Source organism: Shewanella sp. MTB7, assembly GCF_027571385.1.
Classification (GTDB): domain Bacteria; phylum Pseudomonadota; class Gammaproteobacteria; order Enterobacterales; family Shewanellaceae; genus Shewanella.
Map to the genome: position 1 here is coordinate 1,441,361 of NZ_CP085636.1, position 461,373 is coordinate 1,902,733.

The window sequence follows — 461,373 nt, forward strand, 5'->3', positions numbered from 1 at the left end:
TTAGCCTGTGACATAATCAACTCCTTTAGGTTCTTCTCTGATTGAACGGATTGCTCTGATATATAAGGACACTAACACATTAACATTAAACGTAAGCACCGAACTGGGCAGTCAGTTCGGTGTTGATTGTGGTGGTTATAAATAAAGAGTTCTTATCATGTTAGAAACTATAACCAACAGTTAATGAGACAGTTTGCGGATCGCCATAATAGCCAATTAGGGTATTATCACCGCCGAGTCCAGGTAGATAGCCGCCGTCATCGGTTGGGGTCACAAAGGCGTAAGTTCCGACCAGATACTCTTCATCGGTGACATTCTTCCAATGTAGACCAGCAGTCCAGCTGCCTTCATCGCTATACCAGTTCAGGCCGAAGTTAAGTAGGCCATAACCATCCTGAGTGAGCAGATTGTCGGTCACGGTCAGATCATAGTCGCCGCGGTAGTAGTAGTTACCGTTGAAGACAAAATCACCGATGCTGGTGGCAAAGTCATAATTAAAGCCGACATTGGCAGTGGTGTCTGGTGTGTTGGCTATGGTGTAGATGTCGCTGAGATCGATCTGGTTACCATCTTCATCATAGGATATGACTTCATCGAATGAGGAGTCGATGAGCCCTAAGGTGCCGAACAGATTGAGAGATTCGGTAGCGGCATATTGGATCTCAAGCTCGAGACCCGTGGCGGTTGAGGTGCCGATATTGCCCAGACGTTGATTTAGGTCGGCGGCATCTTCTCCTGGTAGTACTGTGACGAACTGCCTGTCTTGATGATCCAGATAAAATGCGGTGGCGTTGAGGCGAAGATTACCGTTCCACTCACTCTTAAAGCCTATCTCGTAGGAGTTTACCACTTCAGGGTCTACCGCAGGCTCTGCCCCTGTGGCTCTTGGATTAAAGGTACCGGATTTAAAGCCCTGAGAGTAGCTGGCGAACATCATCATGGTATCGCTGTGTTGATACTCGATGCCGATTCTAGGGGTAAAGCGTGACCAAGTTTCACTGTCATCGAGTACCAAAGGGATCTTTTCTTCGATAAGCGCTTCATCACGTTCGAAACCTGGGTACCAGCCACTTTCCGGGTAGATACTGTCGAAGATCACGCCGTTATAGACGGTGGCATCTTTGGTCTCTCGGGTATAACGGGCACCTAATGTAAGTGACCACTGTTCACTTAAACTGTATGACCCTTGGGCATAGGCGGCGTAGCTTTCGCTGTTATTACAGCCGCGCACTTCTCGAGTGAGACCACCGTAATCTTTGAAGGCTTCCTCAAGAATGGCATCGAAGTGACCACAGGAGTCGCCCTTGAAGTAATAGAGGCCCGAGACAATATTGAGATCTTCGGTGTCGTAGTTAACCTGAAACTCTTGGGAAAACTGCTCATCATCATAGATGGCGGGCACATCGAAAATGCGCAGTGAAGTATTATCGAAATCAATATTAGTGGGTGAGTAACTCTCACGTGATGCTGTCACTGACTTGAAGGTCCACTCCTCATTGATAAAGTACTCAAGGGTAAAGCTTAGGCCTTCGGTTTCCACCTTGTTCCAAGTTGGCATGCTGGTGTAGGAGTCATAGACACTGTCGGGAACGGGAGCTTCGGTCAACTTGCTTGGAAGTAAACGGTAGCCGCCCTTGGCGTTTGACTCATCTTCAGTTCTGTCATAGTTAAGTCGCATAAACAGATCGTCGGTTGGGGTGTATTCTAAGGTCAGACGACCAGCCATCACATCCTTGTTGTAGTTTTCTGAATCTTGGCCCGACAAGGCTGAGGTGACAAAGTCGCCATAACCGTCACGGTTAAGGCTCGCAAGGGCAAAGCCAAAGTAGAGCTTGTCTTCGACTAGGGGATATTGACCAGCAATCTTATAGTCTTGCTGTTTGTAGCTGCCTAAGGTGGCATTGAGATCTAGTTGAGCGTCGCCTGACATCTTCTTGGTCACATACTTAATGGCGCCACCAATGGTGTTTTTACCATATAGGGTACCTTGTGGGCCGCGCAGTACTTCGACGCGCTCAACATCGAGAATATCCAGTACAGCCCCTTGTGGGCGAGCCACATAGACATCATCGATATAGATACCAACGCCTGGCTCATAGCCCCATAAGGGATCCTCCTGACCCACGCCACGGATAAAAGCCGTAAGGGTTGAGTTAGTGCCTCGGCTACGTTGCAGGGTCGTATTGGGTGAGAACTGCTGCACTTCAGTGACGACGCTGATGCCATTTTCAGCCAGTTGCTCGGCATTGATAGAGGTGACAGCAATCGGCACATTTTGTAGACTTTCAACGGTCTTACGCGCGGTAACTTCGATGCGCTCTAGGATAGGTTCCTGTTCAACACTGGCCTCAGCATCGGCAGCGAGTACAACTTGGCTTGTTAGTGCTGTTGAGATGGCTAATGCGAGGCAGCTTAGCTTGATAGTATTCTGTTCCATAGAGGTTCCCTGTTTTGTACTTAAGTTTGTTAGGTACTTGTTATTGTTTTTCTTGGTATTGACTCTATAGCAATGATTCAATAATTTAATCGGTACTATAGTAGTATACGTTTGTTAATAGTTTGTTTTAACTGGCAATTGGTCTTTGCCTCGGTATTGCTTTAGTCGATGATATGCTTATGTAACAGTGTTTATTCGGTCGTTATCACTGTGTGTTCGGATTAAATATTCCAAAATTTAACAATCTCAACAGCGCTACTAACGGGGGCTGATAGAATAAAAGGCGCGGCTTCTCCACCATTTTCAATATTTGGGTTGACCACCATGCCATGGGCTAAACCTGATACTTGCACCAACTCCACTGCGATATTATCTAAGCTATCTAGCCACTGGGTTTTCTGGATCCCATTGTGCTGGGAGACACTCGGTTGTGCCTGTATCTGCTTGAGGCCTGCCCATTGATGGGCCAGCTTCTTAGCGTTGGCCGGATTTACTACGCTGTCGTCGTTTCCAGCCCAGACACTTAATCTTGGCCACTGCTTTTGATTAGGTTGTTTTTTTCTTACCAGTGATATCAATTCAGAGACTGGTTGCGGTGGGCCTTTACGCATGCAAGAGATGGCTTTCGTTAGACTGTCGGCACAGGGGAAGGGCAGACCCGCGATCACTGCGCCAGCCGTAAACAGATCGGGGTAGTTAACCAACATGGCGCTGGTCATGGCGCCGCCAGCAGATAGGCCTAAGATATAAACCTGTTCAGCATGGAGTTGTTTTTTGGTCGCCAAAATCATGTTCTTGATGGAGAGCATCTCGCCGGAGTTTAGGTTGGTGTCTTGGGTTGAAAACCAGTTAAAGCACTTTTTGATGTTGTTGCTGTAGCTTTGCTGGGGAGCAAGCAGTGAAAACTGATGGGCTTTGGCTAATGCAATAAGTCCGCTCTGTTTGGCTAAGGTTTGTCCATTTTGCTCGCAGCCGTGGAGTAGTACAACGAGATTATTGCTGGGATCTTGTGGAGAAAAATAGCTGCCACTGAGTTCACCAGGATTTTTTCCAAAGTCAGACAAGGGTGTAAAAGAGGCTGATGCAAAGGGGGGGACGAGTACCAAAAGACAGCTGAGGCTTTTGATTAACATGTTCTTGTTAATTCCTGCTAATGAACCTTTTTGTGGGAGTAGTCTGGTCTTAGCGATAAAGTCAGATATTGAGAGCATTGTAAAACCTTTGTTAAATTCCTATGGGTTAAACTTGCTGAATTTTCTGCTGCACGACAATGGCACTTTAGATCTATAGTCGGGGAAAACTTATGTAGATTGGTATTAGTGATGGAATATATTTTAGTTTTGGATAGTATGAAAACTGAACGTTTATTCGTTTGCCGATTTATACTGTTAGATGTTTGTTGATAATCGAGCTTACGTAACCCGAATACGAATGGAATAGCTAGTCATCATTAGGAGTGCACTATGAGTCATACTTATAAAATTATCGAGTTAGTCGGTTCATCACCTATTAGTTCAGATGATGCGATCAAGGCTGCTATCAATACGGCAGGACAAACATTGATGCATTTACGTTGGTTTGAGGTGGTGGAAACCCGAGGTCACATAGAGGCCGGTGTCGTAGCGCACTGGCAAGTGACCATTAAAGTCGGATTTACATTAGAAGAGAATTAGCATTTAATTCCTAGGTTCTATGACCTAGGAATTCGCTCCTTGAAACAGTGTTTACGCATCCCTTGGTAGGCCTTTTTCGATACTGCGGATCACTCTTTGAGTTTTGCGGTTAGAAGCAAGAGTTTCCTGAATCAGCCGTTCTTTTTGCTGAAGCAACGCCCAATCAATATGCTCGTTTACCAGTTCATCAACCTCGTCAGAACACTTTCTTAGTTCAAGTGCAGCTATGATGGTTTGTGAAGCTGGTGCATTGCCTAATGCGACAGCAATATTTCTCAACCACCGCCTGTGGCCTATACGACGTATTGGGCTACCTTCGGTGATCTTCAGAAATTCAGTCTCATTCCAGTTAAATAAGATCAGCAACTCAGGCTGTTTTAGTGGGTCTCGAGTATGGAAGTCAGTTTCTACCGTGAGCGGTGCTTTACTGTTAATGGGACATACTAACTGACAATCATCACAACCATAAATACGGTTACCAATAAGAGGACGAAACTCCTCTGGGATCGGGCCTTGTAGCTCTATGGTGAGATAAGATATACAGCGTCTGCCGTCGACAATATAGGGGGCTATAATGGCATTAGTTGGGCAAGATTTAATGCAAGCGACGCAGGTGTTGCAGCCTTCTTTCACCGGAATGTCAACTGGCAGTGGCAGGTCGATTAATAATTCACCAAGAAAGAACCAACTACCCACCTCTTCGTTGAGTAACAGGCTATGTTTGCCTGTCCAGCCTAGACCCGCTTTATGGGCAAGGGGTCGTTCAAGGATAGGGGCTGAGTCGACAAAGGGCCGAAAATTTGTCTTGCCTCCATCTAAGGTGTCAAGCTCGGTTTGGATTCTTTGTCCCAGCTGTTTGAGACGGTTGCGGATAAGTTTATGATAATCACGGCCTCCTGCGTAGCGGGAGATATAGGCTAGGTTTGGATCTTTTAAGTTCGTCGCAAAGCCAGCTTCTGGTGGCAAATAGTTCATTCGTGCCGAGATGACTCGGACAGTCCCAGGATGAAGTTCATTAGGACGTGCGCGCATCATGCCATGGGTTTCCATATACCCCATGTCACCGTGATACCCCTTGTCTAACCATTGTTGTAGCTTTGGCTCTTCCTTGGCTAAATCAGTGTCACAGATGCCGATTTGAGCGAAGCCAAATTCCTTTCCCCACCGCTTAATCTTGAAGGCCAGTTGAGATAGCTCGCTAGATGTGAGGGGATTTAAATGTGATATGGTTGATGCAGTTTCAGACATAGAGAAGCTAAGGGTTAAGGAATTCCTGAATATGATAGCAGGTATTAGATTAGGCTGTTATCCCACTCAATTGAGTATGGCTGTTCGCGCGGTTTTTACCCGCAATTTTAGCTTCATAGAGAGCGATATCGGCTCGTTGCAGTAGTTCAGAAAATGTCTTGTCTTGTTCTTTTGCTGCAACACCAGCGCTGATCGATATCGTTAATTCTTCTGAATAGCTGGAAAGATCTGTCTTTGAGATTGATTCAACGAATCTATTAGCGATTTTCATCGCTTGATCCAATGTGGTGTTTGGCAGGAGAATAAGAAACTCTTCTCCACCAACGCGCCCGACTAAATCACTCCTTCTCATCATTAGATTACTGGCATTGGCGAGTTCGACCAATACCTTGTCTCCGATATCATGACCAAATTTATCATTAATATTTTTAAAGTCATCTGCATCAAATAGAATGAGTGCTAAGTTCATACTCTTATCAGAAAAAATCCTCTCTGCTTCAGCATATGTCCGTCGGCGATTAGCTAGTTTGGTCAGATGGTCGGTTAGAGCCAAAATGGTCAATAGCTTAGATTTCTCTGCTTGTTTGATGGCTAAAAAAGAGATGAAAAGTAACATGATGACAACTAAAATAAGTACAGCATATTGAAGGTGTTTATTTTGTTTAAGGATCTGGACTTCATGATCTTTCGCCCTTTGTAATTCAATGAGTTGTTTGTTTTCGATCTCAATTTGTTCGGTATTAAAACGTGCGCGCATCTCAGCAGTGCGAGTCGATTGCATTTTTGCATCAAGCTCATTATGCAACTGCAGATACCGTTCTAAAGATTGAAATGCCTTAGGCCAGTCATTCAGTGTTGTGTATACTTGGCTTTCAAGCAGTGATAGTTCTGCCAATCCTCGCTTATTTTGTACTCGTTTGAAAGCCTCACTGGCTTCTGACAGATCAACCAGAGCTTCATTGGCTTCATTGTTGGTTAAGTGAATTTTAGCTTCAAATAGCTTCATAAAACTGTAGAAAATTTCATCGCTTGGGGTAATTGAAGCTTTGGCAAGAGCCAAATAAGCGTTAGCCTCTGAGATCCTATCAAGTTTAAGTAAACTTCCAGATATGTTGACCGCTATTGTGGCTGCGCCGAAACTATCCCCCTGGTTAATCCAATACTCATATGCTTGATTGTAATACTCTATAGCCTGCTCATATTCACCTAATTCTTCATAGGCGATGGCCATTTCAGTGGCCATGCCAATAGCTGAGTCATGATCATTGAGTTTAAGGTATTCCATTTCGAGTTGTTTGTAGTATTTTATGGCTGTTTGAGGATCCCCGAATCGACGATAGCTGGTAGCTAAGTCGGATAGGTTTACCTGACTCCAATGATTAAGGCCAAGATTGTCATATAGGTGCTGGGCGGTAATCAAGTCCTCTAGTGCCATCGAGAAGTTGCCCTGAAATGAGTGCATGGCACCGCGAATACTGCGCGCGTCAGCGATGAGCTTAAATGATTCTATTTGATAGGCTTGTTGTATGACTTCATTGTATTCATCGAGTGCCAGTGGGGCTTGCCCGTTTAATTCATTAAACCAGGCTCTACAGAGTTTAATGTCGAGTAAAGACTCTTGGGATTGTTGCGTATAAGGTTTATCAATTTGTTCATTAGCAAATGCAATCGCTAGAGATCTTTGTTTTTCATCACCGGCATCATAGTTCCAACAAAGTAAAGCCTGTAATCTAAGGTAGTTGGTAATATTTTGTTTAGGTATTCTGGTTTTAAGGTAGATTAGTTTTTGCATAACTTTTTCTTCGGAGAGGGTTGCTCCACTCTCTAGTTCAGTTAACATTTGCTCAATGGACTGAGGTTCATCAGCTTTGGCGCTCGACAAGCCTGCTAAACAGCTTAAAAAGTAAAAATTTAATATTAAGAGGTTTGTCTTGTTAAGCACTATTGTTCCACTCTTCTCTATCATTTATTATTTTTGTTCGCTATTTAACCATATTTATAAGGTTTAATCACTATTAAGCTCATGCTTAATTACCTATATGACAGGATGATTAAGTCACGTTGCAGATAGATTCAAGGGGAGCTATAGGTATCGTATCTGCTCTCTATTTTACAGACTCTTATAAAGGCATTACCATTACACCAATAACGGGCAATGGTAACTATGGCCTGTATATTTATGACACTTTTTCGTTGTCAATTTTAATTAATCTTTAGAGCAAAATCATGATCGATATTACCCCTGAGTACAAAGCTCGAGTTGAGCAAGTTTCGCTAAATGTGTCTAACGTGGTTATTCCAATGGATAAGCTGCCAGATAATCTATTGGAAGCTTATGCAAATCTATGTAATGAACTGGTTGAAGACAGTGATGAGAAATTTGCTAAAGGATGGGAAGCTTTACCCAAGAGTGCAAAAGCTCTGCTACCTCAAGCGGATTTTCATGGTTTCTATATTGCTAATGCTTGGTTGCAATTGAGCCGAGTGGCTCAGAATATTTCTGAGATGGCTGACAGTGATGATGCAATAGCAGAAGATGAATATAGCAATATTTTTACCAAAATCTCAGATGAGTCATTTAAGGATAGTGCTAAGAAACTAAAAAAATCTCGAACAAATAGAGCGCTGCTTAACAGTCTTCGCGCTGTTATCGATGGTAAGTAGTCTTTAAAATGAGTGACTGTCATCATGAATCTGAATTGCAGTCACTCTAACTTTCCAGTTACTCGTTATCACTAGTCTAGCTTTATGAAAGACTTTGTTAAGGGGATTAGAGACAGATAACGGAACGTCTGCATCAAGTGCAAAGACTGCAATAAGCAGTTTAGGGCAAATTTGCGTTACCAAGGTGAAGAAATGAGGGGCGACGGCTCCCTGCTAATCGTTTGTGGATTTCCTAATGACGTAAATCCAATAGCAATTATTCAATCCATATCCTACATTTAGTGAGTAAAGATAAAACCTCCCATCACTCTGAGCAATTAGAGGAACACATAGATGCGAAACATCATTCACTTCTTAGGTATAAGCAGTTTTATGTCTCGGGGATCTCGTCCCTTGAGTCTGGTTACTTACTTCACTTTTTTACGTTTTTTAGCGCTATTGTTGGTGGTGTTTATACACACAAGCACCAATGCCAGAGCGTTAGAGCCAGTGAAAAAAGAAACCTTGCAATTTGGTATGTCAACAGCATTGAGCGGACCTGCTGAGCAGCTAGGTGAGAATATGCTGTTAGGCATCAATATGCGGTTTGAGCAAGAAAATAGCTTGGGCGGCATTAATGGGCGGTTGCTGCATTTGATTGCACTGGATGATGGTTATGAGCCCATTAGGACTGCACCTAATATGCGTACCTTGATTGAGCAGAAGCAGGTGCTCGCTGTGATTGGTAATGTAGGCACTCCCACTGCTATTTCTGCCATTCCGATAGCCAATGAGAAACAGACCTTACTCTTTGCACCTTTTACAGGGGCCGGAGTGCTACGTAAGACACCGCCTGATCGATATATTATCAATTATCGAGCGAGCTATGCGGAAGAAACATCGACTATGGTGGAAGCTTTAATTCAGCATGCTGGTTTGAAACCTGAAGAGATAGCGTTTTTTACACAAAGAGATGGGTATGGTGATGCCGGATACATAGGGGGGATTACGGCTCTATTAAAAAATGGGTTGAAGTCTAAGTCTCTGGTTGTTCATGGTCGATATGAGCGTAATACACTGTCAGTCGACAATGCCCTTGCCGATATTTTATTGGCAGAAACACCGCCGAAAGCCATTATCATGGTCGGGGCATACGCCCCCTGCGCTCGATTTATCAAGCTAGCGAAAGAATCAGGAGTTAATGCACTGTTTTTAAACGTGTCATTTGTTGGGAGTGCGCCTCTTGCGCGTCAACTAGGGGATGATGTTAGTGGTGTTATTGTGACTCAAGTAGTACCTCACCCCGGTAATTATTCAATACCAATAGTTAAGCAATACCGAAATGCGTTAAAGAGCTTTGCGTCGGATATCGAACCTTCTTTTGGCAGTTTAGAAGGATATATTGCTGCAACCATTATGATTAAGGCTTTGAAGACGATAAAAGATAGACCAACGAGAGAGTCACTTATCAATGCCTTAGAGGGGTTAGATCAATTTGATATAGGGATCGGTAACACGCTCTTTTATGATTCCAAAAATCATCAAGCAAGCCATATTGTTTGGCCAACTAGATTGCAAAAGGGCGAGTTTGTCTCCTTTGAGTGGACTGAAATAGCCTCTTTTCTAGATTAATGATGGTTATATTATGATAAAGCCACCGACAGAAGCAAAGCGTGTAGTCAAAATGCTCTGGGCCATAATTGGTCTGACAATTGTCACCTCCATTTGCGTCAATCTGTCCATGGGATGGGGGATCAAAAATCAACGTGATCAGTTAACTCAGTTGTCGGGGGAGACGATTAGGTTTGCTGAACATGAATCAATGGTTCGTTTTGAACTTGGTAAGGGAAGGTTGGCGTTGGTTAAGCTGCTCAATATCGATGAACCGGTAGATGAAGAGGGCGGCACCTTGTCGATCATAAATCTTGAGCGCAGTATTGAGTTCCTTATTAATGCTGATGTATCTCTCACTGACACAGAAAATCAACTTCTTCTAGCCCGTTGGCAATCACTAAAAAATCGGGGACAGGAGTTCAGTCGTTTACTGATTAAAATGCAATTGTGGCGTGGTCGACATGAAGTTTTAAATTTGGATATTAGAGAAAAAATATCACTAAATATGGTCCGCGATCGTTTACTGGAACTTTATGCCTTAATTAATGACTCTGCTGGTCGCGAACGTATTCGCGCTTCTCTTCAAATTAGACAGTATCAAAAGGCGAAAGGCGAAACCGTCAATTTACTTGCTAAAGAGATTGTCGATATTTACCTGAAAAAGCTTAGAGGGGGGCGGGATAACCTTCAAGTTGAGATCGCGGGTATCCAGCAGTTAGTCGAAGTCCTTGATGGGGTAAATCAATATGATCAGCTAACGGATATTAAAGACAACAAATTAAAACCCGGATTAGAGCGTTTACAACAAGATATTGAAAAGGCCTTTACTACCAGTGATATTAACGGCGTTGCTGAACTTGAAGCACTCAGGGTTTCTCTATTTGGTCAAGACTATGTGATAGATGAAAAACACCAAACTATTAATGTTAGCCAAGGTGGTTTTTATACTCTTCGGCAAGATTTTTTGTCGATGCAATTGGAAAAACAAGAGTTTAAAGAGGAATTAGAAGCTTTAGTACTGGATATCGAGCAGGAGTTAGCCAGCTTTGTCTTACTGGAACAAACTCGGCAAAAGTTGATGGATCAACGTTCGGGAGATGAGCTAACTGCGACATGGACCTGGGTGTTGGCATTGAGCTTGATTGGCACATTTATTTTTCTCATCTTAATCCGTAGAGTATTTACGGCAATTGAAAAACAGGTTGCAGCACTTGCTATTTTGAGGCAAAAAGCAGAAAAATCAAAGCGAACAGCTGAAGCCGCATTGAACAAATTGGATCTTGCTCAAGAGACCTTAATTCAGTCTGAACAAATGGCGGCATTAGGCACCTTAGTTGCGGGTGTAGCTCATGAAGTGAATACTCCAATAGGGGTCTGTGTTACTGCTATCTCTACTATGAAGGAGGAGATGGCAAAGCTTGAGAATGACTATAATAATGAGTGCCTTGAACATGAAGGAATAGAAAATTATTTTGAAGTCAGTAAAGTCGCTGAATCATTAATCACTAACAACTTAACAAGAGCAAGCGATCTTATTCGAAGCTTTAAACAAGTGGCTGTCGGTCAGCATGTCGATGATAGAGTCACCTTTGAATTGACCTCATTTATTGAGGAATCCATGATTAGCCTTAAACATGAATTGAAGATGGGTAAGCATCAATTGAAGGTTAAAGGTACAGGCTCAATTTATGTTCACGTTACGCCAAATAACATATGGCAGATAGTCAGTAACCTGGTTCTCAATGCCGTTCGCCATGCTTTTAGTCAGCGAACTGCTGGTACCATTAATATAGAGGTTGGAGAGATCTCCAATAATGTTTTTTTCTCCGTTGAGGACGACGGGCATGGTATGAATGAGGAGACAATGAAGAAATGTTTTGATCCTTTTTATACTACGGCCAAAATGACAGGAGGCAGTGGACTGGGACTCTCTATCGTGCATAACTTGATAACAGAGGGGCTAGGTGGGAACATTGATGTTGAGTATAAAAATAGAGAGAAAGGGGTGAAATTTATCATTGTTTTCCCCAGCGGGATCAGTGACGATCAATCCGAATCGATAGAAGAAAGTGAAGAGCTTCATTCAATAAACACTCTTCCTATCGAACCTATAAAAGAGTAAATATACCAATAAATTCAATGCTAAATATCCTATTTCCCATTGCTCACTTTCAGAGATGTTGCAGACGTTTTAATCTGAATAAGATGTTTGAGCTTTCCCCAAACAGTGAGGAAAGAAATGTTAATGATTAATTTTGTTAACGATAAACGACAAAGAAGATATGACCTTCAATAGCACAGTTTAATTTTATGAGATTAAAGCCACCTTATAAGTAAGAGTGGCTTTATGATTTCAAGCTAGATAGCAAAGTTATTAAATTGACTGATATTAGATAACGGTTTATTTAACCGTTTTAACTCCATCAGGTGTCCCGATTAATAAGACGTCTGCTCCGCGATTAGCGAATAAACCATTTGTCACCACGCCCACAATTTTGTTGATCTGATCTTCAAGTTCTTTTGGTTTCATTATTTTCATGTTGTACACATCAATAATAATGTTGCCGTTATCGGTAATCACGCCTTCGCGGTACACAGGGTCCCCCCCGAGTTTTACTAGTTGGCGAGCGACATATGAGCGTGCCATAGGGATAACTTCAACAGGAAGTGGGAATTCACCCAAAATATCAACTTGTTTGGTGTTATCGACGATGCAGATAAATTTTCCTGCAACGGCTGCGACAATTTTTTCACGAGTTAATGCAGCACCGCCACCTTTGATCATGTCCATATGCTCATTGATCTCATCGGCGCCATCGACATACACTGAAAGTTCGTCGACAGAATTAAGATCATATACCGGGATCCCAAGGGCTTTCATTTTCTGTGTTGATGCTTCTGAGCTGGATACAGCTCCCTCTATATCAGCTTTGATTGTTGCTAAGGCATCAATAAAGTGATTGACAGTAGAACCTGTGCCAACACCTACGATACTGTCTCTTTCTACATATTCTAGTGCAGCCCAACCGGCGGCTTTTTTCATCTCATCTTGTGTCATACTGGCATCCTGTAAGGAGTATTTTATGAAATTCTGTTTCTATTATACGCTTACACTAGGATAGCTGTCAGCTTTGGGCTGCCATTTTTACCTATGAGTACTATCAGCTACGTTACGACATTTTATCCTATGAGTTTGTTTTACCTTTTGAGAAAAACCTAAGTGGATTAATTTGATGCTCAGGAGTAACTTGTTGCTATCTGTATTTATCTTCTCTTTCTCATTTAGTGTTTGAAAGAGTCAATAGACCTAAGGGAGTTATTATGGCAGGAGCGAGCTTACTGACCTTGTTAGATGATATCGCAGCAATCTTAGATGATGTGGCTTTAATGAGTAAAGTGGCTGCGAAGAAGACGGCAGGCGTATTAGGTGATGATTTAGCGCTAAATGCACAACAGGTCTCTGGCGTTAGTGCTGATAGAGAGTTGCCTGTGGTCTGGGCGGTTGCCTTAGGGTCGTTGAAGAATAAATGTATTTTAGTTCCTGCGGCATTGCTCATTAGTGCTTTTATTCCACAAGCTATAACACCGCTTTTGATGTTTGGTGGCCTGTTTCTTTGCTATGAGGGATTTGAGAAGCTCCATCACACCTATAGCCATAAACGGGCTCAGCAGGGAAAGCAAGAGGATGAAGCCATTCCTGTTGTTGATGATTTAGTTGCTTATGAAAAGGTGAAAATAAAGGGAGCAATTCGTACCGATTTTGTTTTATCAGCTGAGATTATTGCTATTAGTTTAGGTGTGGTGGTCGAGGCGAGTTTTTTAACTCAAGTACTGACTTTGTCGGCGATTGCATTGTTGATGACCATAGGTGTTTATGGCTTAGTTGCAGGGATTGTGAAGCTGGACGATTTGGGTCTTTATCTGAATAGGAAAGAGGGGAAAGGTGTCTTTACGCGATTTGGCCGTTGGTTTGGTGGTGGGTTAGTCAATGCTGCCCCATATCTGATGAAAGGACTGACAGTGGTGGGAACCATTGCGATGTTTATGGTCGGTGGGGGTATCTTAACCCATGGGCTGCATGTGGTGAGTGAGTTGTTTGCACATATTGCTATTTTGGTTGGTGAATTGGCTGTTGTTGGGCCTACATTTGCTTATATCACACCAAGCTTGCTTAACACTTTATTTGGGGTTATTGCTGGTGCCCTTGCGTTGGCTTTTATTTCTGGGATTCAGAAAGTACGAGGCAAGTAAGCGAGTGCTCATTGGCAAGCTAAACAGCTGTTATTCATTTCTAATTCCCAACTCTCGGCGCAATAATCTCACTAGGTGAGTATTGGTCGTGTGGTTGGGAATTTGCTAATCTAAGTTCATATCCACGTTAACTTCTTCAGTAACACTTTGTATCTAGCATTGTGTATGCGCGCACTTAAATATAACATCCTATCAACCTTTGACTGTCATAGTGTCAACGCTTCCCCAAGGATTTGGAAGCAGATGCTCAATAGGAAATAAAATAACAATGAAGAAGTTACTATTAAGTTTAGTCATGGGCTCTACCTTAGTTGCCTGTGGTGGTGGCAGCGATTCTGCGGATACAAGTCCTCCAACCCCCACTCCAGTTCCTGATCTTGCTGCCGATGTTTGTTACCTGATGGACACTAGCATGGGAACGGTTAAACTGGCTGTCGATCTGACTAACACGCCGATAACTGGTCAAAACTTTAAGCAATATGTAGATGAGGGTTTCTACGATGGTATGATATTCCATCGCGTGATTTCTCAGTTTATGGCGCAAACAGGTGGGTTTACTCCGGGTTTAGTTTATAAAACAGGTCGTGATCCTATCGTCAATGAATCGAATGTGGGCATTAGTAATACCCGGGGTACTCTAGCGATGGCTCGTACGAGTGCAGCCAATTCAGCGACCTCACAGTTTTTTATCAACTCAGTGGATAATGACTTCTTAGATAAAGAGCACGCATCAGATGGTGTTGGTTATGCGGTCTTTGGTAAGGTGATTGAGGGCTTGGAAGATGTGATCGATCAGATTGACATTGTAGATACAGATGATACTAAAGATCCCAACGGTAACAATTTCAGCGATGTTCCTGTCGAAGATATTGTGATAAATAGTATTGCTGAAACGATTTGTCCAAGCGTGTAGAGTGACGAGGTAATATTTGAATGAATGTAAGCTAGGGGCGGTAGCTCCTAGCTTTTTTTATTTCAAAGATTCATATTCAAGTCACTTGAAAGTGAGGACTTAGTGGGGATTCATTGGCTTTTAAGTAGCTCAGCGCACAGCTTTACAAAGTCTGATGAAGTCACGATGCCCTCTATCTTACCTTTAGCATCGACAACGGGCAGACAACCAAGTTTGTTGTCGATGAAGTATTCAGCGACGATGGTAAGAGGCTCATCTTTATTCAGTCGTTGGAAGTCTGATTCCATTAATGTTTGGATCCCTTGATGACGCTCTTTTTTCTCTAGCGCATCAGCCCCATATTTATAGATTATCGACATGACAGTGCTGATCATTTTCTTATGGGTCAATATTCCCACTAAGGTCCCGTTAGATTCTGAAATCACTGGCAGATGGCGTACGCCACGGTTCTTCATTAGGTCGTGAGCATCTTTTAAGCTGGCTTCATGACTAATACATACGAGCTGAGTACTCATTATATTACTGACTTTCATCGAACAACTCCTTTTAATGCATTGACTTACCAATTCTATTATACCAACTAAAAGGCTTCCATTACTGTAAATAGATCAAACCTGTGGATTTTTGTCGCACGAATGTCATAGTGGTGTTACTAAATAAATACTCGTTAGACCTCTTACCACTATGAGATGACAAATATAAAGGGATAATAATAATGAATCGGTCTTTTACACGTCGTGATTTTTTAGCCATATCGGCTAAAGGTGTAGGTGCAGCAGTTGTTTCTTATGGCTTGATGGGCTGTAGTAGCAGTGATGATGAAGATAATAATGCAAATCAAGCTAGCTTTATTCATGGTATTGCCAGTGGCGACCCTAGTCATAGTGCCGTGATTTTATGGACGCGAGCCACGCCAAGCAGCGAAGGTGAGGTTAAGGTTAGTTGGGAAGTTGCGACAGATTCAGGTTTTACTGATCTGGTGACCAATGGTGAAATGATCACCACAGCAGATCGTGATTATACCGTAAAGGTTGATGCCATAGGGCTAACTTCAGGTACGGTTTATTATTATCGCTTTACATCGGGGGAAAATATCTCAGAAGTTGGGGTGACGCGTACTCTACCTGAGGGTGTTGTGGATTCAGTAAAGCTAGCTGTGATGTCATGCGCAAATTTCCCTGCGGGCTATTTTAATGTCTATGAGCTTGCGGCTCAGCAGGAGGAGCTCGATGCTGTGGTACACCTCGGGGATTATATCTATGAGTATGCGCGTGGAGAGTACGCTAGTGAAAATGCCGCTGAGTTTGACCGTGAAGTATTGCCAGTAGGCGAGCTGTTCACATTAGGTGATTACCGTACCCGATATGGACAGTATCGCGGTGATGCCAGTTTACAAAAGCTGCATGCTAAAGTGCCATTCATTACCGTATGGGATGACCACGAAGTCGCGAATGATACCTGGTCTGAGGGAGCTGAAAACCATAACGAAGGTGAAGGGGATTTTGACACCAGAAAGGCTGGTGCCCTACAAGCCTATTTCGAGTGGTTGCCTATCCGTCCGTGGCGCGAAGGAAACCATGAGGAGATCTACCGCTCTTTTAGTTTCGGTGACCTTGTCGATCTGCATATGATGGATACACGAGTATTGGCCCGTGATAAGCCTCTGGATTATGTTGATTATATCGACCCAGCAACTCAAGCTATCGACAGTGCAAAGTTTATGGCCGACGTTACCAGCAGTGATCGCACTATGCTAGGCCAAGATCAGCTACAGTGGTTGCAGCAGACTCTGCTAACCGCGACTGGCAAATGGCAAGTGCTAGGTCAGCAAGTATTAATGGGAAGAATGCTATTGCCGGCAGCAATTGCGACGCAACAGTTGAGTATTGCCCAGTTTGCTGAGTTAGGTGCAATCGCTCAGCTTGCAGCTCGTGCTCAAGCAAATGATCCGACTTTGACCGCGAGCGAATACAGTTTTCTTATCGGTAACCAGCATAAGTTAACACCAGAGGTGATGGCCCTATTGCAGATGCCTAGTATCCCTTACAACTTGGATGCTTGGGATGGATATGCCTATGAGAGAGAAGTTATCTTAGGGACTGCAAAATCAAAGGGCTGTAACTTGGTTGTCATTGCTGGTGACACTCATAATGCGTGGGCAAATGAGCTTAGCGATGCGGCGGGGGATGCTGTCGGTGTCGAGTTTGCTACTAGTTCAGTATCTTCTCCTGGTCTCGAATTTTACTTAGGGATCCCGGAAGATCAGCAAACGGCCACTGAGGCTGGGGTGGCTCAAATGGTAGCGGGTCTTAAATATACCAATTTGCGTGATCGCGGTTTTATGGTGCTGACATTTACTGCTGAGCAAGTACGCAGTGATTGGCATTTTGTCGATACCATTTCATCGACAGAGTTTAGTGAGAATATGGATAAGCGTTACAGTGCGGTTACTCAGCTTGGCTCGACAACAATACTCCCAGCAGGTTAACGTCCTACTTTAGATGATAAAGCCACCTTAGCTGATAGCTAAGGTGGCTTTTTAATATTCTGATAAAATAAAATATGCGCAAAGTTTCAAGATTCAACTTTAAATAGAGCATAAAATTGTTTTTTAGTTTAAAATTTTGCTCCAAAATCTGGTAGGTACTAATTATCCGTACTCTATTAAAGAGAGGAGCGTCTATTTCCATCTTTTGGATAGCGGCCCCTACTATATATACCAATAACAAGATGGGATGGTCAGATGTCAGATAAACAATTTATCACTGCTCAGGGGTTACTTGAAGATTCATTTCGCTTGGCAGCGCAAGTATATGAGAGCGGTTTTCGTCCTCAATTTATCGTCGGCATTTGGCGCGGTGGTGCACCTATAGGTATCGCAGTTCAGGAATATTTCGATTTTAAGAAAGTAGAAACTGATCATATCGCAGTTCGTACTTCCTCCTACTACGGTATAGGCACAGACAAACAGAGTAAGCAAATCAAAGTCCACGGTCTGCACTATATTGTTGAAAATGCCAACGCTAGTGATGGTCTTCTAATTGTCGATGATGTGTTCGATTCGGGCCGCAGTATCCATGCCCTTATGGAAAACTTAAGTGAATTAATGCGTTTGAACATGCCTAAAGATGTTCGTATCGCTTGTCCTTACTACAAGCCAAAAAATACTGCAGTGCCGTTAAAGCCTGACTATTTTGTTCATGAGTCGGAAGAGTGGTTGGTTTTCCCCCATGAAGTCTCTGGTTTGACACCTGAGGAGATTGCCGAAGGTAAAGGCGATCTTAAAAATATCAAAGAGCTTTTTGTTTAACATCATTTTGGTATATTGAGTTTGCTAGATGAGATAGCGGTGATAAATGAGCCAGCTTTGATGCTGGCTTTTTTACGTTTGTAATTGAAGAGACTAGAGCGAATTTATTTGCTGGTTAAGTTGATATGATTTATCTGTCACTATGGTTTCCAGCGTGGCCACTCTGTCCTGAAGCTTTACAAGTTCAGCTTTTAATTCATCCATGTCGCTGGAATCCACACTTCCTTTGCGTTTGTTATATTCTTTATAAGCGCTTACTGAAAAAGCGCCAATGATAGCGATTGCTGCAATTTCGAAAGGTCCCATAAGCTAAACTCCTGTTTACTATTTTGCTGAATGGTATCAGCTCTGTATTAAAATGTATCAAGCTGAGCATGTTAATACAAACACCATGCCAAAAATAAAAGTCCCCACTTATCATGATATTAAATATTCATTCTTGTTGGAATCAAGTCACAACTGTATTTTAGTGGTCAGTATGACTAAGTTTTAGTTAAGTTACTGAAGTAACCGATCCTTGATTCTTATGCAACGAAGCTCCTCTTGGTGGGCTTTGCGAAGAGCATTATAGGTGACTTTTGATAATGTGGGTTTATCTGACTCTTGAGAGAGCTGAGCTGAATATTTAATCAAAGCCTTGTCAAGAGTAACAATGCCTCTGCGATCGCATTGAGTGGGGATCAAGTAACTTACATAGCGTTGCATAAATGCAGCATGCTTTCGGTTATCCAGTTCGCCTAAGTTATCGATTCTAAGTGTAGAGGTTATCGCACTCTGTTGCTTTTGTTCACTTGGATAGAGGTAAGGAATGACGGTATCTAGTGTTAAATCGTCGAAGCGTTCATTACTATGAATCCGAGTTAACCAGTGTTCTTTTAGATTGGTTTCAGGTCGAGAAATTGAGGCTGAGATGGAGGCGTTTACACCCGTTTGTGAACTGTCTTTTTTCTTTTCGGCCAACAGTAAATCTTTACTCTTGATATGATCATAACGGTTAATTTGATGGATAATTTTCCAGCGAGTCTCTTGGTTTAGTGTTAGTCCGTTAATTTTAGTCGAGCCTTCAATTAACTGGATTAAATGTTCGAGTGCTTGGTGACTGCTGGAAAACTGAATATAAGCATTAAACCAGATCTGTTGAAGCGCTGGTTTATCTTGGTAGAACATAGACTTTCTCAGGCTCATCTGTTCTAGCCCTTTAAGTGCTCTGCGAGTGTAACTTAGGTGTATGGGATACATCAGGTTCAGATAAACTTTGCTTTGAATAAGGGTTTGTAACACCTGAACTAACACACTGCTGTCTTGTTCTTGGGGCAAGTTAATGAATACGGCACCTAAATATTGATCCAGTGGAAGTTCTCCATTTAAGACACTCTCCCATAGGCTTTGCCATAACATGGACTTAAGCAATGGATCCTGCACTTTATTGAGCTCAAGCATTGCAGTCTTGGCCGATGTTTCATCGAGTACGGCTTTTACATAACCCCAATCATGCTCGTTGGGATAAACAAGATCTGGACATCTAACCCCGATAAGCCGCTTGATATCTGTTTTAGCCCCCCAATAGGTGACAACAACATCTAGGTTGCGATGTAGCTGAGATCGGCCCTTAGTGTATAAACCTAATGTCACTTTCTGTTCTGGTAGTTTTTGTAGTTCTGTATGTTTATTGTTAGTCGGTGATTGTAGTAGGCTAAAAGCCGTTATGCGGTTGTTACTGCACCTAAAGTCAACCTTAATACTGTTTACACCTACTTGTTGTAACTGGCTCACTTCCCAGTGACTAAGATCCCGTTTAGTGCTTATCTCAAGCTCAGTTATAAAGGCTGCTAGCGTGACTGGATTGCGCGCATGTGATTGCAGTAGCGTTGTCAGTGCCAGTTTGAATTTTTCAGTGCCAAATTGATACTCCAACTGCTTGAGAATCGCGACGCCCTTGTATGAGTTTGTTAAGGTGTGTTTGTCTGTATCTTGATATGTAGTAAGTAAACTATCTTGCGCGTAAGCGTAGCGTTTGTTGTTCAGATAGAATTGGTGCCAAATCTGTGGGAATTCACCGGTAGCGGCCAAAGATTGTGTCGTCATGTAGAGCACTAAACTATCGAGCATAGTGTCTTTGGTTAACACTCCATTTTGAGACCAATAATAGTCTGTGAGACTATTTACCCATTGTGAGGCCACGCCATAGCTGATGCCTGAAATTAAGCTTTGTCTTATTGTCTCAGTTACTTGTTCGCCCGCTGGAATGGTTTTTTCATAAAAGCTGCTCATTCCAGCGCTGGCGATGACCTTGTGGGGCGTGGAGCTATTATAAGGGCTAATAATCTGATCGTACTTCTGATAAGGGTAGGGAGTCCCAAAACGTTCGGTAAAATCAATCAGCTGATCCTTGATTATAGAAAACCACAGAGAAGCATCAATAGTTTCTTTGTTGGATTGTCGAGTCATGAGCCTTAGATTGAAGGTCTGTATCTTGTCTTGCCAAACTTTAAAGGGCCCTGCATAGAGAGGAAGTTGTTCGGCGCTTAGTTTTGGGCTTGCTGGAAATTGCCAGAGATTAAATTCACCTTTCTCTGTGATCTCTGTTTCTTTCATGGTGGTAATTAAGGTCCAGCTTTTGGGTGCACTAATACTCAGCTGGTAACTGGCTTTCAGGGAGGCTTGCTTGAACTGTGGGAGCAGTAGACTCGTATTGTCTTCATTAAAATCTGAGTATAAGTAGACTCGATTGTCACTCGGGTCTACCACGCGGTTCAATCCGCTATTTTGGGCAGCCAAGGTGCCAGAGTAATTTATTTCAATACTATTGCTGCCATTATTCAATAAGCGTTGGTTTAGTTGGAAGTGTTTACCATCATAATTGGGGTAGATCTTATGGCCATTGATATTGAAAGAGTGAACCTGTGCCTGCTTAAGCGCTAAGCTGAGTGGACGTTGGCTATCTACAAGATTGAACTTTATCTTGCTGATTGCGCTAAATTCCGGCTTCTCACTAATGGACAGCATTAGTTGGTAGCTGAGTTCAGAGATTTGCTGTCGGTGCTTTGTTTTATTTCTTTCCACATTGCTCTGTGCTTGTGCGAAAGCTGTTGTACAGAAAAAGATGGTCAGAGAGAGAAAAGAGGTAAGGCTGACACGCAACAGATCCAAAGCTAACTTCCTATATTATCGTTATTTGGGCTAAGGTTACCCGATTTAACATAGTTTGTTGACAATTTCTACTCGGTTATTGCTTGTTTAACGATAAATGGCCTGCCACTGGTAGTAAAAATGTTGATGCAAGGTCAACCTAAGAGTGAACAGACTCTATGGCTATTCATCTTTCTAGCATGGACAAAGTTAACAGTAATTATGGCAAAATAAGCGTATTATACCGCTCCAATTCTTACCACAGATCTGCCCTATGAAACTATTTTTCGCCTCAGATATTCACGGTTGTTTCGAGAGTGCACAGAGGATGATGGCTGCCTTCGAACAGAGCGGTGCTCAGCACTTATTGCTATTAGGCGATATTCTCAACCATGGTCCGAGAAATGCTATCCCTCAAGGCTATGCGCCGTTGAAAGTGGTTGAGCTACTTAATGCATATGGGGATAAGATCGTTGCAGTGCGGGGCAATTGCGACAGTGAAGTGGATCAGATGCTGCTTAATTTTCCAATGATGGCGGATTACAACTGGGTATTGCTCCCTGATGGTCGGCGACTCTTTCTTACTCATGGACATCTTTATCGCGACGATAATTCGGCGTACCTTAACGCTGGAGACATCATAGCCTCGGGACACACACATCTAGCGGTTGCCGAAAAGCTGGGCGAGATAATCCTCTTTAATCCAGGTTCAGTGACGATTCCTAGAGGTGAGGATAAGGCAAGTTATGGCCTGCTTGAAGATAATAGATTGAGTGTGATGACGTTCGATGGGGATGAGATAAGCAGTTGTATGCTAGATTAAAGTGATAAATGCCAATCGGAAAATCGATTGGCATTTTGCTAAGGCATTGTGTACGTTTTAGCCGTTAAGGGCGTATTATAAACCTAGAAACGACTTAGATTTTACTTTACGGATCTCTTTCTCATCAGACCATTCTATTAAGCCTGTTTCCAGATCCATCAAACGCATGGTCATCTTGTAGTAAACATCTTTAGTGCTACCGTCCTGCTTCACGATGCTGGAAAGATTGCCATAAAGCATATACTGAGCGCCAATTTGACGACCAAAACTGATGGCCGTTGATGGGTCAACCATGCCTGCATTGTTCTGATAATCCAACTGCTTGCGAACCGAATCAACCTTAGTCATATCGATAAAGCGAAATTTGCCGGATCTTAGTAGCTTATTGCTGATTGAATCGGTAACAGATTCTGTATCGATATGTTCAGAGGTTTTGTTTTTGATCTTGTCGACAAAAATAATGGGACGATCGTTAGCCGTTAATACCATCACAGGAGGGAAAGTCAGCATACTATCAACCATCTTAGCCGTGATAGCTTGTAGATCGGTAGAACCAAAGTTTTCATTAACGGTTTCCACTTCAGTGGCATCCCCGTATTGCACTTTAGATTGGCAACCTGCGAGTCCGATAGCGGCTGCTAGTAGAAAAATAAGTTTGAAATGTTTCATAATAAATTCCATTAGACGTTGATTATATGATTATTGAATAAAAACGGGTGTAATTACCAGTGTCGATCACCCAAACCAATGTAGTTCTTCCACTTTTTACCTCTATTTCTGCGGTAGAAGATCCGTCGAGCTGGATTGAATACTCTCCTTGATTAAGGTAAGTACGTACTATTTGAGCTTGCTTGGGTAAAGTTAACCAACTGCGGCGATCTGCCTGCTCTGTGACGACATTGAATATCTGCATGGCGATTGAGCCAAAATCGGTTTCATTGTTGCGGGATTTTGATTCGCTACGAACTCTCCTTGCCATCTCAGCTTTAGCATAAGCTCTGGCAGCTTGACGAACTAAGGCGGCAGGCAGTTCTTCTTTTAATGCCGTAATGGCCAGAGCGTCGATATTGGCTATCGGTGAGGCCGTTAATGTTTTACCTAGTCCTTTTATTTTCCCGTTGGGAATTGGGCGAGAGTTTAAAGGATAAGTCGCCAGTGAGGCCGTTTGCCAGCTGCCGTTTACACGAAAAGGAACGGTAAGACTTTGCTTTTCATCTACGAAGCCGCGCTCGATTAGCATGATCACTTCTCCTTGACCTTTTTTCGCTAAGTTAGCCTTACCCCAACGCTTTTCAAATTCATCAGCCTGAGGCATAGCAAGTTGCTTCGCTAACCTGACGAGATCCTTTTGTAGATAAGGATTATTAGGAGATATTTGTGCTGCTTTACGATAATCGATAAAGGCATCATTTGGCTCGCCTAATACCTCGTGGAGCACTCCGGTGATGTAATAACTATAGGCGTTTAAAAATGAACTGGTTACCGTTCCTGCAGCTTGGCCTAACTTATTTACCTCTGCATCTATGGTACCGTTGGCAATGGCCTGTACCGACGCGTTAGATTTCTGATATTTGGCTTGTTCAGAGCTTTGTAAGTTGTTGCTACGCCGGACTTCTACCAAGGCACCTTCTTTATCACCACTGAAGAGGTAATTGAGCGCTTGATACTGATGCAACATGATGCGTTCGTAGCCTGGGCCACGATAGGGGATCACATTATCATTGATAAATAAACTGCTAGCGGTGGCGCCGAGCTCGGAGGCACTGAGGGTCGCTTGATCGTCAAAGGCTAAATAGTCAGATACCGCAGCTTGGTAAAATAACTTGCTGGCTTCAAAATCCCCGGCTATTTGGGCGACTCTACCCGCTTCCTGAGCATAAAGTAGGCCATCGGCTCCTGAAATCTTATCGGTAAGATCGTCAATATCTTTGGTTGGCTCATTAGTATTGATCTGAGCTTTAACTGGGGATATTTGAGAGGGATAATTAATGAAAATACTGTTAAATGCGCAGCCGGAAAGCAGTAAGCTGAACAGTGGGATGAGTAGCCACTTCTTCATTGTACAGTCTCGATTGGACTTACTTGCTGCATACTCTTCCCTATGTTTTGGATTGTATCGAACATCATACCCTTAAACATTCATATTATACACGCAAGCTAAACATCAGATTTAAACACAATAAAGCTGAATAAACACTGACTCATTACCTTGCTAGGTTGGCTAAATTGAGTCAGTGAGTTGAATTAATAATGAGGTGGTGGTGCCTCTTCTGACTGAGATGCCATATTGCTCGGCTCTACACTCTGAAGCTTACTGATAAGTAAACGCAGTTGTTGCTGTTGAAATGCAAGTAGATCGTTTAATTTGATCATTTGCTGGTCGAGTTCTTCGATGGTGCTTTCTTGGAAGGCTAGTTTCATCTCAAGATCTTCGACTCTTTGGGCTAATTGTTCCATTTTTTCCTCTAATGGACAGATACTGGCTAAATTTTGATTTGGCCGTTTATGATCTTATTAAGATCCTTGTTTGCGACAGAGTATACAACGGCTGCTTTAATTTGAGCAATATGGGGACTGACTTACGGGTAAAGCAAACGGTAAAAAGTAACCGAAAGCTATTTTTGATGAACTTGATCCCAAAGTTGTTGTCTGTAGCCTAGTTGAGGTACATTTGATGCCGAAAATGAAACTTCAGTAATGTAATTGGAATATCATATTTAACTAGTATAAAGTGGTTCGCCTAAATAGAGTTAGGTTATTGCCACGACAAAAAGATGCTGAGGAAGCTTTAATGAAATCAATTTACAAAATATCACTGGTTGCGTTGGCCGTAATGGGCCTGTCAGCTTGTAATCAAGATCAAAAAACAACTGAAACTGTTGCTAATGTTGAATTGACAACAGAGGCACAGCAACAAGCATACAGCGTTGGGGCATCAATTGGTAAGTATATGTCTGGTCATATCAAAGAGCAGGAAGAGCTTGGCATGCCTGTCGATCGTAGCCTTATCATCACAGGATTCAGTAATGGCTTAAACGATGAGTTAAAGCTGACTGAAGAGGAGATGCAGACGGTACTACAGAGTCTTGATGAGAAACTAAATGAGAAACGTCAGACACAAGCAACAGCTTTAGCTGAGAAAGCGTTAGCAGATAGCGCTGCTTTCCTTGAAGCTAATAAGGTTAAAGAAGGCGTCGTGACAACAGAATCTGGTCTTCAGTATGAAGTCTTAACTCCTGGAACTGGCGAGATGCCTGTGGCAGAAGATACGGTTGAAGTTCATTACGTAGGTACTCTAACTGACGGTACAGAGTTTGATAGCTCAGTTGCTCGTGGTGAGCCAGCTAAGTTCCCGCTCAATCGTGTTATTCCTGGTTGGACTGAAGGTGTACAGTTAATGCCTGTTGGTGCCAAGTACAAGTTCGTGATCCCAGCTGAACTTGCTTACGGTGAGAATGATACTGGTACTATTCCTGCAAATTCAACCTTAGTATTTGAAGTTGAACTTCTCTCTATCGAGAAAGCTGCAGCTCCTACTGCTGAAGCAGCAACAGAAGTACAAGCTCAATAATTTGAATATGTTTTTGTAGCAATTAAGGACGCTTATTTAAGCGTCCTTTTTTATGTCTGGAACATTTATGCCGATTTTCCATGGATGGATTAAAATCGGTTTTATGTATACCAATTAATGTTCCTGACATTAATTGGTATTTCCTTCACTGACCCATAGGGACATGGGAAATGTCTTTGAAGTGTATGGAACGCTTAAGACCTTGGAGGTCAGAACATTTATACCAATCTCCCATGGGCCCATGATGTTCTATTCATCATTTTGGTATTTTCTATCCATGTAACTTATGGGATAAAAACACTTTGTCTAATATTATTAAAGTTTTATCCTTATTATCCCTACATGCGAGCACCAGAGCACATTTTTAGTTACCCCTCTTACTTCCCGTTGAGTTAAAATTAATGTAGATATGTTTTAGGGTTAAAATTTATGGAATATGAATTTCGACGTAATACCTTAACGGGCACGGTTATGGCCAGCTTTAGCATGGACCATGAGGCATTAGGTTTTTGGTTGGTTGAAGAGCTAGGGGAATGTACCGATAAGTATGCCGAGATATGTCAGGTAGTGGCTCAACTGCAGTCAAATCAGTTGCTGCATTGGCGTATGGTGGGTAAGGCTCTGTCTCTAGAGTTGGATTCCGAGCAGGCTAGAATTTTTGCCAATGAACTGGAAAATGGCGAAGAGTTTGAACTTGAATATGCCATGTCTCTTTATGACGGCGAATCAGAAGCTTATTGTGGTTTAGAGGATTTTCAGTCTGCGCTTGATAGTTGGCATACCTTCTTAAATGAAACCCACTAGAGTAGCCTTAAGCCAATCTAAGTAAGAAAGCAGAGAGTGACTGCTTTCTTACTTATTTTTAGAATCAAGGCTATTGATTCAAATAACGTACAGCCATTTCGGTTCTCGATTTGGCACGACCCTTTCTAAGTAGATTCTTTACATGAACCTTTACCGTTCCTTCGCTGATGTGTAACAGCTCGGAGATCATGCGGTTACTCTTGCCTTCAGCAACCAGCTCTAATATTTGTAACTCTCTTGGGGTTAAATTGCTGAGCCAGTCTTCTTCATCGACTGCATCTTTGAGCTCATAGAGGTAATCTTCGACAGCGTCGCTGATGACTCTGTGACCGAGCATGGCACTTTTTAACTTTTCCAGTAGCAGGTCTGGTTCAGTATCTTTTAATAGATAACCGTCAGCGCCTGCACGGATGATACGAATAACGTCTTGCTTAGCATCGGACACGGTTAATATGACGATACGAGAAGTGACTCCTTCTTGTCGAAGTGCATTGAGAGTGTCTAAGCCCGTCATGCCCTTCATATTGAGGTCTAATAAGATGATATCTGGTTCACTTTCTTCTATGGCTGATAATGCATCTAATCCACTACCCGCTTCTCCAAAAAGGGTAAAGTCAGAGTCTGAAGTAATTAATTGGCAGATCCCACGACGTAGCAGTGGATGATCATCGACAACGAGAACTGAATATGGTTTACCCATGTTATGTACCGACTCCTTGAGGTGTAAGCGTCTTAAACTTGATTCTTTTATACTGTTAAGCAGGTTTTTGTTGAGGAGGAAAAGTCAGTGTCACGGAAGTTCCCCCTCTAGCATTGCTGCTAAACTCCACTATACCCGATAAGCGGCTCGCACGCTCATGCATAATACCTATTCCAAAGTGTTGATCTCGTTCCCTGATCTTCTCTATTCCGATACCATCATCACTGATACTGATTGTTACATGGGTATCTGAGCTTTTATAACAGACAATTTTTATGTGTTTAGCTTGTGCATGCTTGATAGCATTAAGTGTCGCCTCTCGGGTCAGTTGTAACACGTGTATGTGCTGATGTGCCCCCAGAAGTTGTAATGGTAACTTATAATCCATTGAGATTGAGATTTTAGATTGGCTCCTAAGTTGCTCTAGCATGACTTCGAGTGCATGGCACAGATTCGGATCACTCATTGTGAGCCTGAACGTTGACAATAGTTCTCTTAATTGCACATAGGCGGTGTTAACTCCTTCATTTATCTCTGCTATTTGTCCTTCAACTTGGGGGCTTCTACAAGCACTGTCCAATCCTTTAGAAAGCAAATTTACCTGAATTTTTAAAAAAGATAGGATCTGACCTAACGAGTCATGTAACTCTCTGGCTATCACGCCTCGCTCTTCCATTAAAGCAAGTTGTTGCTTCTGTTCTCCAGCATTGAATATGACGATAGAGCGAGCAATCATGATAGCGAAATTGCCAAAAAGTGGGTGATTTGGCGCATCAGAAATAACTTCTAGATAACCCAGTTTGTAATTTTCAAATATTAATGGGTAATGTATCTGATTTGTGGGTACCTGAGGCCAACCGCGATCAGTTTCAATGACTTGTTTATCTTCTTGGTCTTGAGCGATGACGAGACGCAAAAAAGTATGTGGTTCATGCTGACTCAGTTGATTTAAGACTTTTTTGAGTGTAGTAATTTCTAGAATACCTGAGTGCAGTATGACCAGATTGTTATAGAGTAAGGTGAGTTCATTGTTAGACCGAGTTAAGGCAAGGGTTTTTTCTTCAACCTGGGCTTCAAGATCACTGTAGAGTGCGGAAAGTTCTTTAGCCGTACTCTCTAAGGCGTGACTTAATGAGGTCAGTTCAACATACTCAGTTTTAGGCATTTGAATATTGAAGTTCCCTTTTGAGATGGTATTGGCTGAGTCCATCATTTTCTTCAATGGTATTACGACTTTCTTCTTAGTAAAACGAACTGCGAGAAATGCAATAAAAAGCATTAAACCTAAGCCAAAAATTTGGCTTGCAGCTAACAACTTTAATTTAAAAGCTGCATGTTGCTCCATTTCTAGTACCAGTAGATCTATGGTGGCGACAAAGTCTTTTAATGAGGCTGCATAGCGTCGAGAGTTTTCCTCCAGAATATAGAGTTTCATTACCTGCCACTTTTCGATAACAAGTCGATATTGGTCTGCTAATGCATTGGGGCTATACCAGACAATGGATCGCTTTAATGCTCCGGAATATAAGGTGTTTTCAAATTCTTCTATTTTCTTCTCAGCTTCATTGCTGCCGGAATTAGCATAAAACATCAACCGATAACTTTGCATTCGCAGAGACCCTGATGCATTGATGGTTCGAGCATCCCCTAAGCTGTAGGACAGGTTGATGATGGCAAAGGTTGCTAAGCCACTTGAAAGTAAAATTAGCGTTAACATTAACCCTAAAATGGTGGATGTTAGACTACCGTTTTTCATTATATAAAAACTCACTAAATTAGAATTATTAAGCTGAAAATTGAAACGGCTTAATGGGTTGATTCTTTATCTGGTTAACAAAATGGCAAAAGTGTGACACATAACACCTTCACACATTGATCTACCGCAAACTTTGCCTTAGATACCTCATAGGTGGTATATGCATTATTAAGTTAAAGGGATAACTTTGCCCTTGGAGATATTGCGGTTATTAAGATTACTATAAAGTAACACGGAGATGAGATGGTGAGAATATTATCTAGAAAATCCTTTGCACTAAGTGCATTGGTCGCAGCAAGCATGATGGCTTCAAGCGTAATGGCGAGCGATGAAACTGAGCCGCGTAATGAGCAATATAAAGAAAAATTTTCTAAGCAATACAACAGCTGGCATGATACTTCTAAAAGTGTTGAGATTATCGATGCGCTTGAGCAAGATCCTAACCTCGTTGTTTTGTGGGCAGGTTATGGGTTTGCTAAAGATTATAACAAGGCACGTGGCCATATGTATGCGGTTACTGATCTGCGTAATACATTGCGTAGCGGTGCTCCAAAGCAAGACTCTGACGGACCTATGCCGATGGCATGTTGGTCTTGTAAGAGCCCAGACGTACCTCGTATGATCGAAGAGCAAGGTGAAGACGGTTATTTTTCTGGTAAGTGGTACAAAGGTGGTGCTGAAATAGTCAACACTATCGGTTGTAGCGATTGTCACGAGAAGGGTAAATCTAAGCTACGTATCTCTCGACCATTCGCAGAGCGTGGTATGGAAGCAATTGGTACCCCATTTGATAAAGCATCACGTAAAGACAAACAATCTATGGTGTGTGGTCAGTGTCATGTCGAGTACTACTTCGAGAAGGCAGGCGATAAGAAAGGTTTTGTGAAGTTCCCATGGGATAAAGGCACTACAGTTGAAGATATGGAAGCATATTACGACGGCATTGAATTCTCAGATTGGACTCACAAACTGTCTAAGACACCTATGTTGAAAGCGCAGCACCCAGGTTATGAAACTTGGCAGTTAGGTATGCACGGTAAGAACAACGTAAGTTGTACAGACTGTCATATGCCTAAGGTGAAGAATGCAGAAGGTCGTAAGTTTACCGATCATAAAGTAGGTAACCCCTTCGATCGTTTCGAAGAGACCTGTGGTTCTTGTCATGAGCAGAGCAAAGAGTTCATGGTTAACCTTGATAATGAGCGCAAAGCTAAGGTTAAAGAGATTCAGCTTAGAGCTGAAGTTCAGCTAGTTAAAGCTCACTTCGAAGCTGCTGCAGCGTGGGAAGCGGGTGCTACTGAAGCTGAAATGAAGCCGATCCTTACCGATATCCGTCACGGCCAATGGCGTTGGGATTATGCCATCGCCTCTCATGGTGTTGCATCACACGCGCCAGATGAAGCGCTACGTGTTCTAGCTACTGCGGTAGATAAAGCAGCGGATGCTCGTGTTAAGTTAGCTCAACTTCTTGCTAAGAAAGGCGTTAAGCAACCGATTTCTTACCCTGATATCTCTACTAAAGCTAAAGCACAAGCCGCTATGGGTATGGATATGAAGAAGATGAATGCTGACAAGGCTGAGTTCAAGAAAACTGAACTACCTAAGTGGGATGCTGAAGCTAAAAAGCGTGAAGCAACTTACTAAGCCGATAAGCTTGATATAGTGTAAGTTAGTTATACTTGCATAGAAGAAGCCCTCCACACGGAGGGCTTTTTTATAGCCTTAGAATGAAGGTTGATTACATTTATTGGATGACATAATTATGGTTGATGCCGTTAAATATCTTCATTTGTGTTTGGTAGCTTTTAGAGTTGAAGACAAAAAATTCCTCACCACGGCGAATATGGCGAAGTCATAAGCTTATGAACGAGATACAGGGATTGTAGAGCTGGCTGTTAAACAGGGACGTTATTGTGCTGCGCTTCACGGAGAGCACGGAGAAGAGCTGGAGTTTTTTGTTGTAGGTTTTCTCCGTGGTCTCTGTGTCCTCCGTGGTGAATCGTTTTTATTTGGATTGTTTAGCTAAAAGACAAAAGCTTGTTCTCACCACGGAGCGCTTCGCTTCACGGAGTACACGGAGGTAAAGATGGAGGTAAATCTACGTTGAGCAGGGTTACATTTTTTGATTTAACTTTTGGCTGAGCCGGTATTGGGTAGTGTGTTTATAATTTTCTGCTTAATTGTTATCTATCGCCTAGCCGGCGAGGCATGTGCAGATACTTCTGTGACACGCTGTGAATACTTCCATGTAAGCTCGACGACAGCGTCCTTGCTGTCAACGGCCACAGCAGTACCTACACCCGTTCATCTATCTCTTCGATTTGGCTTTACTTGGTAGAGTTTCGTAACTCATTTCTGCCCCAAACCTTGTTGGCGGTAGAGATTTAGCTATCTTATGTTACGCAGATATTGCCTTATATTATCTCATCTATTACGCTCTAAATGTTAATTAGCTACGACCCCTTTGTTTCAAAGCTAAACTCGCACCCATGCGAACTTCACGCAATTTGAAACTCTATACTTCGGCCACTTCCAACGGGGGAGTCTTGTAACCTGCAGCGGCATTTGGCTTATCGTCATTTTAGGGTGATGGATGAATTGCTTGGCTAGATGCTTTGCCTTTGCACCATTTCCCACTTTGATGCTTCTTCTTAAATTCACACATTGCATCCCAACGACCACTAATCCCACTGTATTGACGGCGGAACTCTTGGGTTGAGGTTAACCAAGCATCAGATGAAATACCAAGCTCACAAAGTAGTTTCGGACGTATTGAATCAATAAAGCCTTTCTTATCATGCCTAATTGCTCTGCCTGTCCAGTCAATCAGTTGTAGGTAATCAGAAAAGTGAAATGGAATACCTAATTGGGTTGTTTGGTGAATTGAACCATCAAATTCAGCAAGGGGTTTTAATGGCATTACAGTGATGGATTCTGCTTTATCATCTGCTTTTCTTAACACTTTTTCTTGGGTATTCCCTGTTGTATTTAACTCGGTAATACGCTCTTGAATCGAAGTGAAATCAGAAGTTTGTAGCGAGTCGGCAATGCCCGCTCTGATAGGGTTTAAATCCACGTACATCATACATGCAAGGACAGCTTGTTCATCGAGCAGAGCTTGTGACTTGAAACGTTCCTCCCAGAAAGCACCTTTACACTCATCTTCACGATTAGCTTTTCGTGCAACCTCCTCATTGAGACAGCGCATAAACCAACTAATACTAGATAAACGCTCCTGCCATTCGGCAATAAGTCCATCCAGCAGTATCTGCTCCCCTTCAATAAGTCCCTCACCTTTCATGTATTTAGTGGCGACTTCATTACCGTGAAACAACTGCTGCCAGCGACTAATCACGTCTCGATGACTTAAGACATTAGCTTCATTCAAGTCAATCTTGAGCACTAAATGATAGTGATTGCTCCCTCTCTGTCACCAAGAGTGCATAAGCACATATATCAATACAAAATATGGTAGAAAGCGCTTTGATTTTATCGACAATCCAACCACGTCTATGCTCGAAACTCTTTCCCGTCAGTTTATCTTCACCGCAGAGATAAGCCCTTCTCACACAACGATTAATTACATGATAAAACGGAGTTGTTTCTGCATCAATTAAGATCCGGCGAGCTGAAGTCATAGAAGCTACCTCATATAAAGCTAAGTCAAGATAACTTAAAGCCTAGTAAGAGATAGCTCAAAAGACAAAAGGTATGGCTGTCCTGTCTTTAGCGGTGGGGATTCGTCAGGCTACGACCCCTTTGTTCTTCTTTTATTCTTAATCAACTAAATGTTCTAGCGCATGAGTATTTATTTCTGACATGAAGAACCCAAAGAAATTTCAAACCATAATAAGGCCACGTGATTATTAACAAAATATTGGTAATGAACTTAGGCAATCTACTCGCTAACCGCAACCTTAGTACATGCATACTAGATAATGTATGTCCTTGTCTCTTTGAAAGCATATAACATTTTAAAGATTCATTATCATGCTCTATAAATTGACCACTTTCATACATATAACCCAACAAAAAGCTTGCGGCAGGATAATCTCGCTCCACTAATTCAACAAGTAGGTAATATACTAAATCAAACTTATTTTTCTCTCGGCAATATAAAGCAAAGCTGTATAATTCATCATGATTTTCAGTGTTATCAAACAAATAAGATTCTATACAGTTATTATCCTCATATTGCTCCATTATTTTTTTATAATCTAAATGCATTGTTGTCCAGTCCCTGCAGTATCATACCCTAATTCATTAACAATCATACATGCACCGACATCACCAGATAAGCAATTTTGATACATCACTGAAATAAAAACCAACGAAAGTGGTGAATTTTTAAATGCTTTACCAAATATTTTCTGCAACTTTTTATAATGAGCAGAGTTTTTGGGATCATATGGCTGTGTATTTTTGGTAGAATTATGTTTATTGTCAGGACTATTTGGTCCATTAGCATCTGAAGAGTCTATATTATGACCAATATCACCATTTAGCATACCAACAGCACCTAAGAACGCATCTAACCAAGCTTTTTTCTTAGCCAACCCTAACTGGTCAACATAACTCAAAGGATTCCCACCCACATACGCATAGGTATTCAACCCACCCGCTAAACCAATCGGATCAGATTGCAAGTAGCGACCAGTTGCCGCATCGTAATCTCTAAACATATTGTAGTAAGAGCCTTTTTCTTCGTCCCAATATTGTCCCGGGAATCCGAGATTATAACCGCCTATTGAATTAGTCATCACCTCACGGTCAAAGGCAAAGTTACGTGCTTGCCACACGGTACTGCGACTCTGATTAGTAATACGCTCAGCACGGCCTAAATGGTCATTATGTACATAATAACGTTGTCCAGCCTTAATGATGGCAACTGGCTGACCATGAAGATAGACATACTCTTTAATCAGGCTACCACTGCTGGTGTATTCTGCCAATAGCTGTCCGGATTCGTTATAGAGGTAGTGAACGTTGCCACCGCTACCTGATTTTTTCGCCCGCTCTCCTAAGCTGTTATATCGGTAATGGGTAACACTACTGCCTTTTGTGAACTTAGTTAATCTATTGCCACTGTTGTAGCTATAACTAGCTCCCGCTTTGGTGCCAGTATTACCATTGGTGGTATAGCCAATTGCACCGATACCATTAGTAATTGATGTTAACTGGTTACTTAAGCTTGAGTAGTTATAGGTTTGTGTTGCTTGAGGATATAAACGATAGCTTTTACGATTACCGACTTTATCATAAGTAAAATATTTACTGCCGCCGGTGGATGAGCGCTCTGAGGTTAAACGACTCGCGGGATCGTACGCTAACGTTTGGGTTAACCCTGATACTCGATTATTGGTCAGCTTGCTGATATTGTCTCGGCTATCGTATGCATAGCGTAAATCTTGGATCCCAGAGGTAAAGATTTGGGTTGGCTTAAACTTACCGTCATAAGCTATACTTCGCACTGCATTGTTGCCAAAAGTGAAACTTTTATTTGGACCAAAGGGAATATATTGAGCATTAGATATCACGTTAGCGTAACTGCTTGAACCCGAAGAGTATGCCACGCCAGCCACTCTGCCTAACGCATCATAGCTATACTTAATCTTGTGTCCAGATGGATAGGTTATCACACTGACTTGATTCATATTATTATATGAGTAACGAGTATGATATGTTCTTGAGTCAAGCTGAGTTGATTTTAATGTGACATTACCTATTTTGTCATAAGCGTAAGTTGTTTGGCCTGTAATATCACTGACATAATGTAATCTTCCTTTGCCGTATGTACCTGTGTCATAGGTATAGATAGTTTGATCACTGCCAATCGAACTCGATTTTAAACGGCCTAAAGCATCATAAGTAAAAGTGCTAACCGTACCATCATTACTTTTTGACCATATTGGCTGTCCCAGTTGATTATAACTAAGCTCTGTTGTTCCAGTATCAGGGCTAACAATACTGATAACATCACCAAAGCCATTGTACCTATACCGAGTCACTAAACCCCGTGCATCAGTAATACTAGTAACGCGGCTTTTATGATCGTAAGTATAATGAGTGTAACCACCATCTTGATGTTTAACTTTAGTCAGCTGATCAAGCGCATTAAAGGTACTGTTAACAGAATAACCCATAGGATCGGAGACTGAAGTGACATTACTATTATTGTCATAGCCAAAGGTATACTTTTTCGAAAAAGAACCTTGAGTTTTCATCCTTCCTAGTTTGTCGTATGTGTAGCCTTGATCGAAATATATGTCCTGCACTAACTCGACATCGGGCTCACAATCATCGTCGCTATCCTCTTCATCTGGGTCACAATCGTCATCATACTCGTAAACTTCTACTGGCTCACTTCCAATATCCCGCCAAGTGATATCACTGTTTTTGTTGTAGCCGTAGCCTTGCTGATTATTATTCTTATCTCTAACGGTTACCAATCGATGTGCATCATCGTAATCATAGCGATAATAGTTACCGTTAGGATAGGTAACCTGTCTTAGTTTGCCAATCGAATTATAGGAAGTTTTGTGTAGCTGTTGCCCTGTAGAGTTATACCGTTTTGTCGTTAATAACTGCCCCGTTGGACTATAGCTATAGTCCGTTTGTAAGCCATTGCTATCGAGCATTCGACGAGCATTACCCAGAGCATCATAATTCGAGTAGGTTACTCTATGGCCTATAGGATTCGTCATTTTAGTCAGATTACCAGCGCTATCGTATTCTAGTGTGATGATATCCGAGATATCAGTGCGAGGACCGTCAATGGTCATCTTCTTTAAAATAGCGTTCGAATGATTTATGTAACTATATGTGGTTTTTCTCTGCTCACCGTAATTACCATGGCTACTTAAGTCCGTTTTAATAACCGATTTTAAACGCCCATTGGAGAGGTAATCATAATCAACTCTTAAATCTCTACTTGTCAGACGAGCGATTTTATTTTGACCTGCCAACCAGATATATTCTTGAGTAAACGCTAACGCTGTTCCTTTAGCAGTGATTTTGGACTTAAGCTGACCATTTTCAGCAAAGTCATACTCTGTTAAATTACCATTCCAATCGGTACTGGTCTTTTTTAAACCTGTTGCAGTATAGGTAATATTTTTAACTGCGTCGGGACAATCAATAGAGGCAACTCTATCTACAGAAGCTAACCTCTTGAGAAAAACAGGCTCCTCTGGGGTACCGACTTTAATTTTAGTGTAATTATATTTAGTCTTTTGCCCTAATGGATTTGTCACTGTAGTTGAATTCGTTGAATAACTAAAAGTACTCTTCTCGACACCACCGGTATGTTCAGATGATATTGCATCCCCACTGCTATCATAAACAAAAGAAGCATAATTTCTATAATTAATATTGATGCGTGATAACTTGCCGCCAGTGTAATAATAGTCGGTAACGTGGCGAAGTGAACCTGGTTTAACGACCTTTGCTATTCGATTATTTACATATGTATATAAATATTGATTGCCAGCATTATCTTCGACCTTAGTGACATCACCATAGTACATTGTATAGTGCAACCAGCGACCCGATGAATGAGTCACTCTAATGCCATTTGAGTAGCTATAGGTATGCGCAATCCCTGTTGGGTGGGTTCTTTTCAGTATTTTACCGCTAGTATCATATTCTTCGGTAATGCCGCCTTCGGTCTTTAAAATCCACTTGTTACCTGATTGAGCCAAGGTTTGAATCGAATCCTCTTTATAATCCGACCATGTCCCTTGTGCATCTTTAACAAACTTAATCTGTTTCCCATTTGGTCTATGGTTGAGAATATAGCCTTTAAAATCAAGCTTAAAGCGAAGGTTACTTGACCATTTAAACCCAAACCATGAGTTACCTCTACCCTTTGAGTTATATGTTCGCTCAATTTTAAGCGGGAATTCCCCCTTACCTTGAAAATCAACAACCTTCTCAATCTTTGCCCCTGTACGCACCATAATTGGATTAGCGCAAGTTAACCCTTCAGATAAACCAGTATCGAATCCTTCGATCTCATCTTCTGCTAGTAATTCCTCAAATGCTTCATCCATCAAATCTTCTAAATCAAGGTATTTAATATCGCTAGGAGGAGGACGCTGACCAACAGTTCCAATACACTCCATAACTTCACAGTCATCATCAGTATCCCAAATATCAGCTTTTACAGAGTGGCTTTGGCTTAATCCACCTAGCGCTAAAAATATTAAGAAGAGAAATGATTTATACTCAAGTAATTTGTCCATAACTTCATCCTTGTAGTTCATTGCGTAAATAGTTTACAAACATTCGAGTTAAATGCAACCAGACTAACTAGCAAAAGCCTCTTTACAGTGTTCAATACTTGGCAGCGCCTATAAATAGATAAACAAACGATGTAATATTGATATTAAAAAGATAGAACAATAACTTCTGATTAAGCGGAAAGGGGTTTTGATTAATAAAATGTAAGGCTGTTAATGGCTATATTAGTCTTAGAGTTGTATTAACAATTTGGATTTTTAATTTATATAACGAAATAATTCGGGTAGATGATGTAAGAATCGTAACAAATACTCTTAATGTAAATCGAAGAGATATTTATATAGGAGATAGGGCAAAGCAGAATGTCTGACCCAAGGACGATTCATCTAGAATGCCTAACCGAGACTCTGGTTAGCTTCTTTATTTCGTAAGTAAACTGAGAGTATATATCTTAGTGAATATAGTCCAAAACGAAGCGGTCGTAGCCAATGGCCCAAAAATCGAAGAGGTAAACAACCAAGTGTGAATGCGGCTATGACCTTCGACAGCAAGGACGCTGTCGTAGAGGCTATAGGGATATACTTGCGCCGAGTCATAGAAGTATTCACACATAAGGCATGCTGCAAGCAATAAACACTAATTCAGCTATGGTATTCAACAAATAAACTAAATACCAAACCAGCCCAATGAACCGAACCCAAAAGATACTTCAAACTTGCTATCAGGCAAGTCAGCAAACTTTTGTTCAAAAATGAGTTCGCTACTCGAAGAACCTAAATCGAAGAGATAAACAATCAGGTGTGAATGCGGCTGAGGGCGTTGGTGGCAGGGCCGTTCTATGACATCCATGTCACCACGGCATTTCCTATATCCATATAGGTCAGATGCCACCGTCGAGCGTATAGGGACATATTTATAGCGTCCCGCAGAAGTATTTACACATCGGCCTGCTGCAAGCAATAGACTGCAATGAAGCGATGGTTATCAAGTAATAACCAAACACCAACTCAGCCAAATGAACACATCAAAAAGAAATTTGAAGCATTGTTATCCGACAATGCGACTGAATCTGTTGTAAGCAATAAACAACCTTGCAGTTATGGTATCCAGCAAACCAACCAAACACTAAGCCAGCCCAATGAACCAATCCAAAAAGATATTTGAAACTTGCTATCAGGCAAGTCAGTAAACTTGTTATCCAACAAGTATCAAGTCACTTAATGAGTTTAAGTAACTGCTTAAATCTTTCACCTACGGCCTCATGTTGAAGTTCAAACAGCAGTGATTCCATATTGGTGATCTGTGCGCCTTTAGCCTGCATCATTTCTATGCCTAGCTGTTTGTTTGCAGCTGTGCGGGATGAGATAGCATCGACAACCAGATGGACATCAAAGTAGTTATCCAGTAGGTCATGACAGGTTTGGTAAACGCATACATGGGCTTCTATACCAACTAAAAGTATCTGTTTACGGTTTAATCCAATCAGCTGCTCTTTAAACTTCTCAGCTTGCCAGCCGCTAAAATGTTGTTTAGCTATGGGGTGACAAGATTTTATTAGCTCTTCATGGACAGCTGGAGTGGTTGGTCCTAGTTTGTCAGGAAGCTGCTCTAACCATAGGGTGGGTATATCAAATAGGGCAGTGCCTTTAATTAGGTTCACTAAGGTTTGGTGTAGCTCATCACTACGATCCATTATTTGGGCTAATTTGCCCTGAACATCCACGACGACTAATACACACTCTTGTGGTTTCAACATCTATGTCACTCAACTCTGCTGGATAATCATTTTATTCTACTGTTAAAAATACCCTTTCCAAATAGGTATTTGGTCTAAGAAATAAGGCGCGCTATTTTTGTGCGATGAGCTTAGAACTGCACTTACTTGGTGCGGGTGATGGTCGCAATATTGGTAATTAATATCTTAACTCATTAAAAGTTAACAGTTTGTTAAGTTGGCCTAATGATTGAATTAATAAATGAAAGAGAAGAATAATTATTAATTTGGAGGTCTGGATGAAATTAGTCAGCGCGATTATTAAGCCGTTTAAATTAGACGATGTTCGTGAAGCCATCGCTGGGGTGGGAATTGAGGGGATGACAGTGACTGAAGTTAAAGGCTTCGGGCGTCAAAAAGGACATACAGAACTCTATCGTGGTGCTGAGTATCAAGTGGATTTCTTACCCAAGGTTAAACTGGAAATTGCGACTAAGGATGAAAATCTCGAACTGCTTATCGAGTCAATTGTCAGTGCTGCGCGTACTGGAAAAATTGGAGATGGAAAAATATTTGTGACTGAACTCGAACAGGCCATCCGTATTCGTACGGGCGAGTCAGATAATGAAGCACTTTAAGGGGGAGATGTTATGGAAGATTTAGTGAAGTTAGGTGTAACGGTATCAGAGTTAAGATTTGCGCTGGATACATTCTATTTTTTGATTTCTGGTGCCTTGGTGATGTGGATGGCAGCAGGGTTTGCCATGTTGGAAGCTGGACTTGTTAGATCAAAAAATACTACCGAGATCTTAACCAAGAACGTTTGCCTATACTCTATTGCATGTGTGATGTATCTGATTGTTGGCTATAACATTATGTATGTTGATAACAGTGAAGGTGGTTGGTTACCTTCGCTTGGCACGCTGATCGGCAACCAGGCTGCAGATGCCGATCATGCCCTTGAATCTGATTTCTTCTTCCAAGTGGTATTTGTTGCGACGGCTATGTCTATTGTTTCCGGTGCCGTTGCCGAACGCATGAAGTTGTGGGCATTCTTGGCCTTTTCCGTGGTAATGACAGCATTTATCTACCCGGTTGAAGGGTATTGGACTTGGGGTGGTGGTTTCCTTTCGGAAGCGGGATTTGTAGATTTTGCCGGTAGTGGTATCGTGCATATGGCTGGCGCAGCTGCAGCGATTTCAGGGGTATTATTACTCGGTGCTCGACAAGGTAAATATGGCCCCAATGGGCAGGTTAATCCTATACCAGGTTCAAACTTACCTATGGCTACATTGGGTATGTTTATTTTATGGATGGGTTGGTTTGGGTTTAACGGCGGCTCTCAGTTATTGGTTTCTGATACTGAAAATGCGACGGCTGTTGCTAAGATTTTCCTCAATACAAATTCAGCTGCGGCATTTGGTGCCGTGTCATCATTAATTGTTTGTAAGATGGTGTGGGGTAAAGCGGATTTGACGATGATCTTAAACGGTGCGCTAGCCGGGCTTGTTGCGATCACCGCCGATCCGCTTTCACCCTCTCTGGCTATGGCTGGTGTGATAGGTTTAGTGGCTGGTGGTTTGGTTATTTTCTCTATTGTGGCGCTAGATCGCATTAAAATCGATGACCCTGTCGGCGCTATTTCGGTTCACGGTGTTGCTGGTTTTTTTGGTTTGATGTTAGTGCCTCTTTCTAATGCTGATGCAACGATTTTGGGTCAACTCTATGGTGCTGGTGTTATTTTTGCTTGGGTGTTTGGTGCTTCTTTCGTTGTTTGGTATGTGTTGAAGCTTACTATGGGGATCCGTGTTACTGAAGAAGATGAGTATAAAGGCATGGATGCATCGGACTGTGGTATTGATGCTTATCCTGAGTTCGTATCGATTAAAGGTACACGTTAAACTTGATTAGTTAAGGGCCAATTATCTAGATATTGGATTAAATGCCAGCCTCTATTGGGCTGGCATTTTTGTCTCTAGGATAGGCAAGGGAAAACTTGAGCTGTGTCTGTTTGGTGTGTAATAATTGAACTATGAAACGTGTTATTTGACGGAGAGGAATTATGGCTATCTGCTGGCGTAAGTTTGCATCGAATCTAGTGTTCGTTTTGTTTATAACTCTCTTTGCTTATAACGTTTTTGCGGGGCAGGTGGTGGTGCGTAAATCCAGTGAACCTTTCGATGCTTTTGCTGTGCGTGATCAAGTATTACTTGATCATGAGTGGAAGCAAGCGTTAAGAATGCAGCAGCAGATCCAGATATTGCAGGTACTGCCAGCGGCTTGTATCCCTTTTTCTCGCCCCTATATCTATTACCTATGCAATGGTCTTTCTTATCGACCTTATCACTATAAAAACAAAGAGTTGTACATTAAAGTCGACGAGGTAAATCAACCTCCTATGCTCAGGGGAAAGGTAGAATAACCTTGGGCATATAGTCATCAACTCATTTGCTAATCTTTTGTAACGCATTTGCTGTGCATGTTTTTTGTTCGTTAATGTAAACTGATCATAACCTCTTGCTCGATTAAAGTTGGTGATCATGAAATCTATTCTCTCGAAATCTAGTCTCCTAATCATGTGTCTGTTTAGTCTGTTTCTGCAAGCATGTACTTCGACTTCAGAAGTCACTGGTGTTAGCCATGTTGAACAATATTTTTATGATGAACACTTTGTAAGCGTGGAACGACTTCCTGCACCAGAGGATCTTTTTTCTCTGCCTGATGAGGCAATAAAAGAGCTTAAAATGGAGCTGCAACGTTCTAAATTGAATCGGTCGAACCGTTTGTTGGCACATGAATGGTTGGCTAAATATATCAATGCTGAAGAGGGGGCATTTCAATACCGTGACAATATGACGCGAGTCGCCAGTGAAACCTTTGGAGAGCGAGCGGGAAACTGCTTATCCTTGGTATTATTAACCGCAGCTTTAGCTAAAGAACTTAATGTTATTGTTGAATTTCAGGAGATTGATGTTCCACCAGTATGGGACAAGCAGGGAGGTTTTTATCTGGTAAATGGCCACATAAATCTTAGGTTACTGGCTCCGAATGAAAGCAATAGTATACAGATGTTGAAAAGCGCGATTCAAGTTGATTTTTTGCCTGAGCGAGCAGTGCGTGGCTATGGTAAGAAAAAAATCAATAAGCAGACAGTTATCGCTATGTTTTACAACAATGTGGCAGCAGAGTCTTTGGTGATGGGGGACTATGACAAAGCCTATGGCTTTTTAAAATTGGGTCTGCTGCAGATGCCCAATTATGCCCCTGCATTAAATACGTTAGCAGTCTTGTATCGTTATAAAGGGTTGAACAATGAGGCTGAAGTCCTTTATAAGCTTGCACTTGACCTCGATAATAAAGATATGAATGCCCTCTACAATTATGCAGTGATGTTGGGATCACAAGACCGACTTGATGAGTGGGCTGCTGTTCATAAGATACTAGAGCTAGAACGAATAGATAATCCCTATTACTACTATGATATCGCTCAACAAGCCTATTTTGATAAGGAGTATCGAGATGCTTTGCTTTGGTATAAACGTGCGGTTGCAAAGGCGGATTATCGTCATGAGTTCTATTTTGGTTTATCCAGAGCGTATTGGAAGACCGGTGATGAACGTAGAGCTCAGACGAATATGAAGAAGGCATTAGCACTTACCCAGGATGAGAATAATAAATTAAGGTATCAGTCAAAGCTTCATGCAATGAAAAGTCATTAACTATTGGCTAAAACGGAAATGCTCCTTAAAATAAGGAGCATTTCCGTTAATGGATAAGTGTATGTTAATTAAGCGTCAGGCCGTGGGCTTGGTAACTTAGCCTTGCCATCTGTCCCTGATCTTTAAGGGTTAAGCCTTGAAGTTTATATGGTGGGTTTAGACCTGATTTAACGATTAATTCAGCATCTAGTTTCAAGGTGATTTCAGTTGAATTCGGCGTTAACCAACTTGCGGACTCGGTTTTAAGGATTGGTCTGTCGATGCCTAGCTGATCAACACCGGTCAAGTAACCTGCAACAGAGAAACGTCCAGCTTGGCTCATATCGAGGGCTACAGTGAGTGACTCTGGAAGCCCATTCAGCCATTGACTTGTGATCTGAGGTTGAATCTTAGCCGAGGGCACAAACTGCTTAAAGGCCTTTTTAACGGTTCTTACCACTGCTTTTCCTGCAACTTGAGTGCTCACTTGGAGTTGAATTTCACTTAGCCCCAAGTTGTTGCTAGGCATTGCGTTTACCACAGGCAATTTGGCTTGCCATTGACCGTTTATTTGTTCAACTTTGAGAGCCTGAAAGCTACCGTCAGCGTGCTTTAGACTCGCACTCGGCTTTAGAACCGTCTTGCTATTGGTTAACTCAAGTTCAAATGGAATGGACGTTTGAGTTGATGAAACAGCATTCTTACTGGTTAACTTCAATTGATAGGGCGAGTTTTTCTCTTTAACGTTGATCATGTAGCTGGCATTGGGCTGAAGTTTTTCATTTACTCGCAAACGATACTTTCCCGCCTTAGCGTCGGCTGAAAGAAGCAGGGCACTCGAGTCATCCGTCAGCCCTGCAGTGGCTAAAGCCTGAGGATCTGCCAGTGATTTGATGTATGACTTAGCCTTAGTGTTACTGGTCTTATCATTTTGCTTTAACAGTTGAATATTTTCAGGAGAGATGGCTTTGCTGTGGATTAAAGCACCTGAACTTGTGTCGGCTCTAGGAGAGATACGAATGACACTTGAGGCTTGGCTTATGGTTAACGCTACACCGCTATTTAGCTCGGCTCCTGATACCTTAGTCCAATATTCGTCACTGTGTATCGAGTGTGAAGTACTGGGTGAGGCAATCTTAAATTCAGCGGAGATTTTAGTGATAAAGCTAACCGTATCACGGCTAGTGTTTATGGGGGGTGATGTGGGGGCATCAATATCAGCGACGCTGAAGTCATTCAGTTGAGGTGCAGCAAGGGTGAAGGTTTTTGTCAGACTTTTAGCTGCTTCCGGTTCTTTAGTCTCGGTTTTTGAATCATCCTGACAGGCGACCAGCATACTTGCCATGGTTAGAATCGTGGCTAAATGAGTTAATTTGTTCATTTGTGGTCTCCTATATATGATCGCGAATGATGGTGTGAAGATTAAAGCAGTCACGTCGACTCTGCTGGTGGCTTAGAGGTTCACTGCCTCGAGTACGTTGTTTATCGGTAAACCACACTGTGCCGGCAGCGCTTTGGGAACGACACTCTAAAAAGCCATCAGAACAATCATCAAGCCAGTTCTGAGTGGTTTCTAATGCTACTTGGTATTGATAACCTGCACAGTAACTATCTCCATCCCATATAGCCGAATCGACATCAGAGCCGACTACAGCTTCAAAAGTGGTGTTGAGTGAAGGGCGGCCTTGAGTACCGTTAAGCCAAGTGCTGTTGTAATAGCTCATCCAGCTTACCTGTTGTTGCTTTACGGCATCACTGCCATAACCCAACAGCCAACCTAAGGTCGTTTCGAACACTGAACCTTGGTTCACTGCATCGGCTAAGGGGGTTCCGCCACTAGAAGGAGCGATAGCAACGACTCGATCGACGACATTGATAATAGTGGGGTATCGACTATCCCAGGTTGGATTTGACAGTATCCATCTAACGACGTTGCCGCCATTGGAGTGAGTGATGAGGGTGAGTGAATCGATATTGTTACTGTCGATAAATTGAGTGAGTTGACCAGCAAGGCAACCAGAGGCTGCATTGTCCCACATGTATTGATCGAAATCGCAATTAACCACCAGATAGTTGTTGGGGTTGGAAATACCTTGCCTAATTGTGTTTACAAAGTTTTGATTCCAATAATCATTTAAAGCATCACTTTGATCACCTGTTCCATGTATGAAGGCGACTCCGGTAGCGCTTTGGGCGAATGGGCTGACAGTAAACAGACCCAAGAGTAGTAACTTGTAGTAATGTTTCATTGGCTATTCTCTTTATTATCTTGTTAGTTAGGGTAAGAGGTCGGACGTCAGACCTCCATGTTCAACTTAGCGATAAGATTTTGCGCTATCAAGCAAAATTGACAGTACGTCAGTACCAGTTAAGTCGCAGATTCCGTTGTTTTGTTTTAAATATTTTTCAAGCCTTGATACAGCTATAGCTGTAGAGATAAATAGATATGAAGGCTGTTTAAACATTTTTACTGTCAATAGGCTAAAAATCAGTCTTTTTGATGTTATTGTCTGATAGTCGTTGCGGTTTTGGTCTGGCTAGATGTTTTGGTTAGCTTGTGGTGTATTGATCCATTCTTTCTTAAGGTCGCTGAGAAGAAAAGTTAATATTAAGTTCACTTGTTAACAGGCTTCATCATGGCTTGTTTTATAAAATCTAATATATGTATGTTTAAGCTGTGATGGTTATCAAAAGCCACGATTTCATAAATGTTAGTAGGATATACTTCCAGCTTTACCCAGTGAATAAGATGTAATATTTATTTTAGCATTACTCATGGTTATGATTTTTATGGAATAAATCTGTTTGTTTGTTTATTTATTATATCTTGATTGCATTGTCGATAAATACTGGATAAATTGAAGTTAGTAGTGCTGTTGAGAGAGCTGTATTTATAGGTTAGCCGGAGTAGTTGATTACCATGTATTATAAAAATGATGATGTACGAATTAATAAGATTAAAGAACTATTGCCTCCAATTGCGATTTTGGAGCGATTTCCGGCGACAGAGAATGCATCGACATCCGTATTTAATGCGCGTGAAAGTATACATCAAATTCTTAGAAAAAAAGATGATCGTCTATTAGTGGTCGTTGGTCCCTGTTCTATCCATGATCCTGTGGCTGCGCTAGAGTACGGTAAGCAGTTAGTTAAATTGAGAGAACAGTATAAAGATCAGCTCGAAATTGTTATGCGAGTGTATTTTGAAAAACCGCGTACTACTGTTGGATGGAAAGGGTTAATTAATGATCCGGATATGGACAACAGTTTCAAACTCAATGATGGACTCCGAACTGCACGTAAACTGCTATTGGATCTGAATGATCTTGGTATGCCTACAGCGGGTGAGTTTCTCGATATGATCACGCCACAGTATGTTGCTGATCTTATGTGTTGGGGAGCGATAGGCGCGAGAACGACTGAGTCACAGGTTCACCGTGAGTTAGCGTCAGGCTTATCTTCTCCAGTTGGGTTTAAAAATGGTACAGATGGTACGATTAAAGTTGCAATCGATGCGATTGGAGCAGCAAGTGCACCACATCATTTCCTCTCTGTTACCAAGTTCGGTCACTCTGCTATTGTTGAAACGAAAGGAAATGAAGATTGTCATATTATTCTTCGTGGTGGCAAAGAACCTAACTATAGCGCTGAACATGTCAGCGAAGTAAAACAACAACTCGATAAGGCCAGTTTACCGCTTAATATCATGATTGATTTTAGTCATGCTAATAGTGCTAAGCAGTTTAAGCGTCAGATGTTGGTCGGCGAAGATATTGCTGCGCAATTAAGTCAAGGCGACCGGGCCATTTTTGGTGTCATGATTGAGAGTAATCTCGTTGAGGGGCGACAAGATTATATTCAAGGTGAACCCCTTTGTTATGGGCAAAGTATTACCGACGCTTGTATCGGTTGGGATGATACGGAGTCGTTACTTGAAACGCTTAATCAGAGTGTAAAGACTCGCCGTGGTTAGAGGAGCTAAAGTCACTAGCTAGAGTTTAGATAATAAAAAAGGAGGCAATAGCCTCCTTTTTTTCTCCTGTAAGCTCTTGATTTACAACTGAAACACGGTGGAAGTTGCCACATGTTGACCACATCTATTTCAATCACATACAAAATCTATAGAAAAAACCAATAAAAATATCTGTCAATTATTCCCATTAAAAAAACCTACGAGGGATTTCATATCACCCTGAAAGCCTTGCACAGCAAGGAACTGGCAATTCGCTGACCACGCATTGACCACACCTAACCGTTAGGAATGAAAAAACGTAAGCGTGTGGTGAAGTACATCTACAGATAATAAGTCAGATTGACTATGTTAACACCTCATATATTAATGGGAGTCAACATGACAATACGAACTGAAGAAGAATGGCAACAACTGTTAGCATCGCAGCCTTCTTGCGGTTTATCAGTGAAAGATTTCTGTCGAAAACATCAAATTAGTACCAGTACTTTCTATAAGAGAGGCGCTAGGCCAGAGTTGCTCCAAGCTGTTAATGATTTTGTGAAAATTACATCCATTGTCGAAACACCAGCAATGCCAGAAGCCACCGTAGTTATCTCAGTGGTCACTCAATCAGAAACGATAAGTTTACAAACGTCTGTAGGGATATTTAGCTTCCCATGCTCATTACCAGCAAGCTATATGGCAACACTTATCCGGGAACTGCTACCATGTTAATGTTTCAGCAGCTCCCAGATGTTTACTTGCACCGTGATGCGGTTGATTTTCGCAAATCAATTAACGGGTTGACTGTTATCGTTGAGCAACATATGGCACTTTCCCCCATTGATGGTAGCCTCTTTGTGTTCTGTAACAAGTCTCATGACAAACTAAAAATACTTTATTGGGATACCACAGGCTTTGCTCTTTGGTATAAGCGGTTAGAGCAAGCTAAGTTCAAATGGCCAACCAAAATTAAGAATAACAATATGTCATTATCAGAACAGGAGCTGCATTGGCTGTTATCTGGTTATGATGTATTAGGTCATCAACCTGTCCAGGTGCTCAATTACAGTTAGATTTAATTTCTCATGTTTTATATATTTATCGTCTTATTTATCATTGACTTGGTATAATGTCCTTATGAATATGACGTTAAACTCCTTGCCTGACAACCTTGATATGTTGAAGCAAATGCTGCTTCAATAACTTCAGCTTGTCTCAGAACAAGGTGAAGTAATTACTGCTCAGCAAATGACTATTATTGAGTTACAACAAACGATTCAATATCAACTTGAATAATTTCGCTTGGCTAAGCAAAAGCGTTTTGGTACCAGCAGTGAAAAGCGTGACTATCAAGGAGAAGTGTTTAATGAAGCCGAAACCATCATTGCTGAAGAAGATACAGAAGCTGAAACTGATAGTCATCAGCGTCTAGAGCCTAATAAGCAACCAAAGCGTACGCTTTTATCCCAAGCTTTGCCTCGGGACGTTATTATTCATGATATCAGTGATGAAGAAAAACAATGGCACTGTGGCCATAAATTAACGTTAATGGGGCAAGATAGCAGTGAAAAGCTTGAGTTTGTACCTGCTCACATCAAAGTCTAATGTCACTAATAAAGCTATTCCAAGCTTGTGTCCATTGCTCGACAATATCTTCATAATTGGCAAAACACCTATTGGCTAAATGATGCTGTCTCATCCATCCCCAAACTTGTTCGATAGGATTAAGCTCTGGTGAATAGGGAGGTAGTTTAATCATGGTTAGATTATCGAATTCATTATCTAGATCTTTTGTATGTCAACCGGCACCATCCATGAGCACGACAGCATGACGATCTGGAAGAGTTGCTTCAGAGATCAACTTTAGGTGTTGCCGCATGAACCTTTTATCTACCCACGGAGTGATCAGCGCTTCGGTATTTCCATTCGACGGACATACAGCCCCAAAAACATAAGCGTACTCAAATTGTTGTTGCCGAACGACTCTTGGACGACTTCCTTTTTTGGCCCATAAGCGTGTCGTCGTGTTTTGTTGTCCTATACGAGCTTCATCTTGAAACCAAACATCAACTTGAACTAGGGCAATATGACCGGGGATGTTAAGGATCGTTTCCAAGCGGAAGTTTTTTAAAAGCTTCTTGTGCTTTTTGGGATTGTTTAGGATGTTTTGACCTACTCGTTATCCAAGAAAAACCTAGCCGCTTTAATACTCTATAGACACTTGATGGTTCATAATTGATACCAAAGTGCTGAAAAATATATTCATTAATATCAGCACTCGATAGTCTTCCACCTTCTTCAGATAAACTTTGCTGCTCAATGAATGTTGCGAGTTGTTTAGATTGACTCTTGTTTAAAGATGGAGGTCGGCCAGGTGATGTTCTGTGCTCAAAGCCCGCTAAACCGTCGGTTAAGAAATCACTTACCCATTTGTTTACACTGGTACGACTCACCTTAAGAATACTCGTGATCTCAATGCGGTTATGCCCTTCACTGAAATGTGCTAATGCCAAAAGACGGATCCGCTTTTGTGCATTTTTCTCTCGTCGTGCCAGAGAGCGAAAGTCAGTGGTATTAAGCTTTTCCATATGTAACCAAATCGTTAAAATTAACTCGCCATATTAGATCACATTTTTATACCGATCGGTATAAATTCGAAAAAGTTAAATTAAGATGTTATAAATTCAATTTTTTCGAGTTAACATTTTAATGATTAAAGTGCTGAGAATAGGAAATAATTGTTCATTTTCTGGGGGCTATTGTAAATTCACCTGCACATACGTGACCCTCGTCACCGTTATCGACAACCTTCATGGAAACAATTGTCATTTGCATCTACCTTGTGGTTAAAAATCATTCTTAATCGAGACGTGAAATTTACACTCTCTAAATTAAAGGTTTTAGCCAATTAGCAAAATGGAGTCGACATGCATACCTTTCGTTCTTTTTCATGGTTTTTCGTTTTATGTTCACTATTGCTTAGTGCATCTGCTTCGGCATCTCCCACAACAGAAAAAGTCGTTTCTGACAATGCAGTGGCAATCGAAACGGAAGAGGCTAATTCCGTAGAAGTAGAAGCGGCTGAAAGTGTTGCTCGTGGTTTATCGAGTCGAAACTCTGGATTTGAGACGTTAATAAGTGCTGCTAATGCAAGCCAATCAATTTTAAAATCACCAATTGAAAGCATAAATGATTTTGGTGATCATTATGATGTTTCATCAGGTTCGGTAACGTTTAAACGAACCGATATATCCATTCCAGGCAATTCAAAACTCAGTGTTAGTTATTCCATCTCTCATCCCACCAGTTTTTCATCCATTACAACATGGATAGAAGACATCCCTAAAATTGAAATGACTTATGGTAATGGTGATTCCGACGGAAATAACATGCCAATATCTTGGCGTGATGGACTGTATTGTAGCGGTTCGCAGAAATACAACAGAAAGGGCACTAAAGAGGATTGGAATTCATTAGATATAGATAGAGAATTATTTTTTTCTCGTGCAAGGTTGATTGTGCCTGAACATGAGATTAATGAAAAATTACTCAACAATACGGGCATACTTTCGTCTAATATCAGCATTGAAAAATACCCTTACACAACCCGCTCAAATTGGCGACTAGCTTGTTATACCTCAGCGACTACTGGTAAAGAAGGCTTTAAAGCGACCTCTCCCTCAGGTGATACATATTATTTTGATATTCCAGCGAGACGCCAACGAAACATTGTTGGCGGCTCTTTAGGTACAGCGGCATTAGATTCAACACCACCTGATATTATGGCTCATATAATAAAAGATTATAGAACTCTTTTTGTCAGTAAAATTGAAGATAAACACGGTAATTGGGTTAATTATGAATATGAGGTGAGTGACCGATATTGGCCTGAACATATTGATATGTGGCCAGAGCAACATGATATAGCTGTTCGCCTTAAAAGTATTTCTAGTAATGATAATCGGCGTATTACAGTTTCTCGCACTGATAACACCGTTGCAGTTAGCTCTACAGGGGAAACGTGGCGCTACACGTTAGATATAGATAAAAAGGACCGAATACGTGGAGTACGTAATCACTTACTCATCGAACAACCGAATGGCTTAACGTGGGATTATAAATTGACTAGTCCAACACTTTACGGTGCTGATTCTAACAATCAATGGAAGTGTCTATGGGATTACTATCCTGCTTGGCATGTAAACTCCCCTATGACTGTCATCAATTCTCAAGGTGCTATTGCGACATTCGATTTTGACTTTGTTAGTAGCCACTTCTCTAATGCAGGACCCAACACAGGACCTTGCAGTTATACCTATGCGTTGATGAACAAAACTATTAATGGCAATCAATTACCTATAACAGAAAGTTATACTTACTCTGAAACACTTGGAACTCTATACTTTCAGGATAACAATCCCCCCAAAGAAAGCCTTCTGTCAGCCCCCGTTCCTACAACGGTTGACCGATTAAACTATAAATTAGTGACAAAAGTAGCATCTAATGGTAGTACAACCAAGTTCTATGTTAACCGTAGAGCTCGGTCAGGATTACTCGGCACGATAGGGGCCATTGAATATTCAAACACGCATACATCACCATTAGCATTGACAGAGTTGCGTTCATATCACTTATCTGATGCTAAAGGGCTTAGCGGTACAAGTTATTGGGATGAAGGGGAAAGTGACGAAACAACCCCCAGACTAACCAGCATAGAATATCAATACGACGGTGCGACTGGAGTGACGACCTATTACTCAGACTATAATCGTTTTGATGCTCCTGAAACAACTTCCATCAGTGATTCTAGTATGGGGTTGTATCGCTCTTATAAGACAACATATGAGCATGACTATGATGCTTGGGTGTTGAATCTACCTAAATATGAATTTACAGCTGTAGAGGGAAGTATTTATAAGCAAACTAAAGCATCCAAATATTCAGTGACATCGCCATTTATGCTTAAAAAAGCTACTGGAATGCTGTCAAACCACATCTCTAACATAGATTATCATTCAGATGGAAACGTTAAAAAAATAACCTATCTTTTATCCAACCGATATATTCAATATGATAATTATTACCGAGGCAAACCCCGTAAGGTGACGTTACCTTGTTCAATAACCAATGGTTGTGATACCACAAATGGCAGTAGCGCCAATACGATAGTTGCTTTATACGAGTTTAATAGTGATGGCACCACGAAAAATGTAACTGATTTTAATGGCCGGAAAACTAACTACAGTTACAACAATATGGGCTGGTTAACTAAGATTGACCATGTTGACCCCAAATGGACTGACACACTCATTGATTATCATGTTGTTACAACCGCAAACGATGGTATTGCCGGTAGTCACATTGCTGTCGGTCAGTTAAGGCAAACGGTTACTCAAGGTAATTATGAAAACACAATTTATCATGATGGTTTATTAAGGCCAACCTTCACGCGAACGCGTGATAAAACCAATCCTGCAACGGTGAGTTATCAGCGCACGCAATATGACCATGAAAGTAGGCCAACATTGCAATCGTTCCCAAGCAATAACGCAAGTAATACGGTTGGAATGCTCACGAAGTACGATGCATTAGGTCGTACAACGTCAATTACGCGTCAAAGTGATAATGCAACCAGTAATATTGAGTATTTAAGTGGTTATCGTCAACAAGTAACCGATGCAAAGAATAACGTAACGACCACCACATACCTTCCTTATCGAGATTTGAGTAACTCATTACCCGTAACGGTTGAAACACCAGATAGTGATGATATTCATATCGAATATAATGAATTTGACCAGGTAACGTCTATAACACAAGGGGAGGTTACGGAAACACGGCTTTATGATAATGAACAACACCTTTGTAAAACTTATCGTCCTGAAACTGGCGCAACCGTTCATGGTTACAATGCCATGCGTCAACCCATTTGGCGTGCTGAAGGTCTAGGGGGGGGCAATAATAGTTGCACCGCTTCTTCGGTGTCAGCTTCTGACAAAGTGTTGTTGGATTATGACCATTTAGGTCGATTAAATTCAGAAAATTATCCTGACTCTACACCAGATAAAACCTATCGTTACGATGCTAACGGCAATCTCACATATCTTATTGCTGGTAGTGGAAATAATGCCATTAGTTGGAGTTATCTGTATAACTCGCTCAACTTAGTAGAGAAGGAAACCTTGGCACTTGATGGGAAGAACTACGTGTTGGATTGGGAATACAATAATCTTGGTGCAGTATCATCACTTCGTTATCCCTCAGGTCGCACGATTAGTTATGCGCCAAATGCACTAGGTCAAGCGACACAAGCTGCAGAAGGGAGTCACCAATATGCAAGTCATGTCACTTATCATCCTAATGGACAGCTAAAGCAATTAACGTACGGTAATGGCATTGTGCGCAATGTGGCATTAGACACCACTGGCCGTATTGATGCTATCTCTGACAGTAAAGGTGCAAGTTACTTATTACGCTTAGACCCAAGTTATGACCAAAATGATAATTTAATAGGGTTGATTGATTGGGTTGACCGTAATAACGACATCGATAATATGAGTTTCGACGGGGTGAATCGTCTGTTAACTGCTGATGGTAAATGGGGGCGTGGAAGTTATAGTTATGATGGTTTAGGTAACATATTAAGCCGCAGTATCAGTGGTTCAACTATTCACTATAATTATAACAACTTGAACCGATTGAACAATATCCGTGGCGCCTATGGTTACACTTACGGTTACGATACACGGGGTAATGTGATTCATAATGGCCGTTATGGATTGTCATTTAACCGTGCCAATCAAGTCTCCACGGCGAAAGGCATACCTTATCGTTATGATGGTCATAACCGCAGAGTGAAAAAGAATAATAATTACAGTGTTTATAGCCAAGCTGGGCAATTGCTGTATCGACAGAAGGCAAATAACGACAAAATAGACAGTGTCTATCTTGGAAAACAATTAATTGCTGATATTGAAAGTCGATAAAGGAGAGGCAGGTATGAAAACACAAAATTCAACATTATTGATATTCTATTTTATGGCTCTCTTCCTTATTGGAAGTATGGTCAGTCAATCTGCACAGGCTGAGCAAGGTCGTACTGTGTTTATTCCCATCGCGGTAGGGGATATAACTACGTTTATTCCTATTATGCCCTCAAGTCATTTAGGGCAGGTTGCGACAACGAGCACGGATGGCCGTTATGATTTGAGTTGGTCAGCGGTTGACAATGCGAGTTATTATCAAATCATCATTACTGATGAAAACAATGAAAAACAAATCATTAGGGTCACAGGTACTTATTATTCATTGGCAGGATTAGCACTTGGCAATAATAAAGTAGAGGTACAAGCTTGTAATGCTCATAATCAATGTGGTGTGGGTTACGTTGCGGGCACAGTTTCACGTAACAGCAAAGTCACTTACCAGCATACTGATATGTTGGGTACACCAGTGCTGGAAACGAACGAATCAGGACAAGTGGTCAGTCGTAGTGTATATGAACCATTTGGTAAACGTCTTGGGGGTGAAAAAGCGGGAATAGGATATACGGGTCATTTACAAGATGAAGACCTCGGCCTAACCTATATGCAGGCACGATACTATGATCCACTTATCGGGCGTTTTTATTCGAATGATCCGTTAGCATTCAGAGATGTACATAGCTTTAATCGTTACGCTTATGCTGCGAACAACCCTTATAAATATACAGACCCAGATGGTAAAGACTTTAAAGCTACATACATTTCTTTAAAAATGCCTTTTTACGGCTCTGTTGATGTTGGGATAGTAACATTTACACCAAATTCTGCTGGTGATGGTTCGACGACGAGTGGTGCTTTTGCTCGAATCAATAGAAGTGCTTCTGAAGTTGATAGTGATTCATCCAAAGGCCTTTTAAAACAAACAGGAATTAAAGTTGGAGCAATTGGAGGTGCTACCTTTGGCAAAGAGGAAGGTAGTCATACTTCCGAAACTTTTCAAGGAACTGATGCGTCAATTGATGCAGGACTTGGTCCTGTAGCAGTTTCATTAGGGGGGCTAGCATCAGGTGAGACTTCTGTGGCTACTGAAATTGGGGCGGCCATAGGTCTTGATGCTAGTGTTAGCCAGACTGTTACAATAACGAATGAAGATATTGGACAAGCGGTAACTAAAGCCTATGAAGCTATTAAAGAAACCTTCTAAGAGAATATTTGTAGGGGCAAAAAAATGAAAAGATCCATAAAATTTAAGTTGGCGTTGTTAATTCAAGTGTTACTCACTATGGTTTACAAGCTTATTGTTGTAAAAGGAAGCGCTCTGCATGAAATACTATTTTGGGTTGGGATGACACTAGGTATCTACATATTTTATATGGTGTTTGGATATTTTTGCCATCATTGTAATAAGAATCAGATCATGAAAGGTTATTTTTCATATAGGCTTCCTAGCGATACTTGCTGGCATTGTGGTAAAAAGTTAAAGGGGTAAGACGCCTATTGGTATTAAAGCCCCGCTAGGGGCTTATATATCGACCTGAAAGCCTTGCACAGCAAGGAACTGGCAATTCGCTGACCACGCATTGACCACACCTAACCGTTAGGAATGAAAAAACCGCCTTAATTGGCGGTTTTTTATTACTTAGATATGTAAATATAGAATACTTTAATACCAATCGGTATAATCATCTGGTCAGATTTATCCATGAACGATTGCATAGATTCTTTACAGTATCAATGTCACTAATAAAGCTATTCCAAGCTTGCGTGCATTGCTCGACAATGTCCTCATAATTGGCAAAACACCTATTGGCTAAATGGCGCTGTCTCATCCATCCCCAAACTTGTTCGATAGGATTAAGCTCTGGTGAATAGGGAGGTAGTTTAATCATGGTTAGATTATCGAATTCATTATCTAGATCTTTTGTATGCCAACCGGCACCATCCATGATCACGACAGCGTGGCGATCTGGAAGAGTTGCTTCAGAAATTAACTTTAGGTGTTGCCGCATGAACCTTTTATCTACCCATGGAGTGATCAACGCTTCGGTATTTCCATTCGACGGACATACCGCCCCAAAAACATAAGCGTACTCAAACTGTTGTTGTCGAACGACTCTTGGACGACTTCCTTTTTTTGCCCATAAGCGTGTCGTCGTGTTTTGTTGCCCTATACGAGCTTCATCTTGAAACCAAACATCAACTTGAGTCAGGGCAATATGACCGGGGATGTTAAGGATCGTTTCCAAGCGGAAGTTTTTTAAAAGCTTCTTGTGCTTTTTGGGATTGTTTAGGATGTTTTGACCTACTCGTTATCCAAGAAAAACCTAGCCGCTTTAATACTCTATAGACACTTGATGGTTCATAATTGATACCAAAGTGCTGAAAAATATATTCATTAATATCAGCACCCGATAGTCTGCCACCTTCTTCAGATAAACTTTGCTGCTCAATGAATGTTGCGAGTTGTTTAGATTGAGTCTTGTTTAAAGATGGAGGTCGGCCAGGTGATGTTTTGTGCTCAAGGCCCGCTAAACCGTCGGTTAAGAAATCACTTACCCATTTGTTTACACTGGTACGACTCACCTTAAGAATACTCGTGATCTCAATGCGGTTATGCCCTTCACTGAAATGTGCTAATGCCAAAAGACGGATCCGCTTTTGTGCATTTTTCTCTCGTCGTGCCAGAGAGCGAAAGTCAGTGGTATTAAGCTTTTCCATATGTAACCGGCTCTTCTCCGCTTAGGTGAGCTTGATATTTGGATAAAAGGTTGAATGGGTATCAGGGACTGATGTTTGTCTGATCTTGAGTTTGAAGTATTCAATGTCTCGTATCCCTCTAGCTCTTCGCCTGAGTAAGCCAATAGAGACATTCCCCGCTTCAACTCGAGCGTTGGTTAATCTATATTTTGCGTAATTGCATACACCAATTTTTTTATCCAATAGTGCGTCTGCATAATTATACAAGGACAATATCCTCGTTGACCTAGTAAGACCGCACCAAGCTTCAAGTGCCTTAACCATCGACGTGTAACACGGTTCATCCCATATCGCTTGTAACTGCTCTTTCAGCATATACAATGCAGAGAGTCTTGTTACTCTCGAGTAAATCACCAAGCCTATCTGACTGCCTTTCATCCAACTTATGGGCGTTTTTTAGCAAGAGAAACAACGTTCCTTTGAGCATCTTTTTATCTTCATGAGAACCATTTCGAAAGGCTTTGGCGCGTTCTTTTTTGATGAGTAAGCAGTAGTTTTGCATCACATGAAATCGGTCGAAAACGATATCTGCGTTAGGGAGCATTTTCCTTACTGCCGATTGATAAGGCTGACCCATATCCATTGAAACCGCTTTAATACCGTCTCTTGTAGTTGTTGAGAATTGCTCGAAGAACGAAATAAGGATTGCTGCTTTTCTACCGTGTTCGACCCAAATTAAATGACCAGAAACCAAATCGTATACAACGGTCATGTAGTCATGCCTTTTGGCTCTGGCTACTTCATCAACGCCAATATGGATTAAGTTGTTAAGCTTCGCTGGCTCCAAGCCTGGCAGAATTGAATGTAGATATTCCTTATCAATGTTTTTTACCGTTTCCCAACGAATTCCTAGATGTTGAGACACTGCGTGAATACTCATGTACCGGCATAATCCACTGATGAACTTACAGAAGCGAGTTGTATATCTCGCTCCTTTGGCAACGAATTCAGTCGCTTCAATTAACCTTATGCCGTCTTTATTTCTGGTCTGAGCGAGTTCAACTTCGATGCGACAAGGACGTCCACTAACAGGTAAGTCATGTACCCGTCTTCTTACGTAGTGATCGACGGTACATTGGCTTTCAGTTCTTGGCTCTTCAACCTTAAACCGCCTATCTCGGCGGCATTGTACAAGAACCGCCTGAGAATCTTTTTCGATAGAAAAGGACTGTACACATTGGCCTTTAAAGCCAAATAGGGTGGATGATAATGATGGCAAGGTATATTCGCTTATTCACAAATAAGAAAGTGTTGTAAATAATAATGTTATTTATGATCTTTGATATGAATAGACTCACCTAAGCGGAGAAGAGCCCATTTTGTATTTCTTAAATATTTGTAATCGCTGAACTACTGTAGTCAATAAGCATGATTGAATTCATTTTCCTAAATGTAGATCTCAGAAACTACTACCGCTAGGGCAAACAACATCAAAAAACAATTTTGAGGCTTTTTTAAGGTTATAACTTCATTTTGTAAATCTGGAAATTTAAAGTAACGCTTTCTTTTTCATGTCAAACTCATCTTGAGTTAGGATTCCTTTCTCTTTCAATTTGTGAAGCTTTTCGATTTGAGAGGCCACATCAATTGTTGATGTTTTACTCGGCTCAATGAAACACCAAATTAGTGCAATAAGCCAGCCGCTCCCCGCCACTAAGCCACCAAATACATTAACTAAAATAATCGGTATCCTGTGTGGATGTTTTTTCTTGATGGCGATAATAGTTGGTAAAAATACCAATGGTAATAAAACCAAAATTATCAGTAATTGAAAAATACCTATACTTCCCAAATTGTTCTCCTTTCTTATAAGAGTTAAATACTCTGCTGAGAGTCACTTCTTATGTTGATAAATCAACATATTTCTAATTATTTTAGCAAGTTATTAGTATCACATCAGTGAAGTAATATCCATTTTGGCATTTGGTAAGACTCAGCTTATAACTGTCATATATGCAGTTTGGGGAGCTGCTATCCATAGAGATAAATGTAAAGCCATATTAACTTGATTGAGCTGGCTAGACTGTTCTAATTAAAATGTTTTGGGGCAGAAACATGCCAGAAGCATTCCGCTAGCACGTTACACGTGCCTGTTTAGAATCGGCCAGTTATCAGCATAAAACGTGCCAATATTATTCCACTGACACATATTGAGACAGAAATAAGTCATCGAACTTTCTATTTTACCATTCAATAGATAATAGCCCTCAAATTCCATACAACACTGTCCTGCATTAATAATGCAGGATTATATAGCTACCAGTATTACTTATGAGATCTGAGGGGTTGAACTAATGTTAAGACAATGGAAACTTTTTTTTGTTTTTTATCGCCACCTAGACTATCTGTAGTTTGAGTTTTAGCGTAGTTAATGGGTTCCTTGTTAGAACTGCGCTTACTCAAGATGCAGAGCTATTGCTATATGAATTTCACGACTCACTCCTCAACGCACACAAGATTCTTGAGAAGCAAGTTGCACCAAATAAATTCGATTGCTCTCTGGAGTCAATAGCGAAACTCTCTCACGAGGTATATTCACACCCCAGTATTCGAATGCTTGGGTTGGCAGACAAAGATAATCCTGTATGCAACACTGAAGGTCCTACCTTGAGGTTAGATAATTACTCCATTCATCGATTTTCAGAGGAATACTATTTAGTCTCGGATCTTGATAACAACAATGCTCATAGCGAATTGCTTTTAGTTTGAGAGATGAAGGGCTGGCAACTATATGCGAGCCTTACACCATTTTTGATTAGTCATTTGGAAGAAGATAAATGTATAAAATGCCTTTCTTATGAAGTGATTATAGAAGGAGAACCAATACTAAAATTTGAGGGTGTGCCAATAGATACTCCTTATGTAGAGTCTCAGGTAACACGGAAAGAGGGTTTATTGGATGTGAGTTTAAAACTGGTTCCCAATAAGGAGTTCTACGATTCCTATACACAACTTAGTCTATTGGGTTCTCTCATAATCTCTTTCACCATAGCATCTATATTCACGGCACTGTTGTACAAATTAATTACCATCCGGCAATCATTTCATCATGTGCTCAATGAGGCTATCAATAAAGCTGAATTTGTCCCTTACTATCAACCAATAGTTGATAGTCGAACTTCTGAAGTTATTGGTGCTGAAGTGCTTGTACGATGGATAAAGCCTGATGGAAAGATCATTCCACCCTATCAGTTTATTCCATATGCCGAAGACTCTGGTTTGATCGTTCCAATTACTGATCAGCTAATTGAAAAGGTTATTCAAGACATAGTGAAACTCGGTTGGAGCGGTGGTACTCAATTCATGAGTATCAATATAGTGCCTGTTCATCTAACCAATGACGAACTGTTTAATTTGGTAAAAGCCCTGTGTGAAAAACACCATATAGTCCCTTCAACGTTAAGCTTAGAGATCACAGAACGACAAAAGATCCCTGATCTATCTTTGGCAAAAGCGACACTAAATCGTTTTTATGAATACGGTATTAATCTGAAGTTAGATGATGCTGGTACGGGTTACGGTGGATTTTCTTACGTTCAAGAACTTGGTATTTTAACACTAAAAATAGATAAAATGTTCATTGATACGATTGAGACCGATGATGTTAAGAATAGTGTCCTAGATGCCATTATCTCATTTATAGAAACTTCTAATCTAGATGCGATAGCCGAAGGCGTTGAGAACCAAAAACAAGTGGAGTATTTGAAACAGCGTGGAATATATAAGATTCAAGGATATGTTTACGGTAAGCCGATGCCAATTGAAGACTTAGAGGTATATCCTAAGTAAATCAACCCTATTACCTGTTTACGCACGAATCCTTACGCTAGGCCAACCTTGAACAAAACTAGTAACTTAACTTGACATCTAGTTAGTAATGATTATTATTTGCAATTAGATTTTATCCTTAAAGGTGTAGGAGGTTGTTGTTAATAAAAAGTGTATTTTTATGGGTTATATTGACTTAAATTAACATGGTGGTTCAATTAATAATATTTTTTATTAATACCATTTCTATTATCATGGAGTAGATAATGAGACTTATCTTAATTTGTATCGTTTTATTTTCTTGTTCAGTATTTTCAGAAGAAAATAATTGGTTAGATGATTTGTCGAGGCAAGCTAATTCATTCGAGCCACCGATTATCAGCATTGATAGTTCACCTAAATATTTTCAAGAAAAATTCAATCCTTTTAATGGTGCTTATTTAATAGATGTTTTTTCGATAGATACGCCAGGAAACTTCCCGTTGTTTTCAAAATTAACCTTAACCCATAATCCTATCTATAGATATTACGATTCAGATCCTGATATGAGGGTTATAAGTGAACTTTCAATTCCAAGAATACATGGAAGGGTTACCTTTCATGGTAATCAACCGTGGAGTGAGAAGTCAAAAAGGCTATGTACATATGAAGTGCCTGAAGTCGATCTACCTCATAGGGAAAGATATGGTCCATTTGTTATCTTAGATGATGGAGTAGAGGATGTTTTAATTAAAAAAGATTTAAATAACAATAAATATCCAGAGGCGGTGTTTTATACAAAAAACAATAGCAAGGTATTTTGCAAGTCAAATAATCAAGGTGTTGAATATTTTGTTGTTAATGACTCCTTAGGTAATGAATATACTTTTGACAGATTGCATTATAAGAAAGACAGTAGTGGCTCTAGGAAATATTTAAATTATACTTTTTTGCCTTCTAAGATAGAAGATAAATTTGGAAATAAAGTTGAACTTTATTATGATATTGAACCCGTAACTGAGAAGTATAGTAATATAAAAGGGACTATTAATAGAATATCCTGGAGTGATGGCAGAGAATTACTTATTGAGGGGACAGGTAGGCAGCCTATTAGTACATATAACATTCATTATGGTGGCAAAACATGGAGCGTTGGAGCCTTTGGAGGTAAAGACTTTCGTGACTTCACTTTGCCAAACAATGAACAGTTAAGAATTGAATATGAAGATGTATATTTTTTTACAGGGTGGGATTACGAATATAAGTATATCCTTCCTGATAACTCATATATCAAATATGAGACAGCATACATGGTAGGGTGCGGGCCATATATATCGTCAGAAGATAACGAAGAAGTCCTATCATTTGATGATGACGAGGCACAAATTCATTATTGTAAAGTGCCTTATTCAGAGACCTCTCCATTTTACAGTGCTAATAAAACACACACATGGATAGATAAACGACATTTCCCAACATTGAAACGAAAAACAGTATCCGCAAAAGGACGTGAAGATGCTGTTTTTACTTATAACTTTACTAATGGGTTACTTGATTTAAGAGCAAGTAACACATTGGTGTCTAAAAATCATGAACGTCGTACTTTGGAAGTGATAGGGCCTGATAACATAAAAGTCTATGTTCATAACCCCTCTTTTAATCATAAAGAGGGAGAGCTTATTGAATATTCAGTATTAGATATAAATAATAGAAGAGTTTTACAGCAACAATTATATAATTATGAATATTATGTTATGGATGGTTATGCTTGTGGAAGGCGAGGTTGTATTGAAAGTAAATATGTTGATGGTAAGAAAAATTGGGATAAATATCATTTTAAAAGACTACGTAGCAGTGAAAGGATCGTAAGTGAGAATACGAATTATAATTTCGAGGTTATTTTAAGGGATACGTTTGATAATGAAACCGTGGTGAAAGAATTCATAAGTGATGGGGGAGTTAAGTATTCAAAATTTGAATATGCAAACTTTACAAATTTATGGTCATTATCTAATGTTAAATCGATAGCGGTGTCTTATGATGGTTTATCTTGGAAGAACATTAAGAGTTTTGAATACTTCCCTGAAAATAGTGTCTATAAATCATCATTAAAAAATGAACATGTATACGGAAAACTGTATAAGAATTATGTGTCATATCACAGTGACGGAAACTTAAAAAAGACAACTCATAATGGAAGTAATAATTACAAGCAATTTGATGATTACTATCGAGGTAAGGCTCGTAAAATTACCGTTCCTTGTGCAACAACAAATGGTTGTAACACTGTAAATAATAGTACAACCAATACAGCAATTGCTAAGTTTGAAGTAAATAATGACGGTGCAATTAAAAGTGTTACGGACTTTAATGGTAATAAAGTTAGTTATAGTTACAATCATATTGGTTGGTTAACTAATATTGATTATGCCGATAATAGGTGGATTGATAAGAATATAAGCTATAATTATGTAACTAGTGCTAATGACGGTATTCCCGATAGTGATATTATAGTTGGTCAGGTTAAACAAACAATAACGCAAGGAAATCTTGAGCAAGTAATTTATTATGATGGTTTGATGCAACCAACTTTTACTCGTGCCCGAGATAAAACGAATAATGACACTATTCGCTATCTACGTACAAGATACGACTCCGATAATCGTCCAATACTGCAATCCTTTCCTAGTAATAATGCCAGCAGTAATATGGGTATATTTACTGAGTATGATGCTGTTGGACGTGTGATATCCATCACTCGTCAAAGTGATGGTGCCACGTCAACGATTGAATATCTTAATGATAATAAACTACAATTCACCGATGCAAATGGTAATGCGACGAAGACAAGCTATCTTGCTTATAGTAGCCCGAGTTACGATAAGCCTACATTAATAGAAGCACCAAATACTGATGATACAGTCATTGATTATAACCAATTTGGTCAAATAACGTCTATTTCACAAGGTAATGTAACAGAGAAACGTTTGTACGATAGTTATCAACAACTCTGTAAAATGAGTCGACCTGAAGCGGGTGTAACTGCATATGATTATAATGTTCAGCGTAAACCAATTTGGTATGCCGAGGGGACTAATGGTGGTATGAATAATTGTACGACTTCATCTGTACCAGCAACACATAAAGTACTCTTGAATTATGACAATTTAGATCAACTTAGAACAGAAAACTTCCCCGACATGACACCCGATAATGTTTATCATTATGATACTAATGGTAATTTATTAAGTTTAGTGTCAGGCAGTGGCAGCAATACCATCAGTTGGCGTTACCTATATAACTCGCTTAATTTAATAGAAAAAGAAACGCTGTCACTGGATGGGAAGAGTTTTGTATTAGATTGGAACTATAACAATTTAGGTGCAGTGAATTCTCTCAAGTACCCCTCAGGAAAAATAATTAACTACGCGCCAAATGCTTTAGGTCAGCCAACTAAAGCAAGTGAAGGTAACATCAACTATGCAAACAATGTGAAATATCATCCCAATGGTCAAGTTAAAAGTTTTTCTTATGGAAATGGGATCACTCGAAATGTGACTTTAGATACAACAGGGCGTATTGATTTAATTAATGATGTGAAAGCATCATTAATTAAAATGAAACTTGATCCTCGCTATGATGTTAATGATAACTTAACTGGGGTCGTTGATTGGCTCGACCCCAGTAATGACATTGATAACATAAGTTATGATGGCGTAAATCGCTTGAGATCTGCTGATGGAAAATGGGGTCGTGGGAGTTATAGCTATGATGGATTAGGTAATATTGAAACTCGCAGTATTAGTGGTTCATCTATCACTTATCACTATAACAACTTTAATCGCCTTAATAACCTTAGTGGTGCCTATGGCTACACTTATGGTCACGATACTCGAGGCAATGTAATTAACAATGGTCGCTATGGATTGGCATTTAACCGTGCAAACCAAGTTACCACGGCGAAAGGTATACCTTATCGTTATGACGGACATAATCGGAGAGTGAAAAAGAATAATGATCATAGTGTTTATAGTCAAAGTGGACAACTTTTAGCTCGTTTAACCCCAAGTAGTGGATTGACGGAATCGATATATTTAGATAATAAGCTCATTGCTGAAACGACACCTACATCTGTGCGTTATCAACATACGGATATGCTTGGTACGCCAGTACTTGAGACTGACCGTTCAGGAAATACATTAACGAAAAGTGTTTATGAGCCTTTTGGTAAACGTCTTGGTGGTGAAAAAGCGGGGATAGGGTATACGGGTCATTTACAAGATGAAGACCTCGGCCTGACCTATATGCAGGCACGATACTATGATCCGTTGATTGGACGTTTTTATTCGAATGACCCTATTGGGTTTAGGGATGTGCATAGTTTTAATCGTTATGCTTATGGTAATAATAACCCGTATAAATATACAGACCCAGATGGTAAGGCTGCTGAAAGCTGGTTAAATAGGCCTGGCGGCGTGAGCATCCAGCAACATCAAGATGCTTATACTGGAGCTGCTGCGATTGGTGTTGCGGTTTGGACTGCCGGAGCTGCATCTGTATCAGTGACTACTTCTGCATCCATTATTGCCTTGGAAGTTACAGCTGTGGCGACTGGAGATATGCCTTTATCTCCATTTTCTCGAGTAAATGCTGTTAAATTGGAAAAGCAATTGGCTTCACAGTCACAATTAACAGAGCTTGCAGCAGGTGCTGGGACTGTTATCAGCCAACCAGCTAAGCAAGCTAATAGAATTGCATCTCAAACAGGTTTCGAAGCAAAGAACATCCAAAAAGTAAGCTCTGAGGCGCATGTTGCAAAAGATGGTTCACAAGTTCAGACTCATACATTTAGAGATGCAGAATCTAATACACTGATTGAACCAAAAACAATAATAAATGAAACTAACTAATATTTTTGGCGGGGGCTTATGGCTAGACTAAAACGAATATATTCAATAAGTGAAAAATGCTTTATTGATGTTGTAAAATCTGAAAGTGGGTATTTTGAGCTAGAACAATTTGCTAGAAAATATGATTGTGAAGAAGAGGTTTTCTATGAGATTAGAGAGTATCCAGGGCCAGTAGGGAAATTTGGTGAATTTGATTCAGCAATAGAAGAAGCTGAGAGGCTGATGAAGCTATGTCATGACTAAAATATAAAGCCAATTGTTTCCTATGTTGTCCAAAGCCCCGCAAGGGGCTTATATATCGACCTGAAAGCCTTGCACAGCAAGGAACTGGCAATTCGCTGACCACGCATTGACCACACTTAACCGTTAGGAATGAAAAAACCGCCTTAATTAGTGGTTTTTTTATTGCTTAGATATGTAAATATAGAATGCTTTGAGTATCGTTCTAAATCACTTCTGGACAAAAGTGAGTTACAAAGCTTACCCTTGATTAGCTAGTTCGAATAAGGAAAAGGGCTCTTCTCCGCTTAACATGAGCTTGATATTTGGATAAAAGGTTGAATGGGTATCAGGGACTGATGTTTGTCTGATCTTGAGTTTGAAATAGTCAATGTCTCGTATCCCTCTAGCCCTTCGCCTGAGTAAACCAATAGAGACATTCCCAGCTTCAACCCGAGCATTAGTTAATCTATATTTTGCATAATTGCATAATTGCATAATTACATAATTACATAAGGACAATATCCTCGTTGCTCTAGCAAGACTGCACCAACCTTCAAGTGCCTTAACCATCGACTCGTAACAGGGTTCATCCCAGATCGCTTGTAACTGCTCTTTCAGCATATAAACAATGCAGAGAGTCTTGTTACTCTCGAGCAAGTCATCAAGCCTATCAGACTGGCTGTCATCCAGTTTGTGAGCGTTTTTCAGCAAGAGAAATAACGTTCCCTTGAGCATTCTTTTCTCTTCATTAGAACCATTTCGAAAGGCTTTTGATCGTTCTTTCTTGATTAACAGGCAGTAGTTTTGCATCACATGAAATCGGTCGAAAACGATATCGGCATTAGGCAGCATTTTCCTTACTGCGGATTGATAAGGTTGACCCATATCCATTGAAACCGCTTTAATACCGTCTCTCGTAGATGTGGATAGTTGCTCGAAGAACGAAATAAGGATCGCTGCTTTTCTACCGTGTTCGACCCAAATTAAATGACCAGAAACCAAATCGTATACAACGGTCATGTAGTCATGTCTTTTAGCTCTGGCGACCTCATCAACGCCAATATGGATTAAGTTGGTAAGCTCCTCTGGCTTTAGGCCTGGCAGGGTTGAATGGAGATATTCTTTATCAATGTTCTTTACCGTCTCTCAACGAATACCTAGATGTTGAGAGACTGCGTGAATGCTCATGTGCCGGCACAACCCGCTGATGAACTGACAGAAGCGAACTGTATATCGCGCTCCTTTTGCAACGTATTCTGTAGTCTCAATTAACCTTCTGCCGTTTTTGTCTTTGGTCTGAGCGAGTTCAACTTCGATACTACAGGGACGCCCACTAACAGGTAGATCGTGTACCTGTCTTCTTACATAGTGATCGACTGTACAAAGCCTTTCAGTTCTTGGCTCTTTAACCTTAAACCGCCTATCTCGGCGGCATTGTACAAGAACCGCCTGAGAACCTTTTTCGATAGAAAAGGACTGTACACATTGGCCTTTAAAGCCAAATAGGGTGGATGATAATGATGGCAAGGTATATTCGCTTATTCACAAATAAGAAAGTGTTGTAAATAATAATGTTATTTATGATCTTTGATATGAATAGACTCACCTAAGCGGAGAAGAGCCTCATTAGTAATGATTACCTTAAGAAAGCGGGATTATATTCACTAAGAGATGGATCGCAGTTCACTCTCGAAACCAGAAGCTAACCAGAAAGTTAAGTTAGGCGTTCTAAATGAACTGCTCTGTGCAGGTGGTGTGGAGGCTAGATACCTTCGACTACCCAATTATGCTCTACGTCAATCTTCATAAGGCCTTGCATGTACATAGTTCTTTTCAAAACCAATAATTCCACCAGTATACTGAGATAATTTACATTTAACCAAGTACCTGATTGCCAATTGATAAGGTAGGCCATAATTTACAAAATAGGTTCTTCCACAAACCAGTTGAACAACAAGACCAAATTTGTTTGTATCGAATTCTTTTACATAAGAATCCGCTATGGAAGCTTCGAAAGAAGCCCTTGCGTTTACAGCTACTGGGAGTGACGCTTTTTTACCATTGCGAGCACACCCAAATCCCTCAAGCCAATAGAACTCTTCATTTTCATTCACGTAGCCAAACGCCGAAATATCTATTGGAAATTTGCTGTTATTAACTACCGATAGATATGACTTAAATGAGCTATTAACTCGTCTATGTTCCAGACGTACAAGATAAGCTTCTTTGATGGCAGCAAAGTACAACGCTACTAATGAAACAACTAGAGATATTACTGAAACTGATTCTGCAATTGTCATTCTAGACTCCATAAGAACATAACTGCTTATTATCCAGCGTCTCGGATAAATATCAGTCTATAAAAAATCTTCAATAAAAATAGCAATGTAACCTATTAATGTAAATCAACTAATCTCTCATTTCCCTTTGGTTTTCTGGTTGGTCACTCAGCAAAGTGAACAAGAACGTTTATCGAGTCCATTGTAAGTCCACACTTAAAAATTAAGCATTTGAAAGATAAGTACTTATATTTCACCCTCTAATTTATCGAAGCGTTTTGAGCTGATTTTAACTGCGATAAAAGTAAAGAACGGTGTAGGCAAAAAAAATCTATTCAGTAAACCCCTTTCACATTCGCTTTTATAAAGATAAAGTTTCATTTGGCTTGCTTACTTCTTGAGCGGTGAAACTTATAAAGGGGCAAAACTAAGCCAGAGTACATGACCTAACTTGGTTTATTACAATAAGAAAAGTATCTTAAAACCTCAAACTCTTGTTAGGGAGTGATACTAATTTCAAACACATGCCTTCCAGAATAAGGTTTCAGCTTAGTGCCTAGTTGTCCCATAAGCCCTTCAAGCTCAACTTCTGTCATTATTGCATCGAATCCTTTAGCTACAAGCCAATCCTTAACTACTTTGACATTCAATATGTCAGTGTTTACGAACTCTTTATTGAAATCAGGCTTGAAGTAGTTGATTAAAGTTGCTTCGCATATACTAGTAATTACTCCGTTCGGTAGCTTGGACCAAGTCCTTAACACTAAATGGTTTTTATTTGCATTCAACTTGTAGATAGTTGCTTCATCGATAACGAAAAAGTAAGCGAAGTAGTCAAAATGCTCATTGTGCTTTGATGATAAAATCGGCCCCCATTTCTCATGATTTTTTAATCGCTTGAATGTGCTTCTATTAGATTTACCTATATAGCAAATTTCTAATTTAGATAATAGATCCATGTCATAGTGATTTATGAGTTGGTAAACAAATAGATTCGCATCTACAGGCTCACCATTATTCATACCACTTGCTATTGGGCATCTAACATTAAGTTGTTCTTCGGTGGAATCTGGTTTTACTTGAGCTAGGCGGCGATACTTTTCACTATTAGAAACGTTTGAACCATCAATGGCTATAAAATCTGACAATGCATAATCAACAAATTCATTTATCGTTTTGAACCTAGATTTTAAGCCCTTCGATAAGTCACTCTCACCATCAAACCAATATTTTGCCATGTTAAAAATGACATTGTATTGCTTTCCATCTACAAGTAATTTCCCTTCCACACAGTAGTTTGTAGTCATTTCAAATGAAGATGGTATAAATTTAACTTTTGAAGTTTTAACAATTGCATATATTGTCGATTTACTTATGATTTCTAATTCTTCAAGTATTTTTATATTTTTCTCTTCAAAAATTCTGTAATGAGGTTGATACATATATTGACTGACATATGTATTGAAATATTTTGCACTCATAAACGATACCTTTTTAGCTCTATAACGCTACTTATACGGCAATTTAGCTATGATTGTATCAAAGCATAATCAGTGACTTGGTGAAAGATATCAAATATTAGATTGATCAATGAATCATTGTTTTACCGTTGCGTTAATCGTACATCTATTCGGATAAGTTTTGATAGGGTAAACTCACATTAATAACATATGAGTGAGTTTTTACTCTAGCGAATAAAGGGGCAAAAATCAGTTTCAAATCCCAACAAGTAAAGCCAAATCGAAGAGGCTTATGAACAGGTGCAAGTTTGCACGAGGACTTCGATTTCAGGGATGAAATAGCAGAGCGCCCAGGGATGGGTTTACAGCGTACCGAGAGATTACTTGCACGTAAGCACGCTGCAAGCGATAGATTACAATGAAGGCAGACCTTCAAAAACTCACCCAATACCAAAAATTCAAATGAATCAAACCAGAAAATGTAATCAGACTTCATTCGAAGGCTAGCAAGTTTTGGGGCAAAAATTGTTTAAAGCGGTAATTCTAAATCTGTGATCACCAAGGAACAACCAACTTGCAAACACACGTAGCTATTATTACAAAATGCTTAGCATGACGAAGGATCACAACCCCACAAAAGCGTGACGACTTACAAGCTGTCACGCTTCGCTTCATCAAACCTACGCTTTAATAATCCCCTGTTCATGTTGTTTCTGGTACTGAGGTGATGCCAAACACTGATCACTGATAGGTTTCGGCCAGTGTATCGCGGTTGTTCTCAGGCCTTGAGCATGCGGGGTGTGTTCTGGTGGTGAGTGCGCAGTTCTGGTGCAGAGGTGATGCCAAGCACTGATCACTGATAGGTTTTGGGCTGTGTATCGAGGTTGTTCTCTGGTCTTGAGCGTGCGGGGTGTGTTCTGGTGGTGAGGTGATGCCAAACACTGATCACTGTTAGGTTTCGGGCTGTGTATCGTGATGGTTCTCAGGCCTTGAGTGTGCGGGGTGTGTTCTGGTGGTGAGGTGATGCCAAGCATTGATCAGTGGTAGGTTTCGGCCAGTGTATCGCGGTTGTTCTCAGGCTTTGAGTGCGCGGGTTGTGTTCTGGTGTTGAGGTGATGCCAAGCATTGATCTCTGGTAGGTTTCGGCCAGTGCATCGCGGTTGTTCTTATGTACTGAGTGTGCGGGTTGCGTTCTGGTGCTGAGGTGATGCCAAACACTGTTCACTGGTAGGTTTCGGGCTGTGTATCGCCCATGAGTAAGTGGAAAGCTATTCTTTCTCGCTATCGCTTGATCGCTGCTTAGTCTCATGTCGTAGCAAGCGACTCAATCGCAAACCAACACAATTAAATTGTGATTATGTCTAGTGGCGTTACGGCACCACTGATAGAGGATGACACCGCTTAATGTTTGAGGGCTATCAGTTAATCGCGCATTAAATCACCCGATATAAGCATGAATGTGCAGAGTTACGCATGAGGTACGCGCGCAGGCCTTGCGTCGGCACTCCCACCCCTCCGCACCGAAATTCAGCACGTTAAAAAAACGAAAAATAGAGGTTGTAAAAACCTATTGAACATTTAAATGTAAGGATTTGATTATAAATAAAAATAAGTCTAATGATTTCGCGATCTCTGCGATCCTTTCAGATCGCAATCGTTCGTTTTTAGGGTATTTAATTTGACTTTATTTTACCAACTATTCAGCGTTTCGTTAGCGGGATAAAATTCATCGCTGGAGTTGGTGCTTTGTGCTTGATGATTGGTGCTTGCACCTCGATTTTACATAACTCGGGTTGTAATTCGGGATCGGGTTTGCTGCCTACTCGTTTGGCGTAATGTGAGAATGTAAGGTGAAGAATAAAAACTTCTGAGCAGTTTAAATTTAGACACTGGCAATACATCTCACGCATCCCAACAGCTAATTTTTTTGAAGTCGCAATTCGCCCACCTGATAAACACTTTGGACATTCAATCATTGATTTTCGCGCCATTGAATCACCTCTTAATGTGTATGTGTAAATAAGCGCTCAAACATATGATTTAGTTTGAGCAGAAAAATACTGCTTGGTGTTTTTTAAGTACTGCCCATGAGGACATTAAATTATTGATGTTTGCAAAGTTCGTATCATCAAAACAGTTAATCGCATATGCATTACCGCAATACCCACCCGTGACTTGGCTATTGGTGAGTACAAAGCTCAATTCAGCCCCATTTTTCAATACAATAGGGTTCCCCATGACTTTCATGTCCAGCGGTTTTTCAAATGAATCACGTGCTTTCGAATAAGTTCGTTTTCGTGAAATGATGCAGATAAAAAGAGTTGGTTTTCACCTGTTAACATGGCGTCATTCAGTGCAATTTCTGCAAAGTACAACACCATCAAATGCTTACTCATCTAACCTATTTTCTATTGGGTTATTTTAACAAAACCCACTGTCTATTAGTTAGTAAAGCTGTTGATTTAAAAGAAAAACCAACACCATTTAAGCGGTGTTTATTGTAGGTTTAAGCTTAAACAGTGTGTCAGTGACCATTGCCGCTTCATTTATCCTTTTTATTCCCTTGTGCCAACTTTGTTGAGACAGTCCATGTCTCGTTCTTGCAATTGTAGATGTGACACCTTCAACAAAATAATCGTTGAGTGCTGAAATTTTATTGGGGCTCGTTATCCGTGTAAGGCGCAATAATAGGTCTATACGCTGTTCACACTCACCACCCCGTATAAGGCAACTCATAACAAACTCCTAGAAGACGTTAACTCTGATATTTTTGCATTGATTTTAGCCATAATGACAACACTCTCCTTGAATTCGTCTGGTGCACTCTTCAATCCAAGTGCAGTCAGATAACCCCCTTCACACTTATTGGCTACCACTAAATTATCTAGCCGAGGGTTTAGCCTATTACCGTCTTTGTAATAAATACTCATTCCTTCTGGAATATCTCCGTGATGGGCTTCCCATACTAATGTAGATTCATTTACCCAAATATTAGGGTCGGCGATTTTGTATTGTGGAAACCCTGTGTTCGTCACTCGAAAACGACCAATGGGTAAATGGTTATGTGGAAACCGATCCTTTTTAAAAGTACTCGAACTTGCCTTTAGCACGACCCCCGGCTTGGAATGCCACAAACGGCCCGACCGAATGCCATTCCTATTAATTAAGGATTTAATTTGCTGGTAGGTTTTGTGAATACCAAACTGTTGATAAAACAGTTTGGGTATGTCTACCGCTCGGTATACCAAGTATGTTTCAGCAATAAACGCAAGCTGTTCTATCCTGACGCTACTCGCAAGCTGTTCTATCCTGACGCTACTCGCAAGCTGTTCTATCCTGACGCTACTCGCAAGTTGTTCTATTGTGACGCTACTCGGAACACTTTTTTTGGACTTAGGCGCTCTCCAATTTAGGTCATTAATAAATTTGTTATTGGCAATGACCCTTCTTATTTGATAAGGGGTTTTATCAAGATTAAATCTCTGGTTAAAAACAATGGTTAAATGGTTAATTTCCATTGTCTTATAATTCAACTTGATAAAATCAAGCATTTCAACCGAGTACCTTAACCCCTTTGACATACTATAATTCTCCGTCTTTCAGCATTGCAGGTACGTTAGCCTGTCCACCAATAAGATCATCGTATACGGCTACTTTTACATCTAGAGCTAATCTTCCGTTGTTAACAACTTCACGAGCTAGGCCAGCCATAGCCTTAGAACGTATAACTTCCATCCTAACTTGTTCATTGCTTAAGTCTTCACAGCCTAAACGTTCAAGCTGTGCGAATAGATGATTATTTAAGTCAATTTGTTTGTTTTTCATGCTGCATATTCCTAATTTAAGTTAATGTTATTTATTGCATTTCTTTAGTGTCTTAGTGAGTGCGCTTATCACTCCCAAGCCCAAAAGTATTAAAACTGATGATGATCTTCACCCAACTTGTTAAGCCGCAAGATTAATCTGCTCAGGCAAGTTGGCCATGACTAAGGCCTGTGCTACAGGTGGACAAACAGCGTTGCCACATCTTGCGACTTGGCTTGCTTTTGATAGCTTTTTCCCCTTACTGTCATGGGTGATAGAGTAATCATAGGGAAACCCTTGAGCTGCAAAGAGTTCATGGGGTTCCAGCATCCTCATCCCTATATCTATTATTTGAAAATCTTCCCCTTTTATGGTGATTAAGCCGAATCTATCCTTTGTAGTGACCGTGTGCAGGGGCTTATCACATCGATGAGCGTTACCAGTGCCATAGTATTCAACTAAAAACGCCCGGACTTCACCAATATGAAAGCCACCGGCTGAAATGGTGTGTACGGGTTCATTTGTGCTATGGCCAATATTATCCCCGCGCATTTTTATCATATGGCTGGTCACGAGCTGTGACTTGCCACCACCACTTGCTGTGATGGTGCCCAGTGGTGCATCAATGGAATGACCGACACTGTTACCAAATTGACGGCAGATAATGGGAGCCACTAACGCAAAATGCCCCCCTTTCACCTGCGCACAAATAGTCCTTAAAGGTTCATTAATGGGCATGTTTCGCTGATTACTGGCATTAGCATGCTCAGTAATAAATGGCGTGGTACATTCACCAGGTACAATGAATGGCTCATTCGCATTAATCACAAACTTCTCTAAGCCCTTCGCTATCCGTTTCATGGTATTTTCAGCCAATGGTCGCTTGCGGTTGAAAATTGATTTAACGGGAATATTCCAGTCGATAATATCGGCGGCAGTACGATAGGGAAGCAACCCATTCCCATGGGTTGGTTGAGGCCATTCAATGGGCTGCCCGTCATGACGAGCAATGAGAAATAGACGTTTCCTGATAGTTGGGGCGCCATAATCACACGCTTTAATTATTTTCCACTCAACTGCGTACCCTAAGCCCTTTTCGATTTTAGACAGATTAAAATCATCTCCAAGAGCATGTTTAATATCTGCAATTGCTGGATGGTTTAGCGATAATCCCGTAGTAAGCGCTAATATGAACGCCTGAAAGGTTTCGCCTCTACGTTCTTTGCAAGCCTTACCATTTACAACTGGGCCCCAGGTTAAGAACTCCTCAACATTCTCAAGCATGATCATTCTGACAGGCACTAAAGCAGCCCAGCGAACAGCAACCCAAGCTAAGCCACGAATATTTTTATTGACGGGTGTGGCGCCTTTTGCTCGAGAGAAATGCTTACAGTCAGGACTAAACCAAGCAAGCCCCACTGGCCGACCTTGGCATGCCTCAACGGGGTCAACATCCCATATTGATTCACAGTAATGTTTAGTTTCTGGATGATTCATTCTATGCATATCAATGGCAGCGGGGTCATGATTGATAGCAATATCAACATGACGGCCTAAGCCTAATTCCATCCCAGTACTGGCACCGCCACCACCTGCAAAGTTATCAACCACTATTTCATCGGGTAAAAGCATTTTCTGTCCTCATTTAAAAAAAATTAAACTCATGGTCATCTTCATCTAGCGGGTGCTCAGACCACAGTTGGCCATGAGTAAGCCACCAGACTTCGCCTCTGTCGGTCAATATTCCTGAGCCGTTTGCGATGCGGTCTAATGTGTGGGGATCTGTTATTCCGTTAGAGGCTAATTCTCTAAAGTTATCCTCTGAAATTTGATGTCTCGGACGGCTTGAAATGGCGCCTGTACAGTTATTCCTACAAGTCCTAGTTTCACCGCTGCCGCGGCTCTTAGAGCTAGAGCATTGGCTCATCTTCCATTTAGGCAGTGCCTTTAGTGTCGGCTTCATGAGGGCGGTGTCAGTGGCTTTAAGGCTCTCTATTTGTGCTTGGAACAATTCCTTTTCTTTTCCTTTTGCAGCCTCTTTCTTTTTAGCTAGCCCAATCAATTTATTTTTACATTGCTCTCTAGTGTCGTCGTAAGCTTCTTTAAGTTGTGCGTTTTCTTTGAAGACCTTTAAGCGCTCTTGTTTTAGCTTCTTGTAATTAATTTTTTCATCACTATCCATGGCGCGAATAGTCCATTTATCACCACGGGTGATCAATGAACGTATGTCTTGTTTGCCGTCATGCTTTTTGTTGGGATACCACAGGCCAATGACTCGCTTGGTTTCTTCACCGTATTCATTACCGCACTCTGTTTTTTCGTAATCTAGCTTGATTGGGTTAACGGCTAGCGCGGCCTCAAACTCTTTCCAGTTGGAATTGACAGCAGCTGCTCTCGCTAGCTCTATCTCAACAGGTTGAGGGCATTCCTTTATCCGCCTAAACTCTCGCCAGGCGGAGACAGACTTCATGCCAAAAAACTGAAATTGACGTAATTTGTGCCGACTCGCCCAAGATGCGATATTTCTAGCGGCTTCCTCAATAGGTAGTCCAGACTCAAGATCTAGCTCTCCCTGCATATGTTCGCCCCTGATACCTTTGGTTATGTATTTGATGAGATAACCCGTAGCTGAGCCTTTGATTTTGTCTATAGGCTCAAAGACTAATCTATGCTCTTTTGCACCGTCCTCGTCGCCATCCACTTCAAACGCGTACTTGGTTATAATTTCTTGTGTTGTTTCAGCGGTATCTGAATGCACAAAGATCATCATGTGCCAGTGAGGAGTGCCGTCTTTATGAGGCTCCACAATACGAAACCCTTTGAATTTTATTTTGAGGTTAGTAAGGGCGGTACGGACCTTCGCCCATTGCTTCACTAAAAACTGTTGAGCATAGCGGGGATCTTCTGCATTCCATTTCTTCGAGTTGCGGTGATATTTACTTGGCGCGGTAATGTTAGCCATAAACCCTATGTAGCCTAAGTCTTCCGCGACTTCCTCCAGACCTCGCGCCCTAACCACCATTTCAACAAAGCGGTTTTTTGGATTGGCAGTACCTGACATTGCGGCATCAATCAGAGGGATGATCACACCTGATTCAGATTCAATCATCGTACTTTCTAACCATTCAAGGCCGCTTTTTTGCTGCTCACACCATTCATTGAAACTGTCGCGGCTTATGTATGGGCTGCCTTCATTGACGAGTCCTGCGGCTATGTTCATGTGTTCAGTGCATCTGTCGCGCAAGTTTGATAGTTTCTTTAACCACCACTTAGGGCACGTCATGCGCAATATGGCACACTCGGCCGCTGGAATAATGAAGTCGATCTTTACCGCGGCATAATAGGGCGGGGGAATATCCCATTGCTGACAAATCGCGGCCGCTGCATCGTAGGCTTTCAGAAACGCCATATCACCATTGTTGTGAGTGGCCGCGTCTTTTACTTCATCAAGCGCGATTAAAGCGAGACGATTTGCAACCTGTTTCATTTGCTTGCTTTTGCGATACCGAATTAACTCAAAGCCGCCTAAGTGAGTCGTTCGTATAAAATCGTCTTTATCCAAGTCAACATTTTTAGGTACATCTTCACGAAGCTCTGATGTGATTTTTTTAAAGAAGCTACCTGCATTGTGAAACGGGTATTTAAGCCACACCTTGTTAATAAACTCGGTCGTGGTTCTAAGGTAAATATTGGCGCCGCGTATGTTTGCAATGCCGTCTTTATTGGTTAGCCGGCGCTGATATTCTTCTGAAATGCTGATGCGAATTTTATTGGGTAGGTGCCTTAATCGCGCAAGCGCAAAATCACGATTGCGATTGAATACCGCATGGTTTGAAGCGTGCTCATCTAGCGAGCCAATAACAGCCGCTTGTGCTTGGTATACATTGGTATTAGCTGAAATGTCTGCGGTGCCAAAACCATAGACATATTGTCCTTCTTGATACTGGTTATCTGACAGCACGCTGACGGGGTGAGCGGGTGTGCTGTTTGGTTTAAACAGACACACCTTACCCTCAAGTGGGTATTGCTCAGTGTTTGAAAACAACGGGGGGTATTTAGGTCCCGATATAGTAGGCGATAGCGCTAATCTTGCTTGCATTACAACTCGTGCTCAACATAGCGCGTGGCGGCTTTAATGGTTCTTTGAATGCCTTTGGCGAGGTTTAATAGCCCTTTACCAAGCGCTTGAGAATAAAGACACTCAAGGGCGCCGCGTGCCACTGCCATGTCGAGTGCAGAGTCAACAGCACGTTCACCTCGATAAATGCTTATTGCGTAGCGCAATTGAATTTTATAGTGACGGTAGTGTTTAATAAGGTGTCTAAATTCAGGATTGTTTATCACACGCTATCTCCCATGTAACCGTTACAACCTGTGCATTTATGATGATTCACACAGTGAATAACCAAACTGCTATGTTGCCTTGCACAACCAAAATCCTCTAGGTCGACCGCGACAGCTTCAGTTAAGCCTCGCTTGCTTAGGCTTAACTTTAGGAATGTATGGCTAAACCCTATGGCGTCATTCAGTGCCAACCATTGACGCATTTGCAGTTGCGTCATGTTGCCGAGTCTTATCTTTGACTTATTCATGAGGCTGACTTCCCAAATATGGCTAAAGCCCACAACTGTGATGCTGGTAACTTTCTATCTGATATTGAGATTACTTTTACCGTTCGACGGGGTAGAGACGATTGCTTTGTTGTATATTTTCGACTTTCTCTAATGTTATATAGTTTCGCAGATGCTTGACGTGTTGATATACCTAGCTCCATAGCAAGTGTTGCGGCAGTGTATTTTTTGCCTGTTGTTAACATATGCTCAGCAGTATCTTGAGTTAAGTTACTCATCAGAATGGGCTCCTACCGTTATTGACCGCGGCCATTTTGAGAATCACTTCACGTGCCAATTGACAATCTTCAAGCGCACGATGACGTGTAGATGGGAGTTCAATCCCCATTTGCTTAGCTGCATTGTCGAGTGAATGCCATTTGTATTCACCATAGGCGTTGTTCCAATCTCCCCCGAATTGGGCATAATTCAACATGGCGCAGTGCCAACGATTCGTGTTATCTGAATGCTGCCGTATGCATGGGACTAATTGACATTCAACGGTGAATGGCATGGTGATATGCAGTGTTGATAGCAATAGCTTTAAATCGAATGAAGCATTCCAAGCAACAATTTCACGCCCGAGAGTGGCCTCTAAAAGATCTATTAATACAAGATTAAATTCAGGTGCGTTTTCAACCATGTCATTAGTGATGCCATGAATAGCGATAATGTCATCAGGAATTTGTTGAGTAGGTCTAACCAACGTGTTCATGAGGATATTGCCAGTGGCTAACTCAATAGCGGCAACCTCGACAACCTCACAGCCCCAATCAAGACCTGTCGTTTCGGTATCAAGAATGATGGCGTTTTTAGCTATCCATTTTTTAGCTATTTCAGCGGCATAGATGCTTTCGACATTACTTTCACAGGTAGTCATGATGGCTCTCCAACTCGTGGGCTGTTAATGACATAAGGGGCCTGAACTGCCTCTCTCAATTCCTTTATTAAGGCGTGCTCTTTTTCTGTCTCCTTCAAATTCTTAGCGCTTACGCATGACGGGCAGGCAGTTGAACAAGTTTCATTTGACGATTCAAACCCATACCAACCCTCCGCAGTGGCTTTATTGATAACTTGATCAACATTTCCAACCTCTAATACATAAGATTCATCTCCACAAATTAAGCATGTGATGATGAAAGCAGGGGCCGCTTTAATTTCTGTTGCTTTGATGGGGACGAGTTTCATGATTGCTGCTCCTTGCGGCCAGCCAGTAATTTATTCGCTTTATTGATAATGGTTTGCAGTACCTTCTTGCGAGAAGGTTGGCCGTTTTTGCCTGCGCGGTTTTTATCTCTTCGTTTTAGTTCTTCGAGTGTGCTTGTTGCGGCGAGCAACGCTCCTTGTGGGTCAATCCTTAATTCACACTCAAGCATGCCTTTGCAATCGTTAACTGGGCCGTTAACAAGATGGGAAATAAAATAGGAAATCCTTTTATTGTTCATGATTGCTCTCTAGAGGTATTTATTTCACCAATTTCAACGATTGAAAATTCCACGCCTTTTTCTTTAAACTCTACTAAGACGTTATTAAATAGAATGGAGTCTTTTACATATAAGCTTGCGCCAACCAATGTGTGTGCGAATCCCCAACCATGCGCCGTCCATTTAATGAAATATTTACTGCGCTTCGTCTTAAACTTGATGGCAACAATTGTTTTTTCTGTCATGACTTTTCTCCGATTAGTTCTGAAACGCTGATACCAAGGCTTTTAGCTTCTTTGATGAGTGCGATTCTTCGGCGGCATGCCAATTGATGACGGCTAGCATCCGTTGGCTTATCTCTATACTCGGCTTTTGGCCGTGGGGGATAATTGCTAACGGTATTCAGAGGCTTCATACAAATCCCCCTTGTGGGATACGCAGCTTAGATTCAGCGATTAATGCAAAGGCGTTCGCGCGTTCCTGATTGAACTCACCAATTTCATTCGAATCAATATATTGAGTGATGCCCCAACCGTCATGATTGTCAGGCGTGTACTCAACACAAACTTGTTGAACTGGATAGTGAACAGACCAATGAGGATCAGATACGGTTACCTTTCCATTGGTGACTAAAAAAAATGTAGCCATGCCTTAATTCCTCAGTTCTAAGTGCAAAAGTTCTTGCAGGGCGACAGCTTCAAAAAGGTCAAGACATAAGACATGCAACGTTGAGTCTCTAAGCACTTGTAGGGATACGCGGGATAGTCCGTACGCCATACCACTGTAATAATCGGAGCGGTTATTACATTTGTTTAACGATGCAGTGTTACGTTGATAGATATCAGCCATTAACCGACGCATATCGAGATGCTGCTGATTGGTTAAATCGAATTCCCACTTGATTGTAGGAATGAATGCAGAGTTGCAAGCAGGTTGTTCAACTGCTAAGATCTCGTTTGTCATATTTATAGTTCCAAAAGTTATGAATTGATGCGCCATTTCAGCTCTAACTGAAGTGGCTTTTTTACGCCTGTGTTTTAGTGTTTCTCTTGGGTTTGTGGCTGAACTGTTCACGACTCAACATACCCCCGCCAAAAACTTGATTAATTTCGCCTAACGCGATGATCGACAGTCTTATTTCTTCGCGTTCGTCATAGCTCATCTCGTCAATTGACTTCGAGATATACAAACTGGGTTTGAGCTTTGCGCCAAACAAGATCATGGCTTTTTGTTGTTCGGTAAGTCGGTCATATAAACTGGCTACATGACTACGACCTATCATTTCCCTAGCTGTATCAAACGGGCTTGGCACTGTTGGTTTATCGTTTTGATTGCCATCTATTTTGCTCATCTATCTAATTCCTGTATTTACAGCCCAAGGCGCTGTCTTTTTTTGGTGTTCATAAAGCTCATCTGCCATTTTTGCTAGTCCTATCATGTTGATGTAATGCTTTCCGCCAGCTACGGGTTGATAAGTTGGCAAATACCCCTTATCAATATCGCCTTGCACGCTAGCTTCAGATTTATCAACTTTTTCGGCATATTGCTTTTTAGTTAAAAACGGCATGTCAATCACGAATGTGATCATAATGAAACCTCAACTTGCGGATAACGACTTGGCCAAATAACTTCTGGTGGCACACCTACATGCTTCGCGATAATTTTCTCACCACGGCGGTAGCGCCTTACAAGAGTTGTTCTTAGACCCGTAGGGGAAATCTTGTACATGCGAGCTAAGCCAGCGAGACTTAACCCTTTCTTTTCTAAAGCGGCTTTAATATCAGCGTTGTGCCAGTCCATGTAATTCTACACATGATGATTCAGTTGCTAGACAATACGATCAACTAATGAATAACTCAAGCTTAAATTATCCAAAAGATAATAACTTTATCTATGTTGTTGAAATGAAAGAGTTAAAAACAACTTGTTGACTGGTACAATTGAGTTGTTATTCTAATTTGCGTATAGTTGAACAACTACATAATCAGACGGATTGATTGGAATGTTAAAAGAAGATGTTATTTGCAGAATAGAAGAGCTTGTTGCTGGTCGTTCGTTACGAAAAGTGAGTTTAGAGTGGGGCATTCCTCAACCAACACTTCATAACATGCTTAAGAACAGAACTGATCCTAAATTTGATACTCTTGATAAAATTATGAAGGCTGAAAATGTAAACGTTGAATGGCTGCTAACAGGATCCGAAACGGAAAATGATTTCATATCCATCCCAAGAATAGATATTGAGGTATCCGCTGGATGTGGTTCATATATTGTCTCTGAGCTTGAAAACGAAGGAATGAAAGTTACCCAGAAATGGATAATTAATGAGGGTTTTCTACAAGCCGATCTTGTCATGATGACAGCAAAGGGTGACAGCATGGAACCATCAATTCCAAGTGGGGCCTCATTGATTATAGATAAGTCACAAACGTCTATTAAGGAAGATGGAGTATATGTTCTGAGAGTTGAAGATGCATTATTTGTTAAACGACTCAGATATGATCATTTAAATTATGAATTAAATATTATTAGTGACAATCCTATTTATCCACTTTCTCAAGTAAAAAAAGCAATGCTTAATGACATATGCGTAATAGGCAAGGTCGTAAAACTAGTGGTCAATTTTTAGTGACTATAAAAAAATCTGACGGTCTATTCAAAGTTGACGTTCGACCGTCTGGTAAAAACGGTAAGCGCTATCGCAAATCGTTCACTACCAGAGCCGAGGCGATTAAATATGAAAAATACATTTCAGCTCAACACCACAACAAATCTTGGTTAGATGCGCCTGTCGATAAACGAAATCTATCTGAGCTGATCAATAAATGGTTTTTTTACCATGGCCAGAATTTAAAAGAAGGGGAACATACACAGAAAAAATTACTCAAAATGTGCAAAGACATGGGAGATCCTCAAGCCTTTCAAATCACAAAAAAGTTTTATTTAGATTATCGACAAGTGCGCTTACTCAAAATAAAACCTAAAACCGCAAATCTAGACTACGAACGATTGCGTAATGTATTCAGCGTTCTAATCGATGCTGGAGACTATGCAGGTGAAAACCCCATATCTGCACTATCGAAAGTAAAGGAGCCAGCCAGAGAACTATCATTTTTGACAACAGAGCAAATCAACGCGCTATTGGCTGAACTTTGTGGGGATATGTCCATTATTGTCAAAATTTGTCTATCTACTGGGGCGAGGTGGGGCGAGGCTCAAAAACTAACTAGATCTCAGGTTTTGAAGGACCGACTAACGTTTGTTGATACAAAAAACGGTAAAAATAGAACTATTCCAATAGGTTTAGATTTAAGAACCGAAATTTTGAATGTACAAAGTGATGATGGTCCCAGACTATTCAGTGATTGCTATGTCGAGTTCAGGGAGATCATGAAACGAATGAATTTTGGATTACCCAAAGGACAGTCTTCACATGTATTGCGCCACAGCTTTGCTAGTCATTTTGTGATGAATGGCGGCAACATACTAACTCTTCAAAAAATATTAGGCCATAGCACAATTTTAATGACAATGAAGTATGCACATTTAGCTCCTGATCATTTATTCGAAGCCACAAAGTTCAACCCTCTAGCCTGTAAGTTGTGGTCCACTTTTTGACCACAAAGAACTGATTAAAAGCATATTAAAAACACCTAAACGACTTAGTGCTCGTCTTTTAAAACTCACTAACTATATGATAGTTATTTATATACAATGAAAACAATAACTTAACCAAACCTCAAATAGTACGTCTCAAGGAGGCAATAGCCTCCTTTTTTATTGAGAGATATGTAAGTTAAGCTTGATTTAGCTGAACTAAATATTCGTTAGCTTTGGCGAGACTACCAAAAGAAGAAATAAGGTTGTTTTGGCCTTTTCTTTGAATATCGGCATCACCCGATTGGGTCATCATCCATACCCAAGTTTGTATTAATGGCAAGGGAGGGTATTGATTTTTAGATGAGTCCAGCATGTATGTTTCCTTTAAATAACTTAGTATGCTTGTTGCTGTTTCATATTTTGAACGGCCGTAGGCTTGCGGATAAAAGAGTATCAAATTCTTTTCATTTGTATAACAGGAATTGCTCTCATTAAGCCTATATTACAAAATAAATGTCGCCTGACAAGACTTAAGTATAATCATTTATAATTATTGTCAGTCAAAAGTGCTTCACGCTGATGAGATAAAAACAAGACTAGCGGAAGTGAAATTGAATATACTCTTATCAAATAGTCTAGTTTTTCCTCTGTTTGATAAATAATAAATGGAACTTAAATGCGCCCCTCTCTCTATTTTGATGGTCCCGTGGATAAATTAAATTGGCAAGTTCTTAAGTTACTATGGCCCTATCTTTTAGAATATAAAAAGCGGGTAGCCTTAGCGTTAATTAGTCTTATTATTGCTAAGGTCGCCAGCGTCTCTCTGCCTTTTGTGCTTAAATCTTTGGTCGATACATTAACTCAAGCATCACCTGAGCAGTTGATCTCTGTCCCCATATCTCTGGTTGTAGCTTACGGAGCTTTGCGTTTGCTAAATACACTTATCTCTGAGGTTCGAGATACCCTATTTGGACGGGTTACCGAACGGGCTATTCGACGTTTGGGATTATCTGTTTTTCAACATCTGCATCGATTAGATCTTGAGTTCCATTTGGAACGAAGAACTGGTGGTTTGTCTCGAGATATTGAAAGAGGGACCAGTGGTGTCAATTTCCTGATGAGATTTATGGTGTTTAATATTGTGCCGACAATATTAGAGATCGCGTTGGTGATAGGTATTTTGTTTTACAACTACGGGGTGGCTTTTGCTGCGATTACATTTGGGGCTGTTGTGAGCTATGTTGCATTTTCTGTCTTCGCAACAGAGTGGCGAACAGGCTTTGTGCGGGAGGCAGCCAAAGCAGACTCAGATTCAAGTTCACGGGCAATTGATAGCTTGCTTAATTATGAAACGGTTAAATATTTCAACAATGAAGCCTACGAAGCAGAGCGTTACGACATGGCACTTGAAGAATGGGAGCATGCGAAGCGTAAAAACCGCTTATCCCTCTTTGCACTTAATGCGGGTCAGGCTGTCATTATCTCGACAGCGATGACCTTGATGTTAGCCTTAGCCAGTTCCCATGTGGTGTCGGGGTCTATGACAATTGGTGATTTTGTACTCATTAATGCTTTTATGATGCAGTTATTTATCCCTCTGAATTTTTTAGGTTTTGTCTATAGAGAAATACGTGGAGCCTTAGCTAATATCGAGAGAATGTTTAGCTTGTTAGACAGGCAACCGCTCATTGAAGATAAACCTGATGCAAAGGAGTTAGCTTTAGTTTCTGGGGCATTAACTTTTGAAAATGTTAGTTTTAGCTACGATTCACGTCAAATTTTAAAAAACATCAGTTTTTCCATTTTACCCGGTCAGAAAGTGGCGATAGTGGGTGATAGTGGTGCGGGCAAATCAACCATCGTTAAATTGTTGTTTCGCTTTTATGACGTCGATAGTGGATGTATTAGTTTAGATGGAGTGGACATTGGATCATTAACACAAAATGCCCTTAGGCAATCCATCGCTATAGTGCCCCAAGATACAGTGCTGTTTAATGATTCTTTACTAGAGAATATTCGCTATGGCAGACCGGAAGCAAGTGATGACGAAATTGCCGAAGTGATTAAGATGGCGCACCTTTCCCACTTTGTCGCATCGCTGTCCGAGGGGTGGCATACTAAGGTTGGAGAACGTGGGTTAAAACTGTCCGGCGGAGAGAAGCAAAGGGTCGCAATTGCCAGAGCTATTTTAAAAGGATCTGCATTACTGGTTTTTGACGAAGCAACTTCATCACTTGATAGCCATTCAGAACAGGCCATTCTTACAGCCCTTAAAGAGGTCGCCAAAGGACATACCAGTCTTGTTATCGCTCATCGATTATCAACGGTGGTGGATGCGGATCAAATCATAGTCTTGAGTCAGGGAGAAATTGTTGAAACGGGTAAGCATTCTGATCTGATAAAAGAAAGAGGCTTGTACTCCAAATTGTGGAATATTCAAAATCAAAAGTGAGAGTTCAGCATGGGTTCAGCTTAAATGCGGTATAATTATAGGCAATAACAGATAATAACGTTGACGAGAGATGACAATGAAGAATATTCCTTTGCAAGTCAATTTAGAAGGCCAAGATAGCAGGGTCGATACTGATTGGCTAGCTATCATGGCAATCTTAAAGAAACGAGGTCTTGATCAAAGTGAATTAGCCAATATTTATTTGGATATATCGGCGGGTATGAGGGTTACCACTCGAGGTTTGAGCTTAGCCCAACTAAAACCGAATGTTTCTCTAAACGGCATCATTCGTGAAACAAGGTGTTCGGAATATGAATATGCAGGCATGACACAAGCCTAAAATGTGATCCTGAATTGATTATTTACATTCTGTGTAGGACGGGGTGTTGTTATCTGGTTTTCCAGCCATGACATAACAAACTTATATTTTTAAGCTCTGTCGGCATGGGTTGTAAGCTGATGATCTCGCCTTGACGAAAACAGATCGCCTCTCCCTCAATAATGGTAAAGCGCCCACAACTTTGGCAGCTCAATGACGGTTTTTTACTCGATGGCTTTTGGTTGACATATTCTGAACTCAATTTGAACTCCTTTTAACTATGTTTGGGCTTTTAGTTTGGGTGGTGGATTTTGCAGCAAATGGTTAAAAAACACCAGCATCAATTATTGGCAAATTATCACTATTAAATATTATACCCAATTAGTAATAGATATGCTCATTATCGATGACTGAACCATCAATAATTCCCACTTTTCACTTACCATACTTTGTCTGTACTAAGCCTACGTTTCCTACTGTAGGCAGTGATAGAAGGTAGATGTTCTCATAGTCGGTTTCGGCTATGCCGTCTATCTCTGGGCCTCCAAGTGCCTTGATCAATAAAGGGATCGTATTGGAGTGGCCAACGACGAGTACATTTCCCTTTTCAGATCTAATGTTCTCTACTCCCCTGCTAACATGTTTTGAAATACCGTCTTTTACATCGATCACTTGGATTGTCATCTCTCTGCTTTCACTGGTAGGCTTTAGGGTTTCTTTGGTGCGTTTAAAGGGTGTTGCATATAATGCCGTTAAAGGAATATTTCTAAGAGTTTCATTTAGTTGAATTGCTCGAAGTCGTCCCGTAGGTGTTAATGAAGGATCTTTCTCCTGATCTGCTTGTTTTTCTGCATGCCTGACTAAGATAACGATTTGAGTATTTGGATCAGCACTTTGTACTTCCAGCTTAGATGCTTGAAGTGTGGCCGTAAAAGATAGGTTTAATATAAGGAGAAACAACATTTTTTTAATCATATTGGTTACCCACTCTCTGCAGATATAACAAGATAGCGAATTACTGATAAATTAAACAGTACTATCGATTAAAGGGCATGATAAATTAATAAAAACTAAAGTTGTATAAAAAGTGGTCGATAATGGTTGTGTATAGGTATTAATTGAGAGGCAGTTATGGAAATTAAGAACCATGGTGCAGAAGTATCCCAAGTTGCGAAAAGTAAGACTCAGACAATTGAAAATCATGGCAAATCGGTATCTGAAGCGGCAAGTCATAAAACGGCTTACGCCAGTAGTAAACAGTTGATGAACTCTGCCATTATTTCTGCACAGCAGGAGGTTAGTTTAAGCTCAAGTAATGAGCCTCTTATCTTACTTTACCGTGCTGCTATCGAAGCCATTAATGAAGAGCTTGCCCCCACGATGGGTGACAATGCGCTTCAGACGGCTTATGACAATGGGGTTGATACTTCTCCTAATGCTACTGCTGATAGAATAGTGAGCTTTGCAACAAACTTTTTCAGTTTATACCAAGATCAAAATTCAAACATGGATTTTGATGAACAGCTGGCTTCATTTATGGAGATTATTGGTGGGGCAATTGATCAAGGATTTGATGAAGCCAAAGACATTTTAACCGGCTTACAGGTTTTAGAAGGAGATATTGCCAGTGGTGTTGAGCAAACCTATTCACTCGTTCAAGAGGGACTATTAACGTTTAAAGACAGTTTTAGTTCCGATAAAAGCGACGCTTCTGAACTTTAATAATGATAAAGGTTTAGCTTGAAGCTAATTGGTATTACCCCATTATTTATGCTAAATATCAGTTAGGATAAATAGCGAACGGAGTGATGGATGTGGGTTGAAGGCGAAGTTATTGAACGAACCGATTGGTGCGACAATCTATTCTCTTTAAAAATAAAAGTTGATATCGAACCTTATATAGCTGGTCAGTTTATAAAGTTAAGCCAAGTGATTAACGATAAGCGGATTGGTAGAGCTTACTCTATCGTAAATGCGCCAAATTCAGATTATGTTGAGGTTCTAGCCATTTCGGTTCTTGATGGTCTACTCTCGCCTAATCTGCAGCAACTTAAGATCGGTGATCATATACAGGTGTCGAGTAAAGCTGCTGGTTTTATGACATTGGAAGAAGTGCCGCCTCAAGGTAAAGATCTTTGGTTGCTTGCAACTGGAACTGCAGTGGGTCCATTTATCTCCATACTCGATACATCAGAGCCTTGGGAAAGGTTTGAAAATGTAGTGTTAGTGTACGGTGTCAGAGAAGCTAAAGATCTCGCTTACAAAGATAAGCTGCAACAACTTGAAAAACAGTATCCTAATCAATTTAAGTTACTCTTTTCTGTCACTCGAGAGTCATATCCCCATGCATTGGAAAGCAGAATTTCTACAGCTTTAGCGTCTGGTGAAATAGAGCAACGTCTGGGTTTAAAGATTTCGGCCGAAAATGCGCAGGTACTGCTTTGTGGCAATCCCGAAATGATCAAAGATGCGAATAATATCTTGTTGGAAAAGGGGTTAAGTAAGAATCTTCGTCGAGCACCAGGTCAGATCACAATAGAGAAATACTGGTAGATGAGTACTAAAACAAACATGAAGGTATTGGTTTAATGAAGTTATTGTATTCAGATGCATCCCCTTATTCTCGTTGTGTGCGGGTATTAATTCGTCATCTTGAACTTGATGGTATTGAAGAGTGTATTGTTAATCCTATGGATAATAGCGAAACACTGCTTGAAATTAATCCGTTAGGTAAAATCCCCTGCTTGCAGCTTAATGATGGTTCGCCGCTTTATGATAGTGAAGTGATTTTACGTTATTTAGATCATGAATTTGGGGCTAGTCGGTTATTCGGTGAAAATGGATATAATTGGAAAAACGAATGTCAACTATCTCTTATAAATGGCTTGCTAGATTCGGCTGTTGCCTTAAGGCAGGAGCAGATGAGAGAGTTAGAGGGAAAGCGCTCTCTTTTTTGGACGGCACGGTTTGAGCAAGCTCTGCTCAGAGGGCTAAAAGAGGTAGAACAGTCTGGGGTGATGGTCAGTCCTCAGTTGACGATTCAACAAATAGGATTAGCTTGTTTGCTCGAGTATCTAGATTTTAGGCATTCTGATCTGCAATGGAGGAAGGTTGTACCGGCTATAGGAGCTTGGTTATCCGGTTTTGAACATCTTTCGATGATGACAAGCACAAGGCCAATTTAAACTACTTTATATCTGAAATTCATTATTCCCCGCGGTCTTCCTTACGGCGACCTCGCTTTTTTTACGTCGATTTTTTTCACCAAAAGCACCATATAGATCTTTGGTCACTCCGAAATGTAGGCGTCTGTTTTCTTGAGTTCCTCGCCTGTCTTCCTGGTGTTGATAGTGGCAGTTACATTGTGCTATATCACACTCTTTAAGTGGGATTTGTGGTGCTTCATTGGAGAGGTAATAGATGTTTTTAATATCAAGGACTGCTTGGCAACTCGGTTCTCCATGAATAATGATTACGCAATGATAGGGGTGTTCAGTGGAAAAGTATTGTTTCTTGTCTACTTCAGGTGTCGATTCTGAAATATGGGAGGCATCAGCTTTCGAGTGTCGTTTTCGTTTACTATGTGGTCGATGCTGATATAGATAAAATCCGACGGCTAATACGACGATAATAACCCAAAGCATAAAGTGATTTTTCCTTGTATATTCAAACAATAATTTTAGTTTAGTCGGCTAATGTTTATTTCGTTTGAATAATCCACTTAAAGTAACATTTTTGAATACAACACTTGCTCATTGCTTATAGATTTATTACTCTAACTGCAATTGATAATTATTATCATTGTCGTTTTGACTTTAGTGTGCTCTATAGGGTAATTAAATGAAAATAATAGCGAATTTGTTAATGTTGGGTTTAATGTGTCTTTCATCAGTCGCTAATGCTGCTGACAAATTAACAGTATATTCCTATCGACAGGCTTTTCTTATAGATCCTATTTTAAGGGATTTTACTAAAGAAACAGGCATAGACGTTGATGTGGTTTTTTCAAAAAAGGGGATTGCTGAGAGGATGATGCGAGAGGGCAGGCTTTCTCCAGCAGATATCGTGCTCACTTCAGATTTTTACCGATTAATGGAGTTGGTTGATAAAAAACTCGTTGTTCCCGCATCCAGTGCTCTACTCAAGACAAATATCCCAGTTCAATATCGCTCTCCTGATGATAATTGGTACGCGCTTACAATGCGGGTACGTACTATCTACTCTTCAAAAGATCGACTCGGTAAATTAAATATTAACTATGAAGATTTGGCCGATCCTAAGTACAAAGGAAAAATTTGTACTCGCAGTGGTAAACACCCTTATAACATCTCCTTGATCGCTTCGATGATTGCTCACCATGGTGAAGTTGAAACTAAGGCCTGGTTAATAGGTTTAAAAGCAAATTTAGCACGCAAGCCTCAAGGGAACGATCGTGGCCAGGTGAAAGCGGTTAAAGAGGGATTGTGTGATATAGCCATCGGCAATAGTTATTATTTAGGCAAAATGTTACAAGATCCTAAACAAGTACCTTGGGCTGAAGCGGTCGAGATTAACTTCCCAAATCAAGATAACTTAGGTTCGCATATCAATGTCTCAGGTATGGCTATGGCTAAATATTCTCGCAATAAAGAGAATGCACTTAAATTGATGGAGTATCTCTCTGGCAATAAAGCACAACAAGTCTATGCTGAGGTGAATATGGAATATCCAGTCAATGAAGATGTAAAACCATCGGCATTAGTTGCTTCATGGGGAGAGTTTAAAGCTGATAATTTGCCAATTTATAAGCTTGCTGAATTTCATCATGCAGCCGTTAGAATGCTAGATGAAGTGAAGTTCGACCTATAGTTTTCCGCCTGGTAAGTTTTAGATTACAGTAGTGGGCCTTACTATCTGGGCCTGCTTTTTACAATTAATAATCGTTCCCATTTAAGTTTGAATTTAGGTTTGTAGTGGATAATATCTATCTCACCAACTGAGTGATCAGTTCAGGGTCATTCAGGTTTTTCAATTCAAGGCGTATTGATGATTTTAGGTTTATCCAGATGGTGGTCATTGATTGGCTACCTTATCGCCTCTGTGATCACGCTTCCACTTGTCGCTATTCTTATTCAAGCCGCTCTTCCTGCAGAGTCTGTTTTCGGGCATCTTCTTAATACAGTACTGCCTACCTATATCAGCAATACCTTACTGTTGATGTTTTGGGTTTGTCTGGGGGCTATACTCATTGCAACACCTGCTGCATGGTTAGTGGCTAAATGTCACTTTCCGGGACGTGGTATTTTTCAATGGGCACTGCTGTTACCACTGGCTATGCCTGCTTATGTTGTGGCTTACGTCTATACGGATCTACTCGACTATGCAGGTCCAATTCAGAAGTCTTTACGTAGTTTCTTTGGTTGGCTAACCCCTCAAGATTACTATTTCCCCGAGGTTCGCAGCCTAGGTGGGGCTGCTATGATGTTGGCGCTAGTCCTATTTCCCTATATCTATTTGTTAGCACGAACTGCATTTATGGAGCAGTCTTCGAGCTTGCAGCATGCTTCGAGAATCATGGGTTGTGGACCTTGGCTGAGTTTCTGGCGTCTGAGTCTACCGATGGCAAGGCCTGCATTAGCCGTTGGAGTGTCTTTAGTTGCAATGGAAACAGCGGCTGATTTTGCTACAGTAAGCTACTTTGCAGTGCCGACATTAACCACCGCTGTTTACGATACTTGGCTGGGCTACGGCAGCTTGTCTGCGGCGGCTAAACTCTCTGCAATTATGTTACTTGTTGTATTCTCCATGATAGGTTTTGAGCGATTTGCTCGAAGAAAACAACAACTATTTCAAAAACAAACCGGAGAAATCAAGAGTGTCTTGTATTCTCTTAAAGGAGTAAAAGCTTTTTTGGCAACGAGCTATTGCACATTTTTACTTGTTACAGCCTTTTTACTGCCCTTTATTATTTTACTTAACTATGCATGGCATTACTTTGATGAAAGCTGGCATGCAGAGTTTTGGGAGTTTAGTTTTAACAGCCTCTACATTTCGGTTATCGTCAGTATTATCGCTGCGTTAATCGGTATTGTACTGATGTTTATTTGCCGTGTTAGCCCCAGAAAAGCAGATCTTTTGCCCTCACGCCTATCCGCCACTGGTTATGCTCTGCCTGGAACAGTGCTAGCTATCGGTATTTTAGTTCCTCTAACGTACCTCGATTTTGCCGTTAATGATCTTTATGAATATATGGGGCAGTTAGGCCCAGGGCTTATTTTTACAGGCAGTGTGTTCGTGCTTATTTTTGCCTTTACGATCCGTTTTTCTGCAATTGCTATTGGCAGTGTGGAGAACAGCTATAAACGTATCTCACCTTCGTTGGATATGGTAACAATTACTATGGGGCTGAGTCCCGCGGCTCTACTTTGGCGAGTACACTTACCTCTGTTACGGAAGGGTATATTTGCGGGTATGTTGCTTGTTTTTATCGAGTGTATGAAGGAACTTCCAGCAGCGTTACTCTTACGTCCTGTAGGATTTGAAAATTTGGCTACGTATGTATTTCAGTTCGTTTCCGATGAACAGTTAGAACATGGAGCTTTGGCAGCGATAGTGATTGTTTTGGTCGGTTTAGTTCCTCTTATATTCCTTAATCGCTCGCTGGAGCAGCATGGATAGACTGGAGTTGAGCTCGATGGTTTATTTTTTTCGGAGCTGGTTTGCATGTCGACATTAAGTATCAAAGGTGTTCATAGTGATTATCATGGACAACAAGTTCTGAAAGGGCTAGACCTCACGCTTAAGAAAGGTGAGATTACCGCCTTACTGGGCCCTAGTGGCTGTGGGAAAACGACTCTTCTACGTGCTATAGCTGGATTACAACTACTCAGCAAGGGTGAGATAAGTATCAATAAGAGAGTGCTTTCCGGGCCTGATGTATTTGTGCCCAGTGAGCAACGTGGTGTAGGCATGATATTTCAAGATTATGCCTTATTTCCTCATTTGAATGTGGCCGACAATATACTCTTCGGAGTTAAGAGCACATCAAAGGGTAAACGTAAACAACGTCTTAATGAGATGCTTTCTTTAGTAAAACTTGATGGCTTAGATAAACGTTTCCCCCATGAGCTTTCTGGGGGGCAGCAGCAGCGTGTTTCTATTGCACGTGCACTAGCATATGAGCCTGAACTTTTGTTACTTGATGAACCTTTTTCAAATATCGATGCTAAGGTACGTGGTGAGATGATGTTGGAGATCCGCACTATCTTAAAAGAGAGTAATGTTAGCGCTGTCTTTGTTACTCACAGTAAAGATGAAGCCTTTGTTTTTGCCGATAAGCTTGCCCTGTTTAAAGAGGGCCAAATAGTACAATACGGTACGGCAGAGGAGTTATACCGCTCACCTAATGACAGGTATGTTGCTGATTTTTTAGGACTGAGTAACTACCTACCCGCTGTTGTTAGTAGCGCTTCTAGTATTGAGACCCCATTGGGAAGCTTCACTAGTACTTCAAGGTTACCTTACCCTGTTAGTTACCAAGGAGAAGTGATGCTAAGGCCCCAACAGTTTGAGATGATAGCGAATGAAACTGGGGACGGGGTTATCATTGAACGACGTTTCTTAGGGAGTAGTTGTCATTATCAGGTCAAGGTTGCTGGATCATGTTACCAAGTTACTAGCCTGTATGAGCAATTTGTACCCGGCCAACGAGTTTCACTTATAATATCGGTGCATTCTTTCGTTATTTTTTGATAGTTCAATCCTTTCAGGAATGGCATGCTAATTTAAGTCGATAATAAATGTATGAATTTTAATGACATTAATTGTGCGTTAGTTAATATCATTAAAATCTAAAATTATTGATAATACTGCCGATAATGAATTAATGTTAAGAAGGCGGTTAGGATATGGGTGATCAGTTTATGCCTCGTGAACAGTTAGGCGTGTGTGCTGAAGGTAATTTACACAGTGTGTATTTAATGTTTAATGCTAATGATGGTGTTGAATCACAATTACGACCTTGTTTGGCGAATGTGGCTCAGTATATTCATGAGCTTAGCGATCAATATGCAGATAGTGCTTTTAATGGGTTCATTGCTATCGGGGCTAACTATTGGGATAACCTATATTCAGCTGCTCGTCCTGCACAGTTAAGACCATTTCCGGCGAAACGTGCTGGTAATCGTGATATGCCAGCTTTAGAGTATGATCTTTTTGTGCATATTCGTTGTGACCGTTTAGATACATTGCATCTAGTTGCTAACGAAGTATGTCAAATGTTTGAGGGATTAGTTGAATTAGTCGATGAGGAGCGAGGTTTTCGCTTTATGGATAATCGAGATTTAACTGGTTTTGTTGATGGCACAGAGAACCCTAGAGGACGAAACCGGCAAGAGGTGGCGTTAGTGGGTGACGAAGATATAGGATTTAAGTCTGGTAGTTATGTTCATGTGCAAAAATTTGCTCACAATCTGAGTAAATGGCATAAGCTGCCACAGAAGAAGCAAGAAGATATCATCGGTCGAACTAAGCACGATAATATTGAGTACGCATCTGCTGACAAACCCTTAACCAGTCATATTAAGCGTGTAAATCTTAAAGATGCTCAAGGTAACTCGATGGAGATTTTGAGACAGAGTATGCCTTATGGCTCAGTAAAAGAGCAGGGGCTTATGTTTATTTCGAATTGTCGTAATTCAGAACACTTTGAACAGATGCTTCATAGTATGGTGCATGGTGATGAAGAAGGGAATCATGACCACCTGCTTCATTTTACTCAAGCATTAACAGGCTCATCTTTCTTCGCGCCTTCGTTAGATTTTATGGAAAAAGCCGCAAATTAATCGAATGTTTTTGTTTCTTTCCATACAAAAACGCACCTTTAAAGGTGCGTTTTTTGTTTTATAGCTATTGCTTCAATGAAGGGTAAGATAGTTTATGAGGTCTACCAACTTTGTTTAAGCGCCTAGATTATACCAATGAGTATTAGACTTAGCTGGAAAAGTTAAATAGAGATTTAACTGTTGCTAAGGTTTTACCAATCTCTTGGATATTAGATGGGGTGATGAAAATAGTATCATCACCTGCAATAGTACCGAGGATACCTTCAGGTTTACCTATTGAGTCAAGTAGACGTGCGATCAGCTGAGCAGCTCCAGGGCTAGTTCTTACCACGATCATAGTTTGGTTATGATCAACATCTAATACCAGATTTTTGAGTGGACTACCTGCCGTAGGTACACCGAGCTCTGCAGGAAGGCAGTAAACCATCTCTTGCTTTGCATTTCGGGTGCGAACAGCCCCAAACTTGCTGAGCATTCTAGATACTTTAGATTGGTTAATATTGCTATAGCCTTCAGCTTGAAGCGCGAGAACAATTTCACTCTGAGAACCGAATCGCTCCTCTTTCAAAATTGATTTAAATGTTTTTACGAGTTCGTCTTGAGATCTATTTGCTTGCATAATTTATTATTCTATATTCAAAAAACTTAATCATTTTGAATATTGTAGCTGTTTTTGTCAACAACTACTCGACTTATGTGAATAAGAATGCATTATCAACTTAAAAAGACTGTTGTGGTGAAGGTATGTGATGCTGGATATATAGCTAAACTATTTGAGAATCCCCACTGAATCCTGCATTACCAAGTAGCTCGATATAGATGATTCAAGGGGGAAATGTTAATTTCAAGCTTGAAATGCTGAGCTTTTAGACTATTTATTAAGCATGAAGACAATAATAACCTAACCAAGACTAAGGGATAATTGAACTTTCTCTGTGATTACAGTAATGTTGCTGCATCTGTAAAATGGATTTATGTCACAAAACACCTAAGAAATGACGGAGATAACTATGAAAGTTGCTGTACTTGGTGCCGCTGGTGGTATTGGTCAAGCTCTTGCCTTACTACTAAAAACGCAATTGCCTGCTGACTCAAAACTATCACTATATGATATCGCTCCTGTAACACCTGGTGTTGCCGTTGACCTTAGTCATATTCCGACAGCTGTAGAAGTTAAAGGTTTTGCTGGTCAAGATCCTTCATCAGCACTTGAAGGTGCGGATGTTGTTTTGATCTCGGCTGGTGTAGCTCGAAAGCCAGGAATGGATCGTTCAGATTTATTCAATATTAATGCCGGAATCGTTAGAAACTTAGTTGAAAAGTGTGCCGCGACTTGTCCAAATGCCTTAATTGGAATTATTACTAATCCAGTTAACACGACAGTGGCAATTGCAGCTGAAGTGCTGAAAGCTGCGGGTGTGTACGATAAGAATCGTTTGTTCGGAATTACAACACTTGATGTTATTCGTTCTGAGACTTTTGTTGCTGAAGCTAAAGGTCTGAATGTCGCAGATGTCACTGTTAATGTTATCGGTGGACACAGTGGGGTGACTATTCTTCCACTTCTTTCTCAAATAGAAGGAGTGAGTTTCACTGATGAAGAAGTGGCGACGTTGACGACACGTATTCAAAATGCAGGTACTGAAGTTGTTGAAGCTAAAGCCGGTGGCGGTAGTGCAACACTTTCTATGGGTCAGGCTGCTTGTCGCTTTGGTCTAGCGCTTGTACGTGGTCTTCAAGGTGAAGAAAATGTGATTGAGTGTGCCTATGTTGATGGTGGTAGTGAGCATGCTGAATTTTTCGCACAGCCAATCTTACTGGGTAAGAAAGGCGTAGAAAAAGTACTAGCTTATGGTGACGTGAGTGAGTTCGAAGCAAATGCTCGTGATGCGATGCTAGATACGCTTAAAGCTGACATTAAGCTTGGTGTCGAGTTTGTTAAGTAATTATTGTCTGATTCAAATCTGACAAATAAAAAGGAGCCTGTCGGCTCCTTTTTTGTACATGGATGTACTTATCCCCGATCGCATGGATAGCGATTGAGGGGATTTGTACATGGCAGGAGGTGTTCCTTCATCTCTGTGCATTCCTATCATTCCTGATAGTCAGAGTACTTGTCCCCGATCGCATGACACCTGAAATGTTCCCTACATTTCTTGGCATTCCCTACATCCTGTACGTCAAAGCGATTGAGGGGATTTGTGTTTGATAACCGATGTAAAATTAATGGTTGCGAGCTACAGCTATTTTAGCGAGAGAAATTAGCGCTTGCTTGTAATCACTCTCCGGCAGTATAGAAAGCGCCTCTATGGCTTTATCTGACTCTTCTTGAGCACGTTTAAAAGTGTATTCAAGTGCGCCACAATCTTCGAGGGCTGCTAATATAGGTTCAATACTGTCTGTACCATCACCTTTTTCGATAGCGGTACGTATAAGAAGCTTTTGAGCATCCGAACCGTGAGAAATTGCATAGATAAGGGGGAGGGTCGGTTTACCTTCTGCGAGATCGTCACCTATGTTCTTACCTAGTTCTTCAGTGTCAGCGGTATAATCAAGCAGATCATCGGTCAGTTGAAAAGCTGTTCCTAAATACTTTCCATAAGCGGCTAAAGCAGCTTGAATCTCGTTAGAGCTATTGGCGAGGACTCCGGCTAAACGGGTTGCTGCTTCAAAAAGCTTGGCCGTTTTACAGTAGATCACTCTCATATAGCTTTCTTCAGTTGTATTTGGGTCATTACAGTTCATTAACTGTAAAACTTCACCTTCTGCTAATACATTAGTCGCATCGGCAAGTACTTCAAGGATCTCCATGCTACCTAGCTCGGTCATCATCTGAAATGAGCGGGTGTAAAGAAAATCACCGACTAAAACACTTGCACTGTTTCCGAAAAGGGCATTCGCCGTTTCTCTGCCACGGCGTAAAAGGGATTCATCGACAACATCATCATGAAGTAAGGAGGCGGTGTGGATAAACTCAATAATAGCTGCAAGTTTAAGGTGAGCTTCACCTTCATAATTAACAGCTCGTGCAGCTAAAATTGATAGAAGGGGGCGCATACGCTTGCCGCCGCCATTAATAATGTAGAAGCCCAATTGATTAATCAGGGCTACATCAGATTCTAGTTGTTTGTATATTAGCTTATTAACATTGTTCATGTCGTTGTCGGCTAACTGACGAATGGCGTTCAAATCCATAGAAAGGCTCTGGTTAATGGGGGAGTCATATAATCGGCGCCCCGCTTATGGTTTAAATGTTATAATGTTGAGATTCTACCTAAAAATAAGCGTTAAGGCATCACTAGAAGCTGATACTGGGAGTAATTCCGTTCTTTTTTTATTCTTATTGAATTAGGGCTTGTCAGCTTAGAGTTCTTAGCGTAAACTCCGCGACCATTGTCATTAAAGCTTTTATACACCCCTGCCTCATCAAATGAGCCGGGTGATAGAAAAAATCGGAGTGAAATAGCTATGTACGCTGTTTTTCAAAGTGGTGGAAAGCAACATCGTGTTGCTGAAGGCCATACTGTTCGTCTAGAGAAATTAGAAGTCGCTACAGGCGAAACTGTTGAGTTTGACCAAGTTCTTTTGGTTGCTGACGGTGAGACTGTTCATGTTGGTGCACCTTTAGTTGAAGGTGGCAAGGTTGTTGCTACAGTAGTTAGCCACGGCCGTGCTGATAAAGTGACTATTGTTAAGTTTCGTCGTCGTAAGCACCACGATAAAAAAATGGGCCACCGTCAGTGGTTTACCGAAGTTAAAATTACAGCTATCAACGCTTAATTAGGAGTTATAACTCATGGCACATAAAAAAGCTGGCGGTTCGACTCGTAACGGCCGCGATTCAGAAAGTAAACGTCTTGGTGTAAAGCGCTTCGGTGGTGAATCAGTTCTTGCTGGTAACATTATCGTTCGTCAACGTGGTACTAAATTCCACGCTGGTGTAAACGTAGGTATTGGTCGTGACCATACTCTATTTGCTTTGACTGACGGTAAAGTTAAGTTCGAAGTTAAAGGTCCTAATAACCGTAAGTTTATTAGCATCGAAGGCTAATCATTAGCTCACGCTAAGATTGCTTGTTAAAGCCCCGCCTTTGGTGGGGCTTTATTGTTTATGGTAAAAATTTTGGCTACATGAATCACAAAGAAGTATAATTCTTTCATTCTGTGGTGCCCGGAGTAGGTATGAAGTTTGTCGATGAAGCTGTGATCAGAGTTGAAGCTGGTGATGGTGGTAGTGGTTGCGTTAGTTTTAGACGCGAGAAATATGTACCCGATGGCGGCCCAGATGGCGGCGACGGTGGTGATGGTGGCAGTGTTTATCTGCAAGCTGATGAAAGTTATAACACGCTAATTGATTTTCAATTCGAGCGTTTTCATTTTGCTGAACGTGGAAAAAATGGTCGCGGTCGTGACTGTACCGGACATGGTGGTGAAGATTTAGTTCTATCGGTTCCTGTTGGTACTCGTGCTATTGACGAAGAGACACAAGAGTCTCTTGGTGATTTAACTCACCATGGTCAAAGGATGTTAGTCGCAAAAGGTGGCTTCCACGGGCTAGGTAACACTCGTTTTAAGAGTAGTACTAACCGTGCACCAAGGCAGAAAACATTAGGGACTCCTGGTGAGGTGCGTAGCTTAAAACTTGAGCTTATGTTGCTTGCTGATGTGGGCCTTTTAGGTATGCCTAATGCGGGTAAGTCTACCTTTATTCGTGCCGTGTCACGCGCTAGACCAAAAGTTGCTGACTATCCGTTTACGACGTTAGTGCCCAACCTTGGTGTGGTTAACCCAAGACATGGTCAGAGCTTTGTGATTGCTGATATTCCAGGTCTTATTGAAGGTGCAGCAGATGGTGCCGGTCTAGGTGTTCAGTTCCTGAAACATCTTGAGCGTTGTCGTGTTCTATTGCACATCCTAGATATCGATCCTATTGATGGTTCTGATCCGGTTGATTCAGCACGAGCGATTGTTGCTGAACTAGAAAAGCATTCTCCTAAACTTGCTATTAAGCCGCGTTGGTTAGTGATAAACAAGACCGATCTTATGCTTGAAGATGAGCTTAAAGAGCGCGTTGCTCGCGTAGTTAAAGAGCTTGAATGGGAAGGTGACGTTTACACCATTTCAGCCTATAACCGTGAAGGTACCGAGGCATTAAGTCTTAAATTAATCGACTTTATTGATGCGCTTCCACCAGAGGAAGAAATTGATAAAGAAGCTGAAGTTGAATTCAAATGGGATAACTACCATGAGAAGGCTAACGAATCATTGAACGAAAATTACGTTGCAGATGATGATGACGATGATGACTTCGACGATGATGATTATGATGTAAAGGTTATCTACCAAAGATAGTTTTGACTATCTTATCTATAGTTAATGAGATATTTTTTTTGAGACTAGAGTGTACGCAGATACTCAAAATGATATAACTCGGCAAGTTGTCCGAGTGGCTCAACTATTGTTGGCCTATGGCGCTGAATCTGAGCTTGTCGAAGAGATAAGCCAGCGCCTTGGCTATGCTTTAGGATTAGCCAGCGTAGAAATTTCCATCTCCTCAAATTCTCTTGTGTTAACCAGTTTAGTTCATGGACGCTGTATTACTACCACACGTAGAATTCGTGAACATGGTATTAATATGGCGATTATTTGTGAATTGCAGCGGATCTGTTTACTCACAGAGAAAGGCCTATATGGTATCAATGAGGTGAGAAAGCGAGTTTCACGTATCGAGCCTAGAACTTACCCAAAACGTTATTTAGTGCCTATGATTGGTCTATCCTGTGCCAGTTTCTGCCATCTGTTTGGTGGTGATATTACGGCTTGTATTATTACTTTCATTGCCTCTTCCGTCGGCATGTTTGTCAGAGTTTCTATCGCTAAATACCATTTTAACCTATTGCTTAATTTTGCCATCACGGCTTTCGTGATCACGTTAATTGCCCAACTGGGTTATCATTTTGATTTAACGGATACGCCTAAATTACCGATGGCCGCGAGTGTGTTGATGTTAGTGCCCGGGTTTCCTATGATAAATGCCATTTCAGATATGGTGAAAGGGCATTTGAATGTTGGGATTTCCCGTTGGGGCCATGCGACTTTACTCACCATATCTTCAGTGATAGGTATCACCATTTCAATGCAGTTAGGTGGGCTTCTTCTATGATTGAACTCATTATTAAATTGCTTCATGATGCATTTTTTTCAGCCATACCGGCAGTTGGTTTTGCCATGGTGTTTAATGTACCCAAGCGTTTTTTGCCCTATTGTGCAATAGCGGGTGCTTTGGGACATAGCAGTAGAACTTTGCTGTTACATTTTAGCTTACCAATCGAGTGGGCAACATTTATCGCAGCTGCGCTGGTTGGTTTGGTGACTATCGGTTTTGCAAAGCGCCATCTGGCCCCACCATTGATGTATGCTGTAGCGGCAATAATCCCAATGATTCCTGGCACCTATGCTTTTAATACTGTAATAGCTCTGGTACAGCTAACTGCTCAGTCAGAGGTCACTCCTGAACTTACCTCTGCCGTGATCAGTAATGGTTTAAAGACCGTATTTTTATTAGGGGCGTTATCGGTAGGACTTGCAATGCCGAGTCTGCTCTACTTTAGAACACGGCCTGTGATATAGCTAAATTAGCACTGAACGTTTAGGGCTCTATTGGCAACCGTTTGGACATAGATAAACCTATAATAAATTCTCGGAGATAGAATGAAAATAGCCTTAATAGCTGCGATGGCAAATAATCGTGTCATCGGTAAAGATAATCAAATGCCATGGCATCTTCCCGAGGATCTTCGTCATTTTAAAGTGATGACATTAGGTAAGCCTATCGTGATGGGACGGAAGACCTTCGACTCTATCGGTAGACCACTTCCTGGGCGGCATAATATTGTGATTAGTCGCCAAGAGGAGTTGGCTATTGAAGGGACGACTTGCGTTACCTCTTTTGAAGCTGCAATGGAAGCCGCAGGTGATATTGAAGAATTAGTGGTCATCGGTGGAGGACAACTCTATAGGACTACACTAGCGCTGGCTGATAAGCTGTACTTGACTGAGATTAACCTTAATGTCGATGGTGACACATATTTTCCAGAGTGGGATGACGGAACATGGTTAAAAGTTGGATCAAAAAGTGCTATAAGTGATAAAGGTTTGGGGTATCGCTTTATAGAGTTGGTAAAAAAATGTTAAGTTATAGTGCTTGCTACATTATTGAGTAGTAAGTGCGGCTTAAACCTTACTGGTACTCCGCAAATAAACATAAAAAAATTATTAAATTTTAAAGGAGTATCCTATGCGCCTGTTGCCTATAACGATAGCTGCAGTTATTGCACTTTCTAGCTATACGCTTCCCGCCCATGCCGAGTATCCATTAGCGTCCTCTATCTGTCAGTATGTTCAAACTAATGATAAGAATAGATTACGAAAAAAACTTAAAGAGACCCGTATAAAGATACGAAATATATATGCTGATATTTCTTGTAACGGTTATAGTTTACTGCGTTTTGCATTTAAAAGTGGCTCAGATGAGATTGGAACCTATATTGCTAAGCGTTTACCGGTTTCTAAGTTGAATGCTGCTGAAGCCGATGGCAATGACATTAGCGCTTGGGTTGAAGCGAACGGACATAGTGACAGCGCAATTAATGTCGCAATTCAAGCGCGTATATCTGGTGGTTAGCTGTTATTTGACTAAAAATAAAAATACCGGACATATGTATATGTCCGGTATTTTTTTATCTTCTGAACAGTAAGTAAACCGCAGATTATACCTTAAACTCGCCTACAGAGGCCTGAAGTTCCTCCGCAAGCTGGGCAACTTGATGACTCGATTGGGCTGTTTGATCTGCGCCTGATGCGGTTTCTTCTGAAATAGCTGCAATATGTTCCAACATTTCAGAGACTTGTTGGCTAACTAAGTTTTGCTCCTGAGCAGCATGAGCTATATGGGTACCAGAATCGTGAGCTTGATGCACCGCTTCGCTGATACTTTCCAGTGCCACGTTTGCTTGCTCTGTTTTTTCGACACATATGCTGGCTTGATTACGGCTCTGCTCCATCACAGATACAGCTTCTTGAGTACCCTGTTGTAAGACTTGGATCATCTGCTGGATCTCTTGAGTTGAGTCTTGTGTTCTTGAGGCTAAACTACGCACCTCGTCTGCAACAACCGCAAAGCCACGTCCTTGCTCACCAGCTCGTGCTGCTTCAATAGCCGCGTTTAATGCGAGTAGGTTAGTCTGCTCTGCAATACCACGAATAGTGTCCAGAATTGAACCAATAGAGGCGCTATCTGTATGTACCTTATTGATCACTAGGCCAGCTTTGGCAACTTCATCGGCTAATGCCAGAATAGTTTGTTTATTTTCGTCAGCAATAGCACGCATATGCTGTGCTTCTTCATCAGCTTGTTTGATCTGTTTCAATGCATCATCGGCACTGCTTGTTACTTGTTGTGCGCTGGAGTTCAATTGGGTCGTCGCAGTGGCCACCTGATCGACCTGACTTTTCTGCTCCTGAATGCTGACCGTGGTTTGTGTGGTGATAGCCGACGTTTCCTCTGCCGCAGCAGCAAGTTGATTTGAGCGGTCTAAAATTCCTTGTATCAGATTTCTTAAGCTATCAACCAAGCGGTTGCAGTTACGAGATAATTCTGCAAATTCATCATGACCTGAATCGTCTAACTTATGTGTTAGGTTACCCGATGCCAAAATATTGAGCGCCGTATTGACCTTATTCAGTGACCGCTTGAGTGGCGTAATAACCGCGTAGCTCACACCAAAGGCGACAAAAATGACAATAATCATCAGGATGATGGTATTAAAACTGGCTCTGTCAATATCTTCGATAGCTTTGTGACTAATTTGGGTGGAGACAGATTCAACTTTTTCAATCAATTCACTCATGATGACATTAACGCCATCCACATCTTGGTTGACCTTTTTCAGCATCTGTTCGGCGGAAGCGTCAAAATTTAGTTGACGTTCTTTCATCGCCAGCAGAGAATTATTACCTTGAAGTAGGGTAAATACCTTAGCGGCTTCGGTGTTAATATCACTCATCAAAGTCGCATCGACAACTCCATCCCAGTGACGAGTGACATATTCGAGTTTACTTTGAGCATCATTTATCAGGTAATTTAGCTCTTGGGATATGGTTTCAAATTTAGGCTGAGACTTGCTGTTAATTAGGTCGAAATTCGTACTGGCAATACTGCTGAGACTATTATCTATATTGCTCGCCGTTGCAGCTATCTCTTGATCGGTTAGGTCTTCACTGGTTTCAAGATCAATGAGATCCAGAAGAAGAGAGGCCGTATCGTCAGCCGTTTCCTCTAACTCCGCCAGTTTGACCACTAACTTTTCTTGGGTAATAAGGGCATTTTCATGAGTAATGATTAACTTGTTACTACTGGCTACAAAGTCTTGATAACGGCTTCTCAGTGTCGAAGTCATACTGGCAAAGCCAGCCTGTTGTTGGGAACTTAGCAGTCTGGACAGTGTATTTAGTTCAGTGTTGAAAGACTGGCTATGTTCGGTAAATTTGCTTTTTAGTGCCGAAATTTTATCTGGTTGAGTGCTGTGATAAGCGATTAAAATTTGTTTCTCTTGCAGCGATAGATTTTGAATTAGACGACTACTGGATTCTAAAGCTGGTAGGCTTAATTCTTGTAGTATTTGAGTACTACTTTTAAGATCGCTGTTAGTGAGCAAGGAAGCGCCACCCAATGCAATTAAGAGTAAGGTGACAATACTAAACCCGCCGATAACTCTAGTGGCGACATTCAATTTCATAGGGTGCTCCGTTTTGGTATTATTATTATGTCCCTAGCACTTAATTATGGTTAATTGAGTGCTTGAATATTCATGAACAACGATTAGTTATCGGCAAAAAGTTGTTTTAGTTTAACTCTTTTTTAACTTGTTTTGGGTAATTATTTCATCAGTTTCTAGATGCCATAGGCTTAAATACTCTCCCCAGCAACAGCCTGTGTCCAGCGCTTTAATGGTAGGAGAGTCAACTTCGCCCATCACTGCAGCCCAATGACCAAATACCAGCGTATGGGTTTTGTTAATTTTACCTTCTTGTATAAACCAGGGGGTTAGATCAGGATCCTTACATTCTGCCGGGGATAGTTTGCATTCAAAATCGAGTCTGCCATCGCTGTGTAAAAAACGCATTCTCGTGAGTGCATTTATGCAATAGATCTTTCTCTCTAAATCATCCATTCCAAGGTGCCATAGGTTTGAGCCCGAGGTGTACATTTTCTGGATCAGGCTCTTCTCATAATTTGTTGACAGTAAAGCTTGGGTGACCAGTTGGCTTTCGGCTCTTAGTGTGGACAGATCCCATTGAGGTGGAACACCAGCATGGCTCATTATAATCTTGTGTTCAGGTAATTCTTGATGAAGCGGTTGATGGCGTAGCCAGCCTATTAACGAGGTAATGTCTGGTGCAGCAAGCAAAGCCTCTAGTTTATCTTTCGGGTTAACTCTTTTGATTTTGGCGTGTACGGCCATTAAATGCAGATCATGATTGCCCAAAGAAACATTAGCTGATCCATCAAGCTGTTTAAAATACCTCAGTGTAGGCAACGAGCCCGCTCCTCTAGCGACTAAGTCACCTACAGCCCAAAGTTGATCTCGTGAAGGATTGAAATCAACTTTAGATAAAAGTTGAATTAACTCATCGAAACAACCCTGAATATCACCCACAAAATAATTTGCCATCTCTTATTTTAATCCTTTTAAATCAATATATAACTGTAATGGGCGCTGAAAGGAAAAGAAATATGTTTATACCTGAGAAATGTGACCTCGATTTAGATAGCAGAAAAAGACAATCGCTATTTCTAGTGCAGTAATCCAGGAACAGAGAGTCGAAAGGGGAGAATGGTTGCGTTAAATACTTCACCACTTTCTGTGAGCATACCATAGCTGCCTTGCATTACACCTAAGGGAGTTTCGAGTACAGTGCCACTTGTGTATTGGTAAGCAGTGTCAGGGGCTATTGTTGGTGTTTCACCCACTACGCCCGCGCCTTGTACTACGCTGAAGTGTTGATTTGAATCAGTGATAGACCAGTGACGAGTTTTTAGCGTCACGGGTTCTTTACCTAAGTTGATAATGGTGATTGTGTATCTAAACAGATATCTCTCATCATTTGGTGAAGACTGCTCTTCGATATATTCTGTTTTGACTTCAATCTTTATCGAGGCTTCAAGTTCAGTCATGGATGTCCTTTTAACAAAAAGGAGGGCAAGCCCTCCTACATTTTGTAAGTCATTTTAGAATTTAACATAGAGTCTAAATGAAGTAAGCGTTTTTATTGCTTATCAATGACCAGATTTGTCATAGCAACATATTGCTGAACAGTGATCTGCTCTGGTCTAAGAGTCGCATCGATACCTAACTCTGCAAACTCTTCATCAGAGATAATATGTTTAAGGTTATTGCGTAAGGTTTTACGGCGCATATTAAATGCTGTGGTCGTTAGATGTCTTAACTGATCGACATCTTTACATGGCCAAGGTTTCACCTTAAATGGTACGAGACGCACAACAGCCGAGTCGACTTTAGGCGCTGGAGTGAAACTTTCCGGTGGTACTTCAAGCACTGGCATAACCTGGCAATGGTACTGTGCCATAACCGTCAAACGGCCATAAGCTTTTGTTCCAGGGCTAGCAGAAAGTCTGAGTACGACCTCTTTTTGCAACATGAAGTGCATGTTTTCAATTTGCTCAGCAAATTCAAACAAGTGGAACATCAGTGGCGTCGAGATGTTGTAAGGCAGATTGCCGAACACTTTCATCTGGCGGCCTTCTTCCACAAGTTGACTGAAGTCAAATTTAAGCGCATCACCTTGGTGAATATCCAACTTATCTTTTAGTGTCGGGTGTTCACGTAGACGTGCGACCAGATCTTTATCCAGTTCAACTACTGTCAGTTTATCAATACCACTCGCTACCGGCTCGGTTAAGGCGGCAAGGCCCGGACCAATCTCTACCATTACATGATCGTTATCTGGGGAGATAGCACCAACAATTCGATTGATAATATTATGATCGGTCAAAAAGTTTTGTCCGAAACGTTTCCTGGCCGTGTGGCCTAAATGTACTTTATTACTCATTGCTTATTTTCAACTACTCAGCTTTTGCTGCCAAATCTATGGCTTTATTTAGTGCACAGACAAAGCTTCCTATGTCTGCTTGGCCAGTACCAGCGAGTTCAAGCGCAGTACCGTGATCCACCGAAGTGCGTATATATGGAAGTCCGAGCGTGATATTCACAGAGCTACCAAAACCTTGGGATTTAAGTACCGGTAAACCTTGGTCATGATACATGGCAAGGATCACATCGGCGTCTTTTAAATATTTACTTTGGAAAATGGTGTCCGCGGGCAACGGACCAACCAGGCTGATACCTTCGGCTCGTAACTCCTCTAAGGCTGGAATGATAGTGTCTATCTCTTCTCTGCCTAAATGACCATCTTCACCTGCATGGGGGTTAAGTCCGCACACATATATCTTTGGTTGCTTAATGGCAAATTTATTAACTAAATCTGTATGCAAGATTTTGATAATCTGATGCAGTCTATCACGGGTTATTGCTTTAGACACATAGGCCAAAGGAATATGAGTTGTGACTAAAGCGACATGTAAATTTGGCGCTGACAACATCATCACAACGTCTTGACAGTTCGCTTGATGTGCAAAAAACTCGGTATGACCACTAAAGGAAATACCAGCTTGATTGATAATACCTTTATGAACTGGACCGGTAACCACCGCATCAAATTCACCGTTCATGTTCTTTTCACCAGCATAGGTCAGAGTCTGAATCACATAAGCACTATTTTGCTCATCGAGTTGACCACAAGTAGCCTCTGCATTAAGTGAAAATGGTGCTAAAGTCAAGGTCCCAGCTTCTTGTGCTTTTGGCGCCAAACTAGGTTGGTAAGGCTTAAGCTTTAGCGGAAGCCCGAGCATTTTGGCTCGTGAATATAAAAGTTCTGGATCCGCACAAACAACTAGCTCAGCAGGCCAAGCCTGCTGAGCTAGTTGGATAACTAAATCTGGACCAATCCCGGCTGGTTCACCCGGGGTAATGGCTATTCGTTTAGTCGTCAATATATTTAGCCTCGATTAAATAGGTTCTGGTATCAAGTTAACTCTTGTGGATAATAATAACAGATTTAGCCATAATTATTCGCCTCGATTGTTGTCAGGTTCGAAGACTTCGATATACGCTTCAGCTCTCATCTCGTCGAGCCAGTTTTGTAACTCTTCATTAAACTTACGGCGGAAGATGAGTTGATGTGCTTTGTTAGTATTAAATTTGTCGGTAGCATCTGTCTTACGACGCTCTTCAAGCTGCACTATATGCCAACCATGACTTGAACGGAAGGGCTCACTGATTTCATTTAACTCAAGGGCATTTAATGTCTGAGAAAATGCCGGTACATAGACACTTGGATCAGCCCAACCTAGCTCACCACCTTTTGCCCCTGAACCAGGATCTTCAGAATACTGACGGGCCAGTGCTGCGAAATCGGCATCACCAGAACGGATCTGAGTGACAAACTTATCAAGCATCGCTTTAGCACGCTCTTCAGATAAGATTGGAGAAGGTTTGACTAGGATGTGTCTTGAGCGAACTTCATCGACCTCTTTGGTCTGTAGACCCCGAGCACCCATTACTTTAATGATGTGGAAACCCGCCCCACTTCTGATTGGACCGATCACATCACCGGGTTTAGCATTTGCTAACACTTCGGCAAATAACGTCGGCATTTCATTGACGTTCATATAATCCCAGATACCACCTTCTAGGGCCTTAGGGCCAGAAGATGCTGCGATTGCAGTACGGCGGAAATCATCGCCACTTTTTACGCGTTTAAGCACTGTTTCGGCGCGTTTACTGGCTGTTGCAAGCTGTTCGCTGTTAGGACTGTTTGGAACTTCAATCAGGATATGTCCAATCTGAAACTCAACCTCTTGTAGACCTTTCTCCTCAATCATCTTAACTAAGCTACTGATTTCTTGAGGAGAGACTTGAATGCGGCGCTGAACCTGAATACGTTGTATCTCACCTAAGGTGATCTCTTCACGTAACTGTTCACGGTATTGATTCCAGCTCATTCCCTCTTGAGCTATTTTAACTTGCATCTGCTCAACGGTTAAGTTTTGTTCTTTAGCTATATTGCCAATGGTTTGGTCGAGTTGTAGATCACCAATATGCAGGCCGATTCTATCAGCCATCTGCATCTGTAATCGAGTCATGATTAGACGCTCAATAACCTGTGTTCTAAGTGCATTGTCAGAAGGTAGGTCTTGGCCTGCTGCAGTAGCATTTGCTTTCACTGTTTTAACCATGCCAGAGATCTCACTCTCTAGCAGGATACCTTCGTTAATCTGTACCGACACACTATCGAGAGGGGTATTTAGGGCTTGTGCTGTATGGCTCACGGCCAGAGCAAGAAAAGCTAAAATTAAATGTTTACTCGGTTTCATCCACAAAAATCCTTGGCATATTAATGTCAGGTGCAGTATCAAATGATGCTGACTTGATTCTATTATCATGATTGGACTCTAAGACCCGCTCATGGTTCATCTAAAATAAACTTATTTGATCCCATAGGGAATCTAGTTGTAATTATCAGTTTTTAAGATATAAGGGTTTGCGATAGTTAAATAAACCATCGTCAAGCATATCCGACACACCTAATGGACCAGAACCGCCGAGTCCTTTTATCACGAAGTTAAGGTAAAACCCCGTTTCAAAGAGCTCACGATTATCCAGAACTGGACTAAAGTCATCATCATAATTGGTTTTAATTCGATAATGATAACTTAACCTAACGGCCCAGCAACATGATTCATACTGAAAACCAGTGTAAGTTTCTACACTGCGGCTTTCGTTAAGATCATAATACCAGTTACCGACTAAATACCAACTGTCATTAATTGGCCAAGCTGCTCGCATACCTGCTTGAGATATATTGACCGACTCATTGGTATTTGAGTTCAACAGATCTGGTACATAGCGGTAACTGAACTGGAGTAACTTATTAGCACCAGGTCTAAAGTCGAGTGTTACCTCACTCTTTTTATTCTCGCTTTGCTTAGTGTCATACTGAATAGAGCCACTTATAAACCAGTCTTTATATAATTTACTGTTTAATTCGGCGGCAAGCACAGAGTTAGAGGTATTTTCTTGGATTAACCTATCATTAGGAATCGAGGGATCACTAATGCCTACTTTACTGTCTTCAAAGTAGTAAATCTGTCCCACACTAAACTTAAATGTTTCAACATTATGTTCATCAAACAAGCGAGTTGTTAGGCCTAGTGTTAATTGATTCGCATCAGCAATTCTATCGATGCCTGAAAAACGCCTGTCCCGGAAAAGACCAAAGTAATCATCTTGTATTATCGCGGTATCATAAATGCCAATGTCGTCTTGGTTTTCATAACCGACATACAAGTATTGGAATTGAGGTTCTAATGTTTGGCGATAGTTTTCATTGAAGTAGCTGGTAAAACGTTCAAAATTTACCTGGCCGTGTACGCGTACCAGTGGCAAGGTTCGATTGACAAAACTGGCGATTTCATCATCAGCAGCGAACTCATTAACATCCTGCCAATAGTAGGTTTGTAGCAATTTGACTTCACTGGTCAATGAGCCTGCTGGACCATGAATAGGGTAAGAGATACTGGGTTCAAAATTCAGACGTGTTGCGGTTGTGAATCTGCTGTCTTCATGTTGAAAATTACTCGCTTCACTGGTAAGTCCGAAATCTAAGCCGTTCCAAAAATCTGGTGCGCGATAGTTAAGGCCTATCTGTGGCATAACCTGATAAGGTTTTTCGTCGCCACCCAATACTTTGATATTTTGTACTCGGGCAGTGACATCCCAGTTTTGTTCGAAGTAGCTAATCTCACCGATGCGAGATATTTGGTTATCGGTCGCTCGTTGCACATCGGAATTGAGATCGTTGAAATAGTTGTTATCTGATACATTGGTAAAGTTAGCCATCACTCGCCAATTTTCATTGATAGCGCCCCTATGTTCCCAATGATAAAGGTAACGATCAGGTGAGTCGGCTAGCATGTTGTCGCTGCCTATGTACTCTAAATTTAGTTGACCTTGTTGTGACTCTCCCGCCAGATAGCGGAAATCACTCTTTAAGAATAAACCTCGTGATGACATATAATGAGGAGTAAAAGTGAGATCATACTCTGGAGATATATTCCAATAATAAGGCGTCGCAATTTCGACACCATTAGTGGTGCTGGTGCTTAGTTCTGGAAATAGAAAGCCAGATTTACGTTTTTCAGATACCGGTATCGTCATATAGGGAATATAGAATACAGGGACGCCACCAATTTTTAACTTGGCATCCCAGAGTTCGCCCCACTCTTCAGAACTGTCAATCTTGATTGTTTCAGCTTCCAGTAACCAAGAGGTGTCACCTGGAGGACAGGTGGTAAAGTTGGTCTTAGTCAGGTGTAAGTTGTTATCTGAAGTTATTTCTAGTTTTTCGGCATCACCATGAATTTGTTGACCGTGCATCCAATACTGTGCACCCCAAAGGGATGCACTGTTACTGCGCATCTCAGCGGTGAGGGAGTCGGCTGTAATGGTTATCATCTGATCTTGAAACACTAGGTTGCCATTGGCATCCAAGCGTTCATTTTGCTGGTCTAGTATTGCTTCATCGGCAGCAATATGCCGATCACCTTGACTGAATAAAACATTGCCATTAAATTTAGCTTGTTTGCCCATTTCTGCTTCAGAGCGATTCGATATGATTCGGATCTCTTGTTGCGCTAGCACCGTTTGGTCACCGCTTGTTGGCGATAGACGAGGGACGGGAGGCTCGACGATACACTGTAAACCAGCATCGAGAATTTGGGGAATGTCTTCAGCCAAGACTAATTGGGGAAGTAGGCTTAATGCCAATAAATAACGGATCTGCATCTTAAGTCGTTTAATATAATTTCTTAGTCTGGACAATAATTGGGGATAAATGTTGTCGATTTTCAGACAACTCAGCTAAATATCGAGATTGAGCTTATTCGCTGATTCCATTTTGCTTTATAATAAAGCAATTTTTACATAAGAGCCATGAGGTGCCCTTGTCAGATCTTAGATTTCTTGCGTTAAATGCATGGCTACAACAACTTTTCGATACTCAGGTTAGACCTATACTTATCTCTGGCGATGCCAGCTTTAGACGATATTTTCGTGTTCAGCACAATGATAAGAGCTTTATTGTTATGGACTCCCCCCCTGAGTTAATAAACGTGCTTCCTTTTATTAAGTTGGCAAGTAGATATTCTGAAGAAGGAGTAAATGTTCCTCAAGTTATTGAAAGTAATATTGAAGAAGGTTTTTTATTGTTAAGTGACTTAGGGGATGTACAGTTGCTGTCGGTATTAAATGAGGACAATGTCGTAGGCTACTATGGCGAAGCATTATTACTTTTAAAAAAAATGAGTCTAGTGACTGACAATGGCGAAATGCCCTTGCCTTTATACGATGAAGCATTTGTGAAATTGGAATTAGATATTTTTTCTGATTGGCTGATAAAGCGCCATCTTGATATCGAACTTGATGATTCTACCCAGGATATGTTGAAAATAACCTTTTCTCATCTGATTCAAAATGCTGAAGTGCAACCTAAAGTCGGTATGCATCGAGATTATCATAGCCGAAACTTGATGCTGCAAGATGAACAACTGAGAGTGATCGACTTTCAAGATGCTGTACTTGGACCTGTTACTTATGATGCGGTGTCTCTGTTGAGAGATTGCTATATTCGTTGGCCTGATAAAGTGGTTAGTCAGTTAATGTTGCAGCATTTTGAGCAAATTAAAGCCTCCGGCCAACTCGATAACTGTGTGTCGATAGCGACCTATACTCGTTGGTTTGATTTAATGGGGTTGCAGCGCCATATAAAAGCAGCGGGGATTTTTGCGCGCCTTAAATACCGTGATGATAAGCCTGCATATATGGCTAATATTCCATTAACCCTTGAATATATTCGTGATATTTCTGATAATTACCTTGAGCTTAAGCCTTTTAGTGATTGGGTTAGTAATGTAGTTATTCCAGCGGTTGAGGCCTCTTCATGAAGGCGATGATTTTGGCTGCGGGCAGAGGAGAGCGATTACGTCCTTTAACTAATTTTTTGCCTAAACCTTTGATTTGTGTTGCCAATAAGCCGTTGATTGTTTACCACATTGAAGGGTTAGCGAAACAGGGAATCACCGAGATTGTGATCAATCATGCTTGGCTTGGGCATAAACTAACAGAAGCCTTAGGTGACGGCAGCCGTTGGGGAGTGAATATTCAGTACAGCCATGAGCTTTGTGCACTAGAGACGGGTGGAGGCATTAAACAGGCTTTGCCATTACTGGGTAATGACCCATTTTTAGTGATTAATGGCGATGTATTTCTTGATGCATTACCTGATTTTACCTCTCTCGATTCATGCGACTTTCTTAAGGGAAAGTTGGCGCACCTTTGGTTAGTGGATAATCCCAGTCAGCACCCTAATGGGGATTTCCCATTAATAGAGGGGTTGGTACAAAACAGGCTTTTTGATGATGAAGATGCATTGACGTTTTCAGGGATGGGGATTTATCACCCCTCTCTTTTTGAAAACACGTCAGGTACTGGTTTTCCTCTTGCTCCTCTTTTGAGGGATAAGATGACTTCAGGACTTATTTCTGGAGAACATTTTTCTGGTTTCTGGTGTGATGTTGGTACCCTAGAACGCTTGGAAAGTTTAGAGCAGCGTCAACGAGATTTAGCGTGATTTTGGCTGGTGCCACTCAGTATCCTGAGTCGTGTATCTGGTTTTAATATTTTTTATAGGTTATTAAGGTTTTTTAATGCGTATTTGGGGTAAGTTTTTTGGCTTTGCCATAGGTTTTATGTTTGGTCGTATTATTGGTGGTGTCATTGGTCTTTGGTTGGGTCATCTCTATGATAAAAAAAGTGCTCAACTTAGTGGGATTATAGGTAAGGGCGCTAATCGACAGACATTATTTTTTAAGACTACCTTTGCCGTTATGGGACATGTGGCTAAAGCGTCAGGACATGTAACAGAAAACGATATCCGTATCGCGACGATGTTAATGGATCAGATGCAACTAAAAGGGGAGGCTAGAGCTGATGCGCAAGCTGCTTTTAAAGAGGGAAAAGAGAGCGACTTTGATGTTAAGACTTGCCTGAAAACCTTTCGTCTTATCTCTATGGGGCGTAAAGAGTTGCTACAGATGTTTCTTGAGATCCAGATCCAAACAGCGCTTTCTGATGCCAAATTAGAACCCAAAGAGCATGAAGTATTACTGACGATAGCTCAAGAGTTAGGTTTCAGCCGCATACAACTTGATGAGTTACTTAAGCGTTGGCAAGCGGAGTTTAATTTCCATCAAGGTGGAAATAATAACCAAACCAGTATTGAAGATGCATACTCATTGCTTGGTTTAACCGAAACGTCATCGGATCAAGAGGTTAAGCGCAGTTATCGTAAACTGATGAATGAGCATCATCCTGATAAGCTAGTTGCTAAAGGCTTACCTCCTGAGATGATGGAGCTTGCTAACACCAAAGCTCAAGATATTCAAGCGGCCTACGACAGGGTCAAAACAGATCGCGGTATGCGCTAAATCAGTATGCCAATATTCAGCTATCTTGCTATTTTTATTGAATAAATATTGGTAAAATGTATATTGTATTAAGTATCAATATACATTTTATTATCTTGTATCAAGGTTCAATAATGCCTAAATCCTGATAACTCATGTTTGATTATTTATGAAAGAGACCGATATGAAGAGAGCAGGTTATATTTCCGCATTAGCATTGATTGTCGCTTCCATTTTCGTTTCAAGCTCAGCCCTAGCTGAGGTGTTTATTGCCCCATTTGGGGGTTACAGTTTTGGCGCCAGTGAGTTCAACATCAAAAGCTCAGGCATTGGTAACTTCGTCCAAGGTGAAGAGGGGGAGTTGAAGGTCTCTGAGTCGGAGCATTACGGATTCATGCTGGGTTTTACCACCAAAGACCCTGGTGATATCTATGTGCTTTACAGTCATCAGACCACCGATTTACGTACTGGTAGCAATTCCAGTCCAACTGCCATTACTGATCTCGATCTGGATTACTTACATTTAGGAGGTTCGCTCTACTTTCCAAATGGCAATTTGAAGCCCTATGTCACGGCAAGTCTAGGTTTAACGAATATGCGACCCGGTGGTGAGTACTCTAATGAAACTCGGTTTTCTATGGGCTTTGGTGCAGGGGTAGAGTATCAACTGATCGAATCCTTTTCGATGTTTGCTGATGCCAGAGGTTATGCCACTTTTATCAGTAGCGACAGCACCTTGTTTTGTGATGGTGGAGAGTGTCTTTGGTCAATCTCCTCAGATATTATGTGGCAAGGACAAGTGAACTTAGGCGTAAGGCTAAGGTTTTAGAGGGAAGAGTCATAACATGAAAATAGTGGTGCTCGACGGTTATACACTTAACCCTGGGGATTTAAGCTGGGATGGATTAAGTCACTTTGCTAGTGCAGGAGAGTTTACTTGCTTTGAGAGAACCACTGAAAATGAGTTGTTTAGTCGAGCAAAAGAGGCAGAAATACTCTTTACCAATAAGACTCATATCTCAGCGGACATACTCTCTAAACTTCCCAAACTTAGTTATATAGGTGTACTTGCGACTGGTACCAATGTGGTGGATCTGCTCGCGGCAAAGCATCATGGTGTCGTGGTGACCAATGTGCCCGGTTATGGTCCGGATGCTGTGGCTCAGATGGTGTTTGCTCATATTCTTCACCATACTCAGCAGGTCGCTGCTCATGACCGTGCCGTTGTCGCAGGGGCATGGACAGAGTGTGAGGATTTTTGTTTTACGCTTAATCCTTTGCAATCTCTAAAGGGGAAAACACTCGGGTTAATGGGGTATGGTGCTATAGGCCAGCAGGTGGCTAATATTGCATTGGCGTTTGGAATGAAAGTATTAGTCAATACGCGTACGCCGCGGTTCGATCTACCCATTGGTGTGAAATGGAGCAGGCTCGATGAGATGATACCTCTGGTGGATATTCTTTCACTGCACTGTCCACTAACTGATACAACCGATAAGATAATTAATAACGCGTTGCTGCAATCAATGCGTTCAACAGCCATTTTGATTAATACGGCCCGCGGTGGACTGATTGATGAGGCGGCGTTGAGTCAGGCGTTACTTGATGGTGAAATTGCAGCTGCTGGAGTGGATGTACTTTCAACTGAACCACCACAAAAAGATAATCCATTACTGACCGCTGTCAATATCAGTATCAGTCCACATAACTCTTGGGCAACACGTGAGTCTAGGCAGAATCTACTGAATATTGCTATTGAAAATGTGGCCGCTTTCTTGAGCGGTAAAGCTAGAAACAGGGTTAATTAGCCAATACTTTTATCGTTACGTGCAGGAGATGGTGTTAAGAGATGTGGTATAAGGGCTTTACTGGAGAGATAAAGCCCTGTCAGCTATTACAAAATCACCTTAATTACGCTAGCCGAATGCAAGGCTTTTTCTATTGCATTATCAATCGAGCTACCACGTGCAAGTGCGACACCTAAACGTCGATGGCCGTTTATTTCAGGTTTACCAAACAAACGAAGCTGGGTATCCGTTTGTTCAAGTGCTTTGCAGATACCTTCAAAACGAATATTGTCAGATTGACCTGATCCTAATATGACTGCCGATGCACTAGGGCCATGCTGCGTTATGTTGGCAATTGGCAAGCCTAGAATAGCCCTAGCGTGCAGCGCAAACTCTGATAGATCTTGACTGATGAGGGTCACCATACCTGTGTCATGGGGACGGGGCGAAACTTCGGAAAAATAAACCTCATCGCCCTTGATAAACAGCTCAACGCCAAATAAACCATAACCCCCTAATGCCTCAACAACCTTACGTCCGATCTCCTGTGATCTCTTTAGGACTGAAGCGGGCATAGCTTGTGGCTGCCATGATTCGCGGTAGTCACCATCTTCCTGCCTATGACCTATAGGATCGCAAAAGTGTATGCCGTTGATTGAACTTATCGTTAGCAAGGTTATCTCATAATCGAAAGGCACAAACCCTTCGACAATTACACGTCCTCCGCCAGCTCGTCCTCCCTCTTGTGCATATTGCCAAGCGGTCAATATTTGGTTTGCTTCGCGAATAACGCTTTGTCCTTTACCGGATGAGCTCATGACAGGTTTAACCATACAAGGTATGCCTATCTTTTCTATGGCCAGTTCGAATTCGGTCTGAGTATCACAGAAAACGTAAGGTGAAGTGGGTAGGTTTAAGGTTTCAGCGGCAAAACGTCTTATACCTTCTCTGTCCATGGTGAGCTGAGTTGCTTTGGCGGTAGGGATGATATTAACGCCCTCAGCTTCCATCTCTATCAGTATTTGAGTCGCAATTGCTTCAATTTCTGGGATAACCAGATGTGGCTGCTCTTGTTTGATAATTGCTTTGAGAGCGTTACCATCGAGCATATCGATCACATGAAAGCGGTGGGCGACTTGCATGGCTGGCGCATTGGGGTAGCGGTCTACACCAATCACTTCAACGCCCATACGCTGAAGTTCGATCGCAACCTCTTTTCCTAGTTCACCGCAACCGAGCAACATAGCGCGCAGTGCACCATTGGAGTGTGGAGTGCCTATCATTCTGTGGGTACCTTTTATTTTTGTAGATAATAGTGATTCACACTATTTGGCTATTGAGCTTACTGATGCTCTTTTTAGCGATTATACCCAAACTACGTGAAGATGCAGTATTGGGTATGTCTAGAAGTGATTGAGTTCAAAGTCATTAATAATTGCTCAGTTCTATCATCCTACTTCTAATTTCCATATCGTCGTGGATGAACGGAATTCACTCTTTTCTGGTATTAATAGTGTTTTGTTGCGAGAGTGTTTCTTTGTTGCGATTAAGTGTTAATTGATAGAGGCAAGGACGGGTGATAGTTTTGATCGAGATAGAGCATCATGAGATACGAGAGCATTTTCCAGTAGGAGTTTCTGGACAAGTTGCTATTTATACTTATCACTTTTCCCAAGCGGCGGTTATGCGTAAAGTGCTACTGATAATGCAGGTTGGCTTAATTACCTTTTTAATTAGGCATTTATGCTGGGTAGTTTGCCATTTTTATAAGGATTATCGATGCAAGACATTAGAGATTTAACATCAGTTTTAAGATCAAACACCCCAATTGTCATCATCGAAACCTACGAGGAACCCCGTGTTATCGAACTCCTTAAGAGGGTATCGAGTGTGCTTTATCAACCTCTGTTCAGCTGGAGTATCACACAAGGGCTAACTCGTGTTGATAAGGTCATGGGCACGCAGGCATTCAACAGTGAGCCTGCTGATATTCTAGGACAGATAAAGTCCACTGAACAGCAGGGTATCTACATCTTGTGCGATTTCCACCCTTTTGTGGCTGATGCACCTAAGAACGTACGTCTCTTAAAAGAGATAGCTCTTGAGTATGAGTCACTTAAACACACTATTGTTTTAGTCAGCCATGCCTTTGAGATCCCAGCTGAAATTAAGCGTTATTGCGCACACTTCAGGTTATCTCTGCCCAATACTGCGCAGTTACAAAACGTGATCTATGAGCAAGTCGATAAAGTAAGGAATGAAGGATTGATGTTAGATATAGATGATTCGGCAGTCATCAAATTGGCAGAAAACCTGAGAGGTTTGACCTTTGATGATGCTCGCCGATTAGCGAATAAGGCGATTGTTGATGATGGAGCGATTACGCATTCTGATGTCGATATGGTTAACAAGGGTAAGTTTGAACTGCTGGACATGAAAGGTGTGCTGCAGTTTGAATATGACACCAGTGACTTCTCTCAGGTGGCGGGTTTACATAATTTAAAGCAATGGCTAAAACATAGAGCTCCTTCAGGTCGTACTAAGAACCTTAAAGATCAACCTAAAGGTATCTTGCTCTTAGGAGTACAGGGCAGCGGTAAGAGCTTAGCGGCTAAAGCGGTTGCAGGTATGTGGCAAAGACCCTTATTAAGGTTGGATATGGCAGCGCTGTATAACAAATATATAGGTGAGACCGAGAAAAACTTACGCCATGCCTTAGAGCTAGCAGATCTGATGTCTCCCTGTGTGCTCTGGGTTGATGAAATTGAGAAAGGCTTAAGTGGTGGCAGTAGTGATGATGGTGTATCAACACGTATTTTGGGTACGATTCTAACTTGGATGGCGGAGAGAAAATCCGATGTGTTTATGGTAGCCACTGCAAATGATATCTCAGTACTGCCACCGGAGTTGATGCGTAGAGGTAGAATGGATGAGATTTTCTTTATCGATCTGCCTGATGATGAGATCCGTAGGGCTATATTTCTGATCCATGCTAAGCGGCGTGAACTTGATCTTGGCTTGTTCAATTTAGCTGAACTTTCAAGCGCGAGCCAAGGTTTCTCCGGTGCAGAGATAGAGCAAGCGATCATCTCTGCTATCTATACTGCTAGAGCATCAGAACAAGTGTTAAATCAAGCGCTGTTAATCGAAGAGTTAATGAAAACCAGACCCTTGTCTGTGGTTATGCGAGAGAAACTTACCGCGTTACGTGAATGGGCATCAGATCGTACTGTAAACGCGCACAAATAACAGGTTGTAGAAACACTAACAGCATTTACCGTTAGTGTTTCTGTGTAGCTTTTATACGGATTAGTGTTAAATATCCATGCAGTTTGCGTAGTAAGTGACCGTTGCTGGCCAATCAGAAAAAACCCCTTTAACACCTATATCTTTGGCTAACACATCTAACAATTCGAGGGCATCACCTTCATTGTCAATGACATCCGTAATGCTTTGATAATACCAGCCGCCTCCGTTAATCAGTAACCCAGAGCGTTCCAATGTCCAAGCGATAATGTTCAACTGTGCACTCTTCGCTGCCTTGGCATATTCAGAGGCAATCAACTTATTATCAGCATCTAAAGTTACTAATACCCAAAGTGGTGGTGCGATATATTCTATCCCTTGGCTTTTAAGTTCTTCCATGCTTGGCGACCAAGTATCGGCATGTTGTGGATCAAAGCCTGCATCATCGTATCTGTCATCGAGAAATACAGCCTGATTAGCGAATTCGGGTGCATTTGCTATCCAGTATTTGATGTCTTCAAGCTCAAAAGACTGCGGGTAAACATCTGCTGCTGGCACATCAGCAGCTTGGTATTCGCTTATCATTTTTTGAGCATAATCTTGCTGGCTAAAGCCATCAAATGGCATCTGCACTTCAGCTGATTTAAGCTCTGGCGTCATCTTTATTCCCGCTTTCTTAAACATCTCAATGCTCTCTGCGTGAGTCATTAAAGTGCCATTGCCAGAATAGAGATCAGTCCGCCAATTAGCCGTTCCTGCCATATACTCTTCAACGGTGGTGGCATTAGAATTAGCACCGTCCATCTTGCCTTTTAGGGTGTTAAATTGAGCAAGAGTAATGTCGCTTGTGCAGCATTTAGCATTGGCTTTCACGCCGTTTATAGGATCTGCAGGGCTAAAAGGAACGGAGCATTGTGCTGCAAGTTCTGGGATGGATAAAATATTGGTGGTCGTGGCCAAATCACATTGAGAATGACGACAAACTAAGGCTTTGTCAGAAGTGAAAGTGACATCACATTCGATTATCCCAGCACCTGAGTCAATAGCCGCTTGATAAGATTCTTTGGTATGTTCGGGAAACTGCATAGCAGCACCACGGTGACCAATAGAGAAATCGGTGCGGTAGGAAGGGTTATCTCTGCATTGTTCTAGTGTCGCTTTAAGCTCACTTTCCTGCATCTGGTTGATTAAAAATAGTGGACGAGGACCGACCTTCGCTGCCACCTTAGTTTCACTATTACTGTTTTCATTACTATCGTTACACCCTGTGAGCAAAACAGCGGTGATCAGCGTGGCGAGATGGAGATAATATGTTATGTGCTTAGTGTGCATGTGCAAATTTTCCGTTTAGGTATTATACCAATCAGTATAAAGATTTGATCGCTCAGCGAGAATTTAGCGGTCCTGAGGCAAGACAACGAGTGAAGAGCATAGTTATTCTACGGTTAAGCTCGTTAACACAGCATCAGAACCGCTAAAACTCGCCTGTTAAGGAGTGTTTTTGGCTGCCTACTTCTGTGTTGAATGAACTTACAAGGGAATAACCATTCCATCATCCATTCGCCTTGAATTAGTTTGCCAAAAACACTCTGAGTAGATCAACTTCTTATACTGATTGGTATTACAGTAAGTTGGCCAATTTGAGACCAGATTAAGCTGGCTAATCTAACAGAAAATGATGCTTGTTTGACTACGGATTTGTGACGATATTATGACTGAAATATATCATTGATGTGAAAGAGGAGGTTTGCTCCTCTTTTGTTATGAGTTATTAATATGTGGATACTTATTCTGAGTTATTTCTGTGGTGGGAACAGTGCCAGAATTTTGTTTACTGTAGCTAAGGTATCGATAACTTTCTGCTCCCCTCCAGCATCATAGTCAAAACCGTCTGTTCCACGCCATATCAGGCGGTTTGTTACAGGGTCAAGAATATCTATCTGTATGGTTTGTATCTTCGCGGTATTACTGCCGATGGGAACGCCGACGCTTGTGCCAACGCTGACACCACCACTACTGCCCCAAGTTCCAGTACCTAATCCAATCGATAGCCCTGAATCTTTTGGTTTATCGTCAACTCTGTAGCCAAAAGTGACCAGAAAGTCTGCTTTGCTCTCAACTCGAGTAAACCCTTTTTCTTCGAGAGTGTTGGCTAAAGCAGTTTGAATCCTTGACGTAGTCAGTGGATCATCGGATTGGGGTGGAGCGAGTTCTTGGAAAGTACTGAGCTTAGTAAAATCGTAATCCACATCATAATCGCTCTTTGGCGTGCTGGTGCAGGCACTCAGGAGTACACATGAAAGAAGTAGACTTGATAAGTTAAATAATTTCATTTTCGTTTCCTGACCTAGGGAGTTGAAGACCAATTTGGTCTGTTCTGCATACAGATGCAAGGGATTTCTTATTATGACAAAAGAATATTTTTAGCCAGAAGAAGGCAAATCAGTTATGTTTAAAGTAACAAATACTGAGTATGGGGGCGATTTATGGAGCAATTAGAGTTTTTTGAAATTCAAAGCCCCTGTATCGGAGTGTGTCAGACTGACGCGCGAGGTTATTGTAAAGGTTGTCTACGTAATAGAGACGAGAGATTTAATTGGTTAGCGTTTTCTGATGCAAGAAAATATGATGTTATTCGACTCTGTAAACAGAGAAAGCGTCGCCGTCAGTTGGCAATAATGAAAGCGAAAAAAGCTCAGTTGCTCCAGGAGCGAGCAGAGCTAAATCCCTCATTCGATTTCAAGTCTCCCGATCCTGAAGAACCTAATTTATCTTTAGATGATTTCACTCTCGAGTAACCTTATTCAGGTTTAGGCCACGTTAGAATAAAACGGGTGCTTCCATTATGGCTCTCTAGTTTGACAGTTCCATTATGTCTTTCCATGATCCGCTTGATAATGGCGAGACCTAAACCATGCCCTTTATTGCCATTTTGGACTGATTTGCTGCGGTAGAAAGGTTCAAATATCTTACCTTGATCTTCCGGCGGGATATCGGGCCCATCGTTGGTGACACTTAGGCTAATAAACTGTTTACTCTGCTTTATCTCTATATCTATGGCATGTTGAGCAAATCTCTGTGCGTTGGTGACGAGGTTTTGTATCGCTCTTTCAATCAAGGAGGGATCGCCTAAGAGATAGGTGGTAAGTGTGTTTTCGTTATATCGGATAGGCGGCGTATTCTGTGAAGATAAACGCTTGATTGTTTGCCGAGTGAGCGCTGTTAGATCGCAATGCTCTAAATGAATGTCTTTGCGCTGAGACTCTAGACTGGCATAAGTCAACAGTTCCTGTAGCAGCTTGTCTATCTCCTTAACATCAAGCAGCATCTCTTCAATAAATTCGGATCTGCGATGCTTATCGGAATCGGGTTTACAGTACTGAGGCATTAACGCTAAAGCAAACTTTAACCTAGCAAGAGGGGTGCGGATCTCATGGGAAACGGCATTCGATAAATGTTTCTGGTTTTCAATTAGTGTACTAATCTGCCTAGCCATCTCATTAAATGTATTTCCTAAAGGAATCACTTGAGAGCGAGGCGAAAGTTTAATTTGCGTGTCCCATTTGGCTTGACCAAACTCTTGGGTCGCGTTACGGAGAACTTTTAGATCCCGTGATAATGGCCATACCCAGATAAGTGCAATTAAGCCCAGAGATAGATAGAAAAACAGGGTGAAAAGCTTACGTAATCGAGCTCTTGGATCTATTTCAATAGGACCTGCAACCAAGATTTGATTGTCAACTTTGATAAAGTGGAGTTCAAAATGGTCACTCAATGTGGTGATAAGCACGGCCTTATCTGTTAAGTCGCTTTTATCTGATAAGGCGATCTGACTTGAATCCATTAGTTCAATGGGATAGTTAGGGGCGTGATCAATTTGGGCTAAATACCCGATACGATCTTGCTCTGGCAGTTTCGCAAGAAGTTGTGCCAACATGATAAGTGGTGCATCAGCTGCACCACTGTCGTCGACATTATTCTGCCAAATATTATCGAGTGTCCAACCTATCCCTAAGATACTTAAACTGATGAGTAGGTATAAGCTGATAAAAAGTCGCTTCAATGTTATTTCCGTAAATACGTATTTAATTCAAATTGACTTTATCGGGTTCAGGCTTAGTTAGTCCAAGCTTCAGGCGCAAATAAGTATCCCTGTCCCCAGACCGTTTTAATTCTGAACGGTGTATCAATATTATCGCCTAATTTCTTTCTTAATCTCGAGATCCGGACATCAATTTTTCTATCTTTACCGTCAAAATCGATATTGAGCAAGTATTGATAGATATATTGACGACTTAATACCTGACCAGCTTGAGATGCGAGTAACCAAAGCAGCTCAAATTCATGGCTGGTTAAGTCAACTTCGAGATCGCCAAGTCTAATCGCTTGGGTGTGTGGATCTATGCTTAACTTTCCGAATGATAAGCAATGTGACTCTACCTTTGGTGGTTTAGCGTTACGGCGTAGTAAGTTATTAATTCTGGCAATAAGTAACGCTGGGTCCACAGGTTTTACCACATAATCATCGGCACCTAATTCTAACCCTTTGATCTGATCTTCATTGGAACCTAATGCGCTCATCAGTAAGATAGGACCAGCAAAATAGTCTGGTAACTTTTCACATAGGGTTAACCCATCCATGCCTGGTAACATAATGTCTAGCAGTATGATGTCGGGTTTATAATTTATCAAGCGGGTCAGTACAGTGTCACCGCGACGCTCAACTTCAACATGCATTCCATGGGACTTTAAATAATCCACAATCAAGTTGGCAAGACGAATATCGTCCTCTACCAATAATACTCTATGGGTCGATTGAGTGGCTGTCATTAGAATAAACTCCAAGGGTTACGGTAGCGTCTTCTCACTTTGGGTCCTGCAGTCGGTGTGACTTTTAGTTTTACCCCAGCGAGCGTTTCATGAGTTACTTTATCTATCATTACAAATTGAACATCTTTCGTTGTGCTTATATCTAAGCTAAACGAACTAACCTCAGCTTCCTCTGTGCACCATCTGGCCATGTTGTCATAGTCAGATAAAATACAGATAGACTTAGGTATCTGGTTGTTCCACTCGAGCTTAACAGTGACTTCACAGGTCAGCTGTTCATTCGAGGTTATACAAAATTCGGGAGACACGGAGAGCTTAGCGGTAAACTCTGCTGTTTCTTCAGCCATGACTTGATCACTGCTTGTTATCGTGAAGCAGAACAGAAACAAGATAGCTGTTATTTGAGATATTTGCACCCGTGTTAAAACCTATAACTTGAACCGATATAAAAGGTACTCGTATATTCTTCGTTTAGTAGTGGGCTGTCTGCGATGGCATCAGCAATATGTGTATACCGAGCTAAGAACAACAGATCCCAGTGCTGAGTTATAACGTAACTACTGGTCAATTCAATTCCTGTATTTAATGCCGAACGGGCCTTAAATTCTTGATTCCAATAAGGGCTCTCACTTTCTCTAACCCCGTAATAGTAATCTACGATCTCTTCACTTTTCCAGTCTAATTTGAGTGCAAACTCGAAATTCCAATCCTGGATGGGAAGATTATAAATCCATTTTAACTGTGCTTCGGTGCCCTGGTGCACATTTAACATATCGTGGGCCAATGAAAAGTTAATGATACCCGCTCGGGTGTAAATAAAAGCTTCAAGGCCAGCTAAGTAGGTAAATCTGCGAGTTTCTAAAGGACCTATGACAGGTTCTTGCTCCTCAGTGGTGAATAGACTGCCACCAGCACTAGCTACTGAACCAGTTTTAAACGTATTGCCACCCGCAAGAAAAATATTAGAGGGATCCCAGCGGTGAAAGTAAGCACTGTCGGTACTGAAGCTGGTTGCTACGTTAATGGTGTACAGCTCTTTTTCGGTTAAGGTATAACCGAAATTACCATTGTCGAAGAACCCATATTCTCCATAGTAAGCGAAGGTTGGAACCATATAAATTGGAATGTCATCATAATCTTTAAGCGGATTACTGCGTTTGCCATAACCCAAGGCGACGCCTAAATCCCATTGACCAGCTTCAATGCATTCAAGATTATTTTCACAGGGTGGAACTGTGTCAGCCCAAGAGAAAAAGGAAAGAAGAAAACAGCTGAGGACTATCAGTTTTAGCCTGTTCATGACACCGCTTATATACTCATTACAGAATTAACAAATCGAATAATAGAGTAACACCATAGACGAGAGTTAGTCAGATGTTTTGTAGCATTTGATGCAAACTGATACACCAACGAGCGTCATGTTTGCAATATGTTTTACCTTGGTTGCATTAATGTGCTTGCATGGGGCTTGAGTGTGTTTTTATTGCCTTAATATGTAGTCTGAATTTCTGGGTTATTAAATTCAATAAAACCTGCATATAGGAAAAACCTATATGAGATAAAGAAAAAGACTATTTTTCCTAAAGATAAATTATGCTTATTGTAACTAACAAATATATTTCTAAACTAACTTTAGTGATCCATTTTCCTAATTAAGGACAACACCATGGCGCGAGTGCATTTTGACTGGACAGATCCACTACAGCTAAACGCTTTACTCTCTGATGAAGAGAGAATGATACGTGACAGCGTATATGACTATGCTCAGGATAAGTTGATGAGCCGGGTGTTGATGGCTAACCGGAACGAGCATTTTGATCGAGAGATCATGAATGAGCTCGGAGAGATGGGGCTGCTGGGTGCTACATTGCCTGAAAAATATGGCTGTTCAAATGTCAATTATGTTAGCTACGGCCTCGTCGCTCGTGAGATTGAACGTGTCGATAGCGGTTACCGTTCAGCCATGAGTGTGCAATCGTCTTTAGTCATGCACCCGATACATGCCTATGGCACGGAAGAGCAGCGACTTAAGTATCTGCCTAAATTAGCCACTGGCGAGTGGATAGGTTGTTTTGGATTAACTGAGCCTGATGTAGGTTCAGATCCTGGAGGGATGAAAACCCGAGCTGAACGCATTGATGGTGGTTTTAAGCTTAATGGTGCCAAGATGTGGATCACCAACTCTCCCATTGCCGACGTATTTGTGGTGTGGGCAAAGCTTGAAGGAAAGATCCGTGGTTTCATTCTTGAAAAAGGAATGAAAGGGTTAAGTGCGCCTAAGATTGAAGGGAAATTCTCACTACGAGCGTCGGTTACCGGTGAGATCGTGATGGATAATGTTGAGGTACCTGAGACTGCGTTAATGCCTAATGCGGAGGGGTTACAGGGTCCATTCGGTTGTCTGAATAAGGCGCGTTATGGCATAGCTTGGGGCGCTTTAGGCGCTGCTGAGTTTTGTTGGCATGGCGCCCGTCAGTACACGCTCGATAGGATCCAGTTTAACCGCCCATTGGCCGCAAACCAATTGATCCAAAAGAAATTGGCCGATATGCAGACTGAGATATCCCTAGGTCTATTTGCCTGTTTGCAAGCCGGTCGATTAATGGATCAGGATGCACTTCCTGTCGAAGCTATCTCTTTAATTAAACGTAACTCTTGTGGTAAAGCGTTAGATATTGCTCGCATGTCTCGTGATATGCATGGTGGTAACGGTATCTCAGATGAGTTTCATATTATTCGCCATGTGATGAACTTAGAAGCGGTGAACACCTACGAAGGAACCCATGATATTCATGCCCTTATCTTAGGTCGTGCTCAGACAGGGATTCAGGCTTTTTGTTAAGCAACAATGTTAAGGAGCTTTAGGCTCCTTTTTTGTGTCTGGAACACTGATTTTGTTGTTTTAAGCCTCTTCAATTAGCTAAATGGGTGAGCAAGTATTATGGAAGATAGGGCGGTAGCGTTAGATAAGAGCTTTATTGAGCGAGTCAATAAGCACGCATTTAGTGATATAGGGCAGGGTTGGGATCATCGTCAATTAGGTTTATCAGACAGTGACTTTATTGGCATGTTTGAATCTCAACTTAAGAGTCGACTATTGGATCTTGAGTCGCGAAAGATGCGGGCAAGAAATGAGGGCTTCTATACCATCGGCAGCTCAGGTCACGAGGGAAATGCTGCTTATGGTTTAGCCTTTAAGCCAACGGACATGGCATTCCTGCATTATCGTAGCGGTGCTTTTATGATCGAGCGAAGCCGCCAACTTCCTGGAGAGACCATTCTCTACGATATGCTGTTATCTTTTGCCGCATCCAGTGATGATCCCACCTCAGGTGGTCGACATAAAGTGCTGGGTAGCAAGCGATTGAGCATTCCTCCGCAAACATCGACCATAGCCTCGCACTTACCTAAAGCAGTAGGTGCTGCATTTAGTATCCCTTTAGCTCAACGATTATCTCTTGATTCTCCCATGCCGTCAGACAGTGTCGTGCTGTGTAATTTCGGGGATGCTTCTGCAAATCATGCCAGTGCGCAAAGCGCGATAAATTCAGCTTGTTGGGCTGCATATCAGCAAGTGCCACTGCCTATCGTGTTTATTTGTGAAGACAACGGTATCGGGATCTCGACACGAACTCCCAAGGGATGGATCGCAGCAAACTTTAGCCTGCGGGCCTCGCTTAAGTATTTTTATTGTGATGGCAGGGACATTCTCGACTGTTACAAAGTGAGCAAGGCTGCGGCAGAATATGCCAGAGTTCATCGCAAGCCAGTATTTTTACACGTGAGAACGGTACGCTTAATGGGGCATGCGGGCAGCGATGCAGAAATCGCGTATATGAGCAAAGAGCAGATTTTTGACAATGAAGCTCAAGATCCCCTTGTTGTCACTGCACAGCAGTTGATCGACGCTGGTTTGATGAACTCGAAACAGATCTCCGAACTTTATCAATCTATGAAGGCTCGCATAGAGGCTATTGCCCAAATGGCAGTGACTCGACCTAAGTTGCAGACAGTTGAGCAAGCCATGGCTTCTATTGTGCCACCGAAACAGATAGTGAAACGGAGCCTATATTTAAATGCAGAACGTAGATCTGAGTTATTCAAAGCCGACAAGCTGGCATTAAATAAACCACTGCATATGGGGAAATTGCTCAACTTAACCCTGACAGAGTTGATGGCGCGCTTGGAAAATATTGTGGTCTGTGGCGAAGATGTCGGTAAGAAAGGTGGGGTCTACCATGTTACCTCTCGATTGGTAGAGCGTTTCGGACCCAATCGAGTGATCAATACCTTGTTGGATGAAACTTCTATTCTGGGGTTAGGAATAGGCATGGCTCATAACGGCATCTTACCCATTCCCGAGATCCAGTTTCTAGCTTATGTACATAACGCTGAAGATCAAATAAGGGGCGAGGCGGCGACCTTACCATTCTTCTCTGACGGACAGTTTACCAATCCTATGGTGATCCGCATTGCGGGGCTCGGCTATCAAAAGGGTTTTGGTGGGCATTTTCATAATGACAACTCGTTTGCTGTGTTTCGGGATATTCCGGGATTGATTATCGCTTGCCCTTCCAATGGTGCCGATGCCGTAGAGATGCTCAGAGAGAGTGTCAGGCTGGCCCATGAGGAGCAAAGAGTTGTTATTTTCCTTGAGCCGATTGCACTATATATGACTAAAGATCTTCATGATGCTGGTGATGGTCTATGGTCGAGTCATTATATTCCCGAGCAGGAGTCCAAACTGATTGCGGTGGGAGAAATAACCCAAGATGGACAAGGGGATGAGCTCTGTATTATCAGCTACGCCAACGGTTATTATTTGAGTCGTCAGGCGCAAAAGATACTGATGGAAACGGGATTAAAAGTCAGAGTTATCGATATTCGTTGGCTTGCACCCTTAAATATGACAGCAATTATTGATAAGGCTAAAGAGTGTAAACATATTTTGATTGTCGACGAGTGTCGTAAAACCGGCTCGATAAGTGAGGCTATTATGACAGGTTTTACTGAGGTGTTAGGTAATGCATGTCCGCCTATTGCTAGACTGACCGCAGATGATTGTTTCATTCCTCTTGCCGATGCTGCAACACTGCCGTTACCAACCAAAGAGAAGATTGTCGCAGCTGTGATGGCCTTGATTGGCAAGGAGCTTAATCAAGCTTTGTTAAAGGAGGCATTGTAGAATAATGACAAGTCCTGATAAGAAAACGAAACAGAGAGTCCTTGTCGTTGCCCCTGGAAGAGGTTGCTATAACAAGGAGGAGTTAGGGTATCTGCAAACACATCATAGCGGTAAAGCAAGATTTATCGATGATATCGACGCTTATAGAGCAGTGTTGGGGCAAGCGAGTATTAAACAGCTCGATAGCGCTGATAAGTACTCTTTTAAACTGCACACTGCAGGGGAAAATGCATCGGCATTAATCTATGCCTGTGCCATGGCGGACTTTATGGATATTGATACCGATAAATATGAAGTGGTTGCTGTAACGGGAAATTCCATGGGTTGGTATATCGCGTTAGCGTGTGCTGGTGCCTTAGACTCTGATGCTGCCATTGATGTGATCAATAGCATGGGCTCTATGATGCAAACAGGGTTAATAGGTGGTCAGTTACTTTATCCTGAAATGGACAAAGAGTGGCGACTGGATAAAGCGAAAACAGCGTTAATAGACATTGCTATCGAGCAGATAAATGCAGAAGAGGGCTGTGAGGTTTATACCTCAATATGGCTCGGTGGTTACCGGGTATTCGCTGGCAACGAAGCGGGCCTCAAACGACTAGAAACGATGTTACCAAGCATTGATGAACGTTACCCGATGCGACTCTATAACCATGGGGCATTTCATTCTCCAATGCTTAATGATGTGTCGAAACGTGGCTTAGAAACGATTGCTGCTTCTCTGTTTAGCTTGCCTCAAGTGCCACTAATCGATGGTGAAGGACGGATCTGGACACCACAAAGCACTGACACAGATAAACTTAAGCGTTACACCTTAGGTGCTCAGGTGACTCAACCTTATGATTTCACCAAGGCGATTCAGGTGGCTGTAAAAGAGTTTGCGCCTGATAAGTTAATTGTGCTTGGGCCGGGAAACACGCTGGGTGGACCAATAGCTCAGGCATTAATTGATATCGGTTGGTTTGATTGGCAAGGTAAAAATCATTTTACACAGGCTCAAGATGAGTCACCCAAGCTGCTAGCTATGGGAAATGAACTGCAACGTCGACAGGTGACTTAGCCTTAATTTGATAACAGTTGTTCCTTAACAGTCTGGTTGATTTGCCGGAAAGCGAGTTGATAACTCTTGGATAAGAAAAAGTTAGTTGATGACTCTATGAACAGCTTCGAGAATTTCTCGTTTAGTTGAAGGCTTGAGAATATAGCCTTTGAGTCCTTGGTCTGCCCAAGTTTTAATTAGCTCCTTATTTTTGTTGCCAGTTAGCGCAATGATAGGGAGATTTTTCCCTTTTGTGGCAGATTTAATCTGAATGGTCGTGTTGATTCCATCTAAATTCGGCATAAATAAGTCCATTAAAACAAGTGAATAATTGTTCTGTTTTATTTTTTTCAGCGCATGCAGGCCATCATCGGCAGCATCAACAGTAAACTTATCTTGTTTTAATATGTTAACGAGCATATTCCTGTATAGTTGATTGTCTTCAACCACTAATATTCTTTTAATCTCAGCTTGTTCAATACCATCGCTATGAGAGGGGACTGGTACAGTGCTTGTTGCTAAAGCCTCCATTACTTTCGTTGGATCTGGTGCTTGAACTTTGTTTTTCATTGACGTTTGTTTTTTTTGTTCTGTTATCCCATCTTGCTTTGTGATTAATTGATTTATCATGTTGTCTAGCGTGTTTTTGATATTACACTCTAGCTCAGCAAGTAGAGGTTCAATGTGTTGTTTATTTATTTTATCTAATAATTGTTTTGAGTTTTGTTTTGTTTCTATTTCATTTTCTTTTATGGCTTCATTAGACTGGTTTAGATTCCTCTTACATCTATCAATTGAGTCCAATAAGGAGCGCTTGCACTCTCCACCATTATCTATAAGTTGAGCGAGATCGTCTTCAATGTTATCCAGTTGTTCCTCTTGAAGCCCTATATATTGCTCCGTCGTTTGGCTGATAAGTAAGCCATTATGGACCATCATTTTCAAACGAAATTTTTCATATAAAGGTTGGTATACGAAATAATTGTCGAAGAGCCCTTTTATGCAACAACGAAAGGCCACACCAGATTCACGATTCTTACATAACAGAATACTTTGGTGAGGGTAATTCAAGCTCTTATTGGTAATGATTTCGGTATATAACTCGATACTTTTTTGTACTGTACTGAGGGCTAGTAATATGACAGAAGGCTTAAACTCTCTTATTTTAATGTCTATATCTGTGTTGACAGGAAGGGTTCGATAATCCTCCACTTGTTCGGCAATAATGCTTGCAGCTCCTAAAATATCGTCTTCATTCTCGAAAATCATAATGACTTTTGGATGACGGCAGGCCAAGCTAGGTTTTGATGGCATTGACAATTACTCCCTGTAGTTGCTGTGTGCGAGTTAGTTACACAAATAAACTTCATTATGATTTCTTTTACATTTTTTATTTAACATCAACTTACCTTGTACCATTTGTCTATCACTTTTTTTAAATCTTTTAATATAATAGGTTTGCTGACAAAATCATTCATCCCCATAGAATAGCAGTGTTCTTCATCACCGTTCATTGCGGCACCTGTTATGGCAATAATTGGAACGGGTTTTTTCTTATTTACTTTCTCTAACATCCTGATTTTATTGGTCATACTGTAGCCGTCTAGGTTTGGCATATGGCAATCGGTTAAAATTAATTTGTAGTCCATGCTTTGCCAATACTTTATTCCTTCAAGTCCATCGTCTGCAAGATCACATTGAAAACCTAATTTATTCAATTGTTTTACTATTAGCTTTTGATTTAAAAGATTGTCTTCGACAACAAGGATATCTGCAGGTTGAGAGAGAGCTTGATGGCAAATGTCCAAGTTATTGTCTAAGTCGTTTAATGATATTAAATCTGAATCTAAATCGAGATCTAATGGTTCTTCAACGATACTTTTCACGGAATCGATCAGTTGAAGCTTAGTCATTGGTTTTATCGGGAGTATGTGTCCATGGGGTATAAGTCTTCGTGCCTGAGACAACTCAGATCTTGGAATTGTGATTAAGAAATTATTTGCTTGCTTGTATCTCTGGTATAGACGTTGAAGTGAGTCTTGAGAGTTAGAAAGTGATCCTGAAAGCAGCATCACGATGTCATAGTTAATAAGGGCTATATCGAGATCCTCGATATTAATGAAGTCAACATGAGCTCCCTCGACTTTTAGTGGTTCAATGATGAAGTTATAGGCATCTATATTCTGCTTTGGCTTGATGACTGCTATGTTATAACTGTTTAGTTTTGGTTGAGGTTGATGTTTATCCTCTACTCGTAAAAAAGGGAGTTCAATTGTAAATGTCGAGCCTACATCAGGCTGGCTCTTCAGGCTTATCTCTCCTCCCATTAGATGAGTTAAATTTCTGCAGATAGCTAGTCCTAATCCTGTACCACCGTACTTCCTCGTGATTGAGTTTTGAGCTTGAGTGAATGGAGCGAATAATTTACTTTGATCTGTCTTATTGATTCCGATGCCATTATCCTCAACAATGAGTTTTATGCATATCTCCTCTTTGGTTATTTTAGTTATATCAGAGGTTAGACAAATCTTACCAGTTTCAAATTCTGAACGGGTAAACTTGATGGCGTTGCTCATTAGGTTATATAAAATTTGTCTTACCTTAACGGTGTCTCCTCTGACTAAGTTAGGTATTTGTGGATTTTCTATGATTTGTATATCTATTCGATTTTTCTGGGCATTAGGAAGAAAAATTTGAACTAAGTTGTCGATCATCTCTGTGATCGAGAAATCACTATATTCAACCTGCATTTTTCCGGCTTCAATTTTATTTATATCCAGAATATCATTGAGAATACAGATGAGGTTAGTTGCTGAAGTTGATGCGGTTTCAATTAGTTCCTTAGATTCATATGATTGCTCTGTGAGGTTAAGTAGATCGAGTGAACCTATGACGGCATTCATCGGGGTACGTAGTTCGTGACTCATCATTGAGAGAAATTCGCTCTTGGTCTGGTTAGCTTTTTCGGCTCTTTCCTTTGCCTGTTGAAATTCAATAGTTCGTTGAACGACTCTCATTTCAAGTTCGTTATTCGCTACTTTTAGTTTTTTCTGGGCTTTGTAAATAGGGGATTGGTCTATACAGATCCCATCAATTCGACAAATTTGATGGTTGTCATCTCGCCCAACTTTTCCTTTTCCTAATATATATTTAATTTCACCGTTTGGTAAAATTGTACGATATTCTTGATCGAAAAAATCCCCAGTATTGATAGAATGTTTGATAGCATCATGTACTTGGGGCATATCATCGGGGTGTAACCTTTTGAGCCAAGAACCCAAATTACCAACATCATGGGCCTCCAATGCAAACATTTTGTTAGCCCGCTCATCCCAGTCCCATATCCACTCCTTTTTTGCACTGTATACACCTCGCCAATTGCCAATTTCACCAGCATCTAGTGCGATATTTCTACTTTCAGTGGCTTCATGTAAAGCAAATAATGTTTCTTTTTCCTGAGTGCAATCTATCAGAGACCCCGTGATTAATTGTTGATTATTCTTGAGTAGTACGACCTCACCTCTGAGTTCAAACCATCTGACATTTTTCTTTATCAGGAGCCTGCAATCAAAACAAAATTGTTCACCCGTTTTTAGTTTATTCTCTTGAAATACAGAAAATTTATTCTGATCATTGGGGCTTACCATATTGGTAAATTCGTCCCAACTCATTTCAGAAGCTAGATCTATATCAATAAGTGCCTTAAAGCTTGTAGATAAAAAACTGTGCTGTCTAATAGGATCAAACTCCCAGATCCCGATGTTTGCTACATTGATGGCATGTTCTAGCCGTTCCAGTTTATTGCTTGTTTTATATTTTTTAGCCGTGCATCTGCTACATTCATTAACGATAAGCCAGTAATCTCCTGCATTTAGTGGACTTTTGTTTATGGCAACGTTGACACAGATATTTCGATCATTAACTGTTAAGAAAGAGAAGAAACTCGTTTGAATTTCTAAATGTTGTAGAAATTCATCCTGACTGCTATTTGCTTTATCTTGAAATATTTGAAAACAGCTGCTAGCCAGCTTTCCTGTAAGACTTGAATTGGATATATCAAATTCATTTTGAAAGTGTGAGTTTATATGAATTATGCATCCTGCTTTATTACAGACCATGATAGGAAAAGGGGTAAGATCTATCGATGAGTTCGCGTACATAGTCCTTGTACTCCATAGGGGTAATCCTTTCATTAATCATAGCAGCAGTTGTTTTTTTAGGATGTCGATTACAGTGATAGGCTTTAACGGTATGCAATCAGTTTGCTAAGTGATAATAAAATATGTTGAAGTATTCGGCTAATTAAGTACTTTGTTTACGGCTTCTAGGATCTCTCTTTTTGTTGATGGTTTAAGGATATAGCCTTTCAAACCTTGCTCAGCCCAAGTTTTGATCAGGTCTTTGTTCTTATTTCCAGTGAGCGCGATGATGGGGAGTTTCTTACACCCTGTTACAGTTTTTATCTGTTTAGTGGTATTAATACCATCAAGATTTGGCATAAATAGATCCATTAAGACTAAGTCGTAATGGGTGTTTTTTATTTTTTTTAAGGCATTTAAACCATCACTAGCCTCATCTGTATCGTATTTTTCTTTAACTAGAATGTTGACCAACATGTCCCTATAGAGTTTATTATCTTCCACGACTAGAATCTTAACTGCTCCTTTAGGAGGATTAGTTAATGAACTCGCTGTATTAGATAAAGCCTCTAGGATGCTTTGTTGATCTGGCACCGATATTTTGTTCATCTCTTCGACCCGAGCCTCAAGCTCCTTGATCCCAACTTGTTTAACGAGTAGTTGGTTAATCATTTTATCTAAGCCTGCTTTAATATTACCTTCTAATTCGACGAGTAAAGGTTCGATATGAGTTTTATTAATTTTTTGAATAAGCTGTTCTGAGGCCGAAGGGGTCTGGGTTACTTCATTTGCATTTTTAAGATTATTTTTACAGGCTGCAATAGAGTTGAGTAGGTCGTGTTTACATGTACCGGCCTCATCAATAAGTAGCGCGAGGTCCTCTCCGATACTTTCCAGTTGATTATCTTGAAATCCTATATATTGGCTGGTGGATTGGCTTATCTGTAAACCATTGTGAACGATCATTTTTAGGCGGAATTTTTCATAAAGTGGTTGGTAAACAAAATAATTATCAAATAGCCCTTTGATGCAGCATCGAAATGCAGCTCCTGACTCGCGGTTTTTACACAGTAAAATACTATGATGGGGGTAGTTCAAACTGTGGTCTGTGATTAGTTGGGTGTAGAACTTAATACTTTTTTGAACACAACTTAAGGCTAATAATATGACTGAAGGCCGATACTTTTTAATTTTATTGCCTATCTCCTTGTCGACCAATAACGTTCGATAATCTTCTACTTGTTCTGCAATAATGCTTGCAGCACCAAGAATGTCATCTTCGTTGTCATAGAGCATTATCACCTTGGGATGACGACATGCTGGAGTTGGGTGTGCTGTCATCAGTAATTACTCCGTGAACTTGTTTTAATGACACTTTCAATTTGAGAATTAAATTCTTGCATTGTAATTTATCTTCCGCATTACCAGAATTTTCCAGTGCTTTTAGTAGGTGTGATGTTTGTTCTGCACCTACCGCTGCAGCTGAGGTTTTTAAAAAGTGAGCTTCCTCTTTAACCCCGATTAACGATCCTTGGTTGTACATGTGAATGATTTTTAGTAGTGACTCTTTTGCCTGCTTTAAGAAATCAATTTCAAACTGTCTTATCATAACGGGATCATCACCGATTAGATCTAACATGATATTCTTGTTTAATACCTTTAAATTTGATTCAGTCATTCAGATACCACTTCTCAATTACTTGTTTTAAATCCTTCAGTAAAATGGGCTTACTAACAAAGTCGTTCATCCCTGTTGATAAGCAGTGCTCTGCATCTCCAGTCATCGCGGCTCCAGTAACGGCCACTATAGGCGTCGTTCTCTTGTTATATTGTTTTTCTAGCTGACGAATTTTAGTTGTCATGTCATAGCCGTCAAGATTTGGCATATGGCAGTCGGTTAAAATAATTTTATAGTCAGTCCTCTCCCAATGTTTTATGCCATCTAAACCATCTTTCGCGATATCGCATTGATATCCTAAGGCGGATAGTTGTTTTACTATCAACTTTTGATTTAGAGGATTATCTTCGACCACTAACACATCAATTGTGGTAGATAGTTCCTCTATAGGGTTGGATTCACTGTTGAGGTTATCAACATCGAGATCGTTTAAGTTTAATTCGTCCAAACTTAAATCATCTAAATCTAAGCATAGTTCATTGTCGATTGATTTCTTAACTGAGGCGATAAGTTGTGACCGAGTCATAGGATGCGTGGGTAATATAGTGCTTTGTGGTAGCTGTTTTCTCAATAAGTGAGCTCGGTTACGTGGTATGCCTATTAATATTGAGTGTGCATTACCACATTGTCGATAGAGCTTTTCAATTATAGGGAAATCGGTACTCGTATCAGTGAGTAATATGATGAGGTCATAGGATGTGATATCTGTTCCCATGGATTGTACGTCGAGTATCAGGGACTGAGCACCTTCACTGATAAGATGTTGGGTGATGCTCTCTTGGTTCTCTCTATTATCCGTTAAATTGATTAAGGCTATGTGTGTTTTATAAAGCACTCCTTGAGGAAATTCCGACTTGTTTTTTGAGCGCCAAAATGGCAGTTCCACGGTGAAGTTAGCCCCCTCATTTGGTGTACTGGTTAATGATATTGCCCCTCCCATCAGTTGAGCTAAGTTACCACAGATGGCTAGACCTAATCCTGTACCACCGTACTCTCTTGTAGTGGAACGTTGGGCCTGAATAAAAGGGGTAAATAGCTTCTGCTGAGTTCCCTTATCTATGCCTATTCCATTATCGGTAATAGATATCGCAAGTTTATAGATAATACTATTGTGCTCAACAATATGAACGTCTAAGTGAACTTCTCCCTGTTTTTCCTTTGTTGTTGAGGTAAATTTCAATGCATTGCCTAGTAAATTAAAAATAATTTGACGTAGTTTAGTCGCGTCACCTTCTATGGTATTTGGAATATTGGGATCTTCGTTAACATGCAGGTTAATCTGTTTACTCCCGGCGATGGGACTGTACACTTGAACGACGTTACCTATGATATCTGTGATAGAGAGATCTCTTTGTTCAAGCAGCATCTTTCCGGCTTCAATCTTATTAATATCTAAAATATCATTTAAAATAGAGATTAAGTTATTGGCTGACGTCGTGGCGGTTTCGATGAGATCTTGAGATTCAGGTGTTTGCTTAGATAAAGAGAGTAGATCTAGTGAACCCAATACTGCATTCATTGGTGTTCTGAGTTCATGACTCATCATTGAGAGAAATGCACTCTTGGTTTGATTTGCCTCTTCGGCTCTTTCCTTGGCTTGTTGCAACTCCTGAGTACGTTCGATAATTCTGGCTTCAGCTTGAGTGTTGGCTTCTTGTAGTTCTGCTTGAATGTTGAAAAAAAGCGTTTGGTTGATACAGACTCCATCGATACGGCGGATCTTATTGTGACTATCTCGGCCTATTTTTGCTTTGGCATGCACGTAAATCAACTCTCCATTGGGAAGTACGGCGCGATACTGCTCATCGTAGAGGTCACCCGTTGTTAACGTGTGACCTAATGCGTTAATTGCCGCTTCTTTATCATCGGGATGAAGTCTTGCTACCCAGGTATCGAGTACACCGATCTTTTCTGGTTGCAGTGCAAACATAGCGTTAGCTTGAGTATCCCAACTCCATTCCCATTTGTTTTCTTCATTCAGTTCGGCGTGCCAATTTCCGATATTTCCAGCATCCAATGCATTGTTTTTGGCTACTATGGCAAATTTAAGTGCAGAGACGGCCTCTCTTGTTTGAGTACAATCGGTTAGGGAACCGGTGATCGTGCATTGCTGTTGGTCATTAATGAAAACTTCACTTCTTAATTCAAACCAGAGGTCGGTGTTGTTTACTGTTATTTTAATATCGAAGTTGTGTTGAGAGCCGACTTCAAGAGGAGTAGAGCTGAAAACATTAAATTGATCTTGGTGATCTGGATGTGCTCTTTTTATCAAATCGTCAAAAGTAAGAGGGTAATCAATTGATAGACCAATTAATTCTTTTAGTTTTGGTGAGAAGTAACAAGCTTGGGTTTGAGGTGTATATTCCCAGATGCCAATATTAGCCCCGCTAATAGCATAAGATAAACGGAGTAATTTACTCTTTGTTAAGGTCGTTTTAGACGGTTCGTTCTTGTATCGATTAATCACTACTCAGGCTCGGATGAAAAGCAGCGGAAGTGCATGATTCGAATACTATGTTGCAGTAGGTTTGATACTTTTCTCTTAAGTGCATAGATAAACACAGGGTTTGTTTATCGTAAACAGTGATGTGAGATAAAGTCAAGATGAATGCTGACATCGTATACATAACTTAATCACGCCTTATTATAATGAACTAGTCATATTTCTAAGAATAGCAGTTACCCCCTGCTTAGCCTTAGTTTGTGTAAGAAGATTATTTGTCTTCCGGTTCTATGTCGCTTGTTAGTTCTAGATGAAAATATGAACACAAAAATGATATGAGTTGAGATTAAATCTGAGAGGGATTAATGGCTAAAATATTACAATGGACTAGAACGACTATCTGCTCACTTGCGCCGACTAAGACCATATTAGCGTCATATTGATCAGTGATAGTCGGAATCATATGAATATTGAGGGCCAGTAGCAGCCCTCATTGACAATATTTATCTCAGTTTATTATTGATAAAATCGGTTGAATTAGCGTCTAACGTTCGTTTCGAGAGGTAGTTGGTTCCTGTAATATGTTTAATTAGATAGCCCCTGTCACTGCAACTATGTTCAGTTATATCTTTCCAGGGGATGTGACTATTTACATATTCTGACTGACTATGTATCCCTTGTTCATCGATGACAAGCTGAACTTCATTACCAGCCGCTTTACTCATCATCTGTCGCCACAGCCACCACGTCTTCTTAAATCTTACGCTTAACCCTTCCACGGCACCTAGACCGACAATAAACAATGATGCATAAGCGTTAACCCCTGTGAGAAGTAGGGAAGTACCGATCAGAAAAAAGCCGATAGATTTGTAGTAGGCTCGAATACTTTTATTATCAGTGACAGACTCTTCGAAGCACTCCGTAAAGTACTCTTTGTCTAACACGTAGGATTTTGTATAGCTAAATGGGCTGCTCATCGGGGCTAGTGTTGTCGGATTATGGGGCTAGTTTAACCTTTGAAGTATCCAAAGCAAATATTGTATTTGTAAGATGTCCCCATCTACACTGAAATAATGTCCAGTAATTCAGTTAGGCTGTGTTATGTCGTTTATTCCAAAAGGTTATGCTAATTACGAGTCAACGGATATTTTTACCAAAGAGAGTGTCCCCAAAGTGCTGTTGGCACCCCACTATACAAAAAGTGGAGTGTATGAACAGATCCATGTTCTGAGTGGCGCGCTTAAATACTTAGGTTATGAACCCCTCTCCCTTGTTGCCGACAAAGAGGTACTCGTAAAGGCTAATGAGACTGCAATGGCTCACCCTTATTATCTTCATCGATTAGAGCCTGTCAGCGATGATCTAAGATTTGAGATCCGTTTCTTTTCCCGAGTAAAGCCAGAGGCAAACTCAAAAATTTTCCCCAATGATTCGGAAAATATCAAACAAAAATAAGTTTTGGATGGTTTGCTGAAAATGGTTAATAGTATCTGATATTATGTGTGCAACGCTTGCTAAGCCTTTGGTTAACAAAATTTAACACGACATTTACACTGAAAGTGCCTAGAGTAACCTTTGTGATCTTCATTATAATTATCGTTTATGTTTTTAACACGATGGGTGTGAAGTAAGTAACAAAGGGGGACCAGTTTAATTCATTAGAGCTAGACCTATAAATAGTAGTGGTGCCTAGGCAAATAAACGGGGAGACGATATGTTAATTAGTAGCATAGCAGAGCTTTTTTTCTGGTTTTTTTGGGAGTTTTTACTCTCCTTTATCCTATATACGACGGGCGCCTTGGTGCTTAGACTTATCACATTTGGCAGAGTACGAAAGCCACTCTTTTCCCCCTCTATCTTTAGCAATGAGAAGCAACTTGCAAAGAATGACTTTTTTTCAGTGTACATAACAGGCTTCTTTTTCTATCTCATCTTACTGACTCTACTTATTTGGTTAGGATAAAATGAGTGTGGACATTGAACATTTGTTATTGCATGTGGCACATGTAAGGAAATTGAGTTGATCAGGTTCAATTCTTTCATCGTTGTTTAGTTAATCATATCTATTTCTCTGCCAAGGGGTATCACTTAAGTATTGGACAAACTCTATCTCATAACCGTCAGGATCTATATAATAGACATTCTGTCTGAATTCATCGACAGCACCCTCTTTATCGACGACAAAACCGGCTTCAGCCAAACGTGCTATGACACCATCAAGATCTGAGGTGACAAAAGCAAAGTGTGCCAGACCTAGTTGATGCCCTGTTAAATCCCTATTGACGCCTACACCGTCATCATTGAAAGTGAGGTACTGATAATCATCGCCAAAATGAACCCAGTTTCGATCTTTCCCATGCCAATTTGACTCCCCACCTCCTCGGACATTCCAGTGTGGAAAGGCTGCTTGGTAAAACGTTAGTGTGGTTGGGATGTCTGTAACGACTAAGTTAAGATGTTCTAGATGTATCATAGCTAACTCCTTTTTTGCTCTTATACTGACAGAGCATTATTGAACTTTTCATGGTGGGTTGAGTTGGTTTTCACCCGCCCAATATAGTTTGATTTTGTTACATACCGTAGATATATTCTTGTTGTTTTGGGTAAGGTTGAAATTGGTGTTTCTCGCGAATAGTACTTAAGGCTGCAGCATATTGATAAAGCATATGCAAACAGTATTGAATGCGCTCTTTAAGATCCGTATCTCTTGAATTCATGCTCGAATCGCTAATGATATTGTCGTCGGGTTGCTCATTTAGAACTTCTGCTACATGACGAATAATCAGGTGGTCAGGAAGAGCGACTAGTTTGTTGTTTTTAAGAGAATTCATCCTTAATTCAGCTATTGGGTAAGCGCCACTTATTCCGCTGACAACAGAGATCAACAAGGCTGGTTTATGCGCCGTCTCTTGGTTGTCACACATAAGCAGAAAATTCTTGAGTATGGGCGACGCCATTCCTCCCCATTCTGGTGTGATTAATATCATAGCATCGGCGCGTTTCACTTTCTGACTGATCAAGGGCCATGGATTGCCTTTAGCGAACTTACTCTCCGGCTTTCCGTCCCAGAAAGGCAGTTCATGGCGACAGAGCTCAATATGACTAACCTCTGTGAAATCGGTTGCAACCTTACTCAAATAGTTGGCAATTTTGGCACTTTGAGATTGAGTTCTTTGGCTGCCGCTGACAATAAGCAAATTCATTTTGTAAACCTTTTTGTTTATTTAATATAAAGTAATGTAATTACTTTATATAATAAAGTAAAGGTGAGATTTTAAATAAAGTAAATAAAAAAGTTTACTTAATATATGGATCAGTAATAATAGAGGAAGTAGAGTCATTTTCATCATGAATTTCAGCTGCTGGAAATCATGCTTGCTATGGCAAGTAAAGCTAGATGTAAGAGGTGTCATGAAAACCAGCGAGAAAATTGTTCAACTGCTTAAAGCCCTAGGCCCACAAACAGCTAAAGTGCTCGCTACTGAGTTGTCATTGACAACTATGGGGGTACGACAACATATGCAAGCTCTTGAGGATGAAGGGGACGTTCGCTTTGAAGATATTAAGGCGAGCCGAGGACGTCCCACTCGTGTCTGGTCTTTGACATCGAAGAGTAATAGTCACTTTGGTGATCGTCATGAAGAGCTTTCTGTGCAATTGATTGATTCAGTGATAGCCATATTTGGTGATTCAGGGCTAGACAAGTTGATCACTCATAGAGAGGAAGCTTCATTGGCTCTGTATCAACATAGACTCGTGAGGGAGACGACACTTCTAGCTAAATTGACAGCCTTAGCTGAGTTGAGAGAGGCTGAAGGGTATATGGCGAGCGTTATCCAAGAAGATGGTTTTTATTGGTTATTAGAGAATCACTGTCCAATTTGCGCCGCGGCAAGTCAATGTTTGAGCTTTTGTCGCTCAGAGCTGAACTTATTTCAGACCTTGCTTGATGGTGTTGCTACCGTTAACCGTGTAGAGCATATTATTGAAGGTGCTCGTCGCTGTGCTTATAAAGTTATTCCCATTAATCAGTTGATAAAATAGATGGAATCTAAACGTGGCCGTTTAGACCGGTTTATCAGTCAGCAACTTCAAATTAATCGCAAAAATGTCCGTTTAATGTTGGCCAAAGGTCAGGTTAGAGTAGACGGTGAGTTGGCTCGCGATATTGACTTGATTGTGGATGAATTTTCTCATATCTGCGTAGATGACAAGGTGCTACAAGCTAATCAAACTAGCTATGTGATGCTGCATAAACCTGTAGGTGTAGTTAGTGCGACTGTTGATGATAAACATAAGACAGTGATCGATCTTCTTGAATGGGATAACAAGGAGAGCCTGCATATTGTTGGTCGATTGGATCTTAATACATCAGGACTTCTGCTGCTAACCAATGATGGTCGTTGGTCTAAACGCTTGATGGATCCAGAACATAAGGTAGGAAAGCTGTATCGTGTTCATCTACACAATACGCTAACTTCAGAGTATATATCTGCGTTCGCACAAGGTATGTATTTTGAGTTTGAAGATATTACCACTTTGCCAGCTGAGCTTGAAATTGTTGATAGTCATACAGCTCTAGTGACACTTTATGAGGGACGTTATCATCAGATTAAACGTATGTTTGGTCGTTTTAGAAACCCTGTTATTGGTCTACACCGGATCTCTGTGGGATCAATACTGCTGGATAAAGGACTTGCCGTTGGGGAGAGTCGTGCTTTAACGGAGGATGAAGTTAAGGAATAACTAGCATAATGCGTTTTTTGCGGACAAGTTCACGCTGCTGCTAATTTTGTGATCGTTGACTCGTTAGTTCATTATTTCTACCTTTTGTGGTCCATGAAATTCAGCTGATAATTTCAATATGTGTGATGATGATCGCTATTATTAAGTAATTGTGATTTTGATGTGATTAGCGTTTTTTGCTTATTTTATATAGCAACAGACAGAATGTGTAACCAATTGAAAGTATAATGTATTGTGTGTTATTGTTGGAAATAAGACGCTAGAGAACTGTTATTTAAAAATGTTTATAACTTGTTGATAGTGCTTGTTATTCTGCATGTGGTCTTGCTGGTTTGTTTCATCTTACACCTCAAGTTTTACCTCGATTTTCTAATGCATAAGCTAGATTTTCTCATTTGCTCTGTGGGATCCCTTCAACTAGAATGCGCCGCGCACGATTTATACTTTAAGCACTCCTCGATGAAGCATATATAGAATCAGGACGTGGTTTGGCTATATTTCAAATAAATTTAATCTTGCTTGAAATTCCTGTAGGGAAAATAGATGTCAACTAAGCTAGCTAATCCAGCGCCTCTTGGGCTTATGGGTTTTGGTATGACCACCATACTGTTAAACATTCACAATGCGGGTTTCTTCCCTATCGATTCTATGATTTTATCTATGGGGTTATTCTATGGTGGCATTGGCCAAGTAATCGTCGGCATTATGTGCTTTAAACGTGGCGATACATTCGGCACCACAGCTTTCACTTCTTACGGCCTATTTTGGTTAACCTTGGTTGGCTTACTCGTTATGCCTAAAATGGGACTAAGCGAAGCGAGCCCTGCAGGTTTTATGGGTTGGTATTTAACTTTATGGGGGATCTTCACCGCATTTATGTTTGTAGGTTCATTACGTTACCCTCGTGCTAAGCAGGTCGTTTTTGGTTCGCTTACAATACTATTCTTCCTATTAGCAGCAAGAGATTTCACTGGTAGTGCATTAATTGGCACTATTGCTGGTTTCGAAGGTATTTTCTGTGGTGCAAGTGCTATCTATTTTGCAATGGCCCAAGTGCTAAATGCTGAATATGGCCGTACAATTTTACCTGTTGGTGAGCTTGTAGTGAAAGATAGTAAGCTATCTCCAGCTGATGAAATTGTCACTCAGTTAAACGCTGCGTAATCATTTCGATTTTAATCGAAAAAAGGCTGACATTTGATGTCAGCCTTTTTTATTTGGGCTAAATATCGAGATTAAGCTTGCTGTAATTTCAACAACCATTTGCCATACAGATAGATACCTACTGCTGATATTGTTCCTATTGCAGCAATAATATACCAAGCCATGCCGACATCATGGGTATTGTATAACAAGGTCGTGAGCATTTGTGCTGATTCACCTGTGTAAGCGACTAAAGTCGTGAACGCTTCTCCTTGGGGGATCGCATTTATCTCTTGGGCACTCATGCCACGTTGTGATAGTAACTCAAGTGAGAAAATCTCTTTTGATGCATAAATCTCATACAGTCTAGGACCAAAATATCCCTCTAGGGTCCAACCTATTCCTTGCGGCAGCATCACGAAGCCAAGGTACATGGCTTTTTTGCCTTCAGGGGCAATATTACCCATAAATTCGTTCTTCTTTGGGCTGATCATCATCTCACCAAATGAGAACATGACAATGGCGAGAACAACCATCCAAGCTGCATTGGTAGCACCAATCAATACGAAAGCGAAAATACTCAGTAGACATCCAGCTAACATGGCTGTAGTAATGCGGTATTTTGCTGTGAGTGCAGCCACCAAGAAGCAGGTGGTCATGATCATGCCGGCATTGAGATTCAGCATGCCTTCAGGCATCACCCTAGTGCCAGTATTATCTAAGCCTAACCAGAATTGAAAGAAACCGTTCGAAGTACCTTCAGGTCCAAATAGCGAAGTCACGATAACGCTGGTATCAACCCATTCAGCAATATAAATAGGCAAGACATCAAATAATGAGTTGAACAAGAACCAAAATCCTGCAAACACCAGCATGTAGTAGATCACTACAGGTTTTTTAAGTTCATGGAGCGCATCTTTCCAGAGTGCTTGTTGCTGGATCTCACCGGATTGTATCTTACGCTTACGCTCTAAACGCTCCTCCTTACCAGGTTCTTTATAGGCGAGTAAAAATAGGAAGTTAAGTGAAATGATAGCGGCACAGGCGTAGAAGACATTGTCCCAAGATAGCTGGCGCATGTGCACAGCGACCAGTGGCCCTAAGAAACCACCAATATTGACCACTTGATAGAAAATGCCCCAGGCCATAGAGGTGTTTTGCCTGCCGGTTGAGAGTACCAAGGTACCTTGAATACCCGGTTTGAATATCCCTGTTCCTCCAGCGAGTAATATGGCACCGAACAAAAAGCCATAGAAACTTGGGAAGAAGGCCATGACTAAATAGCCGCAAATTTTTATGATGGTGGATGCGAAGATGGTCTCTTTGTATCCGACTCTATCGGATATACCACCGGTAAATACTGGGATAAAGGTCTGCATCATGGCCCAAACAGCAAGAATGACACCGTAGTCGCTCAGGCTTATTCCTAAGCCTCCCTCTGACACTGGTGCTTTAGCATAAAGGCCAGCACTGGCCTTTACACCATAATAGGCAATACGCTCAACGAGCTCCATTCCGCCTACAATCCAAAAAATATAACTTAGGCTGGCAATAGAAGCCCACATACCTAACTGTTTCACTTCCCGCAGATCGTTATCCGCGTAAGCATCTTTGGAGTCGCTCATACTTTTCCTTTAATTATTATAATTATTTATTGTTATCTGTGTTATTTGTTCTGATTGCTTGTGTTTAAACGGGGCAACTGAGTATTTCAATGTGTGCCATAGAACTACTCACTTGTAACGTACTCGACACTTTACCTAATTCGACTGAGAAACACCAAGCGATTAGCTGAAAATGAAACCTGCTTAGCAAAAGCGTTTAAATTCAATAATTGATATCTAAAAATGAAGGTGAGACTGTTAATCGATATCGGTATACAAAGAAGAGGTAATGGGTGACAAAATATGACTAAGCAGAATTAGGTAAGGTAGGTAAGTAAAAAATGGATTGTTTATTTATTATCAATATAGCTTCAACCCGTCTGAGTTTTCTCATTGGGCAGTGAGTTTAGCTCATTGGTAAAAGCAAAGTTATTCTTTCCCCTATGCTTGGCGAGATACATGGCTTTGTCAGCCTTATTGATAAGCTTTGCCCCATCAACACCATCATCGGGAGCAACCGCAATGCCTAGGCTAACGCCTACTTTACATACTGTGTCTTGAATCACGAAGTCGGTTGTCAGTGAGTCGATCATTGTGCGAGCAATATGTTCGACAATACTGAGATCGCTAACATGGGGAAGAATAACCAAAAACTCATCTCCGCCCACCCTGGCGAGGATATCTTCATCTCTAATTGCGTCAGATAATCTTACCGTTACCTCTTTTAAGAGCTGATCTCCTGCCTGATGACCTAAAGTGTCATTGATGTTTTTAAAATTATCTAAGTCGGCAAATATCACCACAAGCTTGTTACCTTTTGTCTGTAAGGTCTTGAGATAATCTTGCATCTGTTTACCTGCATATTCACGAGTTGGCAGGCCGGTTAATGTGTCATGGTGGGCCATGTGTTTAAGCTTTTTTTGCAGTTGATCCCGCTCGATAGCATTATGTTTAAATATCTTCATGGCTTTGGCCATGTTACCCACTTCATCTTTACGCTCTGATCCTGAGATGTCGATATTCAGATCATTACGTGAGAGTTGGGTCATCATATGAGTCATGGCGACGAGAGGCAGGGAAATATCAGCAGCTAATAAGTAACCGAGAAAGAAGATAACAATGGCAATAATGGCACCACTTAACATGAGAAAACGGTTCATAGAATAGACAGGGCTTAATATCTCATTTGTGTCTATCTCGGCGATAATCGCCCATCGGGTGCCGAGAAAATTGACTGGCGCAAAAGCTGAAAAAACGGAAACACCTCGGTAGTCCTCTATTCTGGCATTACCGGCTTCTCCGACAAGGGCGCGATGAACCGAAACCGTGTCGACCTGGGTTTTGAGTATGCTTTGGCCCAAAAAGAAGCGTGAGTCGCTACGCATTAACAGGTCTGGCCCCACCAAATAGGTTTCACCGCTCTTCCCCATACCTGCGGTGACATGCATTACTCGATTAAGGGGGGCTATTGGCATCTGGAAGGCGATAATCCCGATATATTGGCGGTTACTGTCGAACACCGGTGATGCAATAAAGCTGGCGGGAGCATTGTTACTTGGCTCATAGGGTGAGAAGTCGGCAAAAAGATGTTTATTTATGTGTGGTTGATTATTAATTTGTTGTATTAATTCACTTAGATGTGTCTTATTCCAGCGCCCTGTGATCAGGTTAGTTGCAAAATCCTCCTCCTTCTTAACCGTATAGATAAGCTCCCCTTGAGTGTTAAACAGGAACAGATCATGAAACTCCCGAGTTGAGACTAAGTTGGTGAATGCGGGGTGATAGTCACCATGATATTGATCGTAAATGGATGCGTTGAGTGCACTTTTTTGTTCATTTGAGAAGGGGCTCATGGGGATGTAGGAGTTTTGTAGTTTCTGGGTCTGATCTTTATCCAGTGCGATCCAAGCTTGGGAAAAATGTTCGACGGCTGAGATCACTAGCGGACTTTGGGCGTGAAAAATCAGATCTTTTTCGATAACTGAAAAGTAAGTATTTAGTGCTGTACTCCTAGACTCTAGCAATGACGAGAGCTTATCCTCGGCAGAGTGTGTCATCTCATTTTTTGCGATGGTGAAAGCGATAAATGCAGTAATTAAAGCGGAAAGCAGTGCGAAGCAGATCATAACCACAGGAAACTTATGGGTGATCTTTAAATCTGTGAACATACTTTCTCTTCCAATAAACACAGTGAACCATAATTATAGTCGACAATTTATAAGCGGGCAGAAGCCGTTTGTGATTGGAATCAGTTTGGCTCTGTTCTGTTCAAAATAAGCTAAGAGAAGAACCATAACCGCTGTACTTTTACGATGGGAAATGGAGATAAGCAGCAGGTAATAAAAAGGGCTGTCTCAATGACAGCCCTTAGGGTTGGGTAAGCGCTAAAGTCCTAGGTACAATTACCTTGGCGTTATCACTTAGAAACAATCCATTAAGAACAATCCATTAGGAATTAGATCCTTCTTTTAACCCTCAAGCTTAGCAAGCTCAGCTTTTTGCTCAGTTAGCTTGTCCATATCACGTTGATATTCAGCTTGCTTAGCCCGCTCTTTCTCAATCACGGCAGCAGGGGCTTTAGCCACGAAGCCTTGATTAGAAAGCTTACCTTCGATACGGGCAAACTCATTAGCGGCTTTCTCAAGTAACTTGTCGATACGAGCCACTTCTTTAGCCACATCGATAAGACCAGCCATTGGGATCAACAGCTCCATATCACCAATCAACTGAGTGGTCGACATCGGCGCGACATCGTCTTCAGACATGATGGTGATCGACTCTAGTTTTGCCAGTGTAGTGAAGAATACCTGATTTGCTTCAAGACGAACTCTGTCTTTGTAGCTCACACCACGTAACAGGGCATTAAGTGGCTTAGATGGCGCAATGTTCAGCTCTGCACGGATGTTACGTACCGCAGTGATCACTTGCTTAACCCACTCAAGATCTTCCATCGCCTCTACATCAACTTTATCAGCTTGATATTCAGGGAAGGCGGCTAACATTAATGTGTCACCTTCAACGCCTGCAAGTGGCTGAACACGCTTCCAGATGGTCTCTGTTAGGTAAGGCATCATAGGATGCATCAGACGCTGCATCTTTTCTAGTACTGTCACTAGAGTATGACGTGTACCACGAAGTTGCGCTTCACTGCCACTTTGCATAACAGGTTTAGTCAGCTCTAAGTACCAGTCACAGAACTGGTTCCAAGTGAACTCATAGATGGTGTTGGCCGCTAAATCGAAACGGTAGTTTTCCATGTGCTCGTCATAGGTTTTAACGGTTTCATTGAACAGACCGATAATCCAGCGATCCGCAATCGATAGCTCCATTTCTCCCGGTTTGCCGTCAACTAAGATCTGACCGCAATCTAATGCTTCGCCTACTGCATCATCTGCAGCGTCATCAGCTTGCACTTCAGTGTTCATCAAAACATAACGTGAAGCGTTCCAGATCTTGTTACAGAAACTGCGGTAACCGTCCAGACGCTTCATATCCCAATTGATATCACGGCCAGTCGATGCCATAGAGGCCAAGGTAAAGCGCAGCGCATCGGTACCGTGTGGCTCAATGCCATCGGCAAACTCTTTACGGGTACTCTTTTCAATTTTTGCAGCAAGCTTTGGCTGCATCATGTTGCCAGTACGCTTAGCGACTAATGATTCAAGGTCGATACCGTCAATCATATCTAATGGGTCAAGTACGTTGCCCTTAGACTTAGACATCTTGTTACCGACTTCGTCACGGATTAGACCTGTCACGTAAACAGTTTTGAATGGCACCTGTGGCTTGCCGTTTTCATCTTTGATGAAATGCATGGTCATCATGATCATGCGGGCAACCCAGAAGAAGATGATATCAAAGCCAGTGACTAATACATCGGTTGGGTGGAAAGCTTTAAGCTCAGCAGTATCTTTTGGCCAGCCTAGTGTAGAGAAGGTCCACAACGCAGAGCTGAACCAGGTGTCGAGCACGTCGTTGTCTTGGCGTAGCACAACTGAGTCATCCAAGCTGTGCTTAGCACGCACTTCGGTTTCATCACGGCCCACATACACTTTTCCGGTCTCGTCGTACCAAGCTGGGATACGATGTCCCCACCATAGCTGACGTGAGATACACCAGTCGTTAATGTCACGCATCCACGAGTTGTACATATTCTCATACTGCTGAGGGACAAACTTGATGTCGCCGTTCTCAACTGCTTCCATGGCAGTCTTAGCCATAGGAGCAACAGAGACATACCATTGGTCGGTCAATAGTGGCTCAATGACCACGCCAGAACGGTCACCATAAGGCACTTTCAATCTGTGTGGATCGATTTTGCCAAGCAGGCCTAATGTTTCGAACTCTGCAACAATAGCAGTACGAGCTTTGAAACGATCAAGACCTGCATAACGCGCTGGTAAGCTGTTATCTAAATCTGTATTGCTGGTGCCATCGCTATTGACCACTTCAGCCGATGAGCGGATCGCCGCATCGAAGGTCAAAATGTTGTACATTGGCAACGCATGACGCTTACCGACTTCATAATCGTTAAAGTCATGTGCTGGAGTGATTTTCACACAGCCGGTACCGAATTCAATATCAACATAATCATCGGCAACGATTGGAATAAGACGGTTGACGATTGGCAGAATAATAAACTTGCCGATCAATGATGCATAACGCTCATCATCTGGATGAACCGCTACAGCACTGTCACCTAGCATGGTTTCAGGACGGGTGGTTGCGACTTCTAGGTAATCTTTACCGTCAGCGGTTAACGCGCCGTTAGCAAGTGGGTAGCGGAAGTGCCACATGCTGCCTTGCTTCTCTTTGTTCTCAACTTCGAGATCTGAGATAGCTGTGTGCAGGGCTGGATCCCAGTTAACCAAACGCTTACCGCGGTAGATTAGGTCATCTTCATAAAGACGGACAAAGACTTCTTGTACCGCTTCAGACATACCGTCATCCATGGTGAAACGTTCGCGATCCCAATCCACAGATGCGCCAAGACGACGTAGCTGTTTAGTGATGGTGCCGCCGGACTCTTTTTTCCAGTCCCAAATACGGTCGATAAACTTTTCACGACCAAGATCATGCCGTGTCTTGCCCTCTTCAGCAGCCAACTTACGCTCAACTAACATTTGAGTCGCGATACCTGCGTGATCGGTGCCGACCTGCCAAAGGGTGTTTTTCCCCTTCATACGTTGGTAGCGAGTCAAGGTATCCATAATGGTATCTTGGAAAGCATGACCCATGTGCAGGCTACCCGTCACATTTGGTGGCGGGATCATGATGCAATAGTTGCCCTTAGACTCGTCGCCGTGTGGCTTAAAGTAACCTTTCTCTTCCCAGCTTTTATAGAGGGACTGTTCAATAGACTGCGGGTTGTATGTTTTTTCCATGGAGGACGCTTCTCAAACTAAATTAGTGGTTGTTTTGCTTCTATCTTGGGTCTGTAATACCACACCCAAGCTTTGATATTGACGATAGCGTTCGCGGGCGATCGCTTTAAGTCCAGTATCATTGGCAACGAAATCGATAATTTGACCAAAGTTTACCGCAAATGAGGGTACTTGGTCTGCAAGATTAATCAGAAGATGGCGATTTTTATTGGGTCCTAACGTATCAAAGCCAATTTCGACGGGAGCACCTGTTGTTGGCCCTTCACCTTTAAGGTTATGGGGCACAAAAGCGGTCGGCTCAAATTGCCATAAAAGTTCGTCAACGTCATAGGCTTGTTCTCTATCCTGAGTATGGATATAAACCAGCTGCTGATTAACAAAAGCCTCTTGTGCCAGTTCACAGGCTAATCTGTGTACTTGCTCACTTGCCTCTGTGGGGCTGTTGGCCTCTGGTGGCATCACATAAAATAGGGCATTTGGCATGATTTAGCTCTATATAGACCGAGTTGGGTTTTATTACTGACGAAGGAGGATATTTTACACTAGATGTTGCTAGTGTTCAGCCATTTTTTCAGTGCTCTTATTTTCATTTACATCATAAGCCTAAATGTTTGATGCAGTGCAAAGATGCACTATGCGGTGGTGACACGGCGGTTCGCAGGGCTGCCGTGTCAAGGAGCGTTACAGTCGTATTCATACTTCGAGAAGATTGTCTTTTTGATTTGACCGTGTTTCAGACTCTATTCGGAGGAGGTTGGCTCGAGGTTAGTTAAAAGGGATTTATTTTGACAGCTCTTGTGGTTTTTCACCTGTTGCTGGCATCACTATATAGAGATCTTTCAGTTTATACTCATCACCTCTCAATAACGCCTCTCGCACGGCAGGCACCGAGGTTATAGGTAAGCCTTTGGTAATGAGGAGGAGTAAAGCTTGGGAAAAGTGATATTTATCTGATTCGAGGGTTTTTTGGTTATATATTTCTACTTGCATAACGTCCAGATGCTAATCGAGTAATTACTCTGTTTACATTAACACTTAGTTAAACTTAACGATAATGAAAATTGTCATAGTATTGCTTTAACTCGTAATGATGTCTTATTGAGAAGCTATGTGGTGAAGGGAGATAATCAAAACTCAAGTATAAAATACCTTTCCTATTTCTGAGTGGATAGATATTAGCGTATTTCATGCTTGGACAATTGTTAAACACTTAGGTAGGTTACCTGCTTGGTTGTTTATGTTTTAAAAGGGTTATTTTGCCGGCTAATCTACTGCTCTTATTTGCGGCCGCTATTTGGGGATTTGGTTTTGTAGCCCAAAGTTTAGGAATGGAGCATCTGTCTCCCTTTATGTTCAATGGTTTACGATTTCTTATCGGCGCTGTCAGCTTATTGCCTTTGATTGTATTTTTCTATCGTAGGGGAAAGATTCAGGTTGGGGATAGAAGCTCTTTACTTGTGGGATCGGCTGTGCTCGGAATTCTTTTGTTTATAGCTGCCTCGTTTCAACAAGTAGGCTTGCAGTATACAACAGCTGCCAATGCGGGATTTATTACTGGCTTATACATTGTTTTAGTGCCGATTTTAGGGTTAGCATTAAAGCACAAAACTGGGATGAACACTTGGCTTGGATGTGCTGTTGCAGTGTTTGGCTTGTACTTTCTCAGCATTACAGATGATTTTAGTATGGGCTATGGTGATGCACTGCAGCTTTTTGGAGCGTTATTCTGGGCTATGCATATCTTAGCGGTAGGCCATTTTGCCCGAAAAAACTCTGCTATATTGCTAGCCGGTTTACAATTTATCATCTGTGGTTTGCTTAGTTTACTCGTTTCCAGCGGATTAGAGTTCACGCAAGTTGAACATATTGCTGCAGCATGGGGCTCATTAGCCTTTGCGGGTATCGTCTCCGTTGGCATCGCTTACACCCTACAGGTTGTGGCACAAAAACGGACCCATCCGGCTCATGCGGCGATAATTTTAAGTTTGGAAACCGTATTCGCTGCAATTGGTGGCATCTTATTTCTGGGTGAAAACATGGATTCACGTGCCTTATTTGGCTGTGGTTTGATGTTAGTTGGTATGTTAATTTCTCAAGTTCCACTTAAGTATTTGGTTAAAACAAAGACGCAAAAGTTAGAGCTTGAAAGTTAAGCCGATATCACCCAAGTGACCTTACTTATGACTCTTGTTTGCCTGATCGGCCCCATCTCTTGGGTTGATATACTGTTACCGTTCTCTCCTTTAAACCAAAGGTTGCCAGCACTGTCGATAGTAGACAGGGTTTTAATTAACTGGCCAAACCTCGGGTGTTCAAATAGGTAGATGGCACCGGGTGTTAATTTTGTGCGTAGAGCCCCCATGCAGAGGACAAAACTTCCCGCAGGGATACGAGGTTGCATACTGACTCCTGATACACGGTAAACGTTTATTCCAAACATAGGGACTCCTAACATCGTTGGACAGCTCACTGACGACTAAACCGTTTAAGCCAGTTTGGGGTAGATCAAGGTTTCTGATGGTGGATAAGGACAGCTTGCCAGATAGGTTGTTAGCCCTTTGGTTCGCCAGAATATATCGGCAAATTGATTTACTTTTTCCAATAAGCTTACACAGACATCACGACTGATATGTTGTTTTGCTTGTGAGGCATTGAGCATGATGCTGTGGACCAGCTCATGGAGCTCCGGAAACTTATCCAGCTGGGGCTGTTTAATATAATCTCCCCATATCACATTGATCTCTTCTTTCACTTTACGACCATGAGTTTCTTTCTCTGCAACAAGACGTGAAAATTGAGCATGATCACTTGGGCTTGGATCTGACTTTGCTGCGAGTTGTTCGAGTAGGTCAACCATGCGGATCATGGTCAGAACGGCAAGTTGGGCCGTGATGGGATCATAGATCTTGCAAGGAATATCACAATGAGCTGATACACGTGAAAATTGTTGCTTTCTATCCCTAATATTTAACAGTGAATAAAGCATGATCGCTCCTTAGTGTTCAGACTGTGTCGTGGGTTTACGACGGTACAAGTGTATGGCAATCCCAATGGCAATCATTGCGGGTAGGATCCAAAGCAGGTGTATTATGGAAGATGACCAGTGTTGATGGTCATGACCTGAGTGGGCATAGACTAATGGTGAGATAAGAGCCGTAACGAGTAACATGAATCTGGTCGTAATGAGTCTATTTTTCATAAAGCGATGACCTTAAAATAGTGCTTGCTATGTATTGAAGTGAGTGTGAAATATTGATCTGTTTTGATCGATATAGGTCAGTGAAGTGTCTGGTATTGGTATTTAACGTTGACGCCTCCAGAGCGTTCAAGTTGTTGCTTTTGATATAAATAGAGCTCCTTACAGCTCAGACTTATACCGTGGAGGATTGCAGCATAAATAGGTTCATGATCTGCTTGTGTCATCAACCTATTTTTCAGTTGATGGTAGGGATGCATGATGTGAGAGAGCTGTGCATCGACGTTTCCTAGTCTGCCGTAAAGCTCCGATAGATTATGGTAACTGGCTAACCATGCCATCAATATCTGCTCATTATCCGCATAGTCTTTATAGAGATGAGCGACCCTCTCCATTGCGGTTAAATAGTGGTTTTCGGCATTCTGCCAATCACCGATTTTAAATGATTGGTTTGCTGTGCAAATCAGTTGGCGCCAAGTTTCCATAATCACTATCCTTACGTTAACTCAAATGTTAAATGAGAATTAATATCATTTGCGATTTTAAGTCGTTTGTAAAGTAAATGGGGTCATTTTTAGGCAGGATTTACATTTGTTAACAAGTGCTGGAGAGCTTTGAATCTAATGGGGACTAGTGATTCAATCATCATAGAGGTTTATTTTATTGGAAAACACACTTCACGCTTTCTTCACGGCCTATTCGCTATAATATTTAGATTACAAATTAACACCAAGATTAACTCATACTATTGGATTGATTACTAACGATGCCATAAAGCGTATAGTCATTGGTGATGGTAGTGAGTTTAAAAACAATGTTTGAAGCAGTATTGCAGGTGTAGATATTGATTAATAAAGGAAATAACTAAATGAAGAAAATAATATTAGCAAGCGCATTAGTATTAGCATCAACCAGTGTATTCGCAGCTCAAAGTACTGAACAAAAAGGTGGCTTCACTGGCCCCAGTGCGGTAACTGTCAACACAGTCCAAGTCGCTTTAGATTCAAAAGATGATACGCCAGTGACATTAACGGGTTATATCCTTTCTGCATTGGGTGATGAAGAGTACAAATTTAGTGACGATACCGGTGAGATAATTATTGAAATTGATAATCGTGATTGGAATGGCATTGAGGCAACGCCTGAAACACAAATCGTTATTCAAGGTGAAGTAGACAGCAATTGGTCATATACCACGATTGATGTTAATTCTGTTCAATTAGCAAAGTAATACTTTCATATGATGTAACTTAAACCTAAAGGCTAGGGGTTATTCTCTAACCTTTTTTTATTGAGCGGTGGCAGTCACATTCAAGTTACTCTCATCTTTATTCTGACTTCGAACATGTTATCGAACTGCATGATTAGTTCTATTAGGTAAGAATTTACTTAATTCTGCATTTCCGAGTGGCTTGAGTTATTGCTTGTTCTTTTAAAGGCTAAAATGTTTTAGATAGAGCCAATATATTACCCATCTGATAGCTTGTAATTATAAAACCCATTCAAATTTGCGATATAGCTCACACATGAATAAATATTAATTACCAATTCATCTTTGTTTGATGAAATCTACCACTTCAGTGATTTTCGATATACAGATGCCTTAACTTAGGCTGATGTCGAAGACACCATTCGATACATTTGTATTAAACAAGGTATCGAATGACTTAGTGCGACTCGCACACACCTTGGATAAACGTAAAACAATGGAATTTCTGCTTGAACCCCAATTATGGGTTGGTTTAATTACGCTGATTATTATCGAGATTGTACTGGGTATCGACAACCTAGTTTTTATCGCCATTCTTGTGAAAAAATTACCGCCAGAGCAAAGAGATAGAGCCAGAACTATAGGCTTGTCTTTAGCGCTAATCATGCGCCTAGGTCTGCTCAGTGTGGTCTCCTGGTTGGTGACGTTAACTAAGCCTATTTTCAGTGTATTTGAGTTCACGTTCTCAGCGCGAGATCTGATCCTTATTGTTGGTGGACTCTTTTTGCTTTATAAGGCAACTCATGAACTTCATGAGCGAATGGAAGGTGATTTAAGTCAACAACAAAATACCAATGTATATGCTTCATTCGGGGTTATTATTGCCCAGATTTTGGCTTTGGACGCGGTATTCTCACTCGATTCAATCATTACTGCGGTGGGCATGGTAGATAGTTTATCTGTCATGATGGTGGCCGTGATTATATCTATGATAGTCATGCTAGTGGCGTCTAAATCGATAACGAATTTTGTCAATGCACATCCGACTGTCATCGTATTATGTTTAAGCTTCCTATTGATGATCGGCTTTATTCTGGTTGCCGAAGGTTTTGGTTTCCATATTCCTAAAGGTTATCTCTATGCAGCGATTGGTTTCTCTATCTTGATTGAATTTTTGAATCAATTGATTCAATCAAATAAGGCTAAAAAAGCGGAAAGACAGCCACTGCGTCAACGTACCACCGAAGCCATTTTTAGATTAATGGGTAATAAGCATTATAACCAACAACACGAAGAAGATGAGGGCCAAGAACCTGCTCCCGTCAGTTTTGATGCCGCCGAGCGAGACATGGTCACTGGAGTACTTTCACTGGCAGAGCGTAATGTCCGCACAGTAATGACGCCAAAAAATGAAGTTCAATGGCTAAACATTGCCGATGATATCTCAAATATAAAAGAGACGATTAAGAACAGCTGCCATCAGCAATTTCCTGTATGTGACAACTCTCTCAATAAATTAATTGGTATCGTACGCAGTAAAGATCTGTTGTTGGGGATTGAAGCGGGAGAAGATATTGCCCAAATTGCAGCGCGACACACAGCTTATATTGTTCCAGACTCCATTAATGTTATTCGCCTATTAGATGGTTTTAGGGAATCTCGTGCTGGCATGGCGATTCTTGCCGATGAATTTGGTGATATTCAAGGTATTGTCACGCTACATGATCTACTCGAATCAATAGTGGGGGATTTCCCTGATATCGGAGAAACACCTGAAATCAGTCTGCTCGAGGGTGCCTGGTTAGTAAAGGGCTCGACCACACTGCATGATCTGGAGTGCCGTTTAGAAGTACAAGGCTTGAATGATAAGAGTCAAGACTACATCACCCTTGCAGGCCTCTTATTAACTTTGAGTTCAAGCATTCCAAAAGTCGGTGACGTGATTGAATATGCTAAGTTGAAATGTGAAATTGTTGAGGCCGATGACTTTAAGATATCACTGGTGAAAGTCAGTCATATTTAAGTCTTTACGGGTTAGTGTTTCACTTTTCTAACCTAAGGTAGATATTGATTAATCCGTCGAAAATATGGATGTTTTCGACGGATTAATCTAGCCAACTCTGTTCAGCCCCTATATTTTATTCCTACCTTTGAACCATAGTGAACAGATGTACTACTAACAGTCTTATGGCTTAATGTTCATCGTGTTATCAATAGCAAATAAATTATGGATATTGTTCAATGTTATGTTCCAGCTCGTTTAGATAAAAAATAATTTGCATCTTGAAGCTCCTCTAAAGGAGTGATTAAGTGGGGTCAAGAGATAAGACCTGATTTAGCTAGTAGTTGACAAAATTGACGTTTAATAAGCGTTTCACTGATATAAATAATCGTAACAGTGTCGTCCTCATAAATATAAGCAACTCTACACGTCAGTTGTTTATCTGCCACAATCTTGTACTCATGAATTCTAAAGCCATTAAATCGAAGTGGATTTGCAAATTTAATTTTAGGGCTATTTTGGGTAATGAGGCGAGGCAAACGTTCAGCGATATCTTTGCGAATAGCAGCTTCAGATTGACTGTGTTGATTTAAAAAGCTGCGTAAATGGCGGTTATTATCATAGGTGATAAGCATAAGTAAACTCTTCAAAAATGAAATGCCATTAACTATAACGCTAATCATCTTAAGCATCACGGTGTTTATCAGTATAAGTATTTAACTGATGTAATCAATTGGTTTTAATTGAGAAATAAATAGATTTCGTGAATAACACCGTAGGCTTAAAGTGAAAAGTTAGCTATTCCTCTTTACGCAGCGCACTGGGAGTAAATCCATAGTGACGTTTGAAAGCTGTTCGTAACGTTCTGGCATCGGTGTAACCAATGCTCTCTGCAATGTAGTCTAAGCTATGGCTGGAGTTTTTAATTAGTTGATAAGCCTTAGCAATTCGCCAACGACTGAGGTAGGCCATGGGGGAGAGGTTTAGCTCGGCATTAAATTTGCGTTGCAGACTCGCTCGTGACATGCCCACTTCATGACACAGAGTGGCTAAGGTCCAAGGTTTTTGAGGGTGTGTATGTAGTAGTTGGAGCACTTTAGCCAGTCTTGGGTTACGAAGGGCGGCTAAGAATCCGTGTAGGTGCTGATTCTCATTGATATATCTATGTAGTAGCTGGAAAAACAACACTTCCGTTAGGCGATCGATAATGACACTTTTTCGGCTGTTTGTACGTTGAATTTCACCATCAATCAGCTGTACAGTTACCCAAATATTGTTATTGGATTCGATATCAGTGAAATGAAATATAGAAGGTAGGGCGTCTAAAATTGGATGGGATATCGCTTCATCATATTCAACCATGCCGCACATGATACGGTTGGTGATCACCCCTTCTTGAAACAGTGGCCTACCTAGCTCACAGGCATCGCCTGCTAGCTGACAAGGTACTAAGTTGCTGCTCGTTTGATCAGCGATCCAGTGCATATCCCCCTTAGGCAATATCACTATATCCATAGGCATGATATCGAGCTGAGTTTCACCCGTGCCGATAAAAAAACTGCCATCTAATGCAATATGAAATCTAGGTGTAGGCTGCTGAGGAAGAGAGATCCCCCAGGGAGCAGCAAGACTGGAGTGGAAAAAAATACTGCCACGAAACCTTAAAGTTTCGATGACATCATCGAGGACGTCAAATGTCGAATTCTGATTTTTGAGCTGTTCAGAGCCTTCTTTGAGCATATTAGATACCTGAGTTTTTGGTTACTAGTCTATCATCTTGTTTGTAACTTATTCATAACAAGATTGGAGTAAAAATGAAAACATTTAAAACGTTACTGGTATTACTGATGACTTGTTTTCCTCTATTTTTTACAAGTTTAGTGCAGGCCGGACAAGCTTATGAGTTTAAAGATGGTGAACTTAAAAGACCTACGGGTTACCGAGAATGGATCTACGTGGGGACGCCAGTCACGCCAAATGAAATGAACAATGGTAAGGCGGCTTTTCCCGAACATCATAATGTGTACATCGATCCTAAGAGTTGGGAGCATTGGAAAAAGACCGGTACCTTCAGAGACGGAACCATATTAGTTAAGGAGCTTGTGAGTGTTGGTTCTAAGGCGGCGGTGAGCGGACAAGGTTATTTTCAAGGTGAGTACATTGGTTTAGAAGCCACGATTAAGAGTAAAGCTGATTTTCCCAATGAACCTGGTAATTGGGCCTATTTTAGCTTCTCGGGTAAGAAACATAAGACATTATCCAAAACAGCAAAAGCTTTCCCTGCAGCTTCATGTAATGGCTGTCATTTAGTGTCAGCTGCCGATGACTTTGTCTTCACACAATTCTATCCTGTATTAAGTGCGGGCAAAGGTACTGGAGAACAGGCTACCGGTGGCCACTTAACAAATTTAGAGAATAGCTATGTAGAGCCTAAGGGAGCGAAATAATGAAGAAGAAGGCTCTTATGTTTGGTGCTGTAGGGCTCTTGATGATGGGGTTATCCTCAATGTCTATTGCCCAGGGCACATTAGCTCCTAATGTGGATGAAAAAGGTAATATCAGCTTTCCGGCTGATTACCATAGCACTATGTTGCATTTAGGCTCATGGTTTGTCCCAACAGGTGGAGCGAGTGGTTTTCATCATGTTTATACCCAAAAAGAGAGCGTTGAGTATTTTCAACAGCATGGAGTCTTTCCTGATGGTGCCGTATTGGTAAAAGAGTTGCTTGTCTCCAAAGGAGGCGATTACACCACTGGTAATGGGGTACATTCGGCAACTGGAGAGTATAAGCAGTGGTTTGTGATGGTTAAAGATAGCCAAAACCGTTTTGTTGATAATCCTTTATGGGGGGAAGGCTGGGGCTGGGCGTTGTTTAAACCAAATGAGCAAGATAAAAATTTGGCTACAGACTATAAGACGGATTGCTTATCGTGCCACGTTCCTGCCAAAGACACAGATTGGATCTATACCCAGGCTTACCCCGCCTTAACTCAATGAACAGGCTTGTGTCTTGGTTGAAAATCCCGCTTTGAATCGTTTATGAAGTTGTCTCATAAGTGTAAATAGAGACTTAAAGGAGAGTTAATGAAGCCGAATTAATGAATATTTAACAGGGTATTCTATATGGGTTATTTATGGCTGCGGGTTGTTTATGCTATTATGCGTCCCTGATCCGACCTATTCCGCTGGGTTTGCTGCGAGTTTTGTGTGGTTTTCGCTAATGCAGGTAGGGCGCTTCCTAAGAAAATACACCTAGTACCAGTAGTAAGCCGAGCTTTAGCATGGACTTTTGGCAAACTTGCTTACGTGCAATAAACTCGACATTCATATTGGAATATTTTATTTAGGTGTCTCATTATTGAAAACAATTACTTAAGGAAAGCTGATATGAATTCGATATCTGATACCAAAAAACGTGTGTCACGTTGGAGCATGGGTTATGGAATTTTAGTTGTAATATTAGGCATGATAGCAATAGCCGCTCCTTATTTTGCCGGATTAAGCGTTAATGCTTTGATTTCGTTTTTGTTAATTTTTGCAGGAATAACTAAAACGGCGTTTGCATTTAAAGCCGACTCGTTTGGAAGTGGAACGTTACAGTTTTTATTTGGCGGTTTGACCATCATTTGTGGTGTTGGCTTAATTTTATTTCCAATGTTCGGACTCGCATCGATAACACTATTACTGATAAGTTATTTTTTTGTTGATGGATTTTTCACCGTTACCGCTTCTTGGGCAATGAAACCAATGAGTGGCTGGGGCTGGATGCTTATTAACGGATTAATAACGATATTTCTAGGTATCATAATTGCGAGCGATTGGCCGATATCTGGTGCATGGGCAATTGGTCTGTTATTGGGAGTGCGGCTTATGATGTCAGGATTTGCCATGCTGATGTTGGGACGAGTAAGCGTAGATTAATAACTCATATCACCACTGACAGTAGTTGGAATTTAAGGTGGCCATTCAGGCCACCTTTTTTGTGTATACAAGCCGATTAAATCTGTAGTAGGTTTGAATCTAGGTTGGCTAATTCGGTTCAATCCACTATAGCTAAAACCTCAATATCGGATTCATTACCATCAAGGTCGCAGGCTGGCTTTTCCCGTTAAAATCACGGGAGACTCATCAGTTTATTATACTGATTGGCATAAATGATCCAGCTTGTTTATTTATTTTGTGGTGAGTTAAATAATAAGCAGATATACTCCGCATCTCAGAATTACCCGTCAAATAATGATTAACTATAAGTCTTTGTAAATAAAGTTGTTTGTTTAAAGCGTTGGCTTCGTAAGTCAACGGGGAACTTCTCCCAGATAAGTCTATTTCTATAGGTGCTAAATGAGCTTCTTTGATAACGCTATGATTATCTTGTTCTTAATCGGGACAAGTTGTTTCTTCTCTATGTCGGAAATTGCCTTGGCGGCATCGCGTAAAATTCGCCTTAGACAGATGGTCTGTGATGGCGACAGTCGAGCCGAAAAAGTACTGCACCTGCAGGCTAACCCCGGTAATTTCTTCACCGTCGTCCAGATTGGTTTAAATGCTGTCGCCATTATGGGCGGTATTGTTGGTGAATCTGCTTTTACCCCCTATATTCATACATTTCTCACGCCATGGGTGAGTGAACCTTGGTTAGGAAAGTTGAGTTTCTTTCTATCTTTCGCGTTAGTGACCAGTTTATTTATCTTGCTGGCAGATCTTATGCCTAAACGCGTGGCGATGGCGGTTCCAGAAAAGGTTGCATTAGTCTTAGTTGGCCCCTTGATGATCAGCATTACTGTTTTCAAACCGCTAGTTTGGTTTTTTAATAGTTTAGCGAACCAGTTATTTCGCTTATTGCAAATTCAAACCTTACGTAATGATGCGGTAACCTCAGATGATATCTATGCAGTGATGGACGCAGGGGCTGAAGCCGGCGTCTTAGATAAAGATGAGCAGTTGATGATGGAGAAAGTGTTTGAGATGCAAACCATTCCTGTTACTGCCGCGATGACGGCTCGGGAAAGTTTGTCCTATTTTCTGTTACAAGACAGTGAGGAGGAGATTAAACGTAAAATTACAGAGGATCCTCATTCGAATTTTTTAGTCTGTGATGGACAACTCGATACAGTCAAAGGCATTGTAAATGCTAAGAAACTGCTTATATGTGTGTTAAACGGTCAGAGTATTAGTCTGAGAAACAATGAGCTGGTCGAGAGCTGCTTTATTATTCCTGATACCTTGAGTTTGTCTGAGTCGATGGAGTATTTTAAAAATAGTCGTGCCGATTTTGCTGCAGTGATAAATGAGTACTCCTTGGTTGTGGGGATTGTAACAGCGAAAGATCTTCAAGATGCGGTGATGGGCGCTTGGTCACTGCCGGAATGTGAGGAGCAGATCATCGCTCGTGATAATAACTCTTGGCTAATGGATGGTGTTACGCCGATAACCGATGTGATGCGTGCGCTAGACATTGATGAGTTCCCTCAGAATCATAACTATGAAACCATTGCTGGTTTCATGATGTTTAAACTGAGAAAAATCCCAAAGTGTACCGACTCAGTCAATTTTGCAGGCTTTAAATTTGAAGTCGTTGACGTGGATGCCTACAAGGTTGATCAGCTGTTGGTAACCCGGCTCGATAATATCAATACGGATGTGGTTGAAGTGAAGTTGGTTCCTGAGCCTCAAATTAATTGAGATAAATAAAAAAGGTGAAGCATCTGCTTCACTTTTTTGTGTCAGGAACACTTATGTAAATTTACCATGGATGGATATAAATTTACTTTGTATCTGGCTATAAACGTTCTCTACATTTAAAGGCGTTTCCTTCGCCCTTGGAGGTCAGAACATTTATGTCACAGTTTTACTTATGCTTAATCGCCTTGAACTACGCCAGCTCGGTTGATTAAGAACTGCGTAAGCAAAGGTACTGGGCGACCAGTAGAGCCTTTATTTGCACCACTGTTCCAAGCCGTACCTGCCACATCTAAGTGGGCCCAATTGTACTTCTTGGTAAAGCGAGAAAGGAAACACGCTGCTGTAATAGAGCCTGCAGCACGACCACCTAAGTTAGTCATATCGGCAAATGGGCTCTCTAAATGCTCCTGGTATTCATCCCATAATGGCATACGCCATGCACGGTCACCACTTTGCTCACCGGCATTTAATAGCTCGTGTGCCAGTGGGTTATGACCAGAGAATAGACCTGATGCGTGTTTACCCAGTGCAACGACGCAGGCGCCAGTTAGCGTGGCTGTATCGATAACTAATTCAGGGTCGTAGCGCTCAACGTAGGTTAATACATCACACAATACCAAGCGACCTTCTGCATCTGTGTTTAACACTTCAACAGTTTGGCCTGACATAGTCGTGAGAATATCACCTGGGCGATAAGCGTTACTTGATGGCATGTTTTCACAGCCAGCAAGTATACCAATCACATTGATAGACAGCTTCATTTGACACAATGCCTTCATTGCACCAATCACACCGGCAGCTCCACCCATGTCGTATTTCATCTCATCCATGGCTTCGCCAGGCTTAAGTGAAATACCACCAGAGTCAAACGTTAGGCCCTTACCGACGAGTACAATTGGTTTCTCAGTGTTGTCGACTGCGCCCTTGTACTCCATGATGGTCATGATGGATTCGTTATCGCTACCACGACCTACGGCTAAGTATGCATTCATGCCCAATTTAGCCATCTGTTCTTCACCAAGGGTCGTGACCGTTAGTTCTTCACATACTTCGCCAATTTGACGTGCTTGTGAGGCAAGATAGGCAGGGTTACAGATATTAGGGGGCATGTTAGCCACGTCGCGGCACAACTTCATACCAGAAGAGACGGCCATACCATGCTCAATTGCGCGATCACCAACGGTTAATTCACGACGAGTTGGTACATTGAAAACCATTTTACGCAGGGGACGACGAGTCTCGTCTTTACTGGTTTTCAGTGCATCGAAACTATAAAGGCTGTTCTGTGTAGTCTCAACTGCTTCACGTACTTTCCAATAAGTATCGCGGCCTTTGACATGTAATTCTGTTAGAAAGCAAACCGCTTCCATAGAGCCTGTTTCATTAAGCGTCTTAATTGTTTTAGTGATGATCTGCTTGTATTGGCGTTCGTCTAACTCACGCTCTTTACCACAACCGACCAGTAATACACGCTCACTGAGCACGTTAGGCACATGATGCAAGAGAAGCATCTGACCTGGCTTTCCTTCTAAATCACCACGACGAAGTAAGTTACTGATGTAGCCTTCACTTATTTTATCAAGCTGTTCAGCAATACCTGATAGACGCCTTGGTTCATAGACGCCAACTACTATACAAGCCGAGCGTTGCTTCTCTGGACTGCCGCTCTTAACGCTAAACTCCATGAGCTCTCCTAGATTCTTAAAGACAAATATTATTATTTATTAGATAATGTCTGCTTGTGCCCAAAAGCGGGCCTGAAATTGGTACACCAATAGTTTGTTTTTTAGGTGTTTCCCTGCCATTTTTAGTTCATGGCTGGTCACAAAACTACCAAAAGTAGACAGTCTACATGAAAGTGTGACTGACACCAGCATAATTATAAGTTTAGAGACTGGATCCTGCCTGTGATTGTATTTAGATACCTGATTCGTGAAGTTTTTAAGGCACAAATTGCAGTACTTTTCGTGTTATTAGCTATTTTTATTAGCCAACATTTTGTTCGTGTACTTGCTAATGCATCGGACGGCGATTTTCCAGCTTCATTAGTGCTAACGCTGTTAGGACTCAACTTACCCTACCTCGCTGTTTTAGTGCTTCCTTTAAGCCTCTTTCTTGGTATTTTAATGGCTCATGGCCGTATGTATGCCGAAAGCGAGATGGTGGTTTTACACAGTGTAGGGGTCAGTGAGTGGTACATTACCCGCGTTACATTATTGTTAGCTGTGCTCAATATGCTGATCACGGGTATCCTATCCGTTTACGTTACCCCTTGGGCTGAAGAGAGGCAAAATCAGGTATTGGAACATGCCCAATCTGAAGCGGGTTTAGCTGCCATCACCCAAGGCCGTTTTCAGACCAGCCCCAATGGCAGAGCCGTTCTTTTTGTCGAGCGGATTGGTAGAGATAATCAACTCGATAAAGTCTTTGTTGCCCAGTTACCCGATCCTGATGCTGAATTTGGACAGAGTAATATCGTGCTCGCTCAGGGAGGTAAGGTCATCGAAGATGCTACGGGCGGTCAACGTTTGCAACTCCATGATGGAGTGCAGTATCAAGTGACACCTAAGCAAGTCGATTTTCAGGTGATCGAGTTTGGGGGTTATCAAATGCAGATCAAAGAGCAGGAGGTGAATGAGCGTCGTCGCAAGCTCTCTGCACTTCCAATTAAAGAGTTAATGGCGCTAGACAGCCCTGAGAGTAATGCGGAATTTCATTGGCGTCTGGCTATCCCTATTTCTATCCTCATGTTGACCTTAATTGCAGTGCCTATGTCTCGAGTTAACGTTCGACAAGGCAAGTTTGCCAAGATGTTCCCGGCTATTTTACTCTACCTTGGTTATTTTGGCCTGATGATCGCGGGAAGAAAAGCCTTAGAAGATGGAGTGATACCAGGTTATCTGGGCATGTGGTGGATCCACCTTTCAGTCTTGTTCCTCGGGGTTCTACTACTTGGTAAAGAACGGCCGTCGGGCATTAAGTTAACTGGCTTGTTTAAGCGTAAGAAGGTGGCAGCATGAGAATTTTAGATCTCTATATTGCCCGCACTCTGGTGAGTACCTCTGCGCTGTGTTTACTTATTCTTACTGGTTTATCTGGCATTATTAAATGGGTGGATCAGTTACGTCTTGTGGGCCGCGGTTCTTATAGCATGATAGATGCTGGCATCTATGTATTGTTTTTGATCCCACGGGATATTGAGATGTTTTTCCCTATGGCTGTGCTATTGGGCGCCTTGATCGGCATGGGAATGTTGGCATCGAACTCTGAGCTAGTCGTGATGCAGAGCGCTGGGTTATCACGATTTCAAATCACGCTTTCAGCGATGAAGACCGCGGTTCCCTTGATGCTGATTATTATGGCGCTAGGTGAGTGGGGAGCCCCCGTTGCTGAACAGAGGGCTAATGAACTACAAGCAACCAAAATATCAGGCGGTAGTCTGATCAAGTCCAGTCGTGGGATCTGGGCCAAAGATGGTGATCTGTTCGTTAATATTGGTGAAGTTGAGGATATAAATAATCTTCGTAATATCACCTTGTATGAGTTTAATTCAGATCTCGCTTTGACCCGTACCATTCATGCCGAGCGGGGCATATTCTCTAATGACCATTGGCGTTTACTCGATGTCAGACAAACGGATCTGACTGAAGATAAGGTGACCTTAACAGACTTGACCCTGTATCGCTGGGATTCGACTTTAACGCCGGATAAGCTGAGCGTGGTATCGGTTAAACCTGAATCCTTGTCTATACAAGGTTTGATGGGCTATTTAGATTACCTAAAGCTGAATAATCAGGACTCGGCCCGTTATGAATTGGCGTTATGGCGCAAATTTATGCAACCGGTTACTGTTGCTGTGATGATGCTGGTGGCACTGTCATTTGTTTTTGGTCCCCTCAGAACCGTCACAATGGGTGCCCGTGTGCTGTTAGGTGTGATTGCTGGTTTTAGTTTCTATATAAGTAGTGAGATATTTGGTCCATTGACCTTAGTTTATGGATTACCCGCGTACGTGGGAGCCATGATGCCAGCACTGATATTTGGTATCGGTGCTATCTATTTTATTCGAAAATAGGATTAAGTTCCTAGGTTCTAGTATCTAGGAGTTTGCTTTATCTGATAAAGGGATCACTGAATTTCTCATCATTTAAAAACTCTTCATCGGTTAAAGTACTCAGAAAGGCAATTAAGTCTGTCTGTTCTTGTGGCGTAAAGTTATAACGCACAGGTGCACCATTTTGATCTTTCAATAGTTGTTGCAAAGTTGGGTGAGGCTTTATACCGCTGCTGTAGTGTTCAATAGTTTCCTCTAAACTGGCAAAGCGACCATCGTGCATATAGGGTGGACGCACGGCAATGTTCCTCAAGGAGGGCACTTTAAATTTCCCTGTGTGACCATTTATACCCGTCGACTCAAATACTCCTAAATCATCATCAGAGCTCTCATCTAAACCATTATTACTCGCAATGGTGGTTGCATTAGAATCCGGTGCGATAAGCGGGCCGACAAAGGCTTCTGAGCTGTGACAACTTGAACAGGGCGGGATGCCATTTCTGAAGGTCATAAACAGACGTTTTCCATCATTCTCTTCAGGGGTAAAGTTGGGAAATGCCTGTAATGGATCATTGACTGCAGCGCGGCCCTGATCATATTTGGCATCTATGTTAACCATGGCTCTGACAAATTGGGCTAACGCCATTGCTATACGTTCACTGTTAATCAGGGCATCACCAAATGCATCGCTAAAGAGCTGTGGATAGTAGGGTTGGGCTGATACATTGGCGACCAGCTCCGCTAAGCTCAATCCCATCTCTACTTCATCTTGAATAGGGGTTAATACTTGAACTTCCAGCGAGCTTGCTCTCTCATCCCAAAAGAACTTGCCACTCTGATAAAAACGAGCATTGGCCAACCCCATGGAATGCCGACGCGTTTCGCCACCATCAAAGCCAATACTTAATGCTCTTGAGTCAGAGAACCCTAACTCTTGAACATGGCAAGAAGCACAAGAAACAGTGTCATTGGCACTTAGTTTAGTATCATAAAAAAGGGCTCTACCAAGCGTGGCGCCAGCATTAGTCATTAAGTTATTTGCAGGTGTGTTATCACTTTCAATTGCTGCACTCTGAAACTGAAAATTCACAGGAAACGCATTTTGAAGATAATGTTGTGGAAGGGGGATATCGGCATAGTTAAAAGGAACTTCCGGCAGTAGCAATGAAACTGTGGTAAGCGCAGGTATCAGGGTGACGTTTATATCTTGTGAGACAATCTCGATCCCGTCACTGAGTGACACAGTGATGGACTCTAGTTGTTCTACTTGGATATTGGTCGCGGTTAACGTGAGTTCATTATTGCCGTAATTGCTACTAATAAGTGTGCTTGTTGAAATACTGATAGTGAGGTTGTCATCATCAGGATCACTGGCTGAAACCACAATAATAACCGAGCTGTTGGCTTCTAGCGAAACGACTCGGGTCGATAAGGTAAGCGTTGGAGGAGTATTTGTTGAAGGTGTATCCGGCGTTTCAGGAGTGTTGCTCACGGGAACTTCATTATCTGAGCCACAAGCAGAAATCAATAGTGCGCCAATTAAGAGCAATATGCTGTTTCTCTGGTTCCCCAATGCTGGAAATGAAGTCTCACCCATTAGTTTTCTCCTCAACAAAATAGTAACTGTTCAACTATAGGTCAGGGAAAGGTAAACGTATCTCAGGCTAGTGTAAACAAGTGCAAAATAATGAGGTGTTAAATTAAAAAGTTACGAGTCACGGGCTGTTTCTCGTTCGATTCTCGCAACTTTCTTTGCTCTGTCTTTAACTTGCGACTCGAAGCTTTGAATTTACACTCCGTGCCAGTTGCGCATCTGATTCGCTTCTTTAGAGAGGACAACGATCTCAGAGCTAGTCATCATATCTTGCAGTGCTAACTTATCACCGTTGATCAAGATCCACAGATTGCCTATGCCAAGCAGTGACCAGATTAATCTTGCTGATGCAGTGATAAAACTCAGGTTTTGACCGTTAGGGTGTTGCACTTTGAGTCGCCATGCTCTCATGCCTAAGGTTTGCCCACCATAGCTCCAAAAAGCAACATAAAACAGACCCACACAGAGGGCGATCCAAAACTGGTATATCCCTTTGTATAGTGGTGTTTGATTGAGTAGATCTGACACTAGCTCAGTGCTACCCATGTTGATAACCCCAGAAGAAATTAGCGCTGTAAAAACAGCAAATCCGATAGCCCCTGCAATCATATAAACTGCTACTGCTAGCAAGAGATCATAGATGATGGCACCGCAGCGGCGAAAGAAACCGGCACGAGGAAAATTAGCATGCTCACTATTGGGCATTGAACTCTCTTTCATTGTTACTCTCTTTAGTCTGAGGACTTGGTAGGGCTAGAACCTGATCAACTAACCCTGATTTTATGACTTTGCTTTAGGTTCGTCTTTAATGTAATAAATGTCGCTAAACCCCATTTTAGCAAACTCTTTATCTCTGAAATCACGAGCCGCAGATGTACCTTTTGATGAAGTCACAACCTGCTGCTCCATCATATGATAGCGGGTGAGGTCTATCCCTTCGGCTGCAGCAACAGCTTCATGAATATTGTTAAATTTGTCATAGGCAAAGTTTATTTCTCTTGCCTGTTTTTTGTATTTATAGGTAATTCTACGAGCCATAATTTTCTCTAACTAATTGATTGTTAATATATCTAAATGTTCAATACCATATAACAGGCATCAGGGGGATAGCTCTCAAGACTCTTATCTATTTCTTGAGTGATAAAACCTTGTTTACGCCAATAACCATCAGCGCCTTGTACCGCGACCAGTGAAACAGTAGTCAGTGAGGCATCTGTAGCACTCTGCACTAACTTGTCGAAGGCCAACTTACCCGCTCCTTTTCCCTGAACTTTGGCCGACAGGGCTATGTCATGCAGATATAAGGTGTCTGGGTGAGCCAGTGCGTCAACCGCTTGTTCTAGTGTGGGCGGAGTGCCTAGTTGCCAAGGGTGAGCTAGGCAGTAACCAACGGGCTGATTATCATGTTCAATCACAAAACATGTTTGAGGTGACAGTTGCCATTTACTTTGCAATACACCGAGAGACTCGGGGACGATTTGGGGATAACACTCCTGTTGGATATCAAGAATGGCTTCCCAGTCGTCAGGTGTTATACCTCGTAGTTGCATGAAATTCCTCAGACCTTGCAAACAAATGCTATATAGTACTTTATTTAAGGTACCTTTGCTCTAGGTGATGTTTGAAATATTGTGGATTTAAGGTTTCACCAGTGGCTTGCTTGACGAGATCATCGGTAGATAACAAGCAACCTTTTGACCAGATATTATGCTCAAGCCAATCAAACACCGCTTGTATATTGCCTTGTGCCACTATAGTGTCGATTGAGCCTAAGCTTTTCTCGATAGCGTAACGAAATTGTGCTGCGTACATGGCACCTAAAGTATAACTAGGGAAGTACCCTAGTTCACCGACAGCCCAGTGAATATCCTGCATACAGCCATTTTGGTAATTATCGGTGGTATCGACGCCGAGAAGACTCTTCATGTTTTCAGCCCAAAAGTTGGGCAGGTCGGCAACCTGTAAACTGCCATCTACTAATGCTTTTTCTGCTTCAAATCGCAATAAGATATGACAAGGATACGTCACCTCATCGGCGTCGACTCGGATAAAGCCGGGTTTGACACGAGTGTAGATATTGGTCAGTGCGTTTGCATCTAGGGCTGAACCTAGGTGTCGAGTAATAAGGGGCTGGATCTGGGTTAGGAACCCTTTGCCGCGACCGAGTTGCATTTCACAGAATAAGCTTTGGCTCTCATGGATTGCCATGGATCTGTGACTACCAACAGGCTGACCACGCCACTGTTTAGGTAATCCCTGCTCATATCTAGCATGACCAGTTTCATGGACGATGCCCATTAAACCTTGGGTAAAATCAGCTTCATCATAACGAGTGGTTAAGCGAATATCACCGGGGACGCCACCACAGAAAGGGTGACTACTGATATCCAGACGACCTTGGTTAAAGTCAAAACCCAGAAATCCCATGACATCTCGGCCTAATGCTTCTTGCTTAGTGGTCGAAAAGCAGGGAATAGGGAAAAGTGTCTCACTGACTTGCTCGGCTTGCACTTGGGTTATCAGCTCTGGTAGCCAGCTTTTTAAACTGCCAAATATCTCCTCTAAACGCGCGGTGGTCATTCCTGGTTCGAACTTGTTTAATAGCGAATCATAGGGGCTGAGGCCTTGAGCTTGGGCGCGGATCTGTGCCTCCTCTTTGACGAGTATGATTAACGCCTCTAGATTAGGCTTAAATCCTTGCCAGTCATTATTTTTACGTTGCACACGCCATGCATGTTCACATTGGTAGGCCAATTGAGTCTTAGACTGGACCAGTGATACGGGCACTATGTTGGCTTGCAAATACTGATATTGCATTTCTCTTAGATTGGCCACTTGTTCAGTATTTAGTTGCTCGTCAGCAGCAAGCCCTAGCATCTCCTCTAGAAAATCAGCGGTTTTAAGTTCATGTATATGGCCAGCAAGTTCTGCCATGGCGGCCCCTCTGGCTTCACTGCCACCACTGGGCATCATGGTGGCTTGGTCCCAGTCTCCTAGAGCGCTTAAGTGCTCAAAATGAGAGATTTTTTGAAAGTGTTGAGTGAGCTTTTGGTAATGAATACTTGCGTTGGAATGGGTCATATAAACTCAAAATCAGATCATCTGTTCATCTATGGTACTGACTTTTAATGCAATATAAAAATATAAAAATACAAAAAATAAGCATGATCTACATCGATAAATTAAGTTTTCAATTTGTTTTTCATTTGTTATAGTTTTGGGGGTTTGTCAAAGGTGAAAGTTTATTTTTTATCTTTGTTTTCAATAAAATGGATTGTTGTACTGTACATGGAGGCTACGATGGTTGAATTTTTATTCACCCAAGCAAATTTACCATTTTCTATCTCACTCTCATTTGTTCTCCTGTTGGGGATATTCGAAGCATTCTCCTTAGTTGTTGGCTATAGCTTAGTTGGTGCTCTGGATGAGTGGGCGCCTATTGATGTGGATTCCGATATTTCAACTAGCGGGTTTACCAGTGTGTCAGGTTGGTTGTGTCTCAATCGATTGCCTCTGCTTATCTGGTTTGTACTTGTATTAGTGAGTTTTTCATTAGCAGGGTATACAAGTAATTTTCTCTCTCTATTGCTGGTAAAGCAAACACTTCCTCAAATCGTCAGTCTGCCTATTGCGCTGATATTTACGGCTATATCCTGTCGATACTTGGGGGTATCACTTGCTAGAATCTTACCGAAGAATGAGAGCAGTGCCGTGTCTATCGATACTCTACAGGGCTGTATTGCTACTGTGACTTTAGGTTGTGCGATTAAAGGAAACCCAAGTGAGGCCCTAGTGAGAGATAAATATCAGCAGCGACATTATGTACTGGTTGAACCTGAGATTACTGGTGTCGAGTTTCGTACCGGTACTCAAGTCGTGCTACTTAAGCGTGATGGTACCGTTTGGTCTGCTGCTAAATTCAATTCTTAATTCAAAAAATAGTTAAATTTTAAGGGATAAAAATGGATCAAATTCAAGATATAGGCTCAACCTTGGGCGCTAGCTTTGTGTTTATTGTGGCTGGCTCAACGTTATTGGGCTTATTCGTGATCGGGCTTATCTTTGCCAAGTTATATCAACGAGCGTCGAAAGAAACGGCATTTGTTAGAACAGGTTTTGGTGGAGAGAAGATCGTTAAAGATGGTGGTGCGATTGTGTTGCCAGTATTGCATGAAACGATTGCTGTAAACATGAATACTCTGCGTATTGAAGTGGAGAAGATGCAAAAAGATGCGCTGATCACTAAAGACAGAATGCGTGTGGATGTGAGAGCTGATTTCTATCTTAGAGTGGCACCGAGCGCCGACGGGATCTCGATGGCTGCACAGACTTTGGGGTCGCGTACCACTCGCGTTGAAGAAGTTAAGAAACTGATGGAATCAAAGTTTGTCGACGTACTACGCGCCGTTGCAGCAGAGATGACCATGACAGAGATGCATGAGCAAAGGTCTGATTTTGTACAGCGGGTACAAAATAATGTGGCTAATGATCTCGAGAAAAACGGTTTGGAGTTGGAGTCGGTATCACTGACAGGCTTTGATCAAACCGATCTTCAATATTTTAATGAAAACAATGCGTTTGATGCCGAAGGTCGTGCTCGTCTGGCTAAAATTATCGAAGAGAAACGTAAGGAAACCAATGATATTCAACAGGAAAACCGCATAAAAATTGAGATGCGAAATCTTGAGGCTGAAAAAGAGTCGCTTGATATAGAGCAAGCCGAGCAGGAAGCCAAGCTTATTCAACAGCAGGCGCTAGAGTTTAAACGTGCTGAGCAAAAAGCTGAGATTTTAAAGCAGCAGGAGCAGAAAACACGAGAAGAGCGTGAAGCTGAAATTACCAAAGAGCGTGCAATCGAAATAGCGGAAATTGAGAAAACCAAAGATATTGAAACCCGTGAAATTGAGAAGCGCAAAGCCATTGAGCAGTCTCGCATTCAACAACAAAGAGATATCGAAGTTGCTGAGCAGGATAAGCAGATCGCAGTAGCACAGAAATCAGAAGAGGAGTCAGCTGCACGAGCCAAGGCTGCAGAAGCTGAAAAGTTAAAAGTAGAGAAAGAGGAAGCGGTTATTACCACGCGTCAAGTTGCTGTGGCAAATCGTAGTAAAGAGATTGAAGTGATTGATGCCCGCAAAGAAGCGGAACGTGAAGCCGTAGGTATCACGGTTCAGGCAGAAGCAGAGAAACGCGCCGCAGAAGATAGATCTAGCGCGATACTTATCGAAGCTAAAGCGGCGGCAGATGCGAAGATGTTGCAAGCCGCAGCAGATGAAAAAGTCTTTGCTGTTGATGCTGCAGGTAAGCAAGCCCTGTATGAAGCTGAAAACGTGCTGAGTAGTGAGCAGATTGAATTACGCCGTGCATTGGCCACGATAGCCGCGCTACCTGAAGTGATTAAGCAATCGGTTAAGCCCCTTGAGAACATTGAAGGGATTAAGATATTGCAAGGTTATGGTGCTGCTGGTAATGGGACGTCTCAGGGCGGCGATCAAGCTCAATCAGGCCAAGGTGGAATCGCTGAGCAGGTTACCACTGCTGCACTTAACTATCGTGCTAACGCCCCAGTGGTCGATGCCATGTTGCGTGAATTAGGCTTAGTGGATGCACAGAAGGGCGGCTTAAATGATCTGTTAACGGGCAATAACTCATTTGCTACTGATGCGACATCCTTGTTAGACCCAGACAAACTCAAGCTTAATGGTCATGGACCTTTACTTGGTGATGTAGAAGGGCTTGAGAAGAAAGTGAGTCCAAATTTGAATTAAAGAATTTGGATTGAGTTTTAGTGAATTTGAAAAGCGCCTAAGGGCGCTTTTCTTGTGTCCAAAATGCAGTGGTTCTAGACTGCTGAGTCATAATTGCTAAGGATATTTAAAAATCAGCGGCTTAAGTTTAGGTTTTCATCGCTCTTTAAGTGGATGTAATGGTGTGTAATACCTCTCCCTATAAGCTTGGAATATAGTCGTAAATACAGGATTGAGATAATAATTAAAGGAACTAATGATGAGAGTTACAGCAATCGCTGCGTTAGTATCAGTTGTGTTTTGTGCTTCATGTTCGAATGAATCTTCAGATAGTCATGAATATGTGCCTTTTCCACCTGGGTTTGGCTATATGGAGAGATTAGGTGAGTTACAAAAAGCGACCGATGAGGGCGATGATACTGTCATTCGTGATCACGCATGGAAAATGTGGGTGGGTATCATGCAACCAGATAGCATTACTGGCTGGCCATTATGGTATAGTTGGGGAAATACTACCGAAGTCTTTTCTGCATCCTCTACAGATCCAAGCGTCAAACCAGCTAAACCTCTTGTCACTAAATCACTTCGGGATCATAACCTTAGTAACACCCCTAGCGTGAGCACGCAAGCCCCCATCTATTGTCTTCATGATGAAGTTAAGCTCATGTATCCAAACACAATATCATTGGGGTTATATGATCAACCAACTATTGGCGATGGTAAAAACTTTCAAAATAATGGCGATATTATGATTGCCACAGAATCACTCAGTAAAGAAGCCTATGCCAGTATCCGTGATCAAAAACTGTATTTACAATCCACATTGGATGAAAAGTACAAAGATAAACAAGACGTTGATATTGCTCAACGCTCGATTGTTACTAAACACATGTATTGGCCAGTGAAAGCAAAAGGATTAACGGCGTTACCCGTTTGGAAAAACCAAATTAAGCCCAGCAATCCAAACTACGCTGGCTATGAAATCTGGGATAGTCTCGTCGCCATAGATCCATCAGGGGAAAAAGTGGGCCAAACAGCGGATGTGGAGTTCTTGTATGGCGTAAGGAAGTATCAAAAAGATTGGTATTGCTCATCAGGGAGTAGCACTACAAAAGAGCAGCCCACCATGATGCCAACGGTGAGTAAGAGTGCCACGGTTTATAGTCTTAACGACTTCTATTTTCATCAAGTTACCGAAGCCGACTGGGCCAGCTTTAATGATAAAGACAAAGCCATTATTACCGCTTCAAGCTATTGGGCGAATAACCAGCCATTTAATGTGGGCGACTATTTAGTCACGGTCGCCATGCATGTAAATACCAAAGAACTCCCAAGCTGGACGTTGCAAAGTGTGTGGTGGGCTGATGATGAAGAGATTAGTCGGCCCAATAATCCCTATGGTAAAAACCGTCCGGTACTGCCTCATGCACAAGGACCTTGGCAGCATTATTTGATGACGGATTCTTATGCGGTACCGCCAAACGATGAAGGGAAGATGGATATTGCGGTTAACCCTTACATCGAAGGGGTAAGTCATCCAGTTGCGACCAGTTGCCGAAATTGTCACATTCGAGCGGGTTGGCCTACGGCTGCGGATAATAGCGCGGGAACCGCCAGCTACCAAAATCCAGATTGTCCGAAGTTATTAGGCTATCTCACACCAGAAACGGCGTGCCTTAAACCGTTAAGTCGTTCAGATTATCTGTGGATTTTACCTGACCGTGCAATCGATCATTAAATTGTTAGTCAATCTCATATTGGACAAGAGTTAATTTGGTAAAACTAGCAGGGATGGCTTATCAGTCCCTGCTATCGGTTATCATAGCTGAGGATTAGTATTATCGATGTGAGTCAAATCGTTGCTACCACTAGCTTTATTCAGAAGAAAACTCAGAAAATTGAACAAGATTTACGCCTATCATGTTTGATAAATACTGCTCTAAAAAAACCTTATGGGTTGAACCTACAACAATCACTATTCTTTCGCCAGTATGCTTGGCTACAACTCTCATGATGTTCGAGACCATATTAAGGTTTCTAATTTCCCATAACGCGATTCTCGCTAAGCCAGCTTTTGGAGCTAAATCTTTATCAACAAATTGAACCCAATCTAGATGAATGACATCTGCATTATATTCTTCACTATTTAGCCATAGAAAAACGGGTAACCAATCACCCGTTTGTAGTGCTTGGTCTCTCAATGTATTTGGTTTAGTTATATATTCGCTGTTAAGCAGTTCTTTTGCATATTGAGATTTCTCATATGACGGCATCAATTTTTCAACCATACCTTGATAGATATCCTTATCTAAGTGATCGTCAATAGGGTAAATGCGGTTGAGATTTACAAAGCTGTCGCTATTGTGACTCTCTCATTATTACTCGACATACGCTGGTTGAGGTGCTCTTGTAACTCGGATGACAAAGCACTTGTTGATGAATTTTTTCTAGTCACCTTCATCCCGACAGAGTATATCAATGGTTGATTTAAAGTCTGATAAGCGATGATATTATCTGTTTAAAAGAGAATAGTATCATAGTGTCGCTGTGACCTTTTTTAGAAATAAAAAATGCCAACAAGCTTAAGCTTACTGGCATTTATGTAGTGCAGACTTTTATTCATGAACGCTACTCTTGTCTACGGACACCCTGCAGACTATTTATAATGAGTCCCATAGCAACAACTAAAAACGGAACACCGGCGATACTCATCAGCACTGAAATAAGGGCTGGCACATTCTTTACAAACTCCATGGGGAAACCTTGTTCATTAGATAGCTCATTAGGTACCAAGAGAATAAGATTGCATGCCGATCAGTTTTAGAGTTTGATTTTTATCACAAAAATAACTGCTTAAAATAAAATTAATCTTAGCGAGGTAGAAAGTTAATCTAAGCCTCCAAAATACCAGTTACCCAACACGGCTCAATTGTGAGTGACAATTAAGAACTCCATCTCTTTTCCGTGGACGCAGCACAATAACGTCCCTGTATCTCGCTCATAAGTTTATGGCTTCGCCATGTTCATCGTGGTGAGATATATTTCGGATCTTTAAATATGCAATCAAATTAAGGCTATTCACCACGGAGAACACCGAGAATCACGGAGAAAAGCAGAGAAACAATAAAATACAGCACCAATCGAAGAAAGGAGGAATAAGCACGCTGCAAGCGATAGATTAAAGCGAAGGTTCGACTTTCAAGCACTTCACGCAATCTCAACTCAGCCAGAAGCTCAAATTCAAACGAAGAAAATGTCATCAGCCTTCATTTGAAGGCCAAAAACTTTAGGAAGGGAGTATCTGTTAATCCAGTAACAACGCCAAAGCGGGTTGTCTATTGCCTGGAAAGACTTGATACGCGATATGGTGCTTAATCATACTGGACTTCTTATTGCCCTGGCTCACTAATAAGCCATGTTTTGCAGCGGCTTGTGCCAATAATTGCTCGCCAGCACGAACATACAATGTGATTGGTCTAATTATTTTGTGATCTTTAATTCTTGATTGATACTGGTCTACCGAGATGATCAGGCTGTTGCGACCATCACTGGCTAATTTAAGTTTAGTGTCTACTTCGGCATCGAGGATCACTAGCCAATCATTTTGTTCTAGGTCGGCCAACATCCCTTGTAAAGCATCCCCTAAGTGTTTCGAGCTCAGAACCGCGCTGTATTGAGTATCAATTCGCTTAAACAGTGATGGCAGCTGAGCGCCTGCGCCCATGCTTCTTGCAATACTGATCCAGTGAGTAAGATCATCGGCGACGAGTTTTGCAAAGCGACGCTCTTTTAATGCTTGAACCATCCAACTGCATAGAAAGTGGCTTTCAGTTGTGGTTGTATTAATCGCATTGGTATTCGCCGATCTCTGTTCGAGCGCAGCAAGCCCTGCTTGTACGAGTTCCAAAAGGGCTTGATTATAAGTTTGCTCTGTCATTGAATTTCTAAGTCAGTTCTATAAAGCGGGGATTATACCCGATAATAGTTACGCTACATAGGGACTAAACTCGCTGCTGTTTCTATTAATTCTGCGGCGGGTCGCACTCTAAAGTTAGGGTTCACATATTGGAAGTGAATAAGCCCTTTAGCATCACTGATATAGATAGCGGGAACGGGTAAAACCAAGCGTTTATCACCTTCTGGCGTAATGTTGAGCAAATTATCGAGCTTTAGCTTAGCTAAGTAACGCTTGGTGGTTTTTTCACTGGTGTAGTAAGCGAGACCAAAGGCTTGCATGGCATTAAGCTTGGTATCTGATAATAGTGTGTAGGCGAGGTCTTGATCTATCATCGAGGCTTTTAGTTTTTCAGGGCTGTCAGGGGAGATCCCAATAAGCTGAAATCCCATCTCGACTAATTTAGGTTCTATCTCTTTTAACTGACCCATTTGTGAATTACAAAATGGACACCAACCGCCACGGTAAAAGAAAATAATACTTGGTTTTCCTTGGGTTAAGGTTAATAGGTCGACAGTTTCACCAGCGAGGTTATTCACTTGAACCGAGGGTAAGGTTTGGCCATTCATTAGTGGCATGACATTGAGTTCATCACTGGCAATCGGTTTAGCTAAACTGGAAAAACTTAGGCTGCTCAAACAGAGCAATATGGTTAGTGTTTTGGTCAACATCTTGGTTTACTTCCTATTGAAATTGGTATGCTGAACAGACCGAGGAAGCTAAGATTTTGTTGCAGGTATTTACTTTGTAATTAACAGTCCCATACAAAAATGCCGCTCATTTGGGAGCGGCATTTTTGTTGCAGAAGGGCTGAGTTAGCTCATTGGCTTACTTAGACTTCTTAATCTTGGCGTTAGATGAATTTTTCACTTTTACGCGGCGACCTTGCATGTTGCGCTCAGCGATCACTTGCTCTGATACGTTATCTTGACGATTCTGTTTCTTGGCAAAACTACGGCGAGTCTGTAGATGTTTAATCAAGAGTTCACGACTGCCCACTTCATAGCCTGGGATGGTGATACGAGGTAATTTCTTACCGATAAGTTTCTCGATATCAGCTAAGGTACGTTCCTCTTCTCGGCTGACCAAAGAGATAGCGACACCTGACTTACCAGCACGGCCAGTACGGCCGATACGGTGAACATAATCTTCAGCTAGGAAAGGCAGATCATAGTTAACGACATATTCTAAATCTTGAATATCCAGACCACGAGCCGCCACTTCAGTTGCGACTAATACGCGTACTTTACCTTCTTTAAACTCACGCAGTGCACGACGACGGTTACCTTGGGCTTTTTCGCCATGAACCACAGATGAAGTTATTCCATCTAAGTTCAGCTCTTTAACCAGTTTGTCTGCTGCGTCACGAGTTGCAGTGAAAACCAGTACTTGCTGCCAGTTTTTCTTACCGATCAACTCAGAAACTAACTCACGCTTACGACGCTGCTCTACCGGATAAATCACTTGGCTGACCGTATCCGCGGTGGTGTTTTGTTTGTCGACGCAGATGAGCTTAGGTTTAACTAATAGGTCATTGGCTAACTTTTTAACCGATGCAGAGAAGGTGGCCGAGAACAACATCTTCTGGCTGCGCTTATTGACCGATTGCAGTATTTTTTGTATATCGGCAATAAAGCCCATATCTAACATACGGTCGGCTTCATCTAATACTAAAAAGTCGACGTTTGACAGGTTGAGGTTACATGCTTGGATATGCTCGAGTAAACGACCTGGCGTCGCGACGATAATATCGGCGCCACGTTTGATTTTTTGTGCTTGAGTCTCTAATTTTACCCCACCATAAATGGTTAAAACAGAAAGCTCCATGTACTTGCTGTAATCATTGATATTGTCGGCAATCTGGCTGGCTAGCTCACGTGTCGGAGTCAATATCAGCGCGCGAGTGCTAGAACGTTGGGTCTCACTTGGCTTGTCTATCATACTTTGTAAAATAGGTAAGGCAAATGCGGCGGTTTTACCCGTACCGGTTTGGGCACTTGCCAATACATCTTGGCCACGACGAATTGTCGGGATCGCTTCTTGCTGAACTGGCGTCATTTTCTGATAACCACATTCAGAGATAGCGCGCAAAATCTCGGGAGCAAAACTAAAAGATTCAAATCTCATCTTGGGTTTCCTGTAATAAACCAATTCATACGCCAGTGAACTTTGTCTGGAGTTACTGAAAATGCCATCAAAATGGCGGTGGCGGAGTATAGCAAGTTTATGAAGCGTTTAACAGCAATGCCTAAATAGCGTTATTCCGTAGATTTGTGGGCTTAGCGACCTTGATAAGGTCGCTTTTTATCTTGTTACTTTAGATAGCCTTAGTGGCGTTTTTTAACCAAGCCAATTCATCCCCTTGCATTAATGGTGACAGCTTGTTCAACACGAGTTGGTGATAATCGTTAAACCAGCTTATCTCTGCATCGGTTAGCAGGCTCTTTTCGATAAGGCGAGAATCCATGGGGATCATAGTAAGGGCGTCAAATTCAAATATCTCACGCTCAATGCCGGCGAGTGCTTCACAAGGGCGGACATACACCAGATTCTCCAGACGAATACCGAACTCATTGGCGCGGTAATAACCGGGTTCATTAGAGAGCACCATGCCTGGGAGTAGGGCGACATCATTGCTGTTTTTGGCGATACGTTGTGGACCTTCATGCACACTTAAAAAGTGGCCAACGCCGTGTCCGGTGCCATGGTCGTAATCGAAACCATGTTGCCACAGGAATTGGCGAGCAAAGCCGTCCAATTGCTGACCCGTTGTACCGCGAGGAAAACGTGCTTGATCCAATGCAATATGGCCTTTTAAGACTAAGGTCACCATCTTCTTCTGTTCATCACTGACCTGTCCGATGGCGATGGTGCGAGTGACATCAGTGGTACCATCAAGATATTGAGCCCCTGAGTCCACCAGATAGAGGCTGTTATTAGTCATTAACGCAGGAATGCCATTATTGTGGTTGTAATGACACATGGCGGCATTACCGCCTACCGCTGAGATCGTATCGAAACTGGGCTCACGGTATTGTGGATCGCTTAAACGGAATGTCTCCAGTTTATCGGCCAGCTGGCCTTCGTCATAAAAGTTACCTGCAGCTACTTCACCGTCAAGCCATGCAAGAAAACGAGAAACCGCCACGCCATCGCGGATATGACAGGCTTTGATGCCAGCGAGTTCACTGGGGTTTTTCTGTGCCTTGGTTAACGATACCGGATCGAAGCCAGCAACTAAGATAGCACCCGCTTGCTCGGCGGTAAGCTGAGACCAAGCGTTGGCAGAGTTTGGATCGGCCAGCAGTCTAACGCCGGAAAGCTCACTCAACGCCGACTGTAACTCCGCTTCGGCTCTGAAGCTAACTCCCTCTCCCACATGGGCTGCAATGCTTGCTGGCAGTTTATCCAGCTGAGTGAATAACACCATATCCCCGTTTGCATGAAGCAGGGCAGAGCCTAAAATAACAGGCAGGCGAGGTACATCATTGCCACGAATATTCAATAACCAGCAGAAGGAATCAAGGGAGGCGATAAGGGCCATATCTGCGCCAGATTTCGCCACTATCTTGCCTATCTCAAGGCGTTTCTGTTGGCTGGTTTTTCCTGCTCTTTTATCGTCAAATAATACAGCGGGTGCATTTGATATAGCAGGTCTGTGATGCCAATGCAGGTCGATAGGGTTATCGTTAACAGCGATAAGCTGCATCGATGCTTTAGTCAATGTTGAGAGCGCTTTTTTCTGCCAACTAAGAGGATGTAAACGCGGGTCATAACCAATACGAGCGCCGGCGGTTAAAGTGTCGGCTAACCATTGGATTTGCGGAGTCTCAGTCAGGCTTAAATATTGAAACAGCTCGCCATCGACCTGCAGCTTAACTTGTACCGTGTAGCGACCATCGGTAAAAATGACGGCACTGTCTTTTAGCACTATAACCATACCTGCAGAGCCCGTGAACTTGCTTATCCACTCTAGGCGCTCATTGCGCTGCGGTACGTATTCACCTAAATATTCGTCGGCGCGGGGGATGATAAAAGCGTCGAGTTTATCTTTTGCCATTTCATTGCGTACAGCATCGAGGCGTGAGGCTAATGTTTGTGTCATGGAAGCTCCGGTTAGCGTCGATAAAGCGAAAGTTGCAATGCTTATCGATTTTTTTGTTATAGGGTTCTTTGGGGTAATTATCGCAGCTCAAATCAGACGTGGGAAGTTGCAGCCCGATGATTTTTAGGCATTGATTGTGACTATGTGTAAATTTTGAAACATTTTACTTGTTACATTTTAGTGTGGATCAATTAGATTAGAGCATCCCTGCTCATGGTGATGTGGGGTTTACAGGAGTTTTAAATGCCATTTAATGTGTGGGTTTTGACCTTAGCTCAAGCTTTTGCAATGAGCGCAGCCCCCATGATGATGCTGCTCGGGGGCATTATTGGTATTGAACTGGCTCCAGAACCGGGTCTGGCAACACTGCCTATTACCGCAATGGTGATTGGGGTGGCGGTATCGGTATTGCCAGTGACGCAATTGATGCGGCGATTCGGTCGTAAGCCTATCTTCATCTCAGGTTCAATTCTGGCGGCAATAGCGGGAATTGTTGCCGCCTATGCCACTTATAACGGTAACTTCGTACTCTTTTGCATCAGTGGTGTCTTGCTTGGTACGGGCGGAGCTGTGGTGCAACAGTATCGTTTTGCGGCCATGGAGGCAGTGGAGCCCGCATTAGGCGCTAAGGCGACATCACGGGTCTTGCTCGGTGGCTTGGTTGCCGCATTTCTGGGGCCTGAATTGGCAGTTTTTGGCAGTGAGTTAGTTGATATTCCCTATGTGGGCGCTTTTATGTTTCTCACTTTTATCTGCATCTTAGCGGCTATCACCCTCTGTTTTTATCGGGAGCCCGTCAAGTTGAACCGGGTTCAAGAGGGGATGCTCAACAATGATGTTCGAACGTTTGGGGTTATCTTGAGCCAGCCTAAAATTTGGGTTGCCATTGCTGGTGGCATAATTGGCTTTGCTATGATGAGCTTTATCATGACGGCCACCCCTTTGCATATGCACCATAATGAGCACTACTCGTTAGCTGATACTAAGTGGGTCATTCAGAGTCATATTATTGCTATGTACCTTCCTTCTCTGTTTACCGGCTATTTTGTGGCTAAATGGGGAGTTAACAAAATGATGCTCGTCGGTCTGACAGCTTATCTGGTGACCATAGTCATTGCGCTGCTGGGCAGTGAACTGCTTAACTATTGGGCTGCTTTAGTATTGCTTGGTTTAGGCTGGAACTTACTGTTTGTGGGAGGTACAGTACTGCTACCTCAATGCTATCGCGAAGGAGAGGGATTTAAGGTACAGGCGTTAAATGACAGCTTAGTATTTGGCTCTCAGGCATTAGCATCATTAAGTGCAGGCTGGGTTATTCACCAATTAGGTTGGCAGTTACTGCTTAATATTTGTGTGCCTTTTATTGCACTGCAACTGCTACTAATGGCGTGGTGGCGTTTTAGTCAAAGTAGCCGAGTTAATGGGAAAGTGAGCGAGTAAGTTTATCGCCGCTATTTAACCTCTGTTCATTATAATTAAGGCAGCGTTTCAATTTCTGCTGACACTTTGTATATTTTATGCTAGAAAGAAGATCTGATTTTATGACTGGACTGAGAAGCTGTATCTAGTCATGGATAAATAGCGACAAAGTCAGGGACTACGTAGGGTTTCCTGATATAAAAATATAAAGGGTAAGCAGATGACCTTAGGTGTAGGCGGTTCAACCGTAGAGCAAGAGCTAGCAAAATTAACCGATATGACTCAAGGCACTGCGCCTATTAGTCATGAAGAATTTACCGGGCGTATTGAAAAAGCCCAGGCACTAATGACAGCCCAGGGAATTGAAGCGATCTATATCAATGCCGGCACCAATTTATATTATTACACTGGCACGCGTTGGTATGCCAGTGAACGTATGGTGGGTGCTATTATCCCTGCCAAAGGTGAGCTTGAATATATCGCGCCAGCATTTGAAGTGGATACCTTGCTAGGCTTTATGGTCATCGAAGGCAAGGTCAACACTTGGCAGGAAGATGAGAGTCCTTATGCCTTATTCGGTGAAGTATTAGCACAGATGAGCATTGATAGTGGCAAAGTGGGCATCGATGAATCTGCTGCCTTTTTTATCTTTGATGGTGTGCGTCAAGCCCACAGCCAGTTTGATTATGTGAATGCAAAATCGGTCACTGCAGCTTGTCGTATGATTAAATCTGATGTTGAGCTGAGCCTGCTGCAACGCGCGAAAGACATGACCTTAGAAGTACATAAAGCCGTTGCTCGTATTTTGTGTGAAGGGATCACCGTTGGTGAAGTAGAGGCCTTTATTCATGAAGCCCACAAGCGTGTAGGTGCCCCCGCTGGCTCCTATTTTTGTATCGTACTTTTTGGTGAAGACAGTGCCTACCCCCATGGCGTTAAATCACCTAAAGCGTTGGAGTTAAACGATACTGTACTGATTGATACTGGTTGTCAGTTGCAAGGATATAACTCTGATATTACCCGTACATTTGTGTTTGGTACCCCAAGCCCACGTCAACGTGAATTGTGGAAATATGAGCAAGATGCGCAGATTGCCGCATTTGACGCCGCTAAAATTGGCGCCACTTGTGCCAGTGTAGATAGAGCTGCTCGTGACGTACTTGAAGCGGCAGGTTTTGGTCCAGATTATAACGTACCAGGCTTACCTCATCGCACTGGTCATGGTATAGGTTTAGATATCCATGAATGGCCCTATTTAGTGCTTAATGATCAAACCCCATTGGCCTCAGGCATGTGTTTCAGTAACGAACCTATGCTGTGTGTTCCCGGTGAATTTGGTGTGCGTCATGAAGATCATTTCTATATGACCAATGAGGGCCCCGTTTGGTTTACTAAGCCAGCTCACTCAATCGATGACCCATTCGGCTACGAAGCGTAATACTTGATGAGCTAGGTAAAAGTAACGAAGCATCAATGGCTATGTGTTTCCGGTGAATTTGGTGTGCGTCATGAAGATCATTTCTATATGACCAATGAGGGCCCCGTTTGGTTTACTAAGCCAGCTCACTCAATCGATGACCCATTCGGCTACGAAGCGTAAGAAAGCCAATAGTTTTCCATCGTTAAAGGCATCCAAATTAAATGGATGCCTTTTCTATTTCTCATATTGATTAAATTTGCTCCTTTTCTTCATCAAAACTCACTTCTAGTAAGAAACGTTAAAATAATTATATTTTAACTTATATTAATCAGCAGTTTAAAACTAGTTAAAATATTGTGTTGCATATTTAGCTAAATTAAGTTTATTCTAAATAACAGATGACAGCGTTGTCATCTGGCGCAGTAACTTGCATATGTAAAAAGGCAAACCAACTGAAAGGTTGGGACGCAAAGCTTCCGGTCTAAGGGGATAGTTTTGAGAAGGTCGCATTCTCAAAATAGTATTATTCCTATGATAGCGGGGATGTTACAGGAAGTTTCTTCATGGGGTGCTTGACGACACTAAGAATCGAAAAGGTCACGTCTCAGCTTCTCATGGTATTAAGAATGGGTTTTACTCCTGTTCATGCTTTGTTTGCCTTATTGATAATTTATAAAAATAAAAGCAATAAGGACACCCTATGATTAACACTAAACTCTCTTTGGCTGCGCTTGTCGTCGCCAGTACTCTTTCCACATCAGCTTATGCTACAACGCCAGGGAAGCCGACTATCGGCTGGGGCGAAACTAAATTTTCCATCATAGAAGTAAATCAAGCTGCCACGGCTTATAACCAACTTGTGACAATTAAAGACGCCGCAGAAGTGTCTGTGAATTGGAACTTATGGAGTGGTGAGTTAGGTGATACGGCAAAGGTACTATTTGACGGCGTTGAGGTCTGGTCGGGCACTTCAACGGCGTCAGGTTCTGCCACATTTAATATTAGCCAAGGCGGTCGTTACCAGATGCAAGTGGCGTTATGTAATGCCGATGCTTGTACGTTAAGTGATGGCAAAGAGATCCTTGTAGCTGATACTGATGGCAGTCACTTATTACCGCTAGATACTCAATTTGGTGAGAACAATAGGCCTTACGTTAATAAGTCTGGCAAGGTGGTGGGGAGTTATTTTGTTGAGTGGGGCGTTTATGGTCGTAAGTTCTCCGTGGATAAGATGCCAACTAAAAACTTGACTCATATCCTCTATGGTTTCACGCCAATTTGTGGTGGTGATGGCATCAATGACAGTTTAAAAGAGATTGAGGGTAGCTTCCAGGCATTGCAACGAGCTTGTAGTGGACGGGAAGATTTTAAGGTGGCGATCCATGACCCTTGGGCCGCAGTGCAGATGCCTCAAAGTGGCGTGAGTGAGTATTCAGATCCCTACAAGGGTAACTTTGGCCAGTTGATGGCGCTTAAGCAAGCGCAACCAGATTTAAAGATTTTACCCTCTGTTGGTGGCTGGACTCTTTCAGATCCTTTCTATTTTCTCGACGATGATGTGAAGCGTGCTCGTTTCGTTGCTTCTGTCAAAGAGTTCCTGCAGACGTGGAAGTTCTTTGATGGTGTCGATATTGATTGGGAATTCCCTGGTGGTAACGGCGCGAATCCTAACTTAGGTAATCCTGAGACTGACGGTGAAACCTATGTGCTCTTGATGAAAGATCTTCGTGCCATGCTTGATGCGCTGAGTGTTGAGACAGGTAAAACCTATGAGCTCACATCAGCCATTAGTGCCGGTGCAGATAAGATAGCCATGGTAGATTATCAAGCAGCGCAGCAGTACATGGATAACATCTTTTTGATGAGTTATGACTTCTACGGTGCATGGTCAAACACTGACTTGAACCACCAGACTGCGCTTTACGCTGCTAGTTGGAAGCCTGATACTAAAAATACCACTCAAATTGGTGTTAATGCTCTGCTTGCACAAGGTGTGACGCCTGAGAAAATTGTTATTGGTGCCGCCATGTACGGTCGTGGCTGGACCGGAGTTAACGGTTACCAAGGTGGAAATCCGTTTACCGGCACAGCAACGGGAAAAGTGAAAGGAACCTGGGAAGATGGTGTGGTTGATTATCGTCAGATAGCGAATGAGTACATGTCAGGTGAATGGGAGTATGAGTATGATGAAGTCGCTGAGGCACCTTACGTATTTAAGGCTTCAACTGGGGATCTAATCACCTTTGATAATGCTCGCTCTGTCACTGCTAAAGGTCAATATGTTACGGTTAATCAACTTGGTGGATTGTTTGCTTGGGAGATAGACGCTGATAATGGTGACATCCTCAATGCCATGCATGAAGGTTTAGGGCATGGAGAGGGGACAACACCGCCGGTGAATAAGGCGCCGATTGCCAATGCGGGCAGTGCTCAGAATGTTACGGGTCCAAGTGACGTCGTGCTCGATGGCGGTTTATCTCGTGATCCTGAAGGACAGTCACTCACTTATGTCTGGGGGCAAACATCTGGCCCAGTCGTGACACTTGTGAATGCCGATATGGCTCAAGCTAGCATCAGTCTAAACGCAACCGATATCGATGTTGCTTATGGTTTCTCGCTAACGGTGACAGACCCTGAGGGATTATCCGCAACGGCTAGCACATCGGTCACCAATATGATGCCTCAAGCTAACCGAGCACCAGAAGTCTCACTCGACTCTATAATCACCGTTGATTCAGCTCAACAATTCAGCATTATAGCTACTGCCAGCGATGCCGATGGCGATAGTTTAACCTATAGCTGGACAGTACCAGCAGGGTTAGTCGCAACGGGTCAATCTAGTGACTCCCTTGTTGTGACCGCTCCTGCAGTGACTGAAGATACTAGCTTTAGCTTAAGTGTATTGGTGTCTGATGGTGCCCTTGATGCGTCGGCTCAAACAGTGTTGACCGTTAAAGCCCCCACAAGTGATGGTTGTGAGACAAGCGACCCTGGTGCGGGTAACCATCCAACTTGGGATAGCTCGGTCATCTACAGTGGTGGTGAGACTGTGAGTCATACCTGTTTAGTCTGGAAAGCTAAATATTGGACTCAAGGTAATGAGCCTACAGTGACGGCAGAACAGTGGGCATTGCAAAGTAATGTTGAGATGGGATGGAATGCAGGTATTGCTTATAACGGCGGTGAGCAAACAACTCATAATGGACATACTTGGCAGGCTAAGTGGTGGACAAAAGGTGAAGAGCCTGGTGTTGCCTCTGTATGGAATGATCTCGGTGTGACAAGCAATTAATCACCAATATTCATAATAATAAAAGGGGGAGTTATCCCCCCTTACTTTTCTATTAAGTTAGTCACAATGAAACATTACTTGTTAATCGATACTAATTAGCTCGACATCAAAAATCAGCACTGAGCCACCTACTATTTTCCCCGTACTGCGATTACCGTAAGCTAATGTGCTTGGAATATAGAAGCGGACTTTATCACCAACAGTCATTAACTGAACACCTTCGGTCCAGCCTTTGATGACGCGGTTTAGCGGGAAGGCAATTGGCTCACCGCGCTCAACTGAACTGTCAAAAACCGTACCATCGATAAGCGTGCCGTGATAATGCACGGTTACAGTATCGCTGGCTGTAGGATGTACAGTGCCATCGCCTTTGGTTAATACCTTATATTGCAGCCCTGATAGAGTTTCAATGACTCCTTCATTATCTACGTTTTCAGCTAAAAACTTTGCGCCGACTTCAATGTTTTCTTGGGAGGCTTTCTGGTTGTTCATACTGGTAAAAAAGTAAAAAATTACCCCTGCGATAACCACTACGGCCAAAATTATTTTCATTTTTGATGTTCATCTTAGTTGAGAGTGAGCCTTATCATAGCGAATCAGCACGAGAGGGTAAATATTGTCTATAGGTAAACGATTAAGGCATCATATTTTGTAATGAATGAATTTTGTAATAGAAGTGGGAGTTCCGTATGAAATAGTATAGATTTGGCTGACTTATATCCCTTATAAGTAGAGCAAATTTATTTAAAAAGATGAAGTTGATATGATTTAGTATTCATTTGATCACATTTTTTAATATTCAATTACGTTATACAATGTTTGCTCATCTTATTTAATCTTTATGACGTATTATCCAGGAAGGAACTATGCAGAAAATCGGCGTTATTTTCACCTTAACATTATTGACGATCACTCTATCAGTTAGCTCCATGCTAGTGAGTGCTACGGAAATAGTAGACGAGCAGTTTCATTTTCAGGAAGTTGTGACCCCCTTTTTTTATTTGGGAGCCAAGGCAGGCTGGATGCATTATCAAAATGCCTGCGAAGAGTGGAATATTAGTTGCGATGGTGATGATAAGGCTTATGGCCTATTTGGCGGTTATCAATTCTCTGAACATTTTGCTTTCGAAACCGCTTATCTGGATTTAGGCGAAGCTGTAGCTGTGTACTCTGAAAGCGGCCTGAATAATTCTTATGTGGGCAGTATGAAAGGGATCGAGTTATCGATGTTAGCTCGATTACCAATGAGTGATGACGTAGACTTTTTTGCCAAGGTAGGAGCATTTCGTTGGGACGGCGATAACCAAGGTCCTGTGGATCACACTAGCGACTCTGACTGGGCGCCTATAGCCGGCGTTGGTTTAGAGTATGCTTTTTCCCGCTCTTGGACGGCGCGTCTCGAATATCAATATATAGATAAGTTGGGCAGTGAGCTTATTGGAGGAAGTAATGGTCATCTGACCACCCTTGGGTTGAGTTATCGTTTCGGTCAAAGTGAAACGAGTGTGAAGCCTAAACAACAACCTGTCACCCTGCCTGTTGTGATAGAGGCTGAGGTTGTGGTGCTAGCGCCTGTGGTATTACCTGCTATTTCAATCACCACCTTATTTGATTTTGACAGCAGCCAACTCAATAATCCACAGGCTTTACTTCCCGTTATTGAACGTCTTCAATCTGCACCCAATGCTATCGCACAGATAAAAGGTTATACCGATTCAAAAGGGGCTGCTGCTTATAATCAGGCATTGTCAGAGCGAAGAGTGCAAAGTGTGCTCGATTATCTGTTAGCCAATGGGGTCGTTGCCGAACAACTTGAGTTGCAGGCTTATGGTGAACACTTTCCTGAGATGGACAACAAGACTGAGTCTCACCGACATGCTAACCGTAGAGTCAGCATTGTTATCTCCCCGTCGACGACTGATGCAGAATAAGGATATCAACTGATGAGCCTGATTAAATCGATGTGCAGTTCTGCTTTTTTGTTCTTGATGTTTCTTTTATCTGGATGTGGTGGCGATAACAATGGCTTCCCCACAGGTGAGTGTGGTGGACCGGATAACCCTTGTCCGGCTTATGCTGTCTCATTGCAAGTCTTGCCTCAAGTTCAAACCTTGGCCGTTTCAACCCATGAGCCATACAGGGCGATTGCCATATACAGTGATGGTGCTAAAAAAGAGGTGACCTCAGAGGTTATCTGGTCCAGTAGTGTTTCTGCGGTTGCAAGCATAGGCGAGCAGGGTGATGCTGAAGCTTTAGCTGCTGGCACCACAGAGATAAGCGCCTCTCTTCCTCAGAGTCAAGCAGGTCCCGCCGTTAGTGATACTGCCATGCTTAGGGTCACCGATGCCGAGCTGCTTGCCTTAAATATTGAACCCGGACAAGGTGAAACGTTAGTTGGCTTGAACTTAAGTTTTAAGGCGATTGCCCTATTTGCTGACTCTCATCAGCAAGATGTGACCCGAGAAGTGAGCTGGAACACCAGTGATGTCTCTGTTGCCAGTATCAGCAATCAAGCACAAACCCAAGGCGTCGCAACCGGGATCAAGGCCGGCAGTACCTTAGTGAATACCCAATTCATGGGGATGGATGCACAAGCGGTTTTGATTGTGTTGAACTCTCAAGTCGAGAGATTGGTTATTAGTCCAGTCGATAGCGATTTTCCTGTGGGCACTAGTCAGCAATATCGCGCCGATCTTATCTTTGAAAATGGACTCAGCATGGAGGTGAGTGAACAATCTCAGTGGAGCTCAAGTCAAACTCATGTTGCCACTTTTACAGATGTTGGGATCTTAACTGGGGAGCAGACAGGAACGACTCAGGTGTCGGCCAGCTTACATTTTGCCGATATTGCGTTATCAGACTCGACTAGCGCCATAATTACTCAGGCCGAAGTGACCCAACTAGTGGTGAGTCCAGCTCAAGTGTCATACCCGGTAGGAACTCAGGGTGATTATACCGCGGTAGCGTATTATAGCGACGGGGCTACCGTTGATGTGACACGTGACGCTATTTGGTCTGTCGATGATGAGTCCGTTGTTATTATTGATGGATCTGGCGAGCAGGGAGGACACGCTACTGCACTTGCTCCCGGAAGCGTAACTGTGACCGCCCTTTTTCAGGGAGTATCAGGCGCTGCAAACGCTGACGTGACCAATGCTGTTATTGAGAGCATTGAGATAACTCCATTGAATATCATGACTCCAGCTGGCACTGATGTGACCTATACGGCGCGTGCGAGATTCTCTGATCTGAGTGTGCATGATATTAGTTTGTTGGGGTACTGGCAGAGCAGTAATGCTCAGATTGCGACAATCGAAATTACAGGTGCTCTGGCGGGAAAAGCCCATGGATTAACTGCTGGTGAGACCGACATCTCCATAGATTATATGGGCATGACACAATCGACCTTGTTGACGGTGACTGATGCCAGTCTCTCCTCTTTGCAAGTGACCCCAAAAAATCTGAGTGAGCCCTTAGGCACTCATGGGCAATATCGAGCAACGGCTTATTACACCGATGGTCACAGCCAAGATGTGACTCGAGAAGCGACCTGGAGCTCCCAGCATTCCGAGATTGTCAGCATAATACCAAGCGGTGATGAAGCGGGCATCGCTAAAGCGAATACCGTAGGTGTGACAAGGATAAGTGCAATCTATGGTGGGTTTGTCTCAACATCGGGGGATAGAAACAGTTTAAATATCAATTCACAAGGGCTGCAAACACAAAGTGTCAATGATAGCACCCAGGCCACAGTGACTGATGCTCAACTAGTACAGTTGAACCTCTCTCCATTAACGGCAAGTATTTCGGCTGGTAACTCGCAAGCCTATACACTGAGTGGTATCTTCTCAGATGGAAGCAGTAAAGAGTTAACCGAGTTTGCTAAGTGGCAAGTGGTTGATTCAAGTGTCGCTTCAATCGATGCTGCCGGTACGGCCCATGGCAAGCGTTCCGGTACAACTAAGGTTTTAGCCACCTACTTGGGATCACAGCTCGAAGCCGAGTTAATTGTTACCGATGCGGTTATTGAAACTTTACAGGTTTCACCAGGGCAGAATCAATTACCTGTGGGCCAAAGTCAATCTCTGACAGCAACTGCGTTTTACTCAGATGGTCACAAGAGTGATGTGACTCACTTAGCGAGCTGGTCCTCAAACTCTCTAAGTATCATAGAAGTGGTCTCCTCTGGCTCTGAGGCCGGTTTTGCACAGGCGATCAGTGAAGGGGATGCTAAGGTCACGGCCAGTTTCAACGGCATGCAGGCAGTGTCAGATTTTGTTGTGACAAATGCCATCTTGGAGTCAGTATCCCTCTCTCCGATAACAGCATCTATCGCTGCGGGTAATACACTGCAATATCAATTTACTGGTTTTTTCTCAGACGGCAGTCATCAAGATTTGACCCATGTATCAAGTTGGCAGTCCAGCCAAGGCTCAGTGGCAAGTATTGATCGCCATGGACTTGCCCAATCTTATATCAAGGGCCCAACCCTGATCACAGCAAGTTATATCGGCTTTAATGGAACCGCAGTATTGGATGTAACCGATGCAAGTTTAATCGGATTGCAGGTGACGCCGGCTAACAGTTTTGTGCCACTGGGGACTTCGGGACAATATATCGCCACCGCTTTCTATTCAGATGGTCATAGTAGTGATGTTACTCAGTTCGCCACTTGGACTGCAGTAGATAACACCATAGTTAATATTGTTGCTACAGGTACAACAGGAGGCTTAGCTCAAGCTATTGGTGTTGGTTCGACCCAAGTGCAGGCTAATTTTGGAACTGCAGCCGATGCAGTTGATATTATGGTGACGGATGCTAGCTTAGTTGAGCTGATAGTGAGTCCAGCTAATGCCTCCATTGCCGTTGGAGTGGAGCAGGAGTATACCGCTACAGGTATTTTTTCAGATGGAAACAGTAAAGATCTAACCCGTGCTTCATTCTGGACTAGTTCAGATGTGGGTATTGCATCGATTAATCACACTGGAATAGCCACAAGTTACCTTCCTAGTGAGGTTCATGTGACAGCCAGATATATCGGTTTTACAGCCACTGCAGAGTTAACGGTAACGCCTGCTGAGCTGAGTTATATTCAAGTGACGCCAGTTGATATCAAAGTTCCTAAGGGAACAGAGGGACAATTTGAAGCTAGGGCCTACTATACCGATAACCGCTCTGAAGATATTACCCTGCTCGCCAGTTGGACGAGTGTCAATGAAGAGATTGTTCATGTAGGAACGGGCAGTGTGTATGGTGGTTTTGCCAGCGCACTTAATCTTGGTAGCACTCAGGTTGATGCGCAATTTAACGGTATGAGTTCAACGGCGAATGTCGAAGTGACCGCTGCTGAACTCCTTGAGTTAACAGTGACACCTGTTGATGCTTCTGTAGCTGCGGGACTGACTCAATCATATCAAGCTTTCGCTCGCTTCTCTGATGGAACCAGCAAAGAGGTGACGTTATCGTCAAGCTGGCAAAGCAGTGATACAGATATAGCGACAATCGATGCTAAAGGTATTGCTTATACGCTTTATTCCGGTAGCACGGTAATACAGGCCAGTTATAAGACGCTGACGGCAAAGGCTAGATTGGCTGTTGATGAGGCTGTCTTAGTTGAGTTACAACTCACGCCTGTGACATCTAAGATTAATATCAATGAGATGCAACAATATATAGCCACTGCTTTTTACAGTGATGGATATGCTGTTGATGTATCAAAGGTTACTACCTGGACTGTAGTTGATGCCAATATTGCCCATGTTATTACATCAGGTATTACCGCTGGTAGAGTAACGGGGATTGCAGAGGGAAGTAGTCAGGTCAATGCCCATTATTATGGTCTAGATGCTCAGGCTGAAGTTATAGTGACAGAGCTTGAGTATCTGGGGATCAATGTTGAACCAGCCGACAGTCATGTGATTGTCAATGAAACCACTCAGATGCAGGCATTAGCAGTTTACCGGGATAGTGGTGGGATGATTATCCAAAAAGATGTTACAGATCAGAGTTTTTGGTCAGTAGAGATGCGAGATAAAATATCGATTAACGCTACAGGGCTTGTTACTGGACTTAAAGAGGGAGAGTCTGCTGTATATGCTCTTTTTCAAGGGTTCGAGGGTGAGGGAAGGCTAAATGTCCTCGACAGTGAAGTGCTGAGTATCAAGGTTACTCCGAACAATTTGGAGGTTCCTGTAGGGACCAAAGGGCGCTATAAGGCAACCGCGACTATGTATAATTATGCAGAAGTCGATGTGACCTATAAAGCCACTTGGTCTTCGAGTGATCCAGATGTGATCCATATCGTCACTACGGGTATTTTTGGCGGTACAGGAACGGCGAATGCGCTAGGCGTAAGCCAAATTACTGCAGAGTACCAAAAGTCGAGCAGTACAGTGACAACAAGGGTGACAGATCCGATCCTCGAAAGTATTACCATTACGCCTAATGATGATGTGATCTACACCCAATCCATCTTTCAATTTACTGCGATGGCGAATTACTCAGATAATACCAGTGTCGATGTGACCTTAGATGCAAGTTGGAAAAGTGATAATCCTGGTAATATACAAGTGCAAACGGGGAGTTCACGCGCCGGTGAAGTCATCAGTTATGATGTTGGTGTGTCGGCGACGATAAGTGTTTCCTATCAAGGTAAAGAGGATGCCAGGCTAGTTACTGTTCAAGAAAACGGTGTGGCTAAAATAGAGGTTAAGCCAACTGACATCATGTTAGCTGTTGGGGCATTTCAGGTTGTAGAAGTATGGGTGACCTTTAATGATGGCACTTCTTTTGATTATGCCGATTATGTTGAGTGGAGTAGTAGCGACGCCAATGTGGCCACGGGGATAAAGGATATTATTAATGGGCATAAAATTGGAAGTGCAGTATTAACCGCCACATTTGATGGTCACAGTGGCAGTGCTTCTGTTGAGATTATTCCTGCCAACTGATCTTCATCTACTTAGTGATTTAATTAGGTAAAAAGGCGCATTAAGCGCCTTTTTATCCCATGAACTTTGATACTCGTGCTTGTCCTGAGGCAGAAATAAGCCAGATTAAGACCATGCTGTTTAGCGCAATCGTGCACCAGAGTGCGATTCTAAAGCTGACTTTTTGTGATTTATGTCGTAACCAGCCTTGAGCAATGAGTGCTCCAGGCCAGCCTCCCATCAGCGACAGAATATGTAAGCTACTCTCTTTAGTGCGCCACTTACCTTGTCGCGCCGCAGATTTATCCATGGCGTAGGCGATAACAGTGATGCCGCTCATCAGTAAATATACCAGAGGAAGGACTTTGGGTAATAACTGCTGATATACAACCCCAGATAAAATGACTACTAAACAGAGAATCAAAAATCCCCTCAGTTTGCCACTGTTTGCTCTTTTCGAATTTCCTTTTGGGGCCTTGTCACCGAATATACTGACTTGGTTGGCAGATTCACGTCCCTGTTTATCTTTTGTCAGTGTAAAGGTGAGGGTCTGATTAATTTGCGGACGTCTTTGCTGATTGGTGAAAGATTTTATATGGACAAAGACCTGAGTCTGTTGACCGATAGGTCTGATAAACCCAAAGCCTTTTGTGTCATTCCACTGGACCAGTTTCCCTTTAAATGTCATCGCCAATTTAATTTTATGTGCTGGATTTTATTTAGTTTATCAGATGTTTTAAATTTCGAATAACGGCTTTTTGTACTCATTCACTGACATTAAATAGTAGAGGATCTTTTGTTTGCCGTTAAGCGTCGACCCGCCATTGCATTTTTGGTTAACAGATAGAGGTTTGTCGCACCAGTAATCAACTCAACGGCTTGCAGAAGATAAAATGAAAGGTCAAATTGGCCCGCTTGTGCCCAATGGTTTAATACCAGTGCAGCGGGAAGTAGTATTAGAATACCGTTAGCCGCCACTATTTTAATTCTAAGCTGTTTCTGTTTAATTACTTTCCCCTTGTTGCCTTTAGCTAACAGGTTGCCAGTGATCCCTGTGATAGCCATTGCTGGGATCAATATAAAGAGCCCTGGAAATACGATGCTGCTCTTTATTTGACTGATAAAAGCATGAGAGCCAAATATCTCACCCAATAGACTGAAACTAAAGAAGCTAGCGATACAAAGGATGGCAGTGATCGCAGCCAGTAGATGTAGTTTAGTTTTCATATCTTTCCCGTTTACTTAGTGGTTGAATAATAATGACAGCATGTTGTCAATGATGTTCATTATATATAACGACAACACGCTGTCAAGTTTGACAGCGTGTTGTCGTTTAGCTAATATTAGTTATCTTCTTATAGATTTGGATAGTGGATGACAGAACATGAGGGATTTACCCAGTTGGTATTGAGTGTGTTCAGGCTTAATGGGCAGTTGATCACACAAGGAGATCACTTGAGTCAGCCTGTAGGGCTAACAAGTGCTAGGTGGAAAGTATTAGGGGCTATTGAAAAAGCGCCACAAACCGTGTCACAAATTGCCAGAACTATGGGGCAAACAAGGCAAAGCGTGCAGCGTATAGCCAATGAACTGGAAAAGTTAGCCATTGTCTCGTTTCAAGATAATCCGGAACATAAAACGGCCAAGCTGATAGCTAGAACACCAAAAGGGACAGAGTTGTCTGAAACATTATCAGTTCTGTTAATCCCTTGGAGTCATAATGCCATTGAGGGGATCTCTGAAGAGGAGTTGCGCATTACTCTGAAAGTGATCACTAAACTAACTGGGCACTTTGAAGCCCGTTAGTTACTGTACAACTAGTGCCGGAGTGTTTGTTTTGGTGATTGACTAATTTTTAGCTAGTTTTTCTGAGATCCACAGTTTTATCTCTCCCTTTACTACCACTACCCCATTTGAGTCATAGGCGGTAACGGGCACCATGAGGTCTCCCGGCACCCATTGCTCAGGCTTTACCTGTGCCACACAGCGAATATCACTGCCTGCTTTAGCGGTATAATCTAAACTCATCCCTTTAGGTATCCAGCGTAGATGATGAGGAATGGAGGCTTCAGCCATCACTCCCATCGCCATCTCTAGCCCATTACAGATGGCGATAACATGTACGGTTTTAATGTGGTTATGTACTGCGTGACGTTTCTTAATTAAACACTCACAGCGGTGGGGCCTAAGTTCAGTGATCAGAGGCTTGATGGTACCAAAATAGGGCGCCATTCGTGACACCATGACTGAGAAGATCTTATTGCCAAAAGGAAAGCGGGTGACCCTGTTATACAAAGCCATCACCTTGGTTGGTTTTTGTGCTGTCATCGCGATATAGCCTGATTGTTGTTATTCTGGTCGGATGAGTTAGGTTATCTGAATAACAAGGAATTAACAATGCCTGTTTATATCGCTCTTATTTAGGTTCTGAATTCCAAGTGGCTTAGGGATATATTGCGTTTTTTGAAGTGTTGAGTTAATTATTTTTGAAAATGAAATAAACTTCATTTTCACTTGTTACTCTTTGAACCGTATAATCCCTTTTTAGCTATTGCTCATATTTAAGGATATAAATTGAATTACCTGATTACCTATTTGAAAGGGATGGCGATGGGCGCTGCCGATGTTGTCCCCGGCGTCTCCGGTGGAACCATAGCGTTTATAACAGGTATTTTGGATACTCTATTGGAGAGTATTCGAAGGATTAATCCTAAATTGTTCTCTGTGGTGAGAGAGCTGGGCGTTAAGAAGGCATTTGAGTATATCAATGGCCCCTTTCTTGTTTGTTTGTTTGGTGGGATATTAACCAGTATCTTCACCTTTTCAAAGCTAATCACCTATCTATTAGTTACGCATCCTATTCCGGTTTGGTCCTTCTTTTTTGGGCTTATCCTTATCTCCGTGGTTCATATGTTAAAGCAAGTGAAAAGCTTTTCGTTTGTTCGACTTGTTCTGTTTGCTTTAGGTGTCGGGTTTGCTTGGGGGATCACCATGTTAAGTCCCATTACACTTGAGATGACTCATCTGAACATCTTCATTGGTGGTAGTATTGCGATTTGCGCCATGCTTTTACCTGGAATATCAGGCAGCTTTATTCTCTTACTGCTCGGGCTTTATCCTCCGGTTTTGGCTGCAGCTAAAAACTTCGATATCACCATACTTACGATATTTGCATCGGGCTGTATTTTTGGTTTATTGACCTTCAGTCATCTACTATCTGCTCTGCTTCGTAAGTTTCACGATGCTACTTTGATCTTTTTAACCGGTTTAATGCTAGGCACATTAGGTAAAATGTGGCCATGGAAAGAGGTCGTCACTTGGCGTGTCAATTCTGCCGGTGAGCAAGTTCCTCACCTTGAACAGAATCTATCACCGATGCAATTTGAGCAAGTCACTAGCCAGCCAGCACATCTTGCTTGGGCCGTGGCGGCATTAATTTTTGGCATACTGTTAGTGTGGGGATTGGAGAAGTTTGCGGCACGCAGTGGCAAGGCGGATGAAAAGTCACTTAAAGATGAAAAGAGTAAAGGTTAACTTTATTAAAGGTGGCTTAGGCCACCTTTAATCTTTATCTGCTTCAACCCGCTTGACGACTATTATCCACTTGCTTCTTATCATAATATTCGAAAGGAAATACGTTGCGAATTCTCTGGGTTACCCCGTCGCTGACATTAGCCGAAACATGTAATCGAACCGAGCCTGATTTCTCACATTTTACCGAACAAGTTAGCTTTTCTGCTTTAGCAATGGCGCGGCATTCTTTTTGAAATACCTCTGGGATCTTGCCTTTGTGGGAGTCTAAGCGGCCGTTTTTGAAATGCATCTCAAAAATAGTCAGTCCCTTTTTTCCGCTAAATATAAGTTTATAAACGAGAAATAATCCAATTAGAACAAAAATTACTTTTAGTACATCTGAATTCATACAGCTGTCCTTTAAATAGGCTATGAAGTAAAGATACTCTTAGCACTGGCACTTTCATAGTAGATTCGATCACGTTTATACTAATCACCCTAGGTGATAACCAATAGACTAATTAAATAAAAAACCGCCTAATGGCGGTTTTATTGGCACTTCATTGCTGTGCAATAGACTTAAAAAGCGTAGCTTACAGTAGCAAGTACGGTTCCATCACTTTGCCATGGGCCATCTTTAATGATGTTATCATTGCTTAGATTGGTATCGAGCCAAGCGATTGATAGTCCTATGCCGCTGAATTCCGTTGACACTCCAATGGAGTAATCGAGATAGTCTTCCCCCCAGTCGCCTAACTCTGCATCATTTACACCTTCGCCATAGCTGTAACCTACATGGGCATCTATGTTCCAGTTTTCGACGATCTCGTATGAATAGTTAAGCTCAGTGTAATGAAGAGTGAGATCGTTGTTGCCATAATTATTGGTATACCATTGAGCTAAGTGAAAGTCGGCAAAGTATAAGCCGGCTGTTGCCTCTAAATATTTTGTGCTCTCATCTTGTCCCGGATAGGTGTAGTAGGTCAGTGTTACATCGTATTCAAACTCTTCATCTTCACCAAATGCGCCCCAGTAACCAGCATAAATATCAATTTCTACATTGGCGTCATAGCTGTCATCGTCAACGTTACTTCCCCAAGCGCCGAAGAAGAAGCCGCTTTCGGTGCTGTAATCTACCCCAGCCTGAACGGCTAAGTCACCGGCTGTTTGAGATATACCGCGGAAGCGATAGTCATTGGTAACGCTTACTTCGCCGGATACTTCGGCTGAGACGATAGGTGAGATTAGCGCTGTAGCTAGAACTAGGCCGGTAACTTGGGCAATCCGTTTTTTATTGAATTTTTTATACACGGTCATTTCTCCATTTACGTTATTGATATGAACCCCCAGTAACAGGGCTTCAATGTTTACCAAACAACAGCGTCAATGCTGCGACCTCATGGTGTGTCATCCTAAATTAAACCGTTCAATCACGAACAATAGCGACACTCTCATCTCGCGCTGAACAGCCCAATCTTGGATTATGAAACTTAAGTTTCAATTCGTTACTTCATCGTTGGCATCACAAATTCAGCTTTCGCGTCATTGGATTTAGGCCAGCGTGCGGTGATAGCCTTACGCTTAGTGTAAAAGCGAACTCCATCGGGTCCGTGCATATGCAGCGGGCCAAAGAGCGAGCGTTTCCAGCCACCAAAGCTATGAAATGCCATTGGAACTGGAATAGGTACATTAACCCCGACCATGCCGACCTGCACGTGGTGACAGAAATGTCTCGCAGCCTCACCACTTTGAGTAAAGATTGCCGTGCCGTTACCGAACTCATGTTCATTAATTAAGGCTAATGCTTCGGCATAATCCTTTACTCGAACGATGGCGAGCACAGGGCCGAAGATCTCCTCTTTATAGATGGTCATCTCTGGCGTTACATTATCGAAAAGGCAACCGCCGAGGAAGTAACCCTGCTCGTGAACTGTCACACTAAGCTGGCGACCATCGGCCAATAAACTGGCGCCTTCGGCGACACCCGTGTCGATATAACTTGTTACTTTGGCAAGATGTTGAGCCGAGATAAGCGGGCCCATATCCATCTCTGGTGTGACGCCGTTGCCGATGCGAAGTGCTTTAATTTGAGGCAGTAGTTTCTCGACGAGGGCATCGCCTGAATCGCCAACCGCCAGTACCACAGAGATGGCCATACAACGCTCCCCTGCAGAACCAAACGCCGCGCCCATCAGAGCACCAACGGCTTGATCTATATCGGCATCAGGCATCAGCAACATGTGATTTTTAGCACCGCCTAAGGCCTGGACACGCTTGCCATGTTTAGACGCTGTCTCATAGATATATTCAGCAATCGGTGTCGAACCAACAAAGCTCACTGCTTGAATATCTTTATGGCTTAGCAGGGTGTCGACGGCTTCTTTATCACCGTTGATCACATTAAAGACGCCATCGGGTAGCCCTGCTTCAGTGAGCAGTTCAGCCATGCGCATCACAGAGCTCGGATCTTTCTCTGAGGGCTTCATGATAAAGGTGTTACCGGCCGCGATAGCGATCGGGAACATCCACATAGGTACCATTACTGGAAAGTTAAATGGGGCAATACCTGCGACGACGCCAAGAGATTGATTGACACACCAAGCATCGACGCCGCCGCCTACCTGCTCTGTGTGTTCGCCTTTTAGCAGATGGGGAATACCGCAGGCAAACTCAACCACTTCTAATCCACGAATGATCTCACCCTTAGCATCATCGAGCACTTTACCGTGCTCTCGGGTAATGAGTTCGGCAAGCTCATCCATGTTCTGTTCGACTAAGGCTTTAAACTTAAACAATACACGTGAACGGTTAAGTGGAGAAACCTGTGACCAACTGCTGTGTGCTTTTTTTGCAAGCTCAATAGCAGCGGCGACTTCCGCAGCGCTGGCTAAAGATACACTGGCTCTTTGTTCACCGGTCGCAGGCTCGAAAACTTGGCCTAAACGCTTGCTGATATCGCTATGAGTGCCGTTAATGTAGTGGTTGATCTGTTGCATAATCTAAATCCTATAATCATAATTATCTCACCCCCAGCAAGGCGGGGGTGAGCTTGGAACACTGGGTTTATAGATCGTTAATCGACGGCTCTAATGGCATCGCTTAAGGTGTTTATGATTTGATCTATCTCTTGTTTATTGACAATAAGTGGCGGAGAGATAGCGATAATATCTGCGGTGGCCCGCACTAAAGTTCCTTTATCGAAACAGGTTTCAAAAATATCAAATCCCCGTTTGCCGATACCTTTCTCGCTGGGTGAAAACTGGATACCGCCGACTAAGCCAATATTGCGTATGTCGATAACATTGGGCAGGCCTTTAAGGCTGTGAATTGCATCTTCAAAGTAGCTTTCGAGCTCTTTAGTTCGCTCAAATAGCTTCTCATTTTCATAGATGTTTAACGTTGCGATGGCTGCTGCGGCAGCAACGGGATGACCCGAATAGGTATAACCGTGAAACAGTTCTATGCCTTCAGGTCCCTGCATGCAGGCATCATAAATAGCATCATCAATAAGTACAGCACCCATAGGAATAGCACCGTTGTTTAATGCTTTTGCGGTGGTGATCATATCGGGAGTCACTCCCCAGCGTTGACTGGCAAAGGCATCGCCAACACGGCCAAATCCGGTGATCACTTCATCAAAAATGAGTAAAATGCCATGTTTTTTGGTTATCTCGCGTAAACGTTGTAGGTAACCCTTTGGTGGTAAAATAACCCCAGCCGAACCTGACATAGGCTCAACAATCACTGCGGCAATATTTTCGGCACCATGAAGGGCCACATGCTGCTCAAGCACATCGGCTTTTTCTGCGCCAGTGTTAGGCATACCGCGAGTAAAGGCATTATTTTGCATATCTAAGGTGTGGGGGAGGTGATCGACACCGGGCAAGAGTTGCTGGCTGAAGGTTTTACGATTGCCGCCTATACCGCCGACAGAGATCCCGCCAAAACCGACACCATGATAACCAAGCTCACGTCCGATAAAGCGAGTACGCGTCGCCTCGCCATTTGCCCTATGGTAATTAATGGCGATCTTTAGCGCGCTGTCGACAGACTCTGAACCTGAGTTAGTAAAGAAGACCTTGTTTAACCCTTGTGGGCTAATGTTGGCTAAGCGTTCAGCAAGTTCGAAAGCGAGTGGGTGGCCCATTTGAAATGAGGGAGCATAATCCATCTGGTTTATTTGACGGCTAACAGCTTCGGAGATCTCTTTACGCCCATGTCCCGCATTACAGCACCAAAGCCCAGCAGTTCCGTCGAGGATGGCACGACCTGATGTGTCTTTGTAATACATACCTTTAGCTTCTGCGAGCATTCTTGGTTTCGCTTTGAACTGCCTATTGGCAGTAAAAGGCATCCAATAGTTTTCAAGAGTCTGAGTGTCGTTATGCTTATATGTTGGAATGTCTGTCATATCATCTACCCTGATCCAGTTTATTCGTTGTTATAATGAGCGATTGATATTTGCTACTCTATGTTAGATATAATGAACATGAAAGCTTTTTGTAGAAAAAAACGTACTAAATTGAACGATTTTGTAAAATATATTGAAACTTGTATTGAAAACGAGCCTGTATACAGCGTAATCTTGAAGCTTATTTACTCGCGCCTATCGCATTTACCATGAGTTCAATGCCCTAGGCTGAGATCCAGTTAATCACCCGTTTAAGAGGTCATCATGAGTACACCGACAAATCGCGAACAATGGCAAAGCTTAGCCGACACGTTAATTACCCAAGGTGAGATAAAGGCTGATGCATTTATTGAAGGGGAGTATCAAGCTTCTTTATCAGGTGAGAGATTTGATTGTGTAAGCCCAATTGATGGTCGCGTACTTTGCCAAGTGGCTAGCTGCGATCTTGAAGATGCGAACATTGCTGTAAAGAGTGCGCGCACAGCATTCGATTCAGGTGTTTGGTCTGAATTGGCTCCCGTTAAGCGCAAACGGATAATGATACGCTTTGCTGAATTACTTGAAGCTAATCGGGATGAGCTTGCACTGCTTGAAACCTTAGATATGGGTAAGCCTATACGATATTCAGGCGCAGTTGATGTGATGGGAGCGGCTCGTGCTATTCGTTGGTCAGGTGAAGCAATCGATAAGATTTACGATGAAATTGCGCCAACAGCACATAATGAAATTGGCATGATCACTCGTGAACCCGTCGGAGTCGTCGCTGCGATTGTGCCTTGGAACTTTCCAATTTTGATGGCTTGCTGGAAATTGGGTCCCGCCTTGGCGACGGGGAATAGTGTCATCTTAAAGCCTTCAGAAAAGTCTCCGTTAACGGCTATCCGTATGGCACAAATTGCCATCGAAGCTGGCATTCCAAAAGGCGTCTTGAATGTATTACCCGGTTTTGGTCACACTGTGGGTAAAGCGCTGGCACTGCATATGGATGTCGATACCTTGGTGTTTACTGGCTCGACTAAGATAGCTAAGCAGTTAATGATCTATGCTGGTGAATCGAACATGAAGCGTGTGTGGTTAGAAGCGGGTGGTAAGAGCCCTAACATCGTCTTTAATGATGCGCCGGATCTTCAAAAAGCGGCTGAAGCTGCTGCTGCTGCTATCGCTTTCAACCAAGGTGAGGTCTGCACTGCAGGTTCTCGTCTGTTAGTTGAGGCCGGTGTGAAGGATGAACTGCTTGGACTTATCGCCAAAGAGATGCAAGCCTGGAAGCCCGGTCACCCGCTCGATCCTGCCACAACATGTGGCGCAGTGGTTGATAAGCAGCAGTTGGACAATGTGCTTAAATATATCCGAGTTGGGCTCGCTGAAGGTGCTGAGCTGGTGCACGGTGGTAATCAAGTACTGGCAGAAAGTGGCGGCGTGTATGTCGAGCCGACGATTTTTTCAAATGTTGAGAATAAGATGACTATCGCCAAAGAGGAGATCTTTGGTCCTGTGCTCTCGGTGATCACGTTCGATGGTATGGATGAAGCGATCAGCATTGGTAACGACAGCATCTATGGTTTGGCGGCAGGTGTATGGACCTCAAATATCAGCAAAGCTCACAAGACTGCGAAAGCGTTGCGGAGCGGGATGGTATGGATTAATCATTATGATGGCGGCGATATGACAGCGCCTTTCGGTGGTTATAAGCAATCGGGCAACGGCCGTGATAAATCACTGCATGCGTTCGATAAGTACACAGAAATTAAAGCAACTTGGATAGCATTGGATTAGAGGTAAAGTTTCTAAGGACCTAGGATCTACTGTAATTTCAGCTATTAGGTGTACCCATATGTAAAAAAGCCCCGTCGCATTAGCGTTGGGGCTTTTTGATATCAGGTGTCTTGTCTATTACTTATGTTCTGGATTGAACTTGTCCATTACCACGGCACAAACAGCATCGCCTGTAATGTTCAATGACGTTCTGATCATATCGAAAATTCTGTCTAGCGCGAATAACAGTGGTAAGCCATCGATAGGAATGCCTGCAGCAAGTAACACGGCAATCACTAAGAAAGAGGGGCCTGGGACACCAGCTTGGCCGATGGCACCTAAAGTGGAAGTGAAGATGATGGCGACATAAGCGGTCATCGTTAGGTCTACTTGGAACATTTGGGCGAAAAACATGGCCACTAGACCGTAGTATATTGCATTACCTGTCATGTTAATGGTTGCGCCAAGTGGCAGTACAAAGGCTGACGTCGCTTTTGAAACATTCAACTCCTGCTCACAGGTTTCCATGGTGATAGGCAGTGTAGCCATCGATGAAGCTGTAGACATGGCCATGGCCTGAGGTTTTTTCATGGCTGAGATAAATTTGAGCACAGGCACGTTCGATAAAAACTTCACTACGAGTGGAAAGAAGATAAAGGCATAGATAAGAATCGATGCAACAAATACGATGAACAGTTTGATAACGACTTCAAGCGCCTGAAAACCAAATGTACCAACAGATTCAGCCATCAGACCAAACACACCAATAGGAGCAATGATCATCACCTTGTTTATCATCCAGATGAAAGCTTCTACAATCGCGTTTAGCGCTTGAATAATGGGCTTGGCACCGTCACCTTTGACCTTAGTCAGTGCGTTACCTAGGAAGATACAGAAGACTAAAATCTGCAGAATATTACCAGAGGTCAATGACTCGAACACATTGGTCGGAATCATGCCAATGAAGGTATCCATAGCACTAGGTAGTGCGCCTTGTTCTGCCGTGACTTGAGGAAGCGCTGCGCTATGACTACTAAAATCAACGCCTGCACCTGGTTTGAAAATATTGCCCATAATCAGGGCTAACGTGACAGCTAAAGCTGAGGTGGCGATAAAGAAACCAAACGTCCCGATGCCAATTTTTCCTGCTGATGGGCTGTTGCCTAAGCTTGCAGCACCAGCAATTATTGATACGGCAACTAAGGGGATCACTAACATCTTAATCAGATGGATAAATAGGGTACCTAAGGGAGCAAATATGGCAGCACCTTCTCCCATTATTAGCCCGACTAGGCCGCCAATGATCATGGCTATAATCACTTGTATGCCGATATTGCCCATTAACTTTTTGACTTGTATTCCCACGCTTACCTCGATACTGCAGTGCTAGCAATTTGATATTAACGGTAAATTAGCATAACTCACCTCTTCGCTCTGTGAAACAGCACAAACTTAATGATTAAATCGATGTTTATCTATTAAAATTACGGTTATGTTGTGAAATGTTTTGATAATGACATCTAAACTGATAAATCATTAATTAAATGACCTGTATACTAACGGAGATCCACTTATCGTTAATTGTGTTGAATAATTAAACAGTAGTGTTTGTCTATATTTGGCTGAAATCGCTTTTTCTTAGACCAAAGGCCGAATTATCAACCTGTGGTCTATTACTTTTGTGCTGCAGGAAAGTGGATTATTGATATGAGATCAAAGTGTCGAGTACCCGTCAGCTTATTTTTATTTAGTGGGAATAGCTTTCAAGGCATTCGACCAAGAGATCAATAAATCTCTCTCTATCGATATCAAAAAGTACACTGGCGTTGGTTTGATTACCTGTGAGTCCATAACGGTCAACGACGGTCATGCCTTGAGTGTGTTCACCTTTGGTCTCTATGCCAACCCAGCATTCATGGGCAGTGAATAGTTCAGGCTTGAGTAACCAAGCGATGGTACAAGGGTCATGCAGTGGTGCCCCTGTGAATCCCCACTTAGGATCCCTGTGATAGATAATGAAGAAATCGAGAAGATCGGCGACACATTGGGCTATCGGATTATCTATGGTTCGGATCCGAGCAATATCTTCATCCATAACCTGCGCCTGATGAGTCACATCCAGACCGCACATGGTGATAGGGATACCTGCTTTAAACACGATATCGGCAGCTTCAGGGTCAACGAAAATATTAAACTCAGCTACTGGTGTCCAGTTGCCTATGCCTGCTGCGCCGCCCATTAACACGATACGTTCAATCTTGCGGTGTAGCTCTGGATGGCTAGCCAGTAGTAACGCTATATTTGTCAGAGGGCCAGTAGGCACAAGCGTCACTGGTGTGTCACTCTCTCTAAGCTTTAACACCATTAACTCAACGGCTGTCATATTAAGCGGCGCAAATCCAGGGTCGGGCAGTACCGGACCATCCAGGCCCGTTTCGCCATGGACATTGTCGGCAATAATGAGCTCTCTGGCTAAGGGTGTTAGTGCTCCGCCTGCAACAGGAATATCACTGCGGCCTAAAAGTGTGAGTATTCTTAGGGCGTTATTGAGCGTCTTATCTGGGGTTTGATTTCCGGCGCTGGTGGTTACGGCAAGTGGTGTAAATGCGTCACCGCTAAGGGCTAGAATAAGGGCAATCGCGTCATCATGGCCAGGGTCACAATCAAGAATAATCGGGCGTGTCATTTTCAGGTTCCATCAATGGGTAGAGGTGCAGACTAGCATTAAAATTTATAGGACCTAGCATGGCTTTTAACGTTAATGTGAATCAACGCAGTAAGTTACTAACTTGTATATGGATTGCAGAAAGCGGGGTGAAATGTTAGTCTTTGCTAATAACTAAGCAGCGCTATTGAGATGCAGTTTTTAGGATTTTAAACTCGCCATTTTTAACTTGCTTAGGTTTCAAACTTAGCTTCGTATAATCCCAATGATATGGTTTGGGAGTTTCTACCAAGAGCCTTAAATTCTTGATTATGAAGTCTGTACTTTACATACCCTTGAATATGATTAGCTCTTTATGGTCTTTTCATATCGGTACTATCCAATAAAGGTAGAGACTCATGAATTATCAAGCCTTACCCAAGATCGATCTGCATTGCCACTTAGATGGCAGTGTTCGCCCACAAACAATAATCGAACTTGCGAACCAGCAAAATATTACTCTCCCAAGTCAGGATATTAATGAGATAAACGCATTAATGATTGCCCCTGAAACCTGTCAAAATCTTGAAGAGTACTTGATGCGCTTCGATCTGCCACTGAGTGTGATGCAAACTGAAGCGGGCATTGAGCGTATCTCTTTTGAGCTGTTTGAAGATGCAGCCAAGGAGAATGTGAAATACTTTGAGGTACGTTTTGGTCCTCAACTTCACCAACTGCAAGGCTTAAGCTTCGATCAGATCATTGGCAGCGCAGTGAAAGGGATGCAGCGTGCAGAAGCCATGTACGATATTAGGGGCAACTACATCCTCTCTATTCTTAGAACCATGGATAAAGGCAATATCAATCAGGTTATTGATGCTGGTGCGGCTTATCTGAACAATGGTGTTGTGGCATTTGACTTAGCGGGCGCAGAGCTTCCAGGTTTCTGCCATGAATTTATCCCTTATGCGAAATACGCTATCGAAAAAGGCTATCGCATTACCATTCATGCGGGTGAGCAAGGCGTCGGTCAAAACGTATTTGATGCAGTGTCTTTACTCGGCGCCGAGCGTATTGGTCATGGTATTCACATTAAGGGACATCAAGAAGCCTATAATTTAGTCAAAGAGAGAGCAGTAGCACTTGAAACCTGTCCAAGCAGTAACATTCAGACTAAAGCTGTTGATACCTTAAGTCACCATCCGATTAAAGACTTCTATAAAGATGGCGTGTTTATCACCATCAATACTGATAATCGCACAGTTTCTAATACGACGATGACAGAGGAAGTCCGTAAAGTGATGGAGGAGTTTAACTTGACTCGTGAAGACTACTTTGCCATTTACAAGGTGAGTGTTGAACAGTCATTTGCTTCAGACGCAGTTAAACAAGACTTGCTTAAGTTTGTAGAGTAAAGCTTAAGATTCTTTTTACTACACGATAACACGCAACTATATCCGCATAAGTCACATCGAAATCTTGGTGTGACTGCTTCACCTCTATACTGAGCTTATCAACGAATATTAAAATTTCATTCTTCTTTATAGCAATTGGTATTGTCACTTTACATTAATGAGTCAGCGAAAAAGTGATAATATTTTTCTTAATGATGAATGCAACAAAAAGCAAACAAACACATTTTGGATAGATTGAAGATTAAGCAGATCTAGCAATTAATGTTCACTATTAGGTGAATATAGGTGTTTAAATTTAAAACTCCATATCAACGTTAATTCCGTTACTTAAGTTGTTGGTAATATTACATATTGTAATGCTACTTCATGTAACGATACTTTTTGTAATACGAAATAGGGTAATATTAGATTTTATATTATTTGTATCAAGGTGTATCTTCTATTTCATTGTATTTACAGTTAATTAACCTTGGCTGGGTAGCGGTGTTTCTAACTTAGTGATATTAAGTCATTAAGTAGATTTTGCCAGTTATATTTAATTTCGATTTTAACTTAATTCAAAGTCTGCCTGTTAACAAGTTGGTCACATTGGAAAAGTCATGTTTTCTGTTAATTGTATAGTCATTGGATATGTGTTAATTAATTAACGGTAACGTACCTTATGTATTATTCTTGTTGGAAAAAAAGCCTCTCACAATGGTTATTGTAAATTGTTTTTATGCTCCCATATCGATACTCGTTTCATATGGGAATAAGAGACTTCAACTGATTGAAAATAGTATTAATTAAACGGAGTTGGTTATTATGACGAATGAAAAAAAAATAAATAATGGGAGAATTGGTGTATTCGCGTTAGCAATGTTAAATGTCGTTGCTGTTGTTAGTTTACGTGGTCTCCCCGCGGAAGCTGAATATGGGTTAAGTTCGGTATTTTATTATGTATTTGCAGCCGTCGTATTTCTGGTTCCAGTTTCTCTGGTTGCTGCCGAGTTGGCAACTGGCTGGTCAGAAAAAGGCGGTATATTTCGTTGGGTAGGTGAAGCATTTGGTCCTCGGCTTGCCCTTGTCGCTGTATTTATGTTGTGGATTGAAGTCACGGTTTGGTTCCCAACTGCATTAACGTTTGGTTCGGTATCACTGGCATTTATTGGTCCTGATACGACTTGGGATCAAGCACTTTCAGAAAACAAATTCTTCATATTGTCGATTGTGTTAGGTATTTATTGGTTTGCAACTTTTGTCGCTCTTCGGGGGACATCTGCTTTTGCTAAACTGGCTAAGTGGGGTGGCCTAGTGGGCACTATCATACCTGGCATTGTGTTAATCGTGCTTGGTTTTTCTTATTTGTTTTTCTCTGGTAAGCCACCTCAAATAGAATTGACTTGGGGCAACCTTATTCCCGACTTTTCTAATTTTAATAATGTGGTACTCGCAGCCAGTATTTTCCTGTTCTATGCCGGTATGGAGATGAACGCCATTCATGTTTCAGAAGTCGATAATGCCGCGCGTAATTACCCTATTGCAATCGCCATTGCAGCAATTGGTACAGTGTCAGTGTTTGTTTTAGGTACCTTGGCGATTGCCTTTATCATTCCTCAACAAGACATCAGTTTAACCCAAAGCCTCTTGATAGCTTATGATAAGTTGTTTGCTTGGGCTGGTATTGGTTGGGCTTCACCGGTTGTCGCAGCGTGTCTAGCTCTTGGTGTCCTTGCGGGGGTTGTTGGTTGGGTCGCGGGCCCCTCTTCTGCACTGCTAGTTGTCGCTAAAGGGGGATATTTACCACGATTCTGGCAATACACCAATAAATATGGCATGGCAACGCACATTATGTTGGTTCAAGCCATATTAGTGACCTTAATCTCCACCATATTTGTGGTGTTGCCATCGGTACAAGCTGCCTATCAGATCTTAAGTCAATTAACGGTCGTTCTGTATTTGATTATGTATTTATTAATGTTTGCTGCAGCCATCCACCTTAGATACAGTCAACCCAATCGACCACGTCCCTATAAAATACCTGGGGGCGATATGGGCATGTGGATCATTGGTGGTTTAGGCTTTATTGGTTCATTAATAGCATTCCTATTTTCATATATCCCGCCGAATCAAATCTCAGTGGGTAGCCCTGAAGAGTTTGTTGGTTTTCTTGTGTTATTGACGCTATTCTTCGTCGCTGTTCCGCTTATTATTTACCAAATTCGTAAGCCACACTGGAAAGACCCATCAGTGACTGACTTTGCGCCATTCACGTGGGAAATAGAAGATATACATCCCGGAATTATAAATACTTCCGACAAAATCACTCATGAATTAAACAAGTAACTTAAGGAAAATATCATGTCTTCTTTAAATTCGAATATTGCTGAGTTAATGAAGCAAGCTGTTGAAAAGTGTAAAGATAATAAAGGTGGTGAGAATGCGTCATATATTCCATTTTTGGCATCAGTTCCATCAGAGTTAATTGGACTAGCATTTGTCTCTGTTACTGGTGAAGTGATTAAACTCCAAGATGCTGAATATAAATTTGCGCTTGAGTCCATTTCTAAAGTCTTAACCTTGGCCTTGGCATTAGAGCAGTCAGGTGCTGACGCGATTCACACCAAAGTAGGCGCGGATCCAACAGGTTTACCTTTTAACTCTGTGATGGCGTTAGAGCTGCATCAAGGCATGCCTTTAACACCGCTAGTCAATGCCGGTGCGATGGCAACGGTGAGTTTGTTAAAAGCGACAGATAAAGAGCAGAGGTGGGACGAAATTCTGAATTTCCAGTCTCTTCTTACCAATAGCAAGATTGAGCTATCTGATGAGGTCAATCAATCGGAACAAACCACTAATGAGCATAATCGGGCGATTGCCTATTTGCTTAAATCATCAGATAGAATGTACTCAGATCCGATGGATGCATGTGAGGTTTACACTCGTCAGTGTTCGACCTTGATCAATAGCGTTGAACTCGCAACAGTAGGCGCAACCTTGGCCAATGGCGGGGTTAATCCACTGTCTGGGAAGCAACTCATTAAGACCGAAAACATTCCACATATTTTAGCTGAAATGGTGATGGAAGGGCTTTATGACACTTCCGGTGACTGGGCTTATGATGTTGGTTTACCCAGTAAGAGTGGTGTCGGTGGCGGCATACTTTCAGTCATTCCTAATGTTGGGGCGCTGGCCGCTTTTTCACCGCGTCTTGATCCTATTGGCAATAGTGTGCGTGGGCAGCAAATGATTAAATATGTTGCACAAGAAATGGGCTGGAATCTATTTACGAGTCAGAAGCACTAGCTAGAGCTAGAGAGGAGGGCTAAGCGTTTAAAGACGGTTAAACGCTTAACTTAAACTTTGTAGAAGTTAGATGAAAGGAAATAGACAAATGAATAAGTCATTTATTGCTACAGCTATTGCAGTTCTCATTGTATCACCCTCGATATCTGCTACTGAACTGTATAAAGATGCTAAAAATCAGCTGACATTGGGCGGGTATGGTGATTTTAGTGTTTTGAATACCAATGATACAACAGAGGTTGTTAACAACGCATCACGTATCAACTTTCAGTTTAGTCATAAGCTCAGTAATGGCCTGAAAGCGTTCAGCACCATGGAATGGGGGATCAACCCATTTGATTCTACGTTAGTTTACAACCGTGAGAGTCTGTTCTCTTCACAAAATGGTGATTTGTTAAACAGCCGCTTAGCCTTTATCGGTTTATCCTATAACCAATACGGTAGTCTTTCATTTGGTAAACAATGGAGTGCTTGGTATGACGTCGTCGGCGGCACTGATAACGCCTTTATTTGGGGGGGCGCTGCAGCTGGCGAATATAGCTTGGACGGCTCCGGTGGAATTGATGGTGTCGGTCGAGCTGACAAAGCTATTCAATATAGGAACACCATAGGGAATTTTAGTTTTACCTTGCAAACTCAGTTACAGGATAACACGATTGATCTCACTGGATTTGATCAAGTCGATCCAGATGGAACAAGCACCCTGACCTATGGTAATACCTATGGTGCTTCTGCCACATATGATTTTAGCGATAAACTCAGTGTTTCAGTGGGGGGCAACCGTGGTGAGTTTAAAGGTTTTAATAGTACGACCAATGACAGTATTGATACCGAAGATGAGATCTATGGTGCCAGTGTCTCTTGGGGCACACTGTCAGGCGATGGTCTGTACGTTTCAGCGAACTACAACAAGAATAAATACCATGAAACCGATAATAGTGGACGATTAATTCCTGATGCTGATGGAGTAGAAGCAATGGTGTCCTATTATTCTGATAATGTTCGTTCTTATCTTATCTATAATACCTTGTCTGCTGATAACTATTCCTTCATGGGCAATGATGGGATATTGCAAAATGTCACTGAGTACAATGAGCAGTCTTTGGTGCCAGGGATTGCGTATATATGGGATTCAACACTGGTCACCTATATCGAGGGTAAGATTGATATGAGCGATTTTGTGACCAACGGAGTCAAATCAGAAGGCGACAGTGCTGTCGCTGTGGGGATCCGCTACTACTTGTGATATGTTGCCATATTCAGTCATAGTAAGATGTATATTCATCTTACTATGACTTCATCTCTTTTATGGTAGCGCATTAATGTCCATCGCCGAGTTGTAGATTTCAATAGGAGTGCCGAAAATGTGGTAAATTTCCATATTTAAAGTTTCTATAATATTTTCGTCACCATTGTCCGGTGCTTGTAAACCCAAATGCCACATGCGAGCAAATACCGTTAAGAATTTCCCTCTATTAGTATACCCAGCTTCATAATATGCATTGATACGCCTATCTTCATTAAAAACTGACGTCCCAGTTTTTCTATCTACACCTATAACAGCATTTTTATTTATCGCACTATTAAAAGGAATAACTAGTCCAATCGCGTTAACATCATTGACTAGCCCAGTCTTTGATAAAATAACAACGCTTGCATCGGCGCTGTTTGCTAAATTGTCCCAACTTACTTTCGCACTTCCCAACGCCGCAGTGTTTAATGCATCATTTTTAGAACCGAAAATGTTCAATCTAACTTTTGAATGACGTGTACTTTCACATTTTTCGTTTCCAGAACAAGGATTAATAGTACAAATTTCAGGATCAATTACATCCATTTTATTTGCATCAAGTTTATTCCATGCTCCATTTTCTTTCCACATTACATATCGATACCCTTCAGATGGTTTTAATCGATAACTATAAGTATTGAGTAAATAGGATAGGTCTTCATCAGTGGCTGTTTGGTTACCATTATGATAGGTAGGGGAAAGGTCAAGTACTCTTTTTGTGTTATCAATACCGTTCGATTCACGATTAAACTGAAGTATATTAGCGGCTGAGCGAGTATAGCTCCATTCCGCCTTATGCCTTAATACTGATTTATTTGTATTAACCAAACTTGAGGAGTCTTCCCAATGTCCACTAAAGTCCATCTCGCTTCGCAGTTCATGTAGCATATCTAAGTTTGACTCATCGATACCATCGATGTCTGAATTCCCGTTATCACATACTCTGGAGTCAGAAAACACTTCACCATTAGTGCTCGTATGAGGTTCATTTTTAATCCAGTCATAGGTTTTTGAATCTAATACAAATAAAGGTGTAGCAAGTGGTGTTATTTCAATTTTAAGTCCGTTTTTAGAAAGCGTAGTTTCTGTACCTTCGCTAGATGAGGCCCCTCCTTGAGTTGGATTATATGCCCCATGGTGTATTTACTGCGTAGTGCACTAACCCAACCGGCACCATAACCAGTGACTATAAGGTTATCTCCAGTTGAAGATAACCTTAGTTGTGAGCCATAGCCGCCACCCATTTTACTTACCCCAAAAATTTCGCCATTGGTGAAGTTAATAAATTCATGCGCATCTTCATTGTTAGAGTTATCTAAAAGGGGCACTCTGTTTTCAAGATACATATGATAAATGTTAGAGTTAGCACCAGTACCTGAGGTAAAAAGGCGAATTGTAGAAGGTTTTTTATTGATTGGAAGATTCCATTTATGTAGGCTATTTTTAGTATTTCCAACTGTATGCCCAAATAACTCCGCGACGCCATTAATGACTTGAAGCTCAAACTCTGCTCTTTCATTGACGACTAAATAACGAGATAATCTAACGGGACTTCCGGATTGGTCTGTCAATACTATATGACTCTTCCTTAACGTGATAATAGCGCGATAACTGCCATCATATATTCGAAATGAAATAGGTGTTTTCGATCCGTATTTATTTACTTCGACACCAAAACGCAAGCTGTACTGCTTTGGAATATTAAGATTATTCGTTTCCCAGTAACTTAACGACGTACCGTTTGCAATATTTAAGAAGGGTTCATTAACACTGTTTAAAGAGGTTGAGAAATCATAATTTCCATTGTTTTGGAGGATCCAATTAGATGAATTATCCCACTATTCTTGAAAAATAATAGGATCAGGAATTACGGCAAGGTGATCTATCTTTGCATGAACGTTATTGTCTGAATTTAAAGCGTTCGCGCTTAATTGTATCATTGGTGGTTGGTCTGAAAACTTGAGACTATTGATTGGAATAGAGTTGCCGCCGTCGATAGACAATTCTGCGTGACTATAATTTACTTTAATATCATAATCATGCCACTGACCAACCGAAGGAGAACTGGCAAGTATTTGCTTTTCCCCAAATTGATCAATGATACTCACTCCTCTATAATCCACTATCAGAATTAGATTTACTGCCCCTGACTTTACCAGTACTCTCAAGGGCCATCCTGCAGTACCATAAGACGCTATAAGTGCTCTGAATTTAACTCGATATGAACTTTTTATATCAATGGGTCTATCATAGGTTAGGGTGCTTATTATGCCACTTGACTCTAAGTTTAAGAATTTCCGCCCTCCAGATGCACTTTCAATGTAAGGTGAAATAGTGGAGTTAGTCGAATTTATAGACCAGCGAGATATGTTGTCAAATGAAAATTCGTATGTGCTGGGATATTCGGGTTGTCCAGAGTATGCACAATGTACTATTAGAAAACCTCCAACTAACAACATATTAAAAAAATATTTCATAATATTCTCTCTATTTGTATTATATAATTATAAAGTCATCCTTAAATTTTTATTATTTCCTTAAAATAATATGCGCAGGTTAAATATGAGCAAGGGAGTTAATTTCCACTTAATAATAAGTTGAAACCTCACATCACCTCCTCTCTTCATATATAACAACCTATGTACTAAACATATAGAACAAATATTGCCATTTCAACCTAAATGTGAACAATAGTATATAAAAATACAGTTGGTGGGTGCGATATATCATATCTCATTGTAATTATAAGTATTTTTTTCAGCTATAGATTTTATAAGATCTAGCGTGATGTGTTGATTTAAGTGAGGTGATGTAGCGATAAAGTTTAATTAATTTGTTCTTATTGCTATAAGTGGTTGTTTTTTTTGAGAGGAATATTTGCTGTATGTGTATGCTCTAATTGTTAATTATCCTTATCTAACACAGGGTGTTATTGGTTAAATAGGGAAGGATTTCCTGAGCGGAAATGGGTTTGGACAAATAATAACCTTGAATAAAATCACAATCTAATTTTATTAATTGATGCAGTTGCTCTTGTGTTTCAACGCCTTCAGCAACCACTGTTTTTCCCAGAGCTTTCGCCATTGATATGATAGTTGACACTAAGATGTGTGCATCTTGGCTCACAGTCATATCTTTTATAAAAGAACGGTCAATTTTTATAATATCAATTGGAAAACGGCGAAGGTAACTGAGTGATGAATATCCAGTACCAAAATCATCGAGTGCGATAGTGCAACCTGCATCTTGTAGGTGTTTAAGCAGTCTTTCGTTATTACTTCTCTCAGAAGCTAGGGCACTTTCCGTTAGTTCAAAACAGATATCAGAAGGCGCTAATTGGTGTTGATTAATTGTAGATAACCATTGATCGTTATCTCTTTCATTGAAGGGGATTTCATAAACAGAGCGATTAACATTGAATCCTATTTCAGTGAAGCCTTTTGATTTTAATCGTTTTAATTGTGCACAAGATTCCTGTAATACGAACTCCCCAATATCTTTGATCAACATAAATTCTTCTGCAAGTGGGATAAATATTTCAGGAGAGATTAAAATGCCGTTATGCTCCCAACGAACTAACACTTCAAACTTTTCTATTACAAGGCTTTTTGTTGAGAAAATCGGTTGGTATACAAGGTGTAGTTGTTTATTACATATCGCATTTTGTAGGTCGTTTTTTAGCTCAATTCGTTGCAATACCTCATCTTGCATATTACTTGTAAAGTAGCGGTATGAATCTCTACCGTTATTTTTTACATAATACATGGCATGTTCCGCTTCTTTCATTACCGAACTTGCATCTTTGTTCTTTTCCGATAGATGGGTAATACCTATGCTAAGTCTGCAGTCGATAGACGTTTCTTGAATATAAAAAGGTTCACGAAATGCTTGAGTTATCTTGTCTGCAAGGCTTAGCATATCTGCTTTATTAGCTATGTGGTTCACCATTAATGCAAACCCGTCTCCGCTAATTCGAGCTGCAATATCACTGCTTTTTATTAATGATTGTAAGCGCTCTGCAGCTTTAATGAGTAATTGATCACCGAACTGTTCACCAAATAGATCATTAATCTCTTTAAAAAGATCTAGATCCATCATATAAACAGTAGGTTGAGATTTATTGTTTTTAAGGTATTTAATTTTTTTGGTTAATGTTTCCATAAAGAAAAAACGATTAGCCAAACCAGTAAGAAGATCGAAACTAGCCTGTTGCTGAATCTTTTTCTTGGCTTTCACACTCTCAGAAATATCGAAGAAGGAACCAACATAATGGGATATTTCGCCAGCAGCATCATGAATAACACTAATTGTTAATAACTCTGGAAATACTTCATTATTTTTTCTTTTATTCCATATCTCACCAGACCAGCCCCCTTTATGTTTTATATCAGACCACATCTGTTCATAAAACTGTTGCGAGTGGTCTCCAGAATTGAACATTTTTGGATTTTTACCATAAACTTCATCAAGGCTATAACCTGTCGTTTTAGTAAATGCTTCGTTAATTCGTACTATTTGATTTCTATTATTACTAATGAATATGGCTTCCTTACTTTCATCAATAATATGATCACTTAGATTTAAACGCTTAATATAGTCCTGTGTTTCAATATCTTTTTCTATAAGACCACTAAAAAGGAGGAACAATGATTCAATTGAACTGCTGTTTGTTATTGGCTGATGGAACAATGCGACCAGAATAGCGGTGGTGTCATTATTACTATCTTGTAAGGAGATGCCAACATAGCCTGAAATATCCATCTGAGCCAATAGCTTATCGTCAGGGTATAAGTGCTGTGCATTTTTAGCCAGTGAACAGATACCCCCCTTAATGACCTCTGTACAAGGGGTGGACCTTAATGGGTAACTGAAGTTATCTAAAATGTTGTCGTTATTGGCAAGAGCAATCGTTGTTGCCACTGTTTTATCTGAGTTGAGACTGGCGATAAAAACAAAGTCAGCTTCAATGGCTTTGGTTAACCCGATACAGATATTATTGGCGAAGTTAGCATATTTTAAATCGGATAATTGATGAATTATCGCTCTTATTTTATCTTCATTCATCATGCATGTCTTCGAAGGTTAAATTTTGATTTAATCACCTATTAGTTTGTAATGCAACGAAATATTTTGAGTTGCACTTTTGTTGCATTAAATGTTGTGCGTGGGTGTCTTGCTTGGCTCTATTCCTGCATTAAAAGGTTTTTAGACCCATAACAACATGAATACAAAGGTCAGCAGCAAGGCATTTAGAAGATGGGCTATATATTTTAATCTACTGATAAGTAATATTTTTATAGTGAATTTTTGCAAGATGAAGTACTTGTTATAAATACTTAGAACGTTTTACTCATAAATGAAAATTCACTGTTCTGTGCATAAACTTGATTGCATATTCCTATTAATGATAACGTTACATTTTGTCGTATTTGTAATACAAATATGTGAATGTGATCATTAAATTGGTGGAGGGATATACCTGCTGTTGAACAAGGGAGCCAGATAAGAATAAATAGAGGATATCTATGAAAGCAAAACGATTATTTACTGTCTTTGGATGTACATTACTAGCGGGATCATTTTTAAGCGTTCCAGTCGTGTCTGCTGTGGATGATGGTGTTTCGGTGAAAACACCTCCCACAGGGACTATCATGCGAGGCAAGGGACCTTCGGGAACTAGTTACTGTGATCTCGCCAGAGGAACAAATGTGGATGGTGGATATTGCCAGATATTATGGAAAGATCTGCAAACTGGTCGATTTAGTCTTAAACAGTACAATGGAAAAACGACTGCGGAACTGAAAAAAGATTATCTTGAAAGTAAGTTTGACTTTACCCTTATTGAGGAGGCGATTGCTAGTGCGCAGACTTTTAATTCCAGCAGGCTGGTAAGGCTAAAGAAGAAGCAGGATGAAGATTTTCCTGATCTGGCTGATGAAGATAAACTGACTGAATTGGCTGATGAGGATAAATTTAAGGTACTGTTGAGGATCCGTGCCGGTGTTGATTCTCCTCAGTGGGTTAAAGACAAGACTAAGACAGTTGACTGGTATTTTAAAAATTTTTCTGATACCCAAAAATATGATTTACCAGCATTTTGGACCAAAGCATATCAGGATTCCTATCTGTCACTCATGAGAGGATTGGCTGTTAAGTATGACGATAATGAATTATTAGGCACGGTCGCGGCATCCATGTGTATGACGACACACGCTGAGATCATGTGGAATCGCACTGGACGCAAGAAAGATGCTGATGGTAACGAGGTCAATAATGCCAGTGGGAAGAACCCTCGTCAGGTGAATATTGCCGCGATGACGGATTCGTCGGTGTTAGGTACTGATGTCTACACGAATGCAAAGGATTATGCGTGTTTGAAAAAGCAGGTGAGCATTCATGATAGTACCTGGAAACGAACACCTAGCATTTTTGGAAGTCATCTTTACCAAAAATATTATCTAACTGAGAAAGAGGCTAATAAAGCTGCCGTTGCTCAGGGGAAGAAGCGCAGTAAAATTGATGCTGGCGATGCCACCACTGTACTCAGTAAAACCCGAAATATCTTCAACCATTGTCGCGATACACTAGGAGATCGCTGTGTACTTGGCAACAATAGCTTGCGGGACGATGAAGAGGCCACCAACGATAATATTTATGATGTGTTGCTCGAGATGGGCCCACCGCTTTATTTCCAGACCAATGTCTTTGGCTCAGTGGATGACGGTAAAGATCCTAAAGATGCCTTTAGCTATGAAGATATGCTAGCTGCCATGACCTTGGCTGGTAATTGGGGCGCCTTTATGGTGGAGATGGCCATGGGTTGGGATTGTGAGAATGAGTATGACAAAACCACTTGTGATAAAGCTAATGAGTACTCTGAAGCTGATAGTTTTACCACTCCTCGTAGTGTGTTGAAGCAAAACAGCACGACCGAGTAATACTTGGTTTAGTAGATTAATGACATAATCGGCGGCTATTTAAGCCGTCTTTTTATTTATACTGATTGGCATTATGTGTTGAGTTTATCTTTCTTCGATTTGAAAACTATAGGTAGGCTTGCGCTTATCAGGAGTTAAGCTTGGTAAGTTAAACCTTCGACGTTTATTGTTAACCCTTTACGATACGTCTAATCAAAGCCATCTATTCCATTCGTTGACAACCCCCTCTAAAATTTCGTTACTTCACCAATCTGTACCAGTAAATGTTTAAAATCAATAACAATAACAATAACAATAACAATGGGTAAGTCTCAGTCTGGACAATTGAACATCTGTAGAGTGCTTATCGGAATTAGCGTTATTACACGCTAACTTCACTTTTTGCGCTAATCAGTCGTCTTACTACGTGGGGGACTGCTTATTTGCAGAGATTTGAGTTTAATAAAATCAATAATTAAAATGCTGCTATCAGCTAAGGTTATCGTTAATGAAAAAGCTTCTGCTTTGTGCTCTGTGTACTATTTCTCCTTTTGCCAACTCATCCAATGAGGTGGTGTATCTGCATTATGATGAGGTTTTGGATGGTGAAACGGACTACCAAAAACAGATTAAACTGAATATTGACCTATCTGGGAATACAGTGATTGGAAAAACGGAAGCTGGGGCGCTTATCTCAGGCAGAGTTGAGAACATGAATAGTCAGTATATCGGCTCGGGTGATAAACCGAGATTCCAGTTTGAAATCCATCAAGGCGAAACTCGAAATTGGTATTTTGGCCAGGTTAACGGTAAGTATTGGGAAGGTGTATGGTTTGGGGCCAACGGGGAAAAAGGTGATTTTTCTTTGTATACAGATTTGCTGACAAAAGAGGTGCCTCAGTTTGAAAACATTGTTGCCTACTACGCTGATGAGGTGTTTCAGGTTGGTGGTAATAATACTCACAACAGCTTGAATTCGAGCTTTTTGGTGGACTCAGACCATCTGGAGGCACACTTCACCAATGAAAATTATTTCGATACCAGTAAAGGGGTGTTTCTACAAGCGGATGTGCACTATGGCAATCTGCCGATGTCATTCTACATCGATTTTGAAAAGCCCATGGGGATGAAAACTTTTCGCTTGGGTTCTTACAACAATGGTGAAGGCACCCGGTTACGTACATTCAGCTTCGATATTTGGAAAAACGGTGATTGGGAAACCGTAGGCAACTTCGAGTTTGCGCCAATTTACGCCCCATCATATCAAAGGCAGGAGTTTAACCTGCCAAATATGGTATATGCCGAGCGTATACGTATTTCAGCCACGGCTACTGACGACTATACCTATGGCAGCAAGCTGCTGATGTGGGGTCTCTCTTTTAAACGCTAGTTTTATAGCGGGATAATGAGTAGAGATCTTGCTAGTTAAAGTTATTTGGTCTCATGGACATATCAAGTTGTTGTTTAATATCTTGATATGTTTTCAATTGGTGTGTTGTTGGTTGCTTAATTTTTAACAACTGTTCTTCGACAAAGAATTTAGGGTTTGTTTTCAATATTTTAGCGTTTTCATTGAATACGCCAAGTAGCAGGCTATTGTTTACGTCAATCGTGAATTTATCATCAAATTTCTGGATATCTGTTTGTGGAATGCCTGCATTGGCAATGGCAGAAAATAGTTCTTCATTATTCTTATATTGACTGAAATCAGCATTTCTCAGGAAGAGATCAATTCTGCGTTCTTGAATTCCGCTGCCACCGTTAATTGTGGTTGCTATTAATGCATACTTTCCATCAGGTTTACAGTAACTGTTCGCTACTCTTTCAAAGCGATTACAGATCATATTATTTCTGGTATATCCTAAAGTTGCTGTTGAACTGGATTGGTATATTTTTTTAAGGTTATTAATTCTGAATTTTAAAGACTTAACTTGATAGTGTGGTACGTCAGGCCAATCATTGCTGTTTAAGTTAGTCAGTATTCGCAATGATTTTGTAGTAAGAGCAGAAAGGTATAACCCGTGAATATCTAAACCTCCCTCGACCAAGTCAATGACAAGTGTTATTCGTTCAATTAACACGCGATCAGCACTACCATTTTTATTCTCTATGTTTGTGATTAGGTCATCGAGTGAGCCAAGTTTAGAATGTAGCTTTAGTTCACTGATTGGATACGGTTCATTTGCCGATAAAACGCTGAGTGAAAATATGTTAAGGAGGATGAAAAATATAAGTTTATTCATTTTTAACCTATGGCTACGGCTTTGGAAGATCATAAGGGTTATTGTCTTTATTGTTTCTGCTCATAGTGCTAATTTGAGGGGCTTGCTCCAGTATCTCTATCTTGCCCGGCTCCAGTTTAAACTCTCTAGTGGCAGCAATTGAAATTAGTATTGCTGCAAATAAAAAACAGGCTAATCCTGGTGCTGTTGCGGACATAACTACTTTAGCCTCTCCATGTGTAGCGTTTAACTTAAAAGCACCATCTGCACCGATCAAAAAAAGTGCAAACCCAATAGCGATAAAAGAGAACGCTGCACCTATGCAGACTATAATGATCGATTGTTTGTTGATAATTCCTTTCATTATCAATGTAATGTTGATGGCATGAATTCTCAGCTTTTGATTATTTGACTGTATAGTGGAATGCAGTGGTCCATCACTCACACTTTTTATGACATTAATATCTGCTGGTGAAATGGGCAGTTGATTAAGAGCCTTATCGGTTTCGTACCAAACTAAAGCTAAGTTAGCTACAACAATAAAAGCAGCACCTAATAATATCCATGCTCTAGCTTTATTAGACAGTCCCTCATATACAGGCATGTAAACTCCATTTTATTGATTAATATCTACTTTCATATTCTCTATCAAACTTAAGTTGTAAGGGAGATAGTGATACGGTATCTCGTTAGCAGTTTGTTGTCTTTTAGTTTAATTATCTAAGGTAACCCATTAATGGGTCACAATGGAAATGAGTATAATGAAGTCTTTATTCATTACCTCGATCTTGACCCTTAGTAGGACGAATTGGTATAAGAAAATGAACTGTTCAACGTTGTTTTAGGCAAGTAATTCAAGGCGAATAAATGATGTAACGGATCCCTTTAAGTCGCAATAATCACGATGTAGAGCTTGCTGGTATTTCTTAGGCCCACCTTCGCTAGTAAATGGCTTTGTGAAAATATAAAGCCCCTGTGTTAACGGGGCTATAGTATCTGTATTTAACCTACCAAACGGGATCGTTTTTAAAGAAGTAAGCGCCAGCTATCGGTGCTGAGTTAAACAGAGTTTGTCTGTTTGTGCGTATTGGCAATCTTCCTGATGTATCAAATTCAATAGCACTGCCATAGCCTGTATTAATAAAGTAGAACAGTGAATGGAATATAAAACGAGTTCCGGTCCAATTGGCACTTTGTGGACCAATGGTAGATAAGTATGCCTTGTTACCTCGGCCCCTAAAGCTGATATGCACTGCAGATTCAGCAACGTCGACTTCACCGACAATGGTATCACTGTTCATATCGATGACCGAAATCGATGCTAGCGGTCGATAGGTACCCGTGTTAACCACATATAAATCAGAAGTGCCTGGTTTGACTGTTGCAGAAATAGGAAAATGACCAAATCCCAATTTAATCACCTTTGTGACCGACCAAGAGTTCACATCAATCACTGAAACGTCATCTGATAAGGTATTGATGGTGTAGATTTTGGTCCCCTGGGGATTACTTGTCGCCCAGCCAGCGACTAAGCCCTGAATTGATATGCTTGGTTTAATCACTTGACCAGTCGCTGTACTGTATGCTTCTACCGTGTTATTCACATAGAAAACATAGAGTTCAGTGTCATTTTGGTTCAATAATATACTTGAAGGCGTCCCGTTTATATTCCAAGTGGCAACGATCTCATCAATGCGTGTATCGACAACCTGAACGACATTATTTGTGGTAGGAATATAGAAATATCGACCATCAGAAGACATCTCCATCGCCGCCCAAGGAGTCCCGCTGGTTTTAATTTTTTTGATAACACTGTCAGTGGCTGTATCAATAACGGTAAAGTCATTACTAAAAGGGCCGAAGTTATCAACATAGACTTTTGAGCGATCGGGCAAGGCTTTAATAACAATCGGTCGTGTACCAACATTGTTAATGGTCTTTAACACTGTGTGAGTCTTAAAATCATAAACTTGAACCTGATTTGTTTTAGGAATAGGCATATAAGCTATTCCATTTCGAGTTAGTGCTCTGGCAGTTTGAATACTTGCTAGCAAGAGAAACAAAAGCGTTGTTAACACTATTATATTTGGAATTAAATAGTATTTATTCTCTAGGTTAAATATATACACATTATTCTTTTTCACATTAACTCTCTTTATTAATAATTAAAATAAATGACCTTTGTTCAATTGGATGATTTGCAAAGATGGTATTTGGAATAACATCACGTACCGCTATTTCACCGTGATGTTTATCTGATAAAACTTATATATTAGTACGGGGTGGAATATTACTTGGCTTAAGATAGTTGTATGGCAGGCTTCTAAATTGGTTTCTTCTATCGATCTCTATTTCAACCTCCTGTAACTTTTGCTGAAAGCGCTTTAAGGGGCCAGAGTCTTGTAGGATAGTTTGGTCAATAAACTCAGAGCTACCACTGCCATCTGGGCTGATATATTGACCTAGTTTTCCATGATATATCCCACCCAGAAGGTTAAGAATGAATATTCTTGTTAGCCCACTTAACAATGGCGGCAACATACTCTCCCAGCTGTCTTTATTTGCAGTATATAAGTGATGACTCTCAGGTGCAGGTGCTTTGAGTAAGCTCGTACGGGCGGGTGCATAAGTGGCTAAGTCGGCTTGGGGGAAGTTAACTGCAGCGTGTTGTGCTGATGCGGTAAAAATAATCATGGTTAGTACATCAACTAACTGCTCCCTCGATGTAATGGATCTAAAACCAGTGACTTTGCCCTCAAGTCTAATATCTCTTGTCCACGCCTGAAGTTCATAGTCACGGCTAATATCTCGATTTGAACTGTAATAGGTATGCACATATTACAGACACCATTGGTGAATAGCATCCCATATCAAGATCCCGTCATCTCGGTAAGGATAGTGAGGTAAATCTTGGCTGGATGAGACACCTCTATTGCTTAAATCTGTCGGTAGCATTTTTTCATAGAAGTCATATTGCTCAGTGCGAGCTGTAATCATCCCCTCGACAATATCTGGGATGTGAGGTTGGTATAGTAGGTCAATAAACAATCCCTCCTCTAGCAAGTTATTGAATGCTAGGTGGTTGATAAACATCGTTCCCTGTAGGTGAGGTTTCAATAGATGATAAAGCGGATGGGACGGTGCAAGTTGTCTATGAGTGCTTATGGTAATCGCTTCAACAATAAGGTGGGTGTGACCCAAATGAGCGAAGAATTCATGGTGTAGATCATCTGCTGAGGACACAACTGTTTTTGCCATCCGCCAAGCCCAGTACTCAGGTGTGTCAGCTTGATATGATGGGGTGAAAATGGGATTTTCTGTAGGGTCTTGATCACACTGAATCGCTACCGGAGTTAGGGTTCCTTCACCTGATAGTGGCAGTGCGAATAAAGCGATGGGCGCATAAGCATAACCCGTTCCAGTGGCTGGCTTGCTATTGGAATTGTTTGGTATCATGCTAACGAGTTCTTGGTAATCAAGTAAATACAAACGTTTTTCCGCTGCGGCTAGCATCAAACTGTCATTCGCTCCCATTACACTTGAATAGCGCTCCTCCGTTAGCGGAAACTTATTCGGTATTACTGATATTTGTTTTATCAGTAATGGATTCACGCCTTCTACTCTTAATCTAGCAAAGGTTGCATCACTCTCAAAATCATCGGCGAATGAAGGCAAAGAAACAGAGGAAAACAAGCGGTTAAACTCCTGTTCTAAACCGTGATCATAGCCCGCAAGTTCAGCTCCCAATCGCGACATGAATTTTAAAAACTCAGTTGCCGCTGCTATAACCAAATTCATTATTGCAACGAGAAAGCTTTGCGCATAGATAATGCGATTGTGCCGATTGGGAATAAGATTTAATGCTTGTGTTAATAACTCGACTTGATTGCGAACATCATCACCGTATCTTTGCTCAAATCGGTTTGAAAAAAGGGTAGGGATGCCAGAGATAAAGTTAGATGCTTGGGTTAGTGTCACGTCAAGAAATTTACCTATCCAAACAATATCTGGCAGTTGATTCGCAGGGAAATGCTGAACCGTCGGCACTCCTTGTGCATTACTTGGGTTATAGTTCCAAGCATAGCTACTACCTTCTATGATGACTCTAAACCGCCTGAACATCGCGGAAAAGAAGTCTTCCTGCTGTGGTAACTTTGGAAAATCGGGCCAAGGATTTGGCGCTGCTTCAACAGCGCCAACCATACCTACAGTGCTCGCAATTACTGAGCTACCTGCAACGACGCCTGTAGATTTGATAAACTTTCTTCTGTCCACAATCGGCCACCTTTGATCTATTAGTTATGATTGCTCAACCAGATATCGAGACCGTTTGCTTCTTCTTTCTATAATGTATTACTTTTTATTCTTCTAATTATGATTGCTCAACCAGATATCGAGACCGTTTGCTTCTTCTTTCTATAATGTATTACTTTTATTCTTCTAATTATGATTGCTCAACCAGATGCCAATACTGGGTGCTTCTTCTGTTGGTATTGTGCGTATCACTGTATTGGTGACGGGATCAAACTCAATCACATGACCTTTGTCTAAAATACCCAGAGTAATAATGTTGAAGAAGAGCAGTATCTCTCCTAATAAGCCGGTGTATCCCGCAGAACTAGGGCCTAAATCACTGATATATCCTCGCGTCCCATCTTCACTAAACACCAAACCAATTTGAGAACCGTCGGTATCAATATGGTCAACGATCTCTTCACTGACAACATCAATAATAAGCACCCGATTTTCACCAAACAAAGATACATACACAGACTTGCCATCGGGTGATAATTCAGAGGTGAACGCACCAGGGTTACCGAGTCGATATACTCCATCGTGACTGGTTTGAATATTCTTCTTTAATGTCCAAGAATCGATATCGACAACTCCGATAGTATTGACTGAGTCGGTAAACATGGTTTTACCGTCGGCGGTGAAGGTAAACCAAAAAGTGGCAATACCACCGACAGCGAGTGGTGGGCGGATTTCCTCTCCTGTTAATGGATCATAAACGCCAACTTTGCCAGACATAAAACCGACCCAAAGTTTGTCATCAGGTCCATTGATTGACGCGACCGGAATTTCAGGTAAAAAGTTAAATGCCCTAACGACCTTTTCAGTCTCAACATCCATGACTTCTATCAAGCCACCAATCTCGGGTAAGTAGACCTCAGTGTCATCTTTCGATGGAAATATCCCCATTGGCACACTGGCAACTGACTCGGTTCTTACCTCTCCGGTGGTCCTATCAATAATGGAGACCGAGGGGTAAGGAAATGGACCAAAGTTATCTACAAACACCTTGTCACCATTGCCGCTAGCAGCCAATACAGCAGGTCTTGCACCTGGGTGAAGGTGATAGCGTGCGGTTACCAGTGAGGTTTTGGTGTCGATAACCACCACTGAATCATTATCAATTTCAGGGACCCACAATTCACCTTCAGGGCCGTCATTGGTGACTAACTCCACTGGAGGTGGGCATAAGCTTGGCACTATCACACACCACCAATTAGCTGCAGCGGGCGTGCTTATCCATAGTGTTGATATTGCCAATAAAAAGAACTTGAAGTGTTTCATTTGTATATATTTCCTCAAACATAATTATGTTTCAGCCTAAAAAAATTAATAGTGCTTGTGTCAAACAACCTAATTTATTCAAGTTTATTAATAAGTTGCTTTATAGTGGTAGTTTTAAACTGATTTAAAGTTGTCATTGGTATCCTTGCTAGAGTAAGGAATGTCATTTAGGATGTTATCAATTAAATCTGTCATTCTCTTATCAAAATATGCCAACTGATTATCTTATTAATATAATCAGGATATATTCTCTATGGCTTGCTATATATTTTCTATATCTTTACTTTCTTGGTTTCACAAGGTAGGCAATGAATCATATTTTTCTAATACTTGCTCTTGTCATGGTGTGCGCGACACAGATCGCAGGATGTGATGACTTTGACAAAGACAGTGACAAAAGAAGCACCAATGGAAGAGAAGCTGAACTTGAAACTACTGGGCAAGCCAAAGTGGCTTCCAGCCCTGATATCATTATTGGTATAGCTGATTTCTACGCTAAAGGCTGCTCTATCATTCAAGTGAGTCATGATGACGCAGCTCGCACTGAAACTGTGATATTCAAAGCTCCAACTCAACTGTTTGCCTCTTGTTCTCAAAGGGGAGCAAACCCTCTTCAATACGATGGCGAATATATTATTTTCAGTATCTGCAATATGACCATTGGTGCTGGAGGCTGCGGAGGTGCTCGCTATCGAAGTGCAGATTTTGAACTCTGGCAAGAGTACATCGGAGTGACTTGGCTAAATAGCGAAGAGTATGAAGCCTGGAGGACATTGGGATCTAACTCTTCAAAAGCTGACTCAATCAAGAAGGTTGTGAAGGACTAACCGATATTGTGAGAGGTCTAATTTAGTCAGCACATGTATAGAGGAGTTAGGCTGGAATACAAGATTTGTACACGTTAGTTTTTCTAATCGTGTTTTGACCGCGATAGTTTTTGGTATCGCATTAGTTTCTTTAATTGTTGTTCATTCAATTTGCTTACTTTCAAGCACAACACAGCAATAGAGGTCTTTAAACCACTTTTATGCTAACGCTTGTCATATTTATTTGGAATATCTAAACGATTATATTTATGTTGTGTAATGTTTTGGAGGGTTCATGTGAAGCTCTAATTGAGTGAATAAACTATATAAATGTGCAGAATAACTATTGAACTATTTCGAAGATAATTTAATTTGTCAAAATGAAAAGCAATCCAATTTACAACATGTATTAATAAAAGTGCTTTATGGGTATGAATAAATCGATAGTAATAGTCAAACTATTATGCTGGTTTTATACGTGGCAAGTTAACTTATATCGCATAATGGTTTCTTTAGGTAGAATAAAAAGCTAGCTGACGTTGTTTCGTTTTATTGCACAATTCTAACCAATAATTTAGTTAACTTGATAAATAAGGAAATTAAGACTCGTAGAATTGTCACTGGCAACTCTCTTAATTAGGCTTATATAAGTGTTGTTGAGGAGGAACTCTTGTGTCTACACCAAGAAAGTATTCGTGATCCTAGATTTATTAATGTAATAGATAATTTACTATATTACAGGGCGTCTCATTGAGTTAGAAAGGATCATCACTGGGACAACCCTATGGTTTAATAGATCATGCTAGCAGCACTAATTACGATGGAGTTGTCATTAAACTGACGACTGTTTGATTTTTCATGCTGAGAAAGTACTTGAAAATCAATTATCTGCATGTGTTTTGGTTGTTTTTTGATCGGTACTTCTTCATTCAGAATAGATGCCAAAAAATCCAAGCTAGTTATCTAATGATGAGATGGATATCTTAGTTATTACCTAGAGCCATAGCTAGGTTATATTATGTATTCCTTTATTATAAAATCTTATCGTGAATAGAAATTTTAATAATGAGTAGAACCATTAGCTGCATTAAAAAGGATGAACAATCAAGTTTAAGTGTAATGGTTTATTTGTTTTAAATTGGTTTTGTATATTTGTACTTGTGTTGAGTCAAGGTTGGGTAATATTCTATGATGTAGGCTGTTGAACAGGATGTGTTGAAAGTCATCGGGACTAAAGTAACACCTGTAAATAGTTGTAATGTGAGGGTTACTATTTTTCACTTAGACTAAATAATCTGCAAAAAATAGTGATAAAGAAAGTTTTTAAAGGAAAATAAAATAGTTATTTAATTCACGAACATTCATTGATTAATTTTAGTGCATCAATTAGTCTGCACTAGACAGAGCGTCCTAATATTTTATCTAAATGAATATTAACAATGTAAATAAGGACATTTCAAGGTTAGTAAGCACTAATACTAGGCTTACCCTTTAAAATCATCTTATTGGTTATAAGATGCAAATGGAGTTGATATGGACAATGAATATGATCTCATCATCATTGGTGGGGGCCCTATGGGGCTGGCCACTGCATGGCAAGCAAGTCATTCAGCACAGAAAATTCTAGTTATTGACGATAAACGATATGGTCATAGCTTGAGCAGTTCAGTCGGAGCGACCCGTCAATTTCGGTTACAATACGAAGAAGAATATATGGCTGAATTAGTTAAAGAGTCTCAGCCATATTGGCGCGCTTTATCTGATGCTGTTGGCAGTGAACTGATTTCTGATTCAGGTAGCTTATGGTTTGGTAATGCTGACAGTTCCTCTTCAGAAGGGCAAATTAATGCAGCAATGAAAACGATGGACAATTTGGGGATCCCCTATACAGAACTGACTAAGGAGCAAATTGAACAGGACTATCATTTTACTAATTTAGGTGAAAATCATATTGGTTTTTTTCAGGCTGATGGAGGTTCAATAAATATCCCAGAAACTTTATTTAGCTTAAAAACACTTAATGATGCTTCAGGTAAGGTGACTTATTTGAATGATTCACCGGTACTGAGTATTACACCTGGTAATACTGTGACTGTTACTACGGCCTATGCCAGCTTCCAAGCCAGTAAAATAGTTATAACTGCTGGTGCAAAAACAAATGACTTAATTCGTTCTCTTGATACTTGTCTAGATTTAGAGATCTGGCATATGGCCTCATGTTATTTTAAGAAGAAAACGCCAGAGATTAATTACCCAACCTGGTATTCATTTGAAGATCAAGCTGACGCGCCAGAGTATGATCCAGGAGTATATTATGGCTTTGAAGAGGTAAGCTGGAATAACCAAGGTTATGTCCGTGTTGCTCCTGCATTTGCTAAGTTGATCACTTACTCTATGGATACCCAAAACCCCGCGCCTGCGCCATCAGCGGAAGATATTATTGTAACAGAACAGTTTGTTACCAAACATATGTTGGATTTAAACCCTGTCGCGGAGTTTCAAACGACTGGGATCATAGCATTGCCAGCAGAACCAACAAAAAAGATGTTCTTAGATACCATACCTGGCCACGATAACATCGTCGTTTATTGCGCCGGATGGGGGGCAAAACTCATCCCACTTATTGGAAAAATATGTGCAGATCTTGCACTTACAGGATCGACAGAATATGACATATCTCAGTTTACTATCGACCATATGCCTAAGCCGTACAAAAAATCTTTGAGAACTACACGACGTTTACCATTTTAATTACAAGGAAAGTGATTATGACAAGAAAATATCCTCAACAACTTGATGTTGCAATTATTGGTGCTGGAGTATCTGGTTTATATAGTGGTTGGAGGCTCAAAGAAGATAGTAATACCAAATTCATGAATAGCGCAATATTCGATATGAGTGACCGTGTAGGCGGCCGCTTACATACTATTAAAATGCATGGTGTAGACACTATTCCCGTAGAGCTCGGTGGTATGCGTTTTATGGAGCATCAAGAACTGATCAAAGAGGTAATTAGTCAGTTTGATATAAAAGTAACTGAGTTCCCTATGGGTAGATCTAAAACGAACATAAAATATCTACGTCGACAGCGATTTACTGATAATGATTGGGCAAAAGCGACTTTTGAACATCGTTATTTTATTGATGGGCAGCACAAACAAAAAAGTCCAGACGATTTATTTCAAGAGTTAGTGGATACCATTTTATCAATGGATGCCAACCAAATTGTTCTAGCGGTGGAAGGGCTAGAATATCAACCTCATTCAATGGCTTTTTTCGATAGAAGTGATTGGGATAAAATCAAAAGCAAGTTAATTGACGATGATCCAAACAGCCCTGATTATGGTGAGAAATTAGAAAACATAGGTTTTTGGAATTTGATCCGTACTAAACTAAGTTCAGAAGGTTTTGAATTGTTAGCCGATGGTGGTGGCTATTACTCCAATACTTTAAACTGGAATTCAGCGGAAGCACTCCCCTATGTTGTTGGTGATTTTACCGGGGATGTCACCTACCAGACACTGGCAGAAGGTTTTGATCAAATAGGTCGACAGCTCTATAACCATTACCATGATGTTAATAGTTTAGATGGCAGCGGTCAGGTATTCACTCGAACTCAATTGACAAAAATTGAAAAAACGACTGATGCAACTTACCGTTATAAACTGACATTTACCGATCTCGTAAATAATACAAGTGTAATAACGAAAGCGAGAAAAGTCATTTTAGCTATGCCGCGTCGCTCACTCGAATTGATCGTAGATAACATCGAACTTGGTGCGGATACTGAAGCGGCGCTTGCGGGCTTTAAAAGCAATATTAATTGCGTTATTGGCGAACCATCTTTTAAACTGTTAATGGCCTTCGATACCCCTTGGTGGCAATCCGTTGAGGTACCTGGGACCGATGATAAGATAGAACATGGTCATGCGACAACAGATATGGCGATGCGTCAGTGCTACTATTTTGGCACTCAACAAGAAGCTGAAAAGACCAATGGTGTTATGTTAGCTTCGTACAATGATATGCGTACAGTCAGTTTCTGGAAGCCTCTGGAAAAGGACGGCAATGACCACTCACTACTCCCTACCCTTAGTTTATTTAAACCTAAATGGTGTGATCGAACAGAACAGTTAACAGCTAGACTTGGTGGGCCTTTAGGGGAGTATGATAATTATTCACAAGCACCTGAACGTATGGTTAAACATGCATTAAATCAACTGTCAGAGCTGCATAATTATGAGGTGCCAGAGCCTATTGATACAGCTTACTTTAACTGGAACGATGATCCTTTTGGTGGCGGTTATCATGCCTGGAAAGCTAACTATAAAGTGGGCGAGATGATGGCTAAAATGCGCAATGAGCCAATCACAAATGAAGCTATTCATGTTTGTGGTGAAGCTTATTCAGATCAGCAAGGTTGGGTTGAAGGGGCTTTTTGTATCGCAGAGCAAATGCTCAACGATAATTTTGACGTAACGACATTAATAGAGGGTTATTATTTAGGTCGTTAATCATAGTTAACTCGGTGTCGTCTATGATACTTGACGATATCAAACCAAAAAAACTCAGATCTTAATCGGTCTGAGTTTTTTGAATTTAGGTATATTATTTAATGCGCGGCTCCACCACCCGTACGTTGAAAATGAGTTACGACAAGAGATCCAAAATCGAAGAGATATTTATGTAGGAGCAGAGTCAAGAGTGACACATCGGGTCGTTCCTAGATACTTAACCTATAGGAATATGTCTTGTGTATGCCTGAATATGCTAGATCTGGTACGGCTGCTGGAAGTCATAAACATCAAACCAGTCCAATGTACCCAACCCAAAATAGGCTTCAAACTTGTTGTCTGACACGTAATGCTTTAAAAGCTGTTCACCACGGAGGTCACGAAGACCACGGAGAAAAGCAGCAGCGAGAACGACTTTACAAAATATACAAAGCGTCAGTTGTTTAGAAATAGTGTTAGTGGCTATAAATAAACTTAAATCGAAGAGATAAACACTCAGGTGTGAACGCTGCTGTGACCTTCCAAAACAGGGTGAGGTATCGTGAAGTGATACTCTTCGAGCGAGAGGCTGGGATGCCGAACTGGCCGTTTAACAGGGAAGTTATTGGTTTTGGTAGAGCCCACAGGGACTGTGCTTGCGGCGTGTCACAGAGGTGATTACACGTTCACGAGCCGCAGGTTATAGATTAAAGTGAAAATTTGGTACTCAGTAAAACAACCAAGTACCAATAATCAACTTACAAAAGGTTTTGAAGTAAGTCTGAACTCAGTAGGTTTTAGACTAATCAATCAGCCACAAACCAGTTATCAAAGTTAACTGCGAACAAGTAGCGGCTGATAATAATCGAGTTTCTCGACAACCTCTTTAGAGACTAAAAAAGATCCTTCATTCGATGGTACAACATCCCTGCTGCCAACATGGGTGATCGAAATACGGGTCCACCCGGGAAGGTCATGTGTTGCACCCTATCGAAGATATCGAAACGTTCAGCCTGGGCGGTGAGGGCTTCGGCGATTAACCTTGCAGCCATGTGGGTGGCGTTAACCCCGTGACCTGCATAGGCTTGGGCGTAGAGGATATTGGGGCAATCGGGCAGTCGGCCTATTTGGGGTAGGCGGTTAGCGCCTATGCCTATCATGCCGCCCCATTCGAAATCGATTTTCACGCTCTTCAACTGAGGAAATACCTTTTCTAGGTTAGGGCGCAGTGCGGCTTCGATATCTTTAGGATCTTTACCTGAGTAAGTGCAGAGCCCGCCGAAGAGCAGGCGGTTATCTTCAGACAAGTGGAAGTAATCGAGATCGATACGTAAGTCGGCGAAGGCCATGTTCTGTGGGATGATCTCTTTGCACTGCTCATCGGTGAGTGGCTCAGTGGCGAGCAGGTAACTGCCAGCAGGTAGTACCTTGCCGCCAACATAACTGTTGAGTTTATGGCCAATATAGGCGTTGCCTGCAAGGATCACATAATGACAATTGACTCGGCCTTTGGCAGTAATGACCTGAGGTTTATCGCCCTTGATGATCTTCTCAGCTGCGCTATATTCAAACATCTTAACCCCAAGTGCTTTGGCAACTTTTGCTTCACCTAAGGCGAGGTTGAGGGGATGAAGGTGACCACTGTTCATGTCGACCAGTGCGCCTTGATAACAGTCTGAGCCGATGACCTGTTGCATATCCTGTTTCTGTAGCAAGGTGAAACCTTCGCCTCTGCCCTGAGACTGTAGATCGTCATAGTCTTCTTGTAGCTCTATCATGTGGCGAGATTTAATGGCTAAGTCGCAATAGCCCATCTGCAGGTTACAGTCGATATTATGTTCGGCTACTCGCTGTCTGACAATATTAACCGCTTCATAACCCATCTGATTAATGGCTTCAACACCCTCTGTGCCGATGATATTTTTGAATTGAGCGACGTTGTGGCCAATGCCTCGAATAAGTTCGCCGCCATTTCTACCTGATGCGCCCCAGCCAATGCGTTTCGCTTCTAGCAGTACCACTGAAAACCCTTTTTGTGCCAGCTCTATGGCGGTATTAATGCCGCTGAAGCCGCCGCCAACAATACACACATCGGCACTAATTTGCTCTTGTAGTTGAGGGTGTTCGTGTAACTCTTTGGCGGTACTGAAATAGTAGGATGAGGGGTATTGTTCGCTGTGGACTGGGCTGCTGACGGGCATCATCTCTCCAAACGTTTTATTGTTATTAGTTTTCTATGATTAGTTTTAGTTATACATATCTGCTTACTGATAACTTTCGGGACTTAGCAGAGTATACTTTTGCTATCAGTCGTATATAATTCACAGGTGTTGATTATATTTAACATGCTTTTTTGTTAGATACAAATTAGTATGAAGAATAAATTGCGTGTTTTTGATACAGACGTTGATAAATTTTACCTTGGTAAGGTGTTTTGATAGGGAGAGATACATTTGGATATTGGAGCTAGTCTCAAGACTATCCGCAAAATGAAGGGGTTATCACAGCGTGAGCTTGCTAAAAGAGCTGGCGTCACTAATAGCACTATTTCTATGATTGAGAAAAATAGTGTGAGTCCGTCGGTCAGTTCGTTAAAGAAAGTATTATCCGGATTGCCTTTGTCTTTAGTCGACTTCTTCTCTATGGAAGATACTACGGCGAGTGAGCCAAAAATTGTCTATCGCAGTGATGAACTGCTTGATATCGGTGATGGCAATTTAGATTATAAGCTGGTGGGTAAAGACTATCCCAACAGAGCCATGTCAGTGATGAGTGAAGTTTACCCGCCAGGCTCCGATACCGGAGAAGAGATGTTAAAGCATGAAGGTGAGGAGGCTGCCATGGTGATTGATGGTAAGTTAGAGCTCACTGTTGGCGAAGAGGTATTTATTCTTGAGGCCGGAGATAGTTACTATTTTAATAGTGAAAGCCCCCACAGATTCAGAAATCCCTTCAATGAGGATTGCCGGATCGTGAGTGCGACTACGCCAGCCAATTTCTAATCCTGTCACTATTATGAAGCTAAATATGAAGAGAATTTGAAGATAGGGACAACAGATTTTGTCCCTATTCCTACTCGTTTAATCACTTTACCCTGTTGTCATTCCAGTGTTCATTTTAATTGTCTGTGAACTCCCATTTCCCAGGCTATTTAATTTTTATCGCAAAATTTACCCAAGAAGTTTGTCCATCCACGAGGGTATTGTTACCGCTAATGCCTTTTAAAACTCCTCAGTTATTAAACTCGTTGGTTATTTATGCTGATCGTGATGAATAACCTAGTGCTAACAGCCGTTTATATCCATACAGTTGCACATTTTACATATTTTCATGTAAATAATATTGGTCATAAATGGTATGTTCTTGTGCTTTAAGTCAAGTTGGAATGAGTTCGATTTGCGGCTTTAATCGCCCATAAAATTATCTGTCATTTACCTATTCTAACGAAGTGTTATCTATTAAGTTTTTGTTATTGTTGTCTTTTATATGTATTTGAAATGGATTTTAGATTGTATTCATTTCTGCGCTTGCCTGTATGCTTCTTTCAGTGTAGTGTTTGATAAAGTGAACAAGTTGTTAAGGTGTGTTCGAATAAATTAACTCTTGCAAACATTATAAAAACTAAAATATAACGATAAAAGGTGATTTATGTCGGATGAAAGGCTTGCTGTCATTGGGGTGACGGCGTGCAATCTAGAATTAGGCTTACATCCTTTTAATATTGTGGGTGAGAAATATTTGTTAGCCATTGTCGATGCGACTAAAGCTTGGCCATTGGTGATACCTGCACTGGGACACTGTCCAGCTGAGTCGATTCTACCTAGACTCGACGGTATTTTATTTACTGGTTCACCCTCAAATATCGAACCCCATCATTTTCAGGGGCAACCCAGTGAAGCGGGTACACACCATGATCCTAAGCGAGATTCGACCACACTTCCTTTGCTAAAAGCTGCCGTTGATGCCGGTGTTCCTGTGTTGGCTATCTGCCGTGGCTTTCAGGAGATGAATGTCATTTATGGTGGCACGCTTCACCAGAAATTACATCAATTGGGTGGTTATATTGAACATAGAGAAGATAAAACTAAGCCGGTAGGTGTGCAATATGGGATCTCCCATGAGGTACAGATAGAACCTGGAGGTTTACTCCACGAGGCGTGGGGTCGTAGCTCTGCAGAGGTGAACTCTGTGCATACTCAAGGCGTAGATCGTCTGGGTGTAGGGTTACGGCCAGAAGCTTTCGCGTCAGATGGATTAGTAGAGGCTTTCTCTATTAACAATGCTAAAAATTTCGCATTAGGCGTGCAGTGGCATCCAGAATGGAAGGTACTTGATAATCCTTTTTATACTTCCATTTTCAAGTTATTCAGTGATGCCTGTGAACGTCGTGCAATGAACCGAGTGAGATAAAATGAAGAAGTTAACCGCTTATTTAAAAGAACATAAGATTACTGAAGTTGAGTGCGTGATCTGTGATATGACCGGTATTGCCCGTGGCAAGATTGCACCGGTTGGTAAGTTTATCGATGAAAAAGGCATGAGAATGCCCGAGAGTGTGCTGCTGCAAACGGTCACTGGTGATTATGTTGAAGATGAGCCCTACGATGCACTATTGGATAAAGCGGATATTGATTTTATTTGTGTCCCCGATGAAGATGCGGTGTTTAAGCTGCCATGGACAATTGAAGCAACTGCGCAGGTTATTCATGACACGTTTGACAAGATGGGTAATCCCATTGAACTTTCACCACGTAATGTGTTGAAAAAAGTGCTTAAGCTTTATGAAGATAAAGGCTGGAAACCTGTCGTTGCCCCTGAGATGGAATTTTATCTGACCCGCAGAAATGCAGATCCAGATCAGGCGTTGATTCCACCAGTTGGTCGTAGCGGACGCCAAGAGTCGGGCCGTCAATCTTTCTCTATTGATGCCGCCAATGAATATGATCCGCTTTTTGAAGATATGTACGATTGGTGTGAAATTCAGGGGCTCGACATCGATACCTTGATCCATGAAGAGGGCACGGCTCAGATGGAGATCAACTTCAGCCATGGCGATGCGTTATCACTGGCTGATCAGGTATTTGTATTTAAACGTACCCTACGTGAAGCGGCGCTTAAGCATGATATATGTGCTACCTTTATGGCTAAGCCTGTCGCCGATGAGCCGGGCAGTGCCATGCATCTGCATCAGAGCATTGTTAATACTAAAACAGGTAAGAGTATCTTTTCTCTGGAAGATGGCACAAAGAGTCCATTGTTTTTTAGTTTTATCGGTGGCTTGCAAAAATACATCCCTGAATTCCTTCCTCTATTAGCCCCAAATGTAAATTCATTCAGACGTTTTCTTCCCGGTACATCAGCGCCGATTAACCTCGAATGGGGCGAAGAGAACCGCACTTGCGGGCTTAGAATTCCTGAGTCTTCGCCACAAAATCTCCGCATTGAAAACCGTATCGCCGGTGCTGACTCAAACAGCTATTTAGCCATTGCTGCAAGTTTGTTGGCGGGTTATATCGGCATGGTCGATGATGTGAAGCCATCGACCGAAGTCAAAGGCAGAGCGAACGAGACTCGTCAAAGCATTAGTTTACCGCTGACACTTGAGGAAGCGTTAGCTGTGATGTCTGAGAGTGCGGCGTGTCTTGAATATTTAGGTGAAGCATTCACAACCGGTTACATCGCGGTAAAACAAGCTGATTTGGCCAGTTATAAGCGGGTGATAAGCTCATGGGAACGTGAGTATTTGCTGCTGACAGTATAACGAGTAAACGTATTTTCGGGTCATTGGGATGACCCGAAAATGTACATATAAAAAGTAAGAGAACATCGTAAAAAGTCTTTGGGTTGGATAACAATTTAAGGGTTGGCTGTGCAAACTGCCGATGCGGTTTCAAAGGTGTAGCATTGGTTAAAATAACCGGCTTGGCCGGAAAACAATGACAGATAACAGTCTCAGACTGTTACTACACTAAATCAAGGAGATAGCATGAATATTTTTAAGAAGATAACCACGTTAGCTTTAATAGCTGCCGGCGTGCTAGTAAGCACTAATGTCATGGCTGAAGAGGTGGTTAGAGTTTATAATTGGTCTGATTATATTGCCGAAGATACCTTGGCAAACTTTGAAAAAGAGACCGGTATTCGTGTTGTCTATGACGTATTTGATAGCAATGAAGTGGTGGAAGCTAAGTTGCTTTCGGGCCGTTCAGGTTATGATTTAGTCGTACCGTCAAACAATTTTCTGGCTAAGCAAATCAAAGCAGGTGCTTTTCAAAAGTTGGATGTGAGCCAACTCACTAATCATAAAAATCTCAAAGCGGATCTGATGAAACAGTTAGAAGCTGCTGATCCTGGCAATGAATATTCAGTGCCATATTTATGGGGCACCACGGGCATTGGTTATAACGAAGGTAAGGTAAAAGAGATATTAGGTGCAGATGCACCTACGGACTCTCTTGAGTTATTGTTTAACCCTAAATACGCTGAAAAGCTCTCTAAGTGTGGCTTATCTATGCTCGACTCTGCCGATGAGATGTTGCCTATGGCGTTGGTTTATCTCGGCCTCGATCCAAACAGTAATAAGAAAGAGGATTACAAAAAAGCCGGTGAAGTACTGGATAAAGTGCGTCCATTTGTCACCTACTTCCATTCATCGCGTTATATTACAGACTTAGCTAATGGCGATATCTGTGTCGCATTTGGGTACTCAGGTGATGTGTTCCAGGCGGCGGCGCGCGCAGAAGAGGCCAATAATGGCCAGGTGATTGCTTACTCCATTCCTAAAGAGGGCGCTAATCTTTGGTTCGATATGTTGGCGATTCCTGCCGATGCCTCGAACGTTGAAAATGCCCACACCTTCATTAACTACATACTGCGCCCTGAGGTGATTGCTCCGATCACTGATTACGTTGCTTACGCTAACCCCAATACGGCGGCAGAACCTTTAGTCGATAAAGAGATCCTCAACGATCCTGCTATCTACCCAACAGCAGAAGTACTCGAGCGTCTTTATGTCGCAGAAGTGCGTCCGATGAAGGCTCAGCGTGCGATGACACGTGTTTGGACCAAGGTTAAGTCAGGTTATTAATATCGCTTAAGTGGGGCAAGGACTCTTGCCCCTGAACCACCTTCAACCTCTATAAATTGCTGAAGCTGCCTTAAGTTTAGACGGCTTTAGTGGAGAAGTATTATGGTTAGCACCTCAAGCGTCATGAATAAACCTATAACAAAGACGCCAAAAAAAGTCCTGCTTAAGATTGAGCGGGTCAGTAAATTATTTGATGAAGTTCGTGCAGTAGATGATGTGTCTTTGAACATATATCAAGGGGAAATTTTTGCCCTGTTAGGAGGCTCTGGTTCTGGTAAGTCCACCTTGCTGCGTATGCTGGCAGGTTTTGACAAGCCCTCAGAAGGCCGCATCTATCTCGATGGGGTCGATATTACTGACATGCCGCCACACGAACGACCGATCAATATGATGTTTCAATCCTATGCGCTGTTCCCCCATATGTCGGTAGAGCAGAATATCGCCTTTGGATTGAAGCAAGACAAGTTACCTAAAGATGAAATTACCTCCCGTGTTAAAGAAATGCTGAAATTGGTGCACATGGAAGAGTATGCCAAACGTAAACCTGCTCAGCTATCTGGTGGCCAGCGTCAACGGGTGGCATTGGCGCGATCTTTAGCTAAACGTCCCAAGCTGTTGTTGCTCGATGAGCCGATGGGTGCATTAGATAAAAAGCTAAGAACTCAAATGCAGCTGGAGGTAGTGGATATACTCGAAGCCGTTGGTGTGACTTGTGTCATGGTGACCCATGATCAAGAGGAAGCCATGACCATGGCCGAACGTATTTCGATCATGAATGACGGGTGGATAGCACAAACTGGCTCCCCTATGGATATCTATGAGAGCCCTTCATCGCGGATGGTGGCGGAGTTTATTGGTTCGGTAAACCTGTTTGAGGGCGAGATAGTGGTTGATAAAGCTGACCACGCGATTATCCAAGCGCCGAATCTGGAGCAGCAATTCTATATCGGACATGGCGTGTCAACCAATGTAGAAGATAAAACCGTTTGGTTAGCGGTGAGACCTGAAAAAGCTCGTATTACTCGTGAACAGCCAGAAGGTGAGTACAATTGGTGCCAAGGTGTGGTCGTTGATATCGCTTATTTAGGTGGTATTTCGGTTTATTACATCCGCCTAATGAATGATCAGGTGATCCAATCTGTGATGACCAACAGTGATAGACGTTCAGATCCTCCCACGTGGGAAGACAAGGTCTTCATCAGCTGGGAGGCCACCAGTGGAGTGGTCCTCAGATCATAGGAGGCCATGTGATGAAAAAGTCATTAACGTTTAAACTGCCTAAAGGCCAATGCTGGACCATAGGCGTCCCCTATTTCTGGCTACTGTTATTCTTCGTATTACCCTTTGTTATAGTGCTTAAGATCAGCTTATCGACAGCAGCCATCTCGATCCCTCCCTATGATTCCTTAGTCAGCTACGCCGATGAATCGCTTAATATTCTGTTGAACTTAGGTAATTTCCTGCTTATTTTCGATGACTCTCTGTACCTATATGCTTACCTTGGCTCATTAAAGATGGCCTGTATTACCACCCTAGGTTGTCTCTTAATTGGATACCCAATGGCCTATGCCATTGCTAGAGCACCAAAAGAGAAGCAAGTCTTATTGATTCTGTTGGTGATGTTGCCCTCTTGGACTTCGTTTCTTATTCGTGTGTACGCCTGGATGGGGATCTTGAGCAACAATGGAGTGGTCAACAATGTCTTAATGTGGCTTGGAGTGATATCTGAGCCAATTCAAATGCTTAATACTAACTTTGCTGTATATATTGGCATTATTTATACCTACCTCCCTTTTATGATCTTGCCTCTGTATGCGACGCTGTCTCAGCTTGATGTTAGTTTGCTTGAGGCGGCGTCAGATCTAGGATCTCGTTCGCTCAATACCTTCTGGAGGATCACTTTGCCTCTGTCTAAAGGTGGGGTTATTGCGGGCTCCATGCTGGTGTTTATTCCTGTGGTGGGTGAGTTTGTGATTCCGGAGCTACTTGGTGGTCCGGACTCTTTGATGATAGGTAAGGTACTGTGGCAGGAGTTCTTCAATAATCGCGATTGGCCGGTGGCATCCGCGCTCGCTATTGTGATGTTAGGTTTGTTGATCATTCCTATTACCCTGTTTCATCGTTACCAATCTAGAAGTATGGAGAAAGAGGCATGAGTAACAGATTAAAGAAGATGAGCTTTTCTACCATCATGCTCTGGGCGGGGATGTTTTTCCTTTATGCTCCCATGTTTATCTTAGTGTTCTACTCATTTAACGAGTCGAAACTGGTGACTGTTTGGGGCGGCTTTTCACCTAAATGGTACGGTGAGTTATTCCGTGATCAGCAGATATTAGATGCGGTGTGGACCAGTTTGCGAGTCGCTTTTTTTGCATCGACGATGGCGGTGATATTGGGCACGATGGCGGCGTTCGTAATGACGCGATTTAAGCGGTCATGGGGCAAGGCGACGCTCTCGAATATGATCACCGCGCCATTGGTTATGCCGGAAGTGATCACGGGTCTTTCGTTGCTGTTACTGTTTGTTCATATGGCAGATCTGTTTGGCTGGCCTGCAGAGCGTGGCATGTTGACGGTGTGGATAGCCCATTCGACCTTCTGCGCGGCTTATGTCGCCGTGGTAGTGTCAGCAAGGCTACGTGAATTAGATCGTTCTATTGAGGAAGCGGCTCAAGATTTAGGCGCAACGCCTCTTAAGACCTTTTTCTATATCACGGTGCCGATGATAACCCCTTCACTAATGGCAGGCTGGTTACTCTCATTCAGTTTGTCGCTGGATGATCTGGTTATTGCAAGCTTTGCGTCAGGCCCTGGGGCGACGACCTTACCTATGGTGGTGTTTTCCTCTGTACGCATGGGCGTCTCTCCTAAGATAAATGCCTTGGCTACATTGATCATTCTGACAGTTTCCTTGATTGCCTTTATTTCATGGTATTTTGCAAGACGCAGTGATAAAAAGAGCTTAGTGCCAGCTATGTAGCATTTTGATAATTAAATAAAATAATGCATTAAGCTATGGTGGCTTAATGCCTTTTCAATCTCCCATGCAGGCAATGTGTTCTTGGTGTGGGATTAAATAAATATGAAAGTAGGTGAAGGTTATGACAAGCATACCTCATGCAGATTCCTATTATGCGGCATCGGCTAATGACAAAGTAGAACGGGCACAACTCGCCGACAATATCGAATCCGATGTGTGTATTATCGGTGCCGGTTACACAGGTCTATCTACAGCACTGCATCTGTTAGAGTTGGGCTTTAGTGTGACCATACTCGAAGCGGCACGTATTGGTTGGGGGGCTTCAGGTCGCAACGGCGGGCAGATCGTCAACAGTTTTAGTCGTGATATTGACTCTATTGAGAAGACCGTCGGCAAAGAGAAGGGGAAATTGTTTGGTGAGATGGCGTTCGAAGGCTCTCGAATCATTAAAGAGTTAATTAATAAGCACAATATTCAATGTGATTTAAAAGATGGTGGTGTGTTTGCTGCCCTTAATCCTAAGCAGATGGGACATCTTGAAGCGCAAAAAGTTCTGTGGGAGAAGCATGGACATAGGGGGCATCTTGAGCTGCTCGATGGCAAAGGTATCCGCTCCGTTGTAGGTTCGGAGCAGTACATTGGCGGTTTATTAGATAAGAGTGGCGGCCATATCCACCCTCTGAATCTGGCATTAGGGGAAGCCGCTGCGGTCGAGTCCTTAGGCGGGGTGATCTATGAGGACTCGGCGGTTATTCGCGTCGATCAAGGGGATAACCCGGTTGTCCATACGGCAAAGGGGTCGGTTAAGGCTAAGTTTGTAGTGGTGGCGGGCAATGCTTATCTCAATGGCTTGATGCCAGAGCTGCAAGCTAAATCAATGCCTTGTGGTACTCAGGTACTCACAACAGAGCCATTGAGTGACGAGTTGGCCAACAGCTTATTACCTCAGGACTACTGCGTTGAGGATTGTAACTACTTGCTGGACTACTTTAGATTATCCGGTGACAAGCGGCTTATCTATGGTGGCGGAGTGGTGTATGGTGCTCGCGATCCTGCGGACATTGAAGCGATTATTCGTCCAAAGATGTTAGCCACCTTTCCTCAGCTTAAAGATGTGAAGATCGACTTTACTTGGACGGGTAACTTTTTGCTGACGCTGTCGCGTTTGCCGCAAGTGGGCCGTATCGGTGACAACATCTATTACTCTCAAGGCTGTAGTGGTCATGGTGTGACCTATACACATCTGGCTGGCAAGATATTAGCTGAAGCAATCCATGGTCAAGCGAGCCGATTCGATGTGTTTGCCAGTTTGCCACACTATCCTTTCCCCGGTGGGCATATGTTCAAGATACCTTTCAGTGCTATCGGCGCTTGGTATTACACCATGCGAGATAAGCTGGGGATCTAAAGGAACTCCATAAGCCAAAGGGCAATGATCTTAGTCAGATTATTGCCCTTTTATATTTATCATTGCTCAATGACATTTTCCCAATAGGAATACGCTTTCTAAATTCAGTAACAGCATAAAAAAACAGCCCTTCTTTGAAAATTAATGTACATTAAATAGACAAGGATAAATTATACCAATCGGTATTTAAGGTTGTTATGTTGAAAAAAACAGATACCTCTAATTTTCGATACTTTCTCAATGTGGTTGATTGTCAGCAAGCTTGCCCAGCTCACACCCCTATCCCTGAATATATTCGCTTGATCTCCGATAGAAAATACACTGAATCTTATATGCTCAATTGGGAATCAAATGTTTTTCCTGGCATTTTAGGTCGAGTCTGTGATCGCCCCTGTGAACCAGCATGTCGCAGAGGACGAGTGGAGGAGGAGCCGGTGGCAATTTGCCGACTCAAACGAGTTGCAGCAGATCATAAAGGCGATATCCTGGCATTAATGCCCGCCATACCTGAAGAGAAAAACGGTAAACATATAGCGCTGATAGGAGCCGGCCCAGCTTCCTTGACCGTTGCAAGAGACTTACTGCCTCTGGGATATAAGATCACCCTGTTTGATAAAGAGCATAAAGCGGGAGGTATGATGCGCAGCCAGATCCCCGCCTTCAGATTGCCAGAAACGGTACTTGATGAAGAGTTGGCATTGATACTGAATATGGGACTCAAGACGAGGTTTGGTAAGACCATTGAGAGCATGAAGGCGTTGCTTGATGAGAAGTTTGATGCGATTTTTGTTGGCACTGGGGCTCCTCTGGGTAGAGATTTAAACATTCCTGGACGTAAAAAGGCCAGTGAGCATCTGGCCATCGGGATAGATTGGCTCTCGAGTGTTGCTTTTGATCATACCAATACAATTGAAAAACGGGTCATCGTCCTTGGTGGAGGAAACACCGCCATGGATTGCTGTCGTACAGCACGGCGCTTAGGCGGCAAGCAGGTAAAGGTAGTGGTTCGCTCGAGTCTGGAAGCGATGAAGGCTTCACCCTGGGAAAAAACCGATGCCATGGCCGAAGATGTTGAGCTTATCGGTAATCATAAACCGCTTGAGTTTGTGATGCGGGAGGGCAAGTTTGTCGGTGTCTTGTTTGAAGAGGTTCACTCTGTGTTTGATGAAACGGGCAAGCGAAGTCTCATCGATACAGGTAATACCGTTTTGATGGAGTGTGACAAGGTCTTAATAGCAATAGGGCAAGATACGGCATTTCCTTGGATTGAACGAGATATCGGTATCACCTTCAATCAATGGGATCAGCCCGTGGTAGCCGATGTTTCACTGCAAGCGAGTTTATCCAATCTCTTTTTTGGTGGTGATGCAGCGTTTGGTCCTAAAAACATTATTACCGCCGTGGCCCACGGTCATAAAGCGGCTATCTCTATCGATCTTTTCTGTCAGGGAAAAGATCCCATTATTGAGCGGCCTGTTAGTGGGTTTAATTTAGTTAGCCAGAAAATGGGGATCCATGAGTGGAGTTACCATAACAAGATAAAAGTTGATACGCGGTATACAGTGCCTCATATGGACCGAAAGCAAGCAGTCAAGCAGTTAGCCAGTGAAGTGGAGCTGGGGTATGACGAGCAGATGGCATTGGCCGAAGCCAGTCGTTGTCTCAATTGCGATATTCATACGGTATTTAGTGAAGCTATCTGTATTGAGTGCTCTGCCTGTGAAGATATCTGTCCGGTGGATTGTATTAATTTTATCACGGTCGCTGTTGACGTAGAGGAGGTCGGTGACGTTAGAGTGTTGGGTCAGCTTAAAGTTAGCGACATCAATCCACAACAAGAGATACTTATCTCAGCCCCACTAAAGACAGGTCAGCTGATGATTAAAGATGAGGATATGTGTCTTCATTGTGGTCTGTGTGCCGAGCGCTGCCCAACTGGGGCGTGGGACATGAAAAAATTCACCTTAAAAGACCTAAAGGCTGCAATCCTATGACCCTGTTTCAATCAATTAATGAATTTGTGGTTCGCTTTGCTAATACCAATGGTACCGGCTCGGCAAGTGCTAATAATATGTTTGCTAAGGCCATAATGCGCATGGGATTACCTGTCAGTGCCAAGAATATTTTCCCCTCAAATATTCAAGGTATGCCGACGTGGTTTGAGGTGAGGATCAGCGAGAAAGACTTTCTGGGTCGCCGTGATGGTGCGCCGGAAGTGGTGGTTGCGATGAATGCACAGACCATTGCCGATGATATTGAATCAGTGCAGCCTGGCGGCTTTCTACTTTATGACTCCAGCCGAATTTTACCCCAGAGGTTGATGCGAAAAGAGGTCAACTTTTTGGGCATGCCTATCTCAGATATCTGCCGTGCGGAATATAGTGATCCTCGTCAGCGCCAGTTGTTCAAAAATGTTATCTATGTTGGTGCTCTTGCCGCCTTGCTGGGCCTTGACTTTAAGGTGCTTAAAGAACTGGTATCAGATCAGTTTAAGGGAAAAGAGAAACTTATACGGCCCAATATCTACGCTTTAGAGTTAGGGTTTGAATTCGCCAATAAGCAATTTACTTGTCCTTTGCCCGTGTGTGTTGAGCGACGAGATTTGATCGGCGAAAGAATTCTAGTTGATGGCAACACAGCGTGTGCCCTCGGGGCGGTTTATGGCGGCGCAACCGTGGTGGGTTGGTATCCAATTACGCCCTCTACCTCAGTCATTGAGAAGTTTGCTTCCTACTGTCAACGATTACGTATTGACCCTGCCAGCGGGCAAAAAAATTACGCCATAGTACAGGCTGAAGATGAGTTGGCTGCCATCGGGATTGCTATGGGAGGTGGCTGGAGTGGTGCACGTGTTTTTACGGCGACAAGTGGCCCAGGGATCTCGTTGATGACAGAGTTTCTTGGTCTTGCTTATTTTGCTGAAATTCCCTTAGTGCTAATGAATGTTCAACGAGCTGGACCGTCAACTGGCATGCCCACTCGTACACAACAATCAGATATGTTGACTTGTGCTTATGCCTCTCATGGCGATAGCAAGCAAATATTACTCATTCCTTCAACGCCAAAGGAGTGCTTCGAGTTCAGTGCGCTGGCTTTTGATTTAGCTGATAGGCTGCAGACCCCGATTATTGTGATGACAGATCTGGATATGGGAATGAACTTTCATCTTAGTGAGCCTTTTAATTGGGATGATGAACATGAGTATGACTTAGGAAAAGTGTTGGACAGTGATGAGTTAGAGCAGGTCGTCGATTTTGGCCGATATCTTGATGTGGATGGTGATGGGATCTGCTATCGAACTTTACCGGGGACACATCCGACAAAAGGCGCTTTTTTCACTCGAGGCACATCCCATAACGAGTACGCCGTTTATACGGAAAAAGGGGAGGATTATATCCACAATATGGAGCGTCTTGAGCGTAAGTTTATAACTGCACTGCAATATCTGCCCAAGCCTGATATCAATATTAATGCCAAAGCCAAGCGGGTTGGATTAGTTTTTTATGGTTCGACGGCAGAGGCTATGCCTGAAGCGGTTAGTTTATTGAGTGAGCAAGGCGTTAAGGCCAACACATTAAGGATTCGATCTTTTCCCTTCTCAGCACAGATATCAAGCTTTATTCATGAGCATGAGATGGTTTTTATCATTGAACAAAACCGTGACGGCCAAGTGAGAAAATTACTCTGTAATGAGATGGAGATCGATCCCGCTTCGATGTTTGCTCTGCTGCATTACGATGGTTTGGCTATTACTGCTCAGTTCATTGTCGAAGCAGTACAAGCTAGGCTGGCAGAACATACGGAACAGGCAGCGAGTTAAGGAGGTGCTATGAGTTATATCAAACCACAATTTAGACACCCAAGATTGCAAGTCAATGATCTTGGCTTAACCCATAGAGATTATGAGGGGGCACTGTCGACCTTATGTGCGGGGTGTGGTCACGACTCTATTACCTCTGCCGTTGCTCAGGCCTGCGCCGAGTTGTCTCTCCCACCACATCGAATAGCTAAGTTATCCGGCATTGGTTGCTCCTCAAAAGCGCCCAACTATTTTCTTAACAATGCCCACGGTTTTAATACGGTGCATGGGCGTATGCCTTCGGTGGCAACCGGTGCGAATATGGCGAATCGAGATTTGATCTACTTAGGTATGTCCGGCGACGGAGACAGTGCCTCGATAGGTTTCGGTCAATTCGCTCATGTGGTGAGACGTCGATTAAATATGCTCTACATGGTGGCAAATAATGGAGTTTATGGATTAACTAAAGGCCAGCTTGCCGCGACTGCTGAACAGGGGATGAAGAGTAAGTCAGGTGAGGTCAGTTTATTCACTGATATCGATCTTTGCGTCAGTGCGCTGCAGTTTGGGGCGACCTTTGTTGCCCGTAGTTTCTCCGGTGATAAATCTCAGTTAGTGCCCTTAATTAAGGCGGCCATCAGTCACAAGGGGTTTGCTTTTATTGATATCATCTCTCCTTGTGTGACCTTCAATAATAATCCTGAATCTAATCGTTCCTATGACTATGTTCATGATCATATCACCACTGCGGCGGTAGCCGATTTTGTTCCAGTTAAGCAAGAGATACGTTGTGAAAATGGCCAGTCGGACAGTGAAGATATCTGCCTCCATGATGGCTCAATACTGCGCCTGTCGAGAATCGATGCTGATTATGATGCCCACGATAGAATTAAGGCGATGACTAAGATAGAGCAATTTAAATCAGAGGGGAAAATATTGACAGGACTGATGTATATCGATCCTGAAGCGGATGATTACCATGAGATAAACAATACGTCAGATACGCCACTGAATTCATTGAAGCAGAAAACTCTGTGTCCAGGTAATCATGTGCTGCAAACCATTAATGAGAGTTTTAGGTAATACATACCTAAAACTCTCAGACATTTACACCAGCTTTGTTCATCCATGATATGTGTTATAAGTATGCTAGATTGATAACTTTAAGTTTAACGAGTCATTAATCTTCTTATTGGCGTAAAAATATGCACCGATCAAATCGGCATCAGCCCCCATTTTAGGTCGGGTAATGTTTACTTGATAAATGTCTGGTAGATCCGCAACTTTCGCGAGTACTTGTTGCTGGAATATCTCTACTGAGCCGACACTGCCGCCTAAAATAACAATGTTTGTCCCAGTTACAGCCTTAATATTGGCAATTAAGTCGCAGACTGCGCTACTGGCATCTTCAATCAGCTTTACGATTTCAGGCACAGCGAGATAGTGTTCAAAAACGGCTTTGCAGCTCACCGTTTTGTTTAAAATTAATGAAGCCTGTTTCGCAATCGCTGTACCTGAGGATATGGCTTCGACGCAATTGACTCGTCCACAGTGGCACTTAATTGATTGCTGACTGCTATGTTGCACTGACACATGGCCTAAGTGGGCACAAAATCCATCTGTGCTGGTGACCAATTGCCCATTTTGAATCATGCCACCACCAATGCCTGTCGATACGGTAATGTAAACTAAGGTATCGTCAGTCCGGCGAACATTGCCGCTGACATTGGTTGCTTGATTCACTTCTGTGGCGAGGTTATTCAATATGCAGTACTCAGCCCAAGCCGCTGCGGCTGCATCATTGATAATAAATACGGGCATATTAAAACCACGTTCAAGCTGTGATTTTAATGGCAGCTTCTGCTTAGCTGAAAGAAAGTTAACATACTCACCGCCGACTTGGCCGGTGCAAGCAATAGCAACATATTCTGCTTTAGCTACCCAGTCGTGACAAAGGGTGACAAGGTGTGCTGCTAAATTGAGTAAATCACTATGAATAACGGATTCAATTTTACGTTGTTCAATGATTTCACCATGGTTCATTAGTGCTGCAGATATCTTGGTGCCACCGACATCAATTGCTATGTTCATTAACGACTTCCCTTTAGTTTTATCTGAGCTTTGGCATAGAATTTTGACCGTTTTATTATGTAGTTGTATTCTCAGTTGTGCTGCTAACCGCATTATCAATACTGCCAACAAACCATTGGGTGATATGCTCCACACGTGTAATGGCTGAACCAACGGTCACTGAAAAAGCGCCAAGTTCGATGGCTTTAGCTGCGCGTTCTGGCGAGTTATATCGGCCTTCAGCAATGACATTGATTCCTTGTTCAGCCCAGAGCGAGACTAATGGGTAGTCAGGTTCATTCGGCGTATGCGCTAAGTCGATATAACCAGACAGGGTACTGCCAATAAAAGTGCAGCCATGCTTTGCCAGCATTAAGCCTGTCTCATAGTCAGCACAATCAGCCATAGCAATACAGCCATGTTGATGAATGGCATCAAGCAGATCTAACATCGCGGTCGGGCGCTTCCTATCAGTACCATCAAAGGCGATGATACTGGCACCAGCTTGTGCTAAAGCCTTCACATCATCAATGAAGGGAGTAATACGTATTGGGCTGTCCGTTAAATCTCTTTTAACAATGCCGACTATGGGTGTAGAGGTTGTCTTGGCAACAGCGCGAACATTTTCAACACCTTCAATTCTTACCCCTTTTGCGCCACCATCAATTGCGGCCAGCGCCATAGCAACAACATGTTCAACCTTATCCATTGGGCCATTATCAACGGGTTGGCAAGAGGCAATTAACGATTGCTTTAATGACGATAACAGCTGCTTTTCCAACTTTTTATTTAAGACTGGCATACAGGTTTCCTAAAAATATATATTGATGACTACTTAGCCTCAGGATCTAGCATGGTGCATACCCAAGCTACCTCAAGATGCTCGTTTCAGAGCTCCCGCAGGGCAAGGCGTGAAGCAACATGTTTCTGCGTTATTAAATAGTGAATGAGAATAACTAGTCCAACTATTTTTGAAGACCGCCATGGATGGCGGGAATGTCGTTAATGCAGGAGCAATTAACTACCTTGAACTCTGTCACTTCACGACATGCTGAATCCTGCATTTTGAAGTGGTTTGGGTATATAAGGTGAGTCCGGTTAAATCTTTTTCCGTTGTTTTAGACGTTTGGGTTAATAAGCTGGCAATGTAGCCAACCACTAAACAAGATACTATTCCGATGGTGGCGTATAAGTAGCCGTTGGCCCAACCTAGCTGCCATGCAGATATCATGGTGGCTACGCCGGCTAAAATACCGACGGTAGCGCCAAATGAATTTGCTTTTTTTGTTAAAGCGCCAAGAACAAACAAGCCGCCCAATGCCCCCATAAACATGCCTATGACTTTAAAGTAGGCCTCCATTAATGAGCGGATTTCGGGATCAATAAAGATGAGACCTGCTAGCGTACCCAATGCGCCCATGATAAATGTTAACCAGCGTGCTGCACTCAAATACCCTTTGTCGGTTTTTACTAGATTGAACGGGCGAATAAAATCAGTCACTAAGGTCGTTGCAATAGAGTTCATGCTGGTTGATACCGTGGATTGTGCAGCGGCAAAAATGCCGGCAACGATAAGCCCCGCGACACCGATAGGCAGCTCTGTAGCGATGAAGGTTGGAAATATTTGATCAATTTGAATACTAGGGTCTAATTTCTCTGGATGTAATTGATAAAAAGCATATAGGCCTGTTCCAATGCAGAAAAACAGTAAAGCGCCAGGTACGGCTATGATGGCATTGGCCCAGATAGATTTTCTCGCTTCACTGAGATTTTTGGTCACCATGTAGCGCTGTACCACGGCTTGATCGGCAGTGTAGCTCGAAAGATTTTGCCCTATACCACCAATAACAATCACCCAGATAGACAGTGTGGTGATGCTATCTAAACTGAAATCTGCATTGACCATGGTGAATTTGTCATTGAGTAAGCCGATGTTGATGAAGTCAGATAAGCCTCCCTCTAACCCTAAAATGATGGTGACAAAACAGGTTATTGCACCAACAATTAATACGATTGTTTGTAAGGTATCAGTCCAAATAACGGCTTCTATGCCACCCATAGTGCAATAGATCAAACATAAAACGCCCATGATCAACACACTATCGCTAGCTGACAAAGGTGTCACTGCGGAAAGTGCTAAGGCGGTCAATGCCATCACAATGCCCATTCGACCGATATGAAAAAGAGTAAACAGACCACTGGCGAACAACCTCACGCTCATATTGAAACGCTTTGACAGGTACTCGTAAGCACTCGTTGCATCAATTTGACGGAAAAAAGGAATCGCTACATAGATAGCAACGGGCGCCACTGCGATAATCATCCATATGCCGATTAATAATAGCCAGTTACTTTGATAGACAATCGCAGGTAGCGCAACATAGGTTAATGAACTCAGCATGGTGGCATAAATGGAGCAGGCTGCAGCCCACCAAGGAATCGATTGCCCACCACGGAAATAGTCATCGGTATTTCTGTTTTTAAAGACAAAGAATACTCCTACCAACACCACACCAATTAAATAGACAATTAAAACGGTCATATTCACCCAGCCAAAATTCTTTGCAGGTTGTTTTAGCGATACCTGCCAAATTTGCAGTGAACCTTGTTGATTATCAACACGGTTTAATGAATACATCTCCCCGTCTGATGCGTGAATACTTTCACTGATATATTGAGGAGGATTTTGGGTGTCATTGTTAGCGGTATCACTGGTAGATTTCGTCCTAATATTGCTGGTTAAATATCGTGTCCAACTGTTGGTAATGGCATTGAATGACAGGGTATTACCTTGGTTGGTAAACGCTATTATGTGGGATTGACCAAATGTGCTTAAAGCATTAATGCTCTCTTTGAGTGTGTTTTTAGCAATAGATATATCCCCTAGATCTTGCCAGTTTTGCTTCGAACGCTTAGCTAAGGGATCAAATTTCCAATGTCGAGTCAGTGCCGAGGAGTTGTTTTGAGTCGTAAGGCCATCTTCAGATAAATGATATCCGCCCATAGCAAATATCTTATTACCACTGCCATCATTTTGTACTGCTAACTGTATCGCATTTTGCCAAGGGTTATTGATGTCAGCTAATGGCAAGGCTGGCAGCGTTTGCCATAAGCTGTTAGCAGTAAAGGATTCGATATCACTTTGATTAAAGGATAATTGCCCCTCAGTGTTGACTAGTCTGCTTAAGTCCAGTGCATAGAATTGATTATTGGCATCTGAGCCTGTTAACACATAAAGGGTATTATCAATCACTACGGCAGAAGGTGAACTCGCCGCTTTAGGTAAATTGGGTAGCGAGTAGCTATGTAATTTTTTTGAGGAGACTTGCCAACTTAATAAGTTAACTAAGGCTGATGAATTTTGTTTGGCAATACCACCCATAACAAGCGTTGCACCATTAAAGCTTGCAGCCGCAGCGAAGGCTCTGTTACCGAGTTCAGCAGTTAAATCAGTCGTAAAGACACTTTCGCCGCTGACTACGATCATGCTGTTTAATTGATGTTTGTCTGTCATGTTTTCAGCAATAAAAGGGGGGAGGCGCTCCTCAGAATGACTTCCTGAAGAGATGAGCAAACTGCTGTTATTCTTGCTGATAAAGGCGCCATGACCTATGTTCAATTGTTCAACTGAAGTCGTACTTACTTCCTGCCATTTAATAAGTGTTTGAGCACTCACGAATAATGGCATCATTAAAAATACAATAATGGCAGATTTAAACATCTTGGTAATCATATGGACTCAAGTTGCATTGTCTTGTGCTGTATACCTGTTATACCACTGGTGAGCATTTAATGCTACAAAAACATCCAAACCTATTAACATGTCTGTAAATGTATTAATAAGTTAGCACTGGAAAATGACTAACAAAAAGGCTACCCATTGGTAGCCTTCAAGTGTGATAAAATCAATCGGTAATAAGAGAGTGCTCTACTGAGCGTAATATTTTTTAAACACATATTCTAAATGTTGAGTAAGCTTCTTATCAGCCCCTTCTACATCGCGATTTTTAATGCAATTTAAAATATCAATATGATCTTGGTGGCTTTTAGTGTTGAGCTCTTTGGCATTTGCTTTGGCAGGCCTAGCATCGATAACCCAATCTACAAGGGCTTGGTGAATTGCTAAAAATATTGGATTGCCAGGTATTGAGGCGATGACACGATGGAAGTAAATATCTGTTTTTTTGAATTGGTTTTCACTATTAATCGCTTTACCATTTAATTCAAGTGCTTTGTCTAACTCTTCAATTTGCTCTTTTGTCGCAAACTCAGCAGCATGGCGTACTAAGCTTGATTCAAAGAAGTGTCTAAGCTGGTCAAAATATTGTAAGCCATTAGGTTGCGATAAAAAATCTTTCGACATACCTGATAATTCAGAAATAATAGTATCAGGTGTAGGTCGAGTTACACGGGTTCTTTCACCACTGCTAATTTTTACTAGACCTTTACGCGCCAGAGCTGCCAAAGCATCGCGAATAGAGGGCCTACCAACACCAAACGCAACCATTAATTCTCTTTCAGAGGGAAGCGGATCACCTTCAGCTATTTCTCCTTGACGGATCATCTGCTCCAACTCTTCTTCGACAGTTTGAGATAGCTTTTTTCTTTCAATGGGACGTTTAATGGTAATTGGCATCTGTAGTTCCTTAACACAGTTTCAACTAAATACTCACCTGTCTTGCTATCATACCAGTGGTAGGTAAAATGTACATAAGTCATTTTCATGCTTGAAGTTTAGACACTGATACATAGTAGAGCAGTGAACCATAACCATTGAAACTATGGCGTTATACCAAGGCCTTACAAAACTGTACCAAGTAAACCCAAATCGAAGAGATTAATAACCCAGTGTAGATGCAACTGAGAGCTTCGATTTCAGGACGAAGTTACACCCTGTGGAACTCTTCGAACGAGAGGCTGGGACGCCGAACTGGCCGTTAAACATGGACGTTGTTTGAAACCGTAAAGCGGCCAGGGATGACTCTTATGAAATCAAGAGCCAGCGTCTCGCAGAACCCTCTCAAAGAAATAGTGCACATAAGCACGCTGCAAGCGATAGAGCACAATGAAGGAATGACCTTCAACCATTCACCAAATACCAACTCAGCCAGAAGCTCAAATTTAAACTAAAGAAATGTAATCAGTCTTCATTCGAAGGCTAGTCAGCTTTGATGCATTTTTTGTGTTAGCAACTTACACAAATAAAGCCAAATTGAAGAGATAACTTTCCCGTAAATCAGCCGGTGTAGATGCGGTTGCGAGCTTCCGAAACATGGACGTTTTGGTAGAGCCCACAGGGAAGTGTTTATGGCGTCTCGCAGAAGTATCTGCACATACCACGCTGGAGGCGATAGGCAACAATGAATGTGCGACCTTCAATAATCAAACTCAATAACAATGAACCCAATTAGAAAATGTAACCAGTCTTCATTCGAAGGCGAAGGTAAATCCCAGACACAAAAAAGCCTACACAGGGTAGGCTTAATCGTTTTAAATTGGTGGCCCCTCACAGACTTGAACTGTGGACCTGACGATTATGAGTCGTATGCTCTAACCAACTGAGCTAAGGGGCCTACTTAAGGAAGTCGTCACTACCGAAAGCGAACAGAAGTATACGAGTTTTAAATGACGTTGTCACCTGTGATTTGATAAGAAATCGCAACTTTGAATTCAACTGCTTATCTGTTAATCGATATGTGTCTTTTTAATACCAATTACATTAAGTATCTGTCATTCAGCGGGAATTCAAAGCGCCTTGAATTGAAAAGTTTGAGCGCCTCTGAATTGATAACATAATGAAACTGCCATTTTTTAGTGGGACGAATGAGATTGTTAAAGTTACCAAGCCGAAATTAAAGGCAAAAAAAACCTGCCGAGTAGGCAGGTTTTCATTATTTACTTAACTTTTAGCTCTTGCTCTAAACTCTGACCCTGAGAGTATGATTACTCGTCGAGGAAAGATTTTAAGATTTCTGAGCGTGAAGGATGACGCAGCTTACGCAGTGCCTTAGCTTCAATTTGACGAATACGTTCACGTGTCACGTCAAACTGCTTACCTACCTCTTCAAGAGTATGGTCGGTATTCATGTCGATACCGAAACGCATACGCAATACTTTGGCTTCACGAGCTGTTAGACCTGCAAGCACTTCATGAGTGGCGTTCTTCAAGCTTTCGCCTGTTGCCGAGTCTAGAGGTAGCTCTAAGGTCGTATCTTCGATGAAATCACCTAAATGCGAATCTTCGTCATCGCCGATAGGGGTTTCCATTGAGATTGGCTCTTTAGCAATCTTAAGTACCTTACGGATCTTATCTTCAGGCATCATCATACGTTCAGCCAACTCTTCAGGAGTAGGTTCACGACCCATCTCTTGTAGCATTTGACGAGAGATACGGTTTAGCTTGTTGATAGTCTCAATCATGTGCACTGGAATACGGATCGTTCTTGCTTGGTCAGCAATAGAGCGAGTGATCGCCTGACGGATCCACCAAGTTGCGTAAGTTGAGAACTTATAACCACGACGGTATTCAAACTTATCAACCGCTTTCATCAGTCCAATGTTACCTTCTTGGATTAGATCCAGGAACTGTAGACCGCGGTTGGTGTATTTTTTCGCGATAGAGATTACTAGACGTAAGTTAGCCTCGACCATCTCTTTCTTCGCGCGGCGAGCCTTAGCTTCACCAATTGACATACGACGGTTGATATCTTTGATAGCAGCGATCGCAAGTCCAGTTTCTCTTTCAATAATATCAAGCTTAGTACGACAACGACGAACGTCATGCTCAACCATCTCTAAACCTTCAACATAAGGCTTTTTCGAGGCAAGTTCTTCGTCAAACCATGCGATGCTACTTTCGTCAGAGGTGTAACCTTTAACGAAGTTTTTCTTTGGCATCTTAGCTTGTTCAACACACAATTTCATGATGAGACGTTCTTGAACTCGAACTCTGTCCATCATGGCGCGCATGCTTTTGACTAAGCGATCAAACTGCTTAGGCATTAAACGGAACTCTTTGAAAATCTCACCGATTTCAAAAAGTGCTAATGTTGATTCTGGGTGTCCACGACCTTTTAGATTGATAATTCTAAGGGTGTTCTCATGGGCAGTACGAAGTTGAGTGAAGCGCTCTTTAGCTTCTTCAGGATCTGGACCTTTTGGACCTTCCTCTTCTTCATCATCGTCATCTTCAGACTCATCATCTTCATCATCAAGCTCTTCATCAGAGAGCTCTGAACCAACGTGAGTTGCTGTTGGAGCGACATCTTCAGCATTTGGGTCGACAAAACCTGAGATAATGTCAGATAGACGGACTTCTTCAGCTTCGTAGCGGTCGAATTGCTCAAGGATCATGGCAATTGCTTGTGGATATTCCGCAACGGATGCCTGAACTGTGTTGATCCCTTCTTCTATACGCTTGGCGATAACAATTTCGCCTTCACGTGTTAGAAGTTCGACGGTACCCATTTCACGCATATACATGCGGACTGGATCCGTTGTGCGGCCTAATTCGGCCTCTACTGTTGCAAGTGCAGCAGCAGCTTCTTCGGCAGCATCGTCATCGGTGCTGTCCTCAGACATCATGATGTCATCAGCATCCGGCGCCTCTTCATAGACCCGAATACCCATGTCATTTATCATCTGGACAATATCTTCGATCTGGTCAGCATCGACCATATCTGCAGGCAAGTGATCATTCACTTCTGCATAGGTTAAGTAACCTTGCTCTTTACCTTTGGCAAGCAACAATTTAAGTTGCGACTGAGGAGTGTGCTCCATAGATATCATCCAAGTTGGGTAACAGTTAAAACGATGCGCATTGATTGCTACGCAAATCGTCAATTATAGCCTTGTGTGTTTCAGTGTGCTAGTCATAAATACTTACATATTAGGTCAGATATACCTTATTTTAGCCCTTTTATGACAGCAATAAGCTTCGTCAGTTGTATCCTTTCATCTTTAGTATGGTTCTGTTTTAGACTTAGCTCTTGATATCGCTGTTCAATATATTGATTATTGAGCCAAACCAAGGTTTTCCTAAACTCGAATTGCAAGTTTTCATCCGCCACTTGATGGTCCCATTGGGTCAGCTTTTTCAGGGTGTTGACTTGCTTATCACCTCTGAACTGCTCAAGTAGTTGTGCGCTGTTTTTAACTTGTTTACGAGTTATGTCTAATAAAAGAGTCAGCAATTCTATGCCGGCCATCTTTATATGTTTCAGTGCAGGTTGCTGAGGCAAACCTTCACCTAAAAGAGGATTTTGTACTAGCAAGGCGATGGCTAATCGCAATGGGGTTCCTCGTCCTTTTAATGCTTTTGTTTGAAGCGGTTTAGCTTGCTCTTTAGCGGAGAAGCCTAACTTTTTCTTTAGCTCTTCGGCACTGTTCATCCCGAGTTTATACGCTAAGTTTTCAAGTAGTAGACTCTGTAAAACAGTGTCTTGTACTTTTTCAATTAGTTTTATAGCTTGTTTGGCCAGTGTACCTTTATCAGAACCATGTTGCTTAGCTAATGTTTCAAAAAGAAACTCAGGTAGCAGTTGTGCTTCATCAATCTGACTTTCGAACACCTTTTTTCCCACCTTGCGAACCATAGTATCAGGGTCTTCGCCTTGGGGAAGGAACATAAACTTAACTTGGTTGCCTGGTTTTAACAGAGGCAATGCCGTTTCGAGTGCTCGCCATGCGGCCTCAACACCAGCTCTATCACCGTCATAACAGCAGACTACTTCTTTGGCACTTCGCAGTAAAAGCTGAAATTGTTCAGCCGTTGTCGATGTACCTAATGATGCTACTGCATAGTCGACACCAAATTGTGCCAGTGCGACCACATCCATATAGCCTTCGACAATGAGCACTTTCTGCGCATCTCTATGCTTCTGTTTAAGTTCATAGAGACCATAAAGTTCACTACCCTTATGAAATATGGGCGTTTCTGGAGAATTCAAGTACTTTGGTGTGCCATCACCTAAAACTCGACCACCGAAACCGATAACTCGGCCTCTTCTGTCTCGAATCGGAAACATAAGCCGGTCACGAAATCTATCGTAACGTTTACCGTTGTCATTCTCTATCACCATGCCGGCGGTGAGCAATTTATCTTGTGCACTTTGACTTTGACGATAGCGGCTTAATAAACCGTCCCATCCGTCGGGTGCAAATCCAATATTGAAATGTTCAACCACTTCATTGGAGAGTCCTCGATGTGTTAAATAATCAAGCACCTTTTGTTTGTCATTGTTCTGTCTAAGCTGATTCTGAAAATACAGACTTGCTTCTTCCATTAACTGATATAAATCACGACTTAATCCTTCGTCGCGTTTGGGCCCTGTGCCTTGTTCTCTTGGGACTTCAACCCCAAGTTGACCTGCGAGGTCTTCAATGGCATCAATAAAGTCGAGCCGGTCATACTCCATCACGAAGTCGATGACGTTGCCATGTGCGCCGCAACCAAAACAGTGGTAAAACTGTTTATCTCGGCTTACGGTAAAAGAGGGCGATTTTTCGCTATGAAAAGGACAACAGGCAGAGTGATTCTTACCCGCTTTTTTTAGGGGTACTTTAGCGTCGATCAGATCGACTATGTCAATTCGAGCTACAAGCTCATTGATGAAATCACGAGGTATTGCCATTAGTCAGTAAAGAACGCCTTTCGCTATTTTGCGAAGTAAAAACTGGAACTGTATAAACAAACAAGCCGCGCAAATGCACGGCTTATTCACGCATTAAACATAAATTACTTAAGTTTTGCTCTGATCATAGCGCCAATAGCCGCCATGTCTGCTCTGCCTAAGACTTTAGGTTTTAATGCTCCCATTACTTTACCCATATCCGCCATGGAGGATGCTTGCATTTCAATAATGCTTGCATCAACTAGCTGAACAATTTCCTCTTCGGAAAGAGGTTGAGGCAGAAATTCTTCAAGAACCTTGATCTCTTCTGCTTCAATTGCTGCTAGCTCATCACGTCCGGCTGCACTGTATTGTACAATCGAATCGCGACGCTGTTTAACCATTTTGGTTAAGACCGCTATAGCCTGATCGTCATTAAGAGTTTCGCGGGTATCCACTTCAATCTGTTTGACGGCGGCTAGTGCCATACGAATAGTCCCTAAGCGTACCTTTGCTTTGGCACGCATAGCGTCTTTCATCTGTTCTTTTAGCTGATCAATTAGGCTCATAAGAGTTTAGTATAAACGTACGCGACGAGCGTTTTCGCGTGAAAGTTTCTTAGCAAGACGCTTAACAGCAGCGGCTTTAGCACGCTTACGTGCAGTTGTTGGCTTCTCGTAAAACTCACGAGCACGAACATCAGCTAAGATACCAGCTTTTTCACAAGAGCGCTTAAAACGACGTAAAGCTACGTCAAATGGTTCGTTATCGCGTACTTTAATTATTGGCATACGCCATCACCCCTTAGGTGTAGTTGTTGGGACCAATTTCTTGACCCGAGTTAATTTAAAAATGGTGCGGAATTCTATACCGAGTCCGACCACTTTGTAAAGCCAATATTGCGATTTGAATTGAGATCTTTTGGCCAACTTCCGATCATATTTAAGCCTAGCCCAAATAGCAAGGCGAATAAACAGGGGTTCGTTAAGAGATTACGGTATGAATTTAACTGTAAATTTAGTTGGTTAGCCTAGATTTTAAGCACCGTATTAATGGTGAGATCCAAACAAGAGCAAATTTGAAGTGATGAGGGTGGGATTATATTGGTATAAGCGTGCGGTAGCAGGTAGAATTGTTGCCCTATTTTGACTGCTTGACGGGATATGATGCGGGTTTTAGGTATTGAAACATCTTGCGATGAAACAGGGGTTGCTGTTTATGATGATGAGCTAGGCTTGTTGTCGCATACATTGTACAGCCAGGTAAAACTACATGCCGATTATGGTGGGGTTGTTCCAGAACTAGCTTCTAGAGATCACGTCAGAAAAATCGTTCCTCTTGTTAAGCAGGCATTAGCTGAGGCTAATTGCACTTTCGATGATATTGATGGAGTAGCTTATACCAAGGGGCCTGGATTGGTCGGTGCTCTACTTGTGGGGGCTTGTATGGGAAGAGCATTAGCCTATTCTTGGGGCAAACCAGCCATAGGTGTTCATCATATGGAGGGCCATCTGCTCGCGCCTATGCTTGAAGATGATGTGCCAGCATTTCCATTTCTTGCGCTGCTTGTTTCTGGCGGGCATTCAATGTTGGTGGCCGTTGAAGGAATAGGTAAGTACGACGTTTTAGGTGAGTCGGTCGATGATGCGGCAGGTGAAGCATTTGATAAAACGGCTAAGTTGATGGGGTTAGATTACCCTGGTGGTCCACGTTTATCGAAATTAGCTGCTGAAGGTGAAACAGGACATTACCGTTTCCCGCGCCCTATGACTGATAAACCGGGTCTTAACTTTAGCTTTTCTGGCTTAAAAACATTTGCCGCTAATACTATTGCTAAAGAGCCCGATGATCACCAGACCCGGGCTAATATTGCGTTAGCGTTTGAAGAGGCTGTGGTCGATACCTTGTCGATAAAATGCCGCCGTGCATTAACGCAAACGGGTTATCAAAATCTAGTGATTGCTGGCGGTGTGAGTGCCAATACGCGTTTGCGTAGTTCACTTGCCGAGATGATGACCTCGCTTGGGGGTAAGGTTTACTACCCTAGAGGTGAGTTCTGTACCGATAATGGTGCCATGATTGCTTATGCGGGTTTACAAAGACTGAAGGCGGGTCAAATGGATGATCTGGGTGTGAAAGGTGTGCCACGTTGGCCATTGGATACGCTTCCACCGGTATAATATTTTTTAGTTACGAGTTACGAGTTACGAGCTACGGGCTACGGGCAGTTAAAGTTGCAGAGCATTGAGATCTTGTCTTCGCTTTAGCTCGCGACTAATGCTTCGGGCTACGGTGAATAAGTGAACACCTCTATTGATTGAGTCATAGAGGTGTTTTTTTATGCTTAAAAAAGAAGATTTTTAGGAGGGAATTGACGTTCTATTTTTTAGGTTTATCCACTTTTTTGCGTGAAAACTTAGCTTCTTCACCTTTTATCAGTCTTTGAATGTTTTCTTTATGCCTGATCACGATCAAGGCCGATAACATGGTGACTGGAATAACAAATCTGTCATCGAGGTACGCGGTATAAAACGGCGCAAGTAGCGCAGTGATGATGGCTGCAAGGGAGGAATATCGACAGATCAATACCAGTAAGAGCCAAGTCCCCATCAGCAACAGTGCGAGCTCAGGACCTATGGGCGCCATAGCACCAAAAGCGGTGGCAACACCTTTTCCGCCTTTGAAGTGAAAAAATATAGGAAAAATATGTCCAAGACAGGCCGCTACGGCGATGATCCCAAGGGAAACAGAGTCTAGGCCTAAGCGGAACGCGATATAAGCTGGGAGTGCTCCTTTTAACATATCGAAAAAAAGCACCATGGCTGCAGAGCTGACACCGCCTATGCGTAATACATTAGTCGCACCTGGGTTGCCGGAACCTTGGGTTCTAGGATCGGGTAATCCACGTAAACGACATACCAATACAGCACTCGAAATTGATCCGGCCAGATAGGCGAACAATATCATTCCCAAAGTAAGTGCTGTCATGGTCAAATTGGTTTCCTTATCCTTCTTAAGGTATCATCGCGCCACAATATTTTTAAGCTACATTTATCTCGCATCACTCCCGATGATAGAGTGAGCTATTTAGTCTATAAAAACATTGAGACCAACCTGAAATTTGTTGGCGTTAGCGGGGTATTATGTCCCTTTTCTATTGAAATAACCTTGATTTGGGGCTTTTCAATTAGAAGTTAGACAATATCACTGATTAGATTGGGATTATATCTTCTTTATTCGATTTAACTTATCTGACCTCCGTGATTGACATCTAGTATATAAAAAATTCATCAGATATTAATTTTCACTATTTAAAGCGTTTATCGTTGAGGTTGTCATGGATAGGGTATTAATCAGGCAGTTAAAAATTGAAACCATTATCGGTATCTATGAATGGGAGAAACAGATCCACCAAACTTTGTTGGTCGATCTTGATATGGCTTGGGACAATAGACCCGCGGCGGCAACAGATGATTATAAACATGCACTCTGCTATGAGACGGTATCAAATCGCTTGACGGCACTCATTACAGATAAGCCTATTGAGTTGATTGAGACTGTGGCTGAAATGATTGCAAGCTGCCTAATGAGTGAGTTTACTGTGCCTTGGGTTAAAGTGACCGTTATGAAGCCGGGTGCTGTACCCACCGCTGTTGCTGTTGGTGTAGAGATTGAGCGAGGACATACTTAAATGAGCGCAAGAATATTTATCAGTTTGGGCAGTAATATTGAACCTGAGCGTTACATTAAGGCCGCGTTAAGTGAGTTGAGTTACTATTTCGATAATCTGCTTTGTTCATCGGTTTTTGAGAGTGAATCCGTTGGGTTTGATGGCAGTAACTTTTTAAACATGGTGGTGGCCGTCGATACTGATTTAAGTATCCCAGACGTTATTGCCGTGTTTAAGAAGATAGAGCAAGCCCATGGTCGTATTCCAGGGGCAAAGAAGTTTTCCCCGAGGAGTTTGGATCTTGATCTACTGCTTTATGATGATCTTGTCACGCAAGATCCGATTGAATTACCAAGAGCTGAAGTCTTAACTAATGCCTTTGTACTATGGCCTTTGGCGGAGATTGCACCTGAGTTGGTGCATCCCGTGGCGGGTCAACGTTATCAATCCTTATGGGATGATTACGATAAGACTAAGCAGAAACTTTGGCCTATTGCATTTACTTGCCCGCAAATGGCATAAAGCAGACATAAGGTTACTTAAGTAACCCGATCATAGATACATTTTAAAGGAAATTCATGGACACTTTTCAGGTCATCGTATTAGCGCTTATTCAAGGCTTGACCGAGTTTTTACCCATTTCAAGTTCGGCACATCTTATTCTACCTTCGCAACTTTTTGGCTGGGAAGATCAAGGCTTAGCATTTGATGTAGCCGTTCATATCGGTTCGTTGTTAGCGGTGGTACTTTATTTTCGTAAAGAGGTGGTGTCGCTATTAACCTCTTGGATTTCCAGTATATTTAAAGGTAAGCAAACTGACGATAGTAAGCTTGCTTGGTGGATCATTTTAGCGACGTTGCCTGCGGTTATTCTTGGTTTTACATTGAAAGATTTGATTGAAGAGTATTTACGTGGTCCGGGCGTTATTGCCATTACTACGGTTGTTTTCGGTTTGCTCCTGTGGTGGGCGGATAGAATGTCTCGTTGTGAGCTGACTGAATACCAAACGGGTTGGAAAAAAGCATTACTGATCGGCTTCGCTCAGGCGTTGGCACTTATACCTGGCACTTCTCGCTCAGGCGCGACGATCACTGCGGCCTTAATGTTAGGCTTAGGTCGTGAAGCCGCAGCTCGATTCTCCTTCTTAATGTCGATACCGGTTATTTTAGGTGCGGCTTTATTGATGGGTAAAGATCTGGTTGAAAGTGGCCATGCCATCGACTACACCTCATTGGCACTGGGCATCCTTGTTTCATTTGTGGCAGCGTATGTTTGTATTCACCTGTTTTTGAAAATTATCAGCCGTATGGGAATGACGCCGTTCGTTATTTACCGTCTGGCATTGGGCGCAGTGTTATGCGTCTTTATATTTGCATAATACCAACCAGTATAAGAAAGTGAGCTACTCAGAGTGGTTTTTGGTAAACTAATTCAAGGCGAATGGATGATGGAATGGTGATCCCTTATGAAGTCATTCAACGCAGAAGTAGACAACCAAAAACACTCCTAAAAGGCGAGTTTTAGCACTTCTGATACTGTGTTAACGAGTTTAAACGTAGAATAACTATGTTTCACACTCGTTGCCTTGTCTCAGAAGCGATAAACTCTCGCTGAGCGATCATATCTTTATATTGATTGGTATAAGAAAAGAGAAATCATGAAAAGTCTTTACCTTTGTCCTAAGTGCGAACAACCTCTGTTAATTCATGAGACTTCTCAAGGGCTGCACTGCTGTAAGAAACACCATTTTGATAAGAATGAAAATGGTTATTGGATTTTTAGTCAGGCTAAGAAACCACAAATTGATTCTAGGCAGATAATGAGAGCGAAACGGTTCCTGTTGGAATCTGGCATTTTTCAACCCGTTGTCGACGTCATCGAAACGATGATACAACAGGCAGAATTCGCTGAAGGCCCGATTAACTATTTAGATTACGAGTGTGGTGAAGGTTATTATTTAAGAACCATTAAGGACAAGTTAACCCAGAGTCCTAAGGGTGAAGAGCTTACACAAAGGCTGAATGCTTACGGGATCACCGAGGCTGAAAATGCGATTTTTTCAGCAGCTAAAATCCAGTCAGAAGCGAATGCTGAAGCGCAAGCACAAGATGAAACCGTCGATACAGAAGCGACTGATAGCCATTTTATCGTCAGTACATTAAAGAAGTTGCCTTTTGCCAGTGAAAGCTTTGATTTGATCACCTTGATTGATAAACAGCTTAAAGGAAAGGAGTTAATCAGGCTGTTAAAAACGGGTGGGTATCTCATTCAAGTTTCACCGGCGCCGCGCCATTTATGGCAGATAAAGTCGATGGTTTATCCTGAGCTAACTGAAAAAGAGCTGGCTTTACCTAAGTCGAGTGAGCTTGAGTTACTGCACACTGAACAAGTGAGCTTTACGCTGTCTATCGATGGAACCCAAGCTTTAGCATTACTTGAGATGACGCCATATGCTTGGCGTGCTAATGAGAAAGTGCGTAAACAGTTAGCAGCAAGCTCATTTGATCATCTTGAGATCGATTTTCTTATTAGTTTATCTAAGAAGATATAGCCAAAGGTTTTCTTAAGCTTCGGCTCAGGTTAGCCTTTGGTTAAACGTGTATATTTCACATAATCAGTACTAAACACAATAGGAAGTAGAGTTAATTATGATGCGAGTCATGTTGTGGTTCATTGTAAGCTTAATCCCTTCAATTGCGTTGGCAAATGTATACCCATTACCAGAAAAAGGCAGTCGCCTTATTGGCGAGGTTCAGGAGCATATTGTCGTTAAGGGAGACTTCTTCCAAACCATCTCGAAACAATACAACATTGGTATCCTTGAACTCATGGAGACCAACCCTGGGGTCGATCCTTTTCTGCCGACTGTAGGCTCAAAACTTGTTATTCCTACTCAGATGTTGCTGCCAGATGTTCCTCGTACCGGAATTGTTATTAATTTGCCTGAGCTTCGTCTTTATTACTTTCCAAAGAATGGTAAAGAGGTACATGTTTTCCCTGTTGGGATAGGGCGTATTGGACGTGAAACGCCAGAAATGGTGACTAAGATTAAGTCGAGGATCCCTAATCCAAGCTGGACGCCACCTGCGAGTATTCGCAAAGATCACCTAGAAGAGCGTGGTGAAGTTCTGCCACGGATTGTACCAGCAGGACCTGATAACCCTTTAGGTAAGTATGCGATGCAACTTTCCTATGGCGATGGCAGTTACTTAATTCATGGAACAAATAAAGATTTTGGTATCGGTATGCGTGTTAGCTCTGGCTGTATTCGCCTAAATCCTGATGATATCGAATGGTTGTTCAATCAAGCTAAATATGGCGATTCTGTCAGAGTGATCAATCAGACAGTAAAGATATCTTCAGAAGCTAACGGTGAGCAGATTATCGAGGTTCATTCGAACTTATCTAAGTCTGAGACAGATGTAAGTAGAGATAAGGTAGTGAGCTTGACAGCGGGGATTGTTAAGTTTATCAGTCAGGACAGTGTTGATAGCTTTAAGGCCAATGATGCCCTGTTAGCGCAAGATGGTTTACCGGTTAATATTAGTTTGTAGGGACGGTTTGTTACTGCTGTGAGAGGTATATAGCAGGGGATTAGATAAGGATATATCGGCAACACTGAGTGTTGCCGATACAAACAAATTACTTCTTGTAAGAAGAAGCAATATTGTCGATACGAGCATTTGCACGTTCAGATTCTGCAACACCAACTAATGCTGCAGCAGTAGCTTCTTGAACATCAGCAGAAAGAGAACCTTGCTGAGACTTAAGTGCGCTAACTTCTGTAGATAGCTGGTCAACTTTGTTGCCAAGGTTAGCCACACTTTCTTCAAGAGCAGTAGTGTTTGCACAGCCACCTAGAAGGGCAGTCATTGCTACGCCAGCGATCATAAGTAATTTTTTGTTCATTGGGAAATCCCTTTTATATAGGTTGGTTAATTTGTCCAGCGGTACATTACAGCTGGTCACCTTGATTATGTCATAGCTAGTGTAATTTACTACGAATTTTCATGGTTAAGTTTGAATACCTTAATGAATACGGTCAAAAAAGCAAGTTGCACTTTGGATTTTTGACCGTTAAATGCCTGAGAATAACACTTACAGCCTATTTAATTAGCAAACCGTACTCAGTGTATTGAGGGATTGTTAACGTTCCTTTTAAATGCTGTGATAATTTCAATACGTTTTATCTGTAGCTGCTGTTTAATTTCAGCCCCTTGAAAACCGGCCTCTATAATGGGTTTAACGGCTATCGAATTGGCGGCCTTAAAACTCTCTTGAAGGTATTTGGCTTGTGGGTAGGGCTGTTCTTCAAATCCTAACCTGCCTCTGGCATCGGCTTCACAGGCTTTTGCAAGTTGCCCAAGCCTGTTGGGTTTACGCCAAAGATCGGCTTTATCAAATATCTTTATCAAGGTTTCTGGGCGTAATTGTTCAATATTATGGATGTTCTGATGTTGGTCACAGACCAGTAGAGCTAAATCTCGGTATTCATTCGGCACCTTGACTCGAGTACAAAGTGCTTTAATAAGTGCTAAGCCAGATTGACCATGGCCATGATGTTTTGGCAACGACTCTTTTGGGCTTAATGCTTTACCCAGATCGTGAACTAATGCTGCAAATCTGACGCTGTTTTCATCGGAGATCTTCGCCGCTTGCTGTAACACCATCAGAGTATGTATGCCCGTATCTATCTCCGGGTGCCACTTTTCTGGTTGAGGGACGCCGAAGAGTGCATGGATCTCGGGAAACAGAATTTCAAGGGCATGGCATTGATTGAGTACTTGAATAAATATGTGTGGACTGTCTGTTGATAGTGCCTTGTCAAGCTCAAGAAAAACACGTTCAGGCGTAAGGGCTTGAAGCTCACCACTTTGACTAATGCGAGTCATAAGTGCGAGGGTTTCATCGGCTACAGTAAAACCGAGAGTATGAAAACGTGCGGCAAACCTAGCGACTCTAAGTACCCGCAGTGGATCTTCAATAAACGCATCAGAGACATGACGAAGCAGCTTATTCTCTATATCTGCGATCCCATTATAGGGGTCAAATAGTACACCTTTGTCATCTTGTGCAATGGCATTGATGGTGAGATCCCGGCGCAGAAGATCTTCTTCAAGTGTCACATCAGGGCTCGCGTCACAGCTAAACCCCCCATAACCTCGACCCGTTTTACGCTCAGTGCGGGCTAAGGCGTACTCTTGCTGTGTTTTAGGGTGGAGAAAAACAGGGAAGTCTTTACCGACCTGTTTATAGCCGAGCTTGAACATCTGCTCAGGTGAAGCGCCGACCACCATGTAGTCACGATCTTTAATGGGGAGTTGGAGTAAATTGTCGCGCACCGCGCCACCGACCAGATAAAATTTCACTATTTTGGGTCACTATATCTTTTAGTGTAATGCTTGAAGCTTATCATGCATTGAATAGGCCTGAGCCGTTAATTCTTCGCTATTAGAAGCATTTTTGCATCCATTTTTTGACATGCTGGACCGTTAGCTTTAATTTGAACTGATTTTTTATTATTTTGTCGTTATAAGGATAGATAACTGCATGTACAAGGCGTTTTTTGGATTAAGCGATAACCCTTTTTCAATCGCTCCGAACCCTCATTATCTTTTCCTCAGCGATCGCCATCGTGAGGCATTAGCGCACTTAACTTATGGTTTAGGTGACACTGGGGGATTCGTTTTGTTAACCGGTGAGGTGGGTACCGGTAAAACCACGGTTTCACGTTGTTTGCTTAACCAGTTACCAGAGAACACCGACACTGCTTTTATTCTCAACCCCTCTTTGACTGAGGTTGAACTACTGGCGACCCTGTGTGATGAACTGTCTATTGGGTATGAGAAAGACCCAAGCCTGAAGCAGCTCACGGATCTGTTAAGTAAATACCTGCTCGCTAATCATGAGAAGGGCCGTAATACCGTCTTGATTATCGATGAGGCCCAACATCTAAGACCTGCAGTGCTCGAACAGCTTCGTTTGCTGACAAACCTTGAAACCGACACTAAGAAGCTTTTGCAGGTTATCCTAATCGGTCAACCTGAACTTCAGCAGTTACTGAAACGTCAAGAGTTACGTCAATTAGCCCAACGGATCACCGCAAGGTATCATCTACTGCCGCTAACGCTAGAAGAGGTTGGCTTATATGTGCATCATCGACTGCAAGTTGCCGGGCGGCATGAGCCCCTGTTTAACCAAGGTGCGATTAAGGCATTGCATAAATACAGTGGTGGCATTCCTCGTTTAATTAATCTGTTATGTGAGCGCGCCTTGATGGCAAGCTATGCAAAATCAACGGTTCCTGTTGATAAGAAAATGGTTATCTTAGCGTCTGCCGAAGTGCTAGGTGAGGATATCAAGCAGACAAATTATCTTGTGCCCACAGGGATAGCAGTGGCAATAGGACTGTTCTGTGTCTTAGGTTATTTAGTATTGTCTAACCCAGATGTTGCGGCAAGAGATTCAACTTTAACAACAGTGGAGATTAAGCCTGACGTTAAAGTTGGTGCCATGGCTGAACCACAAAGACAGCGCGGTGAAGCTAAATCAGATACAAATCAACGAGTGCTCAATGAGGCCATCGCCAATAGCCGAAATATCGATACAGCCTATGCCAGTATTTTTGGCTTGTGGGGTAAGGTGCCCTATATAGGCTTATCAGCTTGTCAGGCGGCCCAGCAGCAAGGTTTGTCTTGTTTTCAACAACAAGGAAACTGGAACTCCTTAATTAGGCTAAACTTTCCGGCTGTGGTGTATCTAGTCGACGGACAACAACAGGCCTTTTATGGCACTGTGGTGTCAAGAAGTGGCGACCAACTGCTGCTTCAGCTTAATGAGCAACAGCTCTGGGTCGATAGAGATTGGTTTAATCGTCATTTTAGCGGTACATTCGAAATACTCTGGCAGGCACCCGGTGGGCAACCCCGTGAGATAGGGCAAGGTTCTAATCTGGCTCAGATACAGTGGTTGGAAAATAGCTTGGCCAAAATTGATAATACAGCGCCACGTTTGGTGGATCGGTTTGATACTCAGTTGGAGGAGCAGTTAAAACGCTTTCAGCGCAAACATGGTTTAAGAGCTGATGCTATTGCCGGCAGTCAAACGTTAGTGCAACTTAATTTGTACCTTAGTGCTCAAGGCCCAAGGTTAACGCAAGCTAAGGGTCACTTCTAATGTCGATTCTACTCGATGCCGTTACTCGGGCTAAACAGCAAAGTTCAGATATTAACCTGGATCCTGTACTCACCCCCAGAGCGCAATATAAACAACTTAGTAAAACCCAAAACAAGGGACTGCTTGTTCTGCTCACCGTCATTATTTTAACGCTACTGGTGGTCATAGCTTGGATAAGTCGTGATCAACCGCCGGAGTCAGTCACTGACGTAACCATTGAGCCTCAAGCCGTTGAGTTAGTTGTACCTGCAATGGCTCAAAATCATGTAGCACAAGATGAAGAACTTAATTTATCAAGGGGCGGCATTCAGTTAGCAGGCAAAGTTGCTCTGCCTATCGCGTCGATTATGCCGATGCGCTATCAAGAGCCGACAGAGCCTAAAAGCGTTAGCGCATCAGTTAGTCGCTCTCCTGCATCCTTTGGTGACCAAGCCGTGAGTGAGCCGATAATACTTGGGGCTAACGCGAATCACAAAGGTCAGGAGTTGTTAGCATCGCTTAAATATCAGGTTGATTCGGCGGCAGAAGATTTAGGTTTGAGTTACGCTGCATCGAAGCCAGTCGCTGAGTCAGAGCCTAAGACAAAGTTAAGCCCATCTCAGTCAGAAACCTCTCCCCGAGATTATCAGAGTGAAGGGAATTTGTTAGCCGCATTTGAAGCAGCATTAAAAGAGATTGAAATTAGCAAATCTGTCGCGACACCTGTGACTGAACCTAAGCTGGATCCGATCCCAACCCCTCAGCAAGATACGCTGCCAAAGTATGGTCAACTACCAGCAGGTCTACAACTTCAGGTTCCTGAATTCAGTATTAAGGCTCATGTATACGCCAGTGACCCGAATAACCGTTGGCTCAATGTTGATGGTGCTGAACTGCAACAAGGTGACACCATTGGCGGTAAATTAGAGATTATTGAAATTCGCCCAAGAGATGTGGTGTTGTCGATACAGGGGACTAAGTTCAAGGTGCCAGCGATATAAGGAAGCACCTTAAGTTTGTGACAAGTTGATGAATAAAAAGCCTGCAAATGTTCGCAGGCTTTTTTATGTTGTCTGTCCTAGCCTAGCCATAGAAGTGATTGGCGAGCAGCAAAGTCAGGCCATAGCCTAAGCAATAACATAGTAATAGCGCTGGCACATACCTAAGGTAGCTGACGAAGGTCAACTCCTTCACTTTGCTCATGGCGATAATACCGGAGGCGGAACCTATCACTAATAATGACCCTCCGACGCCAACTGAATAGGTAAGACCTAACCACTCTGGTGTACTTAACACGGGTTCGGCTTTGAGTAGTGCAGCGGTAAGGGGGACGTTATCCAATAGTGCAGAGCCAATGCCGGTGACAAAGTTTGAAATATTAGGGTCGTACATGGCATAGACCTGGGTTAAGAGATCTAAAGTACCTATCTCCTTGAGCATACCCACTAGCAGTAATATACCGAGGAAAAATAGCAAGGTATCAAACTCAATTTGACGAATATACTCGAGGATTTGCATCTCCTCTTTGTTCGTTCTGAAGATATGACCCACAAGAAATAAAATAGACAAGCCAGTTAAAAATGTCAGTACAGGTGGGATGCCAAATAAGATATTGAGCACCATAGTCGCAATAATGGTACAGAAGAAGATGATGGCTATCACGACATCGACCTTATGGTAATCCTGTTTAATGGGTGTGGTGCTCACATGCCCTTCGGCTTTTAGTGAAAACAGAACGGCGAGCAGCATCACGCTAACTGCGGCAGGAATAAAGAGGATTAACAGTTCTGACATTTGTACGTGGCCATCGAGGAAGATCATCAGGGTGGTGACATCCCCCGTTATCAGTGATACACCGCCTGAATTGACGGCAAAAATGATCAATACCGCCATTCTGCGTTGCATCTGACTGTCGAGTTTGAAGGTGGTTAACAAGCCGAGTGAAACTAATGTGGCGGTGACATTGTCACAGATGGCCGAAAGGATCAGTGAAAAGAGTGCGACCTGCAGCATTAAGATGCGTACCGAGACCTTTTGTGGGAACAGTTTCTGCACTAAGATTTGGATCATTCCCTTCGCATTAAGGTAGGCAACGAAGGTCATCGTCGACATTAAAAACAGCCATAGGGTGGCAATTTCAAGTAAATTTTCATTTAGCTCAGTTTCAATTATTTTCTCATGTGCGGGATCCCCTGCAGACATAAAGAGCACAATCCATGAAATACAGCCAAAAAAGAGTGTGGTTTTTGCTTTATTAAGGTGGGTGACCTCTTCAAAAATAATACTTAATAGTGCCAGAACGGCGAGGGAGATCAGGAATATGTAGAGCATACGACAGTTCCTACAGCTGTTTATCTGTTAAGAGTAAACAAGGCTAAGAGTTAAGGTTGAATTAATCTTGTTGCGCTAGGCGTGCGAATTAAGCCATAGGGATGGGGATAAAACAAGGGTTAACTGCGTCAAATTTTTAATAAAATTGCGATATTGGTCACGTGAAGCATAAGCTTACTCTGAATAGGTATCGTGTACGATTACGTTACATAAAGCGATGATTAATACTGTGTGAATGGATACAATTCAGAGCTAAACACTCCGTAAAGTGTAGGATTTATTGATAACTAGCCTTATTTTGGTATAAACACCAGAATAAATGCTAATTTATTTTTTACTATATTAGCACTAGCGGCTCAACGTGATTATTCTATTAAAATAATAACTTGGCATCGTGCATTTTGTATGCAATTTTCATAACTTAAAAAGTCCTCCCGATTGCCCCACGAGTGAAGGTGTCAAAATATTGACTGTTCAAAAAACATCCAGTAAAATGATTGCCAATGAGTCTGATAGTAGACAGGGATTTACGAGTAAAAGGATGTTTAGAGCACTATCTATATTTACACCAATTTACGGGGAGAAGTAGAATGAAGTTTTTATTCAGGGCTATTTTACTATTGGGTTCTCTTGTTTGGTTGGTAGTGTGCGCAAAGCAGTTTGTTGGTCTGGGTATACTCGATAATCCAGCAGTAGCCATAGATAATCCGACACTGTTAATTCAAATATTTATCGCGCTAATGATTTTTCGTTCAGCTTGGATGTTTGGCCAGATGAAAAGAAGACGCTTCTAATTTAATCACATAAACAAAAAAGGACGCTATATGCGTCCTTTTTTGTTTTCTCCAGATTCATCACCTGGATAGGTCGCGCTATTTAGCCATCTTAGCAAAAACACGATCAGCAGCAGCCAACGTTTCTTCTAGCTCTTTCTCACCGTGAGCCATAGAGAGAAAACCAGCTTCATAAGCGCTAGGTGCAAGATAAACACCTTCATCTAACATGCCGTGGTAGAAGACTGGGAATATGTCAGCATCACATTTAGTGACTTGATCGAAGCAAGTCACTTTCTCCTCTTCGGTAAAGAACAAACCGAACATGCCGCCAACATAGTTAACTGACATCGCAATACCATGTTTGTTGGCAGCGGCTTTAAAGCCTTCTGCAATTCGCTTGGTCTTAGCGGTTAGCTCTTCATATAAACCTTCAGCGCACAACTCTTCCATCTGTGCTAAACCTGCAGACATGGCAATAGGGTTACCCGATAAAGTCCCTGCTTGATAAACAGGACCTGTCGGTGCGATAAACTGCATGACATCTTTACGGCCACCAAATGCGCCCACTGGCATGCCGCCACCGATCACTTTACCTAAGGTTGTTAGATCTGGTGTTACGCCATAGTAACCTTGTGCACCGCTCTTTGAAACGCGGAAACCTGTCATCACTTCATCGATGATTAACAAGGCACCATATTGATCACAGATAGCACGTAGCCCTTGAAGAAAACCTTCAACGGGTGGAATGCAGTTCATGTTGCCGGCAACGGGCTCAACAATGATACAAGAGATAGCATCTGGATACTGCTCGAATAGCGCTTGAACTGACTCAAGATCGTTATAGGTCGCTGTTAGCGTGTGTTTCGCGAAATCTTCAGGAATACCTGGTGAGCTAGGCTGACCTAAGGTCAATGCACCGGAACCTGCTTTAACTAGCAAACAGTCTGCATGGCCATGGTAGCAACCTTCAAACTTGAGAATTTTGTCACGATTAGTAAAGCCACGTGCCAGACGAATCGCACTCATGGTCGCTTCAGTACCTGAGCTCACCATACGAACCTGTTCGATCGAAGGAACCATCTCGATGACTTTCTCAGCCATCTTGACTTCAAGTTCAGTCGGCGCACCAAAAGAGAGGCCGTTTTCGACGGCGTCTAATACTGCTTGACGAATTTTAGGGTGGTTGTGACCTAAGATCATCGGGCCCCAAGAACCTACATAGTCAATATAAGCTTTGCCGTCGGCATCATAGATATAAGCCCCGTCGGCTTTATCAATAAAACGTGGTGAACCGCCTACGCCATTGAAAGCACGTACTGGCGAGTTAACGCCACCTGGAATGGTTTTTTTAGCTTGTTCAAAAAGTTCGTCGGAGCGGGTCATGATCAATCCTTTAAAAGTCTATTGCTGGGTTATCGTTCGGTTTTTCGTGAATACCAGTTAACCGAATACTCGTATTTTTCTAGTTGTGTGTAAATGTTGTGGCTAAGTCGAAACTTTCCATGGTATTTACTCGCCTCTTCCTGTGAAGGGAAACGCTCCTTTGAATGCGTGTAAAATAGAGTATATCAGCCTGTGCCAGATTACCTTCAAGTTGATTGGTAATTGTGATCTTATCCCCAGCATTTTCGATGTCAGCTAGCACTGAGTCTGGCATGGCCAACGCTTTTGTCTAAGGGCGTTGGGTACTATAGGAGTTCCAAGGTTGAATATCTGGTGAATGGCATTCAAATCAAGCTGATTTACTGAGAGGATATGAGATCTTTGACACGGAGTCATCAGCCTTATTTCCAATATCTGAGGCGTGAATCGCAGGTGTTCCCCCGATTTTCTTGCTTAACGTTATATGCGGCACTATAGCAGAATCACACTTGCAGTGGAATATCTGCGCTCTGTATTCTGAGGCATTCGTTTGCAATAAAAACCCGACATTAGTAGTCGGGTTTTTATTGCTTTCGATTCATATACTCGATTATTTAGTCAAGTTGAGTGGTGCCTGTTGAGCATAGTAGAAAGCCACATCTTTCATCTCAGCCTCCGACAACATTCCCGCTTGTGCTTGCATGATAGGATTGGTGCGTTCTCCGAGTTTAAACTCGATAAGTTGTTTAAAAAGGTAGGCCGTTTTTTGTCCCATCAAACTTGGGTAAGTGGGCATTATGGTTAACATAGCACTGCCGTGACAGGCGACGCAGCGTGTGGTGGCTAACGCTTCACCTTGGGCAAGGTCAAACTTTTTGGATAACACCTCTTTACTTAACTTGAGCCCAGATACGGCCAGAGATTCACTAAACTCAGCTTCTGCACTCACTAGGGGAGCGGTGGCAAAGCTGCAGCAAGAGAACAGAATCCCAGCGGTTAGCAGTGACGTTTTTAAACTTAATGTATGTAGCAAAGCCATTATTCCTGCTCCCTGTGTAGTGGAAGAGGGGGCATCTGGGCGGCTTCTAATGGTTTACGCCTAAAAATTCTCATGTCGATACCCGATTCATTGTAATAAGTTTCCAGATAATCGAGAACAGGATCCCAAGTCTCATTAAGCTCCCATAAACCTTGGGTGTCGATCATCCACTGTATCGTATCGCGCCATACTTCTCGGCTGCCCACGTTTTGTGGAATAATCAAACTGGTGTGGCAAGCATTACATTGGTTTTTAACGATTTCCCAGCCCGGAGCCATGATAAGACCTGTGGCCTTATCTACCGGGTACTGTTCGGCGGCAGCGGCACCAAAACTGCAGGTACCGAATAACAAAGCAAATACATAAAGGTATTTTTTCATTATACGACCCTTACAGCAACTCTATGGCAACCGTTAAATAGGTAGCCCTTGGGGTTCCATTGTGGTTGAACCATAGGCTGACTATCGCCTTTTGTGTCAGTTGCTCTAGCCCAGATCTCGTAATAACCAGTTTGAGGTAAGTTTAGGTTTATGTTCCATTGCTGCCAGGCCATTGGGTTTACAGGCTTAGTTAAAGAGGCTGTTTGCCAAGTCGTGCCATAGTCATAGCTCACTTCCACTTTCGTGACGTCACGAACACCAGCCCATGCATGGCCGCTGACTTCAAGTACTTTACCTAGCGTGAGTTCACCACCAGTTTGCGGCGAAGTGATAAGCGACTTAACGATCATCTCTTCAATGATTTTAAAGTCTTTGCTGTCGACTTTCTCACCCGGAGCAACAGGGTGTTTAGGTACCTGATAAGCCGGTGCGCCCATCTTCTTACCGTCGTGAACACGATCACGTACGCCCATACCGGTAGCACACTTTTGTGAGACAGAACCTGGACGACCGCCAAAGACGATACGCAGTGGGTAGCCGTGCATGTAAGGGATCGCTTCGCCATTCATGTCCCAGGCTATCATGGCGTTTTCATTCATTGCGGCTTCGATAGGTACACCACGGGAAATCGCCGCGCCTTTACCACTGATGTGCTTATCTGCGCCATAGTGAGCGGTATACACAGCATTGCTCTTAACACCGCAATCGGCTAATACATCTTTAACCAATACACCGGTCCACTCAGCACAAAAAACTGCAGTATTACTCCACTGGTTTCCTTTAGCATTAGGGTAGAAGTTCTCACGACTGTTACCACCACATTCAAGCACTAGCTGTTGAGTATGGGTTTTGAACTTGCGCTTGAGTTCGGCAATAGTGTAAGTCTTTGGGGTTTCAATAGACTCACCGTCGACAGCGAACTCCCAAGTGTCAGGATCGATACTCTCAAAGTCAGGCATTTGGCCATTCCAACGAATAAAGGCGACATCGGCAGGTGTTTTTACCGGGGCAAGTAGGTGTTCTGGTGGAAAGGCGTTTAACGGACTCGAGTTAAGCACTTTAAAATGTTCAGGAAGATCTTCTACTTTCGACCAAGTAACGGCAGATACATCGAGAGTGGCCATTCCTGCAGGGCGGTTCTGAGCAAATGCCCAGTTAAGCGGTAGCATTGCTGTGACTGAAGTGGCTACTGCGCCTTTTAAAAATTTACGTCTATCGATAGTCATTGTTACTCTTCCTTGCCTTGATTGAAGTGGTCAGCCATCGCTTTCATCTGCTCAGTTGTGAGTAGGTTGGCGACTTTAGTCATTGTTTCATCTTGGCGTTGGCCAGTTTTAAATTGTTCTAACTGTTGCACCATATAGGCTGCATTTTGCCATTTGAGGTTAGGGATAGAGGGAAACTCACTGCTTCCATCTTTACCGTGGCAAGCTTTACACATATTCAATAGATCTTGGTCTGTCGCCGCTGAACTTGTGCCACAAAATAGCATCAGAGATAAAGCCAATGTGACACTGAAGGTCTTCATAACAGGACCTTTTTGATTCTTATTTATACCCATAACCTTCCTTCACTACTTATTTCAGCTCGGTCGCTTATTCGCAAGTAAACGAGATTCACTTTATTTGCTTTTAATTGATTTACATCAATGTTTTTAACTCGGCTTTGCTATAGGTGGTTACGTTACCTTTAAATACGATGTTGGGTATGTAAAAAGTTATAAAAAATTATAAAAATGAAATGAAAAACCTTTTAAAACAGTTGATAATGTTAAAGTTTAGCGAGATAGGTGGCTTAGGCAATGATTATATTTTTGCTGAAGGAAATGGGTTTCTGATAACTTTTAATTGTGTTTGTTAAAGCCATGTTGATTGATACTAAGTCAAATGGTGGGCAGCTCTTGATTGACTAGGGTTTAGGAACATCCATTGGCGTGCTTGATGCCGTTGTCATAGATTAGATAAATAATGGCGTATTTCATAAAAGGTATTTAAGCCGTTTCATGTCAATGTTACCCTTGTTTGGACAGTAAATTCTGATGACATAATTGGTGTGATATCGATCGATATATTCCGGTATTAATAAGCAAAAAGCCTCACGTTTTTATACGATTAATTATGTCATTTCATCTAAGCATTAATCACAAGTAGAAGTGAATTTAGCCATGACGCTAGTGTACTCAAACCACAATCAAGAAACACGTTTAGAGACGGATCTGCTGGGGGAGAAATTAATCCCGAAGGAGGCCTATTACGGTATCCATACTCTTAGGGCGATGGAAAATTTTAACATCAGCAGTGAGAGGATTGGGGATTGTCCTGAGTTTATTCGTGGCATGGTGATGACTAAGAAAGCAGCGGCCTTGGCGAATGGAGAACTCGGTACTATATCCCCAGATATTGCCAAAGCGATTGGTAGAGCGTGTGACACCTTATTAGCGAGTGAGCGGTTTTACGATCAATTTCCGATAGATGTATTTCAGGGCGGTGCAGGCACATCGGTGAACATGAATACTAACGAGGTGATTGCGAATATTGCGTTAATTCAATTAGGGCACGCAAAGGGCTGTTATCAGTATATCAATCCCAATGATCATGTGAATAAGTCTCAAAGTACCAATGATGCCTACCCAACAGGATTTAGAGTTGCCTTGTTTGAGCGTACCGATTCAGTGTTAGCTGTACTAACAGTGCTGATTGATACCTTTATGACTAAATCGTCAGAGTTTGATGATGTATTAAAGATGGGACGTACACAGTTGCAAGATGCGGTGCCGATGACTTTAGGTCAAGAGTTCCGCGCATTTGGTGTCACCTTAAAGGAGGAGATTAAGAGTATTAAACGTTGTCAGGAGTTATTGCTCGAGGTCAACTTAGGTGCGACAGCGATTGGCACCGGTCTTAATACGCCAGAGGGCTACTCTCAATTAGCTATCAAAAAACTGGCAGAGATCACTGGTCATGCTTTTGTGCCTGCAGATGACTTGATTGAGGCGACTTCAGATTGTGGCGCTTATGTGATGTTGTCCAGTGGTCTAAAACGTTTCGCGATTAAACTCTCTAAGATCTGTAATGATCTTCGCCTGCTCTCTTCTGGCCCTCGCTGTGGATTCAATGAGATTAACCTACCTCAAATGCAGGCGGGTTCTTCGATTATGCCTGCTAAGGTAAATCCTGTTATTCCAGAAGTGGTCAATCAGGTGGCCTTTAAAGTTTGTGGTAACGATCTCACCATTACGATGGCGGCAGAAGCGGGTCAACTACAGCTTAATGTCATGGAGCCAGTGATAGGTCAGAGTTTGTTTGAATCTTTATCGCTGCTCGAAAATGCGTGTATTACTCTTAATGATAAGTGCATTAAGGGGATCACTGCTAATCGTCAGGTTTGTCAGGATTTTGTGCTTAATTCTATTGGCATTATTACTTACTTGAATCCATTTATTGGTCACCATGAGGGCGATATTATCGGTAAGATTTGCGTCGAAACTGGAAAAAGTGTACGAGAAGTCGTTTTGGAGCGAGGTTTACTTTCAGTGGAGGAACTCGATGAGATATTCTCAATTGAAAACTTGATGAACCCGCAATATAAAGCGCAGCGATTTGCTGTCGGCACTTAACGTTAGCAGACTATAGATGAAAGCCGGAGTGGTTAGCTCCGGCTTTTTTATAAAGAGATACTGTTATTTAAGTAGAGTTTAAATCGGTTTAACTGTTCGTATTCTTTTGAGAAGGTAACTGGTTAATAAGCTGATGATGGCAATCGCTAGTGTTAAAAAAGGCGCGACCATCAGTCCCATAGTGACCACTTTAGCAATCTTCTCTGGTAGAAAAGAGAGGGCATAGCCAACACCAATCAGTAAAGCACACCAGCTGCCAGCACTGAGCCAAGCAAAATAATGGAAATGAGACACTTTTTTAATATGCAATCCCATCATTAAAGGCAATAAAGGACGGACTACAGGAATAAAACGGGCGGTAAACAGTGCCAGTAAGCCATGACGATTGAGTAAATTATCCACTGTCTTCATGCGTTTTTCTGGTACAGCATCTATCCACTTTTGAATTTTGGGTAATTTATGTAACCAACGTCCCTGTATAAATGCTAACCAACTGCCGGTAGCGGCGGCAACGACTAAGAGCACAAAGACAAATGGTAGGCTAATAATGCCAGCGGCAGCTAAGCTGCCAGACAGGATAACAACACTGTCACATGGCATTGGTGCGGCGGGAAGGAAGGCACTTTCTAGCCAGATAAGCGAAAAGACACATAGGTAGATCATTGTTGCACTGCCGGGACTTTGCAGCAATGCAAAATCTTGCTGCCACAGGGCGGAGAGTACTGCAATAAATGAATCTAGCATTCTTAGTGTTCCTAAAGAGGGTTGATATTGTGCTCAAAGTAGTTTGCTTAGGGTGAGCATAACTTTTGATAATTGGAACTGAACTGATTATTCTGAATAAATTTTACAGTACTATACATCAGGTACTAAGAGTCCCCTATTAACTATTTCGAATCATTAATAAACTTACATCTTCTGTTAATTATTAATTAATATAGGCTTAGTTAAAGTAGCCAGATTAATCCCCCTGATTGACCATTACAAGACTTAGTTTACTTAACTTCGGTTATTTTATAGTGCTTTATTGAGACGCTATCCTTGGATATGACTATATCTGCACAGCGAGTTTGCTATGCTTTCCTGACTATGACACCTACACCTTAATCGTGTTCAGCTCATCTAATGGACATGATCCGTATTTTTAACTCTGGAATTTAAAAATGGAACTGCTGCTCGATCCCAATGTCTGGATGGCGTTATTAACATTAACCTTGCTAGAAATAGTCTTAGGTATTGATAATATTATATTTATCAGCATATTAGTGGCTAGGCTACCGGAACATCAGAGAAAACGTGCCCGTAATTTAGGCTTAGGTTTAGCTATGCTCTCCCGTATACTATTGCTGCTTTCTATTGCATGGGTGATGAAACTAACCGAGCCCTTCTTTAATGTAATGGACCATGCAGTTTCAGGACGAGATCTTATCTTGTTGTTTGGTGGACTCTTTCTTATTTATAAGAGCACCACTGAGATACATGCCTGCTTAGAAGGAGAGAGTGAGGAAGCGCCTAAAGTTAGAAGCAGTGGTTTCTTCTTTACACTGATTCAGATAGCTATCTTAGATATCGTGTTTTCATTGGACTCGGTTATCACCGCTGTTGGCATGGCCGATGATGTTGAAGTGATGATACTCGCGATTGTGATTGCTGTCGGGGTGATGATGTTTGCTGCTAAATCAGTGGGCGATTTCGTTGAGAAGCACCCAACAGTGAAGATGTTAGCATTAACTTTCCTCACTTTAATTGGCTTTACCCTGCTGGCTGAAGGTTTCGGTGTGCATATTCCTAAAGGTTACATCTACTTTGCTATGGGCTTCTCTATTGCGGTTGAGGTGTTGAACCTAAGGGTTAAATCGAAGCAGGCATAAGTTAACATCAACTAAGCTTCTATCAGTTAAGCCTGCCATTATGGCAGGCTTCTCTTTATCTTCCTCATTATCATACCAATCGGTATAAGAAAGTGATCTACTCAGAGTCTTTTTGGCAAACACATCTTTAATACCGATTGGTATTATCAATGACCTTGCTGCACTTTTATGTGGCAAAGGTGCAAAGGTGCAAAGGCGTGCACTGTGAATGTGCGGTCTCACTTTTTATGCACCATCCTGATGCATTGCAATGGACTAATAAAACCCACTTCTTCTTCAATGTATTGAAAATATAGATTTTTCGTTAATGGCCTGATTCCTGCTTTAGCCTTCCCTTATATTTGTTGTACATATTATGGGAGATGGCATTGAAACTTATCACCGCAATCATTAAACCTTTTAAATTGGATGATGTCCGAGAGGCGCTTTCTACATTGGGCGTTCAAGGCTTGACGGTCACTGAAGTTAAAGGGTTTGGGCGTCAAAAAGGGCACGCAGAGCTCTATCGAGGTGCAGAGTATTCTGTCGATTTCCTACCAAAAATCAAATTGGAAATTGCCATTTCCAGTGGCCATGAAGATGAAGTGATAGCAGCGATTATTGCCGCCGCTAATACCGGTAAAATTGGTGACGGAAAAATATTTGTTTCACCACTTGAGCAAGTTGTCCGAATTAGAACGTCTGAAGAAGGTGATGAGGCAATTTAAATGAAGTGGATTAAATGGTGTTTCCTGATTAGTTTTAGCTTGTTATCTTTCCCCTCTTTGGCTGAAGATAGCGGATTTAATGGTGCAAATACCGCTTGGGTATTAAGTTCATCAGCTTTAGTGTTGTTAATGACATTACCGGGTTTAGCCCTGTTTTATGGTGGATTAGTTCGCAGTAAAAACGTGCTCTCGATTCTTATGCAATGTTTTTCAATTGCAGGTCTCGCTTCGGTGATCTGGTTTGTGTTGGGTTATTCGTTGGCATTTGATAGCGGAAATGGTTTTGTCGGTGGATTCGATAAGATGATGTTAGCCGGTATCGGTAGAGATGATCTGGTCGGCGATATTCCTGAGCCGTTGTTTATGTTGTTTCAGATGACTTTTGCGATTATTACTCCCGCTTTGATCATTGGTGGCTTCGCAGAACGAATGAAATTCTCTGCTGTTATGTTATTTACAGGTGCTTGGTTGTTACTGGTTTATGCCCCAATAACGCACTGGGTGTGGGGAGGAGGCTGGTTAGCCGAGTTAGGTCTATATGATTTTGCTGGTGGCACCGTCGTGCACATTACCGCCGGTGTTGCAGCACTGGTTGCTGCAAAAGTGCTGGGGCCGCGTAAAGGCTTCCTCAATTCAGCTATTATGCCTCACAACCTAACGATGACCGTGACCGGTGCTGGCATGTTATGGGTCGGTTGGTACGGCTTTAACGGGGGAAGCGCTTTAGGTGCTAACGGAACTGCAGCGATGGCCATTTTAGTGACACATTTAGCAGCGTCCATGGGCGCCATGACTTGGGCTGCAATAGAGTGGATTAAGTTTGGTAAACCCAGTGCCCTGGGGATTGTGACCGGTATGGTGGCTGGACTTGGCACCATTACCCCTGCATCTGGATATGTTGGCCCAGGAGGGGCGCTGGTGATCGGTCTCTTGGGGGGCATCGTATGTTTTTACTCTACTGTCTATATTAAGCAAAAATTGAAGATAGATGACTCATTAGATGTTTTCCCAGTACACGGTGTTGGTGGCGTTCTGGGCACTTTATTGGCAGGCGTTTTTAGTTCAACACAGCTTGGGGTATTCAGTGGTTACGGTTTCGCCGACGGAAATGAGACCATGCTAGATCAACTTGGCGTGCAGCTTATTGGTGTCGTCGCCACATTCACCTATACCGCTATTGTCTCTTGGGTGCTGTTTATTATTATCGGCAAATTGCTCAATGGCTTAAGAGTCAGTACTGAACAAGAGATCACAGGTTTAGATCAATCTGAACATGAAGAGAGCGGCTATATCTTGTAACACCAAAGCCAGTGAGCCTTCAAAGTAAGGCTCACTGCTCCTTTACTTTAAGTTGATTAAACGCTTCAGGATTTGTTATTAACACAATGCGATTACTGTTTATGAGGAGAGTGTTGAATCGTCTTCAGGCTCACCTTGTTGCTTTATGCTACAGTGTTTCAGCGATGGTAGAAGTTAATAAGTCCACTTAACCTGATAGGAAAGAAGATGACTGATGTAATTTTTAAAAATACGCGTTTCGATCCCGACTTAACCCCTTTTCATGAGCAAGCCAAACAGATGGCAAAAGCTTTTGGTTATACGGCAGATTTGGATTTTGATAAAAACTTAGCTCAGCTTGTGCGTTTGCGAGTCGCACAAGTTAATCAGTGTTCCTATTGCCTTATCTTACATACCAAAACTGCACGTGAGGTAGGGATTGATCTGGCTAAAATTGATAATTTAGCCAGTTACTGGGAATCAGAGCTGTATGGCGAGCAAGAGAAAGCTGCTTTGCGGTATTGTGATCGCCTTACCCATGGGGTGGACTCCAATTTTCAAGAAGTTCATCAGCAGGCTAAGCACTACTTTTCTGACAAAGAGATGGCCGAGCTGGCTGCAATTGTCATCAACATGAATTTGTGGACACGTTTGAAACTAGCCCAAGGTGCTACACCTAGCTACGCGGAGTAGAAATGGTCTGTTCAGGTCGAGGTAACGATGCGATATGTGTAGACGTCTGTCAGACGTCGATTGTCATGGCGAGATAACACGCTGCAGACCTTATTAATGTTAGACAAACCCCACAGACATGGCTCAAACCTTGCGTTATAGTAATAATATAAAACTTACTAATCAGACAGTTATGAATACAAAACGCACAGTTATAGCCATGTTTATCACATCCATTTGTTCTTACTCTACAGTAGCCGCCCCATTTCTACCGACCGATGGTGTATCACCTGTTGAAGTGGTACAAGCAGCAAACAGTTGGTTAGAGGTTAACCTTACGCAATTTGATACCAACATTAAGGATCTAAAAAAGCACATTAAGCCTGATGTGAAAGTATGTGCAATTATGAAAGCTGATGCTTACGGCAACGGTATCGCAGGCTTGATGCCTATTATTCTGGCAAACAATATTCCCTGTATTGGTGTAACCAGTAATGAAGAGATACGTATTGTGCGCAACGCCGGATTTAAAGGGAGTTTGATGCGTGTTCGTTCTGCTTCAATTGCTGAAATCAGCGACACGTTACAATACGATGTAGAGGAGTTTGTGGGTGATATAAATCAAGCAAAGCTTCTGTCAGATATTGCCGCTAAATTGGGTAAAGCTATCAAGGTTCATCTGGTTTTGAATAGCGGTGGAATGGGACGAAATGGTGTTGATGTAACGACTAAAACGGGCATGGATGAGGCTGTGCAGATCGCGACAACAGTGGATCTTGATGTTGTTGGTATCATGACTCATTTCCCTAATTATGACCGCGATGAAGTACTTGTTAAGTCTAAGTCGTTCTACAATAGTGCATTAGATATTATCAAATACTCAAGCTTAAACCGTGATACCGTTACCATTCATTCTGGTAACTCATTCGTCGCATTGAATGTCCCTGAAGCCCACTTTGATATGGTACGTCCAGGCGGTGTTCTGTTTGGTGATCAACCGACAAACCCAGAATTCCCTCCTATCTTCACTTTTAAAACTCGCATTGCCGCTCTGATCGATCTTCCCAAGGGCGCAACCGTGGGTTATGACTCTACCGTGACGCTAGCGAGAAAATCGACACTTGCAAACCTACCTGTCGGCTACAGTGACTCCTTCCCTCGAAAAATGGGCAATAGAGCCGATGTGTTGGTTAATGGCCAACGATCAAAAGTGATAGGAGTGATCTCGATGAACACATCGATGATTGATGTCACTGACTTGTCGGGAATTAAAGAGGGTGATGAAGTTGTTCTGTTTGGACACCAAGGTATGGAAAGCATCTTAGCCCCAGAGTTCGAAAAAAATGCTGATGTTATCTTCCCTGAAATATACACTCAATGGGGTCAAACTAACCCCAGAATTTATGTGAACTAACACTAAGTTTACCAACCTTCGAATGAAGGTTGGTTACATTTTCTGGTTTAGCTTCTGGCTGAGTTGGTATTGGGTGGTGTGTTTGAAGGTCTGAGCTTCATTGTGATCTATCGCTTGCAACCGGTGCCGTGCATGGATGCAGCAATGTCGTGATCACATGGTCGATGATGTTCCCTACACCATACATTTCCCATATCCCTATGGGTCAGATGTGAAAGAACGACCTTACGTGCAAGTAATCCCTCGGTACGCTGGTTCTTGATTTAATAAGAGTCATTCATTAGCGCTCTGCGATTTCCAATAACCTCCCTGTTAAACGGCCAGTTCGGCGTCCCAGCCTCTCGTTCGAAGAGTATCACTTCGCGATACCTCACCCTGAAATCGAAGTCCTCGTGCTCACTTGGACCTGATAGTTTATCTCTTCGATTTGGCTGTATTAAGTAAGGCTTTGTAAATCATTTCTGCTCCAAAGTTAGCTAACCTTCGAATGAAGACTGATTACATTCTCTTATTTAGCTTCTGGCTAGTTTGGTATTTGCAGGTGTGCTTGAAGCTCGTACCTTCATGGTTGCCTATCGCCTCCAGCGGGGGAATGTGCAGATACTTCTACGAGACGCCACTAGCACATCCCTGTGGGCTTTACGGCAGCTTCCATGCTGTCAAAACTCGTAGCCGCACCTACACCTGATAATTTATCTCTTCGATTTTGACTTGTCTGAGTAAGTCACTAACACGGAAATGCCCCAAAACGATTTAGCGGAAGAAGTAAGGTCATGTAAGCGGAGAAGAGCCCATTTCCTAATCTCAAAGCCCAGTTTTAGAGCCTCAGTTCTAACGCACTTTTGTCCAGAAATGAGTAATAACGACAAAGCCTAATTCGAAGAGATAAACAATCAGGTGTGAATGCGGCTATGACCTTCGACAGCATGGACGCTGTCGTAGAGGCTATAGGGATATACTTGCGCCGTGTCATAGAAGTATTTACACATAAGGCCTGCTGCAAGCAATAGATATCAACGAAGCTATGCCTATCTGGCAATAACCAAATACGAATTTAGCTAAATGAACCCAAGCTAAAAAGATATTTGAAACTTGCTATCAGGCAAGTCAGCAAGCTTTTGTCCAAAAGTGAGTTTTATCGGTAATCACATCGGTAATCATATATAAGCTGTTAATTCAGTATAAAAAAGCCTCGCTAAGCGAGGCTTACGTCCCAAATTAGCAATAGCTACTTAATAGTACCGCACACCATTCTAGAGCCTCCACCACCAAGCGCCATAGGATGATCGGAATGGTTATCACCGCCTACATGGATCATGAGTGAACGTCCTTGCAACTCTTCAAGCGTCAACTTCGGTGCTAAGACAGGGTTGTGAGCTTGACCTTTAAGATCTACATAAAGAGCGGGTAGATCGCCCTTATGATTACCTGCCCCCCAAGGGTAACCATGTTTATTATTTTTTTCAGGATCATAGTGCCCACCAGCAGCTCCACCTACGATTGTCTTGCCGTTTTTCATGCTTTCACCACAATTAGGGTTTTGATGAACGTGAAAGCCATGAAGACCTGGTGATAGTTTGTCTAAATGAGGTGTAAAAATCACACCGTATTGGCTTTTATCAACAACGATGTCACCGACTATTTTTCCAGTGGTTAAATCCTTCATTTCAAACGTAAGACTTTCGTGAGCTCCAGCGACAGCCGAACCCGTTAGACCACATAACAAAGCAGCCATTAAAATTGATTTTTTCATTTACACTCTCATTTTTATAGGATAGAGGAGTAAATATCCTATAAAAAACTATATATTATTGTGACCACTCTCTCGTTTTATGATTATGTAATTGCAACAATAATAACATGTTAATTGTGTATAACATGTTATTCTTCGATACATATAATAGAAGACAATCTGAGCATGGCTAAATATCAAAAAGGCTAAACGGTTCCAAGTAAAATGATATTAGAAACTTGTTATCCGACAAGTTAGCTCAACCTTGGTCCGAACGTATCACCTTCAGTAATGCGGTCCAGCCGATAACGCCGACAATGTTGTTTCTATGCTCTTGATAGATATAGACCTCGCCTCGTCGTTTAGGGGAGAGTATCTCATAGACCTCATTAAGTGTTGCGGTATCAGGGAGACCTTTGATGGGATGGCGGGTGAGAGAGCTGTCTGAATCTGATTGCTGCATCTCTAACTGCAACATCTCCATCTGTTCTTGTGCGTTGCGCACTAACACTGACCGGCCCTCGGCGCGTTTGAGTACCTCAAGTAACAGCTCGTTGTTATCGGTGACGATGACCATGCGTTTATCCATTAAGGCGCGGACACCGATTTTCTGCAGTGCCAGCTTAACCGCTGAGACCTTATAGTCTAATCCCATGATGTCTAACTGCCTTAAGAGTAAAGAGGTCGTATTAAAGACTTTATTAGCAACCAGAAAGGCGGGGATACTGACAAACATAGCCGGCAGAATTATAGACGGATTATTGGTCATCTCAAGTAAGGCAACGAGTGCGGCCAGTGGTGCACTTAGACAAACGCCCATAATGGTGATCATTCCAATAATGGTGTAAAAACCAATATAGGGGGCGATAGAGGGAAAAAACAGAGCACTGGCAAGGGCTAATATTGCTCCAACGAGCGCCCCGACGCCATACAGAGGGCCAATCATTCCACCGGGTACTGCTAGGCCTATTGCGGCAATGGTGGCGATCATTTTACACACTAAAAGCGCGCACAAAAATATAATGCTGGGGTGTTCATTGATTGCTTGTGTGATAGTGAGTTGGCCACTGCCTAAAGCTTCAGGAATGAGTAAGCCGACAATCGTGGTGATGATCCCCGCGAGTAACAATCGGTAGATAAGTGGCCAGTGTTGACCTGTCGCTGTCACTTTTAATAAAGAGGCATTAAAGAGCGCGGCAACACAGCCTAAGATCACACCACAAATAGCCAGTATAGGGTATTGAGATAGCGGAATGTCGATAATGCCGATTTGATCGTATTCGTGAATGTTTCCGAAGACAAGTTGCGATGATACCGTGCCACAAATTGCTGCGATGATAATGGGAAGAAAATAATGAGCTTTGTATTCTCGTAAAATCACTTCGAAGACGAAAATAACCGCAGCGAGGGGGGTATTGAAAGTGGCGGCAATTCCCGCTGCAATACCACTGGAGCAAATTATGCGGACACTGTTATCTGGCAATTTGAATTTTTCAGCCATGACACTGGCTGTGACGGCTCCCAAATGAATAACGGGCCCCTCTAATCCGACTGAAAAGTTAGCGGATAGGGCAAATAGCGCCTGAAAAAATTGGCTCGGAGCCGTTTGCAGTGGTAGCTTGCCATAATGTAACTTAACCCTATGTAATACATAGGCGATCCCCATACGTTTATAACGTTTTGAGGTCATTCGGGCGACAATCCAGATCAAAACTGAGCCGATGAGGGGTAATAAAACTCGCCAGTCGTCGATTACCTCAGTAAAATCCAACTCGCTGGTCTGGGTATAGGTGTTAATCCACTGAAGCAATAAGCGAAATATTATGATCACAGCAGATGCCATCAGCGCGAATAGTAAGGCGAGCAGTGACAGCTGTAGACTGACCTTTGCCTGAGATAGGGTATCTTTAAGTTCAGAGTTCAGGTATTTCTGCCATTGAACACGGATTTTATTGAGTCGATACAGCAAAAGTGCCTTCCAGATTATCTTTTGTTTTTATCATGCTTGATGAGACAAAAGTTAAAACATCATTAAAACCATTTAGAGAAGAGGTTGTTAGTTAATGCCAAATTATCATCGTTGGGTCGATCGTATGCAAGTGATTGAGCGTAAGATCAGACCATCGAGTGTGTATCTTTTACTTTTGATACTCGTGGCTTTTACCGTTGGAGGCTTGAGTATCAGCCTTTGGTTCGATCACAATCAACCTAAGCAACAGAGTAACACAGAAGAGATTGATAAATGGGCAAAACAGCTCAGCGTTCAGGCTCAAACTCTGGCATCTAGGAATTTAGAACTGGTATTGGAGCGAGAAAGCAGTGATAAGATGCAGCAGATGTTTGCTGAACAGCATCATAAGCAGCGTGAGTTAGAGAGAGAACTTAGGTTTTACCGCAGTATTATGGCTCCGGAGAACAGTGCTGATGGCGTTTCTATTGAGGCGGTAGAGTTAACCCCAGGTCTTTTAGCCAGACAATATCGGCTTCAACTCATTCTCACTCAGTTGCAAAAGCGTAAACAGTCCCTCAAAGGGAAATCGTCTATTATCTTAGTCGGTGTTCAGGATGGAAAAATCGTTGAGCTCGACGTAGCACAATTGCTGGATAACAAGCACTTGCTTGATTTTAGTTTTCGATATTTTCAGATTTTAGATGCCGAAGTCACTTTGCCAGAAGGCTTTGAATTATCTAGAATTAAGGCTAAAGTTAAGGTACCTTCGAGTCGCTGGACAAAGGGATCTGAAGCAGAAGTCGAATATAGTGTTGAACAGTTGCTACCTGAATATACCCGCGAGGGGCAATTAGCTGAAGAGTTAGCTGTAAAAGCAGCGCTCAATAATACATTAAGAGATATAGAGACTGACACCGATATCGATTCTACTTCTGAGCTTGCCCCAGAGGGGAGCAGGTTGGAAACAAAGAGTGTTAACACTAAAGTTGTGAAAGATGAGCTTTTAAGTGGTTCAGTGGATGAGTCACAGAAATAGAATGAGATAATTAAATACCCAAGTCGTTTGGGTATAATACTTGAACAAAATGGTCAGGTATCGGATAATCCCGCTCAGTTAATCGATGTAAGAGGTACTAATGTCTGAAGAAATAGCTGAACAAGCGACGGAACAAGATGAATTGCCAATCCGGTTTACGGATGCCGCAGCATCAAAGGTTAAAACCTTGCTCGAAGAAGAAGAAAATGATGCGTTGAAACTGCGGGTGTACGTTACCGGTGGTGGTTGTTCTGGTTTTCAGTATGGTTTTACTTTCGATGAGAAAGTCAACGAGGGTGACTTTACTGTGGAAAAACAGGGTGTACAACTTGTTGTTGATCCCATGAGCCTGCAGTATTTAGTCGGCGGTGAAGTGGATTATACTTCAGGTCTTGAGGGTTCTCGTTTTTTCGTGAAAAACCCTAATGCAACAACAACCTGTGGTTGTGGCGCGAGTTTCTCGGTTTAATCGATAACCCGCCGTTAGCAAGCATAAAAAACCAGCATCAGCTGGTTTTTTTGTATTTAATTTCTTGAACTCGCAACTCGCTGCTTTTTTTGCTTCGAACGCTGGCGCTAATTCATAATATTCAAGTTTATCTTACTGTTAAAGTAGGCTTTAACCTTAGGCGTAAACGCTATCCATACCTGCAGCATAGACAGTAAGATCAATATGGCAAATATGAGGTAGTCAGGCACTGTACCTTCGAACCCACCTAGCTTAAATAGTGATGGATTGCCTACCACTAAGTTGTCGGGATCATACAAGATAATCGGCAGCATGCTTATCAGACCTAGCTGTATCACGGTATAGCCTTGCAACATATACATGGCTGATCTTTGACGACCGAGTATGGCAACCACCATTAGCAAGGTGAGTATACAAAAGAGCACCCCCTGTTTTGCTATGATGCCGCTGATAGAGGCAACAGTGAAGAAAAGACAGAGAGCTGCAAGCCGCTTAGGCAACTTGGTTTTATGCTTTGTCAGGCCGACATGACTGGTTGTAGGCAGATCTTGTGTCTCAGTCTCTGCACTTTTCTTGTCTACGGCTTTAGAGGCTTTAGGATCCAAGTTGTTTCTCCCTGTTTAACTTGAACTAGTGTTTTTGCTGCTTTTTTGGAGCTAAACGTTGTTCAACCTCAAAAGGCTCAATAACAACACCTAAGTCGTCTTGAACAGGGAATACAGCCACGAACAGATCATCATCTTGCATTCCTGGAACCCAACGCTCTAACCATTCATCCAACGGGATAGACAGTGGAGTACACTCTTTCCAGTCATCAATAGCCCATAGGTTTGCAGCTTCTTCGCTTGGCCACATCGGGATGCAATCTTCATCATCAGTGGTTAGCATTACGCAACCATCATTGTCTTGTAGTGTCCAAAGTGTTTTATGCTCCTTAGCCTGCTCGACGAAGTAGTCATATCTGGCTTCGGGTGTCATCTGACTTGCTTCTTTTGCGCTTTTACTCATGGTTTATCTCATCTATTTGCTTGGGCCTGAGCCAATTGATGCAGATAATAGCATCTCGTCGGATGGATATTAAAAGGTTTTAGCGTATCGCCGCTGAGAAATTGGTTGATTTAAGTATTTTGGTTGATAAAAGTAACCAAAACGACGCTTAACTGAGTAGCTGAGCGTCGTTTTGGTTTAGCGTTGAGTAGAAATGAAAGTCACTAACTCTCTTTAGTGTCAAAAACCTTGTAGATCATTCCAGCTAAAATGGCACCTGCGATAGGCGCTACCCAAAATAGCCACAACTGTGAGGTCGCCCAATCACCCACAAAGAGTGCTGGGCCGGTGCTGCGGGCAGGGTTAACTGAAGTGTTAGTGACAGGAATACTGATAAGGTGGATCAAGGTGAGCCCTAAACCAATCGCGATAGGGGCAAACCCTTGGGGAGAGCGTTTATCGGTAGCACCTAAGATTATCAAGAGGAAGAATATAGACATGACAACCTCAATCACTATAGCCGAGGTTAGGTTATAGCCCCCTGGTGAGTGATCGCCATATCCGTTAGCGGCAAAACCATCGGCAAGGCTAAAATCAGCATTACCAGAGGCGATAAGATACAAAATTCCTGCACCAGCAATACCACCAGCAACCTGAGCGATGATATAGGGTAATAGTTCATTAGCGGGGAAGCGTCCTCCTGCCCATAACCCTATAGATACAGCGGGGTTGAGGTGGCAACCTGAAATATGGCCCACGGCGTAGGCCATGGTGAGTACGGTAAGACCGAAAGCAAATGCAACACCTAGAAATCCTATTCCTAATTCGGGAAAGGCGGCAGCTAATACGGCGCTACCACAGCCACCTAAAACAAGCCAAAGCGTACCAATAAATTCTGCAGTCATTTTTTGAGTCATATTCATTTAATCGTTCCTTATGTATGGTCATCAGCCTCAGAGTTGGGGTAATACTGAGTGTGACGCCTAATCATTAGACTTAACTACTTTATGAGTCACTAATCAAGTGTGGATGCGAATTTTATTATCAATTTTGTTACATTTTTAAGTATTAGCCTCTTTGCTGCGTTACTTTATTTGTCCGTTAATAATATTGATTAAACTGGCGCCTATTTCGGTATTATCTTTGTGGCCGGTGAAATATTGCTGACCTTTGCCATAGGCAAAAATGGGCACATCGATAGCGGTATGTCCGCTCGTGGTCCAACCGGTGTAAGTGATTTTATCGATAAAGTGCAGTAAATCCTTTTCAATGAGCTTATTCGGTTTATCTTGTTTTACGCGACTGCTGAGCTGAAGCCGCAGAGAATCTAAGTTTTTAGCGTCGATATCCAAACTTATATGCTGTGATAAAAACGTGGACAAAGAGGTGGCAGTATTAAGCACGTTAAGATCGTCAATGATTGCCTGTGCAATAACATGAGGTAAGCTGGTAACATTATGAAGTAACTTGCCTTTCCACTGATAGGTACCTTCATTGCCGAGTGTCAGTCCACCAGTAGAGTGATCAGCCGTTGCCACCAGCAGCGTATCGGGATTGGCGTCTATAAATGATTTAACTAACTGTAGAGTGCTGGCAAAATCGTGCATTTCGGCCATGGCACAAGCGATGTCATTTTTGTGACCGCACCAATCTATTTGACTGGCTTCAACCATTAGTACAAATGGCGTCTCTTGAGCTGCGAGCAACTCAAGTGCGGTGTGAGTCATGGTGGTTAATCTTAAGGGATCTTTACTTCCTAAGGCGAAAGGTAAGCCTTTAGACGCAAATAAACCTAATGCAGGCAGCGACTCAATCGTGTTTAATTCATTAATATTATTGATGTACTGATAACCGAGTTGTGTGAACTCTTGGGTTAAGTCTCTATGCTCTCTGACAAAGTATTTAGTACCACCGCCTAACATTAAGTCTGCCATTGGTTGGCCGTTGATTACATTGCTCAGATAGCTGTCGGCTATAGCGTCATAGTTTCGGCGACTTTCATTGTGAGCGAGAAAGCTGGCTGGCGTGGCATGGTTTATCTGGGACGTGACCACGACTGCGGTTACCTTACCTTGTCCTTTAGCTATTTCGAACATCGTGGATAGAGGGTTGTGTAAGTGATCCACTGAGATGGCACCATTATAGGTTTTATGGCTGGTGGCGAGTGCAGTAGCAGATGAAGCCGAATCGGTGACATAAGTGTCATCATCGGGGTATGTGCTGGACATACCGACAAGAAGTTGATCAAAGATGGTCTTTTCCACGGTTTTGGTAGATGCGTCGTCGGCATAGTAGCGATATGCTGAGGTATAAGCAGGTCCCATACCATCTCCGATAAGATAGATAATATTTCGTGGTAATTGCTCGTTGCCAGTTAAATGGGGGGATGGAGTGCCTTGAGCGAATGCGGGTAGTGCTGTAAAACTGCTGCAAAAAGCTGAAACAATGAAAAGTTTGCTAAGGTGATGCATAGGTATATTTTCCCAGAAATGGCCCTTGAAATAACTGAGCCAATAATTAACGTCGCACTGAATTCAGCTCCACCGCTCAGAAGCATTTAATAGATTACAGAGCGATGAGCTGGTTAGTGGAATGGGACTCAAGTCCCTATTATTTTGTGTTAAGTGTTGTTGCCATGAGTTAGTTTGGGTTGTTTAAGGTGCAACTTAAGCCAGTTTTCCTGCTCCCAAAGCATGTGCAGAATCGACTCTTTTGCTTTATAGCTGTGGCTCTCAAAAGGGAAGGTGACGAGTCTGGCTTGTCCCCCTAGACCCCGGATAGCTTTATACAAACGGGCAGATTGCATTGGATAGGTCCCTGAGTTTGCATCCATTTCTCCGTGCATTAATAACAGGGGCTCATCGATTTTATCAGCGTGGGTAAAGGGAGAGATCTGTTGATATAAGCTTGGTGCTTCCCAAAAATTACGTTTCTCATGTTGAAAGCCGAAAGGCGTTAAGGTGCGGTTATAAGCGCCACTTCTTGCAATACCTGCAGCAAAAAGATCGGAATGTGCTAAGAGGTTTGCCACCATAAATGCACCATAGGAGTGACCACCAATAGCAATACGCTCTCTATCAGCAATACCCATGTCGACTAGGGTATCGATGGCAGCGGTGGCATTGTTGATCAACTGAGTTCTGAAGCTGTCATTTGGCTTATCTTTACCTTCGCCTATGATAGGCATGGCAACTCTATCGAATATGGCAAAACCGTTGGCAATAAAAGGGATGGGTCCCTTAGCGCTGATCTGAGTGTACTGATTCACAGAGTAATTAACCTGGCTCGCAACTTCGGCATTTTTGTATTCGCGAGGATAGGCCCACATAAGCACAGGAAGTGGACCCTCTTCTTTGTTGTAACCCGATGGTAGATAAAGGATCCCTGAAAGCGGCAGTCCATCATTGCGTTTATAAGTAATAAGCTGCCTGCTCATTCCCTTGAAAGCACTGAGTGGGCCTTGTTTTTGGTACAAGATCTTCTCTTTGCCTGATTCAACATTTAATAGCACTAAATGTGACGGGCTGTCATTGGATTGTCGATTAATGACCAAGGTCAAGGGCTTGAGGTTTACGACATACCTAACCGTTTCAAGCTGTTTTTGCGATGAACGCCACAGTGTATGGGCGCTCTGCTTGTCTGTTTTATTATCGCCTTGTGGTAAGGTTAATGATTTTAGAAATGGTTGATATCCTTCAGGGGATGCACCTAGTCCGTAATGAACTAAGGTGTTGTCTTCTAAGTGGAATACTCGACCTAACAAATGGCCATCTTGAGTTAATGGTTTACGATAGAGCTTGCCGGGATCCTTGTAAGTATCACGACTCGCTTTTTGATACCAAAGGGATAATGGATCACCTACTTGTGTTTGTGTATCCAGAAAGCTCACTCGTATCTGTTTTTTATCTGAGTTGCGCTCGGTGATAAGGGCTTTGTTCTGCTCGCCCCATGAGATCTTACTGATCCTCCATGGCGTCTTGACCAGCATCTTAGCTGCTAAGTTGAATGGGGCATCAAGTTGCAGTAACTGATCTCTGTGTGAAACTTCAGTTCTGCTGTCACCCTTATCCAGTGCTTTTACATAGGCTAAAGTACTGGGTTTATCACTACGCCAATGCACCATTCGTGGGCCTTTTTTGACAGAGTCGCTACCCGGTGGTCGATATTCACCACTTTCCAGATGGGCAAGAGTGCTCAGCTTGCTGCCAGAGGTGTGGAAAACCTCTATCGTTTGCGCGAAATCATAGTATTTGACCATATGAGAAAATGGCGCTGAGATACGCTTAACCAAGAGGTATCGATCATCGGGTGAGAGGCTATAGCTGCTATTTATTGCTGGTTGGCCAATATTGGTGAGGTTGCCATCAAGGAAGATAATGCTCAATTGGCTGGTGGTTAATGCACTGAATTCTGCCTCATCTTGGGCATTTTTCAATAGGTCCTGATAGGTCCTTCTTGGTGCTTTCTTGCCTAAGGTTTCACTGATATTAGGGCTAATGCTTTCGGTTTGTACATCGACATGATCCCCAACGATTACTAGGTTAGTGACCACTCCCATACTGCTGTTTAGCCAATGATAGCTAAGTCCAAGACTGGCATTGAGTCGAGTAGGGTTGAGCCTCGTTGTGAGCTTAGTTGCTATTTCATAGAGGTAGAGATCGGCGCCAGATTCAGATAATCCAATGAAACTTAAAAAGCGACTGTTAGGGGAGAATTGAACGTTAGTCAGCTCAAGATTCTGAGGAAGTGTGATCTCTTCAGGTTTAGCACTTAAATTCGTTGAGTTTACGCTAATCAGCTCGATACTGAGGTAGCGGGATTTAATCCGGCTAGGAATGAGTTGCTTCGGAGATAGCCTTAGCCCTGCAAGTTTTCGTTCGGCTTTTGCTAGTGTTTGAATTGATTGATGTGTTCTGGGAGTGAGTACCGCTAGCCACTGACCATCATTAGATAAGCGAGTGCTCACTTTTTTTGTCTGCTCTACTACGTCCTGTAATGGTTTTGTGGGTAACTGGTATTCACTACTCAATGGCGTTTTACTGAATAAGAGCAGGAAAATAAAGGTAATGAGTGTGTACCTTGAGAAGGTGGGATGGAACATTCTTATCTCCTGAAACTAGGGAAAACAGATAAATGGACGTTAGCCGTTGATTAGGGCGCAGCTTTTATTTTTTTAGATGAATATCGTTGGATTCTTTTCTAAATTAGTTCTCGTTGCTAACTGGTTATACTTGTAGTTAATTTGATGGATGACGGCAATCGGTAGCGGGTCGTTTATTTGTTGTTTCTATATCTATTTAACATCTATGACTTTATTAATCATGCGCTTATATTTCATTTGCAGCATTAAAACTGACTTGTATCTGTGTTGAATAGATGTAAAATCTAACGTCTGTACTTGAGCCATAATAAAAATTAATTCAAGACAAGATAGGGAGCAGGATGATAGAGATAAAAAAAGAGGCTGTTTTTAAACTCGGAAATTGTGAGGTAAACCCAAACGATAATAGCCTTAATTTCTCTGTACCAGGAGGCGAGGAGGTTGAGCTAAGCAAAGTTTCAGTTCAACCTAAGTTTATTGAATTGCTAAGTTATTTAGCACGTCAATATCCTAGAGTAGTGCCCCGTGATGAGCTGATTGATAAGATTTGGGAAGGGAACGTCTATGTGGGCACTAAAGCATTAACCAATGCCATCTGGCATCTGAGAAAACACCTTAACCCACTTCTTGAAGGCGAGCAGGCGATTGAAACCGTGAGGAAAATGGGCTATCGGTTACTTATTTCGCCTGAGTTCAATGAGTCAGATCTCGTTGATGAGCCGGATCTATATCAACAGGAGCAAGCTAAGGTTCAGAATTTGACTCTGTATAATCGCAGGCTACTCATTGTTAGTTTGACATGTTTTACCATCTTTTGCCTAGTCAGTGTATTTCATCTCTATCAAGATAGTATCCGTTATGCCCCGACGGAGTTACAGCGTCTGACGCTCTCTACTGGTGCTGAACTTTATCCAGCGGTATCACCGGATGGAAGATGGCTGGTTTATAGCAGTCGTAGTAATAATAGGCACCCCAGTTTGTACCTTAAAGATTTGCTTAAACCGACCGAAACACCTAAACGGTTAACCTCTATAAAAACATCAGAGTATAGAGCGGTGTGGAGTCCTGACGGTGGCGCGCTCTATTATCCCTCCGAGCACCTAGATGAAGACAAATGTTATCTTACTGTATTGAATTTGGACAGTAATGAAGCCTCTAAGCTTGGCTCTTGCTACAGCGATGGCGCAGCCATTGATATTTCACCGGACGGAAAAACTTTAGTTTATATATGGAACGAAGGTAATGGTCATCACTCCGGAATCTATCAACTTGATTTAACCAGCAAAGAAGCTGAGCCTATTCGGCTCTCTTGTGCTGAAAATTGCGGCTCAAAAGATCGTGATATGGCATTTAGCCCCGACGGCAAATGGATCGCCATCGCGAGGCGATTTGGAAATATCTCTGAAGATATCTTTATCCGTGACACCGATACTGGTGAAGAGAGGCGATTAACTTTTGGTTTAGAGGATATACGTGGCTTGAGTTGGCATCAAGATAATGAGCGTCTTATCTTTAGTACCGATAATTCCGGTGTCAGAAATGGCTATATTGTTGGAATTGAAGATAGAGTTATCCATCCATTAGAGGTGGAGGGGATGAGTTATCCCCGTTCAATTCCCTTTAGTAACGAGCTTGTTTACTCTAACTATATGCAGGATTATCAGATTGCTTCATTTGCGCTGGAGCAATCGATTCCGACTGCAACTTTCCCACTACTTCAAGTTGAATACAGTTACCGTAACCCTGATTATTCCGAAGTGGCAAAGCGCATTGTATATGTGTCTAATGAGACCGGTTTTAATGAAATTTGGTCAAGCGACCCGGATGGTGAATCAAGGCAGCAACATACTGATCTTAAACGCCGTGTTGCTTATCCTAGCTGGTCCCATGACGGCACTAAGGTGGCCTTTCTTGCCCCTGATGATAAGAATGAGGGCAATAAGATCCATGTGCTTGACATCAATACATCCAATATCAGCATATTAGCTACGCCTTACCTTGATCATAATCGCCCGAGTTGGGGCTGGAAAGATGAGATGGTATTGGCAAGAACGAAAGATGGGATCACTGAGTTTTACCTAGATAATCTCTTACCTAAGGTGATCAGTCCTATCAATATGCGCGTAGGTAAGATGATTGATGAAGATAAGTTTGTGTTTACTCAAAGTGGCCGTAATGGCTTGTGGAGCTTATCATTATCACAACCTGAAGTGATTAGTGAGATCATTTCGGCTAAAGATTTCAATGTAGACTATAACTGGGTGGCGACAGAGAAAGGTATATATTTCAAAAAAAGTCATAGCCGTTATCAATTGATTAACTTTTGGCGTTTTAATACCGAACAGGTTACCCCTATTCTTAAATTGCCTTCTCGTAGCATTCCACGCTTAGGTGCCATGACCTATATTCCAGACCGTAATAGCCTGTTGATTACGCTTTTTGAAAACCATAAAAGGGATGTGATTAAGTTAAAACATAAATTACTACAATGATGAGGGCGTTAACGCCCTCATCATTGGTATTAGATTGCTGGGAAGAAAGAGCCTAGTACCGCTTCTCGGGACGCGCCTGTAACGGCCGGTAAGTTGCCCGAGAGCCCCCTATGATGCCTCATAGCAAGCCAAGCAAAAGCAATCCCCTCAACCCATTGGGGATTCATGCCGAGCACTGCCGTTGAACTGAGTTGATAACTTGGTAGCAAGGTCTTAAGCCGTGACATCATTTCAATATTAAATGCCCCACCACCACACACAAATAGCTCACCATCATCGGAGAGCGTTAGCACCTCCTTGGCTATGCTGTGACAAGTTACATCGAGTAAGGTGGATTGAATATCAGCTTCACTAAGGTGGGCAAATGCCGCAGTTTGCTGCGCTAACCAAGCATGATTAAATAATTCTCGACCGGTGCTTTTAGGAAAAACCATGGAGAAGTAAGAGTGAGAAAGCAGCTGGGTAAGTAGCTTATCATCGGTAACGCCACTGGCAGCCCAAGCGCCATCTTTGTCGTAATGTTCATTCTTTACTTGCTGGATCCAAGCATCGATAAGTGTATTTCCCGGACCCGTGTCAAATCCCAATACCGGTTGCCCATCACCAGGAAGATAGGTCAGATTGGCGATACCGCCAATATTAACAATGATGCGGTTGGTCCCAGGTTTGGAAAACATCTGCTGATGAAATGCTGGGACTAGAGGAGCACCTTGTCCACCGAGTGCAATGTCTTTGCGCCTAAAGTCAGCGATAACATCAATGCCTGTTTCGACGGCGATGGTATTAGGATCACCAATCTGCAGAGTGAAACCCATATCCAGATTCGGCATATGTCTGACGGTTTGCCCATGACTGCCAATGGCAATGATTTCCTCTTTACTAATGTTGGCTTTTTCTAGCAATGCATTTACGGCAGAGGCAAACAGTTGCCCAATACTACGATCGAGTTGCCCTAAACGCGTGATCTCATCGCTTCCTGGTAGACAAAGGCGTTGCAGCCCATTTAAGGTATGTTTTGGTATGTCCTGACTGTGTCTTTCTATCAGTGTGGCTTGTTCTTGGCTGAAGTCGACCAGTACCGCGTCGACGCCATCCATGCTAGTGCCGGACATTAAGCCGATAAAATAACGTTTTTTCATCTTGTATTAATCACTCTTTCTCGAACTAATCAAGGGCTCGATCTTGTGTCATGAGAGTCAATAAAGTTTCAGTTAATCATCAAGATTAACAACTTTACTGGGAGGCAAGTTGCACTTGCTTATTTTGTTGAAGCTTAGTCATTATCTGCTCGCTAAGGGCTAAGAATGTCGACTTTTCTGTACTGGCAATAGGCAAAGATTGTGGCAACTTTACGGTTCGTGGGTTTCTATGGCTACCATTAACGATAAATTCATAGTGAAGATGAGCCCCTGTTACTCGACCAGTTGCGCCTAACGTGCCGATGATCTGTCCCTGTTTAACACTTTCCCCCTGTTTGACTTTTCGTTTCTTAAGGTGCAAGTATTTAGTGGTGTATGTGTCATTGTGTTTAATAAATACATAGTTGCCATTGTACTGGTTATAGGCTGATTTGATGACACGGCCTTTACCAGCAGATTTTATTGGTGTCCCCACAGCTGCAACATAGTCAACGCCACGATGAGCGCGCACTTGGCCTGTTACTGGATGCAAGCGCTTAGGGTTAAAGCTTGAGCTGACATATTTAAAATCGACAGGTGAACGTAAGAAGGCTTTACGCATGCTGCGACCCTCTGCGGAATAGTAGTTACCATCGGTATAACGCACTGCAGTGTAGCGGTCACCTTGGTTGAAAAATTCAGCGGCGAGAATGTGACCGTTACGCAGGAACTCACCGTCGGCAAACTCCTCTTCGAAGATGATGGAGAAATTATCATCTTTTCTGAGATCTAAGGCAAAGTCGATATCCCAGCCGAAAATAGTGGCGAGCTGCATGATTTGATTTGGGGTTAAGCCTGCACTGACTCCTGCATTCCAGAAGTTACTATTGATCGTCGCACTAGTGAATTTTGAACGAGTTTCTATCTGCTTATTAACAATATTTTCTTCGTAGCCATGATTATCTTTGCTGATGACCAAGGTTGAAACCGGGTCTAAATGGAACTTAAGCTTAGTAAATTCGCCTTTAGTATTCTTCGCTATCATGATCTCCTGACCGGGCATGATTTTAAGTAGATGTTTCTTAGCTTTAGGCAATAAGGTGATCTCATAAACATCACGAGCACTTAGATCTGCACGGTTAAACAGGGCAGCTAAGGTATCGCCACTTTTTACTTTGAATGTTTCTGTATGATCTCTCTCATCTTGTTCGGCTTTAAGTGCTGCCATTGAGCTTTCGGACATGGCGACTGTTGCTTCGTTGAGATCTTTTGGGTTTAAATTGTTTGAACGGGGTGGTGTTGGTGTGCGAAAAGCGAGTGGTACTTTTAGCTGCTCTTGGTTGTTTATCTTGTTAGCTGATGCGTCGTTTGTTTGGCGAAGCTCAATACGGCCTGAAAGTGCATTATTGGTGTTTTTAGAGGCTTGGACATCATCGGCAGGTAACACTAAGATGATTAAGGTCGCACAAACTAATACAGCGAGCAGTATTTGGTGCTTTTTAGGCAGCAATTGTAATAACGTTATAACCTTTCCCATCGAACCCTTTCCATTGAGCTAAGTAGCAATTTGATATTTATCGCGATCCCTTAAGTGTACACGCTTTCAATTGTGCTGGCTAACAAGTAACATGGCTCTCTTTATTTGATTAATAGGCTCTTTGGAGTAGCTGGCGAGATGGCGGATTTAGACCAAGCATTAGCAGAAATTAAACGTGGTACCGATGAGATTTTACTCGAAGCGGATCTGCTGGAAAAGTTGAAAGAGGGGCGTCCTTTACGTATTAAGCTTGGAGCTGATCCTACCGCTCCTGATATTCATTTAGGTCATACGGTTATCTTGAACAAGATGCGTACCTTTCAGGAGCTCGGTCATGAAGTTATCTTCCTTATCGGTGACTTCACTGGCATGGTTGGCGATCCAAGCGGTAAGAACAACACTCGTCCTCCGTTAACCCGTGAACAAGTGCTGGCAAATGCTGAAACGTATAAACAGCAAGTTTATAAGATTCTAGATCCAGCAAAGACACGCATTGTATTTAATTCCACCTGGCTAGAGCCATTAGGCGCTGCAGGCATGATCCGTCTAGCATCACAGCAGACCGTTGCGCGTATGATGGAGCGTGATGACTTTAAGAAACGTTATGGTTCTGGTCAGTCAATTGCTATCCATGAGTTTATGTACCCACTGCTGCAAGGTTACGACTCTGTTGCGCTAGAAGCCGATGTTGAGCTGGGTGGAACGGATCAGAAATTTAACTTGTTGATGGGACGTGAATTGCAAAAGTCTGCTGGCCAGAAGCCGCAAACCGTGATCATGATGCCTTTGTTAGAGGGACTCGATGGCGTCAAGAAGATGTCTAAGTCGGCGCATAACTATATCGGTGTGAGTGAGCCAGCTGGTGAGATGTTCGGCAAAATCATGTCAATTTCTGATGATCTGATGTGGCGTTACCTTGAGCTTCTCTCTTTCCGCCCATTAAGCGAAATTGAGCAGTTTAAACTTGATGTTGAGCAGGGCACTAACCCACGTGATATCAAGATAGCCCTAGCAAAAGAGATTATTGCGCGTTTTCATGATGAAGATGCAGCACAAGCGGCTCATCAAGAGTTTATCAACCGTTTTCAGAAGGGCGCGCTTCCGGATGATATCGAAGAGATTGAAATCGTTGCCGGTGAAGGTATTGCCATTGCTAATTTATTAAAAGAAGCTGGTTTGGTGAGTTCTACTTCAGACGGCATGCGTATGATTAAGCAAGGTGCGGCTAAAATTGATGGTGCTAAGATTGAAGATACACGTCTTCAGCTAAGTGCTGGCATGACGGGTGTATTCCAAGTTGGTAAGCGCAAGTTCGCTAAAATTACTTTAGTTTAATAACCTTAAACTAAAGATAAACGGCCTCTAGTCTTGCGATTAGAATTAGAGGCCGTTTTTTTAGCTGTTTTCTAGGCTTAGAATATGGATTTACGCAGTTACTGAATCGCTAACTGATCAGCCATGGTTTGATAATCCATGAGATCTTCATGCTCTTTTACTCTATGCGTATCCATATCTAGTTTTACGGTTGTTACACCGGGTATGGCTAAGTCGATTATTTTCCCTGGCTTACCAAATTGCTCACCTGGGCCCTTGTAGTGATAACTGCCAATCATGACCACTAAGGAGCCTGAATTAAACATATGTTCGATATTGAAACCATACTCCAACACTCCTTGATGGGCCCGTTTTAGGAAACTGAGAATATGACGTTTCCCCGTGTATTTCTTCCCTGCGGTTCTATCGTTAAAGACACTTTCACGGTTATAAAAAGCGACTAAAGTCTGATAGTCATGATCGGTGAGGGCTTTAATATACTTGACCGCTAACTGTTGTTCTAGAGGCATCTCTCCATTAGCGGCCATGGAAGGAAGAGTCATAAATGTCAGTATGAGACAGAGATAGCGCAATATCATTATTTCATTTTCTGTAGGTTGTTTTTCAGATCGAATGCCGGAAGCGACAAGTGCCATTTAATTGCAGCAAGTCGTATACCTAATGCGATAAGCATGGCTAACACAAGTGCGTGTTTATCTTGCATACCAAAGTGCAGGCTAAGAGTGTAACTGATCCCGCCTAAAATAGAAGCCGTAGCATAAATCTCTGTTCGCAGAATCATAGGAATCTGACGACACAAGAGGTCTCGAATTATGCCTCCTCCCACACCGGTTATTAAACCCATGACCACGGCAATCATACCTCCTAACTCAAGGCTCAGGGCTTTTTCGGCGCCAATAACCGTAAATAGAGCTAAACCTAAGGCATCGGCGACGGGTAAGGTATGTTGAGGGACGCGTTTAGGTTTACGAATCACAAGCATGGTCAATAACACGGTGAGAAGGATCACCATGATGTAGTTTGGATCGCGGATCCAAAACACGGGAGTCGCTCCTAACAAAGCATCGCGAATGCTACCGCCACCGACGGCAGTAACTGAAGCAAGCACTATTACACCAAAAGGGTCCATTCGGTGACGACCGGCGGCAAGTGCACCAGAGAGTGCAAAAACGGCAGTACCACATAGGTCAAAAAAGTAGAACCAAGAGGTCATTGATCCAACTCTTCAAGATGATAGTTTAGCGCGACCACAGAGATACGGATCTCGATAACGGAAAGTAGCAGTGAGTAAAGTAGTAACAGCAGGCTACAACCAAAGATAAAAGAGCCTACCTCATTGAGACCAATATAGATGAAGAGCATACACAGTACACATAGGGCAAAACTCATGACACCTGACTCCTGCATGCGCCGTATTATACTTATCCTTTGCCGAAGGTTTTTAAGTTGTTCAGTCTGAATGGGTTTTCCTGTACTGCTTAGGTTTCTGATCAAGGCGGCTAATGCGAAAAAACGGTTGGTATAGGCAAGTAATAGTAAAGAGATCGCCGGAAATAACAGCGCGGGAGTGGTTAACGACACATGGATATTTTCTAACAATTGCCTAGCCTATAAAAAAGAGTGATTAATCCTTAGATAATACCAAGGCGTAAAATTAAGTCCATAGCAGCAATAGCGATGATCAGTCATTCTGTTCAACCGACTTGTAAATAACGCAAACCGGCCCAGATTGTTGGGATTAAAATCACAAACCCGATCCAAATAGATTGACTCATCCTAGCTATTTTAATGGCGTCGCGTATTGCGTTTTGCTTAGGTAGCGGGCCGTAGTTCAGTTTAGTGGTATTGACTCTAATGCCATTAAACTTCATTGGGCCACCGAGTTCGATATTTAGCACGCTGGCCGCAATAGCACAGGTTTGAATTTCGTGGTAAATACGACCATTTACGCCGATAGGTTTAAACAGAGAAGCTAAACTTTTTGGCCCGCCTTGAATGGCTAAACTCAGATTCCAGAGCAAACTGGGTAGGGCAAATAGTAAGGTATTGACCAGATAGACAGGGCGAGAGAAGTAGCGATACTTTGGGTTGATTGGTAACCAACAAAGCTCAAGTTGTTTTAACATACGGGCAGCGAGAACTAAAGGTGCACCGCCGATGGCAAAAAAAAGCACACTGGCAACTGTGCCATAAACTGGCGCGGTGACGAGCTTTTCGATGGTTGCTTTACTTAATCCCACATCACTGAGATCTTGAGTATCTCGGGTAAGCCAAGGGGTCAATATCATGCGTGCTCTGGCTTTATCTTTATGGTTCATGGCGCGGTTAACTTCCTCGGCGACGATATTAAAATTTTCATCATTAAGACAAATATAGAGGATGATGAACTCAAAAAACCAAGGGAAGGCCGCCAATTGCAACATGAATGTGATAATCGCCCAAAAGGGAAAGACCAGCAGCAGGGCAGATAGGGCGCCTGCGATGATCTGTTGGGAATGACTTCTATTGTTACGATTAACTTTTACTGCCATCTCCTTCGCGAGAAAACCGAAAGCGACTAAAGGTTGGACAGCTCGGGGCAGTGGTGCGATTTTAGAGAGAAGAAGACTAATAAAAAGGATCATGGTTCCCTGATAAAGAGGGGAATCATTGAGTAGCAGTTGTGCAAACTCCGGAACCATTATATTAGCCTTATTTTTAGCTGTTTAAATAGAACTAATTATAGATGGTTAAGCAGTGCCATAACCATAAGTGCTGAGTGATGGCCTGCTTTGACTATGTATGAGTCGAAGTCCACTGGTGAATCGTTGTTAGCATTGTCTGACAGTGAACGAATAACCACAAATGGTACTCCAAACTGATGACACACCTGCGCGATGGCAGCGCCTTCCATTTCACACGCTGCCATTGTTGGGAAGTGTTCCAACATGGTCTTAGTGCGAACTGGATCGCAGATAAAGCTATCACCGGTACAGATTAGTCCTTCAATGGCTTTGACTTCGCCAAGACTTGCTATGGCTTTATTGGCTGCCGCTTTCAGTTTTTCATCAGGCATAAATGCAGCGGGTTGCTGAGCCATTTGACCTATTTCATAACCAAATGCAGTCACATCCACATCGTGGTGACGCACTTCTGAGGAGATTACGATATCGCCGATAGCCAGTGAATCGACAAAGCCCCCAGCCGAGCCCGTGTTGATCACAGCATCGGGTGCGTATTTTTCAATAAGCAAGGTCGTGGCGATACTGGCGGCAACTTTACCAATGCCTGAGCGAGTAACGATAACATCTTTACCGTCTAATGTGCCTGCAACAAATTCAATACCAGCAATGGTTTGCGATTCTGCATTGTCCATCGAAGCGATTAAGTGAGCCACTTCTGGCTCCATTGCACCTATGATACCTACTTTCATTGATTTAGCCTTAAATTGTCATACGGGATCGAATGGGCGCTAATATAACATGTGGTATTGGGATTTAGTGAAAAAACCCTTGTTCAATCTGTATGTGAAACGAGTCAGTTTCACTCTTTGCCACTTAGTTTAACTATATGATTACCTAAACACTTTGAAGTTCAATTTTTGTTCTTTTAAGAATGTTTCGGCGTTTGCCCCCTGTAACATCGCCATGGTGGCTAACATGCCTGCGGTGACGCAATTGGGTCCGAGTACAGTAACGGAACTAGGGGCGTTGGCGACGGGATTGCCGCTGCGAGGATCGATAATATGACCGAATCGTAGGCCATCTTTTTCGATAAAGCGTCGAGTATCGCCGCTAGTGGCCAAGGCACCATGGCGGATCTGCAGTACTGCTGCTACGTTATCTAAGGCGTTAGGATTTTCGATACCGATCTGCCATGGGGAAGTGTCACTCGATTTGGCGACGGGGCAGCCAATATCACCACCAAAATTAACTAGTATCGAGATCTGTGGCCACTGTGTTGCAAGTTGGTGGGCGACGCTATCAACGGCGTACTCTTTAGCTATTCCGCCAAAATCTAACGACATCCCTTTTGGAAGTGTTAGTTCAGTGTCGGTAAAACCAACGCGAGAAAAATCCACTCGAGCACGAGCTTCGTCTATTTCATCTTTTGAGGGGATATCGCCACTGCCATCGAAACGCCAGAGTGTCATTAATGGCCCGGCGCTAATATCAAATAGCCCGTCGCTGAGTTGATAACATTGTGCAGCGAAGGTGAGAAGATGAGCCGTTTCACTATCGATGATTATTAGATCACCTTGAGCATGATTGATATCCCAAACAAGATTATTAGTGATAAACCGGCTGTATTTCTGCTCAATTCGCGCCGCTTCTGCAACGGCTAGTATCATGATTGCATTGGCGGTTTTAGGATCATCACTGGCTATAAGCAGTTCACAGGGGCTGGCCATGGCACGAAAAATGCCTTTGTAACCCCATTGAGTTACCGTTAATTGATAATTCATCGGTGTTTCATCTATTGTTGATCTTTCCTGTTAATGTAACTCAGTTAAAAAGAGTAACTAAATTGGGCGATGATGGCTTTTACTGCTGGAAACAGATCATGCTGTTGCAATTGACCTATTAGCACAGTGCCATTGCTTTCAGGATTTTGTTGATAATACTCTAATCGGTAACTTAGCTCATGTCCGCCAGATAAACCTTGGCTGAACTTAAGCCCAAAGGTGTAGGTGGTCATATCACCAATGCGATAATCAGCACTGGCATATTCAGCTAAAGGGTCTCCTGCAAGCAAGAAAGTTTGATAAAAATCAGCTGCTTGCTGCTGGTAATACCTTAAGTGTATTTGAGCATAAAAATGACCGCCGAAATAGTAACGATAATGAGTTTCTAAGGTATGGGAACTCAAGCTCCAGTCATCAGTTGTATAGCGATAAGAAAAATCCACCACACCGGAATCTAGAGCACCTTTGGTCATCATATAAAAACTATGTTTTAAGCGTGAGTCAGGACGATTCTCATACAGGTAGCTTTGGGTTGTACCACTGCTGTCGACTTGGCTAAGTATTTTATATGGATCGGTCAGGTAACCTGACACACTCGACAGGCCATAATTGGCTTGAAATAACCAATGAGTGTTAAGCACTTGAGTGACACTGAACAAGATGTCTGCCGTCTGTTTATCATCTGAAGCTGTATTTCGGGTTTGATTAAAGGCCGTTTGAAAAGCAGCTTCGGTATCATAATTTGCTCTCAATGCCATCTGTGACAGTGGAACTGGACGCCCGCTAATGGGGTCAATGGTATCGAATGTGTATGAGCCCGATAAAGCTAATGTGGTGTTGTCTTTGTTAAAGCCATGCTCAATGCCCGCATTAGCACCTAAGGAGGTGTAATCGAACTCTTTAGAACCGTATAGTCCCCCGTTTACTTTCCACTGTGTCGATAGGGTTTCGCTCCAGTTGGCACTGAGCTGAACTCGAGTATCATGAAAGGTATCATCAAGGGGCGTTTCACCCGCTTTAATTACATATTCGCCATGACCAGATGGACGAGTAAACGTTTGAGCCTGACTTTGAGCGACAGCACCAGAGGCGGAAGCGCCGGTTAAACCGTCAAAGACGATTTTTATGTCAAGTAATGAGGTGTCGCCGAAGGCCATTTGCACATTACCGATAGCTTCAACAGCTTGTACTCTATTTTTCTCACCGTAATACATGATCGCCGCATCGACATTCCAATCATCATGATCGCCAGCAACTGGCTCACTCGCATAACTGTGCTGACCGATTAAGCTGATACTCGCTAAAGCCAAGGCGTTAGCGATATTGTTTTTTTCAGTCAATTGCATCCACAGCCTCCCCCAGCAAAGGCTCGACCACCACTGCTTCCCTCCTTGCTGAAATAGATATGGTCATCAAGGGATAAGTCGAGTTTTTCGCTATTTAGTGCCATGTCACTGCGGGCGAGTTGTTGTTTTTCCCAAGGTTGAACGCCTAAGATCGAACAAGCTGATAAGCTCGTTAATATCGCTAATGCTATCAATGTTTTCTTCATGGAAGCTCCTTGAGTAATTGACTTAAATTACGTTCGTAATTTTTAGCATGCTCGCTAAAGAACCCGACATGTTGCTGTACCAGTTCTCCTTTACGATTGAAAATATAGCTACTGGGCATGCCTTGTAGATCAAATGTTTGTGCCGATTTACCTTGAGGATCAAACCTAACGTGAAAGCGTGCAGGAAAAGCGGCTAAGAATTTTTCAGCGGCGGCCTTATCCTCATCTAAATTGATGGCGACAATGGCTAAGCCCTGTTGTTGATACTTGTCATGCATGGCATTGAGCCAGGGAAAAGACTTACGACAGGGGCCACACCAGGAGGCCCAAAAATCCACATAAACCACCTGACCCTTAAATTCATCTAAGCTCAGCAATTGGTTTTGACTATTGTGTACCTCAATGTTTAAAGTCGGCTGAGCATGAACAAGGGCTGGCTGGCTGCAGATAAGAAGAGATAAAGAGAGGCCAAAGCCGATACTTTTCAAAAGAGAGATCATTTACACTCCTTGTTACTCTTAGCTAATGAAGCATTTAAACGAACTAGTGAACTGTTTGACATTTAGATACAAAGACTGATTACATTCTCTTATTTTGAGTTTTAGCCTTTAACTGGTCAATCGGCAATGTCGTAGCTTATACCTTGAGTTTCAAAGACTATGTCTCCTTGCAGTATTGTCATCAGGATCTCCGTATTGGCGATGTCATTGACGGGTAAACGGGTGATATCTTGATCGAGAATGGCGAAGTCAGCCGATTTACCAAGGGTTATCGAACCTGCAATGTCACTGATCCCCAAACTTTCAGCTGCATTGATGGTGTAGGCATTTATTGCGGAATAGACATCAGGTAACCCCGTGTTTCCCATTTTCAAGATATTCTCAATGCCAACCAGTGGATTGATGTCATGAACGTTCCAATCACTACTTAAGGTTACATTAGCACCAGTATTGAATATAGCTCTTGGATTCATCAAGGAGTGGGTTCGTTTGACTCCTAAAAAGGCTTTTGCCCATTGGTGGTCATGGGATGCCACGTAATCGGAGCCTACTTGGAAATCGGCTGTCACATCCAGTTTAGCGAAACGAGGAATGTCTTTTGTGTCTACCAACTCAACATGGGTCAGGGTATAAGGCTTTTTAGCACCTTGGTTGCGAACATGTCCGATGGCATCGAGTGATTCGCGAACTGTCCCATCACCAATGGCATGGATATGGGCGCTATAGCCAATCTTATTTAATGCATCCAACCAAGTGGTCATTTGGCTTGGTGGAATATAATTGATGTCGTAGGGCTCATCTGGGATATAGGTATCCAAATAGGGTGATAAAACTTTTGCGGTGCCATTAATAATGATGCCATCGCTATACATTTTTACCTGATCGACCAATAACAAACGTGATTTATCACTCGATTGCACTGTCTTCAAAAATGCGAGTTGAGACATCATCGACTCAGCGGGATATATCCATGGACGCAGTGATACTCGGGTGGTTAAATCTCCGTCACTTTCGGCCTGCTGCCATACATCATACCAGCCACGTTGCCAATAAAGTCGTCCATCGCCAATGGTGGTGATACCATGTGCAGCAGCCTCCTTAAGCCCTATCATTAAACCGTCATAGCTTTGTTTAAACTGGTTTTCTAAGCTGTTCCAGGCCATATCCATGATGATATCACCAGCGTTATCAAACACAATTCCGTTTAGCTCACCTGTTCTTTCATCTTTAAGGATTTTACCACCTCGTGGTTCGGGAGAGTCTTTTGTGATCCCTGCTAATTTAAGCGCTACGGAGTTGACCCACATTGAGTGAGAGGTATGTTCCATCAACACGACAGCTTGCTTGGGGAAGATGCGATCAATCACATCTAGAGGTGTATAGCGGTTGTTTTCGTTTAAAATAGTATCTAATGAGAAGCCATAACCCATCAGCCAATTTTTAGGGTTCGCATTTTTACTGCATTTGATTAAATAGGGGATCTGCTCTTCAAGCGATGCATCAACGTTTAGTGTGCAGTTGCTGCCAGCTTCTGAAGCGGCTTCAAATACGTGGTTATGATTATCAATAAAACCAGGCATGATATATGCCTGTTCAAGATCGATAACTTCGGTATCTTGATTACGATAGGTATCTGCTTTTGTGGCTTTACCAACAAACATAATATAGCCATCGTGAATGGCAATCGTATCGGCATTGTTGTGACCGTAAATGTTTGCGTTTGTTAAGATCATATCGGCATATTGAACAGCCAGTGCATTTGAGCTAACGATCAAGCTCATTATGATTGCCATAGGATAAACTCGGTTCATTGTTTTTTCCTTATGAAGCTTAAATAGCGCACAGTGTGTGAGGGTATTACAATAGAGAAAGCATACAGCACCATAGAAAGCTACAGATAAAGAAGTGAGTATAAGCATGCTGACTCACCTAAAAATTATCATGGATTAGGTTATACCTCTGACTGTTGAAAAGTAAACCTAATCTGCGCAGAACTCAATGTAGAACTATTAGTGTAGAAGAGGGGAGGGTTTCATCACGGGTATAAATAATAATTTGGTGCTGCTATTAAGTAAGTTAATACCGTTTGCTGTGCTATTAAAATAAAGTGGGAGGAAGTAAAAGTATTTTTTATATTAAAAGTGCGTGTTTTTATTTTATTTATTTGTTATTAACTTATCAATCACAGACTTAAAGTTAAACCGTACGCGTGTGGTTATAATTGTTACTAAATGTATTGAACCAAATTAAATTGTACAAGTCATAAATAAAGGGTTGACAATTGTATTTTATAATAGAGGTAATGATGAAGCATATAATTAATATTATATTGGCTCTCGGGTTAGTATTGTTTGTAGTTTCTTGCGGTGGGGATGATAAGGACAAAGGTGAAAAAAAGGTAGCTTATATTCAATATTATAATGCTTCTCCTGATAGTACAAAAACCTATCTGTCTTTAAAGAAAAAAAAGTACAGCTCCATTAATTTCGGTCAATCAACATCACGTTATGCCGTTGCTGTTGGTGACAATAAATTGAGCGTTACCGGTAATAATTCTGAGAATAAAGAAGTTAAGTTCCATGAGCAGGATATTAATCTTTATAACAAGGATAATCATCTCTATATACTCGCTGGGAATTATGCCAAAACAGATTTTATCGATATTAAGTATAACCGGGACAAGCTGGATGAAGAGAATAAAAAGAAAGTAAATGTCGACAAGAAAATCATCAAAATGCAGGTGCTGGCTGCCCATGTTAGCAGTGGTTCCCAGAAGTTTGGGATCTACATCGGCAAGAAGGTAGATGGTTTTGGTTCTGCCAAATATCTCAGTGAGATAGCTTATAAAGGGATGACAGAGTCCGAGATCCTCACGACCGGAAAATACGTAGTCTATCTGACAGAAGCTGGTGGCAATGAGCCCGTTTTTACCACAACAGAAATCGATTTCAAAGCCAAGACAGTATATAAATTACTGATCCGTCCTGCTTTTGGACCTTCTGCAACGGGAGTTAAACTAGATGTGGTAGGTCATGCTCGCACAGTCCCTTCATTCGCAGATATTAATGAGAAAGTTCAATTAAGGGTATACAACGGCTTTGAGAAAAATGACAAAGTTGAGGCCAAATTCAATGGTAAGAAGGGGGAACTACACCAACAGGAGGTGGCGAAATGGGGATTATCTAGCTTTATTCTCACCAATTTCGGTGATTATGATGTCACTGTCAGTGATGTGTCCACGGGTAATGTTTTGCTAAACAATTTGTTGGTGACCTACAATCAAAGTGACTCTAAGTCGATTTTGCTCTACCCCGACAGTACAGATAAGCTCAAGGCTACTGTGGTGGGACATAAGCTAACACCACGCAGTTATCAGTATCAATTGCAGTTACTGAACTTGGCGTCAGAAACCAAAGGGTTGGAGGTCTATTTTGTCCGAGAAAATGAGACGGTTGAAACCGCCAAGTTTAAGATCACCAAATGGAACTTTACTAAGAATTTGAAGATTTGGTTGCCAAAGGGAAGTTATACGGTGACAGTAGTGAAGAAGGGAGATAACGACACCCTAAATTTGTTACACCGCCAGGAATTGACGCTTAAAGATAATCTGGATTACACCTTGGTATTGACGCCAGATGAGACCCAAACTTGGGGATACCGATTGATGGCATTTCAGTAGAGTTTGCGGACAATAACTTAATTTAATGATTTTTTTCGCTAAAAATTTAATATACCGAATGATATCTTTTAATATTAGCGAGAGTAATGCCATCTGTTTTATAAAATTTTTATTTAGTGTTTATTGGGTTGTTTTACAATAAGGTTATTGAAATTATATAGATGGTATTACCTTCGTTTAATTTAAACTGGTAATCGTTAGTTTGCCAGATTTTTTATTTATTATGTATTCAGTATAATAATCTTTCATTTGTGAGAACTATAATGCTAATGAAGTTAACAGTATTTAGTTATAAAATAGCAGGCAGCGTACGTTAAAAATTATTTTTGGTGTATTGATTATTTAATTTCGAGCTTGGGTAACCAGCGTAGGTTTTCCTCAATCTCATCTAGCTCTACGTCAGTTATTGGCGGTGAGTCGAGGTCATCGGGTGCTGAGGCGAGTAGATTCAGATCTACCGCTTGTGCAGTGCCGCTGATTACGCCGTTATTCAGACTGAGTTGATAGTAGATACCGTTATAAAAGTTAGCGCCAAAATCGGCTTTTTTCTTGTACATAAATAGTAGGTCATGTGCTAACCAAGCCTGATCCGTTTGACTTATTTCACGGGGATTAGGGTAGGGGTAAGGAAGGTGGCACCATAGTTCTGGTCCTTCTAAACACTTCATCTCTTTCATGGAGAGAAAGTAATCTTTAAAAACACTGTGGTCTATATGAATTTGATAGTAGGTCTTATCAGCTTCTGTAGATAAAAGAACATCGCCAATCAATAACTCATGACCTTTTATATCAATAAGGTAGATATGTTTATTACCTGATAGCTGGTTATCAGCAAAGAGTTGGCTGCTTATACCGAATAGAGTAAGTATAAAAAAGAGCTTGTTAAACATGTCTGTTTCCCAGCGAAGAATTTAGCACTAGCATTGAACAAATGCTGGCCTATGTCTATTCTCCTTTGGGAGGAGGTTAATCTCTTGTTTATTAGGTTGAGCCCCAAGTGGAGCTCAATATCTTATACCAATCAGTATAAGAAAGTGATCTACTCAGTGTGGCTTTTGGCAATCTAATTCAAGGCGACTGGATGATGGAATGGTTATTCCCTTGTGAGTTCATTCAACGCAGAAGTAGGTAGCCAAAAACACACCCAAAGGGCGAGTTTTAGCGCTTCTGATGCTGTGTTAACGAGCTTAACCGTAGAATAACTATGCTTCTCACTCGTTGCCTTACCTCAGACACGCTAAACTCTCGCTGAGCGATCACATCTCTATACTGATTGGTATTACAATAAACTTGCGTACACTCTAACCTGATCGAAATCATCGCAGTTATTACTATCATGATCCCACATAGAGACCACTTTGTTGGTTGATAATGCCATACGAAGGGCTGCTATGATTGATTTTCCTCCATCATCATTAGCATTGTATTTATAGTTTAGGGGGATTATCACTCCATTATCAAGGTGCACGTTAATAGCATTAGCCCAATCAGAGCCACCTTGGATGTTGGTCACATACCCAAAATCAATCGCGGCAATATATTGTTTTTCGGCGCATAAAACACCAGGGTTACTATCAGCGAAAGTGGGGAGTGCAGTCGTAATTAACGCTAGAAATAAGACAATTGTTGTTTTTACATTCACAATGACACCTCATTTTATTTATTGTTCTGTATGAAAATCGCACTGTAAAACAGTATATTGTTTCGTAACAATTGTAAATTTAAGTGCATATCACTATTTTTGGTGGGCGGGAGGCTATTGTTGCTATTTACGCCGATTAGTATTGAACCGTTAGAGGGAAGTACCCCTAATATTACATTCCTATCTAAGATATCCGCAGTGGTGAATAGTCTTTTTTGGTTGTTTAATTAAAGATAAGAGAGTGTTCTCACCACAGCGAATATGGCGTAGTCATAAGTTAATGAGCGAGAGGCATGAGCCGAACTGGCCGTTAAACAGGGACGTTGTTGTGCTGCGCTCCACGGAGAACATGGAGAAGAACTGGAGTTTTTTAGCAACAGCCTCTCACCGTACCCTCAGTGTTCCATACTATTATTCATTATCTAAGTGGTCAAATCTTATGGGTGTCCACTTATTGCAGTTGTAGTAAATATAGGGTGAGATTGATTTAATTCAATAAGATCAAAATCTTACCAGGCCCCTGCTTATCTGGTATCGTGAAGTCATGGGTAGAGTCCATCTTATTTTAACAATGGGTGGCTCAATAAATTTTGGTATCTTGGGAAGCTAATTCGAAGAGACGGATAAACTGATGTAGATGCAGCTGTGGGCTTCGGTTTCAGGGTGAGGTATCGCGAAGTGATACTCTTCGAACGAGGGGCAGGGACGCCGAACTGGCCTTTTAACAGGGAGGTTATTGGAAACCGCAGAGCGGCCAAGGGTGGCTTCACAGCGTCCCACAGAAGTAGCTACATGTGAGCCTGCTGCAAGCAATAGATATCAACGCAGCTATGCTTATCTAGCAATAACCAAATACAAATTCAGCCAAATGGATCCAATTAAAAAATACTTAAAACAAAGGGGTCGTAGCTAATTAGCTTAAATCGAAGAGATTAATAACCGGGTGTGAACGCGGCTGTGACCTTCGGTTTCAAGGATGAAACCGTAGAGCGTATAGGGACATATTTACAGCGTGTCACAGAAGTGTTTTCACATTCAGCGAGCCGCAGGCTATAGATTAAGCAGAGGTTATGGCTTCCATAAGTCAATCATAAATACCAAGCCTGCCTAATGGACCTGCTAAACAGATACTTATAACTCACTATCAGGCAAGCTGTTAAGTTTAATAAATGCAAAGTTATGGAATTCAACAAACTAACCAAACACCAACTCAGCCCAATGACCCCATCAAAAAGATATTTAAAAACTTGTTATCCGACAAGTTCAATCAGCTTGTATTTGACCGACCAACAAAACTGGTGCAGCGTCTAATTCATTGGCGTCCATCATAGAGGCAATACGTTCAACCGATGATAGCAGTTGGCTTTGCTCCCACTCCTCAAGATTTTGATAGCGTGTAATAAAGTGTTCTTGTAGTGGCTTTGGCGAGAGACTTAATAGCGCCTTGCCCGACTCACTTAGAGAGAGATGAACTTTGCGTTTATCGGTTTCGCTACGGGTTCGTATTACCAGTTCTCGACTCTCTAGCCTATCGATAATCGTGGTAACAGTGGCAGGACTTAATGCGATCTCCTTGGCTATCTCTTTAGCCAGCGGCGCATCAAGATGGTCGATATTTTGCATTACCATAAGCTGCGGACCAGTCAAACCTGATTGCTTGTTAAGCTGACGCGAATGAATGTCGATGGCTCGGATCACTCGGCGCAGTGAGATCAATAATTGTTCGTACTTTTCCATACTCTTCCCTAAGCCCTGAGATTGAACTGTAAATAATAGAGTCATTAAATAAAAATGCGGCATAACACTTGAGCGTTATACCGCATTTTTTGGTTATTGAGCAAGGCCTACTTAAAAATCAAAGGTTCTGGCGATTGACACTACAGCGCGAGTATCGGAAGTGTCGGTGTCCATGCTGGTATCTTCAACGGCGAGATTAAAGTCAAAACCTTTGAAGCTTGTCATGTACTCTGCACGGAAGTGGTTATAAGATTCATCACCATCCCAGGCCCATTTAGCCACATCTCTTGATGTTGAACGGTCAATGCTGACACGAATGTCATGACCTTCTGTAAGGGTAAACGTGTGTGCAGCCATCATGATGTAGTGGCCAACATCTTGCCCGAAGTAATCCCAGGTGTACCAGAAGTTCAGCTCACTTTGACCGATTGATGAGGCGTAACCAAACTTAGTGTAAGCCTCTGGGTACTGGTATTCGCTTGAAGCATCGTCACCGTGGTAGGTGTAATAGGCAATACCTGCGTCGAGAGAAGCGCTGTCGTTTAGCTGGAAGTATTTTCCGGCGTAAAAATCAAGCTCTAACCAAGTGTCATCTTCTGAGCCAAAATCAACATTTGAAGCCCATGAACCTATATACCAACCAGAATCTGCCGCGTAGTCTAGACTGGCCTGCAACGCTGGGTTGTTGTCTGTTTGGCTAACACCGTTAAAGGTGTAGTCTGATGTGGCGTTAATGGTTGAACTAACACCTGCTATTGCTGTGGCTGGTAAGGCGATTAGGCCGACTAGTGCAAGTTTTTTTATTGTGTTTTTCATCATCTCTCTTCTTTTTAGTTAACTAATTCAATTTTGCTGAAATCAATTTTGTTCTCTTTTGGCGAGTGCTCAATCGCTGCGACCTGCTGATACTTGGTTGCCATGATATAACCAAAGCAAGCCAGAATTAGGCCTATTGCTAATGCACCAACCCATTGTATCTCTAGGAAATTCAATTGGAAAAGCAAGGTGAGACCGCTCATAAGAGCGATATTGCCTATGATGTACTTGGTTTTGCCTAAACGCTGGACAGTAAGGTTGAGGTTGTCGGTGTAGAGGCGGATTAATGAGTCGAGTGAGTTCACCACAAACGTAATTCCCACCATCACCATGGCCAGATTATAGAAGCCGGTGGTGGCAATCTCATTAGCGCTGTAGTAGTACAAGATGGTAAACCAAACAGCGATTGGCAGTGATGGGAACACCATCATGGCAATCAGTACTTGATAGGTTTTCATGCCGCCCACAAAGCGTGAGGTGAACTGGCCAATCATGATGCTCCAAGCAAACCACCAGAATAAGTAGAATTCATGGTAATCATTCATCGGCAGGACGAAGTGGTGGATGTTACCGAAATAGTCACCAACCATGGCAAATGTGGTGAAAAACTCGCCGACACCAGAACCGTCAGATAGGAAAGCCCCAGCCCACATGATGCCGATTAAGGCCATGAATAACCAAGTGCTGGCTAAGCTGAGTATACGAACATAGCGGATGCTGGTGCTTGAGTAGACGGCAGTGGCAATGATCACAAATACGATGAGATAGAAGCTACTGACAATGGTTTCACCATCACCCATTTCGGGCAAATACCAAGGCAAGTTAGTCAACAAGAGGTAAGCGGTAAAGGCACAAGTGCCGATAATCACTAGATTGTTGATAAACTTGATCAGTGGAATTTCAAAGAATTTTACTTTGGGCTCTATTACGCAGAAATAGAAACAAGTTAAAAAGTAGAATGCCCAGATTAAGAACGCCCAGAAACCAAACTCAATGGCCAAAGGGTTAGTAAACCCATATTCAGGACTCGCACCTAAGTCGGCATAACCTGCAAACTCAGTGAGCGGGAACATGATTAATCCGACATCCAATCCTGAGGTAAACAAGATGGCGATAAAGGTAAAAGTACGTACCGGTGTCACACCAATACATTTAACATTACCCCAGCGATAAATCACAAAGGCAATAGCCGCGAAAGTAAATAGTATCCCAATAGTAAGCCAGGTTGTCATGATTAAACTCCTGACTTAATTTTTTGATAAAACATAGGGTTATATCCTTGTTTTTATTTTAGTTATGCCGTTGAGCAACAAATTTTGGTTGCAAAAATCCCTCAAGCCTTAATTATCGCTTTCACGAAAGTTAAGGTTTGATAGATTCAATTTGGCGATTAGGGCCATTTAGCTTTTCAGCTTAGGCAGGCCTTGTACCTAGATTGTTCAATTTTCTCATTAGGAAAATGAATAAATTAAATCAATAAAGTGAGTTATCTTGCTGGTAGTGTGAGCCGTTGTTGCTGTTGCCAGTTATCACTAATACTGACCTTTGCACTGCTTGGTGCTAGTGGCGTCTTACCTAGAATAAGATCGGCTGCACGTTCGGCTAACATGATGGTCGGCGAGTTAAGGTTGCCATTGGGAATAGTGGGGAAAATAGAGGAGTCAACCACTCTAAGACCTTGTAAACCGTGGACTCGGGTCTGTGAGTCGACAACCGCCATAGCATCTTCACCCATTTTGCACGTGCAAGATGGGTGGTAGGCACTCTCAACGGAACTTCTGACAAAGCTGTCTATCTCTTCATCGCTTTGTACTGAAGTGCCGGGCTGGATCTCTTCGCCGCGGTACTCATCCAGTGCTGGCTGATTGATGATTTCACGGGTTAAGCGAACACAGGCGCGGAAACCTTCGATATCATCTTGATGAGAGAGATAATTAAATTGGATGGCCGGTGCAACATGGGCATCGTTTGAAGTCACTTTTACGCTGCCGCGACTCTTAGGTTTGTTGTGACCAACATGTACCTGAAAACCGTGACCAGCAAAGGCTTCTTTGCCGTCATAGCGCATAGCAGCTGGCAAGAAGTGGTACTGGAGGTCCGGCCACTCAAGTCCTGCTTTTGAACGGATAAATCCACAAGATTCAAAGTGGTTGGTTGCGCCGAGTCCTGACTTATCCAATATCCAACGCGTACCGATTAACAGCTTGTTTAGTGGATCGAGCTTACCGTTCAACGATATTGGTTTTAAGCACTTAAACTGGAAATAGAACTCGAGGTGGTCCTGTAAATTTTCACCGACGCCTGGTAGCTCGTGTATCCGTTCAATACCAGCCTTAGCCAATGTCTCAGCAGCACCGACACCTGAGAGTTGCAGTATATGGGGCGAGCCAATCGAGCCAGCAGACAGCACCACTTCTTTGTTGGCAAGCACGTCGAAATGTTTACCTTTACGCTCAAAGTGAACACCGATGGCTTTTTTACCATCAAAAAGTACTTTATGTACCAAGGCATGGGTGATCACCGTTAGGTTTGAACGTTTCATGGCCGGCCTTAAGTAGGCATTAGCGGTTGACCAGCGCACACCATTTTTAACGGTCATGTGCATAGGGCCAAAACCCTCTTGCTGAGCGCCATTGTAATCGGCCGTTGTCAAATATCCTGCATCCACGCCCGCATCGACAAAAGCCTGATACAGAGGGTTTTTCATATTGTTGCCGTTATTGACCCCTAATGGGCCATCGACGCCACGATAATCATCTTCGCCAAACGCCCAGCTTTCAGCTTTCTTAAAGTAGGGCAGGCAATGGGCATAATCCCAATCTTTTGCTCCCTCTTGCTGCCACTCATCGAAATCTCGGGCATGGCCGCGAACATACACCATGCCATTAATCGATGATGAGCCGCCTAATACCTTGCCTCGCGGGCAATGCATGCGGCGGTTATCAAGATAAGGCTCTGCTTCAGTTTCAAACTGCCAAGCATATTTCTTGGTGTTCATCGGGATGGAGAGTGCCGTTGGCATCTGAATAAAGATGCTCTTATCGCTACCGCCGGTTTCGAGTAGCAACACCTTATTATTTGAGTCTGCTGATAATCGGTTAGCCAGCACGCAGCCCGCACTGCCTGCACCAACGATAATGTAGTCGTATTTTTCACTTGTAGATGAGGTCATGTTAGCGCCTTAAAATGGACTTTCAAGAGGCTGCATACCAACGTATACGGCTTTGATTTGGGTGTAAGCTTTGAGTGTTTCGCTGCCATTTTCGCGGCCAATCCCTGACATCTTATAGCCACCTACTGGCATTTCTGCCGGTGATGCACCATAGGCATTGATCCAGCAAATTCCGGCCTGCATTTGATGAATAACACGGTGGGCGCGAGTAATGTCTTGGGTAAATACGCCTGCGGCGAGTCCTAGACGGGTACCGTTAGCGCGGCGGATCACCTCATTTTCATCACTAAAAGGTAGCAGTGACATCACTGGGCCAAAGACCTCCTCTTTGCTAAGCGTCATCTCATCGCTGCATTGGCCGAAGATAGTCGGCGCAACAAAGTAGCCGTTAGGGCTATTGTCAGGCGTTAACGCATGACCACCTGCTAACAGTTCGGCGCCCTCTTGTTTGCCTATTTCGATATAACTGAGGACGTTATCTTGATGATCTTTGGAAATAAGAGCACCAAAGTTGGTGGCAGGATCCATAGGATCGCCACAGACGATATTATCTCGGGTACGCTGCAGTAGTTTTTCGACAAAGATAGGGTAGATATCTTGTTGTACAAATACGCGAGTGCCGTTGGTGCAGATCTCACCTTGGGTGTAAAAATTGCCCAACATAGCTGCTGAGACAGCATTGTCGATGTCAGCGTCATTGAAGATAATCAATGGTGATTTTCCGCCAAGCTCCATGGTGACCTGTTTAAGCGAGCTGGCTGCTGCGGCCATCACTTTTTTACCTGTACCGACTTCACCGGTGAAAGAGATTTTGGCTATCTCTTCATTATTGGTTAGCCAAGCACCGACACGGCCGTCGCCTTGAATGACGTTAAACACGCCATCGGGAACGCCAGCTTGGGTGAATATTTCAGCCAACTTCAGTGCGCCAAGTGGTGTTTCTTCTGATGGTTTAAAGATCATTACATTACCGCAAGCCAGCGCAGGTGCGGCTTTCCAACAAGCAATTTGTAATGGATAGTTCCATGCGCCAATACCAGCACAAATCCCCAGAGGCTCACGGCGGGTATAATAAAAATCATCACCAACGGTTTGCTGATTACCTTCGATGCTGGGTGCAAGTCCTGCAAAAAATTCAATTGAGTCGGCCCCTGTTACCACATCGACAACAGACGCTTCTTGCCAAGGTTTACCAGTGTCTGTTACTTCAATTGCTGCGAGTTCGTCGTTGCGTTCACGTAGCAACGCAACGGCTTTCAATAAAATCCGGCTGCGCTCCATGGCGGTCATTTTTGACCAGGTATTGAATCCCTCTTTAGCACTTTTGATGGCGGCTTGTTGAATTTTCTCGTCAGCGACTTCGACTAAGTAGCTGACCTTTCCTGTGGCTGGATTGGTGACTTCAAAGGTTTCGCCTGTTTCATTATTGAGCGCTTGGCCGTGGATATAATTTGGGTAAATAACTAGTGACATCGGTTTTCTCCGTACTGCATGCACACTGCCTTGATAAAGGCTTTACATAAGATTTGGGCCTGTTCGAACTCTTTTTCCGGTGCGGGGCTTAATGCACTGCGTAGCCAGAAGCCATCGATCATGGCGGCAGTTTGTTTCGCTGCGTTGATGGCATCGACATTGGGAAGTCGCTGTTTAAAAGAGAACAACAAGTTGCTATATAAACGTTGACTGTTGATATGCTGAAGTCTGGCAAGTCCTTGTTCATGCATGGCTTGTGACCAAAAGCTCAGCCAGGTCTTTGTTGCTGGTCTTGAACGTTGTAGCTCGGTGAAGTTTGCTTCAACAATCGCCTGCAACCGCTCAATAGGTTGCATCGTTTTACCGAGTGTACGACTTAACAACGCCTGTTTAAGTTGTTCAAGCAGGTATTTCTGGGTTGCTTCAATTAAGCCTTGCTTACCACCGAAGTAATGGCTAATTAAGCCCGATGATAAACCTGCTAAGCCGCTAATGGTGTTGATTGTCGTATTGTGTAAACCATGACGTTCAACAGAGACCAGTGTGGCGTCGATGAGCTGTTGTTGTCGGACGGTTTTCATTGGCGGGCGTGGCATAAAAAAGCGAACTCCTAGTGTTGTTATTGTGGCTATCTTTATTGGTCTTGTTATTAATTGAACGTTCAATTAATAACAACTCTAATGGTTAGAGTTGTAACTATCAAGCTTTATTCAGAATTGAGATACATGTCACGGAACTCTCTGGCTGAATTGTGCTTGGACGTGTGCCTTCTCAAGTGTTTGTTTGTTATGAATTAAAAGCAGTGATTAGATATTGTTCAGATGGGCTGAATTAAATACAGTTTGATTTCGAGTTAATATTTAGTTTTAGCCGTAATTATAACCTTTGGTGGCATGGCCATAGAAGAAATAGATTTATTCATTTTAATCTTGACTATTAGGTTCGCCTTGTTGAAAGAACTTGCCGCGCAGTGAAAACAGTAAGCGATTTTTTGATATGAACAACTTTGTACTCTTTTCAGGATAAGTTTGATGATTTATCACAATAATTGACTGATTGATTTCGTATATTAGAGAACAGGTGAAACATAGAAGATTGGCAAGCCAAGCAACAGGATGAAAAACAGATGATAAAGAAAATCATATTAGACACAGATCCAGGTATCGATGATGTTATGGCCATCATGTTTGCAGAGGCGCACCCAGAGATAGAGCTAAAAGCCATTACCACCATTTTCGGTAATGTGACGATAGATACAGCGACTCATAATGCGCTTTACCTAAAACAGAAATACCAATTGCAAGCTGATGTAGTCAAAGGGGTGAGCAAACCATTAGTTAGGCCACCGGTTGGACCAACGGTAATGGTTCATGGTGAGAGTGGCTTTGGTGATGTAGAGGTGCCGGTCAAGGTTGAGGGCGCGGCCGATACTCGCAGTGCACATCAATATATCATCGATGCGGTTAAGGCTGAGCCGAATGAGATCACGCTTGTGGCAATAGGCCCTTTAACAAACTTGGCGTTAGCGCTGCAGGCTGAGCCTGATATCGTTAATCTTGTCAAAGAAGTGGTGGTGATGGGAGGTGCTTTCGGGGTTAATGATCATCGTGGGAATGTAACTCCTTATGCTGAGGCTAATATTCATGATGATCCCCATGCGGCGGATATTGTTTTTAGCGCATCGTGGCCTGTGGTGATTATTGGTCTGGATGTCACCGAACAGAGTTTCTTTACGGGGAATTATCTTGATCGACTTCGAGATGATGCTGGTGAAGTTGGACAGTTTATCTGGGATGTTAGTCGATTCTACTTGAAGTTTTACAAGCAAAGAGTGGGTATAGATGCCTGTCATGTTCATGACCCTTCGGCCATCGCTTATGTGATAGACCCAGAGCTGTTTACGCTAAGAGATGGGCCCGTGCGAGTGGTTACAGAGGGACCAGCAGAGGGAATGACGATTCAAAAGTTTGATGATCAAAATTATCCCCATGACGAGTGGTCAAAGCATACTCCACAGAGGGTAGGTGTGGCAGTAAAAGATACTGAACTACTGGAGATCTACAGACAGTGCATCATAGATTATGCTCATAGAATGCGTTGATTTTAATATGCTGGAGCGGGTTACATCGCAAAGTCGATATTGAAGCCCGTTTCATTGCCAGTCCCTATCTCTCTTGTCGCATAGTGGCTCCTGTTGTTTAGTCACTAGTGAACACAGACAATAAAAAAGCGCATCAATGGATGCGCTTTTTAGTTGTAGACATGATCAAAATAGCTCGAAGACTTATTACTCAAACTATTATTGCTTAGGGTTAGTCCTCAAAGGTATTGAGAATACCTAGAGCCGCATCTCGCCCTTCAGCGATGGCGGTGACCACCAGATCTGAACCGCGTACCATATCACCACCAGCAAACACTTTCGGATTGCTGGTCTGAAATGGATTGTCGGCTGCTTTAGGGGCGATAACGCGTCCCCATTGATCTAAGTCGACATTATGGTCTTTTAGCCAAGCAGCAGGGCTTGGCTGGAAACCAAAGGCAATGATGATGGCATCAGCGTCTAAAAGTGCCTCACTGCCCTCAATGGCTTCTGCGCGGCGACGGCCACTGCGATCCGCTGCTCCCATCTGAGTCTCAACACAGGTGATGCCAGTGACGACACCCTCTTGGGTGTCAATCGCAACGGGTTGTCTGTTGAAGAGGAACTTCACTCCTTCCTCTTTGGCATTTTGCACTTCACGGCGAGAACCTGGCATATTGGCTTCATCGCGTCGATAAACACAAGTGACCTCTGCAGCGCCTTGACGTATGGCAGTTCGAACACAATCCATGGCGGTATCACCACCGCCGAGCACCACTACTTTTTTGTCTTTTAGGCTTAGATAGGGAGACTCAGGATCACTCGTCCCCATAATGTGGTGAGTGTTACCGATAAGGTAGGGCAGGGCTTGATGAACACCTTGAGCATCTTCACCTGGTAGACCTGCTTTCATTGCAGTGTAAGTGCCCATGCCGAGAAAAACAGCATCATAGTCAGCAATGAGCTTTTCGAAAGTGATATCTTTGCCCACGTTAATGCCCATTTGGAACTCAATCCCCATGCCTTCGAGCACTTCACGGCGGGTAGCCATGACGGATTTGTCCAACTTAAAGGATGGAATACCATAGGTGAGCAAGCCACCAATCTGTGGATTCTTATCAAATACCACAGCTTGGACACCATTACGGGCAAGAATATCAGCACAACCTAAACCAGCTGGTCCAGCGCCTATAATGGCGACGCGCTCTTTACGAGGTGTGACCTTGGTTAAGTCGGGACGCCAGCCTTGAGCAATGGCGGTATCAGTAATGTATTTTTCTACATTGCCGATAGTGACCGCTCCAAACTCATCATTGAGGGTACAGGCACCTTCACAAAGCCTATCTTGTGGACAAACTCGGCCACAAATCTCCGGTAAGGTATTAGTTTCATGAACCAGATCAGCGGCCTCTAATATACGTCCTTGCTGGGCGAGCTTTAGCCAATTTGGGATGTAGTTGTGTAGCGGACACTTCCACTCACAATAGGGGTTACCGCAGTCAAGGCAACGATCGGCTTGCTCATCGACTTGAGTCTGAGCAAATGGTTGATAGATCTCGATAAACTGCGTAGCACGTTTCTTTGCTGGGTGCTTTACGGGATCTTTGCGGTCAACTTCAATAAATTGAAAATCATTACTCATGAGACGTTACTCCGCAATGATCTAAGGTTTTCATTAGGCTTGCTACCGAGCTTTCGGGATCCATTTTTGATGTGAAAATTATTATTCATATAGATGTTACCCCGCGACTACAGCTAGTTCTGGTTGTGATTGCTCGAGCTTTAATAGATCTGAGACCGGCACATTTTTAGGTTTGACTAAGACAAAGCAATCGATCCAATTCTCAAAATCAGCCAACAACATCTTGGCATGCTCACTGCCTGTTTCGGCTAAGTGTTCCTCGATCAAGCCTTTTAAATGGTGCTGGTGAATGGGTGAGCTGACCTTTTGAGTATCAACCATCTCAGTGTTCACTCGACGATGAAAACGTGCATAACGGTCAAAGACATAGGCAAAGCCTCCTGTCATACCTGCTGCGAAGTTAACTCCTGTTCTTCCTAGAACAAGCACCACACCACCAGTCATATATTCACAACCGTTGTCACCGACGCCTTCAACGACGACAATAGCCCCTGAGTTACGTACGGCAAAGCGCTCTCCAGCAGTTCCTGCTGCAAACATTTTGCCGCCAGATGCACCATAGAGACAGGTGTTACCAATAATGGCCGAGCGTTCACTTTGGAATGTACTGCCTAGAGGTGGATGTATCGTGAGTTTGCCACCAGACATGCCTTTGCCCACATAATCATTTCCGTCACCACAGAGGGTGAGTTCAAGACCGGGACAGTTCCAGACACCGAAACTTTGCCCTGCAGTGCCGTTGAACTTGATCTGTATCGGCTGCTTCGCTCCCTCCTTGCCTACCGTTTGTGCGATAAAGCCTGAAAGCGATGCACCCACAGAGCGGTCGGTGTTGTTGATATCGAATCTGGCTTGAAATGACTCTCCGGCAATAACGGCATCACGTGCCGCGTCGAGTAGCTTGATATTAAGCTCACCTTTATCGGCAGTATGATTAAGCTCTCGCCAAGTCTTTGCACTGCCTTGAGGTATTTTAGGCGTATATAAAATCGGTTTAAGATTCAATCCTTGCTGTTTTGTAGTTTGCCCTTCTAGCGTGGTTAACCATTCGCTGCGCCCGATAAGATCTTCAAATTCCGTCACACCCAGCGCGGCCATGCCTTCACGGATCTCTCTTGCCACAAACTCAAAATAGGTCATAACGCGCTCAGGTAAGCCGTGATAATGCTCATTTCTCAATTGTGGGTTCTGAGTGGCTACACCTGTGGCACAGTTATTAAGGTGACAAATACGCAGGTACTTACAACCTAGGGCTATCATAGGGACGGTGCCGAAACCAAAACTTTCGGCGCCGAGTAAGGCGGCTTTTAGCACGTCTTGTCCGGTTTTTAATCCTCCATCAACCTGTAGGCGTATCTTGTGTCTTAAACCATTTTCGATCAGAGACTGGTGTACTTCAGCCAATCCTAGTTCCCAAGGACTGCCGGCATACTTAACTGACGAGATTGGGCTTGCACCCGTTCCGCCATCGTAACCAGAGATGGTGATCATATCGGCATAAGCTTTGGCGACACCGGTAGCTATAGTTCCCACACCAGGCTCAGACACGAGCTTGACGGAGACCATAGCCTTTGGATTGATCTGCTTTAAGTCAAAAATCAGCTGGGCCAGATCTTCAATCGAGTAGATATCATGATGAGGCGGTGGTGAGATGAGTGTCACCCCTGGTCTTGCGTTACGTAGGGCTGCGATTTCGACACTGACTTTGTGGCCAGGTAGTTGGCCGCCTTCACCGGGTTTTGCGCCCTGTGCAACCTTGATCTGCAACACTTCAGCATTCATCAAGTAGTGGGCGGTAACGCCAAAACGTCCAGAGGCGATCTGCTTGATTTTAGAATTTCGCTCAGAGTTGAATCGGCTTGGATCTTCGCCGCCTTCGCCTGAGTTAGAGCGGCCACCTAGGCGGTTCATTGCTACGGCTAATGCTTCATGGGCCTCAGGACTCAATGCACCAATGCTCATGGCGGCGCTATCAAACCTTGAGTAAAGCGTATCTGCCGATTCAACACTGTCGAGTGCCACTGCTGGTAGCTCGCCTTTTATCGCGATAAGATCACGTAAGGTGGCTATGGGGCGTTTATCAACCAGTTCGGTAAATTTCTTATAGCTTGCATAATCTCTCTCTTTCAAGCTGGCCTGTAGCGTGTTGACCACATCGGGATTGAAACAATGATATTCACCGCCTTCAACATATTTCAGTAAACCGCCTTGGGTCAATGGCAAGTGGGCACGAAAAGCCTGTTTGTGCAGGAGAATCTGATCTTGCTCCAGTTCGGTAAAACTGGCACCTTCGATACGACTGATGACTCCTTTAAAACAGAGTTCAACTACCTTACTGGCAATGCCTATGGCTTCGAACTGTTGGCTACAACGATATGAGGAAACTGTACTGATCCCCATTTTTGACATGATTTTCCTAAGGCCTTTATCTATGCCGTGACGGAAGTTAAGCATTAACTGATAATTTTCAGGAATATTATTGAGTTTAGCCATTGCCGAGATGCTCTCATAGGCCAAATATGGGTAGATTGCAGTCGCTCCGAAGCCGAGCAGTACGGCGAAATGATGTGGGTCACGGGCCGAGCCAGTTTCTACGACGATGTTGGTGTCACAACGCAAACTCTTATCAACAAGAATTCGTTGAACGGCTCCGACGGCCATCGCAGCCGGAATGACCTGTTTCGACTTGCCAGTAGCACGGTCAGACAATATCAATAATGTTGTGCCTGTGCGAGCCAATCGTTCAGCTTCATCACAGATGCGGATAATCGCTTGTTCAAGGCCTTCGCTAAGGTCATAGTTAAGGTCCACGGTGTTGGCGCGATAATAAGTTGAGTCGAGTGCCAACAACTGATTAAAGTCACTATAAAGCAGCACTGGGGAGTTAAACATCACCCGATATGCATGCCCTGTTGTCTCATTAAATAGGTTCTGCTCTCTACCGACGCAGGTAGAGAGTGACATTACATGCTTCTCTCTCAATGGATCGATAGGTGGATTGGTAACCTGAGCAAATTTCTGTCTAAAGTAGTCGTATACAGTACGTGATTTCTTAGAGAGCACGGCCATAGGGGTGTCATCACCCATGGAGCCCGTGGCTTCTTCCCCTTTATGGGCCAGAACCCATATAACCTGTTCCAGCTCCTCTCGTGAGTAACCAAAGTGCTTTTGGTATTGCAGCAGTTGATCGGCGCTAAATTCACATATCCCTTGCTCTGCTGCGGGGATCTCTTCCGCTGGAGTCAGGGTTTGACTGTTTTTTGCCATCCACTGCTTGTAGGGGTGACGGCGCTTGAGATCGTTATCTATTTCAAATGAGGAGTAAAGTTGACCGTTTAGGGTATCGAGTACTAACAGCTCGCCCGGGCCGACACGGCCCTTTTCTATTACCTCATCGGGTGCATAGTCCCAGATCCCCACTTCTGAGGCTAAGGTAAGGATCCTGTCTTTGGTGATCACATAGCGTGATGGGCGCAGGCCGTTACGATCTACGGCACACGCAGCATGTCGACCGTTGGTCATCACAATACCTGCGGGTCCGTCCCAAGGTTCCATATGCATGGAGTTGAAATCGTAGAAGGCTTTAAGTTCCTCATCCATTTCAGGATTACTCTGCCATGCTGGTGGAATAAGTAAACGCATTGCTCGGTAGAGATCCATACCGCCAGCGAGCAACATCTCAAGCATGTTATCCAGTGAAGAAGAGTCTGAGCCGGTCTCATTGACAAAGGGAGCAGCTTGTTGCAGATCCGGTAACAGTGGTGCGTTAAACTTATACGCACGGGCACGGGCCCACTGTCTGTTACCGTTAATGGTATTAATTTCACCGTTATGGGCCAAATACCTGAAAGGTTGAGCCAGTGGCCATTTTGGCGAGGTGTTAGTCGAAAATCTTTGGTGGAATAGGCAGATTGAGCTCTGCAGTCTGATATCGGCAAGATCTAAGTAAAACTCTGGTAGATCCGCAGGCATCATTAAGCCTTTATAGACGATCACTTGACCAGATAGACTGGCTACATAGAAATCTTTATCGTGGTGAAGTTGTTGCTCCAAACGACGTCTTGCCATATAGAGACGACGTTCAAGATCTTTTTCTCGCCAACCGATGGGTGAGTTAATGAGTACTTGATATATCTGAGGTAGACTCGCTCTCCCAATAGAACCAAGTACATCAGCATTGACCGGGACCTTTCGCCAGCCTGCAACACTTAATGTCTCTTTTTCCAGTTCGCGCTCTAATAGGAGTTTAGCCTGATCTGCTAATTGCTCATTTTGGTTAAGGAAAAACATGCCAACGGCAAATTTACGACTGAGGTGCCAGTCGTTCTCGGCGGCTATCGCTTCGAAAAATTTAACAGGAAGTTGCATCAACAATCCGCAACCGTCGCCTGTACGCCCGTCAGCAGCGATCCCGCCACGGTGTTTCATACGGTCTAAGCCGTGAATTGCAGTTCTTACTATGCGATGGCTAGGTTCGCCATCCATCTGGGCTATCAGGCCAAAACCACAATTGTCTCTCTCGAAACTGGGGTGATACAAGCTCATACACAAACTCCCTAAACTTAAACTAAATACTACGTCGGGAAAAATGTTGTTATATCTATATATATTCACCCGAACCATTCAAATTAACGCTTGAGTAGATAAAGGTCAAACCTAATAATTGAATAAGTAATGTACATTTCATGCAGTTTCACCACGACCAAAGTATTACCTTACGTTGACGTCAACTGGAAAATTGTTTATATAACCTTATGAATAAAAAGAATTTACGTGTTTTTCCATTTTATTAGTTAATGAAATGTAACAAAGCTTGGTGGGGATATATTTTTGAGAAATATGATTTTCACTGTAAAAATAGTGCATTGTTAGCTAGATTCGCATTTGCTTATTTATGCAGTCTTGATGAGTTAACTTCATTTTTATACCTATTTTTTTGCTGAATCTCTATTTCTGTTATTTTTTCTCTTTTGTTGCCATTTGACCTTTGTTTGATTTGGCACCACTTTTTTGATTGTGTGATGCATTAGAATCTACTGATTAATTCTTATAGTAGTAAAAAATGGGTTTAGATCAGTTCGTCAACACGTTTGGTGTTGCCTGTAAAAAGCAGTTTGGTGAAAAATTAAAGAAATTAACTATTGACGCAAAATTTACCTGTCCAAATAGAGACGGTACCTTAGGTAAAGGTGGCTGCACCTATTGTAATGTGGCTTCTTTTAGTTATGAGCATGGTACTGAGCTATCGATACCTGAACAACTGAATAAAGGTAGGGAAAGGTTTGCCGGACGATCGACAAAGTTCATCGCATATTTTCAAGCTTATACTAGCACTTATGACGAATACCAGGTACTAAAAGATAAGTATGACGAGGCCGTTACCGATCCTGATATCGTTGGGTTATGTGTGGGAACTCGGCCGGATTGTGTCTCTGATGACGTGATTGAGCTACTTGTTGGTTATCAGGAGCGTGGAATTCAAGTCTGGTTAGAGCTGGGACTACAATCGGCAAATGATAAAACACTAAAGCGCATTAATCGGGGTCATACGATGGCCGATTATCTCGACACGGTGACGCGGGCCAGAGCCAGGGGTATTAAGGTCTGTACTCATCTTATTCTAGGTTTACCGGGAGAGGGGCATGTAGACTATCTTAATAGTCTACATGCGGTACTCGAAGCTGGCGTTGATGGGCTTAAGTTACATCCACTGCATATTGTCGAAGGTAGCACTATGGCAAAAGCATGGCGCAGTGATCGAATAGCGCTACTGTCAATGGAAGATTACGCTTTCAGTGTTGGCGAAATGATAAGGTTTACGCCAAAAGAAATTATTTTTCATAGAGTTACTGCTTATGCGAAGAAACCCATACTATTAGCGCCCGATTGGTGTGTTTTTCGTTGGAATGGTTTAGTGGCTATTGTTGATGATTTGAAAGAAAAAGGTGGGCAGGGAAGTTATTTGATTTCTAAGTTAAAAATGACCTAAAACCCTTGTAGGAAATGGTTAAATGACAGATTCTATTAACAATTAGTTATAAGGTGGTTAATAAATGAATGTTTTTTCGGTCTTATGACTCATTTAGTTGCACCAGTAATTATAGCGGGTATTATGTTGTAAGTTAGTTTGTATACAATCAAGAATTTTTGAGAGGTGCCTTAATATGGCAACAGCTGGGATAGAATCAATTTTAGATCTTAATACTCTAGAGCAATACTGCAGCGCAATTGGTGCTGGCACTTTACTCAAAAGTGTCGTTTTATTTGAGCAGTTAATGCCTGAGTATGTTGGTAACTTGGTTAATGCCAAAGAAGCTCAGGATAAGGACACATTATGTTCTGAAGCTCACAAGTTTAAAGGTGCTGCCGGTTCAGTAGGTCTAAAACGTATTCAGCAGCTAGCTCAACTACTTCAGCATGGTGAAGATGCTGAGTGGGCTGATGGACACCAAGCCTGGTTACAAGCTATTGTAGATAATGCTAGTTTAGATCTTGCTGAACTTAAGTTGTATTTGGAAGCAAAAGCCTAAGTTAGATTGAGTCTGTTTGTATTTCAACGCACTAATCTTTAAAGCGCTATTTTAAAAGCACTAATGAAGTTTGCTTCATTAGTGCTTTTTTGTGTCTGACTTTTAACGGTTGTACGTAATATCAGAGGCCCTTCACATTTCGAAATCACAGAACACGTAAATTGTGGCCAAACTATGCTAAAGTCATATTGAATTTTTGGATGACAATCTTAGTTGGTAATCGATTTTATGAAGCATTTACCCAGTTTAAAAAACCTCTATTACCTAGTGAACCTCTACCAAGAGCAAAACTTTAATCGGGCAGCGAAGATATGCCATGTGAGCCAATCAACGCTCTCTAGTGGTATACAGAATTTAGAGGAACAACTTGGTCATCAGTTGATCGAGCGTGATCATAAATCATTTATTTTTACTGCGATTGGTGAGGAAGTCGTGATCCGCTCACGTAAGTTGCTTACCGATGTCGATGACCTTGTTGAGCTGGTGAAGCACCAAGGAGAGCCGATGACTGGTGATATACGTCTAGGTTGTATTCCGACAATAGCCCCGTTTCTACTGAGTCGTGTTGTGAGACATTGCCAGCAAGCTTATCCAGATTTGACTATGTATTTGAAAGAAGATACGACGGAAAGGTTGATCGATGCGTTGGGTAAAGGAGAGTTGGACCTGTTATTACTCGCTTTACCTGTTGATACCAGTGGCTACCATAGTATGAAGGTGGGTATCGATCCCTTTAAGCTGGTAGTACACACTGAGTTGGTTGGTGAAATTAATGAACCATTGGATTATCAATCACTGCCTGATGAAAGTATTTTTCTACTACAAGCTGAACATTGTATAACCGGCCATGCCATCAGCGCCTGTCAGTTAGGGGATAGTGCAAAAGTTAATCCATTCGCAGCAACGAGTCTTCATACGCTGGTTCAAATGGTTAACGGTAAGTTGGGTACCACATTTTTACCTCAGATGGCAATCGATGCGGGGATCCTTAATGATACTGATTTGGTGGTAATGCAACCACCTGGTGAAACACCGTATCGAGATATCGGCCTTGTGTGGCGGCAAACATCGAGTCGGATTTTAACTTTTAGAACCATAGGGTTAGCGATTCAGGAGTTATTGAGTAAAGAGATAAAGTAATCTAAAATTAGGATAAATACTGGTTTAGCCTGCAAAACCTAAGTTTATCTCAGGCTTTTGTGTCTCATTGAGTTGGCTGGTTGCTTGAGACACCAAACACTTCGATTGAGTGTTGTTTCCCCTTTAATTTTATCGGACCAAGATTGCTCAGTATATATTGGCCACTGCCTTTGTCTAATCGCGATTCCAGAGAACCTGAAATCAGCATTCTCTGGCCCAATGGGTTACATTGGTCCTGAAGTCTGGCTAACGTATTGAGCACATCGCTAAAGTAGCTTATCTCTTGTTTCTGCACCCCAACGACAGCCGTCACGACTTGACCACAATGAGCCGCCGCTTTAAATTTAGGAACGAAGCCATACTGTTCTTCGAAATATTGACGTTGCCAGTTTAGTTGTTGACTAAACTCAAAATAGATATTAAAACAGCGATCTTGCAACACGCCATCTTTTAAAGGCCAATGTATTAATACTGCGTCGCCCATATAGCGGTATATTTCGGCTTCGTTATTGATCACTGTGTCAGATAACAAGCTGAAACTATCTTGAATTAATCGACTAAAGCGGTAGTCACCTAGTGTCTCTGCATGCGTTGTTGAGGCAACCATATCCAGATAGAGAAACAATCTTTGCTCATATCTAGGTTTATGGTATTTACCTAGACCTATATTAAGTAAAACACGTGGACCAACAAGTAAGGCCATTTGTTCGATAAAAGCTAAGCCAACTCTAACGACCACAAGGTAGACGATAAGAGCCTGAAATGAAGGACTGTAGAGAATATGTGCTGTTAGCATCTGTCTCAAGGTGGCCATATGGTTCTCTATGGCCCACATATTGAGGTACTGGGTAATATAGGCAAGCGTCGTGGCGCCAAGAAGGAGAAATAGCCCTTTAAAAATCACCGAGAACAGATAAGGGAGACGATTGATCGCACTAAAGTCGGCAATCAAGTTAGACATCCAATGTAGACTACCGAAGATGATCCCCATATATACAGCCAATGTAGCTAGATCTGCAGTTCCTATAGCCCATTGAGGTAGCTCAGGTGATTGTGCGTAGCGAAAGAACACAAATGCCGCCATGGCGATTCCCCAAGCGAATATTGCAAAAATAAGTTTTTTTGCTTGTATGCGGGCTCTCACAGTAACGGGGGTATCCTAAGGCTGGCGGTCTGGGGCGCTATTTTATAGAAAAGACCCACTACATTTCCAGTAGTATTTGTGATCTTAGTCAAATGAAAGCCAGTTTCAGTGTTAAATGAGACTAAAACTGTAGAAATACTCGAATGTGTCAAAAAAACGTCTTGGTTAAAGCATTTAGAGCTGCAAAATGAATGCTAACAGCTTGTTTGTCTTGGTGATTGAGTGGTGAATCTTGTTGGTTAAATGTTGCTAGGTTATCGGTCGCGTGAACATTTTGCTAACTGAATGCTCTGGATAAAATTGATTGGGTGAATGGGATCTTGAGATAAAAACCTCTAGGGTTCGTCAATTGAGTCGTGCCATCAATCCCTATGCTTTGAGTGACGGAGCGACTATTTGCCCCTTTTGGCCTAAGTTGTAGCACTTCACCATGTCTGGCTGTTAGCTGCTTTACCTGTCCGAGTGCAATAAATTCCATGATCTCTTCCCAGTCTTGCTTTAACAGGGCAAGCTCAGTCTCATTTGGGCTCCATAAAATAGGAGTGCCGATTTGCCGTTGGGAAACGGGGATTGCTCTGTCTCCTTGAATGGGAACCCAAAGTACTGTCTGCAATTTATGGCAAACCACACTTGTTTCCCAAGTTAAGCCTTGGATATCAATTAAGGGAGCAACGGTGACATAAGTTGTTTCTATCGGTTTTCCTCTAGCATCTACGGGGATTGTTTTAAGTTCTACGCCGAGATGAAGAAAATCTGGCTCAGGTCTGGAACCTGCTAATGCCCCCAGTTCATATTCAATTAATTGACCGACCCAACCCTTGTCGCGTTTAAGGTTAGCCGGAGTGGTAAAGCCATGAGAATGCGCAAGCTGGCCTAATGTTAATCCTGCCATATCATAGGCACGACTCATTAACTCAACGATTGTTTTGGGAGAACGGGGGGCTGTCATTCAGTTATTTTACCTAAGCTGATAGAGATAGCAATCTGTGGGCAAAAAACACACAAGTTAACGTGTGTTGATAACTTATTTTTAGGTTGCCATCTTAAGTTGTTGATAATAAATGTGAAATAACATAAAAAATTAACACGTGGTAATCTAATTTTGAGCCAGTTTGGTTTTACCCCAAACTTCCAACATACTTATCCACAGTTTTATTGGATAACTTCTAAATATGAATCTAAAGCTCTAAAATTTTGAGATGTCAAACATAATATTAGTGATTAAATTAATGAATTAGATTAATTATCCCTTTTGTCTGTGAATAACCTAGAAATTTTAAAGCTGGATAATTTAAAAGTTATTCATTGATTAATAAATGACCTTTTTTGATTTTTAGTGCATATAAAAATACAGCGTCTATTATTATCTATATGTAATTAAATGGATTTTAACTATATTGTTAAAATTTTTTACATTGTGGAATTTGCTCTCTATTTATGTTTTCAACTGTTATAAATGAGTTAGGAACAGAGATATCCACAGAAATTGTGGATATCCTCACATGTTCAATGGCGGTGCTGTTGATAAAAACAGATAATTTGTTTTTTTATCCAAGATTATTCTATAACGGGATATTTGCCGAAGGCCCTGCTTTGTGAAACAATCGAGCCATTAGAATGGTGAATTCACGGAGTCCATGTGATTGATAGTGACGGCTTTCGGGCTAATGTGGGCATCATTATCTGTAATCGTTTTGGGCAGGTTATGTGGGCGAGAAGATTCGGTCAACATTCCTGGCAGTATCCTCAAGGTGGCGTCGACGAAGGCGAGACCCCTGAGGAAGCAATGTATAGAGAGCTCTATGAAGAAGTTGGACTAAGGCCTGAGCATGTTCAGATCTTAACTTCAACTCGCTCTTGGTTACGTTACAGATTACCCAAACGCTTAATTAGACAAGATAGTAAGCCGGTATGTATTGGACAGAAGCAGAAATGGTTCTTGCTACAACTTAAAAGCAGTGAAAGTGCGATAAACTTAAATGCCAGTGGCCATCCTGAATTTGACGACTGGCGTTGGGTTAGTTATTGGTATCCCGTTCGACAAGTGGTGTCATTTAAACGCGATGTTTATAGAAAAGTCATGAAGGAGTTTGCACCTACTGCGCTACCATTTCAGGCTTGGGAGTCTCACAGCAGCAATAGTAATTTAAGAAGAGGTCGACGACGTTAAATGCTGATACATTAAACTCCCCTTTTACCTACTAGAGGGGAGCCACTATCTGAATATTCCTGACTAGGTGAAAATGGAGGTTTACTAAGTGTTAAAGACACTAAGAGATATTACACAGGCTGTTGCGGCAGCTCAGGATCTCCATTCAGCGCTAGAACTCTTGGTGACTCAGACAAAGTTAGCGATGGCAACTCAATGTTGTTCAATCTACCTATTAGAGGGACGCAAACTTGTTTTATCGGCGACAGATGGCTTGCTTACTGATGCTGTGGGTCTAGTTAAAATGTCCCTCAGTGAAGGTTTAGTGGGGCTGGTTGCTGAACGTGAAGAAGCTGTTAACCTTGCCGACGCTCGACAACATCCTAGATTTAAAGAGTTTATAGAGGTAGAAGAAGACAGCTATCGGGCATTTCTTGCCGTTCCCATCATCTATCAAAAACGTATCTTAGGTGTCTTAGTTGTTCAGCAGATTGAAGCCCGTCAGTTTAATGAGGGGGAAGAAGCTTTCCTGATGACATTAGCTGCACAGCTCGCCATGGCTGTTAGAAACCTGAAAATGAAAGATGAAGTACAAAGCAGTCAAAATCAACTTCATTTTACGGGTACATCCGCCGCTAACGGTATAGCTATCGCCCATGCCTTAGTACTAGGTGCCCAGATATCTCTGGAACAAGTTGATTCTCGCACTAAAGATATCGTGTCTGAAGAAGCTAGATTACACAATGCTATTGAGGCTTGTAAAAATACACTGACCTCCCTATCTCAGCGGTTCGAACAAGAGCAAGATAATGAAGTCGTCTCTATTTTTTCTGCGCTTCTGCTGCTGCTTGATAATGCCAGTTTAGGTGGAGAATACATTAAAGAAGTGAGAGGCGGTTGGTGTGCTGTCTCTGCTGTGAGCCGTGTTTCACTGCGTTATATTGAACAATTCACTCAGATGCAAGATCTCTATCTGAAAGAACGAGCTAGTGATATTAGAGACTTAGGGCAACGCGTGTTACGCTTGCTAATTGAGCCCGAAAGGATGGAGGTTGATCCGGGGATCCCGGTCATCTTAGTCACAAAGGAAGCTGATGCTACTATGTTAGCAGAGTTTCCTCGGCACAAGCTCGTGGGGATTGTGACTGAACAAGGTGGGGTAAATTCCCATGCCGCTATTTTAGCCAGAGCCTTAGGCGTACCGGCTATCATAGGTGTTGAAGGGATCCTTAACGCGGGTATTGATAAGAAGTTGCTTATCATTAATGCCAATCGAGGTCAGTTACTCGTTGATCCCTCTCAGACGTTAATTAATGAATATCGTCATTTGATCTCTGCCGAAAAAGCGTTACAGCATAAATATGCGCTGGAGCTGAATTTACCGGCCGAGACCATTGACGGTAAACGTATTCATCTATATCTAAATGCTGGTCTATTAAGCAGTTTAGCGTCAGAAATTGCTGAAGGTTCTGATGGCGTTGGTCTCTATCGCACTGAGATACCATTTATGCTACAGCAGAGGTTTCCCAGTGAGTCAGAGCAGATAAAAGTTTACCAAGAGGTGCTAAATGCCGCTAGTGGCAGGCCTGTTGTGATGAGAACTTTAGATGTTGGCGGAGATAAACCACTTTCCTATTTTCCTATCAATGAGGAAAACCCTTTTCTTGGCTGGCGAGGCATCCGCTTATCACTCGATCATCCAGAGCTTTTTCTCGTTCAACTTAGGGCTATGGTTCATGCCGGTGGAGAGGGAGAACAATTGCATATCCTACTGCCGATGGTGAGTAACCTTGATGAAATTGACCAAGCAAAAGCTTATTTAGAACAGGCTTATTTCGAACTGAAGAACGACATTAATCCAAATATTGTTAGACCTAAGCTAGGTATCATGTTGGAAGTGCCTGCTTTGTTGTTTCAGTTAGCGGAAGTGGCCAGACGAGTCGATTTTATATCGGTGGGATCCAATGACTTGACTCAATACCTGTTGGCTGTGGATAGAAATAACCCAAGGGTAAGTACACTTTATGATTGTTATCACCCGGGGATATTACGAGCCTTAAAGCGAGCTCGTTTTGATTGTTGGCAGTATAATCTACCTGTAAGCGTATGTGGAGAGCTCGCCGGAGAACCTATCGGCGTTATTTTGCTGGTTGCGATGGGGTATGATCAACTGAGCATGAATCAGGGCAGTTTAGCTAAGGTCAATTATCTTCTGAGACGAGTCTCACATTCTGATCTTAGTGAACTGTTAGAGATGGCATTGACCTTAAGTCATGGTCACGAGGTGAGGGAGTTGGTGAGGTGTTATTTCGAGTCACGAGAGTTAGGTGCACTGCTTAACTAATTATTATGCCCCTGCCATTTTTGCTATAAACTATGGCTCTTTTTTCAGTGAAGGTGTTGCCTTGGATAGCCTAGTTTTAGTTTTTATTAGCTGCTTAGCTTTAGGTGCCGTGATCGGTTTTATGGCAGGGTTGCTCGGGATCGGTGGTGGTGTCATCGCCGTACCAGCCTTGCTTCTCTTACTACCCCGGATAGGTTTTGTGCCAGAAGTTTTGCCCCATGTGGCGATCGCGACCTCACTTGCAGCTATCATCTTTACCTCTCTCTCTTCAGCTCAAGCTCACCACAAACGTGGTAATATTCCCTGGCCTATGTTTAAGCCTATGCTGCCAGGGTTAATCTTAGGTTCCATCTGCTCCGGATTTATCGCTCAAAAGATCAGTGCGGATCAACTGCAGCAGATATTCGCACTTTTTGTGATCTTAATGGCATTTCAGATGGCGTTCCCTTTTCGCGTTACTGTTGAGAATAAGCCGCTTCCCAGTACCCTAACACTATTTTTGACCTCGGTGATTATCGCTATCATTGCGGCCTTAATGGGAATTGGTGGTGGCATTTTACTTATTCCCTTCCTGAGCTGGTGTGGATTACAGATGCGCAATGCCATAGGTTTCTCTTCGGCATCAGGTGTGTTCATCTCTTTGTTTGGTAGTGTGGGCTATGTGATAGCGGGTTGGCAGGTATCAGGATTGCCTGAAGGCACTCTAGGCTATGTTTATTTACCAGCACTTATCGGAATAGTGATAACTTCAGTATTAATAGCACCTCTAGGAGTCAGGGCGGCCAGCATCTGGCCGACTCCGATGTTGAAGAAAATTTTTGCACTCTTGCTTATTTTGACAGGGGTTAAACTCGCATTCATCTAGTAGACTGCAATGGGTTAACAGAATAACGCAGAGTAGAATTATTTAGCTCGTTGCACGGAATTTGTATTTTATTTTAATTAGGCGTCATCAGAGGGACAGTGGTAATGAAGCAGTATTTAGATCTATGTAACAGAATTATCGATAAGGGCACTTGGGTAGAGAATAAGCGTACCGGTAAACGCTGTTTAACTGTGATTAATGCCGATCTGGTTTATAACGTAGCAGATAATGAATTCCCTCTCATTACTACGCGAAAAAGTTTTTGGAAAAGTGCTATTGCTGAGATGTTGGGTTATATACGCGGCTATGATAATGCCGCCGATTTTAGAAAGATAGGCACTAAGACCTGGGATGCAAACGCCAACGACAATCAAGTCTGGCTAAATAACGCACATCGTAAAGGTAAAGATGATATGGGACGGGTTTACGGTGTTCAGGGCCGAGCCTGGAGTAAGCCGGATGGCGGCACAATTGATCAGTTAAGAAAAATTGTAGATAATCTTAAAAATGGCATCGATGATCGGGGTGAGATATTAAGTTTCTATAATCCGGGCGAGTTCCATATGGGATGTTTACGTCCCTGTATGCATACCCATAACTTCTCTTTGCTCGGTGATACTCTCTACTTAAATAGTTTCCAGCGTTCTTGTGATGTGCCACTAGGTTTAAACTTTAATCAGGTACAGGTTTTTGCTTTGTTGGCTATAGTTGCACAAATAACGGGCAAAAAACCAGGAATGGCTTATCACAAAATAGTTAACGCACACATATACGAAGATCAACTTGAGCTTATGCGTGATGTTCAGCTGAAAAGAGTTCCTTATGTGTCACCAAGATTAAGTATCAATCCAGATATTAAATCACTTGAAGATTTAGAAACTTGGGTCACTATGGATGATTTTGAAATATCGGATTATCAGCACCATGATGCGATAAAGTACCCTTTTTCAGTTTAGCCCCTTTACTACCGTTCACTATTCTGTAAATAACTGAATTAAATTAGATAATGGATATTGCATCGATTCATTATCTTAATTATTCTTAAGAATAATCTCTTTTATATACCTGTTTTCTTCGCTGTATTTTAAGCATAAACTTGTTCCTGTTGATATTTGTTTAAACGGAAGAAAAGCTTATACCATTTGGTATTAATTGATAACGAACCAAACTGTCTATACACTCTAAACATCGGAAATTCCGATGTTTAGAGCTGATGGAAACGAATATTCAAGTATATGAGTTTAAGCTAAACTCAATTCATTAAGTTTTTTTGGAGCGAAATATGGAAAGGGCGATTAAGAATTTTATGAGCCAAGAATCGGCAGGCGGCATTTTGTTAATGATTGCAGTCGCACTCGCTATGATAATGGCTAACTCCCCTTTAGCTGATGTTTATCAAGGTTTTCTAGATACCGAGATGCAGGTTCGTGTAGGCAGTTTGGATATTGATAAAACATTAATACATTGGATTAATGATGGCCTGATGGCCCTGTTTTTCATGTTGATTGGACTAGAAGTCAAGCGTGAACTGCTTGAAGGCGCATTGTCGAGTGCAGCTCAGGCATCATTACCTACTTTTGCAGCGATAGGGGGCATGGTCTTCCCAGCTGGTATCTATCTGTTATTTAACTATGGCGATCCTATCACTCAAGCGGGTTGGGCTATTCCAGCAGCGACGGATATTGCCTTCGCATTGGGTGTGATGGCATTGTTAGGCAGTCGTGTCCCTGTCTCGCTGAAAGTCTTCCTCTTAGCCCTAGCTATTATCGATGATTTGGGTGTGGTTGTGATCATCGCTATGTTCTACAGTACAGATCTCTCTATGTTGAGCTTAGTTGTTGCGGGAATGGCAATATTAGGTCTTATTGGGCTTAACCTGAAAGGTGTGACAGCACTGGGGCCATATGGTGTTCTGGGTCTTATCTTATGGATAGCGGTGCTAAAATCAGGTGTTCATGCCACCTTAGCAGGAGTAATTATCGCCTTCTGTATACCATTAAGGGCAAAAGATGGCAGTTCACCATCGGAAAGTTTGGAACATAGCTTACACCCATGGAGTACCTTTATTATCTTACCTATTTTTGCCTTTGCCAATGCAGGGGTAGACTTAAGCCCAATGAGCTTTAGCGATCTGTTATCGCCAGTGCCAGTGGGAATAGCGTTAGGCTTATTGTTAGGTAAGCCATTGGGTGTATTGGTATTTAGTTATATTGGTGTCAAGTTAAAGCTTGCGGTTCTTCCTGAAGGAATGGGCTGGAAACATATTGCTCCAGTGGCTGTGATGTGTGGCATCGGTTTCACTATGTCCATGTTTATCTCTTCACTAGCATTTACAGGTGATGCAGCCGTTAATGGTGACTTTGCAAGACTTGGGATATTGGTGGGGTCATTTGCTTCTGCGCTGATAGGTTACTTCTGGTTATCAAAAGTATTGCCTGAGGTCTCTACGAGCAAAGCAAATATTAAAGGAGAAGTGGTATGAGAACAGTATTAGTAACCTTAGCCCTGAGTTTTGGCATGGCTTTTACAGCGAATGCAAATCAACTAAATGCTTGTAACTCTGATATTGAGAGTGAATCTTGCCACCACTATCTAGAAGGTGTTGTTGATGGTGCTTTGATGTACAAGCCGAATGCTGTAGGGGCTCGTATAGAGACTGACAGTTACGAGTCACGAGCGCTTAAGTATCGTGGTGGTAAGCGTTTTCAAGAGGCGAACCGTACATACTGTGAAGGGCGAATTCCGGATCGTGACGTGCTCGTGAATGGCTTGGCTGAAGCATTCATTGCTGGCAATGTACAAAATGTTGAGATGCTTAATAGTGTGATGTATAACCTGATGGATTGTCAGCGTCTTAAGTAATGTCACATTTAAACTATAATCACCTATATTATTTTTGGATGGTGCATAAAAAAGGCTCGGTAGCAAAAGCTGCTGAGGCTTTATGCTTAACCCCTCAAACGGTGACAGGACAGATCCGTGTACTTGAGACGCGTCTCAAGGGCAGTTTGTTTAAACGAGCAGGGCGTTCGCTTGAACCGACTGAACTTGGCGAGTTAGTGTTTCGTTATGCTGATAAGATGTTTAGTCTAAGTTATGAGATGTTGGACATTCTTAACTATCAAAAAGATGAGAATATTCTATTTGAAGTTGGGATTGCCGATGCACTCTCAAAAGGGCTGGCGAGTCGAGTACTCTTGTCAGTTGTACCCAGTGATGGTTCTATGCACCTTGCTTGCTTTGAGTCGACTCACGAGAGCCTCATGGAACGGTTAAGAGAGCATAAACTGGATATGATCTTGTCAGACTGTGCTGGTGAATCTTTGAAATATCCTGAAATATTATCTAAGAAATTGGGCGAGTGCGGGGTTGCTTTTTTCTCCTCAGAGACGTTTAGTTGTCCTTTTCCTGAGTGTTTAGAACAAGGCAAGTTATTGATCCCTGGCAAACGCTCCTCTCTAGGCCAACAACTTCATCATTGGTTTGATGAAAATGGACTCAACGTGAATATCTTAGGTGAATTCGACGATGCGGCTATGATGAAGGCATTTGGTTATTTCAAGCAGGGAATTTTCGTTGCTCCCTCTATTTATAAACAAGATATTCTCGCCCATGATATGTTTCTTCTCGGTGAAACAACCGACATCAAAGAGGTATATCATGTGATGTTTGCCGAAAGGATGATCCAGCATCCAGCTGTGAAGCGCCTATTGGCAACGGATTTTACCGATCTTTTTGCAGGTCGTGATGCTCAAGTACAGCAACTATAGTTTGAAGAGCACTGTTGAGTTCGTTCATATAGTGTTCGTTCATATTGAAGTCAGTGATTGATAAGATTACACTAGCGACAAAATAAGCGAGAGGTAAGATTACGTGTCTGAACCAATTAAAATAGCGAGAGTGAGATGGGCTTGCCGCAGAGGTATGTTGGAACTTGATGTTCTATTTCAACCTTTTGTTGAAAATCATTATGAGCAGCTGTCTAACCAAGATAAAAACACCTTTGTTCGTTTGTTAGAGGGTGAAGACCCTGTATTATTTGCTTGGTTTATGGGCCATGAAAAGTCCACAGATCCTGAGCTTGCCGAAATGGTAATTCGTGTCCGTGGAAGAGAAGCAGCATAGTTTTAGCTTAATCTCCTCATTCGACCAGCGGTTTTCGTTGGTCGTTCTTGCTTGCTTATGTTTGACTTCATTTCTTGCCTGGCCTCCCTTCGATAATCTGTTCTACCATCTGACTCAAGTAATCTTTTTTTCATTTATGTTGCTGTTTTTTACTGCTCAATTTTGGAAATTAAATTGCTGGAAATGTCAGTTTATTCTCAATGTTGCAGGAGAAGGGAGCCTTGCAGGTGTAGAGAAGTTTACCTTATACAAAAGAGCGTTTGTTTCGCCTTTTATCTGTCTTTTCTATATTGAAACGGAAAAGGGGCTGAGTTTACTGATGGTATGGGCTGATATGTGTGACGACATAAGTTATCGTCACTTGTGTCGTCTGCTGTTAACTAAAAAGCCCTGATCGCTCTGGGCTGAAGCCAAAGTGGCTCTGGAGTTCACTTTGGCTTTAACTGTTGGTGATAAAACTTAAACCGATAGCCATAAATACAGCTTAGTCTGGTTGTAATATCGTTGGGGTTGGCTTAGGCAATTGCTCCGGATAATCAATATTGTAATGGAGACCACGACTCTCTTTACGTTCCATCGCACAACGAATGATCAGTTCGGCGACCTGCACTAAGTTTCTTAACTCTAGCAAGTTGTTGGTGACATGAAAGTTACTGTAATATTCCTGTATCTCCTGCTGCAGCATTAAGCAACGACGCAGAGCACGCTCAAGGCGTTTATCTGAGCGAACAATGCCGACATAATCCCACATAAAAAGCCTAAGCTCATGCCAGTTATGGGCAATCACCACTTCTTCATCTGAATTGGATACTTGGCTCTCATCCCAAGCCGGTAGCGTGCCTGGCATAGGGATTTTGTGCAGTTGACTCGCAATATCTTCACCAGCGGCACGGGCAAAGACTAAGCACTCCAGCAGAGAGTTACTGGCTAAACGATTGGCCCCGTGCAAACCTGTGTAAGCGACTTCACCAATGGCATAGAGACCGTTAAGATCGGTTTGGCCATGCAGATCCGTCATCACACCGCCACAAGTGTAATGCGCAGCGGGAACCACAGGAATGGGATCTGTGGTGATGTCGATACCAAATTCCAGACAACGTTTATGTATTGTTGGAAAGTGCTTGATAACAAAATCGGCTGGTTTATGGCTAATATCGAGATAAACACAATCTGAACCTAAGCGCTTCATCTCATAATCGATGGCTCGAGCAACGATATCCCTTGGTGCCAGTTCGGCGCGTTCATCAAAGTCTGGCATAAAGCGGCTACCATCAGGTCGTCGCAGATAAGCACCTTCACCACGTAACGCTTCAGTGAGAAGGAAGTTTCTGGCATCGGCATGATAGAGACAGGTGGGGTGGAACTGGTTAAACTCCATGTTGGCAACACGGCAACCTGAGCGCCAAGCCATGGCAATACCATCTCCGGAAGCAATATCGGGATTCGATGTATATTGATACACCTTTGAGCATCCGCCAGTCGCTAGAGCAACAAAGCGAGCTTTAACCGTTTCAACATGTTCCTCATCCCTATTCCAGATATAAGCACCGAGTACTCGATTTCCTGAAAGATTCAACTTGCGTGAGGTAATAAGGTCGATGGCGTTATAGCGTTCAAGGACGCGAATATTGGGATGCGCTTTGGCTCTGTCTTGCAGCGTCATCTGAACTTCTTTACCTGTAGCATCTGCGGCATGAAGGATGCGTCTATGACTATGACCGCCTTCTCGGGTGAGATGATAGGGCGCTTTGCTGGCATCTCCTTTGAAATTTTCCTCTTTATCAAATGCGACGCCACATTCGATTAGCCACTCCATGGCGCTTTTTGCATTCTTAGCGGTGAACGTGACAACTGATTCATCACATAAACCAGCACCGGCAATTAAAGTATCAGCAACATGGGACTCTATAGTGTCATCTTCATCGAAAACTGAGGCAATACCTCCTTGGGCATAATATGTCGAACCTTCACTTAAAGGTCCTTTAGATAATATTATAACTTGTGACTTTTCAGCAAGATACAAAGCGAGTGTTAGGCCGGCAGCGCCACTGCCAATAACCAAAACGTCAGATTGGTGTTCAACTACTTGTTTCATCAGGTATCATGGTAAGTCTATGGGTGTCATCTATGGTAAACCAAGTCAACAAATATGGATACATCCCTAGCTAACAGAAAATAAATTCAACTTTATGCAACTTTTTTAGAACTTTTCAGAAGTAAGCTAGTCTACATATGTGAATATGATTCGAGCGACTGAGAAATCAGCATTTTAGATTTAGGAGTAGTCGGCTCGGATGAGTGGACAAATAAGTGATCAACAGCTAGTTGAACGAGTGCAACAGGGAGATAAGAACGCTTTTAACCTCTTAGTGCAAAAGTATCAAAACAAGGTCATGAGTTTGATTTCGCGTTATGTACGCAATCAGGCTGACGTTGCTGATGTGGCTCAAGAAGCGTTTATAAAAGCTTATCGAGCATTGCCTAATTTCAGAGGAGAAAGTGCATTCTATACTTGGTTGTATCGGATTGCAGTTAATACTGCAAAAAACCATTTAGTGGCACAGGGGCGCCGCGCACCTGCAAATGATATCGATGTTGAAGATGCTGAGTATTATGATGGTAGTGATGCGTTAAAGGAGTTTGCCTCTCCAGAGCGTTTGATGATGTCAGAGGAGATCCAGAAAGTGATCTTTGACACATTAGATACTCTGCCAGAAGAATTAAAGATGGCTATCTCGTTACGTGAGCTCGATGGTATGAGTTACGAAGAGATCGCTAATGTAATGGACTGTCCCGTTGGTACCGTAAGATCTCGCATCTTTAGGGCCAGAGAGGCAATCGATAAAAAGCTTCAGCCTTTGCTTGAGCAGTAATCTTTTTTACTAATTATATGTAATATACAGGTGATAAATGGATAAATTAGGTCAGGAATGGGTATCCGCTGCCGTCGATGGTGAAGTCGATGCGCAGACGTTAGCTGAACTTTCAGCTGATAAGGGTTCACATGAACAGTGGCGTGATTATCATATGATAGGCGATGCAATGCGTGGTGAGCTGCCTAGAACAATGAATTTAGATCTCAGTGCAAGTATTGCGGCTGCAATTGAATTAGAACCAACGATTTTGCTACCGGTTCAACCTAAGCTTGATGAATCACAACCAGCTAAAAAGTCGAACGTGATCCCGCTGTTTAAGCAGTTTGGTCAATATGCGATTGCCGCGAGTGTGGCGCTATTTGCTGTGATTGGAGTACAAAATTACAATCAAGAAAGTGCTATCGACGCATCGCCTTTGCCAGTATTGAATACTCGTCCTCTTGTTGGCAGTGTGACACCAGTCAGTCTGCAGACGGGCTCAGTTCAGCAAAATCAAGGCTATAGCAATGTACAGATCATGGAGCAACGTCAACGTATCAATGCATATATCCAAGATCATATGTTGCAGCAAAGATTGAATAATGGGGTTAAGATAGGCGACAATAGTAATAGCGAACACAATGTTGTTCCTGTGAACAATTAGTACTAAAGGTACTATTCTCTATTTTAGTTATACTCGTGAGGAGTTAGCTTGCGTCTTTTCCTGTTAGCACTGTTAGTTTTACATTTTCCTGCGATGGCGCAGGAAGATATGTCGGCAAAAGCTTGGCTAGATAATATGAGCCAAGCTCTGCGTGAACAAGAATACAAAATCTCCCTAATTCAGCTCCAAGCGGATCATATACGCCCTTTAGTTTATATCCATGGCAAGATTGAAGATCAAGAGGTTGCTTTTCTTGAGCATCTTAATGGTCCACCTAAAAATGCTGTAAGAGTTGGCGATACCGTCACTTTCATCGAACATGATCAACCTGCCTACAGTGTAAATGCAAATCGGATACCAGGTATTTTACCACCAGTCTTTGCTGGCGATATTTCAGCTTTGGAGTCGGGTTATACATTCGTGTTGGGCGGTCGTAGCCGGTTAGCTGGACGTCCTAGTCAATTAGTGCGAATTATTCCAGTTGATGACTTTAGATACGGGTATCAAGTCTGGTTGGATTTAGATACTTATCTGCCTTTACGCTATGACATGTTAACCCAAGACAAGCAGTTACTAGAACAGCTTTTAGTCGTTGAACTCCTTGTGTTAGATGATGTTCCAACGATACTCAATCAAGCCTATAAGCAACAGTGGCCAGGTGTGATAGCCCAACCTACTCGTGATGCAGGTGATAACTGGAAGTTTAAGTGGTTACCTGAAGGCTTTAAGGTGCTAGTGAAAGACAGCCACAGATTAATGGGGAGCCATGAAGCAGTTGAATATATTGCCTTAAGTGACGGTATTGCCAACATCTCGGTGTATGTCGCTAGGGCTGGAGATGCAATGATGCCTGAAGAGTTGGTCACTAGAAATGGTCTATCTTTAGCGACAGAGCGTATCGGTAATGCCGAAGTGGTTGCCGTTGGTAAAGTCCCTGCTGAAACGCTATCCCGTATTGCTAAAAGTATCACTATCGAATAGTTGTTGAGTATATTTTATGATGGAAGAGATGGCAAAAGTACTCACGTGTGATGGCAGCGGTTGGGTAACGGTTGAAGTTCAGGTGAAGAATGCCTGTAATCATTGTGATAACAGCGAGTCATGTGGAACTTCGGCCGTTTCTAAAGCGTTTTCACCCAAGGTGCAGTATTTTTCAATTCCATCGGATGAACAATATGCTCCTGGTGATTTGTTGAAACTAGGCTTGCCTGAGAGCGTGATTTTAAAAGCGGCTGCCTTGGTTTATCTATTGCCCTTGACTGGGCTTTTCGTTGGTGTGGCGTTAACATCAATACTTAGCAGCCTATTTAGCTTAGCGGCCACTGATCTGGTGGTCATTCCATCTGCGCTTGCTGGTGCATTGCTGTTTTGGCTTGTAGCAAGAAGAGTTGCAAGGCGGATGGAAAATGATAGTCAGCCAGTGATTATTTCTCATCTCGGCCATTCAATATAGTGCTTTTGATGCAAGGCCATTAATTGCTCCTCGGCATTTGTTCCTGACAATGCTCTACCTCCTATATCCGTATAGTCCTGCACTAATGGCATTCGTAACATCTGATCTCCACGGCCTTAAGCGTTCCATACGCTTTAAGGATATTTCCCATATCCCTATGGGTCATTGGAGGAAATGTCTTAAGTGTGTAGGAAACATACAAGACCATGTTGTTCGCAACGAGTAAGGAACATAGTGTTCTATGTTTAAGCTCGTTAACACCGCATCGGATGCGCTAAAACTCGCCTGTAAGGAGTGTTTTGGGCTGGCTACTTTTGCGTTGAGTGAGTTTGCCAAAAAACACGCTGAGTTGAACACTTTCTTATATTGATTGGTATTGATAGCCCAATCGGGTACAATTCGGCACTTTCAAAAATTCTAACTTCGAGTACTCATCAGCCATATCATGAAGCACATTAGAAACTTTTCAATTATTGCCCATATCGATCACGGCAAATCAACACTCTCTGACCGATTGATCCAAGAATGCGGCGGTCTTTCTGAGCGTGAAATGGCAGCCCAAGTTTTGGATTCAATGGATATTGAACGCGAACGTGGTATTACCATTAAAGCGCAAAGTGTGACACTCAATTACACCGCATTAGATGGTGAAACGTACCAGTTGAACTTTATTGATACGCCAGGTCACGTCGATTTTTCCTATGAAGTTTCTCGTTCTTTAGCTGCTTGCGAAGGTGCACTGTTAGTTGTCGATGCTGGACAGGGCGTGGAAGCACAAACTCTAGCAAACTGCTATACGGCGCTAGAGATGGACATGCACGTTGTTCCAGTTCTAAATAAGATTGATTTGCCACAAGCAGATCCAGATCGTGTTGCCGAAGAGATTGAAGACATTGTCGGAATCGAAGCGACAGATGCGGTTCGTTGCTCGGCTAAAACTGGTGTGGGTATTAAAGACGTACTGGAAGTTATTGTTGCTGAAATACCACCACCAGAAGGTGATGTCGATGGACCACTACAGGCTTTGATCATCGATTCTTGGTTCGATAGTTACCAGGGTGTTGTGTCACTGGTTAGAATTAAAAATGGTGTGTTGAAAAAAGGCGATAAGTTTAAGGTTATGTCCACAGGGCAAAACTATAACGCGGATCGTGTGGGTATATTTACACCTAAGCAAACCGATACTACGGTACTGAGAACCGGTGAAGTAGGCTATGTCATTGCAGGCATTAAAGAGATCCACGGTGCGCCAGTAGGTGATACCTTGACTCACGCTAAGCATGGTGCAGAAAAAGCGCTTGCCGGTTTTAAAAAGGTTAAACCCCAGGTTTATGCGGGTCTATTCCCTATTTCGACTGATGATTATGAGAACTTTCGTGATGCATTGAACAAGCTTAGCTTGAATGATGCTTCGTTGTTCTTTGAGCCTGAAACCTCATCGGCACTAGGTTTTGGTTTCCGCATTGGTTTCCTAGGCCTACTTCACATGGAGATCATCCAAGAGCGTCTGGAACGTGAATACGATCTAGAGCTTATTACTACAGCCCCTACGGTTGTGTATGAGATTATCACTACAAATGGCGATACCATTTACGTTGATAATCCATCAGATCTACCTGCAATCAATAATATTACTGAGATGCGTGAGCCCATCGTCGAAACCAATATTCTGGTACCAAAAGAGTATTTGGGCAACGTGATCACCTTATGTATTGAAAAGCGCGGCGTACAAAAGAACTTGGTTTACCATGGTAATCAAGTGGCATTAACCTATGAGTTGCCTATGGCTGAAGTGGTCATGGACTTCTTTGACCGTCTGAAGTCAACCAGTCGTGGTTACGCCTCTCTTGAGTATAACTTTATCCGTTTTGAACCCGCTGATATGGTGCGTTTAGATGTCTTGATTAACGGTGACAGAGTCGATGCGTTAGCCATGATCATTCACAAAGGATTGATCCGCTCTAAAGGTCTGGCTCTTGTGAATAAGATGAAAGAGCTTATTCCACGTCAGATGTTTGATATTGCGATTCAAGCTGCGGTAGGCACTCAGGTCATCGCTCGTTCATCGATTAAAGCGATGCGTAAAGACGTAACAGCTAAATGTTATGGTGGTGACGTTTCCCGTAAGAAGAAGCTGTTGAATAAGCAGAAAGAGGGTAAAAAACGCATGAAGCAGGTCGGTAATGTGGAAGTGCCACAAGAAGCCTTCCTTGCAGTATTAAAGCTTAACGATTAATAAATTGATCCATTAATTAAATGGTTAAAATTTGTTAATAGACAGCGCCGCAGTTTGCGGCGCTTTCGTTAGTGCAGTATAAATGTGGTACCGATTCACTAACTGAGTTAGTGACTATTAAATTTTATGATTAAGGCAGGAGTTAATTATCTATGGCAGCCTATTTTTCCCTCATTTTGGTATTGGTGACCTTGTGCAGTGGCCTGATTTGGATGGCCGATGCATTGTTACTTGCACCTAAGCGCCGAGAGAAGCTTGCATTGGCTCAAGCAGCCAATGCAGATCTTAGTGAGGAAATAGCCGAGAAAATCACCCGTGAACCCACGTTAGTAGAAACCTCGCGCTCCATCTTTCCAGTGATTGCATTTGTACTCATTTTGCGTTCATTTATCTATGAACCGTTTCAGATCCCATCAGGCTCTATGATGCCAACTTTATTGGTGGGCGATTTTATTCTGGTTGAAAAGTTTACCTATGGTCTTAAAGATCCGGTTTGGCGCAGTCAGCTAGTCGAAAACGGTAAGCCTGAACGTGGCGATGTCGCGGTATTTAAATACCCCGTTGATCCCAGAATTGATTACATTAAGCGTGTGGTTGGTTTGCCTGGCGATAGAATTGTCTATCGTAATAAGCAACTTTATATCCAGCCAGCTTGCGTTGAAGGGGCTGAAACTTGCCCTGAACTTAAACAAGTGCCTCGCATCTCTGTAAATCAAGGTGAGTTTACCCATAACGGTACACCACTTTTACGCTATACCGAGAAGTTGGGTGATGTTAGTCATGATATTTTGATTGATCCAAGTCGACCCGATCCCGTGAATTACTACTTCCGTGAAGGCAATTTACCCGTCGGTGAGTTTATTGTGCCAGAAGGTCAATATTTCATGATGGGCGATAATCGCGATAATAGTACTGACAGTCGTTTTTGGGGATTTGTACCTGAAGAGAACTTAGTTGGCAAGGCTGTTGCGATCTGGATAAGTTTTGAGTTTGACCGTGTTAAAGCCGATTTTTTACCCACTTGGATACCAACAGGTGTTCGTTTTGAACGTGTAGGCGGTATTACATAAGATGGAACCGATTAAGAACATACCTAGACTATGTAGAACCTTAGGTTATGACTTTAATGAACTTGCTTTGCTTGATCATGCACTGACACACCGTAGTGCAGCGAGTAAGCACAACGAAAGATTAGAGTTCCTTGGGGACTCTATATTGTCGATCATAATTTCTGACGCATTATTTCATCAATTTCCTAAAGCAACTGAGGGTGATCTTAGTCGCATGAGAGCCACTTTAGTGTGTGGTAAAATGTTGGCAGAGATTGGATTTGAGTTTAAGTTAGGTGATTACCTAAAACTGGGTCCGGGCGAGCTAAAAAGTGGTGGATTCCGTCGTGAATCTATTATTGCGGATGCAGTTGAAGCGATTATTGGTGCCGTTTATATCGATGCTGATCTAGAGGTAACCCGTAGCTTAGTGCTTGGATGGTACAAGACACGTCTTGAGATTATTGAACCGATTAATCAAAAAGATCCAAAAACCCTGTTGCAAGAGTTGTTACAAGGTTTCAAAAAACCGCTCCCTGTCTACAAAGTGACAGATATTAGAGGGGAAGCGCACGCGCAAACCTTTACGATTGAGTGTTATGTTGAAGAGTTGCGTAAACCCGTTGTTGGGATTGCGAGTTCCCGAAGAAAAGCCGAGCAGCTTGCCGCTGCCCAGGCTTTGGAGTTAATAAAACGATGAGCAAGAAAGATAGCAGTGGTAAGAGCGAGCCTAATTTAGACGACCTACTAGCACAAATGAATAATCCATCATCAGCGGCTAAGTACGATGTGACTTACTGTGGCATGGTCGCGATTGTAGGTCGCCCTAACGTAGGTAAATCGACACTGTTGAATCATCTGCTTGGTCAGAAGATCAGTATTACCTCTAAGAAGCCTCAGACAACTCGTCACCGTATTATGGGGATTCATACTGTTGCAGAGCGTCAGGTGGTGTTTATCGACACGCCTGGCCTGCACATGGATGAGAAGCGTGCCATTAACCGCTTGATGAATCGTGCTGCGGCCAGTTCGTTAGCGGAAGTCAGCTTGGTTATCTTTGTCGTTGATGGCATGACCTGGACTCCTGATGATGACATGGTGCTGCGAAAACTTCAGAGCCGCGATGATGGTCGTAAGACTGTGCTTGCTGTGAACAAGGTCGATAATATCAAAGATAAAGAGTTGTTGTTTCCTTATCTTGAAGAGCTATCTAAGAAGTTTCCTTTTGATGAAATCTTACCGATTTCAGCGACCAAAGGGACTAACGTGAAACGCATCTTAGAGATGTCAATTGCATCTGTGCCAGAATCAGCCCACTTCTTCCCTGAAGATTATGTGACCGATCGCTCGCAGAAGTTTATGGCATCTGAAATCGTGCGTGAGAAATTGATGCGTTTTCTTGGTGACGAGCTGCCATACGATTGCACTGTTGAAATTGAACAGTTTAAGATGATGGAAAACGGCGTTTATCAGATTAACGCATTAGTGCTGGTTGAGCGTGAAACGCAAAAGCGCATGGTTATCGGCAACAAAGGCGAGCGTATTAAAACGATCAGCTCTGCTGCTCGTAAAGATATGGAAGTCATGTTTGATAATAAAGTCTTCCTTGAAATGTGGGTTAAGGTTAAGTCTGGCTGGGCCGATGATGAGCGCGCGCTGCGTAGCTTAGGTTATGGCGACGAATAATAAAGTAAGCATATGAAGCTGCTTACTTTATTGTGACAGCTTCGTTGAGTTTTTAGTCTATAAATACGATAAAAGTATGAGTCGAGCTCTGAATGATGATCACCGTTTAACGAGTCGGTTATATGATGAGCCTAGTTTTGGAACTGATACCATGCAACGTGGATATGTACTTCATACACGCCCTTTTACGGATTCGAGCGTACTGGTCAATATGTTGATCGATGGCTTAGGTCGTGTGGATTGTGTTGCTCGTTTAGGCAGCGGCAAGACCTCGATTAAGAGTATCCTTCAACCTTTTCAGCCGCTGATTTTTGAACTATCCGGTCGTACGAGTCTCAAGAACCTTATTCAGGTTGAAGCAGGCAGCCCCGCAGTACCTATTCGTGGTGAAGTGAGTTTTGCTGGCTTTTACCTTAATGAACTCATGGTGCGCTGTATTAGTGTCGATCATGGCGCAGAGCAGCTGTTTTTTGTTTATCATAAAACCTTAATGGCCATGGCGGCAGGATTTTGTCAAAGTCAACTGCGCTATTTTGAACTGAGTCTGCTTAAAGAAATAGGCTTGATGCCAACCCTCAATGTGGATATTTCTCAGGATGCGATAGAGCCTGATTACTTCTATAGACTATTACCCGATCAGGGTTTTGTTAGTGCGCTTGGGCCTAAAACATCACATTATAGCGGCGAAATGTTATTGGCACTTGAGACTCACTCTCTGCAAGCTGAACACTTCAAGCAAGCGAAACACTTGATGCGGCTGTTACTTGCACCCTGTTTAGGGGATAAACCCCTTAAGTCTCGTGCTTTGTTCAAAACAAAATCCCAATACGCAAAATAGGTAAATTGACTAAATCTAATAGGTTAAGCCTTACAGAGACTAGTATTTCACCTCTAAATTCGTACAATAGCTGCAAATAATTCTATATCTTAAGGAGATTCCATGAGCCGTATTCTACTAGGTGTTAATATTGATCACATCGCGACATTACGTCAGGCCCGTGGGACATCGTATCCGGATCCTGTTCATGCCGCCGCGGTTGCTGAGCATGCCGGCGCTGAAGGTATTACTGTGCATTTGCGTGAAGATAGACGTCACATAATAGACAGAGATATCTATATCTTGGCTAAGACAATAAAGACGCGTATGAACTTCGAAATGGCAGTGACCGATGAGATGCTCGACATTGCCTGTGAAGTTAAACCGACTTACGTCTGCTTAGTGCCAGAAAAACGTGCAGAATTGACGACTGAAGGTGGCTTAGACGTCGCTGGTCAAATGGGAAAAATTGCTGCAGCCGTGCAACGTCTCGATGACGAAGGCATTAAAGTCTCACTGTTTATTGATGCTGATAAAGCTCAAATAGATGCTGCCGTTGCAGTGGGGGCTCCCGTCATTGAAATTCATACTGGCTGCTATGCCGATGCGACTAATGATGCGGATCAAGCTAAAGAGCTGGCTCGTATTACCGAGATGGCAACTTACGCACACGCTAAAGGCTTAGTGGTTAATGCTGGCCACGGGCTCCATTATCACAACGTGAAGCCAATAGCGGCAATTCCAGAGTTGTATGAGCTTAACATTGGTCATGCCATCATCGCCCGTGCTGCCATTGATGGTCTGGCGACTGCGGTTAAAGACATGAAGCAGTTAATGGATGAAGGTCGCAGAGGCGAGTAGATATCTCAGTTCCTAGGGCCTAGGTTCTAGGAACTCTTCATTTCTCTGCTATAAGGAAATATATGATTGTTGGTTTAGGTACTGATATTGTTGAGATTAAACGTATCGAAAACAAGGTTCCGGCAGCAGGAGAATTGGATAGTCTTGCTAAGTGCCGCTTAGCTAAGCGGGTCCTCACTGAGCCTGAAATGACCATCTTTACCGCCTCATCTCAACCCGGACGCTACCTTGCTAAGCGCTTTGCTGCTAAAGAAGCTGCCGCCAAAGCCCTCGGCACAGGTATCGGCCGTGGTATCTCGTTTCAACATATCGAGATAAGTAACGATGCTAATGGTGCCCCGTTAGTGAGTTTCAGCGGCGGCGCGGCTGAACGACTCGCACTGTTAGGCGGTATGCGTGGCCATATCTCTATTGCCGATGAGAAGCACTACGCAACTGCAACAGTTATTCTTGAATCATAAATAGTTTGAATCTTAAGGATAAGATTCTATTATCCCTTTAAGTTGTCATTTGAGAGTTGATTGAAGGTTGTCCCTTCATTGTTGTTTATCGCCTCCGGCGTGGTATGAGCATTATTTTTTTGAAAAGGTTCTGCGAGACACCGCGAGTACAGATCCTGTAGTTATCTTTGATGACATTCTCTTATTTAGCTTCTGGCCGGTTTGACATTTGGTGGTGTGTTTGAAGGCCGTTCCTTCACTGTTATCAATCGCTTCGATTTGGCTTGTGATGTTGTACTTTGTTTTTGCACTTCTCCGTGGTCTCTGTGTTCCAACAACGTCCCTGTTTAACGGCCAATTCGCTATCCCTAGCTCTCGCTTATTAGCACATGGCTTTGCCATATTCGCCGTGGTGAATAGTCTTTGTTTGGATTGTTTAACTAAGAGACAAAAGCTTGTTCTCACCACGGAGCGCTTCACTTCACTTCACGGAGTACACGGAGGTAAAGATGGAGGTAAATCGACTTTGAAGAAGATTACATTCTCTGATTTAGCTTTTGACTGAGCTGATATTGGGTGAGTTGTCGAATCTTGTATTTTCGTTGCTGCTTATCGCCTCCAGCTAGGTATGTGCACTATTTCTTTGAGAGGGTTCTGCGAGACGGTGAGTGAAGCGAAGCTTTAAGTTAACGAACGAGAAGCATGGGTGCTGAACTGGCTTTTAGGTAGGGATATAGTTGCAAGCACATCTGATCTCCATGGTCTTAAGCGTTCCAGACGCTTTAAAGACATTTCCCATATCCCTATGGGTCAGTGGAGGAAATGCAGAAAAATGTCTGGAACATTTTCTGCCATGTGAGCTCTATCAAAACCAATAACGTCTCTGATAAAACGGCCAGTTCGAAATCCCAACCTTTCGCTTATTAACACATAGCTTCGCCGTGATTGAAGTGGCATAGTTAATTTGGCCACCTAGTTAGAGGTTGATATCATAGCCTCATTATTATTTAAGTGATCGTATGACTAAGCGCTTAAAACGTAACTTTACTCCCGAATTCAGATTAGAAGCTGCACTACTAGTTGTTGAACAAAACTATTCAGTTGCAGAAGCTGCTAACGCTATGGAAGTCGGTAAATCAACAATGGATAAGTGGGTTCGTCAACTCAAAGATGAACGGAATGGCGGAAAACCGAAAGCGACCCCATTGACGCCTGAACTGTTAAAAATAAGGGAGTTAGAACGAAAAATAATTAGGATGGAAAGAGAGAACGACATCCTAAAAAAGGCTACTGCTCTCTTGGTGTCAGACTCTCTCAAAGATTTGTAATTGTTGAGAATATCAAGCAGAGCTATCCAGTTAAAGAGGTGTGTGATGTGCTTGGGATTCATCGAAGTAGTTATCGTTATTGGCATTCAAAATCTAAGCAAGTAAGCTTGAGTGATATTAAACTTCAGAGTGAGGTGAAAATAGCACATAAGGAAAGTGGCGGCTCAGCTGGCGCAAGAACTATTTCAAGCATATTAGCTCAACGAGGAATATTACTAAGCCGCTACAAATCAGATAAGATGATGAGAAAGCTAAATTTAGTAAGTTGTCAGGTAAAGGCTCATCGCTATAAGAAAGCAACAAATGAACACTTGGAAATCCCTAATACATTAAATAGACAATTTGCAGTAACAGAGCCTAACCAAGTCTGGTGTGGCGATGTCACTTACGTCTGGGCAGGAAACCAGTGGCTCTATCTTGCAGTCGTTATTGACTTGTTTTCTCGAAAAGTCATCGGCTGGGCCACCTCTAAATCGCCTGATACAGGGTTAACAGAGAAAGCTCTTTCAATGGAATTTGCTGTTAGGAAACAGCCGAAAGGCGTTATGTATCATTCAGATCAAGGCTGCCATTACACTAGCAAACAATTTAGGCAGCTATTGTGGCGATATCAGATAGAACAAAGCATGAGTCGGCGAGGTAACTGTTGGGATAATGCCCCAATGGAGCGATTTTTTAGAAGTTTTAAAACAGAATGGATGCCAAGGGCGGGTTACCCTTCATTTTATGATGGTAAGAAGGCAATAAGCCATTATATCGTGAGATATTATAATCAAGTCAGGCCACATCAGTATAACGGTGGGTTGACTCCAGTGGAGTCTGAACGGTTATTTCAGAATGATTCCAAGTCCGTGGCCAAAATTAGTTGACCACTTCAAATGAAGGCTGAATACATTTTCTGGTTTGGTTCATTTGAATTTTTGGTATTGGGTGAGCTTTTGAAGGTCTGCCCTTCATTGTGATCTATCGCTTGCAGCGTGCTTACGTGCAAGTAATCTCTCGGTACGCTGTAAACCCATCCATGGGCGCTCTACGATTTCATCCTTGAAATCGAAGTCCTCGAGCTCACTTACACCTGTTCATAAGCCTCTTCGATTTGGCTTTGTCTGTGACCTAAGATTTAAGTTACTGACTCGTTAATAAGATGGTACGCCCCAACCTAGTGTTAAACTCCAGTTTGTCTGGTTAACAAATAAGAGGTGATCATCATGTCTAACTTTCGCGTTATAGGGATTGATTTAGGTAAAAGCACATTTCATCTTATTGCTCATGACTATGCCGGGAGGGAAGTGCTTCGTAAGAAATTAACCAGACCGAGGCTGATTCAATTTTTATCCATTCAAGAGCCAACCATCATTGCAATGGAAGCCTGTGGTGGCTGCCATTGGCTTGCTAGAAAATGTGAGTCATATGGTCATCAAGTTAAATTGATCCCCGCTCAATATGTAAAACCTTACGTTAAAACTCACAAAAATGACTTCATTGATGCAGATGCCATTGCTGAAGCGGCAATGAGGCCCAGCATGAGATTCACATCACCAAAAAGTGAAACCGCACAAGTCGCCACTGTCATTCGTCGTATACGTTCGGGCTACATCAAAGAAAGAACTGCCAGCATGAATAGAATTGGCTCTATGTTGCTTGAGTTTGGTATGAGCTTTCCTAGAGGCCATGCCCATATGAAAAAGCTGTTCCAATGGCTAGCAGATAAAGGTGAACCGATCCCTTTAACATTGATGGTCGAGTTGCAGGAGTTACATGAATACTACAAACATCTGAACGAATTAATAAAAAAACAAGATAAGAAATTGCAGTTGTTACTTAATGAAAACCCATTAATGCAGTTACTACAGTCAATACCTGGTGTAGGGCCAATGACAGCTGCTTGTTGCTTATCAAATGTAGGGAACGCATCAGATTTTAAGAATGGCCGAAATTTTGCTGCTTGGATTGGTCTGGTTCCGTTTCAATACTCCACAGGGGGAAAGACAAGAATGCTTGGCATTTCTAAACGGGGTAATAAAGAACTGCGAGAATTGTTTGTTGATGCCGCACGAGTCATTGTGTCAAGGCCTGAGACATCTGAACGGTATTTTGGTCATTGGTTAACAGAGTTAAGAATGAGGAAACCGTTCAATGTTGCGGTTGTCGCATTAGCAAATAAATTAGCGCGTATAGCTTGGTCAGTAATGACAAGCCAGAAAGCGTTTGAGTTAAGAGTTTAAATCGAGTTACTACCGAGTTTGCAGATGATAAAAATAGATGACAAAACGGTTAGACCACCAGATTGAAGACCTGATGGACAGAACAGCAATTAATATGCTTTCTCGTTTTTGAGGACAATCTGGCGCGGATCTCATCGTAGAGCTGGGACTAATGAAGGTCTCAATAGACTCTGAATACATTAGCGCAAACCAACTCCTGTTATCTTGCTTTATTATTTGCAATAACGGGGCGTACCATACATTCTGTCCAAAACCTTCCTAGAATCACTCAATCTCTGAGTGTGATCACCAAGGGACTTTGTCGTACAAAACCTAAATCGAAGAGATAAAAAATCAGGTGTGAATGCGGCTATGACCTTCGACAGCATGGCGAGGTTTTACAGGGTGAAACTCTTCGAGCGGGAGATAGGGATATCGAACTGGCCTTTTAACAGGGAGGTTATTGGCTGTCGTAGAGCCCACAGGGCAGAAAATGTTCCAGATATTTTTCTGCATTTTCTCCGTCCCTGGAGGTCAGATGTGCTTGCAACGATATCCCTATCTTAATGCCAGTTCAGCCTCCATGCTTCTCGTTCGTTAGCTTGAAGCTATGCTTCACCCACCGTGTCATAGAAGTATTTACACATAGGGGGCGTTCATTCACATCAGTGTGATCACGACATTCGTATATCCATATACAGCACATTCTGCAAGCAATAGATATCAACGAAGCTATGCCTATCTGGCAATAACCAAATACGAATTTAGCTAAATGAACCCAACCAGAAAGATACTTAAAACTTGTTATCAGGCAAGTGCTAATCCTTTTGATAACTGCTTAGAATCGATGGTCGAGAATTTTTCTCAGTAAACTTTGATACATTAGGCGCAAAAGGCGTAATCTAATACTAATCAGTATCAATCCTCAGTGACTGAATCATCACAACCTATATAGGAATATGGTCATGGCGAAGAAACAAGATAGAGATATTGAGAAAGACTACCCAACGACAGAATTTGTCGCCAAATTGCGTAGACTGGCTGATTCCCTTGAGAGTGGCAGTAAGTTTGAGATTCAGATAGCTGGTGAGCGCATCTATGTTCCAGTGAGAGCGCAGTACAATATTGAGCATGAGCGTGAAGGTGACGAAGAGGAGATTGAGTTCCAAATAAAATGGACTCATTCTTAGTTACCAGTTTTTAATCATGCCCAACAAAAACCATCTACTTAGGTGGTTTTTAGATTATATAAAGAGGTCATGTTTGTCCCATGTGTCAGGATACTTGCTATCAGTAAGGTTATTGGGAGGGGGAGAACGTGCTAACAACACCGACCAAAGATGATTGGATCCGTGGCTGTTTGTATGCCATAGCTATGGGTATTCCTTTGTTGATTGGTCTGTTAACAGAAAGGGAAATATTAGCCTTTGTGGCTCTTGGCGCTTTGTTCTGTCTACGGCTTGATCCCCGCAGTGAGTCTAAAAGGTATCGCACTTTAGCCATGGTTGGCGGAATGATGTTGGTGATCATGTCGGGTATGCTTGGATCGCTATTGGTGGGGCACCTAGAACTCGCAATCTTAGCACTGATAATCATCAGTTTTTTAGCCGGACAGCCTAAACCGGATCAAAGCTACTTCTCCCTTCTCGCTAAATTTATGGTCGCTGCTCTGCTGCTTGAAGAGATGGGTATCTCCGCCACTATTTACACCGCGTTGGCTTATTTTGTTGGTGCGATATTGGCGCTGGCTTTGAGCCTAGTGCAGACACGATTTTTCCCATCACAAGCGGTGACTTGGTCACCAAATCTTGAATGGCATCGACTGCGTGAGGGAGACATTAATGGCCCGCTTTATGGGCTTACGCTAACAATCACTATTTTAGTCGCGACATTAACTGCGCATTGTCTGCATGCTCAGCATGGAGTGTGGGTTGGTTTAACAGTGCTTTTTGTGATGCATATCGATGGTGCAAAAGCGTGGACAAGAGTCTGGAAACGAATAGCGGGTACTATGCTAGGTGTTTGTTTTGCTTACCTTGTTGTTGTTTACCTACCCACTTGGTGTTCCCCCTTACTTATTATGCTGGCAGCGTTATTTATGCCAAGTGGGTTGCGGCAAAATTACCTTGTTTTTAGCGTCTTGATAACGATGGTTATTTTGTTGGTGTTCGACTTGGCTGTATTGCAGGAAGGTGGAGACAGGACGCTTATCTTATGGCGGTTATTTGATACCTTGATAGGCTGTGCTTGGGTAGCAGTCAGTGTAACCTTACTCTATTTCTGGAAAAAGTATCGACTGAGAACCTGACGGGTTTTCAGTGTGTTGTACATATAATAGGTCGCTCCCGCAAGTTGATTTGACAACATCAACCCTGAAGATTTAGCCGGTGCTTCATTTTGAGGGCTAATGTATTGTTGCATAAGCCCAAAACCCCGAGGTGACGATATGATATTAAAAAATATACTATTTCTGGCGATAGCCTTATCAATTATCCCAGCGGCACAAGCCAAAGTATCTAAGACCGATAAAGCAAAAGATATGTCTTGTATAGAGTTTTTAACCGTTGATTACGAGACCATTCCTGTTGTGATTGGGCCTTTTGAATATTTACTCTATTCAAAAGGTTTAAAATCCATTAGGTTAAATGAGATGACGTACACTTAGCACTCAAATTGGTATTTAAAAGCGAGTACTAACTTAGTTACTAACGGGTGATAGTGGCTTCATCGTTACAATTAAACAAACCTATCATGGAGAAAAGCAGATGAAATCCGCCGTAGAGCAGTTGTCTACCTATAAAAGTGTTCACTTAAATTCTAAGAACATTAACACCCATTTTGTTGGGGTTCCGCTGATCATCTGGTCACTTTTTTTATTGTTAAATCTTATTCCGATTAGTTTTTTTACTGTGGAAAATCTAGGGATTAACCTTAATGTAGCATCGGTATTTGCTATTGGTGTTTTAATCTATTACGTCAAGTTGCATGCTCGTCTAGCCATTGGCTTAGCACTGTTTATTATCCCTGTGCTTTATACATCAAGCCTTGTCGCTCAAATGTCAGTAGCTTTATGGATCGCGCTTGCTGTGTTCGCGATAGGTTGGGTTATTCAGTTAATAGGGCATCAATATGAGAAAGCTAAGCCAGCCTTTATCGACGATCTGAATCAACTGTTGATAGGTCCTTTCTTCCTAATGGCTGAAGTCTATTTTCTGCTGGGATTTGAGCAAGAGTTAGATAAGCAGGTAACGCCTATGGCGATCGCAAAACGTCGTGTGCTAGAAGGTAAGCGTAAAGTTGCGGTGCCTTAGCAAAATAACTTTTGCTATTCTAATTTTTTATTGAATGGCATAATCAGCTCAAAACGACACCACCTTGTTTATTCAACAGCGAGGTGTGGTGTTGGGTCTTGTCTGAGCTTAGTTGAAAATGAATCCGATAGTAGTAAGTATCTCCTTGTTATTTTGCAGCAATATCTTTATGACTTTTGCTTGGTATGCGCATTTAAAAGAGCTTAATAATAAGCCTTGGATAATTGCGGCATTAATAAGTTGGGGCATTGCTCTTTTTGAATATATGTTCCAGGTTCCGGCCAATAGAATCGGTTACATGGCGTTAAATGTCGGACAACTAAAGATTTTACAAGAGGTTATTACCTTGATGGTGTTTGTGCCTTTTTCTGTATTTTATTTAAGAGGGCCATTAAAGTTAGATTATCTGTGGGCTGGTTTATGTTTAGTTGGTGCTGTTTATTTTGCTTTTAGAAGTAAATTTAGCTGATTTATCATATTGATAAATGGGATCCGTTTGTCCTGAGCGTCATTCATTCGCAGCGTTTCCAGTACGGTAGGGTTTACTGGTTTTTTTTCGGAGCTTGATAGTATTGGGGCATCACCCTCACCATTTTTACTTTATTTTCTCCCACTTCTACAATTTCAATCGGGTAACCTGCGATGCGCATGCTGGTATTGGGAGGAGGGATCTCTTCGAAGTACTCGACGATGAGACCATTGATAGTTTTAGGGCCATCAATAGGAAAATGCCATAGCATCTCTTTGTTGAGTTCACGAATATTGATGGCGGCTTCAATAAGATAGCTACCATCTTGCTGTTTATTTATCTCTTCACTCGGCGCCGGCTCTGTTGAGGTGGTGAAGTCCCCGACGATCTCTTCGAGAATATCTTCTAAGGTTACTAGACCTTGAATATCACCGTACTCATCGACAACAAGTCCTATGCGCTCCTTATTTTGCTGAAAATTACCTAATTGTACATTGAGTGGCGTGCCTTCTGGAATAAAATAGAGTTCTTTGACGGCTCGTAGTAGTGAAGATTTGCTGAACTGATTTTTTGATTGCAAGCGTAGGGCATCGCGCAGATGCACAAATCCGACGGCGTCATCGATATTGTCACGGTAGAGCAGCACTCGAGTGTGGGGACTCTGAATCATTTGTTTGGTAATGCTTTTAAAGTCGTCATTAATATTGATGGCGAATAGATCTGAGCGCGGGATCATGATGTCTTCTACGGTCACTTTTTCAAGATCCATTATCGACAGCAACATCTCTTGATGACGGGTTGGAATAAGTGCACCAGCTTCATGAACGACGGTTCTCAGCTCCTCTTTACTCAGCGCATCGGATGAACTCACCGAGCGAATGCCTAGGAGGCGTAAAACACCAGAGGTTATGAAATTAACGATTTTTACTAATGGTGACAAAAATACCAGTAACCATTTAAGTATAAAGCTTGAAGGAAAAGCGACCCGTTCAGGATGCATAGCAGCAATGGTTTTGGGGGTGACTTCGGCAAAAACCAATACAACTAAGGTTAACACTCCAGTGGCGATGGCGACTCCCACGTCACCAAATAACCGCATTCCAATGATGGTCGCGATAGCTGATGCAAGAATATTAACCAGATTATTACCAATAAGAATAAGACCTATTAATCGGTCTGGCCGTTCAAGCATCTGAATGGCTCGTTTGGCACCTTTATGTCCTTTAGAGGCTAAGTGTTTTAACCGATAGCGGTTCAGGGACATCATGGCAGTTTCAGACCCAGAGAAGTAAGCTGAGATAATGAGCAAGAAGATGAGAACAATTAGAAGTGTACTGGTTGATATGGCGTCCAAAAAGGAGCTCCATTAGTCTGGTTATAAATGTGTGAAACAGGTAAAACAGGCAATAGAAACTAGTAATTACAGCGATTTTATCAAAGTGTCAAGTTAGCCCTTTTATCTTTTCCATAAAAGATATCATAAACATATGAGAAAAGGGCGTTTCCACTGAACTCTATTTAATTTAAAATCAGTTCTTTAACTATTCTGGCACCAAAATAAGCCAGTGACAATAGGGTCGCTCCTGATAGGGTATAGATAACGGCCGTTCTGATTTTACAGCCAACTAAATATTGCTGAGCAAGCATGGCGATATAAGTAAACCAGGCGAGGATAGAAAGTATGGCTTTATGTCCTTTACCCTCTTCAAACATATCATCAAGAAAGATGAAACCTGTGGCCAAAGATAAACTGAGTAAGATCACCCCAACAATGACTAAGTGGTAAAGTTGTTTCTCGACGGTCATCAAAGGTGGCATCGATGGACTCATTATCAGCTTTTTACTTTTAAGCTTATTTTGAATAATGGCAAGCTGGATAGCATAGAGTGCAGCAATCATAAGCGCGCTATAGGCCATGAGCGAGAGCACTACATGAACTAAGATGTCAGGATGGATTTCAAAGTGAGTGATATATTCTGGCGGTACCAACCAGAGTAGAGCGACGGAGATAATTGAGCAAGCATAGACAACAGGCACGACGACAATCATCTTGAGTCTGAATAACAACACTGTAAAGCTAAAAGCAATGATCCAGTTAACTAAAGATATCACATTTGTGAGGCTGAAATTCTGCCCGTTTCCGGTGAACATGGCTTGTGAAAGTGCTGCTGCGTGCAGGATAACGGCGATGGCGGCCACACCAGCCACTAGGCGACGGTTAGGACCGTCAGTATGAAACAGTCGGCTGACGACTAGCACTAAGGCGATGCAGTAAAAAAGCATGGCAAAAGCAGAAAATATAACCATTGAGTATTAACCTATCGTTTTTGTTTACGATGCTAGTGTCTTGTTCGTGGGCAAAGCTCCGGGGAGCTAAGGTTAAGAACAGTATATGAAACCTATCGTTAGAATAACACGAGCGGCAGCTAATTGTGCAGTAGCTTTAAGCACAAAAATTAGTGCTTTCTGAGCGTTAGCCCTAAGTTTCGAATATTTGTTGTTCAATTTTGCATAAAACTGTGGCGGTAAGCCTATCCTAAGCTGTTTACTCTGGTCTTAAGCAACTTCTCAGCGGGTCTCCCTCTGCCTATTCTTTGTAATTTAAATCAGTTTTATAAATAACCCAGAGTCTTACTTACACCGGTTGCGGTAAGGGGATAACCATTGTCTCAATCACTGCAATTACCATGGGTGGTGCGAATGTCAGTCATGCACGACTATAGGGATATAGGAGGTAGAGCACTGTCAGGAACAAATGCCGAGGCGTATTTTACTGAACAAGTTCAGCCATTCTACGGACGCTCTGAAACTAGTATTTTAAAGTAGCTTGGGGTTATAATGCTGCCCTATCAACGTAACCTCTAAATGGTAAGAACACGATAATGTTTGAGAACTTAACGGACAGACTGTCACGTACACTGAAAAATATTAGTGGTCGTGGTCGCTTAACAGAAGATAATGTTAAGGAAACCTTGCGCGAAGTGCGTATGGCGCTACTCGAAGCTGATGTGGCCTTACCGGTAGTACGTGACTTCGTTAACAGTGTAAAAGAGCGTGCAGTAGGACAGGAAGTTTCTAAGAGTCTCAGTCCGGGCCAAGCGTTTATTAAGATAGTCCAGAGCGAACTAGAAAACGCAATGGGCGCAGCGAATGAAGCGCTAGATCTATCGGCTCAACCGCCGGCAGTGATCATGATGGCGGGTCTTCAAGGTGCGGGTAAGACCACCAGTGTCGCCAAGTTGGCAAAGTTCCTGCGTGAACGTGAGAAGAAATCTGTTCTGGTTGTGAGTGCTGACGTATACCGTCCAGCGGCAATCAAGCAGTTAGAAACATTGGCAACTGAGGTTGAAGTTGAATTCTTCCCATCAGATGTAAGCCAAAAGCCTATCGATATCGTTAATGCGGCTTTGGCACATGCCAAGCTTAAGTTTATTGATGTGGTTATTGTCGATACAGCAGGTCGTCTGCATGTTGACGAAGGCATGATGGATGAGATCAAAGCACTTCATGCAGCGGTTAATCCGGTTGAAACCTTGTTTGTCGTCGATGCGATGACGGGTCAAGATGCTGCTACGACGGCAAAAGCCTTCAATGAAGCTTTACCTTTAACCGGTGTGATATTGACGAAGGTTGATGGTGATGCCCGTGGTGGTGCTGCTTTATCTATCCGTCACATAACCGGTAAGCCAATTAAATTTTTAGGTGTCGGTGAGAAAATCGATGCCTTAGAGCCTTTCTATCCAGATCGTATCGCATCTCGCATCTTAGGTATGGGCGATGTACTGTCACTGATTGAAGAAGTTGAGCGCGGTGTCGATAAAGACAAGGCGATGAAGCTTGCTGCTAAAGTGAAAAAAGGTGGCAATTTCGATCTTGAAGATTTCCGCGAACAGCTGCAGCAGATGAAGAACATGGGCGGCATGATGAACATGATTGAGAAATTGCCGGGTGTAGGCCAATTGCCACCAGAGGCACTTGCTCAAGTTCAAAATGGTAAGATGACAAACCAGATGGAGGCGATTATTAACTCCATGACTAAAGGTGAGCGTACGCGACCGGACATCATCAAAGGTTCCCGTAAACGTCGTATTGCCCAAGGTTCAGGTACTCAAATTCAAGACGTCAATCGTCTGCTAAAGCAGTTTGCTCAGATGCAGAAGATGATGAAAAAGATGTCGGCTAAAGGCGGCATGAAAAAGATGATGCGTGGCATGAGTGGTATGTTGCCACCAGGTATGAAGATGCCCGGCCGCTAATAATATATAAATTTACATCAGGAGCTCGGGGTAGGTTATTAGCCACCAAGGGCTTTTATACGCCAATCTCACTAAATATTGATTTAGCGAGATTGGCGTAGTGCTCAAAAAACATTGCATTCGTCGACGAGTAAGGTAAACTCGTCCGGCTTTCTACACTGGGACACTTCGCGAACACGGAGTCCCAGTTTTTATTTTGCTTCGAAGAAGCAAACCATTAGAGGATTGAAGACGCATGGTTACCATTCGTTTAGCTCGTGGCGGCGCAAAAAAGCGTCCATTTTATAACATCGTTGTTGCTGACAGCCGTAATGCCCGTGATGGTCGTTTCATTGAGCGTGTTGGTTTCTTTAACCCAATGGCTCGCGGACAGGAAGAAACGTTACGTTTAGACCTAGACCGTGTTGAGCATTGGGTTGCTACTGGCGCAGGTACTTCTGATCGCGTAGCAAAATTGATCAAAGACGCGCGTAAAGCAGCTGCTTAATAGCGTTAAGGTATAGTTTGATGAGTAGTAAACAAGAACCTGTCGTACTGGGTAAAATAGGCTCCAGTCATGGCATTAAGGGTTGGTTGAAGATCACTACCTATACCGATTCTGTTGAAGGCATTTTTAATTATTCACCTTGGTTGATTAAAGAGCAGGGTGAGTGGCGCGAAGTAAAGGTTATCCAGTGGCGTTGTCAGGGAAAAGCTGTAGTGGCTTCTCTTGAGGGCGTAGAAACACGGGATCAGGCGCAGATGCTCACAAATTGTGAGATAGCTGTGACTGCAGAGCAGATGCAAGATCTACCGGAAGATGAATTCTACTGGCGTGATCTTATCGGTTGTGAAGTAACCAATACGAAAGGCTACAAGATGGGTAAGGTTCAGGAGATCGTGGAAACAGGATCGAATGACGTGCTTCTTGTTAAGGCTAATGCAAAAGATGGCTTCGGCAAAGCGGAACGTATGATCCCCTTTGTCACCGAGCAGTTCATCATTGAGGTGAACTTAGCGGAGAAACAGATCTTAGTGGATTGGGATCCGGACTTTTAAGTCGAGGTAGAACATATGTGGTTAGGGGTAGTAACCCTGTTTCCAGAGATGTTTCGTGCCGTAACAGACTTTGGAGTAACGGGTCGGGCCGTTAACAAAGGCCTGCTTAAGTTGCAAACGTGGAATCCAAGAGATTTCACCCATGATAAACATAATACAGTGGATGATCGCCCTTATGGTGGTGGTCCTGGCATGTTGATGATGGTGCAACCTTTACGCGATGCTATCCATGCAGCGAAAGCTGCGGCTGGTGACAGTGCGAAGGTGATTTATCTTTCTCCTCAAGGACGCAAGCTGACTCAGCAAGGCGTCGAAGAGTTAGCTAAATCGGACAGTTTGATTTTAGTCTGTGGTCGATACGAAGGTGTTGACGAACGAATTATTCAAACTGAAGTGGATGAAGAGTGGTCAATTGGAGATTACGTGCTTTCGGGCGGTGAACTTCCTGCGATGGCTCTGATTGATTCAGTATCTAGGTTGGTTCCGGGTGTACTCGGTAAACAAGCCTCAGCAGAGCAGGATTCCTTCTCTGATGGTTTACTGGATTGTCCCCACTATACTCGCCCTGAAAGCTTGGATGGTTTAGATGTACCGGCAGTTTTGTTAAGTGGTAACCACGAACATATTAGACGCTGGCGTCTGCAACAAAGTCTCGGAAGAACTTTGTTAAGACGACCAGAATTATTAGAAAACCTAGCTCTGACTGACGAACAAACGAAGCTGTTAGCTCAGTTTGTTGATTCAACAAATGAGTGTGGATAGTTACGATCAGTTATTACTAGTATGGAGTTTATTTCATGAATAACATCATTAAAATGCTCAACGAAGAGCAAATGAAGAAAGATGTACCAGATTTTGGTGCAGGCGACACAGTCGTTGTTAAAGTACGTGTTGTTGAAGGTGGTAAAGAGCGTCTACAGGCGTTTGAAGGTATTGTAATCGCTAAGCGTAACCGCGGCGTTCACTCTGCATTCACTGTACGTAAAATCTCTAATGGTGAAGGTGTTGAGCGTGCATTTCAAACGCATAGCCCAATCATCGCTGATATCGAAGTTAAGCGTCGTGGCCGTGTTCGTCGTGCTAAGCTTTACTATCTACGTGAGCGTTCAGGTAAGTCTGCACGTATCCGTGAGAAACTAGTCGCTAAGTAATTAGTTGTTATAGTTTCAAGTAAAAAAAGACGCAGTGTTCGCACAATAACCCGCCAATAGGCGGGTTTTTGTGATCTTGGGGGAGAAGAAAAGTTTCGAGTTCAAGAAAGCTAAAAAGTCTCGAATGGCGAGTTCAAATAGAGCTTAGAGAACATCGAGCTGCTAGGTTCTACTTTATTCCATGAATTTTGCTTGAGTTGATAGTTCTTGCTTGATCTTAGGATTAAGCACAGGCATAGTTAACTCAACTCTGTAATGGTGTAGCGTTACAGCTTTACGTTTTATTTGAATAATCAAGTCAATATTGTTTAATCATATAGCGAAATTCAGGCAAGTTTAAAATTATCAGGTGGTTAGTATGCAACAAGATACGATAAATAATGTTCATATCAGTTCAGAGAAAGTGTTGGTGACGCCTCAGGAGTTAAAGCTTGAGTTGCCTCTGTCTGAGCATGCATACCATTATGTGCTTAATGCCCGTAAAACTGTCGCAGATATCGTACATAAACGTGATAATAGAGTCTTAATCGTAGCTGGCCCATGTTCAATCCATGATATTGATTCAGCCAAAGAGTACGCGCTTAAACTGAAGAAACTGCACGATGAGCTTAATGATGACTTTTACATCTTGATGCGAGTTTACTTTGAGAAGCCAAGAACGACAGTAGGTTGGAAGGGGATGATTAACGATCCAGATATGGATGAATCATTTGATGTGGAGAAGGGACTTCGTCAAGCTCGTGAGTTAATGATCTGGCTTGCTGAACTTGGCTTGCCCGTTGCGACCGAAGCGTTGGATCCAATTAGCCCTCAGTATATGTCAGAGCTGGTCTCCTGGTCTGCTATTGGCGCGAGAACGACTGAATCTCAAACTCATAGAGAGATGGCGTCGGGTTTATCAATGCCGGTAGGTTTTAAAAATGGTACCGATGGTAAACTTGGTGTCGCGATTAATGCGCTCGAGTCTGCGGCCAGTAGCCATCGATTCATGGGGATTAATCAGAAGGGGCAGGTAGCTTTATTGCAAACAGCGGGAAATCCTGACGGTCATGTGATTTTACGTGGTGGGAAAACACCAAACTATGATGCCCAAAGTGTTGAGATTTGTGAGCGTCAGCTGCACAGTGCAAATTTAAATGCTCGCTTAATTGTCGATTGCAGTCATGGAAACTCTTCGAAAGATCACCGTAAACAAAAAGGTGTCTGTGAAGACGTTTTTAAGCAGATTTTATCAGGTAATCAATCTATTATTGGTGTCATGCTTGAGAGTCACCTCAATGAAGGTAACCAAAGTAGCAATAAACCTATGAGTGAACTCACTTACGGTGTGTCAGTGACTGATGCCTGTATTGATTGGGCAACGACAGAGCGGTTATTACGTGAAGGTGCAGTATCATTATCTTCTGTACTTACAAGCCGATTCGATATACCAAATAAAGTGGTCAATGGTTAATATTTTGACTGTCGGTTTTCACTGAGCTTTTGTACACCTTCTTGATGGAAAGATAAACAATGAACGAACGAACAACGGCCGATCTGGAAAACCTACGAGGTCTGATTGACAGTGTCGATCAGCAGCTGCTCAATTTATTAAGAAAGCGTCTGGATTTAGTCGCTCAAGTTGGTGCGGTTAAACATAGTGCTGGTTTGCCTATTTATGCGCCCCAACGAGAAGCAGCTATGCTGGCTAAACGTCGCGCTGAGGCTAATGAAATAGGCGTGTCACCTCAGTTGATTGAGGATATTCTACGCCGTTTGATGCGGGAATCTTACCTCAATGAAAGAGATGTCGGCTTCAAGCAAATTAAAGAAAATTTGGGCCATGTGGTGGTGGTTGGTGGAGAAGGAAAGTTAGGTGGCTTGTTCTCGCAGATGTTACGTCTGTCAGGTTACCAAGTCGAAACATTGGATAAAGATGACTGGGGTAATGCTGAGCAGATTTTTGATGGTGCTGGTTTAGTCATCGTGACCGTACCTATCGCCATTACCTGTGAGTTAATTCGTGAACAACTTACTACATTACCTGAAACTTGTATCTTGGCCGATTTGACATCGATTAAGAGCGAACCAGTCAATGCCATGTTAGCAGCGCATAAGGGACCTGTTGTAGGCTTACACCCAATGTTTGGCCCCGATGTAGGTAGTTTAGCAAAGCAGGTTGTGGTGGTGTGTCATGGGCGAGACAGTGATAAGTATCAGTGGCTGCTTGAGCAGATCCAAATATGGGGGGCACGAATTGTTGAAGCTGAGCCTGAGAGACACGATAAGGCGATGCAACTAGTGCAAGCTATGCGACATTTCTCCTCTTTTGTTTATGGCTTAAACCTCTATAAAGAGGAAGCAGATATAGAGAGCTTACTGCAATTTAGTTCGCCTATTTATCGTCTCGAACTTGCAATGGTAGGTCGTTTATTCGCTCAAAGTCCTGAGCTCTATGCTGATATTATTTTTGCTCAAAAAGAAAGTATGCAAGCGATCGGTGATTATTTGGATAACTATTCCCATGCATTGTCATTGTTACAAGCTGGCGATAGGGAGGCTTTTGTGGCTCAATTTAAAGAGGTAGCTCAGTGGTTTGGTGACTTTGCTCCTCAATTTCAACGTGAGAGTCGTGCCATGCTGCAGTCTGTCAATGATATGAAAACCGACTAATCAGCAATAGATTGATCAATTATACCAATGGGAGCTTAGGCTCCCTTTCCTATTTATCGTTATCTCTTCACTCTTTTACTTACTATCTTTGCCGCTCTTTCTTTGATACTTGTAATTTAGCTATCTGCAATGTAATTGGTATATGTCGATTCGTTTTGATGAATTTGATCTACCTCAAACTTTCAGCTATTAAATCAAATTCCGCTATCTAAGTGACAATGCTTACCTTTACACTAGCTTTAAACATGCAAATTAAAAGCATGATTAAAATTAGGAGCAGTAGCAATGTTTTGTATTCAGTGTGAACAGACAATTAGAACTCCAGCAGGAAATGGCTGTAGTTACTCTCAAGGTATGTGTGGCAAGCTTGCAGATACTTCAGATCTACAAGATTTACTTATCTACTTGTTGCAAGGGGTGTCGGCTTACGCTGTTAAAGCCCGTGAGTTTGATATTGTCGATAGCGAAATTGATGCCTTCGTGCCAAAAGCCTTCTTTGCGACTTTAACCAATGTAAACTTCGATGATGATCGCCTGCTTGATTACGTCAAACAAGCCGATGTTTGTCGTAATCGTCTGAAAGCAGCCTATGAAGAGGCATGCAAAGCAGCAGAGAAGTCGCCTGAACTGTTAAGTGCTCCGTCACAATTAATCTTAGGTGCAACTAAACCTGAGATGTTAGCGCAAGCCGTTATTGCTGCACCAAACCGAGGAAAAGCGGATATTCATGAAGATATTCTTGGCTTACGTCTGCTTTGCCTTTATGGCTTAAAAGGTGCGGCTGCTTACATGGAGCATGCTCGTGTACTTAGCCAAACTGATGTTGATGTTGCTGCTCGTTTCCATGAGCTGATGTCCTTTCTAGGCGAAGATTCAGTTGATGCCGATAAATTATTTTCCGTTGCGATGGAGATAGGTCAACTGAACTACCGTGTCATGGCTATGTTGGACGAAGGCGAAACATGTGCCTTCGGTCATCCTGAGCCAACTCAAGTGAATACTGTGGCGATTAAAGGTAAAGCTATCTTAGTGTCTGGCCATGACATGGTCGATTTAGCGCTTATTCTCAAGCAAACAGAAGGTAAGGGAATCAATGTCTTTACTCATGGCGAGATGCTACCAGCGCTCGCGTACCCTGAGCTGAAAAAGTACCCACACCTTGTCGGTAACTATGGCAGCGCTTGGCAAAATCAACAGAAAGAGTTTGCTAATTTCCCTGGTGCAGTAGTGATGACCTCTAACTGTATTATCGATCCTAATGTGGGTGATTACTCTGATCGTATCTTTACTCGCAGCATTGTTGGTTGGCCTGGGGTTACGCATTTAGTTGGTGATGATTTTTCTGCTGTTATCGAAAAGGCACTTACGCTTGAAGGCTTTATCTATGACGAGATCCCCCATCTAATCACCATAGGTTTTGCTCGAAATGCATTGATGGCAGCGGCCCCTGCAGTGGTTGAGAACGTGAAGAATGGTTCAATTAAGCACTTCTTCTTGGTTGGTGGCTGTGATGGTGATAAGGCTGAGCGCAGTTACTTCACCGATATAGCTACTCAGGCGCCAAAAGATTCTGTGATTTTGACGTTGGGCTGTGGCAAGTACAAGTTTAATAAGCTTGAATTTGGCGACATTAATGGTATTCCACGTTTACTTGATATTGGCCAGTGTAATGATGCGTACTCTGCAATCCAGCTAGCCATCGCGTTGTCTGAAGCTTTCGATTGTGAGATTAATGAGCTGCCTTTAAGTATTGTACTTTCATGGTTCGAGCAAAAAGCGATTGTCGTTCTGCTGACGCTGCTGTCACTGGGCGTGAAAGATATCCGCACTGGCCCAAGTGCACCAGCATTTTTAACCACTAATTTATTAAATGTGTTAGAGGATAAATTTGGGCTTCGCGGGACGACGACAGCTGAAGAAGATCTTAAAACTATCTTAAACGTCGCATAGTTTTAAATGTAGCTGTAGATCAAGGCTCTCTTATGTGGGCCTTGGTCAATTTTTAGCATTAACACTTACACCAAACTCTTTTCTAAAATGAATGGAAACAAAATGAGCACAGATACTCTTTCTAAGCTTGATATTGATGAAATAAAACTGACATCGCCAAATTGGCAACATGGTGAGGTTGAGCTTTTATGCGTAGAGAAGTGGCATGAAACCTTTGATGTGATTAGTTTTCGTTTTCAGGGAAAGAGTCCAGTCAAGTTCCAGTTTAAACCCGGACAGTTTTTGACTTTTGTTCTTGAAATCGATGGTGAGCTTGTTCACCGTAGTTACACCATTTCTTCATCTCCCTCACGCCCGTACTCTATAGTGGTGACCATTAAGCGTATTGAAGGTGGTTTGGTGTCGAATTACCTTGCTGAGTCCTTGCTGGTTGGCGATTGTGTAATGGCTACGGGTCCTGATGGGCTATTTAATCTTGTCGATATTCCCGCTAAAAAATATCTATTCTTAAGTGCCGGTAGCGGTGTTACACCCATGTACTCAATGACGCGTTGGTTGGTTGATACACAAGTGGGGGCCGATATCGCTTTTCTTCATTGCGCCAAGAGCCCGGAGGATCTTATCTTTAGGGCTGATTTGGATAAGATTAATTACAACAATCCTAAGCTGTCGCTAAGTTATATTATTGAAACGAGTGCTGAAAGTTTGCCTTCTGAACAAGTTTACAGAGAAGGGCGTATCAATGGGAAAAGTTTGATTGAGCTTGTTAGTGATTTTCAAGAAAGAAGGGTATTTGTTTGTGGCCCAACACCTTTTATGTTTTGCGTGCACTCGTTATTGAGCGAACTAGGTTTTGATATGTCTCAATATCATCAAGAGAGTTTTGGTGATGCCCCAGCTAAGCTTGTCCCTGCATCACATGTTGCTGAGCTTAATGAGTCAAGTGGCTTTATGCTGAGCATTGATGATCGTCAACGTGTGCTGACATCAGATCAAAGCTTGCTCGAAGGCATAGAAGCGGAAGGTTTGCCTATCATCGCCGCATGTCGATCTGGCGTGTGTGGCGCGTGTAAATGTCAGGTGATCAAAGGAGAGACTGAATCTTCGAGTCAGATGAGCTTAACGCCTGAGGAAATAGCACAAGGTTTTGTGCTGGCTTGTTCTACTAAGTTAAGATCCGATGTCACTTTAGTCCTCTAGAGATTTTCGCTATCTTTTAGTGTGTTATGCATGAGTTTACTTGGTATTAAAGGGCAAGTTGGATAGGACGTGGGTAAAGATGTATTTGCGCAATAGCCTGTGACGAAGTATTGTTAAGGAGTGAGCGTTATTTATCATCTACTTGTCATTATTGGAGCTTATCTATGATATCGACGGCCTCAGCGAGAGTAACTATGGATGATCCTAGCCTAGCGCATCTTCTGTATGGCTTGATGACCGCTTTCCCTTTGTTTTTTCTGCCGACGTTATTGGGTTTAGCAATCAATCTTGCCCATAAACCGTTAAGTGAAAGCTCAGTTATTCAATCGCATTTGCGTTGGCAACGCCACTCCATTATCGGCTTCACGATATTAAGCATTGTAGGCTTTCTTCTCTCACCTTTGTGGGTGAGTGTGAGTGTTTATCTGGTGGCGACACTTTGGTTTTGTCATAGAATTATCAAGGGCTGGTTAAATCTAACGGAAGGTATTGCAGTTTGATAACATGATATTTCGAGTAGTATTAATACCAATCGGTATACCATGAATATTAAAAATGAGGACCTAGGTCCTCATTTTTGTGGATGAACCTAATACCAATCAGTATAAGAAGTTGATCTACTCAGAGTGTTTTTTGGCAAGCTAATTCAAGGCGAATGGATGACATAATGGTTGTTCCCTTGTGAGTTTATTCAACGCAGAAATAGGCAGCCAAAAACACTCCTTACAGGCGAGTTTTAGCGGTTCTGTTGCTGTGTTAACGAGCTTAACCGTAGAATAACTATGCTCTTCACTCGTTGCCTTGCCTCAGGACCGCTAAACTCTCGCTGAGCGATCAAATCTTTATATTGATTGGTATAATCCTTTATTGGTACAAGTTTCTTAATAACTCGCTGTGACTGGCAAGCTCAGTGTCAAACTCACTATTTTCAGATGAGAAATTCAAGATTAAACCATCGGCATTGAGTTGTTTTCCTGCTACTGAATGCGGTAATAGTGTCTGTTTATTCGATGCATAGCTTGGATTGATTAAGACAGGTAGATGAGTTATAGCCTTGATATTCACTAAGGCGGCCAGATCGAGGGAGGGCATGATTGAGTCACTGAACGTTCTTATGCCTGATTCACAAAGTATCAGTTGTTGATTCCCCTGGGCTAGCACTGTCTCTGCTGCAGTTAAAAGCTCCTCAACACTTGCCATGGTATTACGCTCCAATATCACAGGGATATGCAGTGAACCAACTTGCTTTAGTAAGGTCTTGTTGTGCATCTGCTTACCTGTTATCAGCAAAATACTGGCATGTTCGGTGGCAAATTTGAGCTCTGATTCATGTTCGACTGAAATGATGCATTCAAGGTCAAATTGATGTAAGGCTTTTTTAAACTCAAGCACATTTGATTTTAGATTAACCTGATGAGATAAGCCCTCTAAAATGACGGCCTGAAACCCTGCTTCTTTCAGTAATTTAGCTTTATGACTATAGCGATCGCTCTCTTGTGGTAGGGAGATAAGTGCAATGGCACCAAATTGTCCATCACCGACTTGTAGTTGACCTATGGTTACCTCAGTCACATCTGTTTTATGCGCTTTACAGTATCTTAATTGCTCGTTGTTAAGAGCGCTGTTTTGTACTGTCACTTTATTTGAGTGTTCAGCCCGACTGGTGTCGGGCTCTATCATTAACTGGCTGTTAGTTAATTGCGTCGGGCTGACAGTTTCGCAGGGATAACAGCCTAATACTTTAATGAAACGTGTGATACGTTCAAGTTCTTTGAGCGCCGATTGCATCGCATCACTGGCTAGGTTTGCATCGAGATCCAGATAAAACATCTCTTCCCAAGGGGTACCTGGAATAGGGCGTGATTCGAGCTTGCTCATATTCAAGTTGTGAGCTTTTAAGACTAAGAGGGCTTCTACCAACGCACCAGGCTTTTGGCCTGTCGCCATGATCAAGGTTGTTTTGGCCGGTAGTTGCTCTGGGACTGTAATGGCTTTTCTGGCTACAACAATAAAACGGCTTTGATTGATTTTCTGATTTGCTAAATCTTGTGCGATTGCTTCAAGTTGATAAAGGGCACCGCCTTCAGCGCTACCAATGGCAGCGACAGTTGGGTCGTCATTGTCTACGACTTTCTGCATGGCCTCAGCACTGCTGGAACAGTACTCAAGTTTATAATCTGGGTGAAGACTCAGATATCGGCTACATTGACTGATAGGCTGAGGATGAGCGTAGACGGTTTTTATTTGGCTTAGTTTATTACTGTTTTTAGCCAGTAGGCAGTGGTCCACTTCTATTGTTGTTTCGCCGATTATGGCTAAACTCGTATGTTGCAGTACATCATAGACCTCATTAATAGAGCCAGATGAAGTATTTTCTATTGGAAGAAATCCATAGTCAGCATGACCAGACTCAACAGCTTGCACGATTTCGTCAAAACTTTTGCAACCTAAGTCTTGCATATTAACCTGTCTGCGATTGCAGTAACGATTGGCTGCCAAGTAGGAGTATGAACCTCTTGCACCTAGATAAGCGATGTTGTATTGCCGCTTCTGAGTATCTGGGTTAGCACGGCTTTGTAGGTAGGCTTGCTGGTTGAGAACAGAGTCTTCGATAATGCTTTGGTATAAAGAGATAACATAGTGAGCATCGAGACCTTGTTCACGACCTTGTTTAACTAATCGAGAAAGTAATTCCTTTTCTCTTTGGGTATCACGTATAGGACGAATGTCTACCTCTTTACTGCGGGCGACGTCCAAACTGAGCTCTCGTCTTTTAGCCAATAGTGCCAGTAGATCTCTATCTAGTGAAGTGATCTGTTCACGGGTATGATTCAAAGGCTGTGGTTTGCTCATGTTGTCCTCTATGTTTTGACCAAATTCTAATACAAAGCTCATTTTCCCTTGACCTCTATGGAGGGAATGTCTTAAAGATGTCGGGGACATCTAAGATCTCAGGGAAATTGACATAAGTGTTCCTGACACAAAAAAGCCTCCCTAGTGGGAGGCTTTGGAATTTTCATTTTCGTTTTTACACCAAAATTCCGCCGCCCTATTTGGGTGGAATAAAAAAGAAAATAAAAAAGTGAACTATAAGTGGTTTCATCTCTACAAAAGTAAAGCTCGAACCCTTTAGTGTCAATTAAAACTTGTTTTAAATTTAAGCGTGCACAAATGTTCCAGACAAATTACTACATCTTTCCATCCATGGGGTGTGGCATAAATGTTCCTGACATGAAAAAGCGTACCTTGGAGGTACGCTTTAGATTTAAATTATTAAAAATCAAACTAATATTTCCTCCTTTGGTTATCAAAAGCTATTATTTTGTTATGTAGTGACAGCTCCTTTAGTTTAATGAAAGTTTACTTATCATTTTTCATTGTACTGGTATTTACTTGAACTATGACTGTTTTAACGATGTTGCTATCGCTCCTTTTTAGCTAAAACTTTCTATCTTTTTATGATGTTTAATGGAGTTGCGATTGTTTCTAATAATGTTGTTATCGCTCCTTATCTAGCTAAAAAATATACACTTTTATGATTTTACTTGGTTGTTACTGTTGTTATACTCCTTTGTGTAGTTGAAACCTATCTAGTTTGCATCACGCTTCTCGATTAAGGGAGACAGAAGACAGGCTTCGATTTACAGCTTGTCACACTATCAGGTGTGTTGGCTTTAAAAGCTCATTTTGCCTAGGGTTTCCTAGCTGCTTAGCTTAGGACCTTTAGAGGCTGGTATTCACCTGAGTTCTTGTTACAACTAACATTTATCGTTCTGAATTTTATAGCTAATCCAGCATTAACTGATCTTGAGGTGATTCTATTACTCCTCCTTTGTGTCGTTGAAACCTTTTATCTGCATCACTCTTCTAAATTAAGGGAGGCAAGAGACTGGCTTCGTTTTACTGCTTTCACACTATCAGGTGTATTGGCTTTAACAGCACATTTGCCAAGGGTTACCTAATCTTAGGGCCTTTAACTGACGAGTATTCACCTGAGCTCTACTTACAACTAACTTTGAACGACTAATATTTCTACGGACTTACTTTCTAACATACAGTTAATCTACATTTCCTCCTGATTGAGTCAATCATTACACTGCTTTCTTACTTTAAGGTGTACATTGAACTTGTCGTATTGCTTTTTCGAGTATATTTCCAACTGTTTAACTGGTGAAAAGTTTCTGTTTATATTGTAGGATCCTAATTGAATCCTAGTTCAACATTACTTCTGTTTATGCAGCAAACTCTTCATCTAATTCATCTTCAACATCGAGGCCAACGGTTTCTTCCTCTTGTCTCTTTAGTGTTTCATGGCGTTGAGATTCTGGCTTATGGGTTAGACGATTAAGTTGTTTCTCTAATTTTTGACCCATAGCGTTAATTGCCGAGTAGAGATCTTCATGTTTTGCTTGAGCAAAAAGCTGATGATTAGGGATCCCAACAGAGGTTTCAATTTTAAATAACTGTTTCTCTTGAACTATGATGACATGTGGATTAATCAGTTGAACATCATGTCTAGATAGCTTTTCTAAACGAGCCTGAATACGTTCACGAATAAGGGGAGTAACTTCAAGATTTTTGCTAGTGATCATTGTCATATATTTAACCTTCTCTTATTGGCTTGAATTTAGATTACCAATCTCCACAACGAAAGTCGTGATCTGGATCACATATTCACTGCTATTTTGTGTTGTTCGATTTTTTTTTGATCACTTAGACTATTCTCGAAAATATCTGGTGTAAATTGCTTGTAAAGGGAACAGAAGGGGGGCATATTTGAATGGATAAGTTCAAGTGCTTTTTTATCATCTCTCCCAAAGTTGAGCAAAATATCATCGAAGTCGTTAATCCAATATTCTTTTTTCCCTCATATATCTGGTAATCAAATGAACAAAAAAATTAAAGTTTGGGATCTTCCTACTCGAATTTTCCACTGGGGTCTAATTTTTTTATTGGCCTGCTTGTGGTGGACTGCCGATGCTGGAGAGATGGATTGGCATCAGGTATTGGCGTATTCTTTGATGATTTTCATCATTTTTAGGCTTGTTTGGGGGATTATTGGTAGTGATACTTCTCGTTTTAGTCACTTTATTAAACATCCTGAAACAGTATTAAATTATATGAAGAAGGTTAAGCATCAAGGTGTTACTTCGAGCGTAGGCCACAACCCATTAGGGGGCTATATGGTGATAGCCTTGATTTTATTAGTCTCTATGCAATTAATTAGTGGCCTATTTACTACCGATGAAATTTTTACCGAGGGTCCTTTCTATTCTTTAGTTTCCAGTGATACAGGTTCTGTGATGACTTGGTTACATAAGAAAATTTTCTATGTCATGTTAGGTTTTACTGCTATTCATGTGTTGGCGGTTATATACCATGGAATTAAAGGAGACAGATTAATTGCTCCAATGATAACGGGCTATAAGCTAGTAGTAGAAAAAGGTCAACTTGATCTAAAGTTTAAGCCTGTATTACTGGCTTTGTTATTGCTTGTTGTGGTTGCAGGATTTGTGGGTAATTACTTGATTTTTCCAGTTGTAAAAATGCTTTAACATTTAATTTAGAATAAGAGCTACGAGTAATCTAGTTTAAGCTCGTAGCTTTATTTACTGTTTCTTGATCAACTGTTCAGCTAAAGTTTAATCTTTCTTATATGCATCATGACAGCCTTTACAGTTCTTAGCTGTTGTCATGAAGGCTTGCTTCAAGGCTTTTTTATCATCAGATTTTGCTGCAATAGCAAGTGCAGCTGAATCTTTTTGTAGTTGTTTCATCTTGGCATCGAAATCAGGTTTATCAGTCCACACTTTAGCTAAAGCCTCTGTATCGCCTTTATCTGAATCAGCTATAAAGCCTTCTAAAGGAAGCTTTGCAAGTGCTGCGACGTTATTTGCACGCATTGCAAAAACCTGAGCATCGAACGGTTTTTTACCTTTCAACATCGCACCCATGTCACCAAAGTTGTAGGCCATCAGGCTAAATGCTGACTGACGATACTCGATAGCATCATCAGTTGTCTTAAAATTGTCGGCTTGTACGCTTGTTGCTAAAACAGTACTGCTTACGAGTGCCAAAATGGCCATTTTTGCTTTATTGTTCATTATGTTGCTCTCACGTTTCTTGTAGTTTTGTGACATCACTCCGTCATTGTATTCTTTTTTTACCATCTGATACTATCCAAATATTCAATAGTTTATATGTAAAAGTGCAACGATTTGTAATCTGGTGCCTGTTAAAGTTAATGGTATGAAAATATTAAGTAAAAGTGTGATGATAGCTTTGGATTTTATTGGCTTATTGGTACAATTGTAATGGAGTGGCAGTACATTGAATAGTTCGATTGCCATTAAAGTGTGGAGTATAAGAATTGTGTAAGTTGTTGGAAACTGAGTGGAGGGGAAGGCGATGAGAGCTGAATGGGATTCTGTATTAGAAAAAGTTGTGAGCCATCAAGATCATAATGCGTTGTTGGCATTATTCGAACTGTTATTGACAGAAGAGGAACGCAGCGCTGTAGCCGGTAGGCTTAAAGTGTTTCAGACACTGCTTCAGGGTGAGATGAGCCAACGTCAGATCGCTGTCGAGTGTAATATAAGTATTGCAACTATTACCCGTTGTTCAAATTACCTTAAACATATGTCGCAAGCGCAAAGAGAGAAGATCAAACAACTTATACTCAATTAATGCTTAAAATATACTGCGTTGGATAGGGAGTTGGCGGCGACGATAAGCTGCGCGTCTCATTAAGACATAAAGAGAGTAACCCATCAAACTAAAGCTTATACCTGCTCCTAAGCCTGTAGCCGATGACTTTAAGATAATAATAGCAATAAACAAATAAAAGAAAGGAAGTGCATTATAAAGCGTTACAGGGATACCGCCTTTTTTCGTTTTCTCATGGGATCAGTACGTCGATTTTGAGAGCGCATATTATAGACTTTGGTGCCTAGATAGAAAACAGTAAATGCGGCTAACAATGGCCAGCCTTCATCTAACAAAAGTATGCTGGCAGAACCAATCGCTATATAGCTTAATGGAAGGATTTCATAGAGGGGTTTGCTAAGTATAAACAGTCCTTTGTTTTAGTGCACTAGTTTGAATATTTGTTCTCTTACCGAACATGATTATAGTCGAAAAAAAAGCCCACAACATTGATGAAATGTAATGGGCTTATACCGAATAGTAATGAGCTAATATTAATTAGCGCTTATCCTATGGCAGATGATTATCTGCAACCGCATCCCCCGTTGCCATCGCAACCTTCTTTAGCGGGTTCATCTTCTTTACTACTGCAACAGCCGTCTTTATGGTCATGAGCATGGCTATGCTCACCACCGCAACATCCGCCTTTATCGTCGTGTTCATGGCTGTGCCCACCACCACAACATCCACCTTTATGGTTATGGTCTGAATCACAACTACTACCATGAGCATGAATGTGGCCGTGAGCTCTCTCTTCTGCAGTCGCTTCACGAACGTCCATGACTTCAACAACAAAGTTCAATGCTTGACCTGCTAGTGGGTGATTACCGTCGACTACGACAACATCATCTTTTACTTCCATAACCTGAACAGGACGTTGCCCCATTTCAGTCTCAGCGATAAAGCGCATCCCAGGAACGATATCTTCAACATCTCCAAAAGCACTAAGTGGTACTTCCTGACGTAAGCCATCATGGTATGGACCATAACCGTTATCAGCATCAACAGTGACATCAAGTTTATCACCGACAACTTTGCCTTCTAGTTCAGTCTCAAGGCCCGGGATCATATTTTCTGCTCCATGAAGATAAAGCATTGGCTCACCTTCAAAAGAATCTTCGATAACTCGGCCTTGCTCATCAGATAAACGGTAGTGAATGCTTACAGCACAGTGTTGGGTGATTTTCATATCGCCTCCAATTCAGAATGTGCGCGTATTTTAACTTTCTTTTTATTTGTTGGCGATGATTTGCATCAGGTAATGTCGGTTAGCTCAGCTTTCTTGAATATTTCTTGATAAAAAATTTACCTGATTTGACTCAACCTTTCACTACAAGGTATTGATTTTGATTTTTTAGTCATTATTTTTAAAAATAAATTCACAACGAAAAACCAATTTAAACAGAGATAATTGTAATTTATACTTGTTAGTGTGATTTAATTCTCAATTAGAGGTCATTTCACTATTTTAAAAATATGGGTGTTTTAAAATCATTTAAACCCATTAATTTCAATCATATGTAACATTGCTTACCTTTCCGTAAACGTAAGCACCTGTGATTTACCCTCACGGTTATTATTACCATTGTCAGCTTAATCTCCCTTAGAATCCTTATAAGGAAAATAGAGAGTAAATGGTTTTTTCTATATAACTTGTTATTAGGGGCTTGACATCTGCATAAGAAAAAAGCAATTCTGTACCCACAGATTTTTACGTTTATTTGGATGAATTAATTTCTAATGCATTGCCTGAATAGAGTTGTAACCACCATTATTACAACCACCACGATTATTTTCGTGGGGGCGGGCTAAACGTACTTAAGATTTTTTGAATAAGACAAGCCCGCTCCCACACCAAGGAGCGGGCTTTTTAGTTTCTATCCCCATAGAATCTTGAAATGCAGAGTTCAGTATTTTGAAATGGCTTGGGTATTAAAGTAGCGCGGTATCAAGGAGAAAGTATGAAAGTAATGAAGTTTGGCGGTACCTCGCTAGCAAACTGGCAACGATTTAATGCAGCAGCGGCTATTGTTGCCGATACGGCACAAGGTGAATCTGTCGCTGTAGTGTTGTCTGCTCCTGCAACTGTCACAAATGGACTATTAGAGGTGGTTGAACTCGCCATTCAAGGTAGCGACTTTAAGGCCGTGCTAGCGGATACCGAGGGGGTATTTACCAATTTATATCAAGGGGCTAGCTCTATTTTAACCTCTTCACAGTTATTACTATTGATGAGCAAGTTAACTGATCAGCTAAACTTCTGGGAAAAGAAGTTGCTGGGTATTAGCTTGCTTAATGAATGTCCTGACTTTGTTCGTGCGGAAGTGTTAGTTGGTGGAGAGAAATTATCATCTGCGCTGATGGTACAGCTGATGATAGCGAGAGAGATAGGGTCAGATTTACTCGAGCCTCAGTCTTTGCTTGTTGCGACAGGTGACCCCTTAGAGTCCGTGGTTGATATTGAGTCGAGTAAAGCTAGGTTCGAGCAAATCCCGTTAGAGAGTAAACGTGTTTGGGTGATGCCAGGCTTTACTGCTGGAGACAGTAAAGGACGTACTGTTATCTTGGGCCGCAATGGCTCTGATTATTCAGCAGCGGTATTGTCAGCTTGCTTAGATGCGAGTTGTTGCGAGATTTGGACTGATGTCGATGGCGTATATAATACCGATCCTCGTGTTGTTGCCGATGCGAAGCTGCTTTCTCAATTGAGTTACCAAGAGGCGATGGAGTTGTCCTATTTTGGGGCTAAGGTGCTTCACCCTAAAACGATCTCTCCTATCGCTCGTTACCATATCCCTTGTTATATCCGTAATAGCTTTAATCCATCAGCCATAGGGACATTAGTGTCAAATGAAGCGGATAAAAGTGGTTTAAATGTTAAAGCCATCTCTAATTTAGATAACCAAACCATGTTTGATATCTCAGGTCCTGGCATGAAGGGCATGGTGGGCATGGCTAGCCGTACTTTGGGAGCGATATCTCGTGCTGGTGTGTCTATTTCACTTATCACTCAAAGTTCATCTGAGTACAGCATCAGCTTTTGTATTGCGACTCAAGATGCAGGTAAAGCGAAAGAGTCATTGGAGCTTGAGTTTGAACTTGAGCTTGAGAATGAGATCTTAGAGCCTATTGAAATGAGAGACAGTTTGGCGATTGTGTCACTGATTGGTGACGGTATGCGAACTCATAAAGGAATTGCTGGAAAGTTCTTTCAAGCACTCGCTCAAGCGTCAGTGAATATTATTGCTATTGCGCAGGGTTCCTCTGAACGCTCAATTTCAACGGTGATAGAACAACGCAAAATTAAACATGCTATCTCGGCCTGTCACCAAAGTTTCTTTGATGTACAACACTACCTTGATGTTTTCTTAGTGGGTTGTGGCAATGTTGGTGCCGGCTTACTTGAGCAAATAAAGCAGCAAGCTCAGATCTTGAAGCAAGAGCACATCACGATTCGTGTGTGCGGTATTGCCAACTCTCGTCATATGCTACTTGATGCCGAAGGGGTTGATCTTAATGGTTGGCAGAGTTTACTTTCAGATTGCCAAAGAAAATGTGATTTGGACTTCATGTTGCAATGGGCTAAGGAACAACAACTTCTTAATCCTGTATTAGTCGATTGTACCTCCAGTGAGCATGTATCAGATAAATATCTCGATGTGATGAATGCAGGTTTGCACGTCGTGACACCAAACAAAAAGTCCAATACCCGTGATATCGAATATTATCGCGCACTACGCCAAACAGCACTTAAGCAACGTAGACAGTTTCTCTATGAAACAACCGTAGGTGCTGGCCTACCAGTGATTGACAACCTTAAAAAGCTGCTCTTTGCAGGGGATAAATTACTTAAGTTTAATGGCATATTATCAGGTTCTCTCTCCTATATTTTCGGTATGTTAGATGAAGGAATGACGCTATCTGAAGCGACAGGGATTGCGCGGGATAAATGCTTTACTGAGCCCGATCCCCGTGATGATCTAAGTGGTATGGATGTGGCTCGTAAAGTGCTTATTCTTGCCCGTGAAGTGGGGCTGGATCTCGAGCTAAGTGATATTACTATTGAGTCTGTGCTGCCTGATGATTTTGATGCTAGTGGTGATGTTGAGAACTTTATGAACAATCTACCTAAAGTCGATAAGGAGATTTCCCTGAGGGTTGAAAAAGCACGTTCAGAGGGGAAAGTTCTGCGCTATTTAGGGCAAATTGATACTGATGGTTGCCGCGTCAAGATTGCAGAAGTGGATGCCACAGATCCTCTCTACAGTGTAAAGGGAGGCGAAAATGCGTTGGCATTTTACAGCCGCTATTATCAGCCTATTCCGTTTGTACTGCGTGGCTATGGTGCAGGAACTGATGTGACCGCTGCAGGAGTATTTGCTGATCTGCTCAGAACCTTAAACTGGACTCGGGAGATGAGTGCATGAGCCTGAATATGTTTAGTGCGGCAGATTCTACGAGAAGTGATGTGATTCAAGTCGAGACAATGGTATTTCAAAGGGGACATTCTCTATGAGCCTAACTGTTTACGCCCCCGCATCGATGGGCAATGTTGGTGTCGGTTATGATCTGCTCGGGGCTGCACTCGCGCCTATTGATGGCACGTTATTGGGCGATAGAGTCTCTATTGTCTCTTCACCAGCCGGAGTTTCATTAGAGGTTGAGGGTAAGTGGGCTGATAAGCTACCGCCTAATCCGACAGATAATATTGTTTATCAATGTGCACAGTTCTTTATGAAAGAGCTGAATAAGCAAGAGGGAATCGCACTCACGTTAGAAAAAAACCTGCCTGTCGGCAGTGGGCTCGGTTCAAGTGCCAGCTCAGTAGTTGCAGCCCTTTACGCCCTCAATGAGTATTTTGACAAGCCTTATGATGAGCAAGCGCTGTTGCGATTGATGGGGAAGTTTGAAGGTAAGATAAGTGGATCGGTTCATTATGATAATGTCGCACCCTGCTATTTAGGCGGCATGCAGTTGATGCTCGATACTGAGCATAAAGTGTGTGACAGTATCCCATCATTTGAACATTGGTATTGGGTTGTCGCTTATCCGGGAATATCGCTTTCCACGGCCAAAATGCGTCAGTTACTACCTGCTCAATATGATAAGTCCGTGGCTATCGAATTTGCACGTAATTTGAGCGCATTTGTTCATGCCTCTTATCGGCAAGATGCAGAGCTGGCTATCTCAGTATTAAAAGATGTGATGGCAGAGCCTTACCGTGCATCGGCAATACCGGGATATGAATCAGCGCGACAAGCGTTAAATAAGCTTGGCATGCTGTCGACTGGGATCTCAGGTAGTGGTCCCACACTCTTCTCGGTCACTGACAACTTAGAGACTGCTCAGGCAGCGCAAGCTTGGTTAGATTCAAACTACGTAGAGCATGGTGTTGGTTTTTCTCATATTTGTAAGCTAGATGCCATAGGCACTCGTAGAATTGATTAATAAAAGGTATTTGAATTCATGGAACTGTATAATTTAAAACACCCCTCTCAAGTGGTCAGCTTTACTGAAGCATTAAAACTCGGGCTAGGTAAAGACAGAGGTTTATTTTTTCCGAAGGCGATCCCCGTATTAAAGGATATGGATGCTCTGTTGGCCCTGCCATTTGTTGAACGCAGTAAAAAGGTACTCGGTGCTTGGCTTGCATCAGAAATAGGTCAAGAGACGGTAGACTCTTTGGTTGAAAATGCCTTTAATTTTGATCTTAAATTAGTCAAGGCTGATGAGAGCCGATACTGTCTGGAGCTTTTTCATGGCCCGACTTTAGCGTTTAAGGACTTTGGCGCCCGCTTTATGGCGCAATGCCTTAATGAGTTAGCGGGAGGCGATAAAATCAATATTTTAACAGCAACTTCAGGTGACACTGGTGCTGCTGTCGCAGATGCTTTTTTTGGACTGGATAATATTCAGGTTGTCGTGCTTTATCCGAAAGGGAAGATCAGCGTCTTACAGGAAAAGATGTTCACCACCTTAGGTGACAATATTCATACAGTGTCAGTTGAGTCGGATTTTGATGCCTGCCAAGATCTGGTTAAACGAGCATTTGAAGACAGTGATGTACGTGACGGTTTGCACCTTAATTCTGCTAATTCAATAAATATTAGCCGTTTGCTGGCACAAATCTGTTATTACTTTGAGGCGGTTGCTCAGTTTAAAGCTCAACATAACCAAGATCCTGTGATTGCAGTTCCCAGTGGTAATTTTGGTAATCTCACCGCGGGTTTATTTGCTAAAGCAATGGGATTGCCAGTTGCGCGTTTTATAGCCGCAACCAACAGTAATGATACCGTGCCTCGCTATTTAGATGAGGGAGATTGGCTTCCACATGCAACGGTCGCGACAATGTCAAATGCAATGGATGTGGCTGAGCCGAGTAATTGGCCTAGAGTTGAAGCTATTATTGAGAAGATGGGATGGTCTCTGTCTGAGATAACTGGTGTCGCCTTATCGGAAGAGGATACGTCAGATGCGTTGAAGTCACTTTACAGTCAAGGTTATTTGTCTGAGCCACATGCTGCGATCGCGGCGCAAGCATTGAAGCTAGCTTTATCAGATGAAGGGAAAGGAATATTTCTAGGTACAGCACATCCAGCTAAATTCAAGGATGTTGTCGACAGAGAGCTAGCCATTGAATTGCCTTTGCCAGCTGAGCTTGCAGTCGTAGAGCAGAAGGATATCTTGTCAGTGACATTAGCGGCAGACTTTGACCAATTAAAAACGCATCTGTTTAAAGTACTCTAGTTTTTTCACATTTTTAAAGGGGAGGGCTTGCCCTCTTTTTTTATTGTTTACTCATTATTACCTTTGTAAATGCCAATGATGAAGTTTGATGGTATTTGTTGTTGGATTTGCATCTGAAGTTTGATTTTAATGAGTTGGCTTACAAAAGGTTATCTAATTCACTTGTGTATCAACACGTATCCTTTTGGGGGTGATTACTGTGATGTTCATCGCAAATGGTTGTTCTTAATTTATATATCTTCCCTCGCAGTTTTTCAGATAGGTTTCCAAACTGTGTATCGATTTTTTACTACAATACTTATTTCACTTTCACTTACTGCTTGTTCTTCAATGGATGAACCTGAGTTGTATCACAGGATTAATGAAGCTTATGATTTTGAAGTCACCCACTGTGACAGTTTTGCCATGGTGACTGGCATAGGTAGAGGAGATAAAGCGTTAAGCGATGCTAAGCTCGACGCCACTATTCATGGCGAAGAACTGGGCGGTACACATATTGTTTGGTTACAAACTGACCATGGTGAGCCAACCAAGGTGGTTGCAGTGATATACAAATGCCTACGATAGAGTTTGCAACTGAGACTGGCTAATGGGTTTATTTTTTCTATCTAAACTGCGTAGCCAGTTTATCTCATCAACCCAAATATCTGAATTAATGGTTTCCAATACCAATGGAATATTTTCAGTTGCGGGATGATTCATTATAAATTTAAAGCCCTCTCTACCAATATGGCCCAAACCTAAAGATTGATGCCGATCGACTCGACTGTTTAATGGCGTTTTACTGTCATTGAGGTGCATGGCTTTGAGGTATTGATAGCTAACAATTTTGTCAAACAGTGCAAAACTCTCTTCACAGGCTTGATATGTACTGATGTCATATCCAGCTGCAAACATATGACAAGTGTCAATGCAGATCCCAACTCGGGATTTATCTTCCACTTTATCGATTATCTGAGCCAGTTGCTCAAAGCTATGACCTAAGTTTGACCCTTGCCCTGCGGTATTCTCAATTACTGCGGTGATATTACTCGTGCGCTCTAAAGCCATATTTATCGATTGGCTTATTCTGGTAAGACATTCATCAATCTCTATTTTCCTCAAGTGGCTCCCTGGATGGAAGTTAAGTAGTGTTAAGCCCATTTGCTCACAACGATCCATCTCATCGAAAAAAGCCTCTCTGGATTTTTCAAGCAGCTCCCTATCTGGGTGTCCAAGGTTTATCAGGTAGCTATCATGGGGCAAGATAGCCTCTATTAAGATATTGGCTTGCTCGCAGTTATGTTTAAATGCCGAGATCTGTTCGCAGCATAGTGGGGCTGCCTGCCATCTTCTTTGGTTCTTGGTGAAAAAAGCGAATGCATTCGCCCCTATTTTGTTTGCATTAATGGGGGCATTGGCGATACCACCAGAGGCACTGACATGAGCACCAACCCATCGGTTTGAATTCATTTAAAAATATCCTTACACAGCTATGAGCAAATAGTTACCATCTTTATATGCAATAAAGTCGCTAAATACTAAGCCTTAACTATGCTAATAACAGATTGAAAAAGTTAATAATGAGCATGAGCTAGAAAAAGGGTAATTGGAATGGACTCTACAGTGTTTACAGAATTCTCTCAAACAGACTTTAACCCCATCTGGCCTCGACTTCTCGCTGAACTGGGTAAATTACAGGTGGGCTTTATCAATGGAGAGGACGTGTTGCTTCCCCTTTGCCGAGTCTTGGCTGAGCTTAGTCAATCACAAGCAGTATTGATACTCCATAAAGACTCTTTTGAGTCAGAAGATATGCCTGCCTGTACGACTTGTTGGTGTCGTGATTCTGTTCGGTACTTAACCCTATGGAAAGAGGCCAAAGACTGGCCTTTCCTTGATCAGGAACCGACAGTTCACCGCTGGAAGTCATTCGTAATTTGGCCAGCAAAAAGGGGGAATATTCAAATATTTTTCCACTCAGCAAGTGAAGAGTGGTTGTCATTTATTCTTGCTTCAAATGAGACTTTGTCTGACATTATTATGGGAATGCTAGCACAGCAATCAGGAGGCTGGCAGGAAAGCATTAGCAGCAGAGTGGTTTCAACTGTTGATAGCGAGATGTTTCAATCCATTGTCAGTAATAGTGAAGATCTTATTCTGGTGGCAAGCCGTTCCCCTTTTGGGGTTCCTAGCATCGTGTATGCGAATGCTGCTGCTACCAGTGTTAGCCATTATCCCAGAAGTCAGTTAATTGGTAAGCCAATCACCCTGTTATTTGAACCGGGGCAAACAGAGTTTGAGGGAAGTAGCCTGTTACAGGCCATTAATTGTCGTACTGAGTTTGATGGTGAGCTTATCTGCATTACGGCAGCTAAAGAGGAAGCGCTACTTCACATGCATTTGGTCGCACTTGAAGAGACGAGTGGGCATGGTAGCTTATTTGCGCTAGTGGGTAGAGATATTACTGAACAGAAACAGATTCAACACATCATGGCGAGAACGCAAAAGATGCAAGCTATGGGGCAGTTGGTGGGAGGAATTGCTCACGATTTTAATAATATTCTTGGTGTCTTGAAGGGAAATTTGGAGCTTTTAGAATTAAAAACCTCTGAGGAAAAATCATTACGTTATCTCAATAATGCATTTAAAGCCTGCCAAAGAGGGACTGATCTGACCCGACGGTTACTGCAGTTTTCAAGACAGGAGCAATTCAGTGCTCATCATTGCCAAGTTAATGATGTTATTGGTGGCATGGAAGAGTTGTTAGGGAAATCCCTCACGACGCAGATAACACTAAAAACTGAGATTAAGGCTGGAGTTGCCGATATCTACGTCGATCGAGGTGATCTTGAGGATGCGTTATTGAATTTGGTGCTCAATGCTAAAGACGCAATGGGGGGCGAGGGAGACATCTTAATTAAAACAGATGCCACCTATTTAAGTGGTTTACTGCCAGGAATAACGGGTAGCCCACAAGTGGAAGATGGTCAATACGTGACGGTGTCGGTGCTTGATTCAGGTTGCGGTATTGCGCCTCACCTTTTGGAAAAGATATTTGAACCTTTTTTTACAACAAAAGATAAGAGCAAAGGGACGGGTTTAGGCCTCTCTATGGTTTATGGTTTCGTAAAACGCTCTAAAGGCTATATGAGTGTGATTAACTCTGACAAACAGGGTACTGAGTTTCGTCTCTGGTTTCCTGTGACTAAGCTGACCGTAGTTGAAGAGACAAAAAGCGATGAACGTATACAAATGCCAGTTGTTGCTAAGAAGCTCAAAGTCTTAATTGTTGATGATGAAGTTGAGCTATTGGATGTGTTGACTGACTATTGTGAGCTTTTGGGCATGGAGGTCGAATCTTGTACCGATCCCTTAGAGGTAAGAAAAAAGTACGGTGATGGTTTAGGGGGAATAGAGTTACTGATTACCGATGTGTTGATGCCAGGTGGGATTAATGGTTATGAGTTGGCTAAAGAACTGTCGGCGAATACAGAGCTTCCTGTGTTACTGATATCTGGGTTTATCGGTGATATCGGTATTAATAAAAATGAAGATATGCCTTATCGAGTATTGCATAAACCTTTTGATCTAGGGGGCTTGGTAAGTTCACTGCAGCAGATAGGTATCCAATTTTCCTCTGATAGTGTTTAGGTGAGTTTGAGGCCATTTTCCTAAACGCATATTGGTTAAAATGGTATTTATTACTGAATTAAATGGAATTATAGCTACCAGTTGATTATATGTTGTTAGCGTTTATTAAGGAGATAGAAGATTATGGAGCAAATATTGGTTTGGGTAGTTGATGATGATCTGGATTATTGTGAGTTGATATCAGAGGTGCTCAGTGATGAGTATCAGGTTTCACTTTTTAATGATGCTAATTCATATCGCGTGGCGTTAAAACTGAAAACTCCAGCTCTTATTCTTATGGACATCAATTTACCTGACGTGAGTGGTATTGAGTTATGCCAAGAGTTGATGAATTCAGGAAAAGATGTCGCAGTCATATTTGTCTCAGGTATGAATACCCTTGAAGAGAGGTTGAGGGCTTATGAAGTCAGTGCCGTGGACTTTATTGCTAAGCCTTTTGAACTAAAAGAGTTGCAGGCAAAGGTACAGGCAGTTGCTTCATATCAAGCTAAAAAGCAATCTTTAGTTCAAGCGGAATCGATGTCAAGAAATATGGCGTTTCAGTCAATGACTGAATCATCGCAATACGGCGCTGTATTGCAATTTTTTAGGCAGTGTTTCCTCTGCAATGATTATCAAAGTTTAGCTGATGCTTTTTTTGAGTTGATGCAACAACTCAATCTCAGTACCTGCTTAGAGATCCGCGATGATGAGGTGCACTATTTTGCTCCTAATCAGGCTGATGTTAGCCCAATTGAAGCGAATATTTTGGAACTATTGGATAAGCATGGTCGCTTATATGACTTCGGTTGCCGAACCATATGTAATGATAATCATGTCTCATTTCTCATTAAAAATATGCCGATGGATGATGAAGTGCTATATGGCCGATTAAGGGATGTGATTGCGGTTATTGTTGAAGGATTAGAGGCGCGTATTCTGGATATTGGTCGTCAGAAAACTTTGGAACATGTATTTAAAGAGATCCAAAATCTTTTAGGTAATATCTCTGGAGCGATTGTAGAACATGATAATAAGTTCAGTGCTGCATTGACCGGGGTTACCACAGAAATTCGTAGCAGTTTTCATTTATTGGATATGACGGAAGAGCAAGAGGATTATTTTGCATCTTTAATAGAAAGGAATTTGAAAGAAGCGAGTTCCGCAGGAGATGCTTTTTATCGTCTACAAGGATCGCTTAAAATGGTTAAAAATGTGGTTGAGTCGAGCGTCTCCTAGTGTGGGTCATAGGAAGTAGATTATCTCTCTTTTAATTGATCTTGGTCAGGTCAATATAATATGAGTCTTTGTTACATTGGTTATTCTTTAATCCATTTACTCTTGTTTTATATATAAGGTGTTCAGAATATGGAGATCACTATGCTTGCAAGACTAAACAATGATCATAAGCATATCGCAATTTTGCTCAACATTCTGAAGGTGAAATACGGACGGTTAGAACTTGGTGAAGCTGTTAACTATAATCTTATTAGAGATATTGTTGAGTACATGCAAAGTTACGCTGAGCATAGTCACCATCCTTTAGAGGATATTATTAATCAGTATTACATGACGAAGTACTCTTCTGAAGTGGGTAATGATAAATTGCTCAGAGAGCATCAAAAGATGATAGCGCTTTCAGCGTCTTTAATGACCAGTTTAAACCTAATCTTAAGTGATGTAGTCGTTCCCAAAGAGCAGTTAGTCATGGATCTTAAGTCATATGTTACGGAGCAGGAGGGGCATATGGCATATGAGAACAGCATCATCTTTCCACTATGGTCTAAGATGACTGATGAGGAGGATTGGAAAGAGATTGGGCAGGAGTGCTACCTTAAGTTGGTTGATGATCCTCTGTTTAATGGTAACGATAACACGCTATTTGAAGAGTTAAGGGAGTATATTAATTTGTCTGAAACCAATTAGATAAATTAATTAACAGCCTGTTTAAGAGTTGAGAACAGCATAAATTCTTCTCCTTGACCTCCATGGAGGGAGAAAATGGCATAAAATGTATGGAACATTTATGGCCAGACACAAAAAAGAGCGCTTAAGGCGCTCTTTTTTGTGTTTACACTTTACATCAGGAGGTTATCTAACTCGCATTCGAAACTTTTGTCGATATCCTGCAACTCTTTAAGTAAGCGATGCTTCTCTTTCAGGGCTTCAATTTCACGCCACTTACGTTTCTTGTTGGAGCTTCTTGAGCGACTCGGCCTTTCTACGACTGCATCTAGCGCACTACCATAATCTAGTCGATTCATGGCAACCTCCTGTTGTTGTTATTATGTCCAATAAATAAATACCACACTTTTAAAATAGTGCGCAAGAGAAATGTTTCATTTGTGTTAATTAAGTGTGGTGATTTGATATTGCTTGAAGGGTAAAGGCAGAGGTAAGTATAAAGAAAATAAAAGGATATGCTGCTCTAGACTGGAGTAAAAGAAAAAGCCAGTGAAAACTGGCTTTTTGCTCTTTAAGCTACAAAGTTAAATATTACCTTGTCTAAACATGTTGATTAGCCCATTGCTTGAGCTGTCTAATTCTGTTGCATTAACCTCTGCACTGAGTCTCTCCAGAACATCATTGCCTAAGTTTTTGCCTAGTTCGACTCCCCATTGATCAAAGGAGTTGATATCCCAGATAGCACCTTGAACGAAAGTTCTATGCTCATAGAGTGCGATTAGGGCCCCTAAGGTCGATGGGGTTAACATATCCATCAAAATGGTATTGCTAGGTTTATTACCGGGCATCACTTTATGTTTGGCGATTAAGTCTTGCTCATCGGCAGTTAGCTCGCTGTTTGAAAGCTCTTCCATTGCCTCATCATAGTTTCGGCCCTGCATCAATGCCTGGGTTTGGCCGAAGCAATTAGAAGCTAGTTGAATATGGTGTTCACCGAGTGGATTATGGCTATTAAGCGGCATGATGAAATCAGCTGGGATCAATGCAGTACCTTGATGTAGCAGTTGGTGGTAAGCATGTTGCCCATTAGTCCCTTCTCCACCCCATATTACTGGTCCTGTACTATAGTCCACATCAGTTCCATCTAAGGTGACAGATTTACCATTACTTTCCATATCGAGTTGTTGGAAGTAAGCGGGTAAGCCTCTTAAATAGTGATCATAAGTTAACACTACATGTGATTGAGCATCGTGGAAGTTTCCGTAAAGCAATGAAAGCAAGCCCATAAGAACAGGCATGTTTTCAGCGAGTGGCGCATGTAAAAAATGCTGGTCCATCTCATTGGCACCTTGTAAAAGAGCTCGGAAATTATCCATACCTATCAATAGAGCAATCGGTAACCCAATTGTTGACCAAAGAGAGTAGCGACCTCCGACCCAGTCCCACATAGGAAAGATGTTACTGGCATCGATACCAAATTCGGTGGCTTTGGTGACATTAGAAGTGACAGCGACAAAATGTTGTGCGACATCCTTCTGCTCTCCACCTTGCTTTAAGAACCAATCTTTAGCGCTTAATGCATTGGTCAGTGTCTCCTGAGTACCAAACGATTTGGAAGACATGATGAACAAGGTCGTTTCGGCATCCAGTAGCTTAAGCTTCTCTGTTATTGCGCTGGCATCAACATTGGCGACGAAATGACAGTTTATTTTATCTGTCCAGTAAGGTCTAAGAGCCTGAGAAACTATTTTAGGCCCTAAAAAGGAGCCTCCAATGCCAATGCTTACCACATCGGTGATAGCTTTACCTGTGTAGCCTTTCCAAGCTCCAGAACTGACAGCTTCAACGAAGTTGGCCATCTGCTGCTGAGTCTCATGTACCTCTTGTACAATATTGACACCATCAAGCCGTATTGGTTGCTCAGGTTTAGCGCGAAGAGCAATGTGCAGTACAGCTCGATTTTCTGTCGTGTTGATAACGTCACCATTAAACATGGCTTTTATTTTCGACACGAGCTGGGTTTCATCGGCAAGCTTAAGCAACAAAGAGAGTGTTTCTTGTGTTGCTCTATTTTTTGAGTAATCTAAAAATAGACCACAGGCCGAAGTCGACATCTTGTTAAAACGCTGAGCATCATCTTCGAACAAGTTTCTCATATGAGGCAGTGCTTGAGTATGAGTTTGAAGTGCTTTCCAAGTGTTACTCTGGGTCAGTTTGGTCATCTCTTTACTCCTTCTTAAGAGGCTAATTTCTCTTTAAGCATGACTTCAAGCTTTCCTTGGTCAATAGCAAAGTTGCGAATACCTTCGGCAAGTTTTTCAACAGCCATAGGATCTTCATTAAACGCCCAACGGAATTGTGATTCAGTCAGTGGCTCACCCGCTTCCACTGTCGTTTCTGCCGGAATAAGTTTACGTACAACTTGCGTTTGTGAGTTAGCCATCTCTTCAAGAAGGGCTGGGCCAATTGTTAAACGGTCACAACCAGCAAGTTCGATGATCTCACCTGTGTTTCTGAAACTTGCACCCATTACCACGGTTTTAAAGCCATGATGTTTATAGTAGTTATAGATCTCTGTAACAGATACAACACCTGGATCTTCAGAGGCTGAGTAATCGAGTCCGGTATCTTTCTTGTACCAGTCAAGAATACGGCCAACAAAAGGTGAGATAAGGAAAACGCCAGCTTCGGCACAGGCACGTGCTTGAGCAAAACTAAACAGTAACGTTAGGTTACAGTTAATGCCTTCTAACTCTAGCTCTTTAGCTGCGCAGATACCTTCCCACGTTGATGCTAACTTGATAAGAATACGAGACTTGTCAATGCCGGCGTCTTGATAAAGTTGAATAAGTTTATGCGCTTTAGTGATAGAGCCAGCTTTATCGAATGAAAGGCGAGCATCAACTTCAGTAGAGATACGGCCTGGAACGATTTTTAAGATCTCAACACCGATATTGACGGCCAATTTATCACCGGCATCTCCAACTTGTTGTTCAATGAGATCGCTCTGTGTTTTGGCCCATTCAATTGCATTTTCGATGAGGTGAGCATAGTCCGGGATCTGGGCTGCTTTTAAAATTAATGATGGGTTGGTTGTGGCATCTTCTGGTTGATAACGCTTGATGGCCTCAATGTCACCGGTATCAGCGACGATGGTTGTGATTGATTTGAATTGCTCTAGTGTATTAGCCATAAAATAACATCCTTCTTAAGAAGCAGCTTAAGGTTTGTGATTTGCAGCAGGTATTAAAAGCGATCTTGATGATAAATCCAACCATAAATGAAAAAAAATTACAGAAAAGTTGTAAAATATCAGTAAAAAGGTTTTTAAAGGGTAAGATTGCTTGAAAATACTCGCTTAAATTGAGTATCGAAGAGTATAGCCTGTCGTTTGCTATCATTACAGATAAAAAAATCGCTGCCAGTGGGCAGCGATTTCTCTGTATTACAAGCGAGTTACATCTTACTTAAGCATAAGAACAGATTCACTCTTTAAGTCTGTTATGTAGGCTTCTATACGACGGTTAGCTTTGTTTGCTTCGGGGCTATTACCTTCAATAATTGGCTGCGTTATCCCTTGTCCTTTTGCTGACACTCTATCTTGGTTGATCCCATATTTTTCCACCAAAATGTTCGCAACAGCGTTAGCACGCTTGTCGGATAACATCATATTGTAGGCAGCTTGCCCTACATCTGATGAGTGCCCTAAAATCAGTACGGTTGATTTTGGATTGTTATTCATGTAAGTCGCTAGTTTTTCAATTTTTTCATATGATTCAGCTTTAACTACAGAAGAGTTGTTAGCGAATAAAATTGATCCAACTTCATGTTGCTCAGTCGTTTCGATATAAAGGCTGAGACTACATCCATAGTTATCGATTTGGTGGGTTGACGGGGTATTGCCACATTTATCAAGGTTGTCAATAACACCATCATTGTCTGAATCGAGAGGGGCGACAACCAAAGGAGCGGCAGCAACAGCTGCTGGAGTTGCAGTACCAAATCGGTAGCTAAGCGCTAAGCCCCAATAGTTGCTTTCCATGTCGAGGGTGTTCCACTTGTCATCCTCTAAATTCTCATAGCGGCGATATTTAAGCTGCATTTTTAAGCTTTCAGTGATGTTATAGTCAACTCCAACACCGAAGTAGGGGGCTACGCCACTATCACTGTAATATTCAGTGCCCCACTGTTTGTTGTTTGACAGTAGGTAGTTCATCGCGCCCGCTTCAGCCGAAAGGCCCCAACGTTGTGATAAGGGTAAAAAACCAACCAGACCTAAGGTCATACCTTTAGCGCCTACATCGTTTAACTTATTGGCGTAATCTGTCCACTCAGCGCGACCAAGATCGCGGTAACCTAACTCAACACCAAAATAGTCATTAAATAGGTAACCACCAAATACGTCCCAAGCATAAGGATCATCTTTACCACATACTTTCATGGTTTTCATGTCACAGTTTGGTTCATAATTATTAACACCTATACCACCACCAACGTACCACGGCGTTAGTTCTTGTGCCGCATTGGCTGCAAATGGAAGCATAGAAGTTAGCAGAACTGCTTTTAATGTATTGTTCATCATTTTCCAAATCCTTTTATTATTAATACATCCCCATGACTGCCTATCGATTGATGATGCAGAACCAGCCCTTTGGGAGGGGAATCCTTTGTTTTTGTCGCTGGTGTCACTATTATCCATTGAATTGTGAATAATTTCCAACTTGATTGTGATTTATTGGTTGCTTTGTGTGGTTCGTTGGTTGTTTTGAATGGTTTTTTGTGTGAAAAGGTGTATCCAGTGGGGATACACCTTATAAATTAATTTTGTTTAATAAAGCCCTTTTTAGCGATTCCAGACCCAGTTTTCTAAGCTTATAGGGTCGACACCGTTGGCTTTGATGTAATTTCTATGATCGACTAAGCGTTGAAGCATGTCAGTGGTTAAAGAAACATGTTGAGTTTCATCAATGACACCCTGTTGGAATAGCTTGTACGCCATATCAATGACTAAGTGATAACGAGATGTGCCATTTCGTACTCCCATATCGAATGGTGTAGTCGTAGAGCCTTCCTCTTCATAGCCCTTGATTCTGAATCTGCGGTTACCTTTATAGTCAAAGACCAATTTCTTAATGGTATTTGGGTAGCCGTGATAGTTAAATATCACCCCTTTATCAGTGGTAAAAATCTCATCCATTAACCAGGGCTTACTTTGGAAATCTACACTACCAAGGCCACTGCTGGTTAGCTCGGTTACACTGACAAAACGGATACGCACTCGTGGAAGCAACTCGCGGATCAGTACCAGAGATGCCATCGCCTCCTGGGTGACATAATCACCACAACCGACTAGTACCACATCAGGGTTTTCATCCGATGCAAAATCCCACACCATGACGCCATCTTTAGCTTGTTGGCGTGCTTCATCAAGTGTTAACCATTGAGGAAGATCTTTTTTGCCTGCCACCAGAATATTTAACTTGTCTCTGTCATCAAAAGCGCGCTCGGTATAGACGAGTGTACTGTTGCCATCAGCAGGTAGATAAGCCGAGATGATCTTTGGGTGTTTTTCCAGCATCGCCCCTAAGAAAGATGGGTTCTGATGTGAGTAACCATTGTGATCTTGTCGCTCAAGTAGTGAAGATAGTACAACGTTACAGGCTGGTACGGGTTTACGGAAATGAACCCCTTGACTTGCATATACATATTTGCAGTATTGATCTGCCATAGAAGATACCACTTGTGAGAATGACTCATAAGTGGGGAACATGGCGTGACGACCGGTAACTGTATAACCATGCATCATACCAAAGAGCAAGTTTTCTGATAGCAGTTCTATGACGCGTCCGTCGCGCGCCATATCTTGATCCCACTCTTCGATAGGCCACTGCCATGCTCGGTCAGTCTCTTCAAATACTGCTTGAAGCTGGTTTGAATAGGTTTCATCTGGGCTGAATATACGTAAATTGCGTTGTTCGCGGTTAAGTTTGAATGCATCACGCATCCACTCGCCCATCTTGAACATAGAGAGACCACGCTGTCCTTTTGGCGTTTCTGGTCCGTATGCAAGCTTTTCAAGATCAGGTTTAATCAAGGGGCGAACGACTTCACCACCATAACTTAAGTGCTGTTGACCACAACAGAGTTCACTTGGTGGGATTAATGATTGGATCTCTGCATCGAAAATTAACTCGCCTTGTTCATTGATTGAGTAGAGTTCATTAAACTTGTAACTGGCAAGCCAAGTGTCAAGCGCATCTAGGTGGCCTTTATCGCTTGCACATTTGTTGACGATAACTTGATGAGACTCACAATTCCCCGCTAACTTCTTACCATTATATTCAGCTGTACCAGTCCAGCCTTTGGCGGTCCGCATCAAAATAACAGGCCAGCGTGGTTTAACTACATCTTCACCATTGCGTGCTCGGATCTGAATATCTGTGATCATCTCATAAGCGGTGTCCATGGCGTTAACCATCTGCACATAGACATCTTCATCCAGTTCATCATCGACGATGAATGGTTGGTAACCCAGTCCTCTAAATTCAAGATCTAACTCTTCGTGGCTCATACGGCCCATGCGAGTTGGACCAGAAATTTTATAGCCATTGATGTGAACGATGGGAAGAACCGCACCGTTGGTTGCGGGATCGACTAAGCGGTTAGCATACCAAGATGCGGCTAATGGGCCTGTTTCTGACTCTCCATCACCGATTAAACACGCTGCTATTAGATCTGGGTTATCTAATACCGCTCCCCAGGCAACAGAAAGTGAATAGCCCAGTTCACCGCCCTCTAAAATTTGGCCCGGTGCTTCAGGGTTTGCATGAGAAGGGTAGCCATAAGCCGCAGAGAATTTTTTACAGATATCTTCAATACCAGTTTCATTGTAGGGAATGTTTTCTGGGTAGAAGTGACTGAGAGAGCCCTCCATAAATAGGTTAGCCTGCACTGCCGGGAAACCGTGGCCTGGGCCAACAAGATAGACGAACGAACGTTGGTTTTTAACAATAAGTCGGTTGACGTTAGCATAAACAAAATTGATACCGGGACATGTTCCCCAATGGCCAAGTAATCTGGGCTTGATATCTGAGTGCAGAAGTGAACGCTTATGCAGTACGTTTTGTTTGAGATAAATTTGTGATGTGGCTAAAAAGTTAGTGGCTCGGACAAATTTCTTTAATGCGCTGATCTCTTGCTGATGTGACATAAATGACCCCATTTTTAGTAAGCAAAAAGTTAATCAAACCTTATGGGAAATACTATATTTGTAATTTTATTACAAAAACGTGTTCTATATCTTGTTTTGATAAAGTTATCAAATTTGTAAAATGTTACTGAAATGGTGGTGAACCCTTTGTTTTATCAGTTGTGAAAAGTAATGTTGAGTGTAAATGGCTGTGACTTAGCTGTTATGCAAGTGGTTAAATGTGAGGCTGGTCACGCGAGGTATTTTTAATGGTATGCTATTTTGTGACTGTGAATTCGGTAAGCGTGGCTGAGTTAGGTTACGTAAGGAAAATTCTAATAGATAATTTACCGGTATTCTTTGATCAAAATTGGAAGGAAAATTAAACAAGTCAAATACGGAAGAGAAAAATAATTTAGTCTGTATTTGTCATAGGGATAAAAATTAGCTTATGTTTGAAAATTTAATAACGTCTATAGAGTCTGGGATCAATGCTATTAATGGCTTGCTCTGGGGCAGTGTGCTTATTTATGTGTTAGTTGCTGCAGGGATTCTTTTTACACTCCGTTTAGGTTTTATCCAATTCCGTTTGTTCGGACACGGTGTAAAACTGGTGCTTCAAGGCCGTGAAAAAGTTGATGGCATCTCTTCATTCCAGGTTTTCTGTACTTCGATGGCTGCGCGAGTTGGAACAGGAAACATGGCAGGTGTAGCCGTGGCTATCACTGTTGGTGGTGCAGGGGCTATTTTCTGGATGTGGCTAATTGCCATGTTGGGTATGGCAACCGCATTTATTGAGTCTACCTTAGCGCAAGTTTATAAAGTCAAAGACAGCGACGGTCAGTTCCGAGGTGGTCCAGCATATTATATGGAACGTGGTCTAGGTAAGCGTTGGATGGGCACTGTTTTCTCGATATTGCTTATCAGTGCTTTTGGCTTTGCGTTCAACTCAGTACAAGCCAATACCATGACGGATGCATTAAATAATGCATTTGGTTTCGACAAAACGCTTATTGGTGTCATGATCGTACTTGCCTCTGCTTACATCATATGTGGTGGGCTTAAAAAGGTCGCTAAGGCATCAGAACTCATCGTTCCTGTTATGGCGGTTGCATATTTAGGGATCGCCCTGGTTGTTTTGGTGACGAACATTGAGCAAGTTCCCGCTGCGCTATCTTTGATTTTTAAGAGTGCAATGGGATGGGAAGAGGCTGCTGGCGGTGCCATGGGCGCGATGATGGCGGGTATTGCGCGTGGTTTGTTCTCAAATGAGGCGGGTATGGGCAGTGCAGCTAATATTGCCGCTTCTGCTACACCAAACCCTAATCATCCGGCATCCCAAGGTTTTGTACAGATGATTGGTGTCTTTGTTGATACCATCGTTATCTGTAGTGCTTCTGCGGCAATCATTTTGCTGTCGGGTGTACTGGATAATCCAGGTGAGCAGCAAGGTATTGGCTTGTTACAGTTAGCCTTAACCAATGAACTGGGGAGTTGGTCTGCTTACTTCTTGGCATTTGCAATTATCTTGTTCTGCTTCTCCTCTATTATAGCTAACTATAGCTACGCTGAAACCAATGTGATATTTCTTAGTAAGAATAAGAAAGTATTATATATTTTTCGTGCTCTAGTACTGGCAATGGTGATGGCGGGCTCTGTGGCATCACTGAGTATGGTATGGAATTTCGCTGATTTGACGATGGGATTAATGGCCTTGGTTAATATCGCGGCCATCGTGATGCTGTCTAAAGTGGCTTACGCTGTTATTAAGGATTATGAACGTCAACTGAAATTAGGGCTTACACCGACTTTTGATAGTAGTTTGTTTCCTGAAATCGATAATTTAGAGGGCGGGATCTGGGTGAATAAAAATCAACAAACTGCCCAGAGTGATAAACAGAGTAAGCAAACAAAGGCTTAATCGGTCTAGGTTTGGCTAAATGAATTAGCACAATCTAAAAAACCACGTGTAATAGCGTGGTTTTTTTTCGATTTGAAAAGTATCATGTTTACCAGTCAATAAACCTTAAGGATGAAGAATGTTAGTTTTAGTTTCACCAGCAAAGACCTTAGATTATAAAAATGAAGCGGCGACAACTGAATACACTCTCCCTAAGTTAACCCAATACAGTGAACAGTTGATCAATGAGTGTCGCAAACTGACGCCGACTGATATCGCCTCTTTAATGAAAGTCAGCGATAAAATTGCTGGATTAAATGCCGCGCGTTTCGAGAGCTGGAACCCAACATTTACCACTGATAATGCTAAGCAAGCAGTTTATGCCTTTCGTGGTGATGTCTATACCGGCTTAGATGCCGATAGCTTATCAACAGCAAGCCTAAGCCGAGCACAAACTCACTTGCGCATCTTATCAGGCTTATATGGCTTGTTAAGGCCGTTAGACTTGATGCAACCCTATCGTTTAGAGATGGGAACACGTCTAGCTAATGCCAATGGCACTAACCTGTATCAGTTCTGGGGTGATGTGATCACCGACGAAGTTAATCTTGCCCTCGAGGCGCAGGGTGATGATATGGTGGTGAACTTAGCGTCAAATGAGTATTTTAAAGCGGTAAAGCCTAAGTTGGTTAACGGCACTATTATCACTCCAGTATTTAAAGACCGCAAAAATGGTCAATACAAGGTGATTAGCTTTTTCGCTAAACGTGCTAGAGGCATGATGGTGAGATACATTCTTGATAATGATATTAAAACCCTAGCAGGCTTAACCAAGTTTGATGCTGCCGGATACTATTACTGCGAAGCCGAATCAACGCCTGCTTCACCAGTGTTTAAACGCGAAGAACAGTAACTTGTCTGATAACAAGTTATAAGTATCTTTTTAGATTGGGTTCATTGGGCCGGTTTGGTACTTATTAAGTTTGCTAGGTGCCAAAATTTCAATGTTAACCTATAGCCTGCAGCGGTGCTGTATATGGATATACGAATGTCGTGATCACACGGATGTGAATGAACGACCTGAATGTGCAAGCACTTCTATGACTCGCCGCAAGCACAATCCCTGTGGGCTCTGCCGTGACATCCTTGTCACGGAAGGTCACAGCCGTGTTCACACCCAATTGCTAATTTCTTCGAGCTAGAATTACCAAATTATTTTCCCATCATGCTGAATATTTTTTGGGGTTTTCAATACGTCTACATCATAAATACCGTAAGAGAATGCCTTATTAACTTTAACTAATGAGGTGTAATCTAGAGCCAATAGTTCATCAGCTTTTTTATATGGAAGAGCAATATTCATCCCACCATAGCTCGCAATACTGTGGTACATTAATGCATCAAGAGATGGGTGTTTTTCAAACAGTAGCTTTGTCAGTGTTCGGGAATGTATGTAATCAAAACGAGAGGCTACCGGATCGGTAATAATTTCATCAAAAAACATATCTGGGTACAAATATGCCCATGCTTTTTTTCTATCTTCTACCAGCAGCTTGTTTACTACATTAGCAAGAACTTTGGCATGCTAGTCAGAAATAAAAGTGCCGCTCCCCATTGAAGCCTTATATTTTTCTCCGATAATTTCTACACGCAATGGCTTATCTGTTGAGCGGAATCCACTGACTTAAACAACATCCCCTTCTTTTGCCCCTATTTCTGCTAATGCAATATCAAGTGAGAGGCTTAGATATAAAAATGGGTCACCTTTTTCATTAACCCGCCCAACGTTTGTAAATTGTAAAGGAGGGTAATAGATTTCTGATGTATTAGTAAAAGCTTGTTCATTTTTAGTCATTCTTGCTCTGATGTATGAGTTCTCATACTTATATTCAAAGTTTATGATGTCATAGAATTGCAGAGCATATTTGATGCCATCATAAATAAATGTTGCTGAGTTACTTGCTTTAATGTCTTGCACTAAATTATGCATATAATCTAGATCAAGAATCCACTTTTCAACTGGCACGTAATTTCCTTGAGATAGCTAACTGCTATAGTACTTTAGAGTTTATTCTAACGTACTAGATAACAACATAAATAAAATTTAAACTAACCAATTTACTATTATTCTGCTGATGAAAATTGAGTACGACGTGGGTGTGACTAGTTACGATATGTACTGCTAGAAAGCTAAATCGAAGAGGTAGATAACCTAGGTGTAGATGCGGCTGCGAGTTTCGGTTTCAGGGATGAAATCGTAAAGCGGCCAGGGATGGTTTTACAGCGTCTCGCAGAAGTGTCTACACATGAGCTCACTGCAGGTGATAGATAGCAATGAAGGTTCGTTTTAAAGGGAACCTTCAAATGCCAACTAAGTCAGAAACTCAGACTAAGAAAAATGTAATCAAGCTTCATTCGAAGCGAAAAAAGCCACCATTATAGATAAACGGTGGCTAAATTGATGAGGCAAAAATAAAGCTGATCGCTAAACAGCTATTTAGTAAAATCTACTTAGTAGCCAAAGGTCGTAAATCAATTTCTGATTGAGCCATTAGATAGGCAAACTGGGCATAGGCGGCGACGTTTTGTTGTAGCGCTGCAGGATCTATTTTATCCAGCGTGTCATTGGGTGTGTGGTGATAGTCAAAGTAATCACGGCCATCTTGCCTTAATGATGCTACTGGTACGCCTTGTTTGGGCAGCATGGAGACATCTGGGCCACCAGATGCGGTATTGGTGCCCATCGCGACGCCATTCGCTGTCATAGGAGCACTAAGTGTTAATACATCCTTAAAAGCTTGTTCAGCGACGCGGTAATCGATTTGATAGATTCGACCTGCACCGAAATCAGACTCTGCGGCAATATAGTGCATAGCCAGTTCATCTTGATGAGCTTTAGCGTAAGCTTTACCACCAATAAGTCCTAGCTCTTCGGCTGCGTAGAGTACGACTCGTATGGTTCTGGCTGGTTTTTGAGGCAAGTCTTGGATCAATTTTCCCGCAGCAATCACAATGCCAACCCCTGCGCCATCATCTAATGCACCAGTGCCTTCATCCCATGAGTCAAGATGTGCGCCGATAAGTACGATCTCATCTGGCTTGCTTGAACCTGTGACTTCGGCAATCACATTGTAAGAGGTGGCGTATCCATGGCTTTGTGGTGACATTTTAATTTTTAAAACAACATTGTCATCTCGTTTTAGCATCAAATTTAGCTGATCAGCATCGGGTGAGGATAATGCTGCTGCAGGAATTCGTGGCACATCATCTTGATAGCGCATCGCACCAGTGTGGGCCATTCTGTCGTGATCTGTGCCGATGGAGCGAATAACGATAGCTAGAGCGCCTTTAGATGCTGCAGTCACCGCGCCCCGTGAACGGCCACCTACGGTTTTACCATAACCCTTTCCTGTCGTGTGACGCTCAGTCTTATGATCGATAAAAGCTATTTTCCCCTCTAATGAGCCTGCTGGTGCAGCCTTTAGTGCAGTTAATGTGTCAAAGCGTACAATCGGGGCGGTAATTCCTTCAAGGGGCGTTGCAACACTGCCTCCTAAAGCGGTAATGACTAAGCTTTGAGGATAAGGGGTTACCACAGTGGCTTCGGCACTACCTCGATCCCATACCGGCACTTTTACTGGCTCTTTGTAAACGTTATCAAAACCTAATTGATTTAATTTGTTTTCAGCCCATTGAACCGCAATGAGATCTTTCTCGCTACCGGACAATCTAGGACCAACCTCTACGGTTAGGGATTCAACCAAGTCATAGGCCAAGGGGGAGGAGAGTGCGTCTTGTTGTAATTGTTTAGAAACTTGAAGGTTTTCGGAAGGTGGTGGTATTTGTTGACAGGCTAAAAGTGAACCTGAAAGACAAGTCATGAGTAAGATGTGTTGGTAGTTTTTCATAAGTTTCCTTTGTTTTTATTACTTATGTCCCATTTTGGAAAACAATCTAGCAAAAAGTGTGCTTTATGTCCCGACTATATCTGTAAGGCAAGGCTATATTAGTGGCGGGGATTGTTTTAGGAGAATTAGATTTTAATGAGTATTGAATTAATGCAGCAACGTGCTGATCACGCCGTTGTAATGTTGAAAGCCTTAGCTAATGAGCGTCGCCTTTTTATTCTGTGTTATCTACTGAGTGAAGGGGAGATGTGTGTTGGTGAGATGAACAAGAAGCTGGGTCTAAGTCAGTCTGCTTTATCACAACATTTAGCCTGGTTAAGAAAAGATAATTTAGTTGAAACTCGCAAGGAAGCTCAGACGGTTTACTATTCGTTAAAGAGCCATGAAGTTGCAGAAATCATTAAATTACTTGATAACATCTATTGTAGTAAATTAAAGACAGTTGCTTAATAAAGCTAAGACCAGTTGTTAGTTTTTTACTAGCGACTGATTTATGACTGGATAAGAGTGGCACAATGGATGACTGATGGAGAGGCTTGCCTCTCTATTTTTTTGTCTTAATTTTGATGTATCATGGAACGATAGGCATAAAAAAACCGACCAAGGCCGGTTTTTAGAATTTGCTTTAAAGTTAAAAATTAAGCAGCAAGTGCTTTGATTTTAGCATTTAAGCGTGACTTATAACGAGCAGCCTTATTCTTGTGAATAAGACCTTTAGTCGCCATACGGTCAACAATTGGTTGTGCTACAGCGAAAGCAGCAGTAGCTGCAGCGTGATCACCTGCAGTGATTGCAGCAATTACTTTTTTAACGTAAGTACGTAACATTGAGCTACGGCTAGCGTTATGCTGACGACGCTTCTCAGATTGAAGCGCGCGCTTCTTTGCAGACTTGCTATTAGCCAAGGTGCAACTCCTAAATAGGGTTAGATATTTTAAAGGTCGGGAATATGCCTCACTATTGTCACTTTGTCAATGACAATAGTTGAATCTTTATCTTAAAGAGAAAAAATTCAACCTGCTTGGCTATCTTCAACCTAACTCGTGTAATATGGAGCGCGATTCTAACAGTAATAGCTAGAAGGTGATAGGGGAAAATCATATTTTTGAGACTACTCTTCTAAGGTTCTAAGCACAATTCAGGGCATATTTTGAGTAAAAAATTAGTTAAGTCAGGCATCATCGTGAGTGCCATGACCTTAGTCTCTCGTGTCATGGGGTTAGTAAGGGATGTGGTTATTGCTAATCTTATGGGCGCCAGCAGTGGGGCCGATGTATTTATTTTAGCAAATAAAATCCCCAATTTTTTAAGACGTTTATTTGCAGAAGGCGCTTTTGCTCAGGCTTTCATTCCCGTCTTTACTGAGTACCAACAAAAAAATACTGAGGAAGAGGTCAGGGAGCTGATTTCAAAGGTCACTGGCACCTTAGGTGTTTTGGTGAGTATTGTTACTTTAGTTGGGGTCATCGGCTCACCGTTAATCATGGCTCTGTTTGCCAATGGCTGGTTTGTTGCTTGGCTCAATGGTGAACCAGGCGGTGAAAAGTTTGAACTCGCCTCTCTTTTGTTAAAGATCACTTTCCCTTATCTGTGGTTTATCACTTTTACAGCAATGGCTGGCTCTATTCTCAATACTCGAGGTCGATTCGCTGTTTCTGCATTTACACCGGTGTTTTTAAACATCGCTATCATCTGTGCCGCACTCTTTTTATCGCCGGAACTGGAAAAACCTGAACTAGGTCTGGCCATTGGGGTTTTTGTTGGTGGTTTGATTCAATTTTTATTTCAACTTCCGTTTCTTTATAAAGAGAAGGCGTTAGTTAAGCCATCTTGGGGTTGGCATCACCCTGGTGTGGTTAAAATTAGAACCTTGATGCTCCCCGCCATTTTTGGGGTTTCGGTGTCACAAATCAATCTTCTATTTGACACCATTATTGCCAGTTATCTGATGACAGGCTCGATCAGTTGGCTGTACTACTCAGATCGATTATTAGAATTTCCCTTGGGTTTGTTTGGTATTGCTATAGCCACAGTGATCTTACCCGCATTATCTAAAAAACATGTCAATGATGAGGGCAATGGGTTTGCAAAGACCATGGATTGGGGAGTAAAAGCGATTCTATTACTGGGTATGCCAGCCATGTGTGGTCTAATTCTACTAGCTAAGCCTATGTTAATGGTGCTGTTTATGCGTGGTGCTTTTACTGCTAATGATGTCGATATGGCGTCATATAGCTTGATGGCTTATGGAAGTGGCTTGTTGAGTTTTATGCTGATTAAAGTACTCGCTCCCGGATATTATTCAAGGCAGGACACTAAAACACCTGTACGTTACGGGATTATTGCGATGGTCAGTAATATGGTATTAAATATCATTTTTGCTATTCCATTCGGTTATGTGGGGTTAGCAATAGCGACATCTATATCGGCATTATTAAATGCTGCATTATTATATCGAGGCTTGCATAAAGCTAAGGTTTACACCGTTAGTAAACAAACTGGACTCTTTTTTGGTAAAGCGATGCTATCTTGTATAGTGATGGTCACCGTTTTAATTCAACTTTTACCTAGTCAAGATATTTGGTTGCAACAAGTGTTCACACAGCGAGCCTTAACACTTTTAGCCTTGATTGGTGCAGGCGTTGGGAGTTATTTGGTCAGTATGATTGTACTGGGAATTCGCCCCTGGAAAATTAAAACGGGTCTGTAAATATCAGTTAGAGACAATACCAAGTAAGATCATTGCTGATAATCAATGTCAGCTGGTATATAATCCGCCCACTTAGGCTCGCTAGTTATGTAATGCAATGGAACTAATCCGCGGTATAAACAATATTTTACCAGCACATCACGGCTGTGTTCTCACCATCGGCAATTTTGATGGTGTACACCGTGGGCATGCTGAAGTTATCTCAAAGCTTGTAAAAAAGGCTAGACAGCTAAACGTGCCAGCGACTTTGATGACCTTTGAACCTCAACCACAAGAGATGTTTAGGGGAGATAGTGCGCCGGCTAGACTCAGTACCTTGCGGGATAAGATCGTTTTGCTTGAAGAGCTCGGAATAGACCGCTTAGTGTGTATTAATTTTAATGCTAAGTTTGCCGAGATGTCTGCAGAAGATTTTATTGAGAAATTGTTGGTGAAAGCCCTTGGGGTTAAATACTTGGTTGTCGGAGACGATTTCTGTTTCGGCAAGGAGAGAATGGGCAATTTTGATATGCTCAGATCCTCAGGGGAAAAACACCAGTTTGCCGTTGTTAGTACCCAAAGTTTCCTCCTTGGTGATAAACGAGTGAGCTCTACAGAGATTAGAGAGTTGCTCGCTAAGGGGAAGATGGAACAGGCAAGGCGACTATTGGGTCATCCCTTTACTTTGAGTGGTCGGGTTGCTCATGGTGAGGAGATTGGGCGTACTATCGGCTTCCCTACTGCCAATATCGCTTTGAAGCGTCAAGTGAGCCCTGTGAGAGGCGTATTTGCGGTAAGGTTGTATTGGGATAACAGTGACGTTTATGATGGTGTTGCCAACGTCGGTTTCAGGCCAACGGTTAATGGGCAAAAGTGCCAATTAGAAGTACACATTTTCGACTTTGATGGTGATCTGTATGGACGCAATATTGAGGTTGAATTAGTAGCAAAAATTCGAGATGAACAGCCTTTCCAGTCTCTGGAAGCGTTGAAAAAACAAATTAACAATGATGCAAACAAAGCCAAAGATCTGCTTGGCTGCGATGCAAGCTAAGATCTCTTAGCAAACATGAATGGTATAGGATTAATGAGCGACTATAAATCTACTTTGAATTTGCCGGAAACTGAGTTTCCGATGCGTGGTAATCTGGCTAATCGTGAGCCTGTGATGCTGAAATCTTGGACAGAAGATAATCTGTACCAACAGATCCGTGATAGTCGTATTGGTCGCAAACCTTTTATATTACACGATGGTCCTCCGTACGCGAACGGCAGTATTCATATCGGCCACTCTGTTAACAAAATTCTAAAAGATATCATTGTTAAATCTAAAACAATGTCAGGTTTTGATGCGCCTTATATTCCTGGTTGGGATTGTCACGGTTTACCCATTGAACTTAAAGTTGAGCAAAAAGTGGGTAAGCCTGGACATAAAATTAGCGCGGCAGAGTTCCGTGTTAAATGTCGTGAGTATGCGGCTAAACAGGTTGATGGTCAGCGCGATGATTTTATTCGTTTAGGTGTGTTTGCTGACTGGTATAACCCTTATTTAACAATGGATTACAGTACTGAAGCTAATATTGTACGCTCTTTGTCAAAAGTGATCGAAAGTGGTCATTTACACAAAGGCGTGAAGCCTGTGCATTGGTGTACGGACTGTGGTTCAGCACTTGCTGAAGCAGAAGTTGAATATGAAGATAAAAAATCTCCAGCCATTGATGTTGCTTTTGCTGCTGTAGATAAAGCCGCGCTGCTCGCTAAATTTGGTGTTGATGAATGTAGTGGCTCAGCTTCTATGGTTATTTGGACAACGACCCCTTGGACACTGCCCGCTAACCGTGCTTTATCTATTGCTGGTGATATCGAATATGCGTTAGTTGAGTTTGTTAAAGGTGATAAAATCACTACTGTGATTTTAGCTGATGCGTTGGTTGAATCATGCATGGAGCGTTATGGCGTTGATTCACATAAAGTGCTTGGTAAGGTCAATGGTGAAGCGCTTGAGTTACTAAGATTTAACCACCCTTTTTATGATTTTGATGTGCCTGTTATTTTAGGTGAACATGTCACGGTCGATTCAGGTACGGGTGTGGTTCACACGGCTCCTGGTCATGGTCAAGACGATTTCATCGTTGGTCAGAAGTATGGACTTGAAGTGGCTAACCCAGTTGGTGATAACGGTGTCTATAAAGCGGATACTGAGATCTTTGCCGGTCAGCATGTATTTAAAGCGAATACCAGTGTAGTAGCCCTTCTTGAAGAGAAAGGTGCTTTAATCAAGTTTGAAAATATTCTTCATAGCTACCCGCATTGCTGGCGCCATAAAACGCCTATTATCTTCAGGGCTACACCTCAGTGGTTTATCTCTATGGAGCAAAAAGGTCTGAGACAACAAGCGTTGACTGAAATCAAGAAAACGCAGTGGATCCCAGAATGGGGTCAGAACCGTATTGAAAAAATGGTAGAGAACCGTCCTGATTGGTGTATCTCTCGCCAACGTACGTGGGGCGTGCCTATTGCTCTGTTTGTACATCGTGAAACCGAAGAGCTTCATCCTGACAGCACGTCACTTATGGAGCGTGTTGCCAATAAGATTGAGCAGGAGGGTATTCAGGCTTGGTGGGATCTTGATGCCGCTGAGCTTTTAGGTGATGAAGCTGATCAATATCGCAAAGTAACCGATACACTTGATGTCTGGTATGACTCCGGTTCATCTTTCTCATCGGTTGTCGCCGCTCGTCCTGAGTTCCATGGTCATGAGATTGATCTTTACTTAGAAGGTAGTGATCAGCATCGTGGCTGGTTTATGTCATCTTTGATGATCTCTACTGCGATGAATGGTAAAGCACCTTATAAGCAAGTACTGACACATGGCTTTACCGTTGATGGTAAAGGACACAAGATGTCAAAGTCTGTGGGTAATGTGATTGCGCCTCAAACGGTGACCAATAAACTGGGTGCGGATATTTTACGTTTCTGGGTTGCAGCCACTGATTATACAGGTGAAATGACGGTTTCTGACGAGATCTTAAACCGCAGTGCAGATGCGTATCGTCGTATTCGTAATACGGCTAGATTCCTGCTTGCTAACATCAATGGTTTTAACCCTGAAACAGATTTGGTTGCTGTTGAAGATATGGTCGCCTTGGATCGTTGGGTGGTTCGTCGTGCTACTGCGCTGCAAGAAGAGATACTTGAAGCCTATGATCAATATAATTTCCACATTGTGACGCAGAAGTTAATGCAGTTCTGTTCTGTTGAGCTCGGTAGTTTCTATCTTGATATTATTAAAGATAGACAGTACACAGCTAAAGGCGACAGCCATGCTCGTCGTAGTTGTCAAAGTGCCTTGTACTTAATCTCAGAAGCGATGGTTCGCTGGATAGCGCCTATCTTAAGTTTTACAGCCGATGAAATTTGGCAACTGCTACCGGGCGAGCGTGAAAAATACGTATTCACTCAAGAGTGGTTCCAAGGGCTTAACTCTGTCACTACAGAGAATGATCTTAGTGATGATTATTGGTCACAGCTGTTGGCTGTTCGTGCTGAAGTGAATAAAGTGATCGAGCAAGCTCGTCGCGAGAAACAGATTGGTGGATCGCTTGAGGCTGAGATCACGTTATACGCTGATGAAGCGTTATCTTCAGTTTTAGCTACATTAGGTGATGAACTTAGATTCGTATTGTTGACCTCTAAGACTCAAATTATTGAGTTGTCTGCGGCACCAGTAGACGCCATTGATACAGAGTTGAGTTCACTTAAACTAGGACTGCATAAATCAGAAGCTGCAAAGTGTGAGCGTTGCTGGCATCACAGAGAAGATGTGGGGCAAATTGAATCGCATCCTACCTTATGTATTCGCTGCGTGACTAATATTGAAGGTGATGGTGAAGTTCGCCAGTTCGCTTAATATAGTAAAAAATAACGGCTCTTGAGGAGCCGTTATTTTTACTGCTATTTAATGGTCATTGCTTTAAAGATAATATTTTTCAAGCAATGACAAAATAAACCTTAGATTGAGAAGGATTGATTAATGCCAACTAACTGGAAAGACAGTGGCTTACGTTGGTATTGGGTCGTGATATTGGTATTTATTGCCGATCAACTGTCTAAGCAATGGGTATTGTCTAATTTTGAGTATCGTGAATCGATAGAGCTATTGCCTTTCTTTAATTTTACTTATCTACGTAATTATGGTGCAGCTTTTAGTTTCTTGAGTGATGCAGGGGGGTGGCAAAGATGGTTATTTACTATCGTTGCTGTGGGCTTTAGCACGTTATTAACGGTTTGGTTAAGAAAGCAACCGGCGCAGATGTGGCGTTTGAATTTAGCATACACCTTAGTGATTGGCGGTGCGTTAGGTAATTTAATTGACCGTTTACAGCATGGATTTGTAGTCGATTTTTTACACTTCTATTGGAATACCAGTCATTTTCCTGCGTTTAATATTGCTGATTCTGCAATTTGTGTTGGTGCTGGTTTAATCATCATTGATTCAATTATCACTGAACGAAACGATAAGAAAAAAAAAGCTCAAGATAACAATAGTGCCGCTAAGGAGTAATTCCCTCTGCCAGAGACTCGTACCACAAAGATAAACGATAAGAAAAAGCTCAGGATAACAATAATACAGCGAAGGAGTAGATACATTGGCTGATACACGTTCTATTTTATGTCATATGAATATCGTACTTGAAGATGGTTCAACGGCTGATAGTACTAAGGCGTCGGGCAAGCCCGCAAAGTTGAATGTCGGTGATGAGACATTAAGTCCAGCGTTTGAAGCTGAAATTATTAATTTGTCTAAAGGCGATAAGCATAGCTTTACACTGCAAGCTGTTGATGCGTTTGGTGAGTCAAATCCAGATGCGATTCATCATATGGACAGAAGTAAATTTCCCGCTGACATGTCACTTGAATCTGGCGTGATTGTTAGCTTTGGTGGTCCTGGTGGCAGTGAGATCCCTGGCATGATCCGTGAGGTTGCTGGTGACTCTGTTACCGTAGATTTGAATCATCCATTGGCTGGACAAGTGGTGACCTTTGAACTTGAAGTTGTGCAGGTACTATAACGTATGCAAGTAGACAATAACCTCCAGATTAAACTCGCTAATCCCCGTGGTTTTTGTGCCGGTGTGGATCGGGCGATCAGCATTGTTGAACGCGCTTTAGCGTTATTTCCGGCTCCTATCTATGTTCGCCACGAGGTGGTGCATAATCGTTACGTGGTACAGAACCTTAAAGATCGTGGCGCCGTTTTTGTTGAAGAGCTTGATCAAGTTCCTGATAATAGCATTGTGATCTTCAGTGCTCATGGCGTTTCACAAGCTGTGAGGAAAGAAGCTAAACATCGAGGTTTAAAGGTGTTTGATGCAACTTGTCCACTTGTCACTAAAGTTCATTTACAGGTAACACGAGCAAGCCGTAAAGGCATTGAGTGCATCTTAATTGGTCATGCAGGTCACCCCGAAGTTGAGGGAACCATGGGTCAGTATGATAATCCTGAAGGCGGTGTGCTGTTAGTTGAGTCTCCGGCTGATGTTGAGTCTTTGGTTGTTAAAGATTCTGATAATCTCTGTTTTGTGACTCAAACTACCTTGTCTATGGACGATACCGCAGATGTTATAGAGGCCCTCCAAAAGCGTTTTCCTGACATTCAAGGACCCCGTAAAGATGATATCTGTTATGCAACTCAAAACAGACAAGATGCTGTTAGAAACGTCGCCGATGATGTCGAACTGTTTATTGTAGTAGGTTCTAAAAATAGCTCTAACTCTAATCGTCTTCGCGAGTTAGCTCAAAAGAGAGGTACGCAGTCTTATTTAGTCGACAACTCCGATGACATTGATTCTGGATGGTTTCAAGGTGTTACTAAAGTTGCTGTTACCGCAGGGGCATCAGCTCCAGAGGTGCTAGTTCAGCAAGTTGTAGACGCTATAGCAGAATTAGCGCCAAGTGTCATAACTGAAATTGAAGGGCGCAAAGAGGATACCGTTTTTGCGGTTCCAGCCGAGTTAAGATAATTATTTCTAACGTATTTTTTTGAAATAAAGGAGGCTATTAGCCTCCTTTTTGTTGCCTAAACAGTTATCCTGATTTTTATCATTGTTACAACGTGAAATATCCGCACACACTATTAACACTAGCGCGCTACATTCGACTAAACTACCATTAACCTATATAGTGGGTGCTTTAGCTAACATTCAGATTTTTAACAGGTAAATTAGTGTTTTAACCGTCAAGAATATGACTATCGGAGGATAATTGACGCAGGTAAAAAATGAGATAGAAGGCTTCTCTTTGATCGAAGTGTTAGTGTCGTTGGTGATACTAGTCATAGGTCTTATCGGCATTTTTAATTTGCATATTGTCTCTAAGAGAAGCAGTTTTGAGTCATTTCAACAGACTCAAGCTTCTTACTATGTCAATGATATTATTAATCGAATGAAGCTAAATCGTACTCAGTTGAACAACTATAATGGCACTTTTAGCGGCGCTCTCTCCCTCCCCGGAACTTCTTGTGATGTCGCTGTTAATGCTGCCGCAGTGATATGTACTAATGTCGAAACACGGCTTTGGGATCTATATCAATGGGAGCAACTATTCGGCGGAGCTTCTGAAAAACTCAGTGGCCGTGATGTAGGTGGTTTAGATACTCCTACAGCCTGTATTCAAGCCCAAGCAAATGGACAAGTACTTGTCGTGATGACATGGAGGGGAATTAGGCGTTTATCAGATGGTGCTGAAAATGCTACCGGTGATAATGCTAGTTTCACTAAGGGGTGTGGTACCAGTGGTGACAGACGTAGAGTTTATTCAATTGATACAGTGATCATATAGATGAGACAATTAATACTAAATAAAAACAAACAAGCGTCGGGGTTTTCTCTGGTCGAGCTTATGGTTGCCATGGTGATCAGTTTGTTTCTTTCTGCTGGCCTTTTCTCAATGTTCAATATGTCTGCGACCAATGTTACAACCACAAGTCAATTTAACCAACTGCAAGAAAATGGTCGTATTGCGATCGCACTGATAGAGAGAGATATCAGTCAACTTGGTTTTATGGGGGATATGACGGGCACTGACTTTGTGCTTGGTGCGAATACTCAAATACCAGCAGGCGTCGTACCTAACGACTGTGTCGGTGCTGGCGCGAATAACGCAACATTGCCTAACAATCAGCCCTCTCATTTTAGGCGACTGTGGGGGTATGAAAGTGGAGTGAGTGCTAATTCCTTTGCTTGTCTTAATAGCGTAAACAGCAGCACAGATGTGTTACAGATTAAAAGACTCATTGGTCCTGCAACCGCGACGCCTAATGTTAATACAAGATATTACATGGCAGCCACACCAAATCAGGCCATATTTTTTGTTGGTAATCCGATCGCGCCGGTTTTGGCAAATGCAAGGTTTTGGGTATATCAGCATCATATCTATTATATCGCCGATGACGGTGACATTCCCGTGTTAAGACGTAGAACATTAAGTGTCAATAATGGCATGGCTAATGAAGATCAACTTGTCGAAGGAATCGAAAATTTAAGAATCTTGTATGGTTTCGATAACGATGGCGATAATTCGGCGGATAGTTTTATGCCAGTGCAAAATGTAACAAATTTGATGTGGGACAATGAATTGTTTCAACGATTAGTTGCTCTGAGAGTATTCGTCTTAGTTAGAGCTATAGAGGCTGACAAGAGTTATACCAACAATACCGATTACATTTTGGGTGATAAAACCATTTTAGCTGCGAAAGATCACTTTAGACGAAAAGTTGTTTCGACGACAGTGGTGCTCGAAAATCCAGTGCTAATTAGGTAAATAGTACAAGTTAAATAATGTTTATTTACATGTTTTTGGAGTAAGAGATGAAGAAGCAAAAAGGAATAGTCCTATTCTTCTCACTGATAGTCCTTGTCATTATGACAGTCATCGGTGTCGCCCTCGCGGTAAATTCAACTCAGTCTATAAGAATGGCTGGAGCGGGTTCAGAGCGGATAGAGGCTATGGCTGCGGCTCATGGGGCCTTAGATAGTGTTGTCAGTATTAATAAAGGGGTTGCGCTGGCAAATTTAACTGGCGAAATTAATGCAGGCACTATGTTAGGTGTGACAAGTACGATCACCCCTTTGCAGCTTGAAGATGTGAGTTGTCAGCGAAGTGCTAATGCAAACTCGTCTAATTTAGTGAGTTGTCGCCGTTCTGAAATATCGAGTGTATCCAGTTTCGGACGCAATGATATGGGACGATTAACCGTTGTTGCAGGGGTAGAGCAAGAAGTGCTCACTGGGAGTTAAAGATGATGATTAAACGTATCGCATGCGCCGCTCTGTTTGCCATTATTGGAGTATCGGCTAGCATCTTTGCCGATGACACTGAACTGTATGTAGTTGAGTCCTCTCTCAGAACTGGTGCAAGCCCTAAAGTGTTAATCATTTTTGATAACTCAGGAAGTATGGGCACTATTGAGGAGGATGCTCCTGGTGCCTATGATTCAGCAACAACCTATGAAGCTATTAGCTCAGCACATGCTTATCAAGATGATAAGATCTACTTTACCAAAGGTGCAGGCATTGATAATGCGGGAACGGATATACCGTTAAGCCCCTCTGATTCGAAACGCTTCTTAAAAGATATTAATGGTTGCCACCAAAGTTGGGGGTTAATAGAGACCTATGGACGTTTTACCGGATTTGTTGGTGAATATAGAATACAGGGAAAGACAGGGACTTGGGGGGAGCTACGAGACAATAGTGGCGCTAACTATGACACCATAGATTGTTTAGAAGACATTCAGGAAAATGATCCTATTAACGCTAAGAATCAAGGGGGAAATCCTCACAATGATGGCTTTCCAGTTGACGGCGTTAAGCAAGGTAATACACCTCAACCCTACAGTGCGACAGGGGGAGATACACAACTTGGATTAGGTGAGGCTGTGACCTTGTATACGGCTAACTATCTTCGCTGGCATGCAGCTGCCGTTGCAGGAGAGTTGCCCACCAGCTCACAGTCTCGCTTAGAAATAGCGAAAACGGCGATAGAGACAGTGATTAACACTAATACTTTAGTGGATTTCGGCTTGGCTTTATTTAATATGGATTATCCATCTGAAGGCTATCGGGATGGTGGACGTATCGTCTCAAAAATCCAGAAGATGACGACATCAAATAAAAGTGCGCTCTTATTAACTATTGATAGCATACCTGCAGATACCAATACCCCGCTTTGTGAAACACTGTTCGAAGCCTATAATTATTTTGCTGGCAACCCAGTGCTCTATGGAAAAAAAGATTCTGATTATTCAAATTGGTATGACGGCAACAAACCACCAAGGGATACTACGGCAGAATCCGGTTCAAATTATATCTCTCCATTCAGAGTATGTCCGGATGCGGCCTATGTTATTTATATCACTGATGGTGCTCCAAGTCAGGATACCTTTGCGAATACAGATATAGGCTTATTGACTGCTAATGGAGTAACAGAACAGGCTGATGATAAGACTGTAGCTCCACTTTATACTTCTTTTTCAGAAAGTCTTTCCACACCGAATTACCTCCCTGCTTTATCCAGCTACCTCTACCACAATGATTTAGTTATATCACCAGAAACTCAGAGTGACGGTACTACAACTGAGCATATGCAAACAGTTAAGACTTTTACTATTGGGTTTAGCTCAGGGGCTTCTGATGCTGCCCCATTGTTGAAGGAAACGGCCAGAAGAGGTGGTGGGCTCTATTTTTCAGCTACTGGAGGGCTAGGGTTAGCTGCGGCACTGAATGATGCTCTGTTAACTATTATGGAAACAGATACGAGTTTTACCTCTCCCAGTATCGCCAGTAATAACTTTGATCGAACTCAGACATTTGATTCGGCATATTATGCGATGTTTTTACCAGGTAGAGGACCCCGATGGAGTGGTAATCTAAAAAAACTTCAGGTTACGTCCGATGGTGTTTTGGTAGATAAAGCAGGAAGTGTGGCCATAGGTGATACTGGCGACATCAAAGATACAGCCTGTACCTTCTGGAGTTTATGTACAGCCAAACCAGATGGTAAAAATGTGATGGAAGGAGGGGTCATTGAAGCTTTGCAGATGGCTACGCCTTCTACAGGGATAAGTGGTCGTACTATTTACTCAAACTTAACTAATCCTATGTCTAATCTATCTCAGGTTTCTGAGGCGATTCTGTCTACTAACATGGGCATTATTCAGGCTGACGTCAGCGACGTCGTGAAGTGGTTATATGGTTATGATGTAGATCTCGATAATCAGGGGGGAAGTGAGACCGATTTTCGAAGTGACATTATGGGGGACCCATTACATTCCAAGCCGTTAGCACTTAATTTCGGCACAAAAGCGAATCCTGATATTCGTATTATCTTGGGCACTAACCAAGGTTTATTGCATATGTTTAAAGATACAGGCAGTGATGTGGAGGAGAGTTGGGCATTTATTCCAACAGAGCTATTGAGTAATGTTCGGCTGTTAAAGGAAAACGTGGCTAATGGAGGTCATTCTGTATATGGCATGGATGGCTCTCCTGTCGCCTATACTGAGACCGATACGTCAGGTAGAGTGAATAAAGCGTGGGTATTTATGGGGATGCGTCGTGGGGGCTCCTCTTATTACGCTTTAGATGTGACATCTCCAGATTCACCAAGTGTTAAATGGATTATAACACCTAATAGTGCAGGCTTTTCTGCTCTTGGCCAAACTTGGTCTGACCCAATAGTGACTACTGTGCCAGGCCACACCGGGCCCGTGCTGATATTTGGCGGAGGATACGATGCTTCTCTGTATGATGCTAATACTGTACCAAGTACCGCAGCAACGAAAGGAAAAGCTGTTTATATTGTCAATGCTGACACTGGTGCACTCATTCATGCGTTTAGTGATACAGGTTCAGATGGGACTAAGCTTGATAGCCTTGTTGATAGTATTCCCAATTCAGTAGCAATTTTAGATAGCAATAATGATGGTGCTACCGATCGTATCTATGCGACAGACGTGGGAGGTAATGTTTGGAGGATGGACTTAGCCGATTCAAATATAAGTTCATGGAGTGCTTACAAATTTGCTGATTTAGGTGGTGGCACCGCAATAAATGACCGGCGTTTTTTTGCTGAGCCAGCGGTGGCCCAAACTACATTTAGTAATATTTCAGAGGTAGAAGTGACTGACGGTGAGGGGAGTACAACGACAACAACTACATATCAAAATATCCCCTATGATGCAGTTGTTATAGGCAGTGGGAATCGCTCTCATCCAACGGATCTTAATACCGCTGATAAATTTTTTGTATTGCAAGATCGACATGTTGTGACTCGAAGTCTTATTGGAGAGCCCGTTCCTGAGGTTATAAACATGAGTAAACTCTATAACGTAACGTCAGCCCCTCCGGTTACTGAAACTGAGAATATTAATTTTGGCTCAAAACGAGGATGGCATTACGATTTTACTGGAACCGGAGAAAAGTCATTAACGGCGGCGCTGATAATAGATGGTAAAGTGTTTTTTACCTCTTTCGTTCCATCCGCGAATGTTATTTCTGATTTGGTATGTAGCAGCTCGGGACAAGGTAGACTCTACATTTTCGATCTCCATAAAGGAACTAGGACCTATGCAAATATTTATTATGAATTAGGCGAACGTGTACCTGATACACCACAAATTGTTATCCCAGCTCCAGAAACAGGAGAGGAGCCTTACCTCTACATCATTGGTGTAGGTAAGGGGGAGATAAAAGATGGAGAAGCTACGGGGACGATTAATGTTGGTTCAGGTTTAGGCGTCAATAAAATCTATTATCATATCGATGAATGAAGTGAATGACTAGAATTAGGCTGAGAAGAGAGTATGAAGATAAAAAATGGTTTTACGTTAATTGAGTTGATGATAACCGTTGCCATTATAAGCATTTTAGCGGCGGTGGCTTATCCATCATATACTGACTATGTTGCTCAAAGTGCTCGTGCAGAGGCTTATACATCACTTTTAAGGATTACTAATTTGCAAGAACAGTTTTATCTTGATAATCGAGTATACACGGAGGATATGAATGATTTAAGTTTAGGTGCAGATCCCTTTATAACAGACAATGAGTTGTACAGTATCGATTCTACAGGGACAACAGGATATGTCGTTGTTGCAACAGCTCAAGGAGTTCAGGCAACTCGAGATAGTGACTGTGCTTCAATTCAAATAACGGATACAGGGACTAAAACCCCAACGGAGTGTTGGCAATGAAGCGTTATATTATTCCACTGTTTTTTCTTATCTTATCTGTACCTGTTCTTGCCAGCGAGAAACAAGATTATAAGTGTTTTGTTAAGTCCTCAGGTGGTGATAAGGTTTTGTTTTATCGGTGGGAAGTAAAAGGCGTTAAGTTCAAGGCTGCTGCTTTAATAGGGAGTGCAAGTAAGGATAAGAGAGGAAAAACGTTTTATATTAAAAGTGTGCAAGAGTGTGTGGGAATTAATCAAAACTTTAAATCTGCTGCTGCGCAGGCTACTGATAAAATTACATTACACTAATAATCATTTGTGGATATAACTTTTATAGAGCTTAATTAGTAAGAACTACAGTTGATAATAGCATCTGAAAATCGTACTTTCCCTGATGAACTGACCTCAACTCCTCTTGAGTTCTCACTCGTTTGAGAGCCAGGGCAATATGAGAAGGTACCGATTGTGGAGGTCGCGGGTATCATTCCATCAGGTGTAAAACTAATTGAATTACCTGCATAGGTGATAAAATCATTACTGTTAAAAGCATCAACCTGCCTGATAATTGGATCAGTTACCCCATTGGTTGAGTCAATTGTCGCTGCTGCACCATTATCAATAAAAATACTAAAACCTGCTTTCCAATCAGAACCACAGCTTGTGCCTGAAATAGGGCAAATGGTTACTCTAGCTCCATAGTTTACAGCTTGGCTACGGGCGAACATTAGGTATTGTTGCATTTTTCTTATTTCACTTTCGGCTCTATAGCCTTGATACATATCAGTGAAAGAGGGGACTCCGACAGTGATTAGTGTCGTGGCTATTACGAGTGTCACCATTAGTTCTACTAAGGTGAAGCCTTTCTTAAGTGTCAACATTGCATGAATCCTCGCTATATACTTATTATAGTATAAGCGAAAATGCATATTTTATCTGCAACTTGCTAGCAAAAAACAAGCCATTATATTGGCTTATAAGGTATTTTTGACAGTGACTTGCTTGGTTATCAATTCGCTAATTATCGCATGAGATCACCTTTTTATTTGAGAACCTTACTCGTCCGGCTTGATTGATTATTACGGCTTGTGAATATTGGCTGTCTTGTGTCGATGGACAATACCTTAAAGTGCCATTGGTTCCAGAGGCTAAGCCAGTTGGCTGGAATCGAACAGCCTGTCTGTTATAGGTTATAAAGTCTCTTGTATCGAATGGACCAGTGTTAAATATTATGGCATCAGTACCATCTATCTGATTAGATTCGCCCAAATCAGTAAAGATAGTAAGGCCAATTTTCCAATCTTTGGAACACTTACCTTCCTTTATGGGACAGACTGTGACCCGACTCGAATAGTTGATGGCGTGGTTTCTGGCAAGTTGAAACGTTTGTTGCACTTTCCTTATAGATGAGTCTGCACGAAAGTATTCATCAATGGATTGGAATTGTGGTACACCGACTGAAATTAAGATAGTGGAGATGACTAAAGTTGTCATGCATTCCACTAGAGAAAAGCCTAATGATTTTTTCATTTTTCATCCTTGAAAATTATCTTACTCTCATCCTGAAAGTAAGTGCCAAATTAGTGAATATTCTGCAGAAGTTTAATTATAGATCAATTATTGAACTTTAAGTTACTTCCATAATTGTTTGTTAAGTCGAACAAGCCTTGTATTGAACAATGTAATATTTAGCCTTTGGGGAAAGTCTATCGCATGCTAAGATTAGTCATTAAATACTTTATAACAATTTAAGCAAGTGAATAGGAGAGTTGGATGAAGAAGGTCGAAGCCATTATTAAGCCATTTAAATTAGATGATGTGCGGGAATCGCTTGCTGAGATTGGTATTACGGGCATGACTGTTTCAGAGGTTAAAGGTTTCGGTCGTCAAAAAGGCCATACTGAGCTTTATCGTGGTGCCGAGTATATGGTTGATTTTTTGCCTAAAGTTAAAATTGAATTAGTGATCCAAGATGAGCTGTTAGATCAAGCGCTAGAAGTGATCGTTGATACTGCGCGGACTGGAAAAATTGGTGATGGAAAAATATTTGTCACAGAGATAGAGCGAGTGATTCGGATCCGAACCGGTGAAGAGAACGAAGAAGCTGTTTAACTTCGCCAATGAGCTTGTATTGAAAAGAGTAAAATGCCGCAATTTTTGCGGCATTTTTGTTTGTGTGTTAACTCAGGTTTTAAGTGGGTGCTTTACTACTTGAGTCTCTAATCACTGGCTCGGGAATAAATATTTTCGCTAGTTCTGCATCAACTGAGCGTCTTTTAGCAATCAGTAACTCTGTCGCCATTTGGGCTATTTTTTGGGTTGGCTGATGGACTGTTGTGAGTTTCGGCCAGGTTTGTCTGGAGAATGGGCTATCCTCAAATCCAACAATGGATAGATCGCTTGGAATATTGAGTCCTTCAAGTCGCGCAGCAAAAAGTGCACCAGCCGCTATTTCATCGTTACAAGCAACGATTGCTGTTGGTCTGTTGCTCTGTGTTCTTTTTAATAACTCTTTAGCTCCTTCGACACCTGATTCAAATGAGTACTGGCCTGCAATAATATTGTTACTTTCGATCTGAAGCTTGTTGCTTTCCATTGCTTGTGTGAAACCCGCTAAGCGTTCTTTGGTAGACTCGTGATGTTGGTCACCACTTAAGAAAGCAATTTTTTTATGACCTAAATCGATAAGATGTTGAGTGATACTCACGGCTCCGTGTTTATCGTTAACAAGAACGGCTAAGCCTGTGTCAGCTTTAACTTTCTCTCCGGCTATAATCCGAACATAGTTTGCATTTATATCATCAAGTGCTTTTAATATTTTAGGGTCTTCAGAAAGTGGTGGCGTTAACACTAAGCCAGCTAATCTGGCGTGTTTAACCATGGTTGTTAATTCGTTACAGATGTTGTCGGATTTCGCGTTGCAAGGATGGATGAGGAGATCATATCCTAATTTTTTGCATGACGTTAAAATGCCATTTTGCATATCAATAACATAGTAAGCATTCGGATTATCATAAATAAAACCGATGATATAGGACTTTGTTCCCGCTAAATTCCGAGCGGCTAAGTTGGGCTGGTAGTCTAGTGCTCTTATCGCATCATTGACTTTATCTATCGTCGCTTGCTTTACCGAAGGCTCGTTATTGGTGACCCTAGAAACCGTTTTTATTGAGACACCAGCATACTTAGCAACGTCATTTATAGTGACTTTCATTATTATAAATACTCTTTATGTCAGCGCATTAAGTATAAGAGTCAGTGTGATAAATAGACCGTTACAAAATGCACTCTTAGCTTTACGGAGAAGAGTTTTTCAATTTGTTACTGACTATAGTGCGAACTTTTTCTCTAATTAGCAAACAAGAAATTTAAATTTAATACCACTGAAATTCAAAACTTCTAAGATATTTTATTGCTTAACGCCCCCATAATGCCGTTAACACTTGGTTTACATCTGTGTGGCAGTGAAATTATTTGTAAAAAAAAGTGAAAATTAACGAAATGTAATTAATTTAGTTATTTTTTTGTGGCGCGTTAGTTAATTATTGTGTAATGTTTGCTCTGGACATGACAGCGTTGTCATTCCATTAGGGAATGGTTATGGATATTAAAAAAATAAAATAAAATAAAGTTATGGAAGGGAAATGAGATGCGAACATCTAATTTTAAGAAAAGTATATTGGCGACAAATATTGCTTTAATGCTGGGAACTGCAGTCTCGATGTCTGCAATCGCAGCTGAAGCGGACTCAGTACCTACAGTAAATGATGATAATATTGAAAAAATTGAAGTTCGTGGTCTTCGTGCTTCTATGAAAGCTTCTATTAATGAAAAACGATTCTCTGATGCCGTAGTTGATGCTGTATCGGCTGAAGATATTGGTAAATTCCCTGATGGTGATATCGGTGAATCATTAGCTCGCATACCAGGTGTAAGCGTTAGTCGCCAGTTTGGGCAGGGACAGCAAGTTTCAATTCGTGGCGCATCCTCACAGTTAACTCGAACCTTGTTAAACGGTCACGCGGTTGCTTCAACGGGTTGGTTTGATCAGCAATCAATTGATCGTAGTTTTAACTATTCACTTCTACCACCTGTAATGGTTAGTGGAATTGAAGTTTATAAATCATCTCAAGCAGATATTACCGAAGGTGGTATTGGTGGTACTGTAATAGTCAAGACCCGTAAGCCACTTGATTTAGAAGCGAATACTGCCTACTTAAGTGCCAAGGGAGATTACGGCTCTGTTTCAGAAAATATAGATCCTGAGTTGTCAGGGTTATATAGCTGGAAAAATGAAATTGAAAATTTTGGTATATTGGTTGCGGCAGCAGGCTCGAAAACTGATTATCAGCGTAATGGTATTGAAACGCTTCTTGGTTGGGGCGAAATTGTTCCAACAACTTTTCAGCAAGATCGTGAGCGTACAGCGGTCAATGTAGCCGCTCAATATCGCCCAACAGACAGTTTAGAGTTCGGTTTAACGGTAACAACCTTAGATCTTGATGCTAATAATGCAAACACCTCACTCTTTTTATTCCCGACACAACAAGGTGAATCGACTTGTAATCAAACCAATGCTGCTGGAGTTTGTGTTGATATCACTCATTCAGGTGTAGATGCATTTGCTTGGGCTCAGACTTGGGCGCGTAAAGCTCAAATGTCATCTGATACCTATGATTTAGATTTTAACTTCGAAGCTGAGAATTTTACGCTTGAAGGCCGTATTGGTAATACTTCGGCGAAAGGTGGTACTAGCCTTACTTCTAACTACGGTAACTCCATCGGCAAGTCTAGTGACTTTGCTGGCCACTATGATGCTACTGGTGAAATCATTGACATCGATATCGCAAATAAGACATTTGATTCAAGTGACTTTAATGGTGAGCTAGCGACAGCGGGCTGGGCGCTTAAGAAGCAACCAAATACAGATGAAGAAACATATGCACAATTTAATGTAACTATCCCCGTTGAGCTTGGAGCTATAACGTCATTTAAGACCGGTGTTCGATATGCAGATCATGATGTGACGCAAGAAACTGATATAGCTAACGTTGGTGATATAGCCTCTCGTGATGCTTCGTACTATTACAGCGGTACTATGTCATCAGGTGCAGGTTTTACTCTGCCAAAACCTAACTTTGATGCCATGATTTCAGATGCAAATGCAGCAATTGATGGTTTTACTCGTGATAAGTCAGGTTACGGAACACTAAACGAGAAGAACCTAGCTCTTTATGGAATGGCTAATTTCGAAGCTGAAGGTATACGAGGTAACGTCGGTCTGCGTTTTGTTTCAAGTGATATTGAATCTGATTATTATGCGTTAAGTAACACTGGTGAGTTTGCTGATAACTTGACTACAGATACGGCGAGTTATAGCGATGTTCTTCCAAGTGTTAACGTGGCATTTGATTTAACATCGGATCTGATTTTACGTACTTCAGCGGCTCAAGTTATCTCTCGTCCTAACTATTCTGAGTTATTCGCAACCTCGACTTTACCGGGTTTGAATGATGGCACACCTGGTAACGAGAAACTTAACCGAGGTTCTGTTTCTCTAGAACCATTTAAAGCGACTCAAGCAGATGTAAGTTTAGAGTGGTACTTTGGTGGTGAAGGGCTTGCTGCGATAACTTACTTTATCAAGGACGTGAGCTCATTTATCTCTACACGTCAAAAGCTTAACCAACAGATCGGTATTGATGATAATGATTTGATTGCTGCTGGTGGAAGTGCTTGTGGAGTCGGAGTTTACGATTGCTGGACTGTAAGTGAAAAGTATAATGCTAACGGTGGTCATATCGAAGGTGTTGAGCTGCAATTACAAGACTCGTTTGATAGTGGATTTGGTTATGCTGCAAACTACACGTATGCAGATGCTGGTTCACCTGCTGACAACTACCCTGATCAAGTCGGTGTATTCTCAGATTCATCTAAGCACACTGTAAACTTAGTTGGTTACTATGAGAATAATAGCTTTAATGCTCGTCTAGCTTATAACTGGCGTAGTGAATACATGATGCGTGAACTCCCTGGTTTCTACGGTAACCGTCAGCACCAGGATTACGGCACATTAGACTTAAGTGCTGGATACAGTGTTACCGAATGGATGGATATTACGTTTGAAGCGGTTAACTTAACTGAAGAAGATAGTATTCAAATCGGTGTTGCTCCACTGGACGCTGAAGTTATTCCAGAGTTTAAAGCTGATTACCCAGTATGGAGCTTCGAAGGTGAAGCTCGTTATAAAGTCGGCGTTGCACTACGTTTCTGATAAAGATTGATATATCGATGAAGCCCAGTTAATACTGGGCTTTTTATTGAGGAATTATTGTAATTACCTAATAATATTGCAGTTAACCCAAATAATATTGAAGGTTCAGTATGGATATTAAAAAAGTAGTTATCGTTGGCGGTGGAACTGCAGGCTGGTTAGCTGCAAATCATTTCGGTAAAGCTTTGCTTAATACTGAAGGAGTCTCAGTTACTTTAATTGAGTCTCCAGATATTCCGACTATTGGTGTAGGCGAAGGAACGGTTCCTGCAATTAGAAAATCTCTACAGAGTTTCGGAATAAGTGAAAGTGAGTTTATTACGCAATGTGATGTAACGTTTAAGCAGTCGATAAAATTTTCAAATTGGTTAAATAAAGATAAACATGGTCATGATAATGCTTTTCACCACCTGTTTGATATGCCATCGCCTTTGGGCGATGACTTGACGCCTTTCTGGCTAAATCATCAGCACTATGACTATTCGAAACTTGTTTCTCCTCAGTTTGTGGCCTGTGAAGCTTTTAAAGCACCGAAGAAGATAACTACGCCTGAATATGAGGGTTCACTTGGATATGCTTATCATTTAAATGCAGCAAAATTTGCAAAGCTATTGGCAAAAAATGGTCGAGATCGTTTTTGTGTCGAACATATTTTTGCTAATGTCAGTGAGGTTAAACTCAATGAATCAGGGGCTGTAGGCTCGTTAGTTACAGATACTCATGGCGAGCTGTTTTTTGATTTTTATATTGATTGTACTGGGTTTGAGACCCTTATTATAGACAAGAGCCTCAAGGTGCCTTTTATCGATAAGTCAGAACAGCTGTTTGTCGATAGAGCTTTAGTAGTACAAGTTCCTACGGATATTAACGCATCTATCCCACCCTTCACCATGGCAACAGCTCACCAAGCAGGTTGGATCTGGGATATTGCGTTAACGAATAGAAGGGGGGTCGGTTTTGTCTATTCAACCAAATACATGGATGATGAAACAGCTATTGGTAAGCTTGATAAATACTTAGGAGGAGGGTTATCAGATTTAAGTTACCGTATTCTGCCGATGAAAGTCGGGTATAGAGAGAAGTTTTGGCATCAAAATTGTGTTTGTCTCGGTTTAGCTCAAGGTTTTTTAGAGCCATTAGAGGCAACTTCCATCCTTCTTACTGACTTTGCGGCTAACTATATCGCTAATCGTTTCCCTCAATCAATGGCACAAATGCAGACTATTCAACCTCAATTTAATCAGGTTATGGGCTACGCTTGGGAAAGAGTCGTAGAGTTTATTAAGTTGCATTACTGTTTGTCGGATAGAGTAGACTCTCAGTTTTGGATAGATAATAGAGACCCAAGTACCATTCCTGATGAATTAGTGAGAAGATTAGCTCTTTGGGAAAGTTATGCGCCTAATCGAGAAGATTTTTTTAGCAAATTTGAAGTGTTCGATCTTGAGAACTATCTCTATGTTCTTTACGGAATGAAGTACCACACTCAAGCGAACAATCTAACAGATGAACAATCGCATCTTGCCAATAAACAGTCTCAGCAGCTTGCTAAAATTGGTCAGCAACTGACAGAGGAATTACCTGATCACAGGGAGTTACTTAATAAGATCAAAGCGCATGGACTTCAATCAATCTAGCCTTCTTTTTACTTGAAGATAATTAGTCGAACTCCATTAGTTAGCATATAACTTGTTAGGTATTTGAAGACTGTTTAACGAATGGAGTTTCTAAAGCTGGGTTGAACTAGTGGAGAAGCAAGCTCTATATCATATATAGAGTTTGCTCTAGTCCTACATAATCTCCACTTTCGAGCAGATATTTAAATTAAGACTGAGTTTCATCAAACTCATTTTGCTTAGTGATCAACCTCGCAATCTGATGCAGTGAGGTTAAGTGAGCATAGATGAGTGGCAATAGGCCTTTGCTTTTTAGGGTAAGAAACTCTTCATCTTTTAGCTCCCTCAATGCCTTCTCATCGATAATATATACCCCATCAATGTTGACTTGTGGACTGTCACTGCTGAGCTTTACTGTGAGTTGTTTAGGGGTCAACAGATTTAAATCTGCAAAATATTTAGTGATGCCAGCCGTTTGCTGGGTAAAGCTCGCTAGATCCAATAGGGCATTTGAGCGTTTTTTTAAGTATTCAGTTTGTTCGCCAGATTTGTCGAAAAGTTTATCACCTTCATCTGTAGTGACAAGTTCACTCTTTTCATCGATAAATACCATCACCTCTTCGCTATTTTGTGATGTTTGCATTAAGGATAGTGGTGATTTGCTAAAGCCAATAGGGGTTACTGAAGCATCCCAATTTTCAGTTTGACAGTACAGGTTGAAATTATTGTTAATTCCCATCATGGCGATAGGTGTAAATTGACCATTTTCTGTATTTTTTACGAAGACAATAGGAAATTCTGTAGCCAATATGGCAAATTCTTGTACGACGACAGGGATCAAGCTTTGTGCAGCAAAGCGACGGTAGTCCTTGGACTCTTTTATCGCAGTATTCAGATGTACTGTTGAATTCAGTGGAGAAATATTTGTCATATTAATCAGTGCCTCAGCTTACTATTTAATTGTTATGTTTTTTGTAGGTGCCGAGTAGTTACACTCATTACTCGTTATGATGTTAACAACTTTAGACAGCGTTGTCATATTTTGGTGTTAACGCTCATGATCGAAGCGAGTTCTCGTTTCTAGCTTCGTTGCCAGCCTGAAGCTAAAAGTTCAGTACTTATGTAAGAAAGATGTAGATATTTAGCTTGCTCTTGTGTATGTTTGTTAATGACAGCGTTGTCATCCGCTTGTGTGATAAGCTGTTGGTAAGGTCTACATGATGAAGGAAGAGGTCTCTTAATTCATGTTTTGGCAAACATTTGCTAGCAATCTTTGGCGTAGGTTTGTGCTTTATACTTTATATAGTCTCTCCCCAGAAACTAGCTTTTGCTAAGTGTTATCTTCACTGTTTTGAATATAACACTTAGCTACTTTTTCTTTAGGTTAACTGGACTATATTGTGGTGAGTCATAGGAAAATAAGGTAATTAATACTCTTGTCTGATGTTGACGAAAGAGGAAGTAAAATTCATGTTACAGTCTCGAATTAACATTTTTATTCTCGCTTGTCTATCCACTCTCTGCATTATTACGAATGTTACCGCTGAAACCTTAGTCATTACTATCTCTCCTTTAGTTGATGTGTCAACAGCAATAAATAAGACTGTATCGGTGATGCAAATCAGCCGACATTGTCAGCTGAAGCCGCTGGAGAGTAAACTTATGTCACCAATGATATGTTTAAAAATTCAAATGAGTTTGCCACTGGTTCTGTTTCTTTTAGCCGTGTGCAACTTCTATAGTCGAATGAGGGTTTGTTTTTCCAAGGAGAAAGGTTGGGGGGATTGGATTATGCCGTTTACAGGGACGAATATACAATACTAAGATATTTTTCATATGCTTGACTCAAGGAATTTGGCATAAGAAAGTCACCTGAATAATTATAATAATAGAGGGATACAATGAAGCTTAAATTATTGACTGCGACCATCACCTTAGTATTGGTGACAATTGGTTGTTCTGAAAATAGTGTTGTAGATGATAAGAGCTCAATTGTGCAAGCAAAAGCCGATGCTTCATTGGCAATGACACAAACACGATTAAATCAACTGGGTGATACCCTTGATGTAAAATATCGTCTTCTAACCAACTTTCCTGAAGGTTGCCCTACTGCAGGTGTGGACGGACGCTGTTTTAGTGCTCAAATCGATCTTACTTCGAGTGTTGATTTAACCAGTTCTGATTGGGCTATCTATTACAGTCAAATGAGGCCGGTACAAGATGTACTGTCTGATGAGTTCACTATAACGCGTGTAAAGGGCGATCTGCATAAGATAACCCCAACAACCTCCTTTAAAGGCTTAAAGAAAGGGGAGACCAAAACCATCGATTTCCGTGGTGAGCTTTGGCACTTATCTGAAATTGACGCGATGCCAAACTATTACTTGGTATCTGGTGAGTTAACCCCAGCTTTAATTAAGAGCACTGCTGTGACCTATGACTCAGAAACAGGCATTGAAGTCAGGCCTTACGCTGTCGAATTTACCGATGCAGATAAACACTATAAACGCAGCGACACAGACTTAATCAAGTGGGCAAAAACTGAGGTTCTGTTTCAAGCCAACCAGGGCATTGAGCTACAGTTAGATGCAGCAACAAATAGCATCATACCAACACCGCTTAAGATAGCGATCAATTCAGATGATAAACCAGTTTCACTGCATTCAGGTATCAAGCTCGAACTCAACGGCCACAAGAAAGAATTCATTGCTGCTGCACTGCATAGATTAGCGCGAATAGGGGTGGCAGAGTCTGACAAAGGGTTGCCAGTTGTTTTAAGCGAGCTTAAAGGTTCAACTCAAACTGGTGCATATACGTTAGACATAACAAAACAAGGTATCAAGCTGGCCGCTGGCGATGATGCGGGATTCTCTTATGGTTTATCTTCATTGGCAAGCTTGATAGATACTAAAGAGCTTTCAATCAATTCCATGCTAATTGAAGACGCACCAAGGTATGACTTTCGTGGCATGCATATCGATGTGTCACGTAACTTCCACAGTAAGCAGTTAGTGTTAGATATGTTAGATCAGATGGCTGCTTATAAATTGAATAAGCTGCATCTGCATATGGCTGATGATGAAGGTTGGCGCCTAGAGATCGATGGATTACCTGAACTGACTGACATTGGCAGTAAGCGTTGCCATGATTTGAGTGAAACCACATGTTTATTGCCGCAACTTGGTAGTGGTCCATTTGCCGATACACCAGTCAGTGGCTATTACACCAAAGCGGATTACATTGAGATATTGAAGTATGCATCGGCGAGACAGATTCAGGTGATCCCGTCGATGGATATGCCTGGCCACTCAAGGGCGGCTATCAAGTCGATGGAGGTGCGCTATAACAAGTTGATGGTAACAGGTGATGAAGTGGCTGCTAAAGAGTACATGCTGATCGATCTTGCGGACAAAACAGAGTATTCATCGATTCAATACTATGACGATAACACCTTAAACGTGTGTATGGAGTCTACTTTCCACTTTGTCGATAAAGTGATTGATGAAATCGCCAAGTTACATGAAGCCGCAGGGCAGCCTTTGACTATTTATCATATAGGCGCCGATGAAACAGCTGGTGCCTGGCTTGAGTCACCTCAATGTAAAGCGTTTCTAGCCAACAATGTACAAGGTGTCACATCTTTTGATGAGTTTGGAGCATATTTTGATGAGTTTGGAGCATATTTTGTCGAACGAGTCTCTAATATACTCAATGATAAAGGGATAGAACCTGCGGGTTGGAGTGATGGTATGAGCCATACCAGACCTTCGAAGATGCCACAAAAATCTCAATCTAATATCTGGGATGTCATTTCCCATGACGGATATAAAAGAGCCCATGATCAAGTTAACTTAGGCTGGGATGCAGTACTGGGCACACCAGAAGTGCTTTATTTTGATTTCCCCTATGAGGCTGATCCAAAGGAGCATGGCTACTACTGGGCAAGTCGTAATACCAATGAGCGTAAGTTGTATGGTTTTATGCCTGATAATTTACCAGCAAACGCTGAGCAATGGACCGATATTCAGGGGCTGGCATTTGAAGCTGATGATACCGAAAAGCTGAATGAAAATGGGAAACGTATCAGTGGACCAATGAAGGCCAATAAGTCTTTTTCTGGAATACAGGGACAGATCTGGAGTGAAACCTTAAGAAGTGATGAGTTGGTTGAATATATGACTTTTCCGAGGTTACTTATTTTAGCCGAAAAAGCATGGCATAAAGCTAGCTGGGAAGTACCTTATCAATATTCAGGTGCGATTTATAACCAGAGCTCCGGATTCTTTACTGAGCAGATGCGTGCAAGCCAAGCTAAGCAGTGGGCAGTTATAGCCAATACACTAGGCCAAAAGGAGTTAATAAAACTCGATATGGCAGGTATTGATTACCGTGTACCTACTGTCGGTGCACATATTCATGATGGTCAACTTCATACTAACCTAATCTACCCAGGTCTTGAGGTTGAGTACCGTGTTGCTGGTGGAGAGTGGATCACATTCCAATCTCCAGTGGTTGTAAAAGGGACTGTTGAAGTGAGAGCCGTGGCTGCCGATGGTGTTAGAAAAGGACGGACTCTCACTGTTAATTAACAATTAAACAACAGGTGTGACTTTGCCTTATGCTTTAGTCATACCGTTATTAACCCTCATGGACTCTACTTTTTCTTAAATACGCCTTAGGTTTTTTACGTATAAAAAGTAAATGACAACGCTGTCATAATTGTTGTAACATGAAGTTAACTTAATCAGTGAGCAGAGCGACATTCTGGTCGTGTGCGTTTTGAAGAAAAACTGTGAATGAGGTCTGTCATGATAGTGAACCAGACGAAGGAGAATCCGTTGTTTATAGGTATTGATGGTGGTGGTAGTAAATGTCGAGCAACGATTTATTCAGCTGAAGATGGTGTAATTGGTACTGGTGTAGCTGGACGAGCAAATCCACTTCACGGTTTATCTCAAACGTTTGAGTCGATTCAATTGTCTACAGAACTTGCATTAACAGATGCAGGAATGTCTTTAGGTGACAGTAAGGGGTTGGTTGCAGGTCTTGGTTTGGCTGGGGTTAATGTCCCTAGGCTTTATCAGGATATCGTTAATTGGGATCACCCTTTTGCAGATATGTACGTCACCAGTGATCTGCATACTGCTTGCATCGGTGCACATAAAGGTGGCGAAGGTGCCGTTATTATTACGGGGACGGGATCTTGTGGTTATGCCAATGTTGATGGTAAATACATTAGTCTTGGTGGCCATGGCTTTGCTTTAGGAGATAAAGGTAGTGGTGCTTGGTTAGGTTTAAAGGCTGCTGAACAGTCTTTGCTGTATTTGGATGGTTTTGCTGAAAAGACCATACTGACAGAGCGTTTGATGAATCATTTTAAAGTGAATGATGCCATGGGTATTGTTGAACATTTAGCAGGGAAAAGTTCGAGTGTTTACGCTACATTAGCTCGAATGGTGCTTGAATGTGCTAATCAGCAGGATGATGTTGCGCAGGCCATAGTAAGAGAGGGGGCTGCATATATTAGTGAGCTTGCTCGTAAGCTGTTTGAGATCAATCCACCGCGTTTTTCTATGATTGGCGGTTTAGCCGAACCTTTGGCGCCTTGGCTGGACAAAGATGTTGTCGCTAAAATGTCACCGACATTAGCACCACCTGAACTTGGAGCTATCTACTTTGCTCGTCAGCAGTTTGGTAGCAAAGCGAGCTAATAAAGCGTTACTGAATAAATTGAGAGCTAACTGATGAAACAAACTTTTATAGCACAACAAGTTTTTGATGGCACTGATTTTCATCATAATCATCCAATCACTGTTGAGGACGGTCATTTACTCGCTTTTGATACCTGGGATGGGGCTAAAGAAGTAAAGCTGGATGGCACATTAGTTCCTGGTTTTATTGATGTTCAGGTGAACGGCGGTGGTGGAGCACTATTGAATTCTGATACTTCGGTTGAATGTATAGAGACCATAGGTGCAGCGCATGCTCAATTTGGCACAACAGGTTTTATGCCAACACTTATTACTGATGATATTGGTGTCATGCGTAGAGCGGCAGATGCCGTAGCAGTCGCGTTAGTTAAAGGCAGTGCGGGGGTGTTAGGTGTCCACTTTGAAGGTCCGCACCTCTCAATACCTAAGAAGGGTGTTCATCCTCAGTCCCATATTCGCCGTATCTCTGATGCTGAACTTGAGGTGTTTAATCGTCATGACTTAGGGATTAAAATTGTCACCTTAGCACCTGAAAATGTCTCCGTAGAGGTGATTAAAGCTTTAGTCGCAGCCGATGTGAAGGTATGTTTAGGGCATTCAAATGCTGACTATGAAACCGTTATAGCAGCTCTAGAAGCTGGTGCTACCGGCTTTACTCATCTATTTAATGCAATGTCAGCTTTTGGTTCTCGAGCACCAGGCGTTGTTGGCGCTGCCATTGAGAGCCGTGATGCTTGGTGCGGTCTTATTGTCGATGGTCATCATGTTCATAGTGCAGCAGCAAGAGTTGCTATCTATGCTAAACCCAGAGGTAAGGTAATGTTGGTGACTGATGCCATGCCACCAGTAGGATTGGATGATGAAGCCAGTTTTGAGCTTTTTGGTACTCAAGTTATTCGACAAGGTGATAGATTGAATGCGGTGACTGGTGAGCTTGCGGGCTGTGTGCTGGATATGGCTGGCGCGGTGCGCAACACAGTCAATATGTTAGGATTGAATTTAGATGAAGCGATACGTATGGGCTCGCTTTATCCTGCACAGTTTTTAGGACTTGCCAAACAACAGGGACAATTGTCCATTGGTAGTCGTGCTGATTTTACCTTACTCAATAGCGATATCTATGTAGAGCAAACCTATATAGGTGGTAAGCGTGTTTTTTAGGACTAACCCTAAGTGAACGTTCAAATTTAAGCCTCGATAGTTATGCTGTTGGGGCTTTGTGTTTTAAAAAATCTAATAAATAACAATAATATATTAGGGAAGAACTAATGGAAGCTACTCAAGCTAAGGTCCCCAAACGAAGATTAATGTCACTTGATGCTCTGAGGGGCTTTGATATGTTTTGGATACTTGGTGGGGAAGCTCTTTTTGCGGGCCTGTTAGCCTGGACGAGTTGGCAAGGATGGCAATGGGCAGATACACAGATGCATCACAGTCAGTGGCATGGCTTTACTTTTTACGATCTAATCTTTCCTCTGTTTATCTTTCTCTCAGGTGTTGCGCTTGGACTCTCCCCTAAACGTTTAGATAAATTGCCTATGGTGAAGAGGATGCCGCTATATAAGCATGCGCTTAAACGTCTTCTGCTACTTCTGTTTTTTGGTATTTTATATAATCACGGATGGGGGACTGGCGCTTCTGTTGCTATTGATGAAGTAAGGTATGCAAGTGTGTTGGGCCGAATCGCCTGTGCTTGGTTTTTTGCTGCTATGATTGTCTGGCATACAAGCATAAGAACTCAGGTGCTTGTCACTGTGGGGATACTCCTAGGTTATGGTTTACTTCAATTATTTGCCCCTTTCCCCGGTGGAACTGCTGGTATTTTCACTCCTCAAGGTTCAATAAATGCTTATATTGATACGCATTTTTTACCTGGAATCACATACCAGAATAGGCCATTAGATCCAGAAGGGCTCTTGTCGACTATCCCTGCAATAGCCAATGCAATGGCAGGTGTCTTTGTTGGGTATTTTATAGTCAAAGAACATGCAAAGGGTGAGTGGTTTAAAGTTATCGTTATGTTGCTAGTCGGCGTATTAGTGTTTGGAAGTGGTTGGCTATTAAATATTTTTATTCCGGTTAATAAAGATCTATGGACGAGCTCATTTGTTCTGGTAACAACGGGGTGGAGCATTATATTGCTGGCTATTTTCTATGGTGTAGTTGATGTATTAAAGTGGCAGAAAATAGCGTTCCCATTTGTGGTTATTGGGTGTAATGCCATAATTATCTACCTCGCATCGAGCTTAATTGACTGGAAATATACGGCTCAAAGCCTATTTGGAGGTGTGATAAATGCTTTTCCATCCTCAGCACATAGTCTAGCCGCGACCATTGCTCTGTTACTTGTGCAGTGGCTACTGCTGTTTTGGATGTATAAACGTGGGGTTTTCATAAAAGTTTAAGTGAAGAACTTTTAAATATCCGTTTTAGCTTTCTAAAACGGATATTTAGCCATAATCTCATTAAAACCAAAATGACAGCGTTGTCTTTTTGGTTTTAATGTTTTAACATCAATGAAACAAGGCCTGTTTTATCGATGGGTAAAAAGATATTTTTTGAAGGCCTTTTTGACTACAGAACTATAAAAAGAGATATCTTATTTATTGGGTATCATTAATTAAAAAAATATTATAAGAAGTAGGCTTATGGAAATGACATTAAATAGTGACAAAAAGCGCAGTAGTATTATTCCGATGGTGATAGTTGCCGTACTTTTTTTCGTTCTTGGATTTGCAACTTGGCTCAACGGTTCGTTGATGCCTTACCTGAAACAGATCCTCCAGCTTTCTCCTCTTCAAGCCTCTTTTATCCTCTTCTCTTTTTATATCGCTGTAACCTTCACGGCTTTACCATCGGCATGGTTGATTAGAAAAGTTGGATATAAGAATGGTATGGCATTAGGCATGGCTGTCATGATGTTTGCTGGGCTGTTATTTATTCCTGCTGCTAAGACTCAGATTTTCGGATTGTTTCTTTTTGCTCAACTTGTAATGGGAGCTGGACAGACGTTATTGCAAACTGCTGTCAATCCATATGTTGTTCGCATTGGCCCAGAAGAATCTGCCGCAGCACGAGTCAGTGTTATGGGGATTTTGAATAAAGGTGCGGGTGTTATAGCTCCTTTGGTATTCAGCGCCTTAATCCTTGATAGTTTTAAAGATAGAGTGGGTACCGAATTAACTGCACTTCAGATAGATGAGATGGCAAATGGTCTTGTGCTACCATATTTAGGTATGGCTCTGTTTATCGGTATACTGGCATTAGTCGTTAAGAAGTCGCCACTGCCTGAGCTAACAGATGAAGACGAAGATGGGCAAGCTAATAGTAAAGGACAGATCAAAGAGGCCTTGTCTCATCCCAATCTTGCCTTTGGTGTGGTTGCATTGTTTTTTTATGTTGCAGTTGAAGTGATCGCAGGAGATACGATTGGCACATTTGCCTTGTCATTAGGCATTGAAAGTTATGGTGTGATGACCTCATATACTATGATCTGTATGGTATTGGGTTATACCTTAGGTATCCTTACTATTCCACGTTTTATCTCTCAACCAAAAGCGTTAATGATTTCTGCAATCTTAGGATTATTGCTAACTTTAGGTATTGTATTTGGTGACAATGAATCCTATGCAATTGCTAATATCTTGCTAGTTCCTTTTGGTGGTGCTCAGCTGCCAGATACTTTACTTATGATCGCTTTCTTAGGATTGGCAAATGCGATTGTATGGCCTGCAGTATGGCCACTCGCTTTATCTGGTATGGGCAAACTAACCAGTACAGGTTCAGCGCTGTTAGTGATGGGTATTGCAGGTGGTGCATTTGGTCCACTATTTTGGGGATTAACCAGTTCAGTATCATCACTTGGTCAGCAAGGTGGGTATATGGTGATGTTCCCTTGTTACCTCTTTATTCTTTTTTATGCCGTTAAAGGTTATAAGATAAAAAGCTGGAAGTAATTTTCTGCTTAATTGAATAAAGAAATCAAAGGAGCCTCAAAGGCTCCTTTTTTATGTCCGTAGATTACTAATAAGGAATCATTTTAACTGAACCGTGTTCAAAAAGGGAGGGTGGTAACTTTAAGATATATGAGTGTTTAGAGGCTTGAGAGTCAACTTTAGCTTACTTATTTCAGAAAGACGTAGGCTTGTTGATACAACATTAAGAGATGAGGATATGGTGCCAGTCGAAGCTTTTGTTACAGCGACCTACTGATGTTCTTAAAAGAGTAAGTCAGCTGCTCTGCCATCTGAACTATGTAGGCTTAAAACAGGTATAAAAAAGCCCTGAACAATGTCAGGGCTATCTTATATGGTGCCGGCACCAAGAGTCGAACTCGGGACCTACTGATTACAAGTCAGTTGCTCTACCAACTGAGCTATGCCGGCTAAATGTTGGTGCCCGAACCCGGAATCGAACCAGGGACACGAGGATTTTCAATCCTCTGCTCTACCGACTGAGCTATTCGGGCAACTAACTAAGCGTTAGTTAACTACTCTAAACCAGATGACAACTAGGTGGTTAATGACCCGTCTCGTTTGGAGTGCGCGTATAATATAGCGATGACCGGATCCGTGCAAGTAGTTTTTTATCAAAGATGTTCAACTTATTAAAAACTGAACGATTAGGCTTTTTTAGCATTAAATATGAGCTATGAGTGTTGTTTAAATGGACTGTGGATAAGGGAATGCATCCTCTAGAGGATTCATTAAGTACCGCTTTGAAGTACTTTTTAAACTATTCCAGTCTGAAGTGTGAGTAAAACGCTTCACTTCTTTTTTCAAAGTAGAAGAGGGTAACAAATTTAAGCGAAAATAATCTTCACTATCTAATTTGTTTGTAGTGCTTTAGTTCTTATTGAAAGGTGAGGGAATGGTATAAGGGGGGGGGACTGCTTGATAACTCTTCACTAAGAAGAAAATGGCGCCGACACCAAGAGTCCAAGTTTTTGTTATAGCGACCTACAGGTGCTCTTAAAAGAGTAAGTCAGTTGCTCTGCCAACTTAAACTATGTCGGCTTGCCTTTAAAAAGTAAAATTCAGATACAAAAAAGCCACTCAAAAAGAGTGGCCTTATCGTATATGGTGCCGGCACCAAGAGTCGAACTCGGGACCTACTGATTACAAGTCAGTTGCTCTACCAACTGAGCTATGCCGGCTTATTCTTTTAACAGATTAATTTCAAATCTATTAAATAAATGTTGGTGCCCGAACCCGGAATCGAACCAGGGACACGAGGATTTTCAATCCTCTGCTCTACCGACTGAGCTATTCGGGCAACTAACTAAGCGTTAGTTAACAACTCTAAACCAGATAACAACTAGGTGGTTAATAACCCGTCTCATTTGGAGTGCGCGTATAATATAGCGATGTGATCCTCCCTGCAACTGCTTTTTTGTAATCCAGTAACTGTTCGGTTAGTTTGTGCTCAAAATAGGTTTTTGTGCTCTGTATAAAAGGCTATAGCTCCTTTCTGAATTGATTATGTCGCTGCTAAGCGCTCCATTTACAAATGATTACGCTTATTAATTAGCCTTATTAGTGTTTAGGTGACTTAATGGAGGGCAATATAGTTAAAAGCTCTAATGAATATGGTGTCGTGGCTATTTTCAGAGGTTTTAAAAATAAAACCTATTAGGTAGGTCACAAGCTGCATGAGGCTTGGTTATGGGGTCTGTTATGTTTCGTAATACAGAAAAATCCTATGGGGTCATTACGATATTGACTCATTGGATATCGGCTGTAATTGTTTTAGGTCTATTTTTTGCCGGTGTGTGGATGGTTGAACTGACTTATTACAGTAGTTGGTATAAGGCTGCACCAGACCTACATAAAAGCATCGGCATTATATTGTTTGTCTTAACTGTTTCAAGAATTATCTGGCAAGGTGTTAATCCAAAACCTGCACCATTAGCTGAACATAGAAACTGGGAAGTTAAAGCTGGCAAGTTGGCCCATGGATCTATTTATCTGTTACTGCTTTTGATTATGAGTAGTGGCTATCTAATTTCGACAGCTGACGGGCGAGGGATCAGTGTTTTTAATTTGTTTGAGGTCCCAAGTATTGGTGAATTATTTGATAGTCAGGCCGACATAGCAGGTTCATTTCATCAATTTGCTGCCTACTGTCTGGTAGGGCTTATTGTTGTACATATGCTCGGAGCACTTAAACATCATTTTGTTGATAAAGATTTAACACTTATCAGGATGATAAGAACAAAAAAATAGAACATTTATAAAGCAACATTTAGGAATCAAAGATATGAACAAGACATTACTATCAACAGCATTGTTAACAAGCATATTCTCCACTACTGTATTGCTGAATGCCGAGGTTGCGGCAGCAGATTATATTATTGATACGCAAGGTGCTCATGCGTCAATCGATTTCAAAGTCAGCCATTTAGGCTATAGCTTTGTAGTAGGGCGCTTTAATCAGTTTCAAGGGGATTTTAGTTTTGATGCTGATAAACTTGCTGATGGCAAAGTTAATGTCAGTATTAATACGGCGAGTTTAGACTCTAACCATGCAGAGCGGGATAAGCATCTTCGTAGTCCTGATTTTTTAAATACAGCTAAATTTCCAGAGGCTAGTTTTAAGTCTAGTTCGATTGTAGATGAAGGAGATGGTGTTTTTTTACTAAATGGTGATTTTACGCTTAATGGCGTGACTAAACCTCTTACGATAGCGGCGAGAGCAATTGGTGAAGGTCAAGATCCTTGGGGAGGCTATCGTGCGGGATTTAGTGGTACTGCAGAATTTGCTTTGAAAGATTATGATATAAAGATGGACTTGGGGCCAGCTTCATCCCATGTAACGTTAGCCATAGTCGTTGAAGGAATTAGGCAGTAATTATTCAACATTAAAAAAGCGCCTTTGGGCGCTTTTTTAATGTCAAGCAGTTTACTCAATTACTATTCGTCGTCTTTTTGAGGTACGTAACCTTCAATCTCTACATCTTTACCTTCGAACAAGAAATTCACCATTTGAGTCTCCAAAAAGCTTCTGTCCTCGACATTCATCATGTTGAGTTTTTTCTCATTGATAAGCATGGTTTGCTTAGCTTGCCATAGTCCCCAGGCTTCTTTGCTGATGTTATCAAATATACGTTTACCAAGTGGGCCTGGATATAGTTGAAATCCAAGTCCTTCAGACTCTTTGTTTAGATAGACGCAATTTACAGTGCGAGCCATGATTACTCCTTATTAAATACTGAACCTAAACCTGCTAAGATGCGTTCAGTTGCCGCAGCCAGTCCAACTTTAGGCGGATTGGGTAAGTTATACCAGACTGATGGCTTATCTTCCATGATCTGGTTATCGATCCAGCCATCAATATTGATAACTACCGGGGTGATATCTAGATGGAAATGGCTGAAAGTATGCCTAAACCCGGGCAATAACTCCCCTTGTGAAACTTTAATACCTTTTCCCTGTATATATTCATCAAGCTCTTCGCGGCTTGAAAATTCAGGGAAACACCATAAACCGCCCCATATGCCACTTGGTGGGCGTTTTTCGAGTATAACCTCATCATCTTTAGCTATGACTAACATCCAAGCTGCTCGCTCTGGGGTGACCTTCTTAGGTTTTTTGCCTGGGAATTCTGTCTGGCGACCCATAAGTTGAGCTTCGCAGTCTATCGCTACTGGACATTGAGCACAGGCAGGTTTTGACCGAGAGCAGACAGTTGCTCCCATATCCATCATTGCCTGATTAAATTTTTGTACATCTTGTTTAGGGGTTAGTCTGTCAGTTAACTCCCATAGTTGGTTTTCAACGATTTTTTGCCCAGGCCAACCTTGAATAGCACCATGTCGTGCGAGGACGCGTTTGACGTTGCCATCGAGTATTGAGTGGTGTTGACCTAAAGAGAGTGACAAAACAGCGCCAGCAGTTGAGCGTCCAATACCTGGGAGGGCGAGAACATCATCAAAATCGGTAGGAAATGCTCCTTTAAAGTCATCTCTGATCATCTGAGCCGATTTGTGCAGATTTCTGGCTCGGGCGTAATAACCAAGCCCTGTCCAGTAGTGCAAAACCTCATCTTGTGGAGCATCGGCTAGGGCTTCAATAGAGGGAAACCTCTCCATAAACTTTAGATAGTAAGGAATGACGGTGCTGACTTGAGTCTGTTGCAGCATTATTTCAGAGACCCATACTTTATAAGGTGTCTTTTTTATCTGCCAAGGAAGGTGTTTTCGACCGAATTTGTCATACCAGACAATGATCCGTGATGAAAATGGATCAGGGCTTATTTGAGACAATTCAGTTACAGGCATAATAGGGTCGTTAACAGTTCGAAGAGTTTTTGTAGGCGCAGTCTATCTATCATAGGCATTAGAGACAAGTTATGTTTGGTTATCAAAACTGGATGATTCGCACCAGTAGATAAAATTGGTATACTTCCCCCACAAATTTCCAAGCTATTTGGGCTCTAGGGCTTGCACAGTTCGTTGAACTTTGGATAATGCTCTATTTTTCTATCTACCATGCCAAGATTGAGGGCGACAATGAGTGACGTAACAACGGCCGAGTTTAATGAAGAGGGTAAGTACCTTCGCAAGGTGAGAAGCTTTGTATTAAGAGAAGGTCGCTTAACTAAAGGTCAAGCTACTGCTATTGAGCAGCAATGGTCTGCAATGGGTCTTGATTACTCACCAGAGCCATTAGATCTTGCTAAGATTTTTGGCCGAGAAGCTGACACTGTTTTAGAGATAGGTTTCGGTATGGGTGCATCTTTGGTTGAAATGGCTAAGGCGTCACCAGAGCTTAACTTTATTGGTATCGAAGTTCACAAACCGGGTGTTGGTTCATGTTTAAGTGTTGCTGCTGAAGCTGGAGTCACTAATTTACGTGTATTCCATCATGATGCTATTGAAGTCTTAGAGCACAGTATCGTTGCTGGGACCCTTGCTCGTGTTCAGCTATTTTTCCCTGATCCTTGGCATAAAGCGCGTCATCATAAGCGTCGTATCGTTCAGCCAGTCTTTGTTGAAACTATACGAAACTCGTTAAAAATAGGCGGCGTATTTCATCTCGCTACCGATTGGGAAAATTATAGTGAGCATATGCTTGAAGTGATGAGTGCGGCTGCTGGTTACAAAAATCTATCAACAACAGACGATGTGGTCCCACGTCCAGAACATCGCCCGCTAACAAAATTTGAGGCTCGAGGCCACAGATTAGGTCACGGTGTCTGGGACATTATGTTCGAACGTATCGATTAATCAATTATTTATATTAAATTACTTTAACTTAAGGTGGGCATTACTATGGCAACACGTAGCCGTCGTTTACGTAAAAAATTACGCGTTGATGAGTTTCAAGAGTTTGGTTTTGACATTAGCTGGACATTTAATGAGTCAGTAACCGAAGAGCAGATCGATACTGTTGTTGATCAATTTATTGATGACGTTATCGAACCTCGTAATTTAGGCTTCCACGGTGGTGGACATAAAGAGTGGGAAGGAATTATTGCTACTCAAGAAATAGGTAAATGTTCAGAAGAAGATCGTACTGCTGTTAGCGATTTTTGGAAAGGACAAGAAGTTTCTGATCTTGTTGTAAGCGAGTTATACGATATCTGGTGGAGCTAATGCCCGAACAGGCATTGTTAGAGCAAGTGGTCGAGAAAGTTCGACCTCTGCTTGGACAGGGAAAGGTCGCCGATTATATACCGGCACTGGCAAACGTAAATCCCAATAAACTTGGGATCGCTGTGACCACTATCGATGGTACTACTATAGGGGCTGGAGATTATCTCGAGCCCTTTTCTATTCAGAGTATCTCAAAAGTATTTAGCCTTACACTAACACTCACTTTATATGAAGAGAGTGAGATCTGGTCTCGAGTGGGTAAGGAACCTTCCGGTCAATCATTTAACTCTTTGGTTCAAGTTGAGCTAGAGAAAGGACTTCCAAGAAATCCCTTCATTAATGCGGGGGCTTTGGTTATTGCGGATCTGCTCCAAGCAAGATTAGGTGCGCCTAAGCATAGAATGCTCGAGGTCGTCCGTGAGTTAAGTGACAATCCGAGTATTATCTACGATAAGCTTGTTGCTGTATCTGAATATGACCACAGTGCTAGAAATGCAGCTATTGCTTATTTAATGAAGTCATTTGGTAACTTTAATAATGATGTCGATACTGTGCTTCAGAGTTATTTTCACTACTGTGCCATGCGTATGAGCTGTGCGGATCTCTCAAAAGCCATGCTATACCTTGCCAATAGAGGTAAGAGTTTAGCTGGATCTCAGTTGATAACCCCTGTACAGACACGTCAGATGAATGCATTACTTGCAACTTCAGGACTCTATGATGGTGCTGGGGAATTTGCTTACCGAGTTGGAATGCCGGGTAAAAGTGGCGTCGGTGGTGGAATCATTGCTGTTATTCCTGGAGATATGTCTGTTTGTGTCTGGTCACCAGAGCTTGATCTAAACGGTAATTCTCTGGCTGGTACTGCTGCACTTGAAGAGCTCTGCCAACGGTTAGGACGTTCTATTTTTTAGTTAATTTATCTATTTTATAAATTAGTGAATTTACCAAAAACTAGTAATATTCACTAATTTTTTATCTACTCCATTATTATTGATTATTAAATAAACCCTTATGTATCAGCTGTATAAAACTTGGCATGCCTTGTGCTTTGTCTTCTACTATATGAGATTTTGATAAATGCTCTTGCGGGACATGACGATGTATCAAAATTAAACAACTGATAATTTGAGGATAAACCCAATGAGAAAACTTGCAACTTCAATAGGGATCAGCGCAGCGATATTTGCTGCCAGTGCAATGACTTCTGTGCAGGCTCACGACCAAGGTTCTACATATTCTTATTCTGATAATAACGAATGTGAAGTGACACTTAATTATGATGTTGTTATTGAACCTGAGATGTTGACAGTGACAGAAGGGGACGCTGAAATTTATCGAATCGAGGTCGACCAGTTATTTGTAGAGGGTAAACCTGTATCACTTAACAAGGTTCAGAAAAAACTCCTTTTACAATACTCAGATGAAGTATCAACTCAAGTTCCAGAGGTGATTAGTTTAGTACATGATGCAGTAGGAATCGCTTCTTCAGCGGCAAGCATGGCATTAACGCCATTATTGGGCGATGCCGCTGGTGCTAAGCTCGATGAGATGATGGATGGTCTTAAACAGCGAGTTGAAAAAGTGGCTTATCAAAATGGTGACAAATTTTATCTTGGAGCGACTCAATCCTCACTTGAAGACACCTTTGGAGATGAGTTCGAGCAAGAGTTAGAGCAGTTAGTAAAAAATTCAATTGGCAGCATGATGATTAACTTAGGTAGTCAGATGCTCTCTGGTGATGGTGAATCCTTTGAACAAAATATGGAAGCTTTCGCAACGAAAATGGAAAATGTTGGTCAGGACATAGAACTGCAGATGGAGAGTCAAGCTAAAGATCTGGAAAGCAGAGCGAATGAAATGTGTGAGCGTTTTCAATATTTAGTCGAATTGGAACAGAAATTAAGAGATCAAGTACCAGAGCTCGCCAAATATCCCCTCATCGATGCACCAGTAAGACAGTTGTTCGAGTAATTCTTATATAAGTTTACTTTTACTCCTTGGACTCCCTGTTGCATCCCCATTGGCAACCGCCCCGTATTTTAGTTGAATATGGGGTTTTTTCGTATGATTTTTATAAATAGAGAAACAAGTGTAAAGCTGATTGAATACACTAAATAAAATAGCGCTTAGAAAGCACAAATCTTTGGTATACTGATAATAATAATAAGAACACTGGCTAGATCTTAGTGACTAAGCCATGTGTCGAACTCTACTCCAGCGAACTTTAATAAAGTAAGTGAATGTTTTATAAGGGCTAATGTTGTTTGTTTTTAGTTCCGTTTCACATGTCTATTATTACAAGTTTTAAATAGTGTCGTAAACACCTTAAGGCGATTTACATGTTAGAACTATTGGAACCAATCGCAATTTTCACTCATGTTGCTCGTGCTGGCAGTTTTAGTGCCGCAGCAAGGAAGTTGGGAATTTCTAAGTCTAAAGTGAGTACTCAAGTTGCAGATCTCGAGCATAAGCTTGGTGTTCAGCTCATTCAACGTACAACTCGAAGTTTAAGTCTAACCGAAGCTGGTCAATTACTTTACACTCAAGGTGAAGAGTTGCTCAGAGATGCTGAACAAGCCGTTTCTAGTGTTCACAACCTTAACGACGCGACCCGCGGAGTGTTAAAGGTTGGGATTTCACAGTCCTTTGGCACTATGCATATCATTCCCGCATTACCTGAATTTATGGCAACTCACCCAGAGTTGGAGTTACAGGTGAGTTTACTCGATCATAAAGTTGATGTAGTTAGTGAAGGATTAGATCTGTTATTGACCATGTCTGAACAGTTACCTTTAGGCATGGTTGCTCGACCACTGATGAAGTGTCAGTTTCTACTTGTAGCCTCGCCTGAATATGTTGAAAAACATGGTCAGCCGAATCGTCCTGAACAGTTAGTTGATCATAATTGTTTGGTATACCAAGGTGAGTGGCATGAACACAGTGTTTGGCAATTTAAGAAAGGCGATGATTACTGTGAAATAGGTGTTTCAGGTAATTTTAGAGTTGATAATGCGCCAGCATTGAAATCAGCAGCCGTTAGCGGTTTAGGTGTCGTTTATTTGGCCAGTTATCTGCTTGAAGGTGAGATAGAAAAAGGAACCTTAGTGCCATTATTGGAAGATTGGCAGTTAACTCACCACCTTCCACTACAGGCTGTATACCCTAGAAGAAAACACTTAGCACCAAAGGTGAGTGCGTTTATCGATTTTATTAAAGGTCATATCGGTGCTCCACCTTATTGGGATGCCCCTTGTGCAGAGCTTTATGCTAAACGCAAATAGTCTTATTTAGACATCAGCAATTGATCACATATAGCACTCCTTGGAAGTCGATTTTCAAGGAGTGCTAACTTATCTTATTTTTTGAATACCATGTCCGTTTCAGTATATAAAATCATCAATCAGCATGAATATCTTATTCTAAAAATGCATATGTTTAGCGCATAGAAAGGAAACATTGTTCTTAAATGCGGATTATAAAAATAATTTTATGAGCCCTTGCTTTTTAATTGTTTTAATTCAGTTAGTTATGCCTATTGCTTGTGGTTTTCTTTATGTGCATTTATTAAGGGGTTACTAATAAATTAGTGAATACTACTTGTGCTTTGTTCTCAAATAAATACAATTAAACTATTGATTCAGGATGATCTGACTCTTATACATTAACTAAGAATGACCCCTCTTATTTAATGTATACAGATTGGCTTAAGTAGCAGTCCTGAATTGATGCTGACTGAGTTTGTAGAACTAAAACAATTGTCAGCTTTAAAACCATCATCCTAGTTTGGTTTGCCCCAGTATTTTATGCTGGGGTGATTTTTCTAGAACTAGATAGATTGAGTCTTCTGTACCCTACAGTTGGTATTATTGCTAGCATAAGTAAAATACCAATATCATATTGAAGACATTAAAAAAGCCACATTGATGTGGCTTTTTTAATGTCTTTTTATAAGGCTAGCATCATAGCTAACCAAATTTGTTTAGCTATTTCTGATACCACTTACCCATTCATCTACCTGAGTTTCGAGTACGTCTAATGGTAAAGGACCATTTTTCAGTATGAGTGTGTGGAACTCCCTGATATCAAATTGACTACCTAGCGCATCTTTGGCCTTTTTTCTGAGCTCAAGAATTTTAAGCATTCCGATTTTGTAAGCCGTGGCTTGTGATGGCATAACGATATGTCTCTCTACCATTTTTACTGCATCAGATTTGGCATTTGGTGTATTTTCAACATAGTAGTTAATTGACGCTTCACGAGTCCACTTTTTAGCATGGATCCCTGTATCTACGACTAAACGGCAAGAACGCCACAGTTCCATTGCTAAACGACCAAAATCTGAGTAAGGATCAGAGTAGAGACCCATCTCTTTCGGGAAGAATTCACTGTAGAGTCCCCAGCCTTCAATATAAGCGGTATATCCACCAAATTTACGAAATTTAGGCACCCCTTCAAGCTCTTGTGCTATGGCTATCTGCATATGATGCCCAGGTGTACCTTCATGGTAGGCTAGTGCTTCCATTTGGTATTTAGGCATAGCCTTCATGTCGTATAGATTAGCGTAGTAAGTACCAGGGCGACTGCCATCGGGTGTTGGCTGATTATAAAATGCTTTACCAGCTGATTTTTCTCTAAATGCTTCGACACGTTTAACGATCATAGGGGCTTTAGGCTTTACATTAAACACTTCATCAAGTCGTGATGACATGTTATCGATAAGCGCGGTAGCGTCATTAAGATACGCATCACGGCCCTCATCGGTTGCTGGGTAATAGAATTGCTTATCTTCACGCATAAACGTCAAGAAATCTGCCAGTTCCCCCTTAAAGCCAACCTTGTTCATGATCCGGCGCATCTCCTGATGAATTCGGGCAACTTCTGCTAAACCAAGTTCATGGATCTGATCCGCTGTCATATTTGTAGTCGTGGTGCGGGCAAGAGCATTATTATAAAACTGCTCACCTTGAGGAAGTTTCCAAACCCCATCACGGCTATCTGCTTTAGTCTCAAGTTCAGTGATAAAGGTGATGAGTTTATTGTAAGCAGGTTGTACCTGAGTGACTAAGGCTTGTTTGGCTTCAGTTAAAAGTGCTTCTTTCTTGCTACCATTTATAGCTAATGAGTTTACTTTACCTTTGATATCAGCCCATAAAGCACTGTCTTTACCTGAGTCAAAAGGGGCACCACTTATGATATTTTTACTATCAGAAAGTACATGTGGGAATACGAATTTTGGGGCTATAATCCCTTTTTGTGCACGAATGTCCAACTCATCTTCAAGTTGTTCAAGGTATTTAGGAATCCCATTTAAGCGGCTGATATAGGCATTTGCATCTTCGACGCTAGTAACTTGATGTTGGTTAATTAGAAATGAGGCTAACATAGAGTGCCCACCATACATCTGATTAACTGGATAGTTATAGTATCGCCATTGATTGTCTGCGATGTCATTTTCGAGTTTTTGCTTTAGCAGGCTATAGCTTAGACTCGTTTGACTATTAAGTTTACTTTCATCTAACTGTGTCAGCAGCGCTAAGTGGCGTTGAGTTCGAGCTAAATCTTCAGCATTTGCAGTTTCACCTCGTTCATCCCATTTACCGTAATCTTTCTTTATCCCAAGTTGGGTTTGAGAAGTAGGGCTTGCCATTACATTCTCCATAAACAGGGTCTCAAAAAGGGCATTGGCTCTTTCTGATTCACTTATGGCTGCTTGGAAGGTTGCTGGTGTTTGATTTACCGAAGGAGAGGAGGTTGATGAAGTACTGCATCCACCTATTAGAGTTGTTAATGCTAAGGCTATTAGGCTAGTTTTTGTTTTTATTGTCATAATTAATTAGTCTTTTTTTTTAGAATTAATGAAACGCAAGTGCTAATCCTAAAGAAGCTAATCGATAATGTTTGAATCTTAGTGTTAGTAAATGTTTCAAGAGGCTAAATTGTGGGGTTTAGCCTCTTGAAAGATGAGGTATTACTTTAGGTTTATTAGGCTTAACAGAATTGAGAGAGAAGTTCGTTAACAAATAATTTCCCTTTGGCTGTTAGTTCCCAATGATCAACACTCTCAGTGAGAAGTAGTTTCTTTTTAGATGCGTTAATACCTGGAATTAACACATCTCTTGATAAGCCAGTTCTCTGTTCAAACTCAGTTTTAGGGATCGGTGACATTAATCTGAAACGATTCATCAAGTACTCAAGGGCGCGATCTTCCATAATAACTTCAGTTGTCTCGAAGTTGTAGTCGTCCGCTGTAAGATAACCCTTAGGGTGTTTAATCTTTACCGTTCTCAGTATCTTATTTTCACCGAGTAAGGTGACTTTACCATGTGCGCCACAGCCAATGCCCAAGTAGTCACCGAATTGCCAGTAATTAATATTGTGTTGGCACTGAAAACCAGGTTTAGCGTAGGCAGATATTTCGTATTGCTCGTAGCCTAAGGCAGCAAGTTTCTTCTGGCCTTGTTCATAGATTTCCCAAAGCGCTTCATCATCAGGTAGTTGAGGCGGCCTTGAGTGAAACAGCGTGTTCTGTTCTATGGTTAACTGATACCAAGAAAGGTGAGGGGGAGACAGGGCTGCAGCGGTATCAATGTCGGCCATTGCCTCATCAAAACTTTGATTTGGTAATCCATGCATTAGATCTAGATTAAAACTTTGATAACCTGTGTTAAGAGCTTTTCGTGCAGCGACTTTTGCTTCATTCTCATCGTGGATCCGCCCAAGCAGGTTAAGCTTGTCACTGGAAAAGCTCTGAACGCCAATTGATAAGCGTGTGATACCAGCGTGGTAGTAAGCTTCAAAATCATCGTGTTCTAAAGTGCCAGGGTTGGCTTCCATGGTTATCTCTATACTTTCCTTAAATGGGATAATTTGAGATACATAGTCCAACAACCTTTTTATTTGAGCGGCATGAAATAGAGATGGTGTCCCACCACCGATAAATATCGAATGCAGCTTACGTCCTTGAACATACCTTAAGTCATGGTTTAAATCAGCGATGAGAGCATCAACATATTCCTGCTGAGGCAGCTCACCATTTTGGCCATGGGAATTAAAGTCGCAATAAGGGCATTTCTGCACACACCATGGTATATGAACATACAGGCTCAATGGAGGTAACGTCAGCATTAAATTAATAAGCCCTGTTTCTGCATAGCGGCAATTAAGATCTCCATCGCTTTACCCCTATGGCTTAAGCGGTTTTTCTCTTCACTGCTAAGTTCAGCTGCAGAGCAGGTGTGTTCAGTTGGAATAAAAATAGGGTCATAACCGTGGCCATTAAGGCCATTAGCCTCAAAGCCAATATGGCCTTCCCAAGATGCTTGAGCAATAATGGGAGTAGGATCTTTAGCGTGTCGCATATAAACCAGAACGCACTGAAAGCGTGCCGTTCGACCATCTTTGTTATCTTTTAGTGCGTCGAGTAACTTGGTGTAGTTTTCAGCCTCGCCAGCACCTTCGCCCGCGTAACGAGCAGAGTAGATCCCAGGAACGCCGTTTAATATATCAACTTCTAAGCCAGAGTCATCTGCAATCGCCGGCATCCCCGTTACTTGAGCTGCGTGACGAGCTTTAATGATGGCATTCTCTACAAAGGTAGTCCCGGTCTCAGGCACTTCGACTACATTAAATTGGCTTTGGGGAAAGACTTCGACTCCATACTGAGAGAATATCTCTGAAAACTCTTTTAATTTACCTTTATTACCACTGGCGAGTACGAACTTATCCATGAGTGACCTTGAACTAAAATGGGAATTATTTGGGCGCAATGATAACCAAGGTAGAGAGGAAACGATAGCGGAGATTGAGGAGAATTGAATGAGTTTAACGGACGTTGAAAGAGGTGAAAATACAGCGCCCGTTTAATTAACTACTCTACATAAAACTTCTGTTTAAATTTCAGTTGTGTATTGAGTTTATTTCCATACTTAATGGCTATTCGAAAATTAATTTCTTGGTCATCTCGATAGGGAACCTCTGCAATATAATAGATCGCTTTTCCTTCACGGATCTCTCTAAACTTCAGTTGAATCCGCGCATCTAATAAATTGTTAGCGACACCTGAAATTTCGACTGCTACCGCAGGATTGCCCTCTTGACTGGTGTCGAGTACTGATATATTGACTAACCCAGTGTAACTGCTGCGTTTAATTCCATATGATTTAGCTATGCTAGGTGTGAGAAAGGTACTGCTTAATGCAGCGTAATGGATATCAAAATTGCCAACCTTCTCTTTCTGCTCTGCCGAAGCAGTACCTACCAAAGCAAGGCTCAGAATTAGTGCTGATAATATGGATTTTAACATGGCTAGACTCCTATGATCATTTAATGAGTATATACTCAAACTACTCTAAAGTACGATTATGCTGCTAGCGCGTTAAAGCAGTAAACCTATATTTTCAGGTATGATTCTGGGAGAGACAATCTTAACTTGTTTATGTCTTCCTTGCTCACCCTTAAGGATTTTTATATTTCCCTTGGGAACTTTAAATGCCTTAGAGAGAAATTTAGTCAGGTGCGCGTTAGCTTTGCCGTCAACAGGCGGAGCCGTGATAGCAATTTTGAGCTCTTCACCATGAACACCGACTATCTGATCTCGACTGGCTTTAGGTTGTATATAAAGGTTAAGCAGCAGATCATCCTGCTGCTTAGTAACTGGAGCCATTAAACGCTTGCCCAGAAAGGTACATATTGAGCCAGTAAAATGTTGAGGAAGTTAAGTAAGATCATCATCACTAGCAGAGAAAGATCTAATCCACCCATAGAAGGCAACATGCGGCGGATAGGGGAAAGCAATGGTTCTGTTAACTGGCTCATTACCATTTCAATAGGGTTATGACCTTGGCTTACCCAGCTAAGAACGGCTCTGATGATAAGCATCCAAAATAGTAAAACACCCACTTGTTTAAATACGGATACGACAGAGATCAGCAGTATAGTCAGGATATCGATTGCTGCACCAGCGATTAGGCTTAGGGTGACAAATTTTACGGTAACAACCAATAAAGCTAGTACAACGGATGCGGTATCGAAAGCGCCTACAGAAGGGAGTACTCTGCGCAAAGGGGCCACTATCGGGTGAGTCGCTTTGACGATAAACTGGCTAAATGGATTGTAAAAATCTGCTTTAGCAAGTTGTAACCATATGCGTAAAATAACCACCATAAGGTATAGGTCGAAAAAGGTACTGACTAAAAAACTTAATGCATTCATCTGAACTCTCTATGTTGTAATTTCAATTTTATATCAATGGGTCGTAAATCGGTGAAAATTTAATATTGCTTTGCCATCTCTTGGGCTCGCGCGACACAGTCGTCCATAGCTTGCTTGACTAATCCTCTAATATTACCAGATTCAAAGGCATTGATGGCTTGAGCTGTAGTGCCTCCTTTAGACGTGACATTTTCTCGCAATTGAGCAGTGCTCAGTTGTGGGTTTTGTATTACCATCTGCGCAGCGCCCAAAGCCGCCTGCTGTACCAGTTGGCGCGCTTTTATCTCATCGATCCCTGATTCTTTTGCGGCATCAAGCATCGCTTCCATAAATAGGAAAAAATAGGCAGGAGAGCTGCCGGCAAGGGCGATAACCTGATTTAGTTCCGCTTCAGTGTCTACCCAAAGTACTTCACCGCCGCTCAACATTAACTGCTCACAAATACTCTTCTGATCTTGTGAAATATCGCCACCTGCGAACAGTCCCGTCATTCCCACACCTATCTGAGTGGGCGTGTTAGGCATAGCACGGATAAGTGTTATCTCTTGAGCAAAATAATCTTTATACCTCTTAGTTGTGATCCCTGCAGCTATGGTAATAATAAGTTTATCTGCTAAATCCAATACACTTAGCTGCTGACACACAGCCTGCATAAAGTGGGGCTTAACACTTAAGATTATCACATCAGCATCTTTAGCTGCGGCAAGATTGTCCTGAGAGACCCTAATGTTGAGATCGTGTTGTAACGTATCTAATTTCCCGGTGCTTGGGTTTGTCGCATGGATCAATGATGGCGTGTAACCACTTTTTACCAAGCCACTTGTTATGCTGCGTGTCATATTGCCTGCGCCGATAAAACACAACTTCTTCTCAACCATATCTGTTCTCTTTTTCAGCCTAAGGCTAATTGTTATTATAGGGACTCATTTTTATGAGTTCATATATAATATTTGGGCGTATATGGATAAATCAACTGCTTTACTATGTTCAAAAGCAGTTCCATAAGCCAACATTCATAATGGATTAAATGCTAGGTGTATCTCGTTGACCAAAAATAGCACTGCCAATGCGAACCATAGTAGAACCATGTTCTATTGCTTGCTCAAGATCGTTACTCATTCCCATCGATAGTGTATCCACTTCAGGATAGGACTTTTGTAACGATAAGTATAAATCCTGCAGTTTCTGAAACTCATTCTTTTGCCGTTCTATATCTTGCGTTGCCGTAGGGATCGCCATGAGACCACGCAATTTTAGGTTTGGTAGTAACGTGATAGACGCCGCTAGAGTCAACATTTCAGCAGCGGTTGCGCCGGATTTACTCGACTCTTCACTAATATTAATTTGAATGCATATGTTTAACGGTGCCAAGTTACTCGGTCTTTGATCGCTTAAACGTTGAGCGACTTTGTCTCGGCTTAATGTGTGCATCCAGTCAAACAAATTTGCAACCACCTTGGTTTTGTTTGACTGTAAAGGGCCGATAAAGTGCCAAACAATCTCAGGACAAGAAGATGTTAAGGCGATGATCTTAGATTCACCCTCCTGAACGTAGTTTTCACCGAAATGCCTCTGTCCTGCAGTATAGGCCGCTATAATATCAGTATTAGGTCTTGTTTTACTCACTGCGAGTAATTGAATTTCATCGGAATTTCTTGATGAAAATTGTGCCGCTTGATCGATTCGATACTGGGCGTTAGCTAGTCTGTCTGCTATTGTTGTCATCATGTAATTATTTTGATTGAATGGATAGACCATATTATGGAAATCACAGAGTTACTTGCCTTTAGTGTAAAACACAAAGCGTCAGATTTACATCTCTCTGCAGGTGTGTCTCCTATGATACGTGTTGATGGCGATGTCAGAAAGATCAATTTGCCCGCTTTAGATCATCAGGCAGTGCATGGACTTGTCTATGACATCATGAATGATAAGCAGCGTAAAGATTATGAAGAGCATTTAGAGATAGATTTTTCATTTGAAGTGCCTAACCTTGCACGCTTTCGAGTCAACGCTTTTAACCAAGCCAGAGGAGCAGCTGCAGTATTTCGTACCATTCCCAGCGACATCTTGAGCCTTGAGCAACTTGGCGCACCGGAAATATTTAAGAGAATATCTGAATTCCCCCGTGGTTTGGTGCTGGTAACCGGCCCGACAGGTTCAGGTAAAAGTACCACGCTTGCGGCCATGGTTGATTATATCAATGAAAGCCGGCATGAACACATTCTCACCATCGAAGACCCGATAGAATTTGTGCATCAGAATAAGCAGTGTTTGATTAACCAACGAGAGGTTCATCGTCATACTCATAGCTTTAATGCTGCACTTAGAAGTGCACTTCGTGAAGACCCTGATGTGATCTTAGTGGGTGAGATGCGAGACTTGGAAACCATACGTTTGGCAATGACGGCGGCAGAAACGGGTCATTTAGTTTTTGGTACCTTACATACCACCTCTGCAGCTAAAACCATTGACCGTGTTGTGGATGTATTTCCTGAAGGAGAAAAAGGAATGGTACGTACTATGTTATCTGAGTCACTTCAGGCGGTAATTTCACAAACCTTGATCAAAAAGGTTGGTGGTGGTCGAGTGGCAGCTCATGAGATCATGATGGGCACGCCTGCAATTCGAAACTTAATTCGCGAAGACAAAGTGGCACAGATGTATTCAGCAATTCAAACTGGTATGGCTCACGGTATGCAAACATTAGATCAATGTCTGCAAAATTTGGTTAATCGAGGCCAAATCACCCGTGAAGATGCTCAACATAAGAGCTCCAATAAGCAAACTACGTTCTAGTACATATTCAGTATTATAAGGCTTTATTATGGATGTTCGTCCCTTTTTAAAAATAATGGTGGAACGCAAAGCGTCGGATCTGTTTATTACGGCTGGTTTTCCACCCAGTGCAAAGATAGACGGTGAGTTAAGGCCTTTAGGTGAAAACTCTTTTACGCCAGCGCAATCGTTAGATTTCGTCGAGTCGTTAATGAGCGATGTGCAAAAAAAAGAGTTCCACGAGACCCGTGAGTGTAACTTTGCTTTTGCGGTAAAAGATTTGGGACGTTTTCGTGTGAGTGCATTTTGGCAAAGGGAATCTCCTGGTTGCGTTATGCGTCGTATCGAAACCAATATTCCCGATGTCGATGACTTAAATCTTCCTCCTATTTTGAAAGATTTGGTAATGAGTAAGCGTGGACTCATCATCATGGTCGGAGGAACCGGCACCGGTAAATCAACCTCATTAGCTGCTCTTGTTGGTTATCGCAATGCCAATTCTCGCGGACATATTCTTACCATTGAAGATCCAGTCGAGTTTGTTCATGATCATCGTAAGAGTATTATTACTCAGCGAGAAGTGGGGATCGATACCGAATCCTTTGATGCGGCACTTAAAAGTTCTCTGCGTCAGGCTCCTGATGTGATTTTAATTGGTGAGATTCGAAGCCAAGAGACGATGGAGTTTGCATTGGCTTTCGCGGAAACTGGGCACCTATGTATGGCGACGCTTCATGCCAATAATGCAAACCAGGCTCTGGATCGTATTATGAACTTAGTGCCTCAAAATAAGCATCAACAATTACTATTTGACCTTTCGCTTAACTTGCGTGGTATTGTCGCTCAGCAACTTGTTCCTAAAGCCGATGGTACTGGGCGTCGAGCGGCGATTGAGATTTTAATTAACACGCCAAGGATCAGTAGTCTTATCGCTAAGAATGAACTTCATTCTCTTAAAGAGACCATGTCTAAGTCAAATGAACAGGGGATGCAAACTTTCGATCAGGCATTATTGAAGCTCTATGTTGAAGGCGAGATTAGTTATGCAGATGCTTTGCATCATGCTGATTCACCAAATGATCTGCGTTTGATGATCAAACTGCAAAGTTCAGACACTGGTGGTTCAGGCTTTATGGAGGGAGTCACGTTAGATCTTAACTAAGATGAGTCTAAGGCATTAAATATCATAAAGTGATTGGTTATCGTTGGTGACATATTGTGCTTAATTCGTCAAATAGGGTTCTTGTTATACTAGCAAGAGCCTTTTTTATGCGCTAAGGGATACGGATTGGTATAAGTTTGTCCTAAGTCTACTTTTTGTCGTTAAATGGCTTAAAATATTGATTCAAATTATGGTTTAATATCCAGTAATTGCAGCATTCTAAAGAGGCTAACTTGGCTAAATATTCAGGTTTATCGAAAGACGTAGCACATTCTAAACGAGGTAAGACCGGTGTTATTCTGGTTAATTTAGGCACGCCCGATGCACCAACCCCTTCGGCAGTAAGGCGCTATCTTGCCGAGTTCTTGTCAGATCCTAGAGTGGTTGAGATCCCTAAGTTAGTGTGGATGTTGATTTTACATGGCATTATTTTACGTATCAGACCTGCTAAATCAGCTGCGCTATATAAAGAGGTCTGGACAGACAAAGGCTCTCCCTTAATGGCTATCACCCGTCAGCAGACAGATAAGCTAGCCAGCTATTTTAAAGATAATGGTACAGGTCTGGTTGATCCGCAGGATATATCGGTCGAGTTTTGTATGCGCTATGGTAATCCTTCTGTGTCTGATACGTTAAAGCGTATGCATAATGAGGGGGTTGATAAAATGGTGATTCTGCCTCTTTACCCTCAATATGCTGCCCCAACGACTGGCTCAGTATTTGATGCAGTAGCTAAAGAGTTGACTGGCTGGAGATACCTGCCCTCATTACACTTTATCAACACTTATCATGAACACCCTGATTTCATTCA

At 42.1% G+C, this 461,373-nt stretch carries 400 protein-coding genes, 5 tRNA genes, 6 pseudogenes, 2 riboswitches and 1 other annotated feature (2 of these 414 only partly in view); of the genes and pseudogenes, 204 read left to right on the forward strand and 207 right to left on the reverse strand.

Features of this window, described 5'->3' with window-relative positions; all coding sequences use genetic code 11:
* From HWQ47_RS05935 to HWQ47_RS05945, 3 genes are all read right to left on the reverse strand, one after another.
* Positions 1–14, reverse strand: the 5' portion of a protein-coding gene (locus tag HWQ47_RS05935) for a response regulator transcription factor (RefSeq protein ID WP_269970254.1). The gene continues 658 nt to the left of window position 1, outside the view; only the first 14 of its 672 coding nucleotides appear in the window; the start codon lies at positions 12–14; the stop codon falls past the left edge of the window.
* Between the two features lie 146 nt (positions 15–160).
* Positions 161–2,437: a TonB-dependent receptor gene (locus HWQ47_RS05940; RefSeq protein WP_269970255.1), complete on the reverse strand. Its 2,277-nt coding sequence runs from the start codon at positions 2,435–2,437 to the stop codon at positions 161–163.
* A 221-nt stretch (positions 2,438–2,658) separates the two neighbouring features.
* Positions 2,659–3,648, reverse strand: a complete 990-nt coding sequence (locus tag HWQ47_RS05945; RefSeq protein ID WP_269970256.1) for an extracellular catalytic domain type 1 short-chain-length polyhydroxyalkanoate depolymerase — start codon at positions 3,646–3,648, stop codon at positions 2,659–2,661.
* 252 nt (positions 3,649–3,900) lie between these two features.
* On the opposite strand from HWQ47_RS05945, the gene HWQ47_RS05950 reads away from it, so the two are divergent.
* The gene (locus HWQ47_RS05950) at positions 3,901–4,110 is read left to right on the forward strand and encodes a dodecin (RefSeq protein WP_269970257.1); all 210 of its coding nucleotides are present in this window, start codon (positions 3,901–3,903) and stop codon (positions 4,108–4,110) included.
* Between the two features lie 51 nt (positions 4,111–4,161).
* On the opposite strand, the gene queG is transcribed toward HWQ47_RS05950, so the two are convergent.
* The gene (queG, locus tag HWQ47_RS05955; RefSeq protein WP_269970258.1) at positions 4,162–5,358 is read right to left on the reverse strand and encodes a tRNA epoxyqueuosine(34) reductase QueG; all 1,197 of its coding nucleotides are present in this window, start codon (positions 5,356–5,358) and stop codon (positions 4,162–4,164) included.
* A gap of 49 nt (positions 5,359–5,407) precedes the next feature.
* Positions 5,408–7,150: a tetratricopeptide repeat-containing diguanylate cyclase gene (locus HWQ47_RS05960; protein WP_269970259.1), complete on the reverse strand. Its 1,743-nt coding sequence runs from the start codon at positions 7,148–7,150 to the stop codon at positions 5,408–5,410.
* A 434-nt stretch (positions 7,151–7,584) separates the two neighbouring features.
* Here HWQ47_RS05960 and HWQ47_RS05965 point away from each other — a divergent pair, with 434 nt between their 5' ends.
* The 3 genes from HWQ47_RS05965 to HWQ47_RS05975 all read left to right on the forward strand — a co-directional run bounded on the left by HWQ47_RS05965 (position 7,585) and on the right by HWQ47_RS05975 (position 11,737).
* Positions 7,585–8,022, forward strand: a complete 438-nt coding sequence (locus tag HWQ47_RS05965; RefSeq protein ID WP_269970260.1) for a DUF3069 domain-containing protein — start codon at positions 7,585–7,587, stop codon at positions 8,020–8,022.
* Positions 8,023–8,355: 333 nt separating this feature from the next.
* On the forward strand, positions 8,356–9,633 hold the full coding sequence (locus tag HWQ47_RS05970) for an ABC transporter substrate-binding protein (protein ID WP_269970261.1): 1,278 nt from the start codon (positions 8,356–8,358) through the stop codon (positions 9,631–9,633).
* Between the two features lie 13 nt (positions 9,634–9,646).
* Entirely contained in the window at positions 9,647–11,737 is a 2,091-nt protein-coding gene (locus tag HWQ47_RS05975) for a sensor histidine kinase (protein WP_269970262.1), read from the forward strand.
* 279 nt (positions 11,738–12,016) lie between these two features.
* On the opposite strand, the gene rpiA is transcribed toward HWQ47_RS05975, so the two are convergent.
* A complete protein-coding gene (rpiA, locus tag HWQ47_RS05980; RefSeq protein ID WP_269970263.1) occupies positions 12,017–12,673 on the reverse strand; it encodes a ribose-5-phosphate isomerase RpiA in 657 nt (218 codons plus the stop codon).
* 263 nt (positions 12,674–12,936) lie between these two features.
* Here rpiA and HWQ47_RS05985 point away from each other — a divergent pair, with 263 nt between their 5' ends.
* Positions 12,937–13,866: a DUF808 domain-containing protein gene (locus HWQ47_RS05985; protein WP_269970264.1), complete on the forward strand. Its 930-nt coding sequence runs from the start codon at positions 12,937–12,939 to the stop codon at positions 13,864–13,866.
* A 268-nt stretch (positions 13,867–14,134) separates the two neighbouring features.
* Positions 14,135–14,779: a peptidylprolyl isomerase gene (locus tag HWQ47_RS05990; RefSeq protein WP_269970265.1), complete on the forward strand. Its 645-nt coding sequence runs from the start codon at positions 14,135–14,137 to the stop codon at positions 14,777–14,779.
* A 110-nt stretch (positions 14,780–14,889) separates the two neighbouring features.
* Here the strand turns inward: HWQ47_RS05990 and HWQ47_RS05995 are convergent, their stop codons facing one another.
* Positions 14,890–15,312, reverse strand: coding sequence for a CBS domain-containing protein (locus HWQ47_RS05995; RefSeq protein WP_269970266.1), 423 nt, complete (start codon positions 15,310–15,312; stop codon positions 14,890–14,892).
* 182 nt (positions 15,313–15,494) lie between these two features.
* Here HWQ47_RS05995 and HWQ47_RS06000 point away from each other — a divergent pair, with 182 nt between their 5' ends.
* Positions 15,495–17,267, forward strand: a complete 1,773-nt coding sequence (locus tag HWQ47_RS06000) for an alkaline phosphatase D family protein (protein ID WP_269970267.1) — start codon at positions 15,495–15,497, stop codon at positions 17,265–17,267.
* A gap of 255 nt (positions 17,268–17,522) precedes the next feature.
* Positions 17,523–18,089: a phosphoribosyltransferase gene (locus HWQ47_RS06005; RefSeq protein WP_269970268.1), complete on the forward strand. Its 567-nt coding sequence runs from the start codon at positions 17,523–17,525 to the stop codon at positions 18,087–18,089.
* Between the two features lie 93 nt (positions 18,090–18,182).
* Here HWQ47_RS06005 and HWQ47_RS06010 read toward each other — a convergent pair whose 3' ends face one another.
* Both HWQ47_RS06010 and HWQ47_RS06015 read right to left on the reverse strand, forming a co-directional pair.
* Entirely contained in the window at positions 18,183–18,395 is a 213-nt protein-coding gene (locus HWQ47_RS06010) for a hypothetical protein (protein ID WP_269970269.1), read from the reverse strand.
* Positions 18,396–18,587: 192 nt separating this feature from the next.
* Entirely contained in the window at positions 18,588–21,152 is a 2,565-nt protein-coding gene (locus HWQ47_RS06015) for an ERAP1-like C-terminal domain-containing protein (RefSeq protein WP_269970270.1), read from the reverse strand.
* 340 nt (positions 21,153–21,492) lie between these two features.
* Here HWQ47_RS06015 and yfcE point away from each other — a divergent pair, with 340 nt between their 5' ends.
* Positions 21,493–22,041, forward strand: coding sequence for a phosphodiesterase (gene yfcE, locus HWQ47_RS06020; RefSeq protein ID WP_269970271.1), 549 nt, complete (start codon positions 21,493–21,495; stop codon positions 22,039–22,041).
* A 75-nt stretch (positions 22,042–22,116) separates the two neighbouring features.
* On the opposite strand, the gene lpoB is transcribed toward yfcE, so the two are convergent.
* The 3 genes from lpoB to HWQ47_RS06035 all read right to left on the reverse strand — a co-directional run bounded on the left by lpoB (position 22,117) and on the right by HWQ47_RS06035 (position 24,498).
* Positions 22,117–22,710 carry a penicillin-binding protein activator LpoB gene (lpoB, locus tag HWQ47_RS06025; RefSeq protein ID WP_269970272.1) on the reverse strand — a complete coding sequence of 198 codons (594 nt, stop codon included), beginning with the start codon at positions 22,708–22,710 and terminating at the stop codon, positions 22,117–22,119.
* A 22-nt stretch (positions 22,711–22,732) separates the two neighbouring features.
* Positions 22,733–24,100 carry a COG3014 family protein gene (locus HWQ47_RS06030; protein WP_269970273.1) on the reverse strand — a complete coding sequence of 456 codons (1,368 nt, stop codon included), beginning with the start codon at positions 24,098–24,100 and terminating at the stop codon, positions 22,733–22,735.
* 185 nt (positions 24,101–24,285) lie between these two features.
* On the reverse strand, positions 24,286–24,498 hold the full coding sequence (locus HWQ47_RS06035) for a SlyX family protein (RefSeq protein WP_269970274.1): 213 nt from the start codon (positions 24,496–24,498) through the stop codon (positions 24,286–24,288).
* A 334-nt stretch (positions 24,499–24,832) separates the two neighbouring features.
* Between HWQ47_RS06035 and fkpA the strand changes: the two genes are divergently transcribed.
* Entirely contained in the window at positions 24,833–25,612 is a 780-nt protein-coding gene (fkpA, locus tag HWQ47_RS06040; RefSeq protein WP_269970275.1) for an FKBP-type peptidyl-prolyl cis-trans isomerase, read from the forward strand.
* Between the two features lie 429 nt (positions 25,613–26,041).
* Positions 26,042–26,416 (forward strand): YacL family protein, encoded by a 375-nt coding sequence (locus HWQ47_RS06045; protein ID WP_269970276.1) that lies wholly within the window; start codon positions 26,042–26,044, stop codon positions 26,414–26,416.
* A gap of 70 nt (positions 26,417–26,486) precedes the next feature.
* On the opposite strand, the gene HWQ47_RS06050 is transcribed toward HWQ47_RS06045, so the two are convergent.
* Together HWQ47_RS06050 and narQ are read right to left on the reverse strand one after the other, a co-directional pair.
* The gene (locus tag HWQ47_RS06050) at positions 26,487–27,116 is read right to left on the reverse strand and encodes a response regulator (protein ID WP_269970277.1); all 630 of its coding nucleotides are present in this window, start codon (positions 27,114–27,116) and stop codon (positions 26,487–26,489) included.
* A 55-nt stretch (positions 27,117–27,171) separates the two neighbouring features.
* Positions 27,172–28,872, reverse strand: coding sequence for a nitrate/nitrite two-component system sensor histidine kinase NarQ (gene narQ, locus HWQ47_RS06055; RefSeq protein ID WP_269970278.1), 1,701 nt, complete (start codon positions 28,870–28,872; stop codon positions 27,172–27,174).
* Positions 28,873–29,115: 243 nt separating this feature from the next.
* Here narQ and nrfA point away from each other — a divergent pair, with 243 nt between their 5' ends.
* The gene (gene nrfA / locus HWQ47_RS06060; RefSeq protein ID WP_269970279.1) at positions 29,116–30,516 is read left to right on the forward strand and encodes an ammonia-forming nitrite reductase cytochrome c552 subunit; all 1,401 of its coding nucleotides are present in this window, start codon (positions 29,116–29,118) and stop codon (positions 30,514–30,516) included.
* A 937-nt stretch (positions 30,517–31,453) separates the two neighbouring features.
* Here the strand turns inward: nrfA and HWQ47_RS06065 are convergent.
* The 4 genes and pseudogenes from HWQ47_RS06065 to HWQ47_RS06080 all read right to left on the reverse strand — a co-directional run bounded on the left by HWQ47_RS06065 (position 31,454) and on the right by HWQ47_RS06080 (position 37,962).
* A pseudogene (locus HWQ47_RS06065) lies at positions 31,454–32,510 on the reverse strand (alpha-amylase family glycosyl hydrolase).
* Between the two features lie 142 nt (positions 32,511–32,652).
* Positions 32,653–33,099, reverse strand: coding sequence for a hypothetical protein (locus HWQ47_RS06070; protein WP_269970280.1), 447 nt, complete (start codon positions 33,097–33,099; stop codon positions 32,653–32,655).
* Positions 33,090–37,115 (reverse strand): RHS repeat-associated core domain-containing protein, encoded by a 4,026-nt coding sequence (locus HWQ47_RS06075; RefSeq protein ID WP_269970281.1) that lies wholly within the window; start codon positions 37,113–37,115, stop codon positions 33,090–33,092. The genes HWQ47_RS06070 and HWQ47_RS06075 overlap by 10 nt, the downstream gene beginning before the upstream one ends.
* Positions 37,116–37,779: 664 nt before the next feature.
* Positions 37,780–37,962 carry a hypothetical protein gene (locus HWQ47_RS06080; RefSeq protein ID WP_269970282.1) on the reverse strand — a complete coding sequence of 61 codons (183 nt, stop codon included), beginning with the start codon at positions 37,960–37,962 and terminating at the stop codon, positions 37,780–37,782.
* A gap of 120 nt (positions 37,963–38,082) precedes the next feature.
* On the opposite strand from HWQ47_RS06080, the gene HWQ47_RS06085 reads away from it, so the two are divergent.
* The gene (locus tag HWQ47_RS06085) at positions 38,083–38,277 is read left to right on the forward strand and encodes a hypothetical protein (protein WP_269970283.1); all 195 of its coding nucleotides are present in this window, start codon (positions 38,083–38,085) and stop codon (positions 38,275–38,277) included.
* A 49-nt stretch (positions 38,278–38,326) separates the two neighbouring features.
* On the opposite strand, the gene HWQ47_RS06090 is transcribed toward HWQ47_RS06085, so the two are convergent.
* Entirely contained in the window at positions 38,327–38,869 is a 543-nt protein-coding gene (locus tag HWQ47_RS06090) for a hydrolase (protein ID WP_269970284.1), read from the reverse strand.
* A 257-nt stretch (positions 38,870–39,126) separates the two neighbouring features.
* Between HWQ47_RS06090 and HWQ47_RS06095 the strand changes: the two genes are divergently transcribed.
* The 4 genes from HWQ47_RS06095 to HWQ47_RS06110 all read left to right on the forward strand — a co-directional run bounded on the left by HWQ47_RS06095 (position 39,127) and on the right by HWQ47_RS06110 (position 42,546).
* On the forward strand, positions 39,127–39,465 hold the full coding sequence (locus HWQ47_RS06095; RefSeq protein ID WP_269970285.1) for a P-II family nitrogen regulator: 339 nt from the start codon (positions 39,127–39,129) through the stop codon (positions 39,463–39,465).
* A gap of 12 nt (positions 39,466–39,477) precedes the next feature.
* On the forward strand, positions 39,478–40,728 hold the full coding sequence (locus HWQ47_RS06100) for an ammonium transporter (RefSeq protein ID WP_269970286.1): 1,251 nt from the start codon (positions 39,478–39,480) through the stop codon (positions 40,726–40,728).
* Between the two features lie 161 nt (positions 40,729–40,889).
* On the forward strand, positions 40,890–41,249 hold the full coding sequence (locus HWQ47_RS06105) for a hypothetical protein (protein WP_269970287.1): 360 nt from the start codon (positions 40,890–40,892) through the stop codon (positions 41,247–41,249).
* 118 nt (positions 41,250–41,367) lie between these two features.
* Positions 41,368–42,546, forward strand: coding sequence for a hypothetical protein (locus HWQ47_RS06110; RefSeq protein ID WP_269970288.1), 1,179 nt, complete (start codon positions 41,368–41,370; stop codon positions 42,544–42,546).
* 64 nt (positions 42,547–42,610) lie between these two features.
* On the opposite strand, the gene HWQ47_RS06115 is transcribed toward HWQ47_RS06110, so the two are convergent.
* Together HWQ47_RS06115 and HWQ47_RS06120 are read right to left on the reverse strand one after the other, a co-directional pair.
* Entirely contained in the window at positions 42,611–43,906 is a 1,296-nt protein-coding gene (locus HWQ47_RS06115; RefSeq protein ID WP_269970289.1) for a DUF4785 domain-containing protein, read from the reverse strand.
* 10 nt (positions 43,907–43,916) lie between these two features.
* The gene (locus tag HWQ47_RS06120; protein WP_269970290.1) at positions 43,917–44,774 is read right to left on the reverse strand and encodes an esterase/lipase family protein; all 858 of its coding nucleotides are present in this window, start codon (positions 44,772–44,774) and stop codon (positions 43,917–43,919) included.
* A 671-nt stretch (positions 44,775–45,445) separates the two neighbouring features.
* Between HWQ47_RS06120 and aroG the strand changes: the two genes are divergently transcribed.
* The 4 genes from aroG (at position 45,446) to HWQ47_RS06140 (ending at position 48,085) form a co-directional block, all read left to right on the forward strand.
* Entirely contained in the window at positions 45,446–46,498 is a 1,053-nt protein-coding gene (gene aroG / locus HWQ47_RS06125; protein WP_269970291.1) for a 3-deoxy-7-phosphoheptulonate synthase AroG, read from the forward strand.
* Positions 46,499–46,876: 378 nt separating this feature from the next.
* A complete protein-coding gene (gene tnpA, locus HWQ47_RS06130) occupies positions 46,877–47,212 on the forward strand; it encodes an IS66 family insertion sequence element accessory protein TnpA (RefSeq protein WP_269970292.1) in 336 nt (111 codons plus the stop codon).
* Complete coding sequence (gene tnpB, locus HWQ47_RS06135) at positions 47,206–47,553, forward strand: IS66 family insertion sequence element accessory protein TnpB (protein WP_269970293.1); 348 nt, start codon at positions 47,206–47,208, stop codon at positions 47,551–47,553. Before tnpA ends, tnpB begins: the two co-directional genes overlap by 7 nt.
* A gap of 229 nt (positions 47,554–47,782) precedes the next feature.
* A complete protein-coding gene (locus tag HWQ47_RS06140; protein WP_269970294.1) occupies positions 47,783–48,085 on the forward strand; it encodes a transposase in 303 nt (100 codons plus the stop codon).
* Here the strand turns inward: HWQ47_RS06140 and HWQ47_RS06145 are convergent.
* A pseudogene (locus HWQ47_RS06145) lies at positions 48,075–49,068 on the reverse strand (IS630 family transposase). The gene HWQ47_RS06140 and the pseudogene HWQ47_RS06145 sit on opposite strands and share 11 nt — an antisense overlap.
* Positions 49,069–49,407: 339 nt before the next feature.
* On the opposite strand from HWQ47_RS06145, the gene HWQ47_RS06150 reads away from it, so the two are divergent.
* Together HWQ47_RS06150 and HWQ47_RS06155 are read left to right on the forward strand one after the other, a co-directional pair.
* Complete coding sequence (locus HWQ47_RS06150) at positions 49,408–53,466, forward strand: RHS repeat domain-containing protein (protein ID WP_269970295.1); 4,059 nt, start codon at positions 49,408–49,410, stop codon at positions 53,464–53,466.
* A gap of 13 nt (positions 53,467–53,479) precedes the next feature.
* Complete coding sequence (locus tag HWQ47_RS06155) at positions 53,480–54,667, forward strand: RHS repeat-associated core domain-containing protein (protein WP_269970296.1); 1,188 nt, start codon at positions 53,480–53,482, stop codon at positions 54,665–54,667.
* 478 nt (positions 54,668–55,145) lie between these two features.
* On the opposite strand, the gene HWQ47_RS06160 is transcribed toward HWQ47_RS06155, so the two are convergent.
* The 3 genes and pseudogenes from HWQ47_RS06160 to HWQ47_RS06170 all read right to left on the reverse strand — a co-directional run bounded on the left by HWQ47_RS06160 (position 55,146) and on the right by HWQ47_RS06170 (position 58,012).
* Positions 55,146–56,181 (reverse strand): IS630 family transposase gene (locus tag HWQ47_RS06160; RefSeq protein ID WP_443020110.1). Its coding sequence is split into 2 segments (ribosomal slippage): positions 55,146–55,721 and positions 55,723–56,181, totalling 1,035 coding nucleotides; the frame shifts between segments, so codons are not numbered across the junction.
* Between the two features lie 21 nt (positions 56,182–56,202).
* Positions 56,203–57,439: pseudogene (locus HWQ47_RS06165) on the reverse strand (ISL3 family transposase).
* 270 nt (positions 57,440–57,709) lie between these two features.
* Positions 57,710–58,012 carry a superinfection immunity protein gene (locus HWQ47_RS06170; RefSeq protein WP_269970298.1) on the reverse strand — a complete coding sequence of 101 codons (303 nt, stop codon included), beginning with the start codon at positions 58,010–58,012 and terminating at the stop codon, positions 57,710–57,712.
* A gap of 623 nt (positions 58,013–58,635) precedes the next feature.
* Here HWQ47_RS06170 and HWQ47_RS28055 point away from each other — a divergent pair.
* From HWQ47_RS28055 to HWQ47_RS06185, 4 genes are all read left to right on the forward strand, one after another.
* Positions 58,636–58,929 carry a hypothetical protein gene (locus tag HWQ47_RS28055; protein WP_442802115.1) on the forward strand — a complete coding sequence of 98 codons (294 nt, stop codon included), beginning with the start codon at positions 58,636–58,638 and terminating at the stop codon, positions 58,927–58,929.
* Between the two features lie 3 nt (positions 58,930–58,932).
* On the forward strand, positions 58,933–60,009 hold the full coding sequence (locus tag HWQ47_RS06175) for an EAL domain-containing protein (protein ID WP_269970299.1): 1,077 nt from the start codon (positions 58,933–58,935) through the stop codon (positions 60,007–60,009).
* Positions 60,010–60,254: 245 nt separating this feature from the next.
* Positions 60,255–64,877: an RHS repeat domain-containing protein gene (locus HWQ47_RS06180; protein ID WP_269970300.1), complete on the forward strand. Its 4,623-nt coding sequence runs from the start codon at positions 60,255–60,257 to the stop codon at positions 64,875–64,877.
* Positions 64,878–64,895: 18 nt separating this feature from the next.
* A complete protein-coding gene (locus HWQ47_RS06185; RefSeq protein ID WP_269970301.1) occupies positions 64,896–65,120 on the forward strand; it encodes a hypothetical protein in 225 nt (74 codons plus the stop codon).
* 237 nt (positions 65,121–65,357) lie between these two features.
* Here the strand turns inward: HWQ47_RS06185 and HWQ47_RS06190 are convergent.
* The 24 genes and pseudogenes from HWQ47_RS06190 to HWQ47_RS06305 all read right to left on the reverse strand — a co-directional run bounded on the left by HWQ47_RS06190 (position 65,358) and on the right by HWQ47_RS06305 (position 80,476).
* Positions 65,358–66,626, reverse strand: a pseudogene (locus HWQ47_RS06190) (ISL3 family transposase).
* Between the two features lie 269 nt (positions 66,627–66,895).
* Complete coding sequence (locus HWQ47_RS06195; RefSeq protein ID WP_269970302.1) at positions 66,896–67,399, reverse strand: hypothetical protein; 504 nt, start codon at positions 67,397–67,399, stop codon at positions 66,896–66,898.
* Between the two features lie 476 nt (positions 67,400–67,875).
* Positions 67,876–68,859: a hypothetical protein gene (locus tag HWQ47_RS06200; RefSeq protein WP_269970303.1), complete on the reverse strand. Its 984-nt coding sequence runs from the start codon at positions 68,857–68,859 to the stop codon at positions 67,876–67,878.
* 1,679 nt (positions 68,860–70,538) lie between these two features.
* Complete coding sequence (locus tag HWQ47_RS06205) at positions 70,539–70,829, reverse strand: ogr/Delta-like zinc finger family protein (protein ID WP_269970304.1); 291 nt, start codon at positions 70,827–70,829, stop codon at positions 70,539–70,541.
* Positions 70,830–70,878: 49 nt separating this feature from the next.
* Positions 70,879–71,076, reverse strand: a complete 198-nt coding sequence (locus HWQ47_RS06210) for a hypothetical protein (RefSeq protein WP_269970305.1) — start codon at positions 71,074–71,076, stop codon at positions 70,879–70,881.
* A 5-nt stretch (positions 71,077–71,081) separates the two neighbouring features.
* On the reverse strand, positions 71,082–71,234 hold the full coding sequence (locus HWQ47_RS06215) for a hypothetical protein (protein ID WP_269970306.1): 153 nt from the start codon (positions 71,232–71,234) through the stop codon (positions 71,082–71,084).
* 88 nt (positions 71,235–71,322) lie between these two features.
* Positions 71,323–71,574 carry a hypothetical protein gene (locus HWQ47_RS06220; RefSeq protein ID WP_269970307.1) on the reverse strand — a complete coding sequence of 84 codons (252 nt, stop codon included), beginning with the start codon at positions 71,572–71,574 and terminating at the stop codon, positions 71,323–71,325.
* The gene (locus HWQ47_RS06225; RefSeq protein WP_269970308.1) at positions 71,571–72,419 is read right to left on the reverse strand and encodes an HNH endonuclease signature motif containing protein; all 849 of its coding nucleotides are present in this window, start codon (positions 72,417–72,419) and stop codon (positions 71,571–71,573) included. Before HWQ47_RS06225 ends, HWQ47_RS06220 begins: the two co-directional genes overlap by 4 nt.
* Position 72,420: 1 nt before the next feature.
* Positions 72,421–72,663 carry a hypothetical protein gene (locus HWQ47_RS06230; RefSeq protein ID WP_269970309.1) on the reverse strand — a complete coding sequence of 81 codons (243 nt, stop codon included), beginning with the start codon at positions 72,661–72,663 and terminating at the stop codon, positions 72,421–72,423.
* Between the two features lie 120 nt (positions 72,664–72,783).
* Complete coding sequence (locus tag HWQ47_RS06235; protein WP_269970310.1) at positions 72,784–74,274, reverse strand: DNA cytosine methyltransferase; 1,491 nt, start codon at positions 74,272–74,274, stop codon at positions 72,784–72,786.
* A gap of 13 nt (positions 74,275–74,287) precedes the next feature.
* A complete protein-coding gene (locus HWQ47_RS06240; protein ID WP_269970311.1) occupies positions 74,288–76,741 on the reverse strand; it encodes a replication endonuclease in 2,454 nt (817 codons plus the stop codon).
* Entirely contained in the window at positions 76,741–76,986 is a 246-nt protein-coding gene (locus HWQ47_RS06245) for a hypothetical protein (RefSeq protein ID WP_269970312.1), read from the reverse strand. Before HWQ47_RS06245 ends, HWQ47_RS06240 begins: the two co-directional genes overlap by 1 nt.
* Complete coding sequence (locus tag HWQ47_RS06250) at positions 76,983–77,234, reverse strand: hypothetical protein (RefSeq protein ID WP_269968917.1); 252 nt, start codon at positions 77,232–77,234, stop codon at positions 76,983–76,985. Before HWQ47_RS06250 ends, HWQ47_RS06245 begins: the two co-directional genes overlap by 4 nt.
* Positions 77,231–77,491 (reverse strand): hypothetical protein, encoded by a 261-nt coding sequence (locus HWQ47_RS06255; protein ID WP_269970313.1) that lies wholly within the window; start codon positions 77,489–77,491, stop codon positions 77,231–77,233. Before HWQ47_RS06255 ends, HWQ47_RS06250 begins: the two co-directional genes overlap by 4 nt.
* Positions 77,491–78,132 carry a 3'-5' exonuclease gene (locus HWQ47_RS06260; protein WP_269970314.1) on the reverse strand — a complete coding sequence of 214 codons (642 nt, stop codon included), beginning with the start codon at positions 78,130–78,132 and terminating at the stop codon, positions 77,491–77,493. The genes HWQ47_RS06255 and HWQ47_RS06260 overlap by 1 nt, the downstream gene beginning before the upstream one ends.
* Positions 78,129–78,440 (reverse strand): hypothetical protein, encoded by a 312-nt coding sequence (locus HWQ47_RS06265; RefSeq protein WP_269970315.1) that lies wholly within the window; start codon positions 78,438–78,440, stop codon positions 78,129–78,131. The genes HWQ47_RS06260 and HWQ47_RS06265 overlap by 4 nt, the downstream gene beginning before the upstream one ends.
* The gene (locus HWQ47_RS06270; RefSeq protein ID WP_269970316.1) at positions 78,437–78,697 is read right to left on the reverse strand and encodes a hypothetical protein; all 261 of its coding nucleotides are present in this window, start codon (positions 78,695–78,697) and stop codon (positions 78,437–78,439) included. The genes HWQ47_RS06265 and HWQ47_RS06270 overlap by 4 nt, the downstream gene beginning before the upstream one ends.
* Positions 78,694–78,921, reverse strand: coding sequence for a hypothetical protein (locus HWQ47_RS06275; RefSeq protein WP_269968912.1), 228 nt, complete (start codon positions 78,919–78,921; stop codon positions 78,694–78,696). The genes HWQ47_RS06270 and HWQ47_RS06275 overlap by 4 nt, the downstream gene beginning before the upstream one ends.
* Complete coding sequence (locus HWQ47_RS06280) at positions 78,918–79,091, reverse strand: hypothetical protein (RefSeq protein WP_269970317.1); 174 nt, start codon at positions 79,089–79,091, stop codon at positions 78,918–78,920. Before HWQ47_RS06280 ends, HWQ47_RS06275 begins: the two co-directional genes overlap by 4 nt.
* Positions 79,088–79,324 carry a hypothetical protein gene (locus HWQ47_RS06285; protein WP_269970318.1) on the reverse strand — a complete coding sequence of 79 codons (237 nt, stop codon included), beginning with the start codon at positions 79,322–79,324 and terminating at the stop codon, positions 79,088–79,090. Before HWQ47_RS06285 ends, HWQ47_RS06280 begins: the two co-directional genes overlap by 4 nt.
* A 3-nt stretch (positions 79,325–79,327) precedes the next feature.
* Positions 79,328–79,639: a hypothetical protein gene (locus tag HWQ47_RS06290; RefSeq protein ID WP_269970319.1), complete on the reverse strand. Its 312-nt coding sequence runs from the start codon at positions 79,637–79,639 to the stop codon at positions 79,328–79,330.
* Positions 79,640–79,700: 61 nt separating this feature from the next.
* Complete coding sequence (locus HWQ47_RS06295; RefSeq protein ID WP_269970320.1) at positions 79,701–80,027, reverse strand: hypothetical protein; 327 nt, start codon at positions 80,025–80,027, stop codon at positions 79,701–79,703.
* Entirely contained in the window at positions 80,028–80,264 is a 237-nt protein-coding gene (locus HWQ47_RS06300; RefSeq protein ID WP_269970321.1) for a hypothetical protein, read from the reverse strand.
* Entirely contained in the window at positions 80,261–80,476 is a 216-nt protein-coding gene (locus HWQ47_RS06305; protein WP_269970322.1) for a helix-turn-helix domain-containing protein, read from the reverse strand. Before HWQ47_RS06305 ends, HWQ47_RS06300 begins: the two co-directional genes overlap by 4 nt.
* Positions 80,477–80,678: 202 nt before the next feature.
* On the opposite strand from HWQ47_RS06305, the gene HWQ47_RS06310 reads away from it, so the two are divergent.
* Both HWQ47_RS06310 and HWQ47_RS06315 read left to right on the forward strand, forming a co-directional pair.
* On the forward strand, positions 80,679–81,305 hold the full coding sequence (locus HWQ47_RS06310; RefSeq protein ID WP_269970323.1) for an XRE family transcriptional regulator: 627 nt from the start codon (positions 80,679–80,681) through the stop codon (positions 81,303–81,305).
* Positions 81,305–82,294, forward strand: a complete 990-nt coding sequence (locus HWQ47_RS06315; protein WP_269970324.1) for a phage integrase — start codon at positions 81,305–81,307, stop codon at positions 82,292–82,294. The genes HWQ47_RS06310 and HWQ47_RS06315 overlap by 1 nt, the downstream gene beginning before the upstream one ends.
* A 178-nt stretch (positions 82,295–82,472) precedes the next feature.
* Here HWQ47_RS06315 and HWQ47_RS06320 read toward each other — a convergent pair whose 3' ends face one another.
* Positions 82,473–82,649 (reverse strand): hypothetical protein, encoded by a 177-nt coding sequence (locus tag HWQ47_RS06320; protein WP_269970325.1) that lies wholly within the window; start codon positions 82,647–82,649, stop codon positions 82,473–82,475.
* A 303-nt stretch (positions 82,650–82,952) separates the two neighbouring features.
* Here HWQ47_RS06320 and HWQ47_RS06325 point away from each other — a divergent pair, with 303 nt between their 5' ends.
* Together HWQ47_RS06325 and HWQ47_RS06330 are read left to right on the forward strand one after the other, a co-directional pair.
* Complete coding sequence (locus HWQ47_RS06325; RefSeq protein WP_269970326.1) at positions 82,953–84,728, forward strand: ABCB family ABC transporter ATP-binding protein/permease; 1,776 nt, start codon at positions 82,953–82,955, stop codon at positions 84,726–84,728.
* Positions 84,729–84,804: 76 nt separating this feature from the next.
* Complete coding sequence (locus tag HWQ47_RS06330; RefSeq protein WP_269970327.1) at positions 84,805–85,068, forward strand: hypothetical protein; 264 nt, start codon at positions 84,805–84,807, stop codon at positions 85,066–85,068.
* A gap of 49 nt (positions 85,069–85,117) precedes the next feature.
* On the opposite strand, the gene HWQ47_RS06335 is transcribed toward HWQ47_RS06330, so the two are convergent.
* Both HWQ47_RS06335 and HWQ47_RS06340 read right to left on the reverse strand, forming a co-directional pair.
* Positions 85,118–85,309, reverse strand: a complete 192-nt coding sequence (locus tag HWQ47_RS06335; RefSeq protein ID WP_269970328.1) for a hypothetical protein — start codon at positions 85,307–85,309, stop codon at positions 85,118–85,120.
* 173 nt (positions 85,310–85,482) lie between these two features.
* On the reverse strand, positions 85,483–86,022 hold the full coding sequence (locus HWQ47_RS06340) for a histidine phosphatase family protein (RefSeq protein WP_269970329.1): 540 nt from the start codon (positions 86,020–86,022) through the stop codon (positions 85,483–85,485).
* Between the two features lie 156 nt (positions 86,023–86,178).
* On the opposite strand from HWQ47_RS06340, the gene HWQ47_RS06345 reads away from it, so the two are divergent.
* From HWQ47_RS06345 to HWQ47_RS06355, 3 genes are all read left to right on the forward strand, one after another.
* Complete coding sequence (locus tag HWQ47_RS06345) at positions 86,179–86,769, forward strand: DUF5610 domain-containing protein (RefSeq protein WP_269970330.1); 591 nt, start codon at positions 86,179–86,181, stop codon at positions 86,767–86,769.
* Positions 86,770–86,859: 90 nt separating this feature from the next.
* The gene (locus tag HWQ47_RS06350; protein WP_269970331.1) at positions 86,860–87,600 is read left to right on the forward strand and encodes a ferredoxin--NADP reductase; all 741 of its coding nucleotides are present in this window, start codon (positions 86,860–86,862) and stop codon (positions 87,598–87,600) included.
* A 35-nt stretch (positions 87,601–87,635) separates the two neighbouring features.
* Entirely contained in the window at positions 87,636–88,232 is a 597-nt protein-coding gene (locus tag HWQ47_RS06355) for a glutathione S-transferase (protein ID WP_269970332.1), read from the forward strand.
* 6 nt (positions 88,233–88,238) lie between these two features.
* On the opposite strand, the gene HWQ47_RS06360 is transcribed toward HWQ47_RS06355, so the two are convergent.
* Positions 88,239–88,691 (reverse strand): hypothetical protein, encoded by a 453-nt coding sequence (locus HWQ47_RS06360; RefSeq protein ID WP_269970333.1) that lies wholly within the window; start codon positions 88,689–88,691, stop codon positions 88,239–88,241.
* Between the two features lie 196 nt (positions 88,692–88,887).
* Between HWQ47_RS06360 and HWQ47_RS06365 the strand changes: the two genes are divergently transcribed.
* The 4 genes from HWQ47_RS06365 to HWQ47_RS06380 all read left to right on the forward strand — a co-directional run bounded on the left by HWQ47_RS06365 (position 88,888) and on the right by HWQ47_RS06380 (position 93,869).
* Complete coding sequence (locus tag HWQ47_RS06365) at positions 88,888–89,895, forward strand: Fe(3+) ABC transporter substrate-binding protein (RefSeq protein WP_269970334.1); 1,008 nt, start codon at positions 88,888–88,890, stop codon at positions 89,893–89,895.
* A gap of 177 nt (positions 89,896–90,072) precedes the next feature.
* Positions 90,073–91,704: an ABC transporter permease gene (locus tag HWQ47_RS06370; RefSeq protein ID WP_269970335.1), complete on the forward strand. Its 1,632-nt coding sequence runs from the start codon at positions 90,073–90,075 to the stop codon at positions 91,702–91,704.
* 45 nt (positions 91,705–91,749) lie between these two features.
* Positions 91,750–92,778: an ABC transporter ATP-binding protein gene (locus tag HWQ47_RS06375; protein ID WP_269970336.1), complete on the forward strand. Its 1,029-nt coding sequence runs from the start codon at positions 91,750–91,752 to the stop codon at positions 92,776–92,778.
* A 155-nt stretch (positions 92,779–92,933) separates the two neighbouring features.
* Positions 92,934–93,869 carry a Dyp-type peroxidase gene (locus tag HWQ47_RS06380; RefSeq protein ID WP_269970337.1) on the forward strand — a complete coding sequence of 312 codons (936 nt, stop codon included), beginning with the start codon at positions 92,934–92,936 and terminating at the stop codon, positions 93,867–93,869.
* A gap of 148 nt (positions 93,870–94,017) precedes the next feature.
* On the opposite strand, the gene argR is transcribed toward HWQ47_RS06380, so the two are convergent.
* Positions 94,018–94,488 (reverse strand): transcriptional regulator ArgR, encoded by a 471-nt coding sequence (argR, locus tag HWQ47_RS06385; protein ID WP_269970338.1) that lies wholly within the window; start codon positions 94,486–94,488, stop codon positions 94,018–94,020.
* Between the two features lie 391 nt (positions 94,489–94,879).
* On the opposite strand from argR, the gene mdh reads away from it, so the two are divergent.
* Positions 94,880–95,815 carry a malate dehydrogenase gene (gene mdh, locus HWQ47_RS06390; protein ID WP_269970339.1) on the forward strand — a complete coding sequence of 312 codons (936 nt, stop codon included), beginning with the start codon at positions 94,880–94,882 and terminating at the stop codon, positions 95,813–95,815.
* Positions 95,816–96,092: 277 nt separating this feature from the next.
* Here mdh and ispB read toward each other — a convergent pair whose 3' ends face one another.
* Entirely contained in the window at positions 96,093–97,064 is a 972-nt protein-coding gene (gene ispB / locus HWQ47_RS06395) for an octaprenyl diphosphate synthase (protein ID WP_269970340.1), read from the reverse strand.
* A gap of 273 nt (positions 97,065–97,337) precedes the next feature.
* Here ispB and rplU point away from each other — a divergent pair, with 273 nt between their 5' ends.
* From rplU to HWQ47_RS06430, 7 genes are all read left to right on the forward strand, one after another.
* Positions 97,338–97,649, forward strand: coding sequence for a 50S ribosomal protein L21 (gene rplU / locus HWQ47_RS06400; protein WP_269970341.1), 312 nt, complete (start codon positions 97,338–97,340; stop codon positions 97,647–97,649).
* Positions 97,650–97,665: 16 nt separating this feature from the next.
* Positions 97,666–97,920, forward strand: coding sequence for a 50S ribosomal protein L27 (gene rpmA, locus HWQ47_RS06405; protein ID WP_144041299.1), 255 nt, complete (start codon positions 97,666–97,668; stop codon positions 97,918–97,920).
* A gap of 131 nt (positions 97,921–98,051) precedes the next feature.
* Complete coding sequence (cgtA, locus tag HWQ47_RS06410; RefSeq protein WP_269970342.1) at positions 98,052–99,221, forward strand: Obg family GTPase CgtA; 1,170 nt, start codon at positions 98,052–98,054, stop codon at positions 99,219–99,221.
* 49 nt (positions 99,222–99,270) lie between these two features.
* A complete protein-coding gene (locus tag HWQ47_RS06415) occupies positions 99,271–100,032 on the forward strand; it encodes a threonine/serine ThrE exporter family protein (protein ID WP_269970343.1) in 762 nt (253 codons plus the stop codon).
* A complete protein-coding gene (locus tag HWQ47_RS06420) occupies positions 100,029–100,499 on the forward strand; it encodes a threonine/serine exporter family protein (protein ID WP_269970344.1) in 471 nt (156 codons plus the stop codon). The genes HWQ47_RS06415 and HWQ47_RS06420 overlap by 4 nt, the downstream gene beginning before the upstream one ends.
* A gap of 81 nt (positions 100,500–100,580) precedes the next feature.
* On the forward strand, positions 100,581–101,063 hold the full coding sequence (gene folA, locus HWQ47_RS06425; RefSeq protein WP_269970345.1) for a type 3 dihydrofolate reductase: 483 nt from the start codon (positions 100,581–100,583) through the stop codon (positions 101,061–101,063).
* A gap of 103 nt (positions 101,064–101,166) precedes the next feature.
* A complete protein-coding gene (locus HWQ47_RS06430) occupies positions 101,167–101,553 on the forward strand; it encodes a DUF3718 domain-containing protein (protein WP_269970346.1) in 387 nt (128 codons plus the stop codon).
* An 85-nt stretch (positions 101,554–101,638) separates the two neighbouring features.
* Here HWQ47_RS06430 and HWQ47_RS06435 read toward each other — a convergent pair whose 3' ends face one another.
* From HWQ47_RS06435 to lptD, 7 genes are all read right to left on the reverse strand, one after another.
* Positions 101,639–103,666 carry a methyl-accepting chemotaxis protein gene (locus HWQ47_RS06435; protein ID WP_269970347.1) on the reverse strand — a complete coding sequence of 676 codons (2,028 nt, stop codon included), beginning with the start codon at positions 103,664–103,666 and terminating at the stop codon, positions 101,639–101,641.
* A 111-nt stretch (positions 103,667–103,777) separates the two neighbouring features.
* On the reverse strand, positions 103,778–104,602 hold the full coding sequence (locus tag HWQ47_RS06440; protein ID WP_269970348.1) for a symmetrical bis(5'-nucleosyl)-tetraphosphatase: 825 nt from the start codon (positions 104,600–104,602) through the stop codon (positions 103,778–103,780).
* 122 nt (positions 104,603–104,724) lie between these two features.
* Positions 104,725–105,105 carry a Co2+/Mg2+ efflux protein ApaG gene (apaG, locus tag HWQ47_RS06445; protein ID WP_269970349.1) on the reverse strand — a complete coding sequence of 127 codons (381 nt, stop codon included), beginning with the start codon at positions 105,103–105,105 and terminating at the stop codon, positions 104,725–104,727.
* 92 nt (positions 105,106–105,197) lie between these two features.
* Positions 105,198–106,001, reverse strand: a complete 804-nt coding sequence (gene rsmA / locus HWQ47_RS06450; protein WP_269970350.1) for a 16S rRNA (adenine(1518)-N(6)/adenine(1519)-N(6))-dimethyltransferase RsmA — start codon at positions 105,999–106,001, stop codon at positions 105,198–105,200.
* 13 nt (positions 106,002–106,014) lie between these two features.
* Positions 106,015–107,001, reverse strand: a complete 987-nt coding sequence (gene pdxA, locus HWQ47_RS06455; RefSeq protein WP_269970351.1) for a 4-hydroxythreonine-4-phosphate dehydrogenase PdxA — start codon at positions 106,999–107,001, stop codon at positions 106,015–106,017.
* 75 nt (positions 107,002–107,076) lie between these two features.
* Positions 107,077–108,384 (reverse strand): peptidylprolyl isomerase SurA, encoded by a 1,308-nt coding sequence (surA, locus tag HWQ47_RS06460; protein WP_269970352.1) that lies wholly within the window; start codon positions 108,382–108,384, stop codon positions 107,077–107,079.
* Positions 108,385–108,529: 145 nt separating this feature from the next.
* Positions 108,530–110,854 carry an LPS assembly protein LptD gene (lptD, locus tag HWQ47_RS06465; RefSeq protein WP_269970353.1) on the reverse strand — a complete coding sequence of 775 codons (2,325 nt, stop codon included), beginning with the start codon at positions 110,852–110,854 and terminating at the stop codon, positions 108,530–108,532.
* Between the two features lie 152 nt (positions 110,855–111,006).
* Here lptD and HWQ47_RS06470 point away from each other — a divergent pair, with 152 nt between their 5' ends.
* From HWQ47_RS06470 to HWQ47_RS06490, 5 genes are all read left to right on the forward strand, one after another.
* A complete protein-coding gene (locus HWQ47_RS06470) occupies positions 111,007–112,011 on the forward strand; it encodes an aminoglycoside phosphotransferase family protein (RefSeq protein ID WP_269970354.1) in 1,005 nt (334 codons plus the stop codon).
* Positions 112,008–112,697, forward strand: a complete 690-nt coding sequence (gene murU / locus HWQ47_RS06475; protein WP_269970355.1) for an N-acetylmuramate alpha-1-phosphate uridylyltransferase MurU — start codon at positions 112,008–112,010, stop codon at positions 112,695–112,697. The genes HWQ47_RS06470 and murU overlap by 4 nt, the downstream gene beginning before the upstream one ends.
* Positions 112,698–112,773: 76 nt before the next feature.
* Entirely contained in the window at positions 112,774–113,553 is a 780-nt protein-coding gene (gene djlA, locus HWQ47_RS06480; protein WP_269970356.1) for a co-chaperone DjlA, read from the forward strand.
* Between the two features lie 163 nt (positions 113,554–113,716).
* A complete protein-coding gene (locus HWQ47_RS06485) occupies positions 113,717–114,361 on the forward strand; it encodes an outer membrane protein (protein WP_269970357.1) in 645 nt (214 codons plus the stop codon).
* A gap of 16 nt (positions 114,362–114,377) precedes the next feature.
* On the forward strand, positions 114,378–115,340 hold the full coding sequence (locus HWQ47_RS06490) for a D-2-hydroxyacid dehydrogenase (RefSeq protein WP_269970358.1): 963 nt from the start codon (positions 114,378–114,380) through the stop codon (positions 115,338–115,340).
* Positions 115,341–115,426: 86 nt separating this feature from the next.
* Here the strand turns inward: HWQ47_RS06490 and purT are convergent, their stop codons facing one another.
* Positions 115,427–116,602 (reverse strand): formate-dependent phosphoribosylglycinamide formyltransferase, encoded by a 1,176-nt coding sequence (gene purT / locus HWQ47_RS06495; protein WP_269970359.1) that lies wholly within the window; start codon positions 116,600–116,602, stop codon positions 115,427–115,429.
* Positions 116,603–117,098: 496 nt separating this feature from the next.
* On the opposite strand from purT, the gene HWQ47_RS06500 reads away from it, so the two are divergent.
* Entirely contained in the window at positions 117,099–118,568 is a 1,470-nt protein-coding gene (locus HWQ47_RS06500) for an AAA family ATPase (RefSeq protein WP_269970360.1), read from the forward strand.
* Positions 118,569–118,634: 66 nt separating this feature from the next.
* Here the strand turns inward: HWQ47_RS06500 and HWQ47_RS06505 are convergent, their stop codons facing one another.
* A complete protein-coding gene (locus HWQ47_RS06505; protein ID WP_269970361.1) occupies positions 118,635–119,897 on the reverse strand; it encodes a glycerophosphodiester phosphodiesterase family protein in 1,263 nt (420 codons plus the stop codon).
* Positions 119,898–120,361: 464 nt separating this feature from the next.
* Positions 120,362–120,898, reverse strand: a complete 537-nt coding sequence (locus HWQ47_RS06510) for a DUF4136 domain-containing protein (protein ID WP_269970362.1) — start codon at positions 120,896–120,898, stop codon at positions 120,362–120,364.
* Positions 120,899–121,051: 153 nt separating this feature from the next.
* Between HWQ47_RS06510 and HWQ47_RS06515 the strand changes: the two genes are divergently transcribed.
* Positions 121,052–121,363, forward strand: a complete 312-nt coding sequence (locus HWQ47_RS06515) for a DUF1289 domain-containing protein (protein ID WP_269970363.1) — start codon at positions 121,052–121,054, stop codon at positions 121,361–121,363.
* A 2-nt stretch (positions 121,364–121,365) separates the two neighbouring features.
* Here HWQ47_RS06515 and HWQ47_RS06520 read toward each other — a convergent pair whose 3' ends face one another.
* The 4 genes from HWQ47_RS06520 to HWQ47_RS06535 all read right to left on the reverse strand — a co-directional run bounded on the left by HWQ47_RS06520 (position 121,366) and on the right by HWQ47_RS06535 (position 124,695).
* Positions 121,366–122,628: an ATP-binding protein gene (locus HWQ47_RS06520; RefSeq protein WP_269970364.1), complete on the reverse strand. Its 1,263-nt coding sequence runs from the start codon at positions 122,626–122,628 to the stop codon at positions 121,366–121,368.
* A 53-nt stretch (positions 122,629–122,681) separates the two neighbouring features.
* Positions 122,682–123,395, reverse strand: a complete 714-nt coding sequence (locus HWQ47_RS06525) for a response regulator (RefSeq protein WP_269970365.1) — start codon at positions 123,393–123,395, stop codon at positions 122,682–122,684.
* Positions 123,395–123,742: a DUF3019 domain-containing protein gene (locus HWQ47_RS06530; protein ID WP_269970366.1), complete on the reverse strand. Its 348-nt coding sequence runs from the start codon at positions 123,740–123,742 to the stop codon at positions 123,395–123,397. Before HWQ47_RS06530 ends, HWQ47_RS06525 begins: the two co-directional genes overlap by 1 nt.
* Positions 123,743–123,816: 74 nt before the next feature.
* The gene (locus HWQ47_RS06535; RefSeq protein WP_269970367.1) at positions 123,817–124,695 is read right to left on the reverse strand and encodes a MipA/OmpV family protein; all 879 of its coding nucleotides are present in this window, start codon (positions 124,693–124,695) and stop codon (positions 123,817–123,819) included.
* A gap of 366 nt (positions 124,696–125,061) precedes the next feature.
* On the opposite strand from HWQ47_RS06535, the gene HWQ47_RS06540 reads away from it, so the two are divergent.
* From HWQ47_RS06540 to HWQ47_RS06550, 3 genes are all read left to right on the forward strand, one after another.
* Positions 125,062–126,237, forward strand: a complete 1,176-nt coding sequence (locus tag HWQ47_RS06540; protein WP_269970368.1) for an acyl-CoA dehydrogenase — start codon at positions 125,062–125,064, stop codon at positions 126,235–126,237.
* A gap of 99 nt (positions 126,238–126,336) precedes the next feature.
* On the forward strand, positions 126,337–128,580 hold the full coding sequence (locus HWQ47_RS06545; protein ID WP_269970369.1) for a dehydrogenase E1 component subunit alpha/beta: 2,244 nt from the start codon (positions 126,337–126,339) through the stop codon (positions 128,578–128,580).
* 4 nt (positions 128,581–128,584) lie between these two features.
* Positions 128,585–129,640: an ACP S-malonyltransferase gene (locus HWQ47_RS06550; RefSeq protein WP_269970370.1), complete on the forward strand. Its 1,056-nt coding sequence runs from the start codon at positions 128,585–128,587 to the stop codon at positions 129,638–129,640.
* Between the two features lie 81 nt (positions 129,641–129,721).
* Here the strand turns inward: HWQ47_RS06550 and HWQ47_RS06555 are convergent, their stop codons facing one another.
* From HWQ47_RS06555 to HWQ47_RS06580, 6 genes are all read right to left on the reverse strand, one after another.
* Positions 129,722–130,933, reverse strand: coding sequence for a response regulator (locus HWQ47_RS06555; RefSeq protein WP_269970371.1), 1,212 nt, complete (start codon positions 130,931–130,933; stop codon positions 129,722–129,724).
* 86 nt (positions 130,934–131,019) lie between these two features.
* A complete protein-coding gene (locus HWQ47_RS06560; RefSeq protein ID WP_269970372.1) occupies positions 131,020–133,779 on the reverse strand; it encodes a PAS domain-containing hybrid sensor histidine kinase/response regulator in 2,760 nt (919 codons plus the stop codon).
* A gap of 138 nt (positions 133,780–133,917) precedes the next feature.
* Positions 133,918–135,099: a response regulator gene (locus tag HWQ47_RS06565; protein ID WP_269970373.1), complete on the reverse strand. Its 1,182-nt coding sequence runs from the start codon at positions 135,097–135,099 to the stop codon at positions 133,918–133,920.
* Positions 135,044–135,436, reverse strand: coding sequence for an Hpt domain-containing protein (locus HWQ47_RS06570; RefSeq protein WP_269970374.1), 393 nt, complete (start codon positions 135,434–135,436; stop codon positions 135,044–135,046). Before HWQ47_RS06570 ends, HWQ47_RS06565 begins: the two co-directional genes overlap by 56 nt.
* Positions 135,429–137,903, reverse strand: coding sequence for a PAS domain-containing hybrid sensor histidine kinase/response regulator (locus HWQ47_RS06575; protein ID WP_269970375.1), 2,475 nt, complete (start codon positions 137,901–137,903; stop codon positions 135,429–135,431). The genes HWQ47_RS06570 and HWQ47_RS06575 overlap by 8 nt, the downstream gene beginning before the upstream one ends.
* 479 nt (positions 137,904–138,382) lie before the next feature.
* Positions 138,383–138,856, reverse strand: a complete 474-nt coding sequence (locus tag HWQ47_RS06580) for a YcxB family protein (protein ID WP_269970376.1) — start codon at positions 138,854–138,856, stop codon at positions 138,383–138,385.
* 124 nt (positions 138,857–138,980) lie between these two features.
* Between HWQ47_RS06580 and HWQ47_RS06585 the strand changes: the two genes are divergently transcribed.
* Together HWQ47_RS06585 and HWQ47_RS06590 are read left to right on the forward strand one after the other, a co-directional pair.
* Positions 138,981–139,334, forward strand: a complete 354-nt coding sequence (locus tag HWQ47_RS06585; protein ID WP_269970377.1) for a DUF1971 domain-containing protein — start codon at positions 138,981–138,983, stop codon at positions 139,332–139,334.
* A 259-nt stretch (positions 139,335–139,593) separates the two neighbouring features.
* On the forward strand, positions 139,594–139,842 hold the full coding sequence (locus HWQ47_RS06590) for a hypothetical protein (protein ID WP_269970378.1): 249 nt from the start codon (positions 139,594–139,596) through the stop codon (positions 139,840–139,842).
* A 90-nt stretch (positions 139,843–139,932) separates the two neighbouring features.
* On the opposite strand, the gene HWQ47_RS06595 is transcribed toward HWQ47_RS06590, so the two are convergent.
* On the reverse strand, positions 139,933–140,352 hold the full coding sequence (locus HWQ47_RS06595) for a VOC family protein (protein ID WP_269970379.1): 420 nt from the start codon (positions 140,350–140,352) through the stop codon (positions 139,933–139,935).
* 97 nt (positions 140,353–140,449) lie between these two features.
* Positions 140,450–141,082: an NAD(P)H-dependent oxidoreductase gene (locus HWQ47_RS06600; RefSeq protein ID WP_269970380.1), complete on the reverse strand. Its 633-nt coding sequence runs from the start codon at positions 141,080–141,082 to the stop codon at positions 140,450–140,452.
* 208 nt (positions 141,083–141,290) lie between these two features.
* On the opposite strand from HWQ47_RS06600, the gene HWQ47_RS06605 reads away from it, so the two are divergent.
* The 3 genes from HWQ47_RS06605 (at position 141,291) to HWQ47_RS06615 (ending at position 143,789) form a co-directional block, all read left to right on the forward strand.
* Positions 141,291–141,923 carry a helix-turn-helix transcriptional regulator gene (locus HWQ47_RS06605; protein WP_269970381.1) on the forward strand — a complete coding sequence of 211 codons (633 nt, stop codon included), beginning with the start codon at positions 141,291–141,293 and terminating at the stop codon, positions 141,921–141,923.
* The gene (locus HWQ47_RS06610) at positions 141,924–142,625 is read left to right on the forward strand and encodes a pseudouridine synthase (protein WP_269970382.1); all 702 of its coding nucleotides are present in this window, start codon (positions 141,924–141,926) and stop codon (positions 142,623–142,625) included.
* Between the two features lie 543 nt (positions 142,626–143,168).
* Positions 143,169–143,789 (forward strand): acetate uptake transporter, encoded by a 621-nt coding sequence (locus tag HWQ47_RS06615; protein ID WP_269970383.1) that lies wholly within the window; start codon positions 143,169–143,171, stop codon positions 143,787–143,789.
* 71 nt (positions 143,790–143,860) lie between these two features.
* Here the strand turns inward: HWQ47_RS06615 and HWQ47_RS06620 are convergent, their stop codons facing one another.
* The 5 genes from HWQ47_RS06620 to HWQ47_RS06640 all read right to left on the reverse strand — a co-directional run bounded on the left by HWQ47_RS06620 (position 143,861) and on the right by HWQ47_RS06640 (position 151,746).
* Complete coding sequence (locus tag HWQ47_RS06620) at positions 143,861–145,393, reverse strand: MFS transporter (protein ID WP_269970384.1); 1,533 nt, start codon at positions 145,391–145,393, stop codon at positions 143,861–143,863.
* Between the two features lie 350 nt (positions 145,394–145,743).
* Positions 145,744–147,540 (reverse strand): sensor domain-containing diguanylate cyclase, encoded by a 1,797-nt coding sequence (locus HWQ47_RS06625; protein ID WP_269970385.1) that lies wholly within the window; start codon positions 147,538–147,540, stop codon positions 145,744–145,746.
* A gap of 300 nt (positions 147,541–147,840) precedes the next feature.
* Positions 147,841–150,756, reverse strand: coding sequence for a valine--tRNA ligase (locus HWQ47_RS06630; RefSeq protein ID WP_269970386.1), 2,916 nt, complete (start codon positions 150,754–150,756; stop codon positions 147,841–147,843).
* A 12-nt stretch (positions 150,757–150,768) separates the two neighbouring features.
* Positions 150,769–151,239, reverse strand: a complete 471-nt coding sequence (locus HWQ47_RS06635; RefSeq protein ID WP_269970387.1) for a DNA polymerase III subunit chi — start codon at positions 151,237–151,239, stop codon at positions 150,769–150,771.
* A gap of 297 nt (positions 151,240–151,536) precedes the next feature.
* A complete protein-coding gene (locus HWQ47_RS06640) occupies positions 151,537–151,746 on the reverse strand; it encodes a hypothetical protein (RefSeq protein WP_269970388.1) in 210 nt (69 codons plus the stop codon).
* 266 nt (positions 151,747–152,012) lie between these two features.
* Here HWQ47_RS06640 and HWQ47_RS06645 point away from each other — a divergent pair, with 266 nt between their 5' ends.
* Complete coding sequence (locus HWQ47_RS06645) at positions 152,013–152,909, forward strand: DMT family transporter (protein ID WP_269970389.1); 897 nt, start codon at positions 152,013–152,015, stop codon at positions 152,907–152,909.
* Here the strand turns inward: HWQ47_RS06645 and HWQ47_RS06650 are convergent.
* From HWQ47_RS06650 to HWQ47_RS06665, 4 genes are all read right to left on the reverse strand, one after another.
* Positions 152,906–153,196, reverse strand: coding sequence for a S24 family peptidase (locus HWQ47_RS06650; protein WP_269970390.1), 291 nt, complete (start codon positions 153,194–153,196; stop codon positions 152,906–152,908). The genes HWQ47_RS06645 and HWQ47_RS06650 overlap by 4 nt on opposite strands.
* A 45-nt stretch (positions 153,197–153,241) precedes the next feature.
* Positions 153,242–153,742: a superoxide dismutase, Ni gene (sodN, locus tag HWQ47_RS06655; RefSeq protein WP_269970391.1), complete on the reverse strand. Its 501-nt coding sequence runs from the start codon at positions 153,740–153,742 to the stop codon at positions 153,242–153,244.
* 9 nt (positions 153,743–153,751) lie between these two features.
* Complete coding sequence (locus HWQ47_RS06660) at positions 153,752–153,955, reverse strand: hypothetical protein (RefSeq protein WP_269970392.1); 204 nt, start codon at positions 153,953–153,955, stop codon at positions 153,752–153,754.
* Positions 153,956–154,032: 77 nt separating this feature from the next.
* A complete protein-coding gene (locus tag HWQ47_RS06665) occupies positions 154,033–154,437 on the reverse strand; it encodes a hypothetical protein (RefSeq protein WP_269970393.1) in 405 nt (134 codons plus the stop codon).
* A 383-nt stretch (positions 154,438–154,820) separates the two neighbouring features.
* Between HWQ47_RS06665 and HWQ47_RS06670 the strand changes: the two genes are divergently transcribed.
* Positions 154,821–155,183 (forward strand): YgiW/YdeI family stress tolerance OB fold protein, encoded by a 363-nt coding sequence (locus HWQ47_RS06670; RefSeq protein ID WP_269970394.1) that lies wholly within the window; start codon positions 154,821–154,823, stop codon positions 155,181–155,183.
* Positions 155,184–155,568: 385 nt separating this feature from the next.
* Positions 155,569–157,185 (forward strand): TerC family protein, encoded by a 1,617-nt coding sequence (locus tag HWQ47_RS06675; RefSeq protein ID WP_269970395.1) that lies wholly within the window; start codon positions 155,569–155,571, stop codon positions 157,183–157,185.
* Positions 157,186–157,478: 293 nt separating this feature from the next.
* Here the strand turns inward: HWQ47_RS06675 and HWQ47_RS06680 are convergent, their stop codons facing one another.
* Positions 157,479–157,799, reverse strand: coding sequence for a hypothetical protein (locus HWQ47_RS06680; protein WP_269970396.1), 321 nt, complete (start codon positions 157,797–157,799; stop codon positions 157,479–157,481).
* A gap of 163 nt (positions 157,800–157,962) precedes the next feature.
* Positions 157,963–158,904: an AraC family transcriptional regulator gene (locus tag HWQ47_RS06685; RefSeq protein ID WP_269970397.1), complete on the reverse strand. Its 942-nt coding sequence runs from the start codon at positions 158,902–158,904 to the stop codon at positions 157,963–157,965.
* A 74-nt stretch (positions 158,905–158,978) separates the two neighbouring features.
* On the opposite strand from HWQ47_RS06685, the gene HWQ47_RS06690 reads away from it, so the two are divergent.
* The 4 genes from HWQ47_RS06690 to HWQ47_RS06705 all read left to right on the forward strand — a co-directional run bounded on the left by HWQ47_RS06690 (position 158,979) and on the right by HWQ47_RS06705 (position 162,847).
* Entirely contained in the window at positions 158,979–159,611 is a 633-nt protein-coding gene (locus HWQ47_RS06690; RefSeq protein ID WP_269970398.1) for a cytochrome P460 family protein, read from the forward strand.
* A complete protein-coding gene (locus tag HWQ47_RS06695) occupies positions 159,611–160,162 on the forward strand; it encodes a cytochrome P460 family protein (protein ID WP_269970399.1) in 552 nt (183 codons plus the stop codon). Before HWQ47_RS06690 ends, HWQ47_RS06695 begins: the two co-directional genes overlap by 1 nt.
* Before the next feature lie 390 nt (positions 160,163–160,552).
* Positions 160,553–161,086: an HdeD family acid-resistance protein gene (locus tag HWQ47_RS06700; RefSeq protein WP_269970400.1), complete on the forward strand. Its 534-nt coding sequence runs from the start codon at positions 160,553–160,555 to the stop codon at positions 161,084–161,086.
* 420 nt (positions 161,087–161,506) lie between these two features.
* Positions 161,507–162,847 carry a hemolysin family protein gene (locus tag HWQ47_RS06705; RefSeq protein ID WP_269970401.1) on the forward strand — a complete coding sequence of 447 codons (1,341 nt, stop codon included), beginning with the start codon at positions 161,507–161,509 and terminating at the stop codon, positions 162,845–162,847.
* Positions 162,848–163,023: 176 nt separating this feature from the next.
* Here the strand turns inward: HWQ47_RS06705 and pepA are convergent, their stop codons facing one another.
* A complete protein-coding gene (pepA, locus tag HWQ47_RS06710) occupies positions 163,024–164,532 on the reverse strand; it encodes a leucyl aminopeptidase (RefSeq protein WP_269970402.1) in 1,509 nt (502 codons plus the stop codon).
* 222 nt (positions 164,533–164,754) lie between these two features.
* On the opposite strand from pepA, the gene lptF reads away from it, so the two are divergent.
* Together lptF and lptG are read left to right on the forward strand one after the other, a co-directional pair.
* Positions 164,755–165,867, forward strand: coding sequence for an LPS export ABC transporter permease LptF (gene lptF, locus HWQ47_RS06715; RefSeq protein ID WP_269970403.1), 1,113 nt, complete (start codon positions 164,755–164,757; stop codon positions 165,865–165,867).
* Positions 165,864–166,922 carry an LPS export ABC transporter permease LptG gene (gene lptG / locus HWQ47_RS06720; RefSeq protein ID WP_269970404.1) on the forward strand — a complete coding sequence of 353 codons (1,059 nt, stop codon included), beginning with the start codon at positions 165,864–165,866 and terminating at the stop codon, positions 166,920–166,922. Before lptF ends, lptG begins: the two co-directional genes overlap by 4 nt.
* Positions 166,923–166,959: 37 nt before the next feature.
* On the opposite strand, the gene HWQ47_RS06725 is transcribed toward lptG, so the two are convergent.
* The 5 genes from HWQ47_RS06725 to HWQ47_RS06745 form a co-directional block, all read right to left on the reverse strand.
* A complete protein-coding gene (locus tag HWQ47_RS06725; RefSeq protein ID WP_269970405.1) occupies positions 166,960–168,498 on the reverse strand; it encodes a cytochrome-c peroxidase in 1,539 nt (512 codons plus the stop codon).
* A 192-nt stretch (positions 168,499–168,690) separates the two neighbouring features.
* Positions 168,691–169,200, reverse strand: a complete 510-nt coding sequence (locus HWQ47_RS06730; RefSeq protein WP_269971679.1) for an RDD family protein — start codon at positions 169,198–169,200, stop codon at positions 168,691–168,693.
* Between the two features lie 75 nt (positions 169,201–169,275).
* Complete coding sequence (locus HWQ47_RS06735; RefSeq protein ID WP_269970406.1) at positions 169,276–169,533, reverse strand: DUF2960 domain-containing protein; 258 nt, start codon at positions 169,531–169,533, stop codon at positions 169,276–169,278.
* A 32-nt stretch (positions 169,534–169,565) separates the two neighbouring features.
* On the reverse strand, positions 169,566–170,045 hold the full coding sequence (locus HWQ47_RS06740; protein ID WP_269970407.1) for a GNAT family N-acetyltransferase: 480 nt from the start codon (positions 170,043–170,045) through the stop codon (positions 169,566–169,568).
* Between the two features lie 40 nt (positions 170,046–170,085).
* Positions 170,086–171,576, reverse strand: coding sequence for a carboxypeptidase M32 (locus HWQ47_RS06745; RefSeq protein WP_269970408.1), 1,491 nt, complete (start codon positions 171,574–171,576; stop codon positions 170,086–170,088).
* Between the two features lie 219 nt (positions 171,577–171,795).
* Between HWQ47_RS06745 and HWQ47_RS06750 the strand changes: the two genes are divergently transcribed.
* The 3 genes from HWQ47_RS06750 to HWQ47_RS06760 all read left to right on the forward strand — a co-directional run bounded on the left by HWQ47_RS06750 (position 171,796) and on the right by HWQ47_RS06760 (position 175,980).
* Complete coding sequence (locus tag HWQ47_RS06750; RefSeq protein WP_269970409.1) at positions 171,796–172,425, forward strand: OB-fold-containig protein; 630 nt, start codon at positions 171,796–171,798, stop codon at positions 172,423–172,425.
* Positions 172,426–172,457: 32 nt separating this feature from the next.
* Positions 172,458–174,263 carry a flotillin family protein gene (locus tag HWQ47_RS06755; RefSeq protein ID WP_269970410.1) on the forward strand — a complete coding sequence of 602 codons (1,806 nt, stop codon included), beginning with the start codon at positions 172,458–172,460 and terminating at the stop codon, positions 174,261–174,263.
* Positions 174,264–174,498: 235 nt separating this feature from the next.
* A complete protein-coding gene (locus HWQ47_RS06760; RefSeq protein WP_269970411.1) occupies positions 174,499–175,980 on the forward strand; it encodes a hypothetical protein in 1,482 nt (493 codons plus the stop codon).
* A 136-nt stretch (positions 175,981–176,116) separates the two neighbouring features.
* Here HWQ47_RS06760 and HWQ47_RS06765 read toward each other — a convergent pair whose 3' ends face one another.
* From HWQ47_RS06765 to HWQ47_RS06790, 6 genes are all read right to left on the reverse strand, one after another.
* Entirely contained in the window at positions 176,117–176,530 is a 414-nt protein-coding gene (locus HWQ47_RS06765) for a DUF5694 domain-containing protein (protein WP_269970412.1), read from the reverse strand.
* Positions 176,531–176,870: 340 nt separating this feature from the next.
* Entirely contained in the window at positions 176,871–176,996 is a 126-nt protein-coding gene (locus HWQ47_RS06770) for a hypothetical protein (RefSeq protein WP_269970413.1), read from the reverse strand.
* Between the two features lie 550 nt (positions 176,997–177,546).
* Entirely contained in the window at positions 177,547–178,179 is a 633-nt protein-coding gene (locus HWQ47_RS06775; RefSeq protein ID WP_269970414.1) for a DUF2913 family protein, read from the reverse strand.
* Positions 178,180–178,232: 53 nt separating this feature from the next.
* Positions 178,233–178,868 carry a peroxiredoxin-like family protein gene (locus HWQ47_RS06780; RefSeq protein ID WP_269970415.1) on the reverse strand — a complete coding sequence of 212 codons (636 nt, stop codon included), beginning with the start codon at positions 178,866–178,868 and terminating at the stop codon, positions 178,233–178,235.
* A gap of 157 nt (positions 178,869–179,025) precedes the next feature.
* Positions 179,026–180,324 carry a DEAD/DEAH box helicase gene (locus HWQ47_RS06785; protein ID WP_269970416.1) on the reverse strand — a complete coding sequence of 433 codons (1,299 nt, stop codon included), beginning with the start codon at positions 180,322–180,324 and terminating at the stop codon, positions 179,026–179,028.
* A gap of 190 nt (positions 180,325–180,514) precedes the next feature.
* Positions 180,515–182,302 (reverse strand): aminopeptidase P family protein, encoded by a 1,788-nt coding sequence (locus HWQ47_RS06790; protein WP_269970417.1) that lies wholly within the window; start codon positions 182,300–182,302, stop codon positions 180,515–180,517.
* A 243-nt stretch (positions 182,303–182,545) separates the two neighbouring features.
* Here HWQ47_RS06790 and HWQ47_RS06795 point away from each other — a divergent pair, with 243 nt between their 5' ends.
* The 3 genes from HWQ47_RS06795 (at position 182,546) to HWQ47_RS06805 (ending at position 188,433) form a co-directional block, all read left to right on the forward strand.
* Entirely contained in the window at positions 182,546–183,742 is a 1,197-nt protein-coding gene (locus tag HWQ47_RS06795) for an MFS transporter (RefSeq protein WP_269970418.1), read from the forward strand.
* 199 nt (positions 183,743–183,941) lie between these two features.
* Positions 183,942–185,159 (forward strand): M24 family metallopeptidase, encoded by a 1,218-nt coding sequence (locus HWQ47_RS06800; RefSeq protein ID WP_269970419.1) that lies wholly within the window; start codon positions 183,942–183,944, stop codon positions 185,157–185,159.
* A gap of 414 nt (positions 185,160–185,573) precedes the next feature.
* Positions 185,574–185,692: riboswitch (cyclic di-GMP riboswitch) on the forward strand.
* 149 nt (positions 185,693–185,841) lie between these two features.
* Entirely contained in the window at positions 185,842–188,433 is a 2,592-nt protein-coding gene (locus HWQ47_RS06805) for a glycosyl hydrolase family 18 protein (protein WP_269970420.1), read from the forward strand.
* A gap of 81 nt (positions 188,434–188,514) precedes the next feature.
* Here HWQ47_RS06805 and HWQ47_RS06810 read toward each other — a convergent pair whose 3' ends face one another.
* Positions 188,515–188,985, reverse strand: a complete 471-nt coding sequence (locus HWQ47_RS06810; RefSeq protein ID WP_269970421.1) for an FKBP-type peptidyl-prolyl cis-trans isomerase — start codon at positions 188,983–188,985, stop codon at positions 188,515–188,517.
* A gap of 314 nt (positions 188,986–189,299) precedes the next feature.
* On the opposite strand from HWQ47_RS06810, the gene HWQ47_RS06815 reads away from it, so the two are divergent.
* Positions 189,300–190,364 (forward strand): outer membrane beta-barrel protein, encoded by a 1,065-nt coding sequence (locus HWQ47_RS06815; RefSeq protein WP_269970422.1) that lies wholly within the window; start codon positions 189,300–189,302, stop codon positions 190,362–190,364.
* A 12-nt stretch (positions 190,365–190,376) separates the two neighbouring features.
* Positions 190,377–195,383 (forward strand): Ig-like domain-containing protein, encoded by a 5,007-nt coding sequence (locus HWQ47_RS06820; RefSeq protein WP_269970423.1) that lies wholly within the window; start codon positions 190,377–190,379, stop codon positions 195,381–195,383.
* Positions 195,384–195,435: 52 nt separating this feature from the next.
* Here the strand turns inward: HWQ47_RS06820 and HWQ47_RS06825 are convergent, their stop codons facing one another.
* Together HWQ47_RS06825 and HWQ47_RS06830 are read right to left on the reverse strand one after the other, a co-directional pair.
* Positions 195,436–196,050: a cold shock and DUF1294 domain-containing protein gene (locus HWQ47_RS06825; protein ID WP_269970424.1), complete on the reverse strand. Its 615-nt coding sequence runs from the start codon at positions 196,048–196,050 to the stop codon at positions 195,436–195,438.
* Positions 196,051–196,139: 89 nt separating this feature from the next.
* Entirely contained in the window at positions 196,140–196,589 is a 450-nt protein-coding gene (locus HWQ47_RS06830) for a hypothetical protein (RefSeq protein ID WP_269970425.1), read from the reverse strand.
* Positions 196,590–196,736: 147 nt separating this feature from the next.
* Between HWQ47_RS06830 and HWQ47_RS06835 the strand changes: the two genes are divergently transcribed.
* A complete protein-coding gene (locus HWQ47_RS06835; protein WP_269970426.1) occupies positions 196,737–197,168 on the forward strand; it encodes a MarR family winged helix-turn-helix transcriptional regulator in 432 nt (143 codons plus the stop codon).
* 42 nt (positions 197,169–197,210) lie between these two features.
* On the opposite strand, the gene HWQ47_RS06840 is transcribed toward HWQ47_RS06835, so the two are convergent.
* The gene (locus HWQ47_RS06840; protein ID WP_269970427.1) at positions 197,211–197,690 is read right to left on the reverse strand and encodes a hotdog fold domain-containing protein; all 480 of its coding nucleotides are present in this window, start codon (positions 197,688–197,690) and stop codon (positions 197,211–197,213) included.
* Between the two features lie 246 nt (positions 197,691–197,936).
* On the opposite strand from HWQ47_RS06840, the gene HWQ47_RS06845 reads away from it, so the two are divergent.
* On the forward strand, positions 197,937–198,896 hold the full coding sequence (locus tag HWQ47_RS06845; RefSeq protein ID WP_269970428.1) for a DUF368 domain-containing protein: 960 nt from the start codon (positions 197,937–197,939) through the stop codon (positions 198,894–198,896).
* 43 nt (positions 198,897–198,939) lie between these two features.
* Here HWQ47_RS06845 and HWQ47_RS06850 read toward each other — a convergent pair whose 3' ends face one another.
* From HWQ47_RS06850 to HWQ47_RS06865, 4 genes are all read right to left on the reverse strand, one after another.
* Positions 198,940–199,284, reverse strand: coding sequence for a DUF3634 family protein (locus HWQ47_RS06850; RefSeq protein ID WP_269970429.1), 345 nt, complete (start codon positions 199,282–199,284; stop codon positions 198,940–198,942).
* 170 nt (positions 199,285–199,454) lie between these two features.
* The gene (locus HWQ47_RS06855) at positions 199,455–200,186 is read right to left on the reverse strand and encodes a TorF family putative porin (RefSeq protein ID WP_269970430.1); all 732 of its coding nucleotides are present in this window, start codon (positions 200,184–200,186) and stop codon (positions 199,455–199,457) included.
* Between the two features lie 194 nt (positions 200,187–200,380).
* On the reverse strand, positions 200,381–201,871 hold the full coding sequence (locus HWQ47_RS06860) for a CoA-acylating methylmalonate-semialdehyde dehydrogenase (protein ID WP_269970431.1): 1,491 nt from the start codon (positions 201,869–201,871) through the stop codon (positions 200,381–200,383).
* A 77-nt stretch (positions 201,872–201,948) separates the two neighbouring features.
* On the reverse strand, positions 201,949–203,286 hold the full coding sequence (locus tag HWQ47_RS06865) for an aspartate aminotransferase family protein (protein ID WP_269970432.1): 1,338 nt from the start codon (positions 203,284–203,286) through the stop codon (positions 201,949–201,951).
* 264 nt (positions 203,287–203,550) lie between these two features.
* Here HWQ47_RS06865 and HWQ47_RS06870 point away from each other — a divergent pair, with 264 nt between their 5' ends.
* On the forward strand, positions 203,551–205,062 hold the full coding sequence (locus HWQ47_RS06870; protein ID WP_269970433.1) for an aldehyde dehydrogenase: 1,512 nt from the start codon (positions 203,551–203,553) through the stop codon (positions 205,060–205,062).
* Positions 205,063–205,179: 117 nt separating this feature from the next.
* Here the strand turns inward: HWQ47_RS06870 and HWQ47_RS06875 are convergent, their stop codons facing one another.
* Positions 205,180–206,382 carry a dicarboxylate/amino acid:cation symporter gene (locus HWQ47_RS06875; protein ID WP_442802085.1) on the reverse strand — a complete coding sequence of 401 codons (1,203 nt, stop codon included), beginning with the start codon at positions 206,380–206,382 and terminating at the stop codon, positions 205,180–205,182.
* 406 nt (positions 206,383–206,788) lie between these two features.
* Positions 206,789–207,727, reverse strand: a complete 939-nt coding sequence (gene rihA / locus HWQ47_RS06880; protein ID WP_269970434.1) for a pyrimidine-specific ribonucleoside hydrolase RihA — start codon at positions 207,725–207,727, stop codon at positions 206,789–206,791.
* 211 nt (positions 207,728–207,938) lie between these two features.
* Positions 207,939–208,038: riboswitch (purine riboswitch) on the forward strand.
* A 66-nt stretch (positions 208,039–208,104) separates the two neighbouring features.
* On the opposite strand from rihA, the gene add reads away from it, so the two are divergent.
* From add to HWQ47_RS06900, 4 genes are all read left to right on the forward strand, one after another.
* Positions 208,105–209,100 carry an adenosine deaminase gene (gene add / locus HWQ47_RS06885; protein ID WP_269970435.1) on the forward strand — a complete coding sequence of 332 codons (996 nt, stop codon included), beginning with the start codon at positions 208,105–208,107 and terminating at the stop codon, positions 209,098–209,100.
* 804 nt (positions 209,101–209,904) lie between these two features.
* Positions 209,905–211,425 (forward strand): putative glutamine/gamma-aminobutyrate antiporter GadC, encoded by a 1,521-nt coding sequence (gene gadC, locus HWQ47_RS06890; RefSeq protein ID WP_269970436.1) that lies wholly within the window; start codon positions 209,905–209,907, stop codon positions 211,423–211,425.
* Positions 211,426–211,440: 15 nt separating this feature from the next.
* The gene (gene glsA, locus HWQ47_RS06895) at positions 211,441–212,385 is read left to right on the forward strand and encodes a glutaminase A (RefSeq protein WP_269970437.1); all 945 of its coding nucleotides are present in this window, start codon (positions 211,441–211,443) and stop codon (positions 212,383–212,385) included.
* Between the two features lie 88 nt (positions 212,386–212,473).
* Complete coding sequence (locus tag HWQ47_RS06900) at positions 212,474–213,631, forward strand: porin (RefSeq protein WP_269970438.1); 1,158 nt, start codon at positions 212,474–212,476, stop codon at positions 213,629–213,631.
* Between the two features lie 60 nt (positions 213,632–213,691).
* Here HWQ47_RS06900 and HWQ47_RS06905 read toward each other — a convergent pair whose 3' ends face one another.
* From HWQ47_RS06905 to HWQ47_RS06920, 4 genes are all read right to left on the reverse strand, one after another.
* Positions 213,692–214,540 carry a hypothetical protein gene (locus HWQ47_RS06905; protein ID WP_269970439.1) on the reverse strand — a complete coding sequence of 283 codons (849 nt, stop codon included), beginning with the start codon at positions 214,538–214,540 and terminating at the stop codon, positions 213,692–213,694.
* 182 nt (positions 214,541–214,722) lie between these two features.
* Positions 214,723–215,358: a hypothetical protein gene (locus HWQ47_RS06910; RefSeq protein WP_269970440.1), complete on the reverse strand. Its 636-nt coding sequence runs from the start codon at positions 215,356–215,358 to the stop codon at positions 214,723–214,725.
* A gap of 156 nt (positions 215,359–215,514) precedes the next feature.
* Entirely contained in the window at positions 215,515–216,153 is a 639-nt protein-coding gene (locus HWQ47_RS06915) for a hypothetical protein (RefSeq protein WP_269970441.1), read from the reverse strand.
* 439 nt (positions 216,154–216,592) lie between these two features.
* Positions 216,593–218,743: a putative bifunctional diguanylate cyclase/phosphodiesterase gene (locus tag HWQ47_RS06920; RefSeq protein ID WP_269970442.1), complete on the reverse strand. Its 2,151-nt coding sequence runs from the start codon at positions 218,741–218,743 to the stop codon at positions 216,593–216,595.
* Positions 218,744–219,201: 458 nt separating this feature from the next.
* Here HWQ47_RS06920 and HWQ47_RS06925 point away from each other — a divergent pair, with 458 nt between their 5' ends.
* A complete protein-coding gene (locus tag HWQ47_RS06925; protein ID WP_269970443.1) occupies positions 219,202–220,614 on the forward strand; it encodes a hypothetical protein in 1,413 nt (470 codons plus the stop codon).
* Positions 220,615–221,101: 487 nt separating this feature from the next.
* Positions 221,102–221,983 carry a hypothetical protein gene (locus tag HWQ47_RS06930; RefSeq protein ID WP_269970444.1) on the forward strand — a complete coding sequence of 294 codons (882 nt, stop codon included), beginning with the start codon at positions 221,102–221,104 and terminating at the stop codon, positions 221,981–221,983.
* A 31-nt stretch (positions 221,984–222,014) separates the two neighbouring features.
* Here HWQ47_RS06930 and HWQ47_RS06935 read toward each other — a convergent pair whose 3' ends face one another.
* From HWQ47_RS06935 to HWQ47_RS06955, 5 genes and pseudogenes are all read right to left on the reverse strand, one after another.
* On the reverse strand, positions 222,015–222,836 hold the full coding sequence (locus tag HWQ47_RS06935; protein ID WP_269970445.1) for a hypothetical protein: 822 nt from the start codon (positions 222,834–222,836) through the stop codon (positions 222,015–222,017).
* Positions 222,837–222,849: 13 nt separating this feature from the next.
* Positions 222,850–223,419 carry a hypothetical protein gene (locus tag HWQ47_RS06940; RefSeq protein WP_269970446.1) on the reverse strand — a complete coding sequence of 190 codons (570 nt, stop codon included), beginning with the start codon at positions 223,417–223,419 and terminating at the stop codon, positions 222,850–222,852.
* A gap of 403 nt (positions 223,420–223,822) precedes the next feature.
* The gene (locus HWQ47_RS06945; RefSeq protein WP_269970447.1) at positions 223,823–224,959 is read right to left on the reverse strand and encodes a YncE family protein; all 1,137 of its coding nucleotides are present in this window, start codon (positions 224,957–224,959) and stop codon (positions 223,823–223,825) included.
* A gap of 121 nt (positions 224,960–225,080) precedes the next feature.
* Positions 225,081–227,018: pseudogene (locus tag HWQ47_RS06950) on the reverse strand (lipoxygenase family protein).
* 237 nt (positions 227,019–227,255) lie between these two features.
* Positions 227,256–228,392, reverse strand: coding sequence for a YncE family protein (locus HWQ47_RS06955; RefSeq protein ID WP_269970448.1), 1,137 nt, complete (start codon positions 228,390–228,392; stop codon positions 227,256–227,258).
* A gap of 308 nt (positions 228,393–228,700) precedes the next feature.
* Between HWQ47_RS06955 and HWQ47_RS06960 the strand changes: the two genes are divergently transcribed.
* The 3 genes from HWQ47_RS06960 to HWQ47_RS06970 all read left to right on the forward strand — a co-directional run bounded on the left by HWQ47_RS06960 (position 228,701) and on the right by HWQ47_RS06970 (position 233,712).
* Entirely contained in the window at positions 228,701–229,219 is a 519-nt protein-coding gene (locus HWQ47_RS06960; protein ID WP_269970449.1) for a hypothetical protein, read from the forward strand.
* A gap of 1,512 nt (positions 229,220–230,731) precedes the next feature.
* A complete protein-coding gene (locus tag HWQ47_RS06965) occupies positions 230,732–231,949 on the forward strand; it encodes an FAD-dependent oxidoreductase (RefSeq protein WP_269970450.1) in 1,218 nt (405 codons plus the stop codon).
* Between the two features lie 17 nt (positions 231,950–231,966).
* Positions 231,967–233,712 carry a flavin monoamine oxidase family protein gene (locus tag HWQ47_RS06970; protein WP_269970451.1) on the forward strand — a complete coding sequence of 582 codons (1,746 nt, stop codon included), beginning with the start codon at positions 231,967–231,969 and terminating at the stop codon, positions 233,710–233,712.
* An 872-nt stretch (positions 233,713–234,584) separates the two neighbouring features.
* Here the strand turns inward: HWQ47_RS06970 and HWQ47_RS06975 are convergent.
* On the reverse strand, positions 234,585–235,892 hold the full coding sequence (locus HWQ47_RS06975; protein WP_269971681.1) for an NAD(P)/FAD-dependent oxidoreductase: 1,308 nt from the start codon (positions 235,890–235,892) through the stop codon (positions 234,585–234,587).
* A gap of 252 nt (positions 235,893–236,144) precedes the next feature.
* Here HWQ47_RS06975 and HWQ47_RS06980 point away from each other — a divergent pair, with 252 nt between their 5' ends.
* The 11 genes from HWQ47_RS06980 to HWQ47_RS07030 all read left to right on the forward strand — a co-directional run bounded on the left by HWQ47_RS06980 (position 236,145) and on the right by HWQ47_RS07030 (position 250,048).
* Complete coding sequence (locus HWQ47_RS06980) at positions 236,145–236,693, forward strand: cupin domain-containing protein (protein WP_269970452.1); 549 nt, start codon at positions 236,145–236,147, stop codon at positions 236,691–236,693.
* Between the two features lie 646 nt (positions 236,694–237,339).
* Positions 237,340–238,101 (forward strand): gamma-glutamyl-gamma-aminobutyrate hydrolase family protein, encoded by a 762-nt coding sequence (locus tag HWQ47_RS06985; protein WP_269970453.1) that lies wholly within the window; start codon positions 237,340–237,342, stop codon positions 238,099–238,101.
* A 1-nt stretch (position 238,102) separates the two neighbouring features.
* On the forward strand, positions 238,103–239,452 hold the full coding sequence (locus tag HWQ47_RS06990; protein ID WP_269970454.1) for a glutamine synthetase family protein: 1,350 nt from the start codon (positions 238,103–238,105) through the stop codon (positions 239,450–239,452).
* 225 nt (positions 239,453–239,677) lie between these two features.
* A complete protein-coding gene (locus HWQ47_RS06995) occupies positions 239,678–240,778 on the forward strand; it encodes a polyamine ABC transporter substrate-binding protein (protein ID WP_269970455.1) in 1,101 nt (366 codons plus the stop codon).
* Positions 240,779–240,880: 102 nt separating this feature from the next.
* Positions 240,881–242,017, forward strand: a complete 1,137-nt coding sequence (gene potA, locus HWQ47_RS07000; RefSeq protein ID WP_269970456.1) for a polyamine ABC transporter ATP-binding protein — start codon at positions 240,881–240,883, stop codon at positions 242,015–242,017.
* An 11-nt stretch (positions 242,018–242,028) separates the two neighbouring features.
* Entirely contained in the window at positions 242,029–242,934 is a 906-nt protein-coding gene (locus tag HWQ47_RS07005) for an ABC transporter permease subunit (RefSeq protein ID WP_269970457.1), read from the forward strand.
* Positions 242,931–243,758: an ABC transporter permease subunit gene (locus tag HWQ47_RS07010; protein ID WP_269970458.1), complete on the forward strand. Its 828-nt coding sequence runs from the start codon at positions 242,931–242,933 to the stop codon at positions 243,756–243,758. Before HWQ47_RS07005 ends, HWQ47_RS07010 begins: the two co-directional genes overlap by 4 nt.
* A 121-nt stretch (positions 243,759–243,879) precedes the next feature.
* Complete coding sequence (locus tag HWQ47_RS07015; protein WP_269970459.1) at positions 243,880–245,166, forward strand: NAD(P)/FAD-dependent oxidoreductase; 1,287 nt, start codon at positions 243,880–243,882, stop codon at positions 245,164–245,166.
* Between the two features lie 197 nt (positions 245,167–245,363).
* The gene (locus HWQ47_RS07020; RefSeq protein ID WP_269970460.1) at positions 245,364–247,160 is read left to right on the forward strand and encodes an FAD-dependent oxidoreductase; all 1,797 of its coding nucleotides are present in this window, start codon (positions 245,364–245,366) and stop codon (positions 247,158–247,160) included.
* Positions 247,157–248,986, forward strand: coding sequence for a 2-oxoacid:acceptor oxidoreductase subunit alpha (locus HWQ47_RS07025; RefSeq protein ID WP_269970461.1), 1,830 nt, complete (start codon positions 247,157–247,159; stop codon positions 248,984–248,986). Before HWQ47_RS07020 ends, HWQ47_RS07025 begins: the two co-directional genes overlap by 4 nt.
* 9 nt (positions 248,987–248,995) lie before the next feature.
* Positions 248,996–250,048 carry a 2-oxoacid:ferredoxin oxidoreductase subunit beta gene (locus HWQ47_RS07030; protein WP_269970462.1) on the forward strand — a complete coding sequence of 351 codons (1,053 nt, stop codon included), beginning with the start codon at positions 248,996–248,998 and terminating at the stop codon, positions 250,046–250,048.
* 66 nt (positions 250,049–250,114) lie between these two features.
* Here the strand turns inward: HWQ47_RS07030 and HWQ47_RS07035 are convergent, their stop codons facing one another.
* From HWQ47_RS07035 to rpsU, 9 genes are all read right to left on the reverse strand, one after another.
* Entirely contained in the window at positions 250,115–251,056 is a 942-nt protein-coding gene (locus tag HWQ47_RS07035; protein ID WP_269970463.1) for an ROK family protein, read from the reverse strand.
* Between the two features lie 55 nt (positions 251,057–251,111).
* Positions 251,112–251,837: an N-acetylmannosamine-6-phosphate 2-epimerase gene (locus tag HWQ47_RS07040; protein WP_269970464.1), complete on the reverse strand. Its 726-nt coding sequence runs from the start codon at positions 251,835–251,837 to the stop codon at positions 251,112–251,114.
* 234 nt (positions 251,838–252,071) lie between these two features.
* Positions 252,072–254,756: a sodium:solute symporter gene (locus HWQ47_RS07045; protein WP_269970465.1), complete on the reverse strand. Its 2,685-nt coding sequence runs from the start codon at positions 254,754–254,756 to the stop codon at positions 252,072–252,074.
* A 207-nt stretch (positions 254,757–254,963) separates the two neighbouring features.
* Positions 254,964–255,671 (reverse strand): transcriptional regulator NanR, encoded by a 708-nt coding sequence (locus tag HWQ47_RS07050; protein WP_269970466.1) that lies wholly within the window; start codon positions 255,669–255,671, stop codon positions 254,964–254,966.
* 860 nt (positions 255,672–256,531) lie between these two features.
* A tRNA-Ile gene (locus tag HWQ47_RS07055) sits at positions 256,532–256,608 on the reverse strand.
* Between the two features lie 370 nt (positions 256,609–256,978).
* The gene (rpoD, locus tag HWQ47_RS07060) at positions 256,979–258,814 is read right to left on the reverse strand and encodes an RNA polymerase sigma factor RpoD (protein WP_269970467.1); all 1,836 of its coding nucleotides are present in this window, start codon (positions 258,812–258,814) and stop codon (positions 256,979–256,981) included.
* A 125-nt stretch (positions 258,815–258,939) separates the two neighbouring features.
* Positions 258,940–260,667 carry a DNA primase gene (gene dnaG / locus HWQ47_RS07065; protein WP_269970468.1) on the reverse strand — a complete coding sequence of 576 codons (1,728 nt, stop codon included), beginning with the start codon at positions 260,665–260,667 and terminating at the stop codon, positions 258,940–258,942.
* Between the two features lie 104 nt (positions 260,668–260,771).
* Positions 260,772–261,215 (reverse strand): GatB/YqeY domain-containing protein, encoded by a 444-nt coding sequence (locus HWQ47_RS07070; protein ID WP_269970469.1) that lies wholly within the window; start codon positions 261,213–261,215, stop codon positions 260,772–260,774.
* Positions 261,216–261,221: 6 nt separating this feature from the next.
* Positions 261,222–261,437, reverse strand: coding sequence for a 30S ribosomal protein S21 (gene rpsU, locus HWQ47_RS07075; RefSeq protein WP_012323795.1), 216 nt, complete (start codon positions 261,435–261,437; stop codon positions 261,222–261,224).
* 375 nt (positions 261,438–261,812) lie between these two features.
* On the opposite strand from rpsU, the gene tsaD reads away from it, so the two are divergent.
* Entirely contained in the window at positions 261,813–262,826 is a 1,014-nt protein-coding gene (gene tsaD, locus HWQ47_RS07080) for a tRNA (adenosine(37)-N6)-threonylcarbamoyltransferase complex transferase subunit TsaD (RefSeq protein ID WP_269971682.1), read from the forward strand.
* Positions 262,827–263,025: 199 nt separating this feature from the next.
* Here the strand turns inward: tsaD and plsY are convergent, their stop codons facing one another.
* Entirely contained in the window at positions 263,026–263,634 is a 609-nt protein-coding gene (gene plsY, locus HWQ47_RS07085; RefSeq protein WP_269970470.1) for a glycerol-3-phosphate 1-O-acyltransferase PlsY, read from the reverse strand.
* 349 nt (positions 263,635–263,983) lie between these two features.
* On the opposite strand from plsY, the gene folB reads away from it, so the two are divergent.
* The 5 genes from folB to HWQ47_RS07110 all read left to right on the forward strand — a co-directional run bounded on the left by folB (position 263,984) and on the right by HWQ47_RS07110 (position 267,871).
* The gene (folB, locus tag HWQ47_RS07090) at positions 263,984–264,337 is read left to right on the forward strand and encodes a dihydroneopterin aldolase (protein ID WP_269970471.1); all 354 of its coding nucleotides are present in this window, start codon (positions 263,984–263,986) and stop codon (positions 264,335–264,337) included.
* The gene (gene folK / locus HWQ47_RS07095) at positions 264,338–264,838 is read left to right on the forward strand and encodes a 2-amino-4-hydroxy-6-hydroxymethyldihydropteridine diphosphokinase (RefSeq protein ID WP_269970472.1); all 501 of its coding nucleotides are present in this window, start codon (positions 264,338–264,340) and stop codon (positions 264,836–264,838) included.
* A gap of 56 nt (positions 264,839–264,894) precedes the next feature.
* A complete protein-coding gene (locus HWQ47_RS07100) occupies positions 264,895–265,695 on the forward strand; it encodes an undecaprenyl-diphosphate phosphatase (protein WP_269970473.1) in 801 nt (266 codons plus the stop codon).
* A gap of 279 nt (positions 265,696–265,974) precedes the next feature.
* Positions 265,975–266,868 (forward strand): SAM-dependent methyltransferase, encoded by an 894-nt coding sequence (locus HWQ47_RS07105; RefSeq protein ID WP_269970474.1) that lies wholly within the window; start codon positions 265,975–265,977, stop codon positions 266,866–266,868.
* A 97-nt stretch (positions 266,869–266,965) separates the two neighbouring features.
* Positions 266,966–267,871, forward strand: coding sequence for a L,D-transpeptidase family protein (locus tag HWQ47_RS07110; protein ID WP_269970475.1), 906 nt, complete (start codon positions 266,966–266,968; stop codon positions 267,869–267,871).
* 88 nt (positions 267,872–267,959) lie between these two features.
* Here HWQ47_RS07110 and HWQ47_RS07115 read toward each other — a convergent pair whose 3' ends face one another.
* Both HWQ47_RS07115 and HWQ47_RS07120 read right to left on the reverse strand, forming a co-directional pair.
* On the reverse strand, positions 267,960–268,226 hold the full coding sequence (locus tag HWQ47_RS07115) for an Lpp/OprI family alanine-zipper lipoprotein (protein WP_269970476.1): 267 nt from the start codon (positions 268,224–268,226) through the stop codon (positions 267,960–267,962).
* Positions 268,227–268,444: 218 nt separating this feature from the next.
* On the reverse strand, positions 268,445–269,686 hold the full coding sequence (locus tag HWQ47_RS07120; RefSeq protein WP_269970477.1) for a multifunctional CCA addition/repair protein: 1,242 nt from the start codon (positions 269,684–269,686) through the stop codon (positions 268,445–268,447).
* 181 nt (positions 269,687–269,867) lie between these two features.
* On the opposite strand from HWQ47_RS07120, the gene HWQ47_RS07125 reads away from it, so the two are divergent.
* Positions 269,868–271,493, forward strand: a complete 1,626-nt coding sequence (locus HWQ47_RS07125; RefSeq protein WP_269970478.1) for an ExeA family protein — start codon at positions 269,868–269,870, stop codon at positions 271,491–271,493.
* Complete coding sequence (locus HWQ47_RS07130) at positions 271,493–272,473, forward strand: general secretion pathway protein GspB (RefSeq protein WP_269970479.1); 981 nt, start codon at positions 271,493–271,495, stop codon at positions 272,471–272,473. The genes HWQ47_RS07125 and HWQ47_RS07130 overlap by 1 nt, the downstream gene beginning before the upstream one ends.
* A gap of 82 nt (positions 272,474–272,555) precedes the next feature.
* Here the strand turns inward: HWQ47_RS07130 and nhaD are convergent, their stop codons facing one another.
* Entirely contained in the window at positions 272,556–273,803 is a 1,248-nt protein-coding gene (nhaD, locus tag HWQ47_RS07135) for a sodium:proton antiporter NhaD (protein WP_269970480.1), read from the reverse strand.
* 590 nt (positions 273,804–274,393) lie between these two features.
* On the opposite strand from nhaD, the gene HWQ47_RS07140 reads away from it, so the two are divergent.
* Positions 274,394–274,597 carry a hypothetical protein gene (locus HWQ47_RS07140; RefSeq protein WP_269970481.1) on the forward strand — a complete coding sequence of 68 codons (204 nt, stop codon included), beginning with the start codon at positions 274,394–274,396 and terminating at the stop codon, positions 274,595–274,597.
* A 78-nt stretch (positions 274,598–274,675) separates the two neighbouring features.
* Here the strand turns inward: HWQ47_RS07140 and hemL are convergent, their stop codons facing one another.
* From hemL to HWQ47_RS07170, 6 genes and pseudogenes are all read right to left on the reverse strand, one after another.
* Positions 274,676–275,962: a glutamate-1-semialdehyde 2,1-aminomutase gene (hemL, locus tag HWQ47_RS07145; RefSeq protein ID WP_269970482.1), complete on the reverse strand. Its 1,287-nt coding sequence runs from the start codon at positions 275,960–275,962 to the stop codon at positions 274,676–274,678.
* Between the two features lie 29 nt (positions 275,963–275,991).
* Positions 275,992–276,242 (reverse strand): annotated as a pseudogene (locus HWQ47_RS07150) (hypothetical protein); the annotation flags it as partial.
* 309 nt (positions 276,243–276,551) lie between these two features.
* The gene (locus HWQ47_RS07155) at positions 276,552–276,980 is read right to left on the reverse strand and encodes a c-type cytochrome (RefSeq protein ID WP_269970483.1); all 429 of its coding nucleotides are present in this window, start codon (positions 276,978–276,980) and stop codon (positions 276,552–276,554) included.
* Positions 276,980–277,360: a cytochrome C gene (locus HWQ47_RS07160; RefSeq protein ID WP_269970484.1), complete on the reverse strand. Its 381-nt coding sequence runs from the start codon at positions 277,358–277,360 to the stop codon at positions 276,980–276,982. The genes HWQ47_RS07155 and HWQ47_RS07160 overlap by 1 nt, the downstream gene beginning before the upstream one ends.
* Positions 277,360–278,586 (reverse strand): sulfite oxidase, encoded by a 1,227-nt coding sequence (locus tag HWQ47_RS07165; RefSeq protein WP_269970485.1) that lies wholly within the window; start codon positions 278,584–278,586, stop codon positions 277,360–277,362. The genes HWQ47_RS07160 and HWQ47_RS07165 overlap by 1 nt, the downstream gene beginning before the upstream one ends.
* 2 nt (positions 278,587–278,588) lie before the next feature.
* Entirely contained in the window at positions 278,589–278,852 is a 264-nt protein-coding gene (locus HWQ47_RS07170) for a c-type cytochrome (RefSeq protein ID WP_269971683.1), read from the reverse strand.
* A gap of 672 nt (positions 278,853–279,524) precedes the next feature.
* On the opposite strand from HWQ47_RS07170, the gene aspA reads away from it, so the two are divergent.
* Positions 279,525–280,976: an aspartate ammonia-lyase gene (gene aspA, locus HWQ47_RS07175; protein WP_269970486.1), complete on the forward strand. Its 1,452-nt coding sequence runs from the start codon at positions 279,525–279,527 to the stop codon at positions 280,974–280,976.
* A 78-nt stretch (positions 280,977–281,054) separates the two neighbouring features.
* Here the strand turns inward: aspA and HWQ47_RS07180 are convergent, their stop codons facing one another.
* The gene (locus tag HWQ47_RS07180) at positions 281,055–281,720 is read right to left on the reverse strand and encodes a DedA family protein (protein WP_269970487.1); all 666 of its coding nucleotides are present in this window, start codon (positions 281,718–281,720) and stop codon (positions 281,055–281,057) included.
* Between the two features lie 419 nt (positions 281,721–282,139).
* Here HWQ47_RS07180 and HWQ47_RS07185 point away from each other — a divergent pair, with 419 nt between their 5' ends.
* The 5 genes from HWQ47_RS07185 to alr all read left to right on the forward strand — a co-directional run bounded on the left by HWQ47_RS07185 (position 282,140) and on the right by alr (position 286,918).
* The gene (locus HWQ47_RS07185; RefSeq protein ID WP_269970488.1) at positions 282,140–282,847 is read left to right on the forward strand and encodes a TerC family protein; all 708 of its coding nucleotides are present in this window, start codon (positions 282,140–282,142) and stop codon (positions 282,845–282,847) included.
* Positions 282,848–283,215: 368 nt separating this feature from the next.
* Positions 283,216–283,554, forward strand: coding sequence for a P-II family nitrogen regulator (locus tag HWQ47_RS07190; protein WP_269970489.1), 339 nt, complete (start codon positions 283,216–283,218; stop codon positions 283,552–283,554).
* On the forward strand, positions 283,555–284,853 hold the full coding sequence (locus tag HWQ47_RS07195; protein WP_269970490.1) for an ammonium transporter: 1,299 nt from the start codon (positions 283,555–283,557) through the stop codon (positions 284,851–284,853).
* A 207-nt stretch (positions 284,854–285,060) separates the two neighbouring features.
* The gene (locus tag HWQ47_RS07200) at positions 285,061–285,525 is read left to right on the forward strand and encodes a carboxymuconolactone decarboxylase family protein (RefSeq protein ID WP_269970491.1); all 465 of its coding nucleotides are present in this window, start codon (positions 285,061–285,063) and stop codon (positions 285,523–285,525) included.
* Between the two features lie 172 nt (positions 285,526–285,697).
* Positions 285,698–286,918, forward strand: coding sequence for an alanine racemase (gene alr, locus HWQ47_RS07205; RefSeq protein ID WP_269970492.1), 1,221 nt, complete (start codon positions 285,698–285,700; stop codon positions 286,916–286,918).
* 1,228 nt (positions 286,919–288,146) lie between these two features.
* Here the strand turns inward: alr and HWQ47_RS07210 are convergent.
* Positions 288,147–288,671 carry a superoxide dismutase family protein gene (locus HWQ47_RS07210; RefSeq protein ID WP_269970493.1) on the reverse strand — a complete coding sequence of 175 codons (525 nt, stop codon included), beginning with the start codon at positions 288,669–288,671 and terminating at the stop codon, positions 288,147–288,149.
* 238 nt (positions 288,672–288,909) lie between these two features.
* Entirely contained in the window at positions 288,910–290,619 is a 1,710-nt protein-coding gene (locus HWQ47_RS07215) for a chloride channel protein (RefSeq protein ID WP_269970494.1), read from the reverse strand.
* A 94-nt stretch (positions 290,620–290,713) separates the two neighbouring features.
* Between HWQ47_RS07215 and HWQ47_RS07220 the strand changes: the two genes are divergently transcribed.
* The gene (locus tag HWQ47_RS07220; protein WP_269970495.1) at positions 290,714–291,637 is read left to right on the forward strand and encodes a DUF6776 family protein; all 924 of its coding nucleotides are present in this window, start codon (positions 290,714–290,716) and stop codon (positions 291,635–291,637) included.
* Positions 291,638–291,737: 100 nt separating this feature from the next.
* The gene (gene erpA, locus HWQ47_RS07225; RefSeq protein ID WP_269970496.1) at positions 291,738–292,106 is read left to right on the forward strand and encodes an iron-sulfur cluster insertion protein ErpA; all 369 of its coding nucleotides are present in this window, start codon (positions 291,738–291,740) and stop codon (positions 292,104–292,106) included.
* A gap of 107 nt (positions 292,107–292,213) precedes the next feature.
* Here the strand turns inward: erpA and HWQ47_RS07230 are convergent, their stop codons facing one another.
* The 5 genes from HWQ47_RS07230 to HWQ47_RS07250 form a co-directional block, all read right to left on the reverse strand.
* A complete protein-coding gene (locus HWQ47_RS07230) occupies positions 292,214–292,651 on the reverse strand; it encodes a hypothetical protein (RefSeq protein ID WP_269971684.1) in 438 nt (145 codons plus the stop codon).
* 85 nt (positions 292,652–292,736) lie between these two features.
* Entirely contained in the window at positions 292,737–293,114 is a 378-nt protein-coding gene (locus HWQ47_RS07235; protein WP_269970497.1) for a DUF2750 domain-containing protein, read from the reverse strand.
* Between the two features lie 203 nt (positions 293,115–293,317).
* A complete protein-coding gene (gene aqpZ / locus HWQ47_RS07240) occupies positions 293,318–294,016 on the reverse strand; it encodes an aquaporin Z (protein ID WP_269970498.1) in 699 nt (232 codons plus the stop codon).
* 162 nt (positions 294,017–294,178) lie between these two features.
* Entirely contained in the window at positions 294,179–295,564 is a 1,386-nt protein-coding gene (locus HWQ47_RS07245; protein ID WP_269970499.1) for an alkaline phosphatase, read from the reverse strand.
* Between the two features lie 149 nt (positions 295,565–295,713).
* Positions 295,714–298,194, reverse strand: coding sequence for an alpha/beta hydrolase family protein (locus tag HWQ47_RS07250; RefSeq protein ID WP_269970500.1), 2,481 nt, complete (start codon positions 298,192–298,194; stop codon positions 295,714–295,716).
* Between the two features lie 341 nt (positions 298,195–298,535).
* On the opposite strand from HWQ47_RS07250, the gene HWQ47_RS07255 reads away from it, so the two are divergent.
* Entirely contained in the window at positions 298,536–300,686 is a 2,151-nt protein-coding gene (locus HWQ47_RS07255) for a winged helix-turn-helix domain-containing protein (protein ID WP_269970501.1), read from the forward strand.
* A 29-nt stretch (positions 300,687–300,715) separates the two neighbouring features.
* Here the strand turns inward: HWQ47_RS07255 and HWQ47_RS07260 are convergent, their stop codons facing one another.
* Both HWQ47_RS07260 and HWQ47_RS07265 read right to left on the reverse strand, forming a co-directional pair.
* Complete coding sequence (locus tag HWQ47_RS07260; RefSeq protein WP_269970502.1) at positions 300,716–301,825, reverse strand: anhydro-N-acetylmuramic acid kinase; 1,110 nt, start codon at positions 301,823–301,825, stop codon at positions 300,716–300,718.
* A gap of 94 nt (positions 301,826–301,919) precedes the next feature.
* The gene (locus HWQ47_RS07265; protein WP_269970503.1) at positions 301,920–303,341 is read right to left on the reverse strand and encodes a peptidoglycan DD-metalloendopeptidase family protein; all 1,422 of its coding nucleotides are present in this window, start codon (positions 303,339–303,341) and stop codon (positions 301,920–301,922) included.
* A gap of 138 nt (positions 303,342–303,479) precedes the next feature.
* On the opposite strand from HWQ47_RS07265, the gene tyrS reads away from it, so the two are divergent.
* Positions 303,480–304,676, forward strand: a complete 1,197-nt coding sequence (tyrS, locus tag HWQ47_RS07270; protein ID WP_269970504.1) for a tyrosine--tRNA ligase — start codon at positions 303,480–303,482, stop codon at positions 304,674–304,676.
* Positions 304,677–304,774: 98 nt separating this feature from the next.
* On the opposite strand, the gene HWQ47_RS07275 is transcribed toward tyrS, so the two are convergent.
* The 10 genes from HWQ47_RS07275 to HWQ47_RS07320 form a co-directional block, all read right to left on the reverse strand.
* On the reverse strand, positions 304,775–305,248 hold the full coding sequence (locus HWQ47_RS07275) for a nuclear transport factor 2 family protein (protein ID WP_269971685.1): 474 nt from the start codon (positions 305,246–305,248) through the stop codon (positions 304,775–304,777).
* 5 nt (positions 305,249–305,253) lie between these two features.
* A complete protein-coding gene (locus HWQ47_RS07280) occupies positions 305,254–305,889 on the reverse strand; it encodes a trimeric intracellular cation channel family protein (protein WP_269970505.1) in 636 nt (211 codons plus the stop codon).
* Entirely contained in the window at positions 305,886–306,263 is a 378-nt protein-coding gene (locus HWQ47_RS07285) for a DUF2721 domain-containing protein (protein ID WP_269971686.1), read from the reverse strand. The genes HWQ47_RS07280 and HWQ47_RS07285 overlap by 4 nt, the downstream gene beginning before the upstream one ends.
* Before the next feature lie 107 nt (positions 306,264–306,370).
* Entirely contained in the window at positions 306,371–307,357 is a 987-nt protein-coding gene (locus HWQ47_RS07290) for a cobalamin biosynthesis protein CobD/CbiB (RefSeq protein ID WP_269970506.1), read from the reverse strand.
* 38 nt (positions 307,358–307,395) lie between these two features.
* Positions 307,396–308,088 carry a 5'-methylthioadenosine/adenosylhomocysteine nucleosidase gene (locus HWQ47_RS07295; RefSeq protein ID WP_269970507.1) on the reverse strand — a complete coding sequence of 231 codons (693 nt, stop codon included), beginning with the start codon at positions 308,086–308,088 and terminating at the stop codon, positions 307,396–307,398.
* 141 nt (positions 308,089–308,229) lie between these two features.
* Positions 308,230–309,120 (reverse strand): FAD:protein FMN transferase, encoded by an 891-nt coding sequence (locus HWQ47_RS07300; protein WP_269970508.1) that lies wholly within the window; start codon positions 309,118–309,120, stop codon positions 308,230–308,232.
* A 44-nt stretch (positions 309,121–309,164) separates the two neighbouring features.
* Positions 309,165–310,466, reverse strand: coding sequence for a DUF3570 domain-containing protein (locus HWQ47_RS07305; RefSeq protein ID WP_269970509.1), 1,302 nt, complete (start codon positions 310,464–310,466; stop codon positions 309,165–309,167).
* Positions 310,457–310,672, reverse strand: coding sequence for a DUF4266 domain-containing protein (locus HWQ47_RS07310; protein ID WP_269970510.1), 216 nt, complete (start codon positions 310,670–310,672; stop codon positions 310,457–310,459). Before HWQ47_RS07310 ends, HWQ47_RS07305 begins: the two co-directional genes overlap by 10 nt.
* Positions 310,669–311,172 (reverse strand): TlpA family protein disulfide reductase, encoded by a 504-nt coding sequence (locus HWQ47_RS07315; RefSeq protein WP_269970511.1) that lies wholly within the window; start codon positions 311,170–311,172, stop codon positions 310,669–310,671. The genes HWQ47_RS07310 and HWQ47_RS07315 overlap by 4 nt, the downstream gene beginning before the upstream one ends.
* A 116-nt stretch (positions 311,173–311,288) precedes the next feature.
* Positions 311,289–312,983 (reverse strand): amidohydrolase, encoded by a 1,695-nt coding sequence (locus HWQ47_RS07320; protein WP_269970512.1) that lies wholly within the window; start codon positions 312,981–312,983, stop codon positions 311,289–311,291.
* 491 nt (positions 312,984–313,474) lie between these two features.
* Between HWQ47_RS07320 and HWQ47_RS07325 the strand changes: the two genes are divergently transcribed.
* On the forward strand, positions 313,475–314,851 hold the full coding sequence (locus HWQ47_RS07325) for a hypothetical protein (RefSeq protein ID WP_269970513.1): 1,377 nt from the start codon (positions 313,475–313,477) through the stop codon (positions 314,849–314,851).
* 338 nt (positions 314,852–315,189) lie between these two features.
* On the opposite strand, the gene HWQ47_RS07330 is transcribed toward HWQ47_RS07325, so the two are convergent.
* From HWQ47_RS07330 to betI, 8 genes are all read right to left on the reverse strand, one after another.
* Complete coding sequence (locus tag HWQ47_RS07330) at positions 315,190–315,741, reverse strand: hypothetical protein (RefSeq protein WP_269970514.1); 552 nt, start codon at positions 315,739–315,741, stop codon at positions 315,190–315,192.
* Positions 315,742–316,130: 389 nt separating this feature from the next.
* The gene (locus tag HWQ47_RS07335) at positions 316,131–316,493 is read right to left on the reverse strand and encodes a hypothetical protein (RefSeq protein ID WP_269970515.1); all 363 of its coding nucleotides are present in this window, start codon (positions 316,491–316,493) and stop codon (positions 316,131–316,133) included.
* A 1,263-nt stretch (positions 316,494–317,756) separates the two neighbouring features.
* Entirely contained in the window at positions 317,757–318,230 is a 474-nt protein-coding gene (locus HWQ47_RS07340; protein WP_269970516.1) for a MarR family winged helix-turn-helix transcriptional regulator, read from the reverse strand.
* A 111-nt stretch (positions 318,231–318,341) separates the two neighbouring features.
* Entirely contained in the window at positions 318,342–319,046 is a 705-nt protein-coding gene (locus tag HWQ47_RS07345; RefSeq protein WP_269971687.1) for a TorF family putative porin, read from the reverse strand.
* A gap of 14 nt (positions 319,047–319,060) precedes the next feature.
* Entirely contained in the window at positions 319,061–320,278 is a 1,218-nt protein-coding gene (locus HWQ47_RS07350; RefSeq protein WP_269970517.1) for a BCCT family transporter, read from the reverse strand.
* Between the two features lie 254 nt (positions 320,279–320,532).
* Positions 320,533–322,218 (reverse strand): choline dehydrogenase, encoded by a 1,686-nt coding sequence (gene betA, locus HWQ47_RS07355; RefSeq protein WP_269970518.1) that lies wholly within the window; start codon positions 322,216–322,218, stop codon positions 320,533–320,535.
* Positions 322,219–322,227: 9 nt separating this feature from the next.
* Positions 322,228–323,691, reverse strand: a complete 1,464-nt coding sequence (gene betB, locus HWQ47_RS07360) for a betaine-aldehyde dehydrogenase (protein WP_269970519.1) — start codon at positions 323,689–323,691, stop codon at positions 322,228–322,230.
* A complete protein-coding gene (gene betI, locus HWQ47_RS07365; protein WP_269970520.1) occupies positions 323,682–324,287 on the reverse strand; it encodes a transcriptional regulator BetI in 606 nt (201 codons plus the stop codon). Before betI ends, betB begins: the two co-directional genes overlap by 10 nt.
* 530 nt (positions 324,288–324,817) lie before the next feature.
* Here betI and HWQ47_RS07370 point away from each other — a divergent pair.
* Complete coding sequence (locus HWQ47_RS07370; RefSeq protein WP_269970521.1) at positions 324,818–325,792, forward strand: nucleoside hydrolase; 975 nt, start codon at positions 324,818–324,820, stop codon at positions 325,790–325,792.
* Between the two features lie 211 nt (positions 325,793–326,003).
* On the opposite strand, the gene HWQ47_RS07375 is transcribed toward HWQ47_RS07370, so the two are convergent.
* Both HWQ47_RS07375 and gltB read right to left on the reverse strand, forming a co-directional pair.
* Positions 326,004–327,413, reverse strand: a complete 1,410-nt coding sequence (locus HWQ47_RS07375; RefSeq protein ID WP_269970522.1) for an FAD-dependent oxidoreductase — start codon at positions 327,411–327,413, stop codon at positions 326,004–326,006.
* A gap of 96 nt (positions 327,414–327,509) precedes the next feature.
* Positions 327,510–331,958: a glutamate synthase large subunit gene (gene gltB, locus HWQ47_RS07380; protein WP_269970523.1), complete on the reverse strand. Its 4,449-nt coding sequence runs from the start codon at positions 331,956–331,958 to the stop codon at positions 327,510–327,512.
* Positions 331,959–332,475: 517 nt separating this feature from the next.
* On the opposite strand from gltB, the gene HWQ47_RS07385 reads away from it, so the two are divergent.
* The 3 genes from HWQ47_RS07385 (at position 332,476) to oxyR (ending at position 335,083) form a co-directional block, all read left to right on the forward strand.
* Entirely contained in the window at positions 332,476–333,402 is a 927-nt protein-coding gene (locus tag HWQ47_RS07385) for a TIGR01212 family radical SAM protein (protein WP_269970524.1), read from the forward strand.
* Positions 333,403–333,577: 175 nt separating this feature from the next.
* Complete coding sequence (locus tag HWQ47_RS07390) at positions 333,578–333,943, forward strand: Hpt domain-containing protein (RefSeq protein WP_269970525.1); 366 nt, start codon at positions 333,578–333,580, stop codon at positions 333,941–333,943.
* Positions 333,944–334,171: 228 nt separating this feature from the next.
* Positions 334,172–335,083, forward strand: coding sequence for a hydrogen peroxide-inducible genes transcriptional activator OxyR (gene oxyR / locus HWQ47_RS07395; RefSeq protein ID WP_269970526.1), 912 nt, complete (start codon positions 334,172–334,174; stop codon positions 335,081–335,083).
* A 64-nt stretch (positions 335,084–335,147) separates the two neighbouring features.
* Here oxyR and HWQ47_RS07400 read toward each other — a convergent pair whose 3' ends face one another.
* Positions 335,148–336,227: an adenylate/guanylate cyclase domain-containing protein gene (locus HWQ47_RS07400; protein WP_269970527.1), complete on the reverse strand. Its 1,080-nt coding sequence runs from the start codon at positions 336,225–336,227 to the stop codon at positions 335,148–335,150.
* Positions 336,228–336,504: 277 nt separating this feature from the next.
* On the reverse strand, positions 336,505–337,176 hold the full coding sequence (gene mutH, locus HWQ47_RS07405) for a DNA mismatch repair endonuclease MutH (RefSeq protein ID WP_269970528.1): 672 nt from the start codon (positions 337,174–337,176) through the stop codon (positions 336,505–336,507).
* Between the two features lie 690 nt (positions 337,177–337,866).
* Between mutH and rppH the strand changes: the two genes are divergently transcribed.
* The 9 genes from rppH (at position 337,867) to HWQ47_RS27965 (ending at position 346,104) form a co-directional block, all read left to right on the forward strand.
* A complete protein-coding gene (gene rppH / locus HWQ47_RS07410) occupies positions 337,867–338,397 on the forward strand; it encodes an RNA pyrophosphohydrolase (protein WP_269970529.1) in 531 nt (176 codons plus the stop codon).
* Between the two features lie 88 nt (positions 338,398–338,485).
* Entirely contained in the window at positions 338,486–340,720 is a 2,235-nt protein-coding gene (ptsP, locus tag HWQ47_RS07415; protein ID WP_269970530.1) for a phosphoenolpyruvate--protein phosphotransferase, read from the forward strand.
* A gap of 61 nt (positions 340,721–340,781) precedes the next feature.
* On the forward strand, positions 340,782–341,585 hold the full coding sequence (locus HWQ47_RS07420) for a sulfite exporter TauE/SafE family protein (protein ID WP_269970531.1): 804 nt from the start codon (positions 340,782–340,784) through the stop codon (positions 341,583–341,585).
* Positions 341,586–341,689: 104 nt separating this feature from the next.
* Positions 341,690–342,541, forward strand: a complete 852-nt coding sequence (locus HWQ47_RS07425) for a thymidylate synthase (protein WP_269970532.1) — start codon at positions 341,690–341,692, stop codon at positions 342,539–342,541.
* Between the two features lie 326 nt (positions 342,542–342,867).
* Positions 342,868–344,067: a Na+/H+ antiporter NhaA gene (nhaA, locus tag HWQ47_RS07430; protein WP_269970533.1), complete on the forward strand. Its 1,200-nt coding sequence runs from the start codon at positions 342,868–342,870 to the stop codon at positions 344,065–344,067.
* On the forward strand, positions 344,064–344,447 hold the full coding sequence (locus tag HWQ47_RS07435) for a hypothetical protein (protein WP_269970534.1): 384 nt from the start codon (positions 344,064–344,066) through the stop codon (positions 344,445–344,447). Before nhaA ends, HWQ47_RS07435 begins: the two co-directional genes overlap by 4 nt.
* Positions 344,447–345,355, forward strand: a complete 909-nt coding sequence (gene nhaR, locus HWQ47_RS07440; protein WP_269970535.1) for a transcriptional activator NhaR — start codon at positions 344,447–344,449, stop codon at positions 345,353–345,355. The genes HWQ47_RS07435 and nhaR overlap by 1 nt, the downstream gene beginning before the upstream one ends.
* Positions 345,356–345,509: 154 nt before the next feature.
* A complete protein-coding gene (locus HWQ47_RS07445; RefSeq protein ID WP_269971688.1) occupies positions 345,510–345,710 on the forward strand; it encodes an FAD assembly factor SdhE in 201 nt (66 codons plus the stop codon).
* Complete coding sequence (locus tag HWQ47_RS27965; protein WP_326515449.1) at positions 345,691–346,104, forward strand: protein YgfX; 414 nt, start codon at positions 345,691–345,693, stop codon at positions 346,102–346,104. Before HWQ47_RS07445 ends, HWQ47_RS27965 begins: the two co-directional genes overlap by 20 nt.
* Before the next feature lie 90 nt (positions 346,105–346,194).
* Here HWQ47_RS27965 and nadB read toward each other — a convergent pair whose 3' ends face one another.
* Positions 346,195–347,805, reverse strand: coding sequence for an L-aspartate oxidase (gene nadB / locus HWQ47_RS07450; RefSeq protein ID WP_269970536.1), 1,611 nt, complete (start codon positions 347,803–347,805; stop codon positions 346,195–346,197).
* A gap of 199 nt (positions 347,806–348,004) precedes the next feature.
* On the opposite strand from nadB, the gene rpoE reads away from it, so the two are divergent.
* From rpoE to HWQ47_RS07515, 13 genes are all read left to right on the forward strand, one after another.
* Complete coding sequence (rpoE, locus tag HWQ47_RS07455; RefSeq protein ID WP_269970537.1) at positions 348,005–348,583, forward strand: RNA polymerase sigma factor RpoE; 579 nt, start codon at positions 348,005–348,007, stop codon at positions 348,581–348,583.
* Between the two features lie 37 nt (positions 348,584–348,620).
* Positions 348,621–349,229 (forward strand): sigma-E factor negative regulatory protein, encoded by a 609-nt coding sequence (locus HWQ47_RS07460; RefSeq protein ID WP_269970538.1) that lies wholly within the window; start codon positions 348,621–348,623, stop codon positions 349,227–349,229.
* Between the two features lie 48 nt (positions 349,230–349,277).
* Positions 349,278–350,210: a MucB/RseB C-terminal domain-containing protein gene (locus HWQ47_RS07465; RefSeq protein ID WP_269970539.1), complete on the forward strand. Its 933-nt coding sequence runs from the start codon at positions 349,278–349,280 to the stop codon at positions 350,208–350,210.
* Between the two features lie 16 nt (positions 350,211–350,226).
* The gene (locus HWQ47_RS07470; protein ID WP_269970540.1) at positions 350,227–350,682 is read left to right on the forward strand and encodes a SoxR reducing system RseC family protein; all 456 of its coding nucleotides are present in this window, start codon (positions 350,227–350,229) and stop codon (positions 350,680–350,682) included.
* A 445-nt stretch (positions 350,683–351,127) separates the two neighbouring features.
* Positions 351,128–352,918, forward strand: a complete 1,791-nt coding sequence (gene lepA, locus HWQ47_RS07475; protein ID WP_269970541.1) for a translation elongation factor 4 — start codon at positions 351,128–351,130, stop codon at positions 352,916–352,918.
* A gap of 152 nt (positions 352,919–353,070) precedes the next feature.
* Positions 353,071–353,988 (forward strand): signal peptidase I, encoded by a 918-nt coding sequence (gene lepB, locus HWQ47_RS07480; RefSeq protein ID WP_269970542.1) that lies wholly within the window; start codon positions 353,071–353,073, stop codon positions 353,986–353,988.
* A 1-nt stretch (position 353,989) separates the two neighbouring features.
* Complete coding sequence (rnc, locus tag HWQ47_RS07485) at positions 353,990–354,667, forward strand: ribonuclease III (protein ID WP_269970543.1); 678 nt, start codon at positions 353,990–353,992, stop codon at positions 354,665–354,667.
* On the forward strand, positions 354,664–355,653 hold the full coding sequence (era, locus tag HWQ47_RS07490) for a GTPase Era (protein ID WP_269970544.1): 990 nt from the start codon (positions 354,664–354,666) through the stop codon (positions 355,651–355,653). Before rnc ends, era begins: the two co-directional genes overlap by 4 nt.
* 151 nt (positions 355,654–355,804) lie before the next feature.
* Positions 355,805–356,491, forward strand: coding sequence for a DNA repair protein RecO (recO, locus tag HWQ47_RS07495; RefSeq protein WP_269971689.1), 687 nt, complete (start codon positions 355,805–355,807; stop codon positions 356,489–356,491).
* A 102-nt stretch (positions 356,492–356,593) separates the two neighbouring features.
* Positions 356,594–357,331 carry a pyridoxine 5'-phosphate synthase gene (pdxJ, locus tag HWQ47_RS07500; protein WP_269970545.1) on the forward strand — a complete coding sequence of 246 codons (738 nt, stop codon included), beginning with the start codon at positions 356,594–356,596 and terminating at the stop codon, positions 357,329–357,331.
* A 62-nt stretch (positions 357,332–357,393) separates the two neighbouring features.
* Positions 357,394–357,792, forward strand: a complete 399-nt coding sequence (acpS, locus tag HWQ47_RS07505; RefSeq protein WP_269970546.1) for a holo-ACP synthase — start codon at positions 357,394–357,396, stop codon at positions 357,790–357,792.
* A 998-nt stretch (positions 357,793–358,790) separates the two neighbouring features.
* A protein-coding gene (locus tag HWQ47_RS07510) for an IS3 family transposase (RefSeq protein ID WP_269970547.1) occupies positions 358,791–359,968 on the forward strand; the annotation gives its coding sequence in 2 pieces (ribosomal slippage) (positions 358,791–359,058 and positions 359,058–359,968; 1,179 coding nt in all).
* A 339-nt stretch (positions 359,969–360,307) separates the two neighbouring features.
* A complete protein-coding gene (locus HWQ47_RS07515; RefSeq protein WP_269967860.1) occupies positions 360,308–361,324 on the forward strand; it encodes an IS110 family transposase in 1,017 nt (338 codons plus the stop codon).
* 333 nt (positions 361,325–361,657) lie between these two features.
* On the opposite strand, the gene HWQ47_RS07520 is transcribed toward HWQ47_RS07515, so the two are convergent.
* Positions 361,658–361,819 carry a hypothetical protein gene (locus HWQ47_RS07520; RefSeq protein ID WP_269970548.1) on the reverse strand — a complete coding sequence of 54 codons (162 nt, stop codon included), beginning with the start codon at positions 361,817–361,819 and terminating at the stop codon, positions 361,658–361,660.
* A 449-nt stretch (positions 361,820–362,268) separates the two neighbouring features.
* Between HWQ47_RS07520 and HWQ47_RS07525 the strand changes: the two genes are divergently transcribed.
* The 5 genes from HWQ47_RS07525 (at position 362,269) to HWQ47_RS07545 (ending at position 365,083) form a co-directional block, all read left to right on the forward strand.
* Positions 362,269–362,493, forward strand: coding sequence for an amphi-Trp domain-containing protein (locus HWQ47_RS07525; protein WP_269970549.1), 225 nt, complete (start codon positions 362,269–362,271; stop codon positions 362,491–362,493).
* Between the two features lie 128 nt (positions 362,494–362,621).
* On the forward strand, positions 362,622–363,611 hold the full coding sequence (locus HWQ47_RS07530) for an FUSC family protein (RefSeq protein ID WP_269970550.1): 990 nt from the start codon (positions 362,622–362,624) through the stop codon (positions 363,609–363,611).
* A 138-nt stretch (positions 363,612–363,749) separates the two neighbouring features.
* Entirely contained in the window at positions 363,750–363,968 is a 219-nt protein-coding gene (locus HWQ47_RS07535) for a hypothetical protein (protein WP_269970551.1), read from the forward strand.
* A gap of 100 nt (positions 363,969–364,068) precedes the next feature.
* A complete protein-coding gene (locus HWQ47_RS07540; RefSeq protein ID WP_269970552.1) occupies positions 364,069–364,614 on the forward strand; it encodes an Mpo1 family 2-hydroxy fatty acid dioxygenase in 546 nt (181 codons plus the stop codon).
* A 118-nt stretch (positions 364,615–364,732) separates the two neighbouring features.
* A complete protein-coding gene (locus tag HWQ47_RS07545; RefSeq protein WP_269971690.1) occupies positions 364,733–365,083 on the forward strand; it encodes a DMT family protein in 351 nt (116 codons plus the stop codon).
* Between the two features lie 73 nt (positions 365,084–365,156).
* On the opposite strand, the gene HWQ47_RS07550 is transcribed toward HWQ47_RS07545, so the two are convergent.
* Both HWQ47_RS07550 and HWQ47_RS07555 read right to left on the reverse strand, forming a co-directional pair.
* A complete protein-coding gene (locus tag HWQ47_RS07550; protein WP_269970553.1) occupies positions 365,157–366,437 on the reverse strand; it encodes an HlyC/CorC family transporter in 1,281 nt (426 codons plus the stop codon).
* Positions 366,438–366,601: 164 nt separating this feature from the next.
* Positions 366,602–367,390 carry a cytochrome C assembly family protein gene (locus HWQ47_RS07555; RefSeq protein ID WP_269970554.1) on the reverse strand — a complete coding sequence of 263 codons (789 nt, stop codon included), beginning with the start codon at positions 367,388–367,390 and terminating at the stop codon, positions 366,602–366,604.
* Between the two features lie 575 nt (positions 367,391–367,965).
* On the opposite strand from HWQ47_RS07555, the gene ffh reads away from it, so the two are divergent.
* From ffh to HWQ47_RS07605, 10 genes are all read left to right on the forward strand, one after another.
* Positions 367,966–369,339: a signal recognition particle protein gene (gene ffh, locus HWQ47_RS07560; protein WP_269970555.1), complete on the forward strand. Its 1,374-nt coding sequence runs from the start codon at positions 367,966–367,968 to the stop codon at positions 369,337–369,339.
* Between the two features lie 235 nt (positions 369,340–369,574).
* Entirely contained in the window at positions 369,575–369,826 is a 252-nt protein-coding gene (rpsP, locus tag HWQ47_RS07565; RefSeq protein ID WP_269970556.1) for a 30S ribosomal protein S16, read from the forward strand.
* A gap of 20 nt (positions 369,827–369,846) precedes the next feature.
* On the forward strand, positions 369,847–370,377 hold the full coding sequence (gene rimM / locus HWQ47_RS07570) for a ribosome maturation factor RimM (RefSeq protein WP_269970557.1): 531 nt from the start codon (positions 369,847–369,849) through the stop codon (positions 370,375–370,377).
* Positions 370,378–370,392: 15 nt separating this feature from the next.
* Positions 370,393–371,139, forward strand: a complete 747-nt coding sequence (trmD, locus tag HWQ47_RS07575; RefSeq protein WP_269970558.1) for a tRNA (guanosine(37)-N1)-methyltransferase TrmD — start codon at positions 370,393–370,395, stop codon at positions 371,137–371,139.
* 35 nt (positions 371,140–371,174) lie between these two features.
* Positions 371,175–371,528 (forward strand): 50S ribosomal protein L19, encoded by a 354-nt coding sequence (gene rplS / locus HWQ47_RS07580; protein ID WP_269970559.1) that lies wholly within the window; start codon positions 371,175–371,177, stop codon positions 371,526–371,528.
* A 358-nt stretch (positions 371,529–371,886) separates the two neighbouring features.
* On the forward strand, positions 371,887–372,981 hold the full coding sequence (locus HWQ47_RS07585; protein WP_269970560.1) for a 3-deoxy-7-phosphoheptulonate synthase: 1,095 nt from the start codon (positions 371,887–371,889) through the stop codon (positions 372,979–372,981).
* A 59-nt stretch (positions 372,982–373,040) separates the two neighbouring features.
* Entirely contained in the window at positions 373,041–374,180 is a 1,140-nt protein-coding gene (gene tyrA / locus HWQ47_RS07590) for a bifunctional chorismate mutase/prephenate dehydrogenase (RefSeq protein WP_269970561.1), read from the forward strand.
* Between the two features lie 285 nt (positions 374,181–374,465).
* Entirely contained in the window at positions 374,466–376,130 is a 1,665-nt protein-coding gene (hcp, locus tag HWQ47_RS07595; protein WP_269970562.1) for a hydroxylamine reductase, read from the forward strand.
* Between the two features lie 102 nt (positions 376,131–376,232).
* Entirely contained in the window at positions 376,233–377,330 is a 1,098-nt protein-coding gene (locus HWQ47_RS07600; protein ID WP_269970563.1) for a hybrid-cluster NAD(P)-dependent oxidoreductase, read from the forward strand.
* Positions 377,331–377,494: 164 nt separating this feature from the next.
* Positions 377,495–377,830 carry a hypothetical protein gene (locus HWQ47_RS07605; protein ID WP_269970564.1) on the forward strand — a complete coding sequence of 112 codons (336 nt, stop codon included), beginning with the start codon at positions 377,495–377,497 and terminating at the stop codon, positions 377,828–377,830.
* 364 nt (positions 377,831–378,194) lie between these two features.
* On the opposite strand, the gene pheA is transcribed toward HWQ47_RS07605, so the two are convergent.
* Positions 378,195–380,183: a prephenate dehydratase gene (gene pheA / locus HWQ47_RS07610; RefSeq protein ID WP_269970565.1), complete on the reverse strand. Its 1,989-nt coding sequence runs from the start codon at positions 380,181–380,183 to the stop codon at positions 378,195–378,197.
* A 126-nt stretch (positions 380,184–380,309) separates the two neighbouring features.
* Positions 380,310–380,431 (reverse strand) — a sequence feature (Phe leader region).
* 1,131 nt (positions 380,432–381,562) lie between these two features.
* Positions 381,563–381,928 carry a ribosome hibernation-promoting factor, HPF/YfiA family gene (gene hpf, locus HWQ47_RS07615; RefSeq protein ID WP_269970566.1) on the reverse strand — a complete coding sequence of 122 codons (366 nt, stop codon included), beginning with the start codon at positions 381,926–381,928 and terminating at the stop codon, positions 381,563–381,565.
* Between the two features lie 288 nt (positions 381,929–382,216).
* Here hpf and HWQ47_RS07620 point away from each other — a divergent pair, with 288 nt between their 5' ends.
* A complete protein-coding gene (locus HWQ47_RS07620) occupies positions 382,217–382,885 on the forward strand; it encodes a cytochrome b/b6 domain-containing protein (protein ID WP_269970567.1) in 669 nt (222 codons plus the stop codon).
* A gap of 87 nt (positions 382,886–382,972) precedes the next feature.
* On the opposite strand, the gene HWQ47_RS07625 is transcribed toward HWQ47_RS07620, so the two are convergent.
* Positions 382,973–383,434, reverse strand: coding sequence for a c-type cytochrome (locus tag HWQ47_RS07625; RefSeq protein WP_269971691.1), 462 nt, complete (start codon positions 383,432–383,434; stop codon positions 382,973–382,975).
* Between the two features lie 304 nt (positions 383,435–383,738).
* Between HWQ47_RS07625 and trpR the strand changes: the two genes are divergently transcribed.
* Complete coding sequence (trpR, locus tag HWQ47_RS07630; RefSeq protein ID WP_269970568.1) at positions 383,739–384,017, forward strand: trp operon repressor; 279 nt, start codon at positions 383,739–383,741, stop codon at positions 384,015–384,017.
* 541 nt (positions 384,018–384,558) lie between these two features.
* Here trpR and slyD read toward each other — a convergent pair.
* Positions 384,559–385,224, reverse strand: a complete 666-nt coding sequence (slyD, locus tag HWQ47_RS07640; RefSeq protein WP_269970569.1) for a peptidylprolyl isomerase — start codon at positions 385,222–385,224, stop codon at positions 384,559–384,561.
* Between the two features lie 772 nt (positions 385,225–385,996).
* Between slyD and thrA the strand changes: the two genes are divergently transcribed.
* From thrA to HWQ47_RS07660, 4 genes are all read left to right on the forward strand, one after another.
* On the forward strand, positions 385,997–388,462 hold the full coding sequence (gene thrA / locus HWQ47_RS07645) for a bifunctional aspartate kinase/homoserine dehydrogenase I (RefSeq protein WP_269970570.1): 2,466 nt from the start codon (positions 385,997–385,999) through the stop codon (positions 388,460–388,462).
* 85 nt (positions 388,463–388,547) lie between these two features.
* Positions 388,548–389,483 (forward strand): homoserine kinase, encoded by a 936-nt coding sequence (gene thrB / locus HWQ47_RS07650; RefSeq protein WP_269970571.1) that lies wholly within the window; start codon positions 388,548–388,550, stop codon positions 389,481–389,483.
* An 18-nt stretch (positions 389,484–389,501) separates the two neighbouring features.
* Positions 389,502–390,782: a threonine synthase gene (gene thrC, locus HWQ47_RS07655; protein ID WP_269970572.1), complete on the forward strand. Its 1,281-nt coding sequence runs from the start codon at positions 389,502–389,504 to the stop codon at positions 390,780–390,782.
* Positions 390,783–391,112: 330 nt separating this feature from the next.
* On the forward strand, positions 391,113–391,349 hold the full coding sequence (locus HWQ47_RS07660) for a hypothetical protein (RefSeq protein WP_269971692.1): 237 nt from the start codon (positions 391,113–391,115) through the stop codon (positions 391,347–391,349).
* On the opposite strand, the gene nfo is transcribed toward HWQ47_RS07660, so the two are convergent.
* Positions 391,341–392,234, reverse strand: a complete 894-nt coding sequence (gene nfo / locus HWQ47_RS07665) for a deoxyribonuclease IV (protein WP_269970573.1) — start codon at positions 392,232–392,234, stop codon at positions 391,341–391,343. The two genes, HWQ47_RS07660 and nfo, sit on opposite strands and share 9 nt — an antisense overlap.
* Positions 392,235–392,375: 141 nt before the next feature.
* On the opposite strand from nfo, the gene HWQ47_RS07670 reads away from it, so the two are divergent.
* From HWQ47_RS07670 to HWQ47_RS07680, 3 genes are all read left to right on the forward strand, one after another.
* The gene (locus HWQ47_RS07670) at positions 392,376–394,415 is read left to right on the forward strand and encodes a hybrid sensor histidine kinase/response regulator (protein WP_269970574.1); all 2,040 of its coding nucleotides are present in this window, start codon (positions 392,376–392,378) and stop codon (positions 394,413–394,415) included.
* 123 nt (positions 394,416–394,538) lie between these two features.
* Positions 394,539–395,633: a response regulator transcription factor gene (locus tag HWQ47_RS07675; protein WP_269970575.1), complete on the forward strand. Its 1,095-nt coding sequence runs from the start codon at positions 394,539–394,541 to the stop codon at positions 395,631–395,633.
* A 141-nt stretch (positions 395,634–395,774) separates the two neighbouring features.
* Positions 395,775–396,320, forward strand: coding sequence for a hemerythrin domain-containing protein (locus HWQ47_RS07680; RefSeq protein WP_269970576.1), 546 nt, complete (start codon positions 395,775–395,777; stop codon positions 396,318–396,320).
* Positions 396,321–396,472: 152 nt separating this feature from the next.
* Here the strand turns inward: HWQ47_RS07680 and HWQ47_RS07685 are convergent, their stop codons facing one another.
* From HWQ47_RS07685 to HWQ47_RS07705, 5 genes are all read right to left on the reverse strand, one after another.
* Positions 396,473–396,658, reverse strand: coding sequence for a DUF3545 family protein (locus HWQ47_RS07685; RefSeq protein ID WP_012323916.1), 186 nt, complete (start codon positions 396,656–396,658; stop codon positions 396,473–396,475).
* Between the two features lie 225 nt (positions 396,659–396,883).
* A complete protein-coding gene (gene pgi / locus HWQ47_RS07690) occupies positions 396,884–398,521 on the reverse strand; it encodes a glucose-6-phosphate isomerase (protein WP_269970577.1) in 1,638 nt (545 codons plus the stop codon).
* A gap of 14 nt (positions 398,522–398,535) precedes the next feature.
* Complete coding sequence (gene tal, locus HWQ47_RS07695; RefSeq protein WP_269970578.1) at positions 398,536–399,492, reverse strand: transaldolase; 957 nt, start codon at positions 399,490–399,492, stop codon at positions 398,536–398,538.
* 270 nt (positions 399,493–399,762) lie between these two features.
* The gene (locus HWQ47_RS07700; protein ID WP_269970579.1) at positions 399,763–400,881 is read right to left on the reverse strand and encodes an OmpA family protein; all 1,119 of its coding nucleotides are present in this window, start codon (positions 400,879–400,881) and stop codon (positions 399,763–399,765) included.
* Between the two features lie 261 nt (positions 400,882–401,142).
* On the reverse strand, positions 401,143–403,509 hold the full coding sequence (locus tag HWQ47_RS07705) for a phosphoketolase family protein (protein WP_269970580.1): 2,367 nt from the start codon (positions 403,507–403,509) through the stop codon (positions 401,143–401,145).
* A gap of 430 nt (positions 403,510–403,939) precedes the next feature.
* On the opposite strand from HWQ47_RS07705, the gene HWQ47_RS07710 reads away from it, so the two are divergent.
* Together HWQ47_RS07710 and yaaA are read left to right on the forward strand one after the other, a co-directional pair.
* The gene (locus tag HWQ47_RS07710; RefSeq protein ID WP_269970581.1) at positions 403,940–405,409 is read left to right on the forward strand and encodes an alanine/glycine:cation symporter family protein; all 1,470 of its coding nucleotides are present in this window, start codon (positions 403,940–403,942) and stop codon (positions 405,407–405,409) included.
* 118 nt (positions 405,410–405,527) lie between these two features.
* Positions 405,528–406,301, forward strand: a complete 774-nt coding sequence (gene yaaA / locus HWQ47_RS07715; RefSeq protein WP_269970582.1) for a peroxide stress protein YaaA — start codon at positions 405,528–405,530, stop codon at positions 406,299–406,301.
* 291 nt (positions 406,302–406,592) lie between these two features.
* On the opposite strand, the gene HWQ47_RS07720 is transcribed toward yaaA, so the two are convergent.
* The 3 genes from HWQ47_RS07720 to HWQ47_RS07730 form a co-directional block, all read right to left on the reverse strand.
* On the reverse strand, positions 406,593–406,892 hold the full coding sequence (locus HWQ47_RS07720; protein WP_269970583.1) for a hypothetical protein: 300 nt from the start codon (positions 406,890–406,892) through the stop codon (positions 406,593–406,595).
* Positions 406,893–407,072: 180 nt separating this feature from the next.
* Positions 407,073–407,414, reverse strand: a complete 342-nt coding sequence (locus tag HWQ47_RS07725; RefSeq protein ID WP_269970584.1) for a hypothetical protein — start codon at positions 407,412–407,414, stop codon at positions 407,073–407,075.
* Between the two features lie 481 nt (positions 407,415–407,895).
* Complete coding sequence (locus HWQ47_RS07730) at positions 407,896–409,296, reverse strand: M28 family metallopeptidase (RefSeq protein ID WP_269970585.1); 1,401 nt, start codon at positions 409,294–409,296, stop codon at positions 407,896–407,898.
* A 135-nt stretch (positions 409,297–409,431) separates the two neighbouring features.
* On the opposite strand from HWQ47_RS07730, the gene HWQ47_RS07735 reads away from it, so the two are divergent.
* Entirely contained in the window at positions 409,432–409,746 is a 315-nt protein-coding gene (locus HWQ47_RS07735) for an ArsR/SmtB family transcription factor (protein WP_269970586.1), read from the forward strand.
* A gap of 188 nt (positions 409,747–409,934) precedes the next feature.
* On the opposite strand, the gene rpsT is transcribed toward HWQ47_RS07735, so the two are convergent.
* The gene (gene rpsT / locus HWQ47_RS07740; protein WP_269970587.1) at positions 409,935–410,201 is read right to left on the reverse strand and encodes a 30S ribosomal protein S20; all 267 of its coding nucleotides are present in this window, start codon (positions 410,199–410,201) and stop codon (positions 409,935–409,937) included.
* A gap of 245 nt (positions 410,202–410,446) precedes the next feature.
* Between rpsT and murJ the strand changes: the two genes are divergently transcribed.
* The 12 genes from murJ (at position 410,447) to HWQ47_RS07800 (ending at position 424,525) form a co-directional block, all read left to right on the forward strand.
* Positions 410,447–412,006 carry a murein biosynthesis integral membrane protein MurJ gene (gene murJ, locus HWQ47_RS07745; RefSeq protein ID WP_269970588.1) on the forward strand — a complete coding sequence of 520 codons (1,560 nt, stop codon included), beginning with the start codon at positions 410,447–410,449 and terminating at the stop codon, positions 412,004–412,006.
* A gap of 97 nt (positions 412,007–412,103) precedes the next feature.
* Positions 412,104–413,039: a bifunctional riboflavin kinase/FAD synthetase gene (gene ribF, locus HWQ47_RS07750; RefSeq protein WP_269970589.1), complete on the forward strand. Its 936-nt coding sequence runs from the start codon at positions 412,104–412,106 to the stop codon at positions 413,037–413,039.
* 33 nt (positions 413,040–413,072) lie between these two features.
* On the forward strand, positions 413,073–415,895 hold the full coding sequence (gene ileS / locus HWQ47_RS07755) for an isoleucine--tRNA ligase (RefSeq protein WP_269970590.1): 2,823 nt from the start codon (positions 413,073–413,075) through the stop codon (positions 415,893–415,895).
* Positions 415,896–416,018: 123 nt separating this feature from the next.
* A complete protein-coding gene (lspA, locus tag HWQ47_RS07760) occupies positions 416,019–416,549 on the forward strand; it encodes a signal peptidase II (protein WP_269970591.1) in 531 nt (176 codons plus the stop codon).
* A gap of 85 nt (positions 416,550–416,634) precedes the next feature.
* The gene (gene fkpB, locus HWQ47_RS07765; protein WP_269970592.1) at positions 416,635–417,057 is read left to right on the forward strand and encodes an FKBP-type peptidyl-prolyl cis-trans isomerase; all 423 of its coding nucleotides are present in this window, start codon (positions 416,635–416,637) and stop codon (positions 417,055–417,057) included.
* Positions 417,058–417,060: 3 nt separating this feature from the next.
* Positions 417,061–418,008, forward strand: a complete 948-nt coding sequence (ispH, locus tag HWQ47_RS07770) for a 4-hydroxy-3-methylbut-2-enyl diphosphate reductase (protein WP_269970593.1) — start codon at positions 417,061–417,063, stop codon at positions 418,006–418,008.
* A 241-nt stretch (positions 418,009–418,249) separates the two neighbouring features.
* Positions 418,250–418,825: a type IV pilus modification protein PilV gene (gene pilV, locus HWQ47_RS07775; RefSeq protein WP_269970594.1), complete on the forward strand. Its 576-nt coding sequence runs from the start codon at positions 418,250–418,252 to the stop codon at positions 418,823–418,825.
* Positions 418,826–419,806 carry a PilW family protein gene (locus tag HWQ47_RS07780; RefSeq protein ID WP_269970595.1) on the forward strand — a complete coding sequence of 327 codons (981 nt, stop codon included), beginning with the start codon at positions 418,826–418,828 and terminating at the stop codon, positions 419,804–419,806.
* A gap of 47 nt (positions 419,807–419,853) precedes the next feature.
* Positions 419,854–420,282, forward strand: a complete 429-nt coding sequence (locus HWQ47_RS07785; RefSeq protein ID WP_269970596.1) for a pilus assembly PilX family protein — start codon at positions 419,854–419,856, stop codon at positions 420,280–420,282.
* 2 nt (positions 420,283–420,284) lie between these two features.
* Complete coding sequence (locus HWQ47_RS07790; protein ID WP_269970597.1) at positions 420,285–423,815, forward strand: pilus assembly protein; 3,531 nt, start codon at positions 420,285–420,287, stop codon at positions 423,813–423,815.
* A 33-nt stretch (positions 423,816–423,848) separates the two neighbouring features.
* Positions 423,849–424,238 carry a type IV pilin protein gene (locus HWQ47_RS07795; protein WP_269970598.1) on the forward strand — a complete coding sequence of 130 codons (390 nt, stop codon included), beginning with the start codon at positions 423,849–423,851 and terminating at the stop codon, positions 424,236–424,238.
* Positions 424,235–424,525 (forward strand): TapY2 family type IVa secretion system protein, encoded by a 291-nt coding sequence (locus HWQ47_RS07800; RefSeq protein WP_269970599.1) that lies wholly within the window; start codon positions 424,235–424,237, stop codon positions 424,523–424,525. The genes HWQ47_RS07795 and HWQ47_RS07800 overlap by 4 nt, the downstream gene beginning before the upstream one ends.
* Positions 424,526–424,560: 35 nt before the next feature.
* Here HWQ47_RS07800 and HWQ47_RS07805 read toward each other — a convergent pair whose 3' ends face one another.
* The gene (locus HWQ47_RS07805) at positions 424,561–425,094 is read right to left on the reverse strand and encodes a GspH/FimT family pseudopilin (RefSeq protein WP_269970600.1); all 534 of its coding nucleotides are present in this window, start codon (positions 425,092–425,094) and stop codon (positions 424,561–424,563) included.
* Positions 425,095–425,230: 136 nt separating this feature from the next.
* Entirely contained in the window at positions 425,231–425,743 is a 513-nt protein-coding gene (locus HWQ47_RS07810) for a GspH/FimT family pseudopilin (RefSeq protein ID WP_269970601.1), read from the reverse strand.
* A 243-nt stretch (positions 425,744–425,986) separates the two neighbouring features.
* Here HWQ47_RS07810 and HWQ47_RS07815 point away from each other — a divergent pair, with 243 nt between their 5' ends.
* Positions 425,987–426,325, forward strand: a complete 339-nt coding sequence (locus HWQ47_RS07815; protein ID WP_012323941.1) for a P-II family nitrogen regulator — start codon at positions 425,987–425,989, stop codon at positions 426,323–426,325.
* 79 nt (positions 426,326–426,404) lie between these two features.
* Here the strand turns inward: HWQ47_RS07815 and HWQ47_RS07820 are convergent, their stop codons facing one another.
* Entirely contained in the window at positions 426,405–427,427 is a 1,023-nt protein-coding gene (locus tag HWQ47_RS07820; protein WP_269970602.1) for a LacI family DNA-binding transcriptional regulator, read from the reverse strand.
* 435 nt (positions 427,428–427,862) lie between these two features.
* Here HWQ47_RS07820 and HWQ47_RS07825 point away from each other — a divergent pair, with 435 nt between their 5' ends.
* Together HWQ47_RS07825 and HWQ47_RS07830 are read left to right on the forward strand one after the other, a co-directional pair.
* Positions 427,863–430,487, forward strand: coding sequence for a TonB-dependent receptor (locus HWQ47_RS07825; protein ID WP_269970603.1), 2,625 nt, complete (start codon positions 427,863–427,865; stop codon positions 430,485–430,487).
* 110 nt (positions 430,488–430,597) lie between these two features.
* Positions 430,598–432,124 (forward strand): tryptophan halogenase family protein, encoded by a 1,527-nt coding sequence (locus tag HWQ47_RS07830; protein ID WP_269970604.1) that lies wholly within the window; start codon positions 430,598–430,600, stop codon positions 432,122–432,124.
* Positions 432,125–432,311: 187 nt separating this feature from the next.
* Here HWQ47_RS07830 and HWQ47_RS07835 read toward each other — a convergent pair whose 3' ends face one another.
* Entirely contained in the window at positions 432,312–433,034 is a 723-nt protein-coding gene (locus HWQ47_RS07835; RefSeq protein ID WP_269970605.1) for a SapC family protein, read from the reverse strand.
* Between the two features lie 970 nt (positions 433,035–434,004).
* Here HWQ47_RS07835 and HWQ47_RS07840 point away from each other — a divergent pair.
* The 5 genes from HWQ47_RS07840 to nagP all read left to right on the forward strand — a co-directional run bounded on the left by HWQ47_RS07840 (position 434,005) and on the right by nagP (position 441,770).
* Complete coding sequence (locus HWQ47_RS07840) at positions 434,005–436,692, forward strand: family 20 glycosylhydrolase (protein ID WP_269970606.1); 2,688 nt, start codon at positions 434,005–434,007, stop codon at positions 436,690–436,692.
* A gap of 219 nt (positions 436,693–436,911) precedes the next feature.
* Positions 436,912–437,814, forward strand: coding sequence for an N-acetylglucosamine kinase (nagK, locus tag HWQ47_RS07845; protein WP_269970607.1), 903 nt, complete (start codon positions 436,912–436,914; stop codon positions 437,812–437,814).
* 33 nt (positions 437,815–437,847) lie between these two features.
* Positions 437,848–438,975: an N-acetylglucosamine-6-phosphate deacetylase gene (gene nagA / locus HWQ47_RS07850; protein ID WP_269970608.1), complete on the forward strand. Its 1,128-nt coding sequence runs from the start codon at positions 437,848–437,850 to the stop codon at positions 438,973–438,975.
* Between the two features lie 107 nt (positions 438,976–439,082).
* Positions 439,083–440,219 (forward strand): transmembrane glucosamine N-acetyltransferase NagX, encoded by a 1,137-nt coding sequence (gene nagX, locus HWQ47_RS07855; protein ID WP_269970609.1) that lies wholly within the window; start codon positions 439,083–439,085, stop codon positions 440,217–440,219.
* A 243-nt stretch (positions 440,220–440,462) separates the two neighbouring features.
* The gene (gene nagP, locus HWQ47_RS07860) at positions 440,463–441,770 is read left to right on the forward strand and encodes an N-acetylglucosamine MFS transporter NagP (protein WP_442802090.1); all 1,308 of its coding nucleotides are present in this window, start codon (positions 440,463–440,465) and stop codon (positions 441,768–441,770) included.
* A gap of 353 nt (positions 441,771–442,123) precedes the next feature.
* Here nagP and HWQ47_RS07865 read toward each other — a convergent pair.
* The 4 genes from HWQ47_RS07865 to HWQ47_RS07880 form a co-directional block, all read right to left on the reverse strand.
* Positions 442,124–442,199: transfer RNA gene (locus tag HWQ47_RS07865), tRNA-Thr, on the reverse strand.
* 7 nt (positions 442,200–442,206) lie between these two features.
* A tRNA-Phe gene (locus HWQ47_RS07870) sits at positions 442,207–442,282 on the reverse strand.
* 611 nt (positions 442,283–442,893) lie between these two features.
* Positions 442,894–442,969 (reverse strand) — tRNA-Thr (locus HWQ47_RS07875).
* Between the two features lie 43 nt (positions 442,970–443,012).
* Positions 443,013–443,088 (reverse strand) — tRNA-Phe (locus HWQ47_RS07880).
* 401 nt (positions 443,089–443,489) lie between these two features.
* Between HWQ47_RS07880 and HWQ47_RS07885 the strand changes: the two genes are divergently transcribed.
* Both HWQ47_RS07885 and HWQ47_RS07890 read left to right on the forward strand, forming a co-directional pair.
* Entirely contained in the window at positions 443,490–444,038 is a 549-nt protein-coding gene (locus HWQ47_RS07885; RefSeq protein WP_269970610.1) for a cytochrome b, read from the forward strand.
* A gap of 34 nt (positions 444,039–444,072) precedes the next feature.
* The gene (locus HWQ47_RS07890; protein ID WP_269970611.1) at positions 444,073–444,663 is read left to right on the forward strand and encodes a YceI family protein; all 591 of its coding nucleotides are present in this window, start codon (positions 444,073–444,075) and stop codon (positions 444,661–444,663) included.
* A gap of 62 nt (positions 444,664–444,725) precedes the next feature.
* On the opposite strand, the gene HWQ47_RS07895 is transcribed toward HWQ47_RS07890, so the two are convergent.
* Positions 444,726–445,004 (reverse strand): oxidative damage protection protein, encoded by a 279-nt coding sequence (locus HWQ47_RS07895; protein WP_269970612.1) that lies wholly within the window; start codon positions 445,002–445,004, stop codon positions 444,726–444,728.
* A 2-nt stretch (positions 445,005–445,006) separates the two neighbouring features.
* Positions 445,007–446,092 (reverse strand): A/G-specific adenine glycosylase, encoded by a 1,086-nt coding sequence (gene mutY / locus HWQ47_RS07900; protein ID WP_269970613.1) that lies wholly within the window; start codon positions 446,090–446,092, stop codon positions 445,007–445,009.
* A 231-nt stretch (positions 446,093–446,323) separates the two neighbouring features.
* Between mutY and trmB the strand changes: the two genes are divergently transcribed.
* From trmB to HWQ47_RS07925, 5 genes are all read left to right on the forward strand, one after another.
* On the forward strand, positions 446,324–447,040 hold the full coding sequence (trmB, locus tag HWQ47_RS07905) for a tRNA (guanosine(46)-N7)-methyltransferase TrmB (protein ID WP_269970614.1): 717 nt from the start codon (positions 446,324–446,326) through the stop codon (positions 447,038–447,040).
* A gap of 45 nt (positions 447,041–447,085) precedes the next feature.
* Complete coding sequence (locus HWQ47_RS07910; protein WP_269970615.1) at positions 447,086–447,409, forward strand: YggL family protein; 324 nt, start codon at positions 447,086–447,088, stop codon at positions 447,407–447,409.
* Entirely contained in the window at positions 447,409–448,323 is a 915-nt protein-coding gene (gene glsB, locus HWQ47_RS07915; protein WP_269970616.1) for a glutaminase B, read from the forward strand. The genes HWQ47_RS07910 and glsB overlap by 1 nt, the downstream gene beginning before the upstream one ends.
* 229 nt (positions 448,324–448,552) lie before the next feature.
* Entirely contained in the window at positions 448,553–449,383 is an 831-nt protein-coding gene (locus HWQ47_RS07920; RefSeq protein ID WP_442802098.1) for a YggN family protein, read from the forward strand.
* Positions 449,384–449,751: 368 nt separating this feature from the next.
* Complete coding sequence (locus HWQ47_RS07925; RefSeq protein WP_269970617.1) at positions 449,752–450,693, forward strand: LysR family transcriptional regulator; 942 nt, start codon at positions 449,752–449,754, stop codon at positions 450,691–450,693.
* Between the two features lie 698 nt (positions 450,694–451,391).
* On the opposite strand, the gene HWQ47_RS07930 is transcribed toward HWQ47_RS07925, so the two are convergent.
* The 8 genes from HWQ47_RS07930 to HWQ47_RS07965 form a co-directional block, all read right to left on the reverse strand.
* Positions 451,392–453,239 (reverse strand): DUF885 domain-containing protein, encoded by a 1,848-nt coding sequence (locus HWQ47_RS07930; RefSeq protein ID WP_269970618.1) that lies wholly within the window; start codon positions 453,237–453,239, stop codon positions 451,392–451,394.
* A 161-nt stretch (positions 453,240–453,400) separates the two neighbouring features.
* The gene (gene hemW / locus HWQ47_RS07935) at positions 453,401–454,537 is read right to left on the reverse strand and encodes a radical SAM family heme chaperone HemW (RefSeq protein WP_269970619.1); all 1,137 of its coding nucleotides are present in this window, start codon (positions 454,535–454,537) and stop codon (positions 453,401–453,403) included.
* Positions 454,537–455,139, reverse strand: a complete 603-nt coding sequence (rdgB, locus tag HWQ47_RS07940; RefSeq protein ID WP_269970620.1) for an RdgB/HAM1 family non-canonical purine NTP pyrophosphatase — start codon at positions 455,137–455,139, stop codon at positions 454,537–454,539. The genes hemW and rdgB overlap by 1 nt, the downstream gene beginning before the upstream one ends.
* A 140-nt stretch (positions 455,140–455,279) precedes the next feature.
* Entirely contained in the window at positions 455,280–455,714 is a 435-nt protein-coding gene (locus HWQ47_RS07945; protein ID WP_269970621.1) for a DUF4426 domain-containing protein, read from the reverse strand.
* Positions 455,715–455,786: 72 nt separating this feature from the next.
* On the reverse strand, positions 455,787–456,074 hold the full coding sequence (gene yggU / locus HWQ47_RS07950) for a DUF167 family protein YggU (RefSeq protein ID WP_269970622.1): 288 nt from the start codon (positions 456,072–456,074) through the stop codon (positions 455,787–455,789).
* Complete coding sequence (locus tag HWQ47_RS07955; RefSeq protein WP_269970623.1) at positions 456,074–456,622, reverse strand: YggT family protein; 549 nt, start codon at positions 456,620–456,622, stop codon at positions 456,074–456,076. Before HWQ47_RS07955 ends, yggU begins: the two co-directional genes overlap by 1 nt.
* Positions 456,623–456,681: 59 nt before the next feature.
* Positions 456,682–457,500 carry a pyrroline-5-carboxylate reductase gene (gene proC, locus HWQ47_RS07960; protein WP_269970624.1) on the reverse strand — a complete coding sequence of 273 codons (819 nt, stop codon included), beginning with the start codon at positions 457,498–457,500 and terminating at the stop codon, positions 456,682–456,684.
* A gap of 145 nt (positions 457,501–457,645) precedes the next feature.
* Positions 457,646–458,347, reverse strand: coding sequence for a YggS family pyridoxal phosphate-dependent enzyme (locus tag HWQ47_RS07965; RefSeq protein WP_269971695.1), 702 nt, complete (start codon positions 458,345–458,347; stop codon positions 457,646–457,648).
* Positions 458,348–458,383: 36 nt separating this feature from the next.
* Here HWQ47_RS07965 and HWQ47_RS07970 point away from each other — a divergent pair, with 36 nt between their 5' ends.
* The 3 genes from HWQ47_RS07970 to hemH form a co-directional block, all read left to right on the forward strand.
* The gene (locus HWQ47_RS07970; protein ID WP_269970625.1) at positions 458,384–459,421 is read left to right on the forward strand and encodes a type IV pilus twitching motility protein PilT; all 1,038 of its coding nucleotides are present in this window, start codon (positions 458,384–458,386) and stop codon (positions 459,419–459,421) included.
* A gap of 28 nt (positions 459,422–459,449) precedes the next feature.
* The gene (locus HWQ47_RS07975; RefSeq protein WP_269970626.1) at positions 459,450–460,562 is read left to right on the forward strand and encodes a PilT/PilU family type 4a pilus ATPase; all 1,113 of its coding nucleotides are present in this window, start codon (positions 459,450–459,452) and stop codon (positions 460,560–460,562) included.
* Between the two features lie 233 nt (positions 460,563–460,795).
* Positions 460,796–461,373: the 5' portion of a ferrochelatase gene (gene hemH, locus HWQ47_RS07980; RefSeq protein ID WP_269970627.1), read on the forward strand. The gene runs 454 nt beyond the window's last position; the window shows 578 of its 1,032 coding nt (coding positions 1–578); it begins with the start codon at positions 460,796–460,798; the stop codon falls past the right edge of the window.

Excerpts from the sequence above, each read along its gene's own strand:
- HWQ47_RS05940 (WP_269970255.1), bottom strand. The coding sequence starts at position 2,437 with ATGGAACAGAATACTATCAAGCTAAGCTGCCTCGCATTAGCCATCTCA.
- HWQ47_RS05945 (WP_269970256.1), bottom strand. The coding sequence starts at position 3,648 with ATGCTCTCAATATCTGACTTTATCGCTAAGACCAGACTACTCCCACAA.
- HWQ47_RS05950 (WP_269970257.1), top strand. The coding sequence starts at position 3,901 with ATGAGTCATACTTATAAAATTATCGAGTTAGTCGGTTCATCACCTATT.
- queG (WP_269970258.1), bottom strand. The coding sequence starts at position 5,358 with ATGTCTGAAACTGCATCAACCATATCACATTTAAATCCCCTCACATCT.
- HWQ47_RS05960 (WP_269970259.1), bottom strand. The coding sequence starts at position 7,150 with ATGCAAAAACTAATCTACCTTAAAACCAGAATACCTAAACAAAATATT.
- HWQ47_RS05965 (WP_269970260.1), top strand. The coding sequence starts at position 7,585 with ATGATCGATATTACCCCTGAGTACAAAGCTCGAGTTGAGCAAGTTTCG.
- HWQ47_RS05970 (WP_269970261.1), top strand. The coding sequence starts at position 8,356 with ATGCGAAACATCATTCACTTCTTAGGTATAAGCAGTTTTATGTCTCGG.
- HWQ47_RS05975 (WP_269970262.1), top strand. The coding sequence starts at position 9,647 with ATGATAAAGCCACCGACAGAAGCAAAGCGTGTAGTCAAAATGCTCTGG.
- rpiA (WP_269970263.1), bottom strand. The coding sequence starts at position 12,673 with ATGACACAAGATGAGATGAAAAAAGCCGCCGGTTGGGCTGCACTAGAA.
- HWQ47_RS05985 (WP_269970264.1), top strand. The coding sequence starts at position 12,937 with ATGGCAGGAGCGAGCTTACTGACCTTGTTAGATGATATCGCAGCAATC.
- HWQ47_RS05990 (WP_269970265.1), top strand. The coding sequence starts at position 14,135 with ATGAAGAAGTTACTATTAAGTTTAGTCATGGGCTCTACCTTAGTTGCC.
- HWQ47_RS05995 (WP_269970266.1), bottom strand. The coding sequence starts at position 15,312 with ATGAAAGTCAGTAATATAATGAGTACTCAGCTCGTATGTATTAGTCAT.
- HWQ47_RS06000 (WP_269970267.1), top strand. The coding sequence starts at position 15,495 with ATGAATCGGTCTTTTACACGTCGTGATTTTTTAGCCATATCGGCTAAA.
- HWQ47_RS06005 (WP_269970268.1), top strand. The coding sequence starts at position 17,523 with ATGTCAGATAAACAATTTATCACTGCTCAGGGGTTACTTGAAGATTCA.
- HWQ47_RS06010 (WP_269970269.1), bottom strand. The coding sequence starts at position 18,395 with ATGGGACCTTTCGAAATTGCAGCAATCGCTATCATTGGCGCTTTTTCA.
- yfcE (WP_269970271.1), top strand. The coding sequence starts at position 21,493 with ATGAAACTATTTTTCGCCTCAGATATTCACGGTTGTTTCGAGAGTGCA.
- lpoB (WP_269970272.1), bottom strand. The coding sequence starts at position 22,710 with ATGAAACATTTCAAACTTATTTTTCTACTAGCAGCCGCTATCGGACTC.
- HWQ47_RS06030 (WP_269970273.1), bottom strand. The coding sequence starts at position 24,100 with ATGAAGAAGTGGCTACTCATCCCACTGTTCAGCTTACTGCTTTCCGGC.
- HWQ47_RS06035 (WP_269970274.1), bottom strand. The coding sequence starts at position 24,498 with ATGGAACAATTAGCCCAAAGAGTCGAAGATCTTGAGATGAAACTAGCC.
- fkpA (WP_269970275.1), top strand. The coding sequence starts at position 24,833 with ATGAAATCAATTTACAAAATATCACTGGTTGCGTTGGCCGTAATGGGC.
- HWQ47_RS06045 (WP_269970276.1), top strand. The coding sequence starts at position 26,042 with ATGGAATATGAATTTCGACGTAATACCTTAACGGGCACGGTTATGGCC.
- HWQ47_RS06050 (WP_269970277.1), bottom strand. The coding sequence starts at position 27,116 with ATGGGTAAACCATATTCAGTTCTCGTTGTCGATGATCATCCACTGCTA.
- narQ (WP_269970278.1), bottom strand. The coding sequence starts at position 28,872 with ATGAAAAACGGTAGTCTAACATCCACCATTTTAGGGTTAATGTTAACG.
- nrfA (WP_269970279.1), top strand. The coding sequence starts at position 29,116 with ATGGTGAGAATATTATCTAGAAAATCCTTTGCACTAAGTGCATTGGTC.
- HWQ47_RS06070 (WP_269970280.1), bottom strand. The coding sequence starts at position 33,099 with ATGCATTTAGATTATAAAAAAATAATGGAGCAATATGAGGATAATAAC.
- HWQ47_RS06075 (WP_269970281.1), bottom strand. The coding sequence starts at position 37,115 with ATGGACAAATTACTTGAGTATAAATCATTTCTCTTCTTAATATTTTTA.
- HWQ47_RS06080 (WP_269970282.1), bottom strand. The coding sequence starts at position 37,962 with ATGGATGTCATAGAACGGCCCTGCCACCAACGCCCTCAGCCGCATTCA.
- HWQ47_RS06085 (WP_269970283.1), top strand. The coding sequence starts at position 38,083 with ATGAAGCGATGGTTATCAAGTAATAACCAAACACCAACTCAGCCAAAT.
- HWQ47_RS06090 (WP_269970284.1), bottom strand. The coding sequence starts at position 38,869 with ATGTTGAAACCACAAGAGTGTGTATTAGTCGTCGTGGATGTTCAGGGC.
- HWQ47_RS06095 (WP_269970285.1), top strand. The coding sequence starts at position 39,127 with ATGAAATTAGTCAGCGCGATTATTAAGCCGTTTAAATTAGACGATGTT.
- HWQ47_RS06100 (WP_269970286.1), top strand. The coding sequence starts at position 39,478 with ATGGAAGATTTAGTGAAGTTAGGTGTAACGGTATCAGAGTTAAGATTT.
- HWQ47_RS06105 (WP_269970287.1), top strand. The coding sequence starts at position 40,890 with ATGGCTATCTGCTGGCGTAAGTTTGCATCGAATCTAGTGTTCGTTTTG.
- HWQ47_RS06110 (WP_269970288.1), top strand. The coding sequence starts at position 41,368 with ATGAAATCTATTCTCTCGAAATCTAGTCTCCTAATCATGTGTCTGTTT.
- HWQ47_RS06115 (WP_269970289.1), bottom strand. The coding sequence starts at position 43,906 with ATGAACAAATTAACTCATTTAGCCACGATTCTAACCATGGCAAGTATG.
- HWQ47_RS06120 (WP_269970290.1), bottom strand. The coding sequence starts at position 44,774 with ATGAAACATTACTACAAGTTACTACTCTTGGGTCTGTTTACTGTCAGC.
- aroG (WP_269970291.1), top strand. The coding sequence starts at position 45,446 with ATGTATTATAAAAATGATGATGTACGAATTAATAAGATTAAAGAACTA.
- tnpA (WP_269970292.1), top strand. The coding sequence starts at position 46,877 with ATGACAATACGAACTGAAGAAGAATGGCAACAACTGTTAGCATCGCAG.
- tnpB (WP_269970293.1), top strand. The coding sequence starts at position 47,206 with ATGTTAATGTTTCAGCAGCTCCCAGATGTTTACTTGCACCGTGATGCG.
- HWQ47_RS06150 (WP_269970295.1), top strand. The coding sequence starts at position 49,408 with ATGCATACCTTTCGTTCTTTTTCATGGTTTTTCGTTTTATGTTCACTA.
- HWQ47_RS06155 (WP_269970296.1), top strand. The coding sequence starts at position 53,480 with ATGAAAACACAAAATTCAACATTATTGATATTCTATTTTATGGCTCTC.
- HWQ47_RS06175 (WP_269970299.1), top strand. The coding sequence starts at position 58,933 with ATGAAGGGCTGGCAACTATATGCGAGCCTTACACCATTTTTGATTAGT.
- HWQ47_RS06180 (WP_269970300.1), top strand. The coding sequence starts at position 60,255 with ATGAGACTTATCTTAATTTGTATCGTTTTATTTTCTTGTTCAGTATTT.
- HWQ47_RS06185 (WP_269970301.1), top strand. The coding sequence starts at position 64,896 with ATGGCTAGACTAAAACGAATATATTCAATAAGTGAAAAATGCTTTATT.
- HWQ47_RS06195 (WP_269970302.1), bottom strand. The coding sequence starts at position 67,399 with ATGACAATTGCAGAATCAGTTTCAGTAATATCTCTAGTTGTTTCATTA.
- HWQ47_RS06200 (WP_269970303.1), bottom strand. The coding sequence starts at position 68,859 with ATGAGTGCAAAATATTTCAATACATATGTCAGTCAATATATGTATCAA.
- HWQ47_RS06205 (WP_269970304.1), bottom strand. The coding sequence starts at position 70,829 with ATGGCGCGAAAATCAATGATTGAATGTCCAAAGTGTTTATCAGGTGGG.
- HWQ47_RS06210 (WP_269970305.1), bottom strand. The coding sequence starts at position 71,076 with ATGGGGAACCCTATTGTATTGAAAAATGGGGCTGAATTGAGCTTTGTA.
- HWQ47_RS06215 (WP_269970306.1), bottom strand. The coding sequence starts at position 71,234 with ATGAGTAAGCATTTGATGGTGTTGTACTTTGCAGAAATTGCACTGAAT.
- HWQ47_RS06220 (WP_269970307.1), bottom strand. The coding sequence starts at position 71,574 with ATGAGTTGCCTTATACGGGGTGGTGAGTGTGAACAGCGTATAGACCTA.
- HWQ47_RS06225 (WP_269970308.1), bottom strand. The coding sequence starts at position 72,419 with ATGTCAAAGGGGTTAAGGTACTCGGTTGAAATGCTTGATTTTATCAAG.
- HWQ47_RS06230 (WP_269970309.1), bottom strand. The coding sequence starts at position 72,663 with ATGAAAAACAAACAAATTGACTTAAATAATCATCTATTCGCACAGCTT.
- HWQ47_RS06235 (WP_269970310.1), bottom strand. The coding sequence starts at position 74,274 with ATGCTTTTACCCGATGAAATAGTGGTTGATAACTTTGCAGGTGGTGGC.
- HWQ47_RS06240 (WP_269970311.1), bottom strand. The coding sequence starts at position 76,741 with ATGCAAGCAAGATTAGCGCTATCGCCTACTATATCGGGACCTAAATAC.
- HWQ47_RS06250 (WP_269968917.1), bottom strand. The coding sequence starts at position 77,234 with ATGAATAAGTCAAAGATAAGACTCGGCAACATGACGCAACTGCAAATG.
- HWQ47_RS06255 (WP_269970313.1), bottom strand. The coding sequence starts at position 77,491 with ATGAGTAACTTAACTCAAGATACTGCTGAGCATATGTTAACAACAGGC.
- HWQ47_RS06260 (WP_269970314.1), bottom strand. The coding sequence starts at position 78,132 with ATGACTACCTGTGAAAGTAATGTCGAAAGCATCTATGCCGCTGAAATA.
- HWQ47_RS06265 (WP_269970315.1), bottom strand. The coding sequence starts at position 78,440 with ATGAAACTCGTCCCCATCAAAGCAACAGAAATTAAAGCGGCCCCTGCT.
- HWQ47_RS06270 (WP_269970316.1), bottom strand. The coding sequence starts at position 78,697 with ATGAACAATAAAAGGATTTCCTATTTTATTTCCCATCTTGTTAACGGC.
- HWQ47_RS06275 (WP_269968912.1), bottom strand. The coding sequence starts at position 78,921 with ATGACAGAAAAAACAATTGTTGCCATCAAGTTTAAGACGAAGCGCAGT.
- HWQ47_RS06280 (WP_269970317.1), bottom strand. The coding sequence starts at position 79,091 with ATGAAGCCTCTGAATACCGTTAGCAATTATCCCCCACGGCCAAAAGCC.
- HWQ47_RS06285 (WP_269970318.1), bottom strand. The coding sequence starts at position 79,324 with ATGGCTACATTTTTTTTAGTCACCAATGGAAAGGTAACCGTATCTGAT.
- HWQ47_RS06290 (WP_269970319.1), bottom strand. The coding sequence starts at position 79,639 with ATGACAAACGAGATCTTAGCAGTTGAACAACCTGCTTGCAACTCTGCA.
- HWQ47_RS06295 (WP_269970320.1), bottom strand. The coding sequence starts at position 80,027 with ATGAGCAAAATAGATGGCAATCAAAACGATAAACCAACAGTGCCAAGC.
- HWQ47_RS06300 (WP_269970321.1), bottom strand. The coding sequence starts at position 80,264 with ATGATCACATTCGTGATTGACATGCCGTTTTTAACTAAAAAGCAATAT.
- HWQ47_RS06305 (WP_269970322.1), bottom strand. The coding sequence starts at position 80,476 with ATGGACTGGCACAACGCTGATATTAAAGCCGCTTTAGAAAAGAAAGGG.
- HWQ47_RS06310 (WP_269970323.1), top strand. The coding sequence starts at position 80,679 with ATGTTAAAAGAAGATGTTATTTGCAGAATAGAAGAGCTTGTTGCTGGT.
- HWQ47_RS06320 (WP_269970325.1), bottom strand. The coding sequence starts at position 82,649 with ATGCTGGACTCATCTAAAAATCAATACCCTCCCTTGCCATTAATACAA.
- HWQ47_RS06325 (WP_269970326.1), top strand. The coding sequence starts at position 82,953 with ATGCGCCCCTCTCTCTATTTTGATGGTCCCGTGGATAAATTAAATTGG.
- HWQ47_RS06330 (WP_269970327.1), top strand. The coding sequence starts at position 84,805 with ATGAAGAATATTCCTTTGCAAGTCAATTTAGAAGGCCAAGATAGCAGG.
- HWQ47_RS06340 (WP_269970329.1), bottom strand. The coding sequence starts at position 86,022 with ATGATTAAAAAAATGTTGTTTCTCCTTATATTAAACCTATCTTTTACG.
- HWQ47_RS06345 (WP_269970330.1), top strand. The coding sequence starts at position 86,179 with ATGGAAATTAAGAACCATGGTGCAGAAGTATCCCAAGTTGCGAAAAGT.
- HWQ47_RS06350 (WP_269970331.1), top strand. The coding sequence starts at position 86,860 with ATGTGGGTTGAAGGCGAAGTTATTGAACGAACCGATTGGTGCGACAAT.
- HWQ47_RS06355 (WP_269970332.1), top strand. The coding sequence starts at position 87,636 with ATGAAGTTATTGTATTCAGATGCATCCCCTTATTCTCGTTGTGTGCGG.
- HWQ47_RS06360 (WP_269970333.1), bottom strand. The coding sequence starts at position 88,691 with ATGCTTTGGGTTATTATCGTCGTATTAGCCGTCGGATTTTATCTATAT.
- HWQ47_RS06365 (WP_269970334.1), top strand. The coding sequence starts at position 88,888 with ATGAAAATAATAGCGAATTTGTTAATGTTGGGTTTAATGTGTCTTTCA.
- HWQ47_RS06370 (WP_269970335.1), top strand. The coding sequence starts at position 90,073 with ATGATTTTAGGTTTATCCAGATGGTGGTCATTGATTGGCTACCTTATC.
- HWQ47_RS06375 (WP_269970336.1), top strand. The coding sequence starts at position 91,750 with ATGTCGACATTAAGTATCAAAGGTGTTCATAGTGATTATCATGGACAA.
- HWQ47_RS06380 (WP_269970337.1), top strand. The coding sequence starts at position 92,934 with ATGGGTGATCAGTTTATGCCTCGTGAACAGTTAGGCGTGTGTGCTGAA.
- argR (WP_269970338.1), bottom strand. The coding sequence starts at position 94,488 with ATGCAAGCAAATAGATCTCAAGACGAACTCGTAAAAACATTTAAATCA.
- mdh (WP_269970339.1), top strand. The coding sequence starts at position 94,880 with ATGAAAGTTGCTGTACTTGGTGCCGCTGGTGGTATTGGTCAAGCTCTT.
- ispB (WP_269970340.1), bottom strand. The coding sequence starts at position 97,064 with ATGGATTTGAACGCCATTCGTCAGTTAGCCGACAACGACATGAACAAT.
- rplU (WP_269970341.1), top strand. The coding sequence starts at position 97,338 with ATGTACGCTGTTTTTCAAAGTGGTGGAAAGCAACATCGTGTTGCTGAA.
- rpmA (WP_144041299.1), top strand. The coding sequence starts at position 97,666 with ATGGCACATAAAAAAGCTGGCGGTTCGACTCGTAACGGCCGCGATTCA.
- cgtA (WP_269970342.1), top strand. The coding sequence starts at position 98,052 with ATGAAGTTTGTCGATGAAGCTGTGATCAGAGTTGAAGCTGGTGATGGT.
- HWQ47_RS06420 (WP_269970344.1), top strand. The coding sequence starts at position 100,029 with ATGATTGAACTCATTATTAAATTGCTTCATGATGCATTTTTTTCAGCC.
- folA (WP_269970345.1), top strand. The coding sequence starts at position 100,581 with ATGAAAATAGCCTTAATAGCTGCGATGGCAAATAATCGTGTCATCGGT.
- HWQ47_RS06430 (WP_269970346.1), top strand. The coding sequence starts at position 101,167 with ATGCGCCTGTTGCCTATAACGATAGCTGCAGTTATTGCACTTTCTAGC.
- HWQ47_RS06435 (WP_269970347.1), bottom strand. The coding sequence starts at position 103,666 with ATGAAATTGAATGTCGCCACTAGAGTTATCGGCGGGTTTAGTATTGTC.
- HWQ47_RS06440 (WP_269970348.1), bottom strand. The coding sequence starts at position 104,602 with ATGGCAAATTATTTTGTGGGTGATATTCAGGGTTGTTTCGATGAGTTA.
- apaG (WP_269970349.1), bottom strand. The coding sequence starts at position 105,105 with ATGACTGAACTTGAAGCCTCGATAAAGATTGAAGTCAAAACAGAATAT.
- rsmA (WP_269970350.1), bottom strand. The coding sequence starts at position 106,001 with ATGAGTAATAAAGTACATTTAGGCCACACGGCCAGGAAACGTTTCGGA.
- surA (WP_269970352.1), bottom strand. The coding sequence starts at position 108,384 with ATGAAACCGAGTAAACATTTAATTTTAGCTTTTCTTGCTCTGGCCGTG.
- lptD (WP_269970353.1), bottom strand. The coding sequence starts at position 110,854 with ATGCAGATCCGTTATTTATTGGCATTAAGCCTACTTCCCCAATTAGTC.
- murU (WP_269970355.1), top strand. The coding sequence starts at position 112,008 with ATGAAGGCGATGATTTTGGCTGCGGGCAGAGGAGAGCGATTACGTCCT.
- djlA (WP_269970356.1), top strand. The coding sequence starts at position 112,774 with ATGCGTATTTGGGGTAAGTTTTTTGGCTTTGCCATAGGTTTTATGTTT.
- HWQ47_RS06485 (WP_269970357.1), top strand. The coding sequence starts at position 113,717 with ATGAAGAGAGCAGGTTATATTTCCGCATTAGCATTGATTGTCGCTTCC.
- HWQ47_RS06490 (WP_269970358.1), top strand. The coding sequence starts at position 114,378 with ATGAAAATAGTGGTGCTCGACGGTTATACACTTAACCCTGGGGATTTA.
- purT (WP_269970359.1), bottom strand. The coding sequence starts at position 116,602 with ATGATAGGCACTCCACACTCCAATGGTGCACTGCGCGCTATGTTGCTC.
- HWQ47_RS06500 (WP_269970360.1), top strand. The coding sequence starts at position 117,099 with ATGCAAGACATTAGAGATTTAACATCAGTTTTAAGATCAAACACCCCA.
- HWQ47_RS06505 (WP_269970361.1), bottom strand. The coding sequence starts at position 119,897 with ATGCACACTAAGCACATAACATATTATCTCCATCTCGCCACGCTGATC.
- HWQ47_RS06510 (WP_269970362.1), bottom strand. The coding sequence starts at position 120,898 with ATGAAATTATTTAACTTATCAAGTCTACTTCTTTCATGTGTACTCCTG.
- HWQ47_RS06515 (WP_269970363.1), top strand. The coding sequence starts at position 121,052 with ATGGAGCAATTAGAGTTTTTTGAAATTCAAAGCCCCTGTATCGGAGTG.
- HWQ47_RS06525 (WP_269970365.1), bottom strand. The coding sequence starts at position 123,395 with ATGACAGCCACTCAATCGACCCATAGAGTATTATTGGTAGAGGACGAT.
- HWQ47_RS06530 (WP_269970366.1), bottom strand. The coding sequence starts at position 123,742 with ATGGCTGAAGAAACAGCAGAGTTTACCGCTAAGCTCTCCGTGTCTCCC.
- HWQ47_RS06535 (WP_269970367.1), bottom strand. The coding sequence starts at position 124,695 with ATGAACAGGCTAAAACTGATAGTCCTCAGCTGTTTTCTTCTTTCCTTT.
- HWQ47_RS06540 (WP_269970368.1), top strand. The coding sequence starts at position 125,062 with ATGGCGCGAGTGCATTTTGACTGGACAGATCCACTACAGCTAAACGCT.
- HWQ47_RS06545 (WP_269970369.1), top strand. The coding sequence starts at position 126,337 with ATGGAAGATAGGGCGGTAGCGTTAGATAAGAGCTTTATTGAGCGAGTC.
- HWQ47_RS06550 (WP_269970370.1), top strand. The coding sequence starts at position 128,585 with ATGACAAGTCCTGATAAGAAAACGAAACAGAGAGTCCTTGTCGTTGCC.
- HWQ47_RS06555 (WP_269970371.1), bottom strand. The coding sequence starts at position 130,933 with ATGCCATCAAAACCTAGCTTGGCCTGCCGTCATCCAAAAGTCATTATG.
- HWQ47_RS06560 (WP_269970372.1), bottom strand. The coding sequence starts at position 133,779 with ATGTACGCGAACTCATCGATAGATCTTACCCCTTTTCCTATCATGGTC.
- HWQ47_RS06565 (WP_269970373.1), bottom strand. The coding sequence starts at position 135,099 with ATGACAGCACACCCAACTCCAGCATGTCGTCATCCCAAGGTGATAATG.
- HWQ47_RS06570 (WP_269970374.1), bottom strand. The coding sequence starts at position 135,436 with ATGACTGAATCAAATTTAAAGGTATTAAACAAGAATATCATGTTAGAT.
- HWQ47_RS06580 (WP_269970376.1), bottom strand. The coding sequence starts at position 138,856 with ATGAGCAGCCCATTTAGCTATACAAAATCCTACGTGTTAGACAAAGAG.
- HWQ47_RS06585 (WP_269970377.1), top strand. The coding sequence starts at position 138,981 with ATGTCGTTTATTCCAAAAGGTTATGCTAATTACGAGTCAACGGATATT.
- HWQ47_RS06590 (WP_269970378.1), top strand. The coding sequence starts at position 139,594 with ATGTTAATTAGTAGCATAGCAGAGCTTTTTTTCTGGTTTTTTTGGGAG.
- HWQ47_RS06595 (WP_269970379.1), bottom strand. The coding sequence starts at position 140,352 with ATGATACATCTAGAACATCTTAACTTAGTCGTTACAGACATCCCAACC.
- HWQ47_RS06600 (WP_269970380.1), bottom strand. The coding sequence starts at position 141,082 with ATGAATTTGCTTATTGTCAGCGGCAGCCAAAGAACTCAATCTCAAAGT.
- HWQ47_RS06605 (WP_269970381.1), top strand. The coding sequence starts at position 141,291 with ATGAAAACCAGCGAGAAAATTGTTCAACTGCTTAAAGCCCTAGGCCCA.
- HWQ47_RS06610 (WP_269970382.1), top strand. The coding sequence starts at position 141,924 with ATGGAATCTAAACGTGGCCGTTTAGACCGGTTTATCAGTCAGCAACTT.
- HWQ47_RS06615 (WP_269970383.1), top strand. The coding sequence starts at position 143,169 with ATGTCAACTAAGCTAGCTAATCCAGCGCCTCTTGGGCTTATGGGTTTT.
- HWQ47_RS06620 (WP_269970384.1), bottom strand. The coding sequence starts at position 145,393 with ATGAGCGACTCCAAAGATGCTTACGCGGATAACGATCTGCGGGAAGTG.
- HWQ47_RS06625 (WP_269970385.1), bottom strand. The coding sequence starts at position 147,540 with ATGTTCACAGATTTAAAGATCACCCATAAGTTTCCTGTGGTTATGATC.
- HWQ47_RS06630 (WP_269970386.1), bottom strand. The coding sequence starts at position 150,756 with ATGGAAAAAACATACAACCCGCAGTCTATTGAACAGTCCCTCTATAAA.
- HWQ47_RS06635 (WP_269970387.1), bottom strand. The coding sequence starts at position 151,239 with ATGCCAAATGCCCTATTTTATGTGATGCCACCAGAGGCCAACAGCCCC.
- HWQ47_RS06640 (WP_269970388.1), bottom strand. The coding sequence starts at position 151,746 with ATGCAAGTAGAAATATATAACCAAAAAACCCTCGAATCAGATAAATAT.
- HWQ47_RS06650 (WP_269970390.1), bottom strand. The coding sequence starts at position 153,196 with ATGTTTGGAATAAACGTTTACCGTGTATCAGGAGTCAGTATGCAACCT.
- sodN (WP_269970391.1), bottom strand. The coding sequence starts at position 153,742 with ATGCTTTATTCACTGTTAAATATTAGGGATAGAAAGCAACAATTTTCA.
- HWQ47_RS06660 (WP_269970392.1), bottom strand. The coding sequence starts at position 153,955 with ATGAAAAATAGACTCATTACGACCAGATTCATGTTACTCGTTACGGCT.
- HWQ47_RS06665 (WP_269970393.1), bottom strand. The coding sequence starts at position 154,437 with ATGGAAACTTGGCGCCAACTGATTTGCACAGCAAACCAATCATTTAAA.
- HWQ47_RS06670 (WP_269970394.1), top strand. The coding sequence starts at position 154,821 with ATGAAGAAAATAATATTAGCAAGCGCATTAGTATTAGCATCAACCAGT.
- HWQ47_RS06675 (WP_269970395.1), top strand. The coding sequence starts at position 155,569 with ATGTCGAAGACACCATTCGATACATTTGTATTAAACAAGGTATCGAAT.
- HWQ47_RS06680 (WP_269970396.1), bottom strand. The coding sequence starts at position 157,799 with ATGCTTATCACCTATGATAATAACCGCCATTTACGCAGCTTTTTAAAT.
- HWQ47_RS06685 (WP_269970397.1), bottom strand. The coding sequence starts at position 158,904 with ATGCTCAAAGAAGGCTCTGAACAGCTCAAAAATCAGAATTCGACATTT.
- HWQ47_RS06690 (WP_269970398.1), top strand. The coding sequence starts at position 158,979 with ATGAAAACATTTAAAACGTTACTGGTATTACTGATGACTTGTTTTCCT.
- HWQ47_RS06695 (WP_269970399.1), top strand. The coding sequence starts at position 159,611 with ATGAAGAAGAAGGCTCTTATGTTTGGTGCTGTAGGGCTCTTGATGATG.
- HWQ47_RS06700 (WP_269970400.1), top strand. The coding sequence starts at position 160,553 with ATGAATTCGATATCTGATACCAAAAAACGTGTGTCACGTTGGAGCATG.
- HWQ47_RS06705 (WP_269970401.1), top strand. The coding sequence starts at position 161,507 with ATGAGCTTCTTTGATAACGCTATGATTATCTTGTTCTTAATCGGGACA.
- pepA (WP_269970402.1), bottom strand. The coding sequence starts at position 164,532 with ATGGAGTTTAGCGTTAAGAGCGGCAGTCCAGAGAAGCAACGCTCGGCT.
- lptG (WP_269970404.1), top strand. The coding sequence starts at position 165,864 with ATGAGAATTTTAGATCTCTATATTGCCCGCACTCTGGTGAGTACCTCT.
- HWQ47_RS06725 (WP_269970405.1), bottom strand. The coding sequence starts at position 168,498 with ATGGGTGAGACTTCATTTCCAGCATTGGGGAACCAGAGAAACAGCATA.
- HWQ47_RS06730 (WP_269971679.1), bottom strand. The coding sequence starts at position 169,200 with ATGCCCAATAGTGAGCATGCTAATTTTCCTCGTGCCGGTTTCTTTCGC.
- HWQ47_RS06735 (WP_269970406.1), bottom strand. The coding sequence starts at position 169,533 with ATGGCTCGTAGAATTACCTATAAATACAAAAAACAGGCAAGAGAAATA.
- HWQ47_RS06740 (WP_269970407.1), bottom strand. The coding sequence starts at position 170,045 with ATGCAACTACGAGGTATAACACCTGACGACTGGGAAGCCATTCTTGAT.
- HWQ47_RS06745 (WP_269970408.1), bottom strand. The coding sequence starts at position 171,576 with ATGACCCATTCCAACGCAAGTATTCATTACCAAAAGCTCACTCAACAC.
- HWQ47_RS06750 (WP_269970409.1), top strand. The coding sequence starts at position 171,796 with ATGGTTGAATTTTTATTCACCCAAGCAAATTTACCATTTTCTATCTCA.
- HWQ47_RS06755 (WP_269970410.1), top strand. The coding sequence starts at position 172,458 with ATGGATCAAATTCAAGATATAGGCTCAACCTTGGGCGCTAGCTTTGTG.
- HWQ47_RS06760 (WP_269970411.1), top strand. The coding sequence starts at position 174,499 with ATGATGAGAGTTACAGCAATCGCTGCGTTAGTATCAGTTGTGTTTTGT.
- HWQ47_RS06765 (WP_269970412.1), bottom strand. The coding sequence starts at position 176,530 with ATGGTTGAAAAATTGATGCCGTCATATGAGAAATCTCAATATGCAAAA.
- HWQ47_RS06770 (WP_269970413.1), bottom strand. The coding sequence starts at position 176,996 with ATGGAGTTTGTAAAGAATGTGCCAGCCCTTATTTCAGTGCTGATGAGT.
- HWQ47_RS06775 (WP_269970414.1), bottom strand. The coding sequence starts at position 178,179 with ATGACAGAGCAAACTTATAATCAAGCCCTTTTGGAACTCGTACAAGCA.
- HWQ47_RS06780 (WP_269970415.1), bottom strand. The coding sequence starts at position 178,868 with ATGTTGACCAAAACACTAACCATATTGCTCTGTTTGAGCAGCCTAAGT.
- HWQ47_RS06785 (WP_269970416.1), bottom strand. The coding sequence starts at position 180,324 with ATGAGATTTGAATCTTTTAGTTTTGCTCCCGAGATTTTGCGCGCTATC.
- HWQ47_RS06790 (WP_269970417.1), bottom strand. The coding sequence starts at position 182,302 with ATGACACAAACATTAGCCTCACGCCTCGATGCTGTACGCAATGAAATG.
- HWQ47_RS06795 (WP_269970418.1), top strand. The coding sequence starts at position 182,546 with ATGCCATTTAATGTGTGGGTTTTGACCTTAGCTCAAGCTTTTGCAATG.
- HWQ47_RS06800 (WP_269970419.1), top strand. The coding sequence starts at position 183,942 with ATGACCTTAGGTGTAGGCGGTTCAACCGTAGAGCAAGAGCTAGCAAAA.
- HWQ47_RS06805 (WP_269970420.1), top strand. The coding sequence starts at position 185,842 with ATGATTAACACTAAACTCTCTTTGGCTGCGCTTGTCGTCGCCAGTACT.
- HWQ47_RS06810 (WP_269970421.1), bottom strand. The coding sequence starts at position 188,985 with ATGAAAATAATTTTGGCCGTAGTGGTTATCGCAGGGGTAATTTTTTAC.
- HWQ47_RS06815 (WP_269970422.1), top strand. The coding sequence starts at position 189,300 with ATGCAGAAAATCGGCGTTATTTTCACCTTAACATTATTGACGATCACT.
- HWQ47_RS06820 (WP_269970423.1), top strand. The coding sequence starts at position 190,377 with ATGAGCCTGATTAAATCGATGTGCAGTTCTGCTTTTTTGTTCTTGATG.
- HWQ47_RS06825 (WP_269970424.1), bottom strand. The coding sequence starts at position 196,050 with ATGACATTTAAAGGGAAACTGGTCCAGTGGAATGACACAAAAGGCTTT.
- HWQ47_RS06830 (WP_269970425.1), bottom strand. The coding sequence starts at position 196,589 with ATGAAAACTAAACTACATCTACTGGCTGCGATCACTGCCATCCTTTGT.
- HWQ47_RS06835 (WP_269970426.1), top strand. The coding sequence starts at position 196,737 with ATGACAGAACATGAGGGATTTACCCAGTTGGTATTGAGTGTGTTCAGG.
- HWQ47_RS06840 (WP_269970427.1), bottom strand. The coding sequence starts at position 197,690 with ATGACAGCACAAAAACCAACCAAGGTGATGGCTTTGTATAACAGGGTC.
- HWQ47_RS06850 (WP_269970429.1), bottom strand. The coding sequence starts at position 199,284 with ATGAATTCAGATGTACTAAAAGTAATTTTTGTTCTAATTGGATTATTT.
- HWQ47_RS06860 (WP_269970431.1), bottom strand. The coding sequence starts at position 201,871 with ATGCAACAGATCAACCACTACATTAACGGCACTCATAGCGATATCAGC.
- HWQ47_RS06865 (WP_269970432.1), bottom strand. The coding sequence starts at position 203,286 with ATGACAGACATTCCAACATATAAGCATAACGACACTCAGACTCTTGAA.
- HWQ47_RS06870 (WP_269970433.1), top strand. The coding sequence starts at position 203,551 with ATGAGTACACCGACAAATCGCGAACAATGGCAAAGCTTAGCCGACACG.
- HWQ47_RS06875 (WP_442802085.1), bottom strand. The coding sequence starts at position 206,382 with ATGGGCAATATCGGCATACAAGTGATTATAGCCATGATCATTGGCGGC.
- rihA (WP_269970434.1), bottom strand. The coding sequence starts at position 207,727 with ATGACACGCCCGATTATTCTTGATTGTGACCCTGGCCATGATGACGCG.
- add (WP_269970435.1), top strand. The coding sequence starts at position 208,105 with ATGAATTATCAAGCCTTACCCAAGATCGATCTGCATTGCCACTTAGAT.
- gadC (WP_269970436.1), top strand. The coding sequence starts at position 209,905 with ATGACGAATGAAAAAAAAATAAATAATGGGAGAATTGGTGTATTCGCG.
- glsA (WP_269970437.1), top strand. The coding sequence starts at position 211,441 with ATGTCTTCTTTAAATTCGAATATTGCTGAGTTAATGAAGCAAGCTGTT.
- HWQ47_RS06900 (WP_269970438.1), top strand. The coding sequence starts at position 212,474 with ATGAATAAGTCATTTATTGCTACAGCTATTGCAGTTCTCATTGTATCA.
- HWQ47_RS06905 (WP_269970439.1), bottom strand. The coding sequence starts at position 214,540 with ATGGACTTTAGTGGACATTGGGAAGACTCCTCAAGTTTGGTTAATACA.
- HWQ47_RS06915 (WP_269970441.1), bottom strand. The coding sequence starts at position 216,153 with ATGAAATATTTTTTTAATATGTTGTTAGTTGGAGGTTTTCTAATAGTA.
- HWQ47_RS06920 (WP_269970442.1), bottom strand. The coding sequence starts at position 218,743 with ATGATGAATGAAGATAAAATAAGAGCGATAATTCATCAATTATCCGAT.
- HWQ47_RS06925 (WP_269970443.1), top strand. The coding sequence starts at position 219,202 with ATGAAAGCAAAACGATTATTTACTGTCTTTGGATGTACATTACTAGCG.
- HWQ47_RS06930 (WP_269970444.1), top strand. The coding sequence starts at position 221,102 with ATGAAAAAGCTTCTGCTTTGTGCTCTGTGTACTATTTCTCCTTTTGCC.
- HWQ47_RS06935 (WP_269970445.1), bottom strand. The coding sequence starts at position 222,836 with ATGAATAAACTTATATTTTTCATCCTCCTTAACATATTTTCACTCAGC.
- HWQ47_RS06940 (WP_269970446.1), bottom strand. The coding sequence starts at position 223,419 with ATGCCTGTATATGAGGGACTGTCTAATAAAGCTAGAGCATGGATATTA.
- HWQ47_RS06955 (WP_269970448.1), bottom strand. The coding sequence starts at position 228,392 with ATGAAACACTTCAAGTTCTTTTTATTGGCAATATCAACACTATGGATA.
- HWQ47_RS06960 (WP_269970449.1), top strand. The coding sequence starts at position 228,701 with ATGAATCATATTTTTCTAATACTTGCTCTTGTCATGGTGTGCGCGACA.
- HWQ47_RS06965 (WP_269970450.1), top strand. The coding sequence starts at position 230,732 with ATGGACAATGAATATGATCTCATCATCATTGGTGGGGGCCCTATGGGG.
- HWQ47_RS06970 (WP_269970451.1), top strand. The coding sequence starts at position 231,967 with ATGACAAGAAAATATCCTCAACAACTTGATGTTGCAATTATTGGTGCT.
- HWQ47_RS06975 (WP_269971681.1), bottom strand. The coding sequence starts at position 235,892 with ATGCCCGTCAGCAGCCCAGTCCACAGCGAACAATACCCCTCATCCTAC.
- HWQ47_RS06985 (WP_269970453.1), top strand. The coding sequence starts at position 237,340 with ATGTCGGATGAAAGGCTTGCTGTCATTGGGGTGACGGCGTGCAATCTA.
- HWQ47_RS06990 (WP_269970454.1), top strand. The coding sequence starts at position 238,103 with ATGAAGAAGTTAACCGCTTATTTAAAAGAACATAAGATTACTGAAGTT.
- HWQ47_RS06995 (WP_269970455.1), top strand. The coding sequence starts at position 239,678 with ATGAATATTTTTAAGAAGATAACCACGTTAGCTTTAATAGCTGCCGGC.
- potA (WP_269970456.1), top strand. The coding sequence starts at position 240,881 with ATGGTTAGCACCTCAAGCGTCATGAATAAACCTATAACAAAGACGCCA.
- HWQ47_RS07005 (WP_269970457.1), top strand. The coding sequence starts at position 242,029 with ATGAAAAAGTCATTAACGTTTAAACTGCCTAAAGGCCAATGCTGGACC.
- HWQ47_RS07010 (WP_269970458.1), top strand. The coding sequence starts at position 242,931 with ATGAGTAACAGATTAAAGAAGATGAGCTTTTCTACCATCATGCTCTGG.
- HWQ47_RS07015 (WP_269970459.1), top strand. The coding sequence starts at position 243,880 with ATGACAAGCATACCTCATGCAGATTCCTATTATGCGGCATCGGCTAAT.
- HWQ47_RS07020 (WP_269970460.1), top strand. The coding sequence starts at position 245,364 with ATGTTGAAAAAAACAGATACCTCTAATTTTCGATACTTTCTCAATGTG.
- HWQ47_RS07025 (WP_269970461.1), top strand. The coding sequence starts at position 247,157 with ATGACCCTGTTTCAATCAATTAATGAATTTGTGGTTCGCTTTGCTAAT.
- HWQ47_RS07030 (WP_269970462.1), top strand. The coding sequence starts at position 248,996 with ATGAGTTATATCAAACCACAATTTAGACACCCAAGATTGCAAGTCAAT.
- HWQ47_RS07035 (WP_269970463.1), bottom strand. The coding sequence starts at position 251,056 with ATGAACATAGCAATTGATGTCGGTGGCACCAAGATATCTGCAGCACTA.
- HWQ47_RS07040 (WP_269970464.1), bottom strand. The coding sequence starts at position 251,837 with ATGCCAGTCTTAAATAAAAAGTTGGAAAAGCAGCTGTTATCGTCATTA.
- HWQ47_RS07045 (WP_269970465.1), bottom strand. The coding sequence starts at position 254,756 with ATGTTTAAATCTGCCATTATTGTATTTTTAATGATGCCATTATTCGTG.
- HWQ47_RS07050 (WP_269970466.1), bottom strand. The coding sequence starts at position 255,671 with ATGCCAATTACCATTAAACGTCCCATTGAAAGAAAAAAGCTATCTCAA.
- rpoD (WP_269970467.1), bottom strand. The coding sequence starts at position 258,814 with ATGGAGCACACTCCTCAGTCGCAACTTAAATTGTTGCTTGCCAAAGGT.
- dnaG (WP_269970468.1), bottom strand. The coding sequence starts at position 260,667 with ATGGCAATACCTCGTGATTTCATCAATGAGCTTGTAGCTCGAATTGAC.
- HWQ47_RS07070 (WP_269970469.1), bottom strand. The coding sequence starts at position 261,215 with ATGAGCCTAATTGATCAGCTAAAAGAACAGATGAAAGACGCTATGCGT.
- rpsU (WP_012323795.1), bottom strand. The coding sequence starts at position 261,437 with ATGCCAATAATTAAAGTACGCGATAACGAACCATTTGACGTAGCTTTA.
- tsaD (WP_269971682.1), top strand. The coding sequence starts at position 261,813 with ATGCGGGTTTTAGGTATTGAAACATCTTGCGATGAAACAGGGGTTGCT.
- plsY (WP_269970470.1), bottom strand. The coding sequence starts at position 263,634 with ATGACAGCACTTACTTTGGGAATGATATTGTTCGCCTATCTGGCCGGA.
- folB (WP_269970471.1), top strand. The coding sequence starts at position 263,984 with ATGGATAGGGTATTAATCAGGCAGTTAAAAATTGAAACCATTATCGGT.
- folK (WP_269970472.1), top strand. The coding sequence starts at position 264,338 with ATGAGCGCAAGAATATTTATCAGTTTGGGCAGTAATATTGAACCTGAG.
- HWQ47_RS07100 (WP_269970473.1), top strand. The coding sequence starts at position 264,895 with ATGGACACTTTTCAGGTCATCGTATTAGCGCTTATTCAAGGCTTGACC.
- HWQ47_RS07105 (WP_269970474.1), top strand. The coding sequence starts at position 265,975 with ATGAAAAGTCTTTACCTTTGTCCTAAGTGCGAACAACCTCTGTTAATT.
- HWQ47_RS07110 (WP_269970475.1), top strand. The coding sequence starts at position 266,966 with ATGATGCGAGTCATGTTGTGGTTCATTGTAAGCTTAATCCCTTCAATT.
- HWQ47_RS07115 (WP_269970476.1), bottom strand. The coding sequence starts at position 268,226 with ATGAACAAAAAATTACTTATGATCGCTGGCGTAGCAATGACTGCCCTT.
- HWQ47_RS07125 (WP_269970478.1), top strand. The coding sequence starts at position 269,868 with ATGTACAAGGCGTTTTTTGGATTAAGCGATAACCCTTTTTCAATCGCT.
- HWQ47_RS07130 (WP_269970479.1), top strand. The coding sequence starts at position 271,493 with ATGTCGATTCTACTCGATGCCGTTACTCGGGCTAAACAGCAAAGTTCA.
- nhaD (WP_269970480.1), bottom strand. The coding sequence starts at position 273,803 with ATGCTCTACATATTCCTGATCTCCCTCGCCGTTCTGGCACTATTAAGT.
- HWQ47_RS07140 (WP_269970481.1), top strand. The coding sequence starts at position 274,394 with ATGAAGTTTTTATTCAGGGCTATTTTACTATTGGGTTCTCTTGTTTGG.
- hemL (WP_269970482.1), bottom strand. The coding sequence starts at position 275,962 with ATGACCCGCTCCGACGAACTTTTTGAACAAGCTAAAAAAACCATTCCA.
- HWQ47_RS07155 (WP_269970483.1), bottom strand. The coding sequence starts at position 276,980 with ATGGCTTTGCTACATACATTAAGTTTAAAAACGTCACTGCTAACCGCT.
- HWQ47_RS07160 (WP_269970484.1), bottom strand. The coding sequence starts at position 277,360 with ATGAAAAAATACCTTTATGTATTTGCTTTGTTATTCGGTACCTGCAGT.
- HWQ47_RS07165 (WP_269970485.1), bottom strand. The coding sequence starts at position 278,586 with ATGACTATCGATAGACGTAAATTTTTAAAAGGCGCAGTAGCCACTTCA.
- HWQ47_RS07170 (WP_269971683.1), bottom strand. The coding sequence starts at position 278,852 with ATGCTATTTTGTGGCACAAGTTCAGCGGCGACAGACCAAGATCTATTG.
- aspA (WP_269970486.1), top strand. The coding sequence starts at position 279,525 with ATGACGCTAGTGTACTCAAACCACAATCAAGAAACACGTTTAGAGACG.
- HWQ47_RS07180 (WP_269970487.1), bottom strand. The coding sequence starts at position 281,720 with ATGCTAGATTCATTTATTGCAGTACTCTCCGCCCTGTGGCAGCAAGAT.
- HWQ47_RS07185 (WP_269970488.1), top strand. The coding sequence starts at position 282,140 with ATGGAACTGCTGCTCGATCCCAATGTCTGGATGGCGTTATTAACATTA.
- HWQ47_RS07195 (WP_269970490.1), top strand. The coding sequence starts at position 283,555 with ATGAAGTGGATTAAATGGTGTTTCCTGATTAGTTTTAGCTTGTTATCT.
- HWQ47_RS07200 (WP_269970491.1), top strand. The coding sequence starts at position 285,061 with ATGACTGATGTAATTTTTAAAAATACGCGTTTCGATCCCGACTTAACC.
- alr (WP_269970492.1), top strand. The coding sequence starts at position 285,698 with ATGAATACAAAACGCACAGTTATAGCCATGTTTATCACATCCATTTGT.
- HWQ47_RS07210 (WP_269970493.1), bottom strand. The coding sequence starts at position 288,671 with ATGAAAAAATCAATTTTAATGGCTGCTTTGTTATGTGGTCTAACGGGT.
- HWQ47_RS07220 (WP_269970495.1), top strand. The coding sequence starts at position 290,714 with ATGCCAAATTATCATCGTTGGGTCGATCGTATGCAAGTGATTGAGCGT.
- erpA (WP_269970496.1), top strand. The coding sequence starts at position 291,738 with ATGTCTGAAGAAATAGCTGAACAAGCGACGGAACAAGATGAATTGCCA.
- HWQ47_RS07235 (WP_269970497.1), bottom strand. The coding sequence starts at position 293,114 with ATGAGTAAAAGCGCAAAAGAAGCAAGTCAGATGACACCCGAAGCCAGA.
- aqpZ (WP_269970498.1), bottom strand. The coding sequence starts at position 294,016 with ATGAATATGACTCAAAAAATGACTGCAGAATTTATTGGTACGCTTTGG.
- HWQ47_RS07245 (WP_269970499.1), bottom strand. The coding sequence starts at position 295,564 with ATGCATCACCTTAGCAAACTTTTCATTGTTTCAGCTTTTTGCAGCAGT.
- HWQ47_RS07250 (WP_269970500.1), bottom strand. The coding sequence starts at position 298,194 with ATGTTCCATCCCACCTTCTCAAGGTACACACTCATTACCTTTATTTTC.
- HWQ47_RS07255 (WP_269970501.1), top strand. The coding sequence starts at position 298,536 with ATGATAGAGATAAAAAAAGAGGCTGTTTTTAAACTCGGAAATTGTGAG.
- HWQ47_RS07260 (WP_269970502.1), bottom strand. The coding sequence starts at position 301,825 with ATGAAAAAACGTTATTTTATCGGCTTAATGTCCGGCACTAGCATGGAT.
- HWQ47_RS07265 (WP_269970503.1), bottom strand. The coding sequence starts at position 303,341 with ATGGGAAAGGTTATAACGTTATTACAATTGCTGCCTAAAAAGCACCAA.
- tyrS (WP_269970504.1), top strand. The coding sequence starts at position 303,480 with ATGGCGGATTTAGACCAAGCATTAGCAGAAATTAAACGTGGTACCGAT.
- HWQ47_RS07280 (WP_269970505.1), bottom strand. The coding sequence starts at position 305,889 with ATGACCTCTTGGTTCTACTTTTTTGACCTATGTGGTACTGCCGTTTTT.
- HWQ47_RS07290 (WP_269970506.1), bottom strand. The coding sequence starts at position 307,357 with ATGGTTCCGGAGTTTGCACAACTGCTACTCAATGATTCCCCTCTTTAT.
- HWQ47_RS07295 (WP_269970507.1), bottom strand. The coding sequence starts at position 308,088 with ATGAAAGTAGGTATCATAGGTGCAATGGAGCCAGAAGTGGCTCACTTA.
- HWQ47_RS07300 (WP_269970508.1), bottom strand. The coding sequence starts at position 309,120 with ATGAATTATCAATTAACGGTAACTCAATGGGGTTACAAAGGCATTTTT.
- HWQ47_RS07305 (WP_269970509.1), bottom strand. The coding sequence starts at position 310,466 with ATGCAATTGACTGAAAAAAACAATATCGCTAACGCCTTGGCTTTAGCG.
- HWQ47_RS07310 (WP_269970510.1), bottom strand. The coding sequence starts at position 310,672 with ATGAAGAAAACATTGATAGCATTAGCGATATTAACGAGCTTATCAGCT.
- HWQ47_RS07315 (WP_269970511.1), bottom strand. The coding sequence starts at position 311,172 with ATGATCTCTCTTTTGAAAAGTATCGGCTTTGGCCTCTCTTTATCTCTT.
- HWQ47_RS07320 (WP_269970512.1), bottom strand. The coding sequence starts at position 312,983 with ATGAACCGAGTTTATCCTATGGCAATCATAATGAGCTTGATCGTTAGC.
- HWQ47_RS07325 (WP_269970513.1), top strand. The coding sequence starts at position 313,475 with ATGATGAAGCATATAATTAATATTATATTGGCTCTCGGGTTAGTATTG.
- HWQ47_RS07330 (WP_269970514.1), bottom strand. The coding sequence starts at position 315,741 with ATGTTTAACAAGCTCTTTTTTATACTTACTCTATTCGGTATAAGCAGC.
- HWQ47_RS07340 (WP_269970516.1), bottom strand. The coding sequence starts at position 318,230 with ATGGAAAAGTACGAACAATTATTGATCTCACTGCGCCGAGTGATCCGA.
- HWQ47_RS07345 (WP_269971687.1), bottom strand. The coding sequence starts at position 319,046 with ATGAAAAACACAATAAAAAAACTTGCACTAGTCGGCCTAATCGCCTTA.
- HWQ47_RS07350 (WP_269970517.1), bottom strand. The coding sequence starts at position 320,278 with ATGACAACCTGGCTTACTATTGGGATACTATTTACTTTCGCGGCTATT.
- betA (WP_269970518.1), bottom strand. The coding sequence starts at position 322,218 with ATGACCTCATCTACAAGTGAAAAATACGACTACATTATCGTTGGTGCA.
- betB (WP_269970519.1), bottom strand. The coding sequence starts at position 323,691 with ATGTCACTAGTTATTTACCCAAATTATATCCACGGCCAAGCGCTCAAT.
- betI (WP_269970520.1), bottom strand. The coding sequence starts at position 324,287 with ATGCCACGCCCGCCAATGAAAACCGTCCGACAACAACAGCTCATCGAC.
- HWQ47_RS07370 (WP_269970521.1), top strand. The coding sequence starts at position 324,818 with ATGATAAAGAAAATCATATTAGACACAGATCCAGGTATCGATGATGTT.
- HWQ47_RS07375 (WP_269970522.1), bottom strand. The coding sequence starts at position 327,413 with ATGAGTAATGATTTTCAATTTATTGAAGTTGACCGCAAAGATCCCGTA.
- gltB (WP_269970523.1), bottom strand. The coding sequence starts at position 331,958 with ATGAGCTTGTATCACCCCAGTTTCGAGAGAGACAATTGTGGTTTTGGC.
- HWQ47_RS07385 (WP_269970524.1), top strand. The coding sequence starts at position 332,476 with ATGGGTTTAGATCAGTTCGTCAACACGTTTGGTGTTGCCTGTAAAAAG.
- HWQ47_RS07390 (WP_269970525.1), top strand. The coding sequence starts at position 333,578 with ATGGCAACAGCTGGGATAGAATCAATTTTAGATCTTAATACTCTAGAG.
- oxyR (WP_269970526.1), top strand. The coding sequence starts at position 334,172 with ATGAAGCATTTACCCAGTTTAAAAAACCTCTATTACCTAGTGAACCTC.
- mutH (WP_269970528.1), bottom strand. The coding sequence starts at position 337,176 with ATGACAGCCCCCCGTTCTCCCAAAACAATCGTTGAGTTAATGAGTCGT.
- HWQ47_RS07425 (WP_269970532.1), top strand. The coding sequence starts at position 341,690 with ATGAAGCAGTATTTAGATCTATGTAACAGAATTATCGATAAGGGCACT.
- nhaA (WP_269970533.1), top strand. The coding sequence starts at position 342,868 with ATGGAAAGGGCGATTAAGAATTTTATGAGCCAAGAATCGGCAGGCGGC.
- HWQ47_RS07435 (WP_269970534.1), top strand. The coding sequence starts at position 344,064 with ATGAGAACAGTATTAGTAACCTTAGCCCTGAGTTTTGGCATGGCTTTT.
- nhaR (WP_269970535.1), top strand. The coding sequence starts at position 344,447 with ATGTCACATTTAAACTATAATCACCTATATTATTTTTGGATGGTGCAT.
- HWQ47_RS07445 (WP_269971688.1), top strand. The coding sequence starts at position 345,510 with ATGTTGGAACTTGATGTTCTATTTCAACCTTTTGTTGAAAATCATTAT.
- nadB (WP_269970536.1), bottom strand. The coding sequence starts at position 347,805 with ATGAAACAAGTAGTTGAACACCAATCTGACGTTTTGGTTATTGGCAGT.
- rpoE (WP_269970537.1), top strand. The coding sequence starts at position 348,005 with ATGAGTGGACAAATAAGTGATCAACAGCTAGTTGAACGAGTGCAACAG.
- HWQ47_RS07460 (WP_269970538.1), top strand. The coding sequence starts at position 348,621 with ATGGATAAATTAGGTCAGGAATGGGTATCCGCTGCCGTCGATGGTGAA.
- HWQ47_RS07470 (WP_269970540.1), top strand. The coding sequence starts at position 350,227 with ATGATGGAAGAGATGGCAAAAGTACTCACGTGTGATGGCAGCGGTTGG.
- lepA (WP_269970541.1), top strand. The coding sequence starts at position 351,128 with ATGAAGCACATTAGAAACTTTTCAATTATTGCCCATATCGATCACGGC.
- lepB (WP_269970542.1), top strand. The coding sequence starts at position 353,071 with ATGGCAGCCTATTTTTCCCTCATTTTGGTATTGGTGACCTTGTGCAGT.
- rnc (WP_269970543.1), top strand. The coding sequence starts at position 353,990 with ATGGAACCGATTAAGAACATACCTAGACTATGTAGAACCTTAGGTTAT.
- era (WP_269970544.1), top strand. The coding sequence starts at position 354,664 with ATGAGCAAGAAAGATAGCAGTGGTAAGAGCGAGCCTAATTTAGACGAC.
- recO (WP_269971689.1), top strand. The coding sequence starts at position 355,805 with ATGCAACGTGGATATGTACTTCATACACGCCCTTTTACGGATTCGAGC.
- pdxJ (WP_269970545.1), top strand. The coding sequence starts at position 356,594 with ATGAGCCGTATTCTACTAGGTGTTAATATTGATCACATCGCGACATTA.
- acpS (WP_269970546.1), top strand. The coding sequence starts at position 357,394 with ATGATTGTTGGTTTAGGTACTGATATTGTTGAGATTAAACGTATCGAA.
- HWQ47_RS07515 (WP_269967860.1), top strand. The coding sequence starts at position 360,308 with ATGTCTAACTTTCGCGTTATAGGGATTGATTTAGGTAAAAGCACATTT.
- HWQ47_RS07520 (WP_269970548.1), bottom strand. The coding sequence starts at position 361,819 with ATGCAGAAAAATATCTGGAACATTTTCTGCCCTGTGGGCTCTACGACA.
- HWQ47_RS07525 (WP_269970549.1), top strand. The coding sequence starts at position 362,269 with ATGGCGAAGAAACAAGATAGAGATATTGAGAAAGACTACCCAACGACA.
- HWQ47_RS07535 (WP_269970551.1), top strand. The coding sequence starts at position 363,750 with ATGATATTAAAAAATATACTATTTCTGGCGATAGCCTTATCAATTATC.
- HWQ47_RS07540 (WP_269970552.1), top strand. The coding sequence starts at position 364,069 with ATGAAATCCGCCGTAGAGCAGTTGTCTACCTATAAAAGTGTTCACTTA.
- HWQ47_RS07545 (WP_269971690.1), top strand. The coding sequence starts at position 364,733 with ATGAATCCGATAGTAGTAAGTATCTCCTTGTTATTTTGCAGCAATATC.
- HWQ47_RS07555 (WP_269970554.1), bottom strand. The coding sequence starts at position 367,390 with ATGGTTATATTTTCTGCTTTTGCCATGCTTTTTTACTGCATCGCCTTA.
- ffh (WP_269970555.1), top strand. The coding sequence starts at position 367,966 with ATGTTTGAGAACTTAACGGACAGACTGTCACGTACACTGAAAAATATT.
- rpsP (WP_269970556.1), top strand. The coding sequence starts at position 369,575 with ATGGTTACCATTCGTTTAGCTCGTGGCGGCGCAAAAAAGCGTCCATTT.
- rimM (WP_269970557.1), top strand. The coding sequence starts at position 369,847 with ATGAGTAGTAAACAAGAACCTGTCGTACTGGGTAAAATAGGCTCCAGT.
- trmD (WP_269970558.1), top strand. The coding sequence starts at position 370,393 with ATGTGGTTAGGGGTAGTAACCCTGTTTCCAGAGATGTTTCGTGCCGTA.
- rplS (WP_269970559.1), top strand. The coding sequence starts at position 371,175 with ATGAATAACATCATTAAAATGCTCAACGAAGAGCAAATGAAGAAAGAT.
- HWQ47_RS07585 (WP_269970560.1), top strand. The coding sequence starts at position 371,887 with ATGCAACAAGATACGATAAATAATGTTCATATCAGTTCAGAGAAAGTG.
- tyrA (WP_269970561.1), top strand. The coding sequence starts at position 373,041 with ATGAACGAACGAACAACGGCCGATCTGGAAAACCTACGAGGTCTGATT.
- hcp (WP_269970562.1), top strand. The coding sequence starts at position 374,466 with ATGTTTTGTATTCAGTGTGAACAGACAATTAGAACTCCAGCAGGAAAT.
- HWQ47_RS07600 (WP_269970563.1), top strand. The coding sequence starts at position 376,233 with ATGAGCACAGATACTCTTTCTAAGCTTGATATTGATGAAATAAAACTG.
- HWQ47_RS07605 (WP_269970564.1), top strand. The coding sequence starts at position 377,495 with ATGATATCGACGGCCTCAGCGAGAGTAACTATGGATGATCCTAGCCTA.
- pheA (WP_269970565.1), bottom strand. The coding sequence starts at position 380,183 with ATGAGCAAACCACAGCCTTTGAATCATACCCGTGAACAGATCACTTCA.
- hpf (WP_269970566.1), bottom strand. The coding sequence starts at position 381,928 with ATGACAATGATCACTAGCAAAAATCTTGAAGTTACTCCCCTTATTCGT.
- HWQ47_RS07620 (WP_269970567.1), top strand. The coding sequence starts at position 382,217 with ATGAACAAAAAAATTAAAGTTTGGGATCTTCCTACTCGAATTTTCCAC.
- HWQ47_RS07625 (WP_269971691.1), bottom strand. The coding sequence starts at position 383,434 with ATGAACAATAAAGCAAAAATGGCCATTTTGGCACTCGTAAGCAGTACT.
- trpR (WP_269970568.1), top strand. The coding sequence starts at position 383,739 with ATGAGAGCTGAATGGGATTCTGTATTAGAAAAAGTTGTGAGCCATCAA.
- slyD (WP_269970569.1), bottom strand. The coding sequence starts at position 385,224 with ATGAAAATCACCCAACACTGTGCTGTAAGCATTCACTACCGTTTATCT.
- thrA (WP_269970570.1), top strand. The coding sequence starts at position 385,997 with ATGAAAGTAATGAAGTTTGGCGGTACCTCGCTAGCAAACTGGCAACGA.
- thrB (WP_269970571.1), top strand. The coding sequence starts at position 388,548 with ATGAGCCTAACTGTTTACGCCCCCGCATCGATGGGCAATGTTGGTGTC.
- thrC (WP_269970572.1), top strand. The coding sequence starts at position 389,502 with ATGGAACTGTATAATTTAAAACACCCCTCTCAAGTGGTCAGCTTTACT.
- HWQ47_RS07660 (WP_269971692.1), top strand. The coding sequence starts at position 391,113 with ATGGATGAACCTGAGTTGTATCACAGGATTAATGAAGCTTATGATTTT.
- nfo (WP_269970573.1), bottom strand. The coding sequence starts at position 392,234 with ATGAATTCAAACCGATGGGTTGGTGCTCATGTCAGTGCCTCTGGTGGT.
- HWQ47_RS07670 (WP_269970574.1), top strand. The coding sequence starts at position 392,376 with ATGGACTCTACAGTGTTTACAGAATTCTCTCAAACAGACTTTAACCCC.
- HWQ47_RS07675 (WP_269970575.1), top strand. The coding sequence starts at position 394,539 with ATGGAGCAAATATTGGTTTGGGTAGTTGATGATGATCTGGATTATTGT.
- HWQ47_RS07680 (WP_269970576.1), top strand. The coding sequence starts at position 395,775 with ATGCTTGCAAGACTAAACAATGATCATAAGCATATCGCAATTTTGCTC.
- HWQ47_RS07685 (WP_012323916.1), bottom strand. The coding sequence starts at position 396,658 with ATGAATCGACTAGATTATGGTAGTGCGCTAGATGCAGTCGTAGAAAGG.
- pgi (WP_269970577.1), bottom strand. The coding sequence starts at position 398,521 with ATGACCAAACTGACCCAGAGTAACACTTGGAAAGCACTTCAAACTCAT.
- tal (WP_269970578.1), bottom strand. The coding sequence starts at position 399,492 with ATGGCTAATACACTAGAGCAATTCAAATCAATCACAACCATCGTCGCT.
- HWQ47_RS07700 (WP_269970579.1), bottom strand. The coding sequence starts at position 400,881 with ATGATGAACAATACATTAAAAGCAGTTCTGCTAACTTCTATGCTTCCA.
- HWQ47_RS07705 (WP_269970580.1), bottom strand. The coding sequence starts at position 403,509 with ATGTCACATCAGCAAGAGATCAGCGCATTAAAGAAATTTGTCCGAGCC.
- HWQ47_RS07710 (WP_269970581.1), top strand. The coding sequence starts at position 403,940 with ATGTTTGAAAATTTAATAACGTCTATAGAGTCTGGGATCAATGCTATT.
- yaaA (WP_269970582.1), top strand. The coding sequence starts at position 405,528 with ATGTTAGTTTTAGTTTCACCAGCAAAGACCTTAGATTATAAAAATGAA.
- HWQ47_RS07720 (WP_269970583.1), bottom strand. The coding sequence starts at position 406,892 with ATGTTTTTTGATGAAATTATTACCGATCCGGTAGCCTCTCGTTTTGAT.
- HWQ47_RS07730 (WP_269970585.1), bottom strand. The coding sequence starts at position 409,296 with ATGAAAAACTACCAACACATCTTACTCATGACTTGTCTTTCAGGTTCA.
- HWQ47_RS07735 (WP_269970586.1), top strand. The coding sequence starts at position 409,432 with ATGAGTATTGAATTAATGCAGCAACGTGCTGATCACGCCGTTGTAATG.
- ribF (WP_269970589.1), top strand. The coding sequence starts at position 412,104 with ATGGAACTAATCCGCGGTATAAACAATATTTTACCAGCACATCACGGC.
- ileS (WP_269970590.1), top strand. The coding sequence starts at position 413,073 with ATGAGCGACTATAAATCTACTTTGAATTTGCCGGAAACTGAGTTTCCG.
- lspA (WP_269970591.1), top strand. The coding sequence starts at position 416,019 with ATGCCAACTAACTGGAAAGACAGTGGCTTACGTTGGTATTGGGTCGTG.
- ispH (WP_269970593.1), top strand. The coding sequence starts at position 417,061 with ATGCAAGTAGACAATAACCTCCAGATTAAACTCGCTAATCCCCGTGGT.
- HWQ47_RS07780 (WP_269970595.1), top strand. The coding sequence starts at position 418,826 with ATGAGACAATTAATACTAAATAAAAACAAACAAGCGTCGGGGTTTTCT.
- HWQ47_RS07785 (WP_269970596.1), top strand. The coding sequence starts at position 419,854 with ATGAAGAAGCAAAAAGGAATAGTCCTATTCTTCTCACTGATAGTCCTT.
- HWQ47_RS07790 (WP_269970597.1), top strand. The coding sequence starts at position 420,285 with ATGATGATTAAACGTATCGCATGCGCCGCTCTGTTTGCCATTATTGGA.
- HWQ47_RS07795 (WP_269970598.1), top strand. The coding sequence starts at position 423,849 with ATGAAGATAAAAAATGGTTTTACGTTAATTGAGTTGATGATAACCGTT.
- HWQ47_RS07800 (WP_269970599.1), top strand. The coding sequence starts at position 424,235 with ATGAAGCGTTATATTATTCCACTGTTTTTTCTTATCTTATCTGTACCT.
- HWQ47_RS07805 (WP_269970600.1), bottom strand. The coding sequence starts at position 425,094 with ATGTTGACACTTAAGAAAGGCTTCACCTTAGTAGAACTAATGGTGACA.
- HWQ47_RS07810 (WP_269970601.1), bottom strand. The coding sequence starts at position 425,743 with ATGAAAAAATCATTAGGCTTTTCTCTAGTGGAATGCATGACAACTTTA.
- HWQ47_RS07815 (WP_012323941.1), top strand. The coding sequence starts at position 425,987 with ATGAAGAAGGTCGAAGCCATTATTAAGCCATTTAAATTAGATGATGTG.
- HWQ47_RS07820 (WP_269970602.1), bottom strand. The coding sequence starts at position 427,427 with ATGAAAGTCACTATAAATGACGTTGCTAAGTATGCTGGTGTCTCAATA.
- HWQ47_RS07825 (WP_269970603.1), top strand. The coding sequence starts at position 427,863 with ATGCGAACATCTAATTTTAAGAAAAGTATATTGGCGACAAATATTGCT.
- HWQ47_RS07830 (WP_269970604.1), top strand. The coding sequence starts at position 430,598 with ATGGATATTAAAAAAGTAGTTATCGTTGGCGGTGGAACTGCAGGCTGG.
- HWQ47_RS07835 (WP_269970605.1), bottom strand. The coding sequence starts at position 433,034 with ATGACAAATATTTCTCCACTGAATTCAACAGTACATCTGAATACTGCG.
- HWQ47_RS07840 (WP_269970606.1), top strand. The coding sequence starts at position 434,005 with ATGAAGCTTAAATTATTGACTGCGACCATCACCTTAGTATTGGTGACA.
- nagK (WP_269970607.1), top strand. The coding sequence starts at position 436,912 with ATGATAGTGAACCAGACGAAGGAGAATCCGTTGTTTATAGGTATTGAT.
- nagA (WP_269970608.1), top strand. The coding sequence starts at position 437,848 with ATGAAACAAACTTTTATAGCACAACAAGTTTTTGATGGCACTGATTTT.
- nagX (WP_269970609.1), top strand. The coding sequence starts at position 439,083 with ATGGAAGCTACTCAAGCTAAGGTCCCCAAACGAAGATTAATGTCACTT.
- nagP (WP_442802090.1), top strand. The coding sequence starts at position 440,463 with ATGGAAATGACATTAAATAGTGACAAAAAGCGCAGTAGTATTATTCCG.
- HWQ47_RS07885 (WP_269970610.1), top strand. The coding sequence starts at position 443,490 with ATGTTTCGTAATACAGAAAAATCCTATGGGGTCATTACGATATTGACT.
- HWQ47_RS07890 (WP_269970611.1), top strand. The coding sequence starts at position 444,073 with ATGAACAAGACATTACTATCAACAGCATTGTTAACAAGCATATTCTCC.
- HWQ47_RS07895 (WP_269970612.1), bottom strand. The coding sequence starts at position 445,004 with ATGGCTCGCACTGTAAATTGCGTCTATCTAAACAAAGAGTCTGAAGGA.
- mutY (WP_269970613.1), bottom strand. The coding sequence starts at position 446,092 with ATGCCTGTAACTGAATTGTCTCAAATAAGCCCTGATCCATTTTCATCA.
- trmB (WP_269970614.1), top strand. The coding sequence starts at position 446,324 with ATGAGTGACGTAACAACGGCCGAGTTTAATGAAGAGGGTAAGTACCTT.
- HWQ47_RS07910 (WP_269970615.1), top strand. The coding sequence starts at position 447,086 with ATGGCAACACGTAGCCGTCGTTTACGTAAAAAATTACGCGTTGATGAG.
- glsB (WP_269970616.1), top strand. The coding sequence starts at position 447,409 with ATGCCCGAACAGGCATTGTTAGAGCAAGTGGTCGAGAAAGTTCGACCT.
- HWQ47_RS07920 (WP_442802098.1), top strand. The coding sequence starts at position 448,553 with ATGAGAAAACTTGCAACTTCAATAGGGATCAGCGCAGCGATATTTGCT.
- HWQ47_RS07925 (WP_269970617.1), top strand. The coding sequence starts at position 449,752 with ATGTTAGAACTATTGGAACCAATCGCAATTTTCACTCATGTTGCTCGT.
- HWQ47_RS07930 (WP_269970618.1), bottom strand. The coding sequence starts at position 453,239 with ATGACAATAAAAACAAAAACTAGCCTAATAGCCTTAGCATTAACAACT.
- hemW (WP_269970619.1), bottom strand. The coding sequence starts at position 454,537 with ATGCTGACGTTACCTCCATTGAGCCTGTATGTTCATATACCATGGTGT.
- rdgB (WP_269970620.1), bottom strand. The coding sequence starts at position 455,139 with ATGGATAAGTTCGTACTCGCCAGTGGTAATAAAGGTAAATTAAAAGAG.
- HWQ47_RS07945 (WP_269970621.1), bottom strand. The coding sequence starts at position 455,714 with ATGTTAAAATCCATATTATCAGCACTAATTCTGAGCCTTGCTTTGGTA.
- yggU (WP_269970622.1), bottom strand. The coding sequence starts at position 456,074 with ATGGCTCCAGTTACTAAGCAGCAGGATGATCTGCTGCTTAACCTTTAT.
- HWQ47_RS07955 (WP_269970623.1), bottom strand. The coding sequence starts at position 456,622 with ATGAATGCATTAAGTTTTTTAGTCAGTACCTTTTTCGACCTATACCTT.
- proC (WP_269970624.1), bottom strand. The coding sequence starts at position 457,500 with ATGGTTGAGAAGAAGTTGTGTTTTATCGGCGCAGGCAATATGACACGC.
- HWQ47_RS07965 (WP_269971695.1), bottom strand. The coding sequence starts at position 458,347 with ATGACAACAATAGCAGACAGACTAGCTAACGCCCAGTATCGAATCGAT.
- HWQ47_RS07970 (WP_269970625.1), top strand. The coding sequence starts at position 458,384 with ATGGAAATCACAGAGTTACTTGCCTTTAGTGTAAAACACAAAGCGTCA.
- HWQ47_RS07975 (WP_269970626.1), top strand. The coding sequence starts at position 459,450 with ATGGATGTTCGTCCCTTTTTAAAAATAATGGTGGAACGCAAAGCGTCG.